General features: G+C 45.3%; 380 protein-coding genes, 2 pseudogenes, 2 riboswitches and 1 other annotated feature (1 of these 385 only partly in view). Of the genes and pseudogenes, 96 read left to right on the top strand and 286 right to left on the bottom strand.

The window, feature by feature from the left end; all coding sequences use genetic code 11:
• The 7 genes from AC1DM9_RS04555 to AC1DM9_RS04525 form a co-directional block, all read left to right on the top strand.
• On the top strand, positions 1 to 903 hold the 3' portion of the coding sequence (locus tag AC1DM9_RS04555; protein ID WP_477508864.1) for an AraC family transcriptional regulator. It extends 9 nt beyond the left edge of the window; only the last 903 of its 912 coding nucleotides appear in the window; its start codon lies beyond the left edge, outside the window; the stop codon is at positions 901 to 903.
• A gap of 51 nt (positions 904 to 954) precedes the next feature.
• Positions 955 to 2520, top strand: coding sequence for a response regulator (locus AC1DM9_RS04550; protein WP_477578772.1), 1566 nt, complete (start codon positions 955 to 957; stop codon positions 2518 to 2520).
• A 12-nt stretch (positions 2521 to 2532) separates the two neighbouring features.
• Positions 2533 to 4293, top strand: coding sequence for a sensor histidine kinase (locus AC1DM9_RS04545; RefSeq protein WP_477578770.1), 1761 nt, complete (start codon positions 2533 to 2535; stop codon positions 4291 to 4293).
• Between the two features lie 110 nt (positions 4294 to 4403).
• The gene (locus AC1DM9_RS04540) at positions 4404 to 6083 is read left to right on the top strand and encodes an ABC transporter substrate-binding protein (protein ID WP_477578768.1); all 1680 of its coding nucleotides are present in this window, start codon (positions 4404 to 4406) and stop codon (positions 6081 to 6083) included.
• 161 nt (positions 6084 to 6244) lie between these two features.
• A complete protein-coding gene (locus AC1DM9_RS04535) occupies positions 6245 to 7153 on the top strand; it encodes an ABC transporter permease (protein ID WP_421924217.1) in 909 nt (302 codons plus the stop codon).
• Positions 7154 to 7172: 19 nt separating this feature from the next.
• Positions 7173 to 8093, top strand: a complete 921-nt coding sequence (locus AC1DM9_RS04530; RefSeq protein ID WP_339204221.1) for a carbohydrate ABC transporter permease — start codon at positions 7173 to 7175, stop codon at positions 8091 to 8093.
• A gap of 198 nt (positions 8094 to 8291) precedes the next feature.
• Entirely contained in the window at positions 8292 to 9056 is a 765-nt protein-coding gene (locus tag AC1DM9_RS04525; RefSeq protein WP_477578766.1) for a helix-turn-helix transcriptional regulator, read from the top strand.
• A gap of 32 nt (positions 9057 to 9088) precedes the next feature.
• Here AC1DM9_RS04525 and AC1DM9_RS04520 read toward each other — a convergent pair whose 3' ends face one another.
• From AC1DM9_RS04520 to AC1DM9_RS04505, 4 genes are all read right to left on the bottom strand, one after another.
• Positions 9089 to 10639: a carboxylesterase/lipase family protein gene (locus AC1DM9_RS04520; protein ID WP_477578764.1), complete on the bottom strand. Its 1551-nt coding sequence runs from the start codon at positions 10637 to 10639 to the stop codon at positions 9089 to 9091.
• 96 nt (positions 10640 to 10735) lie between these two features.
• Positions 10736 to 12493, bottom strand: coding sequence for a type 2 periplasmic-binding domain-containing protein (locus AC1DM9_RS04515; protein WP_477578762.1), 1758 nt, complete (start codon positions 12491 to 12493; stop codon positions 10736 to 10738).
• A gap of 43 nt (positions 12494 to 12536) precedes the next feature.
• A complete protein-coding gene (locus AC1DM9_RS04510) occupies positions 12537 to 13487 on the bottom strand; it encodes a carbohydrate ABC transporter permease (RefSeq protein ID WP_477578760.1) in 951 nt (316 codons plus the stop codon).
• Positions 13484 to 14338 (bottom strand): ABC transporter permease subunit, encoded by an 855-nt coding sequence (locus AC1DM9_RS04505; RefSeq protein WP_477578758.1) that lies wholly within the window; start codon positions 14336 to 14338, stop codon positions 13484 to 13486. The genes AC1DM9_RS04510 and AC1DM9_RS04505 overlap by 4 nt, the downstream gene beginning before the upstream one ends.
• A 583-nt stretch (positions 14339 to 14921) precedes the next feature.
• On the opposite strand from AC1DM9_RS04505, the gene AC1DM9_RS04500 reads away from it, so the two are divergent.
• Positions 14922 to 16145 carry an SGNH/GDSL hydrolase family protein gene (locus AC1DM9_RS04500; protein ID WP_477508871.1) on the top strand — a complete coding sequence of 408 codons (1224 nt, stop codon included), beginning with the start codon at positions 14922 to 14924 and terminating at the stop codon, positions 16143 to 16145.
• A gap of 249 nt (positions 16146 to 16394) precedes the next feature.
• On the opposite strand, the gene AC1DM9_RS04495 is transcribed toward AC1DM9_RS04500, so the two are convergent.
• The 13 genes from AC1DM9_RS04495 to AC1DM9_RS04435 all read right to left on the bottom strand — a co-directional run bounded on the left by AC1DM9_RS04495 (position 16395) and on the right by AC1DM9_RS04435 (position 34909).
• A complete protein-coding gene (locus tag AC1DM9_RS04495) occupies positions 16395 to 17402 on the bottom strand; it encodes an endo-1,4-beta-xylanase (protein WP_477508872.1) in 1008 nt (335 codons plus the stop codon).
• Between the two features lie 124 nt (positions 17403 to 17526).
• Positions 17527 to 19041 (bottom strand): glycoside hydrolase family 43 protein, encoded by a 1515-nt coding sequence (locus AC1DM9_RS04490; RefSeq protein ID WP_477578756.1) that lies wholly within the window; start codon positions 19039 to 19041, stop codon positions 17527 to 17529.
• 33 nt (positions 19042 to 19074) lie between these two features.
• On the bottom strand, positions 19075 to 20604 hold the full coding sequence (locus AC1DM9_RS04485) for a glycoside hydrolase family 43 protein (protein WP_477508874.1): 1530 nt from the start codon (positions 20602 to 20604) through the stop codon (positions 19075 to 19077).
• A gap of 127 nt (positions 20605 to 20731) precedes the next feature.
• Complete coding sequence (locus AC1DM9_RS04480) at positions 20732 to 22015, bottom strand: endo-1,4-beta-xylanase (protein WP_477508875.1); 1284 nt, start codon at positions 22013 to 22015, stop codon at positions 20732 to 20734.
• Between the two features lie 131 nt (positions 22016 to 22146).
• Positions 22147 to 23097: a carbohydrate ABC transporter permease gene (locus AC1DM9_RS04475; RefSeq protein ID WP_339209718.1), complete on the bottom strand. Its 951-nt coding sequence runs from the start codon at positions 23095 to 23097 to the stop codon at positions 22147 to 22149.
• 16 nt (positions 23098 to 23113) lie between these two features.
• Complete coding sequence (locus tag AC1DM9_RS04470; protein WP_339204233.1) at positions 23114 to 24022, bottom strand: carbohydrate ABC transporter permease; 909 nt, start codon at positions 24020 to 24022, stop codon at positions 23114 to 23116.
• The gene (locus AC1DM9_RS04465; RefSeq protein WP_477578754.1) at positions 24019 to 26571 is read right to left on the bottom strand and encodes a DUF5696 domain-containing protein; all 2553 of its coding nucleotides are present in this window, start codon (positions 26569 to 26571) and stop codon (positions 24019 to 24021) included. Before AC1DM9_RS04465 ends, AC1DM9_RS04470 begins: the two co-directional genes overlap by 4 nt.
• A 17-nt stretch (positions 26572 to 26588) precedes the next feature.
• On the bottom strand, positions 26589 to 27215 hold the full coding sequence (locus tag AC1DM9_RS04460; protein WP_339204235.1) for a Yip1 family protein: 627 nt from the start codon (positions 27213 to 27215) through the stop codon (positions 26589 to 26591).
• A complete protein-coding gene (locus AC1DM9_RS04455) occupies positions 27208 to 28665 on the bottom strand; it encodes a hypothetical protein (RefSeq protein ID WP_477550189.1) in 1458 nt (485 codons plus the stop codon). Before AC1DM9_RS04455 ends, AC1DM9_RS04460 begins: the two co-directional genes overlap by 8 nt.
• Before the next feature lie 16 nt (positions 28666 to 28681).
• Positions 28682 to 29545 carry a carbohydrate ABC transporter permease gene (locus tag AC1DM9_RS04450; protein ID WP_441880614.1) on the bottom strand — a complete coding sequence of 288 codons (864 nt, stop codon included), beginning with the start codon at positions 29543 to 29545 and terminating at the stop codon, positions 28682 to 28684.
• A gap of 14 nt (positions 29546 to 29559) precedes the next feature.
• Complete coding sequence (locus tag AC1DM9_RS04445; protein WP_477578752.1) at positions 29560 to 30516, bottom strand: carbohydrate ABC transporter permease; 957 nt, start codon at positions 30514 to 30516, stop codon at positions 29560 to 29562.
• Positions 30517 to 30536: 20 nt separating this feature from the next.
• On the bottom strand, positions 30537 to 33431 hold the full coding sequence (locus AC1DM9_RS04440) for an extracellular solute-binding protein (protein ID WP_477578750.1): 2895 nt from the start codon (positions 33429 to 33431) through the stop codon (positions 30537 to 30539).
• Between the two features lie 95 nt (positions 33432 to 33526).
• Positions 33527 to 34909, bottom strand: a complete 1383-nt coding sequence (locus AC1DM9_RS04435) for an ABC transporter substrate-binding protein (protein ID WP_339204240.1) — start codon at positions 34907 to 34909, stop codon at positions 33527 to 33529.
• 381 nt (positions 34910 to 35290) lie between these two features.
• On the opposite strand from AC1DM9_RS04435, the gene AC1DM9_RS04430 reads away from it, so the two are divergent.
• The gene (locus AC1DM9_RS04430; protein WP_477578747.1) at positions 35291 to 36052 is read left to right on the top strand and encodes a response regulator transcription factor; all 762 of its coding nucleotides are present in this window, start codon (positions 35291 to 35293) and stop codon (positions 36050 to 36052) included.
• 159 nt (positions 36053 to 36211) lie between these two features.
• Here the strand turns inward: AC1DM9_RS04430 and AC1DM9_RS04425 are convergent, their stop codons facing one another.
• From AC1DM9_RS04425 to AC1DM9_RS04405, 5 genes are all read right to left on the bottom strand, one after another.
• Entirely contained in the window at positions 36212 to 37087 is an 876-nt protein-coding gene (locus AC1DM9_RS04425; protein ID WP_441880489.1) for an ABC transporter ATP-binding protein, read from the bottom strand.
• Between the two features lie 3 nt (positions 37088 to 37090).
• Positions 37091 to 39958, bottom strand: a complete 2868-nt coding sequence (locus tag AC1DM9_RS04420; RefSeq protein WP_477578745.1) for an ABC transporter permease — start codon at positions 39956 to 39958, stop codon at positions 37091 to 37093.
• 55 nt (positions 39959 to 40013) lie between these two features.
• On the bottom strand, positions 40014 to 41099 hold the full coding sequence (locus AC1DM9_RS04415) for an efflux RND transporter periplasmic adaptor subunit (protein ID WP_477578743.1): 1086 nt from the start codon (positions 41097 to 41099) through the stop codon (positions 40014 to 40016).
• Entirely contained in the window at positions 41047 to 41730 is a 684-nt protein-coding gene (locus tag AC1DM9_RS04410) for an ABC transporter ATP-binding protein (RefSeq protein ID WP_441880612.1), read from the bottom strand. Before AC1DM9_RS04410 ends, AC1DM9_RS04415 begins: the two co-directional genes overlap by 53 nt.
• A gap of 538 nt (positions 41731 to 42268) precedes the next feature.
• The gene (locus AC1DM9_RS04405) at positions 42269 to 43807 is read right to left on the bottom strand and encodes a glycoside hydrolase family 43 protein (protein WP_477578896.1); all 1539 of its coding nucleotides are present in this window, start codon (positions 43805 to 43807) and stop codon (positions 42269 to 42271) included.
• 378 nt (positions 43808 to 44185) lie between these two features.
• On the opposite strand from AC1DM9_RS04405, the gene AC1DM9_RS04400 reads away from it, so the two are divergent.
• The gene (locus AC1DM9_RS04400) at positions 44186 to 44419 is read left to right on the top strand and encodes a hypothetical protein (RefSeq protein WP_477578741.1); all 234 of its coding nucleotides are present in this window, start codon (positions 44186 to 44188) and stop codon (positions 44417 to 44419) included.
• 12 nt (positions 44420 to 44431) lie between these two features.
• Here the strand turns inward: AC1DM9_RS04400 and AC1DM9_RS04395 are convergent, their stop codons facing one another.
• Entirely contained in the window at positions 44432 to 46003 is a 1572-nt protein-coding gene (locus AC1DM9_RS04395; RefSeq protein WP_477550184.1) for a response regulator transcription factor, read from the bottom strand.
• Positions 46004 to 46125: 122 nt separating this feature from the next.
• On the opposite strand from AC1DM9_RS04395, the gene AC1DM9_RS04390 reads away from it, so the two are divergent.
• Positions 46126 to 47268, top strand: coding sequence for a family 8 glycosyl hydrolase (locus AC1DM9_RS04390; protein ID WP_477578739.1), 1143 nt, complete (start codon positions 46126 to 46128; stop codon positions 47266 to 47268).
• Between the two features lie 272 nt (positions 47269 to 47540).
• Here the strand turns inward: AC1DM9_RS04390 and AC1DM9_RS04385 are convergent, their stop codons facing one another.
• From AC1DM9_RS04385 to AC1DM9_RS04320, 14 genes are all read right to left on the bottom strand, one after another.
• On the bottom strand, positions 47541 to 49169 hold the full coding sequence (locus tag AC1DM9_RS04385; protein WP_477578738.1) for a helix-turn-helix domain-containing protein: 1629 nt from the start codon (positions 49167 to 49169) through the stop codon (positions 47541 to 47543).
• Entirely contained in the window at positions 49144 to 50913 is a 1770-nt protein-coding gene (locus tag AC1DM9_RS04380; protein ID WP_441880477.1) for a sensor histidine kinase, read from the bottom strand. The genes AC1DM9_RS04385 and AC1DM9_RS04380 overlap by 26 nt, the downstream gene beginning before the upstream one ends.
• A gap of 85 nt (positions 50914 to 50998) precedes the next feature.
• Positions 50999 to 52711: an extracellular solute-binding protein gene (locus tag AC1DM9_RS04375; RefSeq protein WP_477578736.1), complete on the bottom strand. Its 1713-nt coding sequence runs from the start codon at positions 52709 to 52711 to the stop codon at positions 50999 to 51001.
• A gap of 164 nt (positions 52712 to 52875) precedes the next feature.
• The gene (locus tag AC1DM9_RS04370; RefSeq protein WP_477578734.1) at positions 52876 to 55728 is read right to left on the bottom strand and encodes an ABC transporter permease; all 2853 of its coding nucleotides are present in this window, start codon (positions 55726 to 55728) and stop codon (positions 52876 to 52878) included.
• Positions 55729 to 55783: 55 nt separating this feature from the next.
• A complete protein-coding gene (locus AC1DM9_RS04365; RefSeq protein ID WP_477578732.1) occupies positions 55784 to 57526 on the bottom strand; it encodes an ABC transporter ATP-binding protein in 1743 nt (580 codons plus the stop codon).
• A 205-nt stretch (positions 57527 to 57731) separates the two neighbouring features.
• Positions 57732 to 58718: an ABC transporter substrate-binding protein gene (locus AC1DM9_RS04360; RefSeq protein ID WP_477578730.1), complete on the bottom strand. Its 987-nt coding sequence runs from the start codon at positions 58716 to 58718 to the stop codon at positions 57732 to 57734.
• The gene (locus tag AC1DM9_RS04355) at positions 58718 to 59017 is read right to left on the bottom strand and encodes a hypothetical protein (RefSeq protein ID WP_477578728.1); all 300 of its coding nucleotides are present in this window, start codon (positions 59015 to 59017) and stop codon (positions 58718 to 58720) included. Before AC1DM9_RS04355 ends, AC1DM9_RS04360 begins: the two co-directional genes overlap by 1 nt.
• A 43-nt stretch (positions 59018 to 59060) precedes the next feature.
• Positions 59061 to 59657, bottom strand: coding sequence for a thioredoxin domain-containing protein (locus tag AC1DM9_RS04350; RefSeq protein ID WP_477578726.1), 597 nt, complete (start codon positions 59655 to 59657; stop codon positions 59061 to 59063).
• 16 nt (positions 59658 to 59673) lie between these two features.
• Positions 59674 to 60192, bottom strand: coding sequence for a MauE/DoxX family redox-associated membrane protein (locus AC1DM9_RS04345; protein ID WP_441880608.1), 519 nt, complete (start codon positions 60190 to 60192; stop codon positions 59674 to 59676).
• Between the two features lie 382 nt (positions 60193 to 60574).
• On the bottom strand, positions 60575 to 61891 hold the full coding sequence (locus tag AC1DM9_RS04340) for an ABC transporter substrate-binding protein (protein ID WP_477578724.1): 1317 nt from the start codon (positions 61889 to 61891) through the stop codon (positions 60575 to 60577).
• Positions 61892 to 62100: 209 nt separating this feature from the next.
• The gene (locus AC1DM9_RS04335; protein ID WP_477508891.1) at positions 62101 to 62334 is read right to left on the bottom strand and encodes a hypothetical protein; all 234 of its coding nucleotides are present in this window, start codon (positions 62332 to 62334) and stop codon (positions 62101 to 62103) included.
• A 439-nt stretch (positions 62335 to 62773) separates the two neighbouring features.
• Complete coding sequence (locus AC1DM9_RS04330) at positions 62774 to 63268, bottom strand: GNAT family N-acetyltransferase (RefSeq protein ID WP_477578722.1); 495 nt, start codon at positions 63266 to 63268, stop codon at positions 62774 to 62776.
• Between the two features lie 29 nt (positions 63269 to 63297).
• A complete protein-coding gene (locus tag AC1DM9_RS04325; protein WP_477578720.1) occupies positions 63298 to 65115 on the bottom strand; it encodes an ABC transporter ATP-binding protein in 1818 nt (605 codons plus the stop codon).
• Positions 65102 to 66961 carry an ABC transporter ATP-binding protein gene (locus tag AC1DM9_RS04320; protein WP_339204262.1) on the bottom strand — a complete coding sequence of 620 codons (1860 nt, stop codon included), beginning with the start codon at positions 66959 to 66961 and terminating at the stop codon, positions 65102 to 65104. The genes AC1DM9_RS04325 and AC1DM9_RS04320 overlap by 14 nt, the downstream gene beginning before the upstream one ends.
• A 198-nt stretch (positions 66962 to 67159) precedes the next feature.
• Here AC1DM9_RS04320 and AC1DM9_RS04315 point away from each other — a divergent pair, with 198 nt between their 5' ends.
• From AC1DM9_RS04315 to AC1DM9_RS04305, 3 genes are read left to right on the top strand one after another with little or no spacing between them, the layout of a single operon-like run.
• Complete coding sequence (locus AC1DM9_RS04315; protein WP_477578718.1) at positions 67160 to 68170, top strand: ABC transporter ATP-binding protein; 1011 nt, start codon at positions 67160 to 67162, stop codon at positions 68168 to 68170.
• Between the two features lie 13 nt (positions 68171 to 68183).
• A complete protein-coding gene (locus tag AC1DM9_RS04310; RefSeq protein WP_477578716.1) occupies positions 68184 to 68972 on the top strand; it encodes an ABC transporter permease in 789 nt (262 codons plus the stop codon).
• An 18-nt stretch (positions 68973 to 68990) separates the two neighbouring features.
• The gene (locus tag AC1DM9_RS04305; protein WP_441880453.1) at positions 68991 to 69785 is read left to right on the top strand and encodes an ABC transporter permease; all 795 of its coding nucleotides are present in this window, start codon (positions 68991 to 68993) and stop codon (positions 69783 to 69785) included.
• A gap of 45 nt (positions 69786 to 69830) precedes the next feature.
• On the opposite strand, the gene AC1DM9_RS04300 is transcribed toward AC1DM9_RS04305, so the two are convergent.
• From AC1DM9_RS04300 to AC1DM9_RS04275, 6 genes are all read right to left on the bottom strand, one after another.
• On the bottom strand, positions 69831 to 71453 hold the full coding sequence (locus tag AC1DM9_RS04300) for a response regulator transcription factor (RefSeq protein WP_477578713.1): 1623 nt from the start codon (positions 71451 to 71453) through the stop codon (positions 69831 to 69833).
• Between the two features lie 7 nt (positions 71454 to 71460).
• Positions 71461 to 73197 (bottom strand): sensor histidine kinase, encoded by a 1737-nt coding sequence (locus tag AC1DM9_RS04295; RefSeq protein WP_477578711.1) that lies wholly within the window; start codon positions 73195 to 73197, stop codon positions 71461 to 71463.
• An 80-nt stretch (positions 73198 to 73277) separates the two neighbouring features.
• Positions 73278 to 74870, bottom strand: a complete 1593-nt coding sequence (locus AC1DM9_RS04290; protein ID WP_477578709.1) for an ABC transporter substrate-binding protein — start codon at positions 74868 to 74870, stop codon at positions 73278 to 73280.
• Between the two features lie 62 nt (positions 74871 to 74932).
• Positions 74933 to 75847 carry a carbohydrate ABC transporter permease gene (locus AC1DM9_RS04285; protein ID WP_477578707.1) on the bottom strand — a complete coding sequence of 305 codons (915 nt, stop codon included), beginning with the start codon at positions 75845 to 75847 and terminating at the stop codon, positions 74933 to 74935.
• Between the two features lie 14 nt (positions 75848 to 75861).
• On the bottom strand, positions 75862 to 76794 hold the full coding sequence (locus AC1DM9_RS04280) for an ABC transporter permease (protein WP_477578705.1): 933 nt from the start codon (positions 76792 to 76794) through the stop codon (positions 75862 to 75864).
• Positions 76795 to 77131: 337 nt separating this feature from the next.
• Entirely contained in the window at positions 77132 to 77926 is a 795-nt protein-coding gene (locus AC1DM9_RS04275; RefSeq protein ID WP_441880443.1) for an alpha/beta hydrolase, read from the bottom strand.
• 376 nt (positions 77927 to 78302) lie between these two features.
• Between AC1DM9_RS04275 and AC1DM9_RS04270 the strand changes: the two genes are divergently transcribed.
• Both AC1DM9_RS04270 and AC1DM9_RS04265 read left to right on the top strand, forming a co-directional pair.
• Positions 78303 to 80009, top strand: coding sequence for an RICIN domain-containing protein (locus tag AC1DM9_RS04270; RefSeq protein ID WP_477578703.1), 1707 nt, complete (start codon positions 78303 to 78305; stop codon positions 80007 to 80009).
• A gap of 106 nt (positions 80010 to 80115) precedes the next feature.
• Positions 80116 to 80337: pseudogene (locus AC1DM9_RS04265) on the top strand (stage V sporulation protein R); the annotation flags it as partial.
• A 238-nt stretch (positions 80338 to 80575) separates the two neighbouring features.
• Here the strand turns inward: AC1DM9_RS04265 and AC1DM9_RS04260 are convergent.
• From AC1DM9_RS04260 to AC1DM9_RS04200, 13 genes are all read right to left on the bottom strand, one after another.
• Entirely contained in the window at positions 80576 to 81544 is a 969-nt protein-coding gene (locus tag AC1DM9_RS04260) for a glycoside hydrolase family protein (RefSeq protein WP_477508898.1), read from the bottom strand.
• Between the two features lie 37 nt (positions 81545 to 81581).
• Positions 81582 to 81743 (bottom strand): hypothetical protein, encoded by a 162-nt coding sequence (locus AC1DM9_RS04255; protein WP_477578701.1) that lies wholly within the window; start codon positions 81741 to 81743, stop codon positions 81582 to 81584.
• An 8-nt stretch (positions 81744 to 81751) separates the two neighbouring features.
• Complete coding sequence (locus tag AC1DM9_RS04250) at positions 81752 to 84046, bottom strand: chondroitinase-B domain-containing protein (RefSeq protein ID WP_441880435.1); 2295 nt, start codon at positions 84044 to 84046, stop codon at positions 81752 to 81754.
• 138 nt (positions 84047 to 84184) lie between these two features.
• Positions 84185 to 85315, bottom strand: a complete 1131-nt coding sequence (locus AC1DM9_RS04245) for a glycoside hydrolase family 88 protein (RefSeq protein WP_441880433.1) — start codon at positions 85313 to 85315, stop codon at positions 84185 to 84187.
• A gap of 21 nt (positions 85316 to 85336) precedes the next feature.
• On the bottom strand, positions 85337 to 86212 hold the full coding sequence (locus AC1DM9_RS04240) for a carbohydrate ABC transporter permease (RefSeq protein ID WP_477550162.1): 876 nt from the start codon (positions 86210 to 86212) through the stop codon (positions 85337 to 85339).
• 12 nt (positions 86213 to 86224) lie between these two features.
• Entirely contained in the window at positions 86225 to 87178 is a 954-nt protein-coding gene (locus tag AC1DM9_RS04235) for an ABC transporter permease (RefSeq protein WP_441880429.1), read from the bottom strand.
• A 103-nt stretch (positions 87179 to 87281) separates the two neighbouring features.
• A complete protein-coding gene (locus AC1DM9_RS04230; protein WP_441880427.1) occupies positions 87282 to 88952 on the bottom strand; it encodes a type 2 periplasmic-binding domain-containing protein in 1671 nt (556 codons plus the stop codon).
• Between the two features lie 172 nt (positions 88953 to 89124).
• Entirely contained in the window at positions 89125 to 91479 is a 2355-nt protein-coding gene (locus AC1DM9_RS04225) for an AraC family transcriptional regulator (RefSeq protein WP_477578697.1), read from the bottom strand.
• 21 nt (positions 91480 to 91500) lie between these two features.
• Entirely contained in the window at positions 91501 to 92682 is a 1182-nt protein-coding gene (locus AC1DM9_RS04220) for a polysaccharide lyase 6 family protein (protein ID WP_477550158.1), read from the bottom strand.
• A gap of 282 nt (positions 92683 to 92964) precedes the next feature.
• Positions 92965 to 93675 (bottom strand): metallophosphoesterase family protein, encoded by a 711-nt coding sequence (locus tag AC1DM9_RS04215; protein ID WP_477550157.1) that lies wholly within the window; start codon positions 93673 to 93675, stop codon positions 92965 to 92967.
• Positions 93676 to 94299: 624 nt separating this feature from the next.
• Complete coding sequence (locus AC1DM9_RS04210) at positions 94300 to 96696, bottom strand: glycoside hydrolase family 95 protein (protein ID WP_477578695.1); 2397 nt, start codon at positions 96694 to 96696, stop codon at positions 94300 to 94302.
• A 506-nt stretch (positions 96697 to 97202) separates the two neighbouring features.
• The gene (locus AC1DM9_RS04205) at positions 97203 to 99572 is read right to left on the bottom strand and encodes a beta-galactosidase (protein WP_477550155.1); all 2370 of its coding nucleotides are present in this window, start codon (positions 99570 to 99572) and stop codon (positions 97203 to 97205) included.
• Between the two features lie 220 nt (positions 99573 to 99792).
• Complete coding sequence (locus AC1DM9_RS04200; protein ID WP_477508908.1) at positions 99793 to 99924, bottom strand: hypothetical protein; 132 nt, start codon at positions 99922 to 99924, stop codon at positions 99793 to 99795.
• Between the two features lie 170 nt (positions 99925 to 100094).
• Here AC1DM9_RS04200 and AC1DM9_RS04195 point away from each other — a divergent pair, with 170 nt between their 5' ends.
• A complete protein-coding gene (locus AC1DM9_RS04195; protein WP_477578693.1) occupies positions 100095 to 100400 on the top strand; it encodes a hypothetical protein in 306 nt (101 codons plus the stop codon).
• A gap of 140 nt (positions 100401 to 100540) precedes the next feature.
• Here the strand turns inward: AC1DM9_RS04195 and AC1DM9_RS04190 are convergent, their stop codons facing one another.
• The 6 genes from AC1DM9_RS04190 to AC1DM9_RS04165 form a co-directional block, all read right to left on the bottom strand.
• Entirely contained in the window at positions 100541 to 101734 is a 1194-nt protein-coding gene (locus tag AC1DM9_RS04190) for a Gfo/Idh/MocA family protein (protein WP_477578691.1), read from the bottom strand.
• Positions 101724 to 103544 carry a right-handed parallel beta-helix repeat-containing protein gene (locus AC1DM9_RS04185; RefSeq protein ID WP_477578689.1) on the bottom strand — a complete coding sequence of 607 codons (1821 nt, stop codon included), beginning with the start codon at positions 103542 to 103544 and terminating at the stop codon, positions 101724 to 101726. Before AC1DM9_RS04185 ends, AC1DM9_RS04190 begins: the two co-directional genes overlap by 11 nt.
• A 127-nt stretch (positions 103545 to 103671) precedes the next feature.
• Positions 103672 to 105087: an endo-alpha-N-acetylgalactosaminidase family protein gene (locus tag AC1DM9_RS04180; protein WP_477578687.1), complete on the bottom strand. Its 1416-nt coding sequence runs from the start codon at positions 105085 to 105087 to the stop codon at positions 103672 to 103674.
• Between the two features lie 75 nt (positions 105088 to 105162).
• Complete coding sequence (locus AC1DM9_RS04175) at positions 105163 to 106791, bottom strand: extracellular solute-binding protein (protein ID WP_441880407.1); 1629 nt, start codon at positions 106789 to 106791, stop codon at positions 105163 to 105165.
• Between the two features lie 60 nt (positions 106792 to 106851).
• Complete coding sequence (locus AC1DM9_RS04170; protein WP_441880405.1) at positions 106852 to 107739, bottom strand: carbohydrate ABC transporter permease; 888 nt, start codon at positions 107737 to 107739, stop codon at positions 106852 to 106854.
• A 13-nt stretch (positions 107740 to 107752) separates the two neighbouring features.
• Positions 107753 to 108697 carry an ABC transporter permease gene (locus tag AC1DM9_RS04165; protein ID WP_441880403.1) on the bottom strand — a complete coding sequence of 315 codons (945 nt, stop codon included), beginning with the start codon at positions 108695 to 108697 and terminating at the stop codon, positions 107753 to 107755.
• A 229-nt stretch (positions 108698 to 108926) separates the two neighbouring features.
• On the opposite strand from AC1DM9_RS04165, the gene AC1DM9_RS04160 reads away from it, so the two are divergent.
• Together AC1DM9_RS04160 and AC1DM9_RS04155 are read left to right on the top strand one after the other, a co-directional pair.
• Entirely contained in the window at positions 108927 to 109064 is a 138-nt protein-coding gene (locus tag AC1DM9_RS04160) for a hypothetical protein (protein WP_441880401.1), read from the top strand.
• 24 nt (positions 109065 to 109088) lie between these two features.
• The gene (locus tag AC1DM9_RS04155) at positions 109089 to 111260 is read left to right on the top strand and encodes a helix-turn-helix domain-containing protein (protein ID WP_477578684.1); all 2172 of its coding nucleotides are present in this window, start codon (positions 109089 to 109091) and stop codon (positions 111258 to 111260) included.
• 82 nt (positions 111261 to 111342) lie between these two features.
• Here the strand turns inward: AC1DM9_RS04155 and AC1DM9_RS04150 are convergent, their stop codons facing one another.
• The 4 genes from AC1DM9_RS04150 to AC1DM9_RS04135 are packed head-to-tail and all read right to left on the bottom strand — an operon-like array spanning position 111343 to position 116258.
• Positions 111343 to 112359, bottom strand: a complete 1017-nt coding sequence (locus tag AC1DM9_RS04150; protein ID WP_441880397.1) for a metallophosphoesterase family protein — start codon at positions 112357 to 112359, stop codon at positions 111343 to 111345.
• On the bottom strand, positions 112356 to 113186 hold the full coding sequence (locus tag AC1DM9_RS04145; RefSeq protein WP_441880395.1) for an alkaline phosphatase family protein: 831 nt from the start codon (positions 113184 to 113186) through the stop codon (positions 112356 to 112358). The genes AC1DM9_RS04150 and AC1DM9_RS04145 overlap by 4 nt, the downstream gene beginning before the upstream one ends.
• A 21-nt stretch (positions 113187 to 113207) precedes the next feature.
• Positions 113208 to 114062, bottom strand: a complete 855-nt coding sequence (locus tag AC1DM9_RS04140; RefSeq protein WP_441880393.1) for an EamA family transporter — start codon at positions 114060 to 114062, stop codon at positions 113208 to 113210.
• A gap of 57 nt (positions 114063 to 114119) precedes the next feature.
• Positions 114120 to 116258, bottom strand: a complete 2139-nt coding sequence (locus AC1DM9_RS04135; protein ID WP_477578681.1) for an alpha-amylase family protein — start codon at positions 116256 to 116258, stop codon at positions 114120 to 114122.
• A 262-nt stretch (positions 116259 to 116520) separates the two neighbouring features.
• Between AC1DM9_RS04135 and AC1DM9_RS04130 the strand changes: the two genes are divergently transcribed.
• The 3 genes from AC1DM9_RS04130 to AC1DM9_RS04120 all read left to right on the top strand — a co-directional run bounded on the left by AC1DM9_RS04130 (position 116521) and on the right by AC1DM9_RS04120 (position 120693).
• Positions 116521 to 118449, top strand: coding sequence for a DUF6259 domain-containing protein (locus tag AC1DM9_RS04130; RefSeq protein WP_477578679.1), 1929 nt, complete (start codon positions 116521 to 116523; stop codon positions 118447 to 118449).
• 117 nt (positions 118450 to 118566) lie between these two features.
• A complete protein-coding gene (locus AC1DM9_RS04125; RefSeq protein WP_477578677.1) occupies positions 118567 to 120060 on the top strand; it encodes a cellulase family glycosylhydrolase in 1494 nt (497 codons plus the stop codon).
• Between the two features lie 60 nt (positions 120061 to 120120).
• Positions 120121 to 120693, top strand: a complete 573-nt coding sequence (locus AC1DM9_RS04120; protein ID WP_339204308.1) for a TetR/AcrR family transcriptional regulator — start codon at positions 120121 to 120123, stop codon at positions 120691 to 120693.
• A gap of 100 nt (positions 120694 to 120793) precedes the next feature.
• Here AC1DM9_RS04120 and AC1DM9_RS04115 read toward each other — a convergent pair whose 3' ends face one another.
• The 6 genes from AC1DM9_RS04115 to AC1DM9_RS04090 form a co-directional block, all read right to left on the bottom strand.
• Positions 120794 to 120976 carry a hypothetical protein gene (locus AC1DM9_RS04115; RefSeq protein WP_477578674.1) on the bottom strand — a complete coding sequence of 61 codons (183 nt, stop codon included), beginning with the start codon at positions 120974 to 120976 and terminating at the stop codon, positions 120794 to 120796.
• 190 nt (positions 120977 to 121166) lie between these two features.
• Positions 121167 to 121289, bottom strand: coding sequence for a hypothetical protein (locus AC1DM9_RS04110; protein WP_477578672.1), 123 nt, complete (start codon positions 121287 to 121289; stop codon positions 121167 to 121169).
• 223 nt (positions 121290 to 121512) lie between these two features.
• Entirely contained in the window at positions 121513 to 122751 is a 1239-nt protein-coding gene (locus tag AC1DM9_RS04105; RefSeq protein ID WP_477578671.1) for an anti-sigma factor, read from the bottom strand.
• Positions 122748 to 123251 carry a sigma-70 family RNA polymerase sigma factor gene (locus AC1DM9_RS04100; protein WP_477578669.1) on the bottom strand — a complete coding sequence of 168 codons (504 nt, stop codon included), beginning with the start codon at positions 123249 to 123251 and terminating at the stop codon, positions 122748 to 122750. Before AC1DM9_RS04100 ends, AC1DM9_RS04105 begins: the two co-directional genes overlap by 4 nt.
• Positions 123252 to 123568: 317 nt before the next feature.
• Positions 123569 to 123775, bottom strand: coding sequence for a hypothetical protein (locus tag AC1DM9_RS04095; RefSeq protein ID WP_076267682.1), 207 nt, complete (start codon positions 123773 to 123775; stop codon positions 123569 to 123571).
• 122 nt (positions 123776 to 123897) lie between these two features.
• Positions 123898 to 124716: a MerR family transcriptional regulator gene (locus tag AC1DM9_RS04090; RefSeq protein ID WP_477578667.1), complete on the bottom strand. Its 819-nt coding sequence runs from the start codon at positions 124714 to 124716 to the stop codon at positions 123898 to 123900.
• A gap of 155 nt (positions 124717 to 124871) precedes the next feature.
• Between AC1DM9_RS04090 and AC1DM9_RS04085 the strand changes: the two genes are divergently transcribed.
• Positions 124872 to 126383, top strand: a complete 1512-nt coding sequence (locus tag AC1DM9_RS04085; protein WP_477578665.1) for an MFS transporter — start codon at positions 124872 to 124874, stop codon at positions 126381 to 126383.
• 154 nt (positions 126384 to 126537) lie between these two features.
• Here the strand turns inward: AC1DM9_RS04085 and AC1DM9_RS04080 are convergent, their stop codons facing one another.
• The 17 genes from AC1DM9_RS04080 to AC1DM9_RS04000 all read right to left on the bottom strand — a co-directional run bounded on the left by AC1DM9_RS04080 (position 126538) and on the right by AC1DM9_RS04000 (position 149240).
• Positions 126538 to 130335 (bottom strand): S-layer homology domain-containing protein, encoded by a 3798-nt coding sequence (locus AC1DM9_RS04080; RefSeq protein ID WP_477578663.1) that lies wholly within the window; start codon positions 130333 to 130335, stop codon positions 126538 to 126540.
• A 309-nt stretch (positions 130336 to 130644) separates the two neighbouring features.
• Positions 130645 to 132381, bottom strand: coding sequence for an ABC transporter ATP-binding protein (locus AC1DM9_RS04075; protein WP_083681904.1), 1737 nt, complete (start codon positions 132379 to 132381; stop codon positions 130645 to 130647).
• Positions 132382 to 132424: 43 nt separating this feature from the next.
• Positions 132425 to 134188 carry an ABC transporter ATP-binding protein gene (locus AC1DM9_RS04070; protein ID WP_441910326.1) on the bottom strand — a complete coding sequence of 588 codons (1764 nt, stop codon included), beginning with the start codon at positions 134186 to 134188 and terminating at the stop codon, positions 132425 to 132427.
• Between the two features lie 94 nt (positions 134189 to 134282).
• The gene (locus AC1DM9_RS04065) at positions 134283 to 134717 is read right to left on the bottom strand and encodes a MarR family winged helix-turn-helix transcriptional regulator (RefSeq protein ID WP_339204315.1); all 435 of its coding nucleotides are present in this window, start codon (positions 134715 to 134717) and stop codon (positions 134283 to 134285) included.
• A gap of 174 nt (positions 134718 to 134891) precedes the next feature.
• Complete coding sequence (locus tag AC1DM9_RS04060) at positions 134892 to 135968, bottom strand: hypothetical protein (protein WP_477578661.1); 1077 nt, start codon at positions 135966 to 135968, stop codon at positions 134892 to 134894.
• Positions 135928 to 137586, bottom strand: a complete 1659-nt coding sequence (locus AC1DM9_RS04055) for a glycoside hydrolase family 3 protein (RefSeq protein WP_477578660.1) — start codon at positions 137584 to 137586, stop codon at positions 135928 to 135930. Before AC1DM9_RS04055 ends, AC1DM9_RS04060 begins: the two co-directional genes overlap by 41 nt.
• Positions 137587 to 137605: 19 nt before the next feature.
• Positions 137606 to 138631 carry a zinc-dependent alcohol dehydrogenase gene (locus AC1DM9_RS04050; protein WP_477578658.1) on the bottom strand — a complete coding sequence of 342 codons (1026 nt, stop codon included), beginning with the start codon at positions 138629 to 138631 and terminating at the stop codon, positions 137606 to 137608.
• A 75-nt stretch (positions 138632 to 138706) separates the two neighbouring features.
• Entirely contained in the window at positions 138707 to 139510 is an 804-nt protein-coding gene (locus AC1DM9_RS04045) for an ABC transporter permease (RefSeq protein WP_477550136.1), read from the bottom strand.
• Between the two features lie 12 nt (positions 139511 to 139522).
• The gene (locus AC1DM9_RS04040) at positions 139523 to 140332 is read right to left on the bottom strand and encodes an ABC transporter permease (protein WP_477550135.1); all 810 of its coding nucleotides are present in this window, start codon (positions 140330 to 140332) and stop codon (positions 139523 to 139525) included.
• Entirely contained in the window at positions 140329 to 141312 is a 984-nt protein-coding gene (locus AC1DM9_RS04035) for an ABC transporter ATP-binding protein (protein ID WP_477550134.1), read from the bottom strand. The genes AC1DM9_RS04040 and AC1DM9_RS04035 overlap by 4 nt, the downstream gene beginning before the upstream one ends.
• A 16-nt stretch (positions 141313 to 141328) precedes the next feature.
• A complete protein-coding gene (locus AC1DM9_RS04030; RefSeq protein ID WP_477550133.1) occupies positions 141329 to 142504 on the bottom strand; it encodes a radical SAM protein in 1176 nt (391 codons plus the stop codon).
• Positions 142476 to 143582, bottom strand: a complete 1107-nt coding sequence (locus AC1DM9_RS04025; RefSeq protein ID WP_477550132.1) for a hypothetical protein — start codon at positions 143580 to 143582, stop codon at positions 142476 to 142478. Before AC1DM9_RS04025 ends, AC1DM9_RS04030 begins: the two co-directional genes overlap by 29 nt.
• A gap of 22 nt (positions 143583 to 143604) precedes the next feature.
• Complete coding sequence (locus AC1DM9_RS04020; RefSeq protein WP_477578656.1) at positions 143605 to 145080, bottom strand: hypothetical protein; 1476 nt, start codon at positions 145078 to 145080, stop codon at positions 143605 to 143607.
• Positions 145067 to 145342: an acyl carrier protein gene (locus AC1DM9_RS04015; RefSeq protein ID WP_339204325.1), complete on the bottom strand. Its 276-nt coding sequence runs from the start codon at positions 145340 to 145342 to the stop codon at positions 145067 to 145069. Before AC1DM9_RS04015 ends, AC1DM9_RS04020 begins: the two co-directional genes overlap by 14 nt.
• A 442-nt stretch (positions 145343 to 145784) precedes the next feature.
• Positions 145785 to 147137 carry a lytic polysaccharide monooxygenase gene (locus AC1DM9_RS04010; RefSeq protein ID WP_477578894.1) on the bottom strand — a complete coding sequence of 451 codons (1353 nt, stop codon included), beginning with the start codon at positions 147135 to 147137 and terminating at the stop codon, positions 145785 to 145787.
• Between the two features lie 542 nt (positions 147138 to 147679).
• Positions 147680 to 148483: a carbonic anhydrase gene (locus tag AC1DM9_RS04005; RefSeq protein ID WP_477578654.1), complete on the bottom strand. Its 804-nt coding sequence runs from the start codon at positions 148481 to 148483 to the stop codon at positions 147680 to 147682.
• 235 nt (positions 148484 to 148718) lie between these two features.
• Positions 148719 to 149240, bottom strand: coding sequence for a GNAT family N-acetyltransferase (locus tag AC1DM9_RS04000; protein ID WP_441880327.1), 522 nt, complete (start codon positions 149238 to 149240; stop codon positions 148719 to 148721).
• Between the two features lie 257 nt (positions 149241 to 149497).
• Between AC1DM9_RS04000 and AC1DM9_RS03995 the strand changes: the two genes are divergently transcribed.
• From AC1DM9_RS03995 to AC1DM9_RS03980, 4 genes are read left to right on the top strand one after another with little or no spacing between them, the layout of a single operon-like run.
• Positions 149498 to 151000 carry a spore germination protein gene (locus tag AC1DM9_RS03995; RefSeq protein WP_477578651.1) on the top strand — a complete coding sequence of 501 codons (1503 nt, stop codon included), beginning with the start codon at positions 149498 to 149500 and terminating at the stop codon, positions 150998 to 151000.
• Entirely contained in the window at positions 150997 to 152217 is a 1221-nt protein-coding gene (locus tag AC1DM9_RS03990; protein WP_441880323.1) for a Ger(x)C family spore germination protein, read from the top strand. The genes AC1DM9_RS03995 and AC1DM9_RS03990 overlap by 4 nt, the downstream gene beginning before the upstream one ends.
• Positions 152218 to 152229: 12 nt before the next feature.
• Complete coding sequence (locus AC1DM9_RS03985; RefSeq protein WP_477508942.1) at positions 152230 to 152463, top strand: hypothetical protein; 234 nt, start codon at positions 152230 to 152232, stop codon at positions 152461 to 152463.
• 13 nt (positions 152464 to 152476) lie between these two features.
• Complete coding sequence (locus AC1DM9_RS03980; protein WP_477578649.1) at positions 152477 to 153604, top strand: GerAB/ArcD/ProY family transporter; 1128 nt, start codon at positions 152477 to 152479, stop codon at positions 153602 to 153604.
• Positions 153605 to 153705: 101 nt separating this feature from the next.
• Here the strand turns inward: AC1DM9_RS03980 and AC1DM9_RS03975 are convergent, their stop codons facing one another.
• The 7 genes from AC1DM9_RS03975 to AC1DM9_RS03945 all read right to left on the bottom strand — a co-directional run bounded on the left by AC1DM9_RS03975 (position 153706) and on the right by AC1DM9_RS03945 (position 165736).
• Positions 153706 to 159081: a glycosyl hydrolase family 8 gene (locus AC1DM9_RS03975; RefSeq protein ID WP_477578647.1), complete on the bottom strand. Its 5376-nt coding sequence runs from the start codon at positions 159079 to 159081 to the stop codon at positions 153706 to 153708.
• 572 nt (positions 159082 to 159653) lie between these two features.
• On the bottom strand, positions 159654 to 160232 hold the full coding sequence (locus AC1DM9_RS03970) for an LOG family protein (RefSeq protein ID WP_076267657.1): 579 nt from the start codon (positions 160230 to 160232) through the stop codon (positions 159654 to 159656).
• 146 nt (positions 160233 to 160378) lie between these two features.
• Positions 160379 to 161179 carry an ABC transporter permease gene (locus AC1DM9_RS03965; protein ID WP_477578645.1) on the bottom strand — a complete coding sequence of 267 codons (801 nt, stop codon included), beginning with the start codon at positions 161177 to 161179 and terminating at the stop codon, positions 160379 to 160381.
• 15 nt (positions 161180 to 161194) lie between these two features.
• Entirely contained in the window at positions 161195 to 162193 is a 999-nt protein-coding gene (locus AC1DM9_RS03960) for an aliphatic sulfonate ABC transporter substrate-binding protein (protein ID WP_477578643.1), read from the bottom strand.
• Positions 162194 to 162205: 12 nt separating this feature from the next.
• Positions 162206 to 162985, bottom strand: coding sequence for an ATP-binding cassette domain-containing protein (locus AC1DM9_RS03955; protein ID WP_477578641.1), 780 nt, complete (start codon positions 162983 to 162985; stop codon positions 162206 to 162208).
• A gap of 52 nt (positions 162986 to 163037) precedes the next feature.
• Positions 163038 to 164186, bottom strand: a complete 1149-nt coding sequence (ssuD, locus tag AC1DM9_RS03950) for an FMNH2-dependent alkanesulfonate monooxygenase (RefSeq protein ID WP_477578892.1) — start codon at positions 164184 to 164186, stop codon at positions 163038 to 163040.
• Between the two features lie 104 nt (positions 164187 to 164290).
• Entirely contained in the window at positions 164291 to 165736 is a 1446-nt protein-coding gene (locus tag AC1DM9_RS03945; RefSeq protein WP_477578639.1) for a 4-hydroxyphenylacetate 3-hydroxylase family protein, read from the bottom strand.
• A gap of 304 nt (positions 165737 to 166040) precedes the next feature.
• Here AC1DM9_RS03945 and AC1DM9_RS03940 point away from each other — a divergent pair, with 304 nt between their 5' ends.
• Entirely contained in the window at positions 166041 to 166643 is a 603-nt protein-coding gene (locus tag AC1DM9_RS03940; protein WP_076267651.1) for a TetR/AcrR family transcriptional regulator, read from the top strand.
• A gap of 197 nt (positions 166644 to 166840) precedes the next feature.
• On the opposite strand, the gene AC1DM9_RS03935 is transcribed toward AC1DM9_RS03940, so the two are convergent.
• Positions 166841 to 167920, bottom strand: coding sequence for an ABC transporter substrate-binding protein (locus tag AC1DM9_RS03935; RefSeq protein ID WP_477578637.1), 1080 nt, complete (start codon positions 167918 to 167920; stop codon positions 166841 to 166843).
• Positions 167921 to 168366: 446 nt separating this feature from the next.
• Here AC1DM9_RS03935 and AC1DM9_RS03930 point away from each other — a divergent pair, with 446 nt between their 5' ends.
• On the top strand, positions 168367 to 168861 hold the full coding sequence (locus AC1DM9_RS03930; protein WP_477578635.1) for a CcdC family protein: 495 nt from the start codon (positions 168367 to 168369) through the stop codon (positions 168859 to 168861).
• Between the two features lie 84 nt (positions 168862 to 168945).
• On the opposite strand, the gene AC1DM9_RS03925 is transcribed toward AC1DM9_RS03930, so the two are convergent.
• Entirely contained in the window at positions 168946 to 169818 is an 873-nt protein-coding gene (locus AC1DM9_RS03925; protein ID WP_441880313.1) for a DMT family transporter, read from the bottom strand.
• A 297-nt stretch (positions 169819 to 170115) separates the two neighbouring features.
• On the opposite strand from AC1DM9_RS03925, the gene AC1DM9_RS03920 reads away from it, so the two are divergent.
• A complete protein-coding gene (locus AC1DM9_RS03920; RefSeq protein WP_477508945.1) occupies positions 170116 to 171834 on the top strand; it encodes an alpha-keto acid decarboxylase family protein in 1719 nt (572 codons plus the stop codon).
• 138 nt (positions 171835 to 171972) lie between these two features.
• Here the strand turns inward: AC1DM9_RS03920 and AC1DM9_RS03915 are convergent, their stop codons facing one another.
• From AC1DM9_RS03915 to AC1DM9_RS03835, 17 genes are all read right to left on the bottom strand, one after another.
• Positions 171973 to 172872 carry a polysaccharide deacetylase family protein gene (locus AC1DM9_RS03915; RefSeq protein WP_477578633.1) on the bottom strand — a complete coding sequence of 300 codons (900 nt, stop codon included), beginning with the start codon at positions 172870 to 172872 and terminating at the stop codon, positions 171973 to 171975.
• Positions 172873 to 173003: 131 nt separating this feature from the next.
• The gene (locus tag AC1DM9_RS03910; RefSeq protein WP_477578631.1) at positions 173004 to 174755 is read right to left on the bottom strand and encodes a beta-galactosidase; all 1752 of its coding nucleotides are present in this window, start codon (positions 174753 to 174755) and stop codon (positions 173004 to 173006) included.
• A gap of 35 nt (positions 174756 to 174790) precedes the next feature.
• Positions 174791 to 176452, bottom strand: coding sequence for a DUF4091 domain-containing protein (locus tag AC1DM9_RS03905; RefSeq protein ID WP_477578629.1), 1662 nt, complete (start codon positions 176450 to 176452; stop codon positions 174791 to 174793).
• A gap of 15 nt (positions 176453 to 176467) precedes the next feature.
• Positions 176468 to 177730 carry a Gfo/Idh/MocA family protein gene (locus AC1DM9_RS03900; RefSeq protein WP_076267644.1) on the bottom strand — a complete coding sequence of 421 codons (1263 nt, stop codon included), beginning with the start codon at positions 177728 to 177730 and terminating at the stop codon, positions 176468 to 176470.
• Between the two features lie 31 nt (positions 177731 to 177761).
• Complete coding sequence (locus tag AC1DM9_RS03895) at positions 177762 to 178649, bottom strand: carbohydrate ABC transporter permease (protein WP_430060443.1); 888 nt, start codon at positions 178647 to 178649, stop codon at positions 177762 to 177764.
• An 18-nt stretch (positions 178650 to 178667) separates the two neighbouring features.
• Positions 178668 to 179558 carry an ABC transporter permease gene (locus tag AC1DM9_RS03890; RefSeq protein WP_477508949.1) on the bottom strand — a complete coding sequence of 297 codons (891 nt, stop codon included), beginning with the start codon at positions 179556 to 179558 and terminating at the stop codon, positions 178668 to 178670.
• Positions 179559 to 179648: 90 nt separating this feature from the next.
• The gene (locus tag AC1DM9_RS03885; protein WP_477508950.1) at positions 179649 to 181376 is read right to left on the bottom strand and encodes an extracellular solute-binding protein; all 1728 of its coding nucleotides are present in this window, start codon (positions 181374 to 181376) and stop codon (positions 179649 to 179651) included.
• Between the two features lie 116 nt (positions 181377 to 181492).
• Positions 181493 to 182827: a response regulator transcription factor gene (locus AC1DM9_RS03880; RefSeq protein WP_477578627.1), complete on the bottom strand. Its 1335-nt coding sequence runs from the start codon at positions 182825 to 182827 to the stop codon at positions 181493 to 181495.
• Positions 182827 to 184569, bottom strand: coding sequence for a sensor histidine kinase (locus AC1DM9_RS03875; protein WP_477578625.1), 1743 nt, complete (start codon positions 184567 to 184569; stop codon positions 182827 to 182829). The genes AC1DM9_RS03880 and AC1DM9_RS03875 overlap by 1 nt, the downstream gene beginning before the upstream one ends.
• Positions 184570 to 184980: 411 nt before the next feature.
• Positions 184981 to 186213 (bottom strand): aminopeptidase, encoded by a 1233-nt coding sequence (locus AC1DM9_RS03870; RefSeq protein ID WP_477578623.1) that lies wholly within the window; start codon positions 186211 to 186213, stop codon positions 184981 to 184983.
• Positions 186214 to 186230: 17 nt separating this feature from the next.
• Positions 186231 to 186746, bottom strand: coding sequence for a GNAT family N-acetyltransferase (locus AC1DM9_RS03865; RefSeq protein ID WP_477578621.1), 516 nt, complete (start codon positions 186744 to 186746; stop codon positions 186231 to 186233).
• A gap of 137 nt (positions 186747 to 186883) precedes the next feature.
• Positions 186884 to 187273 carry a MerR family transcriptional regulator gene (locus AC1DM9_RS03860; protein ID WP_339204343.1) on the bottom strand — a complete coding sequence of 130 codons (390 nt, stop codon included), beginning with the start codon at positions 187271 to 187273 and terminating at the stop codon, positions 186884 to 186886.
• A gap of 83 nt (positions 187274 to 187356) precedes the next feature.
• On the bottom strand, positions 187357 to 188343 hold the full coding sequence (locus tag AC1DM9_RS03855; RefSeq protein WP_477578619.1) for an aldo/keto reductase: 987 nt from the start codon (positions 188341 to 188343) through the stop codon (positions 187357 to 187359).
• 122 nt (positions 188344 to 188465) lie between these two features.
• Complete coding sequence (locus AC1DM9_RS03850; protein ID WP_477578617.1) at positions 188466 to 189587, bottom strand: cysteine desulfurase family protein; 1122 nt, start codon at positions 189585 to 189587, stop codon at positions 188466 to 188468.
• 53 nt (positions 189588 to 189640) lie between these two features.
• A complete protein-coding gene (mnmH, locus tag AC1DM9_RS03845) occupies positions 189641 to 190696 on the bottom strand; it encodes a tRNA 2-selenouridine(34) synthase MnmH (RefSeq protein WP_477578615.1) in 1056 nt (351 codons plus the stop codon).
• A 27-nt stretch (positions 190697 to 190723) separates the two neighbouring features.
• Positions 190724 to 191773: a selenide, water dikinase SelD gene (gene selD / locus AC1DM9_RS03840; protein ID WP_477578613.1), complete on the bottom strand. Its 1050-nt coding sequence runs from the start codon at positions 191771 to 191773 to the stop codon at positions 190724 to 190726.
• A 139-nt stretch (positions 191774 to 191912) separates the two neighbouring features.
• A complete protein-coding gene (locus AC1DM9_RS03835; protein WP_339209727.1) occupies positions 191913 to 192392 on the bottom strand; it encodes an Lrp/AsnC family transcriptional regulator in 480 nt (159 codons plus the stop codon).
• Positions 192393 to 192511: 119 nt separating this feature from the next.
• On the opposite strand from AC1DM9_RS03835, the gene AC1DM9_RS03830 reads away from it, so the two are divergent.
• On the top strand, positions 192512 to 193564 hold the full coding sequence (locus AC1DM9_RS03830) for an oxidoreductase (protein WP_477578611.1): 1053 nt from the start codon (positions 192512 to 192514) through the stop codon (positions 193562 to 193564).
• A 196-nt stretch (positions 193565 to 193760) separates the two neighbouring features.
• On the opposite strand, the gene AC1DM9_RS03825 is transcribed toward AC1DM9_RS03830, so the two are convergent.
• Together AC1DM9_RS03825 and AC1DM9_RS03820 are read right to left on the bottom strand one after the other, a co-directional pair.
• A complete protein-coding gene (locus tag AC1DM9_RS03825; protein ID WP_477508960.1) occupies positions 193761 to 194969 on the bottom strand; it encodes an MFS transporter in 1209 nt (402 codons plus the stop codon).
• A gap of 35 nt (positions 194970 to 195004) precedes the next feature.
• Positions 195005 to 196174, bottom strand: coding sequence for a serine hydrolase domain-containing protein (locus AC1DM9_RS03820; RefSeq protein ID WP_477508961.1), 1170 nt, complete (start codon positions 196172 to 196174; stop codon positions 195005 to 195007).
• Positions 196175 to 196350: 176 nt separating this feature from the next.
• Between AC1DM9_RS03820 and AC1DM9_RS03815 the strand changes: the two genes are divergently transcribed.
• Entirely contained in the window at positions 196351 to 196782 is a 432-nt protein-coding gene (locus AC1DM9_RS03815) for an Lrp/AsnC family transcriptional regulator (protein WP_477578608.1), read from the top strand.
• A gap of 228 nt (positions 196783 to 197010) precedes the next feature.
• Here the strand turns inward: AC1DM9_RS03815 and AC1DM9_RS03810 are convergent, their stop codons facing one another.
• From AC1DM9_RS03810 to AC1DM9_RS03795, 4 genes are all read right to left on the bottom strand, one after another.
• Positions 197011 to 198576, bottom strand: coding sequence for an alpha-L-rhamnosidase-related protein (locus AC1DM9_RS03810; RefSeq protein WP_477508963.1), 1566 nt, complete (start codon positions 198574 to 198576; stop codon positions 197011 to 197013).
• Positions 198577 to 198670: 94 nt separating this feature from the next.
• Complete coding sequence (locus tag AC1DM9_RS03805) at positions 198671 to 199507, bottom strand: carbohydrate ABC transporter permease (RefSeq protein ID WP_441880278.1); 837 nt, start codon at positions 199505 to 199507, stop codon at positions 198671 to 198673.
• On the bottom strand, positions 199504 to 200292 hold the full coding sequence (locus AC1DM9_RS03800; protein ID WP_477578605.1) for a carbohydrate ABC transporter permease: 789 nt from the start codon (positions 200290 to 200292) through the stop codon (positions 199504 to 199506). The genes AC1DM9_RS03805 and AC1DM9_RS03800 overlap by 4 nt, the downstream gene beginning before the upstream one ends.
• A 180-nt stretch (positions 200293 to 200472) precedes the next feature.
• On the bottom strand, positions 200473 to 201840 hold the full coding sequence (locus tag AC1DM9_RS03795; RefSeq protein ID WP_441880274.1) for an ABC transporter substrate-binding protein: 1368 nt from the start codon (positions 201838 to 201840) through the stop codon (positions 200473 to 200475).
• 171 nt (positions 201841 to 202011) lie between these two features.
• Between AC1DM9_RS03795 and AC1DM9_RS03790 the strand changes: the two genes are divergently transcribed.
• Both AC1DM9_RS03790 and AC1DM9_RS03785 read left to right on the top strand, forming a co-directional pair.
• Positions 202012 to 203811 carry a cache domain-containing sensor histidine kinase gene (locus AC1DM9_RS03790; RefSeq protein ID WP_477578603.1) on the top strand — a complete coding sequence of 600 codons (1800 nt, stop codon included), beginning with the start codon at positions 202012 to 202014 and terminating at the stop codon, positions 203809 to 203811.
• A gap of 7 nt (positions 203812 to 203818) precedes the next feature.
• The gene (locus AC1DM9_RS03785) at positions 203819 to 205366 is read left to right on the top strand and encodes a response regulator transcription factor (protein WP_441880270.1); all 1548 of its coding nucleotides are present in this window, start codon (positions 203819 to 203821) and stop codon (positions 205364 to 205366) included.
• A 60-nt stretch (positions 205367 to 205426) separates the two neighbouring features.
• Here AC1DM9_RS03785 and AC1DM9_RS03780 read toward each other — a convergent pair whose 3' ends face one another.
• Complete coding sequence (locus AC1DM9_RS03780) at positions 205427 to 210064, bottom strand: glycoside hydrolase family 3 C-terminal domain-containing protein (RefSeq protein ID WP_477578601.1); 4638 nt, start codon at positions 210062 to 210064, stop codon at positions 205427 to 205429.
• A gap of 747 nt (positions 210065 to 210811) precedes the next feature.
• Here AC1DM9_RS03780 and AC1DM9_RS03775 point away from each other — a divergent pair.
• The 7 genes from AC1DM9_RS03775 to AC1DM9_RS03745 all read left to right on the top strand — a co-directional run bounded on the left by AC1DM9_RS03775 (position 210812) and on the right by AC1DM9_RS03745 (position 221655).
• On the top strand, positions 210812 to 212791 hold the full coding sequence (locus tag AC1DM9_RS03775) for an AraC family transcriptional regulator (protein WP_477578599.1): 1980 nt from the start codon (positions 210812 to 210814) through the stop codon (positions 212789 to 212791).
• A 6-nt stretch (positions 212792 to 212797) separates the two neighbouring features.
• Positions 212798 to 213835: a FecCD family ABC transporter permease gene (locus AC1DM9_RS03770; protein ID WP_477578597.1), complete on the top strand. Its 1038-nt coding sequence runs from the start codon at positions 212798 to 212800 to the stop codon at positions 213833 to 213835.
• Positions 213832 to 214836, top strand: a complete 1005-nt coding sequence (locus AC1DM9_RS03765; RefSeq protein ID WP_477578595.1) for a FecCD family ABC transporter permease — start codon at positions 213832 to 213834, stop codon at positions 214834 to 214836. The genes AC1DM9_RS03770 and AC1DM9_RS03765 overlap by 4 nt, the downstream gene beginning before the upstream one ends.
• 365 nt (positions 214837 to 215201) lie before the next feature.
• Positions 215202 to 218351, top strand: a complete 3150-nt coding sequence (locus AC1DM9_RS03760; protein WP_477578890.1) for an ATP-binding protein — start codon at positions 215202 to 215204, stop codon at positions 218349 to 218351.
• A gap of 178 nt (positions 218352 to 218529) precedes the next feature.
• Positions 218530 to 220149: a copper amine oxidase N-terminal domain-containing protein gene (locus AC1DM9_RS03755; protein WP_477578593.1), complete on the top strand. Its 1620-nt coding sequence runs from the start codon at positions 218530 to 218532 to the stop codon at positions 220147 to 220149.
• Between the two features lie 113 nt (positions 220150 to 220262).
• Positions 220263 to 220865: an RNA polymerase sigma factor gene (locus AC1DM9_RS03750; RefSeq protein ID WP_477578591.1), complete on the top strand. Its 603-nt coding sequence runs from the start codon at positions 220263 to 220265 to the stop codon at positions 220863 to 220865.
• Positions 220837 to 221655 carry an anti-sigma factor gene (locus AC1DM9_RS03745; RefSeq protein ID WP_477578589.1) on the top strand — a complete coding sequence of 273 codons (819 nt, stop codon included), beginning with the start codon at positions 220837 to 220839 and terminating at the stop codon, positions 221653 to 221655. Before AC1DM9_RS03750 ends, AC1DM9_RS03745 begins: the two co-directional genes overlap by 29 nt.
• A 130-nt stretch (positions 221656 to 221785) precedes the next feature.
• Here the strand turns inward: AC1DM9_RS03745 and AC1DM9_RS03740 are convergent, their stop codons facing one another.
• From AC1DM9_RS03740 to AC1DM9_RS03710, 7 genes are all read right to left on the bottom strand, one after another.
• Complete coding sequence (locus AC1DM9_RS03740) at positions 221786 to 223399, bottom strand: helix-turn-helix domain-containing protein (protein ID WP_477578587.1); 1614 nt, start codon at positions 223397 to 223399, stop codon at positions 221786 to 221788.
• A 124-nt stretch (positions 223400 to 223523) separates the two neighbouring features.
• Positions 223524 to 224558: an ABC transporter substrate-binding protein gene (locus AC1DM9_RS03735; protein WP_477578585.1), complete on the bottom strand. Its 1035-nt coding sequence runs from the start codon at positions 224556 to 224558 to the stop codon at positions 223524 to 223526.
• Between the two features lie 86 nt (positions 224559 to 224644).
• Positions 224645 to 224794: a hypothetical protein gene (locus AC1DM9_RS03730; RefSeq protein WP_477578583.1), complete on the bottom strand. Its 150-nt coding sequence runs from the start codon at positions 224792 to 224794 to the stop codon at positions 224645 to 224647.
• A 48-nt stretch (positions 224795 to 224842) separates the two neighbouring features.
• Positions 224843 to 226060, bottom strand: coding sequence for a beta-glucanase (gene bglS / locus AC1DM9_RS03725; protein WP_477578581.1), 1218 nt, complete (start codon positions 226058 to 226060; stop codon positions 224843 to 224845).
• Positions 226061 to 226117: 57 nt separating this feature from the next.
• A complete protein-coding gene (locus AC1DM9_RS03720) occupies positions 226118 to 227293 on the bottom strand; it encodes a family 16 glycosylhydrolase (protein WP_477578579.1) in 1176 nt (391 codons plus the stop codon).
• Between the two features lie 363 nt (positions 227294 to 227656).
• Entirely contained in the window at positions 227657 to 227941 is a 285-nt protein-coding gene (locus tag AC1DM9_RS03715; protein ID WP_477578577.1) for a hypothetical protein, read from the bottom strand.
• Between the two features lie 166 nt (positions 227942 to 228107).
• Complete coding sequence (locus AC1DM9_RS03710) at positions 228108 to 228647, bottom strand: NADPH-dependent FMN reductase (protein WP_477578575.1); 540 nt, start codon at positions 228645 to 228647, stop codon at positions 228108 to 228110.
• A gap of 204 nt (positions 228648 to 228851) precedes the next feature.
• Between AC1DM9_RS03710 and AC1DM9_RS03705 the strand changes: the two genes are divergently transcribed.
• Entirely contained in the window at positions 228852 to 229850 is a 999-nt protein-coding gene (locus tag AC1DM9_RS03705; protein WP_477578573.1) for an NAD(P)/FAD-dependent oxidoreductase, read from the top strand.
• A 39-nt stretch (positions 229851 to 229889) separates the two neighbouring features.
• Here AC1DM9_RS03705 and AC1DM9_RS03700 read toward each other — a convergent pair whose 3' ends face one another.
• On the bottom strand, positions 229890 to 230543 hold the full coding sequence (locus AC1DM9_RS03700) for a helix-turn-helix transcriptional regulator (RefSeq protein ID WP_441876862.1): 654 nt from the start codon (positions 230541 to 230543) through the stop codon (positions 229890 to 229892).
• A 234-nt stretch (positions 230544 to 230777) separates the two neighbouring features.
• Here AC1DM9_RS03700 and AC1DM9_RS03695 point away from each other — a divergent pair, with 234 nt between their 5' ends.
• Both AC1DM9_RS03695 and AC1DM9_RS03690 read left to right on the top strand, forming a co-directional pair.
• On the top strand, positions 230778 to 231140 hold the full coding sequence (locus AC1DM9_RS03695) for a HesB/IscA family protein (protein WP_441876859.1): 363 nt from the start codon (positions 230778 to 230780) through the stop codon (positions 231138 to 231140).
• Positions 231141 to 231267: 127 nt separating this feature from the next.
• The gene (locus tag AC1DM9_RS03690; RefSeq protein ID WP_477578570.1) at positions 231268 to 231882 is read left to right on the top strand and encodes a superoxide dismutase; all 615 of its coding nucleotides are present in this window, start codon (positions 231268 to 231270) and stop codon (positions 231880 to 231882) included.
• A 58-nt stretch (positions 231883 to 231940) separates the two neighbouring features.
• On the opposite strand, the gene AC1DM9_RS03685 is transcribed toward AC1DM9_RS03690, so the two are convergent.
• The 8 genes from AC1DM9_RS03685 to AC1DM9_RS03650 all read right to left on the bottom strand — a co-directional run bounded on the left by AC1DM9_RS03685 (position 231941) and on the right by AC1DM9_RS03650 (position 241822).
• The gene (locus tag AC1DM9_RS03685) at positions 231941 to 232714 is read right to left on the bottom strand and encodes a polysaccharide deacetylase family protein (RefSeq protein WP_477578568.1); all 774 of its coding nucleotides are present in this window, start codon (positions 232712 to 232714) and stop codon (positions 231941 to 231943) included.
• An 83-nt stretch (positions 232715 to 232797) separates the two neighbouring features.
• Complete coding sequence (locus AC1DM9_RS03680) at positions 232798 to 233499, bottom strand: YhcN/YlaJ family sporulation lipoprotein (RefSeq protein ID WP_477578566.1); 702 nt, start codon at positions 233497 to 233499, stop codon at positions 232798 to 232800.
• A gap of 87 nt (positions 233500 to 233586) precedes the next feature.
• Entirely contained in the window at positions 233587 to 234447 is an 861-nt protein-coding gene (locus tag AC1DM9_RS03675) for a polysaccharide deacetylase family protein (protein ID WP_477578564.1), read from the bottom strand.
• 226 nt (positions 234448 to 234673) lie between these two features.
• The gene (locus AC1DM9_RS03670; protein ID WP_076267615.1) at positions 234674 to 235564 is read right to left on the bottom strand and encodes a transglutaminase family protein; all 891 of its coding nucleotides are present in this window, start codon (positions 235562 to 235564) and stop codon (positions 234674 to 234676) included.
• A complete protein-coding gene (locus AC1DM9_RS03665) occupies positions 235561 to 236556 on the bottom strand; it encodes an alpha-E domain-containing protein (RefSeq protein ID WP_477578561.1) in 996 nt (331 codons plus the stop codon). Before AC1DM9_RS03665 ends, AC1DM9_RS03670 begins: the two co-directional genes overlap by 4 nt.
• Positions 236557 to 236574: 18 nt before the next feature.
• Complete coding sequence (locus AC1DM9_RS03660; protein ID WP_477578559.1) at positions 236575 to 238032, bottom strand: circularly permuted type 2 ATP-grasp protein; 1458 nt, start codon at positions 238030 to 238032, stop codon at positions 236575 to 236577.
• A gap of 224 nt (positions 238033 to 238256) precedes the next feature.
• Complete coding sequence (locus AC1DM9_RS03655; protein ID WP_076267612.1) at positions 238257 to 239264, bottom strand: globin-coupled sensor protein; 1008 nt, start codon at positions 239262 to 239264, stop codon at positions 238257 to 238259.
• Positions 239265 to 239926: 662 nt separating this feature from the next.
• Positions 239927 to 241822 (bottom strand): PrkA family serine protein kinase, encoded by a 1896-nt coding sequence (locus AC1DM9_RS03650; protein ID WP_339204377.1) that lies wholly within the window; start codon positions 241820 to 241822, stop codon positions 239927 to 239929.
• 242 nt (positions 241823 to 242064) lie between these two features.
• Between AC1DM9_RS03650 and AC1DM9_RS03645 the strand changes: the two genes are divergently transcribed.
• A complete protein-coding gene (locus AC1DM9_RS03645; RefSeq protein ID WP_076267610.1) occupies positions 242065 to 242790 on the top strand; it encodes a DUF2161 family putative PD-(D/E)XK-type phosphodiesterase in 726 nt (241 codons plus the stop codon).
• On the opposite strand, the gene AC1DM9_RS03640 is transcribed toward AC1DM9_RS03645, so the two are convergent.
• A complete protein-coding gene (locus AC1DM9_RS03640) occupies positions 242774 to 243970 on the bottom strand; it encodes an aminotransferase-like domain-containing protein (protein ID WP_477578557.1) in 1197 nt (398 codons plus the stop codon). The genes AC1DM9_RS03645 and AC1DM9_RS03640 overlap by 17 nt on opposite strands.
• Before the next feature lie 203 nt (positions 243971 to 244173).
• Between AC1DM9_RS03640 and AC1DM9_RS03635 the strand changes: the two genes are divergently transcribed.
• Positions 244174 to 244314 (top strand): hypothetical protein, encoded by a 141-nt coding sequence (locus AC1DM9_RS03635; protein ID WP_477578555.1) that lies wholly within the window; start codon positions 244174 to 244176, stop codon positions 244312 to 244314.
• Here AC1DM9_RS03635 and AC1DM9_RS03630 read toward each other — a convergent pair.
• Together AC1DM9_RS03630 and trmL are read right to left on the bottom strand one after the other, a co-directional pair.
• Positions 244311 to 244559: an AbrB/MazE/SpoVT family DNA-binding domain-containing protein gene (locus AC1DM9_RS03630; protein WP_054023539.1), complete on the bottom strand. Its 249-nt coding sequence runs from the start codon at positions 244557 to 244559 to the stop codon at positions 244311 to 244313. The two genes, AC1DM9_RS03635 and AC1DM9_RS03630, sit on opposite strands and share 4 nt — an antisense overlap.
• A gap of 175 nt (positions 244560 to 244734) precedes the next feature.
• On the bottom strand, positions 244735 to 245199 hold the full coding sequence (gene trmL, locus AC1DM9_RS03625) for a tRNA (uridine(34)/cytosine(34)/5-carboxymethylaminomethyluridine(34)-2'-O)-methyltransferase TrmL (protein ID WP_339204382.1): 465 nt from the start codon (positions 245197 to 245199) through the stop codon (positions 244735 to 244737).
• Positions 245200 to 245348: 149 nt separating this feature from the next.
• Here trmL and AC1DM9_RS03620 point away from each other — a divergent pair, with 149 nt between their 5' ends.
• Positions 245349 to 246071: a response regulator transcription factor gene (locus tag AC1DM9_RS03620; RefSeq protein ID WP_076267607.1), complete on the top strand. Its 723-nt coding sequence runs from the start codon at positions 245349 to 245351 to the stop codon at positions 246069 to 246071.
• A gap of 99 nt (positions 246072 to 246170) precedes the next feature.
• On the opposite strand, the gene serC is transcribed toward AC1DM9_RS03620, so the two are convergent.
• The 11 genes from serC to liaF form a co-directional block, all read right to left on the bottom strand.
• Positions 246171 to 247256 carry a 3-phosphoserine/phosphohydroxythreonine transaminase gene (serC, locus tag AC1DM9_RS03615; protein ID WP_477578553.1) on the bottom strand — a complete coding sequence of 362 codons (1086 nt, stop codon included), beginning with the start codon at positions 247254 to 247256 and terminating at the stop codon, positions 246171 to 246173.
• Positions 247257 to 247473: 217 nt separating this feature from the next.
• Positions 247474 to 248898 carry a type I glutamate--ammonia ligase gene (glnA, locus tag AC1DM9_RS03610; protein ID WP_076267605.1) on the bottom strand — a complete coding sequence of 475 codons (1425 nt, stop codon included), beginning with the start codon at positions 248896 to 248898 and terminating at the stop codon, positions 247474 to 247476.
• A 290-nt stretch (positions 248899 to 249188) separates the two neighbouring features.
• Positions 249189 to 250250, bottom strand: coding sequence for a 3-deoxy-7-phosphoheptulonate synthase (gene aroF / locus AC1DM9_RS03605; protein WP_076267604.1), 1062 nt, complete (start codon positions 250248 to 250250; stop codon positions 249189 to 249191).
• Positions 250251 to 250547: 297 nt separating this feature from the next.
• Positions 250548 to 251528 (bottom strand): 4-hydroxy-3-methylbut-2-enyl diphosphate reductase, encoded by a 981-nt coding sequence (locus tag AC1DM9_RS03600; RefSeq protein ID WP_441908263.1) that lies wholly within the window; start codon positions 251526 to 251528, stop codon positions 250548 to 250550.
• A gap of 37 nt (positions 251529 to 251565) precedes the next feature.
• Entirely contained in the window at positions 251566 to 253089 is a 1524-nt protein-coding gene (locus AC1DM9_RS03595; protein WP_477578551.1) for a sensor histidine kinase, read from the bottom strand.
• Positions 253090 to 253093: 4 nt separating this feature from the next.
• Positions 253094 to 253786 carry a response regulator transcription factor gene (locus AC1DM9_RS03590; RefSeq protein WP_076267601.1) on the bottom strand — a complete coding sequence of 231 codons (693 nt, stop codon included), beginning with the start codon at positions 253784 to 253786 and terminating at the stop codon, positions 253094 to 253096.
• Positions 253787 to 253870: 84 nt separating this feature from the next.
• Entirely contained in the window at positions 253871 to 255559 is a 1689-nt protein-coding gene (locus AC1DM9_RS03585; protein WP_441876817.1) for a S1C family serine protease, read from the bottom strand.
• A 192-nt stretch (positions 255560 to 255751) separates the two neighbouring features.
• Positions 255752 to 256165 (bottom strand): YugN family protein, encoded by a 414-nt coding sequence (locus tag AC1DM9_RS03580; protein ID WP_477578549.1) that lies wholly within the window; start codon positions 256163 to 256165, stop codon positions 255752 to 255754.
• Positions 256166 to 256240: 75 nt separating this feature from the next.
• Positions 256241 to 256906: a response regulator gene (locus AC1DM9_RS03575; protein ID WP_076267598.1), complete on the bottom strand. Its 666-nt coding sequence runs from the start codon at positions 256904 to 256906 to the stop codon at positions 256241 to 256243.
• A 17-nt stretch (positions 256907 to 256923) separates the two neighbouring features.
• Entirely contained in the window at positions 256924 to 257937 is a 1014-nt protein-coding gene (locus AC1DM9_RS03570) for a sensor histidine kinase (protein WP_430060077.1), read from the bottom strand.
• 7 nt (positions 257938 to 257944) lie between these two features.
• Positions 257945 to 258964 (bottom strand): cell wall-active antibiotics response protein LiaF, encoded by a 1020-nt coding sequence (liaF, locus tag AC1DM9_RS03565; protein WP_477578547.1) that lies wholly within the window; start codon positions 258962 to 258964, stop codon positions 257945 to 257947.
• A 263-nt stretch (positions 258965 to 259227) separates the two neighbouring features.
• Between liaF and AC1DM9_RS03560 the strand changes: the two genes are divergently transcribed.
• Positions 259228 to 260523: an ammonium transporter gene (locus tag AC1DM9_RS03560; RefSeq protein WP_441876809.1), complete on the top strand. Its 1296-nt coding sequence runs from the start codon at positions 259228 to 259230 to the stop codon at positions 260521 to 260523.
• Positions 260524 to 260591: 68 nt separating this feature from the next.
• Here AC1DM9_RS03560 and AC1DM9_RS03555 read toward each other — a convergent pair whose 3' ends face one another.
• The 9 genes from AC1DM9_RS03555 to metA all read right to left on the bottom strand — a co-directional run bounded on the left by AC1DM9_RS03555 (position 260592) and on the right by metA (position 270077).
• On the bottom strand, positions 260592 to 260975 hold the full coding sequence (locus tag AC1DM9_RS03555) for a hypothetical protein (protein WP_339204396.1): 384 nt from the start codon (positions 260973 to 260975) through the stop codon (positions 260592 to 260594).
• Positions 260976 to 261157: 182 nt separating this feature from the next.
• Entirely contained in the window at positions 261158 to 261286 is a 129-nt protein-coding gene (locus AC1DM9_RS03550; protein WP_256710855.1) for a hypothetical protein, read from the bottom strand.
• 61 nt (positions 261287 to 261347) lie between these two features.
• Complete coding sequence (locus AC1DM9_RS03545; RefSeq protein ID WP_477508995.1) at positions 261348 to 261941, bottom strand: 3D domain-containing protein; 594 nt, start codon at positions 261939 to 261941, stop codon at positions 261348 to 261350.
• A 60-nt stretch (positions 261942 to 262001) separates the two neighbouring features.
• A complete protein-coding gene (thrS, locus tag AC1DM9_RS03540; RefSeq protein ID WP_076267592.1) occupies positions 262002 to 263939 on the bottom strand; it encodes a threonine--tRNA ligase in 1938 nt (645 codons plus the stop codon).
• A gap of 448 nt (positions 263940 to 264387) precedes the next feature.
• Positions 264388 to 265320, bottom strand: coding sequence for a putative sporulation protein YtxC (locus tag AC1DM9_RS03535; RefSeq protein WP_441876802.1), 933 nt, complete (start codon positions 265318 to 265320; stop codon positions 264388 to 264390).
• Between the two features lie 173 nt (positions 265321 to 265493).
• Entirely contained in the window at positions 265494 to 266630 is a 1137-nt protein-coding gene (gene mqnC / locus AC1DM9_RS03530) for a cyclic dehypoxanthinyl futalosine synthase (RefSeq protein WP_430060069.1), read from the bottom strand.
• Between the two features lie 166 nt (positions 266631 to 266796).
• Positions 266797 to 267963: a trans-sulfuration enzyme family protein gene (locus AC1DM9_RS03525; protein WP_430060067.1), complete on the bottom strand. Its 1167-nt coding sequence runs from the start codon at positions 267961 to 267963 to the stop codon at positions 266797 to 266799.
• Positions 267963 to 269129, bottom strand: a complete 1167-nt coding sequence (locus AC1DM9_RS03520) for an aminotransferase class I/II-fold pyridoxal phosphate-dependent enzyme (RefSeq protein WP_076267588.1) — start codon at positions 269127 to 269129, stop codon at positions 267963 to 267965. The genes AC1DM9_RS03525 and AC1DM9_RS03520 overlap by 1 nt, the downstream gene beginning before the upstream one ends.
• Before the next feature lie 30 nt (positions 269130 to 269159).
• Positions 269160 to 270077 (bottom strand): homoserine O-acetyltransferase MetA, encoded by a 918-nt coding sequence (metA, locus tag AC1DM9_RS03515; RefSeq protein ID WP_441876797.1) that lies wholly within the window; start codon positions 270075 to 270077, stop codon positions 269160 to 269162.
• A gap of 100 nt (positions 270078 to 270177) precedes the next feature.
• Positions 270178 to 270287, bottom strand: a riboswitch (SAM riboswitch).
• Between the two features lie 307 nt (positions 270288 to 270594).
• On the opposite strand from metA, the gene corA reads away from it, so the two are divergent.
• The 5 genes from corA (at position 270595) to AC1DM9_RS03490 (ending at position 274896) form a co-directional block, all read left to right on the top strand.
• Positions 270595 to 271530, top strand: a complete 936-nt coding sequence (gene corA / locus AC1DM9_RS03510; RefSeq protein WP_076267586.1) for a magnesium/cobalt transporter CorA — start codon at positions 270595 to 270597, stop codon at positions 271528 to 271530.
• A 147-nt stretch (positions 271531 to 271677) separates the two neighbouring features.
• On the top strand, positions 271678 to 272580 hold the full coding sequence (locus AC1DM9_RS03505) for a LysR family transcriptional regulator (protein WP_076267585.1): 903 nt from the start codon (positions 271678 to 271680) through the stop codon (positions 272578 to 272580).
• A gap of 45 nt (positions 272581 to 272625) precedes the next feature.
• A complete protein-coding gene (locus tag AC1DM9_RS03500; protein ID WP_441876792.1) occupies positions 272626 to 273435 on the top strand; it encodes a histidinol-phosphatase in 810 nt (269 codons plus the stop codon).
• 163 nt (positions 273436 to 273598) lie between these two features.
• Positions 273599 to 274444 carry an EamA family transporter gene (locus tag AC1DM9_RS03495; RefSeq protein WP_477578543.1) on the top strand — a complete coding sequence of 282 codons (846 nt, stop codon included), beginning with the start codon at positions 273599 to 273601 and terminating at the stop codon, positions 274442 to 274444.
• Between the two features lie 143 nt (positions 274445 to 274587).
• Positions 274588 to 274896 (top strand): winged helix-turn-helix transcriptional regulator, encoded by a 309-nt coding sequence (locus tag AC1DM9_RS03490; protein WP_076267582.1) that lies wholly within the window; start codon positions 274588 to 274590, stop codon positions 274894 to 274896.
• Positions 274897 to 275058: 162 nt separating this feature from the next.
• Here AC1DM9_RS03490 and sdhB read toward each other — a convergent pair whose 3' ends face one another.
• Genes sdhB through AC1DM9_RS03475 form a run of 3 tightly spaced genes read right to left on the bottom strand, consistent with a single transcriptional unit; the run spans position 275059 to position 278279 of the window.
• Positions 275059 to 275823, bottom strand: a complete 765-nt coding sequence (sdhB, locus tag AC1DM9_RS03485) for a succinate dehydrogenase iron-sulfur subunit (protein ID WP_441908603.1) — start codon at positions 275821 to 275823, stop codon at positions 275059 to 275061.
• A gap of 2 nt (positions 275824 to 275825) precedes the next feature.
• Positions 275826 to 277583: a succinate dehydrogenase flavoprotein subunit gene (sdhA, locus tag AC1DM9_RS03480; RefSeq protein ID WP_076267580.1), complete on the bottom strand. Its 1758-nt coding sequence runs from the start codon at positions 277581 to 277583 to the stop codon at positions 275826 to 275828.
• 24 nt (positions 277584 to 277607) lie between these two features.
• On the bottom strand, positions 277608 to 278279 hold the full coding sequence (locus AC1DM9_RS03475) for a succinate dehydrogenase cytochrome b558 subunit (RefSeq protein WP_441908277.1): 672 nt from the start codon (positions 278277 to 278279) through the stop codon (positions 277608 to 277610).
• A 304-nt stretch (positions 278280 to 278583) separates the two neighbouring features.
• On the opposite strand from AC1DM9_RS03475, the gene AC1DM9_RS03470 reads away from it, so the two are divergent.
• Positions 278584 to 279492 carry a LysR family transcriptional regulator gene (locus AC1DM9_RS03470; RefSeq protein ID WP_076267578.1) on the top strand — a complete coding sequence of 303 codons (909 nt, stop codon included), beginning with the start codon at positions 278584 to 278586 and terminating at the stop codon, positions 279490 to 279492.
• 101 nt (positions 279493 to 279593) lie between these two features.
• Here the strand turns inward: AC1DM9_RS03470 and AC1DM9_RS03465 are convergent, their stop codons facing one another.
• Positions 279594 to 280256, bottom strand: a complete 663-nt coding sequence (locus AC1DM9_RS03465) for a potassium channel family protein (protein ID WP_076267751.1) — start codon at positions 280254 to 280256, stop codon at positions 279594 to 279596.
• A gap of 18 nt (positions 280257 to 280274) precedes the next feature.
• Positions 280275 to 281615, bottom strand: a complete 1341-nt coding sequence (locus AC1DM9_RS03460) for a TrkH family potassium uptake protein (protein WP_339204413.1) — start codon at positions 281613 to 281615, stop codon at positions 280275 to 280277.
• Between the two features lie 90 nt (positions 281616 to 281705).
• Positions 281706 to 281910, bottom strand: a riboswitch (cyclic di-AMP (ydaO/yuaA leader).
• 245 nt (positions 281911 to 282155) lie between these two features.
• Here AC1DM9_RS03460 and AC1DM9_RS03455 point away from each other — a divergent pair.
• Positions 282156 to 283784, top strand: a complete 1629-nt coding sequence (locus AC1DM9_RS03455; RefSeq protein ID WP_477578541.1) for a CPBP family intramembrane glutamic endopeptidase — start codon at positions 282156 to 282158, stop codon at positions 283782 to 283784.
• Here AC1DM9_RS03455 and uvrC read toward each other — a convergent pair.
• Positions 283750 to 285654 (bottom strand): excinuclease ABC subunit UvrC, encoded by a 1905-nt coding sequence (gene uvrC, locus AC1DM9_RS03450; RefSeq protein WP_339204416.1) that lies wholly within the window; start codon positions 285652 to 285654, stop codon positions 283750 to 283752. The genes AC1DM9_RS03455 and uvrC overlap by 35 nt on opposite strands.
• A 208-nt stretch (positions 285655 to 285862) precedes the next feature.
• On the opposite strand from uvrC, the gene AC1DM9_RS03445 reads away from it, so the two are divergent.
• Positions 285863 to 286009 (top strand): YqzM family protein, encoded by a 147-nt coding sequence (locus AC1DM9_RS03445; RefSeq protein WP_144376731.1) that lies wholly within the window; start codon positions 285863 to 285865, stop codon positions 286007 to 286009.
• A 77-nt stretch (positions 286010 to 286086) separates the two neighbouring features.
• On the opposite strand, the gene AC1DM9_RS03440 is transcribed toward AC1DM9_RS03445, so the two are convergent.
• From AC1DM9_RS03440 to AC1DM9_RS03405, 8 genes are all read right to left on the bottom strand, one after another.
• Positions 286087 to 288021, bottom strand: coding sequence for a dihydroorotate dehydrogenase (locus AC1DM9_RS03440; RefSeq protein WP_477578538.1), 1935 nt, complete (start codon positions 288019 to 288021; stop codon positions 286087 to 286089).
• Positions 288022 to 288119: 98 nt separating this feature from the next.
• Complete coding sequence (locus tag AC1DM9_RS03435; RefSeq protein WP_076267573.1) at positions 288120 to 288362, bottom strand: YezD family protein; 243 nt, start codon at positions 288360 to 288362, stop codon at positions 288120 to 288122.
• 24 nt (positions 288363 to 288386) lie between these two features.
• Complete coding sequence (gene cysW / locus AC1DM9_RS03430; RefSeq protein ID WP_339204419.1) at positions 288387 to 289271, bottom strand: sulfate ABC transporter permease subunit CysW; 885 nt, start codon at positions 289269 to 289271, stop codon at positions 288387 to 288389.
• 17 nt (positions 289272 to 289288) lie between these two features.
• Complete coding sequence (gene cysT, locus AC1DM9_RS03425) at positions 289289 to 290122, bottom strand: sulfate ABC transporter permease subunit CysT (protein WP_441876767.1); 834 nt, start codon at positions 290120 to 290122, stop codon at positions 289289 to 289291.
• A 34-nt stretch (positions 290123 to 290156) separates the two neighbouring features.
• Positions 290157 to 291263, bottom strand: coding sequence for a sulfate ABC transporter substrate-binding protein (locus AC1DM9_RS03420; protein ID WP_076267570.1), 1107 nt, complete (start codon positions 291261 to 291263; stop codon positions 290157 to 290159).
• Between the two features lie 386 nt (positions 291264 to 291649).
• Positions 291650 to 292606, bottom strand: a complete 957-nt coding sequence (gene dnaI / locus AC1DM9_RS03415) for a primosomal protein DnaI (protein WP_076267750.1) — start codon at positions 292604 to 292606, stop codon at positions 291650 to 291652.
• A 21-nt stretch (positions 292607 to 292627) separates the two neighbouring features.
• Positions 292628 to 294160 (bottom strand): replication initiation and membrane attachment family protein, encoded by a 1533-nt coding sequence (locus AC1DM9_RS03410; protein WP_441908283.1) that lies wholly within the window; start codon positions 294158 to 294160, stop codon positions 292628 to 292630.
• A gap of 208 nt (positions 294161 to 294368) precedes the next feature.
• Positions 294369 to 294659, bottom strand: coding sequence for a YuiB family protein (locus AC1DM9_RS03405; RefSeq protein ID WP_076267568.1), 291 nt, complete (start codon positions 294657 to 294659; stop codon positions 294369 to 294371).
• Positions 294660 to 294823: 164 nt separating this feature from the next.
• Between AC1DM9_RS03405 and hemQ the strand changes: the two genes are divergently transcribed.
• Positions 294824 to 295570, top strand: a complete 747-nt coding sequence (hemQ, locus tag AC1DM9_RS03400) for a hydrogen peroxide-dependent heme synthase (RefSeq protein WP_076267749.1) — start codon at positions 294824 to 294826, stop codon at positions 295568 to 295570.
• 130 nt (positions 295571 to 295700) lie between these two features.
• Here the strand turns inward: hemQ and AC1DM9_RS03395 are convergent, their stop codons facing one another.
• The gene (locus tag AC1DM9_RS03395) at positions 295701 to 295973 is read right to left on the bottom strand and encodes a hypothetical protein (protein ID WP_076267567.1); all 273 of its coding nucleotides are present in this window, start codon (positions 295971 to 295973) and stop codon (positions 295701 to 295703) included.
• On the bottom strand, positions 295973 to 297166 hold the full coding sequence (locus tag AC1DM9_RS03390; protein ID WP_076267566.1) for an NAD(P)/FAD-dependent oxidoreductase: 1194 nt from the start codon (positions 297164 to 297166) through the stop codon (positions 295973 to 295975). Before AC1DM9_RS03390 ends, AC1DM9_RS03395 begins: the two co-directional genes overlap by 1 nt.
• Positions 297167 to 297499: 333 nt before the next feature.
• On the opposite strand from AC1DM9_RS03390, the gene AC1DM9_RS03385 reads away from it, so the two are divergent.
• Complete coding sequence (locus tag AC1DM9_RS03385) at positions 297500 to 298501, top strand: NAD(P)/FAD-dependent oxidoreductase (RefSeq protein ID WP_076267565.1); 1002 nt, start codon at positions 297500 to 297502, stop codon at positions 298499 to 298501.
• 117 nt (positions 298502 to 298618) lie between these two features.
• Positions 298619 to 298858 carry a hypothetical protein gene (locus tag AC1DM9_RS03380; RefSeq protein WP_441876756.1) on the top strand — a complete coding sequence of 80 codons (240 nt, stop codon included), beginning with the start codon at positions 298619 to 298621 and terminating at the stop codon, positions 298856 to 298858.
• Positions 298859 to 298889: 31 nt separating this feature from the next.
• Here AC1DM9_RS03380 and sda read toward each other — a convergent pair whose 3' ends face one another.
• The 7 genes from sda to AC1DM9_RS03345 form a co-directional block, all read right to left on the bottom strand.
• Positions 298890 to 299033: a sporulation histidine kinase inhibitor Sda gene (sda, locus tag AC1DM9_RS03375; RefSeq protein WP_076267563.1), complete on the bottom strand. Its 144-nt coding sequence runs from the start codon at positions 299031 to 299033 to the stop codon at positions 298890 to 298892.
• 330 nt (positions 299034 to 299363) lie between these two features.
• On the bottom strand, positions 299364 to 300194 hold the full coding sequence (locus tag AC1DM9_RS03370) for a metallophosphoesterase family protein (RefSeq protein ID WP_430060051.1): 831 nt from the start codon (positions 300192 to 300194) through the stop codon (positions 299364 to 299366).
• 27 nt (positions 300195 to 300221) lie between these two features.
• Positions 300222 to 300563 carry a DMT family transporter gene (locus tag AC1DM9_RS03365; RefSeq protein WP_076267561.1) on the bottom strand — a complete coding sequence of 114 codons (342 nt, stop codon included), beginning with the start codon at positions 300561 to 300563 and terminating at the stop codon, positions 300222 to 300224.
• Positions 300553 to 301347, bottom strand: a complete 795-nt coding sequence (locus AC1DM9_RS03360) for an HAD family hydrolase (protein WP_477578535.1) — start codon at positions 301345 to 301347, stop codon at positions 300553 to 300555. Before AC1DM9_RS03360 ends, AC1DM9_RS03365 begins: the two co-directional genes overlap by 11 nt.
• A 14-nt stretch (positions 301348 to 301361) precedes the next feature.
• On the bottom strand, positions 301362 to 302708 hold the full coding sequence (locus tag AC1DM9_RS03355) for an extracellular solute-binding protein (RefSeq protein ID WP_477578533.1): 1347 nt from the start codon (positions 302706 to 302708) through the stop codon (positions 301362 to 301364).
• 53 nt (positions 302709 to 302761) lie between these two features.
• The gene (locus tag AC1DM9_RS03350; protein ID WP_076267558.1) at positions 302762 to 303604 is read right to left on the bottom strand and encodes a carbohydrate ABC transporter permease; all 843 of its coding nucleotides are present in this window, start codon (positions 303602 to 303604) and stop codon (positions 302762 to 302764) included.
• Positions 303605 to 303635: 31 nt separating this feature from the next.
• Positions 303636 to 304505, bottom strand: a complete 870-nt coding sequence (locus tag AC1DM9_RS03345) for a carbohydrate ABC transporter permease (RefSeq protein ID WP_441876741.1) — start codon at positions 304503 to 304505, stop codon at positions 303636 to 303638.
• 248 nt (positions 304506 to 304753) lie between these two features.
• Here AC1DM9_RS03345 and AC1DM9_RS03340 point away from each other — a divergent pair, with 248 nt between their 5' ends.
• Positions 304754 to 305320: a GbsR/MarR family transcriptional regulator gene (locus AC1DM9_RS03340; RefSeq protein WP_477509009.1), complete on the top strand. Its 567-nt coding sequence runs from the start codon at positions 304754 to 304756 to the stop codon at positions 305318 to 305320.
• A gap of 159 nt (positions 305321 to 305479) precedes the next feature.
• Here AC1DM9_RS03340 and AC1DM9_RS03335 read toward each other — a convergent pair whose 3' ends face one another.
• From AC1DM9_RS03335 to AC1DM9_RS03320, 4 genes are all read right to left on the bottom strand, one after another.
• Positions 305480 to 306151 carry a YheC/YheD family protein gene (locus AC1DM9_RS03335; RefSeq protein WP_477578530.1) on the bottom strand — a complete coding sequence of 224 codons (672 nt, stop codon included), beginning with the start codon at positions 306149 to 306151 and terminating at the stop codon, positions 305480 to 305482.
• Between the two features lie 79 nt (positions 306152 to 306230).
• Entirely contained in the window at positions 306231 to 306818 is a 588-nt protein-coding gene (locus tag AC1DM9_RS03330; RefSeq protein ID WP_339204430.1) for an NAD(P)H-dependent oxidoreductase, read from the bottom strand.
• Between the two features lie 86 nt (positions 306819 to 306904).
• Positions 306905 to 307516 (bottom strand): TetR/AcrR family transcriptional regulator, encoded by a 612-nt coding sequence (locus AC1DM9_RS03325; protein ID WP_477578528.1) that lies wholly within the window; start codon positions 307514 to 307516, stop codon positions 306905 to 306907.
• Between the two features lie 205 nt (positions 307517 to 307721).
• The gene (locus AC1DM9_RS03320) at positions 307722 to 309887 is read right to left on the bottom strand and encodes a DNA topoisomerase III (protein WP_477578888.1); all 2166 of its coding nucleotides are present in this window, start codon (positions 309885 to 309887) and stop codon (positions 307722 to 307724) included.
• A 50-nt stretch (positions 309888 to 309937) separates the two neighbouring features.
• Between AC1DM9_RS03320 and AC1DM9_RS03315 the strand changes: the two genes are divergently transcribed.
• Together AC1DM9_RS03315 and AC1DM9_RS03310 are read left to right on the top strand one after the other, a co-directional pair.
• Positions 309938 to 310063 carry a hypothetical protein gene (locus AC1DM9_RS03315; protein WP_477578526.1) on the top strand — a complete coding sequence of 42 codons (126 nt, stop codon included), beginning with the start codon at positions 309938 to 309940 and terminating at the stop codon, positions 310061 to 310063.
• A 105-nt stretch (positions 310064 to 310168) separates the two neighbouring features.
• A complete protein-coding gene (locus AC1DM9_RS03310; protein WP_441876726.1) occupies positions 310169 to 311317 on the top strand; it encodes a metallophosphoesterase in 1149 nt (382 codons plus the stop codon).
• Positions 311318 to 311476: 159 nt separating this feature from the next.
• On the opposite strand, the gene AC1DM9_RS03305 is transcribed toward AC1DM9_RS03310, so the two are convergent.
• Positions 311477 to 312367 carry a YhfM domain-containing protein gene (locus AC1DM9_RS03305; protein WP_477578524.1) on the bottom strand — a complete coding sequence of 297 codons (891 nt, stop codon included), beginning with the start codon at positions 312365 to 312367 and terminating at the stop codon, positions 311477 to 311479.
• Positions 312358 to 312630, bottom strand: a pseudogene (locus AC1DM9_RS03300) (iron chelate uptake ABC transporter family permease subunit); the annotation flags it as partial. The pseudogene AC1DM9_RS03300 and the gene AC1DM9_RS03305, both read right to left, overlap by 10 nt.
• 46 nt (positions 312631 to 312676) lie before the next feature.
• On the opposite strand from AC1DM9_RS03300, the gene AC1DM9_RS03295 reads away from it, so the two are divergent.
• Complete coding sequence (locus AC1DM9_RS03295) at positions 312677 to 312940, top strand: hypothetical protein (protein WP_477578523.1); 264 nt, start codon at positions 312677 to 312679, stop codon at positions 312938 to 312940.
• Positions 312941 to 313119: 179 nt separating this feature from the next.
• A complete protein-coding gene (locus AC1DM9_RS03290; protein ID WP_076267549.1) occupies positions 313120 to 313869 on the top strand; it encodes an MBL fold metallo-hydrolase in 750 nt (249 codons plus the stop codon).
• Positions 313870 to 313923: 54 nt separating this feature from the next.
• On the opposite strand, the gene uvrA is transcribed toward AC1DM9_RS03290, so the two are convergent.
• Positions 313924 to 316437 carry an excinuclease ABC subunit UvrA gene (gene uvrA, locus AC1DM9_RS03285; protein ID WP_477578520.1) on the bottom strand — a complete coding sequence of 838 codons (2514 nt, stop codon included), beginning with the start codon at positions 316435 to 316437 and terminating at the stop codon, positions 313924 to 313926.
• Positions 316438 to 316642: 205 nt separating this feature from the next.
• Here uvrA and AC1DM9_RS03280 point away from each other — a divergent pair, with 205 nt between their 5' ends.
• Positions 316643 to 317347 (top strand): MerR family transcriptional regulator, encoded by a 705-nt coding sequence (locus AC1DM9_RS03280; RefSeq protein WP_477578518.1) that lies wholly within the window; start codon positions 316643 to 316645, stop codon positions 317345 to 317347.
• Between the two features lie 3 nt (positions 317348 to 317350).
• Here AC1DM9_RS03280 and AC1DM9_RS03275 read toward each other — a convergent pair whose 3' ends face one another.
• Genes AC1DM9_RS03275 through AC1DM9_RS03265 form a run of 3 tightly spaced genes read right to left on the bottom strand, consistent with a single transcriptional unit; the run spans position 317351 to position 320104 of the window.
• Positions 317351 to 317698, bottom strand: a complete 348-nt coding sequence (locus AC1DM9_RS03275) for a low molecular weight protein tyrosine phosphatase family protein (RefSeq protein WP_477578516.1) — start codon at positions 317696 to 317698, stop codon at positions 317351 to 317353.
• Positions 317699 to 317713: 15 nt separating this feature from the next.
• Positions 317714 to 318859: a hypothetical protein gene (locus AC1DM9_RS03270; protein ID WP_477578514.1), complete on the bottom strand. Its 1146-nt coding sequence runs from the start codon at positions 318857 to 318859 to the stop codon at positions 317714 to 317716.
• Between the two features lie 45 nt (positions 318860 to 318904).
• Entirely contained in the window at positions 318905 to 320104 is a 1200-nt protein-coding gene (locus AC1DM9_RS03265; protein WP_477578512.1) for a saccharopine dehydrogenase family protein, read from the bottom strand.
• A 102-nt stretch (positions 320105 to 320206) separates the two neighbouring features.
• Here AC1DM9_RS03265 and AC1DM9_RS03260 point away from each other — a divergent pair, with 102 nt between their 5' ends.
• Positions 320207 to 321277, top strand: coding sequence for a helix-turn-helix transcriptional regulator (locus AC1DM9_RS03260; RefSeq protein ID WP_477578510.1), 1071 nt, complete (start codon positions 320207 to 320209; stop codon positions 321275 to 321277).
• Between the two features lie 434 nt (positions 321278 to 321711).
• Here AC1DM9_RS03260 and AC1DM9_RS03255 read toward each other — a convergent pair whose 3' ends face one another.
• The 9 genes from AC1DM9_RS03255 to AC1DM9_RS03215 form a co-directional block, all read right to left on the bottom strand.
• Positions 321712 to 322128: a VOC family protein gene (locus AC1DM9_RS03255; protein ID WP_076267544.1), complete on the bottom strand. Its 417-nt coding sequence runs from the start codon at positions 322126 to 322128 to the stop codon at positions 321712 to 321714.
• 145 nt (positions 322129 to 322273) lie between these two features.
• Complete coding sequence (locus tag AC1DM9_RS03250; protein WP_477509021.1) at positions 322274 to 322579, bottom strand: DUF7667 family protein; 306 nt, start codon at positions 322577 to 322579, stop codon at positions 322274 to 322276.
• A gap of 165 nt (positions 322580 to 322744) precedes the next feature.
• Entirely contained in the window at positions 322745 to 324826 is a 2082-nt protein-coding gene (locus tag AC1DM9_RS03245; RefSeq protein WP_477578508.1) for a glycoside hydrolase family 43 protein, read from the bottom strand.
• Between the two features lie 39 nt (positions 324827 to 324865).
• Complete coding sequence (locus AC1DM9_RS03240; RefSeq protein WP_339204443.1) at positions 324866 to 325672, bottom strand: carbohydrate ABC transporter permease; 807 nt, start codon at positions 325670 to 325672, stop codon at positions 324866 to 324868.
• 19 nt (positions 325673 to 325691) lie between these two features.
• The gene (locus AC1DM9_RS03235) at positions 325692 to 326582 is read right to left on the bottom strand and encodes a carbohydrate ABC transporter permease (protein ID WP_339204444.1); all 891 of its coding nucleotides are present in this window, start codon (positions 326580 to 326582) and stop codon (positions 325692 to 325694) included.
• Positions 326583 to 326708: 126 nt separating this feature from the next.
• Complete coding sequence (locus tag AC1DM9_RS03230; protein ID WP_441876691.1) at positions 326709 to 328058, bottom strand: ABC transporter substrate-binding protein; 1350 nt, start codon at positions 328056 to 328058, stop codon at positions 326709 to 326711.
• Between the two features lie 125 nt (positions 328059 to 328183).
• On the bottom strand, positions 328184 to 329815 hold the full coding sequence (locus tag AC1DM9_RS03225) for a response regulator transcription factor (RefSeq protein ID WP_477578505.1): 1632 nt from the start codon (positions 329813 to 329815) through the stop codon (positions 328184 to 328186).
• Positions 329808 to 331589, bottom strand: coding sequence for a sensor histidine kinase (locus AC1DM9_RS03220; RefSeq protein WP_477578503.1), 1782 nt, complete (start codon positions 331587 to 331589; stop codon positions 329808 to 329810). Before AC1DM9_RS03220 ends, AC1DM9_RS03225 begins: the two co-directional genes overlap by 8 nt.
• Before the next feature lie 128 nt (positions 331590 to 331717).
• Complete coding sequence (locus AC1DM9_RS03215; protein ID WP_477578501.1) at positions 331718 to 332305, bottom strand: NAD(P)H-dependent oxidoreductase; 588 nt, start codon at positions 332303 to 332305, stop codon at positions 331718 to 331720.
• Between the two features lie 210 nt (positions 332306 to 332515).
• Here AC1DM9_RS03215 and AC1DM9_RS03210 point away from each other — a divergent pair, with 210 nt between their 5' ends.
• Together AC1DM9_RS03210 and AC1DM9_RS03205 are read left to right on the top strand one after the other, a co-directional pair.
• Entirely contained in the window at positions 332516 to 333280 is a 765-nt protein-coding gene (locus AC1DM9_RS03210; RefSeq protein WP_477578499.1) for a VCBS repeat-containing protein, read from the top strand.
• A 100-nt stretch (positions 333281 to 333380) separates the two neighbouring features.
• Positions 333381 to 333764: a collagen-like protein gene (locus tag AC1DM9_RS03205; protein ID WP_339204450.1), complete on the top strand. Its 384-nt coding sequence runs from the start codon at positions 333381 to 333383 to the stop codon at positions 333762 to 333764.
• A 70-nt stretch (positions 333765 to 333834) separates the two neighbouring features.
• On the opposite strand, the gene AC1DM9_RS03200 is transcribed toward AC1DM9_RS03205, so the two are convergent.
• From AC1DM9_RS03200 to erpA, 9 genes are all read right to left on the bottom strand, one after another.
• On the bottom strand, positions 333835 to 335778 hold the full coding sequence (locus tag AC1DM9_RS03200) for an ABC transporter permease (protein ID WP_441876675.1): 1944 nt from the start codon (positions 335776 to 335778) through the stop codon (positions 333835 to 333837).
• Positions 335753 to 336529 (bottom strand): ABC transporter ATP-binding protein, encoded by a 777-nt coding sequence (locus tag AC1DM9_RS03195; protein ID WP_441876671.1) that lies wholly within the window; start codon positions 336527 to 336529, stop codon positions 335753 to 335755. Before AC1DM9_RS03195 ends, AC1DM9_RS03200 begins: the two co-directional genes overlap by 26 nt.
• Positions 336530 to 336653: 124 nt before the next feature.
• Positions 336654 to 337751, bottom strand: coding sequence for a sensor histidine kinase (locus tag AC1DM9_RS03190; protein WP_441876668.1), 1098 nt, complete (start codon positions 337749 to 337751; stop codon positions 336654 to 336656).
• On the bottom strand, positions 337748 to 338488 hold the full coding sequence (locus AC1DM9_RS03185) for a response regulator transcription factor (protein WP_441876665.1): 741 nt from the start codon (positions 338486 to 338488) through the stop codon (positions 337748 to 337750). Before AC1DM9_RS03185 ends, AC1DM9_RS03190 begins: the two co-directional genes overlap by 4 nt.
• A 10-nt stretch (positions 338489 to 338498) precedes the next feature.
• Positions 338499 to 339605, bottom strand: a complete 1107-nt coding sequence (locus AC1DM9_RS03180; protein WP_441876885.1) for a PAS domain-containing sensor histidine kinase — start codon at positions 339603 to 339605, stop codon at positions 338499 to 338501.
• 25 nt (positions 339606 to 339630) lie between these two features.
• Positions 339631 to 340287: a response regulator transcription factor gene (locus AC1DM9_RS03175; protein WP_076267531.1), complete on the bottom strand. Its 657-nt coding sequence runs from the start codon at positions 340285 to 340287 to the stop codon at positions 339631 to 339633.
• Between the two features lie 119 nt (positions 340288 to 340406).
• Positions 340407 to 340838, bottom strand: coding sequence for a GAF domain-containing protein (locus AC1DM9_RS03170; RefSeq protein WP_076267530.1), 432 nt, complete (start codon positions 340836 to 340838; stop codon positions 340407 to 340409).
• Positions 340839 to 341317: 479 nt separating this feature from the next.
• A complete protein-coding gene (locus AC1DM9_RS03165) occupies positions 341318 to 341710 on the bottom strand; it encodes a hypothetical protein (protein WP_477509033.1) in 393 nt (130 codons plus the stop codon).
• 121 nt (positions 341711 to 341831) lie between these two features.
• The gene (gene erpA / locus AC1DM9_RS03160) at positions 341832 to 342194 is read right to left on the bottom strand and encodes an iron-sulfur cluster insertion protein ErpA (RefSeq protein WP_339204459.1); all 363 of its coding nucleotides are present in this window, start codon (positions 342192 to 342194) and stop codon (positions 341832 to 341834) included.
• Between the two features lie 250 nt (positions 342195 to 342444).
• Between erpA and mqnE the strand changes: the two genes are divergently transcribed.
• Complete coding sequence (gene mqnE / locus AC1DM9_RS03155) at positions 342445 to 343548, top strand: aminofutalosine synthase MqnE (RefSeq protein WP_076267527.1); 1104 nt, start codon at positions 342445 to 342447, stop codon at positions 343546 to 343548.
• A gap of 62 nt (positions 343549 to 343610) precedes the next feature.
• On the top strand, positions 343611 to 344678 hold the full coding sequence (locus AC1DM9_RS03150; protein WP_076267526.1) for an NAD(P)/FAD-dependent oxidoreductase: 1068 nt from the start codon (positions 343611 to 343613) through the stop codon (positions 344676 to 344678).
• A gap of 9 nt (positions 344679 to 344687) precedes the next feature.
• Here the strand turns inward: AC1DM9_RS03150 and AC1DM9_RS03145 are convergent, their stop codons facing one another.
• A complete protein-coding gene (locus AC1DM9_RS03145; protein WP_477509034.1) occupies positions 344688 to 344960 on the bottom strand; it encodes a YuzB family protein in 273 nt (90 codons plus the stop codon).
• Positions 344961 to 345046: 86 nt separating this feature from the next.
• Between AC1DM9_RS03145 and AC1DM9_RS03140 the strand changes: the two genes are divergently transcribed.
• Complete coding sequence (locus AC1DM9_RS03140) at positions 345047 to 345292, top strand: NifU family protein (protein ID WP_054026871.1); 246 nt, start codon at positions 345047 to 345049, stop codon at positions 345290 to 345292.
• 119 nt (positions 345293 to 345411) lie between these two features.
• Here the strand turns inward: AC1DM9_RS03140 and AC1DM9_RS03135 are convergent, their stop codons facing one another.
• The 21 genes from AC1DM9_RS03135 to AC1DM9_RS03035 form a co-directional block, all read right to left on the bottom strand.
• Complete coding sequence (locus AC1DM9_RS03135) at positions 345412 to 346194, bottom strand: SDR family oxidoreductase (RefSeq protein WP_076267524.1); 783 nt, start codon at positions 346192 to 346194, stop codon at positions 345412 to 345414.
• 19 nt (positions 346195 to 346213) lie between these two features.
• Positions 346214 to 346930: a Cthe_2314 family HEPN domain-containing protein gene (locus AC1DM9_RS03130; RefSeq protein WP_477578494.1), complete on the bottom strand. Its 717-nt coding sequence runs from the start codon at positions 346928 to 346930 to the stop codon at positions 346214 to 346216.
• A 66-nt stretch (positions 346931 to 346996) separates the two neighbouring features.
• Complete coding sequence (locus AC1DM9_RS03125) at positions 346997 to 347926, bottom strand: COX15/CtaA family protein (protein ID WP_477578492.1); 930 nt, start codon at positions 347924 to 347926, stop codon at positions 346997 to 346999.
• A 157-nt stretch (positions 347927 to 348083) separates the two neighbouring features.
• Entirely contained in the window at positions 348084 to 348431 is a 348-nt protein-coding gene (locus tag AC1DM9_RS03120; protein WP_477509036.1) for a thioredoxin family protein, read from the bottom strand.
• Positions 348432 to 348476: 45 nt separating this feature from the next.
• A complete protein-coding gene (locus AC1DM9_RS03115) occupies positions 348477 to 350096 on the bottom strand; it encodes a copper amine oxidase N-terminal domain-containing protein (RefSeq protein ID WP_477509037.1) in 1620 nt (539 codons plus the stop codon).
• 144 nt (positions 350097 to 350240) lie between these two features.
• The gene (locus tag AC1DM9_RS03110; RefSeq protein WP_477578489.1) at positions 350241 to 351422 is read right to left on the bottom strand and encodes a polysaccharide deacetylase family protein; all 1182 of its coding nucleotides are present in this window, start codon (positions 351420 to 351422) and stop codon (positions 350241 to 350243) included.
• A gap of 96 nt (positions 351423 to 351518) precedes the next feature.
• Positions 351519 to 352862, bottom strand: coding sequence for a sensor histidine kinase (locus AC1DM9_RS03105; protein WP_441876642.1), 1344 nt, complete (start codon positions 352860 to 352862; stop codon positions 351519 to 351521).
• Positions 352863 to 352928: 66 nt separating this feature from the next.
• A complete protein-coding gene (locus tag AC1DM9_RS03100) occupies positions 352929 to 353627 on the bottom strand; it encodes a response regulator transcription factor (protein ID WP_339204471.1) in 699 nt (232 codons plus the stop codon).
• Between the two features lie 156 nt (positions 353628 to 353783).
• On the bottom strand, positions 353784 to 355217 hold the full coding sequence (locus AC1DM9_RS03095) for an ABC transporter substrate-binding protein (RefSeq protein WP_441876637.1): 1434 nt from the start codon (positions 355215 to 355217) through the stop codon (positions 353784 to 353786).
• A 222-nt stretch (positions 355218 to 355439) separates the two neighbouring features.
• On the bottom strand, positions 355440 to 357083 hold the full coding sequence (locus AC1DM9_RS03090) for a putative polysaccharide biosynthesis protein (protein WP_477578486.1): 1644 nt from the start codon (positions 357081 to 357083) through the stop codon (positions 355440 to 355442).
• A 20-nt stretch (positions 357084 to 357103) separates the two neighbouring features.
• The gene (locus tag AC1DM9_RS03085) at positions 357104 to 357829 is read right to left on the bottom strand and encodes a ThuA domain-containing protein (protein ID WP_441876631.1); all 726 of its coding nucleotides are present in this window, start codon (positions 357827 to 357829) and stop codon (positions 357104 to 357106) included.
• 27 nt (positions 357830 to 357856) lie between these two features.
• Positions 357857 to 358339, bottom strand: coding sequence for a DUF456 domain-containing protein (locus tag AC1DM9_RS03080; RefSeq protein WP_441876628.1), 483 nt, complete (start codon positions 358337 to 358339; stop codon positions 357857 to 357859).
• 7 nt (positions 358340 to 358346) lie between these two features.
• Positions 358347 to 359099, bottom strand: a complete 753-nt coding sequence (locus AC1DM9_RS03075) for a Cof-type HAD-IIB family hydrolase (protein ID WP_441876625.1) — start codon at positions 359097 to 359099, stop codon at positions 358347 to 358349.
• A 177-nt stretch (positions 359100 to 359276) separates the two neighbouring features.
• Positions 359277 to 360731, bottom strand: a complete 1455-nt coding sequence (locus tag AC1DM9_RS03070; RefSeq protein WP_441876622.1) for an ABC transporter substrate-binding protein — start codon at positions 360729 to 360731, stop codon at positions 359277 to 359279.
• Between the two features lie 141 nt (positions 360732 to 360872).
• A complete protein-coding gene (locus tag AC1DM9_RS03065) occupies positions 360873 to 361742 on the bottom strand; it encodes a metal ABC transporter permease (protein ID WP_441876619.1) in 870 nt (289 codons plus the stop codon).
• Positions 361739 to 362680 carry a metal ABC transporter permease gene (locus AC1DM9_RS03060; protein WP_441876616.1) on the bottom strand — a complete coding sequence of 314 codons (942 nt, stop codon included), beginning with the start codon at positions 362678 to 362680 and terminating at the stop codon, positions 361739 to 361741. The genes AC1DM9_RS03065 and AC1DM9_RS03060 overlap by 4 nt, the downstream gene beginning before the upstream one ends.
• 3 nt (positions 362681 to 362683) lie before the next feature.
• On the bottom strand, positions 362684 to 363490 hold the full coding sequence (locus tag AC1DM9_RS03055; protein ID WP_441908328.1) for a metal ABC transporter ATP-binding protein: 807 nt from the start codon (positions 363488 to 363490) through the stop codon (positions 362684 to 362686).
• Between the two features lie 34 nt (positions 363491 to 363524).
• The gene (locus AC1DM9_RS03050) at positions 363525 to 364478 is read right to left on the bottom strand and encodes a metal ABC transporter solute-binding protein, Zn/Mn family (RefSeq protein WP_477578481.1); all 954 of its coding nucleotides are present in this window, start codon (positions 364476 to 364478) and stop codon (positions 363525 to 363527) included.
• A gap of 203 nt (positions 364479 to 364681) precedes the next feature.
• Positions 364682 to 366670, bottom strand: a complete 1989-nt coding sequence (locus tag AC1DM9_RS03045) for a peptidoglycan D,D-transpeptidase FtsI family protein (RefSeq protein ID WP_477578479.1) — start codon at positions 366668 to 366670, stop codon at positions 364682 to 364684.
• A gap of 131 nt (positions 366671 to 366801) precedes the next feature.
• Complete coding sequence (locus AC1DM9_RS03040) at positions 366802 to 367965, bottom strand: transglutaminase domain-containing protein (protein ID WP_477509047.1); 1164 nt, start codon at positions 367963 to 367965, stop codon at positions 366802 to 366804.
• Positions 367965 to 368414, bottom strand: a complete 450-nt coding sequence (locus AC1DM9_RS03035; protein ID WP_076267507.1) for a hypothetical protein — start codon at positions 368412 to 368414, stop codon at positions 367965 to 367967. Before AC1DM9_RS03035 ends, AC1DM9_RS03040 begins: the two co-directional genes overlap by 1 nt.
• Before the next feature lie 162 nt (positions 368415 to 368576).
• Here AC1DM9_RS03035 and AC1DM9_RS03030 point away from each other — a divergent pair, with 162 nt between their 5' ends.
• Together AC1DM9_RS03030 and AC1DM9_RS03025 are read left to right on the top strand one after the other, a co-directional pair.
• A complete protein-coding gene (locus AC1DM9_RS03030; protein WP_477509048.1) occupies positions 368577 to 369740 on the top strand; it encodes an MFS transporter in 1164 nt (387 codons plus the stop codon).
• A gap of 406 nt (positions 369741 to 370146) precedes the next feature.
• Positions 370147 to 370518 (top strand): toprim domain-containing protein, encoded by a 372-nt coding sequence (locus AC1DM9_RS03025; RefSeq protein ID WP_430059985.1) that lies wholly within the window; start codon positions 370147 to 370149, stop codon positions 370516 to 370518.
• Here AC1DM9_RS03025 and AC1DM9_RS03020 read toward each other — a convergent pair.
• Together AC1DM9_RS03020 and cyoE are read right to left on the bottom strand one after the other, a co-directional pair.
• A complete protein-coding gene (locus tag AC1DM9_RS03020) occupies positions 370515 to 371120 on the bottom strand; it encodes an SCO family protein (RefSeq protein WP_339204487.1) in 606 nt (201 codons plus the stop codon). The two genes, AC1DM9_RS03025 and AC1DM9_RS03020, sit on opposite strands and share 4 nt — an antisense overlap.
• A gap of 24 nt (positions 371121 to 371144) precedes the next feature.
• Positions 371145 to 372002: a heme o synthase gene (gene cyoE, locus AC1DM9_RS03015; RefSeq protein ID WP_339204488.1), complete on the bottom strand. Its 858-nt coding sequence runs from the start codon at positions 372000 to 372002 to the stop codon at positions 371145 to 371147.
• 261 nt (positions 372003 to 372263) lie between these two features.
• Here cyoE and AC1DM9_RS03010 point away from each other — a divergent pair, with 261 nt between their 5' ends.
• Positions 372264 to 372686, top strand: coding sequence for a cell wall hydrolase (locus tag AC1DM9_RS03010; RefSeq protein WP_076267501.1), 423 nt, complete (start codon positions 372264 to 372266; stop codon positions 372684 to 372686).
• Positions 372687 to 372722: 36 nt separating this feature from the next.
• On the top strand, positions 372723 to 373280 hold the full coding sequence (gene gerQ, locus AC1DM9_RS03005) for a spore coat protein GerQ (RefSeq protein WP_477509049.1): 558 nt from the start codon (positions 372723 to 372725) through the stop codon (positions 373278 to 373280).
• On the opposite strand, the gene AC1DM9_RS03000 is transcribed toward gerQ, so the two are convergent.
• Positions 373270 to 373578, bottom strand: a complete 309-nt coding sequence (locus AC1DM9_RS03000; RefSeq protein WP_477509050.1) for a hypothetical protein — start codon at positions 373576 to 373578, stop codon at positions 373270 to 373272. The two genes, gerQ and AC1DM9_RS03000, sit on opposite strands and share 11 nt — an antisense overlap.
• Before the next feature lie 87 nt (positions 373579 to 373665).
• Between AC1DM9_RS03000 and AC1DM9_RS02995 the strand changes: the two genes are divergently transcribed.
• Positions 373666 to 374652, top strand: a complete 987-nt coding sequence (locus AC1DM9_RS02995) for a metal-dependent hydrolase (RefSeq protein WP_475443517.1) — start codon at positions 373666 to 373668, stop codon at positions 374650 to 374652.
• A gap of 166 nt (positions 374653 to 374818) precedes the next feature.
• On the opposite strand, the gene AC1DM9_RS02990 is transcribed toward AC1DM9_RS02995, so the two are convergent.
• Positions 374819 to 375031: an alpha/beta-type small acid-soluble spore protein gene (locus tag AC1DM9_RS02990; protein ID WP_054023438.1), complete on the bottom strand. Its 213-nt coding sequence runs from the start codon at positions 375029 to 375031 to the stop codon at positions 374819 to 374821.
• Between the two features lie 132 nt (positions 375032 to 375163).
• Between AC1DM9_RS02990 and AC1DM9_RS02985 the strand changes: the two genes are divergently transcribed.
• Complete coding sequence (locus AC1DM9_RS02985) at positions 375164 to 375340, top strand: DUF5325 family protein (RefSeq protein WP_477509051.1); 177 nt, start codon at positions 375164 to 375166, stop codon at positions 375338 to 375340.
• 34 nt (positions 375341 to 375374) lie between these two features.
• Here the strand turns inward: AC1DM9_RS02985 and trpS are convergent, their stop codons facing one another.
• Complete coding sequence (trpS, locus tag AC1DM9_RS02980) at positions 375375 to 376364, bottom strand: tryptophan--tRNA ligase (RefSeq protein ID WP_339204492.1); 990 nt, start codon at positions 376362 to 376364, stop codon at positions 375375 to 375377.
• Positions 376365 to 376425: 61 nt separating this feature from the next.
• Positions 376426 to 376688, bottom strand: a binding site (T-box leader).
• A gap of 120 nt (positions 376689 to 376808) precedes the next feature.
• Here trpS and AC1DM9_RS02975 point away from each other — a divergent pair.
• Complete coding sequence (locus AC1DM9_RS02975) at positions 376809 to 377846, top strand: permease (protein WP_477578474.1); 1038 nt, start codon at positions 376809 to 376811, stop codon at positions 377844 to 377846.
• Positions 377843 to 378673 (top strand): TIGR03943 family putative permease subunit, encoded by an 831-nt coding sequence (locus AC1DM9_RS02970; RefSeq protein ID WP_477509052.1) that lies wholly within the window; start codon positions 377843 to 377845, stop codon positions 378671 to 378673. Before AC1DM9_RS02975 ends, AC1DM9_RS02970 begins: the two co-directional genes overlap by 4 nt.
• Before the next feature lie 53 nt (positions 378674 to 378726).
• On the opposite strand, the gene AC1DM9_RS02965 is transcribed toward AC1DM9_RS02970, so the two are convergent.
• A complete protein-coding gene (locus AC1DM9_RS02965) occupies positions 378727 to 379131 on the bottom strand; it encodes an O-methyltransferase (protein WP_076267494.1) in 405 nt (134 codons plus the stop codon).
• A gap of 510 nt (positions 379132 to 379641) precedes the next feature.
• On the opposite strand from AC1DM9_RS02965, the gene AC1DM9_RS02960 reads away from it, so the two are divergent.
• Positions 379642 to 380904, top strand: a complete 1263-nt coding sequence (locus AC1DM9_RS02960) for a methyl-accepting chemotaxis protein (RefSeq protein ID WP_430060426.1) — start codon at positions 379642 to 379644, stop codon at positions 380902 to 380904.
• A gap of 82 nt (positions 380905 to 380986) precedes the next feature.
• Here the strand turns inward: AC1DM9_RS02960 and AC1DM9_RS02955 are convergent, their stop codons facing one another.
• Both AC1DM9_RS02955 and AC1DM9_RS02950 read right to left on the bottom strand, forming a co-directional pair.
• On the bottom strand, positions 380987 to 381796 hold the full coding sequence (locus tag AC1DM9_RS02955; protein ID WP_477509053.1) for a (2Fe-2S)-binding protein: 810 nt from the start codon (positions 381794 to 381796) through the stop codon (positions 380987 to 380989).
• Between the two features lie 92 nt (positions 381797 to 381888).
• Positions 381889 to 382773 carry a fumarylacetoacetate hydrolase family protein gene (locus AC1DM9_RS02950; protein ID WP_477578471.1) on the bottom strand — a complete coding sequence of 295 codons (885 nt, stop codon included), beginning with the start codon at positions 382771 to 382773 and terminating at the stop codon, positions 381889 to 381891.
• Positions 382774 to 382846: 73 nt separating this feature from the next.
• Here AC1DM9_RS02950 and AC1DM9_RS02945 point away from each other — a divergent pair, with 73 nt between their 5' ends.
• Positions 382847 to 383740, top strand: coding sequence for a polysaccharide deacetylase family protein (locus AC1DM9_RS02945; protein ID WP_477578469.1), 894 nt, complete (start codon positions 382847 to 382849; stop codon positions 383738 to 383740).
• 63 nt (positions 383741 to 383803) lie between these two features.
• Here AC1DM9_RS02945 and AC1DM9_RS02940 read toward each other — a convergent pair whose 3' ends face one another.
• The 9 genes from AC1DM9_RS02940 to yicI form a co-directional block, all read right to left on the bottom strand.
• On the bottom strand, positions 383804 to 384442 hold the full coding sequence (locus AC1DM9_RS02940) for a 3D domain-containing protein (protein WP_477578467.1): 639 nt from the start codon (positions 384440 to 384442) through the stop codon (positions 383804 to 383806).
• A 119-nt stretch (positions 384443 to 384561) separates the two neighbouring features.
• On the bottom strand, positions 384562 to 385470 hold the full coding sequence (locus AC1DM9_RS02935) for a CAP domain-containing protein (protein WP_477578465.1): 909 nt from the start codon (positions 385468 to 385470) through the stop codon (positions 384562 to 384564).
• A gap of 230 nt (positions 385471 to 385700) precedes the next feature.
• Positions 385701 to 386387 (bottom strand): peptidoglycan recognition protein family protein, encoded by a 687-nt coding sequence (locus tag AC1DM9_RS02930; RefSeq protein WP_475443534.1) that lies wholly within the window; start codon positions 386385 to 386387, stop codon positions 385701 to 385703.
• A 138-nt stretch (positions 386388 to 386525) separates the two neighbouring features.
• Entirely contained in the window at positions 386526 to 387365 is an 840-nt protein-coding gene (locus AC1DM9_RS02925; RefSeq protein WP_477578463.1) for a DUF4097 family beta strand repeat-containing protein, read from the bottom strand.
• The gene (locus AC1DM9_RS02920; RefSeq protein WP_441876559.1) at positions 387362 to 387919 is read right to left on the bottom strand and encodes an HAAS signaling domain-containing protein; all 558 of its coding nucleotides are present in this window, start codon (positions 387917 to 387919) and stop codon (positions 387362 to 387364) included. The genes AC1DM9_RS02925 and AC1DM9_RS02920 overlap by 4 nt, the downstream gene beginning before the upstream one ends.
• Positions 387916 to 388236, bottom strand: coding sequence for a PadR family transcriptional regulator (locus AC1DM9_RS02915; protein ID WP_076267484.1), 321 nt, complete (start codon positions 388234 to 388236; stop codon positions 387916 to 387918). Before AC1DM9_RS02915 ends, AC1DM9_RS02920 begins: the two co-directional genes overlap by 4 nt.
• A 221-nt stretch (positions 388237 to 388457) precedes the next feature.
• Complete coding sequence (locus AC1DM9_RS02910) at positions 388458 to 389477, bottom strand: Gfo/Idh/MocA family protein (protein ID WP_076267483.1); 1020 nt, start codon at positions 389475 to 389477, stop codon at positions 388458 to 388460.
• 34 nt (positions 389478 to 389511) lie between these two features.
• Positions 389512 to 390282, bottom strand: coding sequence for a sugar phosphate isomerase/epimerase family protein (locus tag AC1DM9_RS02905; protein WP_477578460.1), 771 nt, complete (start codon positions 390280 to 390282; stop codon positions 389512 to 389514).
• Between the two features lie 205 nt (positions 390283 to 390487).
• On the bottom strand, positions 390488 to 392809 hold the full coding sequence (yicI, locus tag AC1DM9_RS02900) for an alpha-xylosidase (protein ID WP_477578458.1): 2322 nt from the start codon (positions 392807 to 392809) through the stop codon (positions 390488 to 390490).
• Between the two features lie 171 nt (positions 392810 to 392980).
• On the opposite strand from yicI, the gene AC1DM9_RS02895 reads away from it, so the two are divergent.
• The 3 genes from AC1DM9_RS02895 to AC1DM9_RS02885 all read left to right on the top strand — a co-directional run bounded on the left by AC1DM9_RS02895 (position 392981) and on the right by AC1DM9_RS02885 (position 395340).
• The gene (locus AC1DM9_RS02895) at positions 392981 to 393892 is read left to right on the top strand and encodes an AraC family transcriptional regulator (RefSeq protein ID WP_076267480.1); all 912 of its coding nucleotides are present in this window, start codon (positions 392981 to 392983) and stop codon (positions 393890 to 393892) included.
• Between the two features lie 140 nt (positions 393893 to 394032).
• Complete coding sequence (locus AC1DM9_RS02890; RefSeq protein ID WP_053372108.1) at positions 394033 to 394260, top strand: hypothetical protein; 228 nt, start codon at positions 394033 to 394035, stop codon at positions 394258 to 394260.
• A gap of 180 nt (positions 394261 to 394440) precedes the next feature.
• On the top strand, positions 394441 to 395340 hold the full coding sequence (locus AC1DM9_RS02885) for an ArsR/SmtB family transcription factor (RefSeq protein ID WP_339204507.1): 900 nt from the start codon (positions 394441 to 394443) through the stop codon (positions 395338 to 395340).
• Between the two features lie 10 nt (positions 395341 to 395350).
• On the opposite strand, the gene AC1DM9_RS02880 is transcribed toward AC1DM9_RS02885, so the two are convergent.
• The 9 genes from AC1DM9_RS02880 to AC1DM9_RS02840 form a co-directional block, all read right to left on the bottom strand.
• Complete coding sequence (locus tag AC1DM9_RS02880) at positions 395351 to 396976, bottom strand: response regulator (protein WP_477578455.1); 1626 nt, start codon at positions 396974 to 396976, stop codon at positions 395351 to 395353.
• Positions 396969 to 398792, bottom strand: coding sequence for a cache domain-containing sensor histidine kinase (locus AC1DM9_RS02875; protein ID WP_477578453.1), 1824 nt, complete (start codon positions 398790 to 398792; stop codon positions 396969 to 396971). Before AC1DM9_RS02875 ends, AC1DM9_RS02880 begins: the two co-directional genes overlap by 8 nt.
• Positions 398793 to 398802: 10 nt before the next feature.
• Positions 398803 to 400107 (bottom strand): ABC transporter substrate-binding protein, encoded by a 1305-nt coding sequence (locus tag AC1DM9_RS02870; protein WP_477578451.1) that lies wholly within the window; start codon positions 400105 to 400107, stop codon positions 398803 to 398805.
• 30 nt (positions 400108 to 400137) lie between these two features.
• Positions 400138 to 401889, bottom strand: coding sequence for a family 43 glycosylhydrolase (locus AC1DM9_RS02865; protein ID WP_477578449.1), 1752 nt, complete (start codon positions 401887 to 401889; stop codon positions 400138 to 400140).
• Positions 401890 to 401973: 84 nt separating this feature from the next.
• Positions 401974 to 402807, bottom strand: coding sequence for a carbohydrate ABC transporter permease (locus AC1DM9_RS02860; RefSeq protein WP_477509063.1), 834 nt, complete (start codon positions 402805 to 402807; stop codon positions 401974 to 401976).
• Positions 402808 to 403704 carry a carbohydrate ABC transporter permease gene (locus AC1DM9_RS02855; protein ID WP_441876529.1) on the bottom strand — a complete coding sequence of 299 codons (897 nt, stop codon included), beginning with the start codon at positions 403702 to 403704 and terminating at the stop codon, positions 402808 to 402810. It lies immediately after the preceding gene.
• Positions 403705 to 403810: 106 nt separating this feature from the next.
• Positions 403811 to 405097: an ABC transporter substrate-binding protein gene (locus AC1DM9_RS02850; protein ID WP_477578446.1), complete on the bottom strand. Its 1287-nt coding sequence runs from the start codon at positions 405095 to 405097 to the stop codon at positions 403811 to 403813.
• 599 nt (positions 405098 to 405696) lie between these two features.
• Complete coding sequence (locus AC1DM9_RS02845) at positions 405697 to 406356, bottom strand: hypothetical protein (protein ID WP_477578444.1); 660 nt, start codon at positions 406354 to 406356, stop codon at positions 405697 to 405699.
• Between the two features lie 97 nt (positions 406357 to 406453).
• A complete protein-coding gene (locus AC1DM9_RS02840) occupies positions 406454 to 407785 on the bottom strand; it encodes an MFS transporter (RefSeq protein ID WP_477578442.1) in 1332 nt (443 codons plus the stop codon).
• A gap of 173 nt (positions 407786 to 407958) precedes the next feature.
• Here AC1DM9_RS02840 and AC1DM9_RS02835 point away from each other — a divergent pair, with 173 nt between their 5' ends.
• The 6 genes from AC1DM9_RS02835 (at position 407959) to AC1DM9_RS02810 (ending at position 412118) form a co-directional block, all read left to right on the top strand.
• On the top strand, positions 407959 to 408849 hold the full coding sequence (locus AC1DM9_RS02835; RefSeq protein ID WP_477578440.1) for an ROK family protein: 891 nt from the start codon (positions 407959 to 407961) through the stop codon (positions 408847 to 408849).
• Positions 408850 to 409074: 225 nt separating this feature from the next.
• Positions 409075 to 409680, top strand: a complete 606-nt coding sequence (locus tag AC1DM9_RS02830; protein WP_477578438.1) for a DUF4183 domain-containing protein — start codon at positions 409075 to 409077, stop codon at positions 409678 to 409680.
• 83 nt (positions 409681 to 409763) lie between these two features.
• Positions 409764 to 410048, top strand: coding sequence for a DUF4183 domain-containing protein (locus AC1DM9_RS02825; RefSeq protein WP_076267468.1), 285 nt, complete (start codon positions 409764 to 409766; stop codon positions 410046 to 410048).
• A 117-nt stretch (positions 410049 to 410165) separates the two neighbouring features.
• The gene (locus tag AC1DM9_RS02820; RefSeq protein WP_477578436.1) at positions 410166 to 410600 is read left to right on the top strand and encodes a BclA C-terminal domain-containing protein; all 435 of its coding nucleotides are present in this window, start codon (positions 410166 to 410168) and stop codon (positions 410598 to 410600) included.
• 237 nt (positions 410601 to 410837) lie between these two features.
• Positions 410838 to 411389 carry a glutathione peroxidase gene (locus AC1DM9_RS02815; protein ID WP_477578434.1) on the top strand — a complete coding sequence of 184 codons (552 nt, stop codon included), beginning with the start codon at positions 410838 to 410840 and terminating at the stop codon, positions 411387 to 411389.
• A gap of 48 nt (positions 411390 to 411437) precedes the next feature.
• Positions 411438 to 412118 (top strand): class I SAM-dependent methyltransferase, encoded by a 681-nt coding sequence (locus AC1DM9_RS02810; protein WP_441876505.1) that lies wholly within the window; start codon positions 411438 to 411440, stop codon positions 412116 to 412118.
• A gap of 63 nt (positions 412119 to 412181) precedes the next feature.
• Here the strand turns inward: AC1DM9_RS02810 and AC1DM9_RS02805 are convergent, their stop codons facing one another.
• The 3 genes from AC1DM9_RS02805 to rbsK form a co-directional block, all read right to left on the bottom strand.
• A complete protein-coding gene (locus tag AC1DM9_RS02805) occupies positions 412182 to 412748 on the bottom strand; it encodes a TetR/AcrR family transcriptional regulator (protein WP_477578431.1) in 567 nt (188 codons plus the stop codon).
• A gap of 20 nt (positions 412749 to 412768) precedes the next feature.
• A complete protein-coding gene (locus AC1DM9_RS02800; RefSeq protein ID WP_477578429.1) occupies positions 412769 to 413479 on the bottom strand; it encodes an MBL fold metallo-hydrolase in 711 nt (236 codons plus the stop codon).
• Between the two features lie 79 nt (positions 413480 to 413558).
• On the bottom strand, positions 413559 to 414485 hold the full coding sequence (rbsK, locus tag AC1DM9_RS02795) for a ribokinase (protein WP_477578427.1): 927 nt from the start codon (positions 414483 to 414485) through the stop codon (positions 413559 to 413561).
• Positions 414486 to 414572: 87 nt separating this feature from the next.
• Here rbsK and AC1DM9_RS02790 point away from each other — a divergent pair, with 87 nt between their 5' ends.
• Complete coding sequence (locus tag AC1DM9_RS02790; protein WP_441876492.1) at positions 414573 to 415118, top strand: hypothetical protein; 546 nt, start codon at positions 414573 to 414575, stop codon at positions 415116 to 415118.
• A gap of 23 nt (positions 415119 to 415141) precedes the next feature.
• On the opposite strand, the gene AC1DM9_RS02785 is transcribed toward AC1DM9_RS02790, so the two are convergent.
• The gene (locus AC1DM9_RS02785; protein WP_477578425.1) at positions 415142 to 416422 is read right to left on the bottom strand and encodes an adenylosuccinate synthase; all 1281 of its coding nucleotides are present in this window, start codon (positions 416420 to 416422) and stop codon (positions 415142 to 415144) included.
• A gap of 110 nt (positions 416423 to 416532) precedes the next feature.
• Between AC1DM9_RS02785 and AC1DM9_RS02780 the strand changes: the two genes are divergently transcribed.
• A complete protein-coding gene (locus AC1DM9_RS02780; RefSeq protein ID WP_477578423.1) occupies positions 416533 to 417411 on the top strand; it encodes a LysR family transcriptional regulator in 879 nt (292 codons plus the stop codon).
• Positions 417412 to 417453: 42 nt separating this feature from the next.
• Here AC1DM9_RS02780 and AC1DM9_RS02775 read toward each other — a convergent pair whose 3' ends face one another.
• The 6 genes from AC1DM9_RS02775 to AC1DM9_RS02750 all read right to left on the bottom strand — a co-directional run bounded on the left by AC1DM9_RS02775 (position 417454) and on the right by AC1DM9_RS02750 (position 425480).
• Positions 417454 to 419232 (bottom strand): sensor histidine kinase, encoded by a 1779-nt coding sequence (locus AC1DM9_RS02775; protein ID WP_477578421.1) that lies wholly within the window; start codon positions 419230 to 419232, stop codon positions 417454 to 417456.
• The gene (locus AC1DM9_RS02770) at positions 419229 to 420770 is read right to left on the bottom strand and encodes a response regulator (RefSeq protein WP_477578419.1); all 1542 of its coding nucleotides are present in this window, start codon (positions 420768 to 420770) and stop codon (positions 419229 to 419231) included. The genes AC1DM9_RS02775 and AC1DM9_RS02770 overlap by 4 nt, the downstream gene beginning before the upstream one ends.
• Positions 420771 to 420897: 127 nt before the next feature.
• Positions 420898 to 422553: an extracellular solute-binding protein gene (locus AC1DM9_RS02765; protein WP_339204532.1), complete on the bottom strand. Its 1656-nt coding sequence runs from the start codon at positions 422551 to 422553 to the stop codon at positions 420898 to 420900.
• Positions 422554 to 422630: 77 nt separating this feature from the next.
• Positions 422631 to 423527, bottom strand: a complete 897-nt coding sequence (locus AC1DM9_RS02760; RefSeq protein ID WP_076267455.1) for a carbohydrate ABC transporter permease — start codon at positions 423525 to 423527, stop codon at positions 422631 to 422633.
• Positions 423528 to 423561: 34 nt separating this feature from the next.
• Positions 423562 to 424524, bottom strand: a complete 963-nt coding sequence (locus tag AC1DM9_RS02755) for an ABC transporter permease (protein WP_477550961.1) — start codon at positions 424522 to 424524, stop codon at positions 423562 to 423564.
• 176 nt (positions 424525 to 424700) lie between these two features.
• Entirely contained in the window at positions 424701 to 425480 is a 780-nt protein-coding gene (locus tag AC1DM9_RS02750; protein WP_477509080.1) for a YheC/YheD family protein, read from the bottom strand.
• A 298-nt stretch (positions 425481 to 425778) separates the two neighbouring features.
• On the opposite strand from AC1DM9_RS02750, the gene AC1DM9_RS02745 reads away from it, so the two are divergent.
• Positions 425779 to 427080, top strand: coding sequence for a glycosyltransferase family 39 protein (locus AC1DM9_RS02745; protein ID WP_477509081.1), 1302 nt, complete (start codon positions 425779 to 425781; stop codon positions 427078 to 427080).
• 1595 nt (positions 427081 to 428675) lie between these two features.
• On the opposite strand, the gene AC1DM9_RS02740 is transcribed toward AC1DM9_RS02745, so the two are convergent.
• From AC1DM9_RS02740 to AC1DM9_RS02680, 13 genes are all read right to left on the bottom strand, one after another.
• Complete coding sequence (locus AC1DM9_RS02740) at positions 428676 to 429554, bottom strand: carbohydrate ABC transporter permease (protein ID WP_477578416.1); 879 nt, start codon at positions 429552 to 429554, stop codon at positions 428676 to 428678.
• A gap of 82 nt (positions 429555 to 429636) precedes the next feature.
• On the bottom strand, positions 429637 to 430497 hold the full coding sequence (locus AC1DM9_RS02735; RefSeq protein WP_076267739.1) for an ABC transporter permease: 861 nt from the start codon (positions 430495 to 430497) through the stop codon (positions 429637 to 429639).
• A gap of 335 nt (positions 430498 to 430832) precedes the next feature.
• Positions 430833 to 432530, bottom strand: a complete 1698-nt coding sequence (locus tag AC1DM9_RS02730; protein WP_477578414.1) for a type 2 periplasmic-binding domain-containing protein — start codon at positions 432528 to 432530, stop codon at positions 430833 to 430835.
• Positions 432531 to 432633: 103 nt separating this feature from the next.
• Entirely contained in the window at positions 432634 to 434274 is a 1641-nt protein-coding gene (locus AC1DM9_RS02725) for a response regulator transcription factor (protein ID WP_477578412.1), read from the bottom strand.
• 20 nt (positions 434275 to 434294) lie between these two features.
• Entirely contained in the window at positions 434295 to 436010 is a 1716-nt protein-coding gene (locus AC1DM9_RS02720) for a sensor histidine kinase (RefSeq protein WP_076267448.1), read from the bottom strand.
• 215 nt (positions 436011 to 436225) lie between these two features.
• Positions 436226 to 437701 (bottom strand): glycoside hydrolase family 53 protein, encoded by a 1476-nt coding sequence (locus tag AC1DM9_RS02715; RefSeq protein WP_477578409.1) that lies wholly within the window; start codon positions 437699 to 437701, stop codon positions 436226 to 436228.
• 199 nt (positions 437702 to 437900) lie between these two features.
• Positions 437901 to 443408, bottom strand: coding sequence for a glycosyl hydrolase 53 family protein (locus AC1DM9_RS02710; RefSeq protein ID WP_477578407.1), 5508 nt, complete (start codon positions 443406 to 443408; stop codon positions 437901 to 437903).
• A gap of 278 nt (positions 443409 to 443686) precedes the next feature.
• Positions 443687 to 444553, bottom strand: coding sequence for a protease modulator HflC (gene hflC / locus AC1DM9_RS02705; RefSeq protein ID WP_076267445.1), 867 nt, complete (start codon positions 444551 to 444553; stop codon positions 443687 to 443689).
• Positions 444550 to 445620 carry an FtsH protease activity modulator HflK gene (gene hflK, locus AC1DM9_RS02700; RefSeq protein WP_477550968.1) on the bottom strand — a complete coding sequence of 357 codons (1071 nt, stop codon included), beginning with the start codon at positions 445618 to 445620 and terminating at the stop codon, positions 444550 to 444552. Before hflK ends, hflC begins: the two co-directional genes overlap by 4 nt.
• Positions 445621 to 445772: 152 nt before the next feature.
• Positions 445773 to 447836 (bottom strand): alpha-galactosidase, encoded by a 2064-nt coding sequence (locus AC1DM9_RS02695; RefSeq protein ID WP_477578405.1) that lies wholly within the window; start codon positions 447834 to 447836, stop codon positions 445773 to 445775.
• Positions 447837 to 447906: 70 nt separating this feature from the next.
• Complete coding sequence (locus AC1DM9_RS02690; protein WP_477550970.1) at positions 447907 to 449523, bottom strand: ABC transporter substrate-binding protein; 1617 nt, start codon at positions 449521 to 449523, stop codon at positions 447907 to 447909.
• Positions 449524 to 449617: 94 nt separating this feature from the next.
• Complete coding sequence (locus AC1DM9_RS02685; RefSeq protein WP_076267442.1) at positions 449618 to 450505, bottom strand: carbohydrate ABC transporter permease; 888 nt, start codon at positions 450503 to 450505, stop codon at positions 449618 to 449620.
• A 26-nt stretch (positions 450506 to 450531) separates the two neighbouring features.
• Positions 450532 to 451521, bottom strand: coding sequence for an ABC transporter permease (locus AC1DM9_RS02680; protein ID WP_477550971.1), 990 nt, complete (start codon positions 451519 to 451521; stop codon positions 450532 to 450534).
• 196 nt (positions 451522 to 451717) lie between these two features.
• Between AC1DM9_RS02680 and AC1DM9_RS02675 the strand changes: the two genes are divergently transcribed.
• Both AC1DM9_RS02675 and AC1DM9_RS02670 read left to right on the top strand, forming a co-directional pair.
• The gene (locus AC1DM9_RS02675) at positions 451718 to 453292 is read left to right on the top strand and encodes a response regulator (protein WP_477578403.1); all 1575 of its coding nucleotides are present in this window, start codon (positions 451718 to 451720) and stop codon (positions 453290 to 453292) included.
• Positions 453293 to 453308: 16 nt separating this feature from the next.
• Positions 453309 to 455066, top strand: coding sequence for a sensor histidine kinase (locus tag AC1DM9_RS02670; RefSeq protein ID WP_477550973.1), 1758 nt, complete (start codon positions 453309 to 453311; stop codon positions 455064 to 455066).
• A gap of 95 nt (positions 455067 to 455161) precedes the next feature.
• Here AC1DM9_RS02670 and AC1DM9_RS02665 read toward each other — a convergent pair whose 3' ends face one another.
• The 3 genes from AC1DM9_RS02665 to AC1DM9_RS02655 all read right to left on the bottom strand — a co-directional run bounded on the left by AC1DM9_RS02665 (position 455162) and on the right by AC1DM9_RS02655 (position 459756).
• Entirely contained in the window at positions 455162 to 458194 is a 3033-nt protein-coding gene (locus AC1DM9_RS02665) for a carbohydrate-binding protein (RefSeq protein ID WP_477578401.1), read from the bottom strand.
• Positions 458195 to 458394: 200 nt separating this feature from the next.
• A complete protein-coding gene (locus AC1DM9_RS02660) occupies positions 458395 to 459321 on the bottom strand; it encodes an SPFH domain-containing protein (protein WP_339204557.1) in 927 nt (308 codons plus the stop codon).
• A gap of 6 nt (positions 459322 to 459327) precedes the next feature.
• Positions 459328 to 459756 (bottom strand): NfeD family protein, encoded by a 429-nt coding sequence (locus AC1DM9_RS02655; RefSeq protein ID WP_477578399.1) that lies wholly within the window; start codon positions 459754 to 459756, stop codon positions 459328 to 459330.
• Between the two features lie 141 nt (positions 459757 to 459897).
• On the opposite strand from AC1DM9_RS02655, the gene uraA reads away from it, so the two are divergent.
• Positions 459898 to 461199 (top strand): uracil permease, encoded by a 1302-nt coding sequence (uraA, locus tag AC1DM9_RS02650; RefSeq protein WP_339204559.1) that lies wholly within the window; start codon positions 459898 to 459900, stop codon positions 461197 to 461199.
• Positions 461200 to 461373 lie beyond the last annotated feature (174 nt).

Here is a 461373-nt window from a genome sequence, read left to right as displayed (position 1 = left end):
TACCGTCTTCTGGAAAAAGTTCTGCACGGCTCCTCTGACTTTCCGTTCGCCGTCTATAACGTAGATTATCTTTCGGGAAATCAGTCTATTCTTCCGTTGCATTGGCACGAGGAAATTGAGCTGATTTATATTCGAGCGGGACAGGCCGTATTCTCCGTGAACCATGTGGAGATCCATGTGCAGGCTGGTGATTGTCTGATCGTCAATTCGGCAGAACTCCACAGCGGCTATTGCAACTCCGCATACGGATGCTCCTACACCGCTATCGTATTCAAGCTATCCTGGCTATCCGCCCTGCATCCCGATTTCTGTCAGGAGCAATGTTTGAATCCACTTCTTCGAGGAGATCTTTTGTTCCCTTCCCTGTTGACTCGACGGCGAGTGCAGGATCGTCTATTGATCGACCGAATCGAAGATCTGCTCACGGAATACCGCGTCGAACGCGAAGGATTTCAGCTTGGTGTCAAAGGACGGCTTTATATGATTCTCGCAGTTCTCTACCCGCATTTGATTCCAAAGCAGCTATACGAACGCGCCAATCCTTTAAACACGAACAAGTGGAAAAACATGATTCAAGTGCTGGAGTACATCAACAAAAACTACAAATCTTCGCTCACGCTCGACGATTTGGCATCCATCGGCTCCATATCGCCGTCCCATCTATGCCGGCTGTTCAAAGAGCTGACGGATATGAGACCACTCGAATATATTAATATGCTCCGCGTCAACAGCGCCGCGCTGATGATCCAATCCGGCTCGTGCAGCATGCTGCAGGCAGCTCTCGAAAACGGCTTTCAGCAGCTTAGCTACTTCTCAAAGCAATTCAAGAAATATAAGGGAATTTCGCCTTCAACGTTTAAACGCCTGCAAGGGAATGCATCATTACCGAAAGAATCGCTGTAGTTAAACAGCCGTAGCTAAGGCCGTAGTTTGTATCTCAAAGGAGGAAAAACCATGTATAAGGTGCTGATCGTGGATGACGAAATTTTTGTGCGCAAGGGCTTAATAAGTCTGATGGATTGGTCGTCTATGCAATTTGAAATTTGTGGCGAAGCGGAAAATGGGAAGCAAGCACTGGACCTTATCGAACAACAGACCCCGGACCTCGTCATTGTGGATATACGCATGCCCGTGCTAGACGGTCTGGAGCTGATTCAAAAGGTGAAAGCGGAATGCGAGCATCAACCGCTGTTTATTATCTTAAGCGGGTACCCCGATTTCTCTTATGCTCAGCAAGCCTTCCGCTACAATGTGTCGGATTATATCCTGAAGCCCGTTGATGAACAGGAGTTTACATCCACTTTGAAAAAAATAGCCAATTCGCTGAATCAAAAACAGCTCTTATCGATAACGAGAGAAAAGCCGCTTATCGAAACCGTCATCGAAAGTTTGCTGCAGACCGAACCAAGCGAGCAAGTGATGGCGCGGATTGCCCATGCGCTGGAACTTCCACTCTCCTCTTCCTATACGTATATCATTGCAGAAATACAAGATAGGCTGCCTCAAGGGGCAATTGACTATTTTCCAGCACTGCAAACGGCACTCCAGCAATATTTTCATCATGAGGGACAAGCTCTGCTTATTCATGTACGCGCGTACAATCAATATGGCTTTATTGTGCCTCAGTTGTGGCTGGACGAGCAAAACAACGCAGAGCGGACGAACTACGCCAAGCTGCTTGACATGCTGGAGACGGAGCTTGCAACGACGATAGCTTTGTTTATAGGCCATTCGACAAGCCATTTAAAACAAATTGCTCAATCCGGAACCAGTGCCGAGGAATGCTTGAATTATCGTTTTGCCGCAGGCTTTAACGGCATCTTTATGGCATCGGACCTGCATAAGCTGCCCTTATATTACTTTGATGTGGATGAAGAACTGCATAGCAAGCTCATCTATGAGATTGAAGCCAATCAACTGAAAGGTTATCACTCCGCCATTGATGCCATTTTTATTTCCTTTCAGGAGCGGCATTTCGCTCCAGGTGCCGTTACGAATACAATTAGGCGAATCATGATTGCTATCATCAATATCATCCGGCAGCTGGGAGGAAACGAAAAAGATCTGCAATGGTTGGACGAATTGCTTAATTGGCAGATGAAATACCGCAATTTGAAGCAGATAAGGCATGTTTTCTTGCAGTTTATAGAAGAAGCGGCTAAATATATCGCGGAGAAGCGAGGCGAAAAGAACGAGGGCAGTATTGAAAAAGTGAAAAAATATATCGACAGCCACTACAAAGAAAACATCTATTTAAAAGGAATAGCTGCCGAATTCCATATGAATCCAGTCTATCTCGGTCAGTTGTTTCGCAAAAATTACGGCGTTTATTTCAATGAGTATGTGCTGTCGCTTCGCATAGAGGACGCCAAGCGGCTGCTGCGGCAAACGAAAAAACGCATGTACGAAATCGCGGATCTCGTAGGCTTTCAAAATGCCGATTATTTTGCCGCCCAGTTTGAAAAGCTGGAAAACATGACGCCAACGGATTATCGGAATAAGATTATCGGTAAAAAATAAGGAGGCTCCCCCGTGCTCAACTATCGGCTTCATCATCTGAAGCTCCGAAATAAACTGGTCTTCATTTATATTGTATGCGTATTCATACCGATCGTACTGACTAACGTGATGTTCTATCATGTGACTACCATTAACATCAAAAATCAGAAAACGACAGATGCGGAACAAGCGATAAATCTTTTAAAAGCCGAATTTGGGGCAGTCATTGAAGATGCAGCAGGTATTTCCTATCTGTATTCGATTAACAAGCAGCTCAACAATCATTTAAACACCCTCCATGCCTCTCATGACCACTATGTGGAGTCTCTAAATGCCATATCCAATCTGTTCAACCGAGCCGACAAGGAGTACAAATCCATCAGCTCTGTTGTGATTATGAGCGACAATCCGTCGATACTGGCTTCGAGCCATATCATCAGGCTCGAGAACGAGATGCGGAATACGGATTGGTATCATCAAATTAAAAATTTCAATAACACGTATCCCTATTTGTATGTGACGTCCGACAGTATCAGCGTTATTCAAAAGCTATCCGATCCCCGGTTTGAAACCTATGAGCATGTCATGAAAATCGACTTAAATATGAAATACATTAACCAAATTCTTGATTTATCCAGCTTTGAGGGGGATTTTTACTTTATGGATCCGTCTTCTCAAGCTCGATACGGCCGTCTGTCCAACGGTCAACCAAGTGATCTGATCAAAACAGGACGGACACTAAGTCTCAAGGAAATACCCGTACCGAATAAGGCGATCATCATTAGCAAGCAATATCATAACAACCGCTATTTGGGAGACTGGACGATATACGGAGTATTGGATGAAGAGAAAATTTTATATGATGTCCGGCGATCAGGGCAATTTATCCTTTGGTTTGCAGGGATTAATTTCCTTGTGCCTACGATTGTGATTGTTATTGTTTCCCGCTCGATCCATACACGCATTCAAAAGATTCTGAAACACATGAAATCCGTAAAAGGCAAAAACTTCGAACGTATTCCTTATCATCGAGAACGGGATGAGGTCGGCGAGCTTGCAGTGGAGTTCAACCGAATGAGCGAGAGGATTGAGAATCTGATCAATGATGTGTATGTTACAGAAATTCAGAAGAAAGAGCTGGAGCTAAGCCAAAGACAAGCTCAACTGCACGCGCTGCACAGTCAGATCAACCCCCACTTTTTATTCAACGCGCTCGAAACGATCCGAATGCGGAGTCAGATGAAGGGCGAGCTGCAGACGGCCAAGACGATTCAGAACATGGCGAAAATTTTCCGTAAATCAATTCTTTGGAAGCGAAGCTTCGTTACGATTCGCGAGGAGCTTGAATTAATGGAAAGCTTCCTGGAAATTCAGAAGTACCGTTTCGATACGAAACTAGAGTTTCATATCGAGGTGGATCAATCCTTGCTGGATATTGAAATTCCGAAGATGACCTTTTTGCCATTTGTAGAAAATGCAAGCATTCATGGCATTGAGAGTGTGCCAGGCATCGGTTATATTACGATTCAGATCGCGCAAGAACAAGGTCAGATTGTCTTCCTTATTGTAGACAACGGGGTAGGCATGGATCAGGAGAAGATCAGCGAGCTTCATCATTATCTCCATGAGGAAGCGATTATGGGCGATTCCATCGGAATGAAAAATGTCATTACTCGCCTGAAAATATGCTACGGTGAATCGTTCAGCTTCACGATTGACAGTTCTCCAGGGGGAGGCTCACGGATCATGCTGCGTCTACCGCTGGAAAAAAAAAAGATAAATTCCGAGCAATAAGTACTTAATTATTCAAAGACCGATCTAAGCTTTGCTATATAACAATCATAAACACTATCTTCTATACTGAAAGTGCTTACAATACTTTGATAGAGAAAGGGGATACAGCAATGCGCAACAAAAAATGGCTGCAATCCAGCCTGGCCGTTCTAACGGCTATGACAATCCTCCTTGCTGGCTGCTCAAATAATGATGCAGGAGGAAACAAAGCGGCAGAAGGAACGAAAAGCGAGGTAAGTACAGAACCGGTAACCTACGATTACTTCGCTTTCGGTACGAATAAAGACGTGCTTGCAAGCAACACAACCATCGGCAAGATCCTCCAAGGTCAGACAGGTGTCGATTGGAAGATGGAATATGTAGTAGGAGATGCAAGCACAAAGTCTGGAGTCATGATCGCCGGCGGCGATTATCCTGATGTCATCTCTCCAGTAGGCGAGCTTTCTAAGCTTCTGGATGCAGGCGCATTCATCCCGCTCAACGATCTGATTGAGAAGTATGGTCCTAACATCAAGCGTGTCTACGGCGATTATATGGACAAGATCACGAATGAGGACGGAAACATCTATATTCTTCCTTTCACGGCCAATGTAAACGGCTACTTGATGGAGCCGGACGCGTCCAGTACATTTTGGATGCAAAGACGTGTACTGAAAGAATTTGGTTATCCGGAAGTGAAAACGCTTGATCAATATTTTGATCTGATCGAGCAGTATCAAGCCAAATACCCTACGGTAGACGGAAAAGGTACGATTGGCTTCCTTACTTTCGCTGGCACCCCTGGCGAGTTTTTCACCATCACCAATCAGCCGATGCATCTAGCCGGATATCCAAACGACGGCAACGTCATGGTTGACATGCAAACTCATGAAGCCAAGCTTTATATGGCTAGCGAATATGAGAGGCGCTGGCTTTCTTCATTAAATGCGATGAACCGGAAAAGCTTGCTTGACCCGGAAACCTTTACTGCTAACAAAGACCAGTACCTCGCTAAACTTACGTCCGGCCGCGTGCTCGGATATGTCAACTATGCTTGGCAGATTGGCGATGCTACCAACAATTTGAAAGCGGCAGGCAATGACGACCTACGTTATGTGGCACTTCCCATTGTCTTTGACGAAAGCATAACAGATGCCTATATCGATCCTCCCTCCTTTGTAAACAACCGAGGGCTCGGAATTACCGTGAGCGCTGAGGATCCGATACGAATCATTAAATATTGGGATAACCTGTTGACCGAAGAAAATCAGAAGCTCATTCAATGGGGTGAGAAAGATGTCGCCTATTCGGTAAATGAAGAAGGCCGTTTCATCATGAGCAAGGAGCAAGTAGCCAACCGCAACGACAATGAATTCAAACGCAAATACGGCTGGGCATACTTCGATTATGAGTGGCCGCGTTATGGCAACAACTCGGTGTACGAGGACGGCAACGCTCATGTGCCTACTAGTCAGCCAGAGGTAGCGGCGGTTAATTACACGGAGGGCGATCTAGCCCTGCTAAAGGCCTACGGTCTGAAGACCTTCTCCGGCTTTTACTCCGAACCGGTAGAACGCGCTTGGTACCCTGCCTGGAGTATCGAGAAGGAACAAGGCTCTCCTGAACAAATCTTCAATCAGAAAGCAGGCGATCTACAGCAGAAATACTATCCAAAAATGGTGTTCGCTTCTGAGACAGCCTTTGAGTCCATTTGGAATGAATACATCGCAGAATTTAATAAGCTAGGTTCTGCTGGATTTGAAAAATTTGTTACCGCCAAAGTAAAGGATCGTATCGAAGGCAATTGGTAGACAGCAGGATCTGAATGATAATAATGAACCGGGAAAAGTGAAGCCACTTCACTTTTCCCTTCTAAGCTTGCTCAAGAGAGACAGTTTTAGCCGGAAGGGAGACGGATCGGGTGAAGAAACATGCAGTACAGCTGGCAGGATCGACTTCTGTCGATTCGCGCCTGAGAACCTTATTCAAAACATTATCCAAACAGAAAATGCTAATGCTGATGTCATTGCCTTTTCTCGTCTGGGTTATCCTATTTAAATATATTCCGCTCTGGGGATGGACGATTGCCTTTCAAAAATTCAAATTGGCAAAGGATCTTTTTGACCAGACCTGGATCGGTTTAGATAACTTCAAATCTTTGTTTCAGGAACAGCAGTTTTATCTAGTCCTGCGTAATACGCTCGTTATGAGTTCTATTAATCTGGTACTGGGATTTGCAACGGCCATTGTGCTGGCGCTGCTGCTAAATGAATTGCGCAAGGTTTACTTCAAGCGAACGGTGCAGACGATTAGCTACTTGCCGCATTTTATTTCATGGGTAGTCGCTGCAAATATCGTGCAAACCGCACTCGCGCCAGAGGGTATCGTCAATGTATTGCTGCTCCGATTGCAGCTCATCGATCATCCTATTTTGTGGTTGGGAGTTGGCGAATATTTCTGGGGAATTCTCGGAGTAACGGAAGTTTGGAAAAATGTCGGCTGGAATACCATCATTTATTTGGCCGCTATTACAACGATTGATCCGACTCAATATGAAGCGGCTGAAATGGATGGCGCTTCGCGCCTTCAACGGATGTGGCATGTTACGCTTCCGGGCATGAAGCCGGTCATTGTCATCCTGCTCATTATGAATTTGGGCCATATTCTGGAGTCCGGGTTCGAAGCACAGTACTTGCTGGGGAACGGTATCAATGTTGAATTTTCGGAAAATCTGGACATCTTCGTCTTGAAATACGGGATGCAAATGAATAACTTTGGCTTGGCGACCGCCGCCGGGATGTTTAAAACCGTGGTCAGCTTCATCTTCCTCATCGCAGCCAACAACCTCGCCAAACGAATGGGCGAAAGCAGATTGTACTAATTGAAAGGAGGCAAAGGCTATGGAACAAGCCAAATCAGCTCGAAATTCATCGATAGGCGATAAAATATTCGATGTGTGTAATATTATTTTTATGATTATTCTGGTTATTTTGACCCTTTATCCCTTCTTGAACATGTTTGCCCTGTCATTTAACGATGCGAATGATTCGATTCGAGGCAGCATTTATATTTGGCCACGCGAATGGACGCTGAGAAACTTTGAATATGTGTTCAACGAATCCAATGTGTTTTATGCGACCTTTATCTCCGCGGCGCGCACGATTATCGGGACAATCATCTCCGTCTTTTGTACAGCGATGCTGGCCTATACCATTAGCCGTCCTGAATATGCATTGAAAAAAATGGTATCTATGATCTTTATTTTCACGATGTATTTCAGCGGCGGCTTGATTCCGACCTACCTGCTGACCAAAGAGCTTGGGATGTTGAACAGCTTCTGGGTATACATTATCCCCGGCATTATCGGCGTGTTTAATATGATTGTTATCCGTTCCTTCATTGAAGGATTGCCGGAGGGCATTATGGAGTCGGCCAAAATGGATGGTGCTGGAGACTTTATCACATTTACGCGCATTGTGCTCCCGCTTACTATACCGGCTCTTGCTACGGTGTCTCTATTCGTAGCGGTATCCCAGTGGAACTCCTGGTTTGATGTATTTTTGTACAACTCTTCCCGGCCAGAACTAAGCACCTTGCAGTATGAACTGATGAAGGTATTGTCTACATCAAGCGCTACAACGAGCTCAGGCGGCTCGGCTGCCGATGCCTTTGCTAATGCCCAGGGCAATGTAACGACGGTTACGCCAACATCGGTTCGCGCAACGATGACGATAGTAGCCAGCTTGCCCATTATTATGGTCTATCCGTTTCTACAGAAGTATTTTGTCAAAGGGATGGTCGTTGGCGGTGTGAAAGGTTGATGACAACTATAACAAAGCTTCAACTAACGAGAATATAACTTTTTAGCCCTTTCGCTTCCGCTCGGAAAGCCGAAAGGGCATAATTTCAATTCAACCTTTTACCATTAGTTTATATTATTGGTTGTTGTAACGCATTTGAATATTAATCCATAAATTTCTTCTACTTAATATAGTAGATCTAATTACAAGGAGGGGCTCATGACCCATATTCATTATGTAGAATGCAATACTACGCACGAAAAAAATTTTGTTATCGATGTCCCCATTGGCAATCACTGGCTCCTTGTCATCAACAAAACTCCCGCACAATTCTGGGTCAATGGCGAATTAAAGGAATATCCCGCCCATAACGCCATTCTCTATTGCCCGCAACAAAAAGTATATTACCAGGCCTGTGCGAATCAATTCGTCAATGACTGGATTCGCTTCGAAACCAATGAACCTTACTTTACGGAATCTTCGCTTCCGTTAGGCGTTCCCTTTTTTCTAAATGATCCGGACTACTGCTACAAGTTATTTGAACTGCTCGTCATTGAACACAGCTTTAATCGAGATTACAAAAAATCCTCCATTGACTGTTTACTCCGTACGCTGTTCAACAAGCTATTAGAATCTTACTTTCAAGTTGACATTTTGCCTCAACATTATCCTTTATTGAAGCTTCGCATCGCCATTCAAAACCATCCTGGCGATTATTGGACGGTTTCGAAAATGGCGGATTATCTCTGTATCAGTCCGGGCTATCTTCAGAATATTTACAAAAAGACATTTGGTACCTCTTGCATGGATGATGTCATCAACAGCCGCATTCGAATGGCCAAAGAATACTTAATTCACAGCAATCAGAGCATTGCTGAAATAGCCTCTCTTAGCGGTTATCATAATGTGGAACACTTCTGCAGGCAATTCAAACAAATAACGGGGTATTCGCCAAGAAAATTTCAAAAGCATGCAAATGAATAATTTCCATCCCGGACAGCTATGTCAAAATCGGTTCATCCGAATGAAGGGGCGCTGCGGTTCAGCCTGTTGTTCTTGAAATATTGTTCCACTAGAAACTTCATAATTTCGCTAGGCTGCTCCTTAGAAAACTCGGCCCGATCTGCGAACAGCATCCCATACGGGGCTTCGGGTGTATAGGGCTCCCATTGCGGCAATTCCTCTCCTGTAGCATCGAGTCCGTTCGGGTCTCCCGACTGGATGAAATTCACCCAGTAATTGCACATCTGGCGCGCCAAATCATAATGTTTGCCTACAAATGGTCTCCAGCATTTAGCGAGCGTCTCGAAGAAAAACCAGAGGTCCACCGAGTGAAAAGTGCCAGGGTTATCCCAACCCGGTATTTCAGCATCAAAATTATAGTAATACAGCGGGGTATCGGCACCAGCATCGGCGCTCCCTTGCGCAGCAATTCGAATGGCATATTCAATGCCGCTCACCGAGGCCTTCTTCTTGCTCTCTTCGAGATGATCAGGCTGAACGCTGCAAAGCTCCATAAAGGTATCGGCATCATTGCCAAACAAAGCGATGGCCATTTGCTTGAAGTCGTCAATGGTGTCGACTTGCGGAACGCTGAAAAACTCGGTGGACGTATGACCGAACATTACCGGTACCATCCAGCGCTTGTTTTGAAGAAACAATTCAAACGGGTTACCCAAGCTAAACACTTGATCTGCGACGGTGCCCCAGAATCCATGGTACTCCACCGCCTTGTCGCGGAGATACACCGCATCCAGCTTCCTGGCTTCTGCAAGCGAGGATATACCGAGATACTCAAAAAACCTCACACCGTCCTGTTCCGCTTCTGCCAAGCTGCTCCGAAGAAGCGGCATAAGATTTCCCGGGTATAACGGAGTAAAGATTCCGCTTTGTATAATTGCCCTTTGAAAGAGCCCTTCATTCTGAGGTGAAGTAAGCTGGCTCATGACGCTTCCACCGCCGGCGGACTGCCCTCCGATGGTGATATTGTCAGGATCGCCGCCGAAAGCTTCAATATTGCTCTTGACCCACCTTGTAGCCGCCTGCTGGTCGAGATTGCCGAAGTTAGCGGGAGCTTCTGGGGCTTCCGCCGTAATGTCGGGATGGGACAAGAACCCAAAGACATTCAGACGATAGTTGATCGTAACCACAACGATGCCCCGTCTAGCCATGCGTTCGCCGTCAAACTCCATTTCGGAAGGATGGCCAACTTGCAGTCCTCCGCCAAAATACCATACATAGACTGGTAGTTTTTCATCTGCACGATTGGCTGGTGTCCATACGTTTAGGTAAAGGCAATCCTCGTCCATCGCAATGTCAGGTTCCACGGCCCACTCCCGGGTATAGATATTATTTTCGTCGATCTCTTGTCTCACCTGCATCGATATCGGCGAGAATTCGAATGCTTTGAATATGCCTTCCCAATCTTGCGCGGGCTGAGGGGCACGCCAGCGGTTTTCGCCTACAGGTGGAGCGGCGAATGGGATTCCTTTGAAGCTTGTAATTCGCGGATCCGCTGCTGGAAGACCCTGGACCATTCCATTGTTAACCTTTATGACTCTAAGCAATGATAACGACTCCCTTCAATCTAAGTAATCTAGTAAAGGAGAGGAGTATGATTATTCATTCATACCCCTCTTGTTTGAAATTATGAAAGATTTTATTTATTTGCTTGCCAACGCTTCAGCACGCATTTGAACGATTTTTTTAGCTTTTTCCGTATCCGAGGCAACGACATCATTCCAACCCAGACCCACCACATCTGTCTTCATCTTTGCCCACAGCTGGTCGAAATCCCCTTGATTTTTTGCGAATACCATTTTCCATGATGTGTTTTTTACATAATCCGATATTTGGCTTCGCTTGTTTTTGATATCTGATGAATCAACACCGAAACTTGTATTAATGTTAGGTACAATATCGATCATATTATTTTTCAGGTAGTATTCTGTTGCGTTCGTTGCATTAAATGTACTCTGCCAATCTGTCGTTAAAGTTGTCTTGTTAGCTTCTTTTGTAGAGCTCCAGTAATTATTGTTATAAAACTCTCCTGAATCGGGGTCCTTCACAAAATCGCTCATGATCATACTATTGATCTTGCTTTGGCCATCCTGGTACCCGCCGCCCCCGTATTCCTCCGGAACAGGTGTATTCTCCTGAAATGCCGTTTGACCGACTTGGGTCAGCTTAAACTTGCCGTCTGCTGTCTTTTCGTAGTTGAAGCCTTCAAAACCATTCGTCGTGTAGCGAAGGCCTTCAGGAGACACGAACCAATCCAAGAATTCCATAATTCTGTCGGGTTCCTTGGCTTTTGAACCGACTGCAAATACTCTCCCGCTGCCGTAATAAGCATCGCTGCTTTGAATGATTCGGGTGTCAGCGATCGGAACTGCGACATTCCCATCTCCGTTCATCCCTCTTTCAATCGAGTTGTAAAACCCTCTTTGCCATGAGTACCACAAAAGAAGCACCTGCTTGTTGGTAAGCTTCTCAGCAACCTTGTTCCAGTCCTGAGATGCCGAATCCGGATCGATCAGTCCCATTTGATTTGCAGTAAAATAGAATTGCACAATTTTTTTGTACATACTGTTGTCATCGATGAGCGGAACGATGTCGCCTTTTGCATTCAACTGTATCGTAGAGGTACCATTTGGCTGTTCATAACCGTACCAGTTGCTCAACCAGCGTACATTTTCCATCCCCCCGCCGTCCCAATCCTTCCACAGCGTGATCGGAACGATCGGTTTGCCGTCTGGCGTCTTAGGGTATTCTGCCTGCATCTGCTTCAGTACATTCAGTAGATCGGTCAGATTGTTCAGCTTAGGAGCTCCTACTCCCTTATAGTAATCCCAAGGCAGGATTGGACTGGAGTAAGGCAGTTCTTCTGAAAATGTCGTTGGTGAAGTATCCGCTACAAAAGTCGGCAGACCATAAATCTTGCCTTCCGGATTTACTTTATCAAATCCTCCATTAAAAGGCTTGAAGTGATTGTCCACATATTGTGACAGGTACTTCGTATTCGCAACCCGATCGGTGATATCCATAACAAGACCTACCGGAATCAACTCTTCCAACTGACTATTCTCGATGATCAGAATATCTCCCAGATCACCTGCTGCCGATCTTGTCTTGTATAACTGGTCGCCGGCTACCTGAGGTGCAAGAATGTTCAACGTAATATTAAACTTGTCTTTGAGAAGCTTCCCATACCACCCGGTCTGCTCTCCTTGGTAATTTGCCGCGTTGCTGAATACGGTAAGGGTTAGCGGCTTGCTGTGATCAATCTTGGTGTGGTTTTGTGGTCCCGATTCATTAGTGCTGGGCTCCGATTTGCTGCAGCCGGCCAATGCTGTTGTCACCATGAATAKGCAAGTAAACAACACCACCATCGATTTTTTCACCGCTTTATGACGATTACTCAATGGTAAACCCCCTCAATTCATTTTTTTATTATAATGGTGCAGGTTAGCCTTTCACTGCCCCTATCATAATCCCTTTTACAAAAAACCTCTGGAAGATCGGATAAACCAGCAATATAGGCGCAACAACAATAATGGTAACCGTCATACGGATTGATGTTGTCGTTTGCTTGGTTGCCAGAGTTGCCATGGCTGTAGAACCGGCATTTTGAAGATTGACCATGGTAGATAATGAGCTTGCTTGATTGATATAGTTATATAAAATGAACTGCAGGCTATACAATTTGCTGTCTGTGACGAGCAGCAGTGTATCCTGAAAAGAGTTCCATTGATCCACCGCTGCAAATATGGCAACTGTAGCCAATATCGGCTTGCTTATAGGCAATATCACTTTGAAGAAAATGGTCATAACCCCAGCCCCATCGATACTTGCAGCCTGCTGCAATTCCTTAGGCGTTGATTCCACAAAGGTTTTTACAAGAATGATAAAAAACGGGGCTACTATTGTCGGCAAAATGTAGGCCAAAAAATGGTTTGTCAGATGCAAGGAGCGCATGGTGAGATACCACGGAATAATTCCTGCATTAAAAAACATCGTAATTATTGTGAAGCGGTACCAGAACTTTCTCCCCCACATATCCTCCTGAGAAAACATGAATCCCAAAAAGGCTGAAGCCCCAACGGTCAAAGAAGTCCCGATCAGCGTTCTTCCCAAAGATACAACGGCAGCGTTCCATAGTCCCGGAATCTTAAATACATCCAAGTAGTTCTGGAAATGGATTTGCTGCGGGTAGAATACAATATCACCTCTGGCGCTAAGATCATTGGCACTTATTGTATTGATAATGATAGAGTAAAATGGAAAAATACAAATTAGAGCAAACAGCGTATACAAGGTATAAATCAATGATGAGATCAAGATGTCGGTTATGCTGGAATGCTTTTTGTTGTTGTTGTTAACAGTGTTCGCTGCCAGGCCTGCTGCTTTTTCGCTCATACCACGCTCTCTCCTCTTATCATTTTTGATAATCCATTCACTGAAAAGAGAAGCACAACACTGACCAAGCTCTTCAGCATGCTGATCGCAACAGAAACGGAATAGCTACCGCCCCCCATGGCTAGGTTGTACACATATAAATCCAGAACCTGTATGTTTTCTTTGTTAAATGCATTTTGAAAAACAAAATATTGCTCCAAGCCGTTATTCAGGAAGCTCGCAATTTGCAGCATTAACAAAACAAAATAAGTTGACATCAGACTTGGTAAAATCACATGCCATATGACCTGCATCCTTGTCGCACCGTCTACACGCGCCGCTTCATAAAGGGATTCATCTATACTCATAATGGCTGCTATATACAGGATGGCTGACCAGCCCAATGTTTTCCATATTGACCACCCCCACATGGTGATCCATACATGTTCAGAGTCTTGAAGGAATAGGATCGGAGAATCGATGAGTCCCAGTTGATTCAATAGGCCGTTAATGATGCCTTCACTCGATAACATAGAAAAGGCCAGTGAATAGACCAGTACCCAGCTGATAAAGTTTGGCAAGGTCGTTACCGTCTGCACAAACTTCCGGAAACGCAAAGCTTTTATTTCATTCAAAAATATAGCAAATATCATTGGAAGCCATGAGAAGAGCAGGCCCAAGCCGCTCATCCCAAACGTATTTTTGATAACCTGAAGCAATTGGTCTATCTTTACTTGGTTTTCAACTAAGGAACGAAACCACTTGAAACCAACATAAGTGGATTGAGACAAAGGTGTCGGCGGCGTATAGTCAAAGAAGGCATAAACCCAACCATATAGCGGGTAGTATGCAAAGGTAGCAAGTAAACCCATGAAAGGCAGTATGTAGAGAAATTTTTTAATAGATTCACTTCTCATCCTGTATTCTTTTATACGCACCATGTAATCCCCCTATAAATAAAATGTTTGGAAGCGCTTCCAATATTGTAGAAAAGAAATATTTCGCGATGTCCAGGCAACCGGGTAACACTCCCCTATCCGTGCTTCCATTTCCTTTCCAGCCCATACACCTCCGTAAATGCATTGTTTATTATTCGATTAATTACCAACTTTCTAATAAATAGTAAATTACCAGCAGCCTAAAAACAATGATCTATACTCACGTATAATTGATATATTCTGCGATGGAGTGATTGTAAATTTACTAGCCAATACTTCCAAGAAATTCTTAATGTGCAATAAAACCTACTTTTCAACATTTAGGATCCATCATATTAGTTGTTATGTAAAACAAGTACAGTACTCCTTTTCGTATAAATGGATGCGAATACTGCTAGCCAATCTATTTCGTTATCATGGCTCGAATTTCTGAACCTTTAACTATACTTTGACGGGTTTGCTGTTCGGTTGGTTTGTACTAAGATAGACTAATTGAAGCTAAGAAAGGGGAATCACAATGACAGATGGTCTATCCTTGAACGCAACTGAGAAGCTCGTTGATGTTAACTCGGAGGCTTATCATGAGATGATCGCCCAATCGCTGCTTGACAAAGGCAACAATAAGCGATTGAAAGCCGCCATTGAAAAGGCTAAGAGAGGCGATAACGTTACGATTGCTTTCATTGGCGGCTCCATTACTCATGGAGCTGGAGCAGACCCGCTCCATACGTCCTGCTATGCTCACCAAACATATACCGCTTTTAAAGAGATGTTCGGTAAGGACGGAGGTAATCAGATTCGCTTTATTAAAGCTGGCTTAGGCGGTACGCCTTCTGAACTGGGCATGATTCGCTATGAGCGAGATGTCCTGAGAAACGGAACGGTTCAACCGGACATCGTCGTCGTGGAGTTTGCCGTCAATGACGCTGACGACGAGACGAAAGGGATTTGCTACGAGAGTCTCGTACTGAAAATCCTGGCCGCCGCCAATTCGCCTGCCGTCATTCTGCTGTTCAGCGTGTTCGAAAACGATTGGAATCTGCAGGAACAACTTTCTCCTGTAGGCTATCATTATGATCTTCCCATGGTAAGCGTGAAGGATGCAGTTACAAAACAATTTCAAAAGTCGAAGGACGAGGGCAACATCATTTCCAAGTCGCAATTTTTTAGCGACATCTATCATCCGACAAATATGGGACATCTCATCATGGCCGACTGCTTGCGCTCGCTATTCATGGAGACCGATCGTTGCGCACCTAATCAAGAGGAAATCGTCCTCGACAAACCACCGATGTTCGGCAACGATTTCGCCGAAGTTCGTTTGCTGGATAGAGACAATGGTTCTAGTGTAGCAAAGATTACGGAAGGCAGTTTCTACGCATCCGATACCGAACTCCAATTCGCGGAGATGGATGATCATCCATACGGCACAGCCCAATTCCCCGACAACTGGATGCATACATCTGAATCCGGCAGCGACAGCTTCACGATGACGATTCACTGCAAAAGCCTGCTTCTCATTTATAAAAATTCCGGAAGCAACGACTTCGGAAACGCCGATATTTGGGTTGACGGCAAGCTTGTTAAGGTGGCGGAGTCCCAAACCGTCAAGTGGACGCGTTGCCACGCCCTCATTTTATTTCGGGAGCAGCAATCGAAAGAGCATACAGTGGAAATCAGAATGGCGTCAGAGCATGAGAGCAAACGATTTACAATTCTTGGTTTCGGCTTCACACAATAGTCACTCGCAGCTCATTTTGTATTGAGAATTTCTTATTACTGATCTTTTCACCTGCATATTCAAAAAAGCATATTTAGGGAATCGCCTACATCATATAAGCGACATTTCTATATATAATAAATGACCATACAACATGAAAGCCCTTCTAGCCCTGGTATACCCGGGCAGAAGGGCTTTCATGTTGTATCGAATCGCATGATCACCTAAGCTAAGAAAGCTTTACGATATTCTTGCTTTTAAACGTATCTGCTATCTGCTGACCAACTTGTGGTACGATCCTTTCGGCAGTTGTTCCTTGTCGAACAGCAATGGCCAATTTTTGCGCCCTCTGACTGGGAAGTTGTCCAACCAAGTATAATCGTCCGCGGCCCCCCAGAACGTCACGCTCGTCAGCACATTGCTATATTCGCAGAACAGCTGGAATAACTCGGAATACCTATCCTCCTGAAGACTCATCATCTCGGAAGTAGGCGATATCAGATCGGTTCGCTTATCTTCAAACTCGAACACCGACACGTCCATCTCCGTGATATGCAGTTTGAGCCCCAGCGAAGCATAACGTTCAATTGCAGTTCGGATATCGTGCAGTGACGGATGGGATAGATTCCAATGCGCTTGCAGTCCGATACCATGAATTGGCACGCCCTTCTCCTTCAGAGATTTTACCAGTCTATAAATTTTTTCCCTCTTCTCAGGTACGGACTCGTTATAATCGTTATAGAACAACAGCGCTTCGGGATCGGCTTCATGCGCATATTCGAACGCCTTGGAAATGAATTCCTCACCGACGATGTCGAGCCATTTGGACGAACGAAGTTGTTCTTCGCTACTATCAGATATGGCTTCATTCACGACATCCCATGCATAAATTTGACCCTTATAACGCCCAACCACTGTATTGATGTGGGCTTTCATTCGCTCCAACAGCGTATCGCGATCAACTAGACCTCCAGTCTCATTCTCGAACACCCAAGCAGGCGTTTGATTATGCCAGACCAGCGTATGCCCTCTTACTTGCATTCCGTTTACTTTCGCGAAATTCATTATTCGATCCGCATCCTCGAAAGTATATTGGTGTTCTGCAGGATGCAAACGCTCGAACTTCATCTCATTTTCAGCCGTTACACTATTGAAATGATAAGCCAACAACTCGCGTTGTGTGACCAGCGTCTTCATATTTACAGCTGCACCAATTAAAAACTGCTGACTAAACGATTTATGAAGTTTTAAAGATCCTTCATATCGGGAATTGTCCATTTCTCCGATCGCCTCCTCTTCATGTATAGGTTGACTTTAAACTTAATTTGATTGCCGATTTAGAAGAATATAGCGTTTTCCAGGTAATATGGGAAAAGCTTTTATTGTTCGTATGGATAATTTGTTACTTTGATTCATAATCGAACCAGTCAAAATGGGCAAGCGACTCCGATTTGGCGCCATTTCCGGTCGCATACAAGGCGAAGAGCACGCCAGTAAATCCGCCAGCCACTTCCGTTGCAAGAAGAGAGGTCTCTCCATGGCCGAACCAGAATGGTTCTCCGTTGCCATCAGAAAATCCGAAAGCATACAGGTCGCGATTTGCGCTCACATGAAGCACGATAGAATCGAACGGCCACGGCGCCTCGTTCTCGATCTTCCACAAGCTGCCAAGCTTTCTACGGAAAATTACTTTGCACACGCCAGCAATACGAGTCACAGCAATCTCATAATGGAAGCGATCGTTCATATAAACGGTAATGCCCGCTTCCTCTCCGTCACGCTCAGGTGCAAATTCCATATGTGTAGACACGCTGCAATCGAAATGCTGTTGTCTTCTCGCTAGAAATGCAGGCGCTCCGATTTCATTCAACGTCGTCTCGTTGCCCTGCAGCGTTAGACAACTATCCTTCTCGCTAAGGGACCAGTTATCCGGGTTGGGTGAACGCATAAAATTCCAATACGGTGCAAGCGCCGCCGCATCGAAGTTGTCCCGAACTGGGGCAGCGGCTACAGGCAGCAACGGAAGATTGCCTGCCGGCATCGTCTCGCTGACCGTTCCGTTATCGCCAATGGTCGGCCAACCCTCTTCCGTCCATGTGACGGGAGAAAGAAACGTCTCTCTGCCGAGATGGTGTTTATTCGGATAGCCATGCGGCCTGATGCCAAGAAATACAGCCCACCAGTCTCCGTCCGGCGTTTGAACGAGGTCTGCGTGTCCCGTTGCATGAATCGTTTTTGACTGGCTGCGATGGGTTAAGATTGGATTGTGCGGACAGCTTGCGAAAGGTCCATTCGGACGTTCGCTTCTAGCGATCGTTTCCATATGGCCGTATTCGGTGCCGCCTTCGGCAATCATTAAATAGTACCAACTGCCGACACGATAAATATGCGGTGCTTCCGGGTACTGGCCTCCTGTTCCCGTCCAGAGGAAAGCAGGATCAGTCAGCCTTTTGCCGGTTTTCGGATCAATCTTGCTTTGATAGATGCCAGGCCCCTGATCCCCGTGAGCAGAGGAAGTGAAATACAATGTTCCATCCTCATCGAAGAACAAATCTGGGTCTATGCCGGGATGGTCGACGAATATCGGATTCGACCATTCCCCGCGCGGATCATTCGTATGTACGAAGAAGTTACCGCCGGCGGTAACGTTCGTCGTCACCATATAGAACGTTCCGTTATGCTCACGGATCGTAGGCGCGAATATGCCGCCGGAGCTTGGTGCACGGCTTAGATCGAGCTGCTCGGTCCTTGTCAAAACGTGACCGAGCTGCGTCCAATTCACAAGATCCTTGCTGTGGAACAGCGGAACACCCGGAAAATACTCGAAGGAACTCGTTACGAGATAATAATCATCGCCAAAGCGACAGACGCTTGGGTCCGGATGAAAACCGCTTATAACCGGATTGTTATAATTCAAGCAAGCGCACTCTCCTTATCGTTGCGAAATTAGTTAAATCAGACTCACATAGCGGAAGTAATCGAAATCAACGAAACCGCCAGCTTGCTTCGTGGCGTAATTGTACAGCCCGAATCGGTAGCCCATAAAGTGTTCAAGCCTATATTGCATATGAAACGGATCTCCGATCACAACCCAATTCACTCCGTCCGAGGAATAGCGGAACCAGGCAATATCCTCGCGATCGCCATTATCGAACTGGCACTCTATTTGCAAATAGATTTGGTCGCCCTCATACTTTACGCGTTCAACTGTGATTTCGCCTTGACCGTCGTCCACTCTGCCATTGACGCACATTGCTACGTAAAAATCGCCGTTGTCATCGACCTGAATACCGACCGAGCCGAAAGCATATTGCAGCGACACTAACCCTGCACGGTCGCCCGGTTTCATAGCCTTGATGTCCATAAACGTTGTACCGACACATGCCGGACCTTCTGTACGCTGTGTTAACGTATTGCGGGCAAATTCTACGCTATTCGTGATATGACCCGTCGTTAGGCGCAAGCAGCCCGGTCGCTCCGTTACCGACCATTTACCATTGTCGGGATTATGATTCCATTGCCAATGAAGCGCTAGACGATTCTCCCCGTAATCAAACTCATCACTGATGACAAGCGGCTTTGTCTCCGAGCTGGGCAGCTTCACTTCGAACGTCTTAGGCGCTTTGCCCTGTTGCCCCAGAACTGGCCAGTCATTATCCCAAACGACCGGCAGAACGCATGGAATACGGCCAACGGCCCCGTGATCCTGGAACAGTACCGCATACCAATCCCCTTCTGACGTATCAAAAATGCCACCTTGTGCGATGCCATTGTTGCGATAATCCATTTGATCATCGAGTACTAGCTTGTGCTCGTATGGACCGAGCAGATCACGTGAACGATAGCATAGCTGTCTGCGGCGCTTGTTACCTGCATTTGGCCAATCGATGAAGAATAAATAATAATAACCATTGATTTTGTAGGCATGGCAGCCCTCGGCACGAAGCATAATTCCGTCTCGTTCCGTCTCGAGCAGCAATTGATTGATGCCGTCCGGCTTCAGAGCAGTTGCTTTCTCAGACAGCTCTGTAATTCGAATATCGCCATTGCCGTGGAAGACGAACACACGGCCATCGTCGTCGAACAGTATGCTCGGATCATGGTGAAGTCCTTGAATAACGCTTCGTTCCCATTTCCCGTTCTCGATATCCTCAGTCGTATACACATAGAACTGATTCATATCCAGACTCGAGAAACACACATAAAAGATACCGTCGCGATAGCGTAAGCTGGCAGCCCATGATCCCTTGCCGTAAATGCCTTTACCGTCAAGCAAATTGTGCGCGTCATTATCCTCGAACGTCTCGTATACGTAATTAACAAGCTCCCAATTCTGCAGGTTTTCGGACTTCATAATCGGACAGCCTGGCATCGAATGCATGCTTGTACTTACCATATAGAAGGTCGATCCTACACGGATCACGCTCGGATCCGGAACGTCTGCCCAGATGACCGGGTTCGTTATTGTCGTATTGTTCATCGCTAGCTCCTCCTAGTAAGGCTGGATTAGTCCATCATCCAACCAGTCTAGCCTGTATGCGCCTCGGCAACAACCCGTCTATCTATAGGTTTTCCTACACAAATTATAGGCGGTACTTTTTATACTTTTATGGTCGTGCTTGCCCAGATGGATCGACGACGGCCCAGAATGCCGGCTTCGCGTGGAGCTGCTTGTCGAACAGGAATGGCGCGTTGGTACGCGTCACCGGGAAGCTGTTCAACCACGTATGGTCGTCCGCGATGCCCCAGAATACGACGCCGCTAAGAATGTCCTTATTGTTTCTGAAAGCCTCAAACAGCTCGCGATATCGATCCGCCTGCTTCTGCAGCAGGTCAACCGGTATATCGCTGCCAACATCGCTGCGATCGTTCCATGCGTAGAGACTCATATCCAGCTCGGTAACGAGATTATCAAGACCTAGCTCAGCAAACTTCTTCATCGATTCGATAATAGAATTCACCGTCGGCCCGAATAGGTCGATATGGGTCTGATGACCGACACCATCGATCGGTACGCCTTTATCCAGCATTTCCTTCACAAGCTCATACAATCGGTCTCGCTTCGCCGGATTGTCCGTTCCGTAATCATTAATGTACAGCTTTGCCTCGGCTCCGCCCGCTTCGCGTGCCGCTCGGAATGCCGTCTCGATAAAGTCTGTACCCGTTATCTTATACCATTCGCTAGCTCGCATCCCGTCCGGATCGGCTGGCTCTATTACTTCATTGACAACGTCCCATGATTGGATATCGTCCTTGTATCGTTCGACAATTGTGCGGACATGCGTATCGACTCGCTGCAGCAGCAGCTTTTTGTTCGCTTCGCGCTTAGCCACGTCTGTCTCCTCAACCATCGGCTTGCCCTCCGCATCCTTAAAAAACCAAGCGCCGACCTGACTATGCCAAAGCAAGGTATGGAAGCGCACCTCCATGTTGTTTTCTTTCGCGAACGCTACGATTCGATCCGCATTCCCCCAATTGAATTTACCTTCCGTAGGTTGAATCGCATCGGGCTTCATCACGTTCTCCGCAACAAGCCAATTCACGTGCTTCTTGAGCATCTCTGCCTTTAGGCCCTCCATCTGGGCCGGCTCGATGGCAGCTCCGATCGGGAAGTAATCAGCGAATGTCTCCGCAAGCGATGGAATATCCTGCTCAACCGATGGTTCCGGCGTCGGAGTTGGCTTCAAGGTTGGAGCCGGAGTCGCTTCAATCGTGCTTGTAGGCTGGCCATCTTCAGTATTGACGCTGCCAGCAGGTGCTTCCGTCTGAAGCGCAGCCGTTTCATTCACTGATTCCGCTTGATGCTTATTGAGAATAAGCACAGCAACAACCGCAATTAAGGTGACAGCAGCTATAATGCTGTATATTAGCTTGTTTCTTTTTTGACTCAATTCGTTTGCCCGCCTTTCAAACGTAATCTTGTTTTGCACACCAAACCTCTAAGCAGCAATAAGCGCCCTGCGGGCAGCTGACCGAAGTAGCTGGCCCCCCCCAAGGCGCTATACATGCGTCAGTACTTTTCTTAACCGACGATTCCAGTACGCTCGATACTTTCGACGAAGTATCTTTGAACGAACAAATAAAGAATAACGAGCGGCAGAATCGCAAGCAAAATACCGGTATCCTGCACCATGCTCATGAAGAACGGGTCTTTGTTGGTCGTTGCGCCGCCTTCTAGCAAAATTTGCAAGTTGTAAGGAAGGGACGACAACTGCGTGGACATCACTTTGCTCGACGTCAGATAGGTTGTCGTGAAGAAACTATCATTCCACTGCCACACAAAGGAGAAGAGCAATACGGTAACAATCGACGGAATCGCATTTGGCAGCATGATGCGAAGGAACGTCGAGCCAACGCCCGCCCCGTCGATGTATGCCGCTTCTTCCACCTCCTTCGGAATACCACGGAAAAACTGACGGAAGATGAAGATGTACAGCCCCGCCTTCAACGAATTCGCCGTAAGGGAAGTTAGAATAAACGGCCAGTAAGAATTAAGCAAATTCAAGGACTTTCCGCCGGTTAGCAGCGGGATCACGCCTAGAAGCGTAAAGTCCTTCAAGTTCATATAGATCGGAATTAGGATGGTCGTAGGCGGAACCAAGATGGTTAATATAACGCCAGCGAACAGCAGATTGCTTCCTTTGAACTTCAACCTGGCGAACGCATAACCTGCGAACGCGCAGGATGCGGCGGTCATGATCGTCGTCATGCTAGATAGCACAAATGTATTTGCCAGCGTTTCCCAATAATCCATAATGGAGATCGCTTGCTTAAAATTGTCGAGCGTAAAGTGCTCTGGAATAAACACGACGATCGGCGAATACAGGTCCGCCTTGTCTTTGATCGCCGTCGAAATTTTTTGAATAATGGGATACAAGATAACGAACGACAATCCGATAATCAGCACAAGCCGAACGATCGTCCACAGCCCTCGCTTCCAGCTTTCCAACGATAACAATCGGGCCAATATCAACGTTTTCACTCTCCTTCTATTCCTGGTAGAAGACCCGCTTGGATATGAAGTATGCACTAACTAATAGAATGATCATGATGACCAGGAAGTAGATCCACGCCATCGCCGAGCTAAGCCCGAAATTAAAGGTGGTAAAGCCGGTTTCTTTGATTAGCGTCGTCATGTTGTTCCTGGAGAAAGAGTCGATAATCGTATAAATGACGTTTACGAGTATGAGCGGACTGACCATCGGAAACGTGATTTTCCAGAATGCCTCATACCCCGTTGCCCCTTCGATTTTGGAGGCCTCATACAGCTGCGGCGAGATGGTCTGAATCCCAGCTAGGAAAATAAGAATTTGCACGCCGGATTGACTGACGATTTGATAAATCCTTTGGACAGCATCCATCAGGTACAAAACAATATCTTCATTGACTCCGGATCGCAACATGATGTTCGCCAACTCTATCGTACCGCTCGAAAATACGCCCCCGTTCGCATTTTGTTCATTGATCGCTTGCACCAGACTTGATGCCTCCAAAGTCGCAATGACGCCGGAAGCAAGTATAACTGGAAGGAAAAAGATCGATCTTGCCAGTGCTCTCCCGACGAACTTTTGATTCAGCAGCACAGCCAGAAACAAGCTGAAAATAACGATAAGCGGAACGTTTACGACCATATTAACGACCGATTCCGTCAATATTCGATTAAAGCTCGTATTGACCGTGAGCGCTTCAATATAGTTCGCGAATCCGATATACTTCATAGTCATTCCGTTCGCATTGGCCTTAATCGAGCTTAAGCTGTATTGCAGTGAAGTCAATAAAGGAATAAAAAAGAAAAATAGAAATCCAAGCAGCCAGGGCAGCACGTAGAGAAAGCCCCACAAAGCCTTCTGCTCGTTGTACGTTCTTGATCTGAATACCAGCTTCGTTATCGTTTTCAAGATTGCTCACCACCCGTCACATAGCCCTCGGCCTCTATCGTCATCCCGTTTACTGTTGCATTCGTCGCATTGTAGTTAACGATGACGTACGTCCCGCTTTCATAGACGGTTTTGAACAGGCCTTCGGCTAGCTTCTCGTGCGCTACGATACGCTCATTGTGAACTTTACCCAATACGCCGTTCACTTCAGCATATATGGATGCAGCCTGCTCCAGCCACTGCTCGTAATTGACGGCATATAGATTGCTGAATTCCGTATCCTTAACCTTATAATTCGGCGCGTGGATCCATTCGAAGTATACGCCGGAGCCATACTCGAGACATTTCAGAATGTATTGCCTTACGTTCGTGTAGCTGGTCAAATTAAATGGCGATCCCGTGTAATCGATATTTCCGCGAATCACCATTTGGAAAAATGGAATTTCTTGATCCTCAAGCTTATAGCGGCTATTCGTTAAAGGTGCGTTTGTAATATCTGATAAGTAAGGCAGTGTGTAAGCATTGCCGCCCTCGGCCAAAATATTCAAGTTTGCTTCACGAAATTTGTTCAACGCCTGAGTAGAAATATCTTCCGACTCTGTACGGTCGATTTGTTTGTTTTTGCGGAAATCGCTATTCAACTTGTCGCCCATATCACGAAGCGAAATCCCGTCCGTATCGAAACCTTCCATGTCCTTTAGAATAGCATCCACGTAAGTACCGACACGCCTCGGCGATACGACATAGGATGGGGACTTCGAGCGGTCTCGTCGCCCTAGCGCAAGGTCAAGAGGATAGAATGACGAAGGCACGCCACGCAGAGAACGCGACGCTTCCTCCTTCTCGTCGAATCCCTTCCCCGTATGCGCGGTTAGAATGGCTACGTCCGGATAGAGGTCTACGCCCTGCTCCTTCGCGAACATCGCCAAGCTGCGCAAGCCTTTTGCACCGCCAATCGCATTGTCTACCGACAGGTCATCGGGTACTTTATGATCGAGTCCGCCGTTGAACCAACCGGCATATCGAATCTTAATATTGGCGATGCCGAGCTTCTTCATTTCGCTAATCATTTCCTGCGTCTGCTTGAAAGTGGTAAGCGGCTCGAGCATCATGTACGGGACGCCGACGAAATGCTTCTGTTTCGCAATGCTTCCCACGACCTGAACGTAGAACGGAAGCTCACTATCCCCGCTCCCCTTCTTCGGAGCCGGTAATCCGTCCTGGCGCTCCAAATATTGACGATAATACTCGGCCATGCCCTGATACGATGCTGACTCGCCCGTAAGGAAGGCATAACGCACCGTAAAATCACTTTTCATCGGTTGTTCCTGGAATTTCGGCAATGTTCGCTCCGATCCGTTCGCCTGGAGCGTAAGCTCCCCTTTGTTCGTAACGTTGAAGGTCGGATAAACATAATTGTAACTGTTCAATTTGCCGCTGATATCCGCATTGATCGTCGCAACAGGCGCGCCTTCTTCGATAATGCCAAGAAATGCGTTGCCGTCCCTGATCATGCCGAAAACCGGCAGCCTAACGGTTTGTTCGTTAACAGCGTTCTCGACCCTCTCCATTGCCTGGTCATTACCGTATACCGCCTGCTGGTACGCAGGGTACTTCGTCTTGCCGTTATTGAACGAGATGAGAGCGCCGGAGCCGTCCGGAACGAAGATCGAGCCTTTCTCCTTACTCCCCGCTGCGCCAAAGAAGCTTAGCATTGAGACGTTGCTGACCGGATACTCGCTAGGAGACTGAATTTCCTTTGATGGCACCCTAACAACAAGGCAGTCCGCATCGAGCTTATACTCGATGGAAGCGAGGAAAATTCTCGGTGCAGGCGAATCTTGCGAAAAATTCAGTTCAGCCATATCCTTCTCCAGATCCTCTTGCGTATAGCCGGCATCCTCGAATGCTTTGAACGCGCGATCAAGCTGAAGACCGTTCAGCGCTTGGTCATTCCGAGCATAGACCGCTTTATCCTCATTTTTTGTATAACCAATACGCAAAGCACGTTGACCTGCCTTATCCAGCTTGCCCGACAACTCATCAAAACGAGTCATACTTAACATGAGAGGCAGATCCATGGCAGATCTCTCGGCTTTACCGAATTTATAGGTTACTTTGACTCCGCTATCAATCGTTTCATATTTAACCTGTTCGTACAAGGCGCTGTCCAGGAACGTATTAATCGAATTGACCTGTCCGAAGCTGTTATAGTAATCTATTTTCAATTGCGAGGACAGCAAACCCTTATTCACCCCGGTTGCGACAGGATCAGCCTCCGCTTCGAGGGGATTGCTATGCCATACTTCGCCTCCGCTTTTGTTAAGCACGGCAATAGCGCCCGTCTCCTCGTTGATGAACAGCCTAAGCCGCTCATTCTCGGCGATTCCCTTCATATCGGCGAGACGCGCATCCGTGAACGAAGCGTTAAGCGCCTTTCCTTGCACGAATGCCGCCTCTAGCTGCTGCGCGTCTTCCGCTTGGTTTGCGGTACCCGAGCTGGAACAGCCGGCGACCAGCAGTCCGGTTGCGAGAAACGCGGACAAGACGGCATTTCTGGCCATACGCATCTAACGTTCCTCCTTTCCTAATTCCTCAAGGTGATTTCTTGATATAAGATCGTGATGAAGGTAATAATTTGTTGAATCAAGCTAAAAAACAATAAGCAGAGAAACGCCATGAACCCAATGGCAATCAGCGAGAGCATAATCGTTACGATTGTTTTGCTTGGTGTGAATTGATGAACGGTCATATTTCCAACGAACAGAAGATATACCGACCATAGAACGGCAAAGCTGTTGCAAAAATAATAAAACGTTGTCTCTTGCATGGAAATGACATTGCTTAGCCAAATCCACGGGAAGTTGACAATAACCAAAGGCAGTAGTGCGAAGCAGGTGGATGTGAAGATATCCACGAATTTACCTTCACCATCCATTAGAGTCGTAAGCGACCAATTCGCTACACACCAGAATAAGACCGGTACGAGAACATAAGTGATCTCCATTAAGCTGTTCATGTATTCAGGATTGTAGATGTTAACTAGAAACCCGCTGTACTGACTGCTTAGTACGTTAGTCAAGATAAGCATCAGCAGAATCCCGAACGACAAGATCAAGTTCAGCTTCTTGTTTTGTTCGTATTTCAGCTCCCAATAACCGTTAAAGGGATGCATGATAACATAAAATGGAAATGTAATGTACTCTTTATTCAAACGAAACGCCCCTCTTTCTAGCCTGCTTTTTCCGATAGATCCTTACGGTCAGGGTAACGGCGGCTAATCCGATGACAACCGTCATAACGGTGCTGAAGTTTGCTCTTAGCACTTCCTTGCGGTAAAGGAGAAACGCCTTGGAATAGTTGGGTTGATCAAGGCTTTGCTTGAAGTAACGCATCGCATCGTTGTAGTCGCCCTGCCTCAGAATCGCCTTGCCGATGCCGGAATAAGCGAAATCCAAATTCGTGTTCATATTAATAGTCTGCTCATAGAGCTGAAGCGCCTTGTCTTCCTCGCCCCGGTAATAGCTTCTGACGGCTTCATTCAACGTCCGGCCGTACTCCGTCGTCTGGAACAACGTCATTTCACCGAACGCCTTGTCCAGAACGAGGAAATCGTCCCCAACCCGTTCAATGGCAACCGGCGTGTTGAACTCGCCGATCCGATTGCCCATGCCTCCGAACACGTACATGAATTGCCCGTCTCCGTTATAAGTGAAAATCCGACCTCTCTTCGAATCAAGAACCGAGTAGATTTCACTGTCCGTAATATCGACGTCTATAAGTCTGGAAGGTCCAAGATCGCTCGTAAAGTTTATATCACCCTGCGGTTTGTAAAAACCGGTTCTTCGCAAAATATCATTGCCTTGGGCGTTCAGCTTACGAATGGTGTCACCCGAATCACCGCTGGTCGCGTAAATGAAGCCTTCGTCATTAATGTCCATATTGGTAAACTCCGTTGGCGTGAACATCACCATTTGGCTGCGCTGCGCCTTCGTCGATAGCCGCTTCCAGAACAGCTCCACTGGATCTACCCAGACACGGTTCGCGCCGATGTAAGAAGTGAACGCACCCTCCGCGCTAAATTCCATCAGCCCGTCGAACACACCTATCGCCATGACATAGATGCGCTGCGCTTTATCCATGACGACCCGCACCGGTTGAAAATTAAAGTTGACCGGCAGCAGATCGGATTCAGGCTTCTCTACGATTTGCGCCAAACGGCCTTTCTCATCCAAATGAACGACCCGCTTGTTTCCTGTATCGGCGATCAGCACATGCTTCTGATCGGTTACGAAGATACCTTGAGGATTCAGAAATGTATCGGTTGCTCCGGCGTTATCGAAGGTGTCGATGATGGCCTTCTGATGATAATTGATGTCCAAAACGACAATCCGATTATTGCCGGAATCGAGTACATATATTTCATTGTCCGCCGTCACGTGCAGATCACTTGGATCTTTAAACGCACCTACACCAAGCGAAGTGCCGGTCATTAGAGTCGTCGCTTCATAAGCGGAAGGAGATACGACAGTCTCTCCCCAGACGGAATAGTTGTAAGAATCGCCACTCGCAGCAGAAGCAAGCGTTCCTCCCGTGCTTATGCCAATTAAGCAGCATATGGCCGCAAGGAGATAAGCTCTTCGTTTGTTTTTACTCTTCAACATCGTGCAAGTCTCCCTTCTACTCTTTCATCCCGGAAGTCGCCATCGTCTGAATGACGCTGCTCTGGGAGATAACAAAGAGCGTGATCGGAACAACCATCAAGATGAGCGCGACGGCCGCTCCGACGCCCGCGCGCGCGATTCCACCTAGCGTAATCTGTCCCAGTGCGTAATGAAGCGTCTTCAGGTTCTCACTGTAGATGAAGCTGCCTCCGTCTGTTCCCCATAGCATAGGAAACTGCAAAATCATAAGCGTGAGCCACGCTGGCTTCACGTTCGGCATCACAATGCTCCAATAGATCCGGTACTCGCTCGCTCCATCAATCTTGGCGGCTTCCAGCAAAGCCGTCGGAAGCTGCTCCATGAATTGCTTCATTAAAAATAGGCCTAATGGAAAAGCGAGCGATGGAACGATAATTGATGCATGCGTATTGATCCAGCCGAGCCAAGACATTACCATATAGTTTGGAATCGCTGTGACATGACCCGAGAACATCAGCGACAGAACGACGATCGAGAAGAGCGTCTTCGAACCGAGGAACTGATATTTAGCCAGCGGATACGCCGCGGCGGAAGCAAGCAAAATATGACCTACCGTCCCGATGAGAGTGATAAGCACTGTATTGGCAATGTAACGCGATAACGGTACCCATGAATTGCCCATCAAGGCAATCAGGTCATAGAAGTTATCCAATGTTGGATTATTGACAAAGAATCGCGGTGGGAATATAAATAATTCGTCCAGCGGCTTGAAGGCGTTGTTCACTGCATAAAGCAGAGGCAGCACCATAAAAGCTCCGAACACGGCGAGAAACGCGAACAAGATGAAGCTAACCGTAAACGAACGGTTCAGACGCTTCGTTGTCCGAAATACGGTCATCATTTTAACGACCAACGTTACTCACCTACCTTTCTGAGCAGTTTTTGCGTCAATTTGTTAGTCCCGATCATAATACCGAACAAAACGGTCGCAATCGCCGAGGCGTAACCCATCTCGAATCGAATCGTGCCGTAATCCATCAGGTGGGTTACAATCGTGTGCGCCGCATAGTTGACGCTCGGGAAACCCGCGAGCGCGATCGTAATATCAGCCACCGCGAGAGATCCCGTAATTTGCAAAACGGCGCCGAACAGCAACTGCGGCCTCATCGAAGGCAGCGTAATGAACCATAGCTCCTGCCAGCGGTTTTTTATTCCGTCCACGACACCCGCTTCTATCAGCGTCCGATCAATCGTTTGCAGTCCTGCTATAAAGGCAAGGAAGCTTGTGCCTAAGCTGAGCCATAGCTGCACGATCATGACAATCATAAGAATGTATTTTTCATTAGTCAGCCATTGGATCGGCTCCAGAATAAATCCGAATTTAATCAGGAATCCGTTCAAATAACCATAGCGGTCGCCCGAAAATACAATCAGCCAGATAAAAAACACGTTTCCAGAAATCGCCGGCGCATAGAAGATCAAAGTCATAACCGCCCGTATCTTAGGCGACAGCTCGTTAATAACCCACGCAAAGAAAAAGCAGGCGATATAGCTGACCGGACCGGTAATGATTGCGAAGATGAATGTGTTCTTCAATGCAATCATGAAGATGTCGTCATTCAGAAATAATCTTGAGTAGTTCTGCCATCCGACAAACCGCGGAAATTCGAGCATGTTGAAGTAAAAAAAGCTAAGTATGAGCGAGAATACGACCGGAATGACCGTAAAGGTAAAGAAAATAAGCATGTATGGGCTCATCAGAAGGTAATAATGCTTATTTTTTTTCAGTTCCGTCCATACATGGGACAACTTCGATTTTTTCTTCGGATGGACAAGATTAGATACGGCTTGACTGGTTGTTTCGGCTTGCAATGAACTCCACCCCCAAACAATTACGGTAAATTAAATTCTTTCCGCTTAATCTCGATTTCATCGTTAATGTAGAGCACATAATCGTTAAGCGCTTCCCTAGAATTCTCGTTCGCGTTGACGACTCTGCGGAAGGCGTTGTCCAGATGCCGGCCGGTGAAATAACCGCCCGGCACTTGAGGTATGCCTTCAACCCACTCCCACTGACTGGACAGATTGTTGTAATCCTTGATTGGCCAAGGCAATTCTGCAAGTGCTTCTACGTTAGCAGTTGGATAACGTGCAGCTTCGCCCATTAAACCTTCCATCTCTCTACCGTAAGCAATTTGCGTATCCTTGCTGGTCCACCATTTCATAAATTCCCAGGACGCTTCCTTATTATCGGCATTCTCCATCATCATAACGCCAGTCGTATGACTGGCTACCGCATGATTAACGGTTCCGTTATCTTGCTCCGTACCAGGAACGAGCGTGAACTCCCACAGCCCTTTAATCTCAGGCGCGAGCACCGTCAGCATGTTATATGTTGTATAGTCCGCAATGCCGATTGGCATCTCGCCTGTACGGAATCGGTTCGGGAAGTCTGCCAATACCGGGAATTTGTAGTTCGTATAAAATTGCGTCCACTTCTTAAACATTTCCATAGATAAATCCGTATCAAGCGCACTCTTCTTATCGTCATCACGATAGAATTCGCCGCCATTCTGATAAAGCAGCATAGAGAAGGTCGCATTCGGTACGAGACTTGCATTCGTAGCCTCGATTGGCAGCCAGAACTCCATGTTGTGCTTCTGGAGGACGGAAATCATGTTGTAAATATCCTGCCATGTCTTTGGCGGCGCAAGCCCTAGCTCCTCAAGAATATCCTTCCGATAGAACAGCATCGGGAACGACTGCTGCTCAGGCAGTGCATAGACGCCTTGATCGTACTTGTAAGGCGTAAGTCCACTGTCATGGAAACGCGAGGCTACTTCATCGAAATCACTAAACTGGGTCAAGTCTGTCGCAGCATCCCGCATCGCATAGTTCACGGGAATGTCCTCACCGATTTGCATGGCAACGTCAGGTCCCTCGTCTGCCAATGTTGCCGGAAGCAAGATGTTCCCCGGTACAAGCCTTAAATCTATCGCGATATTCGACTCCGGCGTGAAGGAATCGTCGATTAAGCTCTTAAGCACCTGTGCTTGATCCCGCCCCGTTGTAATCCACACCGTTATTTTACGGTCCTGCTCTCCTCCCGTATTGCCGATGCTGTCATAGTCCTCGGTATAAGAAGCAAAGTACGCACCAAGCTCATGCTTCATCTCTTGAAAAAAAGTCGCTCCCGCTCTCGGAAGCTTCTTGCCTGGAGAGGACACAATGAGATAGTCCAGCTTAATCGGTTGCTCGCGAACCGTGAGAATCCACGTGCCTAATCCCCCGACATTCGTTTTAAATGCGGTTAAGCGATTGCCAACCGTTTCCGGATTTTTGATCATTTCCTTTAATTGACCAACCATGGTATGAAGAACGGCTACTTTGTCGCTCCGCTCTCCTGTCGATTTCTCTAAATAATCGGCTACGTTCTGTATGATTACGGCTTGCTCTTCGAATGTCTTAACCATGTCCGGTATCCGCTTCCCTAATTGGTAATCACGGAACGGATCGGGTGTATTTGACGTGATCATCAATATTTTTCGATACATCTCGTTAAGCTGCAGCACGCTGGATTCAATCGTTCGAATGAGCGGGGCGATATCGCCGAGTGAAACTTCCATTCGAATGCGATGCGTTCCCTTGGACAAATGGAACAAATACGGCTCTTCTTCATCGCCCAGTACGTTCATCTCCCAATCCATGTTGAAATTAAAGCGTAAGCGCTTCATTTCCAGGAAAGGAGTCTCTCCGTCGATCGTCAGGCTTCGAGTGGCGTATATGCCGCGCAGTGTATCCTGCTTTTGCTTTAACGCGATCTGATATAAGCCGTCTTCTGGGGCCTCAAACTCCCACTCGATCCACTGTCCAGGAAGCTTCCAGTTCGTTCCGCCGATCGTATTGATTCGAAGCTTCGACACATTGTAAGGGATGACCGTCGGACTCGATCGGTCCGCCAGCGGATATAACGTAGGAGATGATTTGGCGACCGCGTCCTCCGCTTGTATTTCAAGGTATTGATCCGATACTGCCTTGATTCCTTTGGTCTCATACTCTTTCTTCATATCCTCATACGAATACAAAACTGGTTCCTGATACAGCTCAATATAATCAATCGCCATCGGTTCCCTTAAGGCCGTCAAGGAAAACGATTGCTGCCCGCTCTCAAAGTAAAAGGAGTAAGGCTCGTCATAATATCCATTTCGATCCGTGAAAATTCCGATTTGCCATGCCGGTTTTTCTACCTGCCTTGGCCTGATTTCATTGCCGCGATCGTCACGCTCGATTTCGTCCTGTCGATTTCCCCAAACTCGATCGAATAATAATATATCCGCTCCCTTAAAAGGGACTTTTTCGTTAATGGCAAACTGCCTTTCGATCGCAGAGCTTTTTCCCTCGATCGGCAAATAATGAATCCTTATGTTGTACAGACCCGCTTGTTTTACCAGTACATCCCACACAATGGAGCCGTTATCCGGAGTGACAACCGCCTTGCCGGACAGTCCTTCTAAATCCTCCGCTATGTCGAACCCTTCTCCAGTCGTTCCCGAGAACTTCTCGCCCTCTATTCGGATGACTTCTTCCGGCCGCCCAGCATTTATGTGGCTAGTCAAATACGCATCATAACTGTCTTCTCCTGCTGATGCCGTAACAGCGTCGAAATCTCCCATGGCCATTACGCGTCTGCTATCCTTCGAATCTGAAGGGTAGAAAGCCCATATAGAAGTTGCCACTATAGTGAGAACGAGTATAATTGCGATGTAGTTCTTCTTTCTGAAGTTCAACTTTTCTCCCTCCTGCAGTAAGAAGTTAAATTCAACAACAGTCCCCATTAGAAATATTTCTAAAATGGGGACTGTCTCTCACACGTTATTACATGTTAAGAACCATACACCGCATCAATCGCCGCTTGGAATACCGGTTTATACTTCTCGACAACTGTAGATACCGATACCCCGCTGTTGATCTCTCCGACGAAGTCCCAGAACTTCAAAGCATCGCCGTACGTACCATGGTCGAATACGATCATGCCAGATCCTACTTGCTTAGCGTTGTTAATGTCATCCTCGTTCGCAAAATTGCTTTCAAGGGACGCTTGACCCGGATAGTCATATTCGGAGTCGATATCGTTGATTTTTTCCCAAATGTAAAGCAGCTGCTCTGGATGCTCCACTGCCTTTGGAATTGTTAGTGCTTGGTATGAGCCTTCGCCGGAATGATATTCCGTTGCGCTTGGTCCTTTAGGGAACGGTACGAAGCCGATATCCGCATCCGGCATATCCGTTTTGAAGCCATTCAGTTCATAAATGGCACCGGCATACATGAGCGTATTTCCTTGACGGAAAAATTGTCCAGGCTCGGTCCAATCTCCACCCTCAGTCGGTCTGTACACTTGTTCGGTTGCGAGTTTCGACAAGAAATTCAATGTTTCCTGCGTTGCTGGATCATCTAGGTTTTGCTTGTCGCCTTTCGTCAGGTGAGCACCGTTCGAATACATCGCATGTTCGACAACTTGAGAATTTGCAAGCCCCCAAGTATCCAGCTTGCCGTCGTTGTTTGTATCTTTATTGGCTTCTTTCGCTGCTTGAACGAATGTATCCCAATTCCAGTTGTCTTCTTTCACATAATCTTGAAGCGCCTTGATGCCAAGCTGATTCAAGAGCGTCCGATTGTAGAAAATGCCTTGAATCAGGTTGCCCTGGTCTTCTGTGAACGCATAGCCTTTGCCCTCATAAGTAAAGAATTCGCTTGTAGCCTTTTGATTGAACACTTTCGTGTTTTTCGTATACTCGTCGACCGGCCAAAGCAAATCTTGCTTGACTAATGTCGGAATCGTATAGTTTCTTCCCAAACGGACGATATCGCCAAGCGGTTCTCCAGCAAGCAAGGATGCTGTTACTTTTTGTTGATACTCGCCGAAGTCGACTGCTACGTATTCCATTTTGAAGTTATGCTTCTTCATCAGTTCATCGAGGTTTTTCTTGCGTTGTATGTTATCCGGATTGTCTTCTTGAATCGCCATATCCCACCAGGAAACGACTTTGATCGTTCTTCCACCCATGTCGAAGTCCATCTCGGGCGAGCTGTATAACTCTTCTTCTCCGTCGCCCTCAGGAACGGTCGTCTCCGTGCCCGCATTGCCCGAGCCATTGTTCGAGCCGCCGTTTGTTCCGTTGTTCTTGCTGTTGCCCGAACCGCTGCTGCATGCAGAAAGAACGAGAACGAGCGCGCATAACAAAACCATTAATTTACGAATCTTCATTGCGAATCCCCCTTAACATATTGAACTACATCGAAAGTGTAGCGCTTTCATAAGGCAAGCAACAACCTGTTGAATATCAGGTTTATTACCTGTCATATTCTAGATTGGAAATCATTTACTTTCGCCAAAAGCCGGTTTTTTTTCAATAAGTAAAAACCTGTGGGCAATGCAAAGAAAAGCACGTTGTATCCACTGCCCCCAATTTACATAATTAAAGCGTAGACTTATCTCCCGTCAGGGAAACCCCTAAGTACAAGTATAAGAATGTAAAGCATCTGTTGATTTACTGTGCTTATATTTCACAGCGAAACGTTAGCTTTTACAGCCAAAGACGGCGGTAGACGTTTACGCTCAAGCAAATGCAATTGGGAGGTAACCATCGTGTATAAAGTGCTGCTTGTCGACTATGACTCCACATCGTCGATGGAGATGTTGCAACATATGCCAGAGTGGAATGGAATTGGATTTGAATTGGACGCTTATGCGAACAGCTCTGCGGACGCTATCGAATTTCTCGATCGAAACTATTTTTCGCTCATCCTGGTCGGCATGAACGGCTCTCACCATGACGCCTTGTTTCTTTGTGATTACATTCGCCGGAAGAGCCGCGTACCGCTCGTCTTGATAGGCGGAAGCAACGACTTCCAGCTTGCCCGAAAGGCTCTCTATTACCAAGTAAATGATTATTTGCCAGACCCTGTTTCTTCTGTCGAACTGACTTCATGTCTTCTGACCGTCAAAGGCGAGCTTGATTGTGTAAACGATAAAAATAAAGCGCTATCATGGACGCCTGTGGAAAATGATGCCCAGCTTCAGCCTAATATCATCGAGAGGGTCAAGGAATATGTCGATGAATCGCTGCATCAAAATATTACCTTGAAGCAAATTTCCAACAGTCTGCATTTCAATTGCTCGTATTTAGGTCAAAAATTCAAGTATCAGGAAAATATGACCTTCAATGAATATTTGCTGCAGCAGCGCATGGAGAAAGCAAAGCTGCTGCTTGAGAATACGGACATGAAGGTGTACGAAATCGCGAATGAGATCGGATATTCGGAGATGGATTGGTTCTATAAGAAGTTCAAAGCGTATACCGGTGTAAGTGCTAACGAATATCGTAAGATGTTTTCCATTATCGCGTAACCGCTTACATTTTTGCGTGGCGGATTCGTCTGACATTTCTAGCAAAAAAACCTCATCCTCGCCTAATAGCGGGAAATGAGGTTTTTGCTTTTGTGTAGGAGGTTTCCCAATCACGTCATAATCTTTAAGATCGCTGCTACGTTAACTTTCCGTGCGTTCCTAACGCGGATAGAGGACAATGCGGCCATCCTCCATTTCTACCCGCACCTTGTTGATTTCTTTGAATCCTTCCGTGTCTAGGAAACCGGAAGGAATTTGCAGGCGACCCGCTTTATCCAGCACCGCATATTCCGTGTGGCTCTCCGCCTCCAGCACAGCGCTTTCGGCATCCAACATGGCCAGCTCATCAGCGTACGAGACTTTGCGGATCATCTCTGCCGACGTTTTGCCATCCCGAATCTGGACGACCCGGTCCACCTTGCGAGCCAGTTCCGGATCATGCGTTACAATTACGATCGTAATTCCGATCGATCGATTAAGCGCTCGGAACAAATCGAGTACTTGATTCGATGTGTTCGTATCGAGGGATCCTGTTGGCTCATCGGCGAGCAGCAGCTTCGGATCGTTGGCAAGCGCGATCGCGATCGCCACCCTCTGCTGCTCACCGCCAGACAGCTCATTCAGCCTGTTCTTCATCCGGTGGCCAAGCCCAACCGCCTCCAGCAGTTCCATAGCCCGTGCCCGCCGGCGCTTGCCGCGAAGCAGCATCGGAAGCTCCACATTAGCCAGCGCCGTTAAATAAGGAATAAGATTACGCGCATTGTTCTGCCATACAAAACCGACTGTATCCCGCTTATAGGCTACCAGTTCCTTTTCTCCGAACTTCAGCAGGTCTTTGCCGTCCACATAAAGCTTGCCGGCCGACGGCTTGTCAAGTCCCCCCAGCATGTTCAGGAGCGTCGACTTGCCGCTGCCTGAATTGCCGATAATCGCCATTAGCTCGCCGGCCTCGACCTGTAGATCCAGACCTTGCAGAGCGAACACCTCAAGATCCGCCATTTTGTAAATTTTGACGAGTCCTTCACTTCTAATCATCCTTTACTCCTCTCCAAGCTTGAGTGCTTGTGCAATCCGGATTCTCGACAAGCGGTAACCGAGAATAAGCAAACCCAGGGTCAGCGTAATGCCGACGATGCTGTACAGCTGCAAATAATCACTGAGCTGCTGAATCATTTCAAAAGGCGGCACTTGATCCTTCGTTGCGAAGGACATCTCGAAGAGCGGTACGAATAGCTCGCTTATCGAATTGCCGATGAATACACCCAGAACAACTGCCGCTCCCGAAGTCAGCAATTGCTCGCTGACGAGCATGCCGATAATTTGTCCGAACCGAATACCCATTGCCCCGAGCACGCCGTATTGAAGTGTTCTGCCTGACAGCGTGAGCACCCAGAACAGCAAGAAGCCGAAAAAGCTGATGAGCATGGAGATAACGAATCCGAGTGTCATAACGCCATTGATTGCGAGTCTGAACGGATCGTTTTTCGATTCAATCAGCTCTTGCGTGGCATCCTGAAGCTGAATGATTCGCAGCTTCTTCTCTGCCAGTTGGTCGTAGACGAATTGGCTTGTAACGCCATCCTTCAGTTTCAGCCATACTTCGTATGGCTCTACAGCAAGTCTCTTCTGAATTGTTCCGAGATGGCCTACGATCAAGTTGGGCTGAACCGCTTTTTCATTATCCTTGCTGCCCGTAGGAAGCGGATTCCAGCTTGGCCAGTAATCGATAATGCCATAGACGACGAATTGCGCCTGATCGAGCCCGTCCCAGGACAAGCTGATGGTGTCGCCTGGCTTTACTTTTGCCTTCTTCGCGATAGAACGAGAGATCAGTACCGCCTTCGTATTAGGCGCGAGGAGATTAAGGTAACCGTTAATGGGATAGTCAAGCAGCCCATCCTTCATCCATGTCGTCTGGCCGAAGTTCATCGTGTCGATGCCAAAGAGCGTCGTCGCTCCGCTTGCCCCGCTGGCAGGCGTGACGAAGCGCGCATTCTCTTTCTTAAATACTTTAGCGCTCGCCTCAATGCCTTCCAGCTCTTCGAACGGCTGAAACGGCGGCTCGATGTAATTTACCCGGCTCGAGCTCGACGTTGTCGGTTCGGTCAGTGTTTGAGAGGCCGACGACATATAGGTTGAGGGACGCGCATCGCTTTCCCAGCGGGTCATAATCGACATATCCGCTCCGATGGCGTACTGAATCTTGCTCTCCATGTTGTCATTTATGGTTCGGGCCGCATTCGCGCTAAAGAGTCCTGTCGCAACGGTCATGATCAGAAACAGCTTGATCGTCTGATATTGACCGGACGATCGGCTAATCTGTATTAGCGTGTTGTACAGCGCTGGCGACCACCATTTGCGGCCAGCCCAATAAATCAGACGTATGAACCACGGATAGACCCGCAGCAGCAGCAAGCCGCCCCCGAGAGCAAAAAGCGAAGGCATCAGAAAAAGCATCGGATCGAGCTGGAAAGCATCTGAATCAAGCCCTAACCGTTGCAAATCCTCCTGCCGTTTGTTGAAATTATAGAGCAAATACATAGCAACGCCGACAAGGATAAAATCAAGTCCGGTCTTATGCCAAAACGTCAGCTTGTTATGGCGGGCATTCTGCTGCTTATGACTGACGATACTGACTCTGGTCGCCATGATAGCCGGTATGAGAGTCAAAACCAATGCGGCAGCTACCGCTGCCCCCGACATCAAGTAAGCGCTGCTGGTCAGACTGACCTCGAGCGCCGAACGATCGACGAACTCTAGGAAACCGTTCGAGGCGCCTAATACTTTAGTGAACAGAATGCCGAGAAAAGGACCAACCGCAAGTGCGCTAACGCCAAGAAATAGGCTCTCGAACGTATAGGCCGTCATAATCTGCAGACGACTTGCCCCTCTGCTGCGCAGAACGGAAATCTCCGTCTTCTGCCGTTCAATAATGAGATTGGCCGCCATATAGAGATAGAAGGCGAGCATCAGCATGACCGGCGAATAAAGAGACAGCATCATGACATCAAGCTTCTCTTGTTTGCCTTGATAGGCATCCACTGTCGAAATGGCAGGAATGTTGACCTCGTCGACGCCGATGCGACCGCGGAAATATCGCCTGATGTCCTTGTCGGCCTGTACGAATGCATCAATCGACTCGATCGTTAACTGCTCATAATCAAGCGCCACTCGCCACTCGAGGCTCGCGAGCTTCGTCTTGCCTCCAATGATAAAATCGCTCTCGAATTGATCGAATGGAATAATAAAACCATCGCTGTCCTGTGAAGCGAGGTAAGGCAAATAAGGATCGGCAGTCGGATCCGTCTCCATGATCCCTACCGCGATAAAGCGGAACTTCTTTTTGTCCGGCGCTTCCGCGATCAATTCGTCCCCGAGATCACGTTTCGTCGCAATAAGGAACTTCTGTGTAACGAGAGCCTCGTAAATGCCGTCCGTGCGTACGGCTGGCATCACGCCGTCGATCAGGCGAACGCGCTTCTCAAGACCGGATAGCGACTTGATGCTGCCCGCCGCCTTTTGCGACTGCTTCTCCTGATCCGTGGCATCAGCTCCGTACACCTTCATGCGCTGCGTGAAGCGTTGTTGATAAGCGGATAAAGCTTCGAGTCCCGCTCTTCCCGGTATCGTTTGCACGAATCGGTCAGCCCGCCTGATGGCTTCTACTGTCTTCTCGTCCACGGACGACGAGGATACCGTCGTTCCGATGCGGATATATCCCGGATACACGCCTTCTTGAAGTTGCACCGATTGAAGCTCCTTCTGCAGCGTCTGCTGCAAGATGGCTTCGGAGTAAAGCGGCATGGAGCTGAACAAAGCCACGCACACAGTAAGGCCGATCCAAAGGTTCAACTGCAGCCACTTGTTGTTTGCCATCTTTCGAAGGATCATCGTCCATAAGGCCATATGTACACCCCATCCCTGCGCCGGATACATTGCTGTATCCGGTCTTCATTGTTATTTAGTTGTTCAAGATGACCTTCTGGCCTTCCTCGAGTCCCTTAACGATTTCGGCCTCCGTCGGCGTTATCAGCCCCACCTCTACGTCGACCTCCTTGCGTCGCTCGCCTTCCGCCACCTGTACGTAATAGCGACCCATGTAAGAACGAATGGCCGAGCGAGGCAGGATGATGACGTTCTCGCGCTTCTGAAGCTCGATCGTCAGCTCGGCGCTATCGCCGATTTGGATGCCGGCCGGGGCTTTGTCCATGCTCATGTAGAGCGTTACAGCATTGCGCTCTGCTTTGGACCCTTCCGTTCCGATAGGCACAGTCGAAGGCGATTGCAGCACTTTGCCCGTATACGCCTTTCCCTTGTATTTCAAATTGACCGGCATGCCTGCTTCAACCGGCTGTACCTCCTTCATATCTGCGGCAACATACGTAAGCTGAATGCGGGACGTATCCGCGATCGATACGATAGCCTGGTAGGCGTTCACAAAGTCGCCCGCATTCAATGTCTCCACGAACGTCACCGTTCCCGATAGGGTCGCATATAGACGTGATTTTGCAAGACGCTTCTCCATCGACTGAAGCGATATTTTCTCGCGTTCGAGATCGATTTCGCGCAAACGCAAGTCAGTGGTCGACGCGCCGTCAAGATACGCTTGCTTGAACAGCAGCTCTGCTCGTTCCACGTTAAGCCGTTGAAGGCTAACCTGAAGCTCAAGATCACCGGTTTCCTGCTCCACGAGCAGATCGCCAGCGTGAACTTCCTGCCCGGCGCTTACCTTGATTGCTTTGAGCCGGCCTCCCGATTCCTTGAATGACAAGTTCTCCGCGCTCGAGGAAACGAAACGAGCCGTTCCTTTCAGATACGTCTGAATCGATCCGCGGCTTGCTTCTACGATATCCAATTGCTCCTGCGCCGGCTGAACAAGCGGCGGCTGCAAAGCAGTCTGCTCTGCAGGGAGAAGGCCGCATCCGGATAGTGCTAGCAACAATGCCAACGCCACTGCTGATCGGCGCATGCCTGAAAGCAGCAGTCCGCCTCCCTTATTCGATGTTCGTTTGCGATACAATTCTTCCATCCTCCAATGAAATGACATGATCGACAAGCTCCATAATGCCCGGGTCATGCGTGGTCAGAACGACCGTCATACCAGAACGATTAACGAGCTCCCGGAATACTCTCATCACTTGAAAGCCCATTCGGCTATCGAGCTCTGCCGTCGGCTCGTCCGCGATGAGCAGCACAGGCTCGTGGGCAATTGCCCGTGCGATCGCCACGCGCTGCTGCTCTCCTCCTGAGAGCTCGGCCGGCCGATGCTTCATTCTTTCCTTCATCCCAACCTGCTCCAATGCCCGTTCCGCCGCCTCCCGATTGCCCTTAAACGGCGTGCCCGCAACGCGCAGGCCGAATTCCACATTCTCGTATGCATTCATGAGTGGAATAAGTCCAAATGACTGGAAGACGAGGCCGATTTCTTTGCGCCTCAGAGCACTTCTCTCTTTTCCGGGCATACGCGTAATTTCTCTGTCTCGGAAAAACACTTGCCCTTCCGTTGGCTCGTCAAGCGCGCTGAGCATATTCAGCAAAGTCGTCTTGCCTGAACCGGACCTGCCCTTAAGCGCAACCATTGATCCGGCTGGTATAGCCAAATGAACATCCGATAACGCGGTGACGGCGCCACTGCCTCTACCGAATACACGCTTAAGGCCGACCGCCTTCAGTATCATCCCGCCGATTGCTTCTCCCGGCAATTCTAACTTCGCCAATACCGCTAACCTCCTCATTTTTCCCCGTTATTACTATTTATTTTAACGCTTTCATTTCTGTAGAAGTACCTGTTCATTTCTTGTTCGTTTACCCTATAAACGATAGCTTTGGTCTCGATTAACAACTAAAAAACAACAAATTGAACCCTAAATCGCAAGCTAAGGCCTCTTTTCAATTGAACTATATAAGTTGAACTAAAGTTTCTCGTTTTGGTCGCTGCGCGAGAAGAACATTCTTACGATCGCGGTTGTAACCAGATTTTTTGATTGACTAAGACATTTAAAGGTAAAAATCCGGCTACAAAGGCGAACACTGCGTTTCTCCAGAACGATCTTCTCGCTTCGCTTAAACTGTATTTCTTTAGTTCAACCAATATAGGAACTCCACGAACAACAAAACCTCTGCTTTACATCAAAGAAAAGACTCGCAGCGAAGAGGCTGCAAGTCTTTTTCTGTTCAAGGAAGTTGAATCGATTTCATTAAGGGTAACCTTTTCAATTATTTAGAAAACTGCCATGCACGAAAGGTGAACAAATCCGTATCGGCCTTGCCTTTGAACACAAAATACAGATCGTGAATGCCTACGGCGCCTTCAACCACCGTATTTACTTCTGTCCAGCCTGTCGATCCGTCATCAGCCTGTGGAACAGCAAGCGAACCTATCAAATCGCCATCCGGACTGTCCAAACGAAGCTCTATGACGGCAGCCTCGCTTCCGCCTGCTATGAACGCCGAAAACGTAGAGGCGCCGGCGCCGAAGTCCACGCCTGACACAGCTGTCCAATCGCCGTTGTGAATAGCTCCGATTGCAACCTCTTCTACCGTCGTTCCGTTATCGTCCATCTTATGCGGCAACGCATCAATGCCTGCGCTCCAAGCAAGCGTTCCCGCCTCCACTCGCACGAACGGGTTAAGCTTATCGAGCTGCGGTACGCCTTTCAAATCCGCTTCAATTTCTAGAATCGAGCCGTCCGCGCCGAAGCTCACTTTGTTCAAATGCGTCGATCGATAGCCTTTCGGTACACCCATCGCCTTTGATAATGTCTGCGCGTGATACGCAATGTACCATTCGTCCTGGAATTGGAACATCGCATGGTGATTATTGCCGCCCACGCCGAAGAAGTGGCCGGGATTTTTCAGAATGGTGCCTTGGTATGTCCACGGCCCCATAGGATGATCGCTTGTCATGTAAGCGATTTCCCCTGCAGGCGGGCTTCCTTCTGGACGAGTGCCGCCGTAAAAATTCGAGCAGTATGTGTAATAATAAGTACCGCCTGCTTTATTGATGCCGGCATCCTCGAACATGAATGGCGCAGGAATGACAGCGGCTTCGCCGACGACGCTGATCATGTCGTCCCCTAGCTGCATAACGCGAGCCGTAGCAGGCTTCTCCTCTTTGCCCTCTGGGATACCCCCGCCAAAGTAGATGTACGCCTTGCCGTCATCATCGACCAGCACCGCCGGATCGAACAGCCATGTCACGCCTTCTGCGGCCGGCGCCGATCTCGCAATTAATGGCTTGCCGATCGGATCGATCCAAGGTCCCGTCGGGCTGTCGCTCGTGAGCACGCCAATGCCACTGGCGTTATTCGCAAAGTAAAGGAAGAACTTATCCTTGCCGTCAATCACCTTATGCGCCGCTGCCGGCGCCCAGGATTGCGTCGCCCACTTCGCCTCCCCTTCTGGACCAGCGGCAACTACGAAACCATGATCCGTCCAGTTCATTAAGTCCGAGGAGGAAACGATCGACAGCCGCTTGATTGATCCGTAAGAGTTATCCTTCACCTCTCCAGCGGAGTCGTATTCTAGTACGTCGTAGGTATTGTAAATATAAACACGGCCATTATATACGAGAGCATAAGGATCTGCGCCGAATTTATGGGATACGATCGGATTGCCGTTCTGCGGAAGCTTCCCGACCGCGCTGGCAGGCGGCTCATAGCTCAGCTTCGAGGTTGCCTGGTTAACGTCATATGCCGTGTTATTATGATTGGACTCCAAGATTTCCAGACTGCTTACCTTCAATTCATCTTTCATTTTCACAATCAACTCCCGCTTTTGTTTTAATGTAATCGTAGCCAGCGCTTTGCTGCCGTCAAGATTCGTGAATGAAACCTTGGAACCGTCGTCATTGCTGATCCAAAGCTCCAGCCCTTCATCGGAAGGCTTTAAGGCGACATTTGCCGCCGAAACATTATTGAGGTTCAGAACGATCGAACCGACTTCGAATGCAACCGGAATGTGAAGCAAGGCGCGAATTTGTACAACCTCAGCCCCGATCGGGAAATCATCCATGAGTAAATCCACTTCATATGTGCTATCCCTCTTCTTGCTAAGCTCTACCGTCTCTTCCTTCAGATAAGCCGACAGCTTCACATCAGGCCGCTGCTCCGATTCATTCCGGTTAGCCTGCAATTGGCTGAGAAGGAATATCGCTGTGGCGGTCACTGCAAGGGCGGCAATGATTCCAAAGCGCTTCTTGCTTGTCAAAAAGCTTTCACCTCTTTCCCTATTATTGAACATAGTAAGGTTAACCTCGGCAAGGAACAACCCGCCAAATTCTCAGTCATTACCCGTCTATTTCTAGTTGTTATGCAGATGAATCCGATCACGAAGCGAAATAGCAATTCGAGCAGCACCGCCAACTAACAGCCTTCGGTCTTATTGCAGGTTCCATTTATTTCGATATTCGGAAGGTGACATTTGCTCCAGCTTCTCGAATTGCGTAATGAAATAATCGGAATTGTTAAATCCGACACGCTCTGCCACCTCGTATATGCGAAAGTCCTTAATCCTCAACAATTTTTTCGCCTCTGTGATTCTAAGCTGCTGCAGGTATTCATTAAAGTACACACCGTATTTTTTTTTGAAGAGCTGTCCTAAATAAGCCGGATTCAAATAAAATTGACCAGCAATGATTTTCAAACTAATATTTTTGCTGTAATTTTGGTCGATGTACGTTTTGATTTTGTGAATTCTCCCCTTCCCGTAGGTTCTGTATAGCATGTTGATCAAATCGCTTGCTTCGAAAACGAAAGCGTTAAGCAGCCGTATGATCTCGTCTAACGTGACATTGTAATCATACCAATTAATAATTGGTTCAAAGGACGTCAGCTCGGTTTCATCGCCTTCCATGCTTCTAATCGATATACAAATCAATAACACGCAGTGTACGATGCTTGTTTGAATCGCCTCGGGCGAGAAACGTTTCTCGCGAAATTCAGAAAATATCCGATTAACGACCAGTCTGATTTCATATGAATCATTCTCCTCGACTGCCTCTACCAACTTCCGACATAGGTCGCCGTCTAATTGTCCGTAAACTAATGTTGTTTCTTTCACTTCGCTATATGCAATGAAACACTCGGCGCTTCTGTAATACTTGCTAGTTACTGCTTTTTTGGCGCTTGTATACGATTCCTTGATCTTATCCAATTGCTTGACCGTTGTTCCCGCGTAGGCGCGATACGGAAGCCCACAGCGATCTTCGAGCCGCATTAATAAAAGCTCCATAAACGTCTTTATGCTTCCTCCAACGCCAGCAAGATACATTGAGGGAACGATCAACCCATAGGTTCTTCCGTGCTCGGATATAAACGGCTCTGACGCTCTTGGGACGATTTGCTGTATCGCATCCCGAATGTCTGCCCGAATTTTCTCCTTTAACGGAAACTTCCTTCCGCTCCAAGGATGAACGTTATTCAGCTCAATTAGCGTGTATGTAAACGCCTCTGATCCGATCGCCATTTCCAGCACTATGCTTTCCTCTTTCGCCTTCCCCGTCGATTCTCCCCTGATCAAAGTTTCGATCTGCTTCTGGTTCTTCAGCATGCGTTTACGCACTTGAAGCTGTTTTTTCCTCTCCAGCTTGTCGTGCAGCTTCACAAGTGCATAAACAAAGTCATCTTCGTCGATAGGCTTAAGCACATAATCCAATACGCCCAAACGAACGGCCTGCTGCGCATAACAGAAATCGGTATGCCTGCTTATAATAACGAACTCGGTATCGAGCTTCTCCTCCTCCGCAGCTTGGATTAAGGCAAGACCGTCGAGTACGGGCATTCGGATATCAGTGATGACAAGATCGGGTTTTTTGTCTCTAATCATGGCAAGCGCGTCCTTGCCATCAGCCGCTTCACCGATCACTTGATAACCGTTGCCCTCCCAATCTATCATTCCTATAAAGTCTTTGCGGAAAAATAGTTCGTCGTCGACAATAATAACGCTATGCATGAGGCAGCCCTCTCTCTTCGAAAATTGAAAAGTGCTATATTTTTTAAAGTAAACGCTATAATTCCTTAAGCATCGACCATGTTATGATATGTTCAAAAAAATGTACTGTGGAGGTTGCGACAATGTCAGACTCAAACCAAGGTGCTTTCCATACAGGCAGCTACAGAAATCTATTCAAGGAACTTGGGTATTCCTTTCAGGAAATCGAAAGCAAGCTCGAGCACGCTTGGAACGAGCTGTTCTATGGCAACCCTGAAATGCGCATCTATTACCCTTTGGGCGACGACAAAGGGTATCTTCTAGATACCGGCAATCTGGATGTACGCTCAGAAGGCATGTCTTACGGCATGATGATGGCGGTGCAAATGAACAAAAAAGATGAATTCGACAGACTATGGAACTATGCGAAGACGTTCATGCAGCATAAGGACGGGCGTTACAAGCATTACTTCGCGTGGCATTGCAAGCCGGACGGCTCTCGTATTTCACAAGGTCCAGCACCCGACGGGGAAGAGTTTTTCGCCATGGCCTTAATTTTCGCCTCGAACCGCTGGGGTAACGGGCCAGTGCCGTTTGATTATTCCGAGCAAGCTAAAACAATTCTGCGCGCATGCATCCATCAGGGAGAGAACGGCGAAGGCGACCCGATGTGGGATCCAGCAACTAAGCTGATTAAATTCATACCTGAATCGCCGTTTAGCGATCCCTCCTATCATCTCCCGCACTTCTATGAATTGTTCGCGATTCATGCCGATGAACAGGACAGGCCGTTCTGGAGAGATGCCGCAGAAGCGAGTCGCGCTTACCTGCATGCCGCCTGCCATCCGGAAACGGGACTCTCCCCCGAATACGCGAACTATGACGGAACGCCTGCGGTACCTCAGCGGTACGGCGACTTTCGGCATTTCTTCAGTGACGCTTACCGCGTAGCGGCGAATATCGGACTTGACTATGAATGGTTCCGCAAGGACCCATGGCAAATCGATCAGAGTAATCGCATCCAGGCGTTCTTCCGCAACATCGATGTTTCCGACTATCGTCGCTATACAATCGAAGGCAAACCATTTGAGGAACCGGCGCTCCATCCGATCGGCCTTCTCGCCACGAATGCAATGGCTTCTCTCGCTGCGGACGGACCCGATTCCGCCTATTTTGTCCGCTTGTTCTGGGACACGCCCCTCCGTACCGGCGAGCGGCGCTATTACGATAATTGCCTGTATTTCTTCAGTCTGCTGGCATTAAGCGGCAACTACCGTATTTATTAAACAATTTCACAAGGTGAAACGGCTGTCGCCGTCATTTGGCGGCGTGGCTCGATTCATTCCGAGTTATATAAGACTTCGATTGCGATCCGCGGCATTGCTCGGCCTCTCGTTACATCAATTTATCGTCTTCAAGATACATCCACAACCTGACGAATCATATGTTTTTACCCTTCAAATTGTAGTACTGCAACAACCGGCTGCGCGCAGAAACAATAAACAAGGCGAAAGGATAAGAGAAACCTTATCCTTTCGCCTTGTTCATTGGAATTCATCTATACGTTGAGTGAATCGCGATACTCTTGGGGCGTCATACCCGTCACCTTCTTGAAGAAACGCGTGAACGAATGAGCGGCTTCATACCCGACTGATACGGCAACCTCTCTTACCTTCAAATCGTTGTCATGCAGCAGTTCCTTCGCTTTTCTTGCTCTGCAGGTATCGATATATTCAGATAGATTAATGCCTCGTTCCTGCTTGAAGAAACGCGACAGATAGGATGGATTGAAGTAGTGGATTTCCGCAAGCCTTACCAAAGAAAGGTCCTCCCTCAGATGGTCGTCGATGTACTGGCAGATTCGGTCAATAACTTGCGAGGTTCTGTCCCGCTCATCGCTCTGCTTATATCGGAAAATCGCTTCCGCGGTTTGCTTCAAATACTCGAACCCCTCCTTCATCGAGGCATGGCAGTCCAGTCGCATCAGCTTCCCGTGATCATCAAGGCGGCTTTGCAGCCCCAGCTTGTTCAAGCACGAGTAGAGTATCAGAGCAACCGAATAATAAGCTTCGATGGATCGCTGTGCTTGCTCGTTGTGAAGCAGCGCCACTCTCGACAATTGCTCCCAATCAGAATAAAACTCTTCCGCGCGGCCAGCCTCCAAATGTGCAGCCATAATCTCTACTTTACGGCTCGGTACGAATGCTTCTTTCCCCGAAAATCCGTCCATATTCTCGTCATGATCCCTTAGAATCATGCAAATGCCAGTTCCGATCCTAAGCTGCTGCAGTCGGCGCAGTCTCTCATATTGCTGGGTGACGGCCGTCCAATCGCAGCTTGTTCCGCTTATTGTCAACGTGATTTCCAGTTTAAGAGAGGAGAGGCAGGCTTCTTGGATAAGCTCGAGTACCCCCTCGATATAACATGCGAAGTCGACGGCTGGTTTCCCACCGCTTTCACTTCCAGGCTGTATGAACCACATAAGGTCACCATGCCGATCGACAATTCCGATGCTCTTCACATGGTCCTTCAGCAAGGAATCCCATATCGTCCTGGCCGAAGCAAGCAGCTTGCTCCTCTCCGTATACGTCATGCCGGACGGGTACGACAACCTAGCAAGCACGAGCATGACAGTTTTCGTTGGGTCCAGTCCGATATTCAAATGGCCGAATTCCTCCATGAGCTCCTTCTGCTCCGAACAGAGCGAATCGCTCTCATGCAGCAGTTGCCTCATATAATCGCCTTGCGCCATGAACTCGTATGCATACTTCTGCTCACGTGATTGCTCAAGCAACATGTTCTCGACCGTGCTTCGCTGAATATCGAGCAAGGCGCCCCGGACAGCTTCCGTCACTTTCGCATACCCTTCTGTCTTCAGCAAATAACGGACATCCGGCATTTGAAATGCCCGGTAAGCAAAATCGAATTCGCTATGTCCCGTAAGAAAAATGACCTTGCATCTCGGCCAATACGTCAATATTTCTTCCGACAACTCCAGTCCGTTCTTGCCCGGCATGGCGATATCAGTCATTACAATATCGATGCGCGTTCGCGACATCCATTCCAAAGCTTCCTTAGCCGAATACGCCTTGCAAACGTCCAATTGATCCGGAATGAGCTTGCTCAACACCTCATAAAGTCCGTCGGTTATAATTTCCTCGTCATCGACGATTAGCAGCCGGTGCATCCCCATCCGCCTCCTTTGAATTTATGCGTATTTCGACTCGCAAGCCACCTAACTCACTTCTTGATAGAAACAAGCCGCTGCCTTCGCCATAGGTCAGTATAATCCGACGGTGGATATTAATGATCCCTGTCATTTCATGCGCTTCCCCGTTATTTGCCATTTGACCGTTCAAAGCGTCGACTAGAGCGTCGTCGATCCGGCTTCCGTTGTCTTCGACGACAATCATGGACTCCTGCTCATTCCGTACAAAGAAGATGCGCAGAAAGCCCTCCTCCGACATTTTCTCAAGACTATGTTCATACGCGTTCTCGATAATTGGCTGAACGATAAGCCTTGGTACACGTATGCGCTCCATTTCCTTCGGCAGCTCGTCGAACTGTACGCTTATGCGTCTAGAAAACCTAAGCTTCTGGATCTCGGTATACATCCTTGCATGCTTGATTTCCTCCGAAAGGTAAACATTATCCTCCCCGTTGCGCGTAATAAATCTGAAATATTCGCCCAGCATATTTGTAAAAAGCTCGATACGATCCGTATCGCCCGTTTTGGCAAGCGAATTAAGGATAAAGAAGCTATTGTACAGGAAATGCGGGTTAATCTGTGACTGCAGCTGCTTCAGCTCAGCCTTCTGCATCATCAGCTTCTGCTTAAAATCCTGATCGATCAGCGTCTGCAATTTGTTCAGCATGTGATTAAAACGATCATATAAATAACCGAACTCGTCCTTCTTCTCGTGATCGATCTGAATATCCAGCGTGCCGCCTTCCATTCTGCGGAAGCTCTGAACAAGCAGCAGCAGCGGCCGATGAACGAGCCTATACGTCGAGAGGGAATAAACAACTATAGCGAGAATCGACGTGCCCGTGAACAGCCAAGCCCATAGATTAAACTTATTAAGCGGCCTTTTGACCGTCTCCTCCGGCAAATACGTGACGACCGAAAGCCCTAATTCCGGTGAATTGGCTTTGTCGACATGATACGTTTGTCCATTTACTTTCAATAGCAGGGAACTTTCTTTCGAAAGACGAGTTGTTTGCAAATATTTGTCCAAAATAACGCTAGAATTGTCGTTGCCAAGCAGCGTAAAATCCACCTCATCGGCGATCAAGAAAGAACCGCTCTCAGCATAAACGCTCAGTTGATTTAACGATTCCTTCAGCTTCGCCGTATCGAGCTCGATCTGCACGATATAAAGCGGCTCTTCCCCCTTCCTTCCCCCGAACTTGGAGGCGCTTAGGTGAAGTGAATCTCCCTGCCTGATGAGACGCTTCGCCCCGTTTCGTTCCGACACGGCACGGATTTGATCATACCTTCCTTGCTCGAGATCGTGAACGGCATTGCCGAATGAGAGCGTTTTGCCGATGGAGGGGATATGAACGTATATATCCTTCATATAAGCGCTGCTGTTCTTAATGGAGGTCAGCCGATGAACCAAGTAGTCCATGCTCTCCTTCTTCTCGACGCTGTCCATCATATCCCACGTTACCGCGACTTTCGTAAGCTCTCCTTCCTGCAGCATATCGAATTGCTGAACCTCCAGCCATTCCACCTCGCGGTTCATGTCCTCAAGATACGATGACAGCTGCGCCAAGGTGTTTCTGGAAATGTCCTGGCTCGCGTTGGTGTAGCTCCAGTTATATAAATAAACGCCAAGTAAGATAATAGGCAAAATAACGACGAGATGCATGATAACAAGCCTTAAAAACAAAGCATGGCGCATGGAATTGACGGGTATCTTAAGCAATCTTACACAACTCCTCGCAAGCAGCTTTATCTATGGAGGGAACAAGGAATACTAAAGGAACGCTATGAGAGAACCTACTTCTTATCTAGGATGTACCGTCTTTCTTGGTAAACCACTCGTTTACCTCAGCCGTCATCTGCGATCCGCCTAATCGATGCCATTCTTCGACGAAGCGGTCAAATTCCTCGATAGGCCGTCCGAGAATAATGTTCATATATGTTTTATGCTTCAAATCGTCCAATATGGATTGCTTCTCGATAATCGCTTGCGTCGGAACGCCGACGAACTTCTCGTAGAGCAGCTGATTGTTTTTTTCATAATCCCTGAAGATGGAGAACGCCCCCTTGGGCCCGTAAGTACGTTCCCACCCCCAGCCGGTTACGTTGTTTTTAGTCAAATACGCATCGATATTTTTTTTGATCGCTTTAGCTTCATCATGCAGCACCGCTTCGTCTCCCGTGGTCCGGAATTCATCCAGCTGCAGAAAAGCCTCGTAATTTTTGAGCAATGGCGCGGGAGTAAAAGGCGAGAGCTGCCATGCTGGATACGGAGTGCTGTAGTAGGTTTCGTATTCCGCTGTAACGCCCCAATTTTTCTCTAGATGCAAATTGATCATTTTCACGATCGCTTCGGGGTGCTCTACCCCTTTTTTGACGGCTAGAAACTGCGTAGTCGCAAAGCGAAGCGGTACTTTGGGCTTCTGGCCGCTATCCGACACAATAGGGAATGGCTGCCAGTCCGCATCGGCATCCTTCTCGTAGCTTGCTTGAACCAAGAATGAACCCCATTGCTCTCCGAACATCATGCCGATTTTCCCTTCCGAGATCATCGCCTTCTCTTTACGGCCGTCCTTTAACGCAAATTCCGGATCAATTTGTCCATCGCGGTACATCTGCTGAAGAACGGCTAGCGCCTTTTTCACTTCCGGCTGAACGGCTCCATTCATAAGCTTGCCCGTATCATCCTCCAGCCAAATGTTTGGGTAAGCGCCGTAACCGGCCATAAAATCCAAAGCCCCCATAACGGGATCCCACAAATATTGCGTGAGCGCCAGCCCGTACGTGTCGTTTTTGCCGTTTCCGTCGGGATCGTTTTCTGTAAACGCTTTCGAAATTGCGAGCAAATCATTCATCGTCTCTGGCGGCTTTAAATCGAGCCGCTTCAGCCAATCGGTCCGTATCCATAAGTATTGGGCGCCTTCGATCGATGCCGACGTTTCTGGTATCGCCATCAGCTTCCCGTCAATCGTTGCCGCCTCAAACGGCCCCGTCCCTTCCTGGTTCAGCACATCCTTGGTGAACGGCGCTGCATACTGCTCGTACACGCTGGTTAAATCCTGCATGAGTCCTTCGTTTGCCAATTGCCGCAACTGCTGCGCATTCACTCTGACGATATCGGGTATGTTGCCCGATGCTAACGCAGATCCTAATTTTTGTTGATAGAGATCCCTTTTGGCAGTCCATTCGTACTTAACCCGAATGCCAAGCACATCCTCGTATAGCTGGCTCCACCGATTGTTATCGAGTGTCTCCCCCGGAAAATTGGCTATCAAATCCGTAAAGTCTTCGTCTATTTCCCGTACGAGCGAAATTTCGATAGGAGGATTATATTTTGTTAAGCCTAAATCCGAATACATCGATTGTTCCGTAACTTCGGTATCAGGCTTCTCTGCCGCTTCCTTATTTTCGCACGCCGTAAGCGTCTGCATAAACATGAATACGGCGAGCATGAGCGCAGCCTTATTCCATATTCGCTTCCGCAAGATGACAACCCCATTTCTCGACAACGAATTAATCATGCATGTTTATTATTCTCCATGATTGATCACCAAAAAATCAAGAGCCAATCCTTTATAATGTTACCCAATCTTTACTTGATGAAAAAATGAGGCACAATTCAGATACCGATTGCCGATAGCATGCAAAAAACACGCCAGTTCTGGCGTGTTTTCATGTAGGCCTATTATTCCTCTCCCAGCTTAAGCGCTTGGCTAATTCGCGTACGCGACAACCGGTAGACGAGAATCGACAAGCCGATGCCAATCGTAAGCCCAACGATGCCATAGAGCTGCACATAATCTCCAAGCTTGCGCACGATTTGGAACGGCGGCACTTGCTCCGTTGTTGCGAAAGACATTTCGAACAGCGGAACGTATAGATCACTCGTCAAGTTGCCGATATAGACGCCGATAATGATTGCGGCTCCCGAGGTGAGCGCCTGCTCGCTGACAAGCATGCCGAATACCTGGTGGAACGGAATGCCCATTGCCTGCAGCACTCCGTATTGAAGCGTGCGTCCGGATAAGGTCAGTACCCAGAAGATCAAGAAGCCGAAGAAGCAGATGAGCATCGCAACGGCAAAACCAAGCGTCATAACGCCGTTCATTGCCATCCGCAGCGGAGCGTTCGCGGACTGTATCAATTCCTGCTTTGCGTCACGGACACTCTCAAGCGGAATTCCTTTCTCCGCAAGCTGATCGTAGATATGCGAGCTGGAAATGCCGGCCTTCAGCTTATACCATACCTCGTATGGCTCGAATCCAATCCGATTCTGAATTGTACCCAGATGTCCAACGATCAGATGAGGTTTCTCCGTCTCCTTGTCTCCGAACGACCTTTCGGAAGGCAGAGGATTCCATGTCGGCCAGTAGTCGATAATGCCATATACAGTGAACAGGGCTTGGGTTTGTCCCTGCCAATAAACCCGAATATTATCGCCCGGCTTTACGCCGTGCTCCTCGGCAATGGAACGAGAGACGAGCACCGCCATCGGGTCTGGCGCAATGAGATTAAGATAGTTGTTAATGTGAGAATCAAGCAATCCGTCTTTCATCCAGACCGTCTTGCCGTAATCGAACGTGTCGATGCCGATTATCGTCATAACGCCCGAGCTCTTGTTTTTCGTTTCTACGAAAAACGCGTCTTCCTTCCTGAACACTTTGGCTGCCGATTCCACGCCATCCAGCTCTCTCATCGGCTGGATGGGCGGCTCAATGTACTTCATTTGCTTCGAATTCGGTGCCAGACTTGCTTGACCTCCGGAATCGGACTCGTAGGTTTCCCACTTGGCCTTCACCGTGATATCCGCGCCGATAGCATATTGAATTTTACTTTCCATATTATCGTTAATTGTCCGCGCTGCATTGGCACTGAACAACCCTGTCGCTACAGTCATAATTAGAAACACCTTGATCGTCAAATATTGGCCGGATGAGCGACTGATCTGCACAAGCGAATGGTAAAGCGACGGCGGCCACCATCTGCGACCAGCCCAATATAAGAACCGAATGAACCATGGATAGACGCGAAGCGCCAATAGTCCCCCGCCAAGCGCGAACATTGCGGGCATGAAGAACAGCAGAGGATCAACCTGCAAGACATTGGCATCGAGCGCAAGCCGCTGCAAATCGTCCATTCGTTTATTGAAGTTAATCAGTAAATAGATGGCCAATCCGACCAAAATAATATCAATTCCGCTCTTGTACCAGAACGAGAGCTTAGCTCCTCGAGCCATCTCCTGCTTGTGGCTAACGATGCTGACGCGAGTAGCCATAAATGCCGGAATCAGGATCAGCAGAAGCGCCGCACCAACGGCAACCGCTCCAATCTTGTAAGACTTGCTGCTCAAGCTGATCTCAAGCGCCGAACGCTGGACGAACTCCAGAAAGCCGCTGGAAGCGCCCAGCAATTGTGTAAATTTCACGCCAAGAAACGGTCCGATCGCAAGTGCACTGAGGCCAAGAAGCAAGCCTTCTACGGTATAAGCCGTCATCAGCTGCGTACGGCTTGCTCCTCGGCTGCGCAGCACGGATATCTCCGTCTTCTGCTGATTAATAATCAGGTTTGCAACCATATATAAATAGAAGGAGAGCATTAGCATGACGGGCGTATACAACGCCAACATCATAACGGTCAGTTGACTCTCCGTCGCATGATATGATGCCGCTGTCGGCGTTGCCGGAATTTCGACCTCGGCAATGCCGATATAACCTTGGAAAAAACGTCGAATCTCGGTATCCGCCTTAACGAGCTGATCGATAAACTCAACGTTCAACTGCTCATATTCCATAGCATAACGCCATTCAAGGAAAGCGATTGCCGCTTTACCTCCTTGTACAAACTCGCGCTCGAACGTCTCGAATGGAATCATGAATCCGTCAACGACCTCTTCTGCAACAAAAGGCAAATATGGCTCCGCATTCGGATCGGTTACAATAAGTCCAACAGGGATTACACGGAAGCGTGCATGATCCCCTGTCATCACTTCGGCGATCAGTTCTTCTCCGAGCTCCCTCTTCGTCGACAGCAAGAAGCGTTCTGTAACGAGCGCCTCGTAGACGCCGTCCGTTCGATCGACGGGCATCCGTCCCTCAATAAGAAGAACCCGATGTTCCATGTCCGTCAGCGTCCTAAAGCCGCCTGTCGCATTCAGCACTTTCTTCTCTTGCTCCGACGCGTCCGTCCCGTATATTTTCATTTTTGATGTAAATCTTTGTTGGTAGAAAGCTCTTGCTTCCATTCCCAATCGCTCGGGTATCGATTGTACGAATTGATCGGCCTCAGCGATCTGGCTTCTCGTCTTCTCGTCCGTCGTCTTGGAGGAGACGGTCGTACTAATTCCTACATATCCAGGAAATACAGCTTCCCTCTCTTGAAGCTGCTGGAGCTCCCTCAGCAACGTCCGCTGCAGGATGGCATCAGAATAAAGGGGCATCGAGCAGAATAGAGCCACACATACAGTCAGACCGAACCACAAGTTCAGCTGCAGCCACTTATTATTCACCATCTTGCGGAGAATCATCGTCCATAATGCCATATATACACCCCCGTCCTTGATATGAAGTTCATAGCAGGTTGGTTTGAAACCTAGATTATCGGTAAGCCAATGACTGCAATTCGAACATTCGGCAATATTCCCCTTGTAAGCTTAGCAATTGTTCATGTGAGCCTTGCTCGACTAGTGTGCCATTCTTCATGACTAGAATATGATCCGCCATTCGGCAGCTTCCGAGTCGATGAGAGATGAGCAGCGTAATGCGGCCTTCGGCCAGCTCCGTGAATCGCTTGAACAACTCCGCTTCAGCCATCGGGTCCATGGATGCTGTAGGCTCGTCAAGTACCATAATTGCAGAATCTCGCATAAACGACCTTGCGAGGGCAAGCTTCTGCCACTGGCCTACGGACAGCTCGTGCCCCCCATCAAAAATCGGGCCGAGCAACGTATCCATGCCGTCCGGAAGCCCTCGTACAACGTCCGCGGCACCGGACCGCGCGGCAGCCGCCTCAATTGCGGCCAAGTCTTCCATCCGGCCTACATCGCCGAACCCAATATTCTCCTTCACGGATACTTGGTACCTTAGAAAATCCTGGAATACCGCTCCAGTACGGTCGCGAAATGTGTTAACGTCCAGCTCCATCAAGTCAACGCCGTCGTATTTTATAGAGCCCGAATATTCACGGTAAAGTCCAATCAGACAATTAACGAGCGTGCTCTTGCCCGCGCCATTCTCCCCTACAATCGCTACTGTCTGATTCGGTTTGATTCGGAACGAAATATCGTTAAGCACGGGCTTCAGGCTGGTTGGATAGGCAAAAGTCAAATGATCAACGGTAATGCCTTCCGCAATGGGGCTGTTTAGCACATGCCGTCCCTGCCCGTTCTCTTCCTCCTCCGAATCCAAAAAGTCGTAATACTCGTTCATGACGAGCGTTTCCTCGTAGATGGACGACAAGTTCTGAGCAATCATGCGCATTGAAGCTTGAGTCGTGGCCAGCACTTGCGCGATTGCGACATAAGCCCCGAGCGATAGCTGCTGTGAATAACATACCCAGACCGCATAACAGGAGAATAAAAAGGCAAGCACTCCGTTCAGACCTTCAATTCCTATTCGCATCTTTTGCGATCGAAGCTCGACCTTCTTCTGCTCGCCAGCATTTTTCCAGAAATATCCGCCCCAATAGTGTAGCAGCTTATTAGCGTGTCGATACAATCTGACCTCCTTAGCGGACTGACGGTTGGTCATCAGATCGAAGAAGTAGAACAGGCGCCGCGAGAACGGCGTCTGCACACGCATCAGCCAATACTTCCATTCACCGATTCTCATATGTACAACAAGCGTCGGAACGACAACAAGCACCATTCCCAGCGACAATACAAAGCTGAAATGCCACAGCAGGGCGAAGAATGAAGCGACCGTGAGCAGCGATTGGCCAATGGAAAAAAACTGCTCTATCAGTTGAAAACCTCGAAAAGAGACGTTCATCTTAGCCCTTTGCAGTTGATCATAGTATTGTGGCTGCTCGAATCGGGACAGCGGAATACTCATTGATTTCCCCGCCAGCATCGTTTCCATTTTGAATTGCGTCTTCTGTTTCATCAGCATCGTCATGTATTGGGCTGCGGCATCCAAAAGCGCGCCAATCAGCAGCAGACCGCCGCTTGCCGCCAGCCACTTGACGGGCTCCGACATCTCGCCATCACGCGTGAGCAGTCCGGCGACCGCATCTGTTAATTCCTTCACGACCAATACCTGCATAGCCGGAATGAATGCGCTCACAACTCGCATAACGAGAAGCAGCAGCACGAGTGGCGCCGATAAACGCCACACGAGCATCAATGAACGCCCCAGTATGGCTATTATGCTACGAATCCCGATGTTCGGTCTCTGAGTTTGATTTGTCATATTCATCTTCTCCATTGCACGCATAGGATTCCGGCTGCTCAAGGTGATGCCATAAAGTCAGTTCAAGCATGAGACGCCTCCTTTTTATCTTTCACAGTTTCATAACACTTCGAAAAGTTGTTTCGCGTATGCAATTTCATTTCAACTCCAGCTCTAACTCTAAAGCATAATGGTGCAGGGATTCACGAATCGGCAGGCCATTATGAATGGCAGCTAACCGATTAGGACTGCTCCATTGCTCAAAGTATGGCGTGGAAAATGCCTCATGCATGAAGAGCGCTGCCGGAACGGAACGTTTCATTTCATGTATAATTAACGTTTTCCTCTCAGCGCTGGCTGTTACTGCTAAGGGCCTCATATTCGCTTGCAGCGTATAATCCGATATGTCCGAATAAATGGTGTCTTTATCCTCCATTAAATAACGCAGCAGCTTTAATGCCAGCTCCTTATTCTTCGACCGTGAGGCAAGAGATAGGCCCGATACATGAGCGGGATTAATGCCCCCATCTCCCGTAGGAAGCCCAGCAATGCCAATCAGATCATTGCGCTGGGATATTGCCTCGTAATTATTCGGGTCGCCAACAGTCGCATATTCGACTGCAAGCGCAATCTCGCCGTCTAATAAATCAAAGGGCATTGCCGGCGGAATAGTGCCATTGACAACTTTCTCTCTATACTTTGTTCCGATGCCGACGAGCCACTCGGCACCTTTGATCGCCTCTTCACTATCGAGAAATCCACGGTATGTGACACCATCTGCCGCTGCGATACGCCCGCCGTTCAAACTTGTCGCCCACTCCAGCGTATACGGGTTAAGTGGAATATAAACGTTCTCTCCTGCTGCTCTCAGTTTGACAATCGTATCGTTCAGCTTTTCCCAGTCCCATTGATTCGAAGGCGGGTCCAATCCAAGCGATTCAAAAGCTTGCTTATTATAGTAGACAATCATTGGATTGATCTTGCTCTTAATGCCCAGCACGTAGCCGTCATTAGAGGAGATCACATATTCGCTAACGCCTGTTTCATTCATATTCAGCGGTTCAATTGCGCCGCGCCGATACAATTCTAGCATCTGATTAGGCGCAAGTTCGAAGATATCCGGTACATCCTGTGCCCTCTGCATTACTGTATACAAGTCGGCACAGAATTAGAGCCTTGTGTCAAATTATAATCATTTATCCAACGTATCGTAATGTTCGTATTGGGATTGAGATCTCCAAATCGTTCGATTTTCCGCGCTAGCCGATGGTGCTCCACTCCGTAAAACGAGCCGTTAATGGAGACAAGCTGGATGGTCAGCGTGTCTTTCGACTTGGGTTCCTCACTGTTCCGTGCTGCTTCTTCAGCTGTTGTTGTCGACACGCAGCTGGATAATAAAGTGATGAAGAGCAATGCTACATTTATCATCATTGTGTATTTCACGACAGGGCTCCCACGATGTAAAAGTAATCTGTCAGATAACCGATTAGACTTGCTGCTCTGCATTAGATCTTTGCCGATAGAAGGCTAGTCTGCTTTTCTTCGACTGCTTTGGAGCCCACGTAAGGAGAAGGTCAAATTGCTCTTCATTCGTAATCAATCCTTTGGATGTGACTTTACCATCCGGAGATAGCAAATAGCCGAATGGGAAACGATCGGTGTTAATTGCTTTCAAACTTTCCTCGTTCTCCAATTGAACAATCGGCACCATCAGGCTGTAGTTATGACCGATTGCCTTAACCTCTTGCAAATCACCATACATCATTGAGATAAACTCGTATTGATCGTTTTTGTTCTGCATGAAAGGATTGATCAGTGGATATAACGTCGTGCATGTGCCGCAGGTCGGAGAGGTGACCAATATAATTTTCTTTTTTCCTGAATCATTATGAACCGCAGCTTGTCCGCCAGTGATCGTCTGAAAGTGTGTTACTGGAAATTTCTCCCCTAGCGGCGCACCGAAATCGGAGTACAACAGTTCTTTTAGCTTGAAAGGCATATAGACCTTATTGCGCAACCGCAGCACACTGACCGCTAACATTATGACTAATAACCATAGAACAGCATTCGCAATGGATTGCATGTTATCCAACTCCCCCTTACTTGGAACCGTCACTTGCTAAAGTACCGAATGCCGCGTACGGCATTAAGCTGTAAACCAGAAGCACACCGATCGAACCAACTCCAGCATAATAGATATCTTCGATTGGATACTCGGCCCATACAGTTGTTGTTCCGGTTGATAAGAGATATAGGGTAATGACAAGTAACAGGACAACCCGTAGTACCGTATTCCAACCGAACGACTCTGGATTAATATTGCCGAAGCAATTACAGGCCACTTTCAGCTGGCGTTTATATGCCCGGTAGATAGACCACACAAAGCAGCCTAGTAAAAACAAGATTATTAAATACGCGAGATACTGAGTCCCTGAAAATATAAGAAGGATCGAAACAGATAATTCTAGCAGTACAACAACAGCTGCACTCGGTAAAACAAGTCGACGGCTGATTTCTAATTGTTCAATCGTCTTCTTAAAATCTGCGAAACTGATTAGTTTTCCGAATCCAGACAACAAAAAGGTAATCAATAACAGGAACTGCAAAAAGGGACCCATCACTTTATGATCCTCCTATTCCAACATGAAATATAATGAGAAAACACGGCATAAAGCCGTGTTTTCTCATTATTGTAAGCATGTAGTCCACTGATTTTAAAGGTTGCAGCAACCCGACGAAGTCTGGGATAGAATGACACCATCACATACGTAATTCACCAGTTGAACCCCCAGTTTAGAAGAACCTCCGCAGGAACTCGCCAGACAGCCCCCTGATTGATATCCACACATATAATCACCTCCGTTTCTATTTTTTTACCAAGACCAGTCCTTGGAGAGTACAGACTACAGAATCGACAAAACTCTCGGACTCACAATCATTTTAACATTTATGGAATAATTTATAATACATGTCTAATTATTGGTTTTTTACTTAAAAACATTATTTGTCTCTCGCATCGCTATCCAGTTGATCCGCATACTGTTTTAGCATATCTCTAATTGACTGCCCGTCCCTGATCGCAAGCAGTGGTTTTGGCAAAAATAATTGTATCGCGTCATAAAAACCGATTTCGGCTACCTCATGCGTATTAAGTATTGCTGGAACGGACCTTTTCATAGCCTTTATAATTATCAATTTCCGTGCAGCGTCCACTGGCTCCTTCAAGGTTCTTGTAGCGGTCTGAAGTGTTTGCGAAGCAATGTCCGTATACAATGAATCTCGGTCTTCTGATAGATACCGAATTAACTGCATAGCCAATTCTTTATGTTCAGATTTCGAGGTTAGGGATAATCCCGATATTAAAGCCGGATTATGACCGTTCGTTCCCACAGGTAACGCTGCCACTCCGATTTGGTTATTCTCTTGAGCAATCTCCTCATAGCTGTTTTTCATAGATATATTAAACCCATACGCATATTCTATCGCTAGCGCGATTTTACCATCGACCAAATCGTAAGGCATAGGGGGACGTAAATCAGTTAAGGACATCGAGGCATATTCCATTTTCGTTCCGATAGTCATAATCCACTTGGCAGCTTTAATTGCATTATCACTATCGATATAACCGGTGAATGACCTGCCGTCTACTCCGACAACACGTCCACCGTACAGTCCCGTTGCCCACTCCAGTGTAAATGGCGATAGAGGAATATAGAGCGTCTCTCCCGCAGCCTTCAGCTTGACGATCGCATCGTTCAACATATCGATATCCCATTTTTCCGAAGGAACTTCAATCCCCAAGGTAGAAAAAATATCTTTATTGTAGTAAAGAATCATCGGGTTAATCTTGCTTTTCATACCCAGAACATATCCGTCATTAGTCGTAATCGCATAATCGTCTAGATCCGATTCGTTCAAATTTAATGGCTCGATAACTCCCATCCGATACAATTCTCGCATCTGGTAGGGCACCAGTTCAACGATATCCGGAACGTTATTAGAGTCCTCATACAGCTCAGAAGGTACCTCAATTGGAGTCCAAGGTGCAAACAAAACTGGAGATTTGCTATACGGATTATTATAAGACTGAACCCACTCGATCTTAATTTCCACATTCGAATGCATATCGGCAAAACGCTGGATCTTCTGAGGGAGCGAATCCCCGCTATAACGACCAACCAGCTTAATTGTTAGCTGCTGTTTCTCCCCGACTCGAGCAGACGTATCGTTATTCTTGAGTGTATGCGATGACGACATACAACTCGATAACATCATAACGAACATTAGCAGTATCCCCAGTTTTCTGATGTTTGACATGAACATATTTCTCCTCTACGCCTTTACTTCACATGACAATGTAATGCCAGATGCTAATCTCGAGAGCCAAATTCAATATCTAATTCTTTCGCATATTGCTAACGCCTCTCTCCCATTCTGTCCATTCACGATCACTTGAAGAGACTTGGTGCTGCTAAACCATATTTCTTGTTCAATATTCGACTTTCCTCCAACATTCACGGGTTCATCTAATTGATCGTAATTTGTACATTCGGATACTTTTCGCGGAAACGGTCGATTTTTTGCTTCAACGGATTATCCTCGTTTGACGAAGCCATCGGGACCCAGGAAACAAGCTGTATGATCAATGATTGACTTTTCTCAATCTCAACTGGCACTGCCTCTTCTGTTACAATTGTCGTACAGCCGGATATGAAGACCGTTTTTAGCAGTAAGATTGCAAATAACCTTTTGAATTTCATGACGCTTATCCTCCTTTTGCTTGTTCGTCAATGTATACGAAATATTTTCTTCATAAAAAAGTGTAACGTTTACATGTTTTGTAAACAACCTTTTGTTCAATGGTTTCTATACCTGTTAGATGATGGGATTTTCCACACAAGAGCATGGGTCAGATACTCATTTCATCGCACTAAAAAACAAACAAGCAGCCGACATGGTCGACTGCTTGTTTGGTCTATACATTGCCACTATTCGGTTACGAATATGACTTTCTAATCGTCCCACGTAGCGAACCCACTTTGTTCAAGACCTGCTCCTTATGGGTCATCCATGCAGCTACAGGACCAACCAATGAAGCCGGCATCAAGATCAGCCTCGGTACAATCTCGAATGGAAACTATGAGACTCTCCTCCTCGTATTTTCAATTATTTCAGGTTCCTTCAGATAACATTCTTGCTTTAAAAACTCCGTAAATATGGTGTTTTAGGTAGAACAAACTCAGCATATACCTCACCAGAAGGGTGGGTATTTCCTGTTTCAACAAATCCTAATGAGGCATATAAATTTTTCGCAATTATGTTTTCGGGGTTATAGGTAACTTCAACGACCCTCGCTTCACCATGAGGAGATGTCTTAGCGAATTCTACAGCTTTTTCCATGGCTTCCTTCCCATACCCTTTGCCTTGATATCGCCCATCAATCATGATTTTAAAAACGCCATAGCTGCTGTATTCGAAATTCCCATTTCCATCGTCATAATACATCATGATAAAGCCGACCATAGTCTCATTTTTATAAATAGCAAATGTAATAATGACCTGCCCCTCTTTTGATGCGATATATGCTTCTGCGAGTGCATGTTGATTAGAGGAGATAAAGCGTTTCTGTTCCTCTGCAACTTTCAGCTCAATACATTCAATAAAGTTGTCCCACGTTATTTCTTTAAATTCCACTATCCAAGCCACCCCACAATCATTATTTTTCAAGCTCCTACAACCACGCGGTAACGTGAAGCCTGAAGGTTAAACATTTGAGCATACTTCCCGTCCATTCTCATAAGTTCTTCGTGTGAGCCTTGCTCAATGATTTGACCATTTTCCATCATGAGTATGCGATCCGCCATTCTGGTCGTCGATAAGCGGTGTGAAATAAAAATGATGGGTCGATCTTCTGCCTTCTCCAGCATCACTTGATTCAAATGATATTCGCTCATTGGATCCAAGGCGCTGGAAGGCTCGTCTAATAGGATGAGAAGAGTCGGCTTGGCGAACACTCTTGCAATCGCTACCTTCTGCGCCTCTCCACCAGATAGCTCTATCCCGGCGTCGTCAAACTCCTTGGTAATGGAGGTATCGGTCCCCAATCGCAAGGTCTGCAGCTTATTGCCAAAATCACTTTTCTCCAGCGCTTCTCTTACCAGAAATGAATCGCCGGATGAAAACTGATTCATGACGACATTTTGGGAAAGCGTAGCAGCGAACAGCTGATGATCCTGAAACACTGAGCTAATCTTCATACGATAATCATCCAGCTTGAACTGATCGATTTGTATCCCATTTAAACGAATTTCTCCCGAGCTTGCATCGTATAGACGCATGATCAGCTTCGTCAATGTCGTTTTTCCGGCACCATTGTAACCAACGATTGCAATTTTCTCACCTGGCCTAATGCTGAAATTAACATGATGAAGAATACGCGGCCCGGATGGACCATATTGGAACGATAACTCTTTTAGCATTAATCCAGTAAACTTATCCGGCACAGGCAGTGGATCTTCAACTTCCTTCAGTGCGTTCTTTTGCTCCAGGAAACTTCTTAACTTCTCGATGTACAAGCTGTTTTCTTGCATTTCACTGATGAGCGTCGTCATATATTGCATGTTGCCTTTTAGACGCCATGATGAATTCAACAGTGTAACCGCGCTGCCAAAGCTTAACGTTCCTTTCACTAACGTCATAAAGACAACATAAGTCACGTACAGGCCGCTCAATATCAACTCATTGAAGAAATACTCTGAGGTGAAGTTTAACCAAAACTGCTTTTTTGAACGTTTTTTAACAATCCCGTGCATTTCTTTATGCGTATCGGAGAAATCTCTAAAAAATTTCTCCTTGATGGAATAAAGTCTTAATTCCTTCGCGTAATCAGCCAAGTAAAACAATCGTTTCAGATAGATTCGTTTACGATCCTTTTCGTTAAGCTCCATTCTCATTTTGTACCTGATTTTATTGGAGATCATGCTGACAATCAGAGTTAGAATGAAGGACGCGAGCACAAATAGCAAACCAAGCTTGTCAACAAACAAGAAAAAGCTTATAGAGGTTATAATAACCGTGACGGATCGGCACAATTTTCTAATGTTGTTTATCGTAGCATCAATTCGATTATGGGCATCATTGGCGCTCCACACATAATCATTATAATAAACAGGATCATCATAGTTGGCCAAATCGGTGCTAATCGCTTTTTCGTAGAGATCCATCCTTATTTTTTGATACAGCAATTCTTTTCCTTTCGGTTCAACGCTTTGAAAATAGATGCTGTCCAGCACAAAACAAATTGCGATAAACAAAATTGTAAGTCCTATATATAAAGCAACGGTAGAGAAGGAAGTTCCATATTGAACACTGTCGAATACAAACTTAATCAAAATGACATGCTCAATAAAAATTTCGATTTCCTGCAAGCATGCATACAAGCATGTAAAAATGATATAGTTGCGGGAATGGCGCAGCCCGTATTTCATAATAAACCAATTATTTTTAAGGACCCTAGTAAAGCTATGCTTATTGGGCTTCATGCAGATTCACCACCCCTGCCAACTCTTCTTGATCAACATACTTTTCCGCTTGCTTTAAGAATAGCTCCGCATATTTCCCCTGCAGCTGCATCAATTCCATATGTGAACCAGACTCTCTGATTTCGCCATCCTCCATGAAATAAATACGATCCGCAAGCATAGCTGATGACATGCGATGAGAAATAATAACAACAGCTTTATCCTTGCAGGCTTCCATCATACTTTCAAAAATTTCATATTCCGCAATCGGATCCAACGCGCTCGTAGGCTCATCAAGCACGAGGATTTCAGCCTGTTGCGCAAAGATTCTAGCTATCGCAATCTTTTGAAACTCGCCGCCTGATAAAACAACCCCGTGTTCATCAAACTCCTTCGTGAGCATCGTATTTATTCCCTCCGGCAAAGAGGCTACCTTATCATAAACTCTGCTTTTCTTGAGTGCATCTATGACGAGCTTGCGGTCTGCTTCGGAAACCAAATCACGCATAAGCACATTCTCTGCAATCGTCATCGAAAAAATCTTGAAATCCTGAAATATGGTTCCATACATTGAGCGGTATGACAGGAGATCAAACTCTTTAATATTTTGGCCATTCCATAATATTTCGCCGTCAGTAGGATCGTACAATCGCATCATGAGCTTGATTAGCGTTGATTTGCCGGCGCCATTATGGCCGACTAAAGCAATTTTCTCGTTCTTATTAACTTCTATCGTAATATCGCGAATAGCAGCCTCAGCTGCCCCATCATAAGTAAAGTTAATATGCCTAAATGTTAATTTCTGTATTGGCGGCGCAATTGCTTTAACTGGACCGGCATGCTCCTCGATTTCGGAAACGTAGCTTAAAAAGGTTTTTAAATTTTCAATGTAAATGCCGTTTTTATTAATTTCTACAAAACTATCAGACAATCGGATGAGCGACCACGCACCGCCGACCATTGCGCTTCCCAGAACGATAAAGGAACTGATAGAAATCGACTGCTTGACAATAGCCAAATAAGCTCCATACAACAGAACCCCTTGGAATATTAGTGTAAAGGTTGTAAATATCTTGAAAAAGGAAACAACTCCTGCTTTGACTCGATACTTATGAACGACCGAAATGGCACCGTCATACCCTTCTATATAGGTGTTTCTCAGAACTGAAAATATGCGGGACAGACGGATTTCCTTGGCAAAGTGGGATAAATAGATGACACGGTTGACATAATCCATTTTTCGTTGGTAGGGTACCCGTTCATTATTTTGTTGAAACTGAATTCGGTTAAGCTTTTTTCCAAAATAAAAATTTCCGAAAATAGGCAATAAAGCAAACCATACCACCCATGGGTCAATGGCGTACATCACGGCAAATATGCTAATCGTTGCGAGCGATACGAATATCACCCTTGAGAGATTTTCAAGAACAGCGCTGACTCTTTGATCGGCTTCTTGAATGGCTTTTGTATACTTGTTATAAAACTCATAATCCTCAAAACATTTCAATTCTACGGATGCTGCCTTCCGAAAGAGAATGAGATACAGCTTCTCATATAACTTGAGATCACTTAAGGGTTTGAAGCGAATTTCATACCAATTGTCCAGTAAAATTAAAGCAAGTATCAACACTAACGTCATAATTATGAAATGGATAATTTGCTGAAAGTCCCTTTCGATTGAAATAGACTCAATGAGGTACTTCATGAAATATACAGAAAAAAACACATTGCCAATCATTCTACCGGCTTGAACTGCAAAATCCGCCAGCACTCTCTGTGGATGCATACTCCAAGCTAATCTGAACACAAATAAGTTATTAGCAATAATCACTTTAATATGTTGAATTGTAAGTTTAATTTTCTCCAAGGCCGTTTCTTCCTCCAATAATTAGTAATTCAAAATTTACTACATAGTGGAATTGGAAACAACCTGTCAATTAGCTGATCATTCACCCGTCAAATCATAGTTTATTTTACATTTTATTGAATTTACTGCCAATATCCCTTAAGATTGTTAAGCTGTAAATAATCGAAGTAGCGATAAATTCTAAAGGCAGGTGACGATGTGAGTATAATAGCTGTTAACCGAATTACGAAGACGTATCGGCAATACCGAAGATTTCCTGGACTGATTGGGTCCGTTAGAAGTCTATTTACAAGGCAATATACGGAAGAAGATGCTGTTAACAATATGTCCTTTACGATCAATGAAGGAGAAGCCATTGGTTATCTGGGACCAAATGGTGCGGGTAAATCTACAATGATTAAAATGATGACAGGCATCCTGGTCCCAACGCACGGAGACATTAAAGTACTCGGCGCAGTACCGCATGAAGCAAGAAAAGCGAATGCACAGCAAATCGGGGTCGTTTTCGGACAACGAAGTCAATTATGGTGGGACCTTCCCGTCACTGATTCCTTTGATCTTCACAAATACATCTATAAAATACCGGATTCTGCTTTTCGTAAAAATCTGGAGCTTTGCATGAGTCTGCTCTCCATCCATGAATTTGTGCAGAAGCCTGTAAGACAGCTCAGCCTAGGGCAACGTATGCGAGTTGAGATCGCCATGGCGCTGCTTCATGAGCCCAAAATTCTATTTCTCGATGAACCAACGATCGGTCTAGATGTCATGGCCAAGGATCAAATTCGGCGCTTTCTTCGCACTGTAAATCGGGACCGTAAAGTAACGATCGTATTAACTACCCATGACATGAAAGATATTGAAGAAATTTGCCCACGTATGCTTGTCGTTAACAAAGGAAGCCTGGTCTACGATGGCTCTGTTGAAGATTTGCGAGCTAAGCTAGGAAGTGAAAGGAAAGTTATCATCGATTTCCGAGTCGATCCCGGGCTGATCGATATCCCTGGCATTACGATGCTTCAGGACGAGGGAATACGCAAAACATTTCTAGTACCGCGAGGTGAATCAACCGTATTTGAACACGTCAGCCGGATTGCCTCCCAATATCCTGTAGAAGACGCCTCTATTGAAAGCCTGGATATCGAATCTGTAATACGCAAGTTGTATCTTCAACTAGCTAGAGAGGAACAAACGATCAGCAAAATCGGATGAGAAGGAGCAGACAATGTCGACCTATTTTATGTTTACGTTAAAGGCCTTTGTTAACCAGTTAGCATATCGTTCCGAAGTATGGCTTCGTCTGCTGGGCAACTATTTTGCAATACTCATCCAAGTGGAGATTTGGAGGGCCGTTATCGGAAATGGCGGTTCAGCCAGTACGACAGTCGAACAAATGATTACATATAGTATACTAAACACCCTCCTTTTTGCTCTTTTGCTAAACCGGGTCAGCAGTAAAGTTGACGGCAGTCTTAAGTCCGGCAGTATCGCATCAGAGCTCGTCAAGCCGCTCTCCTATCCTTTATATCTGCTTTTTGACGGGCTTGGACAATCGCTTTATCAGTTCATTTTCACAGTTATCCCCTCTCTGATTCTTGCATGGATTTTGTTCGGGATGCTTCCTCCTGCTTCCACGATACATTTCATTGCTTTCCTAGTGGCTCTGCTAATGGCTTTAATACTTTCTTTTCTTCTTGGTTATCTTGTTTCTCTTCTGGCCTTTTGGTTCTTAAGCCATTTTGCGCTCAGTTGGACGCTTGGCGGCCTAACTACCATTTTCAGCGGTTCGTTTCTGCCCTTGTGGTTCTGTTCCCCTTCTTGGGCAGCGGTCGCCAAGTTGTTGCCATTCCAATATCTAGGTTATGTACCTGCGGCGATTTATCTCGGTAATCTGAACGAGGCAGAATTATGGAGAACCGTCGCGTTGGGATGTGTATGGATCATCTTGTTGCTTGTTGTTGCCTATTGGCTTTGGGGCAAAGCCGTACGGCGATTAATCGTTCAAGGAGGCTAATAAGAAAGGAGGCGTACTATGACTTTATTACTCTTCAGTAAGCTGGTTCGATTATTGTTGAAAGAGAAAATGGAATACCGAGCTGATTTTGTACTTTCTGCCTGCGCGCAAATCATTTCCTATGCAGGAGACTATATTGTCATTTGGCTGTTTATGAAGCAATTCAACTCGATTGCTGGCTGGAACTGGCCTGAAATTGCTTTGCTTTATAGCATCGGATTATTTACATATGCACTTGGCGCATCCTTTTCTTTCGTGCAAATGTCGGGTCTAGAAGGTCAAGTTCGGGAAGGCACATTCGATACGCTGCTCATTAAACCTGTCAACCCCTACTTATACCTGATTAGTCGCGGTTTTAACCTGGCATACGTCGCTCATATCAGTATTTCCGGAACTGTATTGATTTGGGCCATCGCTCAATTAAATTTACAGTGGGCGTGGACAGAGTATGTCTATTTACTGCTTGCTTTAATCAGCGGTGCAATGATTCATGCTGGATTGCTCACTGCTATTGGCGCTACAACCTTCGTGTGGGTGAGGACGGGATATTTGTTTTCATTGTTTTTCCATTTGAAGGAGTTCATATCCTATCCTCTTCCCATATTCGGAACAGTGGTTCAGCTGCTCTTGACCGTTGGCATTCCACTCGCTTTTGTCAATTTCTATCCTGCAGCCTTTCTTTTGTCGTACGAGACATCGCTAATACCGCATTGGGCCAAGTGGCTGGTCCCGCTCGCGGGTCCGCTGATTTATGGACTAGGCTACCGCTTTTGGATGTACGGCGCAAACAAGTATCAGGGAGCAGGCGGATAAATATTTGCCGTTCTTAAAGTCCGTATCGTTGTATAAAATGATTAATTAATCCCGTTTTTTCCGTGCTCGATATTGCTGTGGCGTTACGCTGACAATTCTTTTGAACAAGTTCGAAAAGCTTCCTAAGCTGGTATAACCTATACGCTCTGCAATGTCTGTAATCTTGTATTCGGTTTCTTCCAGCAATCGTTTGGCCTCTTGGATTCGTTCCTGAATGATGGCATCCGACAAAGATAACCCGGTCTCCTTCTTGAACAATCTGGATAAATACGCCGGGTTCAGATAGACATGGGCAGCCATTTCCTCCCGGGTAATCTCCTGGTTCAATCGTGAACGAATGTAATGTCTAATCTTGGTAACCACAGCAGAAGATACTTTGTTGCTTACCGTGAGAAGTCGTACGGTTGCCTTCAGGCAGCATCTCGTCCATTGTTGCAGGGCATCCGAGTGCTTGGGATAGCTTTCCTTATCTGTCAAGCTCTTTAATTCGGCCGACTTGTGAATAGATAAACCTTTTTGGGCCAATATGGTGTGAATAATGAAGAGAATACCGTGGATAAACTGATGATGAGATTCCTTTGTCCATGTATTTCCTTCACTGCTCCAGAACCATTGCTTCACGCGGCGATCCAGCTCTTCTAACTCACCAAGCTCCATAATAGTGGACCACTCCGCAAATAAGCTTAGTGGAGCTACAGCCTGCAATTGTTTCATGCTTTTTTCCATAGGAGTAGAGGCAGGCATGAATACTTGCCGGGATCGAGTTAAATTGTGCTGCTCTCTCTCTGTCACATACGTGTAGGCGCTAACGATTTGCGGTAATACTACCGTCGGGCTAATATAAATAGATAAGGAGCAATGAAGAAGCCGTTCGCACTCGTTCAGAAACTGACGGCAATTGTGATTAAGCACGCTGCTAATAGAGGTTTCTTCACTTCTCACATATACGATCGCCAGATTAAGCCCTGTATGATCCTGAAATACAACACCTTCCAGCTCTAGCAGAAGCAGTTCTCCAGCCAAATTGCGAAGCGCGTATTCCATAATGGCTTCATCACGCGCGCTCAGATTATCTTTCCATTGCTCAAGTCCAAACAGAACCAGGATATAACGATCATCAGGCTTGATCGACAAGCCACAAGTTTGAGCGGATCTTTGCAGCGAGTCCGGGAGCAGAGATGCGCGCTGACTAAGGATGTCCTGCCAGAAGCGTTCCACCAATATAGGCAGCTGATGTTCCCATTTTCTTCGATAGTCCTGCATCAGAGCTTCAAACTTTTTTTGTTCTTTTTGCCTACCGACCTCTGCAAAAGCATCGCTGGCCACTTTCTTCAATTGCTCATAATCGACGGGCTTCAGCAAATAATGGAATGCTCCATGATGGATGGCGCGCTGCGCGTACTCAAAGTCCGCATGACAAGTAAGCATAATCGTCAAAGTGTACGGCGAATGCTGCTCCACCCAGGCCAACAAATCCAAACCGCTGCTCCCCGGCATTTCGATATCGCAAATTAGTAAGTCAATAGTAGTGTTCCTTAGTATCTTCAACGCTTGATCCACGTTCTCCGCCAAACTAATGTGCGTAACGCCCAGCACGCTCCAGTTCACGCCTTGCTGCAAACCGAGCAAGGCAAAATATTGGTCATCAACAATTAAGATTCTATACATACGATGATCAAAGCCTCCTTTGCATAGGCAATTTGATATTCACTATTCCGCCGCCCTGTGGATCATTGCTGAAGGCTATATTCGCGCGTCCATCATAGAACATAATCAAGCGTCTGCGCACATTCCATATCCCCAGTTGACGGTCTGTGGGCTCCTTTTCATATAAGCCAAGGTTAAGCATGACCAATTGCTGCTCGGAGAATCCAGGTCCAGAGTCGCGGATTTCGATGGCCATGCATGAATCCCCTTCTTTACTAGTTTCTTTACTTACCGTGACGTTGACTTCAAAATGCTTGGCATTATTAATAAATCCATGCTTCATAGCATTCTCCACGAACGGTTGTACAAGCAATGGCGGCACAAGGACGTTCTCAAGTTCCTTGGGCACCCGTTCGTGAAAACTCAGCTTGTTCGGGTACATAACCATTTGGATTTCAAGGTAGTTTCGGATATGATTAAATTCGCTAACAAGCGTAATCCACGCATCGTTGGTGCTCATGATGAACCGGAAATAGGAGACGAGGTGGCTGATCATCTTTTTAATCAGTGAATACTTCTGAAGCTCTACAAGATGGAAGACGATATTTAAGGAATTCATGAAAAAATGGGGATTGATCTGGGCCTGAAGATGCTTAAGTTCGGCTTGCTGCACTTTCATTTGCTCTTCATATACGAAGATTTTTAAATTCCCAATTTGTTCAGCCATCCGATTGAACTGTTGTGTAATCAGTTGGAACTCCTTGGATTTCTCTTCCTTTAAACGGTAATCCAGCTGTCCCTTTCCAAGTATGCGCATCCCGCTTGCCAACTGCTGAATGGGTTTAAATACAAGCCGGCTTAATAGAAAGAACAATGCAACTAGAATGACAACTACCGCTATGGGAATGACCTTAATTACGCGTTGGAACAGAGGCAGCTCGTCCAGCAGCAATTCTTCGTCCAATAAAATGAAAACGTTGAGATCCGAAAAAAGAGACGGTTTGCCTACGAACAAATAGCTGCTGCCGTCACTAAGTGGAATAGAAGCGCTAGAGCGATTCGATTGATCGTTCAGATGGCTACGGATGCGGACAAGATCCTCATTGCCGAACTGCCCCCACAACAGATGCCCCTCTTTGGATATAATGCCGATTTTCTCATCGCTCTCTACAGACTCCAGTCGGATTAGAGGCTGAGCTAAGGAATCAATGCTGACAAGTACACCGATGAGCAGCCTTCCACTTTTATCCGGAAGTGCCTTAAATAAGACCGGCTCGCCGCCGACGTTAATGATTTCCCACTTCAAGGACGTCGGAAGCTTGAACTTCTTCAGCCGAGCGGACAGACCGGCACGGATAGCCTCCTTCTCCTCGTAATACTCCTTTTGACTGCTGAGGAATAACTCCTCCCGGTCAAGATGATACACGAATACACTGCGAATAATAGAGTAGTAGCTAACATCGCTATACCATTGATCCATTAATTTTCTGATAGATAAATAATAGTTTACACTGTCTGGGTCGCTCTCCGAGTATAGCTCGAGCAGCATGCTTTCATTTGCCGTTCGCAGCAAATAAGTACTGGTCTGCTCCAGCAGCTCATCAAGAGCGCCTAAATGAAGGGTCAACGTGTCCGATGCGGATTTCGCTACTTTCTCACGAACAATATTTGTGGAGTAGATATTGGTGTAGTAAAGCAAGAAAAAAAGTGGCGCCACTAATAGCAGGACGAGTGCGCTTACTTTAAATTGCAATGAAAGTCCCACAGTTCCACTCCTTTGTCTAGTATATGAACGCCCATGCGGCACGAAAGGGGAAAGACCATTTCGGTCTTTCCCCTGCCTGCTTATGACTGCTTCGCCTTCCACTCATCGTACTGCTTCTGAACTTCGGCGCGGATTTTCTCGATACCGTTGGCCTTTAGCTTGTCGTTGTATTCTGCCAATACCTTGTCGGCATCCAAGCTGCCCGTTTCAAGCAGCGGACGATATTCCTTGATAATGTTGCTGACGACGGACACCTCTGTTTTGACAGCGTCTGTATTGAAGTTGAAGCCAAACGACCTTACTTTGTGAGCTTTTTCGTTATAGGCTTTGAACTTCTCCCATTTGTCCGAGCTTTCGCCTTCCCATAAATAAGTGAGGGTCTGATTCCCGAACATCCACTCGATTCCTGGCGCCCACCCCGTATCCGCACGGGTAGCAATGCCATCTTTCAGCTTAATGAAATTATCCTTGTCCTCTACCTTGACATATTGCCGTCCTTCCACACCGAAATCGATCAGGTTGACAATATTTTTATCGGTATGGAGAAGGTTCAGAAGCATCATTGTCCGCTCGGGATCGACGGATGTGCGCCCGATCGCCATCATGGAGTTGCTGACGCTGGCTGTACTGATTTCGGGATCATTCCCTCTAAGCTTGACGAGTTCAATACCCGTGGCACTGGAATCTTCCTTGTCCGAATCAGGTTTATCGGAACCGAACTTCATCCAAGTTTTGCCTGCCTTTAATGCGTCTTCGGCGCTCGTTTTGGTCGTTGCGGCATCTTGGTTAATGAATCCCTTTTTGAACCAGTCGCTATAGAGCCTCATCCTGTAAATAGCCGCATCGGACTCCATCGAGCTGATGATCATCTTATCTGTCTTTGTATCCAATACGATTCCAGCAGGTGCTCCGGCTACAAGCTCGTAACGGAAGTTTTCTTCCATGCTCGGCCTTGTTTTATCGAAGTAACTCAGCGTATCGGAGCCACTGCCTGATAGCCAGATTGGAGCAAGCCCTGGTTCCTTATCTTTAATGGTTTGAAGCCACGGCTCCAGATCTTCCAGTGTGTTGATCGAGTTGATTTCAAATCCGTATTTATCGATAAGATCTTTCCTGAACATAATCGTGTGGCTCTCGCCGATTTCTTTGTTGGTTGGGATCGCGTAGATTTTCCCATCTACTTTGCCGCCATCGAGAAAACGAGGATCCAGTGTCTCCATAATCCCTTGTCCGTATTTGGCCAACAAATCGTCCAGCGGGAGAAACGCCCCTTTGGTTACGTTGTTGGAAAAATCCGCCCAGTTCGGAGCAAAAGTTAAGTCTACTTGCTCTCCGGATTGATAGGCCAGCGCCATCTTCTCAGACCAGGAGGACCAAGGCAGTCCCTGAAAGTCGATTTCGGCGTTGATTTTTTCTTTCAAGTATTTATTGATTTCTTCTACAACTGCCTTGGAGTCGTTTTGCGGAAAATTGCCTACCGTATATACTTTGAGCTTGCGGTAGGTGGATATATCGGGATTGCTTGATCCGATATCCTCGGATGGCTTGCTTGTTGACAGCGGTTCTGCATTAGGTGAACCGGATGATCCTGAATTGGTGCTGCAGCCTGACATGACCAGCATAGTCGCGGTTACCCAAGCAAGCGCCATGCCCCACCCTTTCGTTTTCTTCATTTCTTGAACCCCCTATAAATTTTCATATATTCTAACCGGCCGTTAAGCCAGAGCTAGACGAATTAACCTTTGATGGCTCCAATGGTGAGCCCCTTGGTAAAGTACTTCTGAAAGAATGGATAAACGAACAGGATAGGACCAATGGAGACGACTACCATCGCCATCCGCAGACTTTCCGTCGGTACCGATTGCTGCACAAGCAGAGCTACTCCACTCCCCGCCAATTGATTTTTGAAAAACTCCGCTTGGCGAATCATTTGAATCATCACATACTGCAAAGAAAATTTATCGCTATCGTTAATGAACAACAAGGAGTTGAACCAATCGTTCCAATACATCAGCGTTGTGAACAATCCGATGGTTGCCAGCACTGGAAGTGAAATGGGAAGTACAAGCTGGAGAAAAATTCGCCACTCCGACGCTCCATCCAGCTTGCCCGATTCAATCATCTCTTCCGGTATCGTTTGCTGAAAAAATGTACGAGCAATGAAGATATAAAACGCGTTCGAAAGGCCTGGAAGGATAAGCGCGACATAAGTGTCCTTCAGATCCAAATAGTTGACGTACAACAGATAGAAAGGAACAAGCCCACCGGAGAACAGCATCGTAATCAAAAGATAAATATTAAAGGTTTTTTTAAACGGAAAATCTTTGCGAAAGATAGGATACGCATATAACGCAATTAACAACACTGCCAGCAAAGTACCAATAAAGGTAACAGATAGGCTAACCCCATAGGCCTTCATGAGAGTAGACGAATTGGCAAAAAGATAGTGGTATGCAGATCCATCGAACTCGTCAGGCCAGAACTTGTAGCCCTTTAACGTTAGAAGCTTTTCATTTGAAAACGAGATGGCGACGATCAGCAAGATCGGCAAAATGCAAGCGAGACTGAATGCGATGAAAATAATATGAAGCAATATCGCAGCTAGCTTAGACACCTTTTGGTACGGTTTAACGTTCGTTGCTTTGTTCATTTTGATTCTCCATTCTAGAAAAGTGCCGTGTCGCGATTAAGCTTACGAGCCAGGCTATTTGCTCCGATAACAAGGAAAAATCCAACTACCGATTGGTAAAAATTAGCTGCGGAGGACATTCCCAAGTCATTGAGCTGAATCAGTCCTCTATAGACATACGTATCGATGACATCCGTCGTGGAGCGCAATGCGCCCGAGTCGAGCGTAACATGATAGAATAATCCGAAATCAGAGCGGAATAAGCCGCCCAAATTCAATATCGTCAGAATGACCATCACGGGAGTCAGGAGCGGAATTGTAATTCGGATGATCTGCTGCCACTTGCTGGCTCCATCCATGACCGCTGCTTCATACAGCTCCTCGCTGATGCCAGTTATTGCTGCCAAGTAAATGACGCTCCCTATGCCGACGGAATGCCACATTTTCGTTAACCACAGAATATAAGGCCAAGCCTCCGGGTGCATATAAGCATTAAATGAAGAGTGTCCGAACAAAGGCAAAACGTATTTGACCAGGAAACCGTATTCAGGGTGCAGAAAGGCGTACACGATATAGCTAACGACGACCATAGACAAAAAATTCGGCATGATCATCACTGTCTGATAGAGTCGCGATGCAAGCCTGGCACGTACCTCATTAACGGCAATGGCGATCGCAACGGAGAGAATAAGACCGGTCACAATAAAGACAACATTGTAGGCGACCGTATTAATCGTTACTCGCCACGCATCGGAAGTAGCGAAGAGAAAACGGAAATTGTCGAGCCCTGCCCACGGACTGCCCATAATTCCGTCGATGTAGTTAATGTTCTTGAAAGCAATGAAAACGCCAAACATGGGAATATAACAATTAATGAAAAAAACGATGCTTGTCGGCAGCAGCATAAGCAGCAGCACGCGATACTTCACAATGTTCCGCAGCAAACGGACGTAGCCCCTCTGTCGCATTGAATGTGCTTGCTTAGCAGAAAAATTTACAGATGAAGGAATTGACATAGCATTTAACCTCACTCTATTTCAATAGGATAGATTTATTATAATGAAGTTGGAAATTGGAATTCTCTATCTCAGGTGATCTCATTTATTAGAAAGTTACCTCTTAACCTGATTTCCAAATATCATCCTCGTTGTCTATTCTTCGTGTTTCGTCTTACAATCAAAAGTGGAACAACACAAAAGCATCACCTTAATAAGGTGATGCTCCGATTGTTGAGAATCCAAATTGTCATGATACCATGGTTATTATTTCACTCGTGTACCTCTAAGGGATCAGACGCTAGACAGGCTATCTAAAAATGAGTTGGGAAAAATGGTATAAATCGTTTTTCCAAACCGGCCAATCGTGGCCGCCGCTCTCCTCGTACCAAATATGGGGTACATCGTTCCTCTCCAAATAGGCATGTGTCCGGTCGCTGACATGCTTAAGATTGTCCAGAAGTCCGCATGACAACCAGAGCAAACTCAGCTTAGCCGCCGCATCTTCCGGATTCGGGACAAGCAACTCGGGTTCCTTCGTGTTTGGCGCAGAGGAAAAACCTCCAATCCAAGCAAAATGATCTAGATTGCCTAATCCGATATTGAGCGATTGTCCTCCTCCCATCGATAAACCGGCTAGAGCACGGTTCTCTCTCCTCGTCAGAACCGTATAGTTCGATTCCACATAAGGAATGAGATCATAAAGCAAATCGAATTCGAAATCCTCAAACGCCTTTAATTTGTCCGCGTCGAATAAATTGCCCTCCGCTCGGTCGTTCTGCATGGCACGGCCGTTAGGTAGAACCACAATCATGCGCGCAAGTTTATTGTCTGCATACAAATTATCAAGAATCACTTGCGGACCCGCATGATTGTACCATTCCTCTTCGTCTCCGCCGATACCATGCAATAAATAAAGAACGTTATATTCCCCTTGACCATCCGGGTAACCTGGAGGGATGTAAATCATCGCTCTACGCTTGCATCCTATTGTCTTAGAGAAATATTCAACCGTTTCAATTTTGCCGTGGGAAATATCTTCCCTGTACTGGTCATAACTCGTCGGAACGGCACGTCTTAGCAAATCATAGTTAATTGAACTCATCCTTTTTCCTTCCCCTTCCTGTTTACACCTACTTAACTGCGAAAAGTATAAACTTTCCATAATGAACAAACAACCTGTCAATTGTTACTATCACTTGTACGTTAAAGATAGAGTTAGAAGGGTTTCAGAACCATAATTAGACAGGTTGTTGATAGTGTCAAACGAATAGTAAACTCATTTTTGTAAGCGCATACATATTAATTTTACAAATAATTTACCTCTTTCATTTTCTCCTCTCCTGAAGTCTAAATGGTTATGAATCGTTATTCTTCACTTCTGAATCAGCTCTGGGTACCTCATCCACCGTATGCTTCACCACACCCTTGTACTACCATGAATTAACATATGTAAAACAAAAAAAAGGAGATGAGTATTAATGATTAAAAAGAAAGTCAGTTTGGCAATGAAGCTTCTGCTGCTTGTGGCGCTAGTGATGTCGCCATTATTGCTGAGCGGCAAGAAGGCAGATGCGTGGGTTGGCATGCCGATGTCCAAGCTCCATGTAAGCGGCAACCAATTGGTGAACAGCAGTGGACAGCCTGTTTTGCTAAGCGGGTGGCATCAGCCTTCGGGCGCTTACTGGACGTACCAGAACAGCAATTACTACCTGAATCAGAATGGCGGGAATCGACATGCGGCGATCTTAGCGTATTTGAAAGATATCACCGACACCTTTACAAGCACCTCGGCCAAATATGGCAACAACCATGGATGGTATATGAATCAGGTACGTCTATTCATTGACCGGGAAGACATGGGCGACGTAGCGGCGGGCACGTACAATTTTGCCGGCCTTCAAGCCGTTACTCAGAACGTCATCATTCCTTATATCAACTATGCCAAGACCAAGGGCCTGTATGTCACCCTCGGCCTAGATTTCACTTTAAGCAACAACCAAGCAACAACCCCTGCCAATCTCGCAAAGTTTAATCAGATTTGGGGTTACCTCGCTGATCAGCCAGGAATCAAGAGCGCTGACAATGTTATGTTCGAGCTCATTAACGAGCCCGTGCTGTCTGATGTCAATGGCGTCTGGGGCGGTCATCCTTCCCAATCCAATTTCATTGCGTACTGGAACTCGCTCAAAAATTTCCAAAATTCCATGATCTCCACAATTCGCAGCAAAGGCGCGGATAACGTCATCTGGGCATCGGGACTTGGTTGGGATCAATACTATCAGCTATGCGCAGCCTATCCATTGACGGATTCACTGAACAATATAGGTTATTCCGTACATTGGTATCCGGGCTATGGCGCTTATGATGACTACACTCCTTTGCAACAGCAATGGGATACCAATATTAAGCCTTGCGCTGATAATTATCCAATTAATATTACGGAGACAACCTGGTTCAAGACCCAACCGGGAGACTCTTCCTACTGGGATCTGTTCAACGGCTCGAACGCAGGCTTCGGCAAAAATACCAAAGCGATCTTCACGGCAGCGGGCAATGTGAGCATCGCTGTCCATATGAATGGATTTTTGTTGAATCACGGCACGAGAAGCTCATTTGCAGACCCAACAGGCGGATTGATGTATGATGGCAACACTGCCCGGGACGGCATGGCCCGATTTATATTCGAATGGTACTATGAACGTGCGCAGTTCAATCCTTGGAATGGTATATGGAATGGAGTCACGAATGGCGCAACTTACAAGCTCGTCAACCGTGCTTCGGGTAAAATACTCGAGGTTCCAGGCGGCCAGAATACTAACGCGTTGCAGCTTCAACAGCGAGCAGACAATAATACGACAGCTCAGCGCTGGATCGTCACGGATCAAGGCACCTACAATAACTATTACGAATTGCGAAGCGTAAGCTCAACTGACAACAAAGTCATGGATGTTCGTAACGGGACAAAAAACAACGGGGAAGCGATTCAGCTTATGCAGGATCTCTCCAATACCGCGCAGCAGTTCCGATTGATCAAGCTCAGCAACGGTTACTGGAGCATCTTGAATGTGAATAGCAACAAAGCGGTAGAAGTCGCCGGCTCCTCCACGACTGATGGCGCGAATATTCAGCAAAACTTATACAGCGGCAATCTCAATCAGCAATGGCAGCTGGTACAGATTAACTAGCAGGAAGAGGTACAAAAAAGGTGTCCTAAAGGGGGATAGACGGGACTGCCCCCCGGTTATGAATCTCTAATTCAAAATGTACTTATCGTCGCCCATGTGCTCGCTTATATCCAATAAATCGTGGGAGAAAATTCGCGATCAACTTGTTTATTCAAAAGTAAACGGTGGTTTCCCTAGATTGATGGTTAAGGATCTGAAGTATGTGGAGCGCACGCTTCTCCATGTCGTTCAGCTTCTGGGGAAGAATGTTCATCTAGAGACGTTTATTGAGGATAAAAAGATTGTGTTTCGCTGTGATGGGATGAAAACGAGTCGGAGGTTTGTTTGAGACAAGTGGATAGTGATTCATAATTCTGTTTTGAAGAGCGCTATCATATTTAAAGATGTTACAGAAAACCCGATCTCATTGGATCGGGTTTTCTGTAACACTCTTTTATGCAATTTTGTCATATACAAATATGGATAACATACTACATTTCGATCAATTCAGTGCAGTGGTTATACGTCATAGCCACATAACAATCGCTTGACGCCACGCAATTGCTCACCGCAAACTCCCCCATGTATCATTGCTTTAAAGGTATAACCATGTTCCATGTATCGGAAGCATCCATAAAACCGTCGATGCCGTCCGAGACGGCCGCGAACAAATGTGTCGGCTTGCCGTTCTGGAAAAGCAGGAATGGCCGCTCCAGATTTCCCAGCGTCTGCACCGTTCCATCATCATAACGTACCGTCCGGGAATAGCTTTGCGGCTGTCCATGCAAGGTCCATTTCAGCCCGTCTGGAGACCCAGCGTAGATGCCGCCGTATTTTTCACCACATAGACGCCCTTCCATATCTTTGGCGATCAAATGGTATCCTTTCGCTGTTTGCCAGATGAACGGATCTTCGATATGGAACGACTCCGGAGGAAACACCGGCTCTCCGCTCAGCACCCGGTATGGTCCCTCGTAGTGATCCGCATACGCGACGCCAATAGTCATGCCGCCATGCAGGTTGCCTTCGTAGCTTCGTGCCTTGTAGATCAGCAGCACGGAACCGTCCTCCCGGACACACGGAGCCGGATTGGAGGTCAGAAAGCTATCGAATCGGCCGGGGCGTGTTGGCAATATCGGTTCGTCCGCTCTGTACCAAGGACCGAATACGCTGTCTGCGATAGCCAGGCCTACCCGTTTGTTCGCCCGCGCCACGATGCATTGCGGATCGGTTAACCCGAAATTTTCGGGCGGCTCCGGATCGCCCAGCGGATGGGTCGAGCCCGTATAATAAAGTAGATATTTGTTGTTGTGCTTAACGATATGGGGGTTGTGCGTGCAGCGTCCGTCCCAATATTGCGCTCCCCTCGCCGGAAGCGCCACCTCGCGGAATTGGTACGGTCCCTCGGGCGTATCCGAGTCCGCCCTGACAATCTCTGAAGCCGTCATCCAGCCGGGGTGCATCGGCAGAGTCTTCGGCCAGCGCGAGGCAAACATATGGAATTTGCCGTCCTCGCCCTGCACGACGGAACCACACCATATCCAATAACCTTCCATTCGGAAGCCGCCGCCACGCGGAGCCGGCAGCATCGTGTTAGTATGCATGTAACGTCACCTCGCCTTTTCCCTCTGCTCCATAGCTTCTGCGAACCATGGTCTCCCATCCTTTCAAATAAAGTAAATAACCGGCATGCTCCGCACAGCTATGGAACGACATAGCCATGCCGTCGGACCGACCGCCGGCATGCTTGATCATCAATTACCCTAAGGCGTATTCAGCCCCACATCGCCTGCCGCAAGCGGGCGATTCAGCAGAGGCGCTCCGGAATATTCATCCGCCCCCACATCCGTTGTCGCCCGCATTTGGCCGTCCATATCCGCCTGCACGAACGCGTATGTCCCTACAGCGGCGTCAATCGCTTGGCTGCTTGCGGACAACTTCTGGATGCCGCTCACCGTAGTGAGCAGCGGATTGATATTTCGGATCTGCCCCGAGCTGCGCGATATGTTGCTAATGGTGCTGCCATACCCGATGTTGCCCTGAAACAGCGTATTCGTTGTCGCCGCCTCGTAATAAAGCGTGCCGGTGCTGTTGCGCACGATATTGTTCGCCACGACGGAATCCTGCGGAGCATACGCTTTGCCCGATCCAATGACGATGCCGGTTGTGCTGTTTACAATCGTATTGTTGACGATAAGCGCCCGGTAAACTTTCCACTGTTTGCGCAATTGTTCGACCGTCGGGCTTGGAGGAGAGCCTCCAGTACCTCCGTCGAAATCGCCGTTTGGCAAGTAGATTGCTTCGCCTGTCAAATTCTCGAAGTAGTTGTTATAAATCTTATGGTCATTGCCGAACATCCGGATGCCTTCCTGATCCGACTCGACACCGTCCCCGAGGAAGAAGTTGCCGTATACGCTGTTGTTATGGCCGTGCCGCAGCGTTAGGCTGCCCTTGGACGTGAGGAATGTATTGAAGCGCACTGAATTGCTGCTGCTCTTGACCGAAACAATTTCCGGCTCGCCGTCGCAATTCTGAAATACATTATATTGTATCGTATTATAGCCGTGGGAGAGCGTTAGACCGGACAAGCCGAGACGGATCGTCTCTTTGCCGTTGGCTACCCATGGGCCTACATCATGGAAATAGTTGTATTCAATAATATCGTATTGCGAAATTTGCCCTGAGCCATCCTGTCCTTCGTAAGCGATCAGCGGTTCGGTGTCGCTCTTCATTCCGAAGTCGTTCCGGTCGATGCGGTTATGATGACTGTTCGTGCCCCGCACTTGCAACCACATCAGGCCGCCGCCTGAGCTTGGCAGCGCAAATGTATTACGGGTCAGTCGCACATGGTGCGAGCCTTCGAGCACCACCGCGCCATTGCTTGTGTTCGTAAACTTTAATCCGTCCAACACCACATGCGAGGAGTTCTCGACGCGGAAGCCCGATGCTCCCGAGATGATAGCTTGGCCGCGGTTTTTCGCCTTAATGACGATTGGAGCGTTGGCGGTGCCGTTTTTGTTCTGAACAGCAAACGGGCTTGTACGCGAATACGTGCCGTTTGCCAGCACAATCGTTTTACCCGCCGCAGCGGTTGCAAGCTCGGCAGTGAGCTGCGTGGAAGTGCTAACTTCGACAACCGTCCCTTCGCTACCGCTGCCGCTTGAATCGCTGCCATAAATTTCGACCTCTGCGAAGCTGTTCCATGCGTTCACCGAGTTGCCGTGGCCAACAATACGAACGTAGCGTACAGGGGCCACATCGGCAAAATCAAATGTCTGCAAGCTGTTGCTCAGACTGCTGACCGCTCCCGAAAGTGCTGTGCTGAAGTTGTAGCCATCATAGGAAGTCTGGATATCAAAGCTGAAAGTTCGCTCCGCCCCGTTGGTGAAGGCGATCTTCACATATTCCACTCGTTTGCTCGATCCAAGGCCGTATTGGACCCACTCCCCGTCGCCACTCGCCGCCCAGCGCGTGCCGAGATCGCCGTCGATCGTATTCGCGACGATGTTGCCGTCATCTCCACTAGCCATTAGCTGCGGTACAGTAACCGCCAGCTTGCTTACACCCGGCGAAGGGCCGCTCGCGGTGCCGTACAGTTCAACTTCGGTATAGCTGTTCCACAGGTTGGAGGAATTGCCGTGCCCAACGACCCGCACATAGCGGGCAGAATCGACATCCGGAAAATCGAACGTTTGCAGGCCTTCCACAAGGCTGCTCACAATTCCGCTGCTGACGGTCGTGAAGGCGGAACCGTCCGTAGACGTCAAAATATCAAAAGTAGAAGTGCGGCTTGCCCCATTCAAAAAAGCAATTTTAATGGAAGACACTTTGCGGTTTACGCCCAAATCGTACTGAATCCATTGCCCGTCGCCATTCGCTGACCAACGTGTGGCGAAATCGCCGTCCACCGTGTTGGCCGGAACATTGCCGTCATGTCCACTCGCCGTCACGCTGGAGCTGCCAATTGTGAACTTCGTATCGGCCGCCCGCGCCGCTCCTGGCATTAACGCAACTAGCATACAGAGCAAAATCATGCATGTCATACTTTTGGTTCCCATAATTCTTCATCCTTTCCGTTATGAATTGATGGTTATTGAATCATTCCCTTCGTTCCGTCCGCACCTCCTCTCAAGAATACGGAAGCCGGGAGGTGCTTCCAGTCCTCCCGGCTTCGTTAATACGGCCCATGATCCCGCTCAAAAAATATGCTGGCTCCAGCCTTTGCTCTTCGCCAAAGCTTCAATATAATAGTAATCGCCGTAAATCAGCGATACGTTGATGTTGCTATTGACTGGCTTATGCCCGGTTGCTCCGAGCAGAATGCCTTCATACTTCGGCTGATCGAACGTACTGTAGTTGTTCGACAACGAGCGCAGAATGCGCGTGGCCGCGAGCTGATATAAAGCGGCTTCCTCAGGAGGCACCTGCGACGCGATATCGATCAGTCCGGATGCCGCGCAGCTTGCCGCCGAGGTGTCGCGCGGCTCGTCTGTCAAGTCGGCCGCCGCACGGAAATCCCAATGCGGCACATCGTCTTCCGCCAACGCGCTAATGAAATAATGCGCCACCCGCTTCGCCGCATTCAAGTAACGCGCTTCCCCCGTATAACGGTAAGCGCAGCTCATCCCGTAGAGCGCCCAAGCTTGGCCACGCGACCAGGACGATTGCGGCGCGAAGCCCTGTCCACCGTCATAACGCTCCACTTCGCCCGTCTCCGGATCGAAGATTACGATATGATGCACCGAGCCGTCGTCTCTTATAAACGAGCGGAGCACCATATCTGCATGAGCAACCGCAATATGCTTGAAGCGCGGATCATCGCTTTCTTCGCTCGCCCAGAACAGCAGCGGCAAATTCATCATCGAATCGATGATCGACCATCCCGTCTGGTTGCGGGGCCACGCTCTAATGAACTGTCCGACCGGGTTGTACCTGCCTGCCAAATAGTTGGCGGCAAACAGCCCGCGCCGCCGTGCGTCCTCGTCGCCGGTCAGCTTGTAGCGAATAACCGATGTCGGCAGAAACTGAAAGCCAACATCGTGGTGGAAATGGTTGTCCCGCAAGTAACATTGCTCCATGCGTACATCCCAAGGCTCTGCCTCCTCCCGATAACGCCGCTCTCCGGTCATATCGTACAGAATCCACAGAATGCCCGGCCAAAAGCCCGAAATCCACTGATCCACTTTGATCTGGTCATATTTGCCTGCTGCCGAAACATGCGGCGCTTCTGTCCAGCCCGCTTCGATCATATGATCAACTTTAATCTTCACTTTATCCCACCAATCCGACAGCTCGGATGGTTTCAGCTTCACATTTTCATGGCTCATCTCAAAATTCCACTCCTTATCCTAACCTTTGATGGCACCGATCAAGGCGCCTTTCACGAAATATTTTTGCAATAACGGGTATACCAAAAAAATCGGAAGGGTAGCTACCATAATCGTGGCGTATTTCAATGTCTCGCCGAGTATGATGATCTCATCCTGGGATGCTCCCTCCGCCATGGAGCTCGCCTCGCCGATAATCAATATTTCTCGCAGGATCAACTGCAACGGATACATCGACCGATCCTGAAGGAAGATCATGGCATTAAACCACGAGTTCCAGTGGCTTACTCCGTAATACAGGCCTACCACTGCAAGCACGGGCTTGCATAACGGCAGGAAGATGCGGAACAGAATGACAAAGTCGTTGGCGCCATCGATCTTGGCCGACTCTTCCAGCGCATCCGGCACCGCCTCGAACGAAGTCCGCATAATAATGAGGTTAAACGCGCTTATTGCTGTAGGCAGGATTAGCGCCCACAGTGAGTCCGTAATGCCCAGCCCTCTAACCAGCAAGTAGAACGGAATTAATCCACCACTGAAAAACATCGTAAACACGATAAAGAGCGTAAGCTGCTTGCGATATTGCAACGTTTTTCTGGACAAGGCGTATGCGGCGAAGGAAGTGAGCAGCAAATTGAGAGCCACGCCTACAATGACAATAAATAACGTGTTGCGATAGCCGAGCAGGATCATCGGGTTGCTGAATACCGCCCCGTATGTTTCAAGCGAGAAGCCCAGCGGCTTCCAAAGAATACCCTTATGCGCCATCATCAGCGCCGGTTCGCTGAATGAAGCAAATGCCACGTACAGAATTGGGTACATTGTTGCAATCATGAGCACGGACAAAAACAGCGTATTGCAAACCCGGAATATATGTTCACCCAAGCTTACTCGCATGCGAACCCTCCTCTACCACAAGCCCGTATTGTTCAACTTCCGGCTTATCCAGTTGGAGCCGATAACGAGCGCGAAGTTAATCACGGAGTTGAACAATCCGACTGCTGAGCTGAAACTGAATTGAAAATCTTGAAGCCCGACTCGGTACACATACGAGGAAATGACATCCGCTGTCACATAAGTGGTCGGGTTGTACAGCAGAATAACTTTCTCGAAGCCAACGCTCATAATTCGGCCAATGTCCAGGATGAGCAATATAACGAAGACGGGCAGCAGCCCCGGTAGAGTAACATTAAGCATCTGCTTCCAGCGTCCACCGCCGTCGATCTTGCAAGCTTCATATTGCTCGGGATCGATCGCAGACAGCGCGGCCAAATAAATAATTGTACCCCAGCCTACATGCTGCCAAATATTCGAGGAAACGAAGATCGTCCGGAAAAAAGACGGCTCCAGCAGCATCGTGATCCGCTCGCCGCCGAAAAATGCGATAATATCGTTAATGACGCCGTCACTGCTCGTAAAATCCTTGATCATGCCGCAAATAATGACAAGCGAAATAAAATGCGGCAAATAAGTGATCGTCTGAACCGAACGCTTGAACAGCGCATTTTTCACCTCATTAAGCAGCAAGGCGAGAATAAGCGGAGCGGGAAAACCGAAAACGAGATCGTACAAGCTTATCATCAGAGTGTTTTTAAACACCCGCCAAAAATACATTCCGCCAAAAAAGTCTCTGAAATGCTCCAGCCCTGCCCACGCGCTGCCCCCAATTCCAAGCCTGGGATTAAAATCCTTGAACGCAATAATCGCACCGTACATCGGAAAATATTGAAAAATAATGAAATATGCCAAAACAGGAGTAAGCATGATGTACAAATACTTGTTCTTAACTATGTCTTTCGCGAGATTAAGCGGCAGACGCCCGGCATGCGCGACTTTGCTGCGTCCCAGCTTCAACTGAGCCATCTCCTACTCCTCCTGTCCACATGCAGCATCATCGGCAGGGGATGGTTGCACCACCCCCTGTCCCCACGGCGGCCTGCAGCCTACCGCAAGACGATACATGGAGTTATCTTTTGTTGTAGCGTTCCAAGGCACCTTGATAGATGTCGATTACATCGCGAATGCCCATATCTTCCAGCTGCTTCACGAAGCTGTCGAACTTGTCGAGCGGTTCGTTGCCCATTAAAAATTTGATGAACATTTCTTCCAAATACGTGTTGATTGCCGTCATCGTCTGCGCTACCTTCTTGCTCTCATCTACAGTAGGCGTAATGAACGCGGGCAAGATATGTTTCTCCGCATCGGTCTCCGACCAAACCTTGACCGCCTCATCCTGTTGCGGAAACGTGTTGGTCGTTTTTTGCTCATGCATCGGGAACGGGCCATTCGGAACTGTATATTGCGCCAGCATCTGCTGCGAAGTGTACTTTTCGTTTTTCACGATCATATCGGTAAATTTCGGGACGCCGTTGTCCATCGTGTAGCTTTCGCCTTCAACGCCGAAGTTGTACATTATGGTTCCTTGCTCGCTAAATGCGAAATCCAGCCATTTTACTATCGTTTCCAGGTCTTTCGCTGATGTCGTCACGGCCGCGCTTGCTTTCGGGTTATATTTGAAATCGCGCTGTCCGGTGAATGGTTTTTCGCCTGCTTTCAATACCGGATAAGGAGCCGCTGCGAGATTAAAATCCGGATTTTGTGCTTTGCCGGACTCCAGCCATTTGCCCATCCCGCCGCCCAGCAGGTAAACAGTTGCGCCGGACTCGCCGTTCAGAAACCGCTTATCCAGCGTGTTGCGCTCGACAATTGGGAAGTCTTTATCAATCAGTCCTTCGGAATACCACTGGCGGAACAACGTCAAAACATCTTTGTATTGCGGATCTAACGGACCGTATTTCACTTTGCCCTGATCGTCAATATAGAAGCCGTGCGACGTTTTGTATGCGCCGAAAAACGCATCCTGTAAATTCATTTTGTTCGCGTATAGTGCCGTCAGCGGTGCTGCGGCGCCTTTTTTCTCTTTGAACGCTGTCAGGACCTTATGCCAATCATCTATCGTTACAGGCAATTGCAGCCCCAGCTCATCCAGCCAGTCTTTGCGCAGCATTGGTCCGCGGAAGACTACGCCTTCCGAGTTGCGTACCATCGGGAAGGCGTAATATTGGCCGCTGTCGGTTTTCACCATTTTATCCAGATCCGGATCAGCTTCCAGCATCTTCTTTAGATTAGGCGCATATTTATCGATCAAATCGTTGAGCGGTACGATAACCCCGTCTGCAATCGCCTTTTCTGGTCCACCTGGATAGATGCTCCAGTCGTACTCCAGCACATCCGGCAGCTTGCTGGAAGCCAGCAACAAATTAAACTGCTCTTCCGCTTGACCGTCGGTCGGGTGGATGTAGGTTACTTTCACGCCGGTAGCTTCTGCAATCGCCTTCCCGATTGGCGCTTCCGCCAGATTCGTTGTAAATGTAATCAGGTTTCCGTTGATTGGAGCCCAGTACGAGAACGTATCTTTGGCATCCAGCGGATAAACCGGCTTATTCGCTCCCTCGTTGCCTTTGCTTTCGTCATTGCCGCCCGTATTGCTGACGGCGCTTTGAGTTGGCTCTGTCTTGTCCTTGTTGCCGGAGCCCCCATTACTAGTGCATGCGGTTAACAACAATGAGAGTACCATTGTGATCCCCAGTGTAAGCTGCAGCCCTTTGTGCATCTTGCCGTTACGATTTTTCGCCATTGTGCCCCTCCGTTCTTTTCGTATCGAATATGTTGATGTGAATACGCTTTCATCGTAACGCTAATTCAGTGCCACAAACCATTGTCAAAACCTCAAATATACTGCAATTTCTCAAAAATGAGGGTAGCAAAACTGCAAGTTAACCGCTTTTTCTTGAAAAAAAGCCCGAGAGCTACTTGACTTCCCTGTAGCGCCCGGGCGTAATGCCTTCGAACTTTTTAAATATGCGGTGGAAGGTATTCACATCGTTGTAACCGACCATCAGCGATATTTCGCTGACATTATATTTCTCACTGGTAAGCAGCAATTTGGCCTGCGCCAGCCGCGTCTTGTTAATGTAGTCGAGCAGAGATTCGCCCGCAAGATCCTTAAACAGTTTGGAAACATACGACGGCGTCATGGAAAAGGCTTCCCCGATCATCGAAATGTTCAGGTTCTCGTCTTGGTAATACTCGTTAACATATTTCATGACCTTATCGATTAGCGGATTGCTGCAGTATTCGCGGTTATTATTAACGTAGCCGCACAAAAGCTCCAGCATATCGTATAGCTGGCTGCGCATCTCCCCAACCGTCTGGCATTGCATCAGGCGTTCGATGGCGCGCACTCCGTCAGGCATATCCGGCTTGCCCGCGATGCGGATTTCTCCGATTACTTTTTGCAGCGTTGCCATCAGATCGAACATGAGACATTTCGCTGTATGGAAAGGATACGGCTCTGTCGTAACATTTTTCTGAATAATCTCCCCGACGAACGTTTTCGCCTTATCGAGCTGGCCTTCGCGAACCATAACGATCAATTGCTGCTCGGCCTTGAGAGGATAAAAATAACCACCCGGAGCAGCCCCCTGGTTGTCGCTGCCACTCAGGTCAGCATAATGAATAATGCCCCCGCTGCCTGCAATGATACGGTATTCCATCGCCTCGACCGCTTCCTGAAACGCCTGGAAGATGCCATATTCGCCCTCCTGCTGTGCACTGATGGCAGCGGTCAACTGGACATCGGCATGACTTGCGATGAACGACATCGTTTCTTCCGCGATGTGCTCCAGCTCCCCCCGCTGCTCCTCCGGCGAAACAAGCTGATGGTTGACAATGCAGGCGAGCAGCTCCTGGTCCAGCTCTACCGCATAGGCGTTGACGGACTTTCGCGCAACCTCCTCGACCACATTGGCGATCAGGAAGTGCAGCAACCGCTTGTTATGTACCTGATCCTCATCCTTCCGATGGAACTTGCCGAAATGCTCGATGCGCAGCAAGATAACAGAAAATCCGCCCAGCGGGAAGCGCAGATCATAGGCTGAGAACGATTCGTGCAGCGGGATATGGCTGTCGAGCTGCCCCTTCAGCAACCGCTGCAGGAAATGCGATCTGAGTGTATTGTTATGCTGATTCAGCTTGTTATGAAGCTCCTCCTTCTCATGGAAGGTACTGCTCAGCGCCTGCTCCAGAAAGGAGTATTCATTTGAGCCGCGATCGAATGTAACACCAGCCTTGAACGACAAGCTCTGAATGAGCGCATGAATCGGCAGGTAGTTCCGCTTGAGCAGCCAATACGTTACGCCGCCGCCAATAATAAGGCAAAGCAAGATGCTTGCGATCGTCAATTGCTCTACTACGTTCATCTTCTGGTGGTATACGCCCGCCGGAAGCGTCATCACATATTTCCATCCCGTAATGGAAGAGGTTGTATAGGATGCAACAAGCCTGCGACCGGAAGCCTCGATCTCCAGTTGCCCCGATTCTTCCGGCATATCGCTGTAGTGTAGAGCAGGTTCCGCCAGCGACTCGCCCGTAGACGCAATGAACCGGTTGTCTTCATCCAAAATAAAGATTGTGCCTTCCTCAGGCACCGACGCTTGCTCCAGCAGCTTGCTGCGGTCAATCATAAATAGCAAGACAGCTCCCGGCTGATTCATGATCGTTGATGTCGCATTTTGGGCATACATGACCGTAGGCCTCCACTCATTCTCTTCAGATACAACAACCGAGTGGTAGCCTTTAATGTACCATTGGTCAAAATATTTTTGAAACGACTGGAACGGCATTTGCTCTTCAAGGCGGATATGGTCGTATAACGCTTCGATGTTCATACGGTTGTTGCGGGCGATGACCGTATCGCTATTTTTGTAATAAATATAAATGCCTTCAAGAAAATCGTTAGCAATTTCATATACGCGCAAATCATTGGCGATTTGGTATATTTCGTAGTGATCTGAATCAGACAAAATGGGATCGGCAGAAATAAATGATGCGATTCGCCTGTTGAGGCTCACCTCGAGGCTTAGGCTCTCGATTCCTTTGAACTGGCTATCTATGGCTTGCTCCATCTGAACAAGAATGGATTGGTTGGCGCGGTTAATTTCGGCCTTTACAACGTTCAGCGTCGCGCCGTATATAACGCCGCTGATCAGAATGGGTACGAGCAGCACCGAAATGTATGAAAGCATCCAGGTCAGAAATACGCTGCGATTTTTGTGCCGGAGCTGCTTTAGATAGATCGTCCACCGGTTTCGAGTTTGGGCCATAGGTTCTCCTCCATGTTAGCTTTAGTCGGAGTCGGGACCGACGTCAATTCTTGTTAGAATGGCCGGACAACGAATATCCTCGACTTCCGCTTTCTGATTGTTGATACATACCGCCGGAGACGGCCGGTATTCATATATGGCCTGTTGCTCCTTGCCGCATACACGGTTGTAAGCGATTACACAATTCTCAGGCGCATAAGGAATCCGCTTGCCCAGCGTAATACCATGACGACAATTCACAATCGTATTATTCACGACATGCGCGCGATAGACGCGCCAATGTTTCCTCAGTTCCTGCTGCGTCGGCGCCTCCGGATAGCCATCCGGACCCCCATCGTAGTTACCGCCGTCAATGAGCAGCGCATCCAACGTTAAGTTTTCCATATAATTATCAAAAATGTGATGGTCGTTGCCGTAAATGCGAAACCCGCCCATCTCTTCCTTCATGCCATCACCGATAAACACATTGTGATGAAAACGGTTTCCATGTCCGTGCCGCGCAGTCACTTGGCCGGCGGAGTTAAGGAATGTGTTGTACCGAATTGTATTATAGCAGCTTTTTACCGAAATAATCTCGGGCTCTCCGTCGCAATTTTCAAACAGATTGTGTTGAATCGTAATATAACCGTTCGAGAGAGAGATTCCGGACAAGCCTAGCCGGATCGCTTCAAGCCCGTTGACGACTCGTGGGCCTATATGATGAAAATAATTATATTCGATAACATCATGCTGCGAAATTTGTTCCCCGTCGCCATCAAAAATGACGAGCGGTCCAAGGTCGGCCTTTGGCCCGAACTCGTTGCGTTCGATTCGGTTCCAGCCGCTGCCGCTTCCCACCACAGACAGCAGGCTGTACTCCGCCCCAACCTGTCGCGGCTCAAATCTATTCCGCGCAATCCTCACGTGCCGCGAACCGTCCAGAATGATAGATTCGCGCTGCTCGACCTGGAATAGCAGCCCCCATACCTCTACATAAGCAGAGTTCAAGATGCGTATACTTGATTCGCCAGTTATCGTCGCTTTTCCTTTATTGAAAGCGCGAATGCTTAATATTGCGGTGTCCGATCCCACTTTGCCTTCAATAATATAGTCTTCATTCCGCTCGTAAACGCCGTCTGCCAACAAGATCGTGGAACCAGGTTCTGCCCGGCCCATGGCTGCCGCCAACTCGTCGCTACTCGACACCCAATAAATAGTAGTCATCTTCCCACCTGCTTCCTATTAAATAGGCTGATATGATCCGCAGCCTCTGCAGGATCATATCAGCAACTTCACAACCTCTATTATGAAAGATACGTTTCCCATGCCATAGTGTAAAAAAATGAAACAATCATAAAAAAGTAAACTGAGGCTCAAAAATAGCGAAAATAATCGCCTTGCAACCTGTAAATCGCAACCTGCCGGTGGACAAAACATGAGAAAGGACGTATCCCGATATCAAATCGTGGATACGTCCCCATTGCAGTTGCCTGTTTACCAGCCAGCTTAACCGAAAAAAAAGTAGGCAACCTTCATCTCTTCTTCCTTCAACAGCAACTTTTGTGCTGCTTCAAGCAGAGGCGTGCGATCATAGACAAGACTTTTCATTGCAATTTTGCCATCGGTAATCGTGAAATAGTGCGCTTCTTTCGACGGATCGTCGCGACGGCGGTAGGACACGCTTCCCGGATTCAGCCACAAACTGGCGTCGCTCAAATAATGAATGCATCTGCGATGCGTATGTCCGAAAATAATGCGGCGATCTCCTGTATCCTCTGTTGTCTCGCCGCTGCGTTCCTCCCAGAAAGCGTCGTACTTGGGCAAGCTGTCAATCGTCAAATAGTTGTCGTACAGATGCTGCATCGTATAACGATAGCCATCCATTTCGAATGTGCGGTAGACTGGTATGCTTTCTAGGAAGGAAATTTCCGCTTCACCGAGCAGCCTTGCATTGCAATGTGCCCACTTGATACTATCCGCCGCCACATTATGACCTCTATTACCGTTTCGGTATAGGTCGATAATAATGTCGTCGTGATTGCCGCGAACGCAAATTGCATCGTTCTTATGCACCCATTCGATAACTTCCCGCGGGAAAGGACCGTAGTCTACGAGATCTCCCGCGCAATAGATTAAGTCACAGCCTTGTTCTGCTTTGCGGATCGTTTCCAATGCATAGACGTTGCTGTGAATATCCGAAATAATTAAAGCTTTCATATTCAGTTCAACTCCCAAAAGTTCAATATTCCCAGCAGTACCGTCACCGCTTCCGTCCGCGCAATGTATCCCCTGGCATGAAACGGTTGCGCTCCCACCCCTGTACGATTTCCGTTTTTTGTTCCGAACAACTTGGTTAAAGCCAGCTTTACTCCCCCTCGTCACCCGGCACGAACCCACTCCAACATTCGGATCTAAGTGTTCTCCCATTTGCCCAGCACACTCTCCCTCCTTTATATAAAAAGATGGAACTTTGATAAATCGTCAAAAGCTAAAACCGCCCTCATATATTTCTACTTCCAATCTGCAATTTCTGGAATAGGCATCAAATGTTAAAAAAGTCACTCATGAGATTGTACATTTTCGAGAAAAAAGGCACGTACGCTGCCTCATACTAGCTTCCGTTAGCTCAATAAATAGAGCAGGTTACCGTAGCACCTGCTCATCAATGTCTTTTATTCAAATCGTGACTCGTTTGTGCTCGGCAACCCTCAAATGCAAGGGGGCGGGATGTTTTTCATCCTATTTAGAAGATTAAATGATTAACTTGCTATTCCTATCCATTTTCTTGCGAAATCCTTTTACATAAAAAGTCCGGAAATTGTCTGATCATTAAGCTTGATATCACAAAGCAGAAATTGGTCTAATTATGTACTGTTCACCTGCAACTGTAGGAAAAGAAATTTTCTTAATATGCTGCTCCGACTTAGCTATAACTACTCCATTATTGATAGCTTCAATTTCTACTTCAGCATCTATCGTACAATTGCGTCCTAGCTTTGAAACAAGCTTGGCCTGCGAAAGCCTACCACTTGCCCATTCGATCCCTATCTCGAATCCGCCGCGCGCACGCAAGCCTGTTACGCTTCCCGTCTGCCAAGTATCCGGCAAAGCCGGCAGCAGTTGCAGCTTCCCTGCATGTGACTGCAGCAGCATTTCAGCAATGCCAGCCGTTACCCCAAAGTTTCCATCAATCTGAAATGGAGGGTGAGCATCGAAAAGATTCGGGTAAACTCCTCCAGCATGCCCTCTATCTGGGTCCCTCTCATCAACAATTCGCAGCAAGTGACTAATTAATTTACGAGAACGGTTGCCTTCGCCAAAGCGTGCCCATAGTCCAACTTTCCATGCGAGACTCCAACCTGTTCCTTCATCACCCCGAATTTCTAAAGAGCGACGAGCTGCCTTGAACAAGTCACTATCGTGATCTTTCGTAAATTGACTGCCCGGATAAACGCCATATAAATGAGAAACATGGCGGTGATGGGGATCCTCTTCATCGAAATCAACAGACCATTCTTGGAGTCTGCCTCCTCTTCCGATTCGAAGCGGAGCTAACTTATCTCTCTTGCTGAGCAGCTCCTTCTGCCACGCCTCATCCACCTGCAGCACTTCTGCAGCTTCAACGCAGTTTGTAAACAGCTCCCAAATAAGTTCCATATCCATAGCGCTTGCCGTCGACACACCAACTAAGCTGCCATTCGCAGGATTTTTGAATTTATGCTCGGGAGAAGTGGAAGGCGATGTGACTAACGAGCCTTGATGATCCTCCGTTAAATAATCACTTATGAACAGAGCCGCCTGCTTCATAATCGGATATGCACGCTCTTTAAGAAATAGGAGACTACCGCCAAATAAATAATGCTCCCATAAATGACTGCATAGCCATGCTCCCGCCATCGGCCATAGTGCCCAGACTGGATCACCATGCCCATAGTCGCCTACAGGCGCTGTTTGTGCCCAAATATCAGTATTTTGATGAGCTGTCCAGCCTCTTATGCCATAGTGCACCTTGGCTGTCTCACTTCCTTTAATTTTCAAACTGTCAATCAAATCAAATAATGGGTCGTGACAATCGGGTAATCCGCAGGTCTCTGCAAGCCAATAATTCATTTGCGCATTAATATTCAGCGTCCAATTGCTGCTCCACGGCGCCCTCGTTTCTCGGTTCCATATCCCTTGAAGATTAGCCGGCTGACTTCCTTTCCGAGAGCTGGCAATAAGCAAATATCGTCCATATTGGAAAAATAGCTCTATGAGTCCATGATCATCAGCCCCGTGCATCCTAATCCGTTTATTAATTGGTATCTCTGATTCATGTTCCGATGAAGCCGAATCTAATTGCAATTGGACACGATCAAACAAAGGCTTGTAGTCGGCAAGATGTTTATCCTTCAGCACATCATAGGACTGTGCTGCCGCTAGCGATAATCGTCTTGCAACCTCCTCGGACGGATTCTTCCCCTCATGAGTAGGCGACTTATCATAACCATTAAAGCTAGATGCAGCAGTCCATATAAGCATAACCGAAGAGGCTTTACTGACATGAATACCGCTATCATCCAGCTCTATCATTCCACCATCCGCTGTTGCGGTTAGCCCCGCCTCAAAGCGAATAGCCTCACTTTCCACTTCCTCTTTATATACGATTGGGTTATCGGTACAATAATAGCTTGGATCCACATGATCCGGACAGCGGCCATTCATGACGAGACTATCATCTCGCACAGACATTCGATATTTTAGCGGACTCTGCATCCTAGCAGAGAAGTTAAGCGACGAAGCTTTGCTGGCAGTTAATCTCATTACAAGTATCTTATCTGGGTAAGAACAGAACGTCTCACGAATGATACGGTTATCTCCCACCTTAAACTCAACACGGGCAATAGCAGTCGCTAATTCAAGGCTTCGTTTGTATTCGGTAGCTAGATCACCATGATAAAAATCGAGTATGAGTTCTCCTAATGGCAAGTAGGATTGTGTATAGGGGCCCAACATAGACTTCGCTAGCTCGTCTGCTTCTTCATATCGCTCTTCTTGCAGCAGCTTCCTAACTTCGGGCAACACCGCTAATGCATTCGGATTATTATCTCCCTTAGGGGGACCTGACCAAAGCGTATCCTCATTTAGTTGTAATCGTTCTCTTTCCACACCGCCGAAAATCATCRCCCCTAGATGCCCATTCCCAACAGGCAGCGCCTCTGTCCATACATCTGCCGGCTTGTCAAAATACATATTCATTCACGTTCACTCCTCTTTGTTGTTTCCCGATAACTGCCGGGGGTTACGCCAACCTATTGTTTAAATACTTTATAAAAAAGTCCTAGCCACACAAATATTTGAAACGTGATCTGCTTTCTGAAACGTCTGCTGAATATGTCTGGTAAAGGACTGGTCAGAGAGGTTCATGTAACAGGATGTGAATTCGTTTTCATGTTTGCCTCCTTTCTATAGTCTTAATTATAAAACGTTTTCATTAAATGAATACGGATCATTTATTAGCACTTAGGTATCCGATATTAAGGTGCTTTACATAAAACATAAAAATCCCTAACCCCTAAGTTATTAGGGGATTGGGAATTTGCTTCAGTTGGGCTATTCGTTTGGTTAGCCGTATTGGCCAAGCAGCATCTCATGCTCATAGAATCCCTTATTAGCCTGCGCTTACTTGACTTACCGAAACGTTTGGAGCTAAGTTATCTGCACATTCTTTATAAGCTGACCCACATTCATATCATTCAGATCCTTTAAACCCTCCGATTGCCATTGTCTATGCTAATCGCATACTCCGCTTCCGCAGAAAGCGCCAAAATCTCTGGCTGGCGATCTTCCAGTGGTCTGGATGGCATGTAGATGTCTCTCTCCTTTAATAGAGGAGAAATTTTCAGAACAATCGAATGGCTCGCCAATTGATCACGAAATCTCTTTAAGCCTATTTTCCAAGGGACGCCGTTATAGAACTGATCTGCGACGCATTGTCCGGCAATATAGGCTTGTGCTACATCTCCTACGAAATCGACGATCAACGTGATTTCGCTCGCTTCATTGAATGCCGAAGCATCTATACGAATCTCCCATTCAGGAGCTTTTCCTTCTTGCCCCTTATCTTCGAATAAATATTTGAAGAAATCTCCGTTTAGCGAAGAATCACGGATCCGCTTCCATGAGAATTCGACTTCACGAGTTTGCAGGATCGGCTTGAACACCTGGAATATCCCCTCTTTGTCTTGTGAGGACTCCAACGGTACGCCCTGACAAGTGATGCTATGTTTAACAGGAGGATAAACAGCAAATGCCATCCGGTCGGCTTCAGTACCGCTAATGCGCAATCCTTTCTCCTTAAACACGACGTTTCCTTCGCATAGAATTAACCGTTCACCTCCAAATGCCCGGCCCTTCCACAAATGCAGCGACTGCTCTTCGGTTATTGTCAGCACCTTAACGACATGACTGGCAACAGAGCGAACAGCGAATTCGCAGCCAGACCCCGGTTTCAGATCGGAAATGGCGAGCGTACCATCCTGCCGAACCAAAGTTCCCTCTTTCAATTCGACATCGGAAACGGTATCCGATTCGAAGGCGAATTCGGGGCGCACGCCAGAAACCTCGAAGAATACATACAGCGTCTCCCCATCTCCGCGAAGCCTACATAACAACTGTGCGGTCGCATATTTCAAACGTACACCGTCCATATCCATATGGAATGGCCAGAAGAAGTAACCGTCCTTCTTAAGCGTAAATCCATTTGCAGGAACGTTCAGCTCACCTCCGGGCAACCGCAATTCAACCTGTACGTCATCCTTGTCTTTCATCTCCGTCAGTCTCTGGTAGTTGTTGAAGAACAGGAAGCCGCTATCTCCTTGCGCTCTCGCTACGACGCGTACCGTCTCGTTATCCTCCAAGGATGAAGGCCGAACTTGCGGAAAAACCACAGCCATAGGCGCCAGCCTATCTCCGAAATCGTGTAGAAATAAATGAAGCCGCTTTAGTTTTCTATAAGAATCCCTGATTCCGCCAAACTCTCCGAGCGGCGCCTGGAAATCGTAGCTCCGTACGGGCAACTGATTGCCTTGGGGATTGGATTCTTGCATCGTTGAAAGTTCTCCGAGCGGCTGGGTTCCTCCATGATACATATAATAGCCCAGCAGATTGCACCCGTTAGCTATCTTAATCATCGCCATCGCACCAACGTCGTCCGCCTGTATGATGGGACGCCGATGATAGGTAATTTGCACGCCGCCCCCAAGCTCGCAAGAGCCATCGGGATAACGTTCGATGTCTTCCAAATCTTTAATATCAACGGCTTTCTCGCCGAACAGATCGCTGCCGATGCTCGGATCATTGCGTACTGAATGGAAGAAATAATGCGGTCCTGGAGGCAGTTGGTTTGTATGCTTTTCCCAAGGATGATCCGGATAACCTCCGAATAGCGGCAGCATTTCGTCCTTCGGAATCCGTGCTCCACCTGGGCCTCCCCAACCTGTAACCGTATATAAAGGAGCTTTCATGCCCAATTCTCGCGCGATACTCTTTAAGGTTCGCAAATGCTCGGGGTTATCCGTCAACTCGTTGTCGAATTGCATACCGACGATCGAGCCGCCATCTTGGAAGGACAGCCCTTCGATCTGCTTAGCAATTTCCCCGTAAAACCTTCTAACATACCACAAATAGTCATCATCGTTTGTCCGTAACGCGCATCTTCCATAGATCCAATCCGGAAAGCCTCCATTACGGCATTCGCCATGCGCCCATGGGCCTATGCGAACAAGAACCTCCAATTCGTTCTTCTGACAGAGCTGCACGAATTTCCTAAGATCCTTGTCTCCCGACCAATCGAAGCGACCTTCTGTTTCTTCATGATAGATCCAGAATATATAAGTAGCGACGATCTGGATGCCACCCGCTTTCATCTTAAGCAGCTCTTCCTCCCACTGTCCATGAGGAAACCTGGAGAAATGAAACTCCCCCATAACCGGCAGCCACGGCTTTCCTTCGCGGGTGAGATGCAAGCTGTTCACGTTGATTTCCTCTCCCGCCGGATTGGTGCCTCCCATTTTTAGATGGCCTTCGATCAATACTGGCTTTCGTTGATTGCCGACATCTAGTAAGTATTTCATTGTTTCACTCCCCGAGTATGCGTCCTTCCAACCCATCCGAGCTGTTGCACTGGATTCGAGCGCTTGAATTAAATTTCACTTCCATCATAATTTTGGAATCCTACCTGAACAACGGGCATTTTTTAAGATCATTGTCCAAATCCGTCGAACTGTCTTATACAAATATTAATCTCGTAGTCAGATATTTAGAAATCGAAACTGATTGCTGACCAGAAGGCCATTAGAGTTCAGAACATGGCTTGTTGTCCATCTTCCAGCGTTCACCTGCAAGCAACTTCAACTTACTCACTTCTCCGCCCCTTACTCTAAAATCGACTGTCTGATCGACGTTCGAGACAAGCGTCACACTCATCCTCCGATCCTCTAGATTCCAGTTCAATATGAAGAGATATAGTTAGATTTTTAGGTCGTTCTCATTTCTTAATATTCGAAGCAATGATGGATATAATCGTTTGACAAAGCCTATTGTCCCGAATATGATAATACTGACTAGTCAGTACAAATTAAAAGGAGTTGATATTCATGCATGAAATGTACGAATTGAAAGCTATCTTTACGCCGAATGAAGGAAAACGCGGAGATTGGGCAAAACTTAAAGTGGAGTACGGCAATCTCGGGGATAGCATCGAGATCGACAAAACGATCATAAGAATTTCGGATTACGGGATTTACGATGCAATGAAACGCGAAGAAGACGGATCGTTCACATGGTCTTATCCAATTCCGTATGAGGCACTGAGCCAAACCTACGAGATCGATGTGTATGCGATAGACAAGATAGGAAACAAGGGACCTAAGCAAACGGTTATCTTCACTGTTACCAGCTAAAAATTCCCTTTCACATGAAACCGACGGCAGCTCGAATGTCTGCCGTCGGTTGTTCCTCCTAATCTACCTTTTGTCCTCTTCGGTTAATATCTTCATCCAGCGACACATTGTCATCAAAGCGAAAGTCTATCGAGAACTTGTCACTTGCCGATCCATTTCCCGTTCGTGAAGTCTGGGATCGCTACCGGCTGCCCGCCCATAGCAATCGAATCCTCGGTTAATGAGGATATACTCATCCACGAAGCCATATCATATACATCAATCGGCGTTTGCGCCTTGTTCCTGAAACTCTCGATGAAATCCCGGAAGACAAGCCAATCCATACCGTCATGGCCTCCTTTAACTCCTTCCTGCAAATAGCTCTCCCACAGCGGATGTTCATATTGCTCGCGATGGTGCTCGACGTTCCCCCATTGCGTCTTCCAATTCGATTCATACTGGTTATGCTGTCCATCTATGAATAAAGAATGGTTCTCCTCCATATACATTCCTTTTGTTCCCCTTACCGTAAAACCTCTTGAATAATATCTAGGCAATGTAGTATCCAATGTGAGTGTAATCGTTTCTCCGCGAGCGCACTGGATGATAGTCGTTACGATATCGCCTTGCTTAAACCGAGTACGAGCAAGCTCGCTATCCTTCCTCTTGCATGTGATGTATTCCTGCATGCCTTCCGCCTTTGAGGCGAGAGACACAAGCGATACCATACGATTTCCTCTATTGATATCTAGTATTCTGGCGATGGGACCTAGCTCGTGAGTGGGATAATTATCGCAGTTTCTATGAATATATTCGTTCAGTCGATAATGACGGTTTTCTTTGCCATTAGCGATTTCATAGCGCAGGTCGTGAAGATAACCTCCTGAGCAATGGACGATTTCCCCGAGAATACCTCGCTTTACCATATTTAATACCATGAGCTCATCGCGGCCGTAGCAGCAATTCTCCAGCATCATGCATGGAACTCTCGTTCGCTCATAAGCTTCTACCAACTTCCAGCATTCCTGCATGGAATAAGCTCCTCCGACCTCGCAAGCGACATACTTTCCTTTCTCCATCGCTTCGATTGCGATAGGGATATGGGTGGACCAAGGTGTGCAGATCATGATGACGTCAACTGCCTCTTTATTCAGAACTTCATTATAGTCACCAGTTTCAAAAGGTCGACTGAAGCCTGCCTTTTCAATCATATTAGCTGCCTGTTCGCGACGATCCTCGTGCAAGTCACAGACAGCGACGACTTCCACGTCCTCCATTTTCAGCAATATGATTTCCAAAAGCCCCGTTCCCCGTCCACTAAGCCCGATTAAACCGATTTTCACTTTAGATTTCATCCTCGTGATCCCTCCGAATAATAGCTGCTTGCCCCTTATCGATCGCAAGGTGCTCTGCCTTCATTGATATCGTCTTTACGATTGCGACTGCCTTGTCTGCCATTGTATTCCCGCGAATTTCAACTCCGCTGCATGCCCGTAAGCGGATGATTTCTTGCGAATCAGCGTATTCTCCGCTCATATCGCCGTTCCTTGAGATCTGGTTATCCGCAACAATTAAGTCGTTTGTGCTCTTCGCATCCAATAATGGGGAACCGTCCAATTCAAAGCGGTTATTACTAATCACAACGTTGCTGTGCACGGGTGCATCCACTGATACAACCGTGTTCTCCGGTTGAATCAGAATGACCGGCTGATTACCGTTACCACAAGCGACAAACCGATTTCCCCTTATCTGGACATCGCGAACCATCCCCGATTCATACCAGCTTACCGCATCGTCGGCGATGAGAATTGCGCTCATATGCAGCTTCTCGAACAAATTATTCTCGATGGTCACTTTACGGCGCGTTGTCACTAGAATTCCACGAGTCGGTATTCTCTTGAAGACATTTCCGCATATGGATACTTCGGGCGTCCATGTGACATTCTCGATGACATCCTCGTCCCCGATCATTCTCGGTACCGGCGCATCCAGCGTCAGTTCGGCTTCACGCAGACTACGCTGCTTGATGTCGACAACATGACGGGTAGCATAAGGCGTCAAAGAACGTGTAGAAATAAAATCGATCTCATCGCCCGGATGGAACGCACGGAAACCGTAGCTTTGCGGATGCATAAACCGCACGCGAATGCGTCTCTCGTCCTCGGCGCCAATGATTCTTAGATGGGTACCGTGAATATTGATGGCATCATCGTGCGCACCCTCGAATAAGCAATCGTTGATCGATATTTTTCCTTTCATCCCGGAAAGATGAACAAAATCGGCGAACGCCGCCGCTGTTCGTCCATGGGAAGTATCCGGCGCCAATCGCAAGCCCTCCAAAGTCAAGTTTTCGCTGAATTGCCCGACGATCCCAAGCCCATGCATATATTGCATCCAGACATTACGCCAGGTAATATTCCGGCAGCCAACGATCAGAGCACCAACCTGATCCCGAATGCCGTCGCGCATTTGAAACACATGACCAACCTTCGTGATCGGAGCAGGCGATACAAACCAAAGCCGAAGCTTACCGAGCTCCATCTGTTCGACATGGCTGGCCAACGTGATCGGGTTGGGTACTCTCCAGGTCCGGTTGCTCACCGGGTCAAATTCCTGGGCAGGACCCCCGCGGTAAGACCAATCTTCACCGGTCCAATAAAGCTTATCGTCCATCAACAAATAATAAGAATCCGGATGAACCTCCACCTCCCAATAGCTTTCGAAGATCGCGACGATTCGCATTTCGGATATAGTCGGCCGGACGAAATCGATCGTCAGGTTCCTTATTTCCACGTCGACGCAGCCGTCCATGACGATCGGCGTCATTTTCCCGTGAAACAGCAGTCGCGAGCCGTTCCCTTCCACATGAATTCGTTTTGCCCCTTTGAACCAGAGGCCTATCGTTTTGATCGGATGGGGATGCTCCTTTTCGCTAGCCGTATTCGAGACGTAGTAAGGTTCTTTGCTAGCGTTATTGGCATACAAATCATATCGTCCTGGCGGAAATTCGATCACCGTCGGCCCATCCTCGGCCGAAGCGGCATCGATCATAGCTTGTATGGCCCTAGTCGCATCCTCGCCAGAATCCGGTATCGCTCCGTAATCAGTTACCCGAAACAAAAGGGGCGCCGGATCGTTTCCTATCTCATTTGCTTGACCTCGCATGCTTCATCTCCCAGTATGATCGACTTTTCACTACACTCCTTCGACAAACTGCGCTTGAGCGCCATCGAATCAATTGTCGAAACTGCAATGAGCGCCCCCTCGTCTCCTTCGTCCGCTCATTCTCTATTTATTGCTGCGATGGAATGATTGATATCGCCATTCCCGGCGCTAGAGAAAGCTCCAGCAACCCTCCCACAATTCGTTGACCAAGTTGCGCTTCCGATAATCCTTCAGCCGTAATTCGGTAGATATCAACGGCAGCTACTTCGTTCCAATCAGGCGGAAGCGACCAAGCCTTCTTCGAGTAACCACTCTTGCTAAATGCGATTAATTCCGGTTGCTCTTGCCATAAAGCAGGGAACAGCACGTCGTCTCCTACGCGCAGCGGCTTGCTGTCTCGACGAACGGAGTGATCCGCTAGATGAACGGAATGCCCTCCCGAATAATGAACGACCCTGTTATCGCCCTCGCCCTCTATCCGAATGCGATTAAGCGAATTCAAATACTGGTATTGAAGCATTCTTGTACAGATCTGCTCCATGAAGATATCGTGCCAATCCTCGCGTGAAACTTCGTTGTCAAGATCCCAGAATACATCCTCACCATGCACGCCCGCGCCGAACAAGAACTCCAGATCATGTCTGCGCGGAATGCCCGGTATAGAGTAATCTCGAATAGCAGCTCCGCTCAGCAGCTTGGCGGGTCTCTCCAGAAAATGCTTCTCCTGGTTCTGATCAAACCACCAGCACCACGGTTGCAATCCGATGAACGGATCGTTGCGATGATGGGCGAAATTTTCACTTGTCACATCTATCCCGCGACTTCGGAAATAGCGGATCGTCCGACGCATGTAGGAGGACTCCTCCTCCTGGGAGACGCCTCGGAATACATTCGCTCTCGGAAAATAAGCGTCCAGGTGTACCGTGCCGGCCTTATCAAGCTCCAACAGCGAGATCAACTTCTCGATTCGCTGGACGATTATCCCGCTCTCCCATTCCTTCTTATAAAAAATTTGATAGGCAGCCATATTATTATAGTTACCGATTTGCAGCAAAGAACCATCTTCGTTACGCGAAATCAGATCATGCTCCATGTAAAGATCCCAATGCGGGCTATTATCGTAGGCGTCCGTCATATTGACATGAACGCTAACTGTTGTGTTATAACGTTTGGCTGCTTCCGCCAACCACAAATAGCTGTCCCTCGCAGTCGAATCCTGCGGCCTCTTCAAATGGACATTCACCTCATCCCAGGCAGGGTATCTGTCATCGTGACCATTATACTGCCATCCGACCAAATAAATGATTTTTGGAATGCCTCTGGTAAGTCGATCGATGTCCACAATATATCGAAGTGCCTGTTCAAACGTACAAAACACCTTCGACCCGCCTTTACCGTCCGGAATCGCCATGCCCAGCTTCATCGTCAGCGTCTGACTATAATCGAAATTGTAAGGGCTCTCCGGCTGCATCGTTGCTTGCCAATCGTAATAATCCCCCGGAATGGTTCTCCACGCTTCATTAGTATCTATTGAGTTAGTCATCCTGGCCTCTTCCTTTCTGTAATGAAGAAACCTGACAGCGCCACACATCGACGCTGTCAGGCTTCGCATTTCTTTTTACTTGGATACTTGAGCGTTCATCATATCCACGATCGATTGATAATCGCCAATATCCGAAAGCTCCTTCTTAAATGCATCCCATTCGGAGAGATTTCTCTCGCCAAGCAGGAATTTATAAATATTTTCGTCCAAATACGTTTGTACCGCGGTCATGATTTGTGCTTTCTTCGCTTCGTCATCTTTGCTCAGACGAACGACCGGTGCTTGTTCATACGGAGCAATGGCCGTTTCCGAACTTGTGAATTTGCCCATTCCCTCTTGAGGACGCATCTCCTCGAACTGACCCTTGGCGAAAAATTGCACTTTTTTATAAGCGATATAGTCAGTAGAATAATTTTGCGGGGCGAAGACGAAACCTTGACGCGTTGTACCATCACCATTTAAGTCTTTCTTCTCTTGCCAGTCTCCGTTTTTGTTGATGAATTCCTTTTTACCTTCGACCACTTGGTAGGTTTTCCCTTCAACGCCCCAATGCATCAAATCAATCATTTCATCCGAATACTGATAATCGAGCATCTTGACGATAAGTTCCGGATATTTCGTGTTTTTGGAGACCATGACGCCGTAGTTGGCATAGATGGTATGACCCAAGAGGGCCGGCCCCAACACCCACTGATCGCCGTACTTTTCGTTTTTCGGATTGACCGCTGCTCCCCATGAGACGCCTTGGTCCGGAACGGAATATTGCTCCCACCAACCTGCCCACGCCAACGGAAGCATGAAGGACTTGCCGGTCGTTACTTTCGCCTTCAATTGATCTTGAGACTGGCTCAGGAACTCGGGATCGAGCAGCTTCTCGTCGTACAATTTGCGAATATACATTAAACCTTCTTTGAAAGACTCCTCAGTCGGTCCGTATACGTATTTCTCGCCGTTCCAGTAAATATCGCTTTTCGTATGGTTCGAGAGAGCTAACGCGTCTATGAATTTTGGCCATTCCTGCGAATTGACCGGATAGGAATCCGGATACAGCTCTTTTAGCTTAACGGCCGCATCGTAGAATTCATCCCAGTTTTCCGGAACTTTGATATTATGTTTTTGGAAAACATCGAACCGGTATAACGCTGGGTATGCGGAACCCGCTAACCCCGTATCGTTCCGGAATCCATCCCCGAAGAAAAACATTTTGCCTTCCGGTGTATACATACTCTTGTCCGAGAACTTTGTAGACTCCAAATAAGCTTTATAGTTTGGAGCGTACTCGTCCAGGTAAGGCGCAATGTCCAAGAGGGACCCTTGGTTGCCGAATTGGAACATGACCTCGGCATCCTTCACACCCGACATAATGTCCGGTGTATCGCCGCTGGCCAGCGTCAATTTTATTTTCTCCGGATAGTCGTCACTGTTCACATAGATCCATTTAATATCAAGCTTTTTGCCGATATGTGCTTCCATCTTTTCCTTCCAGAGCTTATAGAGCTCGGTATCCTTCGGATCGTCCCCGAAGCTGGACATGTAAGCGTTAATCTTGATCGTTTCCTCAGCCGGTTCGGATGGCTTGGATGTCTCACCGGAATTGCTGTTGTTTGTTTGCTCTGACGGTTTGTTGTCTCCTTTGCTGCAGCCAGCAAACACGAGTGTCGCAACGAGCAGAAAACTAAGCACTAGAACCATTTTTTTCTTCAAAGCATAACCCCTCCATGAATAGTATTTGTTAATCTATGTTTAATTTCAGATCAACCGCTGTTAGCCTTTCACCGAACCGATCATCATTCCGGACACAAAATGCTTCTGCAATAGCGGGTAGACGAACAGAATCGGTAATATCGTGACGATGATAGACGCCATCCTAATGTTTTTGGTATTCAGATTGTACGTCTCGAGGAATCGTTGCAACCCGCCTGAACTCGTATCATCCTTCAGTTCGATTACCATCCTGCGCAAGAGCAACTGGATGGGATGACTGCTTTCGTCATTGAGAAAGATCATTGGTTCAAACCACATGTTCCAGAACATGACTGCACCGAATAGCGCAAATGTCGCCAGCAGCGGCTTGGATAATGGCATATATATGCGAAACAGAATGCCGAGATCATTCGCTCCATCAAGGTAAGCGGATTCCCGCAACTCCTTGGGAATATCTTGGAAGAAAGTACGGAAAATGATGATATTGAATGCGCTCATTGCAACTGGCAGCACGATCGCCCATATCGTATTGAACAAATGTAAATCCCTGATAAGAAGGAAGTGCGGAATAAGTCCCCCACTAAATACCATCGTTATGATCACGTAAAAGACCAACGGTTTACGAAATACGAATTCGTTGATTGCTAACGGGTAGGCGAATAAGGAGGTCAGCAGCAATTGAAGAAAAGTGCCGATGACTAAGAACTCAATCGTATTCATATAAGCATTCAAGATGTTTTTATCCTGTAAAATGAATTTGTAGCTGTTAAAGTCAAATCCTCGCGGATACCAAGTAATCTTGCCCTGAGCAACTAAGGTGGGATCGCTAATCGAAACAGCAAACGTATTTAATAGCGGATAAAGCATAACAATACATAGCACGATCATAATCGTGTAATTAATAATATCGAAAGCTTTAGACCCAAGCCCTTCATTATATACTTTCAATGTATCCCCCCCCTTACCATAAACTGTTTTCAGATACTTTCTTGGAAAAGTAATTCGCAAATACAATTAAAACAAGACTGATCACGGAGAGCATCAAACCGACCGCGGTGCCATATTCAAACTGTCCGCCTTGCACGCCTACCCGATAGACGTAAGTTTCGATAACGTCCGCCGTTTCGTAAATTTTTGGATTGTACATGAGAAGCACTTTTTGAAAATCCGTGCTTAGAATACTTCCTAGCTTCAGAATGAGCATGACCGCTGTCGCGGGAATAATTGCCGGCCATGTGACGTATCTCAGTCTCTGCCAACGATTCGCGCCGTCTATGACCGCTGCTTCGTGTTGCGCCGGATCGACACCAGTAAGCGCTGCCAAATAGATGATGGCTCCATAACCCAATTCCTGCCATATACCCGCACTAATGTAAATCGGCCGGAAAGCTTCCGATATATACAGCAGCGTCTTTGGTTCCGCCCCAAACCAAAACAGAATTTTATTGACGATCCCCTCTACTGAAGTAAATTCATGAACGAAGCCGACAACGATTACCGCGGATAGAAAATGCGGGAAATAAGTAATCGTTTGCACAGCCCGCTTAAAAAATTTATTGCGAAGTTCATTCAATAATAAAGCGAATAGGATTGGAGCCGGAAAACCGAAAATCAAAGAATAAAAAGCAAGCAATAGCGAGTTTTTAGTAATCCTCCAACTCATTGGACTATCAAAAAACGCCTTAAAATGGTCGAAGCCGACCCAAGGACTTCTCAAAAAGCCCAACGATGCGTCATAACTTTTGAAGGCGATTGTAATTCCATACATGGGTAAATACTTGAAAACTAGAATAACCAGAAATCCAGGCAGCACCATTAGGATCAAGTAGCGCTGCTTCCAACATTTTCGCAGAAAGCTTTGTTTTTTTCTGAGTTGCAGATTATGCGCAAGCTGTTGATTCTGCAAATTTCACCCCTCCAGTACACATATACATAATGTCAATAAAATGTAAGCCCTTTCGAAATGCAGCTGATCATCTCACCAAGCCCACATCGTTCTTGGTGACCTCAGCATACGGGAGATGATGAATTTCAAGCAATTATCAACTATTAATATCGTTTGAATAATTTCATTTCGATCGAAAATCGATTGTATGTGAAAGAACGAAAATCGCTCCTGCATACGAAATATGGGAATGTCATTTATTAATGTGCTGTTCAATATTTCAGCTGCGCATGACAGCCAAGAATTATCCCCTTATAATGATGGAAAGCGCAACCCGCTTTATGCAAGCGGTTACAAAATAAAGATTAGAAACCGATCTACCTTATAGACAGAAAAAAGGGAGGTTTACAACTTGAACAGATTATTCCGAACTGTTTCCACTCGATATCACAGAAGCAGCGTTCTGTTTAAGCTGCTCATCGTCAACATGATTTTTATCATTCTGCTCACAACGCTGCTTGGGTTCAACTACTCGTATTTGAAAACAAACGTCAAGGAACAAGTTGTGCGAACGAATGAAGGCTTCCTGAAGCAATTGTCCGGGGACTTGTCTGGTGAATGGTTGGAGATTCGCAACATGATTTATAATTTCAGCGTTAGCTTGGATACGAAGCTCCTGTCCAACAATCCCAAAAATTCACGGTCTTATTACCCCACGTTAATGGCATACAAAAACAAAATAACGCAATCGAATCTGCAGCTTCCGTTCCGGGCGCAAATCTCCACTTACTTCCCGAATCAGGACTTGGTGATCAGCAGTGACGGAACCCGTAGTTTGAGCGTCTTCTATAAGAATCTGGATGTTAAAAACGGTGGTGAAACCTGCCGTTGTCTGCTGCAAAACGAATTGGAGCAACTGTATAATTTCCGCAATACTATCGTGTTCTCATATCGGCTATTCCCGGAAGGCTATATATTCGTACAAATCGCCAAAGCCGAGCTGCTCGCTTATCTGAACAATCAGACTATGTTGCTTGATAATGTTATCGTGATAAGCGATAGGGAAAATCAACTTTTTGTAAGTACAGCGACACTTGATCCAGCAATCGCCGAGCAACGGCTTCCTGTGCTAAAAGGTCCGCTTATCATTAATGGAAATAAATATACGCCTATTTCTCAAACAGATCCATTATTCACTTACACCGTTTTGTTCTCGGAAAGCCAGATGCAGGAAAAGCTTAAAAAGGCCAACGGGTACACCTTCGTCTTGTTTGCCCTTTTCTTCGCCGTTAATTTGGGATTTCTGTTCGTCAACTGGTCCATGTTCAGGCCGCTAAGGCTCATGGCGAGAACATTCAATCAATGGACGACGGGCCCTGCTACGAAAAATGAATTTGCGATTCTCTCGGATACGTTCAAGGAACTAAATTCCGCCACAGTCTCCATGAAACAGGAGATCACGGAGCAAGCCGACATCTTGGAGCATAACGCGCTGCTTCGGCTGTCAACGGACGAGAATTATACGATGAAGCCCCACATAAACCGAATGCTGTCCGTGAAGTATGATTCCTACGCCATACTCACCGTCATTGAAGAAAACAGCCAAGGCCAATCCGTTACCTTGTATGCTCCCTTACTGGAAGCGGCGTTAAGTCAATCCCGACCGTACATTCGACTGCATGCCCATAGCGATAAATCTATATTTATCACAAGCTGCTCCGACACGAACGCATTGGAAGCTCTTGTTTCCCGCGTCTTTGATAGCTGTCCTGATCCGGTAGACAATATGCTTGTATTTTGCGGTATCAGCTCCGTTCATACGCGACTAGAGGACATCGGCAAAGCGCTTCGTGAATCGACTGATGCAATTGACAAGCATGTCCCCAATCTAGCCCATTTAAAGAGCGTCATTCTCTATCAAGATCGGAACAGCGATCAAGCGGCGGTCATCCACTTGTCCATCGATAAGGAGCAAGAACTTGTCAACTATACCCTCAAAGGAAATACAGAAACGCTACAGCAATTTTTCGATAAAACGATACAAAAGACGTTCAAAAATTTAACATTTGAACAGTTCCGGAACATGCTTCGTTACCTCCACGACCTGCTGCTTGTCATCATGAACAGTAAGAAGATCAGCGTCGAAGAGGTGTGGGACGTTCCGCCGGCATTTTCGCATACGTACCATCTCCAGTATTTATTCCGGCAGATCCAAGAGGGATATTTTCTCGTGGCTAAGCGATCCGCCCTGCCGATTACGCCTCTTCTGGAGCAGATCAACCAATATATTGACAAGCATTATGCTAATCCGGACTTATCGTTAACGCTAATTGCCGATCATCTGGCTATCACTCACGTGTATTTATCGACATACTTTAAGAAGCACTCCGGCTATAACTTAAACTACTACATGCACCTTGTTCGCATCCAAGCTGCAATCCGGCTTATCCAATCTCATCCGAATATGACCATGAAGGATATCGCGGAACAAGTCGGATACTCGAATGCTGGAACGTTCATCCGGCATTTCAAGAAAATATCCGGGACGACGCCCACGCAGCATGTCAGGTTACAGCAGGAATAGAAATAAACAGAACACGATACTAGTAAGGAGGCCGCTGCTTTGAACGGCCTCCCTGCTGCTTTGCTCCGGCACTGCCGAGCTTTTATGTTTCGAAGGTTATGATCCTGTCTACTCCCGCTCCGAACCGGGTAAGGCGCAATTCGCCCTTCGCGTAATCAATGCTGATGAGATCGAACGCCGTCTCAGTCACCGTACCGACCGTCCTTTCGGGGCTTTCGTCATAATTTCTGTAGCTGACCGCGTTAAGCGTAGATATCATCGGGATACCGTCATGATACAGCACCTGATCGATATGAACGTGTCCGAACAGGCAAGCGACGACGTGTTTACGGTTTGTTTTGATGATTTTCCAAATCTTCTCACCGTTCTCAACTTCTCCGTCGACGTACCCTTTAACCCCACGTTGAATAATAGGCAGATGCGAGAAAATGACAACTTTCCAGTTTTCGCTTTCCGGTACACTGGTAAAATCGAACACCCTATGTTCGAACCAATCGACCTGCCTGTCCGAGAAGGCGTATTCCCATTGCCCGTTTTGCTGCAGCATCCCGTCCGCTTTTATTTTGTAGACAATATCGATGCTGTTCAACATTGCGATCCTCGTTTTTTTGTCCGGGATATCATAGTAGTAATAGAGGCCGCATTCGTTCCCTTTATCGAATGTTACCGTGCCTTCCAACGGTTTAAGCCAATTCTCGTAAGATTCAATAGGACAGATCACATGCTCTACACTTCCGGTTTTTCGATAGAAATCATGTATGGAATTATCGTCATGGTTGCCTTTGACCGGTAACGTGGGACACTCCGGTACACGAAGCGTATTAAGAATTTCTCTTTGCGATTGCACGACCTCCTCTTTCGGGCCGTTCTCACTGAAATCTCCGCCGCACACGATCGCATCCAGTGGAAGCAATTGCGCCAATCCCCTGATGGCCGCGGCCGCTTGAAGCTGATTGCCTCCCGACATATGATGCGGATCCGTATAGAAGAGCAATCGTACGATCGCATCTCCCTGATCTTTTGTTGCCTTTTGGGCCACTGCCGAAAGCTCTGAACGGAAATACACTGGAATTTCTATGTCCTGATTAAGGCGGTTCACTCGACTGCCTCCTTGAACAAGCCTGCGGGAACTTGGCCTGACCAGGTGTTCGGTGCCTCTAAACCGAGCGCTTTAACGACGACAGCAGCAGTATCTTCTATGCGAATCGGCCTCGCCTCGGTAGGGGTGGATACGTTCGGGCCTGCGCAGCCCCAGAAAATTGTCACATCCTTCGGATGATCGCTGCCGTGATTCAACGGATCCTCGCCGCCCCCGCCATGATCCGCGAGAAATATAATTAGGCATTCCTCCAACAAGTCCTTATTCCGAAGAAGATAAAGAATGTTACCCACCAATTCGTCCGTCTCTTCAATGACTTCCAAGTATAGCGGCGACCCATAACCGAAGTTATGTCCCGCCCCATCGATTCCGTCGAATTGGATGAACATGACCTTGAAGTCCGAATGCTTTTCGGTAAAGCCGGCTACTTCTCGAACCAGATGCTTATCAGCATGGACGTTTGCAATATACGTAGCAACCCCCTCTTCAATAATTCCGTCATTAATCGGCTTCCATGCGCTGAACGAGGCGATTACAGCAGACGGATCGGCTTCCTTGACGAGTCTCATAAAAGAAGGATAAGGCGAATCGGCTGGATACTTGCTCTTCTCGGCTCTTTCGTTCGTCAAGCCATGCAGCTCAGGCTTTACCCCATGAAACATAGATCCCCAACACTCCCCGCTAATGGTCGGAATCACTGTTTGGGCAGCGTAAGTAATAAATCCGCCGTCCAATGCTTGATCGATATTCGGAGTACGTGCTTGATCGATCATATTTCCGGCGCCATCCAAGCCGATAACAATTACTCTCTTCGTTAATTCCTTCACGTTAATCATCTCCTTTATTTGTTATCCGCTCATTCCAACTACAATAATACCGGCTGTTATCGCAGAAGCTGTCACAAGTCTTCTGAACCCGCTTTTTTCTTTTAGTATCCATATTCCCAGCAAAGTAGCCATGACCGTACCCACTTCCCTAATCGGAGCCAGGTGGGACACCGGTGCTAATTCCATCGCAACGAGAAACAAGAAATATGAGCCCGGCATCAGGATTGATCCGAGCAGGATCATTCGTTTATTTCTTCGCCACTCGCCCGTTAACACTTGTACGTTCAGCATCGTTCGACTATTTCCTAGCATAAAACCAAAGTTGGAAACCGAAATCAGAATCAAAGGAGATACGTATTGCAAAGTCATTTTATCAATGAGCACATAAGAAGTAATACATAACCCTACTCCCACAGCGGTCAATATAGGCTTCATCTGGAAAGCCTGACCTGCTGAGGGGACCCTCTTCCATTCACTTAGTCCCAATATGCCGATAAATATAATACTGACTCCAATCCATCCCCATAAAGATAATCGCTCGCCCATAAATATGACGCTAATCAAAGGAATAAGCAGCACTCCCGTACCACGCTGAATCGGATAAACCTGCGACAAATCACCTAACGCGTACACTTTGGATAACATCCATGCATAGGTCGCTTGTGCTGTCATGGACAGCAACAATAAAACATAAACCTCCGGCGGATAGCTCCTGCTCACCAATTGTGTCAGTAATAAGGGAATAAGCAGCACGTTCGCCGCAATGACAATGAGGGAGAGATAAGCTTGCTTATGCTTACTTTTCTTAGTGAATAGATTCCATAGAGCATTCATTGTGCCTGACACGAGAACCAACGATACAGCGATCCACAACATACCCAAACCTTCTTTGCAATTGATTGCCTTAACAGGACAACGATGGTCTAATCCGCATCATGTTTTGAAGCTAAGAAAAACTTTTCCACTCTCTGCCTCGAAACGGATGCACAATGTCAACAACCAGCCTTCTTCGCAAGCGCTGTCATCTATCGCAATCGCGAGTCCGATCCCGGAATGCTCCTCAAGTGTGTACGAAGCCGGTACCTTTATCCAGTAGTGCTCTGTCATGCCTCTCGCTCCGCACAGCTCGAGCCGCAAGCAGTTATTGTCCCAGCATTCGTCGAGCACGCTAACCGCATCCATGCTAACGTGGCGGGAAGAACCGATTAATTGTGGTCGGTTTTCGGCTTTACATAACCCGACAATTTGGCAAGCCCCAAGCTCTAATGGATCTAACGCGATCGCTACAGAAAACTTGCCCATATAGCTTTGCTTCCAGAAATCGAATGCATGATATGCGTCACTCGGATCCAAGGCCAATGCTTCAAGCTCCAGTTTAACCTCAGTTAGCGGAACAATCGCGAATCGGCCAGCTACGCACCAGCGGCGAAATGGAAGGTCGAAATGAATGGCCCAGAGCGATGCCGTCACATACGATTCCCGCATCTCGTCGTTCAAACCCAATATCGCATACGCATACTCTTCCCTCGTCTGACTAGCATTTTGCTGCGGAAAAGTTAAGTCCAATGGAAAAGTCATATCAAGTGGGCCGGTTTCACCTGTCATCGTCGGCAGCGAAGGGATGCAGCGCTGAATGGAGCGAATCCTTTCGCTATCGTACAGGTCTGTATCATCGCTAATAATCATCAAGCCGCCTGTTAGCGATACGAGCGATAGAAGCGTTTGCCCCCAGTCTTTCTCTGTTCGCACGCAAACGTAATCAGGATCGTTCAAGAACAAAATTCGCTGCGTGTGATACCACCTTGCTGTCTCCACCATTTGCTTGCAAATCGCTGTCCAGCTCGCATTGGAATCCCCTGCAATTCTACAAGCATCGACGATTCCGACCGCTTCTGTTAACACGCCCCAGCATGCTAGAAAATATGCATCCTCCCCGAGCTGCTCTCGCGCACATTGGAGATAAGCTCGCAAGCTGCGAGATGCCTCTTCGCTCGTAATACATCCTTCATGGACAGCCTTGTGCAAACCTTCGTATAGATAGTGACGAATTTGATCTGTTTTGAAATAGCTGTAGCCTATTTCCTTCAATCCCTTGTAGAGTGGCGCAACCTGCTCTGCAAGCGTTTCTGGCACTGCCTTGATCACGTATTCAATCCATTGTCCATATAGCGGATCGCCGTTGATATCCCGCTCGAAACGGTCGCGATGCGCAGCGACGAACTCAGGATTCGTGACCATCGCGCTCGTCCATATGCCCGCCTGAAAATCTCTCCCCACGATGCTGGAAATTATACCCTTGTGTCCATCAGGAAAGCGTGCGTTCGTCGATAGCCAAGCGTCAGCAACGATGCCATCTCTCTCTGGCGGAATAGCCTCACGCTGAAACCCGTCATCAATCTGCATGTGAGTCAGACCATAAGGCTTGAAGTGCGTTTCCAAAAATGAAGCCGTACGTTCAATATCCTCCCCGGTTACCTGTTGTGCGAATGCCTCCCATGAACTCCAGCCGGTAATCGGCTGCAATTGCGGACGCCATTGCCAAGGCTTATGGTACTCGTAGTGAAGATGCATCCGATAATAATGCATTCGTAAATTGACGATCCAAGGCCGTAAGCCCCCTTCTATTTCGAGTTCAGCTTGCCAGTTCCCATCTTCGTTCTGCTCTAAGCGCGATTTTGTCCACCTCCATCCTGCTCCGTGCCAATCGATCAACAAATCCTGTAGAACATCGTACAAGCCATTAACCCCAGAGAGCAGCGGTTTGCCGACCTGTCCAAGTATGGCTTGCCCTCTTACAGCACGATTCGGCCTCATGTTTATCGCTTCTTTACTCAAATAAACGATGACTTTGACCACAGCTGGTTTATCCAATGCCAAGTAGAGCTGCTGGATCAATGGGCTGCTTTGGATATTGCCGTTTGATACTTCCCGATAATAAGGCTTTATCCCCTCTGGAATGCTCATCGACAGTAAGCGACTGCCGTTATAATCGTAATTCAGTGACCGAGTGCTGGCATCCCAGCTTTGCGATGCATGTGAAACGGGGGGTTCCTTGCCTGATATCACGCTCATCCAACGACCTCCATATACGATTGATTTCCCCATACTGTCATGCTAATCAAGAGCATATTCAGACACAACATTCATAATTTAATCTGGCACTCGAAAATGCATAAGCACGATATTCAATTATTCATATTCCTTTCAAATTTTTAACCGAACAACCCTATAGCACCATTTTTTCGTAATGATCTTAATAAAGCGATATAGTTGATTCCCCCTTTAAGTGATAGATTAAGGGACATCACCATCTATTTTAGAAAGGAACAGTGATATGACCATCCAAAATACGGAGCAGTTATTCATGATGGAAAACAACGGCATGAAGGTTTCACTAGACAAGAGAAGTCTAATTGTGCGCGTGGATACGGGAGACACCACGTGGGAAACCGTTCCCGAAGCCGCGAGTATGGCATTAGGATTCGAGGATACTGGTCGAGTTCAAATCCCTCTTAGTCAGGCTGAGAACAAAAGCTTCACACCGATCGTGTCGGGCTACTTCCAAGGCGTCCGCATTCAGCTTAATCATTCTTCCGAGGACGGGATTGCCAGCGGGATTCAAACGGTTGTTACCGTTCTGATGAACACACATCACGGCGAACTCGTGTTTGAAGTGCTTGAAGTTAGCGAAGGTAAAGACGTATGCGAAGTCGTCTGGCCCGGTACTTTCCATTACGCCAGTGCTCGCGAGAGTGATTATACGGTCGTGCCGGCCATGCAAGGCTACTTAATTCCGGGAAATTGGCCGCAGCCTATCCGTAGATATCATCAAGGAATGATGTTCAGTAGGGATGCCTATATGCCGTGGTGGGGGCAGGTTAAAGATGGGAGTGGCTATCTATCCATCATCGATACGCCGGCAGACGCCCGATTGTCCATCGAGCATATTCCACTTGTGCACACGCATGCAGAAGTCGTATGGCTTCATTCGCTTGAGCGCTTCAGCGCTGCGCGGAGACTGCGCATCCGCTTCGCGAAAGATATGAGCTATGTCGTTATGGCTAAGATGTATCRCCAATATGTACGCAGCCTAGGAAAATTACACACATTGACAGAGAAGCAAGTGCAGAATCCGCAACTATCTGCTTTAATCGGCTCTGCCATCGTACACACGAGCGTGCATACTCGCATTGCACCAAACTCTTATTATTTCGATAAGGAAAATCCCGAGCTGAACGACTATGCCGTATCCTTCGAAGAGCGGGCTCGACAGCTCACAGCGCTCAAAGAAAAATATGCCGGCAAGCTCTATGTTCACGTGGATGGGTGGGGGCTTAATGGCTACGACAATCTTCATCCTGACGTCCTCCCGCCAACCCCTAAAGGTGGTGGATGGGAAGGATTCCGTAAGCTTCAAGAGGTTTGCCGAGCGGAACAGATTCTACTTGCGCTGCACGACAATTACCGCGACTTCTATCACGATGCCGCTTCCTACGACCCTAATCTGACGATTAAGGATAGGAAAGGAAAGCAGGAATTTTCCGACTACTGGGCAGGAGGCGCCCACAGCTGGCTTTGTACAAGTTTGTCCAAAGGCTATGTTGAGCGCAATCACGATCTGCTGCAAGAAAACGGTATCCACCCGGATGGCGTTTACATCGATGTCTTCGCCGTAGTGCCTGGGGATGAATGCTATGATCCGGGGCATCGGATGACCAGAACAGAATGCTTGGCTTACCGTGCCTCCTGTTTTGAGGAAATCCGCTCTAGAGGGATGCTGGTCAGCTCGGAGGAGCCCGCAGATTGGGCAATGCCTGCGCTGGATCTCGTCCATCATGCTCCCTATGCGCTTGATCCGGACCCTGGAGGCGGTAAAAGCATCGGCGTTTCAACCCCTTTATTTTCCCTTGTCTATCATGATGCGATCATTGTGCCTTGGTCTTTGAATAGAGGAGACTGGGGAATCCCAGAGACCGATCTCGGATCACTTCATGGTTTGTTGAATGCCGGCGTCCCTTATCTGTCGATCCAACCTTCAGACAAAGAGATTCCGATCGTTCGGACGCTAGCTCGGCTTCATCAGCTTGTAGGGGTTCTTGAGATGATGAGTCACGAATTTATTGAAGGAAGTAATTGGCGCAAACAACGCAGCACGTACGCAGACGGTACAATCGTCGAGATTGATCTAGACAATGACTGCTATACGATCATTCCGGCTAACGAGGAGCCGTTCTCATCAGTAGAACTTCAATCGGCCGATTAACGCCAAGCCAAGCCTAGCTAATAACCTCTCTTTGAATTTCAGATTGACATTCCCGGTATCCACCCTTTAAGATTAAACTGACTAGTCAGTACAATTCTTAATAAGGGAGGAATTCATATGAAAAGCATGACAACAAAAGGCTCTCGTTTCATTGATGCTCAAGGACGCCAAGTCATTCTTCACGGCATAAGCATGGTTTGTAAGGAAAAAGAAAAAGGATATATCGATGATTGGACACAGACGGATTTTCTAAAATTAAAGCAATGGGGATTCAACGTCATCCGGCTGGGAATTATTTGGGACGGAATCGAACCGTCGCCTGGACAATTCAATGGCCAATACGTAGATAACGTCAGGGAGATGATACAGCTCGCCGATCAATACGGCCTGTACGTCATTCTCGATATGCACCAAGATTTGTATAGCTCGCTATACGCGGACGGCGCCCCTGCATGGGCTACATTGACCGACAGCCATAAGTATGCCCGAACCGATCTCTGGAGCGATGCCTATCTGTTCGACCGGGCGGTTCAAACCGCATTCGACCACTTCTGGAACAACACCCCAGCTTCCGATGGCGTCGGCTTACAGGACCACTACGTATCTTCTTGGCGTTTCGTCGTCGAAAGGCTTCGCGACGAGCCTAATCTCATCGGATACGATATGATGAACGAACCCTTCATCGGCTCCAAAGTCGGGGAAATGGTTCAAGGCATGTTTGCTGCATACGGTGAACAAGCAGCAAAACTAACGGGACAGCTCCCTCCTAACATGGAAGAGCTACTGAGCGTATGGCTCGATCCCGAGAAGAAGCTGCAGGCACTAAGTTTGCTGGATTCCATCGATGTTTACCGCCAAGTCATGCATGCGACAGCACCCGCGCAGGTCGTTTTCGAACGGGATGTGCTCTCTCCCTTTTTCCAGAAGACGGGCCAAGCCATTCGCGAAGCCGATCCTGACCGAATTCTGTTTCTTGAAACGAATTACTTTTCTAATCTGGGAGTGACCAGTTCGATCCAACCAGTCGTCGGGCCAAACGGCCAACCAGATGATCAGCAGGCGTATGCGCCGCATGGCTACGATTTGGTTACAGATTCCGATTACGTGCACGTTGCTAATAGCCGTCGTATAGACTTTATTTTCGACAATCACGCACAAACCCAGAACAGGCTGAACATGCCGATGGTCATCGGGGAATGGGGAGCTTACGGCGAATCCCATCTGGCGGAACAAGCGTGTCTTGACGTTCAGAAAAACTTTGAACGATTGTTATGCGGTGATATTTACTGGTGTTATTTGTACCCCGAAATGGATCAGTTCAGCTCCTTTAACGGAGTGTGCCGCGGCTTTCCTGCAGCCGTCGCCGGGAAAATCTTGAGCTACTCCTATGATCGTAATCACAACCGTTTCGAGATGGAGTGGGATGAGGATGCCGGCGTCGACGTACCGACGAGAATCTATTTTCCGGATATCAAAGCCATGCAGTCCGCAGACTGGATGCTAACCTCCGCTGAGAGTGGATATGAATGGTCTGGCTTAGAAGGATCGTCAGCGGGTTATCTTTGCTTGCAGCATTCAGGTGGAGGAAGAAGGACGCTGAGAATCGGTTAATTCCCCGACATATGGTATACTCTAGGGAAAATCAATACCTAGGAAGGGACCGATAGTAAGGTGAGCAGAAATAAAATTATCGATGCCGCAATCAAACTTTTTTCCGAATTCGGTTATCACAAGACGAGCATGGACGATATCGCCAAAGAAGCCAACGTAGCTAAGGGCACGCTTTACTATCATTTCTCGGGCAAAGGGGAGCTGTTCGAGAGAATCGTGACGGACGGACTTCAAATGCTGATGGAGAAAATCGAGGACGTGCTGCAGGAAGACGAAACCGCTGATAAGCAAATCCGGAAAATCGTTAGCAAGCATATCGAGTTGTTTTTACAATACGGTGAGCTTATTCATATCATCTCTAACGAGATTACGAACGGAATTGAGCCAGATATACTGGAGCGGATCGGTGTAATTAAGCAGAATTATATCGTCTTCTTATCTGAAGTCCTCCGCCAGGGGCATAATGACGGGGAATTAAACAAACTGAACTTCGAGCTCGCAGCTGCCTGCTTACTCGGTATGCTAGAAAGTGCGAGTATCTATGTGGTCAAGCACTCGGAAGCTGTCACAAGCGAGCATTTGCATGAGACGATCAATGCTTTCGTGCTTCCGGCGCTATTGAGAAAATATTAAGCTTCGCTTTGTTAAGAGAAGACTAAGAGAGTTGACGGTATYTCTTTCATTTTGTAATCGAGACGCAAAATCCCTATTATCTTCTCTTTATTTTCAAAGGTTAAGTTACATTCGTGAGCCTTTTTGAAATATAAACTTGAGGATTGCAGCCCTTTGCCGCAATCCTCTCCATATTGTAGAGGACCTCACGTTTTTTAAAAACGTGAGGTTTCTTTTTGTTTTGGAGGTCTCGAGGAGAGGCAATAGTTGTTACACCATGAGCGATTGTTCCGTCGCGTTTCACAACCTTCCTCCTAGTCATTCAATATTCAATCCTGGCTTTTATTCACTCCTATCCATCGTGCAGATCGTGCTATAATTCCAAAAAGGGGTGATATCATTGAGTGGTTTCTTAATCGTTGTCATTATTTTTGCAGTGTTATTTGGTTTTTTCAAAAAGAAGAAGAATTGATTCAATATTCAGCGAATGTTAGTCAGAACAGCCTCATTTGCCCGTCCGCTGAACCAGCGGCCACCTCGTTCATCCAAAGGATTTCGGTCTTGATTTGCCCAGCTTCAGCCAATGCTTGCCGCTCTTCTTTATGCCAATGAGACAACGTTAACAGCTGTCAACTAAGCTTATAATACATAAAGGCTCTGCCACAGGTAATTACTCCCGGCAGAGCCTTCAATCTTTTTGTTAGATTCCTATGGCTTCATATTCAAGTGAGCCGACCAGCCTAGATCGTCCTGTCTGAATAAGCCCGTAGTGATCCTCTTCACGATACTGGATGATGTTCATTGTTCTTCTCCTTTCTTGTTTTTTTAACATCTTCTACCCTACTCGCGCGATTGCCAGTTCCATAGCTGTACTTCACCAACCCTTATATCTCTGACCCACGGCTCCTCACGCAGCTTTAGCAGCTCTTTGACCGGACCGGTAATAACAGCTCCATATAGCCTTACACCATTTTTTTCCACATACTTGATTGTGTGGTCTAACTGTAGAAAAGGAGCTACTTTGGTTGAAATACCTTTATTTTTCTGTAGCATGTATAAGGTTTTCTTGAAGTAGCCATTCCTCTTTTCCCCGTCTCCATAGGATTCGAGTGATGGATAAGATCCTCCACTGGACACCACTTTTCCGAACCATCCTGTCTTTTCTTCTGAGTAAAAGTCCACCGTCATATCATCAGATTGCCAGATTGGAAAATAAGGAAAACCCACTGGATTTGTAATGGCTCCGCCGCTATCAACTTGCTTCGGATCAAGACCGGTATCCACCGCGAACCAGACTGGCTCCATGTTCTTATGCTCGAATTGCTTTAATAGCTCATCTGTCGAGAATAACCGGTCCAATGATAGATAAGCTTCTGCCACAGTCCCCTCTGGGAGCTTCTCGAGCTTCACCCACTCATTATGGTTAAAGCGCTCCTCTTCCCGGCGGTTAGTCTCCTGCTGTTCGCTTTGATTTGCTGGTTTATAATCGGGATGATAGAAAATACTATTGCCCCCTATCATGTTTCCCTGCCAAGTAATCTGCGGAGCCGAGGCTAGATTCAACAGAAACCGCATCGAAAAATCTGCTACACCAATTTCTTCGTCACCAACTCTCTTATTCAGCTTCCCTGTAAAATCCATTGTAAAAAAAGCATTGCCTGTTCCATTCATATTGACCTTCAGATTGGGATGGGAAACAGCGACCGCTGACTCCACAACATCCCGGTAAGCCTTCATCCGGTCCGGCGTGCCGCTCCCGTAAAATACACCAGTAATAATCATACTAATCACAGTCAGCACTAGTAGGACTGATAGTACCGTAAAGACATTCATCACCCGAGCCTTCCATTTGCCACGTCGGATAATAACGGCTTCTTTCAATGGAGGTATGCGATTACGCGTCGTCTGTCTATCCTCCCCCTCACGGGAATGCTTCTGGTCTGACTGTGTGACAACTTCCTCCAAATAAGCTTGATAAACCTCCATCTTCTCCATTTCACGCTCTACTTCCTCACGCTCTTCATCAGTGAGCTTGCCTTCAGCATAATCCTGTAACTTCCGTTTGAAATCCTCACTCATTCTGATCCCTCCCCCTTTCTACCCTGTCCCCGTAACGCTTGCCGTGCTCGAAACAGCAAAATCTTCACATGTGATAATCGGATATCCATAATGTCTGCAGCCTCCTGATACGTAAGCTGGTTAAAATCAATGAGCAGCATCGCCTGCTGCATATTTTCCGGCAATCCGGATACAGACCGCCCGATTTCGTTCCAACGCTCCTGACGCAACAGTTCATCCTCCGGGGTATGGTGATCTGCAAGACGCTGAAAATAATCAGGGGTCTGCAGTGTTGTGCGGCTCTCCTTGCGCTTGTAATCCACATAAGCATTATAGGCAACCCGGAATAACCATGGCTTGATCTTCTCGTCTTGACAATTTTCCAAATAAAGATATGCCCGGTAAAAGGTCTCCTGCATCAAATCTTCTGCCGTATGATGGTCGTAGCAGAGGGAGCGCAAGTAGCGATAGACATCCTGCACATAAAGCTGGTAAATATCATCCAGATGGTTTCCCTTCATTTTCTCCCCCCTGCCCTAATCACGAATCAGACGAACTAAAGTTACAGTTTACAGTCAAAAAAACGGAAGTCGTCCAGAAGAATATATTTGTGCAATCATCAAATGATCTCTTTACGTTGATTTTGAATAATAGCACAGCACCTTGAAATCAATAAGTAAACAATATCATATCCTCTATACAAAAATAGCGAGCAAACCAATTAGGCCTTCTCGCTAGATTGTTAAAAATGAATTCAAACTTTAATGAATCTGGATATAAAAAAGCCATCTTAGCCTCGTTAACATTGCTAAAATGGCTTATTATTTGCATTCTAATTTCATTCCTCAGATATAAAGCGTTTGGGATAAACCGGAACAATTTTATAAATTTCTTGCCTCGGCAACCAATCCGTACTTTGTGCATTAATCACTTTTACATAATCTGTGAATTCAGGATCTTTAACATCAAGAAGAACACCCTCATAGGTAACTGTTGAGTCTAACTCTACAACGACTACATGTCCAATAAAATCATCGATCCGCATTAAGCCGCCCTCCTTATTTTAAGCAGTTCGACAAGATCAAATACTATCCTTCAAAGATTGTTGCTTATTTTTCTACTATATATCATCCTGAAGTCATTAGGCGCATAATTCGCAAGCATGTTCTAATCAGTAACCTCAACGGAGACCCGAACAACATAACTATCCGAATCCATCTCTGAGAAGTAGTTGAGCAAATCCATTACGTACACATTCCCGCATACTTTCAACCCTTTGCGCTCAATGTATTTTTTAATAATGGAGCAAGCCTCTGAAATACTCTCGTAAGAGCCTTGATGGTCCATAACAACATAAAAACCCTTGGGCTTGATAAGCATTCTGTCTCCCAAAATCGGCGCTTTAATCCTATTTCCTACATGGCTCCAAGAAAAGGTGCTGGATTCATAACTTGCTTTGCTTATAAGTGCCCAGATTGGAAATTCGTGATTGATAAAAAGTTTTTCACAATAATTGCGATGTTCACTTAACTTAACAGCAAATTCCTCTTCGTCCCCTTGTTCGAGCGGCGTCGCAATTAAATACTCCATTTCACATTCTTCTATAGAAGGATTGTCCCGCAACGTCTCCATCGATGTCTTCGTCATTTGAATGGCATTTTGCAAAATATTTTGCATCCGTTTAATTCGAAGCAGCTCTGCTTCCAATTCATGATGCTTTTGATTAAACAGCTCAATGAGATTGGAAGCGTTCCGGTTCTGGATAAAACCTTTGATTTCCTGAAGAGAGCTCCCAGCCTTCTTAAGCACATTAATAATATCCAAAATATAGGATTGGCGATGAGAATAATAGCGATATCCATTTACATGAATAAATTCAGGCTTTAAGAGCCCGATCTCGTCATAGTGAAGAAGGGTATGCTTTGTAACCCCGCTTATGCTGGCCAGTTTGCTGATCGTGAGGTAGCGACCGTTAATATCCGACATTGTGTATTCCTCCGAGTCTGAAAATCCCATAAACCGATACATGGACTACCGCTAAATTTTACCTAATGAAATTGGCTTTGACAATAGGGTAACCCTGTAGTTTAGAGTTAATTCAGAAGGTTGTTAGATTAGTTTGACGTGGAGGGAAAAGAAAGATGTATCGTTTCAATCGTTGGATCGTACTGGCAGTCGTATCAAGCGCTCTTTTGCTCATTGTAATGGATGCGACGATTCTTTATACAGCTATGCCAAGCTTAACTTACGATCTAGGTGCTTCGGCATCGGAAAAATTATGGATTCTGAACGGTTATTCGCTTGTTATGGCAGGTCTGCTCCCGGCGATGGGGGCGCTAGGAGATCGTTACGGCCATAAAAAAATATTCGCCCTTGGATTGCTCGTATTTACGACAACTTCTCTCCTAGCGGCTTTTGCTCCAACTCCGTCTGTGTTGGTAGTAGGACGGATACTCCTTGCTGTTGGGGCATCCATGATGATGCCTGCTACATTATCCATCATCAGAGTCACATTTACCGACCCGCGTGAGCTCGGACTTGCGATCGGCATTTGGGGTTCCATTGCTTCTGGAGGGGCAGGAATTGGTCCCCTTGTAGGCGGACTGCTTTTGGAGCATTTTTGGTGGGGTGCCGCCTTTTTGATCAATGTTCCAATCGCGATCTTAGCATTTGTTTTGACGCTGGTATATGTTCCGAAGCATGAAGGCAATAAGAATACGAAGTGGGATCTTACCGGCTCCATTCAGATCATGATTTCCATGGTGGCGATTGTTTTTGCTATTAAAGAATTTGCAAAGCGCGAAGGGTCTCCCATGCTTGCTGCTATTGCCGCCGTTATCGGAATCGTTGCAATGATTATCTTTATTCGTCGTCAGCTCAAAAGCCCAAACCCGATGCTCGACCTGTCGCTCTTTAAAATATCTCCCTTTATGACAGGTTGTATTACAGCTTTAGTCGGTCTATTTGGACAGCTCGGAGTTCAGTATATTGTGACTCAGCGACTTCAACTAGTGGTAGAAATGAGTCCGCTGCAAGCGGGTCTGATCACGCTAAGCGTACCGGCGGCGGCTCTGATTGCAGGTCCGCTGATCGGTAAGATATTGCATCGCTATAATGTGATATATATCAAAGGCCTCGCACTTCTGACTGCCGCTTTGGGAACGATGATTTATGTCTTTCAATTCGATTCCGGCATTGCTGGACAAATGATCGGACTAGCACTCCTCGGAGCAGGCTTGGGAGCAGGAATGACGGCAGCTTCTCACTCGATCATGAGTTATGCACCGCCTGAAAAAGCGGGGATGGCGGCTTCAATTGAGGAAGTGGCCTATGAAGTCGGCGGGGCATCCGGGATTGCAATCATCGGAAGCATTTCTGGTCTAGTGTATACGCTCGCAATGAATATCCCCGAGGGACTTCAGGTTCCTGCCAATGTAAAAGACAGCCTGGACGAAGCGCTGTTGGTTGCCGATGGGTTGCCTGTTCAGGCATCCGAAGCGTTGAAAGCGGCTGGGCGCTTAGCTTTTGATCAATCTTTTTTCGTCATACTGCTGGGGTTATCCGTATTTTTTGCAATAACCTCATTAGTTATATTATGGATAGGAAATAGATCGAAACAAAATCATTCAGAAAAACGTTCAGAACAATCATGAAAGTGCTGAATAAAGAAGTTTGAAGAGATTATATTGCGGAGCAATCAAGATACATTACATTCCTACAAGCAAAAACCCCGACCTCTTACGGTCGGGGTTTTACATGCTGATGGCGAGCCTTGGTTATGCAACACTACAATTATTTTATCTTTACTTATTGTTCAAGCAATTTATCCAACAAGCGAATAATCATCGCAACTGACTCGGCACGGGAAGCAGATTCATTTGGTTTGAACAATCCGCTGCCTTTACCGCTTACGATACCTGCATTAGCAAAAGCATTAATTGGTTCAGAAGCCCAGTTCGTGACTACATCCGAGAACGGATTGGTTGTGCTAGGAACATAGTTCGTCAACCGAGCTAGCATTGCAACGATTTCAGCACGGGAAATTTTTTGATTAGGATGGAAAGAACCATCGCTATAACCTGTAATTATCCCATTAGCCTGTAATGCTGCAATCGCTTCTGAGGCCCAATGCCCCTTGGTATCAGAGAAGGAAGCACCGTTTGAATTCGTTAAACCAAAAGCTTTTGCAAGCATCGTGGCGAACTCGGCGCGAGTTACATTTTCATTCGGATGGTAAGAACCATCACTATAGCCTTTTACAATCCCCATCTTAGCAGCACGCTCCACTACTAAAGCACTCCACGAAGATGCTGGGACGTCCGTAAATTTTAAAGCAGGAGCAGATTTCTCTTTTTCCACGATAGCCTTAACTACATCCACATCGATCTTGTCGTTGAAAACTGGTTTCGTAATCGTTGGTGTCGATGTTGGCGCCGGCGTTGCTTTTGGTGTTGATGTTGGTGTTGATGTTGGTGTTGATGTTGGTGTTGATGTTGGTGTTGATGTTGGTGTTGATGTTGGCGTCGATATTGGTGCTGATGTTGAAGTCGGTGTTGGCGTCGGTGTTGGCGTTGGTGTTGGCGTTGGTGTTGGTGTTGGCGTTGGTGTTGGCGTTGGTGTAGGCGTCGGTGTTGGCGTTGGCTCAACTCCCGTTGTTTTCACGACAGTAAACTCATCGATCTTATTACCCGCACTTGTACGTGCTTCCACATGAATCCCGTCCTCAGTAATTTCAATAGCGGAATATACTGGCACGTCCTCATCAAAGATATGTTTCAAATAATTATATTGCGTACCATCATAAAATTTCCAGCCCGATGCACCACCATCAAGATAAACGGTACCTTCATTTGTATCCTTATTGGGCTTACCATCTTGCATTGGATAGGTACGCGCATACACATGATCATGACCTACTAGAACCAAATCAACTTTTTTCTCTTCTAAAATAGGTGCAAAATACGTTTGTGTATACTCAACAAGAGTTTCTCGACCATTTTCTGTATGGTAAGCAGGACGATGGAACATAACGATAGTCCATTTTTTATCATTTTTATTTAAATCTTCTTCGAGCCAAGCTGCTTGATCTATCATTTGTTCCTCTGTACCCTCTGAGTTCAATACGACAAAATGAGTATCATCAACCTCATAAGAGTAAGCATATTGAAGCTGAGATTCTGGACCGTTCGTTGGGAAATTCGCCCCTTTGGTGAATACTTCTTTCCCTTCACTCTTCACATCATGATTGCCCAATGTTAGAGCAGTTGGAATTTTTGTTGCGTAGACCGCAGATGCTTGCCAGAATTTCTGCCATTCTTCAAATGCGCCGCCTACATCAACCATATCTCCACCATGCATAATAAACTGTGTGGATGGATGTTGTTTCAAAGCGTTAGTCATTAGTTCTTGATAGGCTTGTATGCCTTGTGATTGATTCGTATGAGAATCTGTAATAAACAAGAATGAGGTCGGTGTTGATTTATTCTGATCAACTGTCGAATATTCATACCACGCCGACCAATTGCCCTCATAACCTACACGATATTTATAGGCGGTATTTGCTTTCAAACCTTCAATCAGAGCATTATGAAACCGGATTTCACCCTTCGTTCCATTTTCCTTCATACTAAGCACTTGAAGCTCACTCTCAGCTTGATGTTGTTTTACCTGTTTGATATCAGGCCTTTCTCCTGTTCCCCATTCACTAGCTTCAATGTATTCAAGATAAGTAATGGTTTGGTCTGGCTTTGTTTGCCAAGCAGCGCTCAGCTCAGAAGACATATCTTCTGCCACATAGGTTTGAACATATTGAGGTGCATCTGTACCGTATTGCTCCACGACTTCATAATTGACAACTTTACTGTTCTTATCACCGTTGACCGCTTGAACCTGATAGGTTCCAAGTGCCAATGTAGTTAGGTCTGTCGTTAATTGTCCTTTAGCATCTGTTTTACCAAGGCTGTTGTTCAATAACTGACTGCTAACATCCGATTCAGAGATATAACCTGTTGTTTGACCATCTGCGAAAATAATTTCGAATAATCCATCTTCAGCTTTTGCAGAAGCATAGTAACGTTCACCAGCTTTTGCAACCATTAATACCTCAGAAGACGTATCGTCATCCTCATATACATTAGACGTTACGGTGTTAACGGTAACTACTGAGCTTTGCTTTAATAATCCAATGAAAACAATGTCCGCACCTTCATACGGCTTGCCCACATGGTCTAATACTGTAAATGTAGAAGGCGTGCCTAAACCAACTCCCGTCATTTCCAGCTGATATGGAAATGCGATGGTATAGTGAATAGGAGCAGCGAGTGGTGAGCTAGTCTGAACTTCGCCAGCTGTAAGATTTGTATTGCTCATGGTTATGGTCTTGTAAGCTTCACCACGCTCCAGCGCGGCATGAGAGCTCACTCTAAAATTAACCGTAACGGAATTATGGGCTGCTGCTACGTTATTAAGTGCTACTTTAACCATCCCGTGCTCATTATCAATTTCTGAGGTTAGGGCAACACCAGTCGCCTGAGTAATGCTTTCAACTTGAAGAATACCCTTATCATAATTTAGTGCAAATTCTGCCTGTTCTGCATTCAAATAATCTTTGATACCTACTTGTACAGAGTAGATTTCGTTGCTTATTGCTTCTTTGTTAGCAGTCATGAACAATCGTTCTCCTGCATTCACTGTGAAGACGAATGTTTTCCCTGACGGGTTACCAACCTTATCCTTCACTTCAATCACAAGCTCATGATAACCGCCATCCACATATTTTCCTGGATAGGTTAATACCTTTGTATTTTCAGAATAGTCCACTTTATCCGTTATATTCGTACCATCCAAAAGAACAGATAATGTATTCAAATCCAAGCCTGATCCGTTATCGTCCAGTTCAACCTTCAATGCATCAAGCGGAGCGTTTAATACTTCATTTGGGACAGGGGCTATAGGTTTAATGGTTGGAACTTCTTTATCCTCATCAAGTTCCTTATAGATAAAGGTAATATCATCTACCCAAATCGAGCCTTTATTTTTCTTGCTCATATTCGATTGTTTCAATTGGAAAAACAATTCAAGGACGATCGGACCTGGTTTTCCCTGCGGCACATCCGCCTCAATATATTTCCAACCAGACCAGTCTACACCCATTTGATTTACATCATAAAATTCTGCTTGGAATGAAGATCCGCCTTTATCTCTAAATTTTGTCGTTAGCAAATGTCCTTCATTGTTCCCATAAACCCACATCCCTACTTTAGTAGGGTAGCCTGTTACTGGAATATTCCCTGTTTTATACCCGACTTCAATTTGAGAAGGGTTATCTACGATGCCAATCATATCGTAATCAATTCTAGCTGAATATTGTCCATTTCTTACATGCTTCTTGTTGTTCTCCAAGTGCAGCGTAGCATCATACATGCGTTTAGGATTAAATTTCACATCTGAGATTCCATCTTCAAAATCTTCAACGATAACATTTGGCGATGCTTCATCTACTGCAAAGACATGGTTTTTTTGACCAAAACCGCTATGTAGTCCCCCTCCTAGCAGCGTTATAATGGATGCAATTACTATTGTCTTGCGTAATACTTTTGCTCTCATTACGTTTCCTTCTCCCTTAGTAAAATGGTTAGTCAATGAGAACTATAACAGTGCATTGTAAAATTAAACCTCCTTAACTATTAAGAAATTTTATTTTTATTCACAAAAATTGTAATTAAGCGTCCTTTCGAGTTTAGCTGTGATGGAAAAAAAGCGAGTAGGAAATACAAAAAAACCCGATCTCATTCGATCGGGTTTTCTATTTCCGCGGAATTAATTCATCGTACTTTCCCCAGCGCCTCTCTAAGTTCTACACTATGGATTGACGACTATTCCACGATTTTTAGTTTTTTTGGAGTACATGCCCCTTTACAAAGCCGCTTCCGCAGTCTCAAACTGGCTATTGTACAATTCAGCATAGAAGCCGTTTGCCGCAAGAAGCTCGTAATGATTGCCGCTTTCGATAATATCGCCGTCCTTCATGACGAGAATAATATCGGCATTCTTGATCGTAGACAACCTGTGCGCGATAACAAAAGAAGTTCGTCCTGCCATCAACCGGTCCATCGCTTCCTGAATGAGAAGCTCTGTTCTCGTATCGACAGAGCTTGTTGCCTCGTCGAGGATGAGCAGCGGGGCGTTCGCAATGAGCGCTCTTGCAATCGTGATGAGCTGTTTCTGACCTGCGGAAAGGTTCACTTGCTCGTTCAATACCGTGTCGTAGCCATTCGTTAAGGTTCGGATAAAATGATCAATACCGACAGCCTTGCAGACGGCCTTCACATCAGCATCGGTAACCCCTTGCTTGTTGAAGACAATATTTTCTTTGATCGTTCCCTCGAACAGCCATGTATCCTGAAGCACCATACAGAATTGTTCATGAACATTTTCCCGAGGAAGCTCATGGATTGGAACGCCATCGATAGCGATTTCCCCGCCATTCAGCTCATAGAATCGCATCAGCAAATTGACGATCGTCGTCTTCCCTGCACCCGTCGGCCCGACGATGGCGATCTTCTGACCAGGCAAAGCACGGGCTGAGAAATCGTGAATGATAAGCTTATTCGGATCATATCCGAAGGAAACGTTCCGGAATTCGACCTGCCCCTTAACATCCTTAAGCACCTTCGATTTATGGTTCTCGTCCTCAAGCTCTTTCTCTTCCAAAAATTCAAAAACGCGCGCGGCTGCGGCTGCAGTTGATTGCAGACTAGTAGCAGCTTGTGCAATTTGCCCCAAGGGCTGCGTGAACAATCGAACATAAAGCATGAAAGCGACGATGACACCAAACGAAATATGACCATTCATCGCTAATGCTCCGCCGACAATACAGACCGACACATAACCGAAGTTTCCGACAAACATCATGAGCGGCATCGTCAAGCCGGATAGAAACTGCGACTTCCATGAGCTTTCATATAATTTATCGTTTATTTGATTAAAAGTTTCTTTCGCCTTCCGCTCTCCATTATAGACCTTAACCACATCGTAGCCTGAGTATATTTCTTCGACATGGCCATTCATTGCACCAAGATTGGCCTGCTGGTGAACGAAATGCGTTTGTGATTTTTTGATCATCACGGTCATAAAGGCAAATCCTAGAAACGTCGAAATGATCGCCGTCAACGTCATCCATACGTTTGTATAGAACATCATGACCAAGGAGCCGACCAGCATCGTAACGGAAGTAACCAGCATCCCGACGCTTTGATTCATCGTTTGCCCGATCGTGTCGATGTCGTTCGTGACGCGGCTCAGCACGTCTCCATTGCTCGTGGAATCAAAATATTTGAGCGGAAGCTTATTGATCTTCTGGGAAATGCGCGTACGCAAGCTTTTCGATACCTTCTGGGTTACCGTAGCCATAATATAGCCTTGGAAGAACGAGAAGATGACGCTTAATCCATATAGAACAGCAAGCAATATACCAATGCTGCTAATTGCGTCCATGTCAATTTCGCCCATTAACCCTTTGGTAATATGATCCGTCATATCCTTCAGCTTGCTTGGCCCGACAATCGTAAATATCGTGCCTACCACGGACAGCAGCAGAGCCACGACAATAAGAGGAATGTACGGCTTGCAATAGGCGACGAGCTTGCCCATTGTGCCTTTGAAATCGATGTTTTGCTTGGTAGCGACCTGTTGTTTAGCCAATTTCAAGCTCCTCCTTCGATAACTGAGAGTTCGCGATCTGACGATATACCTCGCAGGTTTGAAGCAGCTCTTGATGCGTGCCTCTTCCTACAATTTTGCCTTCGTCTAGAACGAGTATGAGATCGGCTTCCTTAATCGTTCCGATTCGCTGCCCCACAATTAGGTTGGTAGCTCCAGCTGTTTCTTGATTCAACATGGAACGCAGCTGGCGGTCGGTTTTGTAATCAAGTGCAGAGAAGGAGTCGTCAAAAATATAAATGTCAGGCTTACGGTAGATAGCCCTAGCGATGGATAACCGCTGCTTCTGTCCGCCGGACAAATTCGAGCCGCCTTGCGAGATAGTGCCCTCATACCCGCCTTCCAGCTTCTCGACAAACTCTTGTCCCTTAGCGATCGCTACCGCTTTCTTCACATCGTCCGCCGAGCCAGCCACATGCCCATTATCACCATAAGCAACGTTGGACGTTACTGTTCCGCTGAACAATACAGCTTTCTGAGGAACATAACCAAGCTTGTTATGCAGATCTTTCAGTGAGTAATCCTTCACATTCATTCCCGCAACAAGCACTTCGCCGTCCGTCACATCGTAAAACCTTGGAATTAAGTTCATCATTGTACTCTTGCCGCTACCCGTGGAGCCGATAAACGCAACCGTCTCTCCCCTGCGTGCAACGAAGCTGATATCCCTAAGTACATATTCATCCGAATCCGCATACTTGAAGCTGACATTCCGGAATTCAATCTCTCCTGCTTTCGCAGCATTAGTCGATTTCGAACTGCCATCCTTGATGCTTGGTTCTGTATTTAATACTTCCATGACACGCTTGGCAGCAACCGACGCCCGCGGCAGCATGAAGAAAACCATCGACAGCATCATAAAGGCCATGACGATCTGCATGGCATAGGACGAGAAAATGACCATGTCGCTAAACAAGCCTAATCTAGCTGCTGTATCCGCTCCATTAATCAGATACGCACCGATCCAATAAATCGCCAAGCTTAATCCGCTCATGATTAGACTCATGACCGGCATCATTAATGCCATTAATCGGCTCGTGAATAGATTCGCATCGGTTAACTCCCGATTTGCGTACTCGAACTTCGCTTCTTGGCTCGGTCCAGCATTATAAGCACGAATGACTCGCAGACCTTGAAGCCCTTCTCTCGTTACTCGGTTCAGTTGATCCGTTAGTCCTTGAATCATTCTGAACTTCGGCATGGCGAACAAAATAACGATCGCGATCATGAGAAGAAGCAGTGCAACCGAAATACCGGACGAGAGTGTCCATTGCCAGCTCTTGCTTGAGATTTTCACAATTGCCCAGCCTGCCAAAATAGGCGCTTTAATCATGACCTGCAGCCCCATCGCCACAATCGTTTGTACTTGCGTAATATCGTTCGTGGAACGCGTAATGAGGCTTGCTGTTGAAAATTGATTCATCTCGGCCATGGAGAATGATTCAACCTTGTCGAACAGCAGGCTTCTAAGCCTCTTAGCGAGTGATGCAGCGCTCTTCGCAACCAAATAAACAACGATGAAGGACGCAATTAAGCTTCCAATGGCACACAGCATCATATAGGCGCCTGGCTCCCATACCTCGTTTAAGGAGCTGCCTTCCGTCTGCACCAGCTTTGTGATTTCTGCCAAATAATCGGGAAGCTTGAGATCGAGCCATACCTGGAACACGATAAATGCAGTACTGATGACGATAAACCAAACATTTTTGGGATTGAAATACTTCAAAATCTTAAGCATTTATCAAACGCTCCTTCTCCATGTTGTTAGCCATAGAACTGTAAGCCTACTAACTATATTACAATAATAAAAGCCGCTCTAACAACTTCGACGACTACTCCAAATTCTTTTTGATTTTATCTAGCACATTAAAAAAAGTATCCATCTCCTCTTGCGATAGACCTTTCTTAATTTCACGCTCCAATTCAACGTATTTTAAAATTATGGCTTCATGGTATTCAATAGCTTTTGGCGTAAGAATAATCCTCTTTAGTCTTGCATCATAAGGAACAGACTCTCTCGTTATAAGATTATTTTTCTCCATCAACTGCAAAATCTTACTCGCGGTCGAACGCCGAATCGTGAACTGGCTCTCGAAATCGCGTTGAAAAATCTCCTTGTGCTGGTTCTCAACAAAGTACCTTAGCACCCATCCATGCATGCCAGTCAATTGATCGCCATATTTTTGACTCATAAACCCGCTAACCTGTCTATGCAGCATATTTCTTAGCGTTCTAAGTTCGAGCGCAACTGATCGATCTCTGTTCATTTTCGCCCCCCTTTACCTATCATCTCCAGCTCTTTCCTCATTTTATCATAATTATTGTTAGTCAACTAACATTAATTATACATTAGAAGCTTTTAACTACAATGAACATCAAAGAGGAGCAGTCCTCGCGGCAGCTCCCTCCTACTAGCTCATCTCTTATAACATTTTAGACAGCTATCTACTTTCTACATAAATCTTATCCGATTTCGATGGTTCTTCTAGAAGTTTAATTAATTTAAGCAAAAGAACAGGCTCTTCTTCTCGGAATTGGTCAAAGCGGAGCTTCAACCGTTTAAATACTTCCTTATCTTCGCGAATAACATGGCGAATGTATTGATCTCTTAGCTTCATCGCCCGTCTTGTTATATCCTTGTAGCCTTCCACAAGCTCTTCGTCATAAGGGATTACCCCCTCTTCTACAAGATATCCGATTCGCTCGCTCATCATTTTTTTATGCTCCCAGAGAACGTGAAGATGTCTCGCATCGTTGCGGTCACCCAGCCTAGAATCGTTTTGCTCTACAGCATCAAAGTACATTTGCAGATAGTCATATACCTTGATTCCGAAAGCTTCCTCGTCTGGATTGTAATTAATTCGGTTTAAATGAGTCTCGCCATTAACATAATCGAGCAGTTGGTCGATCGCGGCCGTTTTATCAAAAGGATAAGCAGAATGCGGTGCGTATTTGTAAAAATACGTATGATGATCAGACGTGAGTTTCTCTTTCAAAAGCTTTCGCATAGAACCTGCAGCATTCTGAAACTCATGGAATGGGATCTTCACATTACGGTACACCCCCGTATGATCGAACATGGAAGCATCGAACATATTTTCCTCCCAGTCAAAACCGTACAGAAAAAGATGATGAGGGAACGGCTCTTTCTGATAAGAAGCTGCCGGTGACAGCTTGGCTTCATCCACAAACACAATGCAGTAATAGCCGCTGCGGATCTGATCCGCGAAAAATTTCGGCCAGTCATCCAATGCCAAATTATCTAGAATCGTATAATTCACAGAGCATGTTAGAAGAAACGGATTATTGAAATTCAGCTCGTTTGGCTTGCCCCGAAAAAAATCGATAAAATATTGCCTGCCGTCCTCCAGAAATTTTGTGGTGCAGGATAACTGGATAAAGTTGCTGTAATACCAAGGAATTGTTTCTTCGTGGACGCTGGTGATTGAAAGGGTGTAGGCCCATCGTAAAAATCCTTTAAGTGGCGGATTCAACACGGGAAGCTGTACCGCGTTCATATGATTCGCCTCCTTCTAATGAGTATTCGGGAATCGTAACCGGTAAAGTTCCTTCAGGCTTAAGCCTGCCTAGTAAAACGCTAGAAAGGGCCTGCAATGTTAGCGGATGATGCTCATAACAGGCTAGGAAACCTTTAGCTTCTGGAAATGCCGCGAGATCAACGGGGTTGCGAAGGGAGATCGGAATGACTTTGTTCCCTCCTGCCAGAAGCTTACGAACCAAAACGGTCTGCCCGTGATTAGAAGCCGTATGGAATATTCCCACGATGATCTGCCCATATCCTTCTGCTCCGGAGACCAAGTCCGCAATCTCATCCGTACTCGGACTAGTCCCATACAATCGCTCCGTGAACTTTGCCTTCATTAAAGGATATAGAAAGCTGCCGAGGGTATCATCGTATATCGGTTCATCCTCAGACTTGCAAGCAGCCGCCATCTGCGGCCAAAGCACAAGCGTGTCGACTTCGGAAGACAACTGGCAAAAATTCGGTTCACGGTTCACCGAGGTAATGCTTTTCTTGCGAAGCAGCTTAATCGTCCGAAGTGTTTGCGAATGATCGAGATAGGTCCGCGTTTCTTCCCAGCTGCGCTCTCGCAGCTCTCCGATACGGAGCTCCTTCAGGAGAAGAATGCGCTCCACGGAAGCATCAATCCGATCTTCAGGCAGACGCCCATCTGCTACCGCATGTTCCAGTGCAGCTGCCGCCTCCAGCTGGCTTTCGTACGTATGGCTGACGAGAAGAAGATCTGCCCCAGCAAGTACGGCTCTTACGACTGCCTCTCCGACGCCAATGCCTTGCGTTACAGCGTTCATTTCCATGCAATCCGTCACGATAAGCCCCTTGAAATCCAGCTCTTCCCGTAGCAGACCCGTCAATACTTCATGAGAATGTGTGGCTGGAACAGACAAACCGCTGCTTAGCAATGGAATCCCGACATGGGCAGTCATTACGGCTTCAGCCCCTGCCCGCGCACATCGCCGAAACGGTACAAGCTCGACAGACCGCAGTCGCTCAAGAGAATGCCTCACGACTGGCAGCTCTGCGTGCGAATCTACTTCTGTGTCGCCATGCCCAGGAAAATGCTTAATAACAGAGACGATGCCTCCATCCTGAAAACCAAGCATTGCGGCGATTCCGAGCTCAGCGACAAGTTCAGCTTCGTCGCCGTATGCCCGGACATCAATAATCGGATTTCGCGGATTGACGTTAATATCGACCACCGGCGCGAAATTCATATTGATGCCTAGCAACTTCAGCTCCTTTGCCGTTCCCTTTGCAGCTTCATAGAGCAGCAAAGGATCACGTGCCGCTCCCAAAGCCATTGCCGCTGGCAGCTGTGAAATTCCCTGTCTTAACCGGACGACCATGCCACCTTCCTGATCTGTTCCGATCCATAGCGGTATGCCTGTTGCACCCGCAGCCATTTGTTGGAGTTTCTTCGTTAAAGCATATGCCTGCTCAGGGTTGTCCAAATTACGGGAAAAGAACACGACTCCCCCGATGAAATGGTTTTGCAAGAGGTCGCCAATATTCGCATCCGGCGTAAGTCCCTCGAAGCCTACCATAAGCATCTGCCCAATTTTCTCTTTCATCGTAAGCTGGTTACAAGCTCTCATCTGTCTTCCTCCTCTGACGTTACAATTGCGTCCAATCGAATAAAACGCCTAACAAATCAGGCTTACTCCCGGAGAGCCGGGAATAAACCGATACAGCTTCGAGCGGGCTTGCTTCTTCCGTTATGAGACTTGCGACGTCCAATTTCCCTCGACGGATAGATTCGAATATGAACATGTTCATATCCTCCTCCGTCCAGCCTTTAAAACCTTCCATCATTCGGCCGTGAATGCCTAAAATGCTGACCGAATTGAAAACGACTTTGGGACCGATCGTCTGTTTTGAAGGCTCTGTCGAGTCACCTAGCAGAATGACTTTTCCGAGGTCCCGTGTCAGCTGTGTGCAGTAGGGCAGTACCGCATAAGAACCCGTCACATCATATATCGTGTCCAGCATTTTGCCATCAGTAAGTTGTTCTACCGCTCCGAATGCTTCGGCTACCGTAAGATTCAGCAGATCGGTCGCACCGCTTCTAAGGGCTTGGTTCAGGCGGGTGCTTTCCGGAGCAATCGCAATAATCTGCCTTGCACCACTGGAATTCAGATACTGAATGACAAGCTGGCCGATAAGACCAAGTCCAACAACTCCCACTCTTTCACCAAAGGCGGGTTCTGCGCGCAGAATCCCTAGAAGAGCAACCTTCGCGATCTGTGTAAAAACCGCCTCTTCGTCACGGATTGAATCTGGTATAATTGCCGCTTCCTTATAGTCTGCGAGGAAATATTGCCGGTGACCAGCCGGGCAGATGACCCGATCGCCGGGCTTTATTCCCTCCACTCCAATGCCTGTCTCCAGCACTTGCGCCGCCATCGAGTAACCGGGATAGAATGGATACCGAACCCAAGATGACCAGACCGTTCCTTCATCGAAACGCCCCTTTAGACAAGCCAGCTCCGTTCCTGTACTTATTAGTGATTTTTTGGCTGCACATAAAATTTGTCCTCGTCCTGGCTTCGGCACCTGTTCCTCTATAAGCTCAATTCGATCTGGCTCCTGAAAAACGCAATTTATCGAGGTGCGGCCTTGCGTTGTCGCCATGTCCGGCATGCAATGACACTTCCTTTTCTAGGCATGGGATATAGATGCTGATATTTGTAATTTCCTTATGATCGCAAAACCATCTTAACTGCTCGCGCTGCTATATCCCTTTACAGCCTGATTCCAAAGCAGCCGTACAGCTGCGAAGAGCAGAAGGGAACCGATCAGCGCCATTCCTGCATATAACCAGCTGAGCTGTCCAAGCAGGAACATAGGTCCGAAATTAGTAATAAGAAACAGCGGAATAACGAAGGTCCCGATTCTGCGGACCCAAGCAGGATAAATAGCCATAGGGAAATTGTTGGCATCCCAGACGGAATGGGCGATATCCGACATAGCCCCCGTCTGGACGAACCAGAATGAAAGCAGCGCTGGGATAATCATTAGGCAGTACGTGATGACAACCGAGACCAGCAGCATTAAAGCAAATCCTGCAAGTTGAAGGAACGACAACGGAATATCCATCGCATGCCAGCCGATTCCGACCATAGTGAAACCGACCAAAATATCGGGAATTGGCAGCGCCAGATCGACGTATCGCAAAGATGCCATGAACTGCAGGGAAACGGGCTTCGTAATCATCAAATCAAGCGAGCCGTCTTTAATATACTCAGGAATTTTCATGAAATTTGTAAAAAACAACCCGACATAAATTCCCGTAACGACGGTATGCATGCCTATAAATAGAAGCAACCCTTCAGGAGGTATGCCTTCTACATGTAGATCAGTGCGGAACACGACGAGCACATACAAAAGTTTGGCAAGCAGATAGACAGATTCGACAAGTAGGCTCATCACAAAATTGCCCCGAAACTCCATCTGAGCAATGAGACAATTTTTGATAAACATACCGTACAGGCGCAAGTGTTTTCTCGCAATTTTAAACATATGGAACGTCTGCTACCCCCCGACCGCCGAATATTTCTTTATGGATACGCGCCACGTCAGACGGGAAATGAGCAAGAAGAGCAATATCCATCCAGCCTGAATAAACAGCCCCTGATACATAGCCATCGTCCCTGTTTTACCGCTCAGAACATTCACCGGAAAATAAATGGTATACGGAAAAGGAGTATATTGAAGCGCCTTTACAACCTTTTCCCCGAAAATTTCCAAAGGGAACATGCCACCGCTCAAAATATTGACTAGCAAACTTGTAATCACAAAAAAGTATGAGATTTCATGCAAATAAAACGCGCTGGCGCAAATGCAGTAGGCGATCAAAAAGTTGAGCAGAAGCGCACCCCACAGCGTCACAGCGAACAAGATTATACGTACGACCTGAATATCCAGTACTTCCCTAGCGGCTGAAATCCAGATCATACAAATAAGCAAAAGTGCAGTAATAACGTAATAAATCGCCTTTTGACCGATAAAAGACATCAGCCGGTACCCGAAGTAGCTGACTGGCTTAATCAAATATTTGTTAAGGCCGCCATTCTTAATATCGCCGGCAATCTCGTGCTCAAACTGGGTAGCAATCAGCTTGGACACCAGCCCTGCCAAGACCGTATACAAAATAATTTGACCATACGAATACGAGAACAACGCCGCCTTGCCGGAATGTTCGTACACCGCCGTCCAAATAAAATATTGAACGAGAATCGGAAAAGCAGCCCCAAGAAGACCAAGAAAGAAGTGAAATCGGTATTCCATCGAATGCTGGACGCCCACCCTAAAAACGGCCATGTACAATCTGCGTCTGTTCATCCTACGGCTTCCTTGCGATAGAGCATGGAAATGCTCTCCTCGATCGGTACGTCTTCTATCGTCCAGTCGATGATTGGAAACGAATCGAGCACGGCGCGCGACACTTCCTTCAAGCGATGCTTGGGCAGCTCTAAAACAACGTTGTATTCGTCTACGCTTACAATTTTCCCGAATTTGGCCAGCCGCTGCTCGGCAACAGGTTCGGAGAAGTGCAGCCTTATAATTTTCTGCTCGCCAAACAGATCGTTGATCTTGTGTAGATCCCCATCGTACAGAAGACTTCCTTCATTAATAATGATCGTCCGCTTGCAGAGGTCCTCCACATCCTTCATGTAGTGGCTTGTAAGCAAAATTGTCGCACCAAACTGCTCATTGTAGTATTTCAGAAACGCTCTAACCTTCTTCTGGGAGGGGAAATCAAGCCCGATCGTCGGTTCATCGAGATAAAGCAGCCTAGGGCGGTGGATAAGCGCGGCGATCAGCTCCATTTTCATCCTTTCGCCCAGCGACAGCCTGCGCACCTGCACGTTCAGAAGATCCTGCACATCTAGCATTTCCGATAGCTCAGCAAGACTCCGGTGGTAGAGATCATCCTCGACGTCATAAATGCATTTGTTCAAATAAATCGATTCGCTAGCTGGAAGATCCCACCAAAGCTGATTTTTCTGCCCCATCACAATGGAAAAAAGCCGTTTGAACTCATTCTTCCGCTCCCATGGCACATAGCCAAACACATCGGCTTCTCCGCCTGTCGGATAGAGAATGCCAGACAGCATTTTGAGCGTTGTTGTTTTACCCGCCCCGTTAGGTCCGAGAAATCCGACGCATTCACCGGGGCCTATGTCAAAAGAAAGAGATTTGACCGCTTCCTTCACCAGCGACTTGCGAGCAAATAAATTTTTCAGCGAATTTTTAAGCCCCGCAGCTTTCCGATAGTACACGAACGATTTGTGCAGCTCCCGCACACGGATATAGTCCATCCCCGTTCCTCCTGGCTTAAACTCCATTGTTGTACAGTAGCACACACTTGGAGCATATCGGCATTAAACCGCAGGCAACAATTTCGCGCTGTTTCCGAAGATCTTCACCGTGAAAAACATCGGCTACGCTTTCCTCGTACAAATTGCCAACACTGAATTCCGGGAAAAATTTGCACGGATTCACTTTGCCGTCCGGCATCACATCCATCCGATTCGAGATCGAAAAGCACTTCGTACGATTCATAGCCGGTTTCTCGCTGCCCCGGATAAATCCTTCCACCTCTTCGGGCTCCAGCGCAGGCTGATAACGGACACGCACATTCCAAATTCGGGAATTCACGCGTTTAAGCTCTTCGAGCAAAATATCAAAATTGTCTGGCGAGATGTGAAACGTGAAGGAGTGCCAACTGTTCTTGTGATCGTCTGCAAAGCGGGAGGCAAGGTGCGGGAAATGAGCATCGAAGTAGGTGTCCATTCTATCCGCCGTATCAGAAGGGATATACCAGGGGAAGCAGAAATAGACAGAATCTACGCCCATCTCTTCAAAAAATTCCATAAAGCTGTAAAGCTTGCCGACCATCTGGTCGTTAACAGTCAAGGCTACAGAAACCTTGCCTTTATATATACCCTGCTTTTTCAGATCTAGCAGCAGCTGAATCGCATGGATTACTTTTTTAAACGTGCCTTTACCTCGGATCGCGTCATTTTCCTTCTCGAAGCCTTCAAGGCTGACCAGCATGACCAGATTTTCTGACATTTTCAGTATGGAATCCAGCTTCTGCTCAATGAGAATCGCATTCGTGCAAATCGTCGTGTAACGCTCTTCTTTGGATAGCAGCTCTGCCAGCTCATCGAATTTGGAATAAAATAACGGTTCGCCGCCCCACAGGAAAACACGTGATTTGCGTGCTCTTGTTTCAGCCAAAATCTTCTCCACGACGGGAATATCGATTTCATCTTTCTTCACTTCTTTGGCAAAACCGTGATGGAAGCCATCCGGATTCCACTCAAAGCAGTGTGTGCAGCGTAGGTTGCAGCCATTATTAAGCTTGATTCCTATCTCATAAGGCACGGGTGCTGCATAAGTTGGATCATCTCTGCGCTTCCTTCCGGTTTCCGCCAGCGGAACCAGCGTTCTTTTCATATTACGAAACGTGATTTGATCAAACGTAACTGCTGTTTTCGGCTGCATAGGTGATCCTCCCGAAATGGTTAATTTTTGACCGCTGCTCTAATAATCGTGTGCAAGTCTCCTCGAGCAAATGCTCCGAAAAACGTTGGTTTTTCCACTCCGTAAAGCGGATTCCGAATCCACAAGATTCCCAATAGGTTGAATTATGAAGCTCATGGTCGCCGAACGGCTCCAACATGACAAAAGGGATTCCAAGCGACAACGAGTCGTTTAGAGTCGCTCCCCCTGGCTTACTGATGATCGCCCAGCAATTGCGCATCAGCTCGGTGTAAGCAGAGTAATCCTTGAGGGGATACTCCCTGAGAATTCCGTTTTCACGGATATACTGAATCATAGGCGGGAAAGAATGTCTCTCTTGTTTGTCTTTGCTCCATGGGTCCCAGGAGACCTCCGTCCCAAAATATCGCGTGGTCCCGTCGTCCTCCTCCACCTCTAAAGGATCGTAAACAATGACATCCAGACGGTGTCCGAGCATTCGAAGTTCGGAGATCGTCTTGGCATAGGTGCCAATTCCCCAGCCACCGCCATGGATCAGAATGCGTCCGGCGCGCTGCCAGAAAGGCAAAGGCTCCGCTTCATCTGAAGCAATGTAACTACCCGGAGACATTTTTTGAAGCTCGTAAAACCAGATGTTCTTATAGACGGGGTACAACTGCTTATGTACCTTAAACGACGGGGTATCCCACGCATCCAGTCGGATCAGCCGGATGTCCAATTGCTTGTTAGAATCTGCCTTGTAACGCTCCAGTATAGGCAGCCAGAAACCCGTAAACACCGCAAAACGGGTGACATCGGCCTGTTTCCAAGCGTTCAGTAGTATTTGAACTTCTACCTCGTCCAAGGAATTGTCAACGGGTTTGGCCAGCTTATGCCCCATAAGAGCAACGGCGAAATCCGCATGAAATGCTTTTTTGGTGGATCTGATCTTGCTTCGCACTTTTTCGTCATACAAGCTCTCCAGAACGTAAATATCCGTTTCGACTCCTATGCTTTGCAGGTACGTATGCAGATGCAGAGCCGGAATGTACGCGCCGAGCGAATTACCCGACGCCAGCAAAATAACTGAAGATGAATTCATGCTCAGCTCCCGCGTTCCAAATTTAGTTGTACACTTTAACGGATAAGTCGGCGAGCACCTGTCGCAAGCTGTTAATCAGTTCGCTGCGGTGTTCATCATCTCGGCCTACGACCGTGATATATAGCCGTCCCTTCGGCATGCCTCGTTTGTTTTGCGTTCCCTCCGCCATTCGGCGGCGAGTCAGAATCTCGTTTATCATTACGGTATTGGATGATAGAGGAACAACCCCGTACCCTGAGGGGGTTGTCAACAGAAGTTCAGATGCACGCAGTGCGTGCAGTAGAGTGCCAAACTCGAAGCCTTCCGGTAATCCGAGGGATAAAAACGTAAGCCAGCCGCTATGTCCGTACGTTTCCCAACATTTATCGAGATATGCGTTAATAAGTCCCATCGACTTGCGGGCGTTAATCTCTACAATCGATACGACTTTTCCGTCCTCCAATATCATGGAGTCAAAGCAGACAAAGCCGTGGTAGCCGTCTCCCGCCAGCAGCCGGAGCGCTTTCTCCATCACGTTGAAATAGCCAGCGTTCTCCAACATGCTGATAAAAACTTGATCCGCTTTGATAGACCCGCTGTAGTTTTGCTGGTGATTAATCATCCGCTGAACTGAAATGAACTCCGCCTCGCCACTCTCCTTGATGAACCAGTGAGAGCTGAAGTCGGTCTTTTTCTTTAGCAGCGGCTCAAGCAGGAATTGAGAGCGCAAACCTCTTTCCTCCTGTTTATGCAAGTGATCCGTTATTCTTCGCTGCATGGATTCGCTGTCAATGAGCATATTGCCTTTGCCAGCTACGCCGAAAGGATCTTTCAATAAATAGTGCCCCTGCTTCAATAGAGCACTTCCGACTGTCTCTATTTCTACTGCGCTGTTCGCCTCCATGCCGTAACACTTCTCGCCTATTCTAACCAAGAGTCTGTTGGAGTACAGCTTAGAATTAACACGTACAACCGTCTCTAGATCTGGCAAGGAACCGCTAGGTTCGGCGGCGTATAGGTACGCTTCCGTATCCGATGTTATGGCGTACGGGGACACTATTTTGGCAGCACGGGAGAACCTCTCTTCACCCTGTGATTTCATCTGCTGCAAAACCACACCCTCAGGGAAACTGGAACCGGTCGTCTGAAGCACTTTGTTTGCCGGTTTGGTGAACCTTGCTTGATCGGCCGCAAGCCTGAACATGCAAGATTTAAATAAGTCCGGTTCGGGCAAGGGATCCTTCTCATCATTCAAATCATAGTGATAACGAGTTCCAAACGAAAAACCTAGCCCATTTAGATACTCATGCAGTGCTGGGTTGATTTTGCAACGGCTGTAGAGGATATCATTAGGCCCGCAAAACGGAAAGAGCAGCTCATCCATGCACAGGACAATGGACTCACTATCCTTGTCCGGCATAGCAGGCAGCCGGGCCAAATCAGGATCTCTCCACCTCGTTTCGGGGTCGAAGGTACCCATAACCATTTTCGCAATCACGTCGGCTTTACGACTTTGCATCTTCGTACAATGGCTGGCCTTGCGGCTGGCAGCTTTTCACAAACTGAATAAAAGCTCCGATCGACTGGAGATGCTCATAATCGAATTCGTCATAGTCAATGGCCACATTCAACTGATCCTCGACTTGGAGCATAAACTGGATCATTTGCAAAGAATCAAGGCCAATATCATTGTTCAGATTCGTTTCAGGGGAGAGGGAATGGCGGAGTTCCGGCTGGTCTTCTTTGATCATGCACAAAATATCAGCGATTTTATCGAACATTACTACACTCCTTTAAAGGTCTAATGTATGAGGAGCATCCGAATCCTCACTTTCACAAATTCCAACCAAATAAAAACAAATTCTTGTTTATCCCTCCAATTCCTATAAATTACAATTATTATCATACTCTAGCAAGAATCTGTCAACGAAAATAGAGTAGATCATTTACACTATTTTTCAATATAATTTCGTGAACACCCTTTGAATAGGTAGCAAGAATCATCTCATTTTGAACCTCGGCATTGGGATACGACAAATTCATACATCAATATTGATTGATTCTATTCAAAACTGACCACTTATTTAGGACTTTTTAACCTAAAATTCAAAAAACTAATCTAATCATTATTTTGTTGCAGCTAGTTTTAGTTTTTTGTACTATTTTCATCTAAAACAAAAAAGCCCCCCGGAGCTCCCATTCAACTCCGAGGGCTTAATTAGTTTATGGCTGCAGCTGCCACAACGCGGGAACGTTGCTAGGCTCCCAGCCTGCTAACGAAGTGTGCGGTTGGAGACATTTATACGTCGCACCATTGTAAGAGACTAGAGCATTCGCTGCATATGCCGTGTTAGCAGCCCATGGTGTAGCGCTTGGCCCTTGAGCCGTCGTAGCGGTGACTGCATTGCTGTTGCCGGATTCGTTTTGAGATGGATCAATAGCACGAACCGTGAACGTATAAGAAGTATTAGGAGAAAGACCCGTAACGAGCTTCTCGGTAGCTGTGCCCGTTACTGTTGCAACAACATTTGAACCGACATAAATGCGGTAACCAGCGATGCCAGAAGCATCCGTTGAGGCGTTCCACATCAGCGTAAGTGAGTTTGAGCCAGCCGCTCCCATGACATGAAGCCCAGACGGGTTAGTTGGCGGAGTCGTGTCGTTCGGGATCTGAACCGTAGTTATTTGTACGCTATTGCTGGCTGGAGATCGATTACCGGAGGAATCAAACGCTTTGACGGTTAAGTTATAGGTGGTTCCGGCAATCAAATTCGTCAGGTTGACATTTAATTGATTTCCCGGAACGGTAGCTATTGGCGAGGTGTTAGAGCCAGAATAAATCTCATAACCTGAGACACCATTATTGTCCGTTGAAGCTCCCCATGATAGTGAAGCTGTTGTTGTACCGACTGTACCTGCTGTAAGGTTCGTTGGAGTAGTTGGGGCAACGTTGTCTGAAGCGCCAAACTGAACATCAATTACGTTATACCAAGCGTTTGGTGTATCATAAATATCCCATACGGCAAGGATGATTTGATAACCAGTTCTCTCTGGTACACTACAGGTRTGGGACAACGTTGCAGGAGGCTGTTGACCGTTCCCCTGTACCGTACAGAACGGAGTCAGATCAAGCTGTGCACGTGAAAGTGGAGCATTCGGATTCCAATCTTGCTTGGTAATAAAATAGCGATAACTTGTCGTCGCATGACGCGCTGTGAACTTCCAAGTAAATGTATTGGTACCGCTGCTAATATTGACCTTATTCCAGCGAGTAGCTGTTTGTTGGTCAAGATTTGCGAAGGCAGCAAGTCCGGCACTGGCGATTTTACCATCTGCAGGTCCAGCTGCTGGAAAACCTTTTAATCCTTCAAGGCTTTGCGGCTCATAAATAATTGCACCACAGTTCGTATTCAGTCCATTTTTACATTGTATCGCCCGACTTGCAGGATTATCGATATAACCATGAGCTGAAACAGGCTTAACGAAAGCAATCATACTGGTTAATAGGAGCAGCAGACCGAGACAAGCTACCAACACACGCTTTTTCAAACTCGAACTCCTATGAATCTGATTCATCATCACATTACCTCCTAGGTTTTTGGTCTGGTTTTGAATCCATCCATTTCCTAACAGCATGCGGATATCAGTATCATTTCCCCCCTCTCATCATAGCTGCGACGTCTATAAAGATAGGTTCACTTTTAATCAACCAACTCCTTTAAAATCCGAATTTATATAAACTCCTAAGAGCTTATACACGCATTAAAAAATGAGTAGTGAAAGCAAAATGGGTATGGTTTGGGTTCATGGGAAGGTGTGAGGTTGGTAAAAAGCCAAAACTTTCCGGATGTTTGTACCGAAGTGTGGTGGAGATGAATGGCCCTAAAATCGGATTGTAGCTGAGGAATGTTCTATGAATCAATCATAATGTAAACGTTATTATTTTGCACTGCTATTTTAGAACTAATATTTTTTACGCTCAAAATAGGTCTTGCACCCAACCCCAACGACCTAAGCTTATGACACAAGGATGCATTTATTACCATTTTTTGTGTTTAAAGACCTAAATTTGTTTTCGTCATTGCAGCGTATTAGGATACTTACATGGTTCTCCTATGTTAAAATGCTTTTACTTCTATTTCAGCAATGGTACGTTTATTTTGGGGTTGAACAGGACGATGATTATCAGGGAATATGGCTTGAAATGCTTTTATTTGAGCTTTCGACATTTCGATAGGCTTCTCTAGAACAGTCCAATTCACGCCCTCGGAACAAGGCGGAGTCGTCAGTGATCCTTGGTAGCGATAAGCGTCCAGATCACTAGGAAGAAGCTTGCTGAGATCAATTTTGTTTTTCAAAATAAAATCAGCAGCTGTCTTTGTTTTGGGCAGCTTGGCCCAAATTTCAGTCAAGGCCGGGTTTCCTTTACCCTCCTTAATAAGTACGCCTAGCACAGCTAGATTTCCAGTCTTGCTCTTATGTACAAAGTGAAGCTCCAAGGGGGATGCTTTTCCGTCTATTAAATGCTCACTCGGTGTATGGAAATGGAATTGAGCCAATGTGTACTTAGTATCGCCTATTGTCAACTGATTGGCAGCTGATGATGTATTGGCTTGAATGGTATGTCCGCTATTGCCAAAGGTAAAGGTGGTTGGTTTGTAATGGACGGTCACCTTCGTTTTGTTGCCACTTTTATTTGCTTCGTCGCTGTGTATATCGATTGGTGATTGCTCCACTCCAGCACTGCAAGCAGCATATTCCGCATTAAGATGGGCCCAGTGCTCTGGTCCAGTGCTGCCATCATAGCTCCAATGCGGTGCTTCGCTCTCGGATTTTGATGCTGGTGCTGCATAAGCGACAGTTGAAGCTAGTAGAACTAGCATAGCTGCGCTTGTGAGAAATTTAGTCAAACGTGTGCTCATAAATTAATTCATCTCCTTAATAAGTTATGATTGAATAATACAAAAAGCGGTACGCTGCTTCGAACACCTCCTACAGTATAGTACCAACAACTTGGCTAACTGTAAATAATTAGAAATATTTTGCGCATATTGAATATTTTGAACATAAAACTCATATTTTCATCATGATGATTACTGGCAAACATAAATAATGGAGCAACTGCCGCAGCAGTTGCTCCACTCTCCCGTTTATCATCTACTTTTCAAAAAACTCTTTAGCATATTCTACAACCCCATGGACATCTGAAAGTCCAGCATCTATAAGCTCCAATGCCATAAAGTTATCGTCAGAAACCTCGAATGGTGCTTCGATACCATATTGACTGGCTTTTTTATAACCATACTTCGGATAATACTTATCATGACCCAAAACAATGGAACCTTTATAACCAAGCCGTGCAGCGATTTTGTGGCCTTCTATTATCAGCTGTTTCCCTATGCTCTTGCTTTGCATTTCTGGCAATACAGCAACAGGTGCAAGAGCAATCAGCGTCTGATTGCCTACTTTTATTTCTGTAAAAAGAATATGACCCACGATCTTGTCCTCGTATTCAGCTACAAGAGATAACTCCGGAATATAGTTCGCTGAAAGCCTAAGCCTGTTCACCAAGTTATGCTCATCATGATCTGAATAGTCAGCATTTTCAAATGCTTTTTGTACGACATGGTAGATTTCGTTAACGTCTTCATTGTTTTCTTGTCTAATTATAATATTCATTGGTTCAACCCTCTTTTAGTAGATTATGCCCCCACCATAGCGGCAAAGTTAATATGAATTTCGCTTTGACCTTCTCATTATCACTAAAGCTAGTCATAGAATCAAATGTTTGAACTGTGCCGTCATTCATTTTAGCAGTTACTGCAATTATAAACTCCAATGTCGTGATGTTGCCACAACAAATATGTATCTATATGGAAAATGAGGATATCCTAACTAAACCATACCATATTAACCATCAGATCAGAGGTACTCAGATGATTAATCCAACAGACAACATTGATGACCAGCCGTTGCAAACAGATTTAAACACTAATTTAAAAATGCTGCAGGATAATCTCGGTCATAGCCCTGACCTGGTTTCACGCCATTTCCAAGTGAATTTAGCAAATAATATGCCTATCCATGGAGCTATTGTATATATTGATGGGTTATCAAGCTCAAGCTCTATGCTTCAATCCGTCTATATGGGAAACCATGAGAGCAATCAGTATTCTACCCCTACAGAATTGATGGACTACTATAGAGATCGTGTCATTCCTGAAGGTGCCGTATTTAATCTGACTTTATTTAATGAAGTATTTGAAATGCTGCTTGCTGGAAACAGCATCCTTCTTCTAGATAATTGTGYGCAAGCTCTTTCTGTTGACACAAAAGATTTGAAAGCACGCGCGGTGGAAGAACCTAATGTTCAATCTGTGGTGCGCGGTCCCCGTGAAGGTTTTACTGAAGTGTTGAGTTGGAACACCGCTATGATTCGCAGAAAAATCAACAGTCGGCACCTATGGTTTGAGACCTATAAAATAGGAAGTGTCACTCAGACTGACGTTTCGATCATTTTTATCGAAAATCTTGTTTCGGATAGTGTGCTTGAAATGGTTAGAGAACGATTGCAGAAAATCGATATCGACGGCATTCTTGAAAGCAACTATATAGAAGAACATATTCAAGATAAGAAATATTCACCTTTTCCAACCATATTTAATTCGGAGAGACCTGATGTGGTTGCTGCTGGTTTGCTGGAGGGAAGAGTCGCGATTATGGTGGATGGAACTCCATTTGCACTGCTCGTTCCTGCACTGTTTACGCAGTTTTTTCAATCAAGCGAGGATTATTACGAACGGACGGATTTCAGCACACTGATTCGTTTGCTCCGCTTTTTGTGTTTTCTTATAGCTACCATTACACCCTCTTTCTATATTGCGATTACAACGTTTCACCAAGAGCTGCTTCCAACGACATTGCTCTATAACCTAGCCAGCCAGCGAGAAGGCGTTCCTTTCCCAGCCTTTATAGAAGCGCTGGTCATGGAGATTACCTTTGAGATTCTCCGTGAGGCCAGTGTACGAATGCCAAAAACGATTGGACAATCGATCTCCATCGTAGGAACACTGGTTGTCGGACAAGCCGCTGTAGAAGCTGGCCTCGTCAGCGCTGCCATGGTGATTGTGGTTTCCATAACGGCCATTTCGAATTTCGTACTCCCTGCTTTTAATCTAGGCATTGCGGCTCGGATTATCCGGTTTTTGCTGATGATCATGGCAGCATCCTTTGGATTGTACGGCGTATTTATCTGTATCATTGGGATCATTTTTCATCTATGCAGCCTCACGTCATTTGGCGTTCCTTATATGGCGCCGCTAGCTCCCTTCAACCGAACAGATCAGAAAGATACTCTTTTTCGTATGCCATTGCGCTCCATGATTACACGCCCCAAAAGCCTTAAACCAAAAAATCTAATGAGGCAGAAAAAATCATGATACGTTCTACTTCATTTTTCAGGCTGGCGCTCGTCGTCATCGTTCTTCTAATCTCCGCCATTCTCATGACTGCTTGCTGGAGCAGACATGAGTTAAACGAGCTTAGCATCGTGGTAGGGCTTGCTATCGATAAGAAAGGCGATAAATACAATGTAACCGTACAGATTGTTAATCCAGGCCAGGTAAGCAATAAACAAGCAGGATCAAACCACTACAGTCCAGTAGTCGCCTATGAAGCAATAGGCGTTTCAATACCGGATGCCCTCAGCAGAATGACAGTTAAAGCAGCACGACAGCTCTATTACCCACACCTGCGGATATTGATTATAGGTGAGGAAGTGGCACGCAGCGGAATCAGCAAGCCGCTTGATTTTATCGCAAGAAACCGTGAGATGAGAACAGATTTTTATCTCATTGTAGCTAAAAAAACAACAGCTAGTGAAATTTTAAACATGTACAGCCCTATAGATCCGATTCCTGCGAATAACTTGTACACCAAGCTGGAGACCTCTGACCGAATATGGGCTGCAACCGGAAAAATCACATTGGACAAGCTGATTCAAGATTTATCCCAGCAAGGAAAAGGTGCGACTTTAACCGCTATCGAAATCGAAGGCAATCCTTCAAAAGGCGATAAAATAACTGATGCTGTAAATGTTGAACCAAAGGTCATCCTCAAATACACCGGTATGGCCGCTTTCAAACGGGATCGTATGGTAGGCTGGCTGAATGAAAACGACACAAAGGCGCTCAATTATATTCAAAATAATATTGTCAAAACAACTGGCACGATTGCATGTCCGGAAAGCAAAGGGAACGTAAGTCTTCAAGTCGTCCACTCTCATACGGATATACGCGTAAATACGAAAAATGAAACTCCTGCATTCGAAGTCATTTTAAAAACGGAGCAGGATATAACAGACATTAGCTGCGAGCTTGATATCACTCAGCCGGAAACGTTAGCCAAATTAAACAAGCTGGCCGATAAGACACTGGAAGATATACTGAGCCGCACGATTCACAAATTTCAAAAGCAAGTTAAAGCAGATATATTTGGATTTGGTTCAGCACTTCATCGTTCCAACCCGAAAATGTGGCATGGCATTAACGATTGGGATAAAATATTCGAAAATGTGAATATCACCGTTCAATCTCAGTGCACTATTCGGCGAATTGGGACTACGGTACAGTCTATTAGAAGCACAATTAAAAAATAGGTGGCGGCAGCTATGTGGTTATGGATAGGTGTAATCGGTGCATGGACGTGGGTTTCCATTGTTGAAATCCCACCCCTATTCGGCAAGCGCAGGATGAAAGAGCTTCTACTGGTTGTATTCATTATGATAACAGCAACCTCTGGCAGTCTGGCTTTCATGTATATGAACATACCGCCTAACCCTCTGGAATGGATAGAAAAAATAATATCTCCTTACGCTCGTGCAATCTACTCCTTGATGTCCTGAAAGGAAAAGATCGATGATGAAGCCAGATACTTTAAGTGTTCGCACGTTCACGATATTAGTCATTTTTTTCATGATTGGCACCTCCATCCTCATTACACCTGCAGGGCTTACTTTGGTAGCGAAACAGGATGCTTGGATCGCAGCCATAGTAGGAATCGGACTCAATATTCTAAGCGTCCTCATTTATGTCAGTCTCGGTAACCGTTATGGGGACAAAACACTTATCGAGATGTGCCATCTTGCTTTTGGAAAGTGGATCGGCAATATATTCGGTCTATGCTTTATCGCTTTTTTCTATTTGCTCGCCTCTCTAATGATTGGGGATCTCGGTTTTTTTCTTACCACACAAACCTTGCCAGAAACTCCGATTGAAATATTATTAATTATTTTTGTCATTATCGTTATATTTGCCGTACGAGCAGGCATGGTCGTTTATTCCCGTGCGGTACAAATATTTTTTCCAATCCTATTTTTTATGCTCTGCTTTCTTATCATACCTATCTTCCCTCAAATAGAATTTCTAGACTTTGAACCCATACTGGAGTATGGCTTTAAGCCCATTGTAAAAGCAGGCTTCTCCTTTTCCGGTTTTCAGGAAATGATTGTGCTGCTCATGATTTATCCTTACGTAGCGAAATCAGCAAAAAGAGGACGAGGTTTTGTATGGGGAACTGTAATCGGTGGAATTGTACTGATCATCATTACTGTGGGATGTATAGGCGTAATGGGAGCTGCCGTCACCGCTAATCAATTATTTCCGGCCTACGTACTGGCGAAAAATATTAACATCGGCCATTTTCTTGAACGTATTGAAGGGATTATGATGTTCATTTGGATTTTATCTATCGTGATGAAGATTGTGCTGACGTTTGATGCATCGTTGATTGGGCTCTGCCAGCTATTCAAATTGAAGGATCCGAAACCATATGTCATACCCATGGGATTTGGCTTGATCGCTCTAGCGCTGTTATGTTACACAAATACGATTTCCGTCAATGATTTCCTCACCAAAAACTGGACACCCTTTGCTACGATTTTCACGATTTTTGTACCCTTGTTCATTCTAGGTATATTACTGTTTCGTGGACCGGGCGAGAGTAAAAGTAAGCAGGAGAATACAACTGAGAATGAGCAAGCATAGCTCTGATGGGGAGAAGACAAATCGGAGGTTTGTTTAATAAAACGGAGCCGCCTCAAAAGGCGGCTCCGTTGCAAAGCACAAACGACTGTAAAGCTCAGACATTATTTCCCCATAACTTCTTTCAATTTCAGCAGCACAGTAACCACTTCAGCACGGGTAGCAACGCCAGTTGGCTCAAATTTATTACCGCTGCGTCCTTGTACAATTCCTTGCTTCTTCGCCGTTTCTGCAGCCTTCTTAGCCCATGCAGGTATAGCACTGTCATCAGCAAAGCCTGTTTTACCGGTTGCCTCTGCATCAAGGCCTGTAACTTTTGCGATCATAGCAACCATCTCGGCTCTTGATATGCTTGCATTTGGACGGAAGCTGCCATCCTCATAACCTGTAAGAATACCAGCCTCAACAGCCTGAGCTACTGACTTAACCGCCCACGCGCCTATAGCTGACTTATCTTTAAATTGCAGCTCGCTTCCGCTTGTTTGCGGCTTCAGCATTTGCATCATCATCACTGCAAACTCCGCACGTGTTACCGAAATATTCGGCTTAAATGTGCCGTCTGAATAACCATTTACAAAGCCTTCTGCCACTGCCTTTTGGATATTCAGCTGTGCCCAGTGACCATCAATATCCTTGAAGTTCAGTTGATTTTTATTTATTGCCATGACAGCAAATTTCGTAAAGTGATCCACTTCAACTTCAATTTTATTACCGTTTATCTTGCCTCCAATAGATACCCATTTTTTGCTCGTCTCATCGAAGTAGAATACAGCTGCCGTTTGATTCTCTTTAAGCAGCGATGAATTAAATTCAAAGACGAGTGTTACATTTTTGCTGAATTTACCCGAACTATTTTTCAACACTTCAAAGACTGAGCTTAGAGGAATATCGTCTTTCGAGAAAAGCTTAGCCGTATCCAGCAGTTCTTCAATGGTCAGAATAATTTCCTGAGCTGTTGCTCCAGCTGGGATCGTGACTTTCATTTTCTCACCTAAACTCACCTTTGCTGAGTAACCAGCCGGTATTGTTGCTTTTCCATTCGTAGATACAATCTCTGTTATACCAGTGCCGCCGCCTGAATTACCGCCGGTTGGCGCTTTAGGTGTCGTAATATTTCTCGCATTGCTTGCCTTGGAGAAATTATTCGCATGATCGAATGCGATGACATAATACTGGTAAGCTGTTTCCGAGCTTAACCCTGTATCACTATAAGATGTACTTGTTGTTGTTGCCAGCTCAATACCATTGCGGAAAACCTTGTAGCCTGCTACTCCCAAATTGTCAGTAGAAGCAGACCACGTCAAATTAATTTGAGTGCTGGAAACCGCTTCTGCTTTTAAATTCGATGGATCAGTAGGCGCATCCGTATCAACGATAGTTGGTGTCCACCAGTTGCCGGATACGACAATCATGCTGAGCAAACGGAGGTTATTGCCAAAATATAAATCATCTTCCGTTTTAACAGCCGTATTATGATCCCATAGCTTATTTAGCCATTCTTGATTGGATGAATCGATCATTGCACTAACCATTAGCGGAGCTGAGAAAGTGATATCTTGATAATCAGCTATCGCTTCCGAGCCATCCAATTTATAGCCCGCCAAAATATTTTGTGGATCGTTATCCGTCTTTTTACGAATCCACTCATTTAATGTACTTAACTGATCTTTTGCACGTTTTTCCCCTGTAATGAGATAGTCTGTGCCTATGCGCCATGGTGTGCGGGATGAGTTGTAGCTATAATCGCCGTCCGTATCTGATTCTAAGAAGGAAGGCGGTGCAGGTACAAAGCTTCCGCTGTCAGTATCCTTCACGACAAAGTCTGGGAGCAGACCAGCGTTCGGACTGAAATTTTTATAAAGGCTTTCCATCACGTTATAGGTTTTGTCGACTACCTGATTCCAACGGCCATCGCCGGAAACAACAGCAAAATCCTTCATATGCTGCAGCATGAAATCCGAAGGACGGGTAGCATTTTCATACTCGCCGCTAGTTGCCCAATCGGCAATTCTTAATACCCAATCCTTTTGGTTGACTTCACTATCCATAATGGCTTTTATTACTTTACGAGCCTGAGCCAAATAATCAATTTCCCCATCATTTCCCCATTGCTCACTCGCAAGAAGAAGTGCATAGGCAATATCCATATCTCCATCTGTAGCTGAATCCACACCGTTAATATCAATAATCGCTTTACCATTATCAGCTTGCTGCCAAGCCATGAGGTCTGGATTAATTTCGCTTGGATGTGCTCTGAAATAACGATACATGCCGTCAAAATACTTCTTCGCATCTTTATCATGGCCTGCCATTAGAGCGGTGATCAGCATTCCGTAGCCATGAGCTTCAGAAACGGTAATCTCATTCTCTTCAAACCAGTCTCCATCCGCATACCACACATAATATTGGCCTGAGGTATATGGATTCTCTTTCAAATATTTCGTTTTCCACTCGTCATATAATCTTGACACGGTATTATCCATATCAGCTTGCGTAATATGATTTGGCTTAATTGTGCCGTCCGCATAAGCGGTATGCTGAGGGAAAGCTTTAAGTGGACCTTCACCCGCAGCAGCCGGCTTCGTCTTCAAACTTATCGAATGGCTTGCAAGCGATTCTAGTCCCTCTTGATTAATTGCTTTCACTTCATACGTATAAGTGCTGTTTGCAGCTAAACCTGTATCGGAATAGGATAGCTTCGAGCTTGATGTTGCGCCAACTTTCACGCCATCACGGTACACATTATAACCTGCCACGATGATGTTTCCTGAAGATGCCGCCCAAGTCAATTCGTTCTGATACGGGGATACGGCTTTTCCAGTTAAGTTTGTTGGTGCTGAAGGCGGCTCATTCTCGGCACCATTTTCAATCGTTGTGACTTCCACCGGAGCGGAGTTGTCTCTCGTTCCAACGGCCTTAACGATAAAATCATATTTCTTATTAGGATTGATGTCTTTAATTTCTAAGCTGTAATCTGTTTGATTGCCAGTTGCTGAAATATATTCGCTCCAGTGTGCTGCTACTTTGTCGTTCTTCTCGTAAATTCTAAATCCTCTAACCGGCTCTGTTCCTGTGGAAGGCTTCTTCCAAGATAAAATCGCTTTATCCCCTTCCACCTTCACCTTGACGTTCTCTACCTTCTCCGGCTTCGTATCCGTTCTTCTGATTCCGTAGTCATCATAAGCTTTCAATCCCTTGCCAACTGTATTTTCAGCTTTTTCGTCTGCAACAGCTGCTGTGAATGCGGTAAAAGCAAGTACTTTATCCGAAATAGACACATCCGTAAACATTTTCTTGAATGGTTGAGTGTCAATCTCAGCAAAGTAATCATCATAAGGAATGGGGTTGCCGTTCTCATCCTTTACTTCTTGCGCATCCCCATTTTCATCAATATAATGCTGATTATTTTTTTCGTAAAATTTATTTCCGAACGCATTAGACATCAGGTAGACTGTCCCTTTAGGATCGATGGCATTGCCTTCTTCGTCGATTTTAAAATCTTTAATGATCTCATCATTTAACATTTGGAATGATCTCATATACATATGATCATGGGCTTCGAACACCATATCGATTCCCATTTCGTCAAATTCAGGAATGAGATACTTTTTGTAAAATTGAACCCGCTCATCTTCCCATTGCGCTGAATTGTCGCCAGCTCCGTAAGGCCCTTTATGGAAAGTGACGAACTTCCATTTCTTATCGCTTTTTGCTACTGTGTTTTGCATCCATTTTACTTGATCCCAGAACTCTTTATCCGCCCATTCTACATCTTTCCCATTCGCAGCAAGTCCGCCTTCATATTGGGAATTGAATACCATGAAGAGCGCGTCGCCATACTCGAAGGAATAAACAGAACCTTCATCCGTACCGGCTACCGTTTGCTTAGGCAAGTTGAAGTGATTATAGAAATTATTATTAGGCGTCGTTACATCACCGTCATAATCATTCACTTCATGACCGCCAAGTACAGGCACATAAGGAACATTCGTGAGAGAATCCTGTGCTAAACCCAGCATCCACTGCCATTGCTCCTCCAAATCTCCATTGTCGACCAAATCGCCTGCACTGATCAGAAATTTAGGATCGAGAGTATAATCGACTGCTTTCCTAAACGTATCTGCCCACGGTTCAAAATCAGACTTATTAGAAGCCTGCGAATCCGATCCTGCAATAAAGCGGAAAGGTTGGTTAGCTGCTGTATCCGTTGTAAATGAACCAATAATGCTCCAGCTGCCTTCTTCTCCATTGCCAACTCGGAATTTATAAGCTGTACCTGGTTTCAGCTCTCTTGCGATTGCTTTATGACTAATGAATTTCGTGAATGTTTTGGAATCACGATCAGCTTCTGTCATAAAGGTTTCAATTTCCTCCGCTGTTCCCTTATAGCTGACTACTCCATCTGCTGGGAAGACATTCCCTGACATTTTCGAAGCCTCAACGACTTGAACGACAGAGTCTGTCATCGTATCGGTATACCATGCTAGAGCGATACTCGTCTTGGGATCACCGTTAAATGTCATATTGATCATTTTCGGCAAGAAAGGTGATTGTTGTATGCTAAAGCTCCATGCCAAATCACGAATCTGAGTCACTTCGTCTTTACCTTTGATTAATGATTTCGGAACAGAGATCGTATACGTTTTGCCATAACTAAACTCAGGATGATTAATCTTAAGCGTGTTTCCACCTACAACTTCCAGTGAAACACCGGCTAATGGTTTATTCTCATTGTCGACAATACTTACAGCAGATGCGGTGTCTAAAGAAATAGCCTTATTAAACTTCACGGTCAACGGCGCATCCACCGATACATTTTCAGCCTTGTCCTTTGGAAGCTTAACCAGATCAATAGTCGGTACACGAATGGCCGAGTTATCTATACGCTCCCCTTGAACCAGAATGTTTCTGATTTTGCTGGAACCTCCGCCTCCAATTCCATCACTATTGCCATTGGTGTTCTGTCCCGAGCTAACGACCCAGCGAAGATACAGAAGCTCCTGATCATTCGCTTCACTTGGAATCGCAACGTTCTTCAGTTTGCATTCATCGTTAGGCGGACAACTGTATACTCCTTTAGTCATTTTAACCGCACCGTTCGGCACATCCGTCCATGTTGCCCGATCCGTACTCATCTGCAGTTTAAAATCACGTGGTCCGGAGCCGGAAGAAGTTTGCTCCGATGACAAGGTTAAATTTTTATAGCCTTTAGTCGAGATCGTAGCAAGCCAATATTTTTGGCTAAAATCACCGCTCCAGCCTTGATAACTAAGATCCTTGTTGCTCCCGCTATAGTATTCAAACGTTCCACCGACATTTTGGAACAAGGAAGCCGCTCCGTAAGCACCGCCTGTTGCTATGGAGATGCCATTATCCCCTTCATTCGGAAATATCCATTCCGCAACCTTCTCTGCTCCGTTACTCACAGCTGCTGGTTCATCCGCGGCAGCAACAAAGTTGGAGAAAGTGGTGGTCAACATGATGAACGTTAATAATATACAAGTCATTACATGAAATGATTTTTTCCGTTTGTTTCTGCTATGCATATACTTAACCTCTTTTCTTTTCCATAATGAAAACGAATGATCAAAAAGTCCAATTCTTTGAATGCGCTGTCATAAATATTTGGTTTTCACAATCGCTCTTGGCTCCACCCCCTCTTTCAGATCGATTTTATGCTCTCTAAAAGTTTAAACGCTTTAATCTTCAAAAAAGAGTTTATCCTGTAAGGAAAGCCCTGTCAATCACTTCCAAGGATTTTTCTACGAATTTCAGAGCTATTTACCTGTCCAGTTCAAATTTTCCTCCTTATTTCGCACTTTTTCTCCCCGTTCCTATAAGAAAAACGAATTCATTAATTATTTTAAGTATAAGCGCTTAAATTATTTGTAAATTTAAACAGCGTTGACTTTTCAGATGCATAGACTTCCTAAAATGCTTAAAATATATATTAATTAGTCTTTAAATTTCCGGGAAAAAGTCAAAAAACCCGATCTCATTGGATCGGGTTTTCTATTTTTCAGACGGCAGGTTCGAAGGCGGGCGCCTCCATCTAGTTAAGCTGCTTCCATTTTTGTTCTAGCGTTTGAGGAATATAGCTTTCCAATTGATGTAAAAGTTCTAATGGTTCACTGGAAACATTGATTAGACTCAGATGTGAATCATTGGAGAACCCTTCTTTAATGCTATGATTAATCAATTGAACAAAAGGATCAAAATAATTCCTAATGTTTAGAATACCTACAGGCTTTTTATGTATGCCAATCTGTGACCAGCACAAAACCTCGAAAAGCTCCTCATATGTCCCAAAACCGCCAGGCAGAGCAATAAAGCCATCAGCTAGTTCACTCATTTTAGCCTTGCGTTCATGCATATTTTCTACTTCTATTAACTGAGTTAATTCTCTATGCACCACCTCTCCTCTAAACAATCCTTTAGGCATAACTCCGATCACTTCACCGCCACCAGTCATGACAGCATTAGCGATTTCACCCATTAAACCTATTTTAGAGCCGCCATAGATTAATCGATAATTTTTTTTAGCCATGTAATGACCAAGTTCAGCAGCTTTCGCTTTATAATCGTGATGTTCCCCTAAATTTGATCCAGCAAAAATACAAATTGATTTCATAAACCCATCTCCAAACTATATGTTGATAATTTCCATAGTCTAATATACTATATATTGACGATTAATCAAATTAGTAATCCTGAATTTCACAAACCGCCTCTCAAATTAAAAAAAGGACAGCTGCTCTCAGCTGCCCTTCAATGAACTCATCCATTACGCGCTTTGTCGTTCCCTGATCCGAAATCGGTTTGCCAATACAGCAGCTTGGAACCTATCCAAACCATCCCCATATCGGTTAGCTTGCCGAATATGGCAAACAAAATTAAGCTTGTCATTATAATTGCCGGACGTCCCGTCGTTTGACCGTCGGTCATGAGAAACCCGAGCCCTTTGCTGGCACCCATAATTTCCGCTGCTACGACGAACATCCAGCCCATGCTGAGCCCACTTCTCATGCCAACGACCAAGGAAGGCAGCGTAGCCGGCAGAAAAAAATGCCAGATTAATCGGAAACCTTTGTACCCATGTACCCATCCTACCTCGATCAGCTTGCGATCTACATTTATAATGCCTGTCAGCAAATTCAAATAGACGGGGAAAAATACCCCAATGGCAATAAGAGTGATCTTCGACGTCTCGTAAATACCGAGCCACAAAATAAATAGCGGAACCCATGCCATAGAGGGGATATTTCTGAGTGCTTGAAGCATCGGATCAAATAAATAACGGAAAAACCGAAAGTATCCGTTTAGAATGCCTAGTACCAACGCGACAGCCAAACCTGCAACAAAACCAGCAAATACCCGGTACAATGTAATAAATAAATGATCACCCAGCTCGCCCGATGCGAGCAGGTCGGTGAAGGTGCCGTAAATCCGGGTAAGCGGCGGCAGTAAATTGGGAGCTGCATATCCTGTAATGGAAGCGTATTGCCATGCGCCGAGTAGGAGTATAGGAACTAGGAATCCCAAAGCGATTTGAAAAATGCGACTGTCCGTGAATTTCAAATCGATGACCTCCGTTTATTGTGCGATCTTTGTAAAGTATTCCGAATCGATCAGTTCATCTGCAACTTTGGCAACATCCGTATTATCAGGAATAATTCCACTCTTCAATAAGACGGTACCCGCCGCATTAAGGGCGTTCTTCTGTGTATCGCCTATAACAGGATTAGAAAGATCGGTTCTTTCGATCACCTTTTCTACGACTGGCAGCGTCTGCTTGGATTGTTCGCTTACGATTTTCTTGAATTCCTCTACATTGCCGCTGGCCCATTTCCGTGCCTGTTCATAAGCTTCAATCACTTTTTTCGTCAACTCTGGGTTATCGCTCGCGAACGACTCTCTTACATTAAGCACCCCATAAGTATTCAAGGAAGCGTCGCGGATAACGAGCTTAGAGCCCTGCTCAACTTCGGTCTGCGCCATAAACGGATCTAATCCCGCCCAAGCATCGACTTCACCTTTTTCCAAAGCTGCTTTTCCATCCGCGTGCTGCAGTTGAACGAGCTCTACATCTTTTTCACTCAACCCCGCTTGATCCAGAATGCGCAGCAGGAAAATATACGGGTCCGTCCCCTTAGTAACCGCGATTTTCTTGCCTTTCAAGTCCTGAGCCTTGGTAATCGTAGAATCAGCTTTTGTGACAAGAGCTGTCCATTCCGGCGTAGAATAAACGTAAATCGACTTAATGGGATTTCCGTTTGCTTTGCCTAATAATGCCGCGGCTCCTGCCGTAGAGCCGAAATCTATGCTTTTGCTATTCAAATACTCCAATGCCTTATTGCTTCCCGCGCTAAGTACCCATTCCACCTGAATGCCATCTGCTTTAAGCGCCTCTTCCAGAAAACCTTTCTCCTTCAGCACAAGGCTTACCGGATTATAATAAGCATAATCCAGCTTAATCTTCGTAACACTTGATGATGCTTCCTTCGATGTGCCGTTGCCGCAGCCCGCCAACTGTAATATGACCAAAACCATAACAATCGCGAAGACGATTTGCTTGCCTTTTCCTATTCTCATGTTCATATCCCCTTAAATGGTATAATTATCATTTTTACCGGTATTTCCACTTGGCGATTCGGGTTTCTCTTTAGTTAGAATGCGGTCTAGAATCAATTTCTCGTAATAGGCGAAGCCGCTGTCATGCTCTCTCGGTCGCGACAACGTAATCCTAACGTCGAATGCGATCTTCCCGTGCTCAATGAGAATAACCCTATCCGCCAATTGCACCGCTTCCGCAACATCATGAGTGACCAGCAGTGCCGTAAATTTCTGCTCCGTCCATAATCGCTCTATTAATTGCTGCATTTCGATTCTAGTTAAGGCATCCAGCGCGCCAAGCGGCTCGTCAAGCAACAGCAGCTTGGGATTCCCTGCTAAGGCGCGGGCCAGTGCCACCCTTTGGCGCTGCCCACCGGACAACACGCCGGACCACTCGGATGCGCGACTGCTTAGCCCCACTTGTTCGAGCGCTTTCTCTGCTTTCTGAATGACTCCGTCCTTGACGCCGACTCTGACGTTTTCGAGTACACTTTTCCATGGGAGCAGTCTAGCATCCTGGAACAGAACCCGAGTATCCGGGTGAATGAACCGAATTTCCTCGCTGTCGATATATACGCCGCCTTCTGATGCCTTCTCAAGACCCGCCACCAATCGAAGCAAAGTGCTTTTCCCGCAGCCGCTCCTTCCTACGATGGCAATGAATTCCCCAGGTTTTCCTTCAAGCTCCACCTCTTGTAGAACCTGCTTATTTCCGTACCGCTTAGCCGTTTTCTTGATTTGCAGATGGCTGCCTAAAGTAGTTTGTTCCACTCTCTACCCTCCTAGTTATTCTCTTTTCTCCAGATTCGAAGAGCGGCCATGCTTAGCGCGAGGAGGTCGTTGTACTCTTCGGAATAATCTGATTGGCAATCATTTCGCCGAATGGACTTATGAAGAGCGGTTGATCCACCTGCTCCTTCTTTTGCAAAGGAAGCTTCGGAAACAATAATTCCGCGACCCGGTAAGCCTCCTCCAAGTGGGGGTATCCAGATAGAATGAAGGTTTCAATGCCGAGCTCTTGATACTCCAGCATGCGAGCGGCTACCTGATCCGGATCTCCTACAAGCGCAGTGCCTGCTCCACCGCGAACCAAGCCGACCCCAGCCCATAGGTTAGGACTTACCACAAGCTTGCTTCGATCCCCTCCATGCAGCTCAGCCATCCGGCGTTGTCCCTCCGAATCCATCTTGGCAAAAGAGGACTGAGCCCTCGCAATGGTTTCATCATCGACATGTGAAATAAGCTCATCCGCCGCTTGCCATGCTTCTGCTTCTGTTCTACGTACGATAACATGCAGCCTTATTCCGAACTTGATCGTTCTTCCGGCAGCCTCCGCTAGTCGTTTCATTTTGGTAATTTTCTCAGCAACCTGCTCCAGAGGCTCGCCCCATGTCAGATAAACATCGATGTGGTCAGCCGCTATCTCCATTGCCGCATCCGAAGATCCCCCAAAATAAAGTGGCGGATAAGGAGCTTGAAGCGGAGGATAAAGCACTCTCCCGCCCTTTACGCTCAGATGGTCTCCCTCTAAATCCACTTCTTCTCCTTGCAGCACTCGTTTCCATACTTCGAGAAACTCACCAGTTAAACCGTAGCGGTCGGAGTGATCTAGGAAAACACCGTCTCCTTCAAGCTCGGCCTTATCGCCGCCGGTCACAACGTTGATAAGCAGCCGCCCATTGGAGAAGCGATCCAGCGTTGCCGCCATTCTTGCCGCCAAAGTAGGAGACATCAAACCCGGTCTTACTGCAACTAAAAACTTCAGCTTCTCCGTAGCAGGAACTAACGTTGAAGCGACAACCCATGCATCCTCGCATGAGCGGCCCGTTGGAAGAAGTACGCCGCCAAAACCCAACTCGTCAGCTGCTTGAGCGATTTGTTTGGTGTATGCGTAGTTAACCGCTCTAGCACCTTCGCTAGTGCCTAGAAAATGTCCGTCGCCGTGTGTGGGAATAAACCAGAAAACTTCCAAAATATTCAATCTCCTCTCAAATAGAAAAGACACCTGTCCCATGTAGCTGGAGAAAGGTGCCTTTAGTGGTCTAATCGGCTTGTATTTTGATATAGGTTGATCATCTATCCCTTGCTCGTTTCCTGTAATAGCTTCCATATCGGATCGATATAACTACTTTTATTTGTGTTCAAATACTGATTCGCGTACGAGCGAACGGGATCGCCTGCGTAGAAACGTTCATACAATTCATGGCGTGAGCCGAGCGGACTGCCGATTAAATCCCATGCCAGCTTGAACAACTTTACCTTTTTCTCCGAGCTGACAGAGGCGCCTTCGAAATACAGATGCATGAATTTGGAGATCGGACCATAGAAGTCTTCCATGCTGGACGGGGTTTGAACGAACCCTCCTCCTCCGACTTGCTGCAGAATCTCTATCGCTCTCGGATAAATCTTCGTTCCAATATTCCTTGCCGTATCGATGAAGGAAATCTCAGGCAACCAAACTCCCGAAGCATTTTGCGCAGCTTTCGTCTCAGAAGCGATCACCAGCGCGCGCATCGTATCGACTTGCGTCAGCAGCTCGCCAAGCTTCTCCTGAATGTGTAGAAAGCCAGTTACCCCAATGGATTCCGATATTGCGAAAGCAAGTCCTGTTACGAATTCAAGCTTTGCGACGGACCTCACAACCGTTTGATGGAAAGCGAGCGAATTCGCCGTTTTGTTGTTCCGCAGACTCAATACAGATTCTGAGTCGCCATAAAGCAATACGCGTTCCCATGGAATCAGAACATCGTCGAAAAACAGCACGGCGTCCATTTCCTCATATCGGGAGCTCAAAATATGTTCCTTTTCTCTCGAATCTGCGAACGATTCCCGGCAAACAATATGCAGCCCTTTCGAATTTGCCGGAACAATGAGTACATGCGAATGCTCCTTGTTCTCCTTCTTCAGCTGCAAAAAGGAGAAAATAATGAAATCGTGAGTATACGGCGCTCCTGTGGCAATCATTTTCGCTCCGCGCACAATAATGCCTTCGCTCGTTTCCTTCACAACATGAAGGAATCTTTCTGAAATACGCTCATCGCTCAGTTCACGGGAACGATCGATCTGCGGGTCCAGTATAGCCGTCGTAAGGAACAAGTCTTTATCTCTGGCCGATTCGTAATACTTCTCGATCTTCGCTTGGAATCCCGAATCCCTCTTGCTGATTTCCGCTCTATCCGCGTACCATCCCGTAATCATGGACCTTCCGTAATCGGATAAACGGCTCATAATGCCATTTGTTTCTTTCGCCCAACAGGTAAAAGCTTTGCTTCTTGTTAAAATATCCTCCTTCGAATAAGGCACTAGAAACGAACTGTGAACATATCGGCCTAATGATGGCTGCAAGTATCCAACTTCATCTCTGCGATGCGGATCATCCAGCAAATCAAATAGTCCTGTGATGGTTTTGAGCGTGCCTTGAAACGCGGGATGTGTGGGCAAATCATCCACCGCTTGGCCTTCAAGCCAAACCTTTCGACCATCCTTAAGGCTTTTTAGAAACTTTTCACCTCTCGTTGTCATTGAACGGATTCTCCTTGACTTCTTTTTCCGATAAGAATACTATGTTTTTATTCATGTTGTGATATTATCCAATTTCTTCAATGTTTTCAACCATCAGTTTTAGTTCTTATGTCCTTTAAACAACAAAACAACGATCTATGTTTGATTACTCAAAAACAAACAACAATAGAATATATCTATTCGACCTTTTTATTACTGGTAAGATTTAAATTCACGGAATTTGCTCGCTTAAACATGGACTTCTATTTGTTGGTTAAACAACATATTTGACCATTTTGTTTGTTATCTGAAGGAGGTTAATAACATGCTTCAGCCATCCAAAGAAGACCGTAGAATTATCCGCTCACGGAAGGTCATAACGGAAGCCTTCGTTTCCCTTCTAAGAGTAAAAGGATTTCCCGATATTTCTGTAGCCGATTTAACGGAACATGCCGAAATTAATCGATCAACCTTTTATGCCCATTACAAAGATAAATTCGATCTCCTTCATGCCGTTATTGAAGAGAAGCTAACCTTGTTATCCGAAGAGCTTGAAGCCTCTAGAGTAAGCCATTCCGTACTTTCTAATACGATAGACAGTCCTCATCCTTATTTCGTCACGTTGTTCGATCATCTTCAGACTCATGCAGGATTTTACACGATTATGTTCAAGCGAATTGAGGATAATGCAGTTCGAAGCCGTATGCTGGAGGTTATTAGAGAAAGCCAGTTCATTATCATCTCCCATTTCAAACTCGAACAAAAGATGCTTATTCCCATGGACGTTCTTTTGGATTATCTCTGCTCTTCTATTATTGGGGTAGTAGAGAAGTGGTATGACAACGGAATGAAATACAGCGCTAATTACATGGCTCTTCAGCTGACGAGAATTAGCATGCTGGGCACGGATAAAGCTATGGGGTTGTAGAACCGGGGGTCAAACTGGAAACTAGAATAGCAGGAAGCTCCAGACAAGAAATAAGATTCATGGATATGAGGAAAAGCGTAGAGTAACTCTAATACATGATGGTTCAGCGGATAATGAAGTCCTGGGATCGGAGCCTGTTCAACAAAATCAAAGGCCGCTTCAATTGAAGCGGCCTTTGATTCGAGGGACTCCTTTTATTATTTATTCGTAACCGCAGCCACAACATCGTCAATGACTCTGCCTTCCGCAATTGGTCCCGAAGACATCCAATGTCTAGCCGATACTTTGAACACATGATTTTCCTTGACAGCAGGCATCGACTTCCAAACACTGAGCTTCTCAACTTCCGCTGAAGCAGCTTCCTCTTTCGCGAAATCCTCCGCTGTGTCAATCGATCCACCATAAATAGCAAATATGTAATCTGCCGTAATCGTAGGCAGCTTCTCCAGCGACGTATTCATTCCCCAATCATCAGATGATTCCTTCTGAAATGCTGCAATACTCGTATCAGGAACTAAACCCAATTGTTCATAGATCAGTTTGTTAAAGCTAGGGAAAAACACCTGCAGATCCTTGACTGATGGACGAATAAAGACTACCTTATTGTCCGCTCCAACTGCAGAAGATATCTTTGCTTTAGCTTCATTTATTTTATCGTCATACGCCTGAATTACCGCCTGTGATTTTTCCTCCAGCCCCAATATTTTTCCGATTTCAGTTATATTGGTTTTCCAATCATCCGGAGTAAAAGGAAGCGTTGGAGCAATTTTACTAAGTTCATCGTAGCCAGCCTGATCGGTAAAATACTGTTGAAGCAGGATTAGATCCGGTTTTGATTCCAGAATCTGCTCCAGATTCTGATTCGTATCTGAGCTGCCAGACATTAGGATTTTCAATTCTTTTAACTGATCTTCTAAATAATAGCCGTTGAAGCCATACGCATATACCAGCGGGACTCCCAATGACAATGTAATATCTTCAAGTCCGATTACAGCGATCCGTTTTGGATTGGACGGAACTTGCGTCTCTCCGTACGCGTGCTTGATCGTTTGCGGCTTCTTCTCCTCTGCTTGTGCGGTAGACTGAGGACTGTCCGTTTGTACAGGCTCCGTGGCATTGCCAGAGTTAGCTTTCTCACCCGCATTCGTGTTATTGCCGCAAGCGCTAATCATGGCTGCCAACAGTAATATAATCATTAGCCCGGCGAATTTCTGATGCCTTCCTTGATTCCAATTACCACCCTGGCTTACATAATCCGTTCTCTTTCTTTGATGCATCGTATTCCCTCCGTATTTTGTAATGATATTGATTATCATTATCGACAAGTCATTATAGCACACTAATTAATGCTTTGAATATAAAAAAGATCGTACTACTAATGAGTTCTATAAAACTGCTTCAAATATTGTTGCTACAAACGAACTACTGGATCAAACTCGATACGAAGAAAGTCACTTATACGAATGCGAATCGATTCAAGAAGCTGATAAAGAAAAACCCGATCTTATTCGATCGAGTTTCATTTATTCTTATAAATGAGATGTGTGGTCTTTTTCTTTAGATAATCAATATTACCCCACCATTAGATAATGAAATCTCTTGAAGATCGCTGCCCGATTACATCACTACCCCATAAAATGACTATCGTCATATTAAGAAAATTACCTTTATCACTAAATAAGGCATGCCAAAACAATTAAGATAAAAGTATCAAATCGATGAGGTGAGCGAGAAAATGAACGGAAACACTTTTTATATGATGATCGCTTTTATAGCCGTTTTAGTTTTGTGGAGAAGAACGAGAAGCATGTACCGTCCAATACGGGGGAACGGGATTCGTTTACTGATTCCTTTATTATTCATAATCCCTGGCCTGTCTTTAATTATTAACCCTAACGTGAATGAACCGGCTTGGGCTTTTGGAATAGCCTTCGGGCTTGGCGTTATATTTTCCATCCCATTGATTTGGACGACTAATTACGAAGTGAGAGATGACAATTTGATTTATTCTAAGAAAAACTGGGGATTTATCGCAGCTTTCATAGGTATTGTGTTCATACGGTTTGCTCTGCGTCAAGAATTGTCCGACTTGGATCCTCAAGGTAAAACAGCTTTATTCATGCTAGTAGCTTTCGGTTATATCATTCCGTGGAGAGTTTTTTCGTTTATCAAATTTCGGCGTGTGGCCAACCAATTGCAATTGTCTAAAATAAACTAAAGTTTGGTTGCCTGCGGATAAAAAAAAGGAATTCTCACAGTAAAAAAAAGCTGATCGGCAATAGCGCTGATCAGCTTTTTCGATTCATTCTTCGCGAATGACTAATAACACACCAATAAAAATGAGTATAGTACCTATCCAAAATGATAAGCCAATTTGTTCACCTAGCAATAGCCAGCCTAAAAAAGCACCAACTATAGGTTGGAAAAAGAAAAATAATCCGCCACTCGAAGCATTAAGCATTTGCAGCCCACGATTCCACAGTAAAAAGGCACAGGCTGTCGAAATAACTCCCAAGTACAATAGTCCGCCCCATATAGATGGATGCATCAAGGCTTGAAAATCAAGCTCCGGCAATCGAGTAACGGTGAAAGGTGTAAGTAAAACAATGGCTACAAGGGTTGTATAAAAAGTTACAACAATTTGTGAATAGTTCCTGGGTACCCGCTTAATAAGAACAGACATAAGCGCCCAAGTAAGGGCGGCAATAAGCAGTGATACACCACCAAGCTGTAGGGATGAATCGATATTGGCATTTCCGACAATAATGCTTACCCCTATTGTTGCTAAAATAATTGAAATTGCTTTTTTAAACGTGATCTTTTCTTTTAAAATGATACGTGCAAATAGCACTATGAATGCTGGTGTCGTTGAAGTAATAATAGCACCCATTTGTGCTGTAGAAAGCATCGTACCTACTTCTTGGGTAATGATAGAAATTGTATTTCCAATAAGTCCAATGAAGAAAATTAATAATAAATCACGCTTTTCAATCCGCCATGATTGTTTCGTTACAACGCCAATAAATAGCAATGATAAAATCGCAATTACATAACGAATCCACACTAATTCAAGTGGTGGAACAAAGTCTACCACATGTTTTACAACAACATACATCCCGCCCCAAATGCTAGCTGCGAGTGATAAATATAAAGAACCTAATAAAGTGTTTTTCATTTTGTACCCTCCGTTTTCCTAGACAGTTCCTGTCCTTAACGGAGTTGTAGTTTTCTACCGTTAAGGAAGAATAACTACAGGTACATCGTTTTCAAAGAGTGGTGACCACATCATCTGTCTTCAGCTCACTTTCAAAAGAGTAATTTTATTTTATATGATTTTTTTTGATAAGGCTATTACCTATTTTAATTATAACGATGTACCAGCGTATGAGAAAAACCCTTAGTGAATAACCAGTCCAATGAAATGGGAATCTTATACAGGATCAGACTGATAAGAATTGGGAGTGAGCGGAAAATGAAAACGATGACAGCGGCTGGCAGTGCTAACCTGCAAACTCGCACGACTCAAAAAACAGTAGGCCAGTACTTGTTCGATTGTCTACAGCTGGAGGGCATTACCGAAATTTTTGGCGTTGCTGGAGACTACAACTTTACACTATTGGATACGCTGGAGCGCTATAACGGCATCCGGTTTATGAGTGGACGGAACGAATTAAACTCAGGTTATGCGGCGGATGGTTATGCAAGAGTTAAAGGCATATCCGCTCTTATTACGACTTTTGGAGTCGGAGAGCTTAGTGCTTGTAATGCGATAGCAGGAGCTAACAGCGAGCATGTGCCGCTAATTCATATAGTAGGTGCGCCTCCCGATAAGGATCAAAAGGAACATAAGCTGATGCATCACACTCTAATGGATGGAAACTTTGACGTCTTCCACAAAGTGTACGAGCAGATTACGGCTTATACTGCAGTACTGACACCGGAAAACGCTGAGATTGAAATCCCTGCCGCCATTCGTATTGCGAAGGAAAAGAAAAAGCCAGTGTACCTCGTTGTGGCTGATGATCTAGTGACCATGCCGATCATGACACGAAGTGAGCCGGTACCCCCGCGTCCAATGTCCAATCTGAAAACTCTTCAGGCAGCAACGGAACATGCCCGCCAACTGCTGGAGCGTGCCCATCGGCCGATCATTTTGGTTGATGTCAAAACCATGCGTTTCGACCTCGTAACCGCAGTTCGGCATCTAGCCGATGCGATGAACGTACCTGTTGCAACAATGATGTTCGGCAAAGGGGCATTTGACGAAACCCATCCGAATTATATTGGGATGTACGAAGGTTCATTCGGAAGTTCTGAAGTCCAAACCGCAGTAGAAAATGCAGACTGTGTCATTGCAGTAGGCATGGTATGGGCGGACAATAATACCGCGAACTTCACTGCGAAGCTAAACCCGCTCGTGACTATCAATATTCAACCGGGCATGGTCAAGGTCGCAGAAGCGGAATATCCGAATGTATTAGCAGCCGACATGCTGCTTGCGGTGCAGAATATTGGATACATAGGCCAAGGTTTAGCGGGAAAAACGACATTCCCATACGACCAAATAACTGGCAGTGCCGGTGACCCACTAACTGCGGCCAATTATTACCCGCGTTTTCAGAAGTTGCTGAAGGAAGGGGATATTGTGGTCGCCGAGACCGGCACGTTTTACAACGGGATGGCGCAGGTGAGACTGCCGCGCAATGCAACATATATTGCGCAAGGTGGCTGGGAGGCGATCGGTTATGCCACACCTTCCGCATACGGTGCCAACGTCGCTGCACCTGATCGGCGGGTGTTGTTATTTACAGGTGACGGCTCCTTGCAGTTGACAGCCCAAGAGATTAGCACCATGCTCTATTATGAATGCAAGCCTATTATCTTCATCTTGAACAACGATGGCTACACAATCGAGAAATATTTAAATGTCAAAACAGAGAATCAGCAATATAACAAAATTCCGCGCTGGTCATACACTAAGCTTGCCGAAGTGTTTGGAGGCGATGCGTTTGCCGTGACAGTACGAACCTATGGAGAGCTTGATCAGGCTATAATTCAAGCGGAGAGGGAATGTACAGGAAGACTCTGTATCATCGAAATGATAGCCGCTGACCCTATGGACGCACCAGAAAATATGCGCCGGATGCGCAATTATTTGGAAATGCAGGAGAAACAACGCAGCCAAAACTAGAAAAAGCAGCATCTAGTTTGCTTCTTCTTCCTTCATAAACACTGTAAATATTCTGATTATGAGGCCCGATAAACTCTAGAACCAAGCTATCGGGCTTCAACTTTATTTATGGAATGATCAGAGTTAAACAATACGCTGTTACCCATTAATTGAACGTTGTAGGTCACGAATGTCCTTCCACGAAATGAGCTTGATGTTTTCCTTTAGGAAGAGCTGCTTTATATCCAAATCACAGAGTAAGCGGAATTCAATTTCCCTTTCCATATAACAGTTTGTTAATTGCTTCAGTTCATCAGTAATGATAGACGGATGAACAGTTAACTGGGTGATACCAGACTTTAGGTTTTTGATCATGGATACAAACTGCGCCTTCACCGTCTCGTGCTCTTCATTCGTGCTAAGGCAATAGGGAAGAGAAATGATATCATCAATGAGGAAAATACCGCGCCTGTCCGCTGAAGAAATTCGTTCGGAAAACCTCTCCTTTTGCTCTTCGTTTATAAACGGCTGCATTAGAATTCTTCTAGGGAAATTAAAGGGCAGTTGATACTCTTGGCATAAATCTAATGCTATATCCAAAAAATCACGTCCTGTGTTTAGACCAAAGATACTCCCTGCATGACTGTCAAGATGAGTGGGATCAATCCCTTGAGAAATCGCATATGTAATTTGAGCTCGCATTTCAAGCCTAACCTCATCCAGATCAGCATTGKACTCTAAAAATGCGATATCTGTAAAGAATTCATTAACTGAATTAACAAGGCTGTAGAGCGGATTCTCATGATACACAGGCTTATATCCTTGATGCTCTGAACTTGATAATGTCAAATGAATTCCGGCCTGCTCGATAGTCTGAATATCACCCTTGCTTAAAGCTTCTTTAGCTGCTCGGCAGGGAATCATTATTGAAGTTGAGGTAATGGCAGCCTGTTGAAATAATGTATGAATAGCCTCATTGGTTCCCCATGTTATTCCATAATCATCCGCATTAATAATTAATAATCGATCTGATTCTTTATATCCAAATTTATAATTCATTTACTCTCTCCCTAATACAAGTTGAAACATGAATAAGGGCGTAAGCACATTTGTGCCTACGCCCTTGCCCAAGTCATTTATTTCCGTTCRATATATACTGGTTATTCAATTCAATTTATAGTTGTCTTATTTTAAGAGCCTAAATCAGGTTGGTCCAAGAAGCTAACTGTGTTATCCGTCGTTCCATGCAATTCAAAGATAATAATCTCATTATCACCTTGCTTCAATAATGGACCTGGCACATACAATCTCTTCTGCGGTCCAATATCCCAATAACGACCCAGATTGAAACCATTGATAAACACGACACCTTTGGTCCACCCTTCCAAACTAAGGAAAGTATCACATGGCTCATCCACAATTAACGTTCCTCGGAAGAAGCTCGGACCTGTTTGTTCCGTGATGTTCCCGAATTGCAAACCCGATAAGTCCGTTAGCGGTAACTTGTACGTCGTCCAATCCGACAAGAACTGGCGCCCAAAACGTACCCCTTCGGTAATCCCTTTCCGGTCTTTCATATAAGGTCCGTAATTAACTCGGCCTAAATTCTCAACAAGGATAGAGACCTCTACTCCTTCAGCAGGCACTTCAAATTCTATCTTCACATCGGTATGAACGCGGTCCAGAACACCAGCCGGCTGTCCGTTAATGAAAATTTGTGCGCGGTCATGCACGTCTTGCAAGAAAAACTGATCTTTAGGACGTGGTCCGCTAATAAACGTACGATAATGAATAAATCCGTAATCCTGCCCCAGTTTTTCCATTGTCTCAGGGTATGCCGTATAAATAGGTGCAGAGATGTTGTCCAAATTAGCCGCTAATGAAGCTTGCTCGGTCATTTTCACTTGTCCATACGCTTTCCTAGCGATCGGAGCTGGCAATTCACATGCAGGTACATCCACATATTTGGAGATAACATCGCGCACCGCATAATATTTAGCGGTCGGTTCACCGGATTCATTTAGCAAGGCATCATAATCATAGCTAGTCACCGTAGGTTCATAGCTATCCGCCGTATGGCCGTTCGCTCCGTTGTAGAAACCAAAGTTTGTTCCGCCATGGAACATATAGAAATTAACGGACCCGTTCAGACTAAGCATTTCATCAAGCACACTCGCGACATCCTCAGCGGGACGGGTATGATGCTCCTCCCCCCAATGATCAAACCAACCGTTCCAATATTCCATACACATAAATGGCGCATCCGGTTGATATTGTTTAAGCTTCTCGAACGCTTCTGCTGGCCGAGAACCAAAATTCACCGTTGCCAGAACACCATCGATCATACCGCCTTGCAGCATTGCATCTTCAGGTCCATCGGAGGTGAATAGCAGAACGTCTATTCCACGTGCAATCATGCTTTCTTTTTGATGAATCAAGTAGCGTTTGTCATTGCTATAGCTTCCATATTCATTCTCGACCTGCATCGCGATGATCGGCCCGCCATTGGTGCATAGAAGCGGTTTTAATTTCGGAAGCAGCACATCATAATAAGCATCTACATGATCTAGAAACGGCTTATGGTAGCAGCGCAGGCGCATATCAGGGTCCGCCAGCAGCCAAGATGGCAATCCGCCAAATTCCCATTCCGCACAAATATAAGGCGCTGGTCGAACAATAACATGCAGCCCGATTTCTCCAGCCAGCTCAATAAAACGAACGATATCCGCCATGCCTTCAAAATAAAATCGGCCTTTCTTCGGCTCGTGAAGATTCCATGGGACATACGTTTCCACGGTATTGAGCCCGCAGGCTTTTAATTTTGCAAGTCGATCTTGCCAATGCTCAGGTACAGTTCGGAAATAATGAAAAGCTCCTGAGAGAAGACGTATCGGCTGATCATTATAATAAAATGAAGATCCTGAATAATTAAATGTAGTCATTTATTTCCCGCCTTATAAAATAGTTAAATCATTAATTAAGCATAATGACTCGCTATAGCCTGATTGATTCTCTCTCTTGTCGCTAACAGCCATTCTCCACTGCCCTTTGGATAAACAGAGAACGTCAATGGTTCTTGCAAACCCTCTTCCAACAGCTTTATCGTCTGTTCTTTGCCAATCTTCTGCTCTAGCAGCTCGAGTGCGCGCAAGTCTTGCATCGCCTCATAGAGAACTTCCAAGCGAATAGACTCAATTGGACCCTCTTCGCCAGGATAAACCAAGAAGGAATCTCCCGAAGGAAACGCAAGCTTTGCATCCGTTGACCGATAGGGATCCAGCTTCTGATCGATGGAGTACTGCGAATACCAGAAATTAAAACCCCAATGCAGAAAGCCCTTCAATCCAAACTTATACAACTGAAGCCCAATAACCCGGTTTCTAGAGGAAGGCATGTTAAAAAAACGATTGGACACTTCTTGATGCTGCGCACAGCAATAATAGGTCCATAAATCCGGAACGCCATGCTCCAGAAACGGTTCGATATGATTGTTCCCCGGAATCGGTCTTTGCACTAGACCCCGCTCATACATATCCAAATCAGACAGCGCGTCCATAATAGGATAATCAGACAAATGCTTACGCACGATCTGGCTTGCAGCCTGATAGGATTCCAATTGACTGAGGTCCGGCTCATCCGAAATATGGAACCAGCTTTGCTGATCCAGTCCATTTTCTTTCAAGTAGCGATCAAGACTCGGCAGGAATTGATCCAAGAAGCTGCGATAAGCTTCAGAGGATGCATCCGTCTCCCAGCCGAATAGTTTTCTCTCTTCTCCTTGTACCGTTCCCATAATTTTCGGAGCGCATTTTGCTCCCCATTGCGTAAACAAGTGTGAAAACTCAAAGTACTTCACGTCCAGCTTCTTGCACATCGTTACCCACCGCGTAAGTTGATCAAAGCCAAATGTATAAGTATCTCCCTCCACATCAACTTTCACCAGTTGGACAGTTGGACGCTCACCTCCAACAAGGGTATCGAGCGGCGGCGTAAAGAGTGGCGTCAATACCATGTTCATGCCGTGCTTGACCATCGCGTCCACATAACGTTCCAGAAGCGTCCAATGCGCTTCACTAAAGACTTCGACACCGTACTGCGTTGCAATACAATCCACATGAAACCATTCCGTGTGAATTAACTGCTGCGCGGGCAATGCAGCAGGGATGACTGTCAATTGAAATGTATCGGATACCGCTAAGGACTCCCCTTCCTCTGATTGGAAGGAGAATTGAATGGAATGAACACCCGCAGCGACAGATTCATCAAGCTCCACGCTCACCCAAATGGAACGCCACTGCTCAGGTACCGCATTAATGGATTGTTGATTCAGCTCATATAATGGATCTGGATATAGTCCCGGTGTCGTGCGCAGGACGTTATCATCAGGATTTGTGAAACATGGCATCTCCGAAGGAGCCAGCCCAACAGACCTAATCAAAATATGGTCTGCAAGGTCGGAGTCGATGTTTACATTTATATTTTTTAAGAGAGTATCTGAGGTGTATGCGACTTGGAAGGAATAGGTTTCGCCGAAAAGCGCAGAAGCGCTTTGAAAGGCTTGTTCGGTTGGCGTCTCATCTGCGAATACTTTTGCCAACGAGCTTAGTAGTTTCGTCTCAAATTGAACTGGATTATTCATACATCTTGCACCTCTTTAAATTAGAATGCTTTCTGCAAAATCTTTGAGATTGATGCTGTTTCCATCTACTCTTGATTGCTCCGCCGCGAAGGCCATTAAATGGCTTTGAACGGATTGACTTGCCGAGGTAAGTCCCTCACTCTTGCCATCTTCTCTTACCAGCTTTAAGAAATCCTTGAGTAAACCCATATCACCGCCGCCGTGGCCAACATGACCTCCCATATCTTCAAATGAGATTCGCTCAATCTTGCCGCTGCCAAAGTGGATCACTTCAATTTCATTTTTCTCCATGGCGCCGCGGATTTCACCTTTGGTTCCCATAAGCTTGATTGTGCGGCTGACATCTCTAGTAAATGCGCTCATCGTAAATGCTGCAGTGACGGAATTCGCAAACTCCAAATTCACAACCTGGTGGTCAACAACATCGTTGTCACAATGATAGACGCATCTGCCATAAGGTCCTTCCTCAAGCGCCTTATAACGCGCACTATAGCTCAGATCATTACTAATTGCCGAAGTTGGCCAATTCGTATCCTCTGTTAAATAGTAATTAGGCGCGTAGTAGAGACATTCGTCTGCCACTGGACACCCGTCTAAGCAGCGTAACGGCGCTCCTGCCGGCGCTTGATCGGCTGTGAAATGTGAGAGTGATCCGAAGGAGGATACACGAACACATTCCGAACCAGCCAACCAGAGCAAAATGTCCAGATCATGACAGGACTTCGCTAGAATCATTGGACTAGAATCCTCTTTCCGGCTCCAATTTCCTCTTACGAAGCTATGCGCTTGATGCCAGAACCCTACATTTTCATTATGCGTGATAGACATTAATTTACCAATTGTTTCTTTTTCTAATAATTCTTTAATGGTAGAGAAGAAATTCGTATAACGAAGCACATGACAAATCGAAAACACTCGATTTAACTGAGACGCCTTTTCTCCCATAAGCAAACATTCTTTGGCATCGGGAGACATCGGCTTCTCAAGCAGCACATGATAACCTGCCTCAAGTGCTTTCATTGTCGGATCAAAATGCTGTTTATCTTGCGTGCAGATGAGTACGGCATCGGCTAGTTTTGGCATAGCGAAAAAATCATCCCAGTTCTCAAAACACATATTATCTGCAATGTTATGTCTAGCTTGGAAGCTCTCCCTGCGCTCTGCAACCGGCTCTGCAACAGCTACAACTTGCAGCTCATTAGGATGAGCAAGAGCATACTCCAAATAGTTGACACCCCGCAAGCCCGCTCCAATTATGGCAACCGTTACTTTTTTCATAATTAATCTCTCCTCGATGTTGTAAGTCTATCTATTCCTTGACGCTTCCTACGGTCATGCCTTTAACAAAATACTTTTGCAAGAACGGATATACGAGCATAATGGGCAAAGCACCCATAAAGATTTGCGCATTTCGAAGTGTCTTCTCGCTTAAGTTGTCCATCACTTTAAGCTGCTCAATAGACATGGAAGACATTTGGGCATTAATCGACATAATTAATGTAGACAGATACGTTTGCAATGGGTACTTTTCTGGTGAATTCAAGTAAAGAATGCCATCAAACCAAGAGTTCCAATGCCCAACAATCGTGAACAAGCCAATCGTTGCGATCGAAGGAAGCGATACAGGCAAATAAATTTGCCAAAGCACACGCCAGTGTCCCGCACCGTCAATTGTCGCTGCCTCATCCAGTTCTCTCGGAATGGATCTGAAGAAATTCAGCATGAGCACCATATTCCATACATTCAAAGCACCCGGCAAAACGAGCGCCCAAATCGAATCAATGATGCCTGTATCTTTGACAATGATATACGTAGGAATCAATCCGCCGCCGAAAAACATCGTTATCGCAAAGAACCATACATAAGGGGTTCTAAATTTAAACTGATGATTAGATTTCGCAAGCGGAAAAGCGGTAATAAATACAAGCAGCATATTAACAGCCGTCCCAAGCACGACCCGCTGTACGGATACCCATAATGATCGGAAGAACTCAACCTTCTCTCCCAAGTATTGATAGGCATCCAAGGAGAAGCCGACAGGCCAAAGCTTAACTTCTCCTGCCATCGCAGCCGTATTCGAGCTAAGTGAGATGGAGAGTAAATGAATAAACGGGATAATACCAAGCAGCGTGATAGCTGTTAACAACAACGTATTGAAGACGACAAAAAGCTTTCTACTGATTGATGGTTTGTGTATCACTGTATTACCTCCGTTCTAGAATATTCTGTAGTTGTTAAGTTTATAAGCCGCATAGTAGGTAATGGATACTAACCCTAATGAAATGACCGATTTAAAGAGGCCGATTGCCGCTGCCGGTCCGAATTGCTGGCTGAACATCCCTAGTCGATAAACGAATGTATCAATGATATCTGCGCCTTCATAAACGGTCGGGTTATACATAATTAGAATTTGTTCGAAGCCAGCATTTAGAATTCCGCCTAAGCTTAATACGCCAAGCAAAATGAGTATGGGGGAAATGCCTGGAAGCGTAATGTGCATCACTTGCTTCCATTTGCCTGCTCCGTCAACCTCTGCTGCTTCATAAAGCGTTGCATTGATGCCTACAATGGCAGCGAGCATAACAATCATATTGTAGCCCATGCCTTTCCACACATCTGATCCAATGACAATGCCTCTGAACCAGTCATTGTCGAGCATAAACATAATCGGCTGAAATCCCATTTCGGTTAACAAGCCATTAACAGGTCCGCTCAGCGAGAACAATTCAATTACGACTCCGCCAAGCACGGTCCATGACAGAAAGAACGGAAGGAAGATGGCAGATTGAATGAAACCTGAGAACCATTTTCTTGTTACTTCATTTAGCAATAACGCAAGAATAAGAGGAACAAGCAAAAACAGGATCATTTTGAAAATCGCAATAATGATCGTATTCCAAAGCACTTGACCAAAATCCGGCAACGCAAATACGTAACGGAAATTGTCAAAGCCTACGAATTCAGATTTAAAAAAACCGGATAATGGTTCAAATTGTTGAAAAGCCATCACAAGGCCAGCCATAGGACCGTATGCATAGATCAAAGTAGCGATAACACCGGGCAGTAACATCAAATGTAGTACATATTCTTTTTTCAGCGTTCTCATAGATGACCCTCCTAACCAGCTGCTAATTTTAAAGCGGGAGGAGTTGTCGACTCCTCGACTCGTCTCTCCCGCTTTTGATTGATTTAAGATTTAATTTTTCGCTTGCTCGCCGTACCATGCATTAACTTCTGCTGTAATATCATCGCCGCCTAGCGATTTCCAGCTTGCAACGAACTTATCAAATTCATCAATGGAAGCGCCCATAATGATCTTTGTAAAGGATTCCTGCATAAGCTTATCAAGCTGAGCACCTTTTTCTACTTGTGTTTTTGTAGGAAGGCCATAGAATTCATTGTTTACAAACGCTCCGCTTTCTTTAATTTTACGCGTCGTTCCCCAGCCGCCATCTTTTGCTGCACGGCTGTAATATTGACCCCAATTGACGCCTTTGGAAGCATCTTTTGTATTGCCTGCGAGGAAATCGGTTCCTGCTTTGAATACGTCCGCCACGTTCTTGTAGTTCTCATCATCCAGCGTAATTTCAGTTTGTTTAGCGTCGAGTGCTTTGTTTACTTCTGTATAGATGGTTTCAATTTGAGCCGGGTTGTAGATACGTGGATTAAACCAGTTGTATACATAACCATTCTCGGCTTTGTTTTTCTCTAAATATTGTTTGTTACCCATTTCGATATAGAAGTTGATCATTTTAATAGCAGCTTCTGGATTTTTCGCTTTTTTGTTTACAGCGAAAACCTTGCCAGCGCGAATTTTCGGAACGAGTGATTTTGCTGGACCGTCCAGCCCTGGAATTTGAACAGCAATCCATTCAGCCTTCGGATCTTTGTCAATATTTAAATTAAGCGGCCAGTTCGGGTACCACCATTCTCCGTAGGAAATACCTACCTTGCCCGAAGTAAGATCTTCTACTGCTTTGTTCTCATCCTTCAGCGCAAACTCCTTATTGAGAATGCCATTTTGGTACCAAGACTGCAGCTTGCTAAGTGCCGTCTTCACCTCAGGTTGAATAAGGCCCGGTATTAGTTTATCTTCACCATTTTTGATCCAAGCCGTTTGAGCATCACCAATGGATGGGTAAGCTCCGAATCCGTTAAACAATCCTCTTACATCAAAGCCCCAGAAAAACAACGTTTTCTGCAATGAAATACCATAAGTATCATTTTGCTTGTTTTGATCTGGATCGTTTTTCACAAATGCTTCTGCAACCTTCTCCAGCTCATCGATTGTCGTAGGCGCTTGCAAGTTCAAATTATCCAGCCAATCCTTCCGAATCCAAAGCAGCTGCGTGGATAGGAATGGATCTTCAAAAGCTGGAATGGCCAGCTGTTTGCCGTCTGCGTTATAAGTCTTCATTGCAAAGCCGCCATCAGACTCCATATATTTCTTAAGTGTAGGAGATGCATATTGCTCATATGCTTCTGTCAGATCAGCGAGCATATCTTGCTTTTTCAGCTTTTCGAAGTTTTTCGGGTCCAGCTCCAAAATATCAGGCAGGTCGCCCGATGCCATCGCAAGTGAGAACTTTTGTTCAAATTGGCTGGAAGGCACGGTCCATTTATATTTCACTTCGATGTTCATCATCTCTTTTAAATCTTTAAAGTAAGCATTTTGATCTGGTGTAATTCCTTTTGGCGTTCTTGAATCCTCAGGTGGATTAAATCCAAGCACTTCTGTAACCGTAACCGGTTCAGCGTATTTACCGAATGGATCTGGCGGAGTGACTTCAGTCTGGTTGTTCTCTGTTGACGGTTTAGAAGTGGATGTGTTTCCTTTGTCATTTCCTTGGCTGGAGCATGCTGTAATGGCTGAAGCAGACAGCGATAACAACAAAATCATCTTCATTGTCTTATAATTTTTCATATGGAACACTTCCCCCTTTTGATAATGTTAGTAGCCCTGATCCCTGTGTTTATTATATTTCGAGAGGGAAAGCGGTTTCAATTTCACTTTTTTTACATCGCTTTTGAATTTTTTACTTATTGCGAATTTCGATACTCTTGAGGTGATAGACCCGTCATTTTTTTGAAAAAAGTCGTAAAATACGAAGCCGAGTCAAAACCCGCCTTACTCGCAATTTCATTTAATTTCAAGGAAGTATTCATCATCAGATCGATGGCAACGGTCATTTTTGTAGATTGAATGTACTCTAATAGATTATGCCCTGTGATCTGCTTATAATAGCGAGACAAATAGGATGGATTAAAATGCACCTCGTCCGCAATAGCCGTTAGAGACACATCCTTAGAAAGATTGTTATGAACATATTGATGAATTTGTTCGATAAGCAATTGTTTAAATTCTTCTTGCTTCATCTCTCCGCTCATATCGGATTCAGAAGCATTCGATTTTTCGTAATCAACAATAACCATTTTTTGGCCAAATGCCGCTCTTTTCTGAATCATTGCACGAACAGCTTCCACTTGGAGATGGAGCGTATCCCACTTTCCTAACAAATTTCCAGAAATGCCGAATGAAACTGAAGCCGAGAGAACCTCAACGCATTCATTCTGTACAAGCTCAAGAATGCCTTTCATATAGGATGCGATGCCTTGCTCCTTCGTATTCTCATCTGGTTGATTCCCTCGAAAACGTCCCAATAATTCCTCATCCGCTTGAAGAATCCATAGAAGTGAGCTGCCATTGTAGATAGCTTTCTCTCTAGCTATGGAAGCCGGCAAATGATTGTCAAAAATCCGCTGCACCGATTCCAGCACCTTTAAATTTTCAACCTCAAGCCGATCCACTTGTCCTACCAGGAAGAAAGCGGGGCGCTCAGCAGCAATGCCAAATTCCACTTCTGCATAAATGGACTCAGTCAATAAAGAAGGAAGCGGCTCTCCGTCAAGCATAGCTTCCATCATTTCTTTTTTTAGATAAGGCTCGGCGATTTGAATATGTCTTTGCGCCTTCTCCTGCTGCAGCTTAACGCTTTTCTCTTCTTCCAGCTTACCTATTACCTCTTTTACCGCTTGGAAAATAGGCTCAATGCCTTCTGTTTTCAAAATATAGTTTTCTACGTTTTTCTTTAACGCTTCGTATACGTAATCAAATTCGCTATACCCTGTAAGAAAAATGACTCGGCATGCGGGCCAATAGTATACCATCTCATCCACCAATTGCAGGCCATTCTTCTGAGGCATACGAATATCGCTGATCAAAATATCCAGTTTCGTCTTTTTTGCTATTTCAAGCGCTTCACCAGAGGAATAGGCTTTGCATATATCCAGCTCAAAGTCTTTGTTTCCCTGAAAAAGCTGCACTAGGCCATTCACAATGACAGGCTCGTCATCTACTATTAACAATCGGTACATTATTGTGCCCCCTTATTCTCAAGATGTATGATAAGCTCCACTTTTAATCCGCCGTATTGGCTTCGGGAGACAAATAAGCCGCTGTCCGCTCCATAAATTAATTTTAGGCGATTGCTGACGTTAATTAATCCCGTTTTCTCAATCTGCTTCGTTTTGACTGCAAGCTGCTCCTGCAACTGCTCAATTTTATCATCTGTTAATAAACTGCCGTTGTCCTCTACGGTGATGCGTACGATATCATCCTGATAGCTGGCTCCAATATAGACAACTCCGTTCATCGTACCATCTTCAAAGGCATGATCAAATACATTCTCTACGATCGGCTGAATGATAAGTCTTGGAACGTAAACGGTATGCAATTGATCCGAAATCTCCGTGTATTCATACGAAATACGGTTGGAAAAGCGAATACATTGAATCTCACAATAATCGAGCGCATGCTGAAATTCCTTATTAAGCAGCACTTCATCAGAACCGCTTCTTGTAATGTATTGATAATAGCTTCCCAGCTTTTGGGAGAGCTCCGCCGCACTATCCGAATCGCCTACCTTACACATCATATAAATGTTAAAAAAGCTGTTGTATAAAAAATGAGGGTTAATTTGAGATTGCAGCTGCTTTAATTCCGAGTGCTGCAGCGCTATCTTTTGTTCATAGTTTTCCTTTATGGAAACCTTCAAGCGATGTGCCATCCGATTAAAGCTTTGAAATAAATAATGAAATTCATCCTTTGTCTTGGATTCGATCACTAAGTTCAGATTATCTGTTTCTATCATACGAAACGCCTTGCCTAGATTGGACAATGGGCGATGGATCATGACGTTTACAGAGAATGAATAAAGCAAAAGAATGATAATGGTAATGCTGAACAGCAAATAATACAGCGTATAAAACTGGCTTAATGATCTAGTGATCTCGTTCTGATTCACATACATAATTAATGACAGATTTAAAGAGCTTACAAAATTATGGATAACAAAATAACGGATGCCGTTTACCTTCTCCATTTTGGACATATTGTCATCTTGCTCATAAGGTAATTTAACCAGCTGTTGCTGTACAATAATAGCTTGCGCATCTTGCGTAGTCGCAAACACACTCCCCAAACCCTCGTTCCCAAGCAAAACCTCTGACTCCTGATAGAGGGTAGTAATGGTATGCAGCTCTTCGAGCAGCTTCACTTTAGAAATTTCGATATACGACCATATGCCATCATTATTTGCCGTCTCAATAAAGAAGATCCGATCACCATCCAGGTAAAAAGAGGGCTTAATTGCAACGCCTATAAGCTTAGAAATAAGCTCGTATTCATCATTTGGCGTATTGGTAACCCCATTTGAAATCGAGATGGTTTTACCCTCTGAAGCAATATAAACGCCTGCATTAAGTACGTATTCACTCGAATTCATAAGAAAGCTCAATCGATCCTTCACTTGCTCAATGAGTCTAACCTCATCATATTTCCCAAGGCTTCCTCCCCTGAAGCTAAGCTTTTGCAAATCTTCACCGTTAATAAAGCCTAATTGCTGATTGCGAATAAAATACATTTCCTTGTCCAGCTGCTTCGCATAAAAGGATGCTCCCGCTTCGGCGGAATCCAGCATTGTATTTTTCGAAAACGACATGCCCTTGTAATTGACCCAAATATTCATCGAAATGAGGGGAACAAGAAACACGATAAATACGATGACAATTTTCTGATAGACGAACCATTTCGCTTTGCCGGCAGCCTGCAATTTCATAGGATATCCCCTTCTTCACCATCTAGGAAAACTTCTCGATGCTAATTAATATAACCAGAATAACAAAGACTTGGTACAGATTGTTCAACTTCTTAACGGAGGGCTTTTGCCGTTAACATTCATAAAGGAATCATACCAAGATTTTATTTAGACGCAATAGATAGTTCAACCATGCCAGCCACCTTTTGAATTTAAAGCCTAGAGTTCACGCCATTTTTTGGCGTACAACAAATAAAAACCCGACCTCTTAATGGTCGGGTTTTTCTATGGTAGAGGCGCGGACTGCTGGTTCTCCTTATTCTAAATTAACACTCTAATTAACAAAAAAAGGTTAGCACATCAATTGATATGCTAACCTTTCTCTATAGCGCTTCAAGAGCACACGAATCAGTCACTTCCCGCACTCTACATCTAGTAAGCCCAATTCCCTTGACGAAAGACAGGCTCGATTGTGCCGTCAGGCAGTTCTCCATCAATAGCGAGATCGGCGCAACCAATCATGAAGTCAACATGTGTAAGACTTACGTTAGCGCCTCGCTCCAGTAGTTCCTCTTTGGAGAGCTTCGTTCCACCTTCCAGGTTGACAGGATAAGCACTTCCCAGTGCAAAATGACAGGAAGCATTCTCGTCAATGCCTGTATTATAAAATACTCTATTCAAGTTCGATATTGGGGAATCATGTGGCACTAATGCCATCTCTCCGAGATAGGATGCACATTCATCCGTTTCGAGCAATGAAGTTAAATGTTCAAGTCCCGATTCGGCATCATAAGCAACCACTTTGCCGTCCTTAAACGTAAACGTGATTCCTTCAACTAACCTGCCGTTCAAATTGAGTGGCAATGTGCTTTTTACCGTGCCGTTCACACCGGTACGATGAGGCATGGTGTACACTTCTTCAGTTGGCATATTCGCAACAAAATAAACACCTTTCTCATTTTCCCCGCCGCCGCCACGCCAAATATGTCCTTCAGGCAGTTGTACTCGCAGATCCGTTCCCGGCGCGCGATAATGCAGACTCTTATAGCGTTTCGCATTAAGAAGATCCTGGCTTGTTTTCAAATGATTAATGTGCTCACGCCAAGCGGCAATAGGATCATCTGTATTTACTCGCACCATGTGGAAAATAGCTTCCCACATCGCATCCACGCGCTGCTCCTCCGGAAGATCGGCATACACTTTATCCGCCCATGCACGAGTTGGTGCCTTGATCAGCGACCAGCTAATTTTGCTATTCCGCGTATACTTTGAATATTCTTCTCGCGCGACAGCAGCGGACTTGACCGCAGCCGATACTTTTGCAGAATCGATGCCGCGAAACAGCTCTGGATTAGGCACTTTAATATGCAGTATAGCTCCGCCCTCTTCAGCAAAATGCACCATGCTATCGGCAAGCCACTGTGGATAATAATCGAAGGAATCATCTGATGCCTTCTCATACCGAACGCGAGTAATTGCATCGTCATCCCACTCTACAATGACATATTTGGCTCCTGCCTCATAAGCTTTTGCTACAATTAATCGCGTTAGTACAGCCGTTTCAATCGGGGCATGTACGATAAGCACTTGCCCCACTTGAACGTTCACACCAACCTTAATGACTAATTCAGCATATTTGTTCAACATGAACTCAAACTTCTCCATTCACCAAAACCCCCTTGTCACTCGACTTCTTCCAATCCAATTTCTTTTTCCATTATAAAATCATCCATCACAAAACCATTTCCTATATCAGCCACCTGAGTACGAACTGATTTAAACCCTTTTTTCTCATACACAGCAATCGTTGTATCATTATAGCGATTTACCGTGAGCCATATCATACCTAACCCTCGATCTTTACATATCTCTTCCAAGAACGCCATAGCCTGACTTGCATAACCTTTTCCGCGATGCTCTTTGCGTATATAAAACTTGCTTAAAAACAACTTGTCTTGTTCTTGTTTTATCCCCAAGTAGCCGATATTATGGCCATGTATATTCATGAAAAAATATTCATAACCTTGATTTTCAATTTGATTCGTAATCGCATGATCCGATTGGAATTTATCCACCATATAATCAATTTGTTCTTTTGTTATAATGCTTACAAAATATTCATTCCAAATTTCCGATGCCAATTGCGCTAAAGCCGAGACTTCTTCCACAGTCTCTACTTTTGGAAAAACGAGCTCCATAACGTTTACAAACCACCTTTTCAAATGCAAGTCATAATTAATAAATTATCACATTCATCTGAATTTTTCTATTAACCGAATATTTATGTGAAGCCCTACATGAATCAATGTCAATAAAACGATCGGGGTTCGATGGACTATTGCGTCTTAGATCTACTTAGCATTTTTTCTTTTTTTAATATTGTCTGTTCATATCTTGCAATTTTATCATCCATACGTTCTAATCCTTTTTTCATCTCTTCCATTTTTTTGGCTAGCAGTTTATGCTGCTCGATTAAAAGCTCTTTCCTAGCCCCGATGGTTTCATCACCCTGTTGATACAACGCAACATATTCAATCAAAATCTCAATAGGAAGACCTACACCACGCATGCATTTGATATATTCAACCCATCTGCAGTCTTCCTCCGTATAATCCCTGATTCCGCTTTTATTGCGGTTCACCCGTGGAATAAGACCGACCCGTTCATAATAGCGGAGCGTGTCCGGTGATAAATCAAATTTCGCGCTTGCTTCGGCTATCAACATGCAGATTTCACTCCCTAATTTAAGATCAAGAACGCCCGAAAAAACAATCGGGCGTTCTTGTTGTTCCTTATATTAAACACTCATTACATCGTAATAGGCCCAACGACTGGATGTGGAACATACGGCTCTTCCAGCGATGCAATTTCTTCTGGTGTTAGCTTAATGGAAACTGCAGCTGTTGCATCTTCGAGATGCGACATTTTTGTAGCGCCAATAATTGGTGCGGTTACTGGTTCTTTATGTAGTACCCAGGCTAACGCGATCTGAGCACGGGGAACGCCATGTTTTTCGGCAATGGCTGCAACCCGCTCTACAATTAATCGGTCAGTATTTGCAGTCGCATCGTATTTAGATTTTTGAACTTGATCGGTTTCGAAACGATGCGTTGTTTCTGACCAATCACGTGTCAATCTTCCTGATGCGAGCGGGCTGTAAGGAATGACGCCAATTTTTTCTTCCTTACAAAGCGGCAGCATTTCTCTCTCTTCTTCACGGTAGATGAGGTTTAAATGATTTTGCATCGATACAAACCGAGTCCATCCATTTTTTTCAGCTACATGCAATGCCTTTAGGAACTGCCATGCGTACATGGCTGAAGCGCCAATGTATCTTGCCTTTCCAGCCTTCACAACATCATGTAATGCTTCCATCGTTTCTTCAATGGGTGTATGGTAATCCCAGCGATGAATTTGATAAAGGTCTACATAATCCGTTCCGAGTCGCTTAAGGCTCTTATCTATTTCACTCATGATTGCCTTTCGAGAAAGACCAGCACCGTTTGGGCCTTGCTGCATCCGAAAATGAACCTTTGTCGCCAGAACAATTTCATCTCGATTGGCATAATCCTTTAACGCTTGACCCACAATTTCTTCGCTTGTTCCGTCTGAGTATACGTTCGCAGTATCAAAAAAGTTGATGCCTAAATCCAATGCTTTTTTTATGATTGGACGGCTACTCGCTTCATCAAGTACCCAAGGATGCACCCACCGCTCCGCTACACCAAAGCTCATACAGCCAAGACATAGCCGAGATACATCCAAGCCTGTATTACCGAGTTTCACATATTCCATTTAATCGTTCCTCACTTTCAAATAGATATTGTTTCCTTCAGTAGTAGTGTACTCCTTGGAGTTAACTCCAAGTCAAGCGATTGTGCACGATAGTAAGTGTTTAGAGTATTTCCTGCATCAGCTTAGACGATAATGGCTTCTTCCAATAGCATAATTGCTTGATCAATATCATTCTTATTCGTATACTTTCCTAGACTAAATCTAATAGCGCCTCGGGCCACAGTTTCATCGATCTGCATTGCTTTTAATACTGGGGAGATTGTTGTCATACCGGCATGACAGGCTGATCCAGTGGACGCTGCGATTTCGGGAATCTTGTTCAGAATTTCATTAGCATCCAAACCTATAAAGCTTATATTCAAGGTGTTAGGCAATCGGTTAGTCGGATGACCATTCAGCTTGATAAGATTACCAAATTTCGCAACCAATCGCTCTAAGAAGTACTCGCTTAATCTACTCATTTCATTGTTATCTTGCATGAGCATTGCCATTTCTGCGGCCTTTCCCAATGCAACGATGTAAGGAACATTTTCTGTTCCTGCGCGCATGCCATGTTCATGACCGGCTCCATGACTATAGGGTTCTATCTTGGTTCCCCTACGCACATACAATGCCCCGATCCCTTTCGGAGCATATAGTTTATGTCCTGCTATCGTTACCAAGTCGACACCTAATTGATCAACATGTACCGGGATTTTGCCAACGGATTGAGCAGCATCCGTATGGAACAATACGCCATGTTTTTTTGCTATTTCGGCTATTTCACCGAGGGGCTGAATCGTCCCAACTTCATTATTCGCATGCATAACCGAGATTAAAATAGTACGCTTGTTAATGGCTGATTCGATAGCTTCCGGCAATATGCGGCCAGTTTCATCTACGTTTATATATGTAACATCTGCTCCCAAGCGCTCTAGAAATGAACAAGGATTCAAAATGGCTGGATGCTCAACTGTTGTCGTAATGATATGATTACCCTTTTCTTTAAGTGCAAAAAATACGCCCTTTAAGGCATGATTATTGGATTCGCTTCCCCCGCTAGTAAAGATCACCTCGTCTGGAGAACAACGGAGTAAAGCAGCAACTTTTATGCGCGCCTCCAAAATAGCTTCCTTTGTCGAAACGGAAGCCCAATGACTAGATGATGGATTGCCGTAGCTTCCTTGCAGGTATGGATACATTTCTGCAAGAACTTCTGGAGCGATTGGCGTACTTGCGTTGTAGTCCAAATAAATCTGGTTCATAGCTTTCTCCTTTGCACCCTCGCCTGCAATCATTTGCGGCAACCTTTCATTTGCTATTGCTCCATCGATTTTCGTTCCATTAACGAATTTACTATCTGTTCAATCTTGATCGTTGCCTCAGCCGTATTTGCTGCCTTCACAATAGAAGAGATTTGTTCATCATGTTCGCTCGTCGAATGCGAATACCTTGGGTCATAGTAATAAGTGAGAAGCAGCTCGACAGCAGTATCATATTTTTCACTCATCAAGCATGCTTCTATTTCCGCTGCAACAGGGGTATGAATACGGGATTTAATCTTTCGGAATGACCCCATACACTCATCTATATTTTCCCAAGGTTTGTAGTCTTCGATGATTTGATTAACACGGGCTTCAAGTGGCATCTCCAAGCTAATGTGATGCCCTTTTGCTCTTAACTCCATCATGAGGTCCGGAACCGTAATATTGCCAATTCGGCGGCTTTCCGCTTCAAACAATACATAGGAAAATTTCTCATTCTCATGTATATTATCAAGCAGTAACGAATCAAACGTTTTTTGGTTATGCGCTTTTAAACCTATTCCACCAAAAATCGACCCTCTATGACCAGCCAGCCCTTCTAAATCCAAAACAGGATGGCCATTTTGTTTCATTTTATGCAGGATAGCGGTTTTTCCACTGCCTGTATTTCCATGTATGATGAATGACTGAGGCTCGTAGCAGATATCATTCAATCGTTCAACAACATATTGACGATATGCGCGATATCCTCCAGTTATTCGATGGACTCTAATTCCCATAAGAGACAATACAGTCGCTGTTGTTTTACTTCTCATGCCACCGCGCCAACAAAAGACAGCCTTATTTTCAGATATGCCAGCAAACGTTTTGATGAACGTTGGAAGCTTTGCTGATACGATTTCCAAGCCTCTTTCTTTAGCAGCTTGTACACTTACTTGCTTGTACAATGTTCCAATTTCAGCCCGTTCTTGATCGTTAAATAGAGGGATATTAAGACTTCCGGGAATTGATGCTTCATTGTATTCGGACGGGGATCTTACATCAATAAGAACAAGTTCTCCCTGTTGCCGAAGCCTAGAACATTCCTCGATCGTGATGTCTTGAAACATAGTTTAATGACTCCTTAATGGTTTATCTTACAGCACAACAATTTGGCCAGCATTACTTTCTGTTGCTTCTCCAACTATACTTGCTTCCACACCTGCTTGCTTAAGCTCATTCAGCATTTGCTCAGACTGGTCTGCCGCAACCGCAATGAATAAACCGCCTGAAGTCACCGCATCACATAGAATCCATCGATCAACTTGGTCCATCGCTTGTGGGAAAATAACATCATTTTCAACATGCTTATAATTGTTCTTCGTGCCGCCAGGAACAAATCCATTTTCTGCAAGTTCTCTGACACGAGGCAATTTGGGTACCGCTTCGTTTACAATCGTTATTCCTACTTCGCTTCCTTTAGCCATTTCCAGTGCATGTCCGATTAAGCCAAAACCCGTTACATCAGTACAAGCATGCGTTTCATATTTATTCATTATTTCTGCTGCTGTCTTATTCAATGTAGCCATGACGCGAGTAACACGCTCGATTTCTTCCACACTTAATTGTTCCTTCTTAATCGAAGTTGTCATAATGCCCACACCAATTGGCTTCGTCAAAATCAGCTTGTCTCCAGGTCTAGCACCTGCATTGGTTTTAATTTGATCGGGATGAATTAAACCGGTTACTGCTAGTCCAAACTTGGGTTCCTTATCGTCAATGGAGTGTCCGCCTACAAGGGTAGCTCCAGCCTCTTTCACCTTATCTGCTGCTCCACGTAAGATGTCTGTTAAAATGTGCTTATCTAGTGTTGCGATGGGAAAAGCAACAATGTTTAATACCGTTAATGGCTTACCGCCCATTGCATAAATATCGCTTATTGCGTTAGCCGCTGCAATCTGTCCGAAAGAATAAGGGTCATCTACGATTGGAGTAAAAAAATCCACTGTTTGAACCAATGCCAAATCGTTGCTTATTCGAAATACACCTGCATCATCGCTTGTTTCGATGCCCACAAGCAAATTAGGATTACGTTCCGCTAGCGGGAGGTTTCCTATGACTTCTTTTAAATCAGCCGGACCGATTTTGCAACCGCATCCTCCCTTGCTAGATAAAGATGTCAGCTTTATGGTTTCGTTTGAATGCATTAGATTCGTCCCTCTCTTACTCTTCATTAATAATTAATAATAAAATCGTACCTGATGTTTAGTGTGAACGCAAATTTATATTGGCATATTTAAAGCTAGTGTCAGGAATGTATTCAAAATGAATATATGGGATTTATATCTATTTATCCTGAATATTAGGTACGACCTTACTATGCTCAATAGGTGAGGAGAGGACGATTAAAGTTGTCGAGTCTCCAAACTTTCCCATTTCATTAATAACATTTTCCATGGAATGCAATGATTCGCTAATCACCTTAACCAAAAAATTGTACTGACCACTTATACGATGCATCTCAAGTACATCAAGCGAATTTTTGCAATGATCAACAAAACTTTCGCAGCTCTTCGTATGAAATAATAAGTAGGCAACAATCGATTTGTTCAATTTTTCAAGAGAAACAACAGCACGGTAATGATCAATAATGCCTTTTTCCTCCAACCTCCTCACTCTTTCTGTTACTGCTGGCTGCGACAATGCAACGGCTTTTCCTAACTCCGTCATTGAAATTCTTGCCTGATCTTGAAGAATCATAATAATGTTTTTATCCAGTTCATCGACCAAACTAGTCACTCCTTTAATTTCAATGTCAAATAACATTAATAAAATAATTTTAAAGGATATCATGATACAACACCTTTAATTTATTATGTAAAATAGAACGATTCCATTATAACATTAATGCATAATCAACTGTTAAGCACTGAGGAGGCATAAAGATGGAATCTAATAAATTGCTTGAACAAGTTACGATTGAAAATTGGACGCTTCAATCACGTGTAGTCATGGCGCCTATGACTCGTTCCTTTGCCGACAATAAGTCAGGTGTGGTTGGTCCAGATGTCGTAGAATATTACCGTAAACGGGCTGCTGATGGTATTGGTCTGATCATTACGGAGGGGATAAATCCAAGCCCAAGAGCCAAAGGAACCTATGGTATATCAGGGCTATACACCAACGAGCAGATCCAAGCATGGAAAAAGGTGACTGATGCTGTTCATTTGGAAGGTGGAACGATCGTGGCGCAGCTTTGGCATGTTGGCAGGCTGACCCATCATGAATTAACGGGAGGCCTTCCTCCTCAAGCGCCATCTAGCATTGCAGCAAATGGACTCGTGCATCGGTTACGCAAACCTTATGAGATGCCTGAGGCGATGTCTCAGGACGAAATTTCCGAAGTGATTGAACAGCATGCTGCTGCTGCGAGAAATGCGATAATTGCCGGTTTTGACGGGGTTGAAATCCATGCAGCCCATGGGTATTTAATCGATCAGTTTAATTCAGAGGTTACAAACACTCGGACGGACACCTATGGCGGGGACTTATCACAGCGTTTAACATTCATGAAAGAGCTGCTAACTTCCGTAGTGACAGAAATAGGGGCGCTAAGGACTATCGTTCGTTTTTCAGAAATAAAAGATGATATTCCGAATTATAGTTGGGATAATCCCGAACAAACAATGGCTGCTTATATACAAATTTTCAAGGCATTAGGCCTTAAGATTCTTCACCCCTCAACCAACCAGTTTACTAAGATATTCACCAAAGGAATGACATTTCATCAAGCTGTGCGCGAACATTGGAATGGTACAATAATCGGAGTAGGAAATTTAGATTATGAATCTGCTGCATCTGCTATAAAAGCCGGAACCATTGATCTAACGGCTTTCGGGCGCCCGCTCCTTGCCAATCCTGATTTTGTTCAACGTCTGAAGGCCGGAACCAGCTTAACACCGTATGATGCTGCACTTCATCTAAAATATCTGCTTTAATACGTTACTAAGAAATCACGATAGCTTAAAAAATACAGACTAGAATATGCGTTTGCGATAAACAGCAATCCCCCCATCCTTAATCACCATAAAAAAACAGAAGCCGCCAGCTCATGTCTGACGGCTTTCTTCTCTGAAGCAAGTAACAACTTAAACTCGCATAAATCATTCAGCTGATTAAATTCATAATAAACACCTAATGCCTCTTTGAAGGGAATCCGTATTCTTTAGCACGCCACGCGACTAGTAGTGCAAGAACGATAAGAATAAGCAATGACAGCGGGAAAGAACCGACACCTACAGTTTCTATAAGAATAGCGCCCAACACGCCACCAACGCCGATGGCTAGGTTCCATGCCGTCACCAGCATAGACTGGGCCACATCTGCGCTCTCGCCAGCAGCTTCAGCCATGGTTGTCTGCAGCAATGTCGCCGCGCCTCCGAACGTCAGCCCCCATACAGCAACCACTAGGTAGATCACGATCGGTTGGTTATTACTAAAGGTTAATACGATGGATGCGATGGCGAAAGCAAGCAGGCTAATCAAAACGAGTGGCCGCAGTTTCCGGTCGATCAAAACACCGATGATCCAAATTCCAACAAGCGCTGTTATGCCGAAAATAAGCAGTACCAAGTCTACACGATGAGAGAGTCGAGCATGAGCAAGATACGGTGCAATATAGGTATACAAGATGTTATGTGCAAGCACCCAAGCAAGAACAACAAACAGTACCGGACGTACTCCTGACATACCAAATACCTTATATAACGAGAGTCTTTTACCTGGCGATTCTCCTGGATAGTCCGGTAATTTCCAAACCACCCAGACGACTAATATCAGAGCCATAAGTGACATAATCCCAAAGACAAAGCGCCAGCCTACGAGCGAACCAAGCCAAGTTCCTGCGGGGACACCAAGCGCCAGCGCTAGAGGTGTACCCACCATGGCCACTGCCATAGCTCTTCCCTTGAGTGATTCCGGCACCATACGGCGGGCATAACCTGCTATCATGCCCCATAAGACACCCGCAGAAACGCCCGCGAAAAACCGAGCGATCAGCGTCAGTGTATAGTTGGAAGAAAAAGTGGTAACTGTGTTAAAGACGAGAAAACCAAGAATGCACATAAGCAGCAACGGCCTTCTCCGCCAGCCGCGCGTCATGGTCGTTAGGGGAATCGCAGCCAGCAGTGAACCAAGGGCGTACAAGGTGACAAGCTGACCAGCAAAGGCTTCCGATACTCCAAGTCCATGACCTATTTGCAGCAGCAAGCCTGCTGGAATCGTTTCAGTTAGGATACAAATAAACCCCGTCATCGCAAGGGCGAGTAATCCAGCCCACGGGAGACGTTCTGAAGGAACTGCGCTGGAAGCACTCTGTGTAACAGAAGCTGGGTTTGAATTCATTATAAAAGTACCTCTCTTTTATTTATGTTCGATCTCTATTTATTAAGCCCGTCATAAACAGCATCGCAAAGGTCAACGGTAAACTGACCTGACATGCCTTCGAGTGCAGTATTGGTGAACGCCACCACACTTAGACGCTGATCAGGATCAACGAACCACGAATGACCATAGGTGCCACCCATGCGCCATGTACCAGTTGATTCAGAAGTGTTTGCTAACACTGGATCCTTAAGCACCGTAATGCCTAGGCCAAAGCCTCTCCCCGGCCAGAAATCCATTGGCAGATCACCAATCTGGTTTGTGGACATCTCCTGAACAAGAGACTGTGGCAGCAGAGGAGCTCCGCCATTCCGTAATGTTTCCAGCAGCACCAAAAAATCGTCTGCACTTCCAATCATGCCAGCACCCCCAGAAGGATAAGCCGTATCATCAAGTGCCCGGCGCGGGGAAAGACGGAAGCCCGCTGTTCCTTCTAAGAAGGGAATGCTATCGTGCTCAAGCAAAGGCCGTGGTTCTGGAACTTCATTAGTATAAGCAGTAGTAAGACGTTCTGGGGCGATTGCAATAAAGCTAGTATCGCTCATACCAATTGGCTTTGTCACAAGTGAATGCACTGCTTCGCTTAACGGTGTTCCTGTAACCTTCTCAATTACTGCGCCCAGCACATCTGTCGCGATCGAATATTTCCACTTGGTGCCTGGCGTATAAAGGAGCGGTACAGAAGCTAAACGAATCAGGTTCTCTTCCAAACTGATGCCAGGCTGATCCATACCATCCGATACGCCAGCTTGATGATAAGAACCATTTTCTTCTTGAAAGAACCGATAGGTCAGCCCAGCAGTGTGCGTCATCAAATGACGAACCGTTAATAGGGCAAGCTCACCATTTTGGAGACGTGGCTGAAAGTTTGGCAGCCAGTGATCAACACGGTCATTCAGCTTGAGTAGGCCTTGCCCAACTAATGCTAAGGCAGCTGTTGTAACGATAGGTTTGGTAACAGAAGCTAGCCGGAATAATGCATCTTCACGCATGAGCCGATTCATTTCACGATCGGCATAACCCGCAGCGCGGCTATAAACCACATCCCCGTCTATCGCCACTTTAATGACAGCACCGACCAACCGCTTATCAGCAAGCGTTCGATCGATGACCTCATCGATCCTACCTGCTAATCGTTCTGTACTAAACTTGTTTGTATGCAACATACTTAGATGTTCATCCTTTCGAAATAGTTAAAGCCTTATACACTTTACTATTGTAAGTATATTATATAAAATAAGTTATCGAGCTTACATAAGGGAACGAAGTTAGATTCGCCTTTTTACGGTTAAAGCCAAGCTAGTTTATAACGGATACCTTAAATTTAAAGGAGTAGATTTGTATGGACCATGTAGATAAGCAAATACTTTATCATCTCCAAAGCCAAGCGAGAATTTCTATGACTGAACTTGGAAAAAGTGTCGGTTTATCGCAGCCAGCAGTAACAGAAAGAGTTAAGCGCATGGAGGAAAAAGGAATTATTAGTGAGTATCGCACCGTTATTTCTCCTGATAAAATTGGTAAGCATGCATCAGCCTACATGTTGTTTCATTCAAGAGATTGTCATGCATTCCTTGCGTTCTGCCGCTCTGCTCCTGAAGTCGTAGAATGTTACCGCATCAGCGGAGAACACAATTACTTATTGAAAGTAATAACCGACTCCACACAAGCTCTTGAAGAGTTCGGAAATCAATGTGACAAATACGGAACCTATACAATTCTAATTGTCATGTCATCGCCTATCGATCATAAATTTCTATCCCCGCGCTTATAGATGCCAACTCCAATATGCTGAGTTAATCCGTCCCTTTCGAAATAGAAGATATGTCCTTAGCTTTTGCCCCTTTGATAGCAGCACAAAAAAATGCGTCCCTAAAATTCCATCGAATAAACCTGAGGTTTGTTTCAATGTCCATTTTTAGGGATGCACTTTAAATTAGTTCCAATATCCTCTCTTTTTTTATAATCGAGTTGAGAGGCTCTCCTCCTAGAGAATAGCTTTCTAGCTGTAGTCATTTACAAAGTATTTCCGTATAAAATAAGTCGGAGTACAGCTCCATGCATGACAGTAGCTGTTGATTAAATTGCTGCCGTACGGCGACAGCTTCTTATCGCTAGGATTATACAGCTCCCAGAAGGTATCCGCTCCATCCTTGATCATCTCGCCCCAATAGGCGCGCATTTCGGACATTGCCTTCTCTTTTCTTCCACTCAACAGCAGTGCCTCAATCAGATGATGATAAAGGTATGGCGTCGACATCGCAATTGCCGGAGGCCGATCGAATAAACGATCAAGCAGCATGCCATTTTGTTCCGCATCCATCACCTCTGCCAGCACCATCCAAATTTGTGAGGCCCAAGATATCTGACTACCAGGCCCGCTTGTGAAATACCCTTGATCTTGATCCCAAAGAAACGTCATAGCCGCGTCCGTCGCTTGCTGGATTGCCGACGAAATAAAAGCATGCGCTTCACCTTCACCCAGCTTCTCAGCTAGTGCAAGTCCTCTTTTAAGACAATAAATTAGAACGGCCTGCGCGCCTGCCTGCTTGTTCAGCTCATCATGCCAATCAAGAAAGCAGTACCATGTATCATCATCCGTTACGATTCCCCGTTCATCCAGTCGCTTCAACCCAATTCGAAGCTGCTCCACTGCAATCGGCCACAGCTCATTTAGCGTAATACGATCCTTGGTTGCTTCATAATAATCATATAAAGTGGCAACGAAAAAGAGCGAGTAATCATATAAATAGATGTCATCTACAAAAGGTGCAGGCTTCTCATATAAACAAGCACCTACCTGTCCGTCCTCAAGCAGCATTCCGCCAAAGAGATACAAACATCTTTTGACAAGGTCATTGCTGTTAAACGTTTCATAGTTTACTAGCGCTTGAAGTCGCAGATCGCCGATCCAAAGCCTTCGATCCCGCTTCGGACCGTCCTCAAAGACAGTATGCATACAGTCCTGAAGTGTCTTAATACCGATGCGATCCATCACCTTTAGCTCATTGGATATACCGTCCGGAAGCGGCTTGACCTGCGAGACATCGCCTGAGGTTACGGTCTTGCAATAAATCTCAGAAAATGAAACGCTGTACCGCTGTGATGTGGCCAGTACGATTATTTTCAAATACCGGAAAGTATAGCGCCTTGGCAGCGTTACCATCCCTGGCAGCACGTCGATATTGATCGTCTCATCCTGCAGCCAAGACCGGCTGAGCCAGCCTTCATAATTGTCGAAGTCCTCTCCGATCTCACAAGGCATCTCACCGAATATGAGCTTTAACCGAAGCGGCGCATCCGCATTACTGTGTACATTGTTAATTGAGAGCGTAAGGTACCCAACCTGATGAACCCCAAAATCGAGCGTTACGCTGTCTCCTTTGGATAATACTCGATTGGCTAGCTCATCAATCGAATCGATACGCACTGTCCGCCAGCCCTGAAAGGCGTCTGTGTCTTTCACAATGTCAATCAGGCTTGTAGGAAAAACCTTTTCTTCATATAAATGTGGAATCAGCGTCTCCGCCAAGTCCACGAATGGTTGGTTCGTTTGTTTCGTTTTCATTGCCTTATCTCCACTTCTGCCTGAAGGCTAATAATCGTAAGGCCTGCGGTCAAAATAGATCGGGGGGAGTTTTTCTCTCCACTTGGTTTGCTACTCAGCCTTTGACTGCTCCAACCGTCATCCCGCCCACAAAGTATTTTTGCAAAAACAGAAAAGCAACTAGGAGCGGCAGCGCGCACAGGAAACAGGCAGCAAACAGCACATTCCACTGCGTAGGGTTTTGCTGATCACCGAGAAAGCCCAGCATAGCTAGGGGCAATGGGGATTCAGCCGCTCGGGAGATGAAGATCATATTAAAGAAGTAGTCATTCCATATCCATACACCCTGTGTAATAATGACCGACACCGTAACCGGGATAAGCAGAGGGAATACCACCAGCCAAAACCTGCGGAACAACCCCGCTCCATCGATATGAGCCGCTTCCTCCACCTCTTCCGGTACGCCGCTTCTAATGAAGCCTGTATACAAAAATGTGGAAAAAGGAAGACTGCATGTAATAAACATCAGTATCGGTGTATACTGTGAAGTCGGTATATGAAGCGAATTGATCATCTGCACGATCGGGATGAGCACCATCTGTGAGGGCACAACCAGTCCCGAGAGAAAAAACAAATATAAAAATTTGCTCCATTTGGTTTTAAGCCTCGCCATTGGGTAAGCCGCCATCGCTGCCAGCAGTACGACGAAGATAACAGAAATTCCTGTAAGTATAATGCTGTTCATAAGTGCTTGCGGAAAATGCATCCGTTCAAAGGCAGTACGATAGCTTGCAAAAGAAATTTCACTAAACAAGTTTAGCGGATTGGCATTATTTTTTGGATCACGAAGCGAAGTCGACAATGCAATAATGAGCGGGATCAAATTAACAGCCATCACAACGATGACGCCCAGTTGAACCAGTGTCTTTTTCGTCAAAGAACCGATAGTCATGCCGACACCTCCCGTTTGTTCATGCGGATAACAAATGCTGCAGTAAGCACAATAATCAGGGCAAAGGAAATAACGCCAAGCGCTGATGCCTTACCGAACAGCTGCTCCGTAAAAGCCATCTTGTAGATGGAATAAATCAACGTATTGGTAGAAGTGCCCGGACCACCGTTTGTCATAATAAACGGGAAGTCGAAGGCCTTCAATCCATTGATTAGACTAAGCGTTACATTAATCGTTATCGCAGTCGCAAGCAGCGGCAGCTTCACATGCTGCAACAGCCGCCAAGGGCCACAACCGTCCATTTTCCCTGCTTCGAGCAAATCATTAGGGACGGTTAGCAAGCCAGCAAGGAAAATAATCATTGTCGTTCCAATATTTTTCCATATCTCAACAAAAATGATGGCATATAGTGCTGAGGAGTAGCTGCCTAGGAAATTTAGATTGTCGTCATTTATGCCGAATTTATCCAGGAAGGTTGAGATCATACCGTAATCCGGCATGTATACGTAGCTCCAAATGAATCCGACAACGATTGCGCTGAATAACGTCGGAATGTAAGACAAGGAGCGATAAATCCCTTTCCCTCTAATTTTCATGTTTAAGAGAAGTGCAAGTGCAAGACCAATGATATTGCCGAGCACCACTGTAACTAGTGTATAAATCAACGTATTCTTGACGGAAATACCTAGTGTATCTCCTTTAAATAGTGCTTTGTAGTTATCTAGTCCGATGTAATTGTACGCTTGAGCGAAACCGTTGTAATCAGTGATACTATATTGAAACAATCTCAATATCGGAAATATCCAAAAAATTAAATAAAAAATGAGGGCCGGTATTGCAAAAAAGTACATTGTTTTTTTCATTACGGTCGAATTCATGTTGCTCCATCCTCTCCAGCTAACCTCATAACGGCAGGGAAGACAGTCGTCTTCCCTCCGCTACTACTTACCCATTCACTCTAAAGATTATTTATTTTTCCATAGCTCCTGGAACTTCTCATCCATCGCCTTCGCAACATCCTCCGGCGTCGTTTTTTGTCCGCCAATGATTTCTGCGAATTTGGCTTGCATCACATCAGAAACACCTGCAGGCCACATTTGGTTGCTAAAGTATACCGAATTGCCGTTTGTTTGATAGTTATCGTTGACGTCCTTGAACAACTCGTTTGTCAAAGGAACATCCTTGTATACACTGATGGAGCTGTTGGAAGCAACATAAGCTTTAAACAATTCCGATTCACCGTCGAACAGATAATTAAGAATTTCTTTAGCTGCATCAAGATTTTTGGACTTTGCATTTAACCCATAGCCAGCAGCGGTTGCCGCTGATACAAACGTTGGTTTGCCAGCGTCATTGCCTGGAAGAGAAGCAAATCCGCGATTAAACTCCGCCGCGCCCTTCGACGTCATAGAAGCGTAGTCCCATGTGCCTGTAAACGTCATAGCCGCTTTGCCATCGATGAACAACTGGGAAGCCTGCGCGCTGCCTACTCCAAGTGAATTTTTCACGACATAACCTTTGTCATACAGCTCTTTGTACATCGAAATAGTTTTCACCCATTTAGGGTCGTTCAGCGATTTTTCACCATTTTGCACTTTTACATCAAAATCCATTTCATCCGGGTAAACCACGTTTGCTGCAATCGGGTACATACCGAATTGAATGACCCAAGGGTCTTTATCGCCAAGCACGATTGGCGTAATGCCTGCATCCTTCAGCTTTTGGCAAGCTTCAAGGAAGGATGTCCAGTCTTTCGGGAATTCGGTCACACCCACTTGCTCCAGCATTTCCTTGTTGTAGTAAACGCCTAGGTAATCAAGACCTTCAGCGACGCCGTAAGGCTTGCCGTCATAGGACATATCCTCCTTAGCGCCAGCACCGATATTGTCCCAGAATTTTAAATCGGACAGATCAGCAGCAAAACCCGCTTTAGCGAAATCGATGACTCCGCCTGCTGCATTTTTAGGGAAGATCCAGAAAATATCCGGCCCTTGTCCCGCTGCAAGCTTTGTACGCACCGAAGTATTGTATTGATCATCGGGAAGCTTCTGTACTTCAAGCGTGATGTTCGGGAATTTCTCCTTCACGAGACGCGGCAGCGTCTCCAGCTCAAAATCTTCCCCTTCCGACGCTTTGTTGCCAGACATCATCATCGTCAACGTAATCGGCTCTGAAGAATCAGTTCCTGCATTTTTACCACCTGCGTCGTTGGTGCCTGCATTAGTTGCCGGCGTATTCGTCGCGTTCGAAGCACCATTGTTGGAGCTGCAAGCACTGAGCAGAACGAAGCAAAATACTAAAATAGCGAGCCCCATTGTTTTTACTGATTTCATTTTGCATTTCCCCCTGTTTTTATTGTTTGTGTTAATGACTTACTCTCTCCTGCCATTTCATGAGACGCTATTGCCTTAAGCACACTTTTATAATAATGTGAGAAACAGTATAAATGCTTTAGCTCATTTGGTGCACTATTTTTAGATTAGACAAACAAGGAGGATACGTGTATGCTCTTTTTTAATATTAAAACTAAGCTGTTTCTTGTTCTTGTTCTCGTATCCATCGTGCCTATTATTGTCGTTACTGTCAGTTCTTATCGCAGCTATACCCGGCTTGTCAATGAACAGACCTCCCTTGTCGCATCCACAACGATCAACAACTCGGTAAAAAGCATTGAGGAAATCTTGAAAAATATTGACCGGATCTCAATTACTGTGCAGCAGCAGTCATCCACTGCAACCGCTTACAGCACAGTCAGCGATGAGCTGAGAAAGCTGCAAAATACGAACAACCAATACGAGATTTTCATTACGAGAGCCAAGCTGAAGCTGATTTTCGAAAATATTTTACTGGGTTATAATTACATTAATGGAATTTACCTTTTCATGCCTGACGGAAAATTCATCAGCTACGGGAATGGAACAGACTTAATGGTCGATTACATTCCCTTCAACGACGAATGGTACAAGCAGACCGTTGCAAGCAAAGGAGAGCTTTACATCGGCGATGTTGGTGTAAAGCCCTATATCATTAATGCCAAATCTTCAATCGGTTTTTCAAGGTCGCTTTTTGATCCCAATTCCAATGAATTTTTAGGCGTTTTTATGCTGGATTGCAGCATGGACATTTTTGCAGGCTTAAACAGGAATCCAGCCCCAAGCATATCAAATATTTATTTAGCAAATGAGCAGGGGAAAATATTATATGACGGCACTAATCGTGACATTGGTCAATATTTGCCGGATGGACTGCTCCGCAAGTCTATGGCGATGACGGGCTCTAAGCAGCAATTCACAGATTCCAAAAGCTTAACAGTCATTCAAGCTGTACCGAGCAATAATTGGAAGGTCATTGCCAATATTTCGGTCGCCAAAGTGTATGAACAATACGGCATATCGCAAAAGCTGATCATTTATGTATCGGCCTCCTGCGCCATTATCTTTCTACTTCTTTCCTTCTTCCTCTCTAATTTAATTACAAAGCCGATCATTCAATTAACAAAGATGATGCGCAAAAACAAATCGCAGCGCTTCGTCATGATTGAAGCCGACAAAAAAAGAGTCGATGAAATTGGGATTCTGTATTATGAGTACGGCAAGATGATGAAGGATATTGATACCCATATTCGCGAGAGCTACCAAAATCGCATTTTGACCATGGATTCGCAAATGAAGGCGCTGGAAGCTCAAATCAACTCACATTTCTTGTACAACACGCTTGAATCAATCAATAGCATTGCAGAAATCGAAGAAGTCGAAAGCATCGTTGTTATGACCAAAGCTTTAGGTGATATGTTCAGGTACAGCATTAAAACCGATAGCGAGCTGGTTGCCGCTGCCGAGGAAATCCAGCACGTGGACAATTATATGGCAATTCAGCAAATCCGTTATAGCGAAAAAATTGCATTTACAAAAGAAATTGAAGAACAAGTACTGCAAACCAAGATGTTGAAGCTGATTCTGCAGCCACTCGTGGAAAACGCGATTTATCACGGCCTTGAGAACAAGCGTGGCAAAGGTCGAATCACGATCAAGGGTTATCAGCACAATGAACTCATAATCTTCGAAATTTGCGATGACGGTGCAGGCATGTCGCAAGAGCAGGTCACGGAGCTACGCAATCTGCTCGCCCAGCCGCCTGAGTTTTCGTCTATTGGGCAGCGTACCAAGCAAAGTATTGGTATAAAGAACGTCCATTCTCGGCTCACTCTTTATTACGGAATCGAAGATGGCGTTACCATTGAAAGCGAAAAAAACATAGGCACAACCATTCAAATCAAAATTCCTTCGAATTGGGAGAAGAGGTGAACGCCAGATGTATTCATTCATTATCGTAGATGATGAGCCCTTAATACGAAAGGGACTACTCAAAAAAATTCAATCCTTCGAGCATAAGCTCACATTCGCCGGAGAGGCCGACAATGGTGCCGATGGGCTGGAATTAATTCAGCACCTAGACCCGGATATTATCTTTACGGATATGCGCATGCCTGAAATGGATGGAAAATCATTAATGAAAATCGTGCATCAGCAATATCCCGACAAAAAAATGATCGTTATTAGCGGACATTCGGACTTTGAATATATGAAAGAAGCGATATCCGCTAAAGTTGTTAGTTATTTGCTGAAACCATTTAGCAGGGAAGAGATTCATCGCACGCTGGAGCAAGCGATCGATGCTATTGAGAAGGAGCGGAACGTCAAGCAGGAGGTAGTACTAAAAGCAGCTGAAAAGGAGCACATCAGTTATCATTCCGATATCCAATCGCTGCTGCATCTCCTAATTGGGATTCAGCAGAAAGATAAGCTGCCCATCTTCCAATCGGCGCGGCTAAAGGAAGTGTCTGCTGCTTCGGCACATATTTTACTGACGCTCTATGCGCCAGCTTCGATTCAACAGCCTATGATCGGGCTTCAGCAGGATTATATTTATATCCCGCATTCCCAAAGCGATAAGCTCGCATTCATCCTTCTATCGTTTACGGAGGAGCGATCAGTCACGACGATGCTTAAGCATGCCGAAAGAACGGCAGCGGAGCTTATCCACACCGTTAGTGTAAGGAAGGGCAGCGAAGGCTGCGTAGGCATAAGTACTGTTGTCCACCATTTAAGTATGCTGCGCCAAGCACACCATGAAACGATTGCCGCATTGGATCAGCGGTCGATTACCGATTTTGGGCGCTGCTATCTTTACAACAAACAAAGACTTTTACCGGATGTTATGCTGTGGGAACGGACTCATGAGCTGCTGTTCCTGATTGAATCAGGTCAAACCGCGAAGGTGAAAGAGCTGGTACTTGATTTTTTCGCCTTTTATATACGACAGCCTGCCGTCTCCCTTGCTCAGCTAAAGGAGCAAAGCAGAGATATGATTCAAGAGGTCAAAAAAATACTTTCGGCCTACCTCCAAACGCATGAAGACGGCTCGCCGTCCTCAAGCCTGGAGTCCGTGCTTAATATTTCTTTTGATCTGATTTCCATTCAGGAGTACCTGCTCACTGTCTTAATGAGTACCGCCGATTTATTGAAGGAAAACTCAGCTTACTCCTCCGAAAACATGATCGATAATATTAAAACGTATATACACAAAAATTACACCAAGGATTTAACACTGGAAAAAATATCATCTCTTTTTTATCTTAATCCAAGCTATTTAAGTTTCCTGTTCAAAGAAAAAACTGCGCAAAATTTTACCGACTATATTAACCAGCTGCGCATTGAGCAAGCCAAAACACTATTAAAAAGCACCGATGACAAAATATACAAGGTTGCGAAGCAGCTAGGTTATGATAATCCCAAATACTTTTTTCGGGTATTTAAAAAAATGACAGGCCACACGCCAGAAGAATTTCGCAAAAGCTAAAGCTAAGTAAGAATAGCCTGCCCTCTCACGAGGTGCAGGCTATTCTCCTATCTCTTAATATTAGGAAATGAGATCGATAATTACGCTGTAGGTACGGATCGCGACAGCAGCCAACTCAGCACGCGTAATCGTGCTTGAAGGCAGCAGTTGCTGCGCCGAATTCCCTTTGAAAATACCGTATTTAACAGCGACCGCCATTGCTGTTCGGTTTTCCTTGGATATGCTCGCAGTATCCGAGAAGCCTTGCAGCAGCTTGCTCACTTCCCCTTCGCTCAGCGTGATGTCGAGACCAGCATACCGAAGGGCATTGACGAGTACGTCAGCCATGCCTTCACGAGACATTGGCGTATCTATCGCTAGTGTTGTGTAGCTAACTAATCTATGCTGACTTGCAGTTCTGACCACTTCATCATACCATTTCACATCCGCTGCGTTTTTTACCGGCGTTATGCCAAGCACGTTAAGTGCTGCCATCAGCGTCTGTGCCTTGGTTGTTGAAGCTCCCGGTTGCATCGTAGATGATGTCACACCATTGATTAAAAGCTGACTGCTTGCTTTGGCAATCTCTGCTGCGTACCACGCTTTAACTGGAACGTCAGTAAACACACGCTCCGATGATACAGTCACATAAGTGCCGCTTAAGGATACAAGCGCTTTGATGATCGACTTACCGCTCGTATCTGTTGTAATTCGGCTCGGCACCGGTGTTAACGTGCCGTCATCGGCAACCATCGCCAGTGCGGTCACCTTTTTGCCTGCTTCAGACTGAATCGAAATCGTTGCTGTTACATAAGAGCCTTTCAAATCCTTTACTTTAATGCCTACTGGCGCCCCAACTACAGTAACGCCCTCAGCCTTGATATTCTTCACCTTAGCAGTATCGGACGCGGTTGCTGCTGTAATCGTAACCGTCTGCTCTATGCTAGGCGTACCAGTGCCAGATGTGTTACCGCCTCCTGATGAAGAATTTGCAATCGTTAGTGTCAACGTATTGCTGTTTGTCAAATTGCCGTCGAAGGAAGCTGCCTTCGATTGGATGGCGATTGTTGCAGCTTTCGCAGTTCCGCTGAACTGCAGCGTGGCTTCTAAGCCAGATGCCGCTGGAGTGACCGAAGCTAACGTTAAGCCGCTGGCAGCAGAAACAATATTCCAATTGTCCAAATTGGAGGCATCTGCACCAAAAGGAGCACCGTCGCTCTTCACAACAACGGCAGGGTTTATTTGGGCAGCAGTAAGCTGACTAGAGCTGCTGATTACGGGTTCACTCTCAAACGCCAAGCTGTCAATACGAAGATCGGCGGCTTTGAACACAACGTAGAGATTGTGCTTGCCCTTCAAGCTCGTGTTGCTCAATTCTGCTTTTACGTCGACATAAGCCAGCTCCGTTACCGGAACAGATGCATTCGCAATCGTATAGGATCTAGGCTTTGTTGCCGGAACCTCAATCATCGCGAGCGGGGCGCTGCTTGGGGAATCCGCGTGTAATGTAATTATTCCTCCCGCTGCGTCAGAAGCTACCGAGGCTTTAACGCTTTTTGCATTTGTCAGACCCACATTCGGCAGCGCTACGTAGGAACCGTTTTGTTTTGAGCGGACGGCATAATAACCTCCGACTACCTTTTTCGCTTTCAGATTTTGCGCAGTGCGTTCTTTAGAAACCTCATGATAGATGACTTCATGGGAGGCATAAGCATGGTCGAACACATTAAACGGTTTATAGACCTGCAGCGGTGCAATCGCATCTCCATTAATTGCAAGGACCTTCTCACCGCGAATGTCCTTGGAGGATGCGCCAACCATTAACGTGTATGCACCATTTTCTACAATGAAGCTATTTTTATTCACGTCCCAGATGCCGAAGTCACCAGGGTCAACAGACAGAGTAACCACTTTACTCTCGCCTGCTGCCAAAGCGATTTTCTCAAACGCGACGAGCTGCTTCTTCGGAGCAGAGCCGCCATAGCCTGATTGATTGTTTTTAATATAAAGCTGAACGACTTCTGAAGTATCGACAACGCCAGCATTTTTCACTTTTACAGAAACGGTAAACGGCTCATTCCCGCTAGCACTCATTGGCACTGCCAAATCGCTGTATATAAAGCTGCTGTAAGAGAGGCCGTATCCGAACGGATACGTAATTGGTGCATCCGTGTACATATAAGTAAGCTTTGACTCCATAGGATCGGCATTCGTCATGTCCAATGTAAAACGCGGATCAATGGTAGCCATTGATGCAGTCTTGTTACCCTCTGGAATAACATATTTATTTATTGCCGGGAAAGCGGACATATCTGAATACCAAGTGGACGTCAGGCGGCCCGTTGGCGCATAATCGCCATAAAGCACCTGAGCCAGTGCCCGTGAATCGTATTGCCCCCCATATGGCTGATACACGATAGCAGAGACATTCGGATTGTTCTGAATTTCCTCAAGCCCAACTGGAAAGCTACTTTTGACAACAACGATCGTCTTCTTGCCTTTCGCCCCGAAAGCAGCAGACACCTTGTCTACAAGCTCGTAATCGGCATCGCCCATGTACAGGCTGGAGCGGTCATTGCCTTCCCCTGCGCTATGGCGCGGGACTGCTCCCACGAATACTACGGCATAATCAGCAGTCGCCGCCCTAGCAACAGCATCCTGTCCGACTTCCTTCACAACCGTTTCTTTAAATTTCACATCTGCACTGCGAATAGCTGCATTCGATTCATTTCCGAGTACCGCAGCTGCTGTTTTCAGCTTGGCATCTGCACCTGCTGTAATAAAACGTCCATTTGAATAATACCAATTTGTAAAATCACCGGAGAAGCCGCTTCTATAGCCATTCGCTACAAGCGATATGGTTTGGTCAGCGTTTTGCTCGATGCGAATTCTTGGCGGGATCGCACTCGTATTCCCAAGCATCGCTGCAAGATCCCAATCATTGTTGGTTAAATTGAGCGTTGTTCCATCCGTATTGCCTACCGCTGCATTATTACTGGCCGGAGATGTCACCCAGCGGTTGTTTTTGAGCGATAGCAAGCTGTACCCTTCTTGTCCCCAATCGAAGATCCGGAATAGCTGGGCAGGATCGGAAACATTAAGCTGGTCCGCTGTCGTTACTAGCTGAGCTCCTCCCGTATTAGCTGCAGGATCATACACATTAGCGGTAACGGTCTGATTATTATTCATTGCAGTAAGTGCGATAACCTTGCTCGCTGAATCGTAAGTAACATGGTTAGATCCATTCGCATTAATAATCGCGAGCAGCGGAGATACGCCCGATTCAGGAAGCGCAGGAGTTGTTCCTACTGAATAAGTCGTTTTAAATCTCGCATCTGCGTAGATACCGGATACCGCTGCATTTTTATTTTTGGCCAGCGGCAGAATACCGTCATTTTTCAATAAAACAATGCTCTCTTGCGCTGCTTGAAGTGCAATTAGCTGATGCTCCGGCAAGCTGTAAGTTGCTGCCGCTGCCGTACGCACATCCTTAGCATCCTGTGCAAACGGATAAAATTTCGGTATTCCGTTTTCATTGACTTCATTAAAAATGCCAACGCGTACCATTTGATTCACATGAGGCCTTGCTGCCTTAATTAAATCCTCTGCGGTAATGCCATACTCCCCTTTATTTACCAGTGCAACCAAATCCGGCACATCGGCAGGCGTCGTACCTGACGGCCTTCCGGCATTCGCTTCAGCCAGCGCCATCAGTACCGTTGCATGCGTACGGTCGACAGCATAATTAGTATCATAGCCGTTGCTTAAATTGCCTGAACTCGATACATGGGCATCCGCGTTAAAGTCTGGCGAGCTGTAAACGCCGTACTTCGAGAAATCATTCGCATGCAGCTGCAGGGGAGATAAAATATTCGGTATCCCATTCGTACGGCCATATGAAGTCATAACACCTGCAATTGAGCCCGATTCCAGACCCTTAAGTGGGCTGCGTGTCTGGTACTCGAACATCGCTCTTGCCCCGGCGCTATTGTTTGAAGTCTCACGGAACCATTGCGCGTTATAAACAGAATAATGCTTGGTACCGACAGCTGCACGCATCCAGAATCCGTCATCGCTTGCCGCTTGGTCTATGCCGCTAAGTCCCGAAGCCATCTTATCTATTAATGTCCCTGCCATGTAAGGATCTTCAGAATAGCCCTCGTCGAATCTTCCGCTTAAAGGGTTGATACGCATGTCGCTGACCACTGTAAAAGCAACAGTAGCCGATGCATTCGTACCGCCATGAATATTGGACTCTCCTTGTTTTACTTTAAGTAAACTGATTTTTTCACTGCCCACTACCTTCCCTATATTGGAGAGCAGCTCCTTGTTCCAGGATTGTCCCATGCCTACCAGCGCTGGGAAATCCGTTGACACCCCTTGCACATTATCCGCGGCCGCAAGTGCGCCAGGAATGATTTTCCCGGCATTTCGCCCTTGTGTCAGCGTATAATGATTGCGTGAGCCTGTTACATAAACAGCGGGTCCCTCGAGCCCCGTATAATCAAAATACGTATCCACATACGCATCCAAATGCTCCGGATTGCCATCAAATAACGGCATCCCGTCAAAGACTCCTCCGTTCTGCGTTTTAAATACAACATTTGCTGCTGCTTGAACTGGCTGGACGGCGTTTGCAGTTATGCTTGTGGCAAGAACCCCTGCAAGCACCAAAGACAGCATTTTCTTACCCCTTCTATGCTGGGTTTTGTAGTTCATTTTTTCGCTCCCTCTCTTCTCTCATTTTTTTGCAATCGCTTTCAATAGTGACCCAAGCTCATTATACAATTGCCAAGAGTACACTTTGTTTCTACCTTTTGGTGCAGTAATTTTAGATTTTCAGTTCAGTAGAACCACCAACCCCCGAGGCACTCCCCACCTCTTCCATCCGGGTTTCATAACCATATCTTTCTACAACATGCTGAAAAAGTTGCTTTTTCATTCGAATACTCGAAAACAAGATATGAAATTTGATGATAATACGACTATGCAAAAAGCTCATTGTCAGTGTTCTACAATTAACATAATGTCTCGTGGAAAAGTTAGTCCTAGGCATGTTCTGCACTTTTCGTTGTGTATTGTGTTGTTCTGTGTGCCAGGCACATCGCTTACGAACCTAGCAGCTCTTATTTAGCCAATTTATTAACGATTAGAAGTTTAACGAACTCCAGAATCATTATTTGTTGAAAGACAACGCAAAACACCCCAAACAGCATGCAATAACGCTAATACGATTCGCTAAAACGTAAGAACATTAGTTTTCTTCATAATAAGCGTCATACTGTTCGTTAGAATCGCAAGCAGACAGTCATCACTTAAATGCCAATTCGACAGCAAATCAGCATATTTAAATTGTAAGTGATAATGGTTATCAATTATAATGGTGAGATCGTATAGCTCTAACGTACTTCTCCCCGTTTATACGAATCCAATCTTACTGGGAGAGGGATTGGAGATGAAAGCATTATGAAACTGGAAGAACATATTTTGTTATGGAATCATGCAGCTGTAAAAATATTGGACATACGTCACGTTATTATGGAACCAGGCGAGCTGCTTGAGTCTTATCTGCTGCCGGCAAGCAGCTTTATTTATGGTGTTCGCGGTTCAGCAACTCTGCAGCTCGACGGCAATAAGCATGAAGCAAGGCGCTTTCATATGCTGCATGGCGGTAAAGGGATGCGCCTAGATATAGAGGCAAAGGAAGAATTTGAATATTATCAACTGTTCTACAAAACCGGGTATGCATTCACTCGCCGGAAAGAGCTTACACAATTAATGGAGCGCTATAATCCTTTTTCGCTCCAATATTCCTTTCGGCCAGAGGAGCCGCTCGCTCTGCTCCGCTGCCTTACCCTTATGAGAAATATATGGCAAGGTGCGCATAGTTTGGACCAGCTTCATATAAAGGGACTCTTTTATCAGTTTCTGCATGAGCTTCTCCGTCAAATGGATACTCAAGGGATTGATGCGCGCAAACCGGATCTTGTATCACAAGCCATAAAATACATAGATGAACATTATCAAAAGAGCCTCACATTGGAATCAATTGCTGATACGCTGAATTACAGCCCACGCCATCTATCCATGCGGTTTAAGGAAGAAAAAGGGGCCAGTCCGATCCATTATTTAATTCAGGTTCGGGTAGGTCACGCCATCGAATTGCTGCTTGGTACAGATGCTGATATGCAAGAAATCGCACGGGAAATCGGCTATTCAGATGTCTATTATTTCAGCCGTATTTTCAAAAAATATACGGGATTGTCACCGCTTCGCTTTCGGACATCAGAGCGGCAGCGACGAAAAATAGATGATTATCCATTTAATTTAACCAGATTATCCATTGGATCAGGCGGGATGAGGCGTTATATTGGTAACGATGATGATAATCATTATCAATATAAACGTGGAGGGTCTATACAAATGAAAAGACACACAAAACCTGGATTAGCTGTGAGCATATTGCTCAGTTTAATGCTTCTGCTAGGAGCTTGCTCAGCAGGCGGAACAAATACCGGCAATTCTTCTTCGACTACTACAAATACCGCAGCTGCATCCAATGCCGCTCAAAATACGAATGGTACCGCTGGCGATAACAACCAAGCGAGTAAATCAACACGTATCGTGCCTACTGTAATGGGTGAGATTGAAGTGCCTGCAAATCCTAAACGCGTCGTCGTGCTTTATTTGTTAGGTGACGTGGTTGCTATGGGAATTAAGCCAGTTGGTGTGTCCGATGTATTTGAAGGGGCTGCTTTTGAAAAGGATCTTGCAGGTGTGAAAATGCTGGGCAGTTGGTTTGAGCCGAATCCAGAAGCCATTATGGCGCTTGAGCCAGATCTCATTATTGTCCCTTCTGAGGATACATATAAGAAATTAAACCAAATTGCACCAACTATTCTTGTTCCTAATGAAAAAATGACTACGGATGAAAGACTTGCTTTGCTGGGCAAAACCTTCGGTAAGGAGCAGGAAACGCAAACCCTCCTTAACAACTTTAATACGAAGGTAAAAGAAAGCAAAGAGAAGCTCGCAGCAGCTGGCGTACTGGACAAAACGGTAACGATTATTGAAGGCGGAAAAAAAGAAATGTCGGTCGTAACCGGCAAGCAATTTGGACGCGGCTCCCAAATTATTTATGAATATTTAGGCATGAAAGCGCCAGAGATCATTCAGAAAAAAATTGATGGATCAACGAATGAGGAAGGTGATACCGTTTCTATGGAAGTCCTTCCTGAGTATATTGGCGATTATGTTGTCCGTTCTTCCTATGAAGGAATGGATGATTTGACTGGCAATCCTATTTGGAATAGCATTCCAGCTGTCAAAGAAGGCAGAATGATCGAGCTGAGCTTTAACCTCTCATATTACAGTGATATCTATTCCCTTGATGAACAGCTTGACTTTATCGTCGAACAGTTGCTGGCCACAGCAACAAAAAACTAAACCGGCATGGTCTACGTAAAAGAGCAGCTGGCTTCAAAAAGCCAGCCTACAAACACTTATTTTGCTACCATTATGCTCGTTGGATTCCTGTTAGTGCTGTTAGCTGCTGCAGCGTCGATTTCGTTCGGAGCTGCTCGAATGAACCTATCAACGGCATGGAGCGCTGTCTTTTCGTTTGATCAAAAGCTTACTGAACACCAAATTATTCGTTTCCTGCGCTTCCCCCGAACCGTTGCAGACATTATCGTTGGGTCCAGCCTTGCGGTTGCAGGAGCAATTATGCAAGGAAGCACACGCAATCCGCTGGCTGATTCAGGATTGATGGGAATAAACGCAGGAGCCGCCTTAGCTATGGCGATTGCATTAGCATTTATGCCGGGGAGCCAATACAGCGTGCTGCTATTGGTATGCTTCATCGGAGCTGGCCTTGGCGCAGGGTTAACGTATTTAACCGCTTCTCTGAGCCGCAAGGGCATGTCACCGCAGCGGCTAGTGCTTGCGGGCATGTCAATCACGCTGCTTTTTGGAGCAATTGGTACATTTATCTCTATTAATTTTAATATCGGTCAAGCTCTTTCCTACTGGACGTCAGGAAGCGTTGCTGGGGCTACTTGGGCGGAGCTCGCACTGACTGCCCCATGGTTTGTGCTAGGGTTAGCCCTATCGATGGGACTCGCGCGCTCAATTACTATCCTGAACCTAGGCGAGGAAATTGCAAGGGGCGTGGGACAGCGAACCGTAGTCGTCAAGCTCCTCTCTTCCCTTGCTGTTCTTCTATTGGCCGGTGTTTCTGTTGTGCTTGTAGGCCCGGTCGGATTCGTAGGACTCATTGTTCCGCATATGATGCGGTTCATGGTTGGGGTGGATTATCGGTATATCATTCCTGCCTCGGCTGTATATGGCGGACTGTTTATGCTAATCGCCGATCTAATCGGCCGTTTGGTCAACCGTCCGAACGAAATGGCGCTTGGCATTATTTTCGCCATTGTCGGCGTTCCTTTCTTCTTGTTGATTTCTCGCAGGGAAAGGAGAGCGTTTGAATGAGGCAGCAACTATTACACGGAAGAAGAAGTCTGCTGCTAGCAGGGCTGCTGGTGATGCTAATTGCTGGTATTCTTATCAGCATGAATACAGGGAAGATGGCGCTTCACCCCGGAGAGGTGTTGAACACTTTATTTGGACAAGGCACGGAGAGACAAAATCTTGTTGTGTTCAAGTTTCGGCTGCCCCGCATCGTATTGGCTGCGCTTGTAGGCATGGGAATGGCGATCTCTGGAGCTGTCCTCCAAGGACTTCTGCGCAACGATCTCGCTGATCCAGGGATGCTCGGCATCAACGCCGGTTCAGGGCTCATGGTTCTACTGTTCATTACGCTATTCGGCCTTTCTGGATTATCATCTGCCTTCCTCCTTCCCGTCATGGCGTTTGTTGGGGGACTGCTGGCTGCACTGTTGATTTATATTCTTGCCTATAGGTCACGAAGCGCTCCTTCCTCCACTCGTCTCGTACTGACAGGAGCAGCAATAAATGTCGGCCTCAGCGCCTTAACCCTGTTTCTGACGCTCAAGCTGGATGACGAGCAATATGTCTTCGCTCAGAAATGGCAGGCTGGTTATTTATGGGGGACGGAATGGCAATATATTGCGCTTCTTGCCCCATGGGTGCTGATACTTGTGTCGTATATCTGGTACAAATCATTAGTGCTCAATACATTGAATCTTGGCACTGAGATTGCTACTGGCGTAGGCGCTCACGTTAAAAAAGAATTTCTAGGGCTCGTCCTAGCCGCGGTCGCCATTGCATCGGGATGCGTCGCACTCGGAGGCTCAATCGTCTTCCTCGGGCTGATCAGTCCTCATATTGCACGCAAACTTGTTGGTCCAGACCATAAGCTGCTGCTTCCTGCTTCAGCGCTCATTGGCGGCATTATTATGGTTGCGGCCGATACGATTGCCCGCACCGTTAGTTTTGGAGCTGATATTCCAGCAGGTATTATCGTTACGATACTAAGCGTCCCCTATTTCCTATATTTATTGATGCGATAAACATGGTACAGCATTTCGAATGTAATCAGGTACATTTCCCCCTGATGTAAAGAAAGGAAGACCTCGGCCTACTAGGCTCGAGGTCTTCCTTTCTTCTTCAATTAATCATGACTCAGACATATCTACTAAATTTCCTTCTGCGACGCATCGCTCTTTCCGAATCGGATATTGTTAGCTATCGTGTCCTGAAACAAATACACATCCTGAAATACCATCGAAACCTTGCGCCATAAATCGTTCGGCCCTGTGAAGACAAGTAGCCTGCTGGCTCAAGCTGCCAATCGTATACATTATTCGCTTCAATCATAATAATCACCAATAAATGTTAAAGGAAAAACGCGTATTATGTCGAATTTCAAAGTATGATGATGCAAATAAAAAATAAAACCACCTTCAAATATGTAGCTATTATTCTATTGTTTCTTAGCGCTCTTCTTGCCCTGCGATGGACATGGTCTGAACTATTTTCTACAGCGGAGCACCCTCGTGCTGTAAATGGCGTACTCGACATGCGCGGCTGGGACTTTAACAACTCAGCTCCCATTCCCTTGGATGGCCAATGGGAGTTTTACCCTGCAAAATTAATCCATCAACAGGATGTTCAGCCGCTGCAAAACCAGTTCCGCTATATTCAGGTTCCAGGTGACTGGGGCAGTGTGCTGACCAAAGAGGCAGACACCTCTATCGGGTACGGAACGTACCGATTGCGTATTCTGATCGATCCGCTAGAGCAGCCTGTTGCATTTTGGTTGCAAAAAATACAAGCCTCATCAGGCGTAGAATTAAATGGACTTGTTGAGAACGACTTCGGAAAACCTGCCGAAAACGCTGAGGAGTACAAGCCTAAGAAAATCTCCTACACCGCTTCTTACTCTGTAAAAGGTACCAAAGAGCTTGAACTGCTCATTCGTGTTGCTAACTATGACGATGCTTACAACGGGGGAATTTTACACTCCATTCAATTTGGTTCACAAGCAGCGATTGATTATGTGCGATGGTACTCTATCGGCTTTCAGCTCGTCATATTTGTTGTTTTGCTGCTTCACGGCTTGTATGCTACTATCCTTTTCTTATTCAATCCTAAAGAAAAGAGTTTGCTTATCGTTGGTTTATTAACGCTCGCTACCGGTCTTACGATCGTCGTCGGCCATGATAACCTGCTCTTGTTATGGCTGCCACTCAACTATACATGGGCGCTGAAGCTCAGGCTGCTATCTCTGCTTTGGCATTCCTTTTTTATTTTTCTACTATTTAGAAGATTGTCTTCGGCTCCTCCGAAGAACCGCTGGCTGGGAGCATTCACTGCAGCGCTCATTTTTTATTCTGTGTTTCTAATTGTCGCAAGCGCGCCGCTTGTAAATGAATCGGTAGCATTAAAAATATTTTCTTTTTTTTATCTATTGCCCTTTGCTTGGTTCGTTTATATAACAGGAACGATGGTCTTAAGGAAGCAAACAGACAACAACGACGTCGTCTTCCTGTTGTTATCTGCTGCAGGCGTTATGTCCAGCTTTCTGTGGAGCTTAATCAACTCAAATAGCCAGGTTTCGGTTGTATATTATCCAATAGATATCATAGCAGCTATCATTGGTTTTTCTACGTACTGGTTAAAGCAATTTTTCCGTAACTCGAAGGAAAACAAAGAGCTGAACGAACAGTTAAAAAAGGCTGACAAGCTGAAAGACCAATTTCTTGCCAATACTTCACATGAACTGCGAACGCCGCTGCACGGTATTATGAATATTGCTCAAACCGTTGTAACGAAAGAGAAAGGGCAAATGAATACAAAAAGCGTTAACGATATGGAGCTGCTTATAAGAATAAGCCGCCGTATGTCGCATATGCTCGGTGATCTTCTAGATGTAGCAAGGCTGAAGGAACACCGAATCGTGCTGCAGCAGGAGCCTTTACAAATTCAATCAGTCGTGCCTGGCATCGTTAGCATGCTGAAATTTATGATCGAAGGCAAACCTATTCAACTGCATGTGAATATAGCTGAATCGATGCCTTGGGTCATGGCAGATGAGAAAAGGCTTGTACAAATTTTGTACAACTTATTGCACAACGCTCTAAAATACACGGAAGAAGGAACAATTTCCATCTCTACCGAAATTCAGCATGGGAATGCCGTCATTCATGTCTCCGATACCGGAGTCGGCATGAATAAAGAAACGCAGGCGCGCATCTTTCTCCCTTACGAACAAGGCATTTACGGAATCAATGATGGAAGAGGAATCGGGCTTGGTTTAAGCATTTGCAAGCAGTTGGTCGAATTGCATGGCGGAGCACTAACTGTTCGCTCTACACTCGGCAAAGGTTCTGTTTTCAGCTTTCAATTACCGCTTGCCAATATGTACAGCCTACCTTCAGCACAGCCCTTGCTTCCTATACACCATACAACGGAAGGAACAGAAGAAAGCCATGGTGGATTAATTTTTCCTGACATCACAATCGACGAAATAGCAGCCTCTACAACCAACCCGCCATTTCTGAATGATGGAAAAATGAATATTCTTGCAGTGGATGACGACCCGGTTAATCTGAATGTGCTTGTTGGCATTTTATCTTCCGAGCCGTATAACATTACAACAGCCAATTCAGCACGTGAAGCGTTAGTGTTGCTAGACAGTGGGCAGTGGGATCTATTAGTTGCCGATGTTATGATGCCACAGATGTCCGGCTACGAGTTAACGAAGAAGGTACGGGAGCAATACTCTGTATCGGAGCTCCCCATTTTGCTGTTGACTGCCCGTAGTCAGCCTGCTGACATCTATACCGGATTCGCATCTGGAGCAAATGATTATGTTACCAAGCCTGTAGATGCTCTGGAACTCAAATACCGAATCAGGGCGTTGACTATGCTGAAGCAGTCTATTAATGAACGTTTGCGTTTAGAAGCCGCCTATCTTCAGGCACAAATCCATCCGCATTTTCTGTTTAATACCCTTAACTCCTTAATGGCGCTAAGCGATATTGATACAGACAAGATGCGTAATCTAGGCGATTCTTTTGTATCCTTTTTACGGATTAGCTTTGACTTCTTAAATACTGGAAAGCTTGTTGAGCTTTCTCACGAGCTGGAGCTTGTCGAAGCCTATTTGTATATTGAAAAAGAACGTTTCGAGGACAGGTTGACTGTCGTATGGGAAGTTGATGCCAACATCAGCTTGCTTATCCCGCCTCTTTCTATACAGCCGCTGGTTGAAAATGCGATCAAACATGGGCTTCTTAGTCAGAACAACGGCGGCACGCTGCATATTCGAATCAATCGCCAGAACAGCTTCATACGAGTTGAAGTCATTGATAATGGCATTGGCATGAATGAAGAACAGGTCATTCAACTGCTCAGTCCAACGATGAAAGGAAAAGGCGGAATAGGGATTGCCAATACGAATCGACGATTGACTCAAATGTATGGTCAAGGCTTATCTATAATCAGTAAGCCCAAGGAAGGAACCACCGTGTCGTTTGTCATTCCAAACAACAGCAATCAGCAGGCTATGGATAATGAATGATTTTAGCAGCTGCTAAACCACTTCATCGATACAAAAAAGACGGACAAATGGTTTCTCATTTGTCCGTCTTTTTGTTATTCGAAAAAAAATTCGAAATAATAGTGATCCAAAATTTCATTAGCTCCGTTAGGCCTATTAGGAACGTAAAACAACCCCATATGAGGAGAGTGAATGATTTATGAAACTTAAAAGATTGATTGCCCCTGTACTTAGCTTATCATTATTAATCCCTGCGTTTTCTGGTGCGGCTAGCGTAAGTGCAGCGGAGCCGATGACGCCATCATCCGAAACGCCTGCTGTAGAGCTTCGGGCGACATTGGACTACTCGCTTTCGGAGCATTTCACACTCGCGGTGGATGCGATGATCAAGAAATACGACAGCTCGTTTGACGCCGCCGCGGCGCAAGCCGCTTTAGAGAAAAATGCAAAAGATATGATTCCAGCTATCACTTCCGTATATGGAGATGCCGGAGCGAAAGAGTTCGACCGCATTTTTAGCGGACATCTAAACTATACCAAAGATTATGTTACAGCTGTTAAAACGGGCAATGCCACTGATAAAGCGATGGTCGCGCAAGAAATTGAAGAGTTCGCAGTTGAACTCGGTAACTTCCTAAGGACTGCTACCGCAGGCAAGCTGCCTGCAACGGCAGCGCAAAACGTGCTTCGTACACATGAAAAGCAGGTGCAGCAGGTGTTCGACGATTATATCGCCGGCAACTACAAGAGCTCACTTGCCAAATATCGTGAAGGTTTAAGCTACATGTTCACGATAAGTGATGCATTGTCAGGTGCGATCGTCACTCAAATGCCTGAAAAGTTTAATGGTACAAGATCGGATACTCCGGCCGGCGATCTAAGATCAGCTCTAAACTATCTTGCAGCAGAACATTATGCCCTTGCTGTGTTCAGCATGCAAAAAGGTTCCGATAAATCTCCAGCCTACAGCGCGATTGTTGAAGCTGAAAACGCCAATACAGCAGGCTTGACAGCTGCCATCGCATCCGTTTATGGTGCAGCAGGAGGAGATGCCTTCAAGGCAATCTGGCTTGGTGACCATATTAACGCACAAGACGAAATCGTGAAGGCAGCTCTTGCCGGAGATACCGATGCAAGCGCCAAAGCTAGAGCTAAGCTAAGCAAATTTTCTGTAGACTTCGGTAATTTCCTTGGCGCTGCCACAGAAGGCAAGCTTCCCGCTTCGGCCGCAACGGCTGCTGTAGCAGAGCATGAAAGACTTGTACTTGAAGCATTTGATCTCTATAGAGCCAAAGATGCAAATGGCCTGTATGCCAGCTATGACAAAGGATACAGCCTCATGTTTGGAGTAGGCAAAGCACTGGGCGGTGCCATAGTGGCTCAGAAGCCGGAACTATTCAAAGTACAGCCTCCTGTAACAAAACCGGAAAACCCGAACAATGTTCAAACCATTTGGCTTCAAATCAATGGTTACACCGCTAAAGTTAACGGCAATCATGTGAAAATGGACGTTCCGCCAACCCTTAAGAACGGAACGACATTCGTATCGCTAAGAACATTGACTACGGCACTCGGCGCTGATTTGAAATGGAATCCCTCCACTAGCACGGTTGAAGTAAAAGTAGGTGACGACAAGGTTGTCTTCTGGCTTGGCAAAGATATGGCTAGTGTCAATGGAAAGAACGTCAAGCTCGATGCTTCCGTATTCGTTCACAAAGGACGCACACAAGTCCCTCTTCGGTTCATTGCGGAATTGCTAGGTTGGGACCTAAATTGGAACAAGGCTGACTGGTCAATCACATTGACTAAAGCCATGTAAATGTAAACCCATTCCGAAACTCGCAGCATACTTGTCCTGTTCTGGTAATTCTATACCGGAACAGGATTTTTATATTATAATGAGGGGGTGTGTAAAGGGGGAACAGCTCTAGTATGTCGGATGAACTGACGGATTTACAATTAATGAAGCGTATTGGCCGCAAAGATTCCAATGCTTTGCAGCTTATATACGAAAGATATGAGCGTCCCATGTACACATTCGCCTACCGAATCGTTAAAGATTCCATGCTGGCAGAAGAAATATTACAGGAGCTATTCTTGCGAATATGGAACGCAGCAGAGAAGTATGACGAAGATCAAGGTAAGCTATCCAGCTGGATGTTTACGTTAACTAGAAATATAGCGATAGATGGATTACGGCGAAGGCAAATTCGAACCTCGCAGCAGGTTGTTGAGACGGAGCAATTAAACCGAACGCCGGACGACTCGGCGGACACAGAGACTGCCGTGGAAACCAAGGTCATTGGCGAACAGGTTCGTGAGGCAATGCGGAATTTAAGCCAAGATCAGCATCAAGTTGTCGAACTTATTTATTTTGGCGGATATACGCAGCAGGAAGTGTCCGTGAACTGCGACATTCCGCTCGGAACGGTTAAAAGTAGGGTTAGGCTAGCCATGAAAGCACTGAAGTTGCAGCTTGAAGATATCGGAGAGGAGGGGCAAAGTTATGAAACAAGAAACAAATCTATGCGATGATGTGGAAATGTATGCGCTTGGCGGTCTTGATGAAGCGGAGGCTAAAGCTTTCGAACAGCATCTTAAATCTTGTGCGGCATGCACCGAGCAAGTCGCGGAGCTTAAAGAAATCGTCGATATGCTGCCGCTATCGTCCGAGCCAGTCGCCGTTCCTACAGGAATGAAGGATCGGATTCTCGGTTCTATTTTACAGTCACAAGAGACGGCTGCACAGCCATTTGAACAACCTAAGTCTGCTATTCCAACTCAAGAGCCCGAAAACGCAAAGCGCCCCCTCTCCGTAATTCAAGCCGACGCAAAGCGTCGAAACTACAATAGCTGGTTAAATATTGGGCTTGCGGCAGCGGTGCTTCTATTATGCGTGTATATTTTTACATTAAGAGATCAAGTGTCAGACCTCAGTAATGAGCTCACGCTCGCCCAGATGAATGAGCCTCCACAGGGCTTGCAGACGAATCAGGCTGTCAGCTTAAGCTCGGCGGCGCAAAATATTATTGCCCAAGGACTCGCTACCATCGTCATTGACAGCAAAGGAACACATTTGCTCGTGCAGGCCGAGAAGCTTCCGCAAATCAAGGAAAACGAAGCATTTCAGGTATGGCTGATGAAGAAAGGCCAGGACGTCGTAAACGTAGGAACCTTCTACCCGGTCGATGGAAAAGGCGGCTTGTATTTCACACTCGGCCAGAACTTGGAGGGTTACGATCAAATCGCGATTACCCAAGAACCAGATGCTTTCGGTAAATTGCCGCGAGGGACTGCCGTCTTGACTGCCGAGCTTCATCTATAAAACGAATAATTGAAAATAAGCCAGCTTATTGGACTCGTGTGAAGTCTTTAAGCTGGCTTATTTTTTTTCTTAAACACCGTTTTTTTGTACTTTTTATAATCGTTTCAGCCTCCTTCACGCTCTTCCTTATCTAGCCAAGCGCACGCAGGACATCATCGATTTTCAGGCTATGGGCGAGGACGCCGTAATTCATCCAGCTCAGAAAGTCAACCTCGAATACACGGTTATGACGTACTGCGGGAAGCGATTGCCAATGTGGCGTCGCGTAAAGCTTCCTTTTCTCTTGTTCTGAAATTTCAAAAGTGACGAACACATTATCGGCATCGATTTGCGCGAGCAATTCTGGTGTTAGCACGGTTGTCCTTGTGCTCTTTGTCAATTGCTTTACAAGCGGATGAGGCGTCATTCCCAGGTCACTATAGAGAACAGGCCCCGTGTATCCCTTATCCGGACCGCCGTACAGCAATATTCCATTGGCTTGAATTCGCAGAAAAACGGTGGTTTGATGATGAATCGGGCGAAGCTTTTTCCGAGCAGCTTCTGCTTTTTTTTCATACTTCGCTATAATATCAACGACCTTTACGTTTTTTCCTCTCCCAATTAGATCTGCCATGATTCGCAAAGTTTCCTGCCAATCTTCCCCCTCATTGGACATTTTGTAGAGCGGAGCCTGTTCCTCCAAGAGATGATGGTCCCATTTATCTGGAAAGCCATTGTCTACCAAAATAAAGTCCGGCTTTATCGGCAGCTGAGCAGCATATTTATCAGAAATCTCAATTGCGGGAATATGCTCAAGCCCCAAGTACGACTGTTTTCCCCAATTCGTTATGGAGCACTGCAGGATAGGCGTAACGCCAAGCGTTACCAGAAAATCTTCAAGAAACGGTGCGAATACACGAATCTCCTCTCGGTAATGTCTTCGGTATTGCCCTGGCGATATGCCGACCGTCTTCTTGAAGCGGCGGTTAAAATAAAACTCATCGCCAAATCCGGCGTTCTGTGCAATATCGGACAAACGATCATCGGTTGCTTGCAGCAGGTGCTTCGCTTGATTAATTCGAATGCCGGATAAGTACTGCAGCGGCACCTGACCCGTTATCTCTTTGAACAAACGCGAATAGTGTGTGCGGCCAACATCGGTCAAATTCGCCAGCTGGCCCACCGACCATTCGTTGCGATAGTCATGGTATAGCCGATCAATTGTAGCTTCAACCGCTTTCCGACTACTCTGGGCATGAGAAATGGTCAGATTGTGCTTGAGAATATGTCGGAGCAATTGTTGAAAACATATTTGTTGATCCAAATCGTCCAGCTCATCACTAGTGTCTGATAAGCTAAAGCTATGTAGCCTCTCAACCCACTCCAAGCATTGGGAAAATGGGTAGCACACCACTTCTCCTGTACATGGAAATGAAGTACTCCAATCGCTATCCGATGCGGCCCGAGCATCTTTTCCAATGTAAAGAATCTCAAAGCTTAGTTCATAATGAATGAGTCCGCTGCTGCCAACTTTATTTGTAATGGTTGCCCCTGGCTCGGAAATAAAACATTTGCCGCGCTCGAGCTGATAACCGCATCCATCAAGAACGAGGCGCCCTCCCCCGTCCATAATGACAAACAATCGATAGCAATCATTTTTTCTCGCTTTTTGTTGTTCATGAGGTTCAGATTCCTTATATTTCACTCCGGTTAAGCGATAGATTTTGCTTGGAGATGTATTCGTATTGGCGTTTGTCTCTTGCATAGATTCATAAGCCCTCCTTTCCGTGAGAATGATTATCAATAAAATCACTATAAACGATAAAGAAGAGCACTTCAACTGTTCGTTGAAATGCTCTTCCGATAAAATTGTAATCGCAGCGCGAATGTTACTTCAGCAGCACTTTTTCCAAATCTTTAATTTTGAGTTGGTTAGCCGTGAAAGCACCCGTCTGCCAATAGGTCCGATCCACTTGATAAACATTTCCTTTCTTTATGGCAGGGACGCTTTGCCAAATTGGACTATCGAATAGATTTTTAATGGATTCTTGATTTTCGGCCGATGACCAAGATCCATTTGAAGTTAAAATAATGATATGGTCCGCATTAAGATCAGGAAGCTTCTCCATGGAGATCGTTTCAATAAAGGCTTCCATATCCGCAACCATCTTTGGCGGAGTTAAGCCTAATTCTTTGTAAAGGATAGAACCAACAAATTTGTTCTTAATTCCAAGAAGATTGAGGTCAGTCTCGCCGATATTAAGTCGCAACACAGCAACTGATTCTTCTCCAATCGCGGCTTTCAGCTTGCTTTTTGTATCCGCGATTTGCTGCTCGTAGTCCTTCACCAGCTTCTCGGCTTTCTCTTGTTCACCAATTAGATCAGCAATCTTAAGAAGAACATCGGAGGAGCTGCTCATCAAAATGTCGTCAGGCATCCGAAAGGTTGGTGCTACCTTAGAGTATTTTTCATAGATCGCTTCATCTACAAAACCATCTGTAATAATAAGATCCGGTTCTGCATCCAGCAGTGCTTCAATGCTTCCTGTTATATCAAATGGAGGAACGTCTAAATTCAAATATTCCTGTTTGCCCCACATCGGATGGTACCACTGTACAACAGGCTCCACGCCAAGCGTGACTAAATAATCCTCCAAATAAATAGCAGCTATTCGCTTTGGTTTAACCGGAATTTCAACGTCACCAAAAAAATCCTTCACTACGCGTGTTTCATTCTCATTCGTTTTCACTTCTTTATCATTCTCTGCGGCTTTGTCTGTTTGCGTATTCACAGCATTTCCTTTGTTCGCTGCTTCTTTCTTCTCTTCTTGCGGTGTGCTGCATGCCGTGAGTGCCATGAAAACAATCAGTAGAGAAATGAGACCCCTTACGATAATGCTGCGTGAACCTGTATGCCGAAACATATTTTACCCACTCCTGTATATGTATTGTCGTAACGAAATGTTTTAATTGATTATCATTCTCATTTCGTTCATGAGCAATTATATCATTATGGTTTTGGGATACAATGTCCATTCTCATGCGAGTTTTTTATCCAAACATGAGATAACGAATACGATTTCTCGCTTGCCTCCAAGAAACTATCAAAGTCCGTCGCTCCATCTATGTAAAAGAGATCCGGCGATTGCCTTGAATCCATGAAAATGATCCTCCGCAACAGATTTCGTCACGGAGGATCATACTGCCATTAATTCAAATACAATCTATTTTGCGGGATGATTTGTTTCGCTTGAAGCGGACTCGACCAAGACAACTTAGCGATGGCGTCTTCCGTATTGTCGTAATATTCAAGCTTAATATCGTACTTCTGCCCCGCTGTTAATTGAATCGTTCCAGACCATTCCGTCGTAGCCTGATCCACCCACTTATTAATGATGAGCTGATTGTTCACCCAGAGCCGAACCCCATCATCGCTACTCGTATAAAAAGTATAGGTTCCTGTGTATTGAGGCTTCACTTTGCCCGTCCATCTTACGGAGAAGGTATCTGCATCCATACTGGTCATAGGAGCCCCTAAACCCCAATCGAAGTTCACGGTTGCATCGGTTCTAGTCGCTTTTAACGAGGTGAAATCCATGTTGTTGAAGTAATTGGCAGTAAGCCCCGTGCCTTCTGCTTCTCCCGGAGGAAGATCGCTTGCTGGCGTAAATTTGACCCAATCGTAATACGCCCGAATCGGCGTGCCTGGATAGACGAACGGCCCTGTCCAGACTTCAGCAGGCCCTGCGCCTGACCATAAATTGGCCATAATATGACCTGGACTTGTAGGAAGCGTACCACGCGAGCCGTTCTCCGTATGCACCAAATTACCATCAACGAACCACTTTATATACGTAGGAGACCATTCGAAGGCATAGTTATGGAAGGCCAAGGAAGAGTCGAATCCAAGATCGATAATCGTGCTATGCTGGCCTACGCCGTTTGTGAAGTAGTTCGCTTCCAGCTTAGTCGTATCCTTGCCTAATATTTCAATGTCAATTTCATCGTTTGACGTGTTTGTCGCTTGGCCCGAATACGTAAAGAGTGCTGTCACAAGCCCTGTACCCTTAGCCGCTTTAATGCGCGCTTCAACACGACCGTATCCATATTTCACATTCGTTGCATATTCGCCGGAAGCATAATTTTTGCCTGCGCAATTGGTAGGGCAACCCGTATTGTCCAAACGAAGCGCCATTATTCCATTACTAAACTCTTGATTCGCTGCCCGCCAGCCAACGCCAAAGTCCACTCCGTTGCCCCAGCCATCCGACGTATAGAACAAATTATTGTTAATCCCATTCAACGGTTCATCAAACGCAATATCAGCAGCAGATGTAACAGTCGGCATCATTAAAGAGAGAAGCAGCATACAGGATAAGAGCCATACCATCATTCTTTTTTTGCTATTGCTTGCCTTGTTCATCATTACACACCTCTTTCTCAGATTGGTATTGCGAAAAAAAGTGGTAAACAGGCTTTCAATTTACTCGTTTCCTCTGCTAATGCTTACTTTTCCATCCTTCCGAATGACGTCAGCACCGATCGCATCCGTTAAAACAAGCAGCGGTACGTATGCATGGCCATTATTCAGGATGACTGGATTTTTCATCATTGTTTTTATCCCATTAATAAAAGCAACGTTCGAATTCATCTTAAAGATCATTTCGGATTTGGACAATTTGTCATTGACGATGATTTCTTGTTTAGCTGCATTCCATTTCACTGTTGCATATAAGCTTTCCATAACAAAACGAAGCGGTGCCATTTCTGTTTGTCCGATTTTGAATACTTTTAGTTCTCGTGCATCTTCAACTAGCAGATCTACTGTTTTCCCTTGTTTTACAGGTGTTGAAGGATCTACATTAGTTTCAGGCTGCTGCTTTGGCAGCGTATAAGCGATTCGATCCACTTCAGCGATCTGGGTTTTACCTGGATACACATACTCGTTCGCCCAGCCATTGGTTTTGGTAGCCGGCCACATGTTCGCAATCATATAGCCAGGTGCTGAAGGGAGCTCTCCTCTCGAGCCGGTTTCCGTATGAACGAGCTTGCCGTCTACATACCACTTGATGGAATCCGGCGCCCATTCAAAGGTGTAATCATGGAAATCATCCGCTGCATCAAACCCTAGAGGAATGATCGTCGAATGCATGCCAACACCTTTTGTAAAATAATTCGTTTCGAACTGTGTCGTGTTTTTACCTAAAATCTCAATATCGATCTCGTCAGCCTTACCGTCTGAATCAGCGCCATAGGTGAAAAAACCGGTTACGACTCCATCGCCTTTAACCGCTTTCATTCGAACCTCAAACTTACCGTATCCGTAACGCTGTGTTGTAGAATATTCCCCTGAAGCATACGGTTTATCGGAGCATTGCGCTTTATCCTGTGCACACGGCTTGTTGTCAATCAATAATTTCAGTTTCCCGTCTTCAAAGATGACATGATCATCTCTCCAGCCGCTCAGAAAGGTTCCGCCATTGGACCATCCGTTGGAAGCATACCAGCGATCAGAATCCTTCTGGTCCAGCAAATCTATAAATGTTTTACCTAAAGCTTCTGGTGCTTCAGCTTCCTCTGCCATAGCAGCAACTGGCATTGCGCAGAGCATAATAGCGACTATGAATGTTAGCAGCAAGGATTTAAGATTTTGTTTCACAAATGAGCCTCCCATAATAAATTGTGCTTTTCTCCATTTTTAACCCATCTTAATTGCCGTTACCTGAGGCCCCACCTCCCAACGTAAAAGCTTAGTTTTACTTCGTTAAGTAGATGAAAAACATTCTTTACATTCGTGTCATTCCCACAGTTAGCATTTTGCAATAATAAGTTCTTTACGGTTAAATTTTACAAATAAAAAATATGCTTTTCTCCTCCTTAACGATTATAAAATGGCACTATCCAACTGTTATTTGGCATACGGCCAGCTGAAGCGCAGCTTTTAGGCATAAAAAAAACCGTTCGAGCGCTGAGCTCGACGGTTTAATATGCATATAGACTTTTACTAAGAGAACAAAATCATTCACTGCACACTTATTTCATTGCTGCTATCCTCTGCCTTATTAACAGGTAAAGCCATATAAATAGCAACAGCATAAAATATTATTCCTATAATCATGAACAAAATGCTGATAACATGAGGCGCTGTCATCATCGTCCCATCCATAGCTATTGCGAATTTACCGGGCGGATCACTCCATCCCGTCATTTTTCCAGCAAAATTAGCAATGGCTAGATATACAATACCAAATAGTAGAGTTCCAGATAGAAGGAATGTTGATCCCGCAATTAAACATATTTTTTTCATCTATGATACCCTCCCGATCTGTTATGAAAAAAAAAGAGAACCGCTCCAATCAAGCGAAGATCAGAATCAGCTCTTTTTTCATGTTACCATATATCGGAAGTTTATCCAAAGATCATTGATTATGAAGATTATGATTTATTCTTTTATAACAACGAGCTATTCTTGCTTAACCTTTTAGCCTGGTCTGCATAAATACTACTTCATCAGCTAACTTCTCGATACGCGCAATGATGTCCTCATTTGCTATTTGCTGCTGCTCATCAAAATGTTCATCATGAATATAAACATGCCCCGGGGCTACATAAGCTCTAAAATAACCAGCTATCGGCTTCAGTTGATTTTCAACTACGAGGTAATGATGACTGGTTCCTCCAGTAGCGATAAATCCCATTACTTTGTTCGATATTTTGGGAACGGGAACGAGATCAAATAGATTTTTTAATACGCCGGTAATCGACGACTGAAAAATCGGTGTGCCGATAATATAGAAATCAGCAGCTGTTACCTTCTCAATTACCTTTTGTGTATCTTCATTGTAGTCGGATATATTGCTTCCGTCGCAAAATTGTACGTTTTTGTAATGCCGCATATCCAGAAAATCGACTTCAATATCCGGATATTTGTTCCGGACAACGTCTAAGCTCGCATCTACAGCCGCAGCTGTTTTTGATCCCAAAATAGTACCTGAAATGCCCAACAATTTCATCCTTTTTCACGCTCCCGCAAATTTTATATTGATTTTTATTCCTTTTTTGATTAGACACTTTTTAAACTATAATGTATATTATATTGAGGTCATTTGTTCTTTGTCAATGACCATATCCACAGCGTTGACATGATCTAACAGATAAGATACATTTATTATATATTTTAATATACTATATATAAATAAAAAGGGAGAGAACCTTTCGTGAGCAATGAACAACCAGATCTATTTACAGATATAACGATTATTGGCGGCGGTCCAACAGGGATGTTCGCTGCGTTTTATGCTGGGATGCGGCATGCAAGAGTGAAAATTTTGGACAGTATGCCTCAGCTCGGCGGGCAGTTGGCCGCTCTATACCCTGAGAAATATATATATGATGTTGCTGGATTCCCTAAGGTGACAGCCCAGCAGCTTATTCATAATTTACAAGAACAAATGAATCATTTCCCTGTGCAGGTTTGCCTGGAAGAGAAGGTTCAGCAGGTGATTAAGAAGGACGAGCATCATTTTGAAATCGTAACCGATAAAGGAATACACTATAGTAAATCTGTCATTATTACCGGCGGCATAGGCGCATTTGAGCCGCGTCGATTAGAGCTTCCAGAAGCCAAACCTTTCGAAAACACAAACTTGCAGTATTTTATAAGCGACTTGAATCAGTATAGCGGCAAAAGGGTAATCATTAACGGAGGCGGCGATTCCGCGGTCGACTGGGCGCTTATGCTTGAACCGATTGCTGAAGAGGTTACGCTCATTCATAGGCGGGACAAGTTCCGCGCTCACGAGCACAGCGTCGAAAATCTTCTAAAATCGAAAGTGAATGTCATTACACCAGCGGAGATTACGGAGCTGCACGGGGATGAACAGATCGAGAAAATAACGATTACGTTTGGCAAAACAGGAGAAACACGCGAACTCGCATGCGACGCGCTCATCGTTAATTTTGGTTTTGTTTCCTCGCTTGGTCCCATTTTGGAATGGGGATTAGAAGTGGAGAACGGCTCTATCGTCGTTGATACTCGAATGGAAACGAATATTAAAGGGATCTTTGCAGCTGGAGACATTACAAGCTATCCCGGCAAAATAAAGCTTATTGCAGTTGGTTTCGGAGAAGCTCCTACTGCCATTAATAACGCTAAGGTTTATTTGGACCCTACCGCTAAACTCTCGCCCGGCCACAGCAGTAATCTGAAGCTTTAACCACAGAAAAAACAAGAACAGTGAGATATAAATGCTACCTCACTGTTCTTGTTTTTGTCTCTTTTTTATGGAATAGGTACATCTTTGTCCGCCTTTGGCAAGACACTCGGATCTCGAAACCTCTACATCGCCCAGCATCGTTTCAAAGAGCTTCAATTCACATTGGCAGGCATGCTGATATTTGGTCGCTACTTGCTCAATTGGACAATTATTTTCTTTCAAAATAAATTGTTCGTTGTTGATCTTTTCCCATTCCACCATATATCCATTCTCGTTCTGAATTTCTGCGAGTGCCTTCACTCTATCCTCAAGCTCTTTGCTTTGCATGCTCGATTCGTATTTTTTAGTCATTTTGTTTTTGCGGCCTTCAAATAACGACTCTACCGCCGACGAGCCAAGCTGATCGGTAAGCTCATCCAATAATTCAAGCGTTAAGGTATGATATTTGCGCGGGAAAAATCCGTCTGCTTGCTCCGTTAAACAATAAACCGCTGTTGGTCTGCCCATCGCTTGTCTGATGGTCTTCGATGAGATAAGATTATCTCTCTCCAGCGATTGAATATGACGTCTAACCGCCATTACCGTAATTCCCAGCTCTTCCGTAAGGTCCTTTGTACTTAAATTACCCTTCGTCTTCAGCAGTTGAAGAATATATTCTCTTGTAGAAAGCTGTCCTTGATCTATGTTGGTCATTCCTAATCACCTTCCGATAATTGTCATATGAAATATTTCATGTCTGAAATGAATACTGCAATAATAACATTTTCTAAAATCAATGTCTCCACTCTGCAATAATTCATCCTGCTATTCATCTTCATTTATCGGAATGGATCATCAAAATTAGATTTGATCTTTTATATACTATTATATATAATAAATTTAATAATTCAACTCCATCCTTTTTTCCAATTCTAAGCGAGGTGCATAATGATGATAGAAATAAGCGAAAAAGCAGAGTCCATTATTAATCAGATGGTTATCGATTCAGGAAATGATCGTACGTTTTTGCGAGTAGGCGTTGAAGATGGCGGCTGCAGCGGATTATCCTATAACATCAAATTGGATGATACCATTACAAACGATGACCGCTCCTTGCAAACGGATCATATCAACGTGGTGTGGAACACTCAGAGCGAGCCTTATTTGGCGGGGGTGAAAATTGATTATGTGGAGCAAGGCATGACTGGCGGCTTCACGATTGATAATCCCAATGCTAAAGCAACCTGCGGCTGCGGAGCTAGCTTTCGTACGGCGACCTTCAAAGGCAAACGCGAAAAATGCGATGAATAACCCTCTCCTCCCATTCGGAACGAGGCATTTTTTTACCACACTTATTATACATTTATATTGACTAAGTATGAAATATCAATTAAGCTGTAAGTATAACTTACCAAATCAACTTATGGAGGAATGAACCATGTCACATCAATTACCTGAACTGCCTTATGCAAACAATGCTTTGGAACCGCATATCGACGAGCAAACGATGATGATTCATCATGACCGCCATCATAATACGTATGTAACAAACTTAAACGCCGCTTTGGCGAACTATCCTGAGCTACAGCAAAAAAGCTTAAATGAGCTGCTTCAAGATTTAAAAAGCGTCCCTTTAGATATTCGGACAGCCGTACAGAACAATGGAGGCGGACACGCCAACCACTCTTTATTTTGGGAATCGATTGGACCGAGTGGAGGAGGATTGCCTGCTGGTCATTTGGCAGATGCTATCGATAAAGAATTAGGCGGCTTCGACTCGTTTAAGGAGCAGTTTACGAAAGCAGCTACAACTCGTTTCGGCAGCGGGTGGGCGTGGTTAAGCGTAGATCATAAAGGCCATTTGTTCGTTTCGAGCACGCCTAATCAAGATAGTCCGCTTATGGATAATCTGACTCCTATTTTAGGACTTGATGTTTGGGAGCATGCTTATTATCTGAACTACCAAAACAAACGCCCTGATTATATTTCGGCATTCTGGAATATCGTGTTGTGGGATGTTGTAGCAGAACGATACGAAGCGGCTATCAATTAAGATGACAACGGATTATAAAAAGCTAGGCTGCTGCATGGCAACCTAGCTTTTGTCATGCTTATGGCGACTCCAAAATGCTGCCGTCACTGCCGTCGTCAACCTTCGATTCTACGCTTGTCATTGATTTCATTAACTCCGTTACGGTCACGAATTGAAAACCCCGTTTATCCAGCTCGTACAGTATCGTCTCCAAGGCTTTGACTGTCTGCTGAGAACCAGGAATGTAATCATGCAGCAATACAATGTCTCCGTTTCTTGCGTTATTCAAAACTTTGTTTACAATTTTGTTCACGCCAGGGCTTCGCCAATCATTTGTGTCTTGATGCCATGACCACAAAATCGTTGTGTAACCTAATGTTTTCGCAACCTGAATTGAACTTTCATTGTAATAGCCTCCGGGCGGGCGAAATAAAAGCGGCTTTTTCCCCGTCAAGGCTTCTAACGCATTTTCAGTTTTTACAATCTCATCTCGAATAGTCGCTTGGCTTATCGATTTCAAGAAGTAAACATGATTGAACGTATGATTGGCTACCTCATGCCCTTCTGCAATTTCTCGCTTAATTGTTTCCGGGTAAAGCTTCACCTTGTTGCCCAGTACAAAAAACGTTGCTTTCGCATTGTATTTCTGCAGCAAATCGAGAATAACTTCCGTTGTTTTCGGATATGGCCCATCGTCAAAGGTTAAAGCAATTTTCTTATCCTCCGTAGGAACCTCCCACACAATTTCCCCCCGCTTCTCATAAAAAAAACGGTCCTTCTTAATTGGTGCTGAGAAACCTACCAAAAAAACGAACATGAGCAGCAATAGCAGGCCACGCTTACTAATGGACAACGGTTTTCCTCCTAGCGGCTTATCGATATGTATGACGAGATGGATTCGGCAGCTCCATAAGGAGCTGCCGATATCAAGTCTTATTAACGGAGAGGAGCGGTTATTGCATTGCCAATATCGCGAATCATGATGGTCACGTCATTCGCTAACGTCTTCAATGGATGACCATTAGTCATGCTCGTGTTCATCGTTTGTATTTTCTTATGCATACCTTGATCGGATGTCACATGAATGTTGTACTCAGGGTATTGCCCTTTTAAGGCAGCATGCACTTGTTTCTCAATAATGGCTTTTTTGCCGATGTTATCAACATCTAGGCCTACGATTGCATCTTTATTATGAATGACGACTGTTGCTTTTTTCACACCGCTAACTTGCTTAGCACGGTTCGCTAATTGACCAGCGCTTTTATTATGATCCATTCCGAGGCGATGTACCGTTCCATCGGTGCCATTCATACGATTTGTTCCATTGAGACTGTTGGTTCCATTCATTCCATCACCGTCAATACCATAGGTGCGATTAGCACTATAAGGATTGGCGCTGTATGAATTGTTATTATTCACTAAAGGATCGACACCATATGCTCTATTATCCAAATTGTTATATCTTCTATCCGTCATATTAGTGCCGTGAGGAACCATTTTTGATTCAATACGATTCATGTCGTTTTTAACTCTCATTGATTTTTGGTTCACCGTATGGTTTTGACCACATGCCGATATCGAAAATCCAATAGCAAGCACCATAACTGAAGTAAGAACCGGTTTTAAATTTTTTTTCACTACATAACACCTCCTGTTTAATGATAATAAGTTGTGCTAAATGTGATCATTCATACATGGAAAAAATATTTCAAGCAAATACGGCATTTAAGATAACCTTTTTATTCGTTTATATAGCACCTCAGGCGTAATATCGGGACTGCCTGCATTAATGCGCGGTATTTCCAATTTATTAATCCCTTTTTTGGCCAAGCCAGGTTTTGTTGTATAGCCATAACTAACGCCTGCCCCCAGCATCGTTGGAAACAAAGTCTTAGAATAGATGCCAAAAGGATAGCTGATCGAATCCGGATTTTTCACTCCTGCTTTTTTCAGCAGATTCACGCATGTTTGAGTGTCCTGCTTAACGCGTGACTTATGAAGCTCTAGTGCATTTTTCCCGCCGGCTTTTTTATTTACATAAGTTAATGCGCTTTTCTCCCCAACCTTCTGATGCAATTGATTGGTATGGCATTGAAAATCGATACTTGTTGATTTGGCCATCATTTGTTTTAATTGCGCGTAAGACAAATGCGGTATCGTCTTAGATGGCTTCTCTAAATAGCTTGTAATCGTAAAATTAACTGCTGGAATGGATAATTCTTTTAGAATCGGATAAGCCACTTTGTAAAAACTTTCATATCCGTCATCAAATGTGATCAATATGGCATTGCTCGGTACGGCGCCGCCAGCCAAAAAATGACGAAAGTCCTCCAGTCTAATGAACTGGTAGCCCTTGCTCCTTAAATAAATTAGCTGATCCCGAAAGAGCATCGATGAAATCGTCGAAGAGCTTGAATCTTTATCGTGAACATGATGATACATTAGAACAGCGACTTTATCCTTATACACACCAGATGAGCTCTTTGCCGAAACAGAGGAGGAACTTATAAGTATTAGAAAAGCCAGACTCAGCATGAAGGTCATTCGAAAAATGATGTTCATTTTGTCGATTTGCTCCTTTCTCATGAACTCAGCTGTTCTCAAATTTTTGCTATATCCTCTGAAGGGTCATAGTCATAAGGTCTGCAAAGCACCAGCAATCATACATGGTAAAAGTAGCTTCCATTCCTTAAAATAACAGGCTTCCAATCCTCCCAAGCAGGGATGGTTTTTTTTTGCACGCAAAAAAGGAACAGTATCCGCATTCTACATAAGCGGTTAACTGTTCCCTCTATATTTGATTTTCCATCGTTTAATCCTCAACATTTCTTACATCTACAGATACATGCAATATTTGCTCGCCCGTGCCTCTATATACACCTTTAACCGGCACAATATCTTTATAATCCCGTCCGTGCCCAAGCTTTACATAACGCTCTCCAACAGGATCAACGTTAGTTGGATCAAAGCTGCACCAGCCGAGTCCGGGTACAAACGCTTCAACCCAAGCATGCGAAGCTTGCTCGAAATCAGCGCTTCCTCCCTGCAAATCACCAACAAAGTGATAGCCGCTTACGTATCTGGCTGGAATGCCAAAAGCTCTGCAGCTTGCGATCATTAAATGCGCAAAATCCTGACATACGCCGCGTTTGCTCAAAAACATATCCGATGTTTTCGTCTTTACATCTGTCGCTTCAGGATCATAAATGAACTCGCTCCTAATCTTTGTAGACAGCGCACTTAGCCAATCGAGAACGCTGGCTTGACTGCTCGAGCTTGCGCTCAAAATTTCACCAGCAAATTGCTCCACCTCAGACGTAACAGCTGTATATTCGGTCGTAAGCAAAAACTCGGTGAAACGGTTGGCAGCTTCATCTGTTCTTAACCAGTTCCATGCCTGCTCTGGCGGCCGCTTGCTTAAGTATTGTTCACGTTCCTCCGACGTTGGCGCCTGCTTCGTAACAACGGTCATAGATGTTCGAATGGTAAGCCGCTTATGGGGACCATTAACCGAGAACGCATGAACACGATTGCCAAAATAGTCCTCATAGGTGAACAAAGAAGCATTCGGTTCAATCGAAATCGCTTGCTGATAACAGGACTGTCTTTCATTAGTGCTGGGCGTTAATCTAATTTCATTGACACTGTCCGTCACTGACTCTGCATACTCGTACTGCGTGACATGTGAAATACTGAGCTTCATGCGCTTGCCTCCCCCATACGAAAAAAGGTTTTGGCAAAAGCCATCCCAAGCTGCTGACAAGCATCCAGCAAATGAGCAACGATCGTTCCATTCCGATCAATGACCATATCCTCTCGCTCAAGACACGCCAAATCCGCTTTCACCTTGCTCACTTGGCGGATTACTTTCTCATGTGCGGTGCGAAGCTGTTTATCCTGCAATTCAATATGCCGCATATGTTCATCAAGGGTATGCAGTGCAAAATGAAGAGACCGCGGAAACACGCCATTAAGAACAACAAATTCAACGATCGACTCCACAGAGATGCCATCAGCATAATAACGACGAAACGCTTGATAGCCGCTAACCGAGCGCAGTACGGCCTGCAAATAAGGATATGCCCTTGCATTGTCCCAATCCTCGCCGCTAGCTGCGTTGCCCACTGCCTTAATGATGCGCAGCGTATTCTCAGAGCGCTCCAAGTATCGCCCGCATTCAATGAAATGCCATTCATTTTCCCTTGGCATGACGGATTGGCTGACCCCTTGAAATAGCGCCGTCCATTCCTTGATTTTTCCGAAAAACAAATGTGGAGATTCACGCAGCAAATCATCAGGCTGCTTCTCCCGCAGCCACAAATAAAAAGCATTTGTTGCATCCCACATTTCACTTGGCACCTTCTCGCGCAATGTACGAAGATTGCCGCGAGCATGACTGACGCAGGAAACCAAAGAGTTCGGATTATCACGATCAAGCGTCGTGTAGAACAGAACATCACGTTCATTGTAGCTGCTATATTGCTGTTCATAAGCTTCTCGGCTGCCAAGAGCATCGACGATTCTTGCCCATTTTGAATAAGACACCATCTCGTCGCCCTCCAGCTTTCCTTTTAGGCTTGGCGTGTCGTCGTCAACCTGCAGGTGGTAATGAACATCAATTAATCTTGCATGATTCTCAGCACGCTCCATGTAGCGGCCTATCCAAAACAACGCTTCTGCATTCCGGTTCAGCATAGCAATCCCTCCTGTTAATTATCGTTTTAGGACCCACGTATCCTTGACTCCGCCGCCCTGAGAAGAGTTGACTACAAGTGAACCTTCCTTCATCGCAACACGTGTTAAACCGCCCGGAATAACATGAGTCTCTTCACCCATCAAAGCAAATGCGCGCAAATCAATATGCCGGGGCGTCATGCCGCCATCAACCATAACCGGCGCTCGCGAGAGCTTCATCGTCGTCTGGGCGATGTATCGCTCAGGTTCCCGCTTAATAGCTTCAGCAAAAGCATGAATCTCGGGCAGGGAAGCGCTTGGACCAATCAACATGCCATAGCCCCCCGAAAGCGATGTCTCCTTCACGACGAGCTGATCCAAGTGATCCAGCACATAATCACGTTCCTCCTTGCGCGTTAAAATGTACGTTGGAACGTTATGCAAAAGAGGCTCTTCTCCCAAATAGTAACGAATCATGTCTGGAACATACGCGTAAACGGCTTTATCGTCCGCCACGCCTGTTCCCGGCGCATTAGCGATCGCTACATTTCCGGCACGATAAGCGTTCATGAGTCCAGGTACACCAAGGAAGGAATCCGGCTGAAAGGCAAGCGGATCAAGAAAATCATCATCAATGCGTCGATAAATAACATCCACTTGACGAAGTCCGCGCAAATCACGCAAATAAATTTTGTGGTCTTTGTATACGAGGTCCCTGCCTTCAACGAGGTGAATGCCCATCTGCTGCGCCAAAAAGGTATGTTCATAATAAGCTGAATTATAAGCACCAGGAGTGAGCAGCACGATCAAGGGGTCGCGTTTGCCGCTTGGAGAAAGCGCGCGAAGTGAGCTTAGAAAACAATTTAAGCTGCGGTCAATACTTTGTACTGAGCTTGATAAATACAAATCATGAAATAGCTCATTCATTAACGTTCTGCCTTTAAACAAATAAGAAAAGCCTGATGGAGAACGCAAATTATCCTCCAGCACATAATATCGGCCTTTCTCATCACGAATCAAATCAATGCCCGATGCTGTAATATATACACCGCCTGGAACATGTAGACCAGCCATTTCAGGCCGAAAATAAGTATTTGAAACAATCATTCTACGAGGAATGATACCGTCTGCTACAATTTTTTGTCCGTGATATACATCATGAAGGAATGCATTCAAAGCTTTGATTCGCTGCCTTACTCCTCGGTCAACGCCATCCCATTCATGCTTCGGTATGACGCGAGGGATATAATCGAACGGAATCGTTCGCTCAAGCGGCTCATTTTGCGCACCGCTGTACAGCGTGAAGGTAATGCCCTCCTCCATCATTCTTTGATTAATCGCGTTTTGCCGGACTGCAAGCTCAGTTGGATTCATTCTTCCGAATAATCGATGAACGCTTTCGTAGTGGTCACGAACAGAAAAGTCCTTATCGAACATTTCATCGTAAAAGGTCTGAGCATCGTAATATTGCGATTGCGACTGTTTGGCCGTCGACATGACAACCGCCTCCTTCATGATGGCCGCTATACCAGTTTGGTACTAGCTAGGGGGAAAATCGATCAATTTTGTTGATTTCACGTTAAAAAACTTAACATTAATTACATATTTGTATCGGAATGTTAGGATAATCATACTAAATTCTAAATATTGTGTCAACTTATATAACACGAAAGCAGGAACCCTCAAATGAGAGAATTCCTGCTTTTTCTGAGCTGCATTACCTATTCGGATTGGTTTAATTGCTGCAAATCCTTTGTAACTTTATCAACCATATTAACGAATGAAGCCAGTTCTTGGGATCGAGCTGCTTGATTACGGGCCTCAACCGAGGTTTGCTCCGATTCAAGGCGCACTGCGGATAGCTTCTTATCGATTTCCTCAAGCTTTGACTGTATCCCTTCAAGTGCGTTCCTTGATGAAGCGGCCAGCTTGCGCACTTCATTCGCAACAACCTCGAAGCCTCTCCCATTCTCGCCAGCTCTCGCAGCTTCTATTGCAGCATTAAGACCTAACAAATGCGTTTGATCCGATATGCCTCGAATCAAAGTTCCCATTTCGTTAATGCCTTCAAGCTCTTCACGAAGCTCACCTAATAGTGTATGCGTCTTATCCTGAGATTGCGAAGTCGAAATCGCAGTTGCCGCAATCGATTGTGCACCCTCGTCCAGTTCAAACATAAGTGAAGCAAGCTCTTGCACAGCACTCGTAACAGTCGTCAGCATGATGGAACGATTGTCTGCCAGCTCTTGAATTTTTTTCTGTTCATGCTGATTGTAAGCTTCAAGCACGAATTGCGAGTCCAGATTGAACAATTTCGTCAAAGCATGCACAACATCCTTCCAGCGTTCAGGAAGAACTCTTTTCAGTACGTTCGTCGATATGTCCAGATAAGTCATATATGTACCCAAATACCAGTCTGTCGTCAGTCCAATTCGGGAATGAACAGCGCCTATTTTTATGCGGTTATCAATGTAAGCTTGGTCGATTACCCCCTCGGTAAGCGACATGTAATACCATATCTGCGTTTCCTTCAAACGTTCAATGGTGCTTACATTAGAAATAATAGCTACAAGCTCCGGCTGCTGGCCTATGCTTTCATAAAACCGGTCGACCACTTCATGGACAATATTTTGAAAAATGGGCTTGCATTCCGCTAAAATTTTAAGATCCTGCTCCGTAATGCCCGTGTATTCAATCTGCTTCTTGCGCTCTGCTGATAAATTAATCAAAATAGCCCGACTCCTTCGGTATATAGTAGACCACTATTACCTATTATATCGGAAAATATTCAAGAAACAGTATGATCATCTCAAATTCTTTTTAAACCTAGAGGAAGAAAAGAAATGGGGCTGTCCGTAAAGCAATTTCCGAATCATTCAGCCTCCACTTTTCAAGCAGTATGCTAGCAAAAAAGAACCTTCAGATTCAATTTCATAGTGGTTTTGAATGTTCTTTTGCATATACTTTGGGGTTCTCTCACACAAGTTTACCCTTTTTGAATATCCCCTTTTCTAATCCGGCAAGTATGCACTTCTACATTGTCCTTAATTATTTTCTATACTGCATATTCGCAGGATAGCGGCATCTTTCTCATACTTACGTGTAGCTATACTGTATTTCCTACAGTGTAAGCACTCTTTAAATGCTAAAATGGCAGATCATATTGCAAATTATTGCATAAATACAACATAAGTATCCAACACAGCTAAAAAAGGGCGAAGTTCCTGCAATTGTGCAGGATAGCTGGACGTAGATCGAGGAAAATGGTGTTGGAGACTTATCAAAATAGCATCAAAACAAAGAAATATGGTTTTACAAAATGAAGAAGGGGCGTCCCTAAGTCATTTATGACTTTTGAGACACCCACTTCTCTAATACTCAGGGCAATTTTTTATCGATTGAGCAGGCTTCCTACATAACGAAGCAATTCATTTGAACATACCGAGCAGTAGCTATGCTCATCCATAAGACGTTTCGTTACTTCATTAATTCGCTTCAATTGACTCTCATCCGGTGTTTTTGTAGACGTCGTTATTTTCACAATATCCTTCAGATCAGCGAACAGCTTCTTCTCGACGGCTTCGCGCAACCGCTCATGACTCGTGAAATCAAACTTTTTCCCTTTCCGCGAATAAGACGAGATTCGAATCAAAATCTCTTCGCGGAACGCTTTTTTCGCATTTTCGGAGACGCCAATTTGCTCCTCGATGGAACGCATGAGGCGCTCATCCGGATCCATCTCTTCGCCTGTCAGCGGATCTTTAATTTTTGCCCAGTTGCAATACGATTCAATGTTATCCAAGTAATTTTCAAATAAAGTGCGGGCAGATTCTTCATAGGAATATACGAATGCCTTCTGAATTTCTTTTTTCGCGAGCAGATCGTATTCCTTGCGGGCCACCGAGATGAAATTCAAGTAGCGCTCACGCTCATCCTTCGTAATGGATGGATGGTGATCCAATCCTTCCTTAAGCGCACGCAAAACATCAAGCGCATTAATACATTGTGTATCCTGCTTAATAAGCGCGCTGGAAATTCGGTTAATGACGTAGCGCGGATCAATACCTGTCATGCCTTCCTCTAAGTATTCGTTTTGCATTTCCTTCAAATCTGCTTCCTTGAACCCTTCGACTTCCTCGCCGTCGTACATCCGCATTTTTTTCACAAGATCCATGCCTTGCTTCTTCGTTTCCTTCAGCCTCGTTAAGATGGAGAAGATGGCAGCAGCACGCAGCGCATGCGGTGCGATATGGATATGGCGCATATCGCTTTGCGCGATTAGCTTCTTATAAATTTTTTCTTCGTCGGACACTCGCAAATTGTAAGGGACCGGCATAACGATCATCCTGGAATGCAAGGCCTCATTTTTCTTATTGCTTATGAACGATTTGTACTCCGATTCATTCGTATGAGCAATAATAAGCTCATCCGCGCTGATCAAAGCGAATCGGCCTGCTTTAAAGTTGCCTTCCTGCGTCAGTGAGAGCAAGTTCCATAAAAACTTCTCATCACACTTGAGCATTTCTTGAAATTCCATCAATCCGCGATTTGCCTTATTAAGCTCACCGTCAAAACGATAGGCGCGAGGATCGGATTCTGATCCATACTCCGTTATCGTCGAGAAATCGATGCTTCCTGTAAGATCGGCAATATCTTGTGACTTCGGATCGGATGGACTGAATGTGCCAATACCAACACGGTTATCCTCAGAAATAAACACCCGCTCAACGAGTACGTTTTCAATATCGCCGCTGTATTCCGTCGTAAGCCTCATTTGGCATGAAGGGCATAGATTCCCTTCAATTCGAACACTGAGCTCTTTTTCAATATCAAGCCGAAGCTCATGGGGAATAAGATGAAGCGGATCCTCATGCATCGGGCAGCCTTTAATCGCATAAACGGCTCCACGCTCAGTTCTGGAAAATTTCTCAAGACCTTTTTTGAGCATCGTAACGATCGTGGACTTTCCTCCGCTGACCGGACCCATTAACAATAGAATCCGTTTGCGAACCTCCAGCCTGCGAGCTGATGAATGGAAATATTCTTCGACCAGCTTCTCCACCGCACGATCCAGCCCAAAAATTTCTTGATCGAAAAATTTATACTGCTTGTTGCCGCCAACATCTTCCACCCCATGAGATTCAATCATTTCATAAACGCGAGAATGTGCTGTCATGGCCGGGGACGGGTCCTTCCTTAACAAATCAACGTAATCCTTGAATGTTCCTGTCCAAGCAAGTTTCTCGCTCTCAGCCTGATACTCCGATATTCGCTTGAAAATGTCCATACCGTGCCTCCTCCCATCGCTTCCGCATTCCACTTATCATTCTACGCCCGGGATTTGTCTCTAGACGCTCTATCGAGTGGTGCCAACTTTTATTGAGGTATTACATTCCTATGCTTATTCGAGGAGATAATTGCACACTATTTTTGTCCTTCATCCATCAAAAAACGACAAGTGCGCAAAATCCTTTGCTATAATGATTCATAAGCATCAATGGAAATGAACGTGGAGAGGAGTTAGCAAACGTGGCAGTAGCACGCGAAGAAGAGCTCTACAAACCTATAAAAAAGTATTATGAGCAGCTTGGGTATGCAGTAAAAAGCGAGGTCCTTCATTGCGATTTGGTCGCTATTCATCCTGAGCGAGCCGATACGATAATTGTCGAAATGAAAAAAACATTCAATCTCGCCTTGCTTTTGCAAGGGGTTGAACGTCTACGATTAAATAGCCATGTCGTACTGGCGGTTGAACGCAATCGAACGAAAAGCGGAGCGCACAACCAGCGCTTTGGCGATTTGACTGAACTGTGCCGAATGCTTGGACTCGGATTTATGACCGTCACCTTCTATAAAACAAAGCCGCCGGTCATCGATTGGTTATGTCAGCCGGGCGATCCGCCGCTGCGCGGAGTAAGGCGCAAGAAGCAAGCACAGCTGCTGACCGAGTTTAAGGAGCGCAGCGGCGACTATAACGTCGGCGGCAGCACTGGCCGCAAGCTTGTTACAGCATACCGCGAGAAGGCTCTGCGCTGTGCTTATGCGCTTCACACCTCGGGACCACTAGCGCCGCGTGAGGTCGCAGCCATTACAGGCTATAGACGCAGCGGCGAAACGCTGCGCAGCAATTATTACGGCTGGTTCGATCGCATTGAACGCGGCAAATACAGCCTGCGCCCTGAGGGCGCGGCTGCATTATCTGAATATAGCAATGTTATCGCTGAATGGTCAGCAACGGTTAGCTCCGCCCCGTAAATTCACCGATCGCTTCAACAAACCGCAATACGCCTTGTTCTGTACGCGCTCCTGTATTATACGTGTAATTCAACCTTGCAGTGTTGCGCTGTGGATGATCGGCATAGAAAGAGCTGCCCGGCACAAACGCAACCCCTTTTTGAACCGCACACCGCAGGAGCGCCTCTGCATCCAATCCGTCAGGCAGCTCCAGCCATAGGAACATGCCGCCTTTCGGTTTTACCCAAGTGATGCCTTCTATTGCCTGGCGCTCAAGGAGACCATGCATCTCAAGCATACGCTCGCCGTATGACTTGGAGATAAGACGGATATGACCATCGAGATCAAACCCTTTAAGCAATTGACTTAATATTTGTTGATCGATCGTACTCGAGTGTAGATCGGCAGCTTGCTTTGCTTTGGCTACCATGTTGATGACTTCGCTGTCTCCGATGGCCCAACCTGACCGCAGAGCAGGTGCTACCGTTTTAGAAAACGTACTCGTATAAAAAACCGCGCCGCCCTCTACTTGTCCTTCTAATGAGAACAGTGTAGGGAATTGCTCGCTCTCATCAAATTTTATGTCACCATAAGGATCATCTTCAATAATTGGCATTTCGTTTTGCTTGCAGAGAGCAAGTATTTTCTTCCTTCGCTCAACGCTCCATACACGTCCCGTTGGATTGCCGAATGTCGGTACAGCATAAAGCAGCTTCGGACGATGCTCGCGAATAAGACGCTCTGCATCCTCAGGAATGATTCCATGCTCATCACTCTCCGCTGCCACTACCTTTAAACCATGAAGAGCAAATACTTGCAAGCTTGCCAAGTAAGTAGGCTTCTCAACCAAGATTACATCTCCAGGCTCTGTAAGTACGCCAACGAGCAAATCAATCGCCTGCTGCGATCCAGTCGTCAGAATCATCTGATCTGGATTAACATGCATTTGCTTAACTGCCATGCGCTCACAAAGCTGCTCCCGCAATGGCAAATACCCAGCTGTCAAACCATACTGCAGTGCGCTTGCTCCAGCAGTAAATACGCGGTCTGCTGCTTCGCGCACGGCTTGTACGGGGAACAGCTCCTCAGCTGGAAGTCCTCCAGCAAATGAGATCATTTCCTTTCCTTGCGTCAGCTTAAGTATATCCCTAACCGCTGAAGATTTAAGCTCTGATACTCTAGATGAAAAACGATAATTCATATTGATTGCTCCTCCTCGCAAGCTATATTGCTATGCTTATACTCTCTATGTTAACAATCTGTTCACAACTTTTAAAGTTTTCTTTTTTGCCATCGTTGGTTATAATAAAGACAGCATACTTGGAGGTGTCCCACAGATGAACTTTATTATCGTTATGACTGTGTTTGCATTGTTCATTACGGCGATGCTTACCAGCTCTTACAATGATGACAAAACAAAAGGACTATAAGCCTGCTTTATCCGCTTATAGCCAGCGCAACAAAAAAATGAAGCTTCCCGAAGAGCAACAATACTCTTCTCGGGAAGCTTCATTTCGTTATACAGCATGCAAAAACGCTGATTAGCGTTGCAGAACTGCCATTTCTTCCATACATACACCACAAACATAGCGATCCTTGAAATCACGAACTTCAACCATTGAACCGCAAAAAACACACTTTGGACGGTAACGCTCCAAAATGATATGGTCACCTTGGACGAAAATTTCAACGGGATCGCCCTCGTTCATCAAATAACGTTTACGTAATGATTTTGGAAGTACAATACGTCCGAGTTGGTCCACTTTTCTTACTACACCTGCTGGTTTCATCACTTTCACCTCTTCTGTGTCTGGTTTCGCAAGCTATTTTTGAGAAACCTCTGCGTTATAGTCTTTCGATGGCACTTCAGTATTTCCTTCCTAATTTAATAATTTCTTAATATCCTGCAATAATTCTTTTTATTAGAGCAAAAAAATTCCAAAAAATGAGAAATAAATCAACATTTTAATCGAGTCCTGGAAAATGATTTTGTCTAAGCGCTTCATACACGATAATTGCTGCAGAATTGGACAGATTAAGTGATCGCACCTTATCCGTCATCGGCAATCTAATGCAAGTTTCTATATTCGCATCTATAAGCTCCTGTGGCAAGCCCTTTGTTTCTTTCCCGAATACAAAGAAATCGCCATCCTGATACTCGAACTGTGAATACGTCTTCTTCGCTTTCGTACTTGCGTAGAAGAATCGGCCTTGCGGATAACTTGCGAGCACCTCATCGAAGGAATCATGATACTCGATATGTACCGAGTGCCAATAATCGAGTCCTGCCCTCTTCAAAGTACGATCGTCCGTATCGAAGCCAAGTGGTCTTACCAAATGCAAAATAGTGCCGGTTGCAGCGCATGTACGAGAAATATTACCTGTATTTGCAGGAATTTCTGGTTCTACCAAAACAATATGAAATGGCATAGTTTTGTTTCTCACCTCTCATTTTGCCTATTATACACGAAAATGACGAATATTTTTACACCCACTTTACGTACCGTTAATCTCAAGCATAATTTCACCCTTCATAATAGAACCATAATAGGCGGAAACACATGGAGGAGAGCTGAATCATGCGAAAAAAAATTTTGATCGTGGATGACGAACCATCTATTTCAATGTTGATTGAATTTAACTTAAAGCTGGCAGGTTATGATGTACGTTGTGTAGGTGATGGTGAAGCTGTATTCGAAATGCTTAAGCCTTTCCGTCCCGACTTAATTGTTCTAGATCTCATGCTGCCAAAAATGGATGGACTCCAAGTTTGCCGCGAGCTGCGCAAGCAAAGCAATGCTGTACCCATCGTTATGCTGACTGCACTTCAAGACGTAACCGATAAAATAGCTGGTCTTGATAATGGTGCCGATGACTATATGACTAAACCTTTTAGCCCGCAGGAGCTTGTTTCCCGTATTCAAGCTATATTCCGCAGAGTTCAATCGCTTCCAGGCACTGCAGATGACACAACGTTCAACATTGGCCGCTTGAAGGTTCAGGTTGAACAGCGTGAAGTATTCATAGACGGCAAATCCGTTGAGCTTACGCCAAAGGAATTTGAACTGCTATTGTTCCTTTGCCGCCACAAAGGAAAAGTGCTTAGTCGCCAGCAGCTGCTACACGGCGTATGGGATTACCATTTCCTCGGTGACACACGAATCGTCGACGTTCATATTAGCCATCTGCGCGACAAGATCGAGAAAAACGCACGGACGCCGGAATATATTATGACCGTCCGCAATGTCGGTTATAAATTAAACGGTCCTCATATTGCTGAGAGCAGTCTTGCCCAAGCTTAATGAACTTATAACGTATATACCCAAAAAACAGCCTGCTTCTATATTAGAAGCAGGCTGTTTCTATTCTAGCAATTATAGGCGTGAAATCAAAACTACTTATTAACCGTTCCGTTTTTGGAAGTCAGCCATGAATTGCGCAAGCGCCTCGCAGCTCTCAAGCGGAACCGCATTGTATGTTGAAGCTCTTAGGCCGCCAACATCGCGATGACCTTTCAAGCCTTCAAAACCTTCTTTCAACGACTCCTTAACGAACAGAGCCTCAAGCTCCTCCGTTTGAATACGGAAAGTAATATTCATAAGCGAACGGCTTTGCGGCTGAGCACAGCCCGTGTAGAAGCCGCTGCTTTGATCGATAGCGTCATAGATCAGCTTCGTTTTGTCGCGGTTGTACTGCTCAAGCTGAGAAACTCCGCCTTTTGCCTTGATCCACTCCAGAACCAGCTTCACCATATATACCGAGAAAGACGGCGGTGTATTGTACAACGAGCCGCTCTTCGCATGCGTGCTGTAACGGAACATCGTTGGAATCGTTTTGTTGCTGCTCTCGATAAGATCCTTACGAATGATGACAACGGTAACGCCTGATGGACCTAGGTTTTTTTGTGCGCCGGCATAAATGACGCCAAATTTGCTCACATCAATCGGTCTGCTCAAAATATCACTGGACATATCCGCAATTAGTGGCACATCACCAGTGTCAGGGAATTCTTGGAACTGCGTTCCGCCGATCGTTTCATTTGATGTTAAATGTACATAGGAAGCATTGCTCGGAACTTCAATTTCTGACAAAGTCGGCATACGCATAAATTTGTCAGCTTCAGTCGAAGCAGCAATAACCGTTTCTCCGACAAGTTTCGCTTCTTTAAGCGCTTTGTCAGCCCAAGCTCCTGTCATGACGTAAGCGCCTGGCTTGCCAGGCTGCAGAAGATTCAGAGGAAGCATAGCAAACTGTGTGCTCGCGCCGCCTTGCAGCAATAAAACTTCATAGTTTTCTGGAATTCCGAACAATTCACGAAGCAGGGCTTGCGATTGATTGTTCACTTCTTCATACATTTTGCTGCGGTGAGACATTTCCATAATGGACATCCCCGCGCCCTGATAATCAACAAATTGCTCCTGGGCTTGCTTCAGCACCTCAAGTGGTATTGCGGCTGGTCCTGCATTAAAATTAAATGCTCGTGTCATCTTCGGATACCCACCTCTGTTTCTTTATTTATGATATGGATATGATAGCAATTTTGAAGGGCTGCATCAAGTGTATTCCGCATATTAAATAAATTAAAAGTCGAACGTATGACGCAATACTGTCAATAAACATTCGGATTTCGTTCATTTTATCTTTACAAACCATAAAAAAACGGGTCCCAGAGGGACCCGTTTCTTATATTTCTTGAACGATTGATTAGCAATCGTAGTAAAGGCTGAACTCATGCGGATGAATACGGATTGCAACAGCTTTAGCTTCTTGACGTTTTACTGCAACGTAGTTGTCAATGAAGTCTTTAGAGAATACGCCGCCTTCAGTCAAGAAATCGGAATCTGCTTCAAGGGCATTAAGCGCCTCGTCAAGCGTTCCAGGAACGCTGCGGATTTCTTTTTTCTCTTCTTCTGGCAATTCGTAGATGTTTTTGTCGAAAGGACCGTAACCAAGAGCTACTGGATCAAGCTTGCGCTTGATGCCGTCCAGACCTGCAAGCAGCATCGCTGCAAATGCAAGGTAAGGGTTAGCTGTGTTGTCCGGCGTACGGAATTCAATACGACAGCCTTTAGGTGTTACAGCTGCAATCGGAATACGAACGGCTGCAGAACGGTTGCCTTTTGAGAATACAAGGTTAACCGGCGCTTCGTAACCAGGCACAAGACGTTTGAATGAGTTCGTGCTTGGGTTAGTGATTGCGATCAAAGCCGGAGCGTGGTAAAGTACGCCGCCGATGTAGTGCATAGCCATTTCGCTTAGGTTAGCGTAAGCGCCTTTGTCATAGAACAAAGGAGTATCGCCGTTGAAGATAGAAGCATGAACGTGCATACCGCTACCGTTGTCACCGAATAGTGGCTTCGGCATGAAAGTAGCCGTTTTGCCATATTGGCGAGCTGTGTTGTGAATAATATATTTGAATTTCATAAGATTGTCGGCTGTTTTTGTCAATGTGTCAAAACGGAAGTTGATTTCTGCTTGACCAGCAGTTGCAACTTCATGGTGATGACGTTCTACGCGAAGGCCCGATTCCTGCAATAGGCGAACCATTTCGCTGCGGATGTCTTGTTGGGAGTCGATAGGAGCTACAGGAACATAGCCGCCTTTAACTGGAATTTTCGAACCAAGGTTTCCGCCCTCTTCTTTACGGTTCGTGTTCCAGCCAGCTTCCTCGGATTCAACAACATAAGAGGATGCGTTCATTGTGCTTTCATAGCGAACTTCGTCGAAAATAAAGAATTCAGGTTCTGGTGCAAAAAATGCTGTCGTACCAATACCCGTAGTTTGAAGATACTCTTCAGCCTTTTGAGCGATGCTGCGTGGGTCACGGTCATAACGATCGCCTTCAGGTGTATGAATATTACACATAACGTTCAGTGTAGGATGATCAGTGAAAGGATCAATAAATACGGATTCTGTATCCGGCATCATAACCATATCGGAATTTTCGATACCGCGGAAACCGTGGATTGATGATCCATCAAAAGCTACTCCGTTTACAAAAGTATCAGCATCAACCTCAGCAGCAGGAAGCGTGATGTGGTGAGCCTTACCTAGAAGATCCACGAAGCGGAAATCTACAAACATAATGCTGTTTTCTTTAATATTGTCCAAAACATTTTGAACTGACATTATAATTTCCTCCATTTCCGAACATTAGCGTAGTGTTGAACAAGTATTGTTCAATTATTGCTCCAAATCCATGTCGTTATTATAAAACTAGCCCTCAATCTCCGTCAATAGCTATGTAAGGTATTTTTTGAACTCATGTTAGGTATACTTACAAGTTTGTACGTTTGTTCACAAATCCTCAATAAAAAAAGCTGAGATCCTTTTATTTATAAGGCTTTTTGAGAACGGTTACACAAAAAACAAAAAAACTTTGCCATCCTAAGATGACAAAGGTTTGGTTTGATGTTAGGTTAGATTTTCCACTCTACAAAGGCTTCTGCTGGTGCTTTTGGCGTATCAAACTGTTTGCCTACGATCGGTGCCAGCTTCTCTAGGTCCTTCAATAAGTTAGCGAATTGGTCCGGGAACAAGGATTGTACCCCATCGCCAGTCATCGAGTTATCTGGATCGGTATGCATTTCAACGATCAATCCGTTCGCGCCAGCCGCTACTGAAGCTTTCGACATAGGCTCAACCAGCTCACGACGGCCAGTTCCATGGCTCGGGTCAGAAATAACTGGCAGATGGCTGAGCGATTGAAGCACTGGAATTGCAGATAAATCAAGCGTATTGCGCGTGTAAGTTTCGAATGTTCGGATTCCGCGTTCACACAACATGACATTTGGATTGCCGCCTGCCAAAATGTACTCCGCCGCATTCAAAAACTCGTCATAGGTTGAGCTGAATCCACGTTTAAGCAGTACAGGCGTTTGAATCGTTCCAAGCTTGCGCAGCAAATCGAAGTTTTGCATATTGCGTGTACCTACTTGAAGAATGTCCGCGTATTCTGCACATACATCCACATATTCTGGCGTCATGACCTCTGTAATCGTCAGAAGGCCGTGCTTCTTACCCGCTTCCGCCATCATAACAAGCCCTTCCACGCCTACGCCTTGGAAGCTGTAAGGCCCTGTGCGCGGCTTGAAGGCGCCTCCGCGCAGCACCTGTCCGCCAGCCGCTTTTACTAAACGAGCAATCTCGTCGATTTGCTCCGGTGTTTCAACAGCACAAGGTCCGCCCATTATAACAAGATTGCTTCCGCCGATTTTCACACCTTTTATGTCAATAACTGTATCATCCGGATGAAAGTCACGGCTTGCTAGCTTGTATGATTTCGAAATTTTAATAACGTTTTCCACACCTTTCATTTGACGCAAATGCTCAGCAAGCGTAGGTTCTGCTTTGCCAATAATTCCAATTACCGTACGATCCGTACCTCTTGATACATGTGCTTGAACTCCTGCTCTTTCAATATGAGCAACAATTTCTGTAATGCGTTCTTCTGCAATATTTGAATTCGTGATAACGATCATAGGGATCACTCCTAAATTTATTGTGGGATTTGGGCAAAAAAAATGTACAAACTTTTGCTTAATAAATGCATGGCATCGCACGAAGCGCGCCTCATTTTCTCATAATCATTGGATATCTACTTTATGGCTTTTATGCTTCGTAGCTTTTAAGCTTCTACGCTTTTAACCGCTAAAGTAAATATACAAGAGAAACTCATTTTCGTCAACCCCGTCATAATAAAAAAAGGAGAAGAGACTCATTCATGATGCTTCTTCTGCATCAATCACTAGTCTCATCTCTCTCTTCATGTTAGCTATTTATTCAGGTTTCTCTGCAGTTGCCGTTGCCGCTGGGGTCGACTTCACTCGAACATTAGGCAGCAGCTTATTCATATTGACCGTACGACGGATTTCCCATGTCTCCGGATTATTATGATCGTACTGCTCTAAATAAGTAATAACCTCTTTCGTAAGCGGCGTCGGCGTAGACGCACCAGATGTAACTGCGACACGATCGATGCCTTTCAGCCACTCCTGTTCAATCTCTGACACATCGGAAACGCGGTAAGCTTTCACTCCTGCGATCTCCTCGGATACTTGTGCTAGACGGTTCGAGTTGTTGCTTCGCGGATCGCCAACTACAATTGTAAGCTGCGCTTCGCCTGCTTGCTCTGCCACCGCCTCTTGACGAACCTGAGTTGCCATGCAGATTTCATTATGAACCTCTGCAGTAGGATAACGCTCAAGGAGCTTGCTAATCACATGACGAATATCCCATTGCGACATCGTCGTTTGGTTCGTTATAAGAATGCGCCCTTCCGGCACATTAAGCGCAGCAATTTCTTCTTCCTTTTCGATGAGGTGAACATGCTCCGGCGCAACGCCGATCGCTCCTTCGGGCTCAGGATGGCCCTTCTTGCCAATATAAATAATATGATAGCCTTCCGCCGATTTATCGCGAATGAGATCATGAGTTCTCGTAACGTCTGGGCATGTCGCATCCACAACGGAAAGCCCCTTGTCACGAGCACGCTGACGCACTTCTGGCGAGACGCCATGCGCTGTAAATATAACGGTGCCTTGTTCGATTTGATCCAAAATGTCGAGTCGGTTGGCGCCATCAAGCGTAATGACACCTTCCTGCTCGAATGCTTCTGTAACATGGGCATTATGGACAATCATACCTAATATATAAATAGGTCGCGGCAGCTCCAAGTTTTTGACCGTTTGCAAAGCCAGTACCATCGCGTCGACGACGCCATAGCAATAACCACGCGGTGATATTCTAACGATTTCCATTTATTGCACCTGCTTTCTGACCGGATATGCGTAACAGCTATGAATCCTTCATTTCATCCGTTGCTACTATTATAGACGAATGAGACGTGTCAGAAAAGCTAATTGGAAGCCAAATCGTAAACTTCGTTCCATTTCCTTCGCTGGTGAGCACTTCTACAGAACCTTTATGCTCATCAATAATCCATTTTGCAATGGATAATCCAAGACCTGTACCGACGGTAACTCCCCGTGATTCGTCCGCTCGATAGAAGCGATCGAAAATATGCGGGATTTCATCTGGATTCATCCCAATCCCTGTATCTTGGATAACGAAGCCGATTTGTAAATCCCTTCTGACCGCACTCAGCTCAACCGTACCCTCCGACGTATATTTGAATGCATTCTCAATAAAAATAAATAACAGCTGCTGCAAATAATTGTGATTGGCATTGACGCGCACCCCATCCAATGCCGATAGATCGCCAAGCTTCCATTCAGCTGTACGCGGGAGCAGCTGTGCTCTGCGCACAACCTCCTCTGTAAGCGGCAGCAGGTCAAGCGGCGTCTTCTCCATCGTATAACCCGCATCTGCTCTCGCAAGCGCAAGCAGATCATTAACGAGCGTACTCATACGAATCGCCTCAGCAGATATATCGCTCATCGCTTCTTTGGACATATCCCATCGATCCGAATCCAGCGGCAGCCACTCGCCCGTATCGATATCTCTATTCGTCTCTCGAACTCGCGTCCACATCCGCTCGAGCAGCTCAATATTGCCTCGAATTGTCGTCAAAGGCGTCCTAAGCTCATGAGACGCGTCAGATACGAACCTGCGCTGCGCCTTGTAAGCTTCATCAAGCTCATTGTATGCCATCTCCAAACGCGCAAGCATCACGTTTAACGTACTCACAAGCCTTCCAACTTCATCCTTCGGCCCCATGACAGGTATACGCACACTGAGATCAGCACCATTTTCAATTTGCTCTGTAGCACGAATGACTCGTTCAATTGGACGAAGAGCCTGACGTGCAATTAACAAGCCTATAGTAAAGGCGATAAGTACAACGATTAAAGAGGCGAAAATGAGCGTCGTTCGAACACTATGCAGAAATTTTTCTTCATTGTAAGGGATCGCACCAACCTGAAGAAGGCCAACTAAAGTTCCATCATTTGTATAAATAGGGCGTTGGTGAATCAGCATATTGTACTTTTTCTTATTAATTTCCACTCGTTTTTCGACTACTCCCTGCTCAGGCTTATCCGATGCTTCAGCATAAGGGAGGACAATTCCAAATTGATTTAAATTGTTTGACTGACTAATTGCACCTTCAATATAATTAACGATTTGAATATACATGTCTTTCTCTTCAATTTGGGATTCTCGTCCCAAATTCAAATCATATTGATCCCAAAAAGTAGTTCCACCTCTAACGACAAGTTTTTGATCCTGTTTCTTTAATTGCTCCTTTAAATCAGAATAGGTATTCCAATTTAAAAAAACATAAATGGAAACGCCAAAAACAAGAAGTGTTACCGCAAGCAAACCCGAATACCAAAGCGTAAGCCTGAGCCTAATGGACATATGCTTAACCCGCCTCTCCGCGAAGCACATAACCGGTGCCGCGAACCGTCTGAATGAGTCGGTTTTTGCCTCCGTCCTCTACCTTTTGGCGCAGCATCGCGATATACACCTCCAGCACATTCGACTCCCCGCTGAAGTCATAACCCCAAATCTTCTCCATAATTGCATCTCGCGTAAGTACACGGCGAGGATTCTCCATGAATAGCAGCAGTAAATCGTATTCCTTGGATGTCAACTCAATCCGGCGACCCGAGCGAATCGCTTCTCTGGCATCCATATCCAAAATCAAATCCTCATAAAGCAGTTGATTGCTTGACTGCTCGATTTTATCTGCTTTGCGGCGCAGCAAGGCACGTGTCCGCGCAAGCAGCTCCTCCAGCGCAAACGGCTTAACCAAATAATCGTCAGCCCCAAGATCGAGCCCTTTGACCCGGTCATTGATGTCATCCTTTGCCGTCAGCATCATAATCGGCACCGTACTGCCTCCCTCGCGCACACGGCGGCAAACTTCCCAGCCATCCACTTGAGGCATCATCACATCAAGAATGAGCAGATCCGGCTCCGTCTTAAGCAGCACCTTCAGCCCTTCCATTCCATTCGAAGCGGTAGTTACCTCATAACCTTCAAACGCTAGACTTCTGCGAAGTAAAGAAATAATTTTATCATCATCATCTACAACTACAATATGCTGTCTCAACGGCATGTCCCCCTCTATTTGCAGCAAAAAGCACAGAGCCTGCTGTCTCTCTGCGCTTTTTGTTTCTATCCATCATGTAAGGCTTTATTGAGCGCCTGACGTATTTTTATCACCAATTTCAACCTTCAAGTTCATCGCACTGCCTTTGCGCAAAATGTTCAGCTCGATCTTATCGCCAACTTTTTTGGTTTTAATTTGATCAATAAGAGCTTGCGTGTTTGCGTATTTCTTGCCGTCAATGCCGACGATGACGTCGAACTGCTGCAATTCAGCCAAGTAAGCTGGTGAATTATAGTATACATTGCGAACAATAGATCCCTCTACTTTATCCATGCCTAATTGCTTCGCAATATCCGCTGTTACATCCTGCAGCTCTGCACCAATGTATGGAGCGGCTGGCTTAGGAATCGTCTTGTTGTTTTTAAGATTTTCCAGCACATCTTGAATCGTGCTCGTCGGAATCGCGAAACCGATGCCTTGTGCTTGCGAGCTTACTGCCGTATTAATGCCAACAACCTCACCGTTCACATTAAGAAGCGGACCGCCAGAGTTACCTGGGTTAATCGAGGCATCCGTTTGCAGCAAATGCTCGTATTTACGTGCTCCCTGTGTATCAGGGATATCAATCGGACGTTCTTTGGCACTTAATACGCCAACAGTAACCGTATGATCGAAGCCGTATGGGTTACCGATTGCAACAACCCAGTCGCCGATATTAATCGTATCCGAGTTGCCAAGCGGAAGCGTTGGGAACGCTTTGTCGCCCGTTACTTTAAGTACCGCTAAGTCTAAGTCATAGCTAGAACCCAGCAATTCAGCCGTGAATGGCTTATCATAGCCTTGAACAATAACTTTGATTTGGTCAGATTCTCCGATTACGTGCTGATTCGTTAAAATATAGCCTGTTGAATCGAAGAAAAACCCAGTTCCGATGCCTGATTGCTGCATGTTGCCTTCTTCATTCTTTTGTCCTGCATCCGGCTGTGTCGTTCCAGGGTAATCATCGCCAAAAAATTGGCGGAAAAACGAATCATCGAGCATGTTGTTGCTATTGTTGCGTTTTGCCGTATTAACGAAGGTTTCGATTTTTACTACTGCTGGACTTGCTGTCTCGAACAATTTAGCGATGTTGTCTGGTCTATCCGCGACTGTAGCCGCACCGCCGTTGCTGGTCGTACCCGCAGAAGCAGTGGAACCCGATCCGCTAGATTGTGTATTTGATGTTAATGCGGCTTCTTTCGTGAACCAGTTGTTTAAGTCCGCTGTATACATCAAGCTGCCTACTACAAGAACACCTGCTAGAAACGATGAAAAAATGGCCTTAAAGGAAGTCCGGCGCGGTTCCCTTACTTGCCATGGCCCTTTGGAGGACTGCGGCGACGGCGTGAACGTTCGAATTTGGGATTGCATAGGCGATTGTGATCTTGCCCGTTCAGATTCCATCGTTGAATCCGATTGTACATTCGCTTCTTCTGCACTGGATGCCTGTGCTTGCGTATCGTGTGTATGTGTATTGCCGTATGGCTGATCTTGAATCAGCTTAGGCTTTTCCGATCCGTAGCCAGAAGCTGAAGGATTCCCGCCTTCTTGAGAATTCGCCTTATACGGCCCATACGAATAATAATAAGATGGCTTTGCCGGCTGCTCCGATGACTCATTTGAAATAGGCTGCGCGGAGTCATTTGCGCTTTCGCTGTTATCAGCTGAGCCATGTCCCTCTTCATTTTTGCGGAAAAAGTCGTCAAATCCCTTTTTGTTGTTTTGATCGTCCATGTACGTTCTCCTCCTTGAATCTTATTGCATCATGCGTCCAATTGGTATTCTATCCGGAAACATGTTATTTGATATAGTTCTATCATGCACATTCTACCTTAAAACAAACTTAAAAGGAATTTAAACAGAAATAAAAAAAACGCTCCCAAATGATTTTGGCAGCGTTTTTTTTGAGTGCTTTTACGATGTGAATCAATGCGAAAAAAGCTGCTCTACTTCATTTAATGTTTCTTTTGCGCGATCAATCCACTGTGGTTCTACTTCAGCATCTGGATTTGACGGTGATTGGAATTGATCAAACAGCGCTCCGACTACACGTACCGATGCTTCCGGATCATTTCCTTCTCTGTACTCATGCTTAAGCACGTACGGTGTACCGAGTATAATCCTCGCTTCATTATCTTTTTCCCCAACATCAATATGACCAGCAATGACTTCAAAAGGAATGCGAAGCCAAATCTTATTCGCATCATCAAGCGCGCGGTCAAAGGAACCAGCAGCATACTCCCAGTTGCCGCCAAGCGTGAATTGCTGCGACTCCAGCAGCTCTTTCGTTTCTAAGAAATGTTGCTCCCGTGATTCCAGCACGGACGAAATGGGTATCATGAAGGCGTCTCCTTTGCACTAGCTTATTTCTAATCTCTTTTTGCTAGTAGGTAGTATACCCTTCCATTTCCACCTTTATGTGCGATTAGCCCAGCCCTTGCGATGGGCCAGCACGGCAAGCTGTGTCCGGTCGTCAAGCTCACATTTCATCAATAAATTGCTGACATGTGTTTTCACTGTTTTTACGCTTATATGCAGCTCTTCTGCAATTTCTTTATTCGATTGTCCATCTGCAATAAGCAGCAAAACTTCCTTCTCACGTTCCGTTAACCCCTCATCACCAGACTGAGCGGTCTTCTGTCTTAAGCCTCTCGTTAACGCCTGCGATACGTCAGCAGTCATGACCGGCATTCCTTTGAATGCGCCGCTGATCGCATAAATAAGCTCTTCTGCAGAAACGGTTTTGAGCACGTAGCTGACAGCGCCAGCCTCTATCGCGCCATAAACCTTGTCATCTTCGAGGAAGCTGGTCAGCATTACGATTTTCATATCAGGAAAATGCGAGATAATCGCCCTTGTGGCTTCAATGCCATCCATGCCGGGCATCATCAGATCCATCAAAATAATATGAGGTCTATTTTCATCCGAGCTAGCCTTCAGCAAGTCAATTGCTGATTGTCCATTGCTCGCCTCTGCAATGACATGAAGCTTTGGCTCCAGCATTAGATAAGTTCGAAGGCCCGTCCTTACCATATCATGATCATCCACGATCATTACTTTTATTAGTTCAGATGCATTCATTATTCATGCTCTCCCCGCTACATTTTTGGTATCGTAACCTTTACCCTCGTCCCGCTCCCAGACTTGCTCCAAATTTCGGCTGCACCGCCAAGCTTCTGTGCTCTCTCCTGCATCGTAGACAGTCCATATGAGCCGCGTCTTACCTCATCTACCTTGAAGCCAACTCCATCATCCTGCAAAATCATGCTAACCTGCCGTTCCGTATCTGCCATTGTCAGCGTGCAGCCCTTTGCGCTTGCATGCTTTACGATATTCGCCATCGCTTCTTGGACGATAAGAAAAAGCTGATGCTCCTTCGCTTCGGATAAACGCTCCTTCAAGCGCCATTCCAGCTCACCTTGCAAATTGTTTTGGCGGCAATAATCAGGGAACCACTTATCAAGCGCTTCATATAAAGTCCGACCTTCAAGCTCCATAGGACGCAGCTGAGCGATGAAATTCCTCATTTGTTTCTGAGCCAAATTAGACATATTGACGAGCTGCTCAAGCACAGAATCCGCTCGTTCGCGATCAACCTGCTGCAGCTTTGGAAGCGATGAAGCGCACATATGGATAGCGAATAACTGCTGGCTTACTGTATCATGCAAATCCCTTGCCAAACGCTTGCGCTCCTCGAGCACTGCCGCTTCATTAGAAGCAGACTCCGTCATCACATACTCTTCGCCGCGTACTTGCAGCCATTTCATCTTTTCTTCCATCTGCTGAGCGAGCTCATTAAACTCACGATAAACCTCATTAAATGAATTATGACCGCCCTCAGTAATCCGAACGCCGTAGTTGCCGTTTGATGCTTGCTTTAGCGATAAATGAAGCGTATCAATTCGGCGTCCAATGCGCTGTGCCGCCCAGTAACCGAACGCCACGCTGACAAGGAGGAAGACGGAGGCAGCCCCTAGGCGCACTTCCGTCTTATTGACTTCATCTAAGAGGCCATTCCAGACAACCGCTCCAAGTATTAGAGACACAGTTGATGCGATGACAAACATTCCGATGAGCTCCCACTTTCCGCTCCTCAAAAACCGAACCATCATACTCGAATCACCCTACCTTTGTAACACGAACATCTCCGATAAACGTGCTGACGACCAACTTAATTTTTTTGTTAGCTTCCTGATAAGTTGGCGATTGAATATTGATATTCGTAAACAATCCGCCTTCTTTCTGGCCAAGCACCTTCACATCGCCAATAAAGGCGCTTGATACAACCTGTACGCCTACTTCATAATCATTCGGAACATATACCTTTACATCGCCTATAAATGAAGATACATGAATTTTGGTTTCGCCCATGGATACTTGTGCCTTTGTTAAATCAAGCACGGTATCACCGATGAAATGGGAAATATTAAGCGGCTTTAAATCCCAATAATCATGACCGATATGAATATCCCCGATAAACCCGGAACGATTCTGCACATTGGAATCATTATGGTTCCACCATTCCACATGCTCCTTATGATTTCGTTTCCATTCTTTTTCATTTTTTTTGTATTCTGATTTATGGTGATTTTTCCATTCCTTATACTCTTTCTTGGTGGCAGAAAAATCATCATATTGTTTGTTTGATGCGCTTTCCTGCTTCTCTTCCTTAGTGTGCGTGTCCGCAGGCTGCTTCGTTGGATCAGGGTGAAGAGGCGGCGCTGGCGGAACAGACGCTTCATCTGTGTAAGGGCGGTATGATTTCCAATCATCTGTTGGCGGAGTTTGGCGTTTTGATCTCGGTCTCCAAATAATATTGATCCCGACTAAAATCACAACTATTGGCCAAATGTAAGGAATGATGTCGCCAATAGACCATGAGAACAAGTTTAAATTGCGTCCCAAAAATACACATCCGATTAATAGGACAATCGCGCCCCACCAGCTCGAACCCGAGCCGTACGTTCTGCTGGACAACAATCCGCGAATACCTACAATCATAACGATTACAGGCCAATAGGTAGAAAATAAATCTCCAATATCAAAGGCCACATGACCCGTTTGATTCAGTAAAAACAAGACGCCAACTGCAATGATGATTAACCCGGTGAATAACCGGTTTGCGAAGTTTCCGTTCATGCGGCACCAGCTCCTTACGATTCCATCGTCGTTTGATATTCTTAGTATAACGGACAACATGCAATAGAAAAAGGGACGACCGATTGAATTGTTAGTCAGTCTCTAGACTGAGCTTTTGTTGATTCTATCCATTTTAAACCTAACATGCGTCATGAAACATAACGCAGAGCGTTGACATTGTTAACGTCTTCTATTTATAATGATGAACGGATTAAGAAAATAGAGACCGCTATGCATGAATATTAGGAATAGGAGATGAAGAAATGGACGTTATCGAACTGTCAAAAGGACTAGATACCATCTGGGTCGTTTTGACAGCAGCCATGATCTTGCTCATGGAAGGCGGTTTCGCATTGCTTGAAGCAGGATTTGTCAGGCAAAAGAATGCCGTCAGCATCATCATGAAGGTTTTTGTCGACATCGCTTTCGGCGCACTCGTTTTTTACTTTTTTGGCTTCGCACTCATGTATGGGCAGGACGCAGGCGGAATAATCGGAACGACCGGCTTTCTCATCAACGGAGACCTGTCTCACATAAAACTAAATATTACGCACGAAACCTTTTGGTTATTCCAATGCGCATTCGTTATAGCCGTCATTTCAATCGTGTCGGGCGCAGTAGCGGAAAGAATAAATTTTAGAGCATATATTTTACTCACTATTGCAATGACCGGCTTCATTTATCCGTTAGCCGGACACTGGGTATGGTCAAGCAGCGGCTTTCTTGGCAAGCTTGGCATGATCGATTTTGCAGGCTCTGCTGTCATTCATGCTTTAGGAGGTTTCTCCGCTCTTGCCGCAGCCATTTTCATTGGTCCGAGAATCGGTAAGTTCAGTCCAGACGGCAAAGCCAATATCGTTCCGCCTTCCAACTTGCCGCTTGCTTCTGTAGGTGCGTTCATTCTATGGTTTGGCTGGTTCGGGTTTAATGCAGGCAGCACACTTAGCGCTACAAACGGCTCAATCGGACATATTGCGATTACAACGATGCTCTCAGCAGCTGCAGGGGGCGCAACATGTATCCTGTTTACGATGTTCCGCTACAAGAAAGCAGATCCGCCAATGGTCATCAATGGTTCACTCGCCGGCCTCGTAGGCATTACTGCTGGCTGTGCATTCGTATCTGACATCGCTGCAATTGGGATCGGCGCAGTATCCGGCATCGCGATGGTGCTGGTCACTGAATGGCTCGAACGCAGGCAGATCGACGATCCAGTCGGCGCCTTTGCCGTACATGGCGTCAGCGGCAGCATCGGAACTATTGCAGTCGGCTTATTCGCACTTCCCGAGCTAACCGAGGGCGTAGGCAAGGGCTACTACGGTTTATTTTATGGCGGAGGCTTCAACTTGCTCGGCGTTCAAGCATTAGGGCTCGTAACGGTTTCCTTATGGGGCTTCGCTTTAACTTGGGGCGCACTATGGCTGATCCGCAAAATTATGCCCGTCCGTGTCTCCAAGGATGAGGAGCTCATCGGCCTCGATGTTGGCATTCACGGTGTTCCCGCATACAGCCAGGAGCATGATTTCCTCGATTATGATCGCTTAAAGAACAGCAAATAAACATAAAGAACCGCCCAAGCCGGAATGGCCTGGACGGTTCTTTGCTATTATTTAGAATGATCATTCCATTAATCGTTCATCTCATTGGCCAGCTCATAGGATACCGTTACAATATCGCTTGGAGCCGATACATTTTTGATGGAGCGAGCACTTTCGATTTCCAGACGGAGCGCACGAACCTTCTCCATCGGTTTTCTTACAAAATGAATATATTCAACGGCCAGATGATGATCTGGCTTCCTGCCAGTCAGCATTCTTCGAAGTGTAGACATCGATTGATACGCGCGGTCTTCCATCAGCCTTCTTTTCTCATAACGCTCAACCATCTGTTCAATTTCAGCTATTTCCTGCTCTTTCTTAGCAACGTAAGCATCAATAAAAGGTAAAACCTCGCCCGCTTTACGATGATGGGCAGCAATTACAAAGCCTGAATGAATGATCGGATCTGTCATGAGTATTCACCTGTCTTGTCATGTTATTATTTCTTACATATGTAATCATACAACAAACCGTGGTCATTTGAAAACTGTTTTTTATTAGATCAAAATAACGTTGCGATGAACAGAGGATAAATAAAAAGAGGAACCGATAACGGTTCCCCTTTGTTTCCTTCTCATGGCATAGCAAAAAAATATTACTTCTCAGCTTTTTGCTGAGCATTGTTTGCCGCTTGTTTGTTAGCAGCGTTATTTTGGTTAAACTCTTCTGCGAATTCTGCATTGTATTGATTGTTTTGGGCTTTGTTGTTTTTGTTTTTAGCCATTGTATTCACCTCCCCGTTTCATTGATAGTATGGCATTCTTGCCGCTTATTATACGACTCATTTACGATTCTAAATACGTCTGTGGAATAGGCTTTCCAGCCTCTATAGCCAAGTTGATTTTGTTCAGCCATGCCTGCGAAAGCTTGCCCGTTCCCATCCGCAGCACCTCTACATGAACGGTGCGCTTGCCCCACTGCTCATACACCTGCTTGATCGTTTCAAAATACAAGTCGATGCGTTTTCCCTTAATCGCTGAACCCGTATCAGCCACCACGCCATAGCCATAGCCAGGTATATAGAGCAGCGTCCCAATGGGAAACAGCCTCGTATCCGCCGCAATCGTTGAGACTTGATCCCTGCGTACCTTTACGCCCGAATAGGTGATTCCGTATTGTGGATGCCCAGGCCGTTTACCGGTCGATTCTACGCCAGCTGTGTAGCCTGTAGCAACAACTTCAACCTTTTTCGGCTTCGTGCGCGCAGCTGCCTCTGACTTGCCCAGGTTGTCGCTTTTGCTTGCAACAGGGCTTTGCTCAGGTGCTGATGCTTCAGCATGAACCGTACCGCCGCCCTTTGTATCTAAACCGATTACGATAACAGTTAGGAGCAGCAAAGCCGTTAATCCTTTTTGAATATAAAAAAAGCTTGTAGCCATCTGGGTACTTCCTCCTCAGAAGAATAATGCCCCGATGGCTCAAGCTTTATGCGTTATTTATTATTGTTCTTTGTTTGCGATCTGCTTTTGCAGCTGCGAAATCAGCTCTGCAACTGGAATAGCGCCAAGATCGCCTTCACCGCGTTTCCTTACGGAGACGGCTTCAGCCTGCATTTCATTCTCGCCCACTACGAGCATGTAAGGCGCTTTCTCCAGCTGAGCCTCACGAATTTTGTAGCCCAGCTTCTCATTGCGCAAATCACTTTCTACACGAATGCCGTTTTCTTGCAGCTGCTCGGCAACTTTACGGGCATACTCCTCATAGGCAGTCGATACCGGAATAACCTTCGCCTGTACTGGCGACAACCACAATGGAAGCGCGCCAGCAAAGTTCTCAAGCAAGAAAGCTGTCATTCTTTCCATCGTGCTTATAATGCCGCGGTGGATAACGACCGGACGGTGCTTCTTGCCATCATCGCCGACATATTCAAGCTCGAAACGCTCAGGAAGCAAGAAATCAAGCTGTGCAGTCGACAACGTTTCTTCTTTGCCAAGCGCCGTTTTAATTTGAACGTCAAGCTTAGGACCGTAAAATGCAGCTTCGCCTTCAGCCTCGAAGAATGGAAGCTCCAGCTCCTCGACCACTTCACGCAGCATGCGCTGTGACATTTCCCACATCTCATCATTTTGGAAATACTTTTCTGTATCCTTAGGATCACGATAAGATAAGCGGAAACGATACTCTTTAATTCCGAAATCTTCATACACTTTGCGGATCAAGTTAACCACGCGTGCAAATTCTTCTTTGATTTGATCCGGACGGCAGAAGATATGCGCATCATTTAGCGTCATGGCACGTACGCGGTGCAAGCCTGTAAGCGCGCCTGACATTTCATAGCGGTGCATTGTGCCAAGCTCAGCAATCCTAACAGGCAGGTCGCGGTAGCTGCGCATGTCGCTTTTGAACACCATCATATGGTGTGGACAGTTCATCGGACGAAGAACAAGCTCTTCGTTGTCCATGATCATTTTTGGGAACATATCTTCGCTGTAGTGCTCCCAGTGACCGGAGGTTTTATAAAGCTCCACATTCGCAAGCACTGGCGTATAAACATGCTCATAGCCCAGTCTTTCCTCAAGATCCACGATATAACGCTCCATCGTTCTGCGAAGCTTCGCGCCATTCGGCAGCCATAGCGGCAAGCCTTGGCCAACCTCACGTGAGAATGTAAACATTTTTAGCTCGCGGCCTAGTTTACGGTGATCGCGTTTTTTAGCTTCCTCGAGGAAGTGAAGATGCTCATCCAATTGTGCTTTCTTAGGGAAAGCTGTTCCGTAAATACGCTGCAGCATTTTGTTTTTGGAATCTCCGCGCCAGTAGGCACCTGCTACGCTAAGCAGTTTAAATGCTTTAATACGGCCGGTAGATGGCAAATGCGGTCCACGGCATAGATCGAAGAACTCTCCTTGGTCATACATCGTAATAACCGAATCAGCAGGAAGGTCACGAATAAGCTCCAGCTTCAAGTTATCATCAAGCTCAGTGAAAATCGCAAGCGCCTCGTCTCTGCTAACTACACGACGACGAATGTCGATGTTTTGCTGAACGATTTTTTCCATTTCCTTCTCGATCTTTACAAGATCCTCAGGCGTCAACGATTGCTCCATATCAATATCATAGTAGAAGCCATCTTCGATTACCGGACCAATTCCAAGCTTAACATTAGCATTGCCGTATATCCGTTTGATCGCTTGTGCCAGCAAGTGAGCTGTACTATGGCGGTATACCTCAAGGCCGTCTGCCGAATCTACTGTAACGATTTCAATTGCAGCATTGTTCTCGATAGGTGTGTATACATCGACTACTTTGCCATCGATTTTTCCGGCAATCGCATTTTTACGCAAACCCGAGCTGATCGAGCCTGCTACTTCTTCAATAGTTGTGCCAGCCGCATATTCTCTTACCGCGCCATCTGGCAAAGTGATTTGAATTGTCATTTTGGTTCATCCTCCATTTTGTCCGTAAGCGAATTACGCTTCCATTCATCATTTCAAGCAAAAAAGAGCACAAAAAAAGCACGCATCCCTAAAAAAGGGACGAGTGCTTGTGTGCTCGTGGTTCCACCCTACTTCGACTGCTCTTTATTCCTATCGCAGCAGTCCTCGTATTATCTGGTAACGGAGATTTCCGGTACAGCATACTGCTATAGCGCTCAGCTTCATAAGAAACCTGCTATAGGTTGGGCCATACAGCTTCAAAGGGGTACGCCTGTGGATATTGTGGAAGGAAATTACAGCCAAGTTTCCTCTCTCTGGACCAAATATCATAAACAGACACATGTCTTTTTCATTGCCGATTACATCGTATATGTGTGTCATTATAGCTCGACTTACGCGTTTGGTCAAGGCTATAAGCTTCAAATAGACAGTAATTTCGTTAATTCGCCTATGGCTGAACGAGTTCATCAAGGCTGCTGCTGCAGGATGCGCATTGCGTGCAAAGCGTGACACGCTGGTCAAAAATCGTTTGAATCGTTCGAATCACTTGCATATCCTGCTGCCTCGTATGAATCGTAATATGCTTGGGAGATACAGCAATCAGCGAGCTGATTACCATGTCTTCAATGTTCATTTCCGTTTCAAGCATTTCGGCTACGATACGATCGGTTGGAGGGTTCGGATCAAGCGGTTGAAACTTTTCATCATAGAGCATGAATTCATGACCGCCCTTATGCAGCAAATGCACCATAGGCAGCTTTGTATCTTGAAGAAACACAAAATATTTTAACAGGGAAATAAACTCCTGATATTGTTTATCGAGCACATACTCATCTAATGCGTATTCCACAACTTCGGCTAGCTCTTTACGATAGGGCTCAAGCCTGAAGGTTGTAAACCCCTTTACATTAAGCTCCGTGTTATCCTGCAAAAAAAGCTGGACCTCTGCAGCCACTTTGCTTTTCCTTCTTAGGCGATCCGCATCCAAAAATCTCGTTCCAAGGCTATCCCATTCTTTCCCATGCAGCAAGTCATGACAATACCGCTCAATAGCAGCTGTATCGGCTGAACTGTTATGGCGATACTTTCTGCGAATAATAGCAGCAAGCATCCCTGGTTCCATCTCACTTACCACAAATTCAGCTATGGCTAGTGATGCTGCTTTATATACGATGTGACCATGCGCTTTTAACTGAAAATTTGGCAACAGCGCTAGACAGCTTATATTTTGATCCGATACCTGCTGAAACTCGATGACGGCTGTTTGCTCCGTTTTTGAGCCAATATGTAAATCGACGAGCGCTTGTTCCTTCAACAATTGAGTTAGTTTATTAACCGACTTTTGGAGACTTGCAGGTAACGATACCGTGAATAGCTCCATCAGCTCACCCCTTTCTTTCCTTATCAGTATATGGTGACGCGTTCAGGGATATACGATGAAGACATTGGAATGTAAGGGAAGCAAGCATACAAAAAAACGTTTGCCGAACTTCCCACTATGCAGCGAGAAGTTCAACAAACGTATTGATCATGCTTATATCGGTCTAAAAAGCATTAATTTTGCATAACAAAATCGAGATCTGCTTTATCGGATTCATTGTAAACCTTCAAAATATTATATTTTGTATCCCGTTGAGCCGGAATTTTGCCGCACTCGCGAATAAGCTGAAGGATAAGTTCAATGTTCACTTTATGTGTTGTTCCAGCTGCTGAAACGACATTTTCCTCAATCATGGTGCTTCCGAAGTCATTGCAGCCATAAGAGAGTGATAACTTGCCCATTTCAGGACCCATCGTTACCCAAGAGGATTGGAAATTCGGAATATTATCAAGCATGATTCGGCTAGCCGCAACAATACGCAAATATTCCTCTGGCTTTGCTTTCTCAAGCTTCAGGTTTGTATTGTCTGGCTGGAATGGCCACGAAATAAACGCCAAGAAACCCGTCGAATCATATTTGTTCGCGATGCACTCATCTTGAGCATCACGGATGCGCAGCATATGTAATGCGCGCTCTTCAACGGTCTCGCCAAGACCATAAACCATCGTTGCAGTCGTATTCATACCATGACGGTGTGCAGACTTCATCACATCCATCCAGTCTGTCCAAGAGCCCTTCATGCGGCTGATCTTGCGGCGAGTGCGATCGTCCAAAATTTCTGCGCCGCCGCCAGGCAAAGAATCAAGTCCAGCATCATGCAGTTGTCTAATCACTTCATCGAGAGAAAGGCCATCTGATACAACCTTCATCTTCTGAATTTCCGCTGGAGAGAACGAATGCATCGTTATGCCCGGGTAATGCTGTTTAATTTTGCGAAGCAGATCCAAATAATACGTAAACGGCAAATCTGGATTCGTACCGCCCTGCATCAAAATTTCAGTTCCACCCACATCGATCGTTTCTTGAATTTTGCTCAAAATCGTATCGTCAGGCAGTACATAACCCTCTTTAGAGCCTGGAGCGCGATAAAATGCGCAAAAACGGCAATAAACATCACATACGTTCGTGTAGTTTACATTTCGACCAACAACAAAAGTCGTTATTGGATCTGGATGATGCTTGAGCATGATTTGATTAGCTACATGCCCCATCTTTTCAATCTGATCCGAAGCTAATAATTCCATGCCTTCTTCGAGCGAAACACGCTCGCCGCGCAACGCTTTATCCAAAATATGGTCCAACGTTCCCATTCCGCAAGACCTCCTTATTCCCGTTCTATTTATGCTAACCATCACTTCATCCTAACATAGATCTCTAGTGCAAGTCACCCGCCGTATGATGGCATCTCGCCCTGAAATAAGGAAAAACACGGCATGTTCGTGAGAACATCCGTGCTTTCCTTTCTTTTAGTCCCAATTAGGCACGAAGCGCATTATCCAAATCTTCAATAAGATCCTCAATATCCTCTAGACCAACAGAGTAACGCACCAAGCCGTCTGTAATGCCGCGTGCATGACGCACTTCTCTCGGCATTGCTGCATGCGACATCATAGCTGGGTAAGAAAGAATGCTCTCTACTGCACCTAAGCTGACAGCTACTAAAGGAATTTGAACCTTGCTCAGCAAAGATTTGGCACGCTCTCCACTTCCAACATCGAAGGATACGACAGCTCCATACCCAAGCGACTGCTTCTCATGTATCGCCCGGCCGGGGTGATTCTCTAAACCAGGATAATAAACCGCTGTTACTTCCTTATGCTCCGACAACCATTCAGCTAGTCTGCGAGCGCTTTGCTCGCTATATTCCATCCGAGCTTTCAATGTTTTCATGCCGCGCATCAACAGCCATGATTCTTGGGCGCTCAGGACCGTTCCCATTCCGTTTTGAAGCTGTTTCAAACGTTTGCCTAGACCTTCATCTGCGGTAACTGCAAGCCCAGCCAGCACATCGCTGTGGCCGCCTAGAAACTTCGTCGCACTGTGCAAGACGATATCGACGCCATGCTCAATTGGACGCTGATGATACGGAGTCATGAACGTATTATCAAGCAGTGTAAGCAGTCCATGCTCTTTTGCCCAAGCTGTCGTTTCTGCAATATCTGTGATTTTGAGCGTCGGGTTGGAAGGTGTCTCCATAAATACAGCTTTTGTATTTGGCTTAAGCGCCGCCTTAACCGCTTCAAAATCCGTCATATCAACAAAAGTAGACTCAATGCCCAGTCGATCCAAAATCGTCGTCAGCAAGCGGTAAGTTCCGCCGTAGACATCCTCTGTTACGATGACATGCTCACCTGCAGAAAGCAGCAAAAACGTGGTTGAGATTGCAGCCATGCCTGATGCAAAGGCGAAGCCGCGAGCACCGCCCTCAAGCAAAGCGATATAATCCTCTAGCGCTTGGCGTGTAGGATTGCCCGAACGGCTGTAATCATATTGCGGCGGATTGAAAATATCATGATGATGGAACGTTGAAGCTTGATAAATAGGTACGCTTGAAGCTCCTGTATGCTCATCAATTTCTGCTCCGAAATGCAGCAGCTTCGTTGCAAACCGGCGATCTTGAGGTTGAATTTTGTCGTTGCCCATTAGTTGTTAACCTCCTCGATTTCGCGTTTGGCAGCTTCGAGTGCTTGCGCCAAGTCACTGATCAAATCATCTGCATGCTCAATTCCTACGGAGAAACGAAGCAGACGGTCGTCAACGCCTATCGCTTGACGAATTTCAAGCGGAATATCAGCATGCGTCTGAACCGCTGGGTAGGTCATCAAGGATTCAACTCCACCCAAGCTTTCAGCAAATGCAATGAGCTTAATGTGACGAAGAATTGGCTCCACATAACGAGCGTCCTTTAATCGGAATGAGAAAATGCCAGTATTGCCGGATGACTGTTTGTTCTGAATTTCATGGCCAGGATGGTGAGGCAATGCCGGATAATAAACATCCTCAACGGCTGAATGCTCAAGCAAATAATTAGCAATTGCGGTAGCATTAAATTGGTGGCGCTCCATACGGAGCGCGAGCGTCTTCATTCCCCTCATTAGAAGCCATGAATCCTGAGGCCCGAGCACCGCTCCAATTGAATTGTGCAGGAAGGCCATCTCATCCGAGAGCTCCTTGCCTTTGGTTACAATAAGACCAGCAAGAACGTCATTGTGACCACCTAAATATTTAGTCGCGCTATGAATGATAATGTCAGCACCCAGTTCTATAGGACGTTGGAAGAAAGGCGTAAGCAGCGTATTGTCTACAATAGTAAGCAAGCCTTTTGACTTCGCCCACGCAGTTACTTTCTCAATATCCGTAATCATCATAAGCGGGTTAGTTGGCGTTTCGATAAGTACTGCTTTTGTGTTCGGCGTCCATAATGCCGCCATCGCATCAATATCGTTGGTATCCACATAAGATGCCGTCACACCAAATCTCGACATGATCCGCTCCAACAAGCGATAAGTACCGCCATATAGATCAAGAGATACGATCAAATGATCGCCCTGACTAAATAAGGCGAATATCGTTTGCAGCGCGGCCATGCCGGAGCTACAGGCAAATGCCGCATCGCCAGCTTCTAATTGTGCAGCCGCTTCTTCTAATACCGCTCTGGTTGGGCTTTTGGTACGCGCATAATCAAATCCTGTACTCTGTCCCAGTTTAGGATGACGAAATGCTGTTGATTGGTACACTGGAAAACTTACCGCTCCAGTTACAGGCTCTTTAATAGATCCAATCTGTGCTAAATGGCTCTCTATCTTCATCTTTATATAGCGCTCCCTTATTATATGGTTTTAAATGCCTCCACCCAAATCATACGGTGTTTGCTGGTAAACATAATAATTAAGCCAGTTCGAGAATAATAGGTTGGCATGCGCACGCCATGTTGATAACGGCGGGTTAGCTGGGTTATCACCTGGGAAATAATTTTTTGGTACATCTATTTGGTGCCCTTTGGCTTGATCGCGATCATATTCATATTTAAGTGAAGTTGGATCATATTCGGAGTGGCCTGTGACGAAAATTTGTCTGCCGTCTTTTGAAGCCACGATGTATACGCCCGAATCCGCTGATTCCGATAAAATATCGAGCGTGTCAAGCTTCTCGATGTCCTCGCGGCGTACCTCTGTGTGACGAGACTGTGGCACAAAAAACATTTCATCAAAGCCTCTCAGCAAATTAACATTGCGTTTTTCAATCGTGTGCGGGAACACACCAAACATTTTGCTGTCCAAGCTGTATTTGGGAACATTAAAGTGATGATAGAGCCCAGCTTGTGCGGCCCAACAAATATGGAAAGTTGAAGTTACGCGCCTTGCGCTCCAATCCATAATTTCTTTCAGCTCTTCCCAGTAGTTTACATCCTCGAAAGGCATATGCTCTACCGGCGCGCCTGTAATGATGAGACCATCATAATATTCATCCGAAATTTCATCGAATGTTTTATAGAAGGATTCCAAATGATCGGCTGAGGTGTTTTTTGATGTATGTGTTCTTGGATGCAGCAGTACAACCTCAACTTGTAGCGGCGTATTGCCGATAAGTCTAAGCAGCTGCGTTTCGGTTGTTTCCTTGGTAGGCATTAAGTTCAAAATCGCAATTCTGAGCGGCCTAATATCCTGATGGTAGGCGATGCTCTCATCCATGACGAAAATGTTCTCGTTGTTTAATACCTCTTTGGCTGGTAAATTGTCAGGCACTTTAATTGGCATAGGTATCACTCCTCTAGAAGCAGTATGACCGCTTGAACATGAAAAAGACCCTTTCTGCTGTGAGAAAAGGTCGTATGCTCAGTAAATAAGCCATCCGCCTCTCTCATCTCTCAGAAACATTAAAGTTTCCGCAAGAATTAGCACCGTGCGTTTTACACGCCGGTTGCCGGGCTTCATCGGGCTAGTCCCTCCGCCTGCTCTTGATAAGAAAGTAGTCTATTCAATTTTCCGCGGTTTCATTTCACCTTCACTTTAATGCATTCTGACAATTGCGTCAAGATCCTCTATTCATATCCTTGACATTTAGATGAAAAAAACGATTGTTTTTAGGCTTGAATGTAAAGCTGACGCGGGAGTATACTAGACAAGAATTATTTCATTTATTTGACTTATAAAGGGGTGCATATGGACATGGAAGGCGACCGACCGAAGCCTGAAAACGATCGAATACGGTTACTGCCGGCCAAGTCCGATTCAGCCGGCAGTTTCCTCTGAAGAAAGAAAGGAGTGACTCCGGATGAAAATCCGCCTTGTTAGCAATGGCATGTTCACCACTATTGAAGATATTAACGAAACACTTATTCCCTCGAAAGAAGGATTTTACTGGATTGACGCTGATGTGGAGGATCTTGCTATTTTACAGCCCCTATTCAGCATGCACGATCTGGCAGTTGAGGATTGCCTCAGTGAAGAGGAGCAGCGTCCAAAAATTGAAATTTACGAAAGCCATTATTTTATTGTAATCAACAGCATACGATTTGATGACGAAGAAATCTTCCTAAGGGCACTCAATATTTTCCTTGGCCGCCATTTCATTATTACGGTCACCAAGCAAAAAATTAACGAGCTTCGTTCTCTAAAGCCTGTGCTGTGGGAACAAGAGGTTAGCCGGCCCGATTATTTCTTGTATCATCTCGTCGACATTGTTGTCGATAATTATTTCCTCGTTGGCGACCGCATTGATACGCGCATTGAAGCGCTTGAAGAAGATATATTAATGCACACTAAGAAATCGCATTTGAACGAAATCATCGGGCTCCGCGGTGAAATATTGTGGCTGAGGAAAGTGCTCGGTCCACAACGCGACGTCATTGCAACGCTTAACAAAAAAGATCTGAAGCTCATTGATGATCAGCTGCAAAAATATTTCAGCGATATATACGAGAACGCCTTGAAAATTGCCGAGTCCTTCGATACGTACCGCGATCTCATGGGCAACTTACGCGAAGCTTATCAGTCCAGCGTATCCAACCGTGCCAATGAAATCATGCGCGTATTTACAGCAATTACGACTATATTCATGCCGCTGACCTTTATAACCGGAATCTATGGGATGAATTTCGATTTCATTCCAGGCCTTCACCTTCGGTTAGGATCATACATTTTACTTGGTATTATGCTGCTGCTTGGCATAAGCATGTTTTATATTTTCCGCAAAAAAGAATGGCTCTAGAGACCTGTGCCATATTCATTACAGAGCTGCACTCGTACGGGCAATTTATGCCTAACGAGCTGCAGCCTTTTTGCTGTAATGGCCGCTATCCTTTATAATAGTAGAATATGAGTTTGAGCATTAAGTACCTATGAGAGGGGGATTGACGTGAATATTAGTCAGCTTGAAACACTCCTTACGATATCCAAAACGATGAGCTTCAGGAAAGCTGGCGAGCTGCTGAATCTCACACAGCCTGCTGTTTCGGCACAAATCAAAAGCCTTGAGGATGAATTCAAAACGATTCTCATTAATCGCAATCAGCCAGTTACATTAACGGAACACGGACAAGTTTTTTTGGAGCATGCGGAGCAAGTTCTTTCGATTGTGGAAGAACTGAAGCAGAAGCTTTCCGATATGAACCTTACGCCGCAAGGACACATATTACTCGGAACTACGGCTTCAATAGCGATTCAGATTTTACCGCGCGTGCTATCCTATTTTCAAAACCAATTTCCTTTTATTAAAACAACGATTCATTCCATGCCCTCATCCCAAGTTATGGCCAGTGTCGAGAACGGGTCAGTCGATATAGGGATTACATATCTTTCTGAAAAAAATCCGAACGTTTCCTCCTCCGTCCTTTATTATGATACATTTGAGCTCGTCGTCCCTCCTTCCCATCCCATGAGCAGGTTGACGCATACGACAGTTGATACGCTTAAGGACATTCCAATGATTATGCTTGCTCCAGACACGCTTGGCAGGCGATTTGTCGATCAAATTTTTCGTAAATACAATATTCAACCCAATATCGTAATGGAGGTTTCCAGCAGCGAAGAAGTGAAGCGCATGGTTGAAATTAATTTAGGCGCCGCAGTCGTATCCAAACTTTCGATAGCAAACGAACTCCGTATGGGTACACTAAAAATGATAAAGGTCAACGAGCTTGAAATAAGTCATCCCGTTGGCGTGGTTTATAAATCAGGCCGTTACATCAATACCGCACTGAAGCAATTTTTAAGTGATTTAAAAGGCATGCCTGAACATCAATTCATTAGCAGCGAATAGTCGACAAGAAGCTTCCACTAGACAAACAACTAGGAGAGATAAAAAATGAAATTCGACTTACATACCCATCATTTTAGATGCGGCCACGCCGACGGCAATATCGAGGATTATATTTTAGCCGGAATTGAAGCCGGGCTTCAGGTTATCGGCATCTCGGATCACTCCCCCTTCTTTTATCATGAGAATGATCAGCCTTCGCCAGGCATTGCAATGGCAAGAAGCGAATTCACCAATTATGTTAATGAAGTATTGCGGTTGAAGGAGAAATACGCAGGCAAAATCGAGGTTATGCTTGGAGTAGAATCGGATTTTTTCCCTAAATATGTGGACAGCTACAAAAAAGCCTATGACGGCGTGCCCTTCGATTATATCATTGGTTCTGTTCATCAAGTTGGCGACGTCAGCATATTCAATCGCAATCGGTTTAAAAACTTAAATGAACAGCAGCATATTGAAGTGAAGCAAAGCTACTATGATCTTATCAAACAATCTGCACGCAGCGGCATGTTTGATATTTTGGGACATATCGATGCGATGAAGGGGTATTACCCTGCTTTCTCCGATATACCTGCTAATAAAGAAATTGACGATGCTTTGCAGACGATTGCCGAATGCGGCGTTTCCATAGAGATTAATACATCAGGCAGCACCAAAGATGTAGGCGGATGGTATCCATCGGATGCAATCTTGGAGCGAGCACTTCATTTTGGAGTCAATGTGACGTTTGGTTCGGATGCGCATAAGCCAAGCAGAGTTGGCGAAGATTGGGAGCTCGTACAGAAAAGGCTGAAGGAAATTGGCTTCTCACAGTGGGTTTTTTATCGCAAGCGCCAACAAGTTATTGTACCGATATAAGAGCTCATGAGGGGCTTTAGACAAAAAAAGTGGACCTGCACGTCGCAGGTCCCAAAAGGATATATTAAAAAGGGGGTCTTGTTTATTATAATAGCCCACTAATGTAATGAGACGATAACAGAACTATTTCATTTGTGTAACAAATTTGAGGGGTTGGAAAACGATGTGGCTCATGACAGCCATCAGCAGCGCTGTTTTATTTGGACTAGCAGGCTGGTGGATGAAAGTATCACAAATGCGGGGCGGCTCTACAAGAACGCTGCTGCTCGGATTGTATGCTTCTGGAACGTTAGGTTTTGGGGTGCATGCGGCTCTTGAAGGAACGTTTTTCTTTCTTGCTGATCCGAGGGTATGGATTGCAGGCATTATAATAGGAGCAGGCTCAGCATGGGGAAACGCTTTGTTTATGAAAGCATTGCATTTTGGACCCGCCAGCTTGACCTCTCCCCTAACGAATATGAACATTATCTTAGTTGTTGCTTTAGCGACTTTGTGGTACAACGAGCCGCTCAGCGCTTCGGAAGCAATAGGCATTACGCTGCTTCTGCTTGCTGTCGTCTTTATTGCTCATAAACGAAAGGAACCGCTCACGATTATAGAAAAAAGATGGTTCATTCTCGTCTTTTTGGCAGTCGTGCTATTTGCGCTGCGCAATGGCGGATTAAAGGTCACCGATGAATTGGATCTTCCTAGCGCCCCGATCCTGTTCATCGCTTATGCCCTCTCTCTCTGCTGGTTTCTCATCCCGGTCAAAACGACCGCTGCACGTTCCTCAGAGCGAACTGGGCTTTGGCTCGGAATTGTTGCGGGTCTGTTCTCATACGGAGGATTGCAGCTTTATGCAGTCGCGATTGCTACTGGACAAGCGAATCTTGCAGCGCCTATCTTTGCTACGAACAGTCTTGTCGTAGCAGCTGGCGCTATTATATTTTATAAAGAGAAGTTGACGATCCTGCAGTGGACAGCCTTTGCTTGTACCATTCTTGGGTTGATTGTTATTCGATTGTAATTAGCGAACGCTTTTCCTGTATTTTCCTAACTTTATTATAGTAAATATAATATACGATCAAACAATCACATTCCCACTGAAATTAACTTACTTTTAGTTTGTTCGTATGGTACAATAGTATTACAAAAAGCGGGGTGATACGGTTGGATTATTCGACAATGTGCCCAAAGTATGAAGCCGCAGCCGACATTTTAGGCAAGAAGTGGACTGGCAGAATTATTCGGGTATTGCTTGGAGGACCAAAAAGGTTCAAAGAGATTAAGGAACAAATTCCCGAAATGAGCGACAAAATGCTAACGGACCGGATGAAAGAGCTTGAAACATTAACGATTATCAAACGTCAAGTTTATCCAGAAATGCCTGTACGTATTGAATATGAGCTAACCGACAAAGGCAGGGAGCTTCAGCCAGTCATTGAGTCCATTCAAACTTGGGGCGAACAATGGATGTAAGATAAAAAACCGCTTAGGCGGTTTTTTTTATTGCCTACTCTTCTTTTATCTGGAATTGACAAAGGATTATTTATCTACTATCATTGATAATAATAATCAATATCATAATAAGCAAATAAAAAACCCCCGATCAGATCGAGGGTTTCCTATAAATCAATTGGACTACATGCCAAGCCATTTTTTGAATAGATGTTTGGTTGTATCTTTATTGATTGCTGCGATTGAAGTCGTAAGCGGAATGCCCTTCGGACATGCGCGAACACAGTTTTGCGAGTTGCCGCAGCCTTCGATGCCGCCATCTGTCATCAGTGCATCCAGACGTTCTTCCTTGTTCATCTCACCTGTTGGATGAGCATTAAACAAACGAACCTGTGAAATTGCAGCAGGACCGATGAAGCTGTTCCGATCATTTACGTTCGGGCACGCTTCAAGGCAAACACCGCAAGTCATACATTTGGAAAGCTCATAAGCCCATTGACGCTTCGTTTCTGCCATCCGCGGTCCAGGACCCAGATCATACGTTCCGTCGATTGGAATCCATGCCTTAACGCGTTTCAAGGCGCCAAACATGCGCTCACGGTTAATAACAAGGTCACGAACTACTGGGAATGTTTTCATTGGTTCAAGACGAATCGGCTGCTCAAGCTTATCGATCAAAGCGCTGCACGCTTGACGAGGCTTGCCGTTGATGACCATTGAGCATGCGCCGCATACTTCTTCCAAGCAGTTGGAATCCCAGCATACAGGAGCCGTGCTTGCGCCATCTGCCTTTTTCGGATTACGTTGAATTTCCATCAAACCGCTAATTACGTTCATATTAGCGCGGTAAGGAATTTCAAACTCTTCCGTATATGGTTGGGACTCAGGAGTATCTTGGCGAGTGATGATAAACTTAACCGATTTTGTAGCTACAGTCGTTTCAGCCATCATTATTCTCCTTTCTTCTTGTCGCTCGAGTAATCACGTTTACGCGGCTTGATCAAGCTTACGTCGATATCCTCGTAAGAAATTTGTGGACCTTCCTTCGTCCATTTCGCAATCGTCGATTTCATGAAATGCTCGTCGTCGCGTTCTTGGAAGTCTGGTTTATAATGAGCTCCACGGCTTTCGTTGCGCAGCAATGCGCCTAGCGTCATCGCTTCAGAAAGCTCAAGCATGTTCCAAAGCTGACGAGTAAAGGCAACGCCTGCATTGTTCCATTGCGCTGTATCGTTAATGTTGATATTCGCATAACGCTGCTTCAGCTCTTTGATCTTGTGGATCGTTTGCTCCAGCTTGTCATTAAAGCGAACAACCGTCATATTGTTCGTCATCCATTCGCCTAGCTCTTTATGAATGACATATGCATTTTCAGTACCCTTCATATTAACGATGCTGTTGTACTTGTCCGTTTGACGCTTGTTCTCGCGGTCAAATACGGAGGAAGCTACATCTTCAGCTGATTTCTTCAAGCCTTTGATATACTCAACAGCTTTTGGTCCAGCTACCATACCGCCGTAAATAGCGGATAGCAGAGAGTTGGCGCCAAGTCGATTCGCACCATGATATTGATACTCGCACTCACCGGCTGCAAACAGACCAGGAATGTTTGTCATTTGATTGTAGTCAACCCACATGCCGCCCATTGAATAGTGAACCGCTGGGAAGATTTTCATCGGGATTTTCCGTGGATCGTCGCCCATGAATTTCTCATAGATTTCAATGATACCGCCGAGCTTAACATCAAGCTCCTTCGGATCTTTGTGAGACAAATCAAGGTAAACCATGTTTTCTTGGTTGATACCAAGCTTCTGATCTACGCACACGCTGAAAATTTCACGAGTCGCAATATCACGAGGAACAAGGTTTCCGTAAGCTGGGTATTTTTCTTCTAGGAAGTACCAAGGCTTACCGTCTTTGTACGTCCAAATCCGTCCGCCTTCACCACGCGCTGATTCCGACATCAAGCGGAGCTTGTCATCGCCTGGAATAGCTGTTGGATGAATTTGAATGAACTCGCCGTTTGCGTAGTTAACGCCCTGCTGGTAAACTGCGCTGGCAGCTGTGCCGGTGTTGATAACAGAGTTCGTTGTTTTGCCGAAAATAATACCAGGACCGCCTGATGCAAGAATAACTGCATCTGCACGAACCGTGTGAACTTCCATCGAGCGAAGATCCTGTGCTGAAACACCGCGGCAAATGCCGTCATCGTCAACAACAGCGCCAAGGAATTCCCAGTGCTCGAATTTGTTAACTAGTCCTGCTGCTTCCCAGCGGCGAACTTGCTCATCCAGTGCATAAAGCAGCTGTTGACCTGTCGTTGCGCCTGCAAATGCTGTACGGGAATGCTTCGTGCCGCCGAAGCGACGGAAATCCAGCAAGCCTTCGGATGTACGGCTGAACATAACGCCCATCCGGTCCATCAAGTGAATAATTCCTGGTGCCGCATCACACATTGCTTTAACTGGCGGTTGGTTGGCGAGGAAATCTCCGCCGTATACGGTATCGTCGAAATGCTCCCATGGAGAATCGCCTTCTCCTTTTGTATTAACAGCGCCATTGATGCCGCCCTGTGCACATACTGAGTGGGAACGTTTGACCGGTACTAGTGAAAACAGATCAACGTGAACGCCAGCTTCTGCTGCTTTGATGGTAGCCATCAAGCCTGCAAGACCGCCGCCTACGATGATAATTTTATTTTTAGCCATAACGTTTCGCTCCTTGTCTACAAACTAACCGATATTCGTAAGTGCCAATGCAGCACTTGCAGCTTCTTTGAATTGATCTCCGCTGAATGCAATAAGCGAAAGAATAAACAATGCTGATACGACTACAAAAACGCCCATGCAAATATATGAAGAGATGCGTTGAGCTTTCGGGCCAATCGTAATGCCCCAGCTGATCAGAAACGCCCAAAGGCCGTTGCTGAAGTGGAAAACAGCTGCTAATACACCAATAACATAAAGTACGAAGTAAGTAGGGTTGCTCGCAATTTGATTCATCGTTGATCCCAGTTCCTCATGGGTGATGTGGCCGAGATAAACTTGAATCCGAGTTTGATATACGTGCCAGAAAACGAATACAAAAGTAATTACCCCAGTTACCCGTTGAGCGGTAAACGCCCAGTTCCGGCCGTACTTAAAACGTCCCGTATTCGTGTTCGATTGGTAAGCGACATACAAGCCGTAAATACCATGAAACAATAGCGGGAGGTAAATGCCGAAAATCTCGAGCAGCGGCAGCACGGGCATGCTGTTAATGAGAGTTACGCCTTTGTCAAAGCCTTCAGGCCCGCGTTCAAACGCCTGGTAGTTAGTCAGACCATGCACGACGATAAATCCGCCGAGTGGAATGATCCCGAGAAGCGAGTGAAGCTTGCGCGAGAAATACGAATTTCCTTTCATGTCATTCCTTCTCCTTTCAAAACTGTGAGTGCTAGCATGCTTTTTCTTAAAATATAAGAATGTATCGGTTTCCCCTTTATACATTGCTTATATTCCAGCGCAAACGAGGTGCTGTGCAGCCAATGGTTGTCATCAGCAGTTTACGCTTGGCAAATCATTCTACATTGTAACCCCAGCATGTATGTCCGTCAACAAAACTCGACACATATTAGCCACACTTCCCATCCTACTCCTTTTAAGCTTATAATGGAATTGCTTATTTTTTATAATTTCTTATAACAAAATGACATAAGGGGTTTCATTCATGAATGAAGAGATGCATGTCTTCACCGTTATTGTGGAACAGTCCAGTATGAACAAGGCTTCCGCCTTGCTAAACCTGTCTCAGCCTGCACTTTCTCGCAAAATTGCCAAGCTTGAGCAGGACCTAGGCTCTCCTTTGTTTCATCGCATCGGAAAGCGGCTGGAGCTTACTCGAATTGGGCAATTGACCTATGAATATGCTTTGGAGCTTCGCCAGCTTCATCGCAAATATCTGCAAACCGTCTCTGAGTTCACCTCAGCTGGACATACGACCCTTACTATTGGCGCAAGCTTGACGACGCTTCAAACGACTTTGCCCGATCTCATTCAAAGCTTAACTTCAACTCATCCGGAGATCGACATTAAAGCGATTACCGGCAAGACGCACGAAATCGTATCGCTCGTGCGAGATCACAAAGCCGATATCGGCATTGTCGCCTCTAGTATTGAAGATTCAACGCTGCGGTGCATTCCGCTGTTTGAGGATCATCTATCGCTCGTGGTGCCTCGCAATCAGGTCATTACCGATAAAGGCACGCTGGGTATACAGGATGTGACCGGCATGCCGATGATCTTGTTCTCCAAAGGCACTTGGTACAGGTTGTTGACCGACGAGCTGTTTGACAAATATCATCTTCAGCCGGATGTGCGAATGGAAATTGATTCGTTTGAAGCTATACTTCGGCTGCTGCATACTTGCCGTGCTGCGACGCTCCTGCCTCAATCATATATGCGCAATCAACTGCTTGAAGACAATGATCTTACCGTCATTCCCATTCGAGAACTTGAAGATACAAAGCGTACCACCTCGCTCATTCATGCGGATTCGGCCGCCCTCAGCCCGTCCGTTCGTCTATGGATCAACGAGCTTGCAGCAGGCTTCCCCAGCAAAAAGGACAGCAGCTTTTAAAATAGCTGCTGTCCTTCAGCATTTCCAATATTACACTTCCAAATCCATTTCAGCCTAATCTGCTTTTTCTAATAATAAGCCTTTTCCACTACATAAAAAAATTAACGGATAACGGATGCTTCGAAGTCTTCTATTTGCTCATTTGTTCCTATAATAACCATGACATCACGAAGTGAAAGGACATCCGTTGCTGTCGGTGCAATGATGATGCCATTAGGCTTATTTATGGCTACGATGCTGCATCCAAATCTAGCTCGCGGATTAAGATCATGCAATGACTTGCCATCCAAGCATTGCGGTACAGCAAGCTCGGCGATCGTATACTCTTTGGAAAGCTCGATATAATCTAATAGATTTGGGGATACAAGCTGATGCGCAACTCGAATACCCATATCGCGCTCAGGATAGACCACGCGGTCTACACCGATTTTCTCAAGCACCCGGCCATGCAGTTCAGTCAAAGCTTTCGCTACAACTTGCTTCACTTCCAAATCCTTAAGCAGTATGGTTGTCAAAATGCTGGATTGAATGTCATCGCCAATCGCGACAACTCCGCAATCAAAGTTTCTTACACCCAAGGAGCGCAGCGCTTCTTCATCCGTACAATCAGCTGATACAGCATAGGTTAGAATACCGCTCATGTCCTGAACGGCTTCCTCATCCTTATCTATTCCAAGCACCTCATGGCCAAGCTGGACGAGTTCGCGCCCTAAGCTCGAACCAAATCTCCCTAAGCCGATGATGACAAATTGTTTCTTTTTAATTCCCACTTGCAAAGTCTCCTATCCAATCGTAATTTTGCCTTCTGGATGCCGATAAAGCTCTTTCTCTGTACGAGGCCCAAGCGCGTATGCAAGCGTCAGGGGTCCAAGTCTTCCGGCAAACATGGTTAATGCAATGACTATTTTCCCAACAAGGCTCAGCTCTGGCGTAACACCAACGGATAATCCTACTGTTCCAAATGCTGATGTCGCTTCAAACAATAGCTTTATAAAAGCTTGATCCTCCGTCATCGACAAAATCATCGTTACAATAATGACAAGCGATAAAGAGATCAAAGTAATCGTGAGTGCTTTAAAAATTCTGTCTTTGCCTAATCTGTAACGGAAAAGAACGATGTCCTCTCGTCCTCTAATCATTGCAAATACAGCGCCGACCAGCGTTGCAAAGGTTGTTGTTTTGATGCCGCCGCCCGTCGAGCCGGGCGAGGCGCCAATAAACATTAATATAATGGTGAAAAACATTGTCGCTTGCCGGATAGCCGTATAATCAAGCGTATTGGCTCCTGCCGTCCGCGGCGTTACCGACTGGAAGAACGAGGACAAAATTTTCCCGCCCCAGTCCAGAGAGCCCAGTGTCTTCGAATTCGAGAATTCAAAAATAAATATGACGAGTGTCCCTACTGCAATAAGCGTTCCTGTCATAGATAGCACGACCTTGCTGTGCAGCGACAGCTTGCGGTTTTTGCGGAACTCCATCAGGTCCGACATAACGACAAAGCCAAGTCCACCCGAAATGATCAGCATCATAGCTGCAATATTGACGACTGGATCAGAAACGTATAAGGTCAAGCTGCGATAGTTCCCAAAAATATCAAAACCAGCATTGTTAAACAATGAAACCGCATGAAAGGCTCCAAAATAAATCGCTTTGCCCAGCGGCATATCAAATGCAAACCTCGAAGCAAACAACGCAGCGCCAATAAGCTCTATTGTCAATGAATACACAATAACGCGTCTAATCAAACGCACGATGCCTTCCATGCTCGACTGGTTCATGGATTCCTGCAGCAAAAGCCGCTCACGCAGCGAAATCCTCTTGCGAAGTACGAGCGCTACCAGCGTCGCCATCGTCATAAATCCGAGTCCGCCAAGCTGGAACAAGCACATTAATATGATTTGACCCCATATAGAGAAATAAGTTCCGGTATCAACGACAACTAACCCTGTTACACAGGTTGCCGAAGTTGCCGTAAACAGCGCATCTATAAAAGGCAATCTCTCACCGCTTACCGATGCAAAAGGCATGGATAATAATAAGGCACCCAGCAATATAATAAGAGCGAATCCACTTACCAAAATACGCGGGGGTGACCACTTCAAAACATTCCAACTAACCTTCATTCATTTCCCTTCTTTTTGATTATGTCATATTGTCATTTATTGTTTTTAAGCATAAAAAAAAGCACTGGAAACTCAAGTGCTCGTGCGATGAGTCCTGTTCCAATACGCCTTCGAGGTTAGCTGACGGATTCGGGCCTGGACAGGCAGCCCTATTCAGCGGAAGAAGACGATGCTTCACCGCTAAAATTCACCCCATGCTATCTAATGTTGAACTGCTTTGCTTTCAGCAGGCTCATCCATTTAGACAACTTTATGGTTCCCCCGATTTCCTTAGGAAATTCGGCTATGCTATGCAATTAGTATGACGATAACGATTATAATCCCTAAACACTCCTGATATAAAGGTGACGTTTATGACAAACAGGACGATATTAGCTCAAATTAGGGCAATGGGACGAACCAGCACATAGCTAGCTTGCTGGACATCGTTATTTCGCATTTTTTTGAAAACAAACGGTCATTTTCATTGGATAATTTAGGGATTCATATGTTAAGGTAATAAAATGAGCTATTTATTATGAAGACAGTTGAGGTGAAACTATGATTGATTCTATTAAACCCAATGAATGGAAACGATTTATATGGGCAGCAGTTGCTTGCTTTATTATTTATGGGGCCGTACAAATCGTTCCAATGATTACGGCTATCTCATCTGGCGAAATGAATACCAAGGTCATTACGAAATCAGCGGCGGAAGATAAGGCGTCTGCATTTGTTGAAAAAGAAACAGGCTTGAAGGTGAAATCGGCTAAAGCCGTACATCAGACCGATAAAATTATGAATGGCTACTTATCTAAATATGAGCTGGTCAAATCATATACGGATAAATACGACCCTAGGTTTCCTACAGATACGTTTCAAGTTGATCTTAAGTTCATAGGCGGCGGCAGCGGATATGTTTATCTGCATATGCATAGCGGGAAAGTCGTAGCTTGGAACTTGAAGCTTGAGGGGGAACAGCTATCAGATGCAGATAAAGCAAAAGAAGCTATTGCCTTCCTAACAGCAGGAAATTTCAGCGGTACTGAATTCATAGGCGGTCAAATATTGCCTAATGGCGATTGGCAGCCTCAGCCTCCTGCAGGTTATTCCATTAAAAATGCTCATCTGAACGTATTGGTTAACGCTCTTGTCGTGAATGACCGTACGATCATTACTAAATATAAACCTACATTTAAAGCACCATCCGATTACATAAACTATGTAGAGAAACAAGATAAAATAGCTGGATACCTTACCTCTATCGGTTATCTGTTCATGAGCTTCGTTTTATTCGTCTTAGCTATTATTTACTCCGTTTTGTATCGAAAACATACATCCTTTAAATACGGAATCGTATTAACGATCATTTATTTAATTACTTATACGATCATGAATTTAAACGTTCTGGATGGTATCCGGGCTACGCTCGGCGAGACGGATATGGCAGGCGCTACCGTTTCGATCACTGCCATCGTAAGTGTTCTGCTAGCGATTCCAATGGCAGGTTCCATTTATGTATCCATTGTTGCCGGAGACGGCCTCTGGAAGGCGCAGGGCCGCGCTTTATGGCCGCGTTTTGGTCAAAGAGGGTATGGCGATTATGTTTGGCGCAGCGTCGGCTTGTCCTATTTATTCGCGATCATCTTATTCGCAATTCAATCGGTTATCTTTATCGCCTTGAAGCTGTCCATTGGCACTTGGGAAACATCAGATGCCTCACAATCCCCATACAATATGGGCATTCTTTGGCTGATGCCCGTGCTTGCTTGGGCTGCCGCAATTGGCGAAGAAGCCGTATTCCGCTTCTTCGGTATTGGACTATTTCGCAGGTGGTTTAAAAACACGTTTGCCGCAGCACTGCTGCCTACCTTCTTCTGGGCGCTCGGCCATGTGATGTATCCTTTTTATCCGTCTACGACGAGATTGTTTGAGCTGATGATTATCGGGCTGTTGTTCAGCTTTATCTTCGTCAGATACGGCTTCATTACAGCCATGTTCACCCATGCCATCTTCAACAGCGTTGCAGTTGGCCTATCCTTGCTCACTATTGGAACAGCACCGAACATAATCTCGGCTATTTTCTTCTCCGTGCTGCCGGTACTGATTGCATTTGTTCTAAAATATTTAAGTCACAAAAAAGAGAAGAAGCCGTCTATGACGACGACTCCTCCCCTAGGGCAGCTATAATTTGCGAAGCTAATTTATCACCAATAGATAGAGGCCGGAAGTCTTCGACTGAGGCCTCTTTTATTTTTTTGATCGAGCCAAAATGCTTGAGCAGCAGCTTGCGTCGTTTCTCGCCAATGCCCGGAATCGAATCAAGCTTCGACTCCACCATGGATTTGGCGCGCTGCTCGCGGTGGAATGTAATCGCAAAGCGATGCACCTCATCTTGAATGCGCTGCAGCAAATAAAACTCCTGGCTGTCCCTTGGCAAAGGAACAATCTCCGCAGGATCTCCAGTCATAAGCTGCGCTGTCTTATGCTTTGCATCCTTCACAAGACCGCAAACCGGGATGTATAACCCAAGCTCATTCTCAAGCACGTCGAGCGCCGCTGATATTTGCCCTTTGCCTCCATCAACTACAATCAGATCCGGCGGAGCTAATTCCTCTTTCACCACACGCTCGTAGCGGCGCCGTATGACCTCGCGCATCGTTTCGTAGTCATCTGGACCTTGTACTGTCTTAACCTTGTATTTACGGTACTCCTTGCGGTCTGGCTTGCCGTCCGTAAAGACAACCATAGCCGAAACTGGATTCGTACCTTGAATATTGGAGTTATCAAATGCCTCGATTCGGCGTACTTCATCCAGTCCTAACCAGCCTGCAAGCGACTCTGACGCTTTAACGCTTCGTTCCTCATCTCGTTCGATAAGCCTGAATTTCTCGTCCAGCATCACCCTTGCATTATCGATAGCCATCGTTACGACCTCGCTCTTGCGTCCGCGCTGCGGCATAAGCACCTTAACCTTCAGCCAGCTGTGCAAGGATGCAATGACATCGTCAGCATGCGTAGCGGCTGCCTCATCAACTGCTGCCACTCCGCCCGCTGATTCCACCGCTTCCAGCTCAGGCGGTATTGGCAGCAGGATTTGCTTAGGCAATGCCGGATTATCGCTATAATACTGCGTAACGAATGTCATGAAATCATCATACTCTTCCCCGTAATAAGGAAAAGTTGTGCCATGCCGCTCAATGAGCTTCCCTTGGCGCATGTACAATATTTGAACGCACATCCAGCCCTTATCTACTGCAAAACCAAAAATATCACGGTCAAGCGCATCGGACATCGTAATCTTCTGCTTCTCCATGACCGCATCGATTGCAATAAGCTGATCCCGAAGCTCCTTCGCCCGTTCAAATTCGAGCTTCTCGGCTGCTTCCTCCATCTTGCGCTGCAGCTCATTTTTCACGACATCTTGACCGCCGTTCAAAAACTTTGAAATTTCTTGAATCATCCGATCATATTCGCTCTGCTGCACATCAAATTCACACGGTGCAATACATTGTCCTAGATGATAATACAAGCACACCTTATCAGGAAGTGTCTTGCACTTGCGAAGCGGATATAGCCGGTCCAGAAGCTTCTTTGTCTGCTGAGCGGCATAAGCATTCGGGTAAGGGCCAAAGTACTTGCCCTTGTCTTTAATGATACGTCTTGTGACCTCGAGCTTCGGATGTTTCTCGTTCGTAATTTTGATATAGGGGAACGTTTTATCATCCTTTAACAGGACGTTATATCTTGGATGGTATTGTTTAATTAAGTTGCATTCTAAAATGAGTGCTTCCATATTGCTAGAGGTTACAATGAATTCAAAATCACGAATTTCAGATACGAGCCGCTGCGTCTTGCCGTTGTGGCTGCCGTTAAAATAAGAACGCACGCGATTTTTGAGCACTTTTGCCTTGCCTACATAAATGATGACGCCTTCGCTGTTTTTCATGAGGTAACAGCCTGATTGATCCGGGAGCAAAGCTAGTTTGTTCCGTATCGTCTCTTTTGCCTCTGCAAGCTGCTGCTCTGCCTGCTCCCGATCCGTTTGCTGATGATCCATGCTCTCGCCTCCGACTGCCAAATGATTCTGTTCATATTTTATCATAACTCGGCTATACTTTGTTTTACAATTGTCACCGGTTCTGGCTTTACAACTGTTTATCTGTTTGAGTATACTAATATAAGTTGAATAAACCGATACTACATAAAGACGACCGTAAATTGGTTGTTACTTACGCAATCGGTCTTTTTCAAGGAGGACGTCAACGATGGAAAACGTAAGAGACCCGCGCGAGCATTTTAACGAAGAGCCTCGCCATGACTTGATGGACGTCGTGTTCGGCTTTGGCGGCATGCTCGGTTTAATGACCGTCATTTTCGCTGTTGCTGTAATCGTGAAATTCATCATTTCATAAGAAAAAGGAGCAGCGAGCTGCTCCTTTTTTTTGTTGCCTATCAACGATACGCAGCTGATTAATCAGATATAATTCCGCTATGCTTGTTGCTTTCTCATTAAATAAGGATACAAGAAAATAAGTCCGAGTATATAAAGCAATAACGCAAACAACGCAGGTGAAAGATGCAAAAAATCGATATAACCGATGGATAGATGAACACTTAAGCCCGCATAGAAGCCCGGTGCTCCGCCAAGCAGCAGCGTCCACCATATCCAGCGCGATCCCTGCTGGATTCCCCATAGCGCAATAATAAGAATGGCCAGCGCAGCACAGAACAACGCTCCGCCAAATCCTGCTCTATCATGGGCTATTAACGGGATGAGTTTCAAGTTCGCCCCATTCAGCTCGTTATGCGTCGTATTCAAATAAACCAAATCCGATTGTACGAACACCTCTGTAATCCCAACGCCTGCGATCGTTAAACCGCCTACAGCCAGTGCGAATCCCAAAACAACAAAACAAAATTGTCCATACATCGCCAAACGCCATAATAGATCATTGCGAACATTAACTGGCAAGCGATAGGGCTGATCCGGATTTCTGCGCATGGATAGCAGAAACATCGGGAACAAAACCGCAGCAGCTAGCGCATGCAGCGGGTCGAAATAACCGTAGCCAAGAAATAAGAAAAAGCTTAAAAATCCAACAATACCAGACGTCATCAAAGCTGTTCGAGCCCAGTGCAGACTATACTTTAATCCATGTCTAGCCAATTGAACATACAATATGCCGATTGTAATCATCGTTCCGGAAAGCGTAATTCGGTCATGAGACATAAAATGCAGCAAATGATGGTTGACTTGCTTCAGTTCGTCCAGCGTCATGTCTATAAAATTCAAGTCATAGGACAGCAGCACCGTAGTCGCAGCAATAATCCAAGACAATATCCCGCCAATAATCATGCCGATTCCAAGCAGGAGCATCCAGCCCCAATGCTTCCAGAATGATGGAGTCACTTGCGCAGGAAGATCTCGGACCTGCTCATAAATGACAGCTTCATTAATCCGTTTTGGCAGACCAGGCCCTGCATAAATCAGTCCGCTGTGAAGTAGAACGGCGTTAGCGCCTGCTTTCAGCAAATCTAACGCATCCTGCGGCTCATGCACGCCCCCGCCCGCTTTGATTAGCAAGTGGGAACAGCATTCCTTTCGCAGCAGCTTTATTTTGGCCAGAGTAAGCGCCTTGGCCTCTTTACCCATGCTTGCGGCATAGCCATCGTTGTTATCATCGCAGATTGCTTCTCCAATGACCACGCCTCTCCAAACTCCCTCTGCTGCGTGGATCAGGGAGATTAAGCTGTCATTAGAAAAGTCAGGCGGAACATAAATAAACAAAGGTTTATTAGCATGCGGTTGTGCGGAAGCGTATCCGGCTATGCCTTTCAAAATAGTGAGGGCTTCTTCGAGGCTCCTTGATGAATGCAGGACATCAACATAAAAACCAGCCGCACCCGCTGCACTTAGCTGCACCAGCATGCTTTTAAGTTCGATTAGAGCCTGCTCGCAAGAAGCATGCGGCATTGGAGAAATTCTTGCCAGCTGCGGCAACGAATGTCCGGGCTTTCCCATACGCTCAGCATATTGCTCTACACCATCGTTTTCATAATAATCTGGATATCGAATGGTTTCATTTAGGATGTCATTCGTTATAGGCTTATCACTCTTAATTTGCTTGACGGTGATTGGACCATGCTCGATAAAACCGATTCCAAACTGAGCCAGCGCTTTATGCGCCACTCCTTGCGGATCTAGACCGCCTGACAATCCCACACTTGTAGTTAAGGAAATGCCTGCTAGCTTCTGCTCCAAGTGAGGTGATGGCTCCATATGCCCAAGTGTACGAATGACAAAAGTACCGCCTGGGATACTGCTCAGCGTTCCCATTGCTTTTAGAGTCAGTGTTCTGCTGAGCCTAGAAGGAAGCCTGAATAAAAGAGGTCGAAACAAGGACTGATAGGACCAATCCGGCATTAATATTCTCCTTATGGATACTTTTCTTCCAGTATACAACAAACCCAATGCCTGCGCGGCATTGGGTTTGTTGTATTTTTATCGAATCTATTAGGGAGCTACTGCACAATTCTAAGCGCTTCGCCCGTTGATGAATTGTCCCGCTGCTTCGATTGCTGTGAAGATTCGGACGGAACCTGCTGCTTCTGAGAGGGACCATCATAACGTGTTCTTTCCGTCCGGTCGATCTGTACAATTCTTCCATCATGAACAGTGATCGTTACATGCCCATAATTAAGACCCGTTACTTGTTCAGAAATACGCTCCAGCCATTGCGCATCTAACTCTAGCGGTTTTGCCATTTCAAACCCCTCCATTATTGTCATTTATTCAGCTTTCTCCGCTGGCTTCTGCGTGCCAGACTTCCACTCTACAATGCTCTTCACGATCATCGTTACGACCGCTAGCATGACGAGCAAAGAAGCAACGGCGAATGAGGCTGAAAATTGATACTCGTTATACAAAATCTCAATATGCAGCGGCAGCGTATTCGTTTCTCCGCGGATATGGCCGGATACGACAGATACAGCGCCGAACTCGCCCATGGCTCGTGCGTTACACAAAATAACGCCATACAAAAGCCCCCACTTGATGTTTGGCAAAGTAACCTTCCAAAAGATTTGCCAGCCTTTAGCGCCTAAGCTTGCAGCTGCTTCCTCTTCTTGGACGCCCTGCGCTTGCATCAACGGAATAAGCTCGCGAGCAACAAAGGGGACCGTAACAAACACGGTTGCAAGTACGATTCCAGGAACTGCAAATATAATTTGGATGCCACGCTCATCGAGCCAAGGACCAAAAAAGCCCTGTGCGCCAAATAACAGCACATAGATCAATCCAGAAATGACTGGCGACACAGCAAACGGCAAATCGATTAACGTAATTAAAATATTTTTACCGCGAAAGCGAAATTTACTGATCGCCCAGGCCGCAGCAATACCAAAGACCGTATTCACAGGAACTGCGATTAATGCAACGATAAGCGTGAGTTTAAGCGCTGACAAAGCATCCGGCTCCGTAATCGAATCAATGTATACGCCTACACCTTTTTTTAATGCTTCAACAAATACCGATGCCAGCGGCAGCAGGACAACTAATCCAAGAAACAGCATCGCAATGATAATAAGCAGCCATTTGACGGGACCTGATTCTGTAATATGCCTCGGACGTTTGGAAGCTTCTGCATTCGTGTGTACTGTAATTGCTCCAGCCATTTGTATGAGCTCCCTTCTTAGTCTGATACTGTGCGGCGATTCATTCGCCACTGCAGTAAATTAATGACTAGCAGCATCAGGAAGGATACAACGAGCATTACGAGTGCAATGGCAGTAGCGCCAGCGTAATCGTATTGCTCCAGCTTCGTCATGATGAGCAGTGGAGTTATTTCTGTTTTCAGCGGCATATTGCCCGATATGAACACGACCGAACCATATTCTCCGATACCTCTTGCAAAGGCTAGAGCAAAACCAGTTAGTAGTGCTGGCAACAGCTCAGGCAAGATGACCTTCCAAAAGGTTCTTAAACGATAGGCTCCGAGCATAACTGCCGCTTCTTCCGTTTCTTTCTCCATATCCTGCAGCACCGGCTGTACCGTACGAACAACAAACGGAAGTCCAATAAATATTAGTGCGATGGTAATACCGAGCGGGGAGTAAGCAACCTTGACGCCGAGCGGTGCGAGCAATGAGCCAATCCAACCATTCGGTGCATAGATCGCAGTTAAAGCAATGCCAGCCACTGCAGTTGGCAGTGCAAATGGCAGATCCACTAAACTGTCGACGATTTTTTTGCCTGGAAACTGATAACGAACGAGCACCCAAGCGATTAATAGGCCAAATACTGCATTAACAAGTCCGGCAAAAAATGCGGTTAGAAAGCTGACTCGATAAGATGCAACGACACGAGCATTCGTAACCGTGCTCCAGAATTCCGACCAGCTGAGCTCTGCCGTTTTGAAAAAAACGGCAGTCAGCGGAATCAATACAATAATGCTAAGGTAAAACAATGTGAATCCAAGCGACAAACCAAAACCCGGCAGTACGTTACGGGGCTTGGAACCTTTCATGTGAAGTCAGCTCCAATCTTGTTTATGCTTTGCATTATGAGCCTGGTGTGTAAATTTTGTCGAAAATGCCGCCGTCTGCAAAGTGTTTGGTTTGCGCTTCTTTCCAGCCGCCAAAATCTTTATCAATCGTGAGCAATTCTAGAGTTTTGAATTGATCTGCATACTTTGCAGCAACTGTCTCCGAAATTGGACGGTAGTAGTTTTTAGCTGCAATTTCTTGGCCTTCTTCTGTGTAAAGGTATTTCAAGTAAGCTTCCGCTACTTCACGAGTTCCGCGCTCGTCTACCACTTTATCCACTACAGCTACTGGAGGTTCAGCAAGAATACTTAAAGAAGGATATACGATTTCGAATTTGTCTGGACCAAGCTCATTGATCGATAGGAAAGCCTCATTCTCCCAAGCAAGCAGTACATCGCCAATTCCGCGTTCTACAAACGTTGTTGTTGATCCGCGTGCACCGGAATCCAGTACAGGTACATGCTTAAATAATTGTGTAACAAACTCCTGTGCTTTCGCTTCGTCATTTCCATTTTGCTTAAGCGCATAACCCCATGCAGCAAGATAGTTCCAGCGAGCTCCGCCAGATGTTTTAGGATTTGGCGTAATAACTTCAACTTTGTCCTTGATTAGATCGTTCCAATCCTTAATGCCCTTTGGGTTTCCTTTACGAACTAGAAATACGATTGTTGATGTATAAGGAGCGCTGTTGTGCTCAAACTTTGATTGCCAATCCGCATTAATTAGCCCTGGCTCAACGATTGCATCGATGTCATAACCAAGTGCAAGTGTTACAACATCCGCCTTCAGGCCATCAATAACTGCGCGGCCTTGTTTACCAGACCCGCCATGCGATTGTTTAATCGTCACGTCTTGACCTGTCTCCGCTTTCCAATGTTTCGAGAATGCCGCGTTAAATGCTACATAAAGCTCACGAGTAGGGTCGTAGGATACATTCAAAAGCTCAACTGGCGGTTTTGGTTTATCCGTAGGTGCGTCTGTTGCAGCTGTATTAGTTGCCTCGTTAGTAGGCTTATTCGTTTCTTTGTTTGTTTTGTTGTTGCCGCCTTGACCGCAAGCAGCCAATACAAGCACTAATGCCAATAGAATAACAACGGAACGAACATGAGTAATTTTCTTCATCTTTCCATACACCCCTTTTTTAAATTAACAGGCTTTCAGAAACATTTATGAAGTTTACTTCCTGTGAGGATGTTTCTCCTGGATAGGTGTTTGCTCCGGTTCGTCCGGTCGGAAAACATTATTCCTACCTGCTTAGTTGGTTATGGAAGAATCTTACCAGCGAGCCCCACTTTCTGTCAATACTTAATTTCAAATAATTTATAAGTCCTATAAGAAAGCTTTATATGCTAGCAGAACGAATGACACAGTATAAAACAGCACTCATCCTGAATACGCTTTCAACCATATTGAGATTAAGCTTGATGCTGCTGCTATCCTTAAACAAAATAAAAGCTTTGGTCAACAAATTCCTCGAATAGGAATCCGTTAACCAAAGCTTTAATCAATTACTTTTGTCCGCGCTTGTTTTCGCCGGTAACCATAACGACTTCAACGTAAGGCCGTATACGGTCCATTATACGCTGTCCCTTATGCAGCTCATCGCCATCCTTGCTCGTAAAGCTAAAATGCCTCTCCAGCGCCTCCAGCTCGTAGTTGGAGGTGTAGAACGTTGGCTTGCGCTGCATCCGATAATTCAAGATCGCGCCTAGTACATGATCGCGAACCCATGGATTTAAATTTTCCGCACCCATATCATCAAAGATAAGCAGGTCGGTTTCCTTCATCATCTCGACCGTTTCCTTCAGCTTGCCAGGCTCATGCATGAGCGTCTTCAGATCTTCTACAAAGTCAGGCATGTAGACGATCACTCCAGAATATCCAGCCTTCGCAAGCTCATGAAGCAAATAACACATTAAAAATGTTTTGCCTGTACCAAAGCGGCCTGCCAAATACAAGCCTTCCTCCTGCAAGCCATGCTCTTTCGTGCGATCGATATATTTCTGAACCTGCCCAACCGCCTTTGCACGCTCAAGATCTCTCGTAATAATCTCAGCTGACGAATAGCCGCGCTGCAGCGCCTTCTCGTCTATGTAGAAGCTTCTGATCCGGCTTCTAATCTGATCCTCATTCTGACGAGCGTTAAATTTCTTGCATGCTACCTTACGGTCATATAACTGCGTTAGTCCATTCACCGTATCAGAACTAAGCAGCGTATAGTGGCCTTCAAAATCATTCGGGCAATTGTCTAAGCCCGGACAATTGGTACAGTTCCTGTATTCCGTCACATATTGATAAACCCGATTCAAATTAAGACGGATTGTCTGCTCATCCAAATCCGGATATTTAACGCGAAGCTTCTCAACAAGCGGTTCTGCAAGCAGCTCAGTCAGCTTATGCTCCGCCTTTTCCGTAAAGGCTTTGCCGGAAGGCCAAGCCTTCAGCAATTCGCCCATCGACTCCATCATCTGCTTACACCGCCTTTATCATTTACCGTCTAATTTCCGAGCCAGCTTCAACAGCTCTTCAAGCTCATCGGCCGAAACTGCCGAAGCCGATTGATCTTCCTGTACGATTGGAATAGAAGGCTTACGGGATGTGCCCCTGCTGCTGCCTCCGCTTCTCGAGCCGCCTTTCGAGCCGCTATATCCTCCGCCAGCATAACTGGTCGCAGCTTCCTTGCGGCGCTCCTTATCCTGCTCCACCTGCGCTTGCTCCCGCACATAAAGCACAGCTTTCTCGAATGTATCGATTTGTTTCACAAGCATGTTCGATGCTACGGCGTCCAAAAATGTTTTTGTCACCCGCTGCGCATCGTTAGCTCCGATAACATAATGTATAAGTACGTTTATAACGGGGGCAGCTAATTTATAATTGAGGTCGATGCGTTCAAACACTCGTTCAATCCAATCCGGTACTGCTCCGGGGAAAAAGCGCTGAAGAAACCGTGTATGTGGTTCATTTCGCATCAGCATATTATATTGCTGAACATCACAGCGACCGCTAAGCTGATTTGGAACTTGCAAATAATGCTGCTCTTGCACTTCGTATTCCTCGGTCAATTCATCAGGATCAACCGTCTCCTCGTCCGCAACAACTTGCGTGCGTGACAGCGCTCGCTGCCGTTCGCCTTCCCGCTTCTTGTCCTGCCTATAAAATTGATTAGCCCGCAGTTGAAGCTCGTCAACATTAAGTGTGCCGCTCTCTCCAAAAATGCCATCCTCATCAAGCAAACGACATATATCCACTACAGCCAAATTATATTTGTAAGCTACATAGTTTACCTGCGAGAGTTGTTCTTCATCACTTCGCAGCCGCTCCACGAACCGCCGATTGGCGGAATTACGAGGAAAACGCAAAATAATTTCTCCATAAGGTATGCCTGCTGTTGCTTGTGCCGGCCTAGCGGCTGATTGCCGCGATGGCGCAACCTCTGTCAACGCTTGCTCAAGCTCATTGTCTACGGACTGCATATTAAGCTTAAACAGCTCATAGAAAGGCACGGATATATTTTCTTTCGTTAATTTCGCTCCTGCCAGCTCATCCGGTTCATTAGCGCCAAATGATTCTCGAAGCGAGATTACCGCATACTTGCCAACCTTATCGCGCAAGAGCATCGTTAAATGCATGTTGCGAAAAAATTCGACTGGCGACAACGGCTGCGACATCTCGTATTCATAAATAACATCTGCATTATCAGGAACGCCTAAACGTGACGTTTGCAGCAATCCAACAGCCTCCAGCTTCGAAGCCTGTTCGATAAGATGCTTGCGTCCGCGCTCGTTCATCTCCAGCCCTAAGCCAAGAAATAGCTTGCGCTGCGGCTCAATCGAAGAGTAGCCCGAGGTGCCTTCGGCAATGCCATGATACAGCTGCTGGTAAAATGCGACGGCAAATGCGCCAATCATCGGCTGATAGATTAGCGACAGCATTTTGTAGTCGAGGCTGCTTAGCGAAAAATCGCGAAAAATGTAATATCGGTGGTGTTCCGTGTACTGCAATATATTATTGATGCGCATAGCATCAGCTCCATCCTTCACTAACATTCTATCATTTTAACATAAAAACCGATGTTCAGGACGAGTCGGAAAATAGAAAAATCCCCCGAAGGAGGGATTTTTTTTTCAAATATAAGAAGGCATATCATTCGTTCCTTCTGCTTATCTTATATTTCTCCGTCAAAGCGCCTTCAGCATCCAGTGGACGCTGAAGGCGTTTTTACTTGGCTTAAAACATTTTGTAGCCGCCCTTTCGCAGCGCCTGAATCGCCCATCCGCTTACGTATGCGCCGATTAGCGCTCCAATTACCGGTATGTAATCAAAAACCGTGTAGTGAGCAAAGTTTTCAATCGTCGTTGACGCCGACTGATCCCACGGAGCCCAAATGCCTAATACAATTAATGCGATAACAAATAAATATATCGGGAACCACGTTGTTTTTAACAACATATTCAAAATAAAGCCAATGCCGAACATCATAACTAAAAACAGCACGGTTGCAATAATTAATTGAAGCATCCAAACTTCCCCTTTCACACTCTCGTTTATTAGTTTAATTAATGGTTAGATGGAAGTCAATTATATGAGGACAAATGTCACAAGACCGCCATTTGCTCACTCCGCCCTCCTTACGATACAATGATTAGAGCATCATTATGGAGCTTGAAGGGAGCATTTATACGATGAGTGAAGCAGCACAAACATTAGAAGGCTGGTACGCGCTGCATGATTTCCGCAGTGTGGATTGGACCGCTTGGCGCTTAGCCGATGAAAGTGAACGCAGCCGCGCGCTGGACGAGCTGCAAACGTTTTTGCAGCAATGGACCACAGTGGAGGAAAATAAAGAAGGCAGTACAGCCGTTTATTCAATCGTTGGTCAAAAAGCAGACTTCGTATTCATGCATTTGCGTGAAACACTAGAGGAGCTTAACGAACTTGAAACGGCGTTTAACAAAACAACATTCGCAAGCTTTACATATCCGGTATTTTCATATGTCAGCATTGTAGAGCTGAGCAACTACATGGCACAACCGGGCTCTGATCCGATGCAAAACCCGGATATTATCGCTCGATTGAAGCCGACGCTGCCAAAAGCAAACCACATCTGCTTCTATCCGATGAACAAGCGCCGGGATGGACAAGACAACTGGTATATGCTCGCAATGGACGAGCGTAAAACGTTGATGCGCAGCCACGGGATGATCGGTCGTCAATACGCTGGCAAAGTTAAACAAATCATTACCGGCTCTGTCGGCTTCGACAACTGGGAATGGGGCGTTACACTGTTCGCCGACGATGCGTTGCAATTCAAGAAGCTGATTTATGAAATGCGCTTTGATGAAGTGAGCGCTCGTTACGCTGACTTCGGTGATTTTTATGTCGGCAATTTCTTGAATGCCGAAAAATTCCAAGCTTTGCTGAAAATATAATAGAAAGAAAGCCCAAGCCTTTTCTTCAAATGGCTTGGGCTTCTTTTTTTTCCGAGAGAATCAACTGAATGAAAAAGGCTTCCGCCTTGGAGCAGTTTCGTTGCTGCTCCAATGAGCGAAAGCCTTTATTTTAATTATCGTCGTCGTCATCTTCGTCATTATTTTCAAGACCAAGCCGCTTCGCTTCCAAATACTCTTGCGTAGCTCGGTCACGAGCGCGGCCTTTGTCCTTCAACCGTTCGATCGCCGGCTGAATAAGGAGGTCAACTTCCTTTTGCACCGTATAGGCCAAGTCGTATCGTGTTTGCGATTCTAAGAAGGAGCCGACTTCCATCAATGCATTGTAACGATCCAGCTCGTCTCTGGTCAGCAATCCGCGGACTTGTACGCTGCAATGTCTCATTATAGAAACTTCCCTTTGCGAAGTACAAGCGAAATGCCGCCGATGATGAACAGGTAACGAAGGTCGATCGCTTTTTTCAGCCAAGCGGCTACGCGGCCTTTATATTTTTTGCCAAAAGCTACTCCGATTGCTTCGCCTTTGCCAAGTGATGCTACCGTTCCTTTGTTGCTGAACGTGAAGCTCTTCGGCGGTTGATTGCGAATGGAAGCGACAAGGTTATGTGCGCATACGACACCTTGCTGCATTGCAATTTGAGCAGTCGGCGGATAAGGACGGCCTTCTGGATTAAACATCAGCGAGTTGTCGCCAACGATATAAATGTTCTCATTGCTCGGCGAGCGAAGGAATTCATCCACCTTCACGCGTCCGCGCATCGTTTCGAAGCCAGCTTCCTCAATGAGGCGATTGCCGCGAATACCGCCAGTCCAGATCACGGTAGCCGACTTGATTTCTTCGCCTTCGCCAACGATTACACCCTCTGGCGAGCACTCCTTAATGGCTGTGCCAATACGGAACGTTACACCCTTCTTGGTCAACACATCCATCCCATACTCTACGAGCTCAGGATCAAAGCCTGGCAGCGCCGTTGGTGCTGCTTCGATGTTGTAGATTTTTACAAGCGCAGGATCTACGTCAAATTGCTTGCACAGCTCAGGAATACGGTCGGAGAGTTCTCCAACAAACTCGATTCCCGTAAAGCCTGCACCGCCAACAACAAACGTCAAATAATCCGTACGATGCGGCTCACGTTTGAAGCGCGCGAATTGGTACTCGATATGCTCGCGAATCAAACGAACAGAGTTGATGCTGCGAATATTCATTGCATGTTCGCCTAAGCCTGGAATTCCGAAAGTCTCAGGCTCGCCTCCAAGACCAATGACCAAATAATCATAAGACAAAGTACCGTCTTCAAGAATCACTTTTTTATCTTGCGGACGAATTTGAACGACCGTTGATTTCACGAAGTCGATTTTAAATTCATCGATCAATTTCGAAATGCTCACGCGTGCATTTTCCGGATTATCCGTGCCTGCCGCTGGCATATGAAGATGTGTTGTAATATAGTGGTAATCATGTTTATTAACTAACGTAACGTCAGCTTCATTGTAATTTAATTCTTTTTGCAGTCGAAGTGCGGTCAAAATGCCGCCGTACCCTGCGCCAAGAATAACGATTTTAGGTATGTTACTCATCGTTTAATCCCATCCATTCCTTATTTATCTTTGTATTTATACTTTGTGAAAAATTACACATGCTAAACCGAATATTTATAATGATGAGTTCAGTGTGTTCTAATTAAAGTGCTTTTATCAATGAGCCTATGGCATTAAACCGACAACTTTCGACGTTTTATGCAACCACTCCCATGCATAACATACATCAGAAATTCTACAGAGTTTTCGGGCAAAGTTCAAGGGCAAAATATACGAAATTGTTTAGAACTCTATACAAATTAAATATTTCCTTCTTATATCTGGAAAGTTTATAATTGAAGTCGTAAAGCTTATAACGTGGAGGTGGCTACAATGTCAAACCCTGAATCAGCAGTAGATCCCGTCGATATTTTAATCATCGGAGGCGGGCCTGCAGGAATGTTTGCTGCTTTCTATGGCGGTATGCGCCAAGCTTCAGTTAAGCTCATCGAAAGCATGCCCCAGCTAGGCGGTCAGCTTGCAGCGCTTTATCCTGAAAAATACATTTATGATGTTGCTGGATTTCCTAAGGTAACGGCACAAGAACTAGTTGACCGTCTAAGAGAGCAGCTTACTCATTTTCAGCAGGAAATCTGCCTTGAGGAAAAGGTATTAAACGTAAACAAGCTTGATGAACGTCTCTTTGAAATTATAACAGACAAAACAAAACATTATGCTAAAGCGGTCATTATTACTGCCGGTGTTGGCGCATTTGAGCCGCGGAGGCTTGAATTGCCTGAGGCCGCTGGATTTGAGAAGAAAAACCTTCATTATTTTGTGGGTGATTTACAGCGTTTTCAGGGGAAAAAGGTGTTGATAAGCGGCGGCGGCGACTCAGCCGTTGACTGGTCGCTCATGCTGGAGCCCATTGCTGAGAGCGTTACGCTAATTCATCGTCGTGACAAATTCAGAGCGCATGAGCATAGCGTTGAGAATTTAATGAATTCGAAAGTTAACATCCTTACACCAAAAGAAATTACAGCGCTTCATGGTGAGGAGAGCATTACGAAAGTCACGTTATCCGATGTCAAAACATTAGAGACAATTGAACTTGAAGTCGATGCCGTCATCGTCAACTTTGGTTTTATTTCCTCACTCGGTCCGATTGCTGACTGGGGTATTCAAATTCAAGGCGGGTCGATTATCGTTGATACCCGTATGGAAACGAATATTGCTGGAATCTTTGCAGCCGGCGATGTGACTACTTATCCCGGTAAGCTCAAGCTGATCGCTGTTGGTTTCGGAGAAGCCCCTACTGCTATTAACAACGCTAAGGTTTATGTTGATCCCGGAGCAAAGCTCTCCCCAGGACATAGCAGCAACATGAAGCTTTAGCGCATTTATATTGATCATAACGGTAAAAAAATAAACATAAGGGTATCCTAACCTTGGCTTAGCTCAATCATACACCTATTGCATTCATATGCACGGTGAGCCTAGGAGGATACCCTTATGTTTTGTCCTGTTTGTAATGGCTTTCAATATTTGCATGTTCGCTGCTCCTCTTGCGATAGCGCAGTTATCGATTGCGGTCGTGCATCTGATCTGACGAGCCCTTACGCTCCCTATGAACAGATCGAAGACGAGCCGCTCATAAATAGTGTGCATGTGCAAAACTCTTTATCTTGCAAGCATCTTGTATATTGTCAGGCCTGCAAGCTTACTGCCGAGGTTTGGGTGAAGGAAATGTAGTCGCTCTGCTATCTTGAAGAATCGCGACTTTTTATGCTGTAATTTTGATGTTTTCTGGTTTGAGTCGTCTGCGTGTCATTTCGATGGCTAACATTCGAATAAACTCGGGTTCCAATTCAAACTGCACAGCTGCATAATAAGTGTCTACTAACATTTCGTCAGACAGTAGCTCCATACTACACACCCTTTCTTCCATACTTTGGTTACTACTTTTTCATAGTAGCATGGCACTATTAGAAGGACAACAGTCCCGGTTATACACAAGATGTTGTGGATACGATGTGAATAGCATGTGTATATACGTCGAATTTTAAGCATTATCAAGGTGGATAATGTGGATAGAGTTATCCACAGGTCTTTTTTACATCCTCTCAATAAAAAACTTTAATCGCTTTATATGAATCTATTAATGGAATATATTGAAACCTCTCCCTATTTCCTACACTAGCCCACATACAATCACATAAAAAAAGCCCCAATGGGGGCTCATATGAGAAATGATTCCTTACCAATTCAATTCATACTGCTCGTTTTCGATCCATGAGGAAGTCGTATAGTCTCTGCCGCGCACAATAATCTTATTTGCGTACACGTCAACCTGATAACCTTGGCTGCCCTCTTTGTACTCGTCCTCATTCGTCCATAAATAAGCGACGGATGCCGTATTAAATATGGTCGCCGTTTCACCTTTTCCTTCAAAGCAGGTATGTCCCGCTTCCAGCTCCCAATGGGTATGTCCGTTAAACATGATGGTCTGAGGATGCTTTTTCAGTATTGCTTTCAATTCTTTGTCCTGAGTCACACCATACCAGCCCTGCTCCTCGAGCGAGCCGGCAACCGTATCCTTCAGCGGCTGATGCAGGAACAAAAATACCGGCTTTGATGCTGATGCCTGCTCACCAAGACGCTCATCAAGCCAGTCAAGCTGCTCTGTACTCAAATAGGCGAAATCCTTTAATCCTTGCTCCGAGCCAAGAAAAATAAAATGATAGCCCTCCAGCCATCTATCATAATATGGACCTTTCATGCCGGTGCTAGATTCATAGAGTTTAAGCTGACTGCTCCATTCACCTAAAAAAATATCATGATTGCCATACGTAAGCAGCATCTCTGGCAGTCCTGCTTTGTTTGCTTCCCAAATGCGGGTAAACTCCTCATATTCAGGTCGGAGTCCATGATCCGTCACATCTCCAACATGCATTATGCCTATACTGTTAGAAGCATGTGCCGCAATATCAAGAAGCGCTTGCTCGAAATGCTTATTGTGAATATGATCCCGGTCATTCGTAACATGGGTGTCCGTAATGACTTGAAAACTAATAATTGGAGACAGCATTTTATTCCTCTCCCTTTCTGCTTGCATTTAATGGTTTTTTACACTCATATTCAAGCCCACTACTCCAACAACGATAACAGCGATCCAGAGCAATGAGGTAATAGGCAGCTTTTCATGAAAAATCGTAACGCTGACAATCGTAATGAGAATAATGCCAATACCTGACCAGATCGCATAGGCAACGCTCACATTCATATAAGATAGAGCGAAGTTTAGCATCGTGAAGCTGACACCATAAAACAAAAACATGAGTACAGAGGGCCAAAATCGTGAAAAGCCCGCTGAATATTTCATAGAAACGGTTCCCGACAGCTCTAATACGATAGCGAGAAGAAGAAATGTCCATCCCCAGCCCATTTCACTCTTCATTCACTCGTCTCCTAATCGTAAGTTCACTATAAGAAGCAATAACTTCATCTGCATTAGGAAGCGCCTTGTGGACGCGAGATCCTTCGGCAACATCTGCGATACCAACTTTTACACAAGCTCCAGCTACAAGTCCCATCCGCATATCTCCATTAGTATCGCCTATAATCGCAGCCTCCGAACAATCAATTCCAAGCTTCTGGCAGGCCAGCTGCATCATATCCGGAAACGGCTTGCCTCGCTCAACCAAATCAGTGCCGATTACGACATCAAAATAATTGCGTATTCCAAGCCACTCCAAATGTTTATTTGCAGCCTCCGTTTCATCAGCAGTGACAACGCCAAGCCTAATGCCATGCTCTCTGCAGCTATCCAGAAAATCAATGCTTCCAGGCAGCGGGAGAGCTGGGCGCGAGAGCTCCAGCTCAATATCCGCTTGCTTCTTGCAATGCTGAACAAGCTCCATCGCTTCGGCCCACGATACGCCTTGGCTGTACAACTTCCAAGCAAGCACTGCATACAAGTCATTCATCGTGCCCATAGCAAGCGGGCCATTTCGATCATAATCGATGATCTTGTTGTCAGCATCATGTTTCGTGCCCCAAAGGCTAGGAGTTCGATCAAGCTGAAAAGGAATTCCACGGTGCTCTAGCTGATTTTTTAGCTCAATGAATATGAACTCGCTCCAGCTGCCCCACATCCCGATGAAATCCAGCAGCGTTCCATCCTTGTCAAACAAGATGCCTGACACCTTGTATGCTCGATTATTTATTATTAAGTCAGGCATATTCGCCATTCCTCCTATTTTAATCTGTCGAGCTCCTTCTGTGCTGCTTCCTTCGCTTCCTTGAGCGCTTTCTCAGCAGAAACATTTCCGATTTGCACTTTATCAGCTGCAATCTTAAGCGCATCGTTTATTTTGCCGCCTGTCGGGTCCTGGAATGGCGCAGATGCATGAGCTGCCTGCATAAGCGGCACTTTAATTTGAGGGTTTTTCTCGCTGAATGCTTTGTATTCCTCGTCCTCAAGTGCGGATGAGCGAACTGCGATATAGCCCGTACCAATCGACCATGATGCGGTATTTTTCGTTTCAGAGAAGAACGTAAGCCATTTGTATGCCGCCTCTTTTTGTTCTTCACTAACGCCAGCTGGAATACCTGCCATAATTGCACTTGCAACAGGTTTGCCTGCACCTATGCCGTCCCAGCCCGGTTGCTCCATCGCCCCAACGATATTGAAATCAAGATCACCTTGATCGCCGCTTGAGCCCGTATAGCCTGCAGCTTGTCCCTTCATAACATCGTCGATCGTTTTGTACCAATATTCCCATCCTTGGCCGCCGGAGTGGATCGTCATCACTTTATCTTCATGAATCCATTTGCGGAACATCTCCCATGTCTCTACCCATTCCGGAGAGTCAATCATCACGGTTTTGCCATCATCACTTAGAACGGTACCGCCTTTGCCTAATACAGCATCCATCATATTTTCCATGCCCCACATCGGCTCCCAGCCGTAGAAGCTTGTTTTTCCATTCGCTTTAACCGCCATCTTCGACGCCGAAGCAGCTAAGCTTTCCCATGTCTTAAAATCTTCTGTTGTAAGTCCGCTCTTCTCAAGTGCGTCCTTGCGATAATACATGACCTGCGTCGTGCCATACATCGGTAGGAAATATTGTTTGCCGTCCAGCTGTCCTTGCTCAAGAAATGTTTGTACAAAGTCTTCTTTATTGAAAGAAGACTCAGCACCAATTAATTCGCTCATGTCAGCGAATAATCCTTTTTTTGCCCAGTTCATATTAGAGGAAAGAACAGCAGCAGGCGCTTGCTTCGCTGCAATCGCAGCTTGAAGCTTCTGCTCGGTTTCGGAATAATCCGCTTGGGCAATGCCTTTCACGATTACCTCCTGCTGCGAGTTGTTGAATAAGTCGATTTTTCCCTTCATCGTTTCGCCAAGCTTGCCGCCAAGCCCATACCAGAACTCAATCGTAACTGGCTCTTTAGGAGCAGGAGCTTCGCTTGCCTCATTGGTTGGATCTGCATTAGCTCCATTATTCGTTTTCGTATTTCCTGCTGTTTGTCCACACGCTGCCAGCACCGCAAAACTGGTTACCATCATCAGAGCTAGACCTTGCTTCATTTTCAACATTGTAATTGATTCCTCCACTCGATTTGTATAAAACAACAAGCAATGCCTATTTTCTACCCTTTGTTCACGCCAACTGACATATTGAAGCTCTTCATAATCGTCTTCTGCGCAAAAAGAAACAGCACAAGCAGCGGGATAATCGTAAAGGAACTTGCCGCCATAATAAGCGGCCACTTCAAGCCATAGGCTCCTCCTTCCACAAAGAAGCTTCTAAGGCCGGCCGAGACAAGCTGCAGATTCGGATTTTTCGTAATCAGCATCGGCCAAAAATAGTTATTATAATGTTCAATGAACGTAATAAGAGCGAGTACAATGAAGGAGGAACGCGTCACCGGAATAAGAATCGACCATAAAATCCGCATTGATGACGCACCATCGATTTGCCCTGCTTCTACCAGTTCATGCGACACCTGTAAAAAAGCTTGTCTGATTAAAAAAATGGAAAAGACGCTGACGCAGTTGGATAAAATAAGGCCAGCATAGGAATCGAGCAGGTGGAGCTTGGCCAAAATCATATAGCTCGGCAAGTAAACCGCTGTGCTAGGAATCATATAACCAAGCATTATGATTGCTGTGATGGCTTTCTTCAATCGAAATCGCATATGCGTCAAAGCATAAGCCATCATCGCAGAATTCAGTGCCTGCAGCAGAACAATGACTGAAGCTACGAGAATGCTATTCGTTAAATACCGCCAGAAAGGCGCTTCTAGCCAAGCCGCCAAAAAATTGCTCCACTGAGGAGAACTTGGCCAGAAGGTGGGCGGGAATTGCCATATTTCATCATTTGTTTTGAGCGCGCTTGTAATCATCCAATAGAATGGAAAGGCCATAACGGCACTGAAGAGCAGCAATAACAAATGCCTGATCGTACGTCGAAAAACATTTTGAGCTTGCATAACAATCTTTCTCCTCTCCATCGGTTGACGATTATGAGCTGTAATGAACGGTTTTACGGCTGATGGCAAAGGATACGATCGACAGCACCATACAGATAGCTACGAGCACAACCGCCACAGAGGAAGCTTCTCCGATATCAAACGACTCAAAAGCCGATTGATAATACATATATAGAAGCGTTCTTGTTGAGCCGGCCGGGCCACCCTGCGTTAACACGTTAATTTGGTCATAAGCTTGCAGCGCCGATATCGTTTGTACAATAAAAAGAAAAAAGGTCGTTGGCGATATTAGCGGAATCGTAATATATCTAAGCTTGCTCCAGCTTCCCGCCCCGTCCAGCTCTCCAGCCTGCAACAGCTCTCGCGGCAAATTTTGCAAGGCGACTAAGAAAAACACCATCGACCAGCCCATCAGCTTCCAGATGGTAACGATCAGCACCCCTGCAAGCGCCCATCTCGTATCTTGAAGCCAGCCAATTCCGTCAAAGCCGAACCATCTCAGCACCGTATTGGCCATTCCTACTTTTGGCTCGAATATCCAAGACCATACAATAGATACAGCAACCGTTGGTGTAACCCAAGGAGAGAACAATAACGTCCGGTATATAACGGAGCCCTTCATCTTCCGGTTTAGCAACAACGCAAGCGCGAGTCCAAAAGCCATCACCGGAAGCACACTACCAAGACAAAAGAGGAGTGTTACGCCAAGGGATTGATAGAATGCTGAATTATTGAACAAATAAATATAGTTTTCAAAACCTACAAATGTTTTAACGGGACTCATAAAATCCCAATCCGTAAAGCTCAAATAAAAAATAGTTCCCAGCGGGATCAACCAAAATACAATCAATGGAATCATAGCCGGCAGCGTGAACAATAGAGCCTTCCATTCCTTAGCCATATCGCGTTTTATCATCTCCTGTTTATCGTTCAATTTTTTCTTAATGTTTGCTATAATTATCATTAATAACTCATTTTCACCTCTATTGTTCAAAAATTATTGTACACTCAGTTTAGAACAGCCACATTATCTGAACGTTAACGTCTGATAAAGATCTTGTAAAAGAGTTGTTTTCCTGAAAGATTCACTTTCAACTAATATTGTTGCTGTATAATGAATCATAAAATCTTAATCTTGTAGGTGATGTTGTGAAAAGAGCTTCCACCAGCGATCAGAATAGTTTGCCCACGACTCAGGAGCAAATAAGAGGAAAAATAATAGACGCTATTGCCCAGACGATGGATTTATATGGTGCTAATTATTCATTCGGACAGCTTTACGGCATCATGTTTTTTGAAGATAAACCGATGACACTTGAAGAAATGAAGCAGCAAATGAATATGAGCAAAAGCAATATGAGCTATGCCGTTCGATCCTTGATGGATTCAAAGATGATAATGAAATTGGATGAAAAACTGGAACGCAAAGATTTATATGTAGCGGAGACTGACTTTTTCCAAGCCTTCCAAAACTTCTTTGCTGCTAAGCTGCAGCGCGAGATCGATGTCATGCTCGGTGCAATAAATGAGGTTATTCCTCCGTTGTCTGAAATCATCTTAGATATTGATACGGAGGCTGAGGAGCGGCTCCTATGCCTAAAGGACTTGAACAAACTGCGCCACGGTATTGAGTATTACAGCTGGCTTCAGCAATTCGTCGACGGGCTTCGTAACGGAGAGTTTTTCCGCCAAAATGAGACCAAGCCCGATCTTTAGCTATGAATAAAGCAAAAACGGCTTCGGCACCCTCTGGATGCTGAAGTCGCTTTGACGGAGAAATATAAGAGAAGTATGAGAAAACAATCTACTTTCTTATATTGAACAAAAGGATGCTAAGAAGTGATTTCCACTTCTACGCATCCTTTTGTTTGCCTGTTATTGCGGCCTTGTATTCACTTCAAATATCCATATTTTACCTTGTTTATCAATACCGTAATCAAACCCTAACTGGCCAATTCCGGGGTACTTGGCTTCAAGCACATTTGTCGATAATACGGTAAGCTCACGCATCTTCCGCTTCTTTTCCCCTACCTGTGCTGAAGAAAGGGATCTGCTAATCCCGTCTGCTGCTGAAACCAATGTGCCGCCTCGGCATAAATTAGTTACGAACAGCCCTTTTCTAGCAATTCGCCCTACAATTGCACGATAGACCCAGCCGTTATCCGTCTTCACATATTTTACTCGGTAATCAATAGGCCTGCCGTCCACCGTTGCCAAATATATCCCTTTTTGAATAATATAAGCACGGCCTTTACGTTGATTGTTAAGCGATCCTACTAAAGCCGCAAAACTAGCGAATCGTTTCGTCTGCGAATAATAAGTATAGGTATACCCATCGCCGTCTCGCGTAACCTTTATAACGCCGTGTCCGCCAGCACCGACTACTGGCTTAACAACAACCATTTGATGTGTATCCAACATGCTTCTGAGGTTATTGGCCGTAAATCTCCTAGTTGGAGGAATGTGCGGTGCGATGCTGGAATGAGAGAGCAGTATTGCCGTCTTAGCCCATTTGCTAGCTAATTGCCTACCCTGATTATCACCCAATGAAATCTTTCCCCTTTCCTACCTCTTCATCCATAGCATATGACAGAACACTATCTGTCTCTTGGATGAATGACATAGGTTAGGAGCCTTTATTACCAAGCTTACCAACAATCGCTAGCCATTTGCCTCGTTTCGTATCCGTAGAACCTTTTACTGGACCAATATTCGTAATCCGTACTGGATTAATTCCACAAAATTGAAGTGTTGCTTTCTTCATTGCGCGATGCCCTGGCTGACCGTATACAAAGCGGTTGTACCAAACTGGTGTATCCAGTGTAACGATCAAGCGAGCTGTTTTGCCAGACAACAGCTTATCCCAAAATATAGAGCCTTCACGATATTTAAAAGCGAAACCTGGCAGCAGCACCCGATCCAAAAAACCTTTGAGCAAAGCCGGCAGCGTCCCCCACCAAGTCGGATAAATAAAGACGAGATGATCCGCCCACTTAATCGATGCTTGAGCTTCTAGCAAATCCGGTTCAAGCTCTGTACGCTTCGCATAGCCGAAGGCAAGATTAGGATTAAAGCTTAGCTCATGCAGATGTATGATTCGAACCTCAGCGCCCCCCTGCACCGCGCCGTCAGCATAAGCCTTTGCCAAAGAGCTGCAATAGCTGGTAGGGTTGGGATTTCCTTGAATGATAAGTATTTTTTTGTTTGAGCTCACTTTGGCTCCACCACCGTTTCAGTTAATAAAATAATTGCAAGTAATCTAATCATCGGTACTTATCCTTGTCGTGATTCTCTTTGACACTATTCAGAAGTTCCGTCTTGTAAAATGAGCAGCATAAATGTATAAAAATCTTCTTTCTCGAATGCACGAGCTGGTGATGAAAGCGTGTCGGCTAACATAATGTTCCGAACGCACATGCCGTATGACAGCATTACGCCTTGCTCCGCTGCTTTACGCGCATCCACGGTTTGAGCAATGAGACCCTCTTTTTGTCCGCTTTCTATCCACTCGAGCAAGGTCGCTGTTGAACGCTCGTGAAATTGCTGGAGCACATTTGCAATACCTGGCTTATCCTTCTGACTAAGCAAATAAGTTAAGATTTGGTTAGCCACACTATCCTTCTGCTGAAGCCGATCAAGCCCCTCAGTAATAGCAAGCAATGGAGCTGTAAGACTGCAGCTTTTCTCTATCGTAAGCAGGAAGGAATCATTAATGAGCTCTACTTGCGAAGCCAATATAAGTCCAAAAAGCTCTTCCTTGCTTTTTACATAATGATAGATGGCACCTTTGGACAATCCGGTACTAAGCATAATTTGCTGCAATGTGGTATGTCGGCAGCCTTTTTCCCGAATGAGCTGCTCTGCTGTTTCCAACAATAATTTATAACTCGCATTTGCAGTGTAATCTATCATAAGCAGCCTCCTTTATTGTTAATTGTTTATTATTAGTTGCAATCGACGATAACTTATTTAAAAGGCCAGCAGACCGTCGGTCGGTTTGTTTATGTCTCTATAATACAGACCGTTGGTCGGTTTGTAAAGTGGTATTTTATTTTTTCTTTTCACAAAAAAAACCGGCAAGCAGCCCTTTAAGGGTTGCTTGCCGGTTTTCTCTAATTTATTTGCCTGATTGTTTCTCGAGTGCTGCCTTAAGCTTATCTGCCAAGCTATTGGACATCGACGTATTATCGCTATACTGTTCAATCAGTTTCTGGTTTTGCTTGCGATTCACTTTGCCGCTTTGCTTATCGCCAAGCATTTCGATGACATTGCATGGTTTGCATTGTGCAAATTTACCTGCTTTGCCGTCTTTAATCTCCATTTTCTTATGGCATTGCGGGCAGCGCTTATTGGAGAGCATTGGCTCTGCTGAACGGCGATAGCCGCATTCACGATCTGAGCAGACGAGCGATTTGCCTCGTTTTCCGTTAATTTCGAGCAACGGCTTCTCGCATTCAGGACAACGTGAATGGGTCAAATTATGCGGTTTATATTCCTTCGTCTCAGTAATAACCTCAGAAACCCATTTCGCAGCCTGCTGTCTAACATTTTTCATAAAGGCAGCCGGGTCGCCTTTACCTTTCGCAATACGCTCCAGCTCCTGCTCCCATTTTGCTGTTAAATCAGGACTTCTGAGCTCGTTTACTACGAGTTCAATCAGCTGCTTTCCTTTTCCCGTTGGCATCAGCTTGTTTTGCGTCCGAGTTATCGTATCTGTTCCGAGCAGCTTTTCAATAATATCAGCTCTTGTTGCCGGTGTTCCAAGACTGTGCTTCTCCATGCGAGTAAGCAGTGTCGCTTCTGTATAGCGTGCTGGCGGCATAGTGCGAAGCTCGCGTACCTTTTCCTGCTTCACAGGGAGCGATTGTCCGATGGATAGCGGCGGAAGCAGCTGAGCAGGCTGTCCGTCGGATTTCCCTTGACCTGAGCCCGCTCCGTCGTCGTCATCCTCATCTTGAACGGAAGAATACGCATCTGATTGATAAATTTCCTTCCAGCCCTTTTCTTTCTCGATCTTCCCTTTTGCGTATAACATATCCTTGCCTACAGCAAGCACGACACTCGTCTCATCGTAGCGATAAGGTCCATAAAATAATGAAATAAACCGTTTTACGATTAAATCGTATAATCGGCGCTCATCATTGCTTAGAGCAGACAAGTTTACGAATTGTTCTGTAGGAATAATAGCATGATGATCTGTTACTTTACTGTCGTCCACAATTCGCTTCGTTATCGGAATCTGCATTCTGACAAGCTTGCGAGCCAGCTGTGTGTAGGGGCCAACAGCGATGCTCTCTAAACGTCCCTTTAAGGTAGGAACCATATCGCTCGACAAATATCTGGAATCTGTACGCGGATACGTAACCAGCTTATGCTGCTCGTAAAGCTTCTGAAGCACGTTGGACGTTTGTTTGGCCGAGAAGCCCAGACGTTTATTTGCATCCCGCTGCAGCTCAGTAAGGTCATAGGCCTGAGGATGCGGCTCCGATTTCTCCAAGGTGCGAAGCTTGCTTACCTTTGCAGTTCCCTGCTTAAGACGAGCGGCGATCGCATCAGCATCAGCACGGCTCCATACTCTTCCATCATGTGCATCCTGCTCCCGCCAATGCGCAGAGAATGAGCCAAAATCAGCGGACACATTCCAATATGGCTGCGATTGAAACGATTGTATTTCTTGTTCCCGCTCCATCAGCATGGCAAGCGTTGGCGTTTGCACGCGTCCAGCTGCTAGCTGTGCGTTGTATTTGGTCGTTAATGCTCTCGTCACGTTTAATCCAATCAACCAATCCGCTTCTGCTCGGCAAACGGCCGAAGCATACAAATTGTTATAGTCCTTGCCTGGCTTCAAGGTGTTGAAGCCGTCCTTTATCGCTTTGTCCGTCTGAGATGAAATCCAAAGACGCTTAAACGGCTTGCGCCAATGAACAAGCTCCATAATCCAACGAGCGACTAACTCGCCTTCTCGGCCAGCATCCGTAGCGATGATAAGCTCACTAATATCTTGACGTTTACAAAGCTGAGCTACTGTACGATATTGCTGTGATGTTTCCTTCATAATTTTTAAATTCATTTTTGGCGGAAGCAGCGGCAAATCTTCCAAATTCCAAGTTTTATATTTCGGATCGTAATCCTCAGGTTCAGCCAGTGTCACCAAATGTCCCAGCGCCCAAGTTACAACATATTTAGGGCCTTCCATGTAGCCTTTATGTTTCTGTCCGCAGCCGAGTACACGGGCTATTTCCTTCGCCACACTCGGTTTTTCTGCCAGTACAAGCGATTTCATTCGGATTATTCGCTCCATTCCATTTAGATGCCTCATTCGCATCAATCATTATGACGAAACGATACCATAGGCTCGCAGCCTGCGCAACGCCTGCAGCCTTAACTCCCAGCATGCTGTATAACGTTTATGAATCGATTTCGCATCCTTCCTATCGTATTGAAACACTTGGCGATTAGCAATCTATTCCTGCTATTCTTGTGAATTTTACTGCTATATTCTCGGTGTGATATAGTAGGTTCAGCTTATAAGAAAGCAGATTAAGAGCTAGGGAGCGTTGATGGATGAAGCTGCGTGTTGTTGCTATTGTTTTTGGTGTTTTGCTCTTATACAGCGGCATTTCCTTCTATATTGGCTGGAATGGGTGGCTGTTCTTATCTCATTTATTTCATTTCGAAAATGCGACAGTGTATACGATCATTGCTAGTGTCATTGCATTTTCATACATTATCGGCCGGCTCGCTTACCGTGCGCCTTTTAAACCGGTTGCCGAGGTATTGAAGCTGATTGGTTCCTACTGGTTTGCCGTATTGGAATACGCCGTAATCATTTTGCCGCCTGCCAATGTTGTTGCCCTTATCTTAAAAGCAGCTGGCGCTGAAAAATCAATCTATATTGTAGGTGTAGGCGGACTGACTTTGCTTATTATGGCTGTACTCCTTATCCGCGGTTCATGGAATGCATGGAGCCCAATTGTTCGAACCTATCACGTTCAAGTGCCAAAACCTGCTGGAAAATTGAAGAAATTGCGCATCGCCATGGCTTCTGATCTTCATTTGGGTACAATCGTAGGCAATCGGCATTTAGTTAGGCTGGTGAATAAGGTTGAAGAAATTAAGCCGGATCTTATCCTGCTTCCTGGCGATATTCTTGATGATGATATTGAGCCTTTTCTTCGCAAAAACATGTCAACTGAACTTGGCAAGCTCAAAGCGCCACTAGGCGTTTACGCCGTAACTGGAAATCACGAATACATTGGCCGGAAAGTGCCGGAATTTATTGCGGCAATGGATGCAATCGGCATTCGTGTCCTTATGGACGAGACGGCGCTCATTGCTGACAGCTTCTATGTCATCGGACGTAAAGATAAGGCGGCTGCGGGATTCAGCGGCAAAGGAAGGCTGCCTATTCAGGAGCTTGTCGCTCCTCTAGATCAATCTAGACCGCTAATCATGCTCGATCATCAGCCTTCCGACATCGCAAGCGCAGCGGATAACGGCATCGACATCTCCGTATCCGGCCACACCCATCGCGGCCAGATGATGCCTAATCATCTGATAACGAGAAAGCTGTTTGAGCTCGATTGGGGTTATTTAAAAAAAGGCGGACTGCATGCCATCGTATCATCGGGCTTCGGAACTTGGGGACCGCCAGTACGAATTGGCAGCCGGTCTGAGGTTATTCATATCGAGGTAGAATTCACAACCGTTTAAAAGGTTAACGAAAATAGCGGCAGCAATGATGTAAACCACTCTCATTTCCGGCTATCCAGCCTATGACGAGGGTATACACACAATTGCTGCCGCTATTTTTATATCTTTATTGTAGACTCCGTGTTGCGTCTATAACGGTGTGAATCCGCTAATTAACGATTAATCTACATCAGCTATACGCCATTCAGCACCTTTTTCCTTGCTCTTATGGAACACATACACTGAGCTTCCACCGCTGTCTTCATTGTTCCTGATCTCCGAAACTTGAACGACAGCCTCAAACAACGACTTTTGCTCTTTAATAGCTATTGGTTGTTCGACCTTTATGCTTGTAATTGTGAATCCGGTAATGCCACTTGAATCTTCGCGTGACTTGCGTGCACTTTCCGTGTACAAGTTTAAAAAATCATCCCATTTTTTCTCATGCATATACTTTATTCGCAAATTAATTAGCTCGATAAGCGGCTTCTCTTCTTCCGTGAAAGCTGAGCTTTCCAAATACGCAGGCTCGAGTACTTCGTTATTCGGCGACTCAGACGACTGCATAGGAATGGGAGTGGAAGACTCGATTATAGGTGATGGCGACATGCTCTGTGTATTCTGCTGTTCTCCGTCTACTTGCTCGTCTGCTCCATCTTTGCCATAACCACTCACCGAATACGCATCTTCCAGCAAAGTCCAAATCTTATTCGTGGATGATTTCCCTAATCGATAAAGCGTTCCAGTATCACCTGGCTTCATGAAATTCCCATGCTCGCTGCTCTCTGATATCCAAAGCAGGTAACGCGAGTCCCCTAAGATTACAGAATAGGGTGGTGCCGCGATATCGACCTTTCCCTTCATCTGCTTTCCAAATCGGAACGCATATTCGAATGCTCGAATCGACTCTCGATCCTCCCACACCACTTGCGAGGTCGGCTCTGCCTGCTCGAAATCAAGCATGCGCTGGACGGTAACCTGATTCTCATTTACCCGAAACAAAAACATCAAAATTGCAGCAGCCACAACTACGACGCCAATCATAATGATGTAGCCACGCTTCAAATGCACACTTCCTTTCTCCAAAAAAATTCATTGCTACCTGTTATTTCGTGTCCGATATAATAAATAGATAAATCGAGTGCGATAACCATTAAGACGAAGGTCCATGGTAAAAGGTTCCTTACATAGGTCCAGGTTGTGTCATAAACTGTTCTGGTCAGCCAAATATAGGAGGATCTGGCATAATAGGCAGGGCTATAAACAAGCATAAATGTCGTCATCGCCGACAACAAGGAAGCCACACCTATGCCGACTAATACGAGGCGAAAGGGATTTACACCCTTTTTTCAAGCAATTAAATAAATCATCATTCGGCAAATGATCATGGCCGAGCAGGACGCAAGAAAAAAGCTTGCTTCGGTTACAAAACAAGGAAAATGGGTAATCATAAGACTGCTGCCAAATAATTGCCGCCTTTATGGAAATAGTGAACATACCTTTACGGAGTTATTTTACGATCGCTTGCAGTTCCAATGTGATGAGCGCATCACGCATCCCATTTACAAAAACAATGCGCTTGAGCACATTATCCCGATTCTAGAGAATGGGACCCTTGGGGCCCCATTGGGCGTGAATATATGATTCGTGAGATGAAACGTTATTTCATCAAAAACGCTACTATTGCATATTGACAAATAATTATTTTTGTGGTATAATATAATATTTTACTATTTACATACGTTTTAACTATTGGTACGATGTTACTTGAAATGAGCAACTCACCTGCAGCAAAAACTTCTAAACAGTAGCGGAGGGTTAAAATGAACATTGCAAGCGGCGTTAATATGATGCCAATATCAGCGGTCATGATGGGTCGAATGGAAACGATTTATCCCACTTTAATTTGGGATAACGACACCGTGATCTTAGTGGATACTGGCTATCCGGGGCAGCTGCCATTAATAAAGGAGCAAATGGAGCGTGCTGGACTTGCGTTTGAGCGTCTTAACAAAATCATTATTACCCATCAAGACCTTGACCACATTGGAAGCTTGCCTGCGATTTTGCAGGAATTGCCTCATAAGGCGGAGGTGCTTGCGGATAAAGTAGAAGCTCCTTACATTCAAGGTGAAGCACATTTGCTCAAAGTTACACCAGAATCGATTGAGCAAGCTGTCAAAGCCTTGCCGGCAGAGGTGCCTGAGGAATGGCGAGCCGCATTCAGGAAGACGTTGGAGAATCCGCCTAAAGCGAATGTCGATGTTATCATTACGGATGGGCAACAATTGCCGTATTGCGGAGGAATTATCGTCATTGGCACACCTGGGCATACGCCCGGACATCTTAGCCTTTATCATACTGCTAGCAAAACGTTAATTGCAGCTGATGCTCTAATCGTTGAAAACGACCAGCTGCTAGGACCGACACCACATTATTGCCTCGACCCGGATACCGCAAAAAAATCCATCAAAAAATTAACGCAATACGACATAAACACAGTCATCTGCTACCATGGCGGATTATATTCTGATCATGTGAATGAGCGGATTTTAGAGCTCGCTGCCGAATAGCGAATAAGGGAGCTGCCAACGCAATCGACGTTGACAGCTCCTTTTTATATATGTCTACAATCCGCCAGCCAGCGCTTTTTTCAAAAACTGTCCTGTATAGGAAGCTGCAACAGCCGCTACTTGCTCTGGCGTTCCTGCTGCGACAAGATTGCCGCCTTCTGCACCGCCTTCGGGCCCTATATCGATGACCCAATCGGATTCCCGGATAAGTTCCAAGCTATGCTCAACCAGAATGACCGTATTGCCGGCATCCACTAATTTATTGAGTAGAGCAAGCAGCTGTTCAACGTCCGCTAGATGCAAGCCCGTTGTTGGCTCATCCAGCAAATAAAGGGTATGTTTGTTCGATCTCTTGTTCAGCTCCCTAGCCAGCTTAATTCGCTGACCTTCTCCGCCGGACAACGTTTTTACCGACTGTCCCCATTGCAGATAGCCTAACCCCACTTCACACAGCAGCTCGGTCATGCTCGCAATTTTTGCTTTATTTTTAAACACAGATCTGCTCTCTTCAACCGTCATATCAAGCAAATCCGATATCGAATAACCCTCGTAGGTGACTCGCAGCACTTCATCTTTGAATCGTTTTCCTTTGCAAGCCGTGCAGCGAATTTCGAGATTAGGGAGAAAACTCATGTCTACCGATAATACGCCAAGTCCTTGGCAAGTCTCGCAGCGTCCCCCTGGTGTATTGAATGAAAAATGCTTCGAGGTAAGCTGATTGCGCTTCGCCTCTGGCAGCCCTGCATATAAATTTCGCAGCTGTGTAAATACTTCTGTATAAGTCGCAATATTTGAGCGCTGCATACGGCCTAATGGTGACTGATCGACCGTAATTTGATTTCCGATATGCTCAAAGCCCGCAATGCTGTCGCAGCCTGCAATACGTGGTTTCCCCTGCCCTCCCTCCGCAAGCAAATCAAATAACAAGGTCGATTTGCCTGAGCCAGACACTCCCGTCACCGAGATGAGACAGCCAAGCGGAAAAGCAACGTCAAACCCTTTCAAATTACGAGCATGTGCATGGACAATCGACAGCTGTTTACCGTCGCCTGACCTTCTTGTCCGTACCGCCGCTGGCAAGCTTTCCTGACGCAAATAGGTACCTGTAACGGAACTCTCACTTGCGATCAGCTCCTCCAAGCTGCCTTCGCCAACGACGGTCCCACCTAAATATCCTGCTCCTGGACCGATATCGATAATATGATCTGCAGCTCTCATGACCTCGATATCATGCTCAATAACGAGTACCGTGTTGCCCAAATCGCGCAGCTGCATGAGAACGCGAAGCAAACCTGCTGTATCGCGCGGATGTAGACCTGTTGTTGGCTCATCCAATATATAGAGCACCCCAGTAAGTCCGGACCCAAGGAGTGACGCTAATCGCAGACGCTGAGCTTCCCCGCCTGACAGGGAGACGGTCTGTCGATCCAGAGATAAATAACTAAGGCCAACATCGATGATTCTCTCCAAACGTATCGGCATATCGGTCATGACAGGCGCAAGCAGCGGCCGGCCCTGAGGAGGCACAGCATCCTGAAGCTGCTTGGTCCAAGTAAGCAAATCCTCCAATGACCAAGTGGATACTTCTGATATCGAAGCTCCTGCCACTAAAGCTGACCGGCTTTCTTTTTTTAGACGCATGCCCTTGCAATCCGTACACCCGTCTTGCTTAAAATAATCGTTTTCCTTTTCTGCTGCCCCTTGCTCGCTTTCCTTCTCTTTATACCTTCTCCACATTCCAGTTACAATGCCTTCAAACTTGCCTTTTCCGACTGTTTTTGGCGGCGCTGCAAGAGGAAAATGCCTCATGAATGCATCGCTCTCCACGCCGTAATACAGCAGATCACGCTGGATTTCCGTATAATCCTTTAATGGCAGGTCGAGATCAAATGTAAATCCATAATGGTTCCCTGCAGCCTTTAAAATGACTTCATAATATTCGAGTTGTACTTCGTACAGGTAAGTCACACAGCCGCCGCGAAAACTCAGCTCTAGATTGAATACCGCTTCTAAGTCAAGCGTGGCAACATGTCCTAACCCACTGCAGGTTTCGCAGGCTCCCTCCGGCTTATTGAAAGAAAAATGAGCCATTCCGAGCTTCTCATGTTCCTTATTGCAGCCCGGGCATACGATCGTCTGGCGTCCCTCCTCTTCCTCTGCATCTGCGATATCATTCTCTTCATTTAATACAGGCGATATAGTTGTACCGCAGCTGCTGCATTTACGGCTGCTAAGCCTGGAGTAGACAAAACGCAAATACGTATAAATATCTGTAACCGTACCAACCGTAGAACGCGGATTGCGATTGGTGACGTGCTGACCGATGCTGATGGAAGGAGAAAGTCCAGCTATCGATTCCACCTTCGGCTTGCTTATGGAATCCGATACCATCCCCATTGACTCCATATACTGCCTCTGACATTCCCTTTGCAGCGTGTCCATGGCAAGCGTTGATTTGCCGGAGCCTGAGGGCCCTGTCAACACAACCAATTTGTATTTGGGGATTGAGAGTGAAATGTTTTTCAAGTTATTTTCGCGTGCACCTGTAATGACTATCGTATCGTTCATGCATGTCCTCCTCATTGACAATAAATTTTTGGGGTAAGCAACGCTTCGCCTATTTAGAGCGCTTTTCCAGCATTTATTCCAGCATACTACATTGATGCAAGTGAGAAGGTTACGCAAATAAACACCCTATTTAAACCCGTTTCGTTGACAAAAAGGTTCTCATGGTTGTTTAATGTTTTTAGAAAATGTTCGGAGGTGTTTTTTTGTGATTATTCGGCCGATTGATATTGCCAGGAGATTAAATATTAGTACTAACGCGCTGAGGCACTACGAGGATTGGGGCATCATTCCACCGGTTGAACGAGGGACAAACGGTTATCGCATATATACAGCAGAACACGTCGCTTACTTTGAGTGCATAAGAGCGATGAATGAAGGTTTTGGAATGACGCTTACCAAAGAAGTGATGATTAAACTGATCCAAGGCGAGATTGATGAAGCGTTATGGCTTGTAAACCGTGCACAGGCAGAGCTTCACCGTGACAAAACGATCGCCGATAAAACGATTCTTGCGCTGGAGACAGATGAAATTCATTTGCTGCATAGAGCAAGGAAAAGAAAAGGGATGACCATTGGGGAAGTATCCGAGGCAACAACCATACCAAGCTCCGCTATTCGTCATTGGGAGAAGATGGGTCTCCTAATTGTTAATCGCAACAAGGAAAATGGCTACCGCATCTTCAGTCCAGCAAACCTGCGTCAAATCTTAATTATTCGCACCTTCAAGGCGGCGGTATGGTCGCTTGAGATCATTCAGCAGGTGCTGAAAGAAGTAGACGATAACCAGGTAGAAAATGCGATAAAAATAGCGCGTGAATCGATGCAATTTCTAAATCGAGTCAATAGAAACCAACTGCTCGGAGCCCATTCTTTGTATAAGCTTCTGCTCGCCATCGAACAAAAGCATTAATCATTAGCCCAAATCGCTGAGATAGGAAGCTGCACTCGAACGAAGCAAATCAATTAAATCTTCGTTCATGTATTCGAATTCATCTGGTATATGAAGACAGATTAGCTGCTTGCCCGAAAGCGCATGGCCAAACTTGCTTTGCAGCCTTCGAATATGTTTTTTCTCCATTGCAAAAATATATTCAGCCCAGCCAATATGACCTGCTGTCACCTTAATCCGGGCATTCTCTTCCGTACCAGCGGACCTCACCTCATGGCCGCCAACACCTTGAAAAATCGTTTCCGCAGTCAAGCTTCGCCACTTGTTTCTGCTGCATACAAACAATAGATTTATCGAGAACACACTCCTCATTTATTTTTAATTTTATTAGTCAACCAGTTCAAGCAAATTACTCAGTTCATGATATAACTCCAGCTCCGACAATACGCGCTTGCAGCGTCTAAGCATCCGTCTGTCTTCCAAAATTAATTTCTTGTGCTGCGCATCACGAAGGAAAGCAAGCTTTCTCTCCGGGGTTGCCTCTTCAACCATTGCATCGAGCGCCCGCCTATCATCCCAATCAATAGAGAGCGGCCCTTCAGCGATATAATCAACCTGACCCAAAAGCGGTGCAACACCAATCGAATCCAGCGTTTGCATGCAAATCGCTTGCGCCCTTTCCTCACGTACACTTTGCATATACTGTTCCAAGTCAGTAATTTCACGCAGTCCAAAAAGCTCTTTCAGCCTTTGCAGCGCCGCTGAATGCTCATCCGCCAAGCTTTCATTTTTCTGCTCTCGCATCTTTTTAAAGAAATCATCAAATGTCGCAGGGTTATTATATAGTAGACTTCTATCTGTAATAATAAGACGAAGGAAATCCTTAATATTTTTGGCAACAAGCCATATTTCCGAGTCAAAATCCATTGGCGATACGACAGCTATATAAGCTTGCTCCAAATCTTTGACAGCTCCGAAATCCGTTACAAAACAATAATGAATGCCATCACAACCAGAGCTGGCGAAAGGAATAAAATCAGGCGGCGTACATGGATAGCGGAAGTCATATTTTTGCATGATAAGCCCCAGCTCTAGATCCATTGCTCTCCCGAGCTCTGACTCCAGCTCATACAGCCGATTAATCGCCTGCGGCACCTCATAGTTGCCATATTGCCGATGAATACGCGGCTTATCCCATTTTTGTTCCGTTTTGACGATCGGCCCAAACGATATTTCCGATGGCAAATTTGCCCTATCGATGCTGGCGTAGGCTTGAATGATATCCGGTACGTATTCACGAGTCAGTTTATGCCCAGACAGAATTTGGTACAGCTGCGTAAGGTCATCTTCTTCCCACGCCGACAAGCTCTCCAACGATATCCCGCCCTTATGACCGGATAAACGCAGAATAATCGCATCAAACTGTGCGCGGTTATCCTCCTTTACGAACGCATATTCTTCCAAAATGAAAGCAATCATCGATTGTTTATCCATGCTCAGCTCCATCTCCCTATCGTAAATCCGATTCAGCATTTTAGGAATTTAATGCTAATTATACCAAATCAATCAGCTGAAAAACTACATATTCATTCTAGTCCAGCTCTCGATATTGGAAATAGCAGCGATTGAAAGCTTGTTCTCGTCCTCTTTTAAACGCAGCTCAAGCTTTGTTTCATAGAGATCGAGCTCAAATAATTGCTCAATATGATAAACTCCTTTTGGCAGATTCGAGCTGTATACAGCAATGGCAACCGCAATTGCCGCTTGTGCTGTAATTTCAGCCTCCTCTATACCCTGCAGCCCATATTCGATTAACGTCTCCACTCCTGATTTAACACCGTAACCTGTCATTTTTACCGCATAACGAGCAGAACCGACTCTAAGCTTACCGAGTAATTGAATCGCCAAACTTCTCATCGGTTTTAATCGCAGCAGACGATCGAATCCTAATCCCTTAAAGAGTGCTATCGTGCTGGTGACGATCCGTGAATCAAAGCATAACCTCGTAGATACTGATGGTACGCCTAATGTATGAGGTAGTGTTTCTTGGTCGGAAAATGGGAAGCGATAGGCTGTTCGGACTTTTAAATCAGCGCCAAAATCTGTTTTAAGCCCTTCCGTAAAGCTGCTGACTCTTCGTGCGCTGCCTGATTCCGTAATATGAAATGACCGTGAGAGACTATCGACTGTCCATTCGATAGCTGCTTTGCCATGCGCGTCTCCAAGACCCAGCATAATGCCGATATCAATCCGTTGCACTTCATCCATCGACTGCACGGCCTTAAGCGCCAGCAGATTCGTCAGGCCTGGCGCCAGCCCAACGCTTAATAGAGCGGTACCTTGCTGATCGTTCACGCTTTTATTCAATTGCTCCATCGCTGCAAAAAAAGCACCATTCGCCGATACGTCTACATAATCCGCGCCAGCGTGCAAACAAGCTTCCGCAAAGGCAGTATCCATCTGATCCAAACACATTACAACAAGCTTTACTCGTTCAAGCTGGTGTTCCTTAAGCGGTTCTTCCACTGAAATCCGAAGCGGCTTTACCTTCCCGCCACCGCTCTGGCAAAATTGCTCCGCTCGCGCTAGACTTCTGCCTGCCGCATACACGTTGCCTGGATAATGAATCGCCAGCTGATTGCATATTTTCCCGCCCACATGGCCGTAACCGCCTACTACAATGATGTCTGTTTTCATAGCTGTCCCCTTATCCTCTCTTAAATCAACATAGCCGTCTAATTTATAAGCAGCAGCAAAGCTGTTCATCGTCCCATCCATTATGTAAAATGAATTAAGAATTATTCTCAATTATAGTAGAGATAAAATAAACGACCATCCCATAAATGTGGGATTCCGAATCAGAAATTAAGGAGACTGCGTATGTCTTTAACTATAGATACGGTCAAGCAGCGATTAAATAAGTTGTCCGTTGCTTCAATAACATCACAAGCTTATCGCGAAGCGGCCTTATCCATCATCAGAGAAGCCGTGCCTTATGCTGGAGCTTGCTGCACTTCTGTTGATCCGATGACTCTGCTCTCGATCGGGGCGACAACAGATGAGGCTGTGGAAGCGATTCATCATCAATTATTTGAATATGAATATTTGCATGAGGATTACAACAGCTATGAGCAGTTAGCCCAGGCAGAAATGGCAGCAGCCTCCTTAAGCAAAGCCACTGAGGGCCACTTGGGGCGAAGCGGTCGTTATCAAGAGGTTCTGCTGCCTGCTGGATTCGGAGACGAGCTGCGTGCTGCTTTGCTTTGCGAGGGTTCATGCTGGGGATATTTGACGTTGTTCCGTAAGTCAGGAGAGCCTTTTTTCCTTGAGTCGGAAATTTTGTTTATCGTCGCTGTCGCTCCGATTTTAGCCAAAGCATTAAAAAAATACGCTTTGGAGCTTCCGTCGACCGAGGGTGTTGCAGGCTTAGAGGAGCCTGGCTTCTTGGTGCTGTCCGAGCAGCTTCAATTCAATTCCTCCAATGATACTGCCCGCCGCTGGCTTTCCGCCTTAAGAGGCTTAGAGCAATTAGAAGGCGATACACTGCCAAGACCGATTAGAGCTGTTTGCTCTCGGGCGCTGGCGAAGTCAGCCTTTTCATCGGATGAAACAAAGTCAGCAAAAGTATGTATTCGGATGCCGAGCGGTCATTATTTATCCTTGCTTGCGAGCAGGCTGGATGGGACAAATGGTTTGACCCAGCTTGCGGTATTTATCGAGCCAGCTAAACCATCCGATATTGTTCCGCTTATATCAGAGGCATACGCCCTTTCTTCTCGCGAGAAGGAGGTTATAGAGCGGATCATCAAAGCATTTTCAACTAAAGAAATTGCTAAGTCTCTTCATATTTCTGCCTATACCGTTCAAGACCATTTAAAGTCGATTTTCACCAAAACCGGCGTAAACAGCCGGCGTGAGCTTTTATGGGAACTGTTTTCCCGTCATAACTAATAACCAGAGGTTGATGTCATCTTCAAGGGGTCTTGCAAACTGGGAACGAGATGCCGGCTAACCCTCCGCAGATCACAACTCTAACGAACTGTATCATGCTTATTGTGAACAAAATGCCATGTTTTGAATTTTAACGAACCCTATTAACGTTATAGCATGCTGTATTGGATGTCCTGAGCTGTTTTTCTCGAAATAAGGACGCTGGAGTTCGCTACACTTTTAATTCAAGACAAATGGTTTAAATAAGAGCTGCTGGGTTCGTTAACTGAAAATAGTGGTGCAATCCAAATAATAGGTGAACGAAGCCCCAGCAGAGCAGCGCTTTGGGATTCACGCAGTCTAAGCTCGATTAACAAAACAAAGCAGGGGCTGTCCAAAACGCAGATAAATCTACGTTTAAGACAACCCCTGCATTACTTGCCTATTGCTCCAGATTACCCTTGTTCGATCACACTTGGGTCCATATACACTAGTTCCCATAGATGATTATTTATATCTTGAAAGCTCCAGTTATACATAAATCCATGGTCGATTGGATCTTTAGCAGGTTTACCGCCAGCTTCCAAAGCCTTATTCACAATCTCATCCACTTGCTCTTTGCTTTCGGCGGATAATGTCAATATGACCTCAGCTGTTTTTGATGGATCTGCAATTTCTTTATCAATAAACGTTTGGAAGTACTGCTCAACCAGCAGCATAGCAAAAATATTAGGTCCGATGATCATACAGGTAGCTTTCTCATCCGTAAATTGGGGGTTGAACTCAAACCCTAATTTAGTAAAAAAATCGACTGTCTTATTCAAATCTTTAATCGGTAAATTCACAAAGATGTTTGCGGACTGAAAAGCCATAACCTATCACCTCTTAATTAGAATGCCCTACATGTGAATCATCACTATCATAATAACCTATATTCTAGCTTTATTACTAGTGAATGATAGTTTGTCGATTGCTTTTTTCATACCAATACGCCCACATTAATAAGCCGTTTCTTGCTTACTTCTCCGTTTTGCCTTCAAAAAACAAAGGACGCTTGCATTCATTAGTTCTCTCCAGCTTGTCAATTTCGACTGCGATTTCCTGAAGCCAAACCTCGTCACCTGTCATGCTCGCCATATAGCCAAAATTATATTGTTCGGCAAGTCTTTGTGCGTACTTGGCATTCAATTTCATGCAGGCGTTTAGCTCTGAGCTTTCTTGCTCCGTTAAGCTCCGTTTCTCCTGCAGCAGCCACAGCTCAGCAAGGCGCCAATGAACATTCATCATATCGATCATTCCCATCGTTCTATTAATGACCTTCACCTCTATTCTTTCCCAGTCGTAGCCAAAATAATCTCCTTGCTATTAAAACTCACAAAAAATTAGTAGATTTGCTATAAAAAAAGAAGAGCCCGTCCCTAAAGGTCACTCGCGACCTAGAGAAACAGACCCATTATTTCATTAATCCATCATGACAACATTCACTTATTAAAGCATCGTATACCGTGTTTCACGGAATGAAGCTTCACCTGCGCCCACCAGACCAGGCAAGCCTGCAAGGCTGGATACAGCACCTGCAAATACGACTTGATCGTCCAGTCGAATGGTCAAGCAGCCGTTAACGACCGTACTCGAAAGCGTATGCCAGACCGTCCAATCGAAGTCTGCCGCATCTAAAGTAACGCTGGACAAAACAGATGCCTCTCCATCAATACATGACGATACGGTTATCGAACTGGCGGTACGATTTAATACCGCTTCTACTGAGTTGCGCTCATCCGAATAAGCGGCATAGACACCATATTCGGATGAGCGCTTCACGAGAATATCGGTATCAAAACGGTAAGCCTCGCCTGAGGCAGCATCGCTTAGTGTGTCCAATAACCAAGCTGTACGCAGCCCTTGCTTGCTGCGGCAGTGAAGCTCGCCGCCGCTGACATGGCAGATGCCATCGCCGCTTGTCCGCTCTAGCTGCTCAGCAAATGCGGTGCTGCTCGCATCCGTTAACGCCAAATGGCGTGTAACCTCAAAACCTGCGAAGGAAGCAGCTGTATAGCGCGTTTGCAAACCTACGCTGCCGCTTGCAATCGGGAATTGCTTATCTATTACAGTAACCTCATCAAGCTGAATACGATAGTTGTCTCCCGTTTTCTCCACACGAAGCAAATGGTATACGGCAAAGTTAAAGCTCTCTGGCAAAGCATGCTCGATTGCTTCATGCTGAATGCCTTTATATACGGCATGAGCGCGCAATACTCTACGTCCGACATCCAATAAGACCGACACGTAATTGCTTTCGTCCTGATATGCGGCATAAATGCCATATAAACCGCCGGTATGATCCTTCGACCATTTCACGCTTGCTTCAAGAACATAGTGGCTGTATGCAGACTTCGTGACTGCCCCGGCGATAACAGCACGGTTCGTCTGAAGCGCTTCGCCATTTGCTCTTGTCCAGCTGCCCGCAGCTGCTTGCCACAACTCGCCTAGACCTTCTTCACTACCGTCAAATAAATCACGGAATGTTGGCTGCGCCGGCGCTGTCTGCGGCGTATAAGTCGGGCCGGCAATATAGAGCCGATCACCGCTCCAAAGCAGAGGATCTGCTCGCATCGTCCGCTGCTCACGGTCCATGTCAAGAACATCGTCAGCATTCCGGCCGTGGTAAAACACCCATGAATCTACGTTGTTTGGAGCTCTCACCACGGAATTGTGGCCTACGCCCTCGACAACATCATTTTTGCGAAGAAGCGGCTCATATTGATCATCGGAAGGATACTTGTTCCATTCCAGCTCATGAAGCGGCTGGCCTTTGCTGCCGTCTGCCACCGAATAACCTAAAAAATAATTCGGGCGTACATATGCATTTCCGCTGTACATCATATAGTGCTTCGTGCCGCGCTTCAAATAAAAAGCACCCTCGATCGTATGCCAGTCACGGCCGTCGCCAAACCGATTTTCCTCATAGATTTCCTCATCAATAGTAGGCAATACGACAATTTGCGGTTCACCGGCTGGCGTAACCAAATCAAGCATTTTATCGACCAGGATGACTGTGCCCGCACGATCACGATCTACGCCTGAATATTCATTATTGGAGTAAAACATATAATAATCGCCTTGCTCGTCCTTCACGACATGCGCATCCAATGAAAACGTGTCATAAAACGTTCGCACGTATTCGAATGGGCCTTCCGGTGTATCTGAAACGGCAACCATTAATCGCTCTTCATGCACATCATCTTCCGTAATTGGCATTGATGATACGTATAAGTAAAAGCGGCCATTCTCATATACAGCGGCTGGCGCCCAATATTCCTTATGCCCTTCCAGCTGAAATCCATAGCCTAAGTGCTCCCAGCTTACAAGATCATTGGAGCGCAGCACAACTACGCCAGCTTTCGCGGTTGCATAGGTATAATAACGACCGTTAAATTTCAAAAGGTAAGGATCGGGATGCACGAGCGTCAGCGGCTCCTGCTGCCCTGCGCCCGCTCCGATCTTCAGCGGATTCAAATACGATGCGCCGCCATGATGCGGCAGTCCGATAGATGGTATGTTTTTAGCCATAATAATAGTCCTCCTCCAGCTTATCTACTAGCTCATTAATTAGCTTTTTACTGCGCCTGCCGTTAAGCCTGATTTCATTGCATTCTGACCGAACATATAAACAATAATTGAAGGAATAGTCATCAAAATAAGCGCTGCATAAAGCTGTGCGACCATTTCTGGCGTCTGATTTGTTGTACCCGTAAAAAATTGCGTAGCCAGCGTAACGGTATACATCTCTTCATCACGAATAAGGAGCAGCGGAATGATATAGTCATTCCATGAGTAGATAAATGTAAGCACTGCAATATTAATAATAGCAGGTATGCCAAGCGGGATCATGATCGTTCTGTACATTCGGAAGGATGTGCAGCCATCAATCATGCCCGCTTCCAGAATCGCATTCGGAATGGAATCGAAATAGTTTTTGAGAATAAGAAGCATGAACGGTGCGTTGAATGCGACCAATGGCAAAATGACGCCAGAATAGCTATTCATAATGCCAAGTGTTTTTGCTGTAAAAAAGAGCGGTGACATGACCGCTGTCGCAGGAATAGCCAAGCAGGCAACCAGCGAATAAAACAGGACGTTTTTCATTTTGAATTGCATTTTTGAGAATGCATAAGCAGCTAGTGTAGCTAGCAAACCTACTGCGAGAGTTGTGCATACCGCGATAAAAAAGCTATTGAAAACAACTAGGAAATAATTGACCTTTGGGTGATTGATAACGGCAAGATAATTGCCAAACCCATTGATGCCGAGCGATTTAATGACGGATTGTACAAGCGGATACAACCAAACAACCGCAACTATGGCTAACACGGCTTGAATGATCCATTTATCTAATTTGCGTAAATTAATAAACATTTGAGCTCACCCCTTACGGTTATAAATCACGTTGTTGACGGTTCGTATACTGTATTTGCAGCACGGCAAGTATGAGAGCGATGATGAGAATGGTCACTCCTGCAGCAGCGGACATCCCGCCATTAAACTCCTCAATCGCCTTCTTATACACATAGGTAGTCAGAAACTCTGTCGAGCGCCCCGGCCCGCCGCCAGTAAGCAGCGATACGATGTCGAACGTTTTGAGCGAGCCGACAATACCAAGAATGACGAGTGTAGACGTTGTGCCGCCAACGAGCGGAACCGTAATTTTGAACAGCGTCCTCCAGAAGCCAGAGCCGTCAATTTTTGCTGATTCATAGATTTCATCTGGAATGGCTAGAAGCGCTGAATAATAAAGCGTCATACTAAAGCCCATCCATTCAAAAATATTGACGATAATGATCGACATGAGTGCATATTTGGGATCGCCAAGCCAGGATACAGCTAGAAAATCTAGCCCCAAAGCGCGCAATCCTTCATTTAGACTGCCGAAGTTTGTATCCATAATGATACGGAATATAGCAGCAATAATGATCGGTGCCATAATGGTCGGTATGAAATAGACCGATCTGAAGATGGAATGGCCCCGCAGCTTCGCGCGAAGCAGTATCGCCAGCATTAACCCAAGCGCCGCTTGAATGCCCACTGTAAAAATAAAGAACACGAGATTATTTCGCAGTGCGATATGGTAAGACTTATCGTCAAACAGCTTGATATAGTTATCAAAGCCGATATATTTCATCTCCGAGTCAATGCCGTTCCAAGAATGAAAGCTCGTATAAACCGTAAATCCTATGCAATAGTACAAAAATAAACCCGATACGATAAGAATTGGTAAAATATATAAATAAGCTCTCCATCCGGAAAGAACAGAACGATTGCCGTTCATGGTGTATCACCCCTTCATTTACCTATCAAATATCCGATTTTGAGTATAAGAAAGAGCATGAATACCAACACGCATATCCATGCTCTTTATCTGCTCTAAATCTTATTGCTTGCTAAAAATTCGAATTTACTTGCGGTCAATACCATCGGAAACCTTCTGAATATCTTTAAGCGAGGTTTCAATGCTTTTACCTGCTGCAACATCCTGCATCGCTACACCAATCGCATTCGTAAGCTCAGGGTAATCAAGCAAGCGTTTGCCTACTGCATTTTCGATTGCATCGTTTACTGTTTTGATCGCTTCACGCTCGGATTCGAATTTAAATTGATCAAGCGATTTAATTTCAATGCCAATCTTAGCTGGTGATCCTTGAATGAAATCAGCCATAATTTGTTGGCCTTCGCCTTGTGTCATAAACTCAAGCAGCTTCCAAGCCGCTTCCTTGTTTTTGGAGTTTTTGTTGATTGAAAGTGCTGTATCTACGCTGGCAACCGCTTTGGATTCGTTTGGTCCGATTTGCGGAAGCAAGAAAATGCCCGTTTCATCGTTTTCAATCGCTGTTCCGTCTTTCTCTCCGCCTGGTAGGCTGAAGCCTGCATGCCAAGAACCAGTCAAGAACATCGCAGCTTTACCAGAATAGAAGTATTGGTCACGAGCATCTGGGTAAGTAGACAAGCCCAAAGCTCCGTCTTGCATTACTTTATCAGTGAATAGCTTGCTCCATGCTGTCATTGTGTCGACGAAAGCTTGATCGGTCCAAGCTACTTTGCCTTGCTCTGCTTCATAGATTTTGCCTGGCGCGAATTGATTGCTAAGCGCTACGAACATATCAACGTCATGCCAAATGTCCTTCGCTCCGAAAGCTACAGGCACGATGCCGTTGCCTTTCTCACGAATAGTCGCATTTACAGACAACCACTCTTCATACGTTGCCGGCACTTTTGTAATGCCCAATTTATCAAAAATCGTTTTGTTATAAAGAACAAATTCTTGGCCAGTCAAGTTAAGCGGCAGTGCAACCATTGTGCCGTCTTTTGCTCTTACTTGATCGATAGAAGCTTTAACGAACTTGTCCTGCCAGCCAGTACCCCAGTTCGTATCCGCAAGCGCTTCGATAGGCTCTAGCGTGTTGGCATATTGGTTCAGCATGCCTCCAACTTGCATACCAAGAAGATCCGGACCTTCGTTGGCAGCCATCGCTACTTGAAGCTTCTTCTGAAAGTCTGTTTGCTCGCCGCGCCAGTAATCTACTTTAATGTTCGGGTTAGCTGCTTCAAATGCCGCAATCGCTTTCTCCGCTTGTACATCCGTAGGAACCCAAGACCAGAAAGTAACCGTTTGCTGTTCCGTAGAAGTTGATCCACTATTCTTGCCGTTATTTGTGTCTGTGTTTTTGCTGCCGCAAGCAGCAGCCGTCAATGTTAAACAAATGGATAATGCCAATACAAGCGCAAATCTAAAAGATAATTTTTTCATTGTTCCATCTCCCCTTAGATGTATGTTTGTCATCTTGCCTCTTCATCATAGAAAAGAAGAGCCCACACGTGGACTCCATTATTTTTACATTTACTCTATCTTTTTTACTTTTCACTCAAATAATCTTATTTTTGTTGTTTTTCATATTCGATTGGCGTGTTTCCAGTAATTTTTTTGAATACCGTAAAGAAATAATTGTAATTGTTAAAACCAACCTGCTTCACAACATCCTTTAAATCAACATCGCCTGACCTGATCAGCAGCTTAGCTTGTTCCACTCGCACATGGTTGACATAATCAGCGAAGCCTTGACCGCATTCCTCCTTGAACATCCGGCTCAAATAAGAGGAATTGACTCCAATGACATCTGCGGCCTCCTGCAAAGTGATTGGCTCTGAGAATTTTTTCCGAACCCACTCCATCGTGCGGCGGGTATTTTCAGAATAAAGATTGTCATGCACATACGGACGAAGCGCCTCGACAAGCTTCTTATACACCCCAACAATCCATTCCTTCAGATCGGAGAGCGTATCAAATTTACCAATCGCCAGATAAGGATTCTGGTCGCCCTCGAACAAATCCTGATCTGCAATGCCAGCTTCCTTCGCCTTGCGATTAACAAGATGAATGAGTTCTACCGCAACCATTTGAGCCGTTTTATGCGGTGCACGCGCTTCATTCATTCTAGTAAACAGCTCTTCGATTTTGATGACCAGATCCTTTTCATTGGATGCTGCGAGAAGCGACAGCAATGTTCGCTCCAGCTTCACATCAACGGAGAAGCTTGTTCCAGAGTCAGCCCCTGCCTTTCGCTGTATCCCCGGCCAGATGACGACATCGCCGCCTTCATAAAACCTCTCCTGCAGCGCTTTATCCGCCTCATTGAAGTATTCATGCAGCACATTCACCTTGCTGCACATTTCACTTACGCTGAAGCTTAACATCTGGTTAAGCTGCCGTTTGGCGCTCAATCTGATTCGGGAGAGCGCTTCCGATATAATCGTGTGCCAAATAAATTTGCTGTTCGTATCAAATGAAAATAAAATGGCAAACTTCCCATTTTCGATCGGCGTCATATAAGCGTTTCCTGTATCTGCAAGGATATTGTCTGTAATATCCATAAAAGTGCCCATAATATAGTCAAGCTCTTTGGCGTTATATTTATCATGAAGCATGCCGCGGCTATCCCACTCCGCAACGACGACGGTGAGCATCCGTAGGTTCAGAGCTAAATCAAGCTTGTCCATCTGCAAGAGAAGCTCTTCTTCGCTATTGTATGTGTACTGAACAAGACTTCGAATGACCCCCCTGATCAGCGTTGTTTGATTCTGCTGAATTTGCCGCTGCAAATCCAGCGTCTTCGCCTGCTCCTCCTGCTCTATCGCAAACCGCTCCCGTGCGCTTGCAAGGGCAGCAGCCAGTGTTTCTGCATCCAGCTCATGCTTCAAAATATAGTCGACAGCGCCCTTTTTCATACTGTTCTTCACATAATGAACATCGCTGTAGCTGCTGATCGCTATCACTTGAATATGCGGATAATGCTCCTCCATATAACTGATCAGCTCTAAACCATCCATTCCCGGCATACTCATGTCCGTAATGACGATTTCAGGCTTGCGTTCATCCAGAAGCTTGATCGCTGCATAGCCGCCGCTGGCTTCTCCGCATATATTAAAGCTGCCCGCTTCCCAGTTCATGATGTTCTTCAGCTTGCTCAACATAGGCAGATCGTCATCGACCAGCAAAACATTAATCATGCTTGTTGTCTCCCTTCACTTCAATCGGAATACGCACAGTTACCGTCGTGAATAAACCGGGCACGCTCTCGATTTGCAGGCCATAGCCTATTCCATAATGGAGCTTCATTCTCTGCTGTACATTTACAAGCCCAATACCGCTAAATCTAGACCGATTTTTTTCAGTGACTTTATTAAAAATAGTTTCCAATCGCTCTTGCTCGATGCCTACACCATTGTCTGACACCTGTATTACGATATGTCCATCATCCTCATATCCTTTAACCGTGAGCTGTCCTCTTCCCTTAAGCGGCTCTAAGCCATGAATGAGGGCATTCTCTACGATAGGCTGCAGCAAAAACTTCAACATACGCACCTTCAAAATCTCTTCCTCAATATCGAATACAGCGACAAACTTATCGTAATAACGAAACTGCTGAATATTCAAATAATGCTCCAAATATTGCTGTTCCTCTTGAACGGTAACATACTCTCCGCCTTTGCCCATGCTGCTATGCAGGAGTGTAACGAGAGAGGTAACTAGCTGCTTAATATTGTCGGCTTTCTGTACATCTGCCAGCCATTTGATTTGATTTAGTGTATTGAATAAAAAATGAGGATTGATCTGCGCCTGAAGCGCTTTAAACTCAAGAATCCGTTTCTGCTCCTCCGTTTGCTTCACATCATCAAGCAGCAGCCGCAAGTTGGTAACCATCGCGTTAAAGCCATGGCTCAGCTCCTCCACCTCATCGCCTGATGAAATGGCGATAGGATCAGATAAATTGCCCTCGCTGACCTTCTTCATGGCCTGCCTTAAACGGCCGATATTAATCGTAATTTGATTGGACAAAATCGTAGCAACAAAAAGGGCAACAATGAGGGTCACCATAGGAATAATCATAATCGTATTGGCTGCTTTTCTGCTCTCTGCGAGCAGCTCACCCTGCGGAATTAGCCCCACTGTCGTCCAATTTGTAAAATCGGAAGTATGATAAATAACAAGATGCTTCTCTCCGTTTATGTTCATGCTTAGCTTGCCCGAGCTGCCCTTCAACTCAGGGAGTACATCTGCATAAGCTGTATCTGAAATCGGCTGATTAATATCCTTGTTGCGCGGCGAGTAGACAAAATTCCCTTTTTCATCAATCAGAAACAACTGACTTTTATTAGGCAGAGGGGTATTGAAAATACGCTCAACAACCTCATAACTGAAATCAACCATGACGTAACCTGCCGCCTCCGAGCCGTCCATGATTGCCCTCGCAATAGAAACGACGTTTTGGTTCACATAGGAAGACACATAATTAAGTTTTTTATTGGAATGAGTCGTAATAAATATTTTGTTCCCTCTTTGCTCGAGCAGCTGCTCGAACCAGCTCGACTCCATAAATTCATTGGTTGGAACCGTGGCCCCCTGCGAGTAGCTGCGGCCTCCCAAACTCGCTACTTGTATGCTCGATATGTAATATTTGTAGCCATATAAACTAGAAATGAAGTTATCAAGCTTACGATCCTTCTCGAGTCGATTAATTAAACTTTCAGAAGGATCAGGCAAAAGCACATCAATCACGTTGGGCCGGTTAAGAGAAATAATCGTACTAATATAATCGATGTCCTTGAGAGTAAGCTCGAAGCTTTTATTTGCATCCAAAATGGTACGGGACATAAAGCTCTCAGCCGAATCGCGCTGGCTATCATAATATTTGTTGTACCACAACACGCTAACTATCGTCAGCGAAACAATGATTACTACAGAGAAGCTTGTGAATATCTTGGTGCGAATGCCGATTCTCATTCCAAATCTCCAATTCTATACATTTAGGCTTTTGGACTATATGATACTCCTCAACCTCGGACAGGACAAGCATGCTTTAAAAAAAGGAAAAGCTGATCGCATAGTTGCGACCAGCTTTTCTTGGCTTTCTATTCGAACAAGCTGACTGCCTTGCCCCGCACTTCTTCGAGCATCTTCTTTCGGGCTGCATCATCAATTTGCGGCACGCTGCCAAAAAATATATGGCCAACTGACTTGATGCCGCAAAATTCATAAATACCCGTATCCGAAGTTTTTTTCAGCCCATCGTACATGCCAGTCTGGCTGTAAATCTCCGAAGGCGTTCCATGTGTATTAATAATAAGCCCCTTCTTGCCCGCAAGCAGCTTGCTGATCATTCCATCCTCACCATACGCATAAGCGAAACCATACGAGAATACTCGATCAATGTAACCTTTAATAAGTGCGGGCAGCCCCGTCCACCAAATAGGATATACCATCGTAAAAGCATCCGCCCATTTCACATGCTCTTGCTCCGTTTTAATATCCAAAGGTGTGTTGCCTTCGCGCAGCGCCTCAAAATCGCTGGCTTTGAGCACAGGGTCAAATCGCATCGCGTATAAATCTCGGACGACGACCTCATGGCCTTGCTCCTTTAATGATTCAATAAAAGCATCCACAATGGCGTTATTAAAGCTGTCTGGATTAGGATGACAATAGACGATTAAGTGCTTCATAAAAAGGCTGCACCTCCGTAAGTATATAGACATCAGTCCGCATTAGTGTTGCCTAATCATCTTGCAATATGTAATGCCTGAATGCTCTCTTTTCAAACGAAAGCTTGCTTTGGTTTGTTTGCCCGCTTCTAGGCATTCGCACAGTCCAATCGCAAGGGATTGGCATAGGTATAGACAGAAACCATGTATTTTAGGCTTGGAGGAATAGTTATGCACTCGTCTTTCCATACACATAGGTACCAGCCAGATCGGTTAGCAACAGACGAATATTTGCTCGACATGAAACAAGGAGATGTAACTGGTGACGGTATACCTGATCAGATTTATTTATTTGGTCATAAACCGGATGGACCATCCGGTATATTCGCAGATCATATTACGCTAGTTATTCAAGATGGGTATTCGCAGCAGCGCACAGTCGTTCCTTTACAAAATAATGCCGGCTATAACGCTGTCCTGCTGCTCTGCGACTTTGATAAAAATCAAATTCGTGACATTTTGATCAGTATCGATTCCGGAGGAAGCGGCGGGTACGGCATTTTCTACATTTACTCCTTCGCTCATCATGCGCTTCACATGCTGTTTGATTCAGACAGCTACAATCAACAATACAAGTTTCGTGTCCAGTATGAAGATATGTACAAAGTATCGGTATCAAGTGCTCAGCTTGATTTGCTGTTTATAATTGACATAAGCAGCAAAGGGGCAGCTTATTTAACCACTTATTACAACGAAAACGGAACGCTGAAGCAGCCTCTGCAAGGTGAAGTGCTGGCTATCGCAGCATTAAATCCCATCATAACTGCCGAGAACCGGGAATCCTTCGATCTTCAGGCTCTTCAGCGCATCATTGGAGCCACAAATGCTGATACGCTCGGTTATGTAGAGAATCTGCTGACATGGAATGGAAACAGGTTTGATTCCTCTAGATTAAACGTCGCTATAATCGGTACTCCGCTCCAATCGCATTTTTAACTTTTTTTAAATTGAACCGCTGACAATGATCGTTCGCCCAATCGTTGCTAGGTATTTCTGCATAACATGCATTAGCCCAATTGATAAGGAGTGATTTTGCATGGCATTTATGCCTCCAATAGGTCCTCAGGGGCCAATGGGACCGATGGGGCCTTTCGGACCGTTTGGACCGCAAGGTCCGCAAGGTCCACAAGGACCGATGGGGCCAGGACAACAAGGTCAACCAGGTATGTCGGGTCCGACCGCTCCGCCTCCACAATTCACGCCGCCGCAGCCAGCTGTTTCGTCATTTGCAATTGATCCAGGCGCTATTTCCGGCTGTTTGTTCCGCAACACTTACGTATGGATGGAGAATGGTCATGGTTTCTGGTTTTTCCCTGTATTTGTCGGACGTACATCTGTCTCCGGTTTCCGTTGGTTCGGAAGATCATGGGGTTACACCGGTATAGATTTACGGAGAATCAGCTCTTTCACTTGCTTCTAAATGTTCATATGAACATAAAAAAAACGACTTCTCCTCATATTCTGAGGAAAAAGCCGTTTTTTTAATTTTATTATGCGTTAGCCCCGCGAAGCATGCTCTTCATGTAGCTGCTGCATGCGGTTATGAAGTACAACGTCTGCATCACGATATAAATGCCGATAACGACGAAAGAGTAAATCCAGTTAGATGATTCCATAATGTTGTCGAGTGCTTTCATCGCGAACAAGGCGTGACAAATGCCAACGATGACGGGAACAAAGAAGACGATGCCGACCTGCGTTACAACAATTTTGCGAATCTCGCCCTTCGTCATGCCGATGCGGACTAAAGCTTTAAACTGGGCTTGGTCTTCTTGCAGCTCGGTGAATAGCTTGAAATAAATCATGCTTCCCGATGCAATGAAGAATAGCAAACTAATGAACATACCGATGAATAAAGTCAAAGAAACCGTTTGATTCATTTCTTGCAGCGTTTTTACACGGCTAAAATCGGTTTGGGATTGAAATTGTTCTGGCACAAGCTTACTAAGCTTCTCAACCGTAGCTGCTGTTTTCTCCCAATTGCTTAATTCATAGCCATACATCACATAAAGCTCATCTTCTGGCACACTCGATAGCAGCTTCATGTAAGAAAAATCGTCCATAACGAAAGTAAAATAGTTGCTTTCGAGATAATTCATAACATGAGCTTCTACCGAGCCGCTAATGTCGAATGCCGCTTCCTTGCCATTAATGCTGCCTTTTACAGTACCTGCTTGTTCTCTTTCTTTTGATAAAAAGGACTTTATAAGCGTTAGCTTGCCATTCTCAGGCTGAATGCTCGGCTGACCCGTCAATGCTGCAAGCTTGTTATAGTCTGTAGCTGAAATTACCAAAGCATCATAATCAAAATCACGGGCCTTTTCATCTCCCCATTTAACCGAAAAGCGATTCAACAGTACGCCAGCTGCCTTTGCTTCACGCACAATTTTGTAGCCGTCCTCTTTGACTACTTGTCTAAGCTTAGCTGGGTCAATAACCTCATGTGTATTCAAGCCTTTTTCACTATAGGCTAGTGAGAAAGGAGAGTATTCTATCATATTTTTTTTGGCACCGATGTTCATCACATATACCGTCCCAAGGGCAGTCATAACGATCGCGCTAAGAATAGATACAATAAATAAAATACGCGCATTATCCTTTATCTTATAGCCGAGCTGTGCAAACACGATCATATTGGTCCGTTTATAATATATCGATGATCTTTTTTGAATATAGCGGAGCAGCAAAATGCTCAGCTGAGTAAAGAGAAAGTACGTCCCGATAACGACAGTAATTAGTATTGGCAAGGCTAGAAGCATGAAATTTCCGTCGTTCATAACCAGAGCCATGCCATAGGCAGCCGATAAGCAAACGACAGACACAGCAACCAGCCAAGGCGAGAATACGAGCTGTCCTTTTGGCTTGCGAGCCGCTTTCAGCAAATCAATAATTTCAGTTCGTCCAATGCGAAGTGCTGTCCAAATGGAGATCAGCATGAACAGAACAAAAAAACCGCCTGCCGTTAAGCCAATGGCTTTGAGTGGAGCCGCAAAAGATATCGCTTCCTGCAAATTAAGAAGCACCGTTAGAGCCATAAAAAACAGCTTGCTGAACAGCATGCCAAGACCGATGCCTACAGCGATGGCCAGCGCAGCGATGGCTGCATTTTCATAAATAACAAGCTTTCGAAGCTGAACTTTTGTCATACCGAATAAGGAGAACAAACCAAATTCCTGCTGCCTCGTTTTGAGAAATGCTGAATTAGAATAGAGCACAAACAAAAACGAGAATATGACGATAATATATTCACAAAACACCATGCCTGTACGAATTTTTGATGCTGCCATAATGTGGCCGCTCGTTACTTCTGGATGGTATAGAAACGCTGCATAAATATAAAAGATCATAACGGAAAAGACGCTGCTCAGGAAAAATGCGCTGTACGACCGCCAGTTGCCCCGAATGTTACTAAGCGCGAGCGAACGGAACGTCATCGAAATTACCTCCCAGCACGCTGAGCGCATCTAGTATTTGTTGGAAAAACGCTTGCCTGTTCGAGCCGCGGCGAATTTCCGAGAAAAACTTGCCGTCCTTGATGAATACGATGCGCTGGCAGTAGCTCGCAGAGAATGGATCATGCGTTACCATCAATACGGTCGCCTTAAAACGCTCATTCATGTCCTTCAGGGAATCCATAACATCCTTCGCTGATTTGGAATCGAGATTGCCCGTCAACTCATCTGCAAGCACGAGCGAAGGCTGATGAATAATAGCACGGGCGATTGCTGCGCGCTGCTTCTGGCCGCCAGACACCTCATACGTCCGCTTATTCAAGATTTGTTTGATTTGCAGCAATTCAGCGAGCGAATCCAGCTTTTGTTCAATTTGCTTCGGTGCCATGCCCTCCATTACGAGCGGCAAAATGATGTTTTCCTTGATTGATAATGTATCTAGCAAGTTAAAATCCTGAAAGACGAAACCGAGCTCGCGGCGGCGAAATAAGGCAAGCTTCTTGTCCGTTAGCTTGCTCGGATTTATGCCGTTGATTTCAATTTGACCAGAGGTTGGTCGATCGATCGTGGACAATAAATTCAGCAGAGTTGTTTTTCCGCTGCCAGAGGGCCCCATTACCCCTACGAATTCTCCCGCTTCCACTTGAAGCTCTATATCCTCAAGCGCTTTGTAAGCGACATTGCCTTTACTGCTGTATATTTTGCCAAGCCCTTCTGCTTTTAGTACGCTCATTGCTTTGTTCCTCCCCAGATCTATCTGTAATGTGCTTCATTACCGTTAGTATAGACGAGGGGAAGAGGTTAAACCCATCGATTTCCCTTTCATTCACACCCTGCCAACCTTACAAATTTGTCACCTAACCTGAGCTTCCGTTACCTCGGCTGCCCATAATATGAATGCCGCGCGGTTTGAATGCGACACTGACCGTCGTACTTTCTCCGAGTACCGAGGAAACGGTCATCTCATGACCTAACCGATTGCATACCTGCTTAGCCAAATAAAGCCCCATTCCAGTTGACTCGCCCGCCGTTCGTCCATTCTCACCTGTGAAGAAAGGATCAAAGATGCGAGGAAGATCATGCGGCGCAATACCAATGCCTTCATCGATCACCTGCAGCCTGCCTCCTCCGTCATTGAACGCTTCCAATTGAAAGAGCAGTTTTTTGCCGCCTTCTTTGCTTTTACTATATTTGATTGCGTTGCTAATGAACTGATTAAGCACAAAGGTCATCCATTTCTCATCGGTTTCCACGGATGCTTCCCCCTCGACACGAGGGAAAATGGAGTAACGGATGCAAAGCTTCTTATGGGCGTTGATGACCGAGCGCACAAGTTCATGAAGCGCTACCTGCTTGACATGCAGGTCGATTTCAAACTTATCTAGACGAGCTGTATACAGCATCATCTCAAGCCCCCGCGTCATTCGATCAGTTTCCTCCTGCATACTTAGCGCCAGCTGCTGCTGTTCCTGCTGCGAGGACGAGTTCTGCTGCAAAACCTCCTGAGCGAGCAAATCGATGACAGATACCGGCGTCTTCATATGATGCACCCATTGCAGCACAAAATGATTATGTATTTCCTGCTGCCTTCGATATTTGCCAAGCTCGTTCAAATAAGCCCTGCTCTGCTCCTCCAGCATTTTAGCGACAAGCTTCTGCTCCTGTGTCACTGTAGCTTGTACGATTGTTGAAGCTTGCAGTTCTTCAGACCGTGCAATCGCCTCCAACATTTGCTTAAAGTACGTGCGCTGCCGCAAATAATCGACGACCAGCCAAGTCCCAAGCAAAAATAAAGCAATGACGATAAAATAATAAATCGTACCCAGCTCGACTAACCCTGGGTAGCGCTCACGCTCAAGGAGAAGTAGGCTGACTGCGAGTAAAATAATTAAACAAACCATAAAAATAAATAACAGACGATCACGTAAAAATAACGCCAGCGATAAGCCTCTCATCGTGACGTTTCTCCTACTGCATTTTCTATAACGAGCTTATAGCCCTGTCCCCGCACCGTTTCGATCGCTTTAGGAAGCCCAAGCTCCTCCAGCTTTTTCCTAAGTCTGGTCACATTGACCGTAAGCGTATTATCATCGACGAATTGCACATCATCCCAAAGCGCCTCAAGCAGCTGCTCGCGCGAAACAACCATGCCATGCCGCTTCATCAAGCATTCAGCCAGCAGCTGCTCGTTTTTTGTCAGCTCAATGCGGCAGTCTCTCCATTCAAGCTCATTACGGTTCAAGTAAAGACAGAGGTCGCCAGCTGACAGCTCCCCTGCTTGCGAGGCAACGCCCGTTTCTGTTGCTGCAGACCCGGATGCCGCATATTCCCCGTAAGCTCGCCTTAGCACACTCTTCACCTTTGCCATTAATAAATCCAAATGAATAGGCTTTGTAATATAGTCATCGCCGCCGTTCTCTATAGCCATAACTTGATCCATCTCGCCAGCACGGGCAGAAATAAAAATAATAGGGAGGCTTGAACGTGTTCGAATTTGTCTGCACCAATAATAACCATCATAGTAAGGCAAATTAATATCGAGCAAAATGACATGCGGATCAAAAGCCTCCAGCTCCGGCATAATTTCTCGAAACTGTGTAACAATGGCTGCCTCAAATCCGTATTTATCCATATTTTTTTTGAGAATTGAAGCAATCTTATCGTCGTCCTCTATGATGAAAACTCGATACATGAAATTCCTCCTATAGGTTTACACCTTTTCCTTCCGAATTCTTATCTTTAGGAACAATAAGCTTCACCTTTGCTCCTTTGCCAGGCTCCGAAACAATATCCAAATAACCGCCGATGCTGCGAGCTCTCTCCTCCATGCTGAACAAGCCTACACCGTGGCCGATGCGATCAGGACTGAAACCGAGCCCTTGATCTGTTACGCTGACGACAACCTCTTCCTCCAGCTCCTCAACCACCACTTCAGCCTCGCCTACATCGGCATACTTCGCGATATTCGTTAATGCTTCTTGAATGACACGATAAATAGCTGTTTCCTTCATAATGCCCAGCCTGCTCTTTAAATTGCATGTGAGCGTCAATCGAATGCCAAAATGCTGTGAATAATTGTCCACATAAGTTCTTATTGCCGGAACGACACCTAAATCATCGAGAACCGATGGCCTCAGCTCCCAAGCCAAACCACGAATATCCTCCATCACGCCAGATACATCGCTGCGAAGCGCGCCCAGCTCAGGAATGTCATCGTGATCGCCGATAATGCGGTCAAGCCGAATAAGCAGCGAAAAGAGACTTTGGCCAATCCCGTCATGCAGTTCTCTCGATATTCGTTTTCGCTCTTCCTCTTGGATTTCAATCACCTTAACCATCATTTCCTTCAGCTCTTGCTCAGCCCGCTTCCGCTGCGTCACTTCACTGCGAATGGCTAAATATTGATAAGGGTTGCCCGCTTCATCAACGAAGGGAACAATCGTCGTGTTAACCCAGTAGTAGCTGCCGTCCTTGGCGCGATTTTTAATTTCGCCACGCCATACTTCGCCGCTTGAAATAACCTCCCACAGCTTGCGGAAGAAATCGCGCCCATGAAATCCGGAGTTGATAATCCGATGATCCTTGCCTATTAACTCTTCACGGCTGTACTTAGAAATTTCACAAAACTTATCGTTTACATATTCAATGCGGCCTTTATGATCCGTTACCGCAACGATTGACGATTCATCCAGCGCAAACTTCACATCTGCAAGCTGCTTAAGCGATTGATTAACTTGCGTAAGCATCGACTTATCATCAATCTCATCCTCCAAAACGGATAGAAGATAATCGACGTCTGAGCCAATCATTCGCCGAAAGTTGTTACCGCCATGCTTAATCAAAATGCAGCAGCCCCTTCTCTAGCGCAAACTTAATGAGCTCCGGCCTTGTTCTAAGCCCAAGCTTATCCATCACATGGCTTTTGTGAGTCTCGACTGTCTTTACGCTAATAATTAAACTTTCCGCTATTTCCTTATTTGAATACCCTTTGGCGATCCAGCCCAAAATCTCCTTTTCACGCTCAGATAACGTGTTGTAAGGGCTGTTGTCTTCCCCGCCTTGCTTCAGCTTGACGAGATATTCGCTCATCAACCGCTTGGTAGCCGTAGGATAAAGATATGCATTTCCTTGCGCAACCGACTGGATCGCTGATATGAGCTCATCATGAGGCGCATTTTTCAAAATATAGCCTGAAGCTCCGATATGAATCGCACGGAACAAATATTCGTCATCGTCATGCATCGTCAAAATAAGAACCGCCGTCTCAGGCAGCAGCTTCTTCAGCTCCGTCGTTGCTGTCATCCCGTCTTTGCCATGCGGCATACTAAGATCCATCAATACAACATCCGGCACTAATTGCTGTGCCATCTGAATGGCTTCGTCCCCTTCCGAGGCTTCCCCTACTACCTCGATATCATGCTTGCCGTGCAGCAGCATTGCTAGACCCGATCTGACCATGGCATGATCATCACAAATAAGCAGCTTAATCATCTTGTTCTCCCCTCACTGGAATGATACCTCTGTCGATATGAGTCTATCATTTCTATTATCTATACTAGTATAGCTTACATTAGGCAGTGAATTGTATTTACAGTCAAAAAAAGCCATCATCAAACGAGCATTGATGAGAGCTCTACTGTAATATGTGAAGCCTTCTCCAGCTCTTCGGCGACATAGGTCTTCTCCGAGCGTCTACCGATAAGCAGAACGCCGCAGATGCCTTTAGGCGTTTGAATGGGTACGCTTGCAGCAATGCGCAGCTGCTCTGTCAGCAGAATCGGCTCTCCTAACTTGAACCGCACCGTATCAGTCATTGCCGAGCTTGTGCTTGCGGTTCTGCCGGAGCGTATCGCAGTACCGGACAAACCCGCAGACGACTTCTGCTCAACAAGCGGTGTGCGCTCACTTATGCTGCCTGACGCCTTGGACCAGCGCAGCTTACGTTTGCCCGTATCGATCAAGCCGAGTATAGCGAAATCGCTGCCTGTCTCCCTCTTCAATCGCTCGATGTATGCAGCGATTTCCGCTTCTATCGTCTTCATCCTCATTCCTCCTTCAGGAAATACAAGCATTCTCTAACCTTATTATAAAGCTAAGCAAATGCTTTGTATGTCAGGGAATTCCCTGAATTAATGCCATCCAAACCATCATTGCCTTAGTATGCATCGAGATTTCGGCATAGAAAAAAGGAGCCCTTTTACAGGCTCCTTCTTCGACGGTGTTTGATCGTACGAGTCTTCACATCTAACACTTCACATTGTTAAGATTACTTGGGCACCGCTTGTACACATTCCGTTTTAATGGATTGCGCTTAGCGTGTGTGTTCAGAGATGCTCTGCGACACAACCCCTCGCTTTCATAAAAGCTTAGTGATTAAATAAGTTCCTCCTGTAGCCCTAGCACCAAAAGGTCCAACGGAACCACACCTCTCTTCACACCGTCAAATCTAATATGCACATCATTTTGCTTCCTTATACCTGTTTTGAAAATTTTTTTGATGCCTGCATTCATCCCATAATGATTAGAAGTTCTCCTGCGTTTGAACAACAATAAGGCTGGATGACTCTTTCTCTGCATCGTGTTGAGCGCTCTTCTGCTCCGCTTCATTTTTGTTCAGCAAATAGAACATTTCGCCTGCAAAAAATACGATCGTAAAACCAATGACTAACATTAGCTTAATCGTCGTCGCTTTATTTCTTTTCATCATTTCATTTTTTTCGGTTTTCATGGTTGTCCATGTTCTCTTGTCCTTTATTGCCGTACTCGCCATGTGGCCGCAAGCACATTGGATCGGTGAATGAAACGCATAGCCTTCTGAGGAAATCGTATAGTTGTCTGTTTGAACTGTATGCTTTCTATTGCATGATGTACAACCTACCTCAATAAACTGTCTATAATCACGAATAAATTTCATGCGCTGTTATCCCCCAAGATGATCGATTTATAGACTTAAAGCCAAACCGACAACAAAAAAAACTTCCGGAATGCATATGAATTTCATACGCATTTCGGAAGATAACATTCACCGCTCGTTATTAGCACTCGCCTGCTGCAGCTGGTTTTCCTGCATCCTTCGCTGTGCGGAACGATGAACCGCAGCCGCAAGTTGCACTTGCATTCGGGTTTTCGATCGTAAAACCGCCGCCCATTGCCGATTCCTTAAAATCGATAACAAGACCGGTTAAGTATTTGACGCTTTCTCCATCTACAACCACTTTAAGGCCTTCCATATCTAAAGCCTTATCGCCTTCATGCTCTTCATCGTCAAAGCCCATGCCGTAAGAGAAACCACTGCAGCCGCCTTCTTTTACGCCAATGCGCAAAAACATTTCAGGGCCGCCCTCTTCAGCAAGCATTTCTTTTATTTTGTCAGATGCTGTATCACTGATTGTGATCATGCTACATCCCTCCGTTTATCCATCATTCGTTTTAATTGGTGATTACTTTTCACTTACTTATTTGTAGTATACTCCAGTTTGTTCAGTTGCTCAATAGAAGCATGCCCACAAATGAAATTTACAATTTGTGTAAATGCCATTACTTTTCTTATTGCCCCTGCTACGTATGAGGTTTATAATAGTTACAGCTTCTTTAATCGGAAAAGAAAGTTATTTTTTTCACAAACTACTTAAATCAGGAGGCTTAGCCATGAACGTTATAATACCGACAGAGGATACAAAGATGCAGCACATTATTGAAAAAGTGCGTCATGGGCAGCGTTTAACGCTTGAAGATGGTGTTTTCTTATATCAATCAGACGATCTGCTTACAATTGGACAGCTCGCAAATGAAGTTGCCCTGCGCAAAAATGGCAAGAAGGTTTATTTTATTGAGAACATGAGTCTTTACTTTACGAACGTATGTGAAGCCCATTGTGCATTTTGCAACTTCCGCAAGGATGAAGGCGAGGAAGGCTCCTACACGCTTAGCGGCGAGCAAATGATTGAATATGTAGAACAGCATTTCCACCCTGGCGTTCGGGAATTTCATATCGTAGGCGGTCATAATCCGAATGTTCCTTTCCAATATTATGTAGATTCTTTGAAAGCATTAAATGAGCGTTATCCCGACGTAACTCTTAAGGCTTATACTGCTGCGGAGATCGACTTTTTCTCCCGAATCAGCGGCTTGACTTACCGCGAGGTGCTTGAGGAGCTCATGAAAGCCGGCCTGAAGTCGCTAACAGGCGGCGGCGCAGAAATATTATCAGATCATTACCGCAAAAAAATGCGTGTAGACAAAGCCGATGTTACCCAATATTTGCAGGTTCACCGGACTGCCCATGAACTAGGCCTGCGCACGCACACAACCATGCTATATGGTTCAATTGAAACGAAAGAAGACCGCATCCGCCACATGATGCATATTCGTGATCTTCAAGACGAAACAAACGGCTTCCAAGTATTTATTCCGCTTTCCATGCAGCCGATTAATCCAAGAGCCGGCATTCGCAGACGTAATTCAGCATTCGAGGATCTTAAGACGATTGCAATCAGCCGTTTGATGCTCGACAACTTCCAGCATATTAAGGCTTACTTTATTAACATTGGTGTACAGCTTACACAAGTCGCATTAACGATGGGAGCATCGGATGCGCATGGCACGATTGTGAAGGAAAAAATCAGTCATGCTGCAGGTGCCCTAACTCCTGAAGGCATAACGCGCGAAGATCTCATTTGGCTCATTAAAGGCGCAGGACGAATTCCGGTGGAACGCGATACTTTTTACAATGAAATTAAAGTTTACGAGTGAGTAATCTACAACACGAACGCACAAAATAGACCATCATCTAGAAACGTGGAGTTGGAAATCATATGAGAAAACTTATTATTTTGGGCGGAGGTTATGGCGGTCTTGCCATAGCTAACGAGCTCTTAGAAAAACAGTTGCCGATCGATGTTTCCATCGTACTGATTGACCGAATGCCTTTTCAAGGCTTAAAAACGGAATATTACGCGCTTGCTGCAGGAACTGTTTCAGACCTGGAGCTTCGCGTAAAATTTCCAGTTGATCCGAGAATTTCACTCGCTTACGGCGAGGTCACCGATGTGGATATGGAGCTGAAGCTTGTTCATATCGAAGGTCAAGAATCAATGGAATATGAATGGCTTGTGATCGGCCTTGGATGTACGGATAAATATCATGGGATTGAAGGCGCTGAGCAGTATTCTACGAGCATTCAGACCTTCTCAGCCGCTAGACAAACCTACGCTCAGCTCAATGACGTTAAACCTTATGGCCAAGTGTCCATTGTAGGCGGCGGACTAAGCGGTGTCGAGGTTGCAGCGGAACTGCGCGAGAGTCGTCCTGATCTTAACATTCGTATTTTGGATCGCGGGCCTAAGGTGCTCTCGGCTTTCCCGAGCAAGCTGCAATCCTTTGTAGCGGAATGGTTCGGAGAGCATCATGTTGAAATGCGCGGCCATGTCGGACTTACAAAAGTCGAAGGCGGCATTTTGCATGATGGTAATTCTTCAACGCCTATTTATACAGACGTAACGGTATGGACAGCAGGCATCCAGCCTGTACCGCTTGTGCAGCGAATGGAATTGCCGAAGGATAATCAAGGCAGACTTATCATTAATGAATACCATCAATTGCCGGATCATACCGATGTATTTATCGTTGGTGACTGCGCGGCACTGCCGCTGTCGCCAAGCGGTCAAGCCGCAGGTGCCCAAGGCAAGCAAATTGCCGAGGTCCTGCAGGCTATCTGGCATGATAAGACACCTCGTCTTGGCAAAATCAAGCTAAAAGGCGTTCTCGGTTCACTTGGCAAAAAAAGCGGCTTCGGCTTGATGGGCGGAACCGCGATTATGGGCCGTGTGCCGCGCCTTGTTAAGAGTGGAGTGCTTTGGAGATCTAAACGTCACCTTGGCTAGTACATGGTATTACAAATCATCGAGCAGCTTATCCAGCTCATCTTGATCTGCCTTTTGCTGCTCAATGGCTTTCAAAATATTGTCGTACAGCTCGTCTACCGAGTCTGCGGATACGATTGCACCCTCAACTAACGCAAATGGGTTTAAATAACATTCGCCGCAGTTGCCTAAGCAGCCATATTCGGTTACTTCGTATTCATCATTTTGCTCAAATAATTGCATTATACGATCAGTGCCGTGGTGCATATTACTGGCACAAAACTCAATCATTGTTTTAAACATGATGCTTCACCTAACTTTACTAAGTTACTATCCATTTTCAATTGCTTCACTTTGTACTATAATAGGGGAGAAAGGAGATGATTGCAATGAGTGAACAAGTACAAGACACGATGTACGATGAAGTATTGGACGTACTCGATAAGCTTCGTCCGTTTTTGCAGCGCGACGGCGGCGATGTTGAACTAGTCGATGTTGAAGGCGGCATCATCAAGCTTCGCCTAATGGGTGCATGCGGAAGCTGCCCAAGCTCGACGATCACGCTTAAAGCGGGTATCGAACGCGCACTTCTCGAAGAAGTTGAAGGTGTAATCGAAGTCGTTCAAGTATTCTAAAAATATAAGAACGAATCATGATTGCTCTAGGCATGACAAATGATGAAGAGTCTTATCGACAGCATAGGAGCTAGCTCCGAAGCTTAACGATAAGACTCTTTTTTTTAATTCCTATAAGATCAGAACATCCCTTTAATATTGGCGACAATTGGATCAAAGCCGCCTGTGACATCAATTACATTGCCCGTTAAGAAATTCGATTGCCGGTCACATAGAAACAGCACCACGCGCGCTACATCCTCGCCAGTACCCGGACGTCCGATCGGCGATTCTTTATCGTAGTCTTCCTCAACCTCAGCAATAGATCGTTCCTTGTTGACGCCCCGAATATCTCCAGGCCCAATTAAATTAACGGTAATGCCATGCGGTGCTTCTTCGACTGCTAACGACTTCGTAAACGAGACAAGTCCTGTCTTCGCTGCGGCATATACCGCTCGATGCGGCCAAGCCCGCGCTTCTCCTGCATGTCCGAAGCCAAAGTGAACGATGCGTCCCCATTTGCGCTCACGCATGCCAGGCAGCAGGCGATGATCCAGCAGCATAACGCCTAACAAATTGCCATGGAGCAGTCTAATAATAGTCTCTTCATCATATTCGCTGAATAGACGCCGCTTGCGGACAAATGGGCCTGCGTTGTTGACCAGTATATCTACGCCGCCAAACGAGCGCTCAGCCTCGTCAGCAAGCCGCTCAACGCCCTCAGTCGTAGCAATATCAGCTTGCACGGTAATTGCCTTTACACCAAGCTGCTCGATCTGTGCCTTTACCTGCTGTGCTTCAAGCTCGCTCTCGTAGTAGTTAATGACAACATTGCAGCCTTGCTCAGCAAGCTGGAGCGCCGTTCGTTTGCCGAGTCCCTTAGCGCTGCCTGTTACTAATGCTGTTTTCCCTTTGAGTCCCACGAGTTTTCCCCCCTCGGGATTATGGTTGCTTGTTTCGCATCAATCCGCATGCGTATTGATACGTGAGCAGCAGCGATTCCATCGCTAAATATAGACCCTGCGTCAAATCAGCGGATTGCTCTGCTACATTTTCCAGCTTGATCTCTTCACCGTACATACGGCTGCTTTGAATAAGATCATCCTGCATCTCCGAGTTCATAAAATGAATCTCGGTATTTCTGCGCTTGCGCATCCTTGTTGTTGATTCCTTGTATTTCTCCTTCACATCATTCAGCTTCCAAGTAAGCCCTGGATGAGCTTTCTTCTCCCGCATGTTGCGCAAAACGGTGAAATAAGAAAAATGCGGCTTGATCTGCTCCGTTCTCATATCGAGCAGCTCATTAAGGAACGTACCAAGCTTATCCAGCAAAGAAAATACACGGATAAAAGCGTTTTTATCAAAGTAGATATAACGATTATAATGGATACGTTCCTCATCTGTCATTTGTTTGAGAGATGAGGAAGTAATTTTATGTTGAAAATGAAGGGCGACATAATGGCTTTGCTCTAGCTCGTCCAATGAAGAACGAAGTCCAAGCGTCCAAATCTCATATTTGCGCAGCTTTTGAACGTCAGCTCCGTTCTCAGCCATTTTTTTGGACAAAATGGAGATGAACTGATCCATGAAACGATACGTTTCTGCAAGGGTTCCTTCCGCTTTTCTTAAGGGTTCATCAAACAGGAAACGCAGCATCATCGAACAGTCCCTTCTACATTTACATGCTTACAGCTGACTTTGATCATTTCATTTCAAATGCTTTTACTATCCTTTGCGCCCTTCTCTGAGGCGCCATGAACGAATTAATATGTCCATTAATAATCCAAACAATCCGGTTACAATTAGATTGTGCAATAAATTGGTGAACAGAAACCACTCTGAGTTTGTAATCGTAGCTGTCAAAAGTGCGCCGCTGAAAATTTGAGTAATGACAAGTCCGAGCGTCCACGCAGCAGGCTTCGTTAATCCCGCTCCGCCATGGCTGACCTTACGAATATGGAGAAACAATCCTGCAAGGCTGATACCAAGCAGCAAAGCAGCCACACGGTGGATAAATACCGCTCCTGTTGCTCCGCTAATCTCTGGAATTACTTCACCGTTACAAAGCGGCCAGCCTAGACATCCGCCGCCAGACTCCGTATGCCGAATGAATGCTCCCAAATATACAACAACGTAACAAAAGATAGCGGTAAGCAGGACGCGAGGGAAAATAGAGCGCGGTACTTTAAACTCCACTGGCGGTCCGTCTTTCGCTCTAAACGTCCAAATAACTAACAGCAGTGTTGCTGCAAAAGCGATTAAGGAAATACCAAAATGTATGGCCATAATAGGTGGCGATTGAGGCCACATGACGGCGGCCGCCCCCATTAACGCTTGGATGATTGTGAATAACAATGCACCGCCAGCATAAAAAAGTGGCTCTTTGTAGCTTTTTCGGTTTTGTCTAAATTTACGGAACATTGCAACGGCAGTTGCGAGAACAAGAAGACCTTCAAAACCTGTCACAAGCCGATGTGAATATTCAATCATGGATTCAATTGTATAAGCAGGAATAAATTTGCCATGACACAAAGGCCAGTCATCACCGCAGCCTCGTCCAGAATCCGTATTCGTCACTAATGCTCCGCCGAGCAGTACAAGAAGCATTCCGATGCACGCAGCGAGAGCTAGCGCGCGAAAACGCCCGGTTACCATAATAAAATCACCTTATTTCATGTTTTAATAACAGTTCAATTATAGCCATAAAAAAAGGCAAAAGCCATGTTGAAAATGTGACACTTCAAGTAGAAGCACTGAAAAAAAGGAAAGCCCGCGCTGAGAGAACGAATTCTCACAAGGCGCGGACTAACGATTACTTATGAGCCAGCGCATCGCTGACTTGGATGGAACGATCGACGAATTCCTCGATTTCCTCGCGTGATTTGCGCAGCTTGCTAACGAATCTAACTAGCTCCTTGCTCTCACGGAAAGCGATAAAGCTCGGTATGCCCAGTATGTTCAGTTCGGAGCAAAGATCAGGTAGATCGTCGCGATCCAGCTCGATGAAAGTAACCTTGCCCTCATAATGACGTTCTAAATCCGGCATAAACGGATCGATAAAATGGCAATCCTTGCACCAAGTCGTCTTAAATACTGCAATCGTGAGCCCTTCGCTTGCCACTGCTTCGCGGAAAGCCTCATCTGTCGTTAACTTTTTCATCTCGCACCTCTGCACATCGTTGTATTTAACATGATCTTATGTTGCTTAGACTTCCCGATCCAGCGTAAATATTCTCATGTCTTCGCCCATGTCGACCCAGCCAATCTTTGCTTTTAATGCTGCAGCCAAATTACGCGCTGGAACATAAGTCGTACCATTAATAACGGTTACCGGGAACGCCCATTTTACATTTTTACCGTTAACGACGGCTGTATCGCTGCCATTTTTTAGAACAATGGTCGTATTTGTAGCTCCGTCATTAACTTTTAAGCTTTTTGTTTTTGCATCATACGTCAGGGTAGCACCCAACTGCTCAACCGTATCGCGGAGAGGAATAATTGTAATATTGTCGGCAGTCAAAATGACAGGATTATAATAATCAGAAGGATACCATGTGATGTTCTGCTTGCCGATATGCAATTTATTTTTCAATAAATCATAAGCAAATGATTTTTCATCAAATTGCTTCAATACTTGATAACCTTGCATGCCAAAAAGCTTATCTACAGAAATATCCGTCTTGGATGCTACAGGCGCATCTGCCTTTACATCGCCGTTTACATTCCAAGTTTCGCTTTCAACCTTGATTGTCAGCCCTTTAACCGGCAAAATACCGTATTCTAGGTCCACTGTTGGAACATAAGAAAGCTCATAGGCTTGCTTCCGCATATCTAGCTTATTATCGAAATAAACATCTGCTTTGATGGTTAGGTCCTTGCTGAAAATTTCATCTAATGTTTCATCAGGCTCTTCCTCAAGCAGCTTCAGCTCGCCCTGCAGCTCCGTTAAGAGAAGAGCGATAGCGTCCGTTGCTTCCTTGATCGCTTCCTTAGGATCCTGAGTATCTAATTCGCTGCCTTCAAATGGGTTAATCGTACCTGCAGCTGCCCATACATTTGGATTGCTCTGAAGAATCTCAAACACGCCTGTTATCATCTTGTCTAAACCAACACGATCAGCAACAAGTGCATCAACATATTTTTTCACCCATGCCCAAATTTCAGGACCATCGAGGTCAACATGCACTTTCATCAATGAAGTCGGTGAACCATTAATGGATTCATTTACTGGCTTCACTTCAATTCGTTCTGGATTTGGCAGGTTATGTATAACATACGAGCCAATGGTATCCAGCATCTGGTGACCAAGCGCAGTTAGCGCCGCTTCATCAACTGCCGGAGCTTCAGTAGATGCTGCTCCCGCTGGCAAGACCGTCAAATCTGATACCCCTGTCAAACCAAGCAAACCCTCGCTCGTCAGATCAAGCACAAAAGGATGCTTTGCTCCCTCAAGCTCCATCACAGCAAGTTTGTCAGACATTTTCAATGAAAATTTAATGCTTGCCGTTTCTCCAAAAACGAGACTTCCATCCATGGAGATATTTGAGCTGTCCTGCGCTTTAACATGATCCAGTTGAAGCTTCATATTGGAAACCAGCTTCATAATGGCAAGTTCCTCTTCAGGAGCACCTTCATAGGCTTCCTCATCTAGCAAGAGCTTAAATTCTAGCGACTGCTTGCTTTCACTTGAAGTAACTTTAAGCGAGTTTTTGAGCGCCGTATTAAAATCAAGATTGGAAACCGCTTGACAACCGGCAACGAAAATAAGTGTTAAAGCTAATAAAAGAATTAATAACTTGCTTGGTCTTGCAAAAAATGATTTCATCCACTCGTCTCCTTTGTTATCGAACATCAATAAGCAGGTTATTGTTATTCACAAACTCTACTCATTGTACAGGAGACTCTATTTGTTGTAAATGTATGGAAAGCACTAGTTTTGTCGAATTTTCAAGCCTTTTACAAGCAGACATTACGACTGTTTTGTTTGAATTTCCACTTGCTTTGTTTCACGACGCCAATTGATTTTCCAATCATAATAATTTGCAATGTCTCGCAACGCAATCATATGCACCTCAGTACCGGATTTCTCGGAGAAATGGATGCCAGGAACCTCTTTCTCATCAATAAACAGCTTAGCAGAATGATCGCCCTTCAACTTACGGAAAAGCTCTTCTTCGGTTTCACCTGCTCTTGCCCCATTGATTCGGAAACTATTGTGATGCAACTTAGAGTTAATGCCTTCTTTCGTCGTAAACGTAATAGGTATACCTACCGCTTTTGTCAGCTCCAAAACAGCTTCATTATGAGCACCATATGGAAACGCAAGTGCACTCACCTTATTGCCGAGTTCACTCTTCAGCCGCTCCTCAGCCCTAAGCAAATCTTTTTTCAACCGTTCAACGTACTCCGCCTTTGTTTCCAACTTTTTCTTTTGTTTATCATAATTAAGCTTGGACATGACAGGCGCTTCATTACCGTGTTCGTTCACTGCTCCATAACGATGCATATCAAAGGTGTGGCTCATAAAGCTCATTCCCGCTTGCTGCATTTCCCTCATCTGATCCCAAGTCAGCTTTGGTGTTCCCGGCTTCGTACGGTCATCGATCGTCGAGACGATTACAAAGTTGACAGCAGGATAACCGTATTCCTTCAGAATCGGATAAGCAAGCTTATAAAAGCTTTCATAGCCGTCATCAAATGTAATCAACAGCGCATTGTCCGGCACATGGCCTTTTCCTTGCATGAAGTTAATATATTGTTCAATAGTAATAACTTGAAAGCCGTTTTGCTTCACAAGCTGCATTTGTTTTTTAAATCGCTCCACAGCAATAATGCCATCAGACTGAGGTTTTATTGCGATATCATGATACATAAGAACGGCGACCTGCTCTGAATAATAAACACTCTTTTTACTAGAAGACATACTGAATAAATCAAACTGCTTGTCAAACGCTTGCTCCAAATATTGCGCCGACACCATCAAGCGGTCGTTTTGAATCATAGCAGGTGCTTGGCCCTCTAGCTTTGTACCATTTACTATCAATTGAACGCTGTTTACCTTGTTCTCATTTGAACATCCTGTCAGCAGCCATCCAACCATCATAGCGACAGCAATGACGATTGCTAGCGCTGCTTTTTTCTTTTGATCCATTATGATTTCCCCCTCAACTACCCAACTAATGGATAGTGTAGAGGAGAAATCTTATCGACTGCGTTTATAGCCGCTTAACATATGCTTAAAGAAATCTTAAGTTTCAAGATGCGCCAACGGGAAGCTCATCTCGAATATCGTTTCCTTAGTGGAACTGCTAACCGATATTCGTCCATTTTGCGCTTCGATAATACTTTTGGTAATCGCGAGTCCAAGCCCCGTTCCTCCAGACCCCGATTCAGAAGATCGTGATCGGTCAACACGGTAGAAGCGGTCAAAAATAAAAGGAACATCTTGTGCCGGAATTTGCTCGCCGTAATTAATAACTCGAATGACAGCTCGATCTTCTATATTCTCGATCTGCAAATCGATAATTTTGCCTGAGCTGCCATATTGAATGGCGTTCGTCATTAAATTATCGAAGGCGCGCGCCAGCATATTCCCGTCCGCCATAATGAACAATGTGTTTTCCTTTGTTTGAATATTGCAGGTCATCTTGGCCTTCTCTAGGCTTGGAACGAACTCCTCCGTAAGCTGAAGTGCGAAGCCGACAATGTCTAGTTCATCAAGCTCCAGCGGCATGCCGTTGTTTAGCTTTGTGTATTCAAACAGATCATCGATTAATCGTTTCAGATGCTTCGATTTCTCATAGGCGATGTTAACGAAATATCGGAGCTCTACCTCATCCTGATACCGATCCTGATCGATCAGTTCAAGGAAACCTAAAATGGACGTAAGCGGTGTACGCAGATCATGAGATACACCGGTAATTAAATCATTTTTTGATTTCTCGGCATTTCGCTCATCCTGCAGCAGCTGATTGAATTGCTGGCCTAATCCATTTATGCTGCTTGCTATTTCTCCAAGCTCATCCGACGCTTTGACAGGAATAACATAATCAAGCTCCCCAGCACCCAGCTGCTGCAGGCCAAATCGGATTTCCTTCAAATAGTTAATCATGTTCCTGCTTGTCCAGAAAAATAACGCTAGAAAAAGCAGACATCCAAAAATAGCAATGACAGGGGCAGAACCAATATTGTTTACGATCCAAATTAATGTACGATTATACGATGTGTATTGTATAAGAAAATAGGCAAGCAAATGTCCTGCAATGACGCAGCATAACATAAGACCTAAGCTTTGTAAGAAAGCAATGATAAAGGATAAGCGAATGGTACGGAAAAACTTATAGCCCTTCTGATTATCACTCGCTCCACGCTGGTCAAGCTTCCTGTAGCATATTACAAAAATCAATAAACCCGCAGCAGCTGCGATTGGCGTTGATCCGATGTTCTCAATTGCCCATATAATTGTCTTGTCGTATGGCTTTATATCTAACATAAACCACAGCAGCATCCAGCCAATCACAGCAAACAGCACCGCTGCTCCTAAACTTGCTGCAGCTGCCTTTAAGTTGAATTTGTTCTTTTTCTTCATCATTTCAGCACCTTCATTTGCGAGGTTTGCATCTAAATAGGCAGGTGGAAGACGAGGTTCACACGATGCCTATAGCGCATCCATTTTATAGCCTATTCCCCAAACGGTTTTGATAAATCTCGGATTTTGGGCGTCCTTCTCAATTTTCTCTCTAATTTTACGGATGTGAACCATAACGGTGTTTTTGGATTCCATAAAAGGCTCGTTCCAAGCGCTCTCATATATTTTGTCCATACTGAGGACGATACCACGATTGACTGCCAGCAGGGTAAGAATAGAAAATTCACGAGGCGTTAGTTTAATTTCCTGCCGATCAACGGTTACCGTATGCGTAGCTGTATTTATAATGAGATCATCAATGATGATCTCATTGTCATTATGACTCGCTTTCGAATGAAATTGCTTCGCTCTGCGGATATGCGATTTGACGCTGGCGAGCAGTACCAGCGGGCTGAATGGCTTCGTGACATATTCGTCCGCACCAAGGCTAAGTCCCGATATTTTATCAATATCCTGAGATTTGGCGGACAGCATAATAATCGGAATATGGTTTTGCTCGCGAATTTTCATGCATGCTTCAAGCCCGTCCATAACAGGCATCATCACATCAAGTATAATAAGATCCACCTTATGCGTATTAAGCTTCTCCAGCGCTTCAAGCCCATTGGATGCCTTCAGCATCGTAAATCCTTCATTTTTAAAATAAATCTCCATTAGGCTTAATATTTCCTTCTCATCATCTACCATAAGTATCGTTTCTCTATTCATATCTCTGTACTCCCTCCTGCGGTGTGCTTCTCATTAAATATAACATGATCTGTATCCATTGGTTCATTTATGTATGTTACAGTGTGGCGCCGCAAATAAAAAAAGGAGCAGACTTCGCTTGAAGGCGTAAGCAAGCTCCCCTTTATGATTGATTTCTTACTCCGTTTTGGACGATGCTTCGCTGTTTTCACCAGCAGCTGCGTCATCCGGCCGTGCAGCATCTTCTTTAGCAAGCATTTCTTGGCCTTTAACCTGCAATATACTAAGTGCAGAGTTTAAATCCTGTGTGTCTTCCTTCACCTTTTTCATCTCTTCCTTAACCGCCGTTGTGAATTCCCCATAGAAGTTGTCAGGCAGCTTGTCAAAATTTTTGTAGCCATTAAAAGCACTTGGCTTTAACTCATAGAATGCACCATAATTATGCCCTTCAACATCCGTAATATATTTCGTGCGAACCGGCAAACCATTGTAATTGTTCGACTTTGATTTTACTCTTGCATAATCATCGCTTGTCACATACTTGAGAAAATCCCATGCGACGTCCTTGTTTGGAGAGTCTGCTCGAATTGCAAACAGATTATTAAATGACATCAGATTTGATTCATCTGGACTTTGCTGTCCGATTGGTGCTGTCACAATGTCCCAGTTTTTTACGATCTTATCTTTTAGGCTTGGATAGTCGCTTGCCTGCTTGATTTGGTTCGTGTAACCAACGTCTTGAATCGTCATCGCCAAACGGCCGGACAGGAAAGGATCTGATAACAGGTAATCCTCATAGGACTGTGACATCGCTCCCGCTTGGCTGCTCATACTTTCAAAATAAAGCGCGTTTGATTCTATTGCATCCAGCGCCTGCTGAAATGCATTTTTCCACGAATCCGTATGTATGGTCATTTGCTTTTGCCCAGCATTCACATAGCTAACTTTTTCAGACTCTGCCAGCATAATGGCCAAATCAAACAGCTCCTCGCGATATCCCATCTTCAAACCGTATACCCGCTCCTTCCTATCACCGCCCGTAGGGAAACGCCTCGCCAATTGTATCGTTTCATTCCAGCTCATTCGACTTCGCGGAAGCTCAATTTTGTATTTTTCAAATAAATCCTTGTTGTAGTAAATAACCTGGCTGTAGAAGCTAGGCGCTAAACCGTATACTTTTCCGCCGCCCTGCTCTTTTAAATAGTCAAGCATACCGGGAATCAATCCCTCGGTTTCGTACTTTTCCTTTTCCATAACAGCATCGAGATCATAAAGCTTGCCTTCTTGTGACAGCTTTTGGTACCTCTCTGCATCCAGCATTAAAATATCAGGCTGTTTTTCTTCTATAAATTTGTTAAACGCAGTATCGTAGTCTGTATTTTCTTCACTATACATCGACTGATTGCTGACGACTTCAATTTCAACATTCGGATATAATGCCGAGAACACCATACCATAATCTTGAAAGAACATGCCTTCATCGTAATACATGACCTTCAGTGACGACTGCTTCATTTTATTACTATCCTTATTGTCCCCTCCAAAGCTGCAGCCAGTTGCCACTAATGCCAAAACAACGACTGATAAAACAAACCTTGACCTTACTTTCATCTCTCGTTTCTCTCCCTCTCCACATATCCCTAATATGTATCCATATCCTACTGATATATAGTCTAGAGGAAAAAACTTACTAATTCTCTCTGCTATTTCTTAACATTAGCTTAATGAATGCTTAAGTTTTTCAAAGTTTTCGAAGCAGTGCGGGAGCTCTAACGAAAAAAAGGACACATCCCCCTATAAGGGCTGTGTCCTTTCTTCCATGATAACTTATGATTATACCGCTTTTTTGTAAAATGGCTTTAAAACAATCCCGAGTATTTTGCGGAGCGGCCCTGGGAACGAGCGCACATCCTCTGGTGTAATAACGCGAAGCGCAGCGAGCAATATGAGATAAAGTGAGCCTACAACAACAGATGCAACAGCTGCTGCCAAGAAATAGGAAAGCTTATCTGCCCATGCTCCCGTAATAGCCAGCACCCCGTACTCAGCTCCCCAGCCTGCGAGGGCAGGTACAGCAATTGCGATCAAATAGGCAATCCATTTGCCGCCTAGCACGTTCAAGTTAACGTCCTTGTTAATGCTTCTTAAATTCAAATACGTAATGACAACGAAACAAATCGTAGATCCAATAATAAATCCGTATACGCCAAGCAAAGGAGCAAGCGCCAGACTGAACACCACTTTAAGCGCCAAACCAATAAACGTATGGTTCATCGGCAGCTTAGGCTTGTTGAGTCCGTATAGGATCGAATTAGAAATCATCATTGTAATTTGGAAGATCGCTCCGGCTGTAAGCATCGCTACCGTCCCGCTTCCGCTTGGAGTCGTAAATAACAGTCCAGTTACGGAATAAGAGGCTACTGCCAGCAGCAGCGCAACCGGTACGCCTGTAAACAACACAATCCGCATGACGAGCGAGGATTGACGCTGCACTTCCTTCATATTATTCAAGGCAAATGCCGAGGAAATGATTGGAATAATCGAAGCGCCAAGCGCAATCGCAAGAATCGGAGGTATGCCCGCTATCCCCATCGCCTTCGTGGAGTAATCCGCCAACGCTTTTGTTGCAGAATTTTCATTATAAAAGGATTCCGTCAATCGCATAAATATCGTTATATCAAAAAAGTACAATAGCTGTACCGTCATAGCCGTTACGACAGCAGGAATGGAAGTGCCGAATATTTCTTTATAAATAGTCCGATAAGGCAGGTTGGAGCTTGTCTTTACCGACTTATCCTTCACACTTATAGCGGATTTGGCATGCTCCGATTGATCTTGTTTTTTCAGCTTCCGCCAAAACCACATCATAACCGAAAATGCACCAATACTTCCGAGTACAGAACCAAACGCAATAGCTGCAGCGCCGTACTTATCTCCCCAGCCCCAGCCGAGTACGATCAGGGCTAGTCCAATTCCACCGATGAGCCGCAAAATTTGTTCCATGATTTGAGAAATACCGCCTGCGGACATGATCTGCCGTCCTTGGAAGTAACCTCGCATCATCGCAATAATAGGAAATAGCAGCAGCGCAGGCGCTATAGCTTGCAGCGATAAAGCTGCATCCGGCACCTTCGAGAACCGTTCATAAGCTGGTGCAAAAACAAACATCGCAGTGGCAAGCAATATCCCTGTCACTGCTCCAAACATTAATGCCGCTCGATAAATTCGCTTGGCTTCATCGGGGCGGCCAAGCGCATAGCGCTGAGAAATCATTTTACTAATCGATAGCGGTATGCCGCCCGTCGCAATCGTTAGCAGTAATAAGTAAATCGTATTCGCTGAGTTGAATGCCGCCTGTCCGGCAGCTCCCAGCATATATTCGAGCGGAATCCGCTGGAACAAGCCGAGAAACCGGACGACCAGCGCTGCGGCTGCCAGTATAATTGTGCCTTTAATTAATGAGTCTTTTTTTAGCATAATGGTCTGTCAAAGTCTCCCTATCCTTTATTTCCAATGGGCTCCAGCGGCTGATGATTGCCGCGTACGGGCACTGCTGCATGAGATGGAGAAGCCCAACGCACACCATTTTGAATCACTTGCAGCACTTGCGGGTTATAGTAAGTTGGATAAGTCTCATGCCCCGGACGGAAGTAAAAGATTTTACCTTGGCCGCGGTTAAAGGTACAGCCGCTGCGGAACACCTCGCCGCCTTCAAACCAGCTCACAAAAACAAGCTCATCCGGCGCTGGGATATCAAAATGCTCACCATACATTTCCTCATGCTCCAGCGTAATGTATTCCGGCAAGCCGGCTGCTATCGGATGCGCTGGATTTACGACCCAAATTCTTTCCTTCTCGCCCACTTCACGCCATTTGAGATCACAGCCTGTGCCCATCAGCTTTTTGAAAATTTTTGAGAAGTGACCCGAGTGCAGCACGATTAAGCCCATGCCTGCGAGTACGCGCTGTTGAACACGATCTACAATGGCGTCATCCACCTGGTCATGCCCCATATGTCCCCACCATACTAGAACATCCGTATTGGCTAGACGCTCTTCTGTAAGGCCATGCTCCGGCTCCTCAAGCGTTGATGTCGCTACTTCGATATCTCCACTTGCGATCCCTTTGGCTAAAGCTTGATGAATGCCATCTGGATATATTTTTTTGACTTCCTCATGAATCTTCTCATGCAAAAACTCATTCCATACGGTTACTTTAATCATTGAGCTATCCACCTTTTATTCATTTCATTAAAAGACGAGCCATAGGACAAACACCAAGATCATCGCCAGCTGCAAAATTACCTTCACGACTACGCTTGAAAACAATCCTACAACTGAACCTAAACCAACCTTGAGCGATTTGTCAAAACGTGTTCCGATAATCATCTCACCAATGACGGCACCCACAAAAGGACCGATAATAAGGCCAAGTGCTGGGATAACGAAAGGACCAAAGATAAGACCAATTGTACTGCCGATCACTGAGGCTCGCGAGCCTCCAAATCGTTTGACGCCCCAGGCGCTAACCGCATAATCGGCGACAAACAGCACGATTAAAGTTACCGTCTGAATGAACCAGAACCAAAAACCAAATTCACTAAACGAGAAAAATAAGCCATAAACAAAAAATGCGCCATAAATGGCAAGAGCTCCCGGAAGAATCGGATAAATAGCTCCTGCCATCCCTACTACAAATAATAGAATAACTAATGTCCAGCCTAAAATATCCATACGTTTCTCATCCCTTCAGAAGGTAACGTCTAATCACTTCTGCAACTCCATGCTCAGTATTCGTAAAAGTAATGAAGTCTGCAGCTTCCTTGACCGATTCCTGCGCATTGCCCATCGCTACGCCTAAGCCGGCTTCGCGAATCGCCGCAATATCGTTCAAGCTATCGCCAACAGCAATGACTTGCGACATCTCGATGTTAAGCAAGCCGCAAAGCTCTTGAAGTGCGCTTGCCTTTGAAACGCCGAGCGGATTAAGCTCCAAATTAAATGGAGATGAATTCGTAATCTCAAGCGCTCCCCAGCTTTGTACTTCAGCCAGCAGCTTCTCTCGAGTGTTGTCATCCTCTGTGTAATAGCCGAATTTCAACCAGTGATGTGATGCATAATCATCAGCAGGCGTAATCCATTTCTCTTTATTGTAAATTTCATCAGCTGTATACGCCCAGAACCACGGCTCGCCATGTGCGAGAGCAAGCTCATGCAGCCTTTGCACGTAAACGTGACTTAGATGAGTACGTTTATGAAGCACATGCGGACGATGCCAAATCTCACTGCCGTTTACTGTGATCATAGGTGTTTCCAGCTTTAATTGCTCAGCGTAAGGCAATGCACTGCGAAAACCTCTGCCCGTTGAGAAGCTGACAATAACTCCAGCATCAAGTGCTTTTTGAATCCATTCTGCATTTTCTGTACTAATTTCACTCTGTTCATTTAGCAATGTTCCGTCCATATCAAGCGCAAGCAATTTATAATCTCCCAATATTGTGCCTCCTCGTAAATGCCGTATCGTTGTTGTACCTAACTAGTAAATTATTTTAGCACATTTACGACAGATTCCAAATGAAAGTCACTCTAAAAAACACGAATTCATCATACTTGCTCAGAAAAAAGGAGCAGCCTCCGCTAATTTGCGTAAGCATGCTCCCCATCTTTTAACTTACTCCGTTGTTTCAATGGTAGTAACAGATCCACTGCTTTCCGTAGTTCCAGCTCCTTCAGCACCTTCAGTAGGTACAGGATCTTCCTTCAACAGCATTTCTTGGCCTTTCACCTGCAAAATATCAAGCGCCGCATCGAGTTCCTGTTCCTTTTTCTTCACTTTTTCAAGCTCTTGGCTGGCTGCCCCTCTAAATTCTCCCCAGAAGCTTTGTGGCAGCTTGTCAAAATCCTTATAGCTATTAAATGTACTTGGCTTCAAATCATAAAATGCCGCAAAATTATGCCCTTCTGTATCCGTAATATATTTAGTGCGGACGGGCAAGCCATTATAATTGTTCGACTTCGACTTGACTCTTGCAAAGTCCTCACTCGTTACATAGCTAAGGAATTTCCACGCAGCGTCCTTACTTGGTGATTCCGAGCGAATGGAGAAAATGTTGTTGAAAGACATCATGCTTGATTGATCCGGATTTTGTTGTCCAACCGGAACCGTTACAATATCCCAGTTTTTCACGATCTTATCTTTTACTTTCTCATTCTCAGCCGCTTGCTTGATTTGATTGATGAAATTAATATCGCCCATCGTCATCGCCAATCGGCCCGCTATGAAGGGATCGCTTAACAAATAGTCCTCATAGGTTTGCGACATCGGTTCGTCGCCACCTTGATTACGCATGCTATCAAAATAAAGCGCGTTCGAATCCAATGCGTCAATCGCTTGCTTAAATGCATTTTTCCATGAATCTGTGTTTATCGTCATTTGTTTTTGCGAAGCATTCACATAATTAACGTTCTCTGAATTAGCAAGAATGCTTGCCATTTCAAATAAATCTTCGCTGTAGCCCATTTTCAGCCCGTATACGCGTTCCTTTTTGTCACCATCCGTAGGGAAGCGGCGTGCCAATTGTATCGTCTGGTCCCAGCTCATGCGATTGGTCGGCGGCTCGATTTGGTATTTCTCAAACAAATCCTTGTTGTAGAACATAACTTGACTATAAAAGCTTGGCGTCATGCCAAAAACCTGTCCGCCGCCATTTTCTCTCAAATAATCAAGCATGCCGGGAATCAAGCCCTCTGTATTATACTTTTCCTTCTCCATAACCGGATCAAGATCATAAAGCTTGCCGTCAAGTGCCATCTTTTTGTATTGATCGGTATCAAGCATCAATATATCTGGCTGCTCCTCCGTAATAAACTTGTCGAGTGCAGCATCCATATCCTTGTTTTCGCTTTGATACATTTTCCTATTTTCTACGACTTGAATTTCGATATTTGGATATAATGCCGAGAACACCATGCCATACTCCTGAAAGAAAGAACCTTCATCGTAATACATAATTTTCAGCGTTGACTGTTCATTTTCTTTTTGTTCGTTTTTGCCCCCAAAGCTGCAACCGGTTACCAATAATGTAAAAACAACTAGCGGTATGACGAATTTTGACAACACTTTCATGTTCAATTTTCTCTCCTCTTCAGTTTCCTCCTAATATGTACCAATTACATTACGTTTCTTTTTGGATAAAAGTTGCAGTTATACACCTTTTTTTGAAATAAATATGAAAAAAGCATCCATTTAGGATGCTTTTCGCAATTATTATGCTAACTTTCTTAGACGCAGTTTCTTGATTACAATGCCATGCGAGGGCGAGAACAAAAATGCGATAACGAACAATATTGCAGCTGCGCACACCATACAGCCAGCAATTGAAGCATCCAATAAAACAGCTGCACCATAGCCGATGAATGTACTAGCTACGCCGGCTGCTACACTCAAAACGATCATCAGGCCGAGCCGATCTGTCAGTAAATAAGCGGTAGATGCCGGGATAATCAGCAGTCCTACAACGAGTATCGCTCCTACACTTTCAAAGGAGCTTACAGTAGCCATCGAGACGAGACCCATTAATAAATAATGAAAGATAGCTACAGGTATGCCGATTGCAGCCGCAAGGGCAGGATCAAACGCGCATAACTTGAATTGTTTATAGAACAAAACGATAACTGACGTTATAATCAGCAGCGTTGTGCCGAGCAGCCAAACGGCTTTCGGGCCCATATTCACGCCGCCAAGCTCCCAAATATTCCAGTGCACATACGCAATCTCACCGTACAAAATCGCATCCTGGTCCAAATGCACCTGACGAGCGTACAAGCTTACGAGAACGACGCCAATGGCGAATAATGCTGTAAAGACAACGCCGATCGAAGCATCGGATTGAATGCCGCTTTGCTGAAACATTTGAATAAGAAAGGTCGTCAGCAATCCGCATAATAGTGCTGCGAACATCATTAGCAGCGAATCGCGCGAGCCGCTGAGCAGAAACGCGATAACGATACCGGGCATGACGGAGTGGCTAATGGCATCGCCGATCATCGCCATTTTGCGCAAAACAAGAAATACACCTAGAATACCGCAGCAGCTTGCTACTAGAGCACCTGTAAGCAAGATCCAGAAGTCGCTCATAATGCCGCCTCCTTCTTCACTTTGCCCTCAAGCAGCATATCGGTGTCACGATTATAGCTTTGCTTCACTCTTTGGCGCACCAGTCTTTTGGCAAGCAATCCGCGCTGTGGACCAAATAGAATGGAAATGCAGAAGAGCAATGTTGCTGCCAGCACCGTAACAGGTCCCGTTGGCAAGTTAGACACCGATGCGCTAATCCAAGTGCCTGCCGCACCGCTAACTGCACCGAATATGCCTGACAATACAACCATGAGCCCAAGGCGATCCGTCCAGTATCTAGCCGATACGGCCGGTGTAATAAGCAGCGCAGCTACGAGTACGACACCTACCGCTTGAATGCCCGCTACTACAGCAACGACGATTAGAAGCATGAGCAGCTGCTCAAGAAAGGCTACGGGATAACCGATGCCTCTAGCAAACCCGGGGTCAAAAGAAATAATTTTAAACTGTTTAAAGAGCAGCGTGCAAACCGTAATAAGAGACACACACACGACTGTCATCGTAATAACGTCAGATGCAATCATGGAAGCCGCCTGCCCAAACAAGAATTTATCCAATCCGGCTTGATTGCCATAGCTGCCATGCTGGATAAGTGTAAGCAATACGATACCTAGGCCAAAAAATCCTGACAAGACGATCCCCATCGCTGCATCCTGTTTAAGCTTAGAGTTTCGAGTAATATATCCAATACCGAATGTTGCGATAAGACCAGATATGCCTGCTCCTATGAGAAACAGTCCAATCGATTTAACGCCAGTGAGCATGAATGCAATGCATATGCCTGGCAATGCCGCATGGGCTAACGTATCGCCCATTAAGCTTTGTTTCCGAAGATACGAGAAGCAGCCGATCACTCCACTGCTTAAGCCAAGCAGTGTACAGCCTAGAAAAATCCATTGCATATTCGGATCGGTCAGCATCAACCATATTCTATCCATGAATTACTCACCCTTTCCGTCAAAACGTGACGGAGACTGCATGCTGCGATCAAGAAACGCCAGTCTGCCGCCGTAAGTACGCTGTAATTTCTCCTGCGTAAAGGTTTGCTCTGTTTTGCCGAATGCTTGAAGCTCTACATTCAGAAGCAGTACCGAGTCAAAATAATCTTGCACAGTCGCTAGATCATGATGGACAACGATGACCGTTTTCCCTTGCAGCTTCAGCTCCTGCAGCAATGTGATAATGGCTTTCTCTGTCGCCGCATCCACGCCTGCAAATGGTTCATCCATAAAGTACAGCTTCGCGTCCTGCGCCAGTGCACGCGCTAGAAACACGCGCTGCTGCTGTCCGCCAGAGAGCTGACTGATTTGCCTGCCCGCATAATCGGCCATGCCAACCTTGTTCAGGCACTCCAGCGCAATCGCCTTATCCTTCGCGCTTGGGCGGCGGAACCAGCCTAAATGACCATAACGGCCCATAAGTACAACATCAAGCGCATTCGTTGGAAAATCCCAATCCACCGATTCTCGCTGCGGGACATAACCGATCATTTTCCGCTGCTGCTTATAAGATTTGCCGTATACTAACACTTCTCCGCCAATACTCGGTATGAGGCCAAGAGCCGCTTTCATCAGCGTCGACTTACCTGCACCATTGGGTCCGATTACCCCGACGAGCTCACCCTCGCTTACTTCAAACGATACGTTCCGAAGCACTGGCTTCTTCTGATAAGCAACGCTTAGTCCCTTAATTGTAAGCGGTGCAATTTGTTTCGTATTTTGCTTGGCTGCTGTTGTAGAATGGTTCATTTTTATCACTCACTTTCCTTGCCTTTTTTATGTGCTATTTCAAAGCGGCTACAATCGTATCCACGTTATGCTTCACCATTCCGATATAAGTGCCTTCAAACGTACCGGCATCTCCCATTGCGTCGGAGTAAAGCTCGCCGCCAATTTTCACCTCATGGCCTAAGCTTCTTGCCCCTTCTATGACCGATTCAATTGATTTTTTCGGAACGCTGGATTCGATAAAAACAGCTTTTATTTTTTTCTCAACTAAGTAGTCGCGCAGCTTGCTAACATCCTTTGAGCCGTACTCCGACATCGTATTCATCCCTTGCAAACCCGTGACAGTTAGACCATACGCTTCCCCAAAATATCCAAATGCATCGTGTGCTGTTACTAAAATGCGATCTGCCTCTGGAATAAGTGCAATTTGCTCTCTCGCATAATTGTCCAGCTCCTCCAGCTGCTTGATGTAGGCTGCTGCATGCTCTTTGTAGTACTCCGCATGGACCGCATCCTTCTCCATCAGCGTGTCGCAGATCACCTCTGTTGTAGAAATCCAAAGCTTCACATTGAACCAAATATGCGGATCATGCATGCCAGCCCCTTGCCCTGGGGCGGAGTGCAGCTGATCTTCCGTCAAATATTTGGAGACGGCTACCGTCGGCTTGCGCTTCTCCAATTTCTCGAACATCTCGGCCATCTTGCCCTCTAAGTGCAAGCCGTTATAAAAAATAATGTCCGCATTATCCAGCTTCCGCACGTCTCCTTGAGATGCCTTGTATAGATGGGGGTCAATCCCTGCCCCCATCAATCCGCTAACATCGACAAACTCACCGCCTACCTGCTTCACTACGTCCGTGATCATTCCTGTTGTTGTCGTAATTTTCAATTTCCCATCGCTCGTTCCTTGCTGCCCGCAAGCTGAGGTTACCATTGCCGTCATCGCCAAAAAAACGATAACCATAATAAATCTCCGAAGAGCAGAATTTGTTTTGTACGTTTTACGCATTGTGCTACCTCCTCCATCCCTGTCATTTTTTATATGCTCTAAAGTTTGCCCTTATGAATCTTAGTTTACCTAATGCCTTTTTTTTAATAATACACAAAAATGTTTCACTCGTGCAACATTTATTTTGAAATGGGCGATTTGCACAGCAAAAAAGGCAGATCGGAGTTGATGCTCCGACCTGCCTTTTTGATGTTTTTAGACCACTATTCGTTTGCTCCTGTTCCTGTATCAGTTCCTGCATTAGCATCATCCGCTGTATGATTAGCCGTGTTGCCAGCAGCATCATTTGTAGCTGGCGCCTTCTTTTTCGGCACACCGTACAAACCAATTTCCTCGTCATAAGCATCAAAAATCTTACGAGCGATTGGAGAAGCACCGTAACCCCCGAACCCGCCATCAGGTACAACAACGGCTACAGCAAGCTTCGGCTTATCGGCAGGCGCATAGGCGATAAATACCGCATTTTCTGCAGTCCGGCCTTTTACTTGTTGCTCTGACGTACCTGTCTTACGGTTATAGGTGTAATCCACACCTTCAAAGCCTTGCGAGCTAACCTTCGACATGCCTAGCTCAATTTCTTTCCAATATTCAATCGGGTAATTTACTTCATTCAAAATAACAGGCGTATAGCCTTGAATAATATTTCCGTCTGCATCCTTAATTTCGTTTACAAATTGCGGCTTCATTCGTTTGCCGCGATTGGCAAGCATGGCAGTATATTGCGCGAGCTGCAAGGTTGTATAACGCCCTTGCTGACCGAAGGAGGCTTGAACAAGCGCTGATTGTGAACTGGCACTTTTCGCCTCGTTAAAGTACTCAATAACGCCCTTCGTTTCGTTAGGCAAGCCGCTTTCCGTCAGGACGCCAAGACCAAATTGCTTCATGTATTCGTCCCAAATTTCTACGCCATTTTGCGGGTCTCTTCTATAAAGCCTATCGCCAATCATAGCTGCCATAAACGTATTGGAAGAATGTTGAATGCCTTGCGCGCCATCAATGTAGCCAAACTTTTTGCCTTGGGAGTTGCCGATATAAGTCTCATATCCTTTTCTACCATACGAGAATCTCCCAGTGTCCGGGTAGGTATCTGTCGTCTTAAACAATTTCTCATTCAATCCGACTAATACGGATAACGGCTTCATTGTCGAGCCAAGTGGCAGGATGGAAGATGGATGTTGATTGCGCTCCTCTTCTGAATATTTGCCATAGACTGTTCGAATCGTACCGTTCGATAATATATTCTGGAAGTTCTCGTAATCCTCTTTGCTAATTCGGCCGCCTGACCAAATATTTGGATCATAATCCGGCATACTCGCCATCGCCACGATTTTACCTGTATCTACTTCCATCGCTACTGCGAATCCGGTTTGTGCATATTTGGCACGCTCATATTTGTTTGTAGACGTTGATATTTTTTTGAGCTGATCCATAATTGCTGTTTCCGTCGTTAACTGCACGTTTTTGTTAATGGTTAAATAAAGATCCGACCCTTTTGTAGGATTCGTTATTTCCATTGGCCCGATAATACGCTCCGCGTTGTTAACGGGATAGGTTTTCAAACCATTTTTGCCGCGCAGCACGTCCTGATACATCCGCTCAAGACCGTCGAAGCCAACGTCCTCTTCATCCAAATATCTCAGCGTAGGATCTTCCTCAGTCGTCTTTTCCTTGTAGAAGTCTACGTTTTCGCGAACGGTATTAAACTTCTTCAAATACCCGACAAGCTGCACCGAAATCGAATCTTTATCATAGTTCCGAACGCTTTCCTCCATGATATCTACACCTTTGAACGACGTGCGATTTTCCATGAAATAAGCCACTTCTTTATTCGTGAGGCCGGATTTAATCCGCCGCGGAGTCGAGATATTATTCCGTTTAAAATCAAGATCCATCTGGCGAATAATATCGTCAACCGTCATCGCCTTGGCAGGATCGCCAAGCTCTGTAAATATGTCATAAAGCTTCTGCGCCATCTCTTTTGCACTTGCAGTCGCTTTCTCCAGCTTAAGCTCAGGCTGAATCGTGAAATAAATAGACTGGGTCGAAGTCGAATAGGCAATTGCATGACCCGTAGCGTCGTAAATATTGCCCCTTATCGGCGGAATCTTCACGCTGCGTGTACTTTTGCCGATCCCTTCAGCACTTAGCGTCGGCCCTTCTACAAACTGTAAAATGGCTAGCCTTACAATCAAAACACTAAATAATGCGAATGTAATAAAGAAAAATAAGTTCAATCGAAACGAAAAATGACGTCGATTTATAATTTCCCGTTTCTGCGGATCATCTTGCACGTCTAATCACCTCATAACCTTCTCATTTTAAGCTATGCATCACGTATGTGAGTATCGTCAAATGCCGGCGGATTAAACCAATTCCCGGTATTTGCCCAAGTAGCATCCAGTGGAATCCAGCCATTATCCCCTTCGCTGATTCGCACCTCATTCCAAGCATGCGGACCGAAGCCTCCCTTACCGTTAGCTCCCATTCCAGTTACAACCCGAACCTCGAGACCTGCCGACCTAGCCATTACAGCATATAAACGAGCTATATCTATACATACGCCTTTGCGCGTATCAAATGTTTCGGGAGGTGTCTGTTCCTTCCAAATTCCCTGCTCTTCATAATTCCGAGCTTTGTCCCAATCGTAAGCAATTCTTGTTCCAAGAAAGTCATATAGCTTTCTCGCCTTATCCTCATTCGTTTGCGCATCCTTGGTCACATAAAGAGCAGCTTTCTCAATCTCAGCTGGGATGGCGTAATCAATAATCTCATATTTTCGTTGTAAAATTTGTTTGAACTGCGCTTCAACCGCTTGGGCGAGCACGGGTCCTTGCCCTGCTAGAACGTCTCCGGCAACTGGACTCAGCCACGAAGCCGCTTTGGTATAAACCGTCGATTCGGAAATTTTGTCGACATACCAGCCATTTGGCACAAGGGACACATAAACGAATAAAAGAACGACGAATACAAATGAACGACCCGCTCCGTGAGCAGCACCAATTAAAGCCCCTATGGCACGGCTTGCACTTCGCCTGCCTTGCAAGTGAGCAATAGGCTCTTCCTTGCCGCTCCTCAGAACGCCTTCTACTGCCCTTTCCAGCAAAGGCTCAATTAAAGCTGCCAATGCCCGCAGCAGTAAATAACTGAGCAGGAACAAGACGCCATAGCGCAGCAATGCAAAATCCCTCAAACTCGTAAGCAGCGTGTACCATGCCTGCTCCACCCCGCTGAGGTCATGAAGAGGAACCTTCACCTTGCTAGTCAACCACTTCGCTACAGCTAGTGACAATGTATTCGTGAGCTGTGCTGCCAGTACCAAACATACGATAACTGCTAAACCTTCCCAAACAAAAAAGAAAAGACGCCTCGCAGATCCCGATGCGCCTCTCCTCATCCCCTGTATAAGAGAGCCAATTAGCAATAGAAGCACAATGATAGCAATTGGCTCCGGCTCTCTAAATAATTGATCCCAGCTTGTCATCGGCATTACCCGTTCTGCTTCGCTTGGTCGATGAAGGTTTGTATCGTATTATCGAGCTCCCACTTGCCAAGCGCCGTTCCGCGGAATGAAATGGCAACCTCATTCGCACCCGGCTCTCCGGTAAGCTCTACATTTTTAGTTTTCACTGTAAAGGTTCCATCCCCGTTGTTCACGAAAGTAGCATCCTTTGCTTCGCCTACCATTGCATTAACGGCTTCCTGTTTCACTGTATCTGCAACCTTAGTGCCAATCTCTTTCAAATCATCCATAGTGTAGCCGCTATATACGACAATACCAAGCACGATTGCCACCACGAGTGCCCATTTAACTACAGTTTTCACGATGCGGATAATAATTAATAGTAAGATAAGCGCAATAACAAGCACAAGCCAATGTTCTTTAAGAAAAGCTGTCCAAGTGTCCCAATCATAGGTCGAAAAATTCAAAAAATCCAATTGCGATCCCCTCCATTATACCTCGTACAAAATCCCATTACAAAATATTATAACCTACGGAATATAGGGCGTAAACGCTCGTTTCCTTTTTATGCAGACATATCCTGTCCCAATTAGACGTACAAGTATATAAGAATGTAATTGGCAAGGAGGGTCAGCTCTGTGAAAACCGCGGTTTGGCTGTACTTATTTTTGTTTATCGCCTTTTTTGATTTGCATGCGCAATACCCCATTTTAACACCTTTTGCCATCTCTTTAGGTGCAGCGCCTTCCTTCATCGGACTCATGATGGGCATGTACTCCATTACGCATTTGCCTGGAAATCTCATTGCAGGCTTTGGCGTTGACCGTTATGGCAGCAGATTGTTTATCGTGTTCAGTCTTATGGCAGCCGGCATTGTTCTCCTGTTTCAATCACATGTAACTAATCCTTGGCAGCTCCTCACGCTCCGCTCCATCAGCGGTTTTGTGCTTGCATTTCTGTCTCCGGCTTGCTTGTCCCTGCTTGCAAGAATAACGAGCGATCGAACGGAGCAAGGAAAGCTTATGGCTGGCAATGGACTAGTTCATACACTAGCATCAGTCGTATCTCCAGCAGCAGGAGCGTATCTCGTTGCAAAAATTGGATTTTCAACCGCTTTTACGCTGCTTGGATGGGTTCTGATCGTAACATCTGTCTGCGCTCTGTTCTTTATTAAAGAAGTTCGCCAGAAGGTAGAGCAAACGGAAGCTGAAAGCAACGACGGGAAAAAGAAAACGATGCTGCCGCTTGAACCTGCAGTGCCTATTCCTTGGCTCGTCTACCTGCTGCCTGTTGCAATAAGCTGCGCGCAGGGTATCCTATCGTTCGAGCTGCCGCTGCTTGCCAAAACGCAGGAAGCGATGATGACGACCGGACTTTTATTTTCCGTTATCAGTATCGGCGCACTCGTCACATTAAGCATGCTGTTTCTGAACCGCGTATCCGCGTATCTGCGAACGTTGTGGGGCTCGCTCATTCTTGCCATTATTTACTTTGGCATTGCATCCGATATACCGGCACCTCTAACATTGATGCTGCTCTTTGTCGGTATGGCGAAAGGAGTCATTTTGCCCGCGCTGTCCACCTTATTAATTGAGCTTAGCGGCGGAGCACGTTACGGCCGTACTTTTTCCGTATTATCCATCGCCTTCTCCATCGGTGCGTTTATCGGACCGATGGCGGCAGGACAGCTTCGCAACTATATATCGCCTTACTACATAGCGTTTATTGCATTGATGATAGCAGTCGCTCTGCTTCCGCTGCGAATTTCCCGTTCACTTTCTTCCCGCACCCATTTTTCGTAGGCATAGGTAAATGCACAGGGCTAATTCCCCATCATGTCATATGCTGTATTATGACAGGTGACTAGTTAGAACAGCTAAGCTCAGCTGTTTGCATTCATCCTTCTAACACTACGGAAACGAGGTGACCCCATATATGTCTGCAAATGTAAGTTCAGAAAATCGTGGTTATGGCCACGGCGGTTTCTCAAACCTTGGCATTATCCTTGTACTGTTTATCCTGCTCGTAATCATAGCATGCACTTGCCTCTACTAGTAAAATAATAAACGGTCTGCAAACTGCAGACCGTTTATTCATTTTCAAACGAAAAAACCAATCATTCCCGTTCTCGGTAAAATCGATGTTTGGTGGTAAACTATACATATGCTTCATGACCCTGCTCTACATTCACTACGCGAGGTGACTTCCATGGATATAGCCATTATCGTAGAAGGAAAAAATGACAAGGCAAGACTTAAGCGCGTCCTTCATCAAGATGTACCGATTTTCTGCACCTTCGGCACGCCCGGTTCCGAGCAATTGGACAAGCTTAGAAAACAAATTGGCAAAAGCCAAGCTTATATTTTCACCGACAATGATTCCTCTGGAAAACGGATTCGCTTCTTATTGCGCGACGTATTTCCAGATGCTGAGCATATTTATACCCGCAGAGGTTATTCGGGCGTTGAGCATACGCCAGAGGAATATTTAATTGAGCAATTAGAAAAAGCGGGCCTCGATGCGCATATCCTATACCCTGCGCAGAGTCCCGCTTCTATTTGGAGCAAAGATGAATTTTAAAGCACCTTGTTTAATTGATTTACGATTTCCTCAGCCGTCAAATCTTCTTTGCTGCCATCAATCCATTTGCGAATTTGACCGTCCTTATCCACAATCGTAATGACATTGGAGTGAGAGAAGGAGCCGTCCTCATTTTTAATGACGCCAATGCCAAAATCTCTAGCAATTTGCATCGTGTTAGATTCATCGCCCCGAAGGAAACGCCAGCCATTAAGATCAGCAAAATTCCGCTTTGCAAAATCACGAATGACTTCAGGTGTATCCCGTACTGGATCAAACGTAATCGAGATGAGCTCTGCTTTAGTGCCGAGCTTGCCTTCCTCTTTAAGCTGCTCCTGTACTTGCGACAGCAAGAAGGTAGTAGGCGGACAAACATCTGGACAATTTGCGAAATAGAAATATACAATTCGCGCCTTACCATTTGTTGAAGCGAGCGTTACCTTCTGATCATCCAGATCCGTCAGCTCAAACGCTGGCGCAGCCTTCTCGATTGGAAGAGTCTGCTTCTCCGGCATGCCGTACGTAATAAATAAATAAATTCCCATTGCTGCGCAAAGCGCAAGTACTGCAATTTTGAAGCTATGCTTTTTGACAAAATCCACGCCAGTCACTCCTTAAGACGATAATTATGATCCCGTCGTATTAAGAATCATAACGATAAATATAACCATTAAATAATTGACCGAGATAAGAAAATTGGTTTTTGCCCATTTGTCGGTATCCTTGGCTTTTGGTCCGCGCAACGTATGGATAAGCCAGATTAAGCCGCCTGCAACGGATATGACCAAGAAGAAAATACCAACGTAACCGTAGGAATAAAACAATATGCCCGTTGGCAAAAGCAATACGATGTAAGGAATCATTTGAAACTTCGTACGTTTGATTCCTTTCACGACAGGCAGCAATGGAAAACCTGCTGCGCGATATTCTTCTACCCTTCTAATGGCAAGCGACCAGAAATGAGCAGGCTGCCACAGGAACATCAGAGCAAACAATATCCAAGCACCCGCATCGATTTCACCTGTTACCGCGCAATAACCGATAACCGGCGGCATCGCGCCAGAGATGCCTCCAACCGATGTACTCCAAGTTGAAGTACGCTTGAGCCACATCGTGTACACCACAATGTAAACACCCCAGCCTAGCAGTCCAAGCCAGCCTGATAAAGGATTAACGAGCAGGAAGAGAACAGCTAGTCCAACAACCCCCAAAATAATACCATAAGCCAGAACAGAGCCTGGCGTCATTCGACCGGTCGGAAGCGCGCGATCCTTCGTACGTTCCATTTTCAAATCAAGTTCCCGATCCCAATAATTATTAATCACGGTTGCTGACGCTATCGTCAACGTTGAGCCGATAATCGCCCATATAAGCAATAGAACGTTAATGTCCCATTTGGAAGCAACCATGAAACCACCTATCGCAGCAAATACATTAAGTCGAAGTAGCCGCGGTTTTGTCAATGCAATCCAGTCTTTAAGCACGAAGCTAGCCTCCCAAGTTATGCGACAAGACGCTGATGGCGTCTATCATCCATTGATGAATCGTTTTTAATCATACCGAAAAAAGAACACGATGACAACGTTCGACGGTTTTGTTCATCATTTTGCCACGTAAATTGTGACAAATCATTTAGTAACCAAATGGGCGGGTACACAATACAATAACTATGTAGTTTGATGCCTATGCCGAACAGCACATCAAACCGTCCTAAAGTCTACGAAAGGAAGTGATCTGTCAATTCCATGGCTGTCATCAAAACCAATTCCGAAGATACGAAGATGCTCGCTAGGCTCATGCGAGCGGAAGCAGAGGGCGAGGGCGAGCTCGGCATGCTTATGGTAGGCAACGTTGGCGTAAACCGTGTACTAGGAAATTGTATCGACTTTAGAAATCTTCGGTCCATCCCAGACATGGTCTATCAAAGTCCTGGCGGTTTCGAAGCAATCACCAAAAGCTACTTTTATCAAAGCGCTCGTGATAAAGATATTCGATTAGCAAAGCGGGTCATTAACGGCGAACGTCAGCACCCGGCTTCTAATGCATTATGGTTTTTCCGCCCAGCAGGCAGCTGCCCTGATACGTGGTGGGATCAGGCCAACAGCGGAAGGTATAAGAAACACTGCTTCTTCGTTCCAACGCCAGAGGATTGTCCGGCCGTTTATTAAAACTATTTCTAATGTATGAAAGTGAGGAAATTCTAAATGTCTAATGGTTATGGTTACAAAAATCAGGTAAGCCCCGCAAATACAGGTCCCGTTCAAGGATTCGGCTACGGCGGTTATGGTCAATACCAGTTTCCAATGGGGATGCAGCAGCCGATGGGCATGCAACAGCCAACTACGCTCCCAGCCAACTTTCAAACCCAACAAGCACAAGTCATTCCGCCAAACGTGCCAAGCGGATCGTTTATTACGCCACAAGGCGGCACTATCGTTGCAATGCCTACCGTTGAAGAATCCTATGTAGAAAATATTTTGCGTCTGAACCGCGGCAAAATGGCAACTTTTTATATGACTTACGAAAACAATCGCGAGTGGAACGCCAAAATTTTTAAAGGAATCATCGAAGCTGCTGGACGTGATCACATCGTTATTAGCGATCCAACGACTGGTATGCGCTACTTACTTTTGACGCTTAATCTTGATTATGTGACATTCGATGAGCCGATTGCTTATGAATATCCGTTCCAAGGCGGAGTAGTAAGCTCTTCCACTCCACTTGGCATGGCTACTCTCGGCACAGCAAATTCTAGCCGTTAATCGCTGCTTCGCCCTTTAGATGTGCCGGCTTAAACGTCCAAATGTGCATTTTCGCAGCTCCCCCAACAATAAAGCTCGAAATATGCATCCAAGAGGAACGCTCACTGCAGCGTTCCTTTTTGATTTGCTCTGCTTGCTCGCAGGTAGCTGCGTTCCATACCTCTACAAATAAACCCGGCTGATCTGTTCCTTCATATAATTGCACCTCGTGTCCTTCCTTTAGCAGCGAAGCTGTGTAGTCAAGATATTGTGCCCGAAATTCTGGTGAAACACGATATTCTGCAAAACAAATGTACATTTGCCTTCAGTCTCCTTTAGATTATATTGATAAAGTTGCTCCCCTCCGCCGATACTACATCTAATTATCGATTGGGGAGGACTTGTCATGGACACAGGCACACATCTTATCATGGGCATCGGTTTAGGGGGCCTTGCCGCAATTGATCCCGTGGTAGCAGCAAATCCAGCCATTCACACCGCTGTTTTGCTTGGCACAGTTATCGGATCGCAAGCGCCCGATTTAGATGGCCTACTTCGTTTAAAAGGCAATGCGATTTACATTCGCAATCATCGCGGCATCTCTCACTCCTTGCCGGCTATCGCCATTTGGACTGCGCTAATTACCGGCCTCCTCCAATTGTTTTACCGAGGCTCGCTCCCTTGGCTGCATATTGGGGGCTGGGTGCTGCTCGCCGTATGCGTGCATGTATTCACCGATTTATTTAATACTTACGGCACTCAAGCGATGCGACCCTTCACGGACAAATGGATCTCTTGGAACATTATACACATATTTGATCCCATCATTTTCACAACGCATGTCATAGCTATTTTACTGTGGGCAGGCGGATTCGTAAATCCAGCTTCAATATTCCCGCTTATGTACTTGTTTCTAGCCGTTTATTTTGTTTGGCGAACAGTTACCTCCAGAAGTACGCTGCAACGGATGAAGACGCTGGACACTGAATATCATGAAGGCGATGCTTATATCGTCATTCCAACGATTTCTCTAACGATATGGAATGTAGTCAAGCAAGTTAAAAATGGCGGATTCGCCATCGGAAATTTACGCAATAACAATTTAGTATGGATTGATTATGTGGAATGCTCTGATCACCCGGCAGTCGCCAAATCCAAAAACGATCCCGCCATTCGATCCTTTTTATATTTCACCAGCTTTGCCTGCGCAGACGTTCGGGAGCATACATGGGGCTATGAGGTCAGATGGTGCGACGTACGTTATCGCCATCGCAAGCAATACCCATTCGTTGGCGTTCTGCTTATGAATAAAAAGGATGAGACCATTGGCTCTTATGTAGGCTGGCTCAGCGATGAACGTTTATTGAAAAGATTGCGCATGGATACTTTTTAGTATTGACGTTCGAAAGCCCTTTGCTTCAAAATAGAGGGGGCTTTCTTTTTTTTGTTTTATATTATTGAAGAAAGTCGATCAGCCCTGTGCTAAAATGATGGTTACCATAATAAAAAGCCCAAGGATTACCCTTGGGCTTCATTTCATCACTGTGTATTAGAAGCGATTAACGGGAGCCGCCTGACAATTGTTGTTCAGCAATTTGAACAAGCTTTTTCGTAATATAACCACCTAGGGAGCCTGCATCACGAGTTGAAACATTACCGTAGTAGCCATCTTGAGGAATTTGTACGCCCAGTTCTTGCGCTGCCTCAAGTTTCATTTGTTGTAATGCTGCAGTTGCTTGTGGAACAACAAGTTGATTTCTGCTTCCTGCCATAATGTATTTCTCCTTTCGTCCTCTGCACTTTGATGTGTGTTGCAAGCTTGCAAGCTTATTATGTGCACCATCAAAGAATCTATTCTTAAACCATTAAAATATATTGACGATTTATTAAGGAGAGAAAACAAGATGTCCAAACCGCTTTCTTTGTTCTTTTCCGTACTAGCTATCGTATTTATGAGCGCTATGGCTATTTCCATCAGCTATAATGGCTGGTTTGTATTATTGTTTGGTTTGTTAAGCCTTTTCACTGTAGGAGCCGGCTTTATTACAAAAGCTCGTTTGCGCAGAAAAAAACAAGGCTGACGCTATGGCGTCAGCCTTGTAAGTACCTAAAAGATTAACCGCGAGGCGGCAGAAAACCCATAAGCTCTTTCACGTCTGCAAGTGTACGATCTGCGACCAAGGAAGCCTTTTCTGCGCCTTGCTTCAAGATTTGATGAATCTCGCCTGAACTGCGAATTTCATTATATCTAGCTTGCAGCGGTTCTATAACCGCAACCACCTGCTCCGCAAGATCTTTCTTGAAAGGTCCATAACCTTGCCCCTCATAACGAGCCTCGATATCTTCAATGCTCATATTTGCACAATGAGCATAAATACTCATTAGATTGCTAATCTCAGGTTTATTTGCTGGATCGTATTTCACTTCACGGCCTGAATCTGTTGTCGCTCTGCTAATTTTTTTGCGAATCACATCTGGAGAATCAAGCAGCGCGATGAAGCTTCCTACGTTTGGATTGCTTTTGCTCATTTTTTTGCTGGCATCATCAAGCGACATTACCCGTGCGCCTACCTTCGGAATATAAGGCTCCGGTATCGTAAAGTATTTGCCAAACCTTGTATTGAAGCGATGCGCCAAATCACGAGTAAGCTCCAAATGCTGCTTTTGATCGTCGCCAACAGGAACAAGATCCGCATTATAAACCAATATATCGGCAGCCATCAGCGTCGGATAGACGAATAGCCCCGCCCCAACAGAATCTTTGCCTGCAGATTTATCTTTGAACTGCGTCATTCTTTCCAGCTCGCCCATATTAGCAAGCGTTGTAAACAACCATCCAAGCTCAGCATGCGCGCGAACATGCGATTGTACAAATACATTCGCTTTGAGCGGATCTATGCCTGCAGCAATAAATAATGCGGCTACCGCTTCCGTTTGTTCTCTTAAGGCAGCCGGCTCCTGTGGAACCGAAATCGCATGCAAATCAACAATCATAAAAAAGCATTCTTCTGTATGCTGCAGCTTTACGAAGTTTTGCATGGCGCCAATGTAGTTTCCAAGTGTAAGCTGACCGCTTGGCTGAATACCGGAGAGTACTTTTTTCATAATGCTTCGACCTCTTTCTTGTCAATTTTAGTCTAAAAAAAAACGCAAAAAATCCCCCGCCGCAAGGGACGAAGGACCGTGGTGCCACCCTAATTCGCTTATGGTACGCTTTGTTATACAATCGAAGCGTATTAAAAATCCCATAAGCCTTGTTGCTCCGTAACGGGGAGCGTCCGTACAAACATCTTCGGCTGCTCGTGCAGCCAGTTTCCGTTCATAGGCTCCGGGGCCCATTCAGCATCGTTGTTTGCACCGGTTCGCAGCAACCACCGGCTCTCTGTACGCAATCCAATCGAGCTTACTTATTCCCATCATTGCATTTAAAACGATTATACATCTGTAATCGTTAATGTCAAGCGATACGAAAGTTGTCCTATCCCGCATCGATACCGCATAAGCTATAGTCATAATCGTAATCCTTACATAAAGAAAGGATATTGTACTATGGCAAAATTTCTTTACCGCATCTGCACCCCATTGCTCGGAGTAGGCTGCTTGATCATGCTCGCCCTTATCGTAACCAATCGAGAGCTTCCCACACATCTTTTTAGTATCACTAATTTGCAATCCTTCAAAATATTATTTATAAGCATTATTTTAGAAGCATTTCCATTTATCCTGCTCGGGGTGATCTTTTCTGCACTTCTGCAAGTCTTCGTTTCGGACGAGCTCATTCAAAAATTCATGCCCAAAAACCCGGTATTAGGCGTTCTTTTTGGGGCGCTGCTAGGCATTTTATTCCCATTATGTGAATGCGGAATGATACCGGTTGTCAGGCGGCTTATTCGTAAAGGCATGCCTGCTTATATCGGAATCGTTTATTTATTGGCAGGCCCCATCGTTAATCCAATCGTTTTTACATCAACCTTTGCTGCTTTTCGAACGACGCCAGAAATGGCTTATGCACGAATGATATTGGCCTTTGTCATAGCCGTTATTATCGGCCTGCTCCTTTATAAATTTATGCGAAGCAGTCCGCTCAAATTAGCTCAACCGTTTCATTTAATCAAGCAGGGTCATACACATAGCCACAATCACACCCATAATCATGAGCATGGGACAAGCGTTACTGGATTCCGTGGAAGAGCCGCCTCAACCCTATCACATGCTTCAAACGAGTTTTTTGAAATGGGCAAATATTTTATTTTCGGAGCAATGTTGACCGCCATTATTCAAACGGTTATTGATCGCAGCACCTTTGAGGCATTTGCTGATCAGCCTTTATTTTCATACCTTTTCATGATGGGCTTTGCTTTTATTTTATCAATCTGCTCCACTTCAGATGCTTTCATTGCTTCATCGTTCAGCGGCATGTTTGATTTTGGACCGCTGCTTGCTTTTCTTGTATTCGGCCCAATGATCGATCTTAAAAATACGTTAATGCTGCTAACGACATTCCGTATTAAATTCGTATTTATTCTCATTGTACTAACCGCGGCGCTAACCTTCATCGGCGCTTGGATAATGGAGGCGCTGCTATGATTCATCATCTTTTGCGTGCCGCAATTCTTACAGGTTTTGCTCTGTTTATTCTCTACTTGGATCGAACGGGTGAAATGGCTCTTTATATCGCTCCAAAAATGGAGGTATACGTAAAGCTGTCAGCGTTAGGTCTCTATGCAGCAGCTATTTATCAAGTCTATGCCGCTTTACAGAAACGTATCGGAAATCAAACGCCAAGCTGTGATTGCGAGCACGAGCCATCTCCATCCGTGTTCAAAAACATCATCATTTATGGGTTGTTTATTTTTCCGCTGCTGCTCGGTTTTCTCGTCCCTGCCGGGACGCTTGGGAGCGATATTGCTTCAAAAAAAGGGATCAGCTTATCTGGAATTTCAACAGCTGAAGAGAATGGTTCCGGAGTCGATGCCTTTTATCCTTTCGATGGCTATATGGAAGCACATACAGCATACGCGAAGAAACTGTACAGCCAACCACTTATCCGTGTACCTGATACTCAATTTATTGAGACGTTGACGACATTTGATCTCTTTCGAGAGAAACTAATCGGTAAAGAAGTTGAAATTTCGGGGTTTATTTACCACGAGGACGAGATGGGCAAGGAGCGATTTGCGGTCAGTAGATTTGCAATGAATTGTTGTTCAGCCGACGCTATGCCTTATGGACTTATGGTATCTTGGCCTAAAGCGATGGATTACGCCGACGATGAATGGGTGACGGTGACAGGAAGGTTAACGACATCAACTTATATGAATCATGTTGTCATGACTTTAGAAGCCCAGCGGCTTGAACGAATCAAGGTGCCGGAATCGCCTTATGTGTATCCTGATCTTGATTTCGGACAATAAAATGAGGAGCTGACGGATGCCGTCAGCTCTTTTTTTTCTTTACGTAATTTTGTTTATTGTGAATCCCATAAATCATTTCTTTTCGGATAATAGCGAGAATTCCAATTGGCCATATTGTAATTAGATTCAAAAAGTATGCTTGCCGACCAAGAATTAGCGCTTGAACGAACGGAAAAATCATATAAAATTTCGCCATGCGACCAGTCTTTCCTAAACTTAAGCGATTCAATGGCCATTTGTTTAAATGCCTGTACCTGAACAGCTGTCAGTCCTTTATCGACACTCTCGAACTTTCCATTTTTGCATTCGATTGGATGGTGCCTAACCCCAAATTTACCCACCGCATTGTTTCGAATATGTATTAATACTGTACCAGCCGTAGCGTTTGTCAGTTCACTTTCAAGCTGACGAAACACAAATTCAACTTGACGAGCGAGAGCTGCAGATTCCGTTTGCATACTTATTATCCTCCTTTATGATTTATTAGGCATGAGTTTCCACTTAGGTCTCAACGCATATTATATAGTCCATTTCTATCATTATCAATATACTAAACAACATTATTTTTGTTTATTTGATATTATTCGACTCTCATTTAATGATTATATAACTTATTTTTACATAATTAAAGAAAGATCATTTCATTACATCTAAATAAAATGAACCTTGCGAACTAAAATAATATTTTTTATTTAATTTTTCAATTCTAATTTCAAGATGCTTTTCTTTCTTACTTAGGAGTTATGTACCATGCAATCTAAACCATCAATTAATAATAAAAATGATTTCTAATTACCGATAATGGTATCATTTTCTATTTATTGTTACACCGAAAACGTATTTAGTATTTTCCGAAGCGCCGCATGCGGTCATTATTTATCTATTTTTTATGAATCGACAATTATAGACCAATTTCGCAGCTGGTGCTATAATATGGATATTCTATTAAAAGGAGCGCTTACATAATGATCCAATGGTACTATTCGCTTTCCGTGCGCAATAAGCTGCTGATTACTTCTTACCTAAATTTAGCAGTGTTTGCCCTCATTATGCTTGTCATATTATCAGTATCAGGCGGCTCGCTTATCGCTGGAATTATTTTCACAATCATTATGGCAATCGCTACGCTTCCACTCGTTTCCTTCATCGAGAGATCCATCAATAATTCATTTGATGAAATTAAAGGAACTGCGCTTCGTATTTCCAAAGGTGATTTCACTCAAAAAATCGACACAACGTCTTCATCAGCTTTAGGCGAGCTTGGACATTCGTTTAACAGTATGATTGATAAACTTCGCGACATTCTAACGGAAACGACGAACATCATCCGTCATGTGTCCGATACAAGCCACAGCATTTTTGACAAAAATAATAATATTCAAATCGCGATGCAGCAGGTTGCTGCTTCCGCAAACGAGCTTGCTACTGGCGCAAACGAAATTTCCGAGGACGTTTCCGAGATGAGCGAATCCATTACTGAGATCGAAGAGAAAGTTTCCGATTACGCTACCTCAACTAAGGAAATGAACACACGCTCTGAGCAAACGCTTCAGCTCGTAGATAAAGGCATGAAGGCTCTTGATATTCAAGCCGACGGCATGCGCCGCAACGTTGAGGCAACCGAGAAGGTATCAGCTACAATTGAAGATCTAGCCCGCAAAGCAAGAGGCATTAGTGCAATTACGACGACTATTTCCGATTTGGCTGAGCAAACTAACCTGCTTTCATTGAATGCCTCTATCGAGGCTGCAAGAGCAGGCGAGCACGGCCGAGGCTTTGCCGTTGTTGCACAGGAAGTCCGCAAGCTTGCTGAGGAATCCAGCGCTTCAACTAAACAAGTATTCAACCTAGTGAAAAGTATTGATGAGGGTATCAAGCAAACGATCAGCAATATGAAAACAAACGAAGAAGTCGTTAAGCTGCAAACGGAGCATATTAAGGAATCCGAAGTCGTATTCTCAGAAATTGTACAAAGTGTTCAATTTATTACGGATAAAATTTATGTTTTCTCCCAAGAAAGCGACGCTATGCTTGAGAGTGCCCGCAAAATTTCCGGAGCCATCCAAAACATATCCGCGATTACGCAGCAATCGGCTGCTGGCACGGAGCAAGTATCCGCTTCGATGAATGAGCAGATCGCATCTGTACAAGCAGTGGTAGAAGAAACGGAACGTATGCGTACAATGGCGGCTCAGCTGCTCAGAACCATCAATGTTTTCAAAATGAAATAATCAAGTATTTGATTGCTTATCGCGTAACAAAAAAAGACCATAATCTTTCCATTCAAAATGGATGATTATGGTCTTTCTTATTTTACGCCTGCTGCTTGCAGCGATATTCTTCACGCTGTTCTGCACGAACACTTTCTTTAACCCTTGGGCAAGTATAACAATAATAGCCGCCATCAACTAAGTAATACAAGCAGCATGCTGCTTTCAGCCGAACCTGCTTATCTTTGTCTCCCAATGACTCTGTCATACGGAATTTCACATCAAGCGGATTTTTGCTTCTGCCGAAAACATCGCCATCAAGTGATTTGACCATATTGAAATAGGTCACAATGCTTTGCTTTGCCTGTTCATCTACTTCGGCACTCAGCATTCTGTCATACCCATATTCAAGCGTGGTAGGAAGCTGGCTCCAAAGCATGCCTACTTTCAACGTTCCTACCTTTGCAATCATGTCAAATATAGGACGTATCGTATGCTCAAAAAAAAAGCTGATTTTATCCTTAATCCACATGTCTTGTTCATCTAAAAGTAGTGGAGCCGCTACAAATTCAGAGTTATGTAAGTAAAAGCTGACAGCAATATATTCATGATTGTTATATTCAGCCTTGTATATTTGAACTGTTAAATTGTTAAGTGATAAATCCGGCGCTTGTTTCAAAACAGACAACGTATAAAGCAAGCCCAGCATAGGCCCGCGAAACCAACCTGCCATGTACACTTCCCCTACGGAAGGGTCCATGCCTTTAACTAGCGGTGTATAGAAAGCTAATAATTGCTTCAATTTGTTCTCATCCAACAGATCTATTGCAGGGCAGGTAAACAGAAGATTTTCTCGTTTATTTACCGTTAAATCATAGCTGTCCTCCAACATCGCAAACAACGCTTCATTCATTGATGTTCTCGTCCTTCCATAACATGAATGTACAATAATAAACGATACGATTTATTATACAACGGACGAAAATGATTATCAATTGCATTTCGTTATCTCATTGTGACAGTTAACTCACCAAGCTGCTCGATTTCCACGGTTACCACATCACCTGATTTTAAATAAACCCTTTGATCTCTCGGGTATCCGATTACTACCCCTTCCGGAGTCCCTGTTAATATGATATCGCCAGGTACGAGTGTCATATGCTTAGAAATATAACTAATTATAGATGGGCAAGAAAAAATCATATCTTCCGTATTCGAATGCTGCTTTTGAACACCGTTTACGCGGCAAGAAATAGTGAGCTTATCCGGATCATTTACTTCATCTGCCGTTACGATATAAGGACCAATTGGTGCAAATCCGTCGCAGCTTTTGCCAAGCATCCACTGAGATGTACGGCGCTGCAGGTTTCTTGCTGACAAATCATTAGCGCAGCTATAGCCAAAAACATAATCAAGCGCATCCGCTTCTTCGATGTTTTTTGCCGTTTTTCCTATAATGATCGCAAGCTCAGCTTCATAATCCACCTCATTGCTCGTAAGCGGCAGCTCCACCTCATCACCATGTGCACTCAGGGCATTGGCAAATTTATTAAACAAAATAGGGGAGGTCGGAATTTCAGCTTTCGTCTCCTCTGCATGCTTGCGGTAATTTAAACCGACGCAAATTATTTTTTGCGGGTTCGAAACGACCGGTGCGTAAGCGAAATTTGTGTCCTCAAGCACATACATGTGGTTGTTAGTTGCAACGACAGCCTCAATAACCGCTTGAAGTTCCGCTAATGCTGTTTTACCGCCTCTTATAACTTCTTCTATAGAAAGCGGAGCTGGAATATCCAGAGCTTGAGAGGCCATTTTAATATCAATAATTCCTAAGTCAACCTGCACGCCGAGTCTTAGTTGATCGGATTGCTTAAACTGCAATAACTTCATAAAAGATAACCTCCCTGCCATGAATTGGTGAACTATGTTTAGTTTAAGCCTCTCTTTTTTTAAAGTAAAGCGCATGAAAGTATGCAGCATGGGTAAAATAGCGGCACGGCTTGTTTACAATCAATCATGGGGACTGATGCAAATGTGGAAAACACCACATAAAATGGGGAAGACTGTGGCGGGCATTGCTTTAATCGCTTGTATGCTGCTTAACCTATCAACCGATTCCTATGCTTCAGCTGCCGATAAGCAGCAAATAGCTCAGTTCAAACCTGCAAAAGAATCAAAAAAACGAAAAACGGCTGTCGTGTCTTGGGATAGGCTTCATAGGCAATTTCCCAATGCCTTTCTCCTTAATGGGCCTCGTAATAAGAAAAGAGTCGCGCTAACGTTTGATGATGTTCCCGATCCAAGATATACACCAGCTATTTTGGATATATTAGCGGAGCATGATGTTTGCGCTACTTTTTTTATTGTAGGGAACCGTGCTGCCAAATACCCTGCATTAGTAAAGCGGATACATAACGAAGGGCATGTCATAGGTAATCACTCTTATGACCATGCCATTTTTTCAAAGCTTACTTTAACGAAGTATCAGAAGCAAATTTGGCGAACGGACACCATAATAAAAAATATAGTCGGATATTCCCCTCATTTTATACGACCGCCATACGGTGAACTGCTGCCTCAGCAAGTAAGATGGAGCAAGCAGGCTGGATTTGCTATCGTCAACTGGGATGTGGATTCCATAGATTGGAAAAACAATCCTAGCAGCGCATTGGTGCTGCAAAATATAAAAAGAACACTTCAACCTGGATCGATTATTTTACAGCACGCAGGCGGAGGAGTCGGACAAAATTTATCCGGCACGGTTGCTGCACTCCCGAAGCTCATCCAATTGCTGGAAAGCAAAGGGTATGAGCTCGTTACATTGCCTGAGCTCGTCGGACAATCCGCAGCCCGTTGAGTTTTCTGTACAAAAAAAAGGCAATCCCTCATGAAGAGTGGATTGCCTTTTCCATCTATATTTTTATTCAAGAACGAATACTTTCACGTTTTGGATACCAAAAGACATGGCTTGGCTTGTTGAGCCTGGTACAAAAATATCAACGCGATTGCCTTTAATCGAACCGCCAATATCTGTTGCTGTTGCAATCATTCCGCCTTGCGGCAAACCATTATAGGAATACCCTGTCACATAAAGCTTTGTGCCAAGAGGTATCATTTTCGGATCTACGGCAATCGTACCAACCTGGAGCTTGTCTCCAAAGTAGTCGACTGCTCCCCACTTGCCATTCTCAGATGCTGCTGCTGTATAAGCCGTAGCTTGTACGAGAAGCGCTTTCGAGTAAGCGTATTCTTTACCATTCATGGCTTTAACTGTTTTTGAGGAGTCGTCAGCTGCTGAATTCATCGTTGCCGGTTTCTTCTCTACAGAAGCTTCTGTGGAAGGTATAGTAAGCTTTAAACCTTTATATAGGTTAAGCGGATCGATTTTTGGATTAGCTCCCATTAGTGTATCCAAAGGTACACTGTACTGCTTGGATAGCTTCCAGAATGTATCATTGTCATTCGCTGTATGTGTTTTCGAAGCTGCACTTACTGTTCCTGCTGCCATCATAACCGATAATCCTACTACTGCTGCTGCTAATGTACGTTTTTTAAACATGGGGTAAATCCTCCTGTGCGTTCCCGAAGTTTCACAACTTCGATCACGTGATTATAAATCTTGTTAAGGGCGGTTGTCCGCCCTTAACGTATTGCTGTTGTATAAGGTTTAAAGAAAGACTAGCCGATAAACATTTGAACCCATTCGCCGTTTACATAACCAACGCCGATTTTTGTAAAGTTGCCGCTAAGAATGTTTGCTTTGTGACCTGGGCTGTTCATCCATGCAGTCATAACATCTTGTGGTGTTTTTTGACCAGAAGCAATGTTCTCACCAGCATAAGAATAAGTCACACCGAAAGAACGCATCATATCAAATGGAGATCCGTATGTCGGCGATGTGTGGCTGAAGTAATTGTTAACGTCCATATCTCTTGCTTTCTCTGACGCTACTTTCGTAAGAAGCGTATCGCTCTTCAAAGCGGACAAGCCAACTTTAGCACGTTCCTTATTAACTAAGTCAACAACTTGTGATTGATAAGCACTCAAATTGGAAGCCCCTGTGTCGGTACCTGTTCCCGGTTTTGTTTCAGTTCCTGTACCAGTACCAGTTCCTGGTTTTGTTTCAGTTCCTGTACCAGTACCAGTTCCCGGTTTTGTTACTGTTCCAGTACCTGTTCCTGGTTTTGTTACTGTTCCTGTGCCTGTTCCCGGCTTAGTTACTGTTCCAGTACCTGTTCCTGGCTTAGTTACTGTTCCAGTGCCTGTTCCTGGCTTAGTTACTGTTCCAGTACCTGTTCCCGGATTAGTTACTGTTCCAGTACCTGTTCCTGGTTTTGTTACTGTTCCTGTGTTACCGCCTGTCGTAGGCCATTGAATGAAGCTGCCATTCAAAAGCTTGCTAATATCTATTCCATATTTATCACCGATCTGTTTGATCGTATCTTGGCTAATGAGGCATGGTTGTTGAATCGTGGAGAAAGTTTTCACAGCCGGTGCTGCACCTGCCGTTGGAGCCGTAAAACCTGCGCCGATCACCGTTGCTGCGATTATGCCAGCGACACCTACACGTATTGGTTGCATCTTCATGAATGAATCCTCCTAATAAGATAAGTTTTTGTAAAAAAGCGTCTGACGACTGAAGCTTTTTCAGCTGCGCATTCGTTTTGTTTGCGCATCGTTCTTCCTGACGCCACTTATCTTACCATGGGGTTTTTGGTGTTTCATGACACAAAAACTGGTAATCGCGTGAAAATAGCTAGCAAAACAGCACCATTACTGCTTTATGAGAATATGCTCATCACCGCTTTTTGCTGCTTTTAGAGCTGTCCGCTAGCTTTTCGAAGCTCATTTGCGAGCCGATGAATTTCATCTTTCTCCGCTTTGGTGGTTGCTGCAAACCATGCTGGAGAGAGCCAAGTAGAGATAATTTTGTTAGCATCTGATGCGTTCATATCAACATCCCTCCAGTCACGAACAAGCTCTAAGAAAGCCGCTTTGTTAACTGAACTTCCTGGACATGTTTTCGCTGGATTCATTTCGCGATGAAACAAAATTTGACTGTCTGGCAGCTTCCACATGGCAGCAATTTGACTTGTCAGCTTAACGGCTGAAGCAAGCTGAGCACCTTCCAGCTTCTCAGCTCCAACATCAAAATTACCGATCATCTCGAACATAAACGGATGTATGCGGTCTGGATCAGGGTCGTTGTAGCCAACAGCAGAGGCCGGAGCCTCCAGAAGAGAACGCCCCTCCCATATATAGCCGTCAGGGTCGATCGTTGCGTGCTGGGCGATATCACCCCAATTTTGTGTAATCGCATGAAACCGCCACATCCCTTGAATGATTTTCATTTTATCCGCAGCTCTGCGATAATCCACAATAGTCGGCTTCCATGTTCCATGCACATGAATCTGCGAAAACTTCACTTTTGATACGAATGGTTTCAAATACTCAACATACTCCGCAAAAGTAAACCTTTGAAAATATTTGCGCTCTACGACCATTTCGCAACGCATCCTCTCGATAAACAATTGCTATATTTTATGCGATACATGAATGAATCGAGACGGCAAACAGATAAAAAAAGCAAGCCATGGATATATTCCACGACTTGCTTCTTGTTTTGATAAATCTATTTTTGCTTATCGAGTGCCGAGTTTGATGTTGCCCGTCTCCGACTCCATGCTTATTTTGATATCACCGCTGCCGATTACACCTTCAATATTATTTTCTGTTTCCTTGTTAACTGAGAAACCATCCCAATCCACCTTGCTGTTTCCGGTATCCTTCTTGATACGAATAGAAGCCGAAGCTGGCTGCTTATCTGCATTAACGATAATATTCCCGGTATCCGTCTTAATTGAAAGATCGCTGCGCAATTCGTCTGTTTCAACTCGTACATTTCCCGTCTCAGATTCTGCTTTTAGAATGCCTTTTCCGTCCGCAATAGTAATGTTTCCAGTATCTGTTTTTAATTCAAGCTCCTGAGCCGTGTAATTCGTTAATTTTATATTGCCGGTTTCTGATTTTAATTTCATTTTGTCAGCTTCCATCTGATTCACTACAATGTTTCCTGTATCTGTTTCGATATCAACTGAGGTCCATAGCTTAGCAGGCACCTCAATCGTCAGCTTCAAGTTAACGATAGAAATACCGAATGTAAAACGATCCTTCGTATTTGCCTCAATATTAAGCGTATCCCCTTTAGGAGCTGCCGTTAGGATGACGTCTCCAGCAAGTTTTTCACTTACATCTCCTTCAAGTCTCACTTTAATATCATCTGCTGTGCCGGGAACGAAAGTGATATTAAACGTATCCGTCTCCGCATGGATCGAGCGAATGGACGATGCATCAATCGTTTTTTCCTGCAAAAAAGGTTCGCCCTGAAATTTCGTTACAAGTTCATCTTTATCGAATACAAAAAACGCGCAAAGTACTCCTATACCAAGCAAAATTAAAGCGAATGCAGCTAGTTTTTTCATTTGTTATTCCCCTTTACAATTCTTGTGTTGAATTTCAAATATTTTAAGGTCATCTTATAGAAGGAAGTTGTAAGTGCCTTTAAGCCGATGATGAGTAAAATCGTAATTGAGCTTGTAATCAAGCCTATCGTCAATGCCTGTGGCATAGTAAATGTGCCATTCCATAAGCTCTCTACCATGATTCCGATACCGCCTACGCCTATTCCCAGAGCTGACGCCCATAAAGCAACAATGACCGACGCCAGAGCCAGATAGGGGCCTAGAACGAATATAACATTGAATAAACCAAGGCTTGCTGTTGCAAATACAGCCTTAGAGAGCTTACCGAAGCCCTTGTTCGTCTCTGCCTGATTAACTCGGTATCCAAGCAGCATCTCGTTCGCAATCATTCTTGGATCTCCCAGCTCGCTAGCTGCTTGCTCCTCGGTTTGACCATTCTCTACCGCTTGCTGAAAATGAAGATAATAATCATACAGCCATTCCTTCCGCTGCGGCTCTGGAATGACTTTGAGCATGCTCTCAAGCTCCAACATATATCGATCTCTTGTCGTCATGGTCTTAAACCTTCCTCTACAATTTCATTTACGGATTGCGTGAAACTTTCCCATTCTGCAATTAATTTGCGCATATGACTCCAGCCCTCTGCTGTTAATTGATAATATTTCCGAGGCGGGCCTTCAGTTGATTCCTTCAAATAGGTTGAGAAATAGCCGTCCTGTGTCAATCTGCTTAGTAATGGATAGACGCTTCCGACTGCAACTTCAAACTTTTCGGAAATTTTAACAGCCAGCTCATAGCCGTATCGATCTCCCCTTGTCGCAAGCACAAGAACGCATATTTCAAGCACGCCCTTTTTAAATTGAATGTTCATTTCGTGTCCTCCATCATTGAAGTTCTAATTCTTCGGTACTGTATGTGGAAAGATACTAAGCATAACTTACTATTAATCAATACAGTATAGCACTGTACAGCAATTCCGTCTTTTGTATAATTTTACCACATGCTATTCTACAATGCAAGATAGTGTGCAAAAAAGAATACCTCCAACCTCACGGCTTGCGCACGTCGGTTGAAGGCATTCCTGTACATTAATTAGTTTACGCTAATGAATTTGCCTGTTGCTTGTGACTCAAATGCACACAAGATAACTTTCAAAGAAGCACGGCCATCTTCACCGCTTACAGCAGGTGTTGTGTTCGTAAGAATGCTTTCCAAGAAAGCATTGACTACGCCGCTTGTCTCTTGCTTATCGTTAGTCGAGATTGCGCCTACCTTATGCTTCTCAACTGTGCCGTTGCGCAGCTCCACGATTACTTGATCGTCAGGATGCGTACCGATTTTCATAACGCCGTTCTCGCACCACAAAATAGTGCTGTTGTCCTCACCCTTATAGTAAGTCCAGCTTGCTACAAGCGTGCCGATTGCACCGCTCTTCATACGAAGCAAGCATGATGCGTTATCATCAACATCGGTATCCTTATCAAGCGTGCCAACAAATCCAGCTACTTCTGAAACTTCGTCGTCAAGCATCCAGCGAATAAGATCGGATTTATGAACGCCAAGATCGCCCATTGCGCCCATAATAGCTTCTGGCTTACGGAAGAACCAGCTTTCTGCGCCATCGATGCTCCAGCCATCTGGACCAGGGTGACCAAACGATGTGCGGAATGTAAGTACTTTGCCTAGAATGCCGGACTGCAATACTTGCTTCGCTTTAACATGCGGCGGCATGAAGCGTTGGTTATGACCAACCATCAAGTGAACGCCGTTTTTCTTAGCTGCTTCAATCATCGCTTCCGCTTCTTCATCGGTTACAGCCATTGGTTTCTCAACAAGAACATGAGCGCCCGCATTAGCTGCAGTAATTGACATTGAAGCATGCAATGCATTTGGCGTACATACGCTTACTGCATCAGGTTTGATTTCTGCAAGCATCGTTTCGAAATCAGCAAACGCTTTCCCGCCATGCAAATTTGCATAGTGTTCTGCGCGCTCGATAATTGGATCTACGAATGCAACAAGCTCAACATTCTCATGAGCTGCATATTCCGGGATATGACGGTATTTCGAAATCGATCCGCAACCTATAACTGCTACACGTACTTTAGACATGAATATTTTCCCCTATCTATTATCAATTAGATTATTATTTGTTCAAAAAATTAGTTTTCAACCATTCCATGCTTTCAGCAACAGCTTCAATCGGAGGATTCGCACAAGTGTCCTGCTCAACAATAATCCATTCTACAGATGCTTTCGAGGCAGCATCAATAATAGGAAGAAGCGGCAAATCGCCACGGCCAAGCTCTACTGTATCGATTTGTTGACCATTCTCACCAGCGCGGAAGTCCTTCAAATGAAGAAGTGGCAGACGTCCTGCGTATTTTGCAATGTAAGCAAGCGGATCTACACCGGAGTATTGTACCCAGCCGATATCCATTTCAACTTGTAGATATTGCGGATCAATCCGCTCATACAAAGCGTCAAATACGATTTGGCCGTCGATTTCAACTTCAAATTCAAATTCATGGTTGTGGTAAGCAAAAGAAATGCCTGCTTCACGGAAACGCTTACCATACTCTTCAAATTTCACGAGATGTCCACGCCATGCTTCTGTATCACGAGCATCTACCGGCAACCAAGGACAAATAGCATATTTAGCTCCAATGGTTTGAAGATAAGCAATTTCCTCATCAAGATTGCCTTCAAGCAGATGCAAGCCGACGTGGCTGCCGATTGCTTTCAAATTCAATTCTTGTAGCAGATCGCGCATGTCTTCAGCTTTGATATCACCGTATCCTGCAAATTCTACGCCCTCATAACCCATTGCTGCAACCTTGCGAAGCGTGCCTTCAAAATCTTGTGCGGTAGCGTCTCTTAACGTGTACAATTGCAAACCAATATTCATTCGTGACATGTGAGCTGCACTCCCTTATATTTATTATTTGATGTATTTGATTTTGTTTTCTGATCTTTATTATATCGACAGTCCTATGCGAAAACCAGTTGTATTATTAGTCTTTTCTTATGCGATTTTGGTCAAAGCTCGTACAATGGCCCTATAAAAGGGGCAGCTTCGGCCTAGCCTGCATACGGCTGGGACGAAGCTGCCTCTTAATTGTTTAGATATGAATAGTAAACGCCAGCTGCTTGGAGCCTGCAGCAATGTGCAGAACTGTATCCTTCACATCAGCTTTTACCCCTTCGACTGAACGAATTGGACCTAGCCCCTTCAGTGCCAACGAGAATGATTTGCCGCTGCCCTCTAATTGAACAGTGATCGCTTCGCCTTGGCGTGTTGCCGAGATCGTCAATTCTGTATCGCCTTTGGTATTGCGCACAGCCGTTGCAGCTGTTTTTCCGTCTTCCAGATTATGAAGCTCAAACTGTACGCCATCCGCATAATCATAATCTGGTTTAACCTCATTCGCTCCAAGCGCAATAATGGAATTAGGACGAACGAATAGTGGAAGGCTAAAGAAGTCATATTTCTCTTTGCGCCATGAGCCGCCTTCTACAATTTCTCCAGATAACAGATGAGTCCATTTTCCAGCTGGCAAATAATAAGTTACATGGCCCTGCTCGTTGAAAATAGGAGCTACCAGTATAGAGTCGCCCAGCATGTATTGGCGGTCCAGCATTTCGCTGGTCGGATCTTCTGGGAACTCAAGCACCATGGCACGCATCGAAGGCAAGCCCAGCTCAGTTGCTTGAACAGCTGTATTAAATAAGTAAGGCATGATCCTGCATTTCAGCTTCGTGAAGAAACGAGTAACATCTACCGCTTCCGTATCGTATGCCCAAGGCACTCTATACGATTTGCTTCCATGCAGGCGGCTATGGCTAGACAGTAAACCAAAAGCTAACCAACGCTTGAATACATGCTCTGGCGCAGTATTCTCAAATCCGCCAATATCGTGGCTCCAGAAGCCAAAGCCCGACATCCCAAGCGACAAGCCGCCGCGCAAGCTCTCTGCCATGGACTCATAATCCGCATAACAGTCGCCGCCCCAATGTACGGGGAATTTCTGGCCGCCTGCCGTAGCTGAACGGGCAAACAAAGCGGCTTCGTTTCGGCCAAGCTTCTCTTCAAGCACTTCAAATACGACTTTGTTATAAAGCTGAGTATAGTAATTGTGCATTTTCATCGGATCGGAGCCGTCAAAATAAGCGACATCGGTCGGAATACGCTCACCGAAGTCAGTTTTGAAGCTGTCCACACCCATATCGACAAGCTCACGCAGATAACTTGCGTACCACTCGCATGCTGCTGGGTTAGTGAAATCAACGAGCGCCATGCCTGGCTGCCACAAATCCCATTGCCATACATCGCCGTTTGGCTTTTTCACCAAATAGCCATTTTGTTTGCCTTCCTCGAACAAGCGCGAGCGCTGAGCAATGTAAGGATTGATCCACACGCAAATTTTAAGCCCTTTTTCTTTGAGGCGCGACAGCATCCCGACAGGGTCTGGGAATACCCGCTCATCCCATTTGAAATCCGTCCAATGAAACTCACGCATCCAGAAACAGTCGAAGTGGAACACATGCAATGGAAGATCACGTTCTGCCATGCCATCGACGAATGAATTAACTGTTGCTTCATCATAGTTAGTCGTAAATGAAGTGGTAAGCCATAATCCAAATGTCCATGCCGGCGGCAGCGCTGGCTTGCCAGTCAAATCTGTATATTTATGAAGAACATCCTTCATGCTCGGACCATCGATAATGAAATATTCGAGTGATTCTCCTGACACACTGAATTGCACTTTTTTCACTTTTTCCGAAGCGATCTCGAATGATACCAGCTCTGGATGATTGACGAATACACCATATCCCTTATTGGTCATGTAGAAAGGAATATTTTTGTACGATTGCTCCGAGCTTGTGCCCCCGTCTTTGTTCCAGAGATCGACTACTTGTCCGTTTCTTACGAAAGGCGTGAAGCGCTCGCCAAGGCCATATACCCACTCGCCAACACCAACATCCAATTCTTCGCGCATAAACGTATTGCCGTTGTCTTCTTTAATGTAGGCCATCGATTTTTGCGTACTTCCCGTAATCCGCTCACCCGCGCGATAGAAATCCACCGCCCATACGTCTCCTTTACGGATATGAACGCTGAGGCTGCCGCTTGTTAGAACAGCCCGCTCATCGTTTTCTTCGATTACAACATGATCGCCAGTTTGCGAGGACAGCTCGAACACTGGGCCACGCTCCCGAACACCTGCATGATGCACAAGCTTAACACCAATAATGCCTGGCAGCGGAGAATGAAAATGAACCGTTAACAACATCGTATCCAGCATATTAGAGCGATTATAGATAGGTTGTGGCGAAGCATATGCAGTTAATTTGCCATCCTTTTGCTCGAAATCATGGACTTGTACAGCCCCTAATACTTTGTATTCATCACGAATGAGCCAGTTGCCGTCTGTAAATTTCATCGACTGAACCAACCTTCCTGTTTAGTTTTATTTGCAATCCTATATATTTGCATTATACTGATAATTAATCGAATAATTCTAACAGAATACTGCTCATCTATAGCACTATTTTGACGATATGCCTCTATGGAATGGCAACAAACTCGCATCAAGCACAGGAGGCCTCTCAAAATGGATCAAACAACTAGGCACGCCTTAAAAGAAGACCGGCTGCATGGCGATAATATGTTCCCGCTTGCCGCCTACTGGATTGAACATGAAGAGGCTGGCGTCCCCGTTCTGGATTGTCATTGGCATGCTGAAGCAGAGTTTTTTTATGTGCTTGAAGGTGAAGTGCTGTTCCAGGTTGATACCGATTATTTCATTGTAAAAGCAGGCGAAGCTGTTTTTATAGACGGTGGCGACATTCATGCTGGTCATGCACAAGGTGATACTGCCTGTTCTTTTTGCGCCATCGTGTTCGACACTCATTTGCTCGCCAGTGCCAGCTATGATGCCGTACAGGAACGATTTATTTCACCGCTTCAAGACAAGAAAAAGACGTTTCCTAGACATATTCAGCCAAAAACAGAATGGGAAATCGCGCTGCTTCAGCATTTGCAATGCATTATGAACGTATGTCAAAGTCAGAAGCCTGGTCATGAGACCGCGGTGAAGGGTCACTTTTATTTAATGCTTCATGAAATTGCCGCGCAAAGCAAATTTTGCAACAGAAGTGAAACAAGCAATGCCGACTCTACAAAAATTGACAGACTAAAGACCGCTATTGTTTATATGCAAAATCATTTCCAGCGCCCTATACGGATCGCAGAAATTGCTGATCAAATTCCGATGAGCGAAGGTCAGTTTTGCCGCTTCTTCAAGACGATGACCAGACAAACCCCAATTGAGTATTTGAATGCTTATCGAATTAGACAAGCAACGGAGCTGCTTCTGAAGCCAGAGCTCAAAATAGCAGCTGTAGCGCTTGATGTCGGATTCGATCATATTAGTTATTTCGTCAAAGTTTTTCGCAAAATGATGAAATGCACGCCTTCCCAGTTTCGCAAAAAACAGCTTGAATCGTCGGATCGTCGTCCATAATAAGAAAAAACGTGTATGATTTGGTCATTTACTCAAAAGTTACAGCTTTGTAACCAAATACTCACCGAATTTTAAGAATTATTTAATAATTGTACGTTACACTATAAAAAAAAATCCTTCGCGGGATGGAGGTCCATACTATGAAAACGATGCTGATGTTCCAAAATAAAACGATACCTGTCTATTTAACAGATACAAATAAGCAAGCCATTGAGAAATTGACCGCAGTACTTAATCGTAAACTGACAACAGGCAAAAACGCACTTAAAACATGTATCAAATCGCTAATTAGCGTAGAAATTGTAGGCAGTGAGGCAACGCTTCATTCTTATTTCGAACGTGACACTCTAACCATTTCCCTATATTAATCTAGACTTCCCATATACCGAAATACGAAGAGGGTGATCCTTTTGGTCTATACAGGCCATCAGGACACCCTCTTCTTTTATTTACAACGTTCAAACGCTTTAATTAGTAAACATTTGAGTTGTGTAATTAACTTTCGAATTATATAATGTTAGCAAACATAACGGAATGAGGATCAATCGATGAACATAGAGGTTAACAGCCGCAATATCAAATTTCTTGAATGCTTTGCATCGGACACAAGAGTGAAGATCATTGAATTATTAAATATTAAACCAATGAACATTAAAGAAATAGCTGAAGCGCTAGGCATTTCGTCAGCCATTGTGACTAAACATATTCAGAAGCTAGAAGAAGCATCCATTATTACGACAGAAAGTGTGCCCAGCACGAGAGGCCGCCAGAAGGTGTGCCATCTCACACTCGATTCTGCTACGCTGCAATTTCGTGTGAAGGAGCAAACCATTCAAAATAGGTATGCCGTATCCATTCCAATTGGTCAATATTCCTCTTATGAAGTAAAGCCTACTTGCGGACTGACATCGGACACCAAAATTATCGGCATGGTGGATGACCCGCGCTACTTCTCCGATCCTGAACATGTGAAGGCATGCCACCTGTGGTTCGGAAGCGGCTATATTGAATATCGCATTCCTAATTATTTAGTAGGAAAACAATCGGCAAAAAGCATTTCCATATCGCTTGAAATATGCTCGGAAGCACCGCACTACAACGAGAACTGGCCTTCCGATCTTTCCTTTTATATTAATGACATCTTGCTCGGCGTATGGACTTGTCCAGGAGACTTCGGTGCAGTAAAGGGTGTGTATACGCCTAGCTGGTGGGATTTGGGGACTCAGCATGGCTTGCTGAAACAAATAACCATCGACTCAGGAGGCTCCTTCATCGATGGCATTCGGATGTCTGATCGGACGATAACGGATCTTGATGTTGGCTTTGGCGACGACATCAGATTCCGTATATGTGCGCCGGAGACTGCAACCCACAGCGGAGGGTTAAGTATGTTCGGCAAACAATTCGGAAATTATGATCAGGACATTCAAGTTTACGTCGCATACTAGCAGCTTGTAGCTAGTTCTGCATAACATTCGGTTTGATATGGATATCTTCACGGTATTCCTTTGGCGACATACCGGTTTCATTGCGAAACACACGGTTAAAATGGCGGATATTCGTGAAGCCCGTATGTTCAGCTATCGTCGCAATTTTATTATCGGTTTGAACCATTTGCCGCTTCGCTTCAAAGATTCGAATCTCAGTAAGCCGCTCAACGAAGGATTTCCCGGTTTGTTTCTTGAACAAGGTGCTGAAATATGCTGCATTTAAATAGACGGAATCAGCTACCTCTTTAAGCGTCAGCGCCTTGGAATAATGCTGCTCAATATATCGAATCGATTTTTCGATTGGATCATGCTCAGGCTGCGCCGTACTCTCAGCGATACATACGGCTAAACGAACGAGCAGCTGTGAGCATGCATCCATAAGCTCTTCTCTAGAAGAGATCGAGCAAATATCAAATAGAACGGTTTTCATATCCTTCATGCCCAGCCACTGCTTCGTTAGCCGCAGCCGCCCTGCTGCTTCATAATAATGAATGAGCAGCTTGCATAGCTGCTGATGCACGGTTTCCGGCGTTTTGGCATCATGGCAAAGCTCACTAACGAAAGCATGGGCTGCCGCTGCGACCTGTTCCAGCTTCCCCTCATTCATGGCCAGATCCAGCTTCTCCCACGACCATGTTTTCAGCTCGCCTTTGAAACGATCATCCGTGCCTAAATCACTGTAGACTAACACTTTATCTCCGCCAACGATGAGCCTGTGAAGCAAAGCAATTTCCGCTTCGTTGTATGCATCGGATATCGATTTAAAGCCTTTTGCCACCTGGCCTATGCCAATCGTGACCGTCATATTCGATAAGCTTGTAATTTGTCTGCGAATCGTCTCGCCAATTTCCCGCACGGCAGCCATCGCTTGGTCACTGTCCTCAATATTTAGCAGCGCCGCTACTTCTGTCTCCGACATGATGAAGCAAAAGCCATTTGTTCTCCTGCTCAGCACTTCTTGCACGAGCTGTTGAATATACAATTGAAACAAAGAAGGATCAGCTTGATTATACCGCTCACTGCCGATTGAATTTTTGTCTAATTTCACAACCATGCAGGTGAAGAAAGGTTGATGAAAGTCAATCCCAATGGTCCGAAGCAGCTCCAAATCCGCTTCATTCACGCTGCCCTTCAGAAGGCCGGTTAACAGATGTTCACTGACATGCTGCCTAATCCGGTGCTCATCACGATAGGGGTTGCTGACGGGAATCGCTTGGCTAAGCTGCACTTTCTCTTTAAGCATTTGAAGCACCTTATCCAGCTCTTCGCGCTCAATCGGCTTCATCATATAATCCTTCGCGCCTTGCCTCATCGATTGCTGAATATAGACAAAATCATCAAACCCGCTGATAACGACGCATAACACATGCGGAAAACGCTCCTTCATCATCTGCTGCAATTGAATGCCATCCATGCGAGGCATCCGAATATCCGTCAGAATAGCTTCTGGCTCAAGCTCCTCCACCAGCTGCAATGCTTCATAACCATCCCGCGCTTCACCAACGACCTCCCATTCCGGGTCGAGTTCTATTATCATTTTGCGCAAGCCTTTTCGAAATATCGATTCATCATCTACAATAACGATTCTAGGCATGAGTATCCCCTTTCATTTGATCAGGCTTCTCAAATACAGCAGGAAAAGTCATCGTTACTTTCAAGCCTTGATATGGCATGCTCTCCAGCATTAAACCATACGATTCACCATAATGAAGAACAATTCTGCGATGGACATTTAATAATCCATTGCCGGAGCTGCCTCCTAAATCCTTCGAATGCTGCAGCCGACGGCGAATATCCACGAGCTGCTCCTCCGTCATTCCAATGCCATCGTCTTCAATGACAATACGCAGCACGTTTTCTTCAATTTTGCAGGTTAATGTAATTCGCCCGTTGCCCACACCTTGATCGATGCCGTGGTTAATGGCGTTCTCGACAATCGGTTGAATAATTAAGGGAATGACAGTACAGGTCAAAGAAGCTTCGTCTCGGTCTAATCGAAAATCGATCCGATCCTCATAGCGCATTTTTTGAATCGTCATGTAACCCAAGACATGTCCGAGCTCATCCTCAAGGTTCACATGTTCTTTCTGGCTGCTCAAGCTGTAACGCAGCAGCCTGCTTAAATTATTCGTCATTTTGACAACCTCTTGATTGCCGTCGACTTCTGCATACATACTGATCGATCCAAGCGTATTATACAAAAAATGCGGATTGATTTTGCTTTGCAAAGCCGCAATCTGCGCATCCTTCTCGCGAATCTCTGTCTCATAAAGCAAGTAACCAAGCTCGCTTAGCTTGGATACCATCGTATTGAACGCTTTGCCCAAATGGCCAACTTCATCCCATTGCTTGACGGGAAAGGATACGAGAAGATCGCCGCGTTCCACCTTGCGCATGAGCCTAATTAAACCTCGCAGCGGCTCTGTTATTCGAAACGCAAGGAATACCGACATAAGCATAGCAAGACCCATACAGATGACACCAAACAGAATAATCGAATTCCGCATAATTAAACTGTCCTTCATCAGCTCCGACACCGGAACGATTCCAACTGTCGTCCAATTGGTGATCGATGACGTCACGTAAGAAACGAGCTGCCGCTCTCCGTTAAGTGCAGCATGTGTAACCCCTTCCGGCGCTTTATCCTTATAAAGGCCTCCCAAAGCCTCTTGCGGCATCGTTCGATTTTTACCGACAACGACTCCACCGTCTTGATCCATAATATATAAAGCTTCCTTCGTTCCGAGCGTAACCTGCGATATCATCTTATGAATGACCGTTGGATCTACATCAATAACGATATATCCAAGCTTTTTCCCGCTATCAAAGCTGCGCAGCTCCCTTGCAATAGAGAACACGGGGTATACCGTACCGCTGGTAGACTGAATATTGTGGGTTGTAATAAAAATGGATTGTCCATTGCCGCCCTTCTCGTTTTGGAGCCATTGCGCATTCTCATCTAGTCGATACGTCGTAACATATTGGCTTTCCGGCAGTACAACATAGGATGCACCGCTTTCCCCAAATAACGAGACGCCTACAATATCAATGCGGCCGTTCAGAAATACTTGGGAGACAAAGCTGTTTAATTGCTTAATCTCTTCCAGTGATAAAGCCTGACCCTGCTCACGCTTGCTCTCAAGAAAAGCTGTAATTTGCTCATATTGATAGGGCATAAGCGTCAAACGATCTAATTCTGCCATATAAGTATCCAGATTTAGCGTCAGCTGCTTCATGGTCTGCAGTTGATAGTCGCCGACCTTCTGCTCAAGCGTCGAAGCAAACCGAGTGAAGGCGAAATACCCCATAACGCTGAGTGGAAGCACGATGAGTATAAAGTTTATGAGGATGAGCTTTCGTGCCAGCTCCTGATTTTTGAACCACCCAATCACCGCGAGTACCCGCTTCATAGCTATCTCCTTACTTCCTCAGCTCGATGTTCACCCTTTTCACAGCTGCTTGCAGCGTTTCCTCAGGCGTTTGCTCCGAATAATTCATTTTTTCAAATTCTTGAATTAAAATTTCAACGATCGACCATTGCCGGACATGGCGCGGCCAATAAGCTACATAGTTTGCGGAGGCTGCATAGGAGCTTCTGTAATTCAAGCTGTTAAACGGTTCGCTGGCAACGACCTTTGTCATGCTTGGCACATGGCCCGCTTCCGCCCACATCGCACCGTTTTCTACACACCATTTAACAAAAGTAAGCGCCGCTCGCTTCTTCTCATCCGTCATCCCATGCTTGGTCGGTATGGCAATGGTGTGCGAATCCCCCCATACCGCAGCGCGGTCGAATAGCGCAGGCATTGGAATTACGCCAAAGTCCAAATTTTTTGCTTTCTCAAATGCACCCGTTCCCCACATCCCTGTAATTAGCACCGCAGCTTTTCCATCATAAAAAAGCTTGAATGCATCGTTAATATCTGGCGGAATTAGCTCTTTCTTGTACAAATCATTCATATAGCTTAGCGCTTGCAGCGCTTGCGGATTGTTGAATACGGCAGCGCTTGCATCCTCATTATAGAAGCTGCCCCCGCCGTCTATTTGGTTATAAAGACTCCACCAAAGCCATACGGAATCAATCCGAGTACTCGGTTGAGCCATCGGCGCAATGTCGGCTGGTATCGAAGACTTAAGCTTCTGCAGGAAAGCTTCAAATCCCGCAGCTCCTGCCCCTATTAATGGCTTATCCGCCTCATCAATTAGACCCGCTTTACGCAAATAGGTTTTATTGTAAAACATAACAAGCGCATGCGTATCAAGCGGCACGGCGTAAGGGATTCCGTCATACATCGTAGAATCGAGAATATTGCGATTAAAGCCCGACCAGTCCAGCCCGATCTGCTTAGCAGGCTCTGTCAGATTCTCGATATAGCCGTTCTGAACGAACTGCGGCAAACTTGTCTGATGCAAAATCGCAAGCTCCGGCGCATTGCCAGACATTATCGCCGTTTTTAGCCTCGTGTAATAGTCATCCAATCGAGAGTTTACTTGCACAACGTTTATCGTCGGATTCTCTTCATTAAATCGTGTGACCATCTCCGTCATAAACTGATTGTCGCCGCCGCTAAACGGCGTCCAGTACTCAAGCCTTATAGCCTCAGGCTTCGTCTCTTCATTTTTCTGATTTGCTTCTTGCTCGGAGGCGCAGCTTGTCAAGGCAATGACCAGGAGACCGATTAGTGTATAGGAGACCCACTGCGCGCTCCTTTTTTTTATATTCATGTTTAGCGCCTCCGTTGCCTGAGTTGTTAGTTAGTTTCTATCGGATACAACATCGATATAATCGATTTCAAGCGGCCCGGTCGCATTTCCAAATTGCAAAGCATTGTCATCCATTTTCAGCTTTACGCTTACAGTTATCTGCTGCACTGCATCTGACTCGCTTGCGGGAATGCTTATCTTTTGTACACGTCCGCCATTAACCTTCAGCTCCAGCATCTGCTTGCTTCCAGTCCCATTAGCTATACTTAAATGTAAGGCATATTTCCCATCCATCGGAACTCTAACATGATCCAATCGAATCGCGTCCTTATCACCCTCTGCCAATTGAACAGAACGGCCATTCGATTTTGTCGAGCTTTCAATAAGCTCACTGTCTGATGAGAACTGCGCGTACTCCGCTTCAAAACGTGGAATTTCAATCGCCGAGATCAGATTAGCTGCCTGGTTTCCTATAAAAGAAAGGTTGTTTTGCCCTTCGTTCAGCGCAATTGAAGCATATACATATCCCACTTCATTTGGCTTAGTAGGTGGAAGTATAATTTCTGCACCAACCGCATCATTCACATTGATCTGAATACGCTGCTCTGTTTCCGCATCGTTTGTGTAATGGACTAATAATGGGGCATCCGTATCAAGTGACGAGGATATCCCGCTGAAAACTAAGTTATCTTTATCAGCAGCTGCTGCATGCTCTGCGCGTATTAATCCTGTGCCCGCTGGTACTTCAATTGGTGTAGCAAGCGATAATGGAGAACCAAAGACAGGCAAACCATCCTTCTGCCATTCAATCCGCTGGGCACGCGCCTTCCGATTATTCCAGCCGTCCCCTTGACCGCTTGTTGCATGATAGACGATCCAATCCTCGGTTCCGTCTGGCGAGGCAACAAACGTATTGTGACCAGGACCGTAAACCTCAGCGTCTCCATCCATTTGCATAAGCGGCTGCTCAGCTTTTGTCCATTTCACCGGATCAAGCGGATCTGCTCCCAGCTCTAGTGACAATAACCCAATGCTATAGAACGGTGTCCAGCTTCCCGCACCAGAATAAGCAATCCATACACGGCCGTCTTTTTTCAAAATCGCTTGGCCTTCATTAATGAACGGAGGTCCGCCTGCTCTCTCCCACTCCAAATCCGGCTCGCTAAGCAATACTCGCGGTCCGCTAATCGTGTATGGATTGCTCATCGGTGCAATGTACGTATTTTGTTGTACATTTAAATCGCCTTCCCAGCCCGACCATACAAAATACAGCTGCCCCTCATGCTCAAGCGCGATGCCGTCAATAGCCCATTTGTTTGTCGAATCCGTCACTTGACCTTTAAACGCATAGCTCCCCATCGGATCGCTGGTCTCCGCTTCGAGCGCATACATGCGATGGTTTTCATTTTCACCGTTATCTGCTGCAAAATAGATATAAAACTTTCCTTGAATATATTGAATTTCCGGTGCCCACAAATTTGCTGAATACATCGTATCTACAGGCGGGTACCATACCACCTTCCGCTCTGCTTGATTGAAGTCGAGCGATCGCGATTTCATTATCATAATATCCGTTCCGTTATGCGTAAACGTCATATAATAAAATCCATTGACGTAAATGATGCTCGGATCTGGTGTGTCCATAGATACTAACGTATTTTTGAACGTTCCACCATGCCCATTATAAGCTCCAGCAGCCGTAGTGTCATGATTCATTTTATTCACGATCCAAGCCCCCAAAATAATAATAATTACCGCAATCATAGATGCGATCAGAGTTATACGCTTACGATTAAGTTTCATGCCATTCCCTCCGCTTACTCGCCAACATGGACAGAAAGAGACCTTATCGGTCTCTTCTCCTTGCCATATCGGCGTAATCATTGATTATTTCACTGCCGATTGTGTGATAGCTCTCACAAAGGAACGCTGTCCAAGAATGAACACAATAACGACTGGCAGCGTTGCGACTGTCGTCATCGCCATAAGCTTGCCGTAGCTTTGGGTATAGCTTCCTGTTGCCATCATCGCTATGCCCGCCGTGATCGTGCGCATCTCTGGTGATGTTGTCGCATAAAGCGGCCATACAAAATCGTTATAGATCCCCATAAAAGTGAAGATGGCTAATGTCACCATAATAGAAACGGCGGATGGCAATAAAATGCGAGCATAAATTTGCCACTTGTTCGCTCCGTCAATACGCGCTGCTTCTTCGATTTCCTTTGGAAAGGAAGCGAAAAACTGATAGAGCAAAAAGACGCCAAACGCCCCCGCAGTTGCCGGCAAAATCAGTGCGGGATACGTATTAATTAAATTGAGGGCATTAAATTCCAAATACATGGGCAGAAACGTGAGCACGCCAGGAATCATAAGTGAAGCGATAAATAAGGAAAGCATAATTCTGCGAAGCGGCAAATCGTTTAATCTCGCCAATGCGTAAGCCGCCATAGAATCGATAATGAGTACGAGAATGGTGCCTATGAGCCCAACCGACAAGGAGTTAACAATCCAGCGCGTAATGGGTACGTTCATTAATTCACCGGTCAAGCCTTGTACGAAGTTATCGATCGTTGGTTTTATCGGAAAAAAGTTCATTTTCCCAGACAATGCTTCGAAATCATTTTTAAACGATGTTGAAATCATCCAAACGAGCGGGAGGAGGAAAAATACCGCAATGATTATGGCAAGCACGATAAGCCATAACTTTCTTGTCTTTACCATTTAAACCTCTCCCTTTCTGCCGCTCGTCAGCTTGAACTGTACGATGGATATAATAATAATGAGCAGTGCCATAACGATCGCCATCGCTGAAGCTGAACCTACTTCTTTGCGTAAAAAGGCTTGATCCAGCACATTGATGAGCAGCACCTTCGTCGTATCGCCGGGTCCGCCCCGTGTCAATAAATAAGGCTGCGCATAAATATTAAAGGAAGCAATCGTCGATGTAATCATAATGAACAGCATAACCGGACGAATCGACGGTAGCGTTATTTTCGTAAATTTATTCCATGCATTTGCCCCATCTATCGAAGCAGCTTCATAGAAATCCTCTGGCACTTCATTCAGTGCATTAATAAAAATAATCATATTGAACCCAATTGTCCACCAAAGCGTCGTCACAATAAGTGAGATCCACGCCCATGGCGTATCCGTTAGCCAAGGTATGCTGTTGATGCCAAGCTTCGCAAGCATACTATTAAGAAAACCGGCATTCGTATCGAACATCATCAGCCAAATGACCGCCATAACGGAAGCTGACAACGCGTACGGAAGAAAATAAAAGGTACGAAACAAACCGCGAATTTTGGCAGGAAGCGCATTAACAAGCATCGCTAATGACAACCCAACAATGATTAAGAGTGGAACGGAAAATATGACAAACTGAGCGGTTACCCACAACCCTCTAAAAAAAATATCGTTGAGATACGTGCCTGGCGTGAAAATTTTGATGTAGTTGGCAAGTCCAACAAATTCATGTTCCTTTGATAGCAGCTCGAAATTTTGAAGGCTGATATATACGCCGTACAGAATCGGGAACAGCAAAAAAATACTGAATGCTGCTAAGTATGGCAGTACGAATAAAAAAGAAGTGAATCGTGACGCAAATGTCGTTTTCAAACGGAGTCCCCCTGACGCTTTCCATATTTTCTAGCACAAGCAATCGCAGCTTTAGAAGATGGAAACGGACTCTGCTATTCCCATCCTCCTCGCTGCTTACGATTATTTATTTTTTCATTGCTTGCTTCGATTTGGCTGCCGCATCATCAAGAGCCTTTTGTGCATCTTTTTTGCCAAGCAATGCATTGTTCAGCTCACCCCAGATTGGCTCAGAGATCGTGCCCCAGTTCAATACATTTGGCGCAAATTGTACATAAGAAAATGCCGATGCTACATTGTTTTGGAAAGTTAGCGCTTTAAACGCATCACTCTCAAGCATTGGTTTCGATGCCAGCGCTTGACCGGATTCCGCCCAGTCCATGGAATTTGTGGATACGTATTTCAAGAAATCGCCGATACCTGCTGTTTTGGCTGCATCCGTTACGCTTTTTGGAATAACGAAGCCATGGGAGCCTGCGAATACCGCTTGCTTCGCTTTACCGATTTGTGGAACAGGCGCAACGCCATAATTTAATCCTGCTTCATCAAATTGTGATTTCATCCACGGGCCGTTGAATTGGATCGCATTTTTTCCTTGCAGGAACAATGTGTTTTCGCCATCTTGTTGAACATTCCCAGGCGAAACGCCGTTATCCACCATGCCGCGCAGCCATTGAACCATTTCAACCGCTTCCGGAGAGTTGTAGGCTACGTCTGTTCCGTTCCAAAGCTCGCCGCCATTTTGCCATACTAGTGTTGGGAAAATGAACTGCTGCGGCCACAAGGTTGGAACGACGTAACCATAAACGCCTTTCTCTTTATCCGTCAGCTTCTGAACCGCATCATCAAACTCTGTACGGTTCGTTGGAGCCGCAGAAATGCCCGCTTTATCGAACAAATCTTTGTTGTAATACATCACAAGCGGATGGATATCAAGAGGAATGGAAAACCACTTGCCATCGAGCGTCGAATACGTCGTTGCAGCATCTGCAAAGTCCGCTTTATTGATGCCTGCGCCCGCTGCAATCTCATCGATCGGCTGCAATTGATCTTTGCTAGCGTAAGTTGGTACTTGGTCAACGTGCATAATCATCATGTCCGGGCTTTCTTTGCCTGTGCTTAGCGCTACGTCCAATTGCTTGTAATATTCGCCGTTTGGCTGAATAACGAAATTCACTTTATATTGATCTTGCGAGCCGTTATATTTGTCTACGATTTTTTTCATGAACGGGCCATCCGAACCAGAGAATGGTGACCAGAACAAAATTTCTGTCTTTTTGCCGCTGCCGGCGCTTTTACCGCCGTCTGCTGGCTTCTCTCCGCCATCCTTATTGCCGCTGCAGCCAGCTGCAACTAGCGCAATGATTGTGACCATCAGAAGCAGCATTGAAAACTTATTGCGTGCTTTACTCATTTTTTTGTCCCCCTAAAAATGATATTGGATAGACGTGGTGTCTTCCGTGGTTTCATCATAAGCGGAGGGGCAAAGCAAACATATGCCGCATTTATAGATGATATGGACATATTTTTGGATAGCTGCAGTTACCGAATATGTGTACACAACAAAAAAAGGCCAACCAGTAAGCTCTGGTTGACCTAATAATAGGAAGGGACTTAGGAAGAACGATGATGTCCTCCCCTTATTATACTTATAGCTTACGAACCGAATAAGCCTTATTTAAAGCATTCTTAATGGATTAACATTCTAATGAACCTCAGAATCGTTATTTCGAAGAAAGCAGCTCATGATACCCTGTAAATCATAATATAACGTTACTACGGTTCGTTAAAATGAAAGAAAAGCCCTTTTCTGCATCATAAGCATAATACAGTTCGTTAGAGAAACCAGCGAGCAGACTAGTTTTGAGATCGCCTACTTCTAATGTGCATAGGTTGGTGAAAACACTAAATTAGCATTAACGCTGCAGGTGCTTCGCTTTTGGAGGGTGCATTAGTTGCTGCATTGCTATTTGTGTTATTCGAACCGCCGCAGGCCGATACGAAGAGAGATATCTATTGGGTTGTTGTCTGCTGCTCCTGCTGCATTGGCTGTCTGCCGCCGCCAGCGCCTCCGCCAAAACCACCGAAGCCTCCCGTACGAACAGTAATGGATTCTGCAATCTGCGTATCGTCAGTTAGCATAATAGACAAAATATCATCGGCTTTTAGGTCTGCCAGCGCTATTTCTTTCTCGACCATTTGTTCATTCTCGAAGGTGACTGTCATAATTTTGGTCGTATCTGTCACTTGAATGTCCACCGTCTCCTCTAAGAACATAGCGTCCATATTCATCCTGCCGCCGCCCTCAGGAGCCGTTCCATCACCAGCGGGTGGTTGCGGAGCCTCACCTTCTGCTGGCATTTCAGCGCCTTCGGGAGGCTGCTGCCCCTCGCCCGCTCCAGGCATATTGCCCGTTCCATCCCCTTGCGGCGGACCGCCTTGTCCCATAGCCGATTTGTAGAGGGTAATCGTTTGGCCATCCACCGATTTCACTTTACCCATCAAATCCGCTTGAGCCCCTATCTGCCCCATGCCCGCTCTGGCTCCATTCCGCTGTACTTTGCCCTGAGCATCCACTTGCTGATCGGATGAAACCTGTTCGTCCTGAGCTCCGCAGCCTGCCAAAGCAGCAGCGATAACGACAGCGCTAAGCATCACTTTCCATTTGTTCATATCGTTCATCTCCTACGAATATGTAATGAATAGCTTCTATTCATAACATTCTAGCATTCGATTATGAACATGAGATGAACGGAAACTGAAGCGAAAATCAACCTTTTTGAGTAAGCGGATTCCGCTTCCAATTGCCTGATATAAATAGAAACGTACCGATCCATCCGCATATAGAAGCAATAACCAGCAGCAGCGACAGAGATACACTATGCGAAAGCGATGTGCTTAAAGTCGGCCCAATCGTTCCTCGAACGCCAAAAAGCATCAAATGCAGCCCGAAAACCATTGCTTCCCGGCCAGGCGCCAGTCGGAAGACAAATGCCAATATGCCGATATCCCAAATCGCTTCCCCGATTCCTTGTATCGCATTGCCGGTTATGACCGCGGCATAGCTGCCCCAAAGTCCATATAACATCGGCACTATAGCGTAAGCTGCAATGCCGCATAACAGCGTATATTTAATATCGATGCGATCGATCATCCAGCCCGCTATCCAGAACGTAAGCAGCAGCGCTGTAAAATAAGCGACACGAGCATAACCAATTTGCAAATTGGAAAGCTGAAGCACATCTACCTGTATAATTTGATACAACGGATTTGCAAACATATTGCCAAACCCGGTAAGTGTAGTCGCAGCTAAAAAAACAGCTAACGTTCGATTTTCTTTAATAAGCTTCCACTGCTCCTGAAGCGGGAATCGGCTCGTTTTTTTCAGAGAAGCAGGTTTATCAGGAGCCTTCTGTACAGGCAGCTTCAGTGTATTAAATAGACTTATAGAGAGAAAACCCGCAATGGAAGCTGCAATGAGTGGTCCTGACGGCCCAAAGGCATCCGACCAGCTGCCAACAAAGTAAGCAAGCGGAATCATAATAATCCCCATTGCCACCCGTACATACCCCATTAGTCTTCCGCGCAAATCAGAAGGATACATACGCGATACTAATGCCGCATACGCAGGAGCCTGCACGCCCATTAACAGCTGAAATACAAGCGCAGCCACTACATACAAGGATGGATAAGCGAAAAAAGCCGGCAACAGCAGCAGTAATCTGCCGATGGCATTAGGAATAACGACGAACGGTTTTGGGTTGTTCGCTTTCTCAATCCAAGACGCCCAAAATGGTGAAAACAATAAACCAACGGCAGGTGCTGCTGACAATAATCCAACTTGAAAATTGCTTGCTCCTTGTTGAATCGCGAATGCTACATAGAACTGGTTCATGACGACATTAAATAAGCTGAAAAGACAGGATGCACCTAAATCGATGCGGGCATTTCTCCATACATTTGCAGTCATTGGCATACCGAACTTCATGATTCGCGAACTTTCCTTGGCCTCGGATTCCATTTGGGCAGCTACCTTCTTCTCTAGGTTGATGATATACGCACGGAGGACCCCTTGCGCCGCAAAGGATCCTCTCTCAAGCACTTCATTCGATTGGATATTACTACACTCCTCACTTTTTGTACAGCATTAGTTGATCAAAAAAGCATACGCTTCCAAAAGGCACTGATACGTTCGGTTCTTTCTAATATTCCAGTAGTGTGATAGACTTTTTCTCAAAGGTTCACAGTCATTTTCATATCATTGGAGGGTATTACGTGAGTATTGCAGTAGGAATTGATATTGGTGGAACAAAAATAGCATTTGGCTTCGTAGACGAGCAAGGAAACGTTATTGCGAAAGGTTCATTAAAAACTAATCTGCAGATCACGCCCGCAGACATGCTTGCGCAGGTTGCAGACGCGGTAAAGCAGCTGGCCGAGCAAAATGGGCTATCACTAGAGACGCTTAAAGGTGTTGGCGTAGGCGCGCCCGGCCCGCTTAATACGATAAAGGGTGAGTTGACTTGTCCTCCAAACTTAAAAAGCTGGTGGGGTTTCCCCGTTGTAGACGCATTGCAAGCCCATCTTCCGCTTCCGATTAAGATGGAGAATGATGCAACCGCTGCTGCCCTTGCTGAGAAATGGGTCGGCGCTGCACAGGATTCCGAGCATTTCATCTTTATTACGATAAGCACAGGCATTGGCGCGGGCATCTTTATGCATGGCAAGCTGCTTACTGGATCAACAGGAAATGCCGGCGATGCTGGCTTTATGATTATGGATCAAGCCGGTACGCCATGGGAAGTCGTCGCTTCCGGTACAGCCGTTGCCCGTCAAGCGACGGAGTTGCTCGGCCGAGACGTCTCTTCCAAAGAAGCATTTGAGCTGGCGGCGCAAGGCGACCTCCAAATGTCCGAGCTGGTTAACCGTGTATTCAAAACAATCGGCATGGGCTGCGTATCGCTAATCAATATTCTTGATCCGAACAAAATCGTTATCGGCGGCGGCGTCTCACAAGTAGGCGAACCACTTTTTGCAGCCGTTAGAGACTATGTTTCCAAAAACGCGCTTAACCCATCAGGCAGGGAAACGGCTATCGTACCCGCGAAGCTTCAGCAGGACGCTGGACTAATCGGCGCTGCCGCATTAATTCAACAAGCTTATTAAGCGGTTGAAAATAGAGAAGGAGCTGCTGTTCGAGGCTATAAGCCTTGAACGGCAGCTCCTTTTTTGCGTGATGAATAAATAGAGTTATATTGGAACAGTTGGTTACTCCGTTACCTATTTTCATTTAAATAGTTTACAGCCTAATTGTAATGGATGTTTAGTCCATACCGCTGTTCGATAGCGTCATATCATACCCTATACAGTTTATTATTTAGGGAGGTATGAATGAGCTTGGGAAATCCACTCGCAACAAAGAAGAAAACAATTCGTATATGCCCAATGAAAAGAAAGAAAAAGCACAAAAAGATCATTAATTTCAAGAAAAGGCGGCCTCATGCTGCCTGTCAACATGGCTCCCAAGGATTTCGAGGACCGCAAGGTTCGCAGGGGTCTTCAGGACATCAAGGTAGACAAGGTCTTCAAGGTCTTCAAGGTGCTCTAGGACCTCAGGGACCTCAAGGGCTTCAAGGTCTTCAAGGGCTTCAAGGGCTTCAAGGACCTCAAGGCGAATCGGGATCTATTATCGTCCCTTCTATTCTCATTTTACCAGCTGCCCAAAGATTTTTTTATAAGATGACCTCAGATGCCGAATCCCAATTCACGATTCCAGCCGATGATTTTACAAACGATGAGGGAGCTTTCATAACTGCTTTTGTAGGCAATGGTCCAAATAGCTATAACAATCTTTATATCAATGGGATACTGCAAGCAGGCAGTTTGTATATCATTAATGAAAATAATTTGAACATTAGTCTCGATAATCAAACTATTTATTCGGGTACACCAGTAATTCTCGAAACCGTTACATTCTCGGCTATAGTTGTTCCTTAGTTCAATCTATTAAACTCCGCGATTCAAACCTTCCCTTTTTCGAATACTAGCATAAGTTAGTAGAGAGAAGAGAGGTGATATACATGCCAATCACAAAACCATTCATGGCTGCCAGAAGATTTAGTGCCACAGCAGGGGACGGAACTGGAGTCGGTGCTGCGTATAATATTCTTGCAACAGCAACTACGAATGACACCGGTACAGCTGCAACAGCATTTCCAACTGCTCCCGCTTACTACAATCTTTATATTAATGCACAGATTCAAACTGCAGACACATCAACGGTTACGACTACTGCTATTACCATACCAGACGGTGATACACTCGATCCTTTGACTCCAATTGTAATCGAATTTGTTGTAAACTAACCTAGTTTGTTGACTTGGTGCCGACAATACTTCTTTTTTTATTGTCGGTATTGTTTTTCATTAGAGGTTATTAATTCCTTACATAGCTTCTAATCATAAATAAGGAGTTGAATATGAATGCCGATCATTTACCCTATTTCTCCCCCAATAGGTTCCGGATATATTTATAATATCAGCGCTCAAACGGTTCCTGTGGAGGCAGATATTACTTTTGATACAAGTGTTATTTTCACACCCGGCATTACGCATTCCCCTAGAACCAGTCAGATTACCGTTTCCACCACTGGAAATTATGAAGTTACTTTTTCAGTGCCGGGAGTAGAACCGAATCAATTCGCCTTATTTTCAAATGGTACGCTAGTTACAGGATCCATATATGGTTCAGGAGCTGGTACTCAGCAAAATAATGGGCAGTCTATTATGGCTCTAGCGGCTGGAAGTATTCTCACACTGCGAAATCATAGTTCAACCGCTGCCGTTACGCTGCAAACTCTGACCGGTGGCACTCAAACAAATGTAAATGCTTCTGTTATAATCAAAAAATTAAGTTGATTTCTAATCCACAACCTCACGAGGATGTGGATTTTTCTTTCCTGCAAAATAAATTAACTTTATAATTTTTGCTAATGGCATCGACTATTTATTGCATTTGCCTATAACGCTTATTTTCTTTATATATTAGACCAATAGAATATTTGGCTATATGATAGATTGAATCATACAAATGGTTTCCATATTACGCAGTTATTGAGGAAAAAATAAATCAGTAACACAGGGGAGGTTAACCACATGTCGATTTATGATTTTCAAGCGATCTCCATTTTCGGAGAAACAGTAAAGCTGTCATCCTACCATGGAAAAGTTATCTTGATCGTCAACACGGCAAGCAAATGCAGTTATTCACGTCAATTCAATGATCTGCAGTTGTTATACGAAAAATATCAGGAACAAGGATTCGAAATTCTCGCTTTTCCTTGCAACCAATTCAACGAGAAAGAGCCAGGCAGCAATTCTGAAGTGAAGCAATTTTGCGACATCAACTACAAAGTTACGTTCCCGCTGTTTGAGAAAACGAATGTGAGAGGAGCATCAGCTCTTCCATTATTTCAATATCTGACGCAGCAAGCTCCGTTCCAAGGCTTCGACACAGAGACTGCGAGCGGACAATGGATGCAGCACTTCCTGCAAGAGAAATACCCAGAAATATATGCTGGGGACGGGATCAAGTGGAATTTTTCCAAGTTTTTAATTAATCGCGACGGATTTGTTCAAGAAAGATTCGAATCGACGATAGAGCCCATCTCTATTGAGCCTGCCATCATATCGCTTCTATGTACCTAAGCAGTAAGCCAGTGAGAACATATTCGAGTAGTCTAGGAGGGTAAACGGATGGGGATAGAATGGTACGATCGAATTGCACGAAAAAATGGCGGATATCGAAGCAATGCGGTATTTACGATCGAAGGCATTTCAGCTGAGCAATTATTTGAAGAAAGATTAGTTGAAATGCTGCCTGCATTTGATACGGTTCTTGATGCGGGTTGCGGACACGGCGATTTTACACTAAAGATGTCACGTCATGCTAAGTCGATTGTTGGATTTGATAATTCAATTGAAATGATTAAGATTGCCAACTCCATGCGAGATGAGAGCCAAGCTCATAATATATCATTTATTTACGCGACTACAAAAACCGATTTGCCATTCACCGACGGGCAATTTGATTTTATTTACGATAGGCGCGGACCAACGTCCATTTTGAATCATAGCAGAATACTACGCTCGGGAGGCACGATATTTGGTATACACTCAGGCGCGCTAGAAATGGTCAAAGAAAGATTACACAGTAATGGATTTATAAATATTCAAATTGAAGAGTTTAATCAAGCTGTTTTCTATTTTCCAGACACAAATGAATTTGCTAAGTTTCTCACAGGCATTCCCGGGAATCCTGACTATACTGATCCTTCATTAAGCAAGGATTTCGACGCCAAAGTTGAAGAGAATCAAATCAATGGAAAACTAGGCGTAAAAGAATACAAATATATTTGGAAAGCTAACAAACCTTAATTTAATATCGAAGCGGGAGCCTATCCACTCCATTAAGCATCTCTGGCTCCTGCTTCTTTTCTATCATGATTTAACACGGAGACCGTTCAAATACGTTTGGATGACAATATTTAAGCTTTCGTCGATAGCCTGCGGCATGCCAAATCCACCCTTTTGTTCAATCGAAGCGAATCCGTGCAGCAAGCTGCGCAATCCCCGTACACTGTGAATGGCCTTCTCATACCCAAGCTCATAATAGCTTAGCGTCTTAACGAGCAAATCCACAAGCTGCTCTCCAATTGCTGCATATTCTGCTTCATCCGCATCTGGCGAGCGCAGCGTCAGCTCATACACGCCTGGATGTTTTCTTGCAAAAGAAATGTAGGCAGAAGCAATAGCATGAACTGCTTCATCGCCTTCTTTATTTTGTAACGATTCATTTATCGCTGCAAGCAGCTTCTGTAAACCGTAGATAGCCAGCTGGATGCGCAAAGCGTTTAATCCATCCACATGGTTATATAATGAAGGAGAACGCACTCCAAGCTTCTTGGCAAGCGTCGCCAGCGTAACCTCTTCGATGCCTAGCTCATCTGCTATGGTAGCTGCTTCCTCTACGATAGTCGCCAAATCAAGCCCTCTTCTAGGTGACATAGAATCCCCCCCTCTCCTATTTATTTAACCAAAAAACGTTCCGCTGTGGCAATCGCCTTATCCAATAAACGTTTAGGCTGCAGCACCATGTTGCCATGGCCAGCAGCGAGCAACGATGGTTTCAAATCTCTTAACCTTCGAGCCGTCTCCAAACTCGTTTGTTTATCCCAAGTAGCCATTGCAGGAAAGGGAAACAGCAGCTTTATCTGTCCAGATACTGCAACGCCTGCTCTAGTTTGAAAAGCATCTCCTACGATGAGAATGTCATTCCTCGTATCTAGAAATGCCATTGAACCAGGCGTGTGTCCCGGTGCAGCTACCGCAAGCAAAGAGCCTACGCGATCACCATCCACCAGCAAAACATCAGGTTTTGTTCGAACGTTTTTAGGCAAACCGCCACGTATGGGCAAGCTGCTCTCATTAGGATCTAACGTATGATCACCGCTAAGCAGCCTTGCATCTCTCTTGGATATAAACACCTGTGCATTTGGAAGCCTTTCTTTCAGCCCGTCGAGCGAACCAATGTGGTCCGCATGAGCATGAGTCAAAACAATACGGGTAATCGGCTTGCCAAGCTGTTCCGCTGCCCTCAGAATGGCATTGACGTTGTTTGGAAGTGCGGCATCCACTAACGTCAATCCTTCCGCCTCCTCTACCAAGTAACAATTTACTGGAAATACCTTAGGTAAATAGGTCAGCTGTACAACCGTTTTCTCGCGTGTCATTCTCATTTCAAATGGCCTCCTCAACAAAAACTAATGATATTAGTTTTATAATAAACTAATACCATTAGTTTTAGCAAGCCTATTTTTAATTTTTCTGTTCGCTTTGAAGAAAAACTTCAATTTCTGCTTTAGTGGGAATCGATGCTTGGGCACCTTCCTTCGTAACGGCTAGTGCTGCTGCTCCTGCTGCAAAGATCAAAGCCTGTTCAGCCTGGCAGCCATCGGCGCTTGCAGCGGCGAATGCACCGAAGAAAGTATCGCCCGCTGCCGTCGTATCAACAGGTTTTACTTTGAACGCAGGAATCGTAGCTGTGTCGCCTTGCTTATTTTGATAGAAACAGCCTTTCTCCCCTAATGTAATAATGACGTTTTTTGTTCCTATGCCCATGACTACTTCTGCTGCCGCTTGCGCTGAGGATACATCGTTTACCGTTAAGCCCGTAACAACAGCCGCCTCGGTTTCATTTATAATAAGAGTATCAATAAGCGGAAAAACATGCTCAGGAATAGCCCTTGCCGGGGCAGGGTTATAAAATACTTTACTGCCGCTGCTACTAGCACTATTCATGACGGATAGCGTCGTCTCCCACGGTATTTCATTTTGAAGCAGCACGGCATAAATATCCGACCACTCTCCATAACCCGCGGCTGCATCCTTGTCTGTCAGTTGACCATTCGCACCCTCCGATAAAACAATATGGTTTTCGCCTTCACCATTCACAGTAATAATAGCGAAACCTGATGATCCTTGCTTGCGTATTACTTGACTAGTGGAAATTCCATTATCTTGTAAAGATGTGATCAATGTCTGAGCAAAAGGATCCTCGCCAACTGCGCCGATCATCACACATTCCGCACCTGCGCGAGCCGCTGCAACCGCTTGATTTGCCCCTTTGCCGCCCGGAAAAAACGAGGTGGCTGCACTGGAGATTGTTTCACCCGGGAGCGGGAATTTTTCGACCTGACTAACGATATCCATATTTATGCTTCCAACAACGAGTATTTTTTTCATCGTTTATTCATACCCTTCCCTAATTAACAATTCATTTCATTCTTTTGACTGCATGTACCTATTTTAACAGAAGGAGTAGATCTTCACATGATTACCGCTTTTATTATCGGCTGCGAGATAGGATTTTGGTTATTTGTACTTATCGGCTTATTATGCCGTTATATTTTCCGTTTAAAAAAACTAGGCGCTATATTCTTGATTGCAACACCTCTCATCGATTTAGCATTGGTTATTGCTACTATTTATGATCTCCGCGGCGGCGCAACAGCTACCTTCGCACATAGCTTGGCTGCAATATATATCGGGGTTTCCATCGCTTGGGGACATCGGATGATCAAATGGGCTGATGAAAGGTTTGCTCATCGCTTTGCCGGCGGACCTGCTCCTGCTCGCAAGCCCAAATATGGCAAAGATCATGCTCGCTACGAGCGAAATGGCTGGCTGCATCACTTGCTCGCATGGGTGATAGGCGCTGCCATTTTGTATGGCATGATTTTAATGGTTGGCGATGCGGTGCGAACGGAGGTTTTATTTAACACGCTTCGTTTATGGTCGATCATTCTCGTCATTGATTTTGTCATCAGCTTTAGCTATAGCCTATGGCCACGCGCCAAAAAAGCAGAATCCAATTAGGATTCTGCTTTTCTTTTACTAAATCATCGTGTGATTAGCTGCTCACGACGCGGTCCTACCGATACGCTTGCAACTTTTACGCCAATAGCTTCTTCCACAAACTGAACGTATTGCTGCGCTGCTTCAGGCAACTGCTCAAAAGTTGTAGCTTGCGAAATATCGCAGTTCCAGCCTGGCAAACGCTTAAGCACTGGCTTAGCGGAAGCAAGCGCTGCTGTCACTGGGAATGAGTCCTTAATGATTTGTCCACCCAATTCATAACCTATGCATACTGGAATTTCATCTAAGTATCCTAGAACATCAAGATTGGTCAGCGCAACCTCCGTAGCCCCTTGCAGCATGCAGCCATAACGCGTAGCCACCGCATCAAACCACCCCATTCGGCGCGGGCGCCCTGTATTCACGCCAAATTCTCCTGCGTCGCCTCCCAAACGGCGAAGCTCATCAGCCTCCGCACCTGTCAGCTCACTGACGAACGGTCCGGCTCCAACACAGCTGGAATACGCCTTAACTACCGCAATAATTCTCGTAATTGCATAGGGTGGAAGACCCGCGCCTACTGGCGCAAAGCCCGCCAGCGTAGACGATGATGTGGAGTAAGGATAGATGCCGTGATCCGGATCACGCAGCGCCCCAAGCTGTCCTTCCAGCAATATCGACTTTCCAGCTCGATACGCATCATTTAACAGCTTCGTTGTATCACAAACGAAAGGCCGCAGCTTCTCCGCTTGCTCGAGCAGCACGGTCAGAACCTCCTCCGCTTTGATCGGCTTTCTATTGTACAACTGCTCAAGCAGTACATTCTTGGCTGCCAAGGATTGCTCTAAACGCTGCAGCAATCGCTGCTCATCATACAGATCCGCAACTTGTACGCCAAGCTTCGCATATTTATCAGAATAAAATGGAGCAATGCCTCTTTTCGTCGATCCGAAGCCGTTTGAGCCAAGCCTTTCCTCCTCCAGCTCGTCAAATAAGCGGTGAATAGGCAGTACAACCTGTGCTCGTTCGGATATTCGAATTTGCGGCTCCGGTACTCCTCGTGCTATCAGCTCAGTCCTCTCACGCAGCAGCACTTCAATATCAAGAGCTGTGCCTGGGCCAATGACGTTCGTAATCTCTGGATAAAAGACGCCAGACGGCAGCATATTCATCGCGAATTTACCGTAGCTGTTAATAATCGTATGCCCAGCATTGCTGCCTCCTTGATAACGTACGACAAATGAGGATTTGGCAGCTAACGCATCTGTCATTTTTCCCTTGCCTTCATCTCCCCAATTCGCTCCCACTATAGCGGTTACCGTCAATTCAATCGCCTCCTAATGTTGTTATTGCCCTTTAAGGTTTATTATAATGAATTATGTGACATTAAAATAATTGATATAACTAATAGTTCATATTAGGTGGGATTATAGCTATGATCGTAAACATGGAGTGGTATCGCGTCTTTTATTGGACGGCTAAGACAGGAAGCTTATCGCGCGCTGCAGAACAGCTTTATATTACACAGCCAGCCGTCACGCATACGATTAAGCAATTAGAGGCAAAGCTAGGCGGCCAGCTTTTTTTCCGTATGGCCAAGGGGGTTAAGCTTACGACTGAAGGCGCGGTACTCTTTCGATATATCGAGCAAGCGTATAGCTTTATTGAGACAGGGGAAAAAATGCTCGCAGAAATGCACAACCTGCAAAGCGGTGAAATTAGTATCGGTGCAAGCGACACGTTATGCAGGCATTATTTGATGCCGTATTTGGAGCAGTTTCATACGGAATATCCAGAGATTCGCATTCGTGTGACGAATCGAACAACCCCTGAAACGATCCAGCTTCTAAAGGAAGGAAAAATTGATTTCGGCATTGTACATATGCCTGCTTCGGACAGTCAGCTAGACTTTCGGTTAAGTGTGCCCTTGCAGGATATACTCGTCGGTGGTCCCGCTTATTCATCTCTTGGTGATACCGCCATCGAGCTTGAGGATATTAGTAAGCACCCGTTATTGCTTCTAGAAAAAGGAGCGGGCACACGAGAGTTCCTTGACGAGTATGCCGCAGCGCATGGTACAAAGCTCAATCCAGAGCTTGAGCTTGGCAGCATGGATCTGCTTGCAAAGTTCGCACGAAGCGGCTTTGGGCTGGCCTTCCTCGTTCGCAGCTATGCTGCTGATGAGCTTGCTACAGGCGAGCTTGTCGAAATTCCGCTGATCCCGCCCATCCCCGCACGCAGCATTGGTATCGCAACGCTTCGCGGTGTGCCGCAATCCGCAGCATCCAAACGATTTTTGGAGCTGCTGCCTTAGCCGCTTGGCAAAAAACGAAATGCATAAAAAAAACGTCCTATTCTAAATAGGACGTTCTGGTTCCATATCTTTAATTCTAGCTGGAATAGTAATCGAAATGGATGTGCCCATTCCTCTTTTGCTCACGATACGAACGCCGTATTCTGCTCCAAAATGAAGCTTGATCCGCTCGTCCACATTCCGAACCCCGTAGCCCACATTCACTCTCTCAATAGGATCGGACATTTGGCGTAAAATCTCAGGATTAATGCCAACGCCGTCATCAATGACTTGGAAGGTTATTAAATCTCCCTCCATCTTGCCTACGATTCGAATGTTAATCTGTGCTCCATACCAAGCATGCTCAAGCGCATTTTCGATAAAGGGCTGTAAAATAAGCTTTACGGTCGTAAATCTTAAAATATCAGGATCAATGTCAAACCAGATTTGCATACCGTCTTCGAATTTTGTCTTCTGAATATTGATATAGGCATTAATCTGCTCCAGCTCATTCCGAATCGGAATAACAGTTCTACCTTCATTCAGAGATAGCCGGTAAAATTTCGCTAAATCAAGCACCATTCGCTGCAGCTTATCTACCTGTCCAAACTTAGCCAATCTACTGATCGAAGACAATGTGTTATACAAGAAATGCGGATTGATTTGCGCTTGCAGCGATTCCAGCTCCGCTTCCTTTTTCTTCATGTTTGTCATATAGACTTCTTGAATTAATCCGTCAATATTATGACCCATATCGTTTAAAGCAAAGGAAATGCGCGTAAATTCATCCTTCCCTTTAAAATGAATCTTTTTCTTGAAATTCCCTTCTTGAAAGGCATCCAGCACACGAACGATCTTGATAACCTTACGGGAATAAAAGCGAGAAATATACAAGCCTGCAAGTGAAAATACAACAAAGCAAGCCAAGCAAATTAAGAAGGTCCAAAACTTTACCTTGTCAGTAGCCTTCTCCATAATATCGGTTGGAACGAGTGCGAGCAGCTTCCAATTCAGCTGTGGTATCTTTTCCTCTACGGCCCAATAGTTCGCCATTTCCGCTTCACTCAGCGATTCACCAATATTAAAATGGGTATCACCGGAGGAGAACATAATTCTTCCATTCTCGTTGAGTGCAAATATTTTCGTTCCTTTACCGATTTTCTCAGAATCAACGCTCTCAAGCAGATCGGTAAGTCTCAGGCTAATACGAACGAAACCAATTTCCTCAAGCGTAATGGGATCATTCATATTAACAAGTCTTCTAAGCAAGGAAATATGCCCGAATTTTGTATCCCCTTCAACCTGCTTCCACTGCATGGTCTCGCCATACCGCTCCACGGGGTAATCTATATACCATGCCCTGTCCTTAATTCTAGAAATATGGTACAAATCAAATAATGGCCCCTCCGCGTTAAGCGGATCGGTATTATTATAATTGTGATAAATTTCCGGCAATGTATTGTTATGTAGATAGACTGCAAGGCGCATTTTATTGCTTGCTGCCTCCACCGTTGTTTGCATTTTTGGAAGGAGCTGCTTCGTCGTGGCTTCATAGCTAACCCAGCCTTCTTCATAATGACGCAAATAGGATGCAAGATTACTGTCAAAATAAAGCATGCCGGATATACGTGACACATCCTCCATTTTGTACATAATATTGTCCTTCATCTGAGCCAGCGTACCAAGATTAATCTCGCGGGTTCGCTCTTGAATGGAGCTTGTAAAAATAACATTCGCTGCATAGCCAATTAGGATCACCGGCACCATGATAAACAAGCTGTAGGTGAGCATAATTTTAATCCCAAACGGAATATAACGATGCTCCTTCTTATGTTTGGTCATTTTCGTCTAAACTCCAACGGCGTCATACCGTACATTTCTTTAAATTGTTTGCTGAAATATGGCAAGTGACGATAGCCTACTTGATCTGCTATCTCATAAATTTTCATGTTTGTTGTTTTGAGCAGCTCACACGATTTCTCCATGCGCAGCTGAATAAAATATTCGCTGAAGTTTTTACCTGTCTCCTCTTTAAAAATAAGGCCAAGATAGTTCGGCGATAATGAAAATTGCTCCGCCAAATCACGCAATGTAATATTATCATGTGTACGTTCTTTCATATAATCAATCATTTGTTTAATAAGCTTCCAATTTTTTTTGTGCTTGTTTGCCTGCAAAGTTTCGGATATTTCGTAAACCCTGCGTCTCAGCCACACATGAATATCGTTGATCGTCTCAAACTGCATAATGATATCGTAATTATTCAGCTCCATGCCAAGCAGCTGAAATACATTTTCATTCGTTCTTTGCAAATAATTATCAAGCTTCATTACGATATAAAGCGCATAGTTGCGCAGCGTAAACTTTGACTTTAAGCTTTTGGCAACCTGAAATAAGTCATCCAGCTCATCATGAATGCGAACGAGCTCATAACCCGACATCGCAACAAACAAGGCTTCCAGCTTCGCATCGAGATGCTTGACATCCTCTTTCTCTGCCGGCCTAACCTCACCGTGGCCAATGACCTTTCCTTTGCCGTAAAACATTTTCAAATCCAAAGCTTCAACGGCCTGACGATAGGAGGCCGAGAATTCGTTGATTGAATCACATAATTCACCAACGCCTGCGGTAATGGAGAAGGCATGCTGTTCGTTGACTCGATTAACGATCTTGAGTGGCAAAACATCTTTATCCGATTGCTCAATTAGAATCGCAACCCTGAATTTGCTTATTTTACAAATATGCGAAATGCCAAACTCCTTACAGATCGATACCACTTGCTGAATCTCATCCTGCTCTGCCCGCGTCTCATCGTTCAGTTTCCAAGACAAATCATCCACTTCAATTACGGCTACTAAGCCGGGATAGAGAAAACGGTTCATCTCATATTCTTGACTCAATACCTCAATGGTTTTGTCATCGCTCGTTCCTTCAAGCAATTGCAGCATATATTCATTTTTTACGATCGGAACCATTTGACCATATGTATTTTGCCTCTCTTGCTCATGGTCCAAAACATCTCGAACCTTTAGCAGGGAATCAATCAGCTCCTGATCATCCATCGGCTTTAAAACATAATTGACAGCATTAAGCGACAATGCCTGCTTAACATAGCTGAAATCCTGATATCCGCTTACGAAAATAATTTTAATATCCTTCGACATCTCGAGTGCGCGTCTAGCCAGCTCAAGCCCCGTCATATTAGGCATACGGACGTCAGTTACAAGAATATCTATTTTTTCCGTATCCAGCACTTTACAAGCATCAAATCCGTTCATCACACCCGCTACGATTTCCATACCGAGATCTGTCCAAGGAATAAAAGCACGCATACCTTCCAAATCCAGCTTTTCGTCGTCCGCCAGCAATACTTTATACATGATGTTATCAGCTCCAATTAGGCAAAGGCTTTACGTTCATCGAACATTTCATCGTTCTATTAAAACGAAAAAACTCGGGTACACTAAAGATCTTAGTATACCCGTCGTTTTTACGAAAAGCTATGGCTTATTCAGCTTTCATTTTTGCAAGGTTAGCTTGCCATTTTTCTGTTTTGAAAGCTAGCAATTTATCATAACCAGCAGCTTGAGCATCTTTTTCGCCTTTATCAAGAACAGCTAGTACTTCAGCATCATTTTTCGCGAACAATGCTTTTGCTCTAACTTCTAGGAACAAGTCCTCGATACGTTGACGGATGATACCTTCTTCTGTATCCGGTTGTGGATCGATGTTAATGAATTCTGTTGCATTGGATTGCGTTTTCCACGTAATTTCACGTTGGTAACGAGTAGACCAGTTTTGTTGCTCAACTGGCAACGACTCTTCAAATTTAGCTTTTGTTGTATCTAGGAATACTGTGTTACCAACCCAGTTAAGGTTCGTTGTAATCGCTTGAAGCTTACCAAGACCGCCTGCATCAGAAGTGTATTTTTCTGTGAACTTCGGAGTTTCGCCGTCAGCTTCTACGCCATCCCAATAGATTCCTGGAGGTCCCCACATCAAAGCGCTTTGTCCTTCAGGACCAGTCAACCAGTCATAGAAAGCGAAGATTGCTTCTGGGTTTTTAGCGCTTTTCGTAATAACCGTTACGTTCCAGCCTAACATACCATACGTACCAGGGAATACTTTGTTTTTGTCAACGCCTTCTTTGTGAATCGGCCAGATCATGAAATATCCAGCTTCTGGATCGTTTTTCGTAAGCTCAGCATGAGCTTGCATTGCAATTTCAGTCGGGCTTGCTGATGCAAATACTGCTACACGGCCAGTCATTACTTTTTCAGTAATTTGGTCAACGGTTTGTGTCATTGCATCTTGCGTAATCAATTTTTCACGGAACAGCTTGGAAGTGTATTGCATTGCTTCACGGTACTCAGGGTCAAGGAAGATTGAAGTCAGCTTGTCGCCGTTAGGTACAGCACGCATACCTGGGAACTTCTGATCGTTTTCTTTGAATGCAGAGTACAAAACATCAAGGCCTTGTCCATCTTTTGCTAAATGCGGCTCGTAAGGAACAACATTCGGATATTTTTCTTTAACCAGCTTCAAGTAGCTGTACAGATCATCTGTTGTTTCAAGCTTAGGTGAACCAAGCTCTGTGTAGATTTTTTTGTTTACAACATAACCAGAGTTGCCGTTAGGTTGTTTTGTATACCAGTTAGGGAATTGATAAAGCTTGCCATCTTCTGAACGAAGCATGTTGATGCCTTCATCGCCCAACCATTTTTTCAAGTTCGGATATTTATCAAGATAGTCATCGAATGGAACAAGCAGATCAGCTGTGCGCAATTTCTCAACATCAACGCGCTCTAGCCAGATCGCATCAGGAAGCTCGCCAGTCGCGATCATCGTATTCAGCTTTTGTGGAGCCGCACCACCGGAGTGGATTGGTTTTACGTTTACTTTCTTTGTATCTCTAATCCAAGTACTCGTAATGTCGCCGCCCCATGCTGGCATAGTGTACCAGTCATAATGGCCATAAAGGGTGAAATCAAGCTGCTCCTTGCCAAGTTCATAAACTGATGCCGGCTTATTGCCGCTATTTTCCTCCGGCTTGCTTCCTGTTTCTCCGTTTTCTGTTTTACCGGAATTACCGCTACAGCCTGCCATTAAAGAAACGGCCATAAATGCAGAGACGATTGGGACGAGTAGTTTTCTTTTTTTCATCTGTTTATTATCCCCTTTCAAGCTCATTTTTATATGTTCAAAGCTTTCGCTCTAAACCACATGTCTTAAACTGCCTGCTACTCTTTCAATGATCCAACAAGAACACCTTTAACGAAATATTTCTGAACGAATGGATACACCATAATGATAGGAATCGTGGCAACCATCATCGTTGCCATAGACAACGATTTGCTCGTTACCGTTCTCATTTTGGCTAACTGCCCTTGCGCTGCAGAATCTAGCTGTGACATTTGATCCGATACGATATTAGAGTTCAAAATCTGCTTAAGCATCGTTTGTATAGGAAGCAGCTTCTCATTGGTGATGTAGATACTTGGACCAAACCAATCATTCCAATGAAAAACAGCCGTGAAAAGCGACAACGTTGCAATAACGGGACCAGAGAGTGGAACAACAATGCGGAAGAAGATACCCCAGTTGCCGCTTCCATCGATTTTCGCCGATTCCTCAAGCCCTGCAGGCAAGCCTTGGAAGAATGTGCGGAAGATGATCATGTTCCAAACGCTGACTAGTGTTGGAATAATGAATACCCAGAATGTATTCATTAAGTGAAGCTCACGAATGAGCAAGAAAGAAGGAATAAGTCCACCACTGAAGTACATCGTAATGATACACAAGATCATGTAAAACTTGCGGCCCATCAATTCTTTCTTCGAGAGGCCATAGGCGAATAATGCCGTTATAAATATGGATGCGATTGTACCGACAACCGTCCGACTGATCGAAACCAGAAACGCAGTTACCAATCGTTCATCCTTGAATACGATACCGTAGTTTTCTAAAGTCCAATCACGCGGCCAAAAGGTTACGCCCCCCATGGAGGTGTCTATTCCGCTGTTGAAGGATATGACAAGTGCATTCCAGAATGGATAAAAGGTCATAAAAGCTAGTAACGTTAGTAAGATGTAGATGGTCACCGTCATCACGCGGTCTCCAAAACTGAGCCTGATCACTGCATCATCCGCCTTTCCGGGCTAATTGTATAGTTTACCACAAGCTGCTGCCGGCCCTGCGTGCCAGAAAGTTCGCCATTGTCAAAAGTCCTACGCTGATAACGGCTTTGAACAATCCAACCGCTGTTGCGTATGAGTATCTAGAGCTTTGTATCCCGACTCGATAAACGTACGTATCGATAACATCTGACACGTCCCTGAGTACAGGGTTTACAGCAAGCAATAGAATGTCTTCGAAACCTGCATTGAGTAGATTACCAATCGCCAGAATCATGAAGATAAGGACAACCGGCATGATCGAAGGCAATGTGATCAAAAAGATTTGTTTGAATTTACTCGCACCATCCATAGATGCTGCTTCATACATGCTAGGATCAATACTTGCTATTGCTGCTAGATAGACGATAGAGCCAAATCCAATTTCCTTCCATACCCCAGTCGAAACGAGGATGGACCAGAATAATTCTGGAAGTGATAGAAAGTTGATCGGTTCATCGATAAAGTTCATTTTCTCAAGTACGATGTTAATGCTTCCATTGTCCGTGGACAGCATCGACATAATCAGTCCCGCAACGATTACCCATGACATAAAGTGAGGCAGGTAACTTACCGTTTGAACCAGCCGCTTAAACATTAAGTTTTTCACTTCGTTAAGCATAAGCGCCAGCAAAATCGGTGCCGGGAATCCAATGAAAAATTTCAACAAGCTGATAATAACCGTATTTCGCATGACCTTGAAAAACTCCGGGGAGCTGAAGAACATGTCAAAATGTTTTAATCCAACCCATTCGCTTGCCATAAAACCTTTGAAGATGCTGTAGTCTTGAAATGCCATCAATATACCGTACATTGGGATGTAACTAAACACGATGATTAGTAACAATGCCGGCAATACCATCATTTGAATGTCCCATTGTTTTACGAAACGCAGAAACGCATTTTTAGTTTTAGGTTTTGGTTTTTTTAATAGTTCTTCATTAACGGATAGTTGCGCCACTACTCAATCCCCCTTGCTCTAGTTGTTCTACTAGTATTCTATCGCGATCATAAACGCACTAATAGCTATCTGAACAACTAAAAATGATACTTTTCAATCATTGGAGTAAGCGCAATCATTAATAAGTATAAAAAAAGCAGATCGAGAAATCGTCTCGATCTGCTTTACATTTTTTTTCATTTTGCATCGCGCCTTCCGTAGCTGGCAGCAAAATGTTTCATTTTTTTATAGGCCGAAGGATCAAGCTTTTTAAGAGGATGAAATTGCGGATGATTGGAATTCACCTCAAGAACCCATAACTGCTGCTTCTGATCATATGCAAAGTCGATGCCAAGCTCGTGCATACCCGATCGTTTTTTACTTAATGTCCGTGATATTCGCAAGGCCACCTTGCTTAGTCTGCTGATCCGCTTATCAGTTGCTTCAATAGAAAGTCCTTGCCTTTCTCCAAGTTTTTTCATCGAATAGATTGCTCCGCCTTGATAATAGTTCGTTACGATTTTATGGCGAGCTCCTACCTTTACCATTAAACCCGTACAAACCCACTTGCCTTCCGGCTTCCGCTGAACCATCGCTCGAATATCGTAGGGACATCCATCCACGCGATCCAATGATATTCCTTTTTGAATAATGAGCTTACTCGATTTCATTTTCTTTATTTGCGAATAAGCTTCGGAAACGGAATGATAAAATTTTTGTATTTGTTTTTTCTTAACGATTGAATAAAGCTCATAACCCGAATTCACCCGTTTCAGCTTAAATATGCCCAAACCGAGTGAGCCAATATCTGGCTTGACATAAACGGTGTTATGACGGTTTAGCATCATCTGCAAGTGCTCACGGCTGAATGATACCGTATTCGGTACATACCGCTTCAATTTTTTATTCGCACATAAGTATTTGCAGACCCGCAGTTTTCCTCTTATATTGCGACTTGCATACTTTTTCTTATACACAAAAGTTCACCTCAGCTTACTTTATGACAGGATGAACAAGTGCAACTGTACGAACGTTTATAGACAGCAAATATACTAATCCATTTTTCTTCCAACGGATTGGAACATTTTTCATATGATACACGTTATAATGGAGTTAATATAAGCGAAAGGTGAGCAGCAGAATAAAAACTAGGAATGATAGGAATGGTTGTAACTTGAAAGAACTCGTTTAACCCAAATAGACCCATTAGACACAAAGCTTGAGGTCACATTATTATTTATAAGTGTTATAAATCATGAAAAGCGGGGCAATGAAATGAAAATTTTTCAAAAAGTAGGCAATGAGGCACTTTTATACCGTATTATTTTAGCAGCTGTTGTTGTGTTTTTCATTGCAATAGGAACATTCATAACGTTTCAGCAAGGCAGCGATATGTATTTAGGCAATTTCGAAGAATATAATAACGATGATGTAAAATATATACGAAGTGCCGAGACATTGCTTAATGAAGGTACATTTACTTATCACAAAGTAGAAGATTCGACTGTATTTATTATGCCTGCCCTTACGATGGTGTTGGCATTTTGTATGAAGATATTTGGATATTGGCAGGGAATTACTGCATTCCGCATTCTTCAAGTTTTAATGATGGCAGGAACGATGATTCTTCTTTATCAAGTTTGTCGACGATTTTTCCATGAACGAATTGGTGTAATAGCAATCCTACTGTTTGCGCTATATGCACCTAACTATATGGCAGCAAATTTGATTTTAACGGAAGCCTTTGGGCAGTTGTTTTTATGGCTGTTTATTTATACCGGAATTGTAGCTGTAGATAAAAAGAAATTGAGTTGGTTCGCCATTGCAGCAGTAAGTTTAAGTATCGGGATATATGCAAGGCCAAACTTTGCACTCCTTCCGGTCGTATTTTTAATCTACATGCTAGTTCGAGGATATAAAATAAAAGAGATTATTAAACCTGCTATTGTTGTATCTGCTGTAATATTAATTTGCATTTCCCCTTGGTGGATCAGAAATGCTGTCGTATTTGATAAGTTTATTCCGCTCACGCTCTCGTCCGGCAATCCATCTGTATTAGGAGCTATGATCGATTGGAGATATCCTGCTGGTGCAGAAGAGAAATTCAAAGAGGATTTTACGCGGTTAGGCGAGGCGAAAGATGCCATCGAATCCAATGAAATTCAAGCTGAGCTTGCCAAAAAAATTAGAAACTATGGATTTGAAACGGATCGCAATCGTTATATTAAACATTACACCGTTGATCGGGTAGTCGATATGGTCAAAGTACCTTATTATTGGAAGCCCGTACTTCATATTTCGAAACCCATCGTGGGCGTATATCACTACGTGCTGCTATTGCTCGGAGTAATTGGGTTGCTCATGACCGTTATTTTTAAAAGCAAACGCAAAGAACTATCTATATTGATAATAACCATTTTATATTTCATATTTACATCACTGCCATTTATTACGTTTGAACGATACGGTTACTTCATTATGGCGTTTATCACGATATATGCAGCCTATCTCATTCATGAGCTAGTTGAAGCTGTGCGTTCGAAGAAGAGAAGTTCTTTGAGACAACCAAACCATTAGAGGGAGGAACCAAACCTTTAGAGGCTTCTACCAGACCTTCAAAGGCTTTTTCCGCAGCTTCAAAGACATTTCGAACCCACCCAAACCCTCCCTTCCAAGGGAGGGCCCCAAGGGCTGCGCCCTCTGGACACCCGCAATTGGACTAACGCTAAAGCTAGCCATGCGCTCTTTTGCTGCGTTTGCGTTGGAACGCTTTCGTCCCTTTGGGACACGCTTTACTTTGGGTGCATAACCCGCTGATTACTTGTTAACCAAACTTCAAAAGCGTTTCGAACCCTCCCAAACCCTCCCTTCCAAGGGAGGGCCCCAAGGGCTGCGCCCTCTGGACACCCGCAATTGGACTAACGTTAATGCTAAACATGCGCTCGTTTGCTGCGTTTGCGTTGGAACGCTTTCGTCCCTTTGGGACACGCTTTACTTTGGGTGTATAATTCGCTGATTACTTAAATACAATAACCAAACCTTCAAGGCGTTTCGAACCCACCCAAACCCTCCCTTCCAAGGGAGGGCCCCAGGGGCTGCGCCCTCTGGACACCCGCAATTGGACTAACGCTAAAGCTAGCCATGCGCTCTTTTGCTGCGTTTGCGTTGGAACGCTTTCGTCCCTTTGGGACACGCTTTACTTTGGGTGTATAATTCGCTGATTACTTAAATACAATAACCAAACCTCCAAGGCGTTTCGAACCCACCCAAACCCTCCCTTCCAAGGGAGGGCCCCAAGGGCTGCGCCCTCTGGACACCAGCAATTGGACTAACGTTAAAGCTAAACATGCGCTCGTTTGCTGCGTTTGTGTTGGAACGCTTTCGTCCCTTTGGGACACGCTTTACTTTGGGTGCATAACCCGCTGATTACTTAAATACAATAACCAAACCTTCAAAGGCGTTTCGAACCCTCCCAATCCCTCCCTTCCAAGGGAGGGCCCCAAGGGCTGCGCCCTCTGGACACCCGCAATTGGACTAACGTCAGAGCTAGCCATACACTTGTTTGCTGCGTTTGCGTTGGAACGCTTTCGTCCCTTTGGGACACGCTTTACTTTGGGTGTATAACCCGCTGATTACTTAAATACAATAACCAAACCTTCAAAGGCGTTTCGAACCCACCCAAACCCTCCCTTCCAAGGGAGGGCCCCAAGGGCTGCGCCCTCTGGACACCCGCAATTGGACTAACGTTAAAGCTAACCATGCGCTCGTTTGCTGCGTTTGCGTTGGAACGCTTTCGTCCCTTTGGGACACGCTTTACTTTGAGAGCATAACCCGCTGATTACTTCTTTAAGGAACTGTTTGATGCTTATTTGGCTGAAAACTACTTTGCTAAAGTTCTAACGAACCCTAGGGACGTTATCTCATGTTATTTGGGGTGATATGTGTTACTTTTCCCGAAATAACGATACTGAGGTTCGTTAGATTATTAATCTAGTACGAAACGTTTGAATAAGAGCTACTGGGTTCGTTAGAGTTGGCAATCGCGTCGCTCTGCTTAAACTTCATCAATAAAACACAGAAATACAGAGGGGCTGTTCCTAGCGTAGATAAATCTACGTTTGAAACAGCCCCTCTGTTTTGGTGGGATGTGAGTGCATGTTGTGTTTACTCGATTACTCTTTTACTGAACCCATTACCAATCCTTTGACAAAAAACTTTTGGAGGAATGGATATACGATAAGTATCGGGAGAGCGCCGATGAAGATTTGGGCTGATTTCACTGTTTTTTGTGAGATTAGCGCTAAATCAGCTGGGTTCATGCTCATCGAGCTCATATCGCGCTGGATGATAACCGTTTGAAGGAATGTGGCCAGCGGATAGCGCTTTGGATCTCCGATATAAAGCAAGCCGTCAAACCATGAATTCCAATGAAAGACCATGCTGAACAAAGCGAGCGTTGCAATGGCCGGCAAAGAAACGGGTAGATAGATGCTGAACAAAGTACGGAAATGTCCTGCTCCATCAATGAGCGCTGCTTCCTCCAGCTCCTTGGGTACTCCGCGGAAAAAGTTGAGCATAAGGATCGTTAAGAAGACATTAACCGCTCCTGGAAGCACGAGCACCCAAAAGTTGTCCATAAGGCCAATCTTTTGAATGACCATATAAAAAGGGACAAGTCCCCCGTTGAAGAGCATCGTGAATACGAACAGCCATGCATAAATATTTCTGCCGCGGAATGCGGTGTTTTCTTTGGATAGCGGATAAGCTGCCAAGAAGGCTAACAACAAAGTCAACAGCGTTCCGATTACCGTCCTCTTAACGGCGATCCACATCGAGTTTAGAAAGATTGGATTGCTTGTCGTTTTTCGGTAAGCATCCAACGTGAAATCTACTGGCCATAGACCGACGATATTAGCATCCGCAGCCGCCTTTGCACTTAGCGAAACGGCAAGCACATGCAGCAGCGGAATCACACATAGCAGGGCAAGAACGATCAATAGGATCGTATTAAACGTGTTGAAAACGCGATAGGATGGTGATTTATGATACATTCGGCAGGTCCTCCTTTGGCTAGCGTAAACGGCCATCGCGTCCTCAGACGGCTAACTCGTTTCGCGATCTTGCTTATATTATTTAAAAAATTCTGTAATTGGCTAGTTTGTAAGCAAGGCGATAGGAGATAACGACTAAGACAAAGCTGATCACCGATTTAAACAATCCGATTGCCGTACCAAAGCCCATTTCGCCGCTTAAAATAGCTGTGCGGTATACAAACGTATCAATAATATCGCCCTTCGCGTAAACCAATGAATTATAAAGGTTGAAAATTTGATCGAAGCCCGCATTCAGCACGTTTCCGAGCGCCAGTGTACCGACTACAATAGCAATTGGAATCATCGACGGAACCGTAATATGAAGCGTCTGCTTCCAGCGGCTTGCGCCATCCACCTCTGCTGCCTCGTAAAGCGATGGGTTAACGTTGGCGAGCGCTGCAAGGAATACGACGGTACCGAAGCCAAACTCTTTCCATACATCAGAGAGGATAACGGTGAAGCGGAACCAGTCGCCATCGCCTAGGAAGAAGATCGGCTCGATTCCGAATATTCCTGTTAGGAGACGGTTCACCAGCCCGCCTTCCGTCGATAGAAGATCCGTAAGAATGCCGCCCAAGATAACCCAAGATAAAAAATGCGGCAAATAGACTAGCGTCTGTACAAAACGTTTGACAAGCTGTTTTCTAATTTCATTTAAAAGAATAGCGAATACGAATGGAGCAAAAAGATTCAGTACCATTTTGAAAATAGCGATGATTAGCGTGTTCCAGATCACCTGCAGGCTGTCTTGCCTCTCGAACAAATAGCGGAACTGATCCAGTCCAACCCATTCCGAGCCTGTCAGGCCTAGCCATGGTTTATAATCCTGAAAAGCCATTACAAGTCCACCCATTGGCAAGTATGCGAAGATGATTAGAAAGACGAGGGATGGAAGCACCATAAGATGGAATGGCCATTGTTTTATGAGGTAATAAAACAGCGGTTTTCCTTTTGATTTGACAACAGATACCGAAATGTCATCTTGTTGAATTGTTTGCTGCTGAGACATGTTTTGTTCCTCCCGCTGGATGAAATGCAGAACGCAATCAGCCTTTCACGGCACGTATGCATCGCGTTCCTTATATAAAAATTATATCAGCGACGGAAAAATTGAAGTAGCTAACAAACCCAACATTCATGGCACAAATGCAACCACTTTTGCAATCCAACATGTGAATTTAGCTTGCTGTATAACACAAAAAAATGCGGCCCCTCAGGGACCGCATTTCGTCAAGCTTATTTCGTTAAACTAGCATACCACTCATTAACTTCTTTCGTCATATCATCGCCGCCGGATGACTTCCAGCTTTTCACGAATTCATCAAAAGCTTCAGCCGGTTTAGCGCCATAAATGATTTCGTTAAACGTTTGAGCTTCAATTTTCTTCAAATAGTCCATGCGTGATTTCATTGTTTTAGTAGGAGGTCCTACAAACATATCCTTCTTGGAAATCGCATCTTGCTCCATAACGACAGTCGCAGCAAGCGCCGTTTCCGGTCCGTACTGCGCAACAACTTCCTTCTCGCGATAAGTTTTTGCTTCTTTGCCTTCAGCTAGGTTAAGCAATGCTTTAAACTGTGCATCAGGAATACGCGCACCGTCGCGTACAATGAAGTAACGTAGTGGAGCCGTAATGGCACCGCCTGGAACATCGTCCAGGTACAGCGGTTTGCCGCTAGCATCAAGAGCGTAATCATAACCTTCAAAAGCGCCTAGCTCGAACGGGCTTCCTTCTTGCGGGTCAGCTAGGTTGTCGAATAGATAGTTTTCGTAAGTGAAGAAAGCTTCTGGATTTTTCATATCCTTATTGATCAGAATAACGCCATTTACAAAGGAAGTGCCGTGACGCATTGCTTTACCGTCTTCACCAGTTGGAATCGCATAAGGCTTCCATACTGCGCCTTCAGCATTTTTTGCTGTATCCAGCAGCGGCCAGCCGCTCATCCAGTAAGGTCCAGGGATAATGCCTGCTGTTCCAGCTACAGCTGGTTCAGACGTTTTATTCTCATCCCAAAGTGCTGCTTCTTTCGGAATATAACCTTTGTCGCGCCATTCTTTAAGTTTAATTAGACCTTGCTTCATGCCTGCGTTCGTAGAACCGTATTCCAGAGTTCCATCCGCTGCCACATTCCATTGTGCAGGAAGTGTGCCATATGCGCCAAATACCCACGATGGATCACCCATCCAAGTGTTCATTGACGTTTTAAAGCCAACGCTTAGTGGAACAACTTTTTCTGGCGACAATCCTTGTGGATTATTGTTTTTAAAAGCTTCCATTACCGTTTCCAGCTCAGCAATCGTTTTTGGAGCTTTCAAATTAAGCTTATCCATCCAGTCTTGACGAATCCAGAGCACATAGTCGTTGTTGTAAGCATAATCAAGTAAAGGGATACCGATTCGTTTTCCATCACGCATGTAAGCATTCCATACGCTGGTATCAAGATTCATTGCCGCTTTCCATTTCTCGCCGGCATATTTATCGAACAGCTCGCCTGCGTCTTGGAACATGCCGGAGTCAATTAGATCTTGTGCCAGCAGCTTGTCGCCAACGACAGCAACATCCGGCATTTTTTGTCCTGAAGACATCGCAAGGCGCATTTTTGTTGCAAATGCTCCATTTGTATCTGTCACAGACCAAAGTGAATCTACTTTAATACCAAGCGTATCGAGTGCCCATTTTGTTGCCACGTTGTTTTCAATCGTTTCTCCCTCACGGAAGGTTAGCGCAGGGTCTACTCCCCATACAGTGGAAATCGTAACCGGCGGATCGTATTTCTCTTTGTAAGGGTTTTCCTCATTGCCCGCGGAAGTGTTGTCGCTTGGCTTATTCGACGGCTCTGCCTTGTTGCCGCTGTTCGAGCAGCCAATGATGGCTGATACGATTAGAAGCATACAAAGCATGAACGTGAACCGTTTCTTTGTTTTCATATTCATTGTAATCCCCCTCATGATTATGTTCTACATGCTTAATTATAGGCTTAGGGGCAATTTCAGCCTATGACACAAAGCGAACATATCAGCACCTTTTACAACCACTTTACTGTTCGCGAAACTCCTGAGGTGTCATACCATAATATTTTTTGAACGTTTTGCTAAAATATTGCGGATTCTGATAACCAAGCTCACTCGTTATTTCATATATTTTTTTGTTCGTATTTTTCAGCAAATAAAGCGCCCGCTCCATCTTCATTCCGATGATCCATTCACTTAAGCTTTCTCCCGTTTCCGCTTTAAATACTTTCGAGAGATAAACCGGATGAAGAAACACGCGATCAGCAATCGTTTTTACAGTCGTATCTAAGCTAAGGTTGTTCGCAACAATTTCCTGCACCTGCTTAACGATAAAGCTTTTGGAGCTTTCCTCCTTCACTGAAAGCACGCTTTGCAGCTTATGCAATACGCCAATTGACCAATCCTCCAGCCGATCAGGCGATAGTACAACCGTTTGATCCAAAATAAAATCGATACCCAGCTCATTGATTTGGGATACGTATTGGCCCTGTCTATGCGTAATATACATAAAAGCATTGGTAAGCGCTAAGTATACCTCGTATAGATGCTCTCTTGAGAATCTTGTATTTTTCAAATCGGCAAAAACATCTTTAATTTTCTGCTCTACCGCATCCCAGCGCTTCGACTCCAGCAAGGTTATCATCGTAGGCGGCTTATATAAGCTTTCCATCGATTTAACAAAAGTGTTGTCCTTGCCCGAGCGATCCTCCAAATAATGAATAGAGTGCTGCTCTTCATTTGCAATCATGAACATCGCTCCTAGACCTGAACGATACGCAGTCGTAATCGCACTTGGAAACTCGAACCAATCCGTAACGACAATGGAGATATCTCCTTTGAGATAGTTGCTAACATTTGTACGAAGCTTCTTGGTTGCTTCGGCAAGTATCGATTTACGTAAATTGCGGCTTTCCACACTAAATTCTGATTTCTCGCCAGCTTCTGTTTTAGGCTGCGCCATAATAAGCAAATATTCATGCGGAGCTTTGCAATGCCATACATGGAAATGCTGAGCAAACGACTCCTCCGCAATATTCCCTACGGCAAACTCCATAAGTGAGGAAGAGCTATAATCCAGATGTGAAAATTGTTTGCCCAGTTGGACGAGCATCATCACGGTTGGACGTTCTATCTCAAGAGAAATCTCGTATTGCGTCAGCTTCTCTTTAATCGTCTTTGGCGAAAGCTGTCTGCCTAATACCAAGTCGACCATAAAATTGGCGCGCAGCACCTTGAAATCAGATTTGCGATCATACAGCAGCTGCTGATATTTCTCTGCCTGCTCCCATTCATCCTTTAGCGCTTCGATAGCTCCCGATATCGTTTTCACAAATTCATCGTCATTTACCGGCTTTAATATATAATCAAACGCTTGCAGCTGAACGGCCTTTTTGGCGTATTGAAAATCAGAATGCCCTGTAAGCAAAATGCATTTGATATTAGGCCAGCGCTGGCTGATCTCTTGAACGAGCTCAAGCCCGTTCATTTCCGGCATCGCAATATCGGTAACGACAATATCTATCGAGTTTTCTTCAAGAAGCTCCAACGCTTCAAAGGCAGATGTCGCTTGATAAACGCTTTTTACGCCAATGGAGAGCCAGGGAATGGTCTTCTCCAAGCTTCCCGTAACATACGACTCATCATCAATCAATAAAATTTCAATCATTTGAAAACCCCTTTTTTTATCTAGCTTGGTGACCAAGTAATTGTGACTTTTAGACCTCCAAGATTTGAGGATGAGAAGCTAACCCCTGCTGATCCGCGAAATCTTAAGTGCATGCGCTGATGCACATTCCATAACCCGCAGCCCATTTGCTCATCCATTTGATTTTGCATTTTGTGCTGAAGAATAAGAATATCCTCCATGCTCATCCCCTTGCCGTCATCCTCTACAACAAGCCGTGCTCCCTCTTCATGCCACTCTCCCGTTATTTGAATAATAGATGCATCCGTCCATGCCTCAATTCCATGAATAACTGCATTCTCAACGAGCGGCTGCAGCATCAGCGGCGGAATTTCAAGATGACGCATATCCGCAGGCAAGCTGATCGAATACTGCAGTCGCGGCATGCGCATTTTTTGAATTTCCAAATAGCTGGTCACAAAATTAATTTCCTCTGACATCGCAACAAGATCGCGTTCCTGCCTTGTCGTATAACGGTAATAGTTGGACAAATGATGCGACATGGCAACGACTGCTTCATTCTTTTCGAGCTTGGCCATGCTGGAGATGAACGAGAAACAATTATAAAAGAAATGCGGATTAATTTGTGATTGCAGCTGTTTTAAACGTGCTTCCCGCACATGAATTTTTTCCAAATATACCGTTTCAAACAGCTCTTGAATTTGAGCGACCATCAAGTTGAAGCGCGTATAAAGAAAACCAAACTCGCTCCTGCCGCGCGGCTTCATTCGAACCGAATAATCACCATTTTTCAGCTTCTGAAACCCAACGATGAGATGCTTAATAGGAACCTGTACCTGCGCATATAAAAGATAAGCAGCGATGCAGCATAACAGCAGTAAGCCTGCCAAAGATACATAAAATAATTGATTGGTCTTTTGAATAGGCCGAATGATTTCGGAAATCGGAATATAATCGATCAAATGCCAACCAATCGTTTCTGACTTCACAATATTGACCAAATATTTTTCCCCGCCCAAATCGATCGTACGGCTTTCCAAGTCCTGAAGCGGCTGCTGCTTCAACAAATGGATTACGTTGTTCGTCAGTTCCTTATCTGCCGAGCGATTATAAATAACGCCGACGCCTTCCAAATAATAAAATGGTTCTCGGCGGCCATCGCTCTTAAACTTGTCCAACATATCTTTAATGTTCGAGCTGTCGAACTGCACCTCAATGACCAGGTTCGAGCTACTTGGGTCCAAGTAACTGGAATACGGTGTTACCGCATAACGAGAGAAAACAAATTCATTATTTTCAGCGGCCTTCACTTGCCAGCCAGGCTTTAATCTTTTTTTCAAATCGGCGTCGTCATAAAGCACAACGTCATTATCCGAAATATCTCTATGGAGAATCGGTGAATAGATATGAAGGCTGCTTCGCCATTTCGATGAATTTTGCTGAATAGCCAGCTTCGTTTGAATTCTTTTGATCAAAGTAATCATGCCCAGACTCAGCTCCGGCATTTCCGTAAAAATATCGCGAAGCGACGAAATATCGGGGTCCTGTATCAATAAGTCAGGCCAAAGGGCCATCGAATCGATGCTTGTATTGACTTGATTCTGAAAGAATAGGAGCTGATTCGTGTTCGACTTGTTAAGCTCCTCGCCAAGAATGTCGGTGCTGGTCTTATTAGAGTAGAAATAGAGCAGCATAATCGGAACCAGCATAATGATGATTAGAGCGACGATTTTAGTAAATAAATTAATTTTAGGCATATTGCTTTGCACCTCTGCTGGATGTCATTTGGGCTGCTGCTTAAATATCATTTTCTTCCTCTTCACCATACGTGGACATTCCATTCAATTCAACCCGTAAAATCGAAATGTATGTTATGTTTTTACAACTACTTTATCGCACAACATTTCTATTCTTTCAAAAAAAGAACCAGAATATCGGTTTTTACTCCGACATCCCAGTTCTTACGTTTACGTTAATTGTTATATTTGTACGCAAGCATGGAGGGCAGCGCGTTTCCTTCAAAATCAAACAGCGTCGTGTTATCAACCACATTAGGAGCATCCTTCTGCCAGCCTACGCCTGGTACATAAATCATGACGGGGTCCCAGTAGAGCACGCCAAGGCATCTTCCCCCATCTACCTGCTTAATGCCGTTCATCAGAGAATACATGAAATCACGTTGACCTTCTGGCGTACTCTCGTACGGCTCGGGCCCATTGTTCTCAAGCTGACCTCGCATGCCAGCCCCCGTAACTGCGCTCCAGTTAAAACCCGTTTCCATGAGCAAAATATCCTTATCAAATCTGGCAACCAGCTTATTGCAAAAGGCCACTAGCTGCTGAACCGATGCCTGTGTCCAGAACGGATAATAGGATGGTCCGATAATGTCATAGGGAACGCCATACCGCTCGCAATTGCCAAAAAACTGCTCGTATTTCTCATCCTCAGTCGCGCCGTCCAAATGAATAACGACCTTGCTCGTTTCAGATACTTCCTTCACCGCTTGATAACCTGCCTTTAGAAGCTCAGCCAGCTGCGGCCAATTCGCAATAGCACCATCGGGATAACACATGCCGCCTTGTATTTCATTGCCAAGCGATACATACTCAGGAGCTGTGCCTTGCTCGACCAAACGCGTCATAAAGGCTCGTGTATATTGATATAAGGCTTCTCTCAGCTCCGCAAAAGAAAGTCCTTCCCAGTTGTGGGGCTTGTGCTGAGCCAAACCATTTGTCCAGTAATCACTGTAATGGAAAGAGAATTGAATTTGGAATCCCATGTCCTTCGCTCTTTTTACTAAAGCGAGCGTTCTTTCCTCGTTCTGATAACCTCTAGCATCCAGCTGATTCGAAGGCCAGTAGTCTTTGTTTCCAGGATCATTATATAGTCGAATCCGAACAATGTTATGCCCGTAAGCTTTCAATATTTCAAGGCCGTCCATCGGTTCATGATTATCCTTATAAATACCGCCGTTTTCCTCAATCCGCGGCATCTCGGAAATGTCCCCGCCCTTCAGCAGCTCATAGGACTCATCACTTTTCACAAGCTCAAACGATTTCACCTTACACCAATTCCCGCCGTTCCCTTCGGTAAAGAGACCAATGGTGCACTTTCCATCCCTTACTTCTATGCCTCGTATAATAACAGGTATCCACTCCGATGATACTGGAAGGCTTGTTATCCGAGTCTCACCAGTTACAGCCTCCGCGAAAATATAGCAGGTTTGTTGCCCTCCGCTGTTTTGCGTCAATGCTGTCAATGTATAATAGCCGTTCTCAAGCTTTTCAATAGTCCTAGACGCCGCTGAGCAATAAGAAGCGGCATGTTGAAGCATGAGATACTCAGTAGACGACGGATGATCCTGCTGGATGCCCTCTGCGACTTGATTGCCGTTAGAAAACAAGCTCCAGTCCGCCCGTTGGTTTGTCTCAAAAGAAAAATACATCATATACCTCCGATTTCATTCGTAATCGTTCTTTGCTATCGTATCAAACCGATTCCACGCCATACAGGGCATATTCACAACATATTGGTTGCTATTTCAACCATACGTTTGATTACGCATGATGAGTGAACGAATAAACGGCTTTTTCAATAAAAACAGGGCATATCCGTCTAAGGATATACCCTGTTTGTTATCTAACTATTTAATGGGCAGAATACATCATTTGAAACAATCTTTCTAAAATAACAGCAGCCTGTGCCCTTGTCGCATGGCCTTTTGGTGCAAATACACCCTGCCCGACTCCGTTGACTAAACCGGCTTGCTGCATCTGTTGAATAGCTTCAACAGCATAATCAGCTATTTGCGCTTGATCAGCAAAAGCTTCGACGTTTGTTAGATTACTCAGCTTTACGTTGACTGCTTTTACAGCACGGTACATCATAACAGCCATTTCTTCACGGCTTATGATATCATGCACACCGAAGCTGCCGTCATCTTTGCCTTTCACAATACCGAGTTTTTGAGCGTTTATGATCGCTTCTGCATACCATGCTCCTTCTTTAACATCCGAGAAGCCTGGTCCATCTCCCTTAGCTGCTGTATCCAAAATCCCCATTAACATATGCAGGAATTGTCCTCTTGTTACGGCATCTGTCGGCTTAAAGGTTTGATCCTCAAATCCGCTTATGATGCCTCTTGCCGCAAGGAACTCAATACTCTGTTGTGCCCATCCGGCCTTAGCTAGATCGGTAAATGAAACAGCCTTATAAACTGCTGCATATTTGCTGAAATGCGATGGACTAAAAGTAACTGTCGCCTTCGCAGCATCATATATCGCGTTTTTTACTATTTCCAGCTTACCATCCTCATTGATGTAAAAAATAACAACGTTATGAGGCTCTTCTCCTTGACGCAACGTATAAGGAAGTTCGATGATGACCTTGTTCTTATCAAAATGAGGAACTTTCACCCCATCGACGGTAAGATTAAAATCATAAACGGTATTGTCGCCTACAGTCTTCTTCACTTCATTGGATAAGGCTGAAGCATCCACTTTAGCAGCTGAAAATTGTACGTTCTTTGATGCTGGGTTGATTACATCCTTGAACAGGTCAGGTGCGAACGAGATCGTTGCAAAGCCAGTTTTGAAAATAACCGCTTGCAGTCCTTCATTTGCTAACTCTGTCATCTGCTTTGCAGCCATATTCGCAATGATGCCTAAGGTTCCCGTTGTCGGCATCGTGGTTACTGTGATGGAATGATCCTTATCATTCTTCAGTCCTTGCCTCAAATCAACATTCACCGCCTGCACTGTTGGTGTAGGCTGCGGTGTCACCGGTGTGGCCGGTGTCGGTGTTGGCTCCACCGGCGTCGTTGGAGTTGGTTCTGGATCCACTGGTGTCGTCGGTGTTGGTGACGGCCCCGCTTCTGCTGCCAGCACAATCGTTACTCCAGATGTCACCTGCTTATCGGTAACAGCCACCTCAGTTACTGAGCTCGTGATATAGCCTGCTTTACTCACAGCAATAGAATAACCCGATCCTTGCGGTATATCTGACAAGGTGAATTCACCTGCAGCACTCGAAACCGCCGCATATTCTACTCCTTCAATGACAGTTTTTACGGCAGCATCCGCCAGCTTGTTGCCTGCTGCATCCTTCACTTCACCGCTGATTGCACCGGTTCCTTCACCTAGAAAACCTACTGCAACCGCATCAACTAAAGCCCAGTTTCCTGCATTCGCGTTTGCATAGAAGCCAAGCGTCAGCTCCCCGCGCTCTACCTTCACAACCATGCTGAATGGCGTCATCGCATTTGTTTTCGGAATATTTAGACGTGCCAGTTCACCGTTCGAGTCCTTGGCGTACATATAATATTCCTTCTGCTCACCGCCATTATAGAACCATGCGGAAACCGTATAATAACCGTTTGCAAGCCCTGTAATCGTCTGATTAGCATCCGATTCATAAGCTCCCGCATGCCAAAGATTTAGTACATAACTTCCATCCTTAGGATTATCTTTCGAAGCAAAGGTTGCATTAGCTGTTCCCGTTATATTCCATCCTGGAAGAGTGTATTTATCGGCACCCTGCTGCTCAAAACCAGCATTGATTAACGGTATTTTCGCAGCTAAAATGATATTGCCAGCTTTTGTTGTCTGACGAGTCGCAACATCAACCGCTGAGGCCGAGCCGTTTAAATATCCTTCTTTGCTTGCCGAAACGGAGTAAGCATTGCCGCCTAATACATCAGCAAGTACATATTGTCCCGCTGCATTCGTCTTTGCGGTATAGGTTTTCTCACCCTTAACTGCAATGACCGTCGCATCTTCAACAGGCGAGTATGAGCTGTCTAATACGATACCTGTTATCGCCCCAAGATTATTCAATAGCGTTAAATGAACATCACTAGTCGTTTCGCCAACTTTAACCGAAACAGGGGATGACTCTGCATTTAAATAACCTGATTTTATGGCAATGACCTTATAGTTGATTCCCGCAGGAATGTTCACTAGTCGATATTCACCAGCTGCATTGGTCAATGCGGAATACACTTTTCCTGCTGCAGCAACGCTAACCTGCGCTTTATCGATTGGTGCTTTGTCACTTCCAATGATCGTACCTGTTATCGTGCCTGAATTTAATGCTAAAGATAAATCAATCGACGAAGTCGTCGACCCAATTGCTACCGAAGCATGGGCAGCTCCCTCGCTAACATAACCTTCTTTAGCAACCGTCACGGTCACGTTTGTAGCAGCAGGCAAATCAGCAAGCGTATACTGACCTGTGCTATCCGTAACCTCGCTGTATACAACGCCATCAATAATCGTACTTACCTTCGCATCAATAACAGCATTATGGTTTTGATCCTTAACGGTTCCCGTAATAGCGCCGCCGATCATTGCAATATTCTGATTCGACGTGAACGTACCCGCTTCCAAGAGGTTAACGGAAATATTTCCGCCTTCATAGCCGCTTTTTGCAGCTGTAATTGCATAGGCTTTGCCGATTGGCAAATCCGGAATGAAATAGTTCCCAGCGGCATCCGATTTTGTCGTCAACATCGTACCATTTACATCAACAGCTATCGTCGCATGAGCGATGCCCTTGCCAAGCGCTCCTCGCACAACACCCGAAATATGTCCAAGCGTCGACCCTTCCGTATTTAGCTTGTAGGCATCATGAGCGGGCAATGCTTTGCCATCAAAATCAAACAAAGTCGTATTTGACACCACGTTCAAATCGGGTTGATCGTCAATTTCTTTAATTGCCCAGCCTACACCCGGCACAGCAATCATAATCGGGTCCCAATATAGATCGCCGATAACTCTGCCATTATCTACGCTCTTCAGACCATTGAATAAATTAATCATAAATTCTTTTTGCCCTTGTGGAGAGCTCGTATCTGCTGGGTAGGGTCCGTTATCGTTTAGCTGGCCTATAGTGCCATTTGGCAATGTGGGATTCCAGTTATATCCAGTCTCCATAATCATAATATCTTTATCATATTTTTTGCTGAAATAATTACAAAACGCAACGATTTGTTCAATCGTGTCATCCGTCCAGAACGGATAATAGGACGGTCCGATAATATCATAAGGGACCTCTCTTGCCTCTATCTCATCAAAAAAGTTTTCATATTTGCTCGTGTTGCCTGCGTCATCCAGATGCAGAATGACCTTTGAGGTCGGAGAAGCCTTCTTAACCTCTTCCGCTCCGGCTTTAAGGAATCTTGCTAGATTAGCCCAGCTCCCTCCAGATGCTCTGCCATAAGGGAACAAAATACCCGATTGCATTTCATTGCCTAACGACACGAACTCCGGCGTCGTGCCTTGGTCTACCATTGCTTCCATAACGTCTAGCGTATATGCACGCAAAAGCTCCTCCAGCTTAGTCACCTTTGCAGCATCGTCTGCCAAATCCTTAATCGCCGTTTGCCATGCGTTAGGGATATTATGCGTAGCGCCGTTCGTCCAGTAATCGCTATAGTGGAAGGACAATTGAATTTGCAATCCTGCAGCTTTTGCACGTTTGGCAAGTTTCAGAATGTCCGCCTTATCCATAATGCCTGCTGGACGGTAATAGCTGCCGTCGCCATGGCCTTTGCCCGGCTCATTATAGACGCGCAGACGTACGATATCGTGGCCGTTTTCTTTCAACAGCTGAAATAAATCCTTCTCATTCCCTTTGCTGTCGTAAAATTTGCCGCCTTGCGATTCTACATAAGTAAGCTCTGAGACATCGCCGCCTTTGAGAAATTTATACGGCTGGTCATCCTTCACCAGCTCGACAAAATCAAGCTTCGTCCAGTTGCCTGCTTGTGCATCTGAGAATAAACCAATCGTCGCTGTTCCATTCGTAACCTGAATGCCGCGCAAATACACCTTTGTCCAGGTACTGCCGATCGGTACCGCAGCTCTCGCCTCCGAGGTGCCATGGTCACGGGCGAATATGTAGCTCGCATGCTGGCCTCCGCCATTTTGCGCCCATGCTGTCAGAGTGTAATACCCGTTCTCTAGTCCCGTAATCGTCTGGGAGGTAGTCACCTTATAATCGTGATCAGAATAATGCGTTAAGCCATAGCTGCTTAAATAGCCCGGTGCTTCCGTATAGGAAGCGTCCATATCGCCTTCCTCTGACCAGGAGCTGATGACCTGAGCTGGTTCTTCCGCTTCGAAGCCCTGATTGCCAATCGCTACGCCAACAGGCTCCAGCTGGGCTTCCTCTTCTTTAACCAGTGAAATCAGATCGACACCAAGCCATTTGTCTGCAGCTCCGTCTGCATAAAAGCCGATCGTAACCTGATTATTTTCAATAACGACTGGTAAGCTAATTTTGGTCCACGAGGATGAGCTGACCGGAATATTCACCTTCACTTCTGCTCTTCCCGTGTTTTTCGCGTACATATAGCTTTGTGTAAAGCCGTCGCCTCTTGCAACCCAAGCCGATAACGTATAGGTACCGTTCTCCAGCCCCGTTGCGGTCTGAAACGTATCCGCTGTATAAGCGTTAGCGCTCCAGTAGTTCAGACGCTTCATGCCGCCATTCTCAGGAGTCCAATCTTTAATAGAGATTGGCGTCTCGCTGCCTTCTGGCCCAAAGCTTGTCTCCCATCCTGTTAAATCCTGCTCAAAGCTCGTATTTTCAAGAGCTCTTGCCGGAGCAGCTTCATCCAAGACGAGCGTAATCAAATCAACGCCCATAAAGTTGTTTGCATTGCCATCCGCATAAAAACCCAATGTCAGCTGGTTGTTTGCAACGACTAATGGCATGCTGATTTGTACCCATGTGCTGCTTTCCGGCACATTTGCTTTCACTTCAGCAAGTCCCGTATCTTTGGCATACATATAGCTCTCATTAAATCCTGCTCCGCGCTCTACCCATGCGGATAACGTGTAAGAACCATTTTTCAAGCCAGTAATGGTCTGATGCGTGTTAGCCGTATAAGCTGACGCGCTCCAATAATCCAATCGTTTGGTACCGCCTCCGATTGGAATCCAGCTTCCCTGGATCGTAATCGGCGTCGTTCCTTCAGCCGGTGTAAACGATGTATTCCACGAAGCAAGATCACTCTCAAAGCTTCCGTTTGACACAATAATCGGCGTGCCTGCTGCATAAACTACAGGCCTATGAACACCAGTAAACAACCCCCATACGATACAAAACATAACAAAAATACTAATGCCCTTTTTACTGCTTCTTCTACTCAATTGGTTCACCCCTTCATCCCTGTTATCGATCCCCTGCGTCAAACACGAACCAAATAAAGCGCTGTCATTTATGGCAATGAAAATCGCTTTATGAGATATTACCTCTTTAACTTTAAAGGATTTGAAGTATACTACAAGCAGTACAAATGCAATATTTATGCAGGTTTGATAGCCTTTTCTATACAAAAAAACAGCATTTTGAGTTTTCACTTTCAAAATGCCGTTAGCTGGCCTTTACAAAAAGAAATCCCCAACGCTGAGGCGAAGGGGATTTCCGGTTATTGACCTAATAGTATTTTTGCATAAGGTGAATCGATAGGCATCATAATAACTGGCTCGTTTTTCAACGTCGTCGCATAGCTCTCCAACGTCCGATAAAAATTGTAGAACTGCGGGTCGCTGCCGTATGCTTTGTTATAAATAACGGCTGCTTCACGCTCGCCCTCAGCGACGATTTTTTTGGCATCAGCCTGCGCTTGCGCTAATAGCTCCGTAGCTGTACGATCCGCTTTGGAAGTAATTTTCCGCGACTCCTCATCACCTTCGGACAAGTAGCGTGCTGCGATCGATTGACGATCTGAAATCATCCGGTTGTATACGCTTTGCTTGTTTTCTTCCGGCAAATCGGTACGTTTAATGCGAACATCAATAACCTCAATACCATAATTATCACGAGTCAACGCCGACACAACATCCTTCGTAATCTCATCGTTAATATTGCCGCGCGCTGTGTTCTCACTAATGATATTATCGTAATTAACCTCTGATAACTTACGGCGAACAGAGTTGTACACGGCCTCATCGATCCGCTGTATACCGCCGCTGACCGACTGCACCGTTCTTAAAAACTGAGATGCATTCGTGATGCGCCACACCGTATAGTTGTCTACTACGATCGGCTTCTGATCCTTCGTTAGAATCGTCGTCGGCGTGCTTTCATATGTCATTTGATATTTCGGCAGCGTCGACACGTTTTCAATAAACGGAAGCTTAAATTTAAGGCCCGGCTCTGGCACAGCTCTCATCGCTTCACCAAATCGAAGCACAACCTTATATTCGCCTTCCTTCACGATATACATCGAGCCTGAGCCCAATATGACAACAACCAGCACAACAATAATTGTTAACCATTGGTTTCTTTTCATTGTGCGTCACCTCCTTGCGGAGCTTCTGCGACTGGCGGCGGCGTTGTTACCGGCGGAGTCGTCGTGCTGCCGCTTCCGCTGCGCAGCAATTCATTTAGCGGCAAATAATTTACGGTATCGCTGTTCGAATTCGTAATAAAGATTTTCGCGTTCGGCAATATTTTTTCAAGCGTCTCCAACACCAAACGACTTTGGGTAACATTCGGATTTTTTTTGTACTCGCCGAATATCGCATTAAACTTGGCAACGTCACCCTCGGCGTTCAGAATCCGAGATTTCTTCTGTCCTTCGGCATTTTCAAGAAGCGCTTGCGCCTCACCGCGCGCTTTCGGAATACGGTCATTCTCGTACTTCGCAGCGTTATTAATTTTTGTGTTTTTCTCCTCGCGTGCATTCGTTACCTCACGGAAGGCCTCAGCCACTTGACCGCTTGGCGGCTCGATATCCTGGAACTTGATATCAATGATTTGTATGCCCGTTTTGTACTTGGACTGCAGCTCAATCAGCTTCTCCCGAACCTTGTCTTGGATGACTGTCTTACCGTCAGTAATGGCGTAATCAAGCTTCTCCGAGCCGATTACTGCACGAATCGAGGAGCTTGCTGCATTCCGCAGAAACTGCTCCGCATCGGAAATATTGTATAAGTAATCATGAATGTTGCTTATCTTCCATTGTACGACTGCATCCGCGGAAACGATGTTTTCATCACCCGTGATCATCATCGCTTCATCATCATTTGGAATGGCTTCAGAGCCCACTTGACGATAACCGATATGAATCCGCTGTGTCAGCTCCGCTTTTACAATTTTGACATCTTGAATCGGATAAGGCCATTTGAAATGCAAACCTGCTGAAGTTTCATTCGAATACTTGCCAAAGGTTAAAATGGCTGCCCGTTCCTGCTCCTGTACTGTGTAAAAGGAGGTTGTTCCTAAATAAATGACGATAACTGCGGCGACTATACCGAATACGATTTTTTTAACCGTACTTGGCTTTAGCTCTGGCGGCCTTCGACCGCTCATACTGTGATTCTCGCCTAGGTTCTGATTTTGATCTGTAAAGCTCAAAGAAATCTCCCCTTCCAAGCATCTTTTATATGGCTATAGGGGATAATACGCGAAAACGATGAAAAAGTAACCGATTTTGTCATATTTTTCTTAGCTTTCGTATTAAATAGCTCATTTCCTGCATTTTACTTGCTATTAATCCATTTTAGTCGCTATTGCGCCTGTACATAGAGCAGCAGCTTAGACTCCGATGGTGCCAGCTCAATGTGATGTCCGTCGCCCTCTGTCACGGCTTGCCCCTCCTGTCCACTCCACAAATCCCGAACGACTAACCCCTTAGAGGAATCTATGCCCATTCTTGCAAATGATGCGTGCAACAAGCTTTCCTTCTCTACTTCAAAATTAAAAGCAGCCACGTAAGTCCCTTCCTCTGCTCGCAACATGAACAGATTTTCACTTTTGTTCCCGCTGCTGCACTCAACGGGACGGAAGGTTACACCTCGTTTAGCTAACGCCATGATTTCTGGATTTGTCATCCATTCCTTGGCCCGCCGAGCTGCCTCCTCCATTCGGTAATCATCGCCGAGCAGAAGCGAGGTACCCGCAATCACCGCACTGTTCAAACGGCTTCTCCCTTCATGCTCGCTAATCGCACGCTGGTTGTCGCTTTTGTAGAGGACAACATGGTCGGGGTCGTTGAAACGATACAAGCTATCGTTAATCCACCAGCCATACGTTAACGCGTTAAGCATATATTCGGTATCATTGATCGTTCCGAATGCATCGCAGGATACACGGCGGCTGTGTGCATAGCCATGCGGAAATAACGGAGCAATAGACAGATTAATTAAGAACGGTCTGCCAATTTTCTCAGGATTCAGTGTCTCACGTACACAAGCCATACCTTTGTTGTACGCCTGTATTCCTGTTCTTATATCGGGGTCATAGAATACGCCTTCCATTGCGCCATGCGTCAGAAAATCCAGCTTAACATAATCAAAGCCCTGCTCTACAAAGCTCTCCAGCCTTTTTCTAATTCGCTCCAGCGCGACTGGATGCGATGGATCTATCGCAAATGCGCCATCCAGCTTCGGCAGCGGCTGTCCAGCTGTATCCTTGATCAAGATCTCACGGTAAAGCACTGCTCCATCTGTTCCTTCTACCGGCGTATCCGGATCGTTGCCCCAGAAAGCGAATGGCGTATAATAAGTGCCCGGCTTTTGACCGTTCGCTTTTACCCGTCTTAGCGCATCCTTTAGCTGCTCTTCCGATAAATTGTCCCAGAAGGAGTCGAAGTTGACATAAAGGCTTCCCTGATCGTCAGCAAAGCTGTTTTGCTGCAATTGTTTGGAGAAGAAATCAGATGTATACGTATACACATCATAATCAAGCTTGCCCATGACGGCTGACCAGCTGTTCCAGCCCATCGGTACGCCGCCTTCCCAAGGAAGTGCTGGTGTCAATACGGCATTCGCCTTGCCATACACTTCAAGCCCATCGCGGTAATCCGAGAACGCACCTACAAAAATCGTCGGAGAAACAATGCTTTTACCGCGAATTGTTCCGTGTGCAACTGTATCTCTCGTCTGCATATCAGCGGCTCCGCCATAAACGCGCAGCCTGCCCAGATCCTCAGGGAACGTACCTTCTACAACAATGCCTGTTTTCCAAGTATCATGTGTGACTGATCCAATAACAAATCCGTTTCTGCTTTGCGCACGATAAATGGCGGTTGTCTCATAGCTGTGTACGCTGCAAGGAATAGCATGTGAGGCAAAACGAACCCATTTGTCATTATCGAATGGAACGAATAACGCCCTGATTTCCTCGCTGGCACCTGCTACTGCCCCAAATTGTGCAATACTTCCATCATTTAAATATGCGGCTAGCGGCGTGATTTCATTCGTCTCCCATTCGAGCTCGCTTTCCACTTCAAGCTCCATTAACAAATAAGGCAGCTGCTCGTACATACGGAAATGCTGACGCATGAATGGCTTGCCAAGCTCTTCATGCTCAAAGCTCCAGTGCACCCCTTTGCCAAATCCATCCTCAATGGCGTGGGTAGACGTTTCGTTTACAACATGCTTGCTGTAAAAAGTAGAGCGAAGCTGCTCCAAACCATAACGCGCTTCGGCATAAAGGCCAACCAGCGCCGCGCCGCTGCCCCACTGCAGCGATACATGACCATCCGTCAAATTTACGGTTGCCTGAATGACTCCATTATGAACAACATATTCCTCCATGCGCTGCTCCAGCTCGAATTGCCCAATCTTCATCGCTCATCCGCTCCTCTTTTATAATGGAAGAAGGCCGGCAGCGCCGGCCTCCATCATGCTTGCATTATGTTTATTTCCAAAGTTCAACACGATTTTTGTAATTGGTTGTATAAATCGCTTCAACCTTTGCATCTCCAGCAGCCTTCATGTCACTAAGCATTTTATCAAAAATGCTGTTTGCTTCTTCAGGAGACTTCGCCATAATCGCTTTCGTCAGCCCCTGCTTCACAATATCATTAACCTTCTGCTCATTCAGTGCTTCAGGCGTTCCTCCCTGCGGCCCAAGGCCATCGAAGAGTACGGAGTCATACACCGAGTCAGACAAGTTTTTGAGTGCCATCTTATCAACAGCGCCACGTTCGAAGCGGCCCGCTAAGTCATAAGGTGTGCCGTCGGAACCATTGCCGTTTTTGATAAACCAAGTCCATTTGCGAATGCCTGATTCCTTTGTATAGGCATTCCAATCGTCTTTAAAGCTTTGCAGCACTTCTGGACGCGGCGTATGCTTGCCATCCTTCATATCCCAGTGCTGGCCTTCAATTCCCCACATCAACAAATATTGTCCTTCTTCGCTCGCTAGGAAGTTCATAAATTTCATCGTGCGTTCCGGGTTTTTATTTTTCTTCGTAATCGTAATCGCATCCCAGCCAAGTGAGCTGCGTCCGCCGTATGTCGTTTTTGCAGGATCTACGCCATCTGCTACAACCTTGTAAGGGAACAGCTGTGATTCTTCACCACGATCCTTCTTCAGAATCGTGTTTGCACCTCCAGCATCCCAATACGCGCCTGTTGAAGCAAATACAGAACCAGTCGCCAATTTTTGTTCCCAAGCCTGCTTTTTGTTAATCGCCCATTCCTTATCGATCAGGCCTGTCCTGTACAAATCATTCATGTACATAATCATTTTGCGGTATTGCGGGTCTTTCACATCAAACTTCAGCTCACCATTCTCATCATAGAAAGGCAGCATGCCGAACATACCTTTGAAAGTGCCTAGTGTACCGCCAAAGTTTTCTCCATCCATCGATAGAGCAATCGTTTCTTTACCGTCCATCGTAGGATATTTCGCTTTAAAATCAAGCAATAGCTGCTTGAATTCAGTTTCCGTGAAAGGCACTCCGCCTTCTGCTTTATCAGGAGCCAGCTCCTTCAAAATATCTTTACGCATATTGAAGCCAAATACGGGCTCATTCTCAAACCCATACCAGTTGGAAAGGTAATAGTTTTTACCGTCTTTATAGCGCGTTTTGTTAAGCACATCGCCATACATTTTTGCTACATCTGGGCCGTTTTTTTCAATCAAATCATTTAGTGGAATGATAGCACCCGACTCAATGTATTTGTTAACCAAATCACTGCTTCTCTCAAACATGATGAGATCCGGCAGATCATCACTTGCAAGCATCAGATTCAGCTTCTCCGCTGGATTGCCGGTTGGCTGCTGAATTTCTACTGTAATTCCTGTCCGCTTCGTAATTTCTGCCGCTACCGCGTTGCTGAATTTATCTCCCGTATTTTTATCGAAAAAGGTTATGGTCAGTGGTTCGTTAGACTTGTCATTTCCAGCGCTATTCTCGCCAGCACTCGAGTTTCCGTTTTCTTTAGCATTATTGGAGCCGCAAGCTGATAATACGGAAATGACAACGATCATGCTTAAAAATAATACGATCCATTTTTTAGTACGCATAGTATAAATCCCCCTCTTAAGTGATTCTATTATAGTACATTTTTATCCCTATTTAAGCGTGATCGGCATCACCTCCAACAAAGTTCCCGCTTCATTAGCTTTTTACTGCACCAAGGGTCATGCCTTTAACAAAATATTTCTGTAAAAATGGATAAACCATTAATATTGGAAGCGTTGCTACCATAGTTGCCGCCATCCGAATCGTATCCGGAGACACGGCCAGTCGTTTCGAAGCATCAGCGAGCTGCTGCGCGTCGCCAACCATGGAGCTGGTTTGATACTGGTTCAAGATTTTTACAAGCACGGCCTGAAGCGTCTTAAGATCAGAATTATACGTGAACACGTAGGAATCGAACCAAGCGTTCCAGTGGCCAATGGCCGTAAACATGCCGATCGTCGCGAGCACTGGTGTCGTTAGCGGCAATATAATTTTGAAGAAAATTTGCATGTAATTAGCGCCGTCTATTTTTGCTGATTCATCCAGCTCCTGCGGAAGCTGCTGCATGAAGGTTCGTACAATAATCATATAAAAGACGTTCATCATGCCCGGTAAAATAAACACCATAAAGCTGTCAATGAGATGCAAGCTTTTGAGCACCATATAATAAGGAATGAGTCCGCCGCCAAAATACATCGTGAACACAAAATACAGTGACCAGAACCGATTTCCAACGAGCTCGCGTTTACTTAGTGAATAGGAAAGCATACTAATGACAATAACCGCGAGTGGCGTTCCGATTAGCGTCCGCAGCACCGTAACTTTAATGGCCGTCCAAATCTCGCTATCGGATAAAATTTGCTTATAGCTGGCTAGGCTGAAATCTCTTGGCCACAAATACAGATTTCCTCGCAGCGTATCTTCAGCACTATTGAACGAAATGATAAATATGTTCCAGAAAGGATAAAAGGTTACGATAAAAACCGCGATGATGAATAAGTAGACGATCGACATAAACAGAAAATCATTTTTAAATTTTGCCATGAAGTGTTCTCCTTTTCTTGTTTGTCCTAGAACAACGACTGTTCATTCATTTTTTTGGCCATCTTATTGACGCTTAGAACAAGGATAAACGCGACGACCGATTTGAATAATCCAACAGCTGCTCCGTAAGAGAACATTCCGTTTTGCAAACCATATTTGTACGTGTACGTGTCAATAACTTCCGAATATTGGAGCACCGTATTATTTTGCATCAAAAATTGCTGATCAAAACCTGCGTTCAATATTCCGCCTACCGCTAAAATGGCAAGTATGATAATGGTCGGTTTAATAGACGGCAGCGTGATGTGCAGCATTTGCTTTAATCGGCTTGCCCCGTCTACCTTCGCCACCTCGTACAGCTCCGGGTTAATAGCTGAGATAGCGGCCAAATACATAATGGCGTTAAAGCCCATGTCCTTCCATGTGTTGGAGAAAGCGATAATCCACCAGAACAGCGGACCATTTTGCATGAACTGAATCGGCTCATCGATGATGCCAAGCCCCGTCAACAAATTGTTGATGACACCGCTTGAAGAAAGTACCGTGATAATAATATTTGCGGCAATGACCCACGAAATAAAATGAGGCATGTAAGATACTGTTTGAAACGTCCGTTTGAACCAGCCATTGCGCATTTCATTAATCATTAAGGCAAGAATAATCGGCATTGGGAAACCGAATAACAGAGATAGAAAGCTTTGTGCCAGCGTATTGCGCATTACTCTGACGAAATCGCCATTCGTAAAGAAGTAGTTAAACCACTCCAGCCCTACAAACTCTGTTGTAAAAAACTGTCCAAAAAACGATCCTCCGCCTGGCGAGTAATTAATGAAAGCCATGTATAAGCCAAACATGGGAACGTAAGAAAATATGAGTGTGACGATTAAAGCCGGAAGCATGAGCACAAATAATAGCCGCTGTTCCTTCAATCTGTCCCATACATTTGAATTTCCAATGCTGCGCTTCTTTTTGGGTGGAACAGATTTACTTGATTCCGCTTTCATTATGGATTCCATTTAATAACCTCCTGCCAATCTTGCGTTGCTTAGTGACTTCATTATAGGTCGGCCGCCCTGCCCATTCTATACAAGCATTTACCGATTTGTAACGCAAAACGACACACTTCCATATGCTCCATTGTTGAAATGCGGTATTGCAGATAAACTAAATAAACATTCAAAAACAGATACATGATAAAAGGTGGGAACAAGCATGTACAGCATTTTGATAGTGGATGATGAAGCCATTGAGCTCGAAACGATGGAGCATTACGTGCCATGGGACAAAATCGGCATTACGGTCGCGGGGACGGCGCGAAATGGAAAGGAAGCGCTTAGCAAGCTGGCTGAGTTAAAGCCTGACATTATTTTGACAGATGTCCGTATGCCCATTATGGACGGGCTGGAATTCGGAAGAAGAGCAAAGCAAATCGATAAGAACGTAAAAATCATATTTTTGAGCGGACATAACGAGTTTCAATATATTAAGGCAGCGCTGAACATTGAGGCGACTGGCTACTTGTTAAAACCGATAGATATGGAGGAACTGATTGCGTTAATTGAGAAGGTAAAGAAAAAATGCGAGGAGGAACAGTTGTCAGATCAGGGCGGAGAATGGCTGCGTGAAAAATGGATGACCCGTATTATACGCGAGCCGAATGAAGAGATGCGAAAGGATTGGATTCGGAAATGGGAGCTTAGCTCATCTGATTTCAGTGCAGGCAGGGAGTTTGCAGCCTTTTATGCAACGATAGATGCGCCGGCAGACTATCCGATTTCGGCGCAGCCAGCAAGCGAAGCCTCTCCCGATAGAGTGGAGCTATTGCGGACTATTGCCCGGCAGTACCTCGATTCCTTTATTGTTGTTGAAAGCGAGCCGCATGCTTTATTCGTTCTCTTTCAATGGCGAAATGAGCAGAGAGCCGCAAAAGCTGCAATGGATTTCTGGGAGAAGTTCCGAGAGGAGCTCTCCCTCTCCTTCGGCGCACAAATTACGATAGGATTATCCTCGCCGCATACCGGGTTTCATCTTATTTGGGATGCGTACTTGCAGGCGCGAGCTTGCAATGAAGAGAAGTTTTTCAAGCTCGGCGGAGCCGTCATAACGCCGGATGATTTATTGCCTACCAAACAAACGGATGATGATGGCGAGCAGCTTGCAGCTCGGCTTGCTTCCGCCTTGCAGTCTGGAGACGCCAAGCAGGTAACCATGCAATTAGAAGCGCTCTTCTCAACGATTCGCGTGGAACGTATTCATCGAAATTTCACTATCCGAGCCATTATTCGGCTAATGGCTGCATTAGAGCAGCATTTCTCCATGCTGCTTGCAGGCTCGCTCAAGGACTTGCTGCTTGTGGACCATTGGAAGGAAATTTCATCGATGAGTTCATCTTCACAGATTCAAGCTTATGTCATGCACTTCTGCGAAGAAATAAGAAAGGCTTTAAGCGAAAGAGATGTTGACCGCAATCAAGCCGTAGCCGACCAAATCGTTAAGCTTATTAGCGAAAGGTATCATTTGCCGCTTACAGTCGAGGAGATTGCCAAGGAGGTCTACTTATCACCCAACTATATTCGAAGCATTTTTAAAGAAAAAATGGGTGAGACGATTCTTGATTATATAACGAAGGTTCGTATGAACCGGGCAGCTGACTTGTTAAAGGACAAATCCCTTAAGGTGCGTGAGGTCGCTCACAGCGTCGGGTATGAGAACGTCTCTTATTTTTGCTCCATCTTCCATAGGCACAAAGGCAGTACACCTAATGAGTTTCGGAAAATGTATCTATAGGCTGGAGTGAGAGCGCATGAAAAAGGTAACCGGCTGGCTGACGAGGCCTTTTAACAATTTGCGGCTAAGAGAAAAGCTGTTTGTCATGTTTTTACTCGGGGCCATTATTCCTTTAGTGTTTTTTGTTCTATATTCTTATCAGACGATTAAGAGCGAGCTTTCTGACCAAATGTACACGAACTCCGTTGCGTCTGTTGCTCAAATCAATTCAAATTTAGAAAATAAGCTGGATACGTACACAAAGCTTTCAGCAACTCTTTATTTAAACAATTCGCTGCGCGCTTACTTAACGAATAACTATACAGAGGAGCCCTCTCTGTTTGTTGATGCCTATCAATACATTAATAACACCTTTTCGAATATGCTGACTACAAATCCAGATATTCATTCCATGTCTATTTATATTAATAACGATTCGCTACCAGCTGACGGCATTTACATTAAACGAATGGATGATGCGTTCAAACGGTCGACTACGTACCGCTCATTGCTTAACAGCTACGGAAATGTTCGGTTTGTAGCAACGCCCCCTGTTGTTGACCAGCCCTCCATGTTTACGCTGACACGCATGCTTAATATTAGCAATCTAGACAATGCCTATGGAATTTTGACCATCAACATTTTGGAATCGGATATTTTCCGTTTGATGGAGAAAGAAACATCAGAGAAAACGATATTAATCGTTAATGATAGCGGCCTTATTATGTCCGCTAAGGACAAAAACATGTTAAATCGTCCGCTTAATCAATTTGTGAAGGAGAAATTTCCGAGCGCCAGAGAAGGAAGATTCGACAGCAGCTTTAATGGAGAAAAAATGCTAGTCGTCTATAATACGACCAAATTCGGTTGGAAAAGCATCTCGCTGGTCCCTTACAGCAGCTTCCTTACCAAAGCGAATAAAACAGCTAAGCGGATTTTAATTTTTGCATTAATCAGCTTTGGGCTTATGACGCTGTTCATCTACGCCACAGCCAGACAATTTACGAAACGCGTCGATTATTTAGTCGGCATGATCCGGCGCATCGAAAGAGAGGAGTTCGATCTCTTCGACATGAGGCCGCTTGGACGCGATGAAATTGGCCAAATCGGAAATGTGCTGCGGAAGATGGCGCAGCGGCTCAGCAATTTAATTTCCGACGTATACAAGAAAGAAATCGATAAGCGAGAAGCCGAGATGAATGTTCTGCAAGCGCAAATTAATCCGCATTTTTTGTACAATACACTCGCCTCCATATCATCGCTTGCCATTCGAAATTCTGATCAGCGAATGAACAAAATGGTTACGGATCTAGCAAAGTTTTACCGAATTTCGCTCAACAAAGGGAAAAACAAACTTTCAATCCATGAAGAAATTCAGCTTACCCGCTACTACGTTGCCATCCAGCAGGTGAGATTCGGCGAACTCATTCGCGTGCATTATCAAATCGAGGAATCCGTACTGCCCTGCCCAATCGTAAAGCTAACGCTGCAGCCATTCGTTGAAAACGCGATGAACCATGCCATTTGGGACGACACACTCGGAATTAACATTATGATAAAGGCTTATCGCGACGGCCATGACATCATTCTCAAAGTTATCGATGACGGCATGGGCATGCATATGCGCGGCCATAGCGGAGAAGAGCTGCCGGTCAGCAGCGACAACTTGTCTGGTTATGGCATTCGAAACGTCGACAATCGAATTAAACTTTTGTACGGCGAATCATATGGCGTCTCTATTTACAGCAGGCTCGGAATTGGCACGACGGTAACGATAAGAATTCCTGGACGTTAAAATGCTAGACAATAAAAAACCCCTCAAGCACTATTGCTTGAGGGGGTTTTCGGTTTCACAGCCATAGCTGCTTAGTCATGATTCTTGCTGCTGGTTTATTTTACGGTGATTTTGTAAAGCTTCGATTGCGCGCCATTCAAGTCCACCTTAAGTTGACCTGCTGCCTGACTGGATGCATTCGTCCATAGGTCCGTAATTTTTACTTTGGAGGTCGATGGAATGCCAACACGCGCAAAATCTACCGTTTTCGACACAGGGGCATTCGTATAGTTAAATACAGCAAGATAATAATCTTTCCCTTCTTGCATGATGAATGTATCCGCAGCCCCTGTACCTGTGTTGCCCTCGACAGGCTTGAAAGCCTGGCCTTTAAGTGCAACCTCATTCACTTGCTTGTTAGTGAGCAGCTTCTTCATCAATTCTTGTGCTGCCGGATTGCTGACATCGTCTGAGCTTAGAAATACAGTACCGGAAATAGCCGCTGAATTGACCCGAGACTGTGCGGCATCAAACGAACCGCCCTTCACAAGCGTCATATAATCTGGATCGGTATACGGATAGATCGTTCCGTTCTGCCACCAGCCATAGGTAAGATTGTTTAGCTGATATTCCGTGCGGCTCAGTGAGCCGTCAATATCACATGAGATCCGTCTTGCGTGGGCGTATTGACTCGGAAATAAAGGAGCAATAGAGGCGCTGATGAACATTTTTCCGCCAAGCACCTTATTGATATGAGCCATGCCTTGATTGTAAGCCTGAATGCCCGTTTGAACATTAGGGTCATAATGTTTGCCCTCGAAGGAGCCATGGCTTAGGAAATCGATTTTAATATACTCATATCCGTAATCAAGAAACCGTTTGAAATAATATTCGATCCGCTGCTTAGAGCCGGGATGAGTCGGATCGATCGCGTAGGCGCCGTCTACTTTCGGCAGCGGGCTACCGCTTTGATCCCGCAAAATAATATCTCCATACGTGTATTTCCCATCTGTACCCTCTACAACCTGACTCATGTTATCGCCCCAATAAACAAAAGGGCCATAATAAATGCCGGCTTTTTGCCCGTTTTTGTTAATAACCTTGACTACTTGCTTCAGCTGCTCCTCAGACAGATTATCCCAATAGGAGTCCAAATTAATATAAACATTGCCTTTGTTCGAGAAGGAATTTTTCTGCAAATTTTTCTTGAAGAAATCAGACACTGCGACTACTTTATCGTAGCTTAAATCGCTTTCGTAAGCGCCCCAGCTGTTCCAGCCCACAGGCACACCCTTTGGCACACCGTGCTTAAATGCAAGCGGCGGAGCAACTGCAGCGTTCGCTTGACCGAAGCTCTCAAGGCCCTGGCGGTAGTCGGAATAGTAACCAACGAGAATTTGCGGTGAAGTAATCGTCGTTCCCGTTACCTTTCCATGTGGAATCGTATCATGCGTCGAGGTAGGGGAAGAGAAACCGCCGTATACCTTGAGCTTGTTTAAACGATTATCAGAACCGCTCCAATAGATTCCTGTTTTCCATTTATCATGTGTGACTGAACCAATAACCAATCCATTTCGGCTAGTATTATCATAAATAGCTGTCAATTCTGAGCTGACATAGTTATTGTTGTTCAGACTTGTATTCATCGTCCGCGCTTGGTATCTAGACCACGCGTCATTATCGAACGGAGCGACCAGCACCCTATTATCCGAGTAGCTTCCAATATCGATTCCACCCTTGGCATTAAGTACAAGAGGAGCCATATCATTCGTACTGAGCGTGTCTTTACCCGTTACTTGTTGACTAATTAGAAAATAAGGCAAACGCTCATAGATTTGATAAATTTGCTTCATCGTCGGCAGGCCGGACTCACGATTCTCAATCGTTACCCGAATGCCTTTGCCATGACCGTCATTTATTTTCTCAATTTTTTTCATGGAGAACAAATGCTCAGCGTAGTCTTTGCTGTCGAGCTGCTTGTCCAATTGGATACTGCTGTACAACCCTTTGGCGATCGTCTTGTTGTTCCATTCGAACGCTGAAAGTCCAGACTCTGTGTTATAAATGATTTTGTAGACGCCGTTTGTTAAAGTGACGCCTGACTTATGCTGCTCCACTTTAATCGAGCCAAATTTGCTGGAATCGATTTGGTTGCCAATATTGCCGATCCCATCCACATCACCTGGATTCTCACCTGGTGCCTGCGAGCTGATGATTTCGATTTTATCAATATCCGGCGACCATCCGCCATTATCGTCAAATAAAATAGTATTGCTGCCCGCTTGCAACTGTACCTCAATACTGAACACGCCAACCGTATCCCAATTCGCAGTCGCAGGCGGGGAATAGGTCTCTTTCTCGCTATTGTTCACACGAATGGAAAATGACCGAGGATCGCCGGAAATATAGCTCACCTTTAAGGTATATATCCCCTCTGCTGGAGCAGCAACCTTTTGGAAAAACAGCGTTGATCCGCCCCAAATGTCGCCTACCTTTTTTCCACCGGAGCATTTAGTTTCCGCTTTGCAGGATTTTACAGCAGAATTGCCGGCTAGCTTATTGTCCGGTCCTTCCGCTTCATACACTTGTCCGCTTCCAGCAGGCGGTTCATTCGGATCTGTGCCCGGACCTGCATTCAGCAATTTCAGCTCGATCTTGTCGATATCCGGCGCGTATCCGCCTTCATCATCGAAACGAATGACGTTCTCGCCTTGACGAAGCTCCAGCTGGATCTCGTAAGTCCCTCGCGTGCTCCAATCTGCCGTTTTCGGCAAATCATAATGATCGGTTCCGCCGCCGTTCACACTGACGGCTAGTGATCTCGGATCGCCCGATATGTAATGCACCGTCATCGTATAGATCCCTTTAGTATCCACATTCACTGCGTTGAACTGCAAAGCAGAGCCGCCCCACAGACTGCCTACAAGCTTATTGCCTGAGCAGCCAACCGCAAGCTCGCAGTCCTTAACCTCTGCTTTACCGCTAAGCTGATTAACGGCTGCCTCAGCCTCATAGGATTGGCTGTTTACAGCAGCACCCGGCGTCTGAGCCTCAGCAACTATCGTATTCGCACCGACCGCCGTTTGGAATAACACAAGCAATGCAAAAATAATGGACCAACCTTTCTTGAATTTAAAACTACTCAACATTATTTCCTCCTCTTACTCGTTTAATATAAAGCGCTTTCTTTTTAAGTTTAAGGGTGAATCTCATGTTGAACTATCCAAGAATGTTATGATTCATACTGCAAACCCACTGACTTTAGAAAAATATAATATCGGATGGCAAAAAAAATATCCCAAAAGCAGAATACACTGCTCCTGAGACATTTTTTTTGCAATCACTATATTTATTTGCTCGCTTTAAGCATTTCCCCAATAGCTCCAATGCTGCCAAGTGTATCGATTGCCCGTGTTGGAATGAACACTTTATTCGCAGCTCCCTGAGCAATATCGGATAATGCCTCGAGCGAGCGGTATGTCAGCACATTCTCATCTAGTCCCGCAGAGCGTATAAGCTCAATTCGATTTTTCTCAGCTTCAGCGATGGATTGAATCGCCTTCGCTTCACCAAGCGCTTCCAGCTCCTGCGCATGGCGTTGACCCTCGGCTTGACGGATTCTAGCTTCCTTATCGCCTTCAGCCTTCAATATTTTACTTTGCTTGTCACCCTCTGCCCGCAAGATCATATCCTGCTTCGCCGCCTCTGCATCAAGCACCATTGCTCGTTTGCTTCGCTCCGCCTTCATTTGCTTATCCATTGCATCTTGGATGTCCGCTGGCGGCTGAATATCAATAACCTCTACCCGCTCGATACGCACGCCCCACTTCTCTGTCGCTTCATCCAGCGCGATCCGAATGTCGGTCGATATTTTCTCACGGCCTGATAAGGTTTCATCAAGCTCCATTTTACCGATAATTTGCCTCATTGTAGCTGTGCTTATATTTCGCACCCCGTATACATAATCAGATATGCCATATGTAGCCTGTTCTGGGCCGGTCACTTGATAAAAAATAATCGTATCGATTTTGACCTGTACGTTGTCCTTCGTTATGACCGTTTGCGGCGGAACGTTCGCCTGCTGAATACGCAAATCATGATACGTTCGTACATGATCAATAATCGGAATTAGAATATTAACTCCCGGCGTAAGCAGCCGGTTAAACTTTCCTAGGCGCTCGACAACGCCTATCCTTTGCTGCGGTACGATTTTGATCGATAATGATACAAAAACGACAACGATAACCAATAAAATAATAGCAATAATATAACCCATATCTAGTTAGCCTCCCCATTTCTCAACTTGAAGCACTGCACTGCCGCGACTGACAACCCTAACTGTATCACCCTTCAATAACCGTTCATTCGATGCTGCACTCCACGTTTCATTTCCCACCTTGACGATACCGGGAACATCTGCCGCAATATCCTCAAGCACAATTCCTTGTTTGCCGACGAGCTCGTCCACGGCATCCTTAAAACCTTTTGAGGAATGGAAACGACGAGTAATTGGACCTGTGAAGATAGTCAAGATAAGGACAATGATACACCCAGCCACCATCTCCACGACAAATGAGCCCGGCCAAAACCAATCAATGACAGCAGCGACTATAGCACCAATCGCAAGCCAAAGCAAATAAAATGTAAGCGTCAGCATTTCCACGACGATCAGTATGCCAGCGAGAATAAGCCATATCACCCACAATTCCATCCTTTCACCTCCCCTTCTTCATTAATGTATTCGTATATGACCAGCGTATGATAAGAAAACACTTGTCAAACCCCGCTTCACTATGTAGAATCAACAAGGGTCAAAAATAGACAACCTATTAAATTGAAGGAGCTTATTCTCATGAAAAAAGCAATTGGGGTTCATGAAAGACCGCCTGCCCTGCAAAGCGCACTGCTAAGCTTGCAGCATTTATTTGCTATGTTCGGCTCTACCGTGCTCGTACCGAATATACTCGGTGTTGATCCGGCAATTTGTTTGCTTATGAACGGAATCGGAACACTTCTTTATCTCTGGATATGCAACAATAAGATTCCAGCATATCTCGGTTCCAGCTTTGCATTCCTCGCTCCAGCAGGCGCCGTAATCGGCGATCAAGTGGGCGGAGGCAGCTATGCCGCTGCATTAGGCGGATTTATTATTTCAGGCGTTATCTTTACGATTGTCGCTCTCATCATTCAAGCAGCAGGCACCGGCTGGATCAATGTTGTATTTCCTCCAGCAGCGATGGGGGCAATCGTCGCGATTATCGGTTTAGAGCTCATTCCAGTTGCTGCTCGGATGGCAGGCTGGATTATTCCGACTGATGCCGATCCTGCCGTCGTATGGAGCCCGGATCCAAAGATCGTAATCCTATCTACCGTCACCCTTGCCGTAACGGTGCTAGGTTCCGTCTTATTCCGCGGATTCATGCGCATTATTCCGATTCTGATCGGTATTACTACAGGTTATGTACTCGCTCATTTCATGGGCTTCACTGATTTCAGCAAGCTCGCTGAGAATAGCTTTGTTCAATTGCCGCATTTCACTTTCCCTGAGTTCCACTGGTCGGCGATTATTGCGATTGCACCTGCGTCGCTTGTCGTCATTGCCGAGCATATTGGGCATTTGGTTGTTACGGGCAATATCGTAGACAAAGATCTATCGAAGGACCCAGGTCTGCACCGCTCCATGCTGGGCAACGGTATTTCCACCATTCTATCAGGTTTTGTAGGCTCTACGCCGAACACGACCTACGGCGAGAACATTGGTGTTCTAGCGATCACAAAGGTTTACTCCACCTTTGTCATTGGCGGCGCGGCTGTCATTGCGATCGTCCTTTCATTCTCTGGTAAATTCTCTGCACTTATTTCCGGAATTCCAACGCCAGTTATGGGCGGTGTATCCTTGCTGCTGTTCGGTGTTATCGCTGCTTCCGGCTTCCGGATGCTCGTTGAGTCCAAAGTGGATTACAGCAAACCGACCAACCTGTTTTTGACAACCGTCGTTCTTGTGACTGGACTTAGCGGCGTAAAGCTTACAATCGGGGACTTCTCGCTTACTGGGATGGCGCTTGCAACCGTAGTAGCTATTATACTTAGTCTATTGTTCAAAGTATTTGACGTACTTAAGCTATCCAACGACCACGAATCATCAGGTCACTAAACAATAAAGACGGGGCCTCCTAGGAGCAATGTCATTAAGTTAAGGTGCAGGATCAAAAACCATAAATAAAGAGTAGGTTATCAAAAAGATAGCCTGCTCTTTTTTTTTGAAAAAGTGAAATAGGACTTGACACGTAGATGGAAATGTGTGGCGAAGCCCCTTGAAAAAACGAGG

The organism is Paenibacillus sp. 01T431 (assembly GCF_056398625.1).
This window is presented reverse-complemented; position numbering and strand designations above follow the sequence as displayed.

Bases quoted from the DNA above. Each gene is read 5' to 3' on its own strand.
- AC1DM9_RS04550 (WP_477578772.1), top strand. From the start codon at position 955: ATGTATAAGGTGCTGATCGTGGATGACGAAATTTTTGTGCGCAAGGGC.
- AC1DM9_RS04540 (WP_477578768.1), top strand. From the start codon at position 4,404: ATGCGCAACAAAAAATGGCTGCAATCCAGCCTGGCCGTTCTAACGGCT.
- AC1DM9_RS04530 (WP_339204221.1), top strand. From the start codon at position 7,173: ATGGAACAAGCCAAATCAGCTCGAAATTCATCGATAGGCGATAAAATA.
- AC1DM9_RS04525 (WP_477578766.1), top strand. From the start codon at position 8,292: ATGACCCATATTCATTATGTAGAATGCAATACTACGCACGAAAAAAAT.
- AC1DM9_RS04510 (WP_477578760.1), bottom strand. From the start codon at position 13,487: ATGAGCGAAAAAGCAGCAGGCCTGGCAGCGAACACTGTTAACAACAAC.
- AC1DM9_RS04505 (WP_477578758.1), bottom strand. From the start codon at position 14,338: ATGGGTTTACTTGCTACCTTTGCATACTACCCGCTATATGGTTGGGTT.
- AC1DM9_RS04500 (WP_477508871.1), top strand. From the start codon at position 14,922: ATGACAGATGGTCTATCCTTGAACGCAACTGAGAAGCTCGTTGATGTT.
- AC1DM9_RS04495 (WP_477508872.1), bottom strand. From the start codon at position 17,402: ATGGACAATTCCCGATATGAAGGATCTTTAAAACTTCATAAATCGTTT.
- AC1DM9_RS04485 (WP_477508874.1), bottom strand. From the start codon at position 20,604: ATGAACAATACGACAATAACGAACCCGGTCATCTGGGCAGACGTTCCG.
- AC1DM9_RS04465 (WP_477578754.1), bottom strand. From the start codon at position 26,571: ATGCGTATGGCCAGAAATGCCGTCTTGTCCGCGTTTCTCGCAACCGGA.
- AC1DM9_RS04455 (WP_477550189.1), bottom strand. From the start codon at position 28,665: ATGTTGAAGAGTAAAAACAAACGAAGAGCTTATCTCCTTGCGGCCATA.
- AC1DM9_RS04450 (WP_441880614.1), bottom strand. From the start codon at position 29,545: ATGATGACCGTATTTCGGACAACGAAGCGTCTGAACCGTTCGTTTACG.
- AC1DM9_RS04435 (WP_339204240.1), bottom strand. From the start codon at position 34,909: ATGAAGATTCGTAAATTAATGGTTTTGTTATGCGCGCTCGTTCTCGTT.
- AC1DM9_RS04425 (WP_441880489.1), bottom strand. From the start codon at position 37,087: ATGATTAGAAGTGAAGGACTCGTCAAAATTTACAAAATGGCGGATCTT.
- AC1DM9_RS04420 (WP_477578745.1), bottom strand. From the start codon at position 39,958: ATGGCCTTATGGACGATGATCCTTCGAAAGATGGCAAACAACAAGTGG.
- AC1DM9_RS04415 (WP_477578743.1), bottom strand. From the start codon at position 41,099: ATGTCATTTCATTGGAGGATGGAAGAATTGTATCGCAAACGAACATCG.
- AC1DM9_RS04410 (WP_441880612.1), bottom strand. From the start codon at position 41,730: ATGATACTGAAGGCGGTCGGCCTTAAGCGTGTATTCGGTAGAGGCAGT.
- AC1DM9_RS04405 (WP_477578896.1), bottom strand. From the start codon at position 43,807: ATGAAAGATGAATTGAAGGTAAGCAGTCTGGAAATCTTGGAGTCCAAT.
- AC1DM9_RS04395 (WP_477550184.1), bottom strand. From the start codon at position 46,003: ATGCATAGCGTTATTATTGTCGACGACGAACTATTTTTCCGCAAAGAC.
- AC1DM9_RS04390 (WP_477578739.1), top strand. From the start codon at position 46,126: ATGTCAGACTCAAACCAAGGTGCTTTCCATACAGGCAGCTACAGAAAT.
- AC1DM9_RS04385 (WP_477578738.1), bottom strand. From the start codon at position 49,169: ATGCACCGGCTGCTAATCGTCGATGACGAGGAAATTATAACCGACGGA.
- AC1DM9_RS04375 (WP_477578736.1), bottom strand. From the start codon at position 52,711: ATGATTAATTCGTTGTCGAGAAATGGGGTTGTCATCTTGCGGAAGCGA.
- AC1DM9_RS04370 (WP_477578734.1), bottom strand. From the start codon at position 55,728: ATGGCATTATGGACGATGATTCTCCGCAAGATGGTGAATAATAAGTGG.
- AC1DM9_RS04365 (WP_477578732.1), bottom strand. From the start codon at position 57,526: ATGCTCGTGTGGCGTTTATCGGCGCCACTCGTGCTGCTGCTTCTCGTT.
- AC1DM9_RS04360 (WP_477578730.1), bottom strand. From the start codon at position 58,718: ATGCAGAGGGCACAGGATGTACCGGATATCTTCGAACTTGCGCCTAAT.
- AC1DM9_RS04350 (WP_477578726.1), bottom strand. From the start codon at position 59,657: ATGCAATCCATTGCGAATGCTGTTCTATGGTTATTAGTCATAATGTTA.
- AC1DM9_RS04345 (WP_441880608.1), bottom strand. From the start codon at position 60,192: ATGGGTCCCTTTTTGCAGTTCCTGTTATTGATTACCTTTTTGTTGTCT.
- AC1DM9_RS04340 (WP_477578724.1), bottom strand. From the start codon at position 61,891: ATGTCAAACATCAGAAAACTGGGGATACTGCTAATGTTCGTTATGATG.
- AC1DM9_RS04335 (WP_477508891.1), bottom strand. From the start codon at position 62,334: ATGAAATTCAAAAGGTTATTTGCAATCTTACTGCTAAAAACGGTCTTC.
- AC1DM9_RS04325 (WP_477578720.1), bottom strand. From the start codon at position 65,115: ATGAAGCCCAATAAGCATAGCTTTACTAGGGTCCTTAAAAATAATTGG.
- AC1DM9_RS04310 (WP_477578716.1), top strand. From the start codon at position 68,184: ATGTCGACCTATTTTATGTTTACGTTAAAGGCCTTTGTTAACCAGTTA.
- AC1DM9_RS04305 (WP_441880453.1), top strand. From the start codon at position 68,991: ATGACTTTATTACTCTTCAGTAAGCTGGTTCGATTATTGTTGAAAGAG.
- AC1DM9_RS04300 (WP_477578713.1), bottom strand. From the start codon at position 71,453: ATGTATAGAATCTTAATTGTTGATGACCAATATTTTGCCTTGCTCGGT.
- AC1DM9_RS04290 (WP_477578709.1), bottom strand. From the start codon at position 74,870: ATGAAGAAAACGAAAGGGTGGGGCATGGCGCTTGCTTGGGTAACCGCG.
- AC1DM9_RS04285 (WP_477578707.1), bottom strand. From the start codon at position 75,847: ATGAACAAAGCAACGAACGTTAAACCGTACCAAAAGGTGTCTAAGCTA.
- AC1DM9_RS04280 (WP_477578705.1), bottom strand. From the start codon at position 76,794: ATGCGACAGAGGGGCTACGTCCGTTTGCTGCGGAACATTGTGAAGTAT.
- AC1DM9_RS04275 (WP_441880443.1), bottom strand. From the start codon at position 77,926: ATGAGTTCAATTAACTATGATTTGCTAAGACGTGCCGTTCCGACGAGT.
- AC1DM9_RS04270 (WP_477578703.1), top strand. From the start codon at position 78,303: ATGATTAAAAAGAAAGTCAGTTTGGCAATGAAGCTTCTGCTGCTTGTG.
- AC1DM9_RS04260 (WP_477508898.1), bottom strand. From the start codon at position 81,544: ATGGAAGGTTATTGGATATGGTGTGGTTCCGTCGTGCAGGGCGAGGAC.
- AC1DM9_RS04255 (WP_477578701.1), bottom strand. From the start codon at position 81,743: ATGATCAAGCATGCCGGCGGTCGGTCCGACGGCATGGCTATGTCGTTC.
- AC1DM9_RS04250 (WP_441880435.1), bottom strand. From the start codon at position 84,046: ATGGGAACCAAAAGTATGACATGCATGATTTTGCTCTGTATGCTAGTT.
- AC1DM9_RS04245 (WP_441880433.1), bottom strand. From the start codon at position 85,315: ATGAGCCATGAAAATGTGAAGCTGAAACCATCCGAGCTGTCGGATTGG.
- AC1DM9_RS04240 (WP_477550162.1), bottom strand. From the start codon at position 86,212: ATGCGAGTAAGCTTGGGTGAACATATATTCCGGGTTTGCAATACGCTG.
- AC1DM9_RS04235 (WP_441880429.1), bottom strand. From the start codon at position 87,178: ATGGCTCAGTTGAAGCTGGGACGCAGCAAAGTCGCGCATGCCGGGCGT.
- AC1DM9_RS04230 (WP_441880427.1), bottom strand. From the start codon at position 88,952: ATGGCGAAAAATCGTAACGGCAAGATGCACAAAGGGCTGCAGCTTACA.
- AC1DM9_RS04225 (WP_477578697.1), bottom strand. From the start codon at position 91,479: ATGGCCCAAACTCGAAACCGGTGGACGATCTATCTAAAGCAGCTCCGG.
- AC1DM9_RS04220 (WP_477550158.1), bottom strand. From the start codon at position 92,682: ATGACTACTATTTATTGGGTGTCGAGTAGCGACGAGTTGGCGGCAGCC.
- AC1DM9_RS04215 (WP_477550157.1), bottom strand. From the start codon at position 93,675: ATGAAAGCTTTAATTATTTCGGATATTCACAGCAACGTCTATGCATTG.
- AC1DM9_RS04205 (WP_477550155.1), bottom strand. From the start codon at position 99,572: ATGAAATACTTACTAGATGTCGGCAATCAACGAAAGCCAGTATTGATC.
- AC1DM9_RS04200 (WP_477508908.1), bottom strand. From the start codon at position 99,924: ATGAGTGTGACGCTTGTCTCGAACGTCGATCAGACAGTCGATTTTAGA.
- AC1DM9_RS04195 (WP_477578693.1), top strand. From the start codon at position 100,095: ATGCATGAAATGTACGAATTGAAAGCTATCTTTACGCCGAATGAAGGA.
- AC1DM9_RS04190 (WP_477578691.1), bottom strand. From the start codon at position 101,734: ATGAAATCTAAAGTGAAAATCGGTTTAATCGGGCTTAGTGGACGGGGA.
- AC1DM9_RS04185 (WP_477578689.1), bottom strand. From the start codon at position 103,544: ATGCGAGGTCAAGCAAATGAGATAGGAAACGATCCGGCGCCCCTTTTG.
- AC1DM9_RS04180 (WP_477578687.1), bottom strand. From the start codon at position 105,087: ATGACTAACTCAATAGATACTAATGAAGCGTGGAGAACCATTCCGGGG.
- AC1DM9_RS04160 (WP_441880401.1), top strand. From the start codon at position 108,927: ATGTCATTTATTAATGTGCTGTTCAATATTTCAGCTGCGCATGACAGC.
- AC1DM9_RS04140 (WP_441880393.1), bottom strand. From the start codon at position 114,062: ATGTTGTGGATCGCTGTATCGTTGGTTCTCGTGTCAGGCACAATGAAT.
- AC1DM9_RS04135 (WP_477578681.1), bottom strand. From the start codon at position 116,258: ATGAGCGTGATATCAGGCAAGGAACCCCCCGTTTCACATGCATCGCAA.
- AC1DM9_RS04125 (WP_477578677.1), top strand. From the start codon at position 118,567: ATGAAAAGCATGACAACAAAAGGCTCTCGTTTCATTGATGCTCAAGGA.
- AC1DM9_RS04105 (WP_477578671.1), bottom strand. From the start codon at position 122,751: ATGAGTGAGGATTTCAAACGGAAGTTACAGGATTATGCTGAAGGCAAG.
- AC1DM9_RS04100 (WP_477578669.1), bottom strand. From the start codon at position 123,251: ATGAAGGGAAACCATCTGGATGATATTTACCAGCTTTATGTGCAGGAT.
- AC1DM9_RS04095 (WP_076267682.1), bottom strand. From the start codon at position 123,775: ATGCGGATCGATGATTTTATTGGACATGTAGTCGTTGTAGAGTTAGAC.
- AC1DM9_RS04090 (WP_477578667.1), bottom strand. From the start codon at position 124,716: ATGTCGGATATTAACGGTCGCTACCTCACGATCAGCAAACTGGCCAGC.
- AC1DM9_RS04085 (WP_477578665.1), top strand. From the start codon at position 124,872: ATGTATCGTTTCAATCGTTGGATCGTACTGGCAGTCGTATCAAGCGCT.
- AC1DM9_RS04080 (WP_477578663.1), bottom strand. From the start codon at position 130,335: ATGAGAGCAAAAGTATTACGCAAGACAATAGTAATTGCATCCATTATA.
- AC1DM9_RS04075 (WP_083681904.1), bottom strand. From the start codon at position 132,381: ATGGGCAAGCTCGTCGCCTATTGCAAGCCGTACATTCCTCTTATTGTC.
- AC1DM9_RS04070 (WP_441910326.1), bottom strand. From the start codon at position 134,188: ATGCTTAAGATTTTGAAGTATTTCAATCCCAAAAATGTTTGGTTTATC.
- AC1DM9_RS04065 (WP_339204315.1), bottom strand. From the start codon at position 134,717: ATGAACAGAGATCGATCAGTTGCGCTCGAACTTAGAACGCTAAGAAAT.
- AC1DM9_RS04060 (WP_477578661.1), bottom strand. From the start codon at position 135,968: ATGAACGCGGTACAGCTTCCCGTGTTGAATCCGCCACTTAAAGGATTT.
- AC1DM9_RS04055 (WP_477578660.1), bottom strand. From the start codon at position 137,586: ATGAGAGCTTGTAACCAGCTTACGATGAAAGAGAAAATTGGGCAGATG.
- AC1DM9_RS04050 (WP_477578658.1), bottom strand. From the start codon at position 138,631: ATGCCGGACATGGCGACAACGCAAGGCCGCACCTCGATAAATTGCGTT.
- AC1DM9_RS04045 (WP_477550136.1), bottom strand. From the start codon at position 139,510: ATGTTTAAAATTGCGAGAAAACACTTGCGCCTGTACGGTATGTTTATC.
- AC1DM9_RS04040 (WP_477550135.1), bottom strand. From the start codon at position 140,332: ATGAACAGACGCAGATTGTACATGGCCGTTTTTAGGGTGGGCGTCCAG.
- AC1DM9_RS04035 (WP_477550134.1), bottom strand. From the start codon at position 141,312: ATGGACTATATCCGTGTGCGGGAGCTGCACAAATCGTTCGTGTACTAT.
- AC1DM9_RS04030 (WP_477550133.1), bottom strand. From the start codon at position 142,504: ATGCAGCCGAAAACAGCAGTTACGTTTGATCAAATCACGTTTCGTAAT.
- AC1DM9_RS04025 (WP_477550132.1), bottom strand. From the start codon at position 143,582: ATGAATTCATCTTCAGTTATTTTGCTGGCGTCGGGTAATTCGCTCGGC.
- AC1DM9_RS04020 (WP_477578656.1), bottom strand. From the start codon at position 145,080: ATGCAAAGTCGTAAAGCCGACGTGATTGCGAAAATGGTTATGGGTACC.
- AC1DM9_RS04015 (WP_339204325.1), bottom strand. From the start codon at position 145,342: ATGTTCGATAAAATCGCTGATATTTTGTGCATGATCAAAGAAGACCAG.
- AC1DM9_RS04005 (WP_477578654.1), bottom strand. From the start codon at position 148,483: ATGAGCACACGTTTGACTAAATTTCTCACAAGCGCAGCTATGCTAGTT.
- AC1DM9_RS04000 (WP_441880327.1), bottom strand. From the start codon at position 149,240: ATGAATATTATAATTAGACAAGAAAACAATGAAGACGTTAACGAAATC.
- AC1DM9_RS03990 (WP_441880323.1), top strand. From the start codon at position 150,997: ATGATACGTTCTACTTCATTTTTCAGGCTGGCGCTCGTCGTCATCGTT.
- AC1DM9_RS03985 (WP_477508942.1), top strand. From the start codon at position 152,230: ATGTGGTTATGGATAGGTGTAATCGGTGCATGGACGTGGGTTTCCATT.
- AC1DM9_RS03980 (WP_477578649.1), top strand. From the start codon at position 152,477: ATGATGAAGCCAGATACTTTAAGTGTTCGCACGTTCACGATATTAGTC.
- AC1DM9_RS03975 (WP_477578647.1), bottom strand. From the start codon at position 159,081: ATGTTGACCACCACTTTCTCCAACTTTGTTGCTGCCGCGGATGAACCA.
- AC1DM9_RS03970 (WP_076267657.1), bottom strand. From the start codon at position 160,232: ATGAAATCAATTTGTATTTTTGCTGGATCAAATTTAGGGGAACATCAC.
- AC1DM9_RS03960 (WP_477578643.1), bottom strand. From the start codon at position 162,193: ATGAGAATAGGAAAAGGCAAGCAAATCGTCTTCGCGATTGTTATGGTT.
- AC1DM9_RS03945 (WP_477578639.1), bottom strand. From the start codon at position 165,736: ATGACAACGAGAGGTGAAAAGTTTCTAAAAAGCCTTAAGGATGGTCGA.
- AC1DM9_RS03940 (WP_076267651.1), top strand. From the start codon at position 166,041: ATGCTTCAGCCATCCAAAGAAGACCGTAGAATTATCCGCTCACGGAAG.
- AC1DM9_RS03935 (WP_477578637.1), bottom strand. From the start codon at position 167,920: ATGCATCAAAGAAAGAGAACGGATTATGTAAGCCAGGGTGGTAATTGG.
- AC1DM9_RS03925 (WP_441880313.1), bottom strand. From the start codon at position 169,818: ATGAAAAACACTTTATTAGGTTCTTTATATTTATCACTCGCAGCTAGC.
- AC1DM9_RS03920 (WP_477508945.1), top strand. From the start codon at position 170,116: ATGAAAACGATGACAGCGGCTGGCAGTGCTAACCTGCAAACTCGCACG.
- AC1DM9_RS03910 (WP_477578631.1), bottom strand. From the start codon at position 174,755: ATGACTACATTTAATTATTCAGGATCTTCATTTTATTATAATGATCAG.
- AC1DM9_RS03905 (WP_477578629.1), bottom strand. From the start codon at position 176,452: ATGAATAATCCAGTTCAATTTGAGACGAAACTACTAAGCTCGTTGGCA.
- AC1DM9_RS03900 (WP_076267644.1), bottom strand. From the start codon at position 177,730: ATGAAAAAAGTAACGGTTGCCATAATTGGAGCGGGCTTGCGGGGTGTC.
- AC1DM9_RS03890 (WP_477508949.1), bottom strand. From the start codon at position 179,558: ATGAGAACGCTGAAAAAAGAATATGTACTACATTTGATGTTACTGCCC.
- AC1DM9_RS03885 (WP_477508950.1), bottom strand. From the start codon at position 181,376: ATGAAAAATTATAAGACAATGAAGATGATTTTGTTGTTATCGCTGTCT.
- AC1DM9_RS03880 (WP_477578627.1), bottom strand. From the start codon at position 182,827: ATGTACCGATTGTTAATAGTAGATGACGAGCCTGTCATTGTGAATGGC.
- AC1DM9_RS03875 (WP_477578625.1), bottom strand. From the start codon at position 184,569: ATGAAATTGCAGGCTGCCGGCAAAGCGAAATGGTTCGTCTATCAGAAA.
- AC1DM9_RS03870 (WP_477578623.1), bottom strand. From the start codon at position 186,213: ATGGAGAAGTTTGAGTTCATGTTGAACAAATATGCTGAATTAGTCATT.
- AC1DM9_RS03865 (WP_477578621.1), bottom strand. From the start codon at position 186,746: ATGGAGCTCGTTTTTCCAAAAGTAGAGACTGTGGAAGAAGTCTCGGCT.
- AC1DM9_RS03860 (WP_339204343.1), bottom strand. From the start codon at position 187,273: ATGTTGATAGCCGAAGCAAGCGCGAAATTTGATTTATCACCGGACACG.
- AC1DM9_RS03855 (WP_477578619.1), bottom strand. From the start codon at position 188,343: ATGGAATATGTGAAACTCGGTAATACAGGCTTGGATGTATCTCGGCTA.
- AC1DM9_RS03850 (WP_477578617.1), bottom strand. From the start codon at position 189,587: ATGAACCAGATTTATTTGGACTACAACGCAAGTACGCCAATCGCTCCA.
- mnmH (WP_477578615.1), bottom strand. From the start codon at position 190,696: ATGTTTCAAGACATCACGATCGAGGAATGTTCTAGGCTTCGGCAACAG.
- selD (WP_477578613.1), bottom strand. From the start codon at position 191,773: ATGCATTCAAACGAAACCATAAAGCTGACATCTTTATCTAGCAAGGGA.
- AC1DM9_RS03835 (WP_339209727.1), bottom strand. From the start codon at position 192,392: ATGTTATTTGACATTGAAATTAAAGGAGTGACTAGTTTGGTCGATGAA.
- AC1DM9_RS03830 (WP_477578611.1), top strand. From the start codon at position 192,512: ATGGAATCTAATAAATTGCTTGAACAAGTTACGATTGAAAATTGGACG.
- AC1DM9_RS03825 (WP_477508960.1), bottom strand. From the start codon at position 194,969: ATGAATTCAAACCCAGCTTCTGTTACACAGAGTGCTTCCAGCGCAGTT.
- AC1DM9_RS03820 (WP_477508961.1), bottom strand. From the start codon at position 196,174: ATGTTGCATACAAACAAGTTTAGTACAGAACGATTAGCAGGTAGGATC.
- AC1DM9_RS03815 (WP_477578608.1), top strand. From the start codon at position 196,351: ATGGACCATGTAGATAAGCAAATACTTTATCATCTCCAAAGCCAAGCG.
- AC1DM9_RS03810 (WP_477508963.1), bottom strand. From the start codon at position 198,576: ATGAAAACGAAACAAACGAACCAACCATTCGTGGACTTGGCGGAGACG.
- AC1DM9_RS03805 (WP_441880278.1), bottom strand. From the start codon at position 199,507: ATGACTATCGGTTCTTTGACGAAAAAGACACTGGTTCAACTGGGCGTC.
- AC1DM9_RS03795 (WP_441880274.1), bottom strand. From the start codon at position 201,840: ATGAAATCAGTAAAAACAATGGGGCTCGCTATTTTAGTATTTTGCTTC.
- AC1DM9_RS03790 (WP_477578603.1), top strand. From the start codon at position 202,012: ATGCTCTTTTTTAATATTAAAACTAAGCTGTTTCTTGTTCTTGTTCTC.
- AC1DM9_RS03785 (WP_441880270.1), top strand. From the start codon at position 203,819: ATGTATTCATTCATTATCGTAGATGATGAGCCCTTAATACGAAAGGGA.
- AC1DM9_RS03780 (WP_477578601.1), bottom strand. From the start codon at position 210,064: ATGAACTACAAAACCCAGCATAGAAGGGGTAAGAAAATGCTGTCTTTG.
- AC1DM9_RS03775 (WP_477578599.1), top strand. From the start codon at position 210,812: ATGAAACTGGAAGAACATATTTTGTTATGGAATCATGCAGCTGTAAAA.
- AC1DM9_RS03770 (WP_477578597.1), top strand. From the start codon at position 212,798: ATGGTCTACGTAAAAGAGCAGCTGGCTTCAAAAAGCCAGCCTACAAAC.
- AC1DM9_RS03765 (WP_477578595.1), top strand. From the start codon at position 213,832: ATGAGGCAGCAACTATTACACGGAAGAAGAAGTCTGCTGCTAGCAGGG.
- AC1DM9_RS03760 (WP_477578890.1), top strand. From the start codon at position 215,202: ATGATGCAAATAAAAAATAAAACCACCTTCAAATATGTAGCTATTATT.
- AC1DM9_RS03755 (WP_477578593.1), top strand. From the start codon at position 218,530: ATGAAACTTAAAAGATTGATTGCCCCTGTACTTAGCTTATCATTATTA.
- AC1DM9_RS03750 (WP_477578591.1), top strand. From the start codon at position 220,263: ATGTCGGATGAACTGACGGATTTACAATTAATGAAGCGTATTGGCCGC.
- AC1DM9_RS03745 (WP_477578589.1), top strand. From the start codon at position 220,837: ATGAAACAAGAAACAAATCTATGCGATGATGTGGAAATGTATGCGCTT.
- AC1DM9_RS03740 (WP_477578587.1), bottom strand. From the start codon at position 223,399: ATGCAAGAGACAAACGCCAATACGAATACATCTCCAAGCAAAATCTAT.
- AC1DM9_RS03735 (WP_477578585.1), bottom strand. From the start codon at position 224,558: ATGTTTCGGCATACAGGTTCACGCAGCATTATCGTAAGGGGTCTCATT.
- AC1DM9_RS03730 (WP_477578583.1), bottom strand. From the start codon at position 224,794: ATGGATTCAAGGCAATCGCCGGATCTCTTTTACATAGATGGAGCGACG.
- bglS (WP_477578581.1), bottom strand. From the start codon at position 226,060: ATGATGAACAAGGCAAGCAATAGCAAAAAAAGAATGATGGTATGGCTC.
- AC1DM9_RS03715 (WP_477578577.1), bottom strand. From the start codon at position 227,941: ATGAAAAAAATATGTTTAATTGCGGGATCAACATTCCTTCTATCTGGA.
- AC1DM9_RS03710 (WP_477578575.1), bottom strand. From the start codon at position 228,647: ATGAAATTGTTGGGCATTTCAGGTACTATTTTGGGATCAAAAACAGCT.
- AC1DM9_RS03700 (WP_441876862.1), bottom strand. From the start codon at position 230,543: ATGACCAACATAGATCAAGGACAGCTTTCTACAAGAGAATATATTCTT.
- AC1DM9_RS03695 (WP_441876859.1), top strand. From the start codon at position 230,778: ATGATGATAGAAATAAGCGAAAAAGCAGAGTCCATTATTAATCAGATG.
- AC1DM9_RS03690 (WP_477578570.1), top strand. From the start codon at position 231,268: ATGTCACATCAATTACCTGAACTGCCTTATGCAAACAATGCTTTGGAA.
- AC1DM9_RS03675 (WP_477578564.1), bottom strand. From the start codon at position 234,447: ATGAGAAAGGAGCAAATCGACAAAATGAACATCATTTTTCGAATGACC.
- AC1DM9_RS03670 (WP_076267615.1), bottom strand. From the start codon at position 235,564: ATGAAGCTCAGTATTTCACATGTCACGCAGTACGAGTATGCAGAGTCA.
- AC1DM9_RS03665 (WP_477578561.1), bottom strand. From the start codon at position 236,556: ATGCTGAACCGGAATGCAGAAGCGTTGTTTTGGATAGGCCGCTACATG.
- AC1DM9_RS03660 (WP_477578559.1), bottom strand. From the start codon at position 238,032: ATGTCGACGGCCAAACAGTCGCAATCGCAATATTACGATGCTCAGACC.
- AC1DM9_RS03650 (WP_339204377.1), bottom strand. From the start codon at position 241,822: ATGGACATTTTCAAGCGAATATCGGAGTATCAGGCTGAGAGCGAGAAA.
- AC1DM9_RS03640 (WP_477578557.1), bottom strand. From the start codon at position 243,970: ATGAATTATCGTTTTTCATCTAGAGTATCAGAGCTTAAATCTTCAGCG.
- AC1DM9_RS03635 (WP_477578555.1), top strand. From the start codon at position 244,174: ATGATGACAAAACAAAAGGACTATAAGCCTGCTTTATCCGCTTATAGC.
- AC1DM9_RS03630 (WP_054023539.1), bottom strand. From the start codon at position 244,559: ATGAAACCAGCAGGTGTAGTAAGAAAAGTGGACCAACTCGGACGTATT.
- trmL (WP_339204382.1), bottom strand. From the start codon at position 245,199: ATGCCATTTCATATTGTTTTGGTAGAACCAGAAATTCCTGCAAATACA.
- AC1DM9_RS03620 (WP_076267607.1), top strand. From the start codon at position 245,349: ATGCGAAAAAAAATTTTGATCGTGGATGACGAACCATCTATTTCAATG.
- serC (WP_477578553.1), bottom strand. From the start codon at position 247,256: ATGACACGAGCATTTAATTTTAATGCAGGACCAGCCGCAATACCACTT.
- glnA (WP_076267605.1), bottom strand. From the start codon at position 248,898: ATGTCAGTTCAAAATGTTTTGGACAATATTAAAGAAAACAGCATTATG.
- aroF (WP_076267604.1), bottom strand. From the start codon at position 250,250: ATGATCGTTATCACGAATTCAAATATTGCAGAAGAACGCATTACAGAA.
- AC1DM9_RS03600 (WP_441908263.1), bottom strand. From the start codon at position 251,528: ATGGAAATCGTTAGAATATCACCGCGTGGTTATTGCTATGGCGTCGTC.
- AC1DM9_RS03595 (WP_477578551.1), bottom strand. From the start codon at position 253,089: ATGTCCATTAGGCTCAGGCTTACGCTTTGGTATTCGGGTTTGCTTGCG.
- AC1DM9_RS03585 (WP_441876817.1), bottom strand. From the start codon at position 255,559: ATGGACGATCAAAACAACAAAAAGGGATTTGACGACTTTTTCCGCAAA.
- AC1DM9_RS03580 (WP_477578549.1), bottom strand. From the start codon at position 256,165: ATGATACCCATTTCGTCCGTGCTGGAATCACGGGAGCAACATTTCTTA.
- AC1DM9_RS03575 (WP_076267598.1), bottom strand. From the start codon at position 256,906: ATGAATGCATCTGAACTAATAAAAGTAATGATCGTGGATGATCATGAT.
- AC1DM9_RS03570 (WP_430060077.1), bottom strand. From the start codon at position 257,937: ATGATGGTTCGGTTTTTGAGGAGCGGAAAGTGGGAGCTCATCGGAATG.
- liaF (WP_477578547.1), bottom strand. From the start codon at position 258,964: ATGAACGGAAACTTCGCAAACCGGTTATTCACCGGGTTAATCATCATT.
- AC1DM9_RS03560 (WP_441876809.1), top strand. From the start codon at position 259,228: ATGGACGTTATCGAACTGTCAAAAGGACTAGATACCATCTGGGTCGTT.
- AC1DM9_RS03555 (WP_339204396.1), bottom strand. From the start codon at position 260,975: ATGACAGATCCGATCATTCATTCAGGCTTTGTAATTGCTGCCCATCAT.
- AC1DM9_RS03550 (WP_256710855.1), bottom strand. From the start codon at position 261,286: ATGGCTAAAAACAAAAACAACAAAGCCCAAAACAATCAATACAATGCA.
- AC1DM9_RS03545 (WP_477508995.1), bottom strand. From the start codon at position 261,941: ATGGCTACAAGCTTTTTTTATATTCAAAAAGGATTAACGGCTTTGCTG.
- thrS (WP_076267592.1), bottom strand. From the start codon at position 263,939: ATGACAATTCAAATCACTTTGCCAGATGGCGCGGTAAGAGAATATGCG.
- AC1DM9_RS03535 (WP_441876802.1), bottom strand. From the start codon at position 265,320: ATGGAGCTATTCACGGTATCGTTACCTGCAAGTCTCCAAAAGTCGGTT.
- mqnC (WP_430060069.1), bottom strand. From the start codon at position 266,630: ATGGGAACGTTGGACCATATTTTGGATAAAGCGTTGCGCGGCGAGCGT.
- AC1DM9_RS03525 (WP_430060067.1), bottom strand. From the start codon at position 267,963: ATGGGCAACGACAAAATTCAACCTCAAGATCGCCGGTTTGCAACGAAG.
- AC1DM9_RS03520 (WP_076267588.1), bottom strand. From the start codon at position 269,129: ATGAAGATAGAGAGCCATTTAGCACAGATTGGATCTATTAAAGAGCCT.
- metA (WP_441876797.1), bottom strand. From the start codon at position 270,077: ATGCCAATTAAAGTGCCTGACAATTTACCAGCCAAAGAGGTATTAAAC.
- corA (WP_076267586.1), top strand. From the start codon at position 270,595: ATGAAAATCCGCCTTGTTAGCAATGGCATGTTCACCACTATTGAAGAT.
- AC1DM9_RS03500 (WP_441876792.1), top strand. From the start codon at position 272,626: ATGAAATTCGACTTACATACCCATCATTTTAGATGCGGCCACGCCGAC.
- AC1DM9_RS03495 (WP_477578543.1), top strand. From the start codon at position 273,599: ATGTGGCTCATGACAGCCATCAGCAGCGCTGTTTTATTTGGACTAGCA.
- sdhB (WP_441908603.1), bottom strand. From the start codon at position 275,823: ATGGCTGAAACGACTGTAGCTACAAAATCGGTTAAGTTTATCATCACT.
- sdhA (WP_076267580.1), bottom strand. From the start codon at position 277,583: ATGGCTAAAAATAAAATTATCATCGTAGGCGGCGGTCTTGCAGGCTTG.
- AC1DM9_RS03475 (WP_441908277.1), bottom strand. From the start codon at position 278,279: ATGAAAGGAAATTCGTATTTCTCGCGCAAGCTTCACTCGCTTCTCGGG.
- AC1DM9_RS03470 (WP_076267578.1), top strand. From the start codon at position 278,584: ATGAATGAAGAGATGCATGTCTTCACCGTTATTGTGGAACAGTCCAGT.
- AC1DM9_RS03460 (WP_339204413.1), bottom strand. From the start codon at position 281,615: ATGAAGGTTAGTTGGAATGTTTTGAAGTGGTCACCCCCGCGTATTTTG.
- AC1DM9_RS03455 (WP_477578541.1), top strand. From the start codon at position 282,156: ATGATTGATTCTATTAAACCCAATGAATGGAAACGATTTATATGGGCA.
- uvrC (WP_339204416.1), bottom strand. From the start codon at position 285,654: ATGGATCATCAGCAAACGGATCGGGAGCAGGCAGAGCAGCAGCTTGCA.
- AC1DM9_RS03445 (WP_144376731.1), top strand. From the start codon at position 285,863: ATGGAAAACGTAAGAGACCCGCGCGAGCATTTTAACGAAGAGCCTCGC.
- AC1DM9_RS03440 (WP_477578538.1), bottom strand. From the start codon at position 288,021: ATGCCGGATTGGTCCTATCAGTCCTTGTTTCGACCTCTTTTATTCAGG.
- AC1DM9_RS03435 (WP_076267573.1), bottom strand. From the start codon at position 288,362: ATGGCAAAACCGCTAGAGTTAGATGCGCAATGGCTGGAGCGTATTTCT.
- cysW (WP_339204419.1), bottom strand. From the start codon at position 289,271: ATGGCTGGAGCAATTACAGTACACACGAATGCAGAAGCTTCCAAACGT.
- cysT (WP_441876767.1), bottom strand. From the start codon at position 290,122: ATGAAAGGTTCCAAGCCCCGTAACGTACTGCCGGGTTTTGGTTTGTCG.
- AC1DM9_RS03420 (WP_076267570.1), bottom strand. From the start codon at position 291,263: ATGAAGAAAATTACTCATGTTCGTTCCGTTGTTATTCTATTGGCATTA.
- dnaI (WP_076267750.1), bottom strand. From the start codon at position 292,606: ATGGAGTCGATGGGCGAATTGCTGAAGGCTTGGCCTTCCGGCAAAGCC.
- AC1DM9_RS03410 (WP_441908283.1), bottom strand. From the start codon at position 294,160: ATGCGCATCAATAATATATTGCAGTACACGGAACACCACCGATATTAC.
- AC1DM9_RS03405 (WP_076267568.1), bottom strand. From the start codon at position 294,659: ATGCTTCAATTAATTATTGCAACCGTGCTGTTTTTAGTTATGATGTTC.
- hemQ (WP_076267749.1), top strand. From the start codon at position 294,824: ATGAGTGAAGCAGCACAAACATTAGAAGGCTGGTACGCGCTGCATGAT.
- AC1DM9_RS03395 (WP_076267567.1), bottom strand. From the start codon at position 295,973: ATGAGACATTGCAGCGTACAAGTCCGCGGATTGCTGACCAGAGACGAG.
- AC1DM9_RS03390 (WP_076267566.1), bottom strand. From the start codon at position 297,166: ATGAGTAACATACCTAAAATCGTTATTCTTGGCGCAGGGTACGGCGGC.
- AC1DM9_RS03385 (WP_076267565.1), top strand. From the start codon at position 297,500: ATGTCAAACCCTGAATCAGCAGTAGATCCCGTCGATATTTTAATCATC.
- AC1DM9_RS03380 (WP_441876756.1), top strand. From the start codon at position 298,619: ATGTTTTGTCCTGTTTGTAATGGCTTTCAATATTTGCATGTTCGCTGC.
- sda (WP_076267563.1), bottom strand. From the start codon at position 299,033: ATGGAGCTACTGTCTGACGAAATGTTAGTAGACACTTATTATGCAGCT.
- AC1DM9_RS03370 (WP_430060051.1), bottom strand. From the start codon at position 300,194: ATGCTGTCTCCAATTATTAGTTTTCAAGTCATTACGGACACCCATGTT.
- AC1DM9_RS03365 (WP_076267561.1), bottom strand. From the start codon at position 300,563: ATGAAGAGTGAAATGGGCTGGGGATGGACATTTCTTCTTCTCGCTATC.
- AC1DM9_RS03360 (WP_477578535.1), bottom strand. From the start codon at position 301,347: ATGCCTGACTTAATAATAAATAATCGAGCATACAAGGTGTCAGGCATC.
- AC1DM9_RS03355 (WP_477578533.1), bottom strand. From the start codon at position 302,708: ATGTTGAAAATGAAGCAAGGTCTAGCTCTGATGATGGTAACCAGTTTT.
- AC1DM9_RS03350 (WP_076267558.1), bottom strand. From the start codon at position 303,604: ATGCAAGCTCAAAATGTTTTTCGACGTACGATCAGGCATTTGTTATTG.
- AC1DM9_RS03345 (WP_441876741.1), bottom strand. From the start codon at position 304,505: ATGGCTAAGGAATGGAAGGCTCTATTGTTCACGCTGCCGGCTATGATT.
- AC1DM9_RS03325 (WP_477578528.1), bottom strand. From the start codon at position 307,516: ATGATAGATTACACTGCAAATGCGAGTTATAAATTATTGTTGGAAACA.
- AC1DM9_RS03320 (WP_477578888.1), bottom strand. From the start codon at position 309,887: ATGAAATCGCTTGTACTGGCAGAAAAACCGAGTGTGGCGAAGGAAATA.
- AC1DM9_RS03315 (WP_477578526.1), top strand. From the start codon at position 309,938: ATGACGAAACGATACCATAGGCTCGCAGCCTGCGCAACGCCTGCAGCC.
- AC1DM9_RS03310 (WP_441876726.1), top strand. From the start codon at position 310,169: ATGAAGCTGCGTGTTGTTGCTATTGTTTTTGGTGTTTTGCTCTTATAC.
- AC1DM9_RS03295 (WP_477578523.1), top strand. From the start codon at position 312,677: ATGATCATGGCCGAGCAGGACGCAAGAAAAAAGCTTGCTTCGGTTACA.
- AC1DM9_RS03290 (WP_076267549.1), top strand. From the start codon at position 313,120: ATGAACATTGCAAGCGGCGTTAATATGATGCCAATATCAGCGGTCATG.
- uvrA (WP_477578520.1), bottom strand. From the start codon at position 316,437: ATGAACGATACGATAGTCATTACAGGTGCACGCGAAAATAACTTGAAA.
- AC1DM9_RS03275 (WP_477578516.1), bottom strand. From the start codon at position 317,698: ATGAGGAGTGTGTTCTCGATAAATCTATTGTTTGTATGCAGCAGAAAC.
- AC1DM9_RS03270 (WP_477578514.1), bottom strand. From the start codon at position 318,859: ATGCTGAATCGGATTTACGATAGGGAGATGGAGCTGAGCATGGATAAA.
- AC1DM9_RS03265 (WP_477578512.1), bottom strand. From the start codon at position 320,104: ATGGATGGGACGATGAACAGCTTTGCTGCTGCTTATAAATTAGACGGC.
- AC1DM9_RS03260 (WP_477578510.1), top strand. From the start codon at position 320,207: ATGTCTTTAACTATAGATACGGTCAAGCAGCGATTAAATAAGTTGTCC.
- AC1DM9_RS03255 (WP_076267544.1), bottom strand. From the start codon at position 322,128: ATGGCTTTTCAGTCCGCAAACATCTTTGTGAATTTACCGATTAAAGAT.
- AC1DM9_RS03245 (WP_477578508.1), bottom strand. From the start codon at position 324,826: ATGGCTAAAAACATACCATCTATCGGACTGCCGCATCATGGCGGCGCA.
- AC1DM9_RS03240 (WP_339204443.1), bottom strand. From the start codon at position 325,672: ATGTTTATTAATTTACGCAAATTAGATAAATGGATCATTCAAGCCGTG.
- AC1DM9_RS03235 (WP_339204444.1), bottom strand. From the start codon at position 326,582: ATGAACGGCAATCGTTCTGTTCTTTCCGGATGGAGAGCTTATTTATAT.
- AC1DM9_RS03230 (WP_441876691.1), bottom strand. From the start codon at position 328,058: ATGAAAAAATTATCTTTTAGATTTGCGCTTGTATTGGCATTATCCATT.
- AC1DM9_RS03225 (WP_477578505.1), bottom strand. From the start codon at position 329,815: ATGATTAATGTTTTGCTGGTCGATGACGATCTGCCTATGTTGAGCAAG.
- AC1DM9_RS03220 (WP_477578503.1), bottom strand. From the start codon at position 331,589: ATGAGAATCGGCATTCGCACCAAGATATTCACAAGCTTCTCTGTAGTA.
- AC1DM9_RS03215 (WP_477578501.1), bottom strand. From the start codon at position 332,305: ATGAAGCACTTAATCGTCTATTGTCATCCTAATCCAGACAGCTTTAAT.
- AC1DM9_RS03210 (WP_477578499.1), top strand. From the start codon at position 332,516: ATGCACTCGTCTTTCCATACACATAGGTACCAGCCAGATCGGTTAGCA.
- AC1DM9_RS03205 (WP_339204450.1), top strand. From the start codon at position 333,381: ATGGCATTTATGCCTCCAATAGGTCCTCAGGGGCCAATGGGACCGATG.
- AC1DM9_RS03200 (WP_441876675.1), bottom strand. From the start codon at position 335,778: ATGACGTTCCGTTCGCTCGCGCTTAGTAACATTCGGGGCAACTGGCGG.
- AC1DM9_RS03195 (WP_441876671.1), bottom strand. From the start codon at position 336,529: ATGAGCGTACTAAAAGCAGAAGGGCTTGGCAAAATATACAGCAGTAAA.
- AC1DM9_RS03190 (WP_441876668.1), bottom strand. From the start codon at position 337,751: ATGAGAGGCTTATCGCTGGCGTTATTTTTACGTGATCGTCTGTTATTT.
- AC1DM9_RS03185 (WP_441876665.1), bottom strand. From the start codon at position 338,488: ATGTATCGAGTTTTCATCATAGAGGACGACGATAAGATTGCTTCAATT.
- AC1DM9_RS03180 (WP_441876885.1), bottom strand. From the start codon at position 339,605: ATGATTGGCTCAGACGTCGATTATCTTCTATCCGTTTTGGAGGATGAG.
- AC1DM9_RS03175 (WP_076267531.1), bottom strand. From the start codon at position 340,287: ATGATTAAGCTGCTTATTTGTGATGATCATGCCATGGTCAGATCGGGT.
- AC1DM9_RS03170 (WP_076267530.1), bottom strand. From the start codon at position 340,838: ATGAAGACGATAGAAGCGGAAATCGCTGCATACATCGAGCGATTGAAG.
- AC1DM9_RS03165 (WP_477509033.1), bottom strand. From the start codon at position 341,710: ATGAAATTTATTCGTGATTATAGACAGTTTATTGAGGTAGGTTGTACA.
- erpA (WP_339204459.1), bottom strand. From the start codon at position 342,194: ATGATCACAATCAGTGATACAGCATCTGACAAAATAAAAGAAATGCTT.
- mqnE (WP_076267527.1), top strand. From the start codon at position 342,445: ATGAACGTTATAATACCGACAGAGGATACAAAGATGCAGCACATTATT.
- AC1DM9_RS03150 (WP_076267526.1), top strand. From the start codon at position 343,611: ATGAGAAAACTTATTATTTTGGGCGGAGGTTATGGCGGTCTTGCCATA.
- AC1DM9_RS03145 (WP_477509034.1), bottom strand. From the start codon at position 344,960: ATGTTTAAAACAATGATTGAGTTTTGTGCCAGTAATATGCACCACGGC.
- AC1DM9_RS03140 (WP_054026871.1), top strand. From the start codon at position 345,047: ATGAGTGAACAAGTACAAGACACGATGTACGATGAAGTATTGGACGTA.
- AC1DM9_RS03130 (WP_477578494.1), bottom strand. From the start codon at position 346,930: ATGATGCTGCGTTTCCTGTTTGATGAACCCTTAAGAAAAGCGGAAGGA.
- AC1DM9_RS03125 (WP_477578492.1), bottom strand. From the start codon at position 347,926: ATGGTAACCGGGCGTTTTCGCGCGCTAGCTCTCGCTGCGTGCATCGGA.
- AC1DM9_RS03120 (WP_477509036.1), bottom strand. From the start codon at position 348,431: ATGAAAAAGTTAACGACAGATGAGGCTTTCCGCGAAGCAGTGGCAAGC.
- AC1DM9_RS03115 (WP_477509037.1), bottom strand. From the start codon at position 350,096: ATGAAATCATTTTTTGCAAGACCAAGCAAGTTATTAATTCTTTTATTA.
- AC1DM9_RS03110 (WP_477578489.1), bottom strand. From the start codon at position 351,422: ATGGATCAAAAGAAAAAAGCAGCGCTAGCAATCGTCATTGCTGTCGCT.
- AC1DM9_RS03105 (WP_441876642.1), bottom strand. From the start codon at position 352,862: ATGATGAAGAAAAAGAACAAATTCAACTTAAAGGCAGCTGCAGCAAGT.
- AC1DM9_RS03100 (WP_339204471.1), bottom strand. From the start codon at position 353,627: ATGAATAGAGAAACGATACTTATGGTAGATGATGAGAAGGAAATATTA.
- AC1DM9_RS03095 (WP_441876637.1), bottom strand. From the start codon at position 355,217: ATGAAAGTAAGGTCAAGGTTTGTTTTATCAGTCGTTGTTTTGGCATTA.
- AC1DM9_RS03090 (WP_477578486.1), bottom strand. From the start codon at position 357,083: ATGCTAAAAAAAGACTCATTAATTAAAGGCACAATTATACTGGCAGCC.
- AC1DM9_RS03085 (WP_441876631.1), bottom strand. From the start codon at position 357,829: ATGATTAAAGTAACCGTATGGAATGAGTTTTTGCATGAGAAGATTCAT.
- AC1DM9_RS03080 (WP_441876628.1), bottom strand. From the start codon at position 358,339: ATGGATATTTTAGGCTGGACATTAGTTATTCTATTATTTGTAGTAGGG.
- AC1DM9_RS03070 (WP_441876622.1), bottom strand. From the start codon at position 360,731: ATGAAAGTGTTGTCAAAATTCGTCATACCGCTAGTTGTTTTTACATTA.
- AC1DM9_RS03065 (WP_441876619.1), bottom strand. From the start codon at position 361,742: ATGAGCGACTTCTGGATCTTGCTTACAGGTGCTCTAGTAGCAAGCTGC.
- AC1DM9_RS03060 (WP_441876616.1), bottom strand. From the start codon at position 362,680: ATGGATAGAATATGGTTGATGCTGACCGATCCGAATATGCAATGGATT.
- AC1DM9_RS03055 (WP_441908328.1), bottom strand. From the start codon at position 363,490: ATGAACCATTCTACAACAGCAGCCAAGCAAAATACGAAACAAATTGCA.
- AC1DM9_RS03050 (WP_477578481.1), bottom strand. From the start codon at position 364,478: ATGCGTAAAACGTACAAAACAAATTCTGCTCTTCGGAGATTTATTATG.
- AC1DM9_RS03040 (WP_477509047.1), bottom strand. From the start codon at position 367,965: ATGCCGATGACAAGCTGGGATCAATTATTTAGAGAGCCGGAGCCAATT.
- AC1DM9_RS03025 (WP_430059985.1), top strand. From the start codon at position 370,147: ATGGATATAGCCATTATCGTAGAAGGAAAAAATGACAAGGCAAGACTT.
- AC1DM9_RS03010 (WP_076267501.1), top strand. From the start codon at position 372,264: ATGGCTGTCATCAAAACCAATTCCGAAGATACGAAGATGCTCGCTAGG.
- gerQ (WP_477509049.1), top strand. From the start codon at position 372,723: ATGTCTAATGGTTATGGTTACAAAAATCAGGTAAGCCCCGCAAATACA.
- AC1DM9_RS03000 (WP_477509050.1), bottom strand. From the start codon at position 373,578: ATGTACATTTGTTTTGCAGAATATCGTGTTTCACCAGAATTTCGGGCA.
- AC1DM9_RS02995 (WP_475443517.1), top strand. From the start codon at position 373,666: ATGGACACAGGCACACATCTTATCATGGGCATCGGTTTAGGGGGCCTT.
- AC1DM9_RS02990 (WP_054023438.1), bottom strand. From the start codon at position 375,031: ATGGCAGGAAGCAGAAATCAACTTGTTGTTCCACAAGCAACTGCAGCA.
- AC1DM9_RS02985 (WP_477509051.1), top strand. From the start codon at position 375,164: ATGTCCAAACCGCTTTCTTTGTTCTTTTCCGTACTAGCTATCGTATTT.
- trpS (WP_339204492.1), bottom strand. From the start codon at position 376,364: ATGAAAAAAGTACTCTCCGGTATTCAGCCAAGCGGTCAGCTTACACTT.
- AC1DM9_RS02975 (WP_477578474.1), top strand. From the start codon at position 376,809: ATGGCAAAATTTCTTTACCGCATCTGCACCCCATTGCTCGGAGTAGGC.
- AC1DM9_RS02970 (WP_477509052.1), top strand. From the start codon at position 377,843: ATGATTCATCATCTTTTGCGTGCCGCAATTCTTACAGGTTTTGCTCTG.
- AC1DM9_RS02965 (WP_076267494.1), bottom strand. From the start codon at position 379,131: ATGCAAACGGAATCTGCAGCTCTCGCTCGTCAAGTTGAATTTGTGTTT.
- AC1DM9_RS02955 (WP_477509053.1), bottom strand. From the start codon at position 381,796: ATGAATGAAGCGTTGTTTGCGATGTTGGAGGACAGCTATGATTTAACG.
- AC1DM9_RS02950 (WP_477578471.1), bottom strand. From the start codon at position 382,773: ATGAAGTTATTGCAGTTTAAGCAATCCGATCAACTAAGACTCGGCGTG.
- AC1DM9_RS02945 (WP_477578469.1), top strand. From the start codon at position 382,847: ATGAAAGTATGCAGCATGGGTAAAATAGCGGCACGGCTTGTTTACAAT.
- AC1DM9_RS02940 (WP_477578467.1), bottom strand. From the start codon at position 384,442: ATGTTTAAAAAACGTACATTAGCAGCAGCAGTAGTAGGATTATCGGTT.
- AC1DM9_RS02935 (WP_477578465.1), bottom strand. From the start codon at position 385,470: ATGAAGATGCAACCAATACGTGTAGGTGTCGCTGGCATAATCGCAGCA.
- AC1DM9_RS02930 (WP_475443534.1), bottom strand. From the start codon at position 386,387: ATGGTCGTAGAGCGCAAATATTTTCAAAGGTTTACTTTTGCGGAGTAT.
- AC1DM9_RS02925 (WP_477578463.1), bottom strand. From the start codon at position 387,365: ATGAAAAAACTAGCTGCATTCGCTTTAATTTTGCTTGGTATAGGAGTA.
- AC1DM9_RS02920 (WP_441876559.1), bottom strand. From the start codon at position 387,919: ATGACGACAAGAGATCGATATATGTTGGAGCTTGAGAGCATGCTCAAA.
- AC1DM9_RS02915 (WP_076267484.1), bottom strand. From the start codon at position 388,236: ATGAACATTCAATTTAAAAAGGGCGTGCTTGAAATATGCGTTCTTGTG.
- AC1DM9_RS02910 (WP_076267483.1), bottom strand. From the start codon at position 389,477: ATGTCTAAAGTACGTGTAGCAGTTATAGGTTGCGGATCGATTTCGAAA.
- AC1DM9_RS02905 (WP_477578460.1), bottom strand. From the start codon at position 390,282: ATGTCACGAATGAATATTGGTTTGCAATTGTACACGTTAAGAGACGCT.
- yicI (WP_477578458.1), bottom strand. From the start codon at position 392,809: ATGAAATTTACAGACGGCAACTGGCTCATTCGTGATGAATACAAAGTA.
- AC1DM9_RS02895 (WP_076267480.1), top strand. From the start codon at position 392,981: ATGGATCAAACAACTAGGCACGCCTTAAAAGAAGACCGGCTGCATGGC.
- AC1DM9_RS02890 (WP_053372108.1), top strand. From the start codon at position 394,033: ATGAAAACGATGCTGATGTTCCAAAATAAAACGATACCTGTCTATTTA.
- AC1DM9_RS02885 (WP_339204507.1), top strand. From the start codon at position 394,441: ATGAACATAGAGGTTAACAGCCGCAATATCAAATTTCTTGAATGCTTT.
- AC1DM9_RS02880 (WP_477578455.1), bottom strand. From the start codon at position 396,976: ATGCCTAGAATCGTTATTGTAGATGATGAATCGATATTTCGAAAAGGC.
- AC1DM9_RS02875 (WP_477578453.1), bottom strand. From the start codon at position 398,792: ATGAAGCGGGTACTCGCGGTGATTGGGTGGTTCAAAAATCAGGAGCTG.
- AC1DM9_RS02870 (WP_477578451.1), bottom strand. From the start codon at position 400,107: ATGAATATAAAAAAAAGGAGCGCGCAGTGGGTCTCCTATACACTAATC.
- AC1DM9_RS02865 (WP_477578449.1), bottom strand. From the start codon at position 401,889: ATGAAACTTAATCGTAAGCGTATAACTCTGATCGCATCTATGATTGCG.
- AC1DM9_RS02860 (WP_477509063.1), bottom strand. From the start codon at position 402,807: ATGGTAAAGACAAGAAAGTTATGGCTTATCGTGCTTGCCATAATCATT.
- AC1DM9_RS02850 (WP_477578446.1), bottom strand. From the start codon at position 405,097: ATGAGTAAAGCACGCAATAAGTTTTCAATGCTGCTTCTGATGGTCACA.
- AC1DM9_RS02845 (WP_477578444.1), bottom strand. From the start codon at position 406,356: ATGAACAAATGGAAAGTGATGCTTAGCGCTGTCGTTATCGCTGCTGCT.
- AC1DM9_RS02830 (WP_477578438.1), top strand. From the start codon at position 409,075: ATGAGCTTGGGAAATCCACTCGCAACAAAGAAGAAAACAATTCGTATA.
- AC1DM9_RS02825 (WP_076267468.1), top strand. From the start codon at position 409,764: ATGCCAATCACAAAACCATTCATGGCTGCCAGAAGATTTAGTGCCACA.
- AC1DM9_RS02820 (WP_477578436.1), top strand. From the start codon at position 410,166: ATGCCGATCATTTACCCTATTTCTCCCCCAATAGGTTCCGGATATATT.
- AC1DM9_RS02815 (WP_477578434.1), top strand. From the start codon at position 410,838: ATGTCGATTTATGATTTTCAAGCGATCTCCATTTTCGGAGAAACAGTA.
- AC1DM9_RS02810 (WP_441876505.1), top strand. From the start codon at position 411,438: ATGGGGATAGAATGGTACGATCGAATTGCACGAAAAAATGGCGGATAT.
- AC1DM9_RS02805 (WP_477578431.1), bottom strand. From the start codon at position 412,748: ATGTCACCTAGAAGAGGGCTTGATTTGGCGACTATCGTAGAGGAAGCA.
- AC1DM9_RS02800 (WP_477578429.1), bottom strand. From the start codon at position 413,479: ATGAGAATGACACGCGAGAAAACGGTTGTACAGCTGACCTATTTACCT.
- rbsK (WP_477578427.1), bottom strand. From the start codon at position 414,485: ATGAAAAAAATACTCGTTGTTGGAAGCATAAATATGGATATCGTTAGT.
- AC1DM9_RS02790 (WP_441876492.1), top strand. From the start codon at position 414,573: ATGATTACCGCTTTTATTATCGGCTGCGAGATAGGATTTTGGTTATTT.
- AC1DM9_RS02780 (WP_477578423.1), top strand. From the start codon at position 416,533: ATGATCGTAAACATGGAGTGGTATCGCGTCTTTTATTGGACGGCTAAG.
- AC1DM9_RS02775 (WP_477578421.1), bottom strand. From the start codon at position 419,232: ATGACCAAACATAAGAAGGAGCATCGTTATATTCCGTTTGGGATTAAA.
- AC1DM9_RS02770 (WP_477578419.1), bottom strand. From the start codon at position 420,770: ATGTATAAAGTATTGCTGGCGGACGACGAAAAGCTGGATTTGGAAGGT.
- AC1DM9_RS02765 (WP_339204532.1), bottom strand. From the start codon at position 422,553: ATGAAAAAAAGAAAACTACTCGTCCCAATCGTCTCTGCATTTATGGCC.
- AC1DM9_RS02745 (WP_477509081.1), top strand. From the start codon at position 425,779: ATGAAAATTTTTCAAAAAGTAGGCAATGAGGCACTTTTATACCGTATT.
- AC1DM9_RS02740 (WP_477578416.1), bottom strand. From the start codon at position 429,554: ATGTATCATAAATCACCATCCTATCGCGTTTTCAACACGTTTAATACG.
- AC1DM9_RS02735 (WP_076267739.1), bottom strand. From the start codon at position 430,497: ATGGTGCTTCCATCCCTCGTCTTTCTAATCATCTTCGCATACTTGCCA.
- AC1DM9_RS02730 (WP_477578414.1), bottom strand. From the start codon at position 432,530: ATGAATATGAAAACAAAGAAACGGTTCACGTTCATGCTTTGTATGCTT.
- AC1DM9_RS02725 (WP_477578412.1), bottom strand. From the start codon at position 434,274: ATGATTGAAATTTTATTGATTGATGATGAGTCGTATGTTACGGGAAGC.
- AC1DM9_RS02720 (WP_076267448.1), bottom strand. From the start codon at position 436,010: ATGCCTAAAATTAATTTATTTACTAAAATCGTCGCTCTAATCATCATT.
- AC1DM9_RS02715 (WP_477578409.1), bottom strand. From the start codon at position 437,701: ATGATGTATTTTTCTTTTGAGACAAACCAACGGGCGGACTGGAGCTTG.
- hflC (WP_076267445.1), bottom strand. From the start codon at position 444,553: ATGAAAAGAAACCAATGGTTAACAATTATTGTTGTGCTGGTTGTTGTC.
- AC1DM9_RS02695 (WP_477578405.1), bottom strand. From the start codon at position 447,836: ATGAAGATTGGGCAATTCGAGCTGGAGCAGCGCATGGAGGAATATGTT.
- AC1DM9_RS02690 (WP_477550970.1), bottom strand. From the start codon at position 449,523: ATGCGTACTAAAAAATGGATCGTATTATTTTTAAGCATGATCGTTGTC.
- AC1DM9_RS02685 (WP_076267442.1), bottom strand. From the start codon at position 450,505: ATGGCAAAATTTAAAAATGATTTTCTGTTTATGTCGATCGTCTACTTA.
- AC1DM9_RS02680 (WP_477550971.1), bottom strand. From the start codon at position 451,521: ATGGAATCCATAATGAAAGCGGAATCAAGTAAATCTGTTCCACCCAAA.
- AC1DM9_RS02675 (WP_477578403.1), top strand. From the start codon at position 451,718: ATGTACAGCATTTTGATAGTGGATGATGAAGCCATTGAGCTCGAAACG.
- AC1DM9_RS02670 (WP_477550973.1), top strand. From the start codon at position 453,309: ATGAAAAAGGTAACCGGCTGGCTGACGAGGCCTTTTAACAATTTGCGG.
- AC1DM9_RS02665 (WP_477578401.1), bottom strand. From the start codon at position 458,194: ATGTTGAGTAGTTTTAAATTCAAGAAAGGTTGGTCCATTATTTTTGCA.
- AC1DM9_RS02660 (WP_339204557.1), bottom strand. From the start codon at position 459,321: ATGGGTTATATTATTGCTATTATTTTATTGGTTATCGTTGTCGTTTTT.
- AC1DM9_RS02655 (WP_477578399.1), bottom strand. From the start codon at position 459,756: ATGGAATTGTGGGTGATATGGCTTATTCTCGCTGGCATACTGATCGTC.
- uraA (WP_339204559.1), top strand. From the start codon at position 459,898: ATGAAAAAAGCAATTGGGGTTCATGAAAGACCGCCTGCCCTGCAAAGC.